General features: G+C 70.4%; 351 protein-coding genes, 27 pseudogenes and 1 riboswitch (2 of these 379 cut by a window edge). Of the genes and pseudogenes, 182 read left to right on the top strand and 196 right to left on the bottom strand.

What is annotated here, in order from left to right; all coding sequences use genetic code 11:
- A protein-coding gene (locus tag AAFF41_RS38080) for an ANTAR domain-containing response regulator (RefSeq protein WP_319749571.1) crosses the window boundary here: on the bottom strand, nt 1–325 show its start. The gene continues 455 nt to the left of window position 1, outside the view; the window shows 325 of its 780 coding nt (coding positions 1–325); its start codon is at nt 323–325; its stop codon lies beyond the left edge, outside the window.
- A gap of 111 nt (nt 326–436) precedes the next feature.
- On the opposite strand from AAFF41_RS38080, the gene AAFF41_RS38075 reads away from it, so the two are divergent.
- Complete coding sequence (locus AAFF41_RS38075) at nt 437–1564, top strand: PAS domain-containing protein (RefSeq protein ID WP_319749572.1); 1128 nt, start codon at nt 437–439, stop codon at nt 1562–1564.
- A gap of 2 nt (nt 1565–1566) precedes the next feature.
- Here AAFF41_RS38075 and AAFF41_RS38070 read toward each other — a convergent pair whose 3' ends face one another.
- Nucleotides 1567–2361 carry an RNA polymerase sigma factor SigF gene (locus AAFF41_RS38070; protein WP_319749573.1) on the bottom strand — a complete coding sequence of 265 codons (795 nt, stop codon included), beginning with the start codon at nt 2359–2361 and terminating at the stop codon, nt 1567–1569.
- 202 nt (nt 2362–2563) lie between these two features.
- Nucleotides 2564–4567 carry a hypothetical protein gene (locus AAFF41_RS38065; protein ID WP_343325383.1) on the bottom strand — a complete coding sequence of 668 codons (2004 nt, stop codon included), beginning with the start codon at nt 4565–4567 and terminating at the stop codon, nt 2564–2566.
- Between the two features lie 155 nt (nt 4568–4722).
- Between AAFF41_RS38065 and AAFF41_RS38060 the strand changes: the two genes are divergently transcribed.
- Both AAFF41_RS38060 and AAFF41_RS38055 read left to right on the top strand, forming a co-directional pair.
- Nucleotides 4723–5109 carry a DUF2795 domain-containing protein gene (locus tag AAFF41_RS38060; RefSeq protein WP_319749576.1) on the top strand — a complete coding sequence of 129 codons (387 nt, stop codon included), beginning with the start codon at nt 4723–4725 and terminating at the stop codon, nt 5107–5109.
- 59 nt (nt 5110–5168) lie between these two features.
- On the top strand, nt 5169–5711 hold the full coding sequence (locus AAFF41_RS38055; protein WP_319749577.1) for a type 1 glutamine amidotransferase domain-containing protein: 543 nt from the start codon (nt 5169–5171) through the stop codon (nt 5709–5711).
- A gap of 182 nt (nt 5712–5893) precedes the next feature.
- On the opposite strand, the gene AAFF41_RS38050 is transcribed toward AAFF41_RS38055, so the two are convergent.
- Both AAFF41_RS38050 and AAFF41_RS38045 read right to left on the bottom strand, forming a co-directional pair.
- On the bottom strand, nt 5894–6130 hold the full coding sequence (locus AAFF41_RS38050) for a DUF6158 family protein (RefSeq protein WP_319749578.1): 237 nt from the start codon (nt 6128–6130) through the stop codon (nt 5894–5896).
- A gap of 206 nt (nt 6131–6336) precedes the next feature.
- Nucleotides 6337–7956, bottom strand: a complete 1620-nt coding sequence (locus tag AAFF41_RS38045) for an ABC-F family ATP-binding cassette domain-containing protein (RefSeq protein WP_054236680.1) — start codon at nt 7954–7956, stop codon at nt 6337–6339.
- Nucleotides 7957–8372: 416 nt separating this feature from the next.
- Between AAFF41_RS38045 and AAFF41_RS38040 the strand changes: the two are divergent.
- Both AAFF41_RS38040 and AAFF41_RS38035 read left to right on the top strand, forming a co-directional pair.
- Nucleotides 8373–8945: pseudogene (locus AAFF41_RS38040) on the top strand (phosphatase PAP2 family protein); the annotation flags it as partial.
- 161 nt (nt 8946–9106) lie between these two features.
- Nucleotides 9107–9928 (top strand): class I SAM-dependent methyltransferase, encoded by an 822-nt coding sequence (locus AAFF41_RS38035; RefSeq protein WP_319749580.1) that lies wholly within the window; start codon nt 9107–9109, stop codon nt 9926–9928.
- A 43-nt stretch (nt 9929–9971) separates the two neighbouring features.
- Here AAFF41_RS38035 and AAFF41_RS38030 read toward each other — a convergent pair whose 3' ends face one another.
- Together AAFF41_RS38030 and AAFF41_RS51795 are read right to left on the bottom strand one after the other, a co-directional pair.
- Nucleotides 9972–11840: a transketolase gene (locus tag AAFF41_RS38030; protein WP_425526194.1), complete on the bottom strand. Its 1869-nt coding sequence runs from the start codon at nt 11838–11840 to the stop codon at nt 9972–9974.
- Nucleotides 11841–12115: 275 nt separating this feature from the next.
- Nucleotides 12116–12361, bottom strand: a pseudogene (locus AAFF41_RS51795) (hypothetical protein); the annotation flags it as partial.
- A gap of 179 nt (nt 12362–12540) precedes the next feature.
- On the opposite strand from AAFF41_RS51795, the gene AAFF41_RS38020 reads away from it, so the two are divergent.
- Entirely contained in the window at nt 12541–12897 is a 357-nt protein-coding gene (locus tag AAFF41_RS38020) for a VOC family protein (protein ID WP_319749583.1), read from the top strand.
- A 56-nt stretch (nt 12898–12953) separates the two neighbouring features.
- On the opposite strand, the gene AAFF41_RS38015 is transcribed toward AAFF41_RS38020, so the two are convergent.
- Complete coding sequence (locus AAFF41_RS38015) at nt 12954–14927, bottom strand: DUF5107 domain-containing protein (RefSeq protein ID WP_343325381.1); 1974 nt, start codon at nt 14925–14927, stop codon at nt 12954–12956.
- Between the two features lie 147 nt (nt 14928–15074).
- A complete protein-coding gene (locus AAFF41_RS38010; RefSeq protein ID WP_319749585.1) occupies nt 15075–15671 on the bottom strand; it encodes a TetR/AcrR family transcriptional regulator in 597 nt (198 codons plus the stop codon).
- A 123-nt stretch (nt 15672–15794) separates the two neighbouring features.
- On the opposite strand from AAFF41_RS38010, the gene AAFF41_RS38005 reads away from it, so the two are divergent.
- A complete protein-coding gene (locus tag AAFF41_RS38005) occupies nt 15795–16133 on the top strand; it encodes a hypothetical protein (protein ID WP_343325380.1) in 339 nt (112 codons plus the stop codon).
- A gap of 135 nt (nt 16134–16268) precedes the next feature.
- A complete protein-coding gene (locus AAFF41_RS38000) occupies nt 16269–17171 on the top strand; it encodes an NmrA family NAD(P)-binding protein (protein WP_319749587.1) in 903 nt (300 codons plus the stop codon).
- A 204-nt stretch (nt 17172–17375) separates the two neighbouring features.
- On the opposite strand, the gene AAFF41_RS37995 is transcribed toward AAFF41_RS38000, so the two are convergent.
- From AAFF41_RS37995 to AAFF41_RS37960, 8 genes and pseudogenes are all read right to left on the bottom strand, one after another.
- Nucleotides 17376–17927 carry a GNAT family N-acetyltransferase gene (locus tag AAFF41_RS37995; RefSeq protein WP_054230518.1) on the bottom strand — a complete coding sequence of 184 codons (552 nt, stop codon included), beginning with the start codon at nt 17925–17927 and terminating at the stop codon, nt 17376–17378.
- 38 nt (nt 17928–17965) lie between these two features.
- Entirely contained in the window at nt 17966–18895 is a 930-nt protein-coding gene (locus AAFF41_RS37990; RefSeq protein WP_319749589.1) for a S66 peptidase family protein, read from the bottom strand.
- Nucleotides 18892–20928, bottom strand: coding sequence for a prolyl oligopeptidase family serine peptidase (locus AAFF41_RS37985; protein ID WP_319749590.1), 2037 nt, complete (start codon nt 20926–20928; stop codon nt 18892–18894). Before AAFF41_RS37985 ends, AAFF41_RS37990 begins: the two co-directional genes overlap by 4 nt.
- A gap of 10 nt (nt 20929–20938) precedes the next feature.
- Nucleotides 20939–22333 carry a M20/M25/M40 family metallo-hydrolase gene (locus tag AAFF41_RS37980; RefSeq protein WP_319749591.1) on the bottom strand — a complete coding sequence of 465 codons (1395 nt, stop codon included), beginning with the start codon at nt 22331–22333 and terminating at the stop codon, nt 20939–20941.
- Nucleotides 22326–23159, bottom strand: coding sequence for a M55 family metallopeptidase (locus AAFF41_RS37975; protein ID WP_319749592.1), 834 nt, complete (start codon nt 23157–23159; stop codon nt 22326–22328). The genes AAFF41_RS37980 and AAFF41_RS37975 overlap by 8 nt, the downstream gene beginning before the upstream one ends.
- Nucleotides 23160–23349: 190 nt before the next feature.
- Nucleotides 23350–23535 (bottom strand): annotated as a pseudogene (locus tag AAFF41_RS37970) (SAM-dependent methyltransferase); the annotation flags it as partial.
- A gap of 93 nt (nt 23536–23628) precedes the next feature.
- Entirely contained in the window at nt 23629–23880 is a 252-nt protein-coding gene (locus tag AAFF41_RS37965) for a hypothetical protein (RefSeq protein ID WP_225900559.1), read from the bottom strand.
- A 512-nt stretch (nt 23881–24392) separates the two neighbouring features.
- Nucleotides 24393–24788, bottom strand: a complete 396-nt coding sequence (locus AAFF41_RS37960) for a helix-turn-helix domain-containing protein (RefSeq protein ID WP_319749593.1) — start codon at nt 24786–24788, stop codon at nt 24393–24395.
- A 229-nt stretch (nt 24789–25017) separates the two neighbouring features.
- Here AAFF41_RS37960 and AAFF41_RS37955 point away from each other — a divergent pair, with 229 nt between their 5' ends.
- The 4 genes from AAFF41_RS37955 to AAFF41_RS37940 all read left to right on the top strand — a co-directional run bounded on the left by AAFF41_RS37955 (nt 25018) and on the right by AAFF41_RS37940 (nt 28318).
- The gene (locus tag AAFF41_RS37955) at nt 25018–25233 is read left to right on the top strand and encodes a hypothetical protein (protein ID WP_388410650.1); all 216 of its coding nucleotides are present in this window, start codon (nt 25018–25020) and stop codon (nt 25231–25233) included.
- A 108-nt stretch (nt 25234–25341) separates the two neighbouring features.
- Nucleotides 25342–25560, top strand: a complete 219-nt coding sequence (locus tag AAFF41_RS37950; protein ID WP_054230284.1) for a hypothetical protein — start codon at nt 25342–25344, stop codon at nt 25558–25560.
- Nucleotides 25561–25640: 80 nt separating this feature from the next.
- Nucleotides 25641–27554 carry a zinc metalloprotease gene (locus tag AAFF41_RS37945; RefSeq protein ID WP_319749594.1) on the top strand — a complete coding sequence of 638 codons (1914 nt, stop codon included), beginning with the start codon at nt 25641–25643 and terminating at the stop codon, nt 27552–27554.
- A gap of 65 nt (nt 27555–27619) precedes the next feature.
- The gene (locus AAFF41_RS37940) at nt 27620–28318 is read left to right on the top strand and encodes a hypothetical protein (RefSeq protein ID WP_319749595.1); all 699 of its coding nucleotides are present in this window, start codon (nt 27620–27622) and stop codon (nt 28316–28318) included.
- 68 nt (nt 28319–28386) lie between these two features.
- Here AAFF41_RS37940 and AAFF41_RS37935 read toward each other — a convergent pair whose 3' ends face one another.
- From AAFF41_RS37935 to AAFF41_RS37920, 4 genes are all read right to left on the bottom strand, one after another.
- Nucleotides 28387–29115 (bottom strand): class I SAM-dependent methyltransferase, encoded by a 729-nt coding sequence (locus tag AAFF41_RS37935; RefSeq protein ID WP_343325379.1) that lies wholly within the window; start codon nt 29113–29115, stop codon nt 28387–28389.
- Between the two features lie 155 nt (nt 29116–29270).
- Nucleotides 29271–31763 (bottom strand): ATP-binding SpoIIE family protein phosphatase, encoded by a 2493-nt coding sequence (locus tag AAFF41_RS37930; RefSeq protein WP_319749597.1) that lies wholly within the window; start codon nt 31761–31763, stop codon nt 29271–29273.
- 159 nt (nt 31764–31922) lie between these two features.
- Nucleotides 31923–34307, bottom strand: a complete 2385-nt coding sequence (locus tag AAFF41_RS37925; protein ID WP_343325378.1) for an MFS transporter — start codon at nt 34305–34307, stop codon at nt 31923–31925.
- Nucleotides 34308–34490: 183 nt separating this feature from the next.
- Nucleotides 34491–34934, bottom strand: a complete 444-nt coding sequence (locus AAFF41_RS37920) for an SRPBCC family protein (protein WP_054230290.1) — start codon at nt 34932–34934, stop codon at nt 34491–34493.
- Between the two features lie 149 nt (nt 34935–35083).
- Here AAFF41_RS37920 and AAFF41_RS37915 point away from each other — a divergent pair, with 149 nt between their 5' ends.
- The 4 genes from AAFF41_RS37915 (at nt 35084) to AAFF41_RS37900 (ending at nt 38929) form a co-directional block, all read left to right on the top strand.
- A complete protein-coding gene (locus AAFF41_RS37915) occupies nt 35084–36136 on the top strand; it encodes an Rv2578c family radical SAM protein (RefSeq protein WP_097286871.1) in 1053 nt (350 codons plus the stop codon).
- A 170-nt stretch (nt 36137–36306) separates the two neighbouring features.
- The gene (locus AAFF41_RS37910) at nt 36307–37911 is read left to right on the top strand and encodes an alpha/beta hydrolase (protein ID WP_343325377.1); all 1605 of its coding nucleotides are present in this window, start codon (nt 36307–36309) and stop codon (nt 37909–37911) included.
- 56 nt (nt 37912–37967) lie between these two features.
- A complete protein-coding gene (locus AAFF41_RS37905; RefSeq protein ID WP_319749601.1) occupies nt 37968–38366 on the top strand; it encodes a RidA family protein in 399 nt (132 codons plus the stop codon).
- A 26-nt stretch (nt 38367–38392) separates the two neighbouring features.
- Complete coding sequence (locus AAFF41_RS37900) at nt 38393–38929, top strand: GNAT family N-acetyltransferase (protein ID WP_343326415.1); 537 nt, start codon at nt 38393–38395, stop codon at nt 38927–38929.
- Nucleotides 38930–39071: 142 nt separating this feature from the next.
- Here the strand turns inward: AAFF41_RS37900 and AAFF41_RS37895 are convergent, their stop codons facing one another.
- Nucleotides 39072–39641, bottom strand: coding sequence for an adenylosuccinate lyase (locus AAFF41_RS37895; protein WP_319749602.1), 570 nt, complete (start codon nt 39639–39641; stop codon nt 39072–39074).
- A gap of 375 nt (nt 39642–40016) precedes the next feature.
- Between AAFF41_RS37895 and AAFF41_RS37890 the strand changes: the two genes are divergently transcribed.
- Entirely contained in the window at nt 40017–41822 is a 1806-nt protein-coding gene (locus AAFF41_RS37890) for a 3-hydroxyacyl-CoA dehydrogenase family protein (RefSeq protein ID WP_319749603.1), read from the top strand.
- Between the two features lie 118 nt (nt 41823–41940).
- Nucleotides 41941–42770, top strand: a pseudogene (locus AAFF41_RS37885) (TetR family transcriptional regulator).
- On the opposite strand, the gene AAFF41_RS51790 reads toward AAFF41_RS37885, so the two are convergent.
- Nucleotides 42730–43038 carry an FAD-dependent oxidoreductase gene (locus AAFF41_RS51790; RefSeq protein WP_425526193.1) on the bottom strand — a complete coding sequence of 103 codons (309 nt, stop codon included), beginning with the start codon at nt 43036–43038 and terminating at the stop codon, nt 42730–42732. The pseudogene AAFF41_RS37885 and the gene AAFF41_RS51790 overlap by 41 nt on opposite strands.
- A gap of 787 nt (nt 43039–43825) precedes the next feature.
- Between AAFF41_RS51790 and ccrA the strand changes: the two genes are divergently transcribed.
- From ccrA to pssA, 7 genes are all read left to right on the top strand, one after another.
- Nucleotides 43826–45163, top strand: a complete 1338-nt coding sequence (ccrA, locus tag AAFF41_RS37880) for a crotonyl-CoA carboxylase/reductase (RefSeq protein ID WP_343326414.1) — start codon at nt 43826–43828, stop codon at nt 45161–45163.
- Nucleotides 45164–45172: 9 nt separating this feature from the next.
- Nucleotides 45173–47221: a protein meaA gene (locus AAFF41_RS37875; protein WP_097286868.1), complete on the top strand. Its 2049-nt coding sequence runs from the start codon at nt 45173–45175 to the stop codon at nt 47219–47221.
- Nucleotides 47218–48183, top strand: coding sequence for an HpcH/HpaI aldolase/citrate lyase family protein (locus tag AAFF41_RS37870; protein WP_075029694.1), 966 nt, complete (start codon nt 47218–47220; stop codon nt 48181–48183). Before AAFF41_RS37875 ends, AAFF41_RS37870 begins: the two co-directional genes overlap by 4 nt.
- A 5-nt stretch (nt 48184–48188) precedes the next feature.
- Nucleotides 48189–48701, top strand: a complete 513-nt coding sequence (locus tag AAFF41_RS37865; protein ID WP_054230298.1) for a MaoC family dehydratase — start codon at nt 48189–48191, stop codon at nt 48699–48701.
- Nucleotides 48702–48703: 2 nt separating this feature from the next.
- Nucleotides 48704–49909 carry an acyl-CoA dehydrogenase family protein gene (locus AAFF41_RS37860; protein ID WP_343325376.1) on the top strand — a complete coding sequence of 402 codons (1206 nt, stop codon included), beginning with the start codon at nt 48704–48706 and terminating at the stop codon, nt 49907–49909.
- Between the two features lie 180 nt (nt 49910–50089).
- Nucleotides 50090–50737 carry a phosphatidylserine decarboxylase gene (locus AAFF41_RS37855; RefSeq protein WP_054230300.1) on the top strand — a complete coding sequence of 216 codons (648 nt, stop codon included), beginning with the start codon at nt 50090–50092 and terminating at the stop codon, nt 50735–50737.
- A 22-nt stretch (nt 50738–50759) separates the two neighbouring features.
- Nucleotides 50760–51578 carry a CDP-diacylglycerol--serine O-phosphatidyltransferase gene (gene pssA / locus AAFF41_RS37850; protein WP_319749697.1) on the top strand — a complete coding sequence of 273 codons (819 nt, stop codon included), beginning with the start codon at nt 50760–50762 and terminating at the stop codon, nt 51576–51578.
- Nucleotides 51579–51679: 101 nt separating this feature from the next.
- Here pssA and AAFF41_RS37845 read toward each other — a convergent pair whose 3' ends face one another.
- Nucleotides 51680–52798 carry a glycerate kinase gene (locus AAFF41_RS37845; RefSeq protein ID WP_319749698.1) on the bottom strand — a complete coding sequence of 373 codons (1119 nt, stop codon included), beginning with the start codon at nt 52796–52798 and terminating at the stop codon, nt 51680–51682.
- A 199-nt stretch (nt 52799–52997) separates the two neighbouring features.
- On the opposite strand from AAFF41_RS37845, the gene AAFF41_RS37840 reads away from it, so the two are divergent.
- From AAFF41_RS37840 to AAFF41_RS37815, 6 genes are all read left to right on the top strand, one after another.
- The gene (locus AAFF41_RS37840) at nt 52998–54137 is read left to right on the top strand and encodes an ADP-ribosylglycohydrolase family protein (protein ID WP_319749605.1); all 1140 of its coding nucleotides are present in this window, start codon (nt 52998–53000) and stop codon (nt 54135–54137) included.
- A gap of 165 nt (nt 54138–54302) precedes the next feature.
- Nucleotides 54303–54794 carry an NUDIX hydrolase gene (locus AAFF41_RS37835; RefSeq protein ID WP_319749606.1) on the top strand — a complete coding sequence of 164 codons (492 nt, stop codon included), beginning with the start codon at nt 54303–54305 and terminating at the stop codon, nt 54792–54794.
- Nucleotides 54795–54864: 70 nt separating this feature from the next.
- A complete protein-coding gene (locus tag AAFF41_RS37830) occupies nt 54865–55251 on the top strand; it encodes a CU044_2847 family protein (protein ID WP_060901035.1) in 387 nt (128 codons plus the stop codon).
- Nucleotides 55248–57467: a VMAP-C domain-containing protein gene (locus AAFF41_RS37825; RefSeq protein ID WP_319749607.1), complete on the top strand. Its 2220-nt coding sequence runs from the start codon at nt 55248–55250 to the stop codon at nt 57465–57467. Before AAFF41_RS37830 ends, AAFF41_RS37825 begins: the two co-directional genes overlap by 4 nt.
- Nucleotides 57464–58420, top strand: a complete 957-nt coding sequence (locus AAFF41_RS37820) for an AAA family ATPase (protein ID WP_319749608.1) — start codon at nt 57464–57466, stop codon at nt 58418–58420. The genes AAFF41_RS37825 and AAFF41_RS37820 overlap by 4 nt, the downstream gene beginning before the upstream one ends.
- A 100-nt stretch (nt 58421–58520) precedes the next feature.
- The gene (locus AAFF41_RS37815) at nt 58521–61892 is read left to right on the top strand and encodes an SAV_2336 N-terminal domain-related protein (RefSeq protein ID WP_319749609.1); all 3372 of its coding nucleotides are present in this window, start codon (nt 58521–58523) and stop codon (nt 61890–61892) included.
- Here the strand turns inward: AAFF41_RS37815 and AAFF41_RS37810 are convergent.
- Entirely contained in the window at nt 61832–62029 is a 198-nt protein-coding gene (locus AAFF41_RS37810; protein WP_343326413.1) for a hypothetical protein, read from the bottom strand. The two genes, AAFF41_RS37815 and AAFF41_RS37810, sit on opposite strands and share 61 nt — an antisense overlap.
- A gap of 373 nt (nt 62030–62402) precedes the next feature.
- Between AAFF41_RS37810 and AAFF41_RS37805 the strand changes: the two genes are divergently transcribed.
- The 5 genes and pseudogenes from AAFF41_RS37805 to AAFF41_RS37785 all read left to right on the top strand — a co-directional run.
- Nucleotides 62403–63713, top strand: coding sequence for a vanadium-dependent haloperoxidase (locus AAFF41_RS37805; RefSeq protein WP_343325375.1), 1311 nt, complete (start codon nt 62403–62405; stop codon nt 63711–63713).
- Nucleotides 63714–63995: 282 nt separating this feature from the next.
- Nucleotides 63996–64733 (top strand): SIR2 family NAD-dependent protein deacylase, encoded by a 738-nt coding sequence (locus AAFF41_RS37800; protein ID WP_319749612.1) that lies wholly within the window; start codon nt 63996–63998, stop codon nt 64731–64733.
- A 145-nt stretch (nt 64734–64878) separates the two neighbouring features.
- On the top strand, nt 64879–65505 hold the full coding sequence (locus AAFF41_RS37795) for a hypothetical protein (RefSeq protein WP_343325374.1): 627 nt from the start codon (nt 64879–64881) through the stop codon (nt 65503–65505).
- Nucleotides 65505–65816, top strand: coding sequence for a hypothetical protein (locus AAFF41_RS37790; protein ID WP_319749614.1), 312 nt, complete (start codon nt 65505–65507; stop codon nt 65814–65816). Before AAFF41_RS37795 ends, AAFF41_RS37790 begins: the two co-directional genes overlap by 1 nt.
- A gap of 40 nt (nt 65817–65856) precedes the next feature.
- Nucleotides 65857–66176, top strand: a pseudogene (locus AAFF41_RS37785) (SIR2 family NAD-dependent protein deacylase); the annotation flags it as partial.
- 57 nt (nt 66177–66233) lie between these two features.
- Here AAFF41_RS37785 and AAFF41_RS37780 read toward each other — a convergent pair.
- The 5 genes and pseudogenes from AAFF41_RS37780 to AAFF41_RS37760 form a co-directional block, all read right to left on the bottom strand.
- The gene (locus tag AAFF41_RS37780; protein ID WP_319749615.1) at nt 66234–66716 is read right to left on the bottom strand and encodes a methylated-DNA--[protein]-cysteine S-methyltransferase; all 483 of its coding nucleotides are present in this window, start codon (nt 66714–66716) and stop codon (nt 66234–66236) included.
- A 50-nt stretch (nt 66717–66766) separates the two neighbouring features.
- Nucleotides 66767–68248, bottom strand: a complete 1482-nt coding sequence (locus AAFF41_RS37775) for an AlkA N-terminal domain-containing protein (RefSeq protein ID WP_343325373.1) — start codon at nt 68246–68248, stop codon at nt 66767–66769.
- 55 nt (nt 68249–68303) lie between these two features.
- A pseudogene (locus tag AAFF41_RS37770) lies at nt 68304–68507 on the bottom strand (hypothetical protein); the annotation flags it as partial.
- 91 nt (nt 68508–68598) lie between these two features.
- Complete coding sequence (locus AAFF41_RS37765) at nt 68599–69540, bottom strand: M48 family metalloprotease (RefSeq protein WP_054230318.1); 942 nt, start codon at nt 69538–69540, stop codon at nt 68599–68601.
- Complete coding sequence (locus tag AAFF41_RS37760; protein ID WP_319749618.1) at nt 69540–69926, bottom strand: BlaI/MecI/CopY family transcriptional regulator; 387 nt, start codon at nt 69924–69926, stop codon at nt 69540–69542. Before AAFF41_RS37760 ends, AAFF41_RS37765 begins: the two co-directional genes overlap by 1 nt.
- Before the next feature lie 116 nt (nt 69927–70042).
- Here AAFF41_RS37760 and AAFF41_RS37755 point away from each other — a divergent pair, with 116 nt between their 5' ends.
- From AAFF41_RS37755 to AAFF41_RS37740, 4 genes are all read left to right on the top strand, one after another.
- Nucleotides 70043–70744, top strand: coding sequence for a DedA family protein (locus tag AAFF41_RS37755; RefSeq protein ID WP_343325372.1), 702 nt, complete (start codon nt 70043–70045; stop codon nt 70742–70744).
- Nucleotides 70741–71349, top strand: coding sequence for a phosphatase PAP2 family protein (locus tag AAFF41_RS37750; protein ID WP_319749620.1), 609 nt, complete (start codon nt 70741–70743; stop codon nt 71347–71349). The genes AAFF41_RS37755 and AAFF41_RS37750 overlap by 4 nt, the downstream gene beginning before the upstream one ends.
- A gap of 91 nt (nt 71350–71440) precedes the next feature.
- Nucleotides 71441–72103 carry a response regulator transcription factor gene (locus AAFF41_RS37745; protein ID WP_319749621.1) on the top strand — a complete coding sequence of 221 codons (663 nt, stop codon included), beginning with the start codon at nt 71441–71443 and terminating at the stop codon, nt 72101–72103.
- The gene (locus tag AAFF41_RS37740; protein WP_343325371.1) at nt 72100–73464 is read left to right on the top strand and encodes a sensor histidine kinase; all 1365 of its coding nucleotides are present in this window, start codon (nt 72100–72102) and stop codon (nt 73462–73464) included. Before AAFF41_RS37745 ends, AAFF41_RS37740 begins: the two co-directional genes overlap by 4 nt.
- 421 nt (nt 73465–73885) lie before the next feature.
- Here AAFF41_RS37740 and AAFF41_RS37735 read toward each other — a convergent pair whose 3' ends face one another.
- Together AAFF41_RS37735 and AAFF41_RS37730 are read right to left on the bottom strand one after the other, a co-directional pair.
- Nucleotides 73886–74833 (bottom strand): lysylphosphatidylglycerol synthase transmembrane domain-containing protein, encoded by a 948-nt coding sequence (locus tag AAFF41_RS37735; RefSeq protein WP_319749623.1) that lies wholly within the window; start codon nt 74831–74833, stop codon nt 73886–73888.
- The gene (locus AAFF41_RS37730; protein WP_343326412.1) at nt 74830–76335 is read right to left on the bottom strand and encodes a hypothetical protein; all 1506 of its coding nucleotides are present in this window, start codon (nt 76333–76335) and stop codon (nt 74830–74832) included. The genes AAFF41_RS37735 and AAFF41_RS37730 overlap by 4 nt, the downstream gene beginning before the upstream one ends.
- Before the next feature lie 199 nt (nt 76336–76534).
- Here AAFF41_RS37730 and AAFF41_RS37725 point away from each other — a divergent pair, with 199 nt between their 5' ends.
- Entirely contained in the window at nt 76535–76918 is a 384-nt protein-coding gene (locus tag AAFF41_RS37725) for a BlaI/MecI/CopY family transcriptional regulator (protein WP_054230328.1), read from the top strand.
- Nucleotides 76915–77811, top strand: coding sequence for a M56 family metallopeptidase (locus AAFF41_RS37720; protein ID WP_343325370.1), 897 nt, complete (start codon nt 76915–76917; stop codon nt 77809–77811). Before AAFF41_RS37725 ends, AAFF41_RS37720 begins: the two co-directional genes overlap by 4 nt.
- A gap of 45 nt (nt 77812–77856) precedes the next feature.
- Here AAFF41_RS37720 and AAFF41_RS37715 read toward each other — a convergent pair whose 3' ends face one another.
- The 4 genes from AAFF41_RS37715 to AAFF41_RS37700 all read right to left on the bottom strand — a co-directional run bounded on the left by AAFF41_RS37715 (nt 77857) and on the right by AAFF41_RS37700 (nt 80037).
- Nucleotides 77857–78708, bottom strand: coding sequence for a COG4705 family protein (locus AAFF41_RS37715; protein WP_343325369.1), 852 nt, complete (start codon nt 78706–78708; stop codon nt 77857–77859).
- Between the two features lie 211 nt (nt 78709–78919).
- A complete protein-coding gene (locus tag AAFF41_RS37710) occupies nt 78920–79174 on the bottom strand; it encodes a hypothetical protein (protein WP_319749627.1) in 255 nt (84 codons plus the stop codon).
- On the bottom strand, nt 79168–79641 hold the full coding sequence (locus AAFF41_RS37705; protein WP_319749628.1) for a polyprenyl synthetase family protein: 474 nt from the start codon (nt 79639–79641) through the stop codon (nt 79168–79170). The genes AAFF41_RS37710 and AAFF41_RS37705 overlap by 7 nt, the downstream gene beginning before the upstream one ends.
- A gap of 24 nt (nt 79642–79665) precedes the next feature.
- Entirely contained in the window at nt 79666–80037 is a 372-nt protein-coding gene (locus AAFF41_RS37700) for a hypothetical protein (RefSeq protein WP_319749630.1), read from the bottom strand.
- A gap of 209 nt (nt 80038–80246) precedes the next feature.
- Here AAFF41_RS37700 and AAFF41_RS37695 point away from each other — a divergent pair, with 209 nt between their 5' ends.
- Nucleotides 80247–80867, top strand: a complete 621-nt coding sequence (locus AAFF41_RS37695) for a TetR/AcrR family transcriptional regulator (protein ID WP_343325368.1) — start codon at nt 80247–80249, stop codon at nt 80865–80867.
- 48 nt (nt 80868–80915) lie between these two features.
- Here AAFF41_RS37695 and AAFF41_RS37690 read toward each other — a convergent pair whose 3' ends face one another.
- From AAFF41_RS37690 to AAFF41_RS37675, 4 genes are all read right to left on the bottom strand, one after another.
- Complete coding sequence (locus tag AAFF41_RS37690) at nt 80916–82046, bottom strand: alpha/beta fold hydrolase (RefSeq protein ID WP_343325367.1); 1131 nt, start codon at nt 82044–82046, stop codon at nt 80916–80918.
- A 4-nt stretch (nt 82047–82050) separates the two neighbouring features.
- On the bottom strand, nt 82051–82665 hold the full coding sequence (locus tag AAFF41_RS37685) for a GOLPH3/VPS74 family protein (RefSeq protein WP_054230334.1): 615 nt from the start codon (nt 82663–82665) through the stop codon (nt 82051–82053).
- Between the two features lie 19 nt (nt 82666–82684).
- Nucleotides 82685–83896 (bottom strand): YbfB/YjiJ family MFS transporter, encoded by a 1212-nt coding sequence (locus AAFF41_RS37680; protein WP_319749700.1) that lies wholly within the window; start codon nt 83894–83896, stop codon nt 82685–82687.
- Nucleotides 83897–84029: 133 nt separating this feature from the next.
- Nucleotides 84030–84332: a muconolactone Delta-isomerase family protein gene (locus AAFF41_RS37675; protein ID WP_054230335.1), complete on the bottom strand. Its 303-nt coding sequence runs from the start codon at nt 84330–84332 to the stop codon at nt 84030–84032.
- Nucleotides 84333–84548: 216 nt separating this feature from the next.
- On the opposite strand from AAFF41_RS37675, the gene AAFF41_RS37670 reads away from it, so the two are divergent.
- From AAFF41_RS37670 to AAFF41_RS37660, 3 genes are all read left to right on the top strand, one after another.
- Nucleotides 84549–85469, top strand: coding sequence for a LysR family transcriptional regulator (locus AAFF41_RS37670; protein ID WP_319749634.1), 921 nt, complete (start codon nt 84549–84551; stop codon nt 85467–85469).
- A 209-nt stretch (nt 85470–85678) separates the two neighbouring features.
- Nucleotides 85679–86392 carry an SDR family NAD(P)-dependent oxidoreductase gene (locus AAFF41_RS37665; RefSeq protein ID WP_319749635.1) on the top strand — a complete coding sequence of 238 codons (714 nt, stop codon included), beginning with the start codon at nt 85679–85681 and terminating at the stop codon, nt 86390–86392.
- Between the two features lie 26 nt (nt 86393–86418).
- A complete protein-coding gene (locus AAFF41_RS37660) occupies nt 86419–86796 on the top strand; it encodes a nuclear transport factor 2 family protein (protein WP_343325366.1) in 378 nt (125 codons plus the stop codon).
- Between the two features lie 25 nt (nt 86797–86821).
- Here AAFF41_RS37660 and AAFF41_RS37655 read toward each other — a convergent pair whose 3' ends face one another.
- From AAFF41_RS37655 to AAFF41_RS37640, 4 genes and pseudogenes are all read right to left on the bottom strand, one after another.
- Nucleotides 86822–87340, bottom strand: a complete 519-nt coding sequence (locus AAFF41_RS37655) for a P-loop NTPase family protein (RefSeq protein WP_319749637.1) — start codon at nt 87338–87340, stop codon at nt 86822–86824.
- Between the two features lie 45 nt (nt 87341–87385).
- Nucleotides 87386–87610: pseudogene (locus AAFF41_RS37650) on the bottom strand (macro domain-containing protein); the annotation flags it as partial.
- A gap of 12 nt (nt 87611–87622) precedes the next feature.
- Nucleotides 87623–87795 (bottom strand): annotated as a pseudogene (locus AAFF41_RS37645) (IS5/IS1182 family transposase); the annotation flags it as partial.
- A gap of 337 nt (nt 87796–88132) precedes the next feature.
- Complete coding sequence (locus tag AAFF41_RS37640) at nt 88133–88360, bottom strand: hypothetical protein (protein WP_319749638.1); 228 nt, start codon at nt 88358–88360, stop codon at nt 88133–88135.
- 541 nt (nt 88361–88901) lie between these two features.
- Here AAFF41_RS37640 and AAFF41_RS37635 point away from each other — a divergent pair.
- From AAFF41_RS37635 to AAFF41_RS37535, 21 genes and pseudogenes are all read left to right on the top strand, one after another.
- A complete protein-coding gene (locus AAFF41_RS37635) occupies nt 88902–90380 on the top strand; it encodes a sugar transferase (RefSeq protein WP_388410686.1) in 1479 nt (492 codons plus the stop codon).
- 82 nt (nt 90381–90462) lie between these two features.
- On the top strand, nt 90463–91782 hold the full coding sequence (locus AAFF41_RS37630; RefSeq protein ID WP_319749640.1) for a nucleotide sugar dehydrogenase: 1320 nt from the start codon (nt 90463–90465) through the stop codon (nt 91780–91782).
- A pseudogene (locus tag AAFF41_RS37625) lies at nt 91733–93039 on the top strand (glycosyltransferase family 4 protein). Before AAFF41_RS37630 ends, AAFF41_RS37625 begins: the two are co-directional and overlap by 50 nt.
- A complete protein-coding gene (locus tag AAFF41_RS37620) occupies nt 93036–94403 on the top strand; it encodes a Wzz/FepE/Etk N-terminal domain-containing protein (RefSeq protein ID WP_319749642.1) in 1368 nt (455 codons plus the stop codon). The pseudogene AAFF41_RS37625 and the gene AAFF41_RS37620 overlap by 4 nt, the downstream one beginning before the upstream one ends.
- Entirely contained in the window at nt 94400–95920 is a 1521-nt protein-coding gene (locus AAFF41_RS37615) for a Wzz/FepE/Etk N-terminal domain-containing protein (RefSeq protein WP_319749643.1), read from the top strand. The genes AAFF41_RS37620 and AAFF41_RS37615 overlap by 4 nt, the downstream gene beginning before the upstream one ends.
- A 2-nt stretch (nt 95921–95922) precedes the next feature.
- A complete protein-coding gene (gene asnB, locus AAFF41_RS37610; protein WP_319749644.1) occupies nt 95923–97851 on the top strand; it encodes an asparagine synthase (glutamine-hydrolyzing) in 1929 nt (642 codons plus the stop codon).
- 25 nt (nt 97852–97876) lie between these two features.
- Complete coding sequence (locus tag AAFF41_RS37605; protein WP_343325364.1) at nt 97877–100084, top strand: bi-domain-containing oxidoreductase; 2208 nt, start codon at nt 97877–97879, stop codon at nt 100082–100084.
- The gene (locus tag AAFF41_RS37600; protein ID WP_319749646.1) at nt 100081–102039 is read left to right on the top strand and encodes a heparinase II/III family protein; all 1959 of its coding nucleotides are present in this window, start codon (nt 100081–100083) and stop codon (nt 102037–102039) included. The genes AAFF41_RS37605 and AAFF41_RS37600 overlap by 4 nt, the downstream gene beginning before the upstream one ends.
- An 8-nt stretch (nt 102040–102047) precedes the next feature.
- Nucleotides 102048–103568, top strand: a complete 1521-nt coding sequence (locus AAFF41_RS37595; RefSeq protein ID WP_343325363.1) for a right-handed parallel beta-helix repeat-containing protein — start codon at nt 102048–102050, stop codon at nt 103566–103568.
- Nucleotide 103569: 1 nt separating this feature from the next.
- Nucleotides 103570–104802 carry an O-antigen ligase domain-containing protein gene (locus AAFF41_RS37590; protein ID WP_343325362.1) on the top strand — a complete coding sequence of 411 codons (1233 nt, stop codon included), beginning with the start codon at nt 103570–103572 and terminating at the stop codon, nt 104800–104802.
- Nucleotides 104803–104804: 2 nt separating this feature from the next.
- Nucleotides 104805–106079, top strand: a complete 1275-nt coding sequence (locus AAFF41_RS37585; RefSeq protein WP_319749649.1) for a glycosyltransferase — start codon at nt 104805–104807, stop codon at nt 106077–106079.
- On the top strand, nt 106076–107311 hold the full coding sequence (locus tag AAFF41_RS37580; RefSeq protein ID WP_319749651.1) for a class I SAM-dependent methyltransferase: 1236 nt from the start codon (nt 106076–106078) through the stop codon (nt 107309–107311). The genes AAFF41_RS37585 and AAFF41_RS37580 overlap by 4 nt, the downstream gene beginning before the upstream one ends.
- A pseudogene (locus tag AAFF41_RS37575) lies at nt 107308–108090 on the top strand (glycosyltransferase family protein); the annotation flags it as partial. The gene AAFF41_RS37580 and the pseudogene AAFF41_RS37575, both read left to right, overlap by 4 nt.
- Before the next feature lie 43 nt (nt 108091–108133).
- Complete coding sequence (locus AAFF41_RS37570; RefSeq protein WP_319749654.1) at nt 108134–108781, top strand: PIG-L deacetylase family protein; 648 nt, start codon at nt 108134–108136, stop codon at nt 108779–108781.
- Nucleotides 108782–108784: 3 nt separating this feature from the next.
- Nucleotides 108785–109810, top strand: a complete 1026-nt coding sequence (locus tag AAFF41_RS37565) for an NAD-dependent epimerase/dehydratase family protein (protein ID WP_319749655.1) — start codon at nt 108785–108787, stop codon at nt 109808–109810.
- Nucleotides 109807–111081, top strand: a complete 1275-nt coding sequence (locus AAFF41_RS37560; protein ID WP_425526192.1) for a DUF4910 domain-containing protein — start codon at nt 109807–109809, stop codon at nt 111079–111081. The genes AAFF41_RS37565 and AAFF41_RS37560 overlap by 4 nt, the downstream gene beginning before the upstream one ends.
- 5 nt (nt 111082–111086) lie before the next feature.
- Nucleotides 111087–112397, top strand: a complete 1311-nt coding sequence (locus AAFF41_RS37555; RefSeq protein WP_319749702.1) for an MATE family efflux transporter — start codon at nt 111087–111089, stop codon at nt 112395–112397.
- Nucleotides 112394–113341, top strand: coding sequence for a glycosyltransferase family 2 protein (locus AAFF41_RS37550; RefSeq protein ID WP_054230354.1), 948 nt, complete (start codon nt 112394–112396; stop codon nt 113339–113341). The genes AAFF41_RS37555 and AAFF41_RS37550 overlap by 4 nt, the downstream gene beginning before the upstream one ends.
- Nucleotides 113338–114585 carry a polysaccharide pyruvyl transferase family protein gene (locus tag AAFF41_RS37545; RefSeq protein WP_343325360.1) on the top strand — a complete coding sequence of 416 codons (1248 nt, stop codon included), beginning with the start codon at nt 113338–113340 and terminating at the stop codon, nt 114583–114585. The genes AAFF41_RS37550 and AAFF41_RS37545 overlap by 4 nt, the downstream gene beginning before the upstream one ends.
- Nucleotides 114582–115133, top strand: coding sequence for a dTDP-4-dehydrorhamnose 3,5-epimerase (gene rfbC, locus AAFF41_RS37540; protein WP_343325359.1), 552 nt, complete (start codon nt 114582–114584; stop codon nt 115131–115133). Before AAFF41_RS37545 ends, rfbC begins: the two co-directional genes overlap by 4 nt.
- A 7-nt stretch (nt 115134–115140) precedes the next feature.
- Entirely contained in the window at nt 115141–116475 is a 1335-nt protein-coding gene (locus AAFF41_RS37535; RefSeq protein ID WP_319749660.1) for a glutamate-1-semialdehyde 2,1-aminomutase, read from the top strand.
- A 12-nt stretch (nt 116476–116487) separates the two neighbouring features.
- On the opposite strand, the gene AAFF41_RS37530 is transcribed toward AAFF41_RS37535, so the two are convergent.
- The 4 genes from AAFF41_RS37530 to AAFF41_RS37515 form a co-directional block, all read right to left on the bottom strand.
- The gene (locus AAFF41_RS37530) at nt 116488–117168 is read right to left on the bottom strand and encodes a phosphatase PAP2 family protein (protein ID WP_319749661.1); all 681 of its coding nucleotides are present in this window, start codon (nt 117166–117168) and stop codon (nt 116488–116490) included.
- 663 nt (nt 117169–117831) lie between these two features.
- Nucleotides 117832–118341 (bottom strand): O-acetyl-ADP-ribose deacetylase, encoded by a 510-nt coding sequence (locus AAFF41_RS37525; RefSeq protein WP_319749662.1) that lies wholly within the window; start codon nt 118339–118341, stop codon nt 117832–117834.
- A 76-nt stretch (nt 118342–118417) separates the two neighbouring features.
- A complete protein-coding gene (locus AAFF41_RS37520) occupies nt 118418–119890 on the bottom strand; it encodes a glycoside hydrolase (protein WP_319749663.1) in 1473 nt (490 codons plus the stop codon).
- Between the two features lie 180 nt (nt 119891–120070).
- A complete protein-coding gene (locus AAFF41_RS37515) occupies nt 120071–121480 on the bottom strand; it encodes a phytoene desaturase family protein (RefSeq protein WP_319749664.1) in 1410 nt (469 codons plus the stop codon).
- Nucleotides 121481–121568: 88 nt separating this feature from the next.
- Here AAFF41_RS37515 and AAFF41_RS37510 point away from each other — a divergent pair, with 88 nt between their 5' ends.
- Nucleotides 121569–121769: a hypothetical protein gene (locus AAFF41_RS37510; RefSeq protein WP_319749665.1), complete on the top strand. Its 201-nt coding sequence runs from the start codon at nt 121569–121571 to the stop codon at nt 121767–121769.
- 202 nt (nt 121770–121971) lie between these two features.
- Here AAFF41_RS37510 and AAFF41_RS37505 read toward each other — a convergent pair whose 3' ends face one another.
- The 6 genes from AAFF41_RS37505 to AAFF41_RS37480 form a co-directional block, all read right to left on the bottom strand.
- On the bottom strand, nt 121972–122817 hold the full coding sequence (locus AAFF41_RS37505; RefSeq protein ID WP_319749667.1) for an inositol monophosphatase family protein: 846 nt from the start codon (nt 122815–122817) through the stop codon (nt 121972–121974).
- Between the two features lie 86 nt (nt 122818–122903).
- A complete protein-coding gene (locus AAFF41_RS37500; protein WP_319749669.1) occupies nt 122904–124727 on the bottom strand; it encodes a gamma-glutamyltransferase family protein in 1824 nt (607 codons plus the stop codon).
- 303 nt (nt 124728–125030) lie between these two features.
- Nucleotides 125031–125444, bottom strand: coding sequence for a hypothetical protein (locus AAFF41_RS37495; protein ID WP_319749670.1), 414 nt, complete (start codon nt 125442–125444; stop codon nt 125031–125033).
- A 125-nt stretch (nt 125445–125569) separates the two neighbouring features.
- Nucleotides 125570–125725 carry a hypothetical protein gene (locus AAFF41_RS37490; protein WP_343325358.1) on the bottom strand — a complete coding sequence of 52 codons (156 nt, stop codon included), beginning with the start codon at nt 125723–125725 and terminating at the stop codon, nt 125570–125572.
- Between the two features lie 40 nt (nt 125726–125765).
- On the bottom strand, nt 125766–126434 hold the full coding sequence (locus tag AAFF41_RS37485) for a response regulator (RefSeq protein ID WP_067362402.1): 669 nt from the start codon (nt 126432–126434) through the stop codon (nt 125766–125768).
- Nucleotides 126431–127543: a sensor histidine kinase gene (locus AAFF41_RS37480; RefSeq protein ID WP_319749672.1), complete on the bottom strand. Its 1113-nt coding sequence runs from the start codon at nt 127541–127543 to the stop codon at nt 126431–126433. The genes AAFF41_RS37485 and AAFF41_RS37480 overlap by 4 nt, the downstream gene beginning before the upstream one ends.
- Nucleotides 127544–127760: 217 nt before the next feature.
- On the opposite strand from AAFF41_RS37480, the gene AAFF41_RS37475 reads away from it, so the two are divergent.
- The 3 genes from AAFF41_RS37475 to AAFF41_RS37465 all read left to right on the top strand — a co-directional run bounded on the left by AAFF41_RS37475 (nt 127761) and on the right by AAFF41_RS37465 (nt 130380).
- The gene (locus AAFF41_RS37475) at nt 127761–128762 is read left to right on the top strand and encodes a carboxymuconolactone decarboxylase family protein (protein WP_319749673.1); all 1002 of its coding nucleotides are present in this window, start codon (nt 127761–127763) and stop codon (nt 128760–128762) included.
- Complete coding sequence (locus tag AAFF41_RS37470) at nt 128759–129592, top strand: class I SAM-dependent methyltransferase (protein WP_343325357.1); 834 nt, start codon at nt 128759–128761, stop codon at nt 129590–129592. Before AAFF41_RS37475 ends, AAFF41_RS37470 begins: the two co-directional genes overlap by 4 nt.
- Before the next feature lie 122 nt (nt 129593–129714).
- The gene (locus tag AAFF41_RS37465; protein WP_319749675.1) at nt 129715–130380 is read left to right on the top strand and encodes a hypothetical protein; all 666 of its coding nucleotides are present in this window, start codon (nt 129715–129717) and stop codon (nt 130378–130380) included.
- 76 nt (nt 130381–130456) lie between these two features.
- Here the strand turns inward: AAFF41_RS37465 and AAFF41_RS37460 are convergent, their stop codons facing one another.
- From AAFF41_RS37460 to AAFF41_RS37420, 10 genes are all read right to left on the bottom strand, one after another.
- On the bottom strand, nt 130457–131983 hold the full coding sequence (locus AAFF41_RS37460; protein ID WP_343325356.1) for an NCS1 family nucleobase:cation symporter-1: 1527 nt from the start codon (nt 131981–131983) through the stop codon (nt 130457–130459).
- 196 nt (nt 131984–132179) lie between these two features.
- The gene (locus AAFF41_RS37455; protein ID WP_054230369.1) at nt 132180–133199 is read right to left on the bottom strand and encodes a TIGR03842 family LLM class F420-dependent oxidoreductase; all 1020 of its coding nucleotides are present in this window, start codon (nt 133197–133199) and stop codon (nt 132180–132182) included.
- Between the two features lie 18 nt (nt 133200–133217).
- Nucleotides 133218–134621 carry a dihydropyrimidinase gene (gene hydA / locus AAFF41_RS37450; protein ID WP_319749677.1) on the bottom strand — a complete coding sequence of 468 codons (1404 nt, stop codon included), beginning with the start codon at nt 134619–134621 and terminating at the stop codon, nt 133218–133220.
- A gap of 154 nt (nt 134622–134775) precedes the next feature.
- Complete coding sequence (locus AAFF41_RS37445; RefSeq protein ID WP_054230371.1) at nt 134776–135618, bottom strand: nitrilase-related carbon-nitrogen hydrolase; 843 nt, start codon at nt 135616–135618, stop codon at nt 134776–134778.
- 145 nt (nt 135619–135763) lie between these two features.
- Entirely contained in the window at nt 135764–137326 is a 1563-nt protein-coding gene (locus AAFF41_RS37440; protein WP_319749678.1) for a PucR family transcriptional regulator, read from the bottom strand.
- A gap of 25 nt (nt 137327–137351) precedes the next feature.
- Entirely contained in the window at nt 137352–138635 is a 1284-nt protein-coding gene (locus tag AAFF41_RS37435) for an aspartate aminotransferase family protein (protein ID WP_060895148.1), read from the bottom strand.
- The gene (locus AAFF41_RS37430) at nt 138632–139474 is read right to left on the bottom strand and encodes a nitrilase-related carbon-nitrogen hydrolase (RefSeq protein ID WP_319749679.1); all 843 of its coding nucleotides are present in this window, start codon (nt 139472–139474) and stop codon (nt 138632–138634) included. Before AAFF41_RS37430 ends, AAFF41_RS37435 begins: the two co-directional genes overlap by 4 nt.
- Nucleotides 139475–139688: 214 nt before the next feature.
- Complete coding sequence (locus AAFF41_RS51785) at nt 139689–140630, bottom strand: hypothetical protein (protein ID WP_425526191.1); 942 nt, start codon at nt 140628–140630, stop codon at nt 139689–139691.
- Nucleotides 140515–141369, bottom strand: a complete 855-nt coding sequence (locus AAFF41_RS51780) for a hypothetical protein (protein ID WP_425526190.1) — start codon at nt 141367–141369, stop codon at nt 140515–140517. Before AAFF41_RS51780 ends, AAFF41_RS51785 begins: the two co-directional genes overlap by 116 nt.
- Before the next feature lie 56 nt (nt 141370–141425).
- Complete coding sequence (locus tag AAFF41_RS37420) at nt 141426–141698, bottom strand: helix-turn-helix domain-containing protein (protein ID WP_319749681.1); 273 nt, start codon at nt 141696–141698, stop codon at nt 141426–141428.
- A 32-nt stretch (nt 141699–141730) separates the two neighbouring features.
- Between AAFF41_RS37420 and map the strand changes: the two genes are divergently transcribed.
- The gene (map, locus tag AAFF41_RS37415) at nt 141731–142498 is read left to right on the top strand and encodes a type I methionyl aminopeptidase (RefSeq protein ID WP_343325355.1); all 768 of its coding nucleotides are present in this window, start codon (nt 141731–141733) and stop codon (nt 142496–142498) included.
- A gap of 45 nt (nt 142499–142543) precedes the next feature.
- Here map and ggt read toward each other — a convergent pair whose 3' ends face one another.
- Nucleotides 142544–144355, bottom strand: a complete 1812-nt coding sequence (ggt, locus tag AAFF41_RS37410) for a gamma-glutamyltransferase (RefSeq protein ID WP_319749683.1) — start codon at nt 144353–144355, stop codon at nt 142544–142546.
- Between the two features lie 104 nt (nt 144356–144459).
- Here ggt and AAFF41_RS37405 point away from each other — a divergent pair, with 104 nt between their 5' ends.
- Both AAFF41_RS37405 and AAFF41_RS37400 read left to right on the top strand, forming a co-directional pair.
- Nucleotides 144460–145218, top strand: coding sequence for a hypothetical protein (locus AAFF41_RS37405; protein WP_319749684.1), 759 nt, complete (start codon nt 144460–144462; stop codon nt 145216–145218).
- 135 nt (nt 145219–145353) lie between these two features.
- Nucleotides 145354–146922, top strand: a complete 1569-nt coding sequence (locus AAFF41_RS37400; protein WP_319749685.1) for a CocE/NonD family hydrolase — start codon at nt 145354–145356, stop codon at nt 146920–146922.
- Between the two features lie 51 nt (nt 146923–146973).
- Here the strand turns inward: AAFF41_RS37400 and AAFF41_RS37395 are convergent, their stop codons facing one another.
- The 9 genes from AAFF41_RS37395 to AAFF41_RS37355 all read right to left on the bottom strand — a co-directional run bounded on the left by AAFF41_RS37395 (nt 146974) and on the right by AAFF41_RS37355 (nt 155355).
- A complete protein-coding gene (locus AAFF41_RS37395) occupies nt 146974–147864 on the bottom strand; it encodes an amino acid ABC transporter permease (protein WP_099919874.1) in 891 nt (296 codons plus the stop codon).
- On the bottom strand, nt 147861–148505 hold the full coding sequence (locus tag AAFF41_RS37390; protein WP_054230381.1) for an amino acid ABC transporter permease: 645 nt from the start codon (nt 148503–148505) through the stop codon (nt 147861–147863). The genes AAFF41_RS37395 and AAFF41_RS37390 overlap by 4 nt, the downstream gene beginning before the upstream one ends.
- Nucleotides 148506–148516: 11 nt before the next feature.
- Nucleotides 148517–149434, bottom strand: a complete 918-nt coding sequence (locus tag AAFF41_RS37385; protein ID WP_319749686.1) for a glutamate ABC transporter substrate-binding protein — start codon at nt 149432–149434, stop codon at nt 148517–148519.
- A 16-nt stretch (nt 149435–149450) separates the two neighbouring features.
- Nucleotides 149451–150194: an amino acid ABC transporter ATP-binding protein gene (locus AAFF41_RS37380; protein ID WP_054230383.1), complete on the bottom strand. Its 744-nt coding sequence runs from the start codon at nt 150192–150194 to the stop codon at nt 149451–149453.
- A gap of 140 nt (nt 150195–150334) precedes the next feature.
- The gene (locus tag AAFF41_RS37375) at nt 150335–150775 is read right to left on the bottom strand and encodes a DUF6278 family protein (RefSeq protein ID WP_319749687.1); all 441 of its coding nucleotides are present in this window, start codon (nt 150773–150775) and stop codon (nt 150335–150337) included.
- 56 nt (nt 150776–150831) lie between these two features.
- Nucleotides 150832–151611 (bottom strand): exodeoxyribonuclease III, encoded by a 780-nt coding sequence (locus AAFF41_RS37370; RefSeq protein WP_054230385.1) that lies wholly within the window; start codon nt 151609–151611, stop codon nt 150832–150834.
- Between the two features lie 70 nt (nt 151612–151681).
- Nucleotides 151682–152317, bottom strand: a complete 636-nt coding sequence (locus AAFF41_RS37365; protein WP_067362462.1) for an MBL fold metallo-hydrolase — start codon at nt 152315–152317, stop codon at nt 151682–151684.
- A 70-nt stretch (nt 152318–152387) separates the two neighbouring features.
- A complete protein-coding gene (gene pcaDC / locus AAFF41_RS37360; protein WP_343325354.1) occupies nt 152388–153683 on the bottom strand; it encodes a bifunctional 3-oxoadipate enol-lactonase/4-carboxymuconolactone decarboxylase PcaDC in 1296 nt (431 codons plus the stop codon).
- 466 nt (nt 153684–154149) lie between these two features.
- Nucleotides 154150–155355: a tyrosine-type recombinase/integrase gene (locus tag AAFF41_RS37355; RefSeq protein WP_343325353.1), complete on the bottom strand. Its 1206-nt coding sequence runs from the start codon at nt 155353–155355 to the stop codon at nt 154150–154152.
- 928 nt (nt 155356–156283) lie between these two features.
- Here AAFF41_RS37355 and AAFF41_RS37350 point away from each other — a divergent pair.
- From AAFF41_RS37350 to AAFF41_RS37340, 3 genes and pseudogenes are all read left to right on the top strand, one after another.
- Nucleotides 156284–156574: pseudogene (locus AAFF41_RS37350) on the top strand (HD domain-containing protein); the annotation flags it as partial.
- A 767-nt stretch (nt 156575–157341) separates the two neighbouring features.
- A complete protein-coding gene (locus tag AAFF41_RS37345; protein WP_343325352.1) occupies nt 157342–163455 on the top strand; it encodes a DNRLRE domain-containing protein in 6114 nt (2037 codons plus the stop codon).
- A 935-nt stretch (nt 163456–164390) separates the two neighbouring features.
- A complete protein-coding gene (locus AAFF41_RS37340; RefSeq protein WP_343325351.1) occupies nt 164391–164714 on the top strand; it encodes a hypothetical protein in 324 nt (107 codons plus the stop codon).
- Between the two features lie 559 nt (nt 164715–165273).
- Here the strand turns inward: AAFF41_RS37340 and AAFF41_RS37335 are convergent.
- The 3 genes from AAFF41_RS37335 to AAFF41_RS37325 are packed head-to-tail and all read right to left on the bottom strand — an operon-like array spanning nt 165274 to nt 169408.
- Nucleotides 165274–165792, bottom strand: a complete 519-nt coding sequence (locus AAFF41_RS37335; protein WP_343325350.1) for a DUF6262 family protein — start codon at nt 165790–165792, stop codon at nt 165274–165276.
- Entirely contained in the window at nt 165789–168269 is a 2481-nt protein-coding gene (locus AAFF41_RS37330; protein WP_343325349.1) for a tyrosine-type recombinase/integrase, read from the bottom strand. Before AAFF41_RS37330 ends, AAFF41_RS37335 begins: the two co-directional genes overlap by 4 nt.
- Nucleotides 168266–169408, bottom strand: a complete 1143-nt coding sequence (locus AAFF41_RS37325; protein WP_343325348.1) for a tyrosine-type recombinase/integrase — start codon at nt 169406–169408, stop codon at nt 168266–168268. Before AAFF41_RS37325 ends, AAFF41_RS37330 begins: the two co-directional genes overlap by 4 nt.
- Before the next feature lie 110 nt (nt 169409–169518).
- Between AAFF41_RS37325 and AAFF41_RS37320 the strand changes: the two genes are divergently transcribed.
- The 7 genes from AAFF41_RS37320 to AAFF41_RS37290 all read left to right on the top strand — a co-directional run bounded on the left by AAFF41_RS37320 (nt 169519) and on the right by AAFF41_RS37290 (nt 178065).
- A complete protein-coding gene (locus AAFF41_RS37320) occupies nt 169519–169686 on the top strand; it encodes a hypothetical protein (RefSeq protein ID WP_343326501.1) in 168 nt (55 codons plus the stop codon).
- Nucleotides 169687–169765: 79 nt separating this feature from the next.
- Nucleotides 169766–170680 carry an NUDIX hydrolase gene (locus AAFF41_RS37315; RefSeq protein WP_343325347.1) on the top strand — a complete coding sequence of 305 codons (915 nt, stop codon included), beginning with the start codon at nt 169766–169768 and terminating at the stop codon, nt 170678–170680.
- Nucleotides 170681–170722: 42 nt separating this feature from the next.
- Complete coding sequence (locus tag AAFF41_RS37310; protein ID WP_343325346.1) at nt 170723–171976, top strand: protein-L-isoaspartate O-methyltransferase family protein; 1254 nt, start codon at nt 170723–170725, stop codon at nt 171974–171976.
- 95 nt (nt 171977–172071) lie between these two features.
- Nucleotides 172072–172833: a class I SAM-dependent methyltransferase gene (locus AAFF41_RS37305; protein ID WP_343325345.1), complete on the top strand. Its 762-nt coding sequence runs from the start codon at nt 172072–172074 to the stop codon at nt 172831–172833.
- Complete coding sequence (locus AAFF41_RS37300) at nt 172830–174230, top strand: phosphotransferase (protein ID WP_343325344.1); 1401 nt, start codon at nt 172830–172832, stop codon at nt 174228–174230. Before AAFF41_RS37305 ends, AAFF41_RS37300 begins: the two co-directional genes overlap by 4 nt.
- Before the next feature lie 37 nt (nt 174231–174267).
- Nucleotides 174268–176559 (top strand): methyltransferase, FxLD system, encoded by a 2292-nt coding sequence (fxlM, locus tag AAFF41_RS37295; RefSeq protein ID WP_343325343.1) that lies wholly within the window; start codon nt 174268–174270, stop codon nt 176557–176559.
- Nucleotides 176560–177405: 846 nt separating this feature from the next.
- Nucleotides 177406–178065 carry a M15 family metallopeptidase gene (locus tag AAFF41_RS37290; RefSeq protein WP_343325342.1) on the top strand — a complete coding sequence of 220 codons (660 nt, stop codon included), beginning with the start codon at nt 177406–177408 and terminating at the stop codon, nt 178063–178065.
- Here the strand turns inward: AAFF41_RS37290 and AAFF41_RS37285 are convergent.
- Entirely contained in the window at nt 178028–178699 is a 672-nt protein-coding gene (locus AAFF41_RS37285; RefSeq protein WP_343325341.1) for a hypothetical protein, read from the bottom strand. The two genes, AAFF41_RS37290 and AAFF41_RS37285, sit on opposite strands and share 38 nt — an antisense overlap.
- A gap of 114 nt (nt 178700–178813) precedes the next feature.
- Nucleotides 178814–179137, bottom strand: a complete 324-nt coding sequence (locus AAFF41_RS37280; RefSeq protein WP_343325340.1) for a hypothetical protein — start codon at nt 179135–179137, stop codon at nt 178814–178816.
- Nucleotides 179138–179178: 41 nt separating this feature from the next.
- Between AAFF41_RS37280 and AAFF41_RS37275 the strand changes: the two genes are divergently transcribed.
- The 4 genes from AAFF41_RS37275 to AAFF41_RS37260 all read left to right on the top strand — a co-directional run bounded on the left by AAFF41_RS37275 (nt 179179) and on the right by AAFF41_RS37260 (nt 188103).
- The gene (locus AAFF41_RS37275) at nt 179179–180444 is read left to right on the top strand and encodes a helix-turn-helix transcriptional regulator (RefSeq protein ID WP_343325339.1); all 1266 of its coding nucleotides are present in this window, start codon (nt 179179–179181) and stop codon (nt 180442–180444) included.
- A 65-nt stretch (nt 180445–180509) separates the two neighbouring features.
- Entirely contained in the window at nt 180510–181781 is a 1272-nt protein-coding gene (locus tag AAFF41_RS37270) for a restriction endonuclease-related protein (RefSeq protein WP_343325338.1), read from the top strand.
- Entirely contained in the window at nt 181778–185101 is a 3324-nt protein-coding gene (locus AAFF41_RS37265; RefSeq protein ID WP_343325337.1) for an ATP-dependent DNA helicase, read from the top strand. The genes AAFF41_RS37270 and AAFF41_RS37265 overlap by 4 nt, the downstream gene beginning before the upstream one ends.
- A 32-nt stretch (nt 185102–185133) precedes the next feature.
- Nucleotides 185134–188103, top strand: coding sequence for an RNaseH domain-containing protein (locus AAFF41_RS37260; RefSeq protein WP_343325336.1), 2970 nt, complete (start codon nt 185134–185136; stop codon nt 188101–188103).
- 353 nt (nt 188104–188456) lie between these two features.
- Here AAFF41_RS37260 and AAFF41_RS37255 read toward each other — a convergent pair whose 3' ends face one another.
- The 11 genes and pseudogenes from AAFF41_RS37255 to AAFF41_RS37205 form a co-directional block, all read right to left on the bottom strand.
- Entirely contained in the window at nt 188457–189350 is an 894-nt protein-coding gene (locus tag AAFF41_RS37255) for a DUF5655 domain-containing protein (protein ID WP_343325335.1), read from the bottom strand.
- Nucleotides 189351–190605: 1255 nt separating this feature from the next.
- Nucleotides 190606–191586, bottom strand: a pseudogene (locus tag AAFF41_RS37250) (IS110 family RNA-guided transposase); the annotation flags it as partial.
- Nucleotides 191587–191787: 201 nt separating this feature from the next.
- Complete coding sequence (locus AAFF41_RS37245; RefSeq protein ID WP_343326410.1) at nt 191788–192258, bottom strand: transposase; 471 nt, start codon at nt 192256–192258, stop codon at nt 191788–191790.
- Nucleotides 192238–192543 (bottom strand): annotated as a pseudogene (locus tag AAFF41_RS37240) (transposase); the annotation flags it as partial. The pseudogene AAFF41_RS37240 and the gene AAFF41_RS37245, both read right to left, overlap by 21 nt.
- Nucleotides 192544–192576: 33 nt before the next feature.
- Complete coding sequence (locus tag AAFF41_RS37235) at nt 192577–193347, bottom strand: thioesterase II family protein (protein WP_343325334.1); 771 nt, start codon at nt 193345–193347, stop codon at nt 192577–192579.
- A gap of 171 nt (nt 193348–193518) precedes the next feature.
- Entirely contained in the window at nt 193519–194781 is a 1263-nt protein-coding gene (locus tag AAFF41_RS37230) for an MFS transporter (protein WP_343325333.1), read from the bottom strand.
- 59 nt (nt 194782–194840) lie between these two features.
- Nucleotides 194841–195641, bottom strand: a complete 801-nt coding sequence (locus tag AAFF41_RS37225) for an AfsR/SARP family transcriptional regulator (protein WP_343325332.1) — start codon at nt 195639–195641, stop codon at nt 194841–194843.
- A 139-nt stretch (nt 195642–195780) separates the two neighbouring features.
- Nucleotides 195781–209193 carry a non-ribosomal peptide synthetase gene (locus tag AAFF41_RS37220; protein ID WP_343325331.1) on the bottom strand — a complete coding sequence of 4471 codons (13413 nt, stop codon included), beginning with the start codon at nt 209191–209193 and terminating at the stop codon, nt 195781–195783.
- Entirely contained in the window at nt 209190–228221 is a 19032-nt protein-coding gene (locus tag AAFF41_RS37215; RefSeq protein WP_343325330.1) for a non-ribosomal peptide synthetase, read from the bottom strand. Before AAFF41_RS37215 ends, AAFF41_RS37220 begins: the two co-directional genes overlap by 4 nt.
- Nucleotides 228218–232870 carry an amino acid adenylation domain-containing protein gene (locus AAFF41_RS37210; RefSeq protein WP_343325329.1) on the bottom strand — a complete coding sequence of 1551 codons (4653 nt, stop codon included), beginning with the start codon at nt 232868–232870 and terminating at the stop codon, nt 228218–228220. Before AAFF41_RS37210 ends, AAFF41_RS37215 begins: the two co-directional genes overlap by 4 nt.
- A gap of 451 nt (nt 232871–233321) precedes the next feature.
- On the bottom strand, nt 233322–233519 hold the full coding sequence (locus AAFF41_RS37205) for an MbtH family protein (RefSeq protein WP_232651374.1): 198 nt from the start codon (nt 233517–233519) through the stop codon (nt 233322–233324).
- Nucleotides 233520–234393: 874 nt separating this feature from the next.
- Between AAFF41_RS37205 and AAFF41_RS37200 the strand changes: the two genes are divergently transcribed.
- Entirely contained in the window at nt 234394–236154 is a 1761-nt protein-coding gene (locus AAFF41_RS37200; RefSeq protein ID WP_343325328.1) for a fatty acyl-AMP ligase, read from the top strand.
- A 46-nt stretch (nt 236155–236200) separates the two neighbouring features.
- Nucleotides 236201–236509: an acyl carrier protein gene (locus AAFF41_RS37195; protein WP_343325327.1), complete on the top strand. Its 309-nt coding sequence runs from the start codon at nt 236201–236203 to the stop codon at nt 236507–236509.
- A gap of 35 nt (nt 236510–236544) precedes the next feature.
- Here the strand turns inward: AAFF41_RS37195 and AAFF41_RS37190 are convergent, their stop codons facing one another.
- The 7 genes from AAFF41_RS37190 to AAFF41_RS37160 form a co-directional block, all read right to left on the bottom strand.
- A complete protein-coding gene (locus AAFF41_RS37190) occupies nt 236545–237522 on the bottom strand; it encodes a hypothetical protein (protein ID WP_343325326.1) in 978 nt (325 codons plus the stop codon).
- Between the two features lie 318 nt (nt 237523–237840).
- Complete coding sequence (locus tag AAFF41_RS37185) at nt 237841–238260, bottom strand: hypothetical protein (RefSeq protein WP_343325325.1); 420 nt, start codon at nt 238258–238260, stop codon at nt 237841–237843.
- Nucleotides 238261–238367: 107 nt separating this feature from the next.
- Nucleotides 238368–238808, bottom strand: a complete 441-nt coding sequence (locus AAFF41_RS37180; RefSeq protein ID WP_343325324.1) for a lasso peptide biosynthesis B2 protein — start codon at nt 238806–238808, stop codon at nt 238368–238370.
- A complete protein-coding gene (locus tag AAFF41_RS37175; RefSeq protein ID WP_343325323.1) occupies nt 238805–239074 on the bottom strand; it encodes a lasso peptide biosynthesis PqqD family chaperone in 270 nt (89 codons plus the stop codon). Before AAFF41_RS37175 ends, AAFF41_RS37180 begins: the two co-directional genes overlap by 4 nt.
- Nucleotides 239071–240885, bottom strand: a complete 1815-nt coding sequence (locus tag AAFF41_RS37170) for an asparagine synthase-related protein (RefSeq protein ID WP_343325322.1) — start codon at nt 240883–240885, stop codon at nt 239071–239073. The genes AAFF41_RS37175 and AAFF41_RS37170 overlap by 4 nt, the downstream gene beginning before the upstream one ends.
- A 27-nt stretch (nt 240886–240912) precedes the next feature.
- Entirely contained in the window at nt 240913–241056 is a 144-nt protein-coding gene (locus tag AAFF41_RS37165) for a lasso RiPP family leader peptide-containing protein (protein WP_343325321.1), read from the bottom strand.
- 1658 nt (nt 241057–242714) lie between these two features.
- Complete coding sequence (locus AAFF41_RS37160; RefSeq protein ID WP_319749689.1) at nt 242715–243575, bottom strand: site-specific integrase; 861 nt, start codon at nt 243573–243575, stop codon at nt 242715–242717.
- A gap of 438 nt (nt 243576–244013) precedes the next feature.
- Between AAFF41_RS37160 and AAFF41_RS37155 the strand changes: the two are divergent.
- Nucleotides 244014–244968: pseudogene (locus tag AAFF41_RS37155) on the top strand (PP2C family protein-serine/threonine phosphatase); the annotation flags it as partial.
- A 76-nt stretch (nt 244969–245044) separates the two neighbouring features.
- Here AAFF41_RS37155 and AAFF41_RS37150 read toward each other — a convergent pair.
- The 4 genes from AAFF41_RS37150 to AAFF41_RS37135 form a co-directional block, all read right to left on the bottom strand.
- On the bottom strand, nt 245045–245212 hold the full coding sequence (locus AAFF41_RS37150) for a hypothetical protein (RefSeq protein ID WP_319753914.1): 168 nt from the start codon (nt 245210–245212) through the stop codon (nt 245045–245047).
- Nucleotides 245213–245249: 37 nt separating this feature from the next.
- Nucleotides 245250–245606, bottom strand: a complete 357-nt coding sequence (locus tag AAFF41_RS37145; protein WP_099938908.1) for a PRC-barrel domain-containing protein — start codon at nt 245604–245606, stop codon at nt 245250–245252.
- Between the two features lie 229 nt (nt 245607–245835).
- A complete protein-coding gene (locus AAFF41_RS37140) occupies nt 245836–246057 on the bottom strand; it encodes a hypothetical protein (RefSeq protein WP_319753913.1) in 222 nt (73 codons plus the stop codon).
- A gap of 279 nt (nt 246058–246336) precedes the next feature.
- Nucleotides 246337–246675: a MerR family transcriptional regulator gene (locus tag AAFF41_RS37135; protein ID WP_319753912.1), complete on the bottom strand. Its 339-nt coding sequence runs from the start codon at nt 246673–246675 to the stop codon at nt 246337–246339.
- Nucleotides 246676–247590: 915 nt separating this feature from the next.
- Here AAFF41_RS37135 and AAFF41_RS37130 point away from each other — a divergent pair.
- Complete coding sequence (locus AAFF41_RS37130; protein WP_343325320.1) at nt 247591–248763, top strand: roadblock/LC7 domain-containing protein; 1173 nt, start codon at nt 247591–247593, stop codon at nt 248761–248763.
- Nucleotides 248764–248858: 95 nt separating this feature from the next.
- Here the strand turns inward: AAFF41_RS37130 and AAFF41_RS37125 are convergent, their stop codons facing one another.
- From AAFF41_RS37125 to AAFF41_RS37085, 9 genes are all read right to left on the bottom strand, one after another.
- A complete protein-coding gene (locus AAFF41_RS37125; protein WP_343325319.1) occupies nt 248859–249494 on the bottom strand; it encodes a CoA transferase subunit B in 636 nt (211 codons plus the stop codon).
- Nucleotides 249494–250249, bottom strand: a complete 756-nt coding sequence (locus tag AAFF41_RS37120) for a CoA transferase subunit A (RefSeq protein WP_319753909.1) — start codon at nt 250247–250249, stop codon at nt 249494–249496. The genes AAFF41_RS37125 and AAFF41_RS37120 overlap by 1 nt, the downstream gene beginning before the upstream one ends.
- Nucleotides 250250–250270: 21 nt before the next feature.
- Nucleotides 250271–251014, bottom strand: a complete 744-nt coding sequence (locus AAFF41_RS37115; RefSeq protein WP_319753908.1) for an SDR family NAD(P)-dependent oxidoreductase — start codon at nt 251012–251014, stop codon at nt 250271–250273.
- A complete protein-coding gene (locus AAFF41_RS37110; protein ID WP_319753907.1) occupies nt 251011–251982 on the bottom strand; it encodes a fumarylacetoacetate hydrolase family protein in 972 nt (323 codons plus the stop codon). The genes AAFF41_RS37115 and AAFF41_RS37110 overlap by 4 nt, the downstream gene beginning before the upstream one ends.
- Nucleotides 251983–252096: 114 nt before the next feature.
- On the bottom strand, nt 252097–253035 hold the full coding sequence (locus AAFF41_RS37105) for a VOC family protein (protein ID WP_343325318.1): 939 nt from the start codon (nt 253033–253035) through the stop codon (nt 252097–252099).
- Nucleotides 253036–253047: 12 nt separating this feature from the next.
- On the bottom strand, nt 253048–254058 hold the full coding sequence (locus AAFF41_RS37100) for an amidohydrolase family protein (RefSeq protein WP_343325317.1): 1011 nt from the start codon (nt 254056–254058) through the stop codon (nt 253048–253050).
- Complete coding sequence (locus AAFF41_RS37095) at nt 254055–255218, bottom strand: FAD-dependent oxidoreductase (protein WP_319753904.1); 1164 nt, start codon at nt 255216–255218, stop codon at nt 254055–254057. The genes AAFF41_RS37100 and AAFF41_RS37095 overlap by 4 nt, the downstream gene beginning before the upstream one ends.
- A gap of 152 nt (nt 255219–255370) precedes the next feature.
- On the bottom strand, nt 255371–256333 hold the full coding sequence (locus tag AAFF41_RS37090; RefSeq protein ID WP_319753903.1) for a cyclase family protein: 963 nt from the start codon (nt 256331–256333) through the stop codon (nt 255371–255373).
- The gene (locus AAFF41_RS37085) at nt 256330–257313 is read right to left on the bottom strand and encodes a fumarylacetoacetate hydrolase family protein (RefSeq protein ID WP_319753902.1); all 984 of its coding nucleotides are present in this window, start codon (nt 257311–257313) and stop codon (nt 256330–256332) included. Before AAFF41_RS37085 ends, AAFF41_RS37090 begins: the two co-directional genes overlap by 4 nt.
- 121 nt (nt 257314–257434) lie before the next feature.
- Here AAFF41_RS37085 and AAFF41_RS37080 point away from each other — a divergent pair, with 121 nt between their 5' ends.
- A complete protein-coding gene (locus AAFF41_RS37080) occupies nt 257435–258418 on the top strand; it encodes a LysR family transcriptional regulator (protein ID WP_319753901.1) in 984 nt (327 codons plus the stop codon).
- Nucleotides 258419–258474: 56 nt separating this feature from the next.
- Here the strand turns inward: AAFF41_RS37080 and AAFF41_RS37075 are convergent, their stop codons facing one another.
- The gene (locus tag AAFF41_RS37075; RefSeq protein WP_343325316.1) at nt 258475–259743 is read right to left on the bottom strand and encodes an MFS transporter; all 1269 of its coding nucleotides are present in this window, start codon (nt 259741–259743) and stop codon (nt 258475–258477) included.
- A gap of 270 nt (nt 259744–260013) precedes the next feature.
- Between AAFF41_RS37075 and AAFF41_RS37070 the strand changes: the two genes are divergently transcribed.
- The 4 genes from AAFF41_RS37070 to AAFF41_RS37055 all read left to right on the top strand — a co-directional run bounded on the left by AAFF41_RS37070 (nt 260014) and on the right by AAFF41_RS37055 (nt 264573).
- Nucleotides 260014–260517 (top strand): MarR family winged helix-turn-helix transcriptional regulator, encoded by a 504-nt coding sequence (locus tag AAFF41_RS37070; RefSeq protein ID WP_343325315.1) that lies wholly within the window; start codon nt 260014–260016, stop codon nt 260515–260517.
- Between the two features lie 213 nt (nt 260518–260730).
- Nucleotides 260731–261897, top strand: coding sequence for a site-specific integrase (locus AAFF41_RS37065; RefSeq protein ID WP_425526189.1), 1167 nt, complete (start codon nt 260731–260733; stop codon nt 261895–261897).
- A 22-nt stretch (nt 261898–261919) separates the two neighbouring features.
- The gene (locus AAFF41_RS37060; protein WP_425526188.1) at nt 261920–262258 is read left to right on the top strand and encodes a helix-turn-helix domain-containing protein; all 339 of its coding nucleotides are present in this window, start codon (nt 261920–261922) and stop codon (nt 262256–262258) included.
- Complete coding sequence (locus tag AAFF41_RS37055) at nt 262252–264573, top strand: hypothetical protein (RefSeq protein ID WP_343325313.1); 2322 nt, start codon at nt 262252–262254, stop codon at nt 264571–264573. Before AAFF41_RS37060 ends, AAFF41_RS37055 begins: the two co-directional genes overlap by 7 nt.
- Before the next feature lie 290 nt (nt 264574–264863).
- Here the strand turns inward: AAFF41_RS37055 and AAFF41_RS37050 are convergent, their stop codons facing one another.
- The 3 genes from AAFF41_RS37050 to AAFF41_RS37040 all read right to left on the bottom strand — a co-directional run bounded on the left by AAFF41_RS37050 (nt 264864) and on the right by AAFF41_RS37040 (nt 267255).
- Nucleotides 264864–266069: an alpha/beta hydrolase family protein gene (locus tag AAFF41_RS37050; protein ID WP_343325312.1), complete on the bottom strand. Its 1206-nt coding sequence runs from the start codon at nt 266067–266069 to the stop codon at nt 264864–264866.
- A 104-nt stretch (nt 266070–266173) separates the two neighbouring features.
- The gene (locus tag AAFF41_RS37045; protein WP_319753895.1) at nt 266174–266512 is read right to left on the bottom strand and encodes a winged helix-turn-helix domain-containing protein; all 339 of its coding nucleotides are present in this window, start codon (nt 266510–266512) and stop codon (nt 266174–266176) included.
- Complete coding sequence (locus tag AAFF41_RS37040; RefSeq protein WP_319753894.1) at nt 266509–267255, bottom strand: hypothetical protein; 747 nt, start codon at nt 267253–267255, stop codon at nt 266509–266511. Before AAFF41_RS37040 ends, AAFF41_RS37045 begins: the two co-directional genes overlap by 4 nt.
- Nucleotides 267256–267711: 456 nt before the next feature.
- Between AAFF41_RS37040 and AAFF41_RS37030 the strand changes: the two genes are divergently transcribed.
- The 3 genes and pseudogenes from AAFF41_RS37030 to AAFF41_RS37020 all read left to right on the top strand — a co-directional run.
- Nucleotides 267712–268044, top strand: a complete 333-nt coding sequence (locus AAFF41_RS37030; protein WP_343326409.1) for a DUF4982 domain-containing protein — start codon at nt 267712–267714, stop codon at nt 268042–268044.
- Between the two features lie 376 nt (nt 268045–268420).
- Nucleotides 268421–269641 (top strand): metallophosphoesterase, encoded by a 1221-nt coding sequence (locus AAFF41_RS37025; protein WP_319753893.1) that lies wholly within the window; start codon nt 268421–268423, stop codon nt 269639–269641.
- 235 nt (nt 269642–269876) lie between these two features.
- Nucleotides 269877–270169 (top strand): annotated as a pseudogene (locus AAFF41_RS37020) (DUF2267 domain-containing protein); the annotation flags it as partial.
- A gap of 156 nt (nt 270170–270325) precedes the next feature.
- Here the strand turns inward: AAFF41_RS37020 and AAFF41_RS37015 are convergent.
- The 3 genes from AAFF41_RS37015 to AAFF41_RS37005 form a co-directional block, all read right to left on the bottom strand.
- The gene (locus AAFF41_RS37015; protein ID WP_067385931.1) at nt 270326–270661 is read right to left on the bottom strand and encodes a MerR family transcriptional regulator; all 336 of its coding nucleotides are present in this window, start codon (nt 270659–270661) and stop codon (nt 270326–270328) included.
- 1540 nt (nt 270662–272201) lie between these two features.
- Complete coding sequence (locus AAFF41_RS37010; protein WP_319753892.1) at nt 272202–272549, bottom strand: STAS domain-containing protein; 348 nt, start codon at nt 272547–272549, stop codon at nt 272202–272204.
- 5 nt (nt 272550–272554) lie between these two features.
- Nucleotides 272555–272677 (bottom strand): hypothetical protein, encoded by a 123-nt coding sequence (locus tag AAFF41_RS37005; protein ID WP_319753891.1) that lies wholly within the window; start codon nt 272675–272677, stop codon nt 272555–272557.
- Nucleotides 272678–272947: 270 nt separating this feature from the next.
- On the opposite strand from AAFF41_RS37005, the gene AAFF41_RS37000 reads away from it, so the two are divergent.
- The 3 genes from AAFF41_RS37000 (at nt 272948) to AAFF41_RS36990 (ending at nt 274569) form a co-directional block, all read left to right on the top strand.
- Nucleotides 272948–273319: a helix-turn-helix transcriptional regulator gene (locus tag AAFF41_RS37000; protein WP_319753890.1), complete on the top strand. Its 372-nt coding sequence runs from the start codon at nt 272948–272950 to the stop codon at nt 273317–273319.
- Between the two features lie 136 nt (nt 273320–273455).
- Nucleotides 273456–273797: an ANTAR domain-containing protein gene (locus AAFF41_RS36995; protein ID WP_415926050.1), complete on the top strand. Its 342-nt coding sequence runs from the start codon at nt 273456–273458 to the stop codon at nt 273795–273797.
- Nucleotides 273798–274017: 220 nt separating this feature from the next.
- A complete protein-coding gene (locus AAFF41_RS36990; protein ID WP_343325311.1) occupies nt 274018–274569 on the top strand; it encodes an FAD-dependent oxidoreductase in 552 nt (183 codons plus the stop codon).
- An 84-nt stretch (nt 274570–274653) separates the two neighbouring features.
- On the opposite strand, the gene phoU is transcribed toward AAFF41_RS36990, so the two are convergent.
- Nucleotides 274654–275316 carry a phosphate signaling complex protein PhoU gene (gene phoU / locus AAFF41_RS36985; protein ID WP_343325310.1) on the bottom strand — a complete coding sequence of 221 codons (663 nt, stop codon included), beginning with the start codon at nt 275314–275316 and terminating at the stop codon, nt 274654–274656.
- A gap of 364 nt (nt 275317–275680) precedes the next feature.
- Between phoU and AAFF41_RS36980 the strand changes: the two genes are divergently transcribed.
- Nucleotides 275681–277741: a SpoIIE family protein phosphatase gene (locus AAFF41_RS36980; RefSeq protein WP_343325309.1), complete on the top strand. Its 2061-nt coding sequence runs from the start codon at nt 275681–275683 to the stop codon at nt 277739–277741.
- Nucleotides 277742–277995: 254 nt separating this feature from the next.
- On the opposite strand, the pseudogene AAFF41_RS36975 reads toward AAFF41_RS36980, so the two are convergent.
- Nucleotides 277996–278166: pseudogene (locus tag AAFF41_RS36975) on the bottom strand (Hsp70 family protein); the annotation flags it as partial.
- 411 nt (nt 278167–278577) lie between these two features.
- Here AAFF41_RS36975 and AAFF41_RS36970 point away from each other — a divergent pair.
- Nucleotides 278578–278784, top strand: a complete 207-nt coding sequence (locus tag AAFF41_RS36970) for a hypothetical protein (RefSeq protein WP_319754096.1) — start codon at nt 278578–278580, stop codon at nt 278782–278784.
- On the opposite strand, the pseudogene AAFF41_RS36965 reads toward AAFF41_RS36970, so the two are convergent.
- The 3 genes and pseudogenes from AAFF41_RS36965 to AAFF41_RS36955 form a co-directional block, all read right to left on the bottom strand.
- Nucleotides 278758–280934 (bottom strand): annotated as a pseudogene (locus AAFF41_RS36965) (FUSC family protein). The gene AAFF41_RS36970 and the pseudogene AAFF41_RS36965 sit on opposite strands and share 27 nt — an antisense overlap.
- 316 nt (nt 280935–281250) lie before the next feature.
- Nucleotides 281251–282426, bottom strand: coding sequence for a glutathione-independent formaldehyde dehydrogenase (locus AAFF41_RS36960; protein WP_319754094.1), 1176 nt, complete (start codon nt 282424–282426; stop codon nt 281251–281253).
- A 309-nt stretch (nt 282427–282735) separates the two neighbouring features.
- Nucleotides 282736–283857, bottom strand: a complete 1122-nt coding sequence (locus AAFF41_RS36955) for a hypothetical protein (protein ID WP_343325307.1) — start codon at nt 283855–283857, stop codon at nt 282736–282738.
- A gap of 550 nt (nt 283858–284407) precedes the next feature.
- Here AAFF41_RS36955 and uvrA point away from each other — a divergent pair.
- The gene (uvrA, locus tag AAFF41_RS36950; protein WP_343325306.1) at nt 284408–286876 is read left to right on the top strand and encodes an excinuclease ABC subunit UvrA; all 2469 of its coding nucleotides are present in this window, start codon (nt 284408–284410) and stop codon (nt 286874–286876) included.
- A gap of 127 nt (nt 286877–287003) precedes the next feature.
- On the opposite strand, the pseudogene AAFF41_RS36945 reads toward uvrA, so the two are convergent.
- The 4 genes and pseudogenes from AAFF41_RS36945 to AAFF41_RS36930 form a co-directional block, all read right to left on the bottom strand.
- Nucleotides 287004–287318 (bottom strand): annotated as a pseudogene (locus AAFF41_RS36945) (DJ-1/PfpI family protein); the annotation flags it as partial.
- Between the two features lie 60 nt (nt 287319–287378).
- On the bottom strand, nt 287379–287828 hold the full coding sequence (locus AAFF41_RS36940; RefSeq protein WP_319754091.1) for a DUF1931 family protein: 450 nt from the start codon (nt 287826–287828) through the stop codon (nt 287379–287381).
- 382 nt (nt 287829–288210) lie between these two features.
- Nucleotides 288211–289056, bottom strand: a complete 846-nt coding sequence (locus AAFF41_RS36935; protein WP_319754090.1) for an aldo/keto reductase — start codon at nt 289054–289056, stop codon at nt 288211–288213.
- Between the two features lie 102 nt (nt 289057–289158).
- Nucleotides 289159–290346, bottom strand: coding sequence for an MFS transporter (locus AAFF41_RS36930; protein WP_319754089.1), 1188 nt, complete (start codon nt 290344–290346; stop codon nt 289159–289161).
- A 266-nt stretch (nt 290347–290612) separates the two neighbouring features.
- On the opposite strand from AAFF41_RS36930, the gene AAFF41_RS36925 reads away from it, so the two are divergent.
- The gene (locus tag AAFF41_RS36925; RefSeq protein WP_319754088.1) at nt 290613–291503 is read left to right on the top strand and encodes a LysR family transcriptional regulator; all 891 of its coding nucleotides are present in this window, start codon (nt 290613–290615) and stop codon (nt 291501–291503) included.
- A gap of 196 nt (nt 291504–291699) precedes the next feature.
- On the opposite strand, the pseudogene AAFF41_RS36920 reads toward AAFF41_RS36925, so the two are convergent.
- Nucleotides 291700–292173, bottom strand: a pseudogene (locus tag AAFF41_RS36920) (PucR family transcriptional regulator); the annotation flags it as partial.
- Nucleotides 292174–292401: 228 nt separating this feature from the next.
- Between AAFF41_RS36920 and dnaK the strand changes: the two are divergent.
- From dnaK to AAFF41_RS36880, 8 genes are read left to right on the top strand one after another with little or no spacing between them, the layout of a single operon-like run.
- Entirely contained in the window at nt 292402–294300 is a 1899-nt protein-coding gene (gene dnaK / locus AAFF41_RS36915; protein ID WP_319754087.1) for a molecular chaperone DnaK, read from the top strand.
- An 8-nt stretch (nt 294301–294308) separates the two neighbouring features.
- Complete coding sequence (locus tag AAFF41_RS36910; protein WP_343325305.1) at nt 294309–294920, top strand: nucleotide exchange factor GrpE; 612 nt, start codon at nt 294309–294311, stop codon at nt 294918–294920.
- A 6-nt stretch (nt 294921–294926) separates the two neighbouring features.
- Nucleotides 294927–295880, top strand: coding sequence for a J domain-containing protein (locus AAFF41_RS36905; protein WP_319754085.1), 954 nt, complete (start codon nt 294927–294929; stop codon nt 295878–295880).
- On the top strand, nt 295877–296284 hold the full coding sequence (locus tag AAFF41_RS36900; RefSeq protein ID WP_319754084.1) for a chaperone modulator CbpM: 408 nt from the start codon (nt 295877–295879) through the stop codon (nt 296282–296284). The genes AAFF41_RS36905 and AAFF41_RS36900 overlap by 4 nt, the downstream gene beginning before the upstream one ends.
- Nucleotides 296275–298914, top strand: a complete 2640-nt coding sequence (gene clpB / locus AAFF41_RS36895; protein WP_319754083.1) for an ATP-dependent chaperone ClpB — start codon at nt 296275–296277, stop codon at nt 298912–298914. Before AAFF41_RS36900 ends, clpB begins: the two co-directional genes overlap by 10 nt.
- Nucleotides 298911–299357: a thioredoxin gene (gene trxA, locus AAFF41_RS36890; RefSeq protein ID WP_343325304.1), complete on the top strand. Its 447-nt coding sequence runs from the start codon at nt 298911–298913 to the stop codon at nt 299355–299357. Before clpB ends, trxA begins: the two co-directional genes overlap by 4 nt.
- 5 nt (nt 299358–299362) lie before the next feature.
- Nucleotides 299363–299626, top strand: coding sequence for a UBP-type zinc finger domain-containing protein (locus tag AAFF41_RS36885; RefSeq protein WP_168499985.1), 264 nt, complete (start codon nt 299363–299365; stop codon nt 299624–299626).
- Nucleotides 299626–301413: an FAD-dependent oxidoreductase gene (locus tag AAFF41_RS36880; protein WP_319754081.1), complete on the top strand. Its 1788-nt coding sequence runs from the start codon at nt 299626–299628 to the stop codon at nt 301411–301413. The genes AAFF41_RS36885 and AAFF41_RS36880 overlap by 1 nt, the downstream gene beginning before the upstream one ends.
- Before the next feature lie 138 nt (nt 301414–301551).
- On the opposite strand, the gene AAFF41_RS36875 is transcribed toward AAFF41_RS36880, so the two are convergent.
- From AAFF41_RS36875 to AAFF41_RS36835, 9 genes are all read right to left on the bottom strand, one after another.
- The gene (locus AAFF41_RS36875; RefSeq protein WP_343326408.1) at nt 301552–303669 is read right to left on the bottom strand and encodes an SWIM zinc finger family protein; all 2118 of its coding nucleotides are present in this window, start codon (nt 303667–303669) and stop codon (nt 301552–301554) included.
- Nucleotides 303670–303695: 26 nt separating this feature from the next.
- Nucleotides 303696–306554 (bottom strand): DEAD/DEAH box helicase, encoded by a 2859-nt coding sequence (locus tag AAFF41_RS36870; RefSeq protein ID WP_343326407.1) that lies wholly within the window; start codon nt 306552–306554, stop codon nt 303696–303698.
- Between the two features lie 106 nt (nt 306555–306660).
- Complete coding sequence (locus tag AAFF41_RS36865) at nt 306661–307242, bottom strand: sugar kinase (protein WP_319752398.1); 582 nt, start codon at nt 307240–307242, stop codon at nt 306661–306663.
- A complete protein-coding gene (locus AAFF41_RS36860) occupies nt 307239–308384 on the bottom strand; it encodes an ROK family glucokinase (protein WP_319752397.1) in 1146 nt (381 codons plus the stop codon). Before AAFF41_RS36860 ends, AAFF41_RS36865 begins: the two co-directional genes overlap by 4 nt.
- A 149-nt stretch (nt 308385–308533) precedes the next feature.
- Nucleotides 308534–309358, bottom strand: coding sequence for an ATP-binding cassette domain-containing protein (locus AAFF41_RS36855; RefSeq protein WP_319752402.1), 825 nt, complete (start codon nt 309356–309358; stop codon nt 308534–308536).
- Between the two features lie 17 nt (nt 309359–309375).
- Nucleotides 309376–310437, bottom strand: coding sequence for an ABC transporter permease (locus AAFF41_RS36850; RefSeq protein ID WP_319752396.1), 1062 nt, complete (start codon nt 310435–310437; stop codon nt 309376–309378).
- Nucleotides 310434–311438: a sugar ABC transporter substrate-binding protein gene (locus tag AAFF41_RS36845; protein ID WP_319752395.1), complete on the bottom strand. Its 1005-nt coding sequence runs from the start codon at nt 311436–311438 to the stop codon at nt 310434–310436. The genes AAFF41_RS36850 and AAFF41_RS36845 overlap by 4 nt, the downstream gene beginning before the upstream one ends.
- A 140-nt stretch (nt 311439–311578) precedes the next feature.
- Nucleotides 311579–312571: a sugar ABC transporter substrate-binding protein gene (locus AAFF41_RS36840; RefSeq protein WP_343325303.1), complete on the bottom strand. Its 993-nt coding sequence runs from the start codon at nt 312569–312571 to the stop codon at nt 311579–311581.
- Nucleotides 312572–312720: 149 nt separating this feature from the next.
- Nucleotides 312721–313458: a GntR family transcriptional regulator gene (locus AAFF41_RS36835; protein ID WP_060898451.1), complete on the bottom strand. Its 738-nt coding sequence runs from the start codon at nt 313456–313458 to the stop codon at nt 312721–312723.
- A gap of 128 nt (nt 313459–313586) precedes the next feature.
- Between AAFF41_RS36835 and AAFF41_RS36830 the strand changes: the two genes are divergently transcribed.
- The gene (locus AAFF41_RS36830) at nt 313587–314597 is read left to right on the top strand and encodes a Gfo/Idh/MocA family protein (protein ID WP_343325302.1); all 1011 of its coding nucleotides are present in this window, start codon (nt 313587–313589) and stop codon (nt 314595–314597) included.
- Between the two features lie 78 nt (nt 314598–314675).
- On the opposite strand, the gene AAFF41_RS36825 is transcribed toward AAFF41_RS36830, so the two are convergent.
- Nucleotides 314676–315848 carry a cytochrome P450 family protein gene (locus AAFF41_RS36825; RefSeq protein WP_343325301.1) on the bottom strand — a complete coding sequence of 391 codons (1173 nt, stop codon included), beginning with the start codon at nt 315846–315848 and terminating at the stop codon, nt 314676–314678.
- 41 nt (nt 315849–315889) lie between these two features.
- Complete coding sequence (locus AAFF41_RS36820; protein ID WP_319752392.1) at nt 315890–316564, bottom strand: response regulator transcription factor; 675 nt, start codon at nt 316562–316564, stop codon at nt 315890–315892.
- Nucleotides 316565–316678: 114 nt separating this feature from the next.
- On the opposite strand from AAFF41_RS36820, the gene AAFF41_RS36815 reads away from it, so the two are divergent.
- Nucleotides 316679–317707 (top strand): aldo/keto reductase, encoded by a 1029-nt coding sequence (locus tag AAFF41_RS36815; protein WP_319752391.1) that lies wholly within the window; start codon nt 316679–316681, stop codon nt 317705–317707.
- Nucleotides 317708–317808: 101 nt separating this feature from the next.
- On the opposite strand, the gene AAFF41_RS36810 is transcribed toward AAFF41_RS36815, so the two are convergent.
- Nucleotides 317809–319071: a sensor histidine kinase gene (locus AAFF41_RS36810; protein ID WP_319752390.1), complete on the bottom strand. Its 1263-nt coding sequence runs from the start codon at nt 319069–319071 to the stop codon at nt 317809–317811.
- 176 nt (nt 319072–319247) lie between these two features.
- Entirely contained in the window at nt 319248–319634 is a 387-nt protein-coding gene (locus tag AAFF41_RS36805) for a guanyl-specific ribonuclease (protein WP_343326406.1), read from the bottom strand.
- Between the two features lie 203 nt (nt 319635–319837).
- On the opposite strand from AAFF41_RS36805, the gene AAFF41_RS36800 reads away from it, so the two are divergent.
- A complete protein-coding gene (locus AAFF41_RS36800; protein ID WP_319752388.1) occupies nt 319838–320845 on the top strand; it encodes a magnesium transporter CorA family protein in 1008 nt (335 codons plus the stop codon).
- Nucleotides 320846–320881: 36 nt separating this feature from the next.
- On the opposite strand, the gene alc is transcribed toward AAFF41_RS36800, so the two are convergent.
- Both alc and allB read right to left on the bottom strand, forming a co-directional pair.
- Entirely contained in the window at nt 320882–321997 is a 1116-nt protein-coding gene (alc, locus tag AAFF41_RS36795) for an allantoicase (protein WP_343325300.1), read from the bottom strand.
- A 56-nt stretch (nt 321998–322053) separates the two neighbouring features.
- The gene (allB, locus tag AAFF41_RS36790; protein WP_319752401.1) at nt 322054–323376 is read right to left on the bottom strand and encodes an allantoinase AllB; all 1323 of its coding nucleotides are present in this window, start codon (nt 323374–323376) and stop codon (nt 322054–322056) included.
- A gap of 299 nt (nt 323377–323675) precedes the next feature.
- Between allB and AAFF41_RS36785 the strand changes: the two genes are divergently transcribed.
- Entirely contained in the window at nt 323676–324479 is an 804-nt protein-coding gene (locus AAFF41_RS36785; protein WP_319752386.1) for an IclR family transcriptional regulator, read from the top strand.
- Between the two features lie 15 nt (nt 324480–324494).
- On the opposite strand, the gene AAFF41_RS36780 is transcribed toward AAFF41_RS36785, so the two are convergent.
- Both AAFF41_RS36780 and AAFF41_RS36775 read right to left on the bottom strand, forming a co-directional pair.
- Nucleotides 324495–325016, bottom strand: coding sequence for a universal stress protein (locus AAFF41_RS36780; RefSeq protein ID WP_319752385.1), 522 nt, complete (start codon nt 325014–325016; stop codon nt 324495–324497).
- Between the two features lie 6 nt (nt 325017–325022).
- Nucleotides 325023–325241, bottom strand: coding sequence for a hypothetical protein (locus AAFF41_RS36775; RefSeq protein WP_343325299.1), 219 nt, complete (start codon nt 325239–325241; stop codon nt 325023–325025).
- Between the two features lie 106 nt (nt 325242–325347).
- On the opposite strand from AAFF41_RS36775, the gene yczR reads away from it, so the two are divergent.
- Complete coding sequence (yczR, locus tag AAFF41_RS36770) at nt 325348–326823, top strand: MocR-like transcription factor YczR (RefSeq protein ID WP_319752384.1); 1476 nt, start codon at nt 325348–325350, stop codon at nt 326821–326823.
- A gap of 41 nt (nt 326824–326864) precedes the next feature.
- Here the strand turns inward: yczR and AAFF41_RS36765 are convergent, their stop codons facing one another.
- On the bottom strand, nt 326865–327182 hold the full coding sequence (locus AAFF41_RS36765; protein ID WP_319752383.1) for a DUF5955 family protein: 318 nt from the start codon (nt 327180–327182) through the stop codon (nt 326865–326867).
- A gap of 208 nt (nt 327183–327390) precedes the next feature.
- Between AAFF41_RS36765 and AAFF41_RS36760 the strand changes: the two genes are divergently transcribed.
- Nucleotides 327391–327990, top strand: coding sequence for a nucleotidyltransferase family protein (locus tag AAFF41_RS36760; protein WP_143603360.1), 600 nt, complete (start codon nt 327391–327393; stop codon nt 327988–327990).
- Nucleotides 327991–328177: 187 nt separating this feature from the next.
- Nucleotides 328178–329812: a malate synthase A gene (gene aceB / locus AAFF41_RS36755; RefSeq protein WP_343325298.1), complete on the top strand. Its 1635-nt coding sequence runs from the start codon at nt 328178–328180 to the stop codon at nt 329810–329812.
- A 13-nt stretch (nt 329813–329825) separates the two neighbouring features.
- Here the strand turns inward: aceB and AAFF41_RS36750 are convergent, their stop codons facing one another.
- From AAFF41_RS36750 to AAFF41_RS36730, 5 genes are all read right to left on the bottom strand, one after another.
- Nucleotides 329826–330101: an Rdx family protein gene (locus AAFF41_RS36750; RefSeq protein ID WP_054237070.1), complete on the bottom strand. Its 276-nt coding sequence runs from the start codon at nt 330099–330101 to the stop codon at nt 329826–329828.
- Complete coding sequence (locus AAFF41_RS36745; RefSeq protein ID WP_343325297.1) at nt 330098–331012, bottom strand: HipA family kinase; 915 nt, start codon at nt 331010–331012, stop codon at nt 330098–330100. Before AAFF41_RS36745 ends, AAFF41_RS36750 begins: the two co-directional genes overlap by 4 nt.
- 192 nt (nt 331013–331204) lie before the next feature.
- A complete protein-coding gene (locus tag AAFF41_RS36740; protein WP_343325296.1) occupies nt 331205–333145 on the bottom strand; it encodes an FHA domain-containing protein in 1941 nt (646 codons plus the stop codon).
- 333 nt (nt 333146–333478) lie between these two features.
- Nucleotides 333479–335335: a serine/threonine-protein kinase gene (locus tag AAFF41_RS36735; protein ID WP_343325295.1), complete on the bottom strand. Its 1857-nt coding sequence runs from the start codon at nt 335333–335335 to the stop codon at nt 333479–333481.
- Nucleotides 335336–335698: 363 nt separating this feature from the next.
- Nucleotides 335699–337243 (bottom strand): IucA/IucC family protein, encoded by a 1545-nt coding sequence (locus AAFF41_RS36730; protein ID WP_415925985.1) that lies wholly within the window; start codon nt 337241–337243, stop codon nt 335699–335701.
- 86 nt (nt 337244–337329) lie between these two features.
- Here AAFF41_RS36730 and AAFF41_RS36725 point away from each other — a divergent pair, with 86 nt between their 5' ends.
- Genes AAFF41_RS36725 through AAFF41_RS36715 form a run of 3 tightly spaced genes read left to right on the top strand, consistent with a single transcriptional unit; the run spans nt 337330 to nt 340956 of the window.
- A complete protein-coding gene (locus AAFF41_RS36725) occupies nt 337330–338826 on the top strand; it encodes an IucA/IucC family protein (protein ID WP_425526261.1) in 1497 nt (498 codons plus the stop codon).
- A 49-nt stretch (nt 338827–338875) separates the two neighbouring features.
- Nucleotides 338876–340141, top strand: coding sequence for a VWA domain-containing protein (locus AAFF41_RS36720; protein ID WP_319752377.1), 1266 nt, complete (start codon nt 338876–338878; stop codon nt 340139–340141).
- A complete protein-coding gene (locus AAFF41_RS36715; RefSeq protein WP_319752376.1) occupies nt 340141–340956 on the top strand; it encodes a hypothetical protein in 816 nt (271 codons plus the stop codon). Before AAFF41_RS36720 ends, AAFF41_RS36715 begins: the two co-directional genes overlap by 1 nt.
- 129 nt (nt 340957–341085) lie before the next feature.
- On the opposite strand, the gene AAFF41_RS36710 is transcribed toward AAFF41_RS36715, so the two are convergent.
- Together AAFF41_RS36710 and AAFF41_RS36705 are read right to left on the bottom strand one after the other, a co-directional pair.
- Entirely contained in the window at nt 341086–341472 is a 387-nt protein-coding gene (locus AAFF41_RS36710; RefSeq protein ID WP_319752375.1) for a hypothetical protein, read from the bottom strand.
- A 104-nt stretch (nt 341473–341576) separates the two neighbouring features.
- Nucleotides 341577–342212, bottom strand: a complete 636-nt coding sequence (locus tag AAFF41_RS36705; RefSeq protein ID WP_343325294.1) for a winged helix-turn-helix transcriptional regulator — start codon at nt 342210–342212, stop codon at nt 341577–341579.
- An 85-nt stretch (nt 342213–342297) separates the two neighbouring features.
- Between AAFF41_RS36705 and AAFF41_RS36700 the strand changes: the two genes are divergently transcribed.
- The 4 genes from AAFF41_RS36700 to AAFF41_RS36685 all read left to right on the top strand — a co-directional run bounded on the left by AAFF41_RS36700 (nt 342298) and on the right by AAFF41_RS36685 (nt 345480).
- Complete coding sequence (locus AAFF41_RS36700) at nt 342298–343506, top strand: pyridoxal phosphate-dependent aminotransferase (RefSeq protein ID WP_319752373.1); 1209 nt, start codon at nt 342298–342300, stop codon at nt 343504–343506.
- Nucleotides 343507–343596: 90 nt separating this feature from the next.
- Entirely contained in the window at nt 343597–344196 is a 600-nt protein-coding gene (locus tag AAFF41_RS36695) for a histidine phosphatase family protein (protein ID WP_319752372.1), read from the top strand.
- 151 nt (nt 344197–344347) lie between these two features.
- Nucleotides 344348–344977 carry a hypothetical protein gene (locus AAFF41_RS36690; protein WP_319752371.1) on the top strand — a complete coding sequence of 210 codons (630 nt, stop codon included), beginning with the start codon at nt 344348–344350 and terminating at the stop codon, nt 344975–344977.
- 80 nt (nt 344978–345057) lie between these two features.
- Nucleotides 345058–345480, top strand: a complete 423-nt coding sequence (locus AAFF41_RS36685; protein WP_319752370.1) for an acyl-CoA thioesterase — start codon at nt 345058–345060, stop codon at nt 345478–345480.
- Nucleotides 345481–345501: 21 nt separating this feature from the next.
- Here the strand turns inward: AAFF41_RS36685 and AAFF41_RS36680 are convergent, their stop codons facing one another.
- Complete coding sequence (locus AAFF41_RS36680; RefSeq protein WP_319752369.1) at nt 345502–345903, bottom strand: winged helix-turn-helix transcriptional regulator; 402 nt, start codon at nt 345901–345903, stop codon at nt 345502–345504.
- 112 nt (nt 345904–346015) lie between these two features.
- On the opposite strand from AAFF41_RS36680, the gene AAFF41_RS36675 reads away from it, so the two are divergent.
- Both AAFF41_RS36675 and AAFF41_RS36670 read left to right on the top strand, forming a co-directional pair.
- Entirely contained in the window at nt 346016–347515 is a 1500-nt protein-coding gene (locus tag AAFF41_RS36675) for an MFS transporter (protein WP_319752368.1), read from the top strand.
- Between the two features lie 158 nt (nt 347516–347673).
- On the top strand, nt 347674–348501 hold the full coding sequence (locus tag AAFF41_RS36670) for a chitosanase (RefSeq protein ID WP_343325293.1): 828 nt from the start codon (nt 347674–347676) through the stop codon (nt 348499–348501).
- 65 nt (nt 348502–348566) lie between these two features.
- On the opposite strand, the gene AAFF41_RS36665 is transcribed toward AAFF41_RS36670, so the two are convergent.
- From AAFF41_RS36665 to AAFF41_RS36635, 7 genes are all read right to left on the bottom strand, one after another.
- Complete coding sequence (locus AAFF41_RS36665) at nt 348567–349964, bottom strand: nucleobase:cation symporter-2 family protein (RefSeq protein ID WP_319752366.1); 1398 nt, start codon at nt 349962–349964, stop codon at nt 348567–348569.
- 267 nt (nt 349965–350231) lie between these two features.
- Complete coding sequence (locus AAFF41_RS36660) at nt 350232–351620, bottom strand: 8-oxoguanine deaminase (RefSeq protein WP_319752365.1); 1389 nt, start codon at nt 351618–351620, stop codon at nt 350232–350234.
- Between the two features lie 119 nt (nt 351621–351739).
- The gene (gene pucL / locus AAFF41_RS36655) at nt 351740–352687 is read right to left on the bottom strand and encodes a factor-independent urate hydroxylase (protein WP_319752364.1); all 948 of its coding nucleotides are present in this window, start codon (nt 352685–352687) and stop codon (nt 351740–351742) included.
- 5 nt (nt 352688–352692) lie between these two features.
- Nucleotides 352693–353091, bottom strand: coding sequence for a hydroxyisourate hydrolase (gene uraH, locus AAFF41_RS36650; protein ID WP_319752363.1), 399 nt, complete (start codon nt 353089–353091; stop codon nt 352693–352695).
- Nucleotides 353088–353603, bottom strand: coding sequence for a 2-oxo-4-hydroxy-4-carboxy-5-ureidoimidazoline decarboxylase (gene uraD / locus AAFF41_RS36645; RefSeq protein WP_343325292.1), 516 nt, complete (start codon nt 353601–353603; stop codon nt 353088–353090). The genes uraH and uraD overlap by 4 nt, the downstream gene beginning before the upstream one ends.
- Nucleotides 353604–353736: 133 nt before the next feature.
- Nucleotides 353737–354105, bottom strand: coding sequence for a helix-turn-helix domain-containing protein (locus tag AAFF41_RS36640; RefSeq protein WP_054237052.1), 369 nt, complete (start codon nt 354103–354105; stop codon nt 353737–353739).
- Nucleotides 354102–354353, bottom strand: coding sequence for a YkoF family thiamine-binding protein (locus tag AAFF41_RS36635; RefSeq protein ID WP_054237051.1), 252 nt, complete (start codon nt 354351–354353; stop codon nt 354102–354104). The genes AAFF41_RS36640 and AAFF41_RS36635 overlap by 4 nt, the downstream gene beginning before the upstream one ends.
- Nucleotides 354354–354540: 187 nt before the next feature.
- Here AAFF41_RS36635 and AAFF41_RS36630 point away from each other — a divergent pair, with 187 nt between their 5' ends.
- From AAFF41_RS36630 to AAFF41_RS36615, 4 genes are all read left to right on the top strand, one after another.
- Entirely contained in the window at nt 354541–355398 is an 858-nt protein-coding gene (locus AAFF41_RS36630; RefSeq protein WP_217570930.1) for a TIM barrel protein, read from the top strand.
- 44 nt (nt 355399–355442) lie between these two features.
- Nucleotides 355443–356369: a 2-hydroxy-3-oxopropionate reductase gene (locus AAFF41_RS36625; RefSeq protein WP_319752361.1), complete on the top strand. Its 927-nt coding sequence runs from the start codon at nt 355443–355445 to the stop codon at nt 356367–356369.
- A gap of 553 nt (nt 356370–356922) precedes the next feature.
- Nucleotides 356923–358380, top strand: coding sequence for a catalase (locus AAFF41_RS36620; RefSeq protein ID WP_343325291.1), 1458 nt, complete (start codon nt 356923–356925; stop codon nt 358378–358380).
- A 358-nt stretch (nt 358381–358738) separates the two neighbouring features.
- Entirely contained in the window at nt 358739–358975 is a 237-nt protein-coding gene (locus tag AAFF41_RS36615; RefSeq protein WP_060894364.1) for a hypothetical protein, read from the top strand.
- 258 nt (nt 358976–359233) lie between these two features.
- On the opposite strand, the gene gcl is transcribed toward AAFF41_RS36615, so the two are convergent.
- Complete coding sequence (gcl, locus tag AAFF41_RS36610; RefSeq protein WP_343325290.1) at nt 359234–361018, bottom strand: glyoxylate carboligase; 1785 nt, start codon at nt 361016–361018, stop codon at nt 359234–359236.
- A gap of 241 nt (nt 361019–361259) precedes the next feature.
- Here gcl and AAFF41_RS36605 point away from each other — a divergent pair, with 241 nt between their 5' ends.
- On the top strand, nt 361260–362117 hold the full coding sequence (locus AAFF41_RS36605) for a hypothetical protein (protein ID WP_425526187.1): 858 nt from the start codon (nt 361260–361262) through the stop codon (nt 362115–362117).
- A 21-nt stretch (nt 362118–362138) separates the two neighbouring features.
- Here the strand turns inward: AAFF41_RS36605 and AAFF41_RS36600 are convergent, their stop codons facing one another.
- Together AAFF41_RS36600 and AAFF41_RS36595 are read right to left on the bottom strand one after the other, a co-directional pair.
- On the bottom strand, nt 362139–363746 hold the full coding sequence (locus AAFF41_RS36600) for an AMP-binding protein (RefSeq protein WP_343325289.1): 1608 nt from the start codon (nt 363744–363746) through the stop codon (nt 362139–362141).
- Complete coding sequence (locus tag AAFF41_RS36595) at nt 363743–365422, bottom strand: AMP-binding protein (protein WP_319752357.1); 1680 nt, start codon at nt 365420–365422, stop codon at nt 363743–363745. The genes AAFF41_RS36600 and AAFF41_RS36595 overlap by 4 nt, the downstream gene beginning before the upstream one ends.
- Nucleotides 365423–365537: 115 nt before the next feature.
- On the opposite strand from AAFF41_RS36595, the gene AAFF41_RS36590 reads away from it, so the two are divergent.
- The 3 genes from AAFF41_RS36590 to AAFF41_RS36580 all read left to right on the top strand — a co-directional run bounded on the left by AAFF41_RS36590 (nt 365538) and on the right by AAFF41_RS36580 (nt 370550).
- A complete protein-coding gene (locus AAFF41_RS36590; RefSeq protein WP_319752356.1) occupies nt 365538–366377 on the top strand; it encodes a response regulator transcription factor in 840 nt (279 codons plus the stop codon).
- A gap of 286 nt (nt 366378–366663) precedes the next feature.
- Nucleotides 366664–369486 (top strand): AAA family ATPase, encoded by a 2823-nt coding sequence (locus AAFF41_RS36585; protein ID WP_319752355.1) that lies wholly within the window; start codon nt 366664–366666, stop codon nt 369484–369486.
- A gap of 272 nt (nt 369487–369758) precedes the next feature.
- A complete protein-coding gene (locus tag AAFF41_RS36580) occupies nt 369759–370550 on the top strand; it encodes a S1 family peptidase (protein WP_319752354.1) in 792 nt (263 codons plus the stop codon).
- Nucleotides 370551–370726: 176 nt separating this feature from the next.
- Here AAFF41_RS36580 and dmpI read toward each other — a convergent pair whose 3' ends face one another.
- Together dmpI and AAFF41_RS36570 are read right to left on the bottom strand one after the other, a co-directional pair.
- A complete protein-coding gene (dmpI, locus tag AAFF41_RS36575) occupies nt 370727–370909 on the bottom strand; it encodes a 4-oxalocrotonate tautomerase DmpI (protein WP_054237041.1) in 183 nt (60 codons plus the stop codon).
- A gap of 104 nt (nt 370910–371013) precedes the next feature.
- Nucleotides 371014–371880 carry a LysR family transcriptional regulator gene (locus AAFF41_RS36570; RefSeq protein WP_319752353.1) on the bottom strand — a complete coding sequence of 289 codons (867 nt, stop codon included), beginning with the start codon at nt 371878–371880 and terminating at the stop codon, nt 371014–371016.
- A 52-nt stretch (nt 371881–371932) separates the two neighbouring features.
- On the opposite strand from AAFF41_RS36570, the gene AAFF41_RS36565 reads away from it, so the two are divergent.
- On the top strand, nt 371933–372580 hold the full coding sequence (locus AAFF41_RS36565) for a LysE family translocator (RefSeq protein ID WP_343325288.1): 648 nt from the start codon (nt 371933–371935) through the stop codon (nt 372578–372580).
- A gap of 176 nt (nt 372581–372756) precedes the next feature.
- On the opposite strand, the gene AAFF41_RS36560 is transcribed toward AAFF41_RS36565, so the two are convergent.
- On the bottom strand, nt 372757–373941 hold the full coding sequence (locus AAFF41_RS36560) for a winged helix DNA-binding domain-containing protein (RefSeq protein WP_319752351.1): 1185 nt from the start codon (nt 373939–373941) through the stop codon (nt 372757–372759).
- A gap of 167 nt (nt 373942–374108) precedes the next feature.
- On the opposite strand from AAFF41_RS36560, the gene AAFF41_RS36555 reads away from it, so the two are divergent.
- A complete protein-coding gene (locus tag AAFF41_RS36555) occupies nt 374109–375266 on the top strand; it encodes a magnesium and cobalt transport protein CorA (RefSeq protein WP_319752350.1) in 1158 nt (385 codons plus the stop codon).
- Nucleotides 375267–375543: 277 nt separating this feature from the next.
- Here the strand turns inward: AAFF41_RS36555 and AAFF41_RS36550 are convergent, their stop codons facing one another.
- Nucleotides 375544–376263, bottom strand: coding sequence for a hypothetical protein (locus AAFF41_RS36550; protein WP_343325287.1), 720 nt, complete (start codon nt 376261–376263; stop codon nt 375544–375546).
- Nucleotides 376264–376560: 297 nt separating this feature from the next.
- Between AAFF41_RS36550 and AAFF41_RS36545 the strand changes: the two genes are divergently transcribed.
- Complete coding sequence (locus AAFF41_RS36545) at nt 376561–376977, top strand: ribosomal maturation YjgA family protein (RefSeq protein WP_319752348.1); 417 nt, start codon at nt 376561–376563, stop codon at nt 376975–376977.
- 297 nt (nt 376978–377274) lie between these two features.
- Here AAFF41_RS36545 and AAFF41_RS36540 read toward each other — a convergent pair whose 3' ends face one another.
- Nucleotides 377275–377673, bottom strand: coding sequence for a hypothetical protein (locus AAFF41_RS36540; protein ID WP_319752347.1), 399 nt, complete (start codon nt 377671–377673; stop codon nt 377275–377277).
- A 58-nt stretch (nt 377674–377731) separates the two neighbouring features.
- Entirely contained in the window at nt 377732–378367 is a 636-nt protein-coding gene (locus AAFF41_RS36535; RefSeq protein WP_343325286.1) for a phosphotransferase, read from the bottom strand.
- 350 nt (nt 378368–378717) lie between these two features.
- Between AAFF41_RS36535 and AAFF41_RS36530 the strand changes: the two genes are divergently transcribed.
- From AAFF41_RS36530 to AAFF41_RS36500, 6 genes and pseudogenes are all read left to right on the top strand, one after another.
- Nucleotides 378718–378885 carry a hypothetical protein gene (locus AAFF41_RS36530; protein WP_319752345.1) on the top strand — a complete coding sequence of 56 codons (168 nt, stop codon included), beginning with the start codon at nt 378718–378720 and terminating at the stop codon, nt 378883–378885.
- Between the two features lie 297 nt (nt 378886–379182).
- Complete coding sequence (locus AAFF41_RS36525; protein WP_343325285.1) at nt 379183–380010, top strand: ZIP family metal transporter; 828 nt, start codon at nt 379183–379185, stop codon at nt 380008–380010.
- 728 nt (nt 380011–380738) lie between these two features.
- Nucleotides 380739–380916: riboswitch (M-box (ykoK) riboswitch) on the top strand.
- A gap of 313 nt (nt 380917–381229) precedes the next feature.
- On the top strand, nt 381230–382597 hold the full coding sequence (locus AAFF41_RS36520) for a magnesium transporter MgtE N-terminal domain-containing protein (protein ID WP_343325284.1): 1368 nt from the start codon (nt 381230–381232) through the stop codon (nt 382595–382597).
- The gene (locus AAFF41_RS36515) at nt 382594–383883 is read left to right on the top strand and encodes an NRAMP family divalent metal transporter (RefSeq protein WP_343325283.1); all 1290 of its coding nucleotides are present in this window, start codon (nt 382594–382596) and stop codon (nt 383881–383883) included. The genes AAFF41_RS36520 and AAFF41_RS36515 overlap by 4 nt, the downstream gene beginning before the upstream one ends.
- 339 nt (nt 383884–384222) lie before the next feature.
- Nucleotides 384223–384405: pseudogene (locus AAFF41_RS36505) on the top strand (IS5/IS1182 family transposase); the annotation flags it as partial.
- 91 nt (nt 384406–384496) lie between these two features.
- The gene (locus tag AAFF41_RS36500; protein WP_343325282.1) at nt 384497–385285 is read left to right on the top strand and encodes a hypothetical protein; all 789 of its coding nucleotides are present in this window, start codon (nt 384497–384499) and stop codon (nt 385283–385285) included.
- An 87-nt stretch (nt 385286–385372) separates the two neighbouring features.
- On the opposite strand, the gene AAFF41_RS51775 is transcribed toward AAFF41_RS36500, so the two are convergent.
- The gene (locus tag AAFF41_RS51775) at nt 385373–385552 is read right to left on the bottom strand and encodes a hypothetical protein (protein WP_388417055.1); all 180 of its coding nucleotides are present in this window, start codon (nt 385550–385552) and stop codon (nt 385373–385375) included.
- A gap of 74 nt (nt 385553–385626) precedes the next feature.
- On the opposite strand from AAFF41_RS51775, the gene AAFF41_RS36490 reads away from it, so the two are divergent.
- Both AAFF41_RS36490 and AAFF41_RS36485 read left to right on the top strand, forming a co-directional pair.
- Complete coding sequence (locus AAFF41_RS36490) at nt 385627–385869, top strand: hypothetical protein (RefSeq protein ID WP_343325281.1); 243 nt, start codon at nt 385627–385629, stop codon at nt 385867–385869.
- 175 nt (nt 385870–386044) lie between these two features.
- Nucleotides 386045–387016 carry an aldo/keto reductase family protein gene (locus AAFF41_RS36485; protein ID WP_319752339.1) on the top strand — a complete coding sequence of 324 codons (972 nt, stop codon included), beginning with the start codon at nt 386045–386047 and terminating at the stop codon, nt 387014–387016.
- A 92-nt stretch (nt 387017–387108) separates the two neighbouring features.
- Here AAFF41_RS36485 and AAFF41_RS36480 read toward each other — a convergent pair whose 3' ends face one another.
- The 3 genes from AAFF41_RS36480 to AAFF41_RS36470 form a co-directional block, all read right to left on the bottom strand.
- Nucleotides 387109–387303, bottom strand: a complete 195-nt coding sequence (locus AAFF41_RS36480) for a Gfo/Idh/MocA family oxidoreductase (protein ID WP_319752338.1) — start codon at nt 387301–387303, stop codon at nt 387109–387111.
- A 322-nt stretch (nt 387304–387625) separates the two neighbouring features.
- Nucleotides 387626–388048 (bottom strand): hypothetical protein, encoded by a 423-nt coding sequence (locus AAFF41_RS36475; protein ID WP_343326403.1) that lies wholly within the window; start codon nt 388046–388048, stop codon nt 387626–387628.
- A gap of 368 nt (nt 388049–388416) precedes the next feature.
- Entirely contained in the window at nt 388417–389580 is a 1164-nt protein-coding gene (locus AAFF41_RS36470) for an NAD-dependent formate dehydrogenase (protein ID WP_319752336.1), read from the bottom strand.
- 841 nt (nt 389581–390421) lie between these two features.
- On the opposite strand from AAFF41_RS36470, the gene AAFF41_RS51770 reads away from it, so the two are divergent.
- The 5 genes and pseudogenes from AAFF41_RS51770 (at nt 390422) to AAFF41_RS36450 (ending at nt 393572) form a co-directional block, all read left to right on the top strand.
- Entirely contained in the window at nt 390422–390700 is a 279-nt protein-coding gene (locus AAFF41_RS51770; protein WP_351518398.1) for an FmdB family zinc ribbon protein, read from the top strand.
- 100 nt (nt 390701–390800) lie between these two features.
- Nucleotides 390801–390956, top strand: a pseudogene (locus AAFF41_RS51765) (AmiS/UreI family transporter); the annotation flags it as partial.
- Between the two features lie 123 nt (nt 390957–391079).
- A pseudogene (locus AAFF41_RS36460) lies at nt 391080–391385 on the top strand (acetamidase/formamidase family protein); the annotation flags it as partial.
- Between the two features lie 782 nt (nt 391386–392167).
- Nucleotides 392168–393058: pseudogene (locus AAFF41_RS36455) on the top strand (HAD-IC family P-type ATPase); the annotation flags it as partial.
- A gap of 94 nt (nt 393059–393152) precedes the next feature.
- Nucleotides 393153–393572: a GNAT family N-acetyltransferase gene (locus AAFF41_RS36450; RefSeq protein WP_319752335.1), complete on the top strand. Its 420-nt coding sequence runs from the start codon at nt 393153–393155 to the stop codon at nt 393570–393572.
- 52 nt (nt 393573–393624) lie between these two features.
- Here the strand turns inward: AAFF41_RS36450 and AAFF41_RS36445 are convergent, their stop codons facing one another.
- The 4 genes from AAFF41_RS36445 to AAFF41_RS36430 form a co-directional block, all read right to left on the bottom strand.
- Nucleotides 393625–394824 (bottom strand): cytochrome P450, encoded by a 1200-nt coding sequence (locus tag AAFF41_RS36445; protein ID WP_319752334.1) that lies wholly within the window; start codon nt 394822–394824, stop codon nt 393625–393627.
- 31 nt (nt 394825–394855) lie between these two features.
- Complete coding sequence (locus tag AAFF41_RS36440; RefSeq protein WP_343325280.1) at nt 394856–396229, bottom strand: NAD(P)/FAD-dependent oxidoreductase; 1374 nt, start codon at nt 396227–396229, stop codon at nt 394856–394858.
- Nucleotides 396219–396428, bottom strand: a complete 210-nt coding sequence (locus AAFF41_RS36435; protein WP_060896502.1) for a ferredoxin — start codon at nt 396426–396428, stop codon at nt 396219–396221. The genes AAFF41_RS36440 and AAFF41_RS36435 overlap by 11 nt, the downstream gene beginning before the upstream one ends.
- Before the next feature lie 107 nt (nt 396429–396535).
- Nucleotides 396536–397567 carry a saccharopine dehydrogenase family protein gene (locus AAFF41_RS36430; protein ID WP_319752332.1) on the bottom strand — a complete coding sequence of 344 codons (1032 nt, stop codon included), beginning with the start codon at nt 397565–397567 and terminating at the stop codon, nt 396536–396538.
- A 101-nt stretch (nt 397568–397668) separates the two neighbouring features.
- Between AAFF41_RS36430 and AAFF41_RS36425 the strand changes: the two genes are divergently transcribed.
- The gene (locus AAFF41_RS36425) at nt 397669–398640 is read left to right on the top strand and encodes a helix-turn-helix domain-containing protein (protein ID WP_319752331.1); all 972 of its coding nucleotides are present in this window, start codon (nt 397669–397671) and stop codon (nt 398638–398640) included.
- 102 nt (nt 398641–398742) lie between these two features.
- Here AAFF41_RS36425 and AAFF41_RS36420 read toward each other — a convergent pair whose 3' ends face one another.
- A complete protein-coding gene (locus AAFF41_RS36420) occupies nt 398743–399183 on the bottom strand; it encodes a hypothetical protein (RefSeq protein ID WP_319752330.1) in 441 nt (146 codons plus the stop codon).
- 284 nt (nt 399184–399467) lie between these two features.
- Here AAFF41_RS36420 and AAFF41_RS36415 point away from each other — a divergent pair, with 284 nt between their 5' ends.
- The 6 genes from AAFF41_RS36415 (at nt 399468) to AAFF41_RS36390 (ending at nt 408103) form a co-directional block, all read left to right on the top strand.
- On the top strand, nt 399468–402362 hold the full coding sequence (locus AAFF41_RS36415) for an AfsR/SARP family transcriptional regulator (RefSeq protein WP_343325279.1): 2895 nt from the start codon (nt 399468–399470) through the stop codon (nt 402360–402362).
- Nucleotides 402363–402493: 131 nt separating this feature from the next.
- Complete coding sequence (locus tag AAFF41_RS36410) at nt 402494–403291, top strand: helix-turn-helix domain-containing protein (protein WP_319752328.1); 798 nt, start codon at nt 402494–402496, stop codon at nt 403289–403291.
- Nucleotides 403270–405168 carry an AfsR/SARP family transcriptional regulator gene (locus AAFF41_RS36405; RefSeq protein WP_343325278.1) on the top strand — a complete coding sequence of 633 codons (1899 nt, stop codon included), beginning with the start codon at nt 403270–403272 and terminating at the stop codon, nt 405166–405168. The genes AAFF41_RS36410 and AAFF41_RS36405 overlap by 22 nt, the downstream gene beginning before the upstream one ends.
- Nucleotides 405169–405265: 97 nt before the next feature.
- Nucleotides 405266–406237 (top strand): helix-turn-helix domain-containing protein, encoded by a 972-nt coding sequence (locus AAFF41_RS36400; protein WP_319752326.1) that lies wholly within the window; start codon nt 405266–405268, stop codon nt 406235–406237.
- 138 nt (nt 406238–406375) lie between these two features.
- The gene (locus AAFF41_RS36395) at nt 406376–407347 is read left to right on the top strand and encodes an alpha/beta hydrolase (RefSeq protein ID WP_343325277.1); all 972 of its coding nucleotides are present in this window, start codon (nt 406376–406378) and stop codon (nt 407345–407347) included.
- A 33-nt stretch (nt 407348–407380) separates the two neighbouring features.
- Nucleotides 407381–408103, top strand: a complete 723-nt coding sequence (locus tag AAFF41_RS36390; protein ID WP_054236990.1) for an alpha/beta fold hydrolase — start codon at nt 407381–407383, stop codon at nt 408101–408103.
- Between the two features lie 51 nt (nt 408104–408154).
- Here the strand turns inward: AAFF41_RS36390 and AAFF41_RS36385 are convergent.
- A pseudogene (locus AAFF41_RS36385) lies at nt 408155–409135 on the bottom strand (sensor histidine kinase); the annotation flags it as partial.
- Between the two features lie 11 nt (nt 409136–409146).
- Between AAFF41_RS36385 and AAFF41_RS36380 the strand changes: the two are divergent.
- The 8 genes and pseudogenes from AAFF41_RS36380 to AAFF41_RS36345 form a co-directional block, all read left to right on the top strand.
- Nucleotides 409147–409236: pseudogene (locus tag AAFF41_RS36380) on the top strand (FAD:protein FMN transferase); the annotation flags it as partial.
- The gene (locus AAFF41_RS36375) at nt 409223–409621 is read left to right on the top strand and encodes an AbfB domain-containing protein (protein ID WP_343326402.1); all 399 of its coding nucleotides are present in this window, start codon (nt 409223–409225) and stop codon (nt 409619–409621) included. The pseudogene AAFF41_RS36380 and the gene AAFF41_RS36375, both read left to right, overlap by 14 nt.
- Before the next feature lie 547 nt (nt 409622–410168).
- Nucleotides 410169–417305 (top strand): SDR family NAD(P)-dependent oxidoreductase, encoded by a 7137-nt coding sequence (locus AAFF41_RS36370; RefSeq protein ID WP_343325276.1) that lies wholly within the window; start codon nt 410169–410171, stop codon nt 417303–417305.
- Nucleotides 417302–421732, top strand: coding sequence for a beta-ketoacyl synthase N-terminal-like domain-containing protein (locus AAFF41_RS36365; RefSeq protein ID WP_343325275.1), 4431 nt, complete (start codon nt 417302–417304; stop codon nt 421730–421732). Before AAFF41_RS36370 ends, AAFF41_RS36365 begins: the two co-directional genes overlap by 4 nt.
- Nucleotides 421663–421869 (top strand): annotated as a pseudogene (locus AAFF41_RS36360) (hypothetical protein); the annotation flags it as partial. The gene AAFF41_RS36365 and the pseudogene AAFF41_RS36360, both read left to right, overlap by 70 nt.
- Nucleotides 421859–422206, top strand: coding sequence for an acyl carrier protein (locus AAFF41_RS36355; protein ID WP_319750916.1), 348 nt, complete (start codon nt 421859–421861; stop codon nt 422204–422206). The pseudogene AAFF41_RS36360 and the gene AAFF41_RS36355, both read left to right, overlap by 11 nt.
- A gap of 1 nt (nt 422207) precedes the next feature.
- Complete coding sequence (locus tag AAFF41_RS36350; protein ID WP_319750917.1) at nt 422208–423014, top strand: alpha/beta fold hydrolase; 807 nt, start codon at nt 422208–422210, stop codon at nt 423012–423014.
- Nucleotides 423015–424211, top strand: coding sequence for a glycosyltransferase (locus AAFF41_RS36345; protein WP_319750918.1), 1197 nt, complete (start codon nt 423015–423017; stop codon nt 424209–424211). It abuts the gene before it with no gap.
- A gap of 49 nt (nt 424212–424260) precedes the next feature.
- Here the strand turns inward: AAFF41_RS36345 and AAFF41_RS36340 are convergent.
- From AAFF41_RS36340 to AAFF41_RS36315, 6 genes and pseudogenes are all read right to left on the bottom strand, one after another.
- Nucleotides 424261–424839 (bottom strand): annotated as a pseudogene (locus AAFF41_RS36340) (MFS transporter); the annotation flags it as partial.
- 42 nt (nt 424840–424881) lie between these two features.
- Nucleotides 424882–426645: an MDR/zinc-dependent alcohol dehydrogenase-like family protein gene (locus tag AAFF41_RS36335; protein ID WP_319750919.1), complete on the bottom strand. Its 1764-nt coding sequence runs from the start codon at nt 426643–426645 to the stop codon at nt 424882–424884.
- A complete protein-coding gene (locus AAFF41_RS36330; RefSeq protein WP_319750920.1) occupies nt 426642–427331 on the bottom strand; it encodes a hypothetical protein in 690 nt (229 codons plus the stop codon). Before AAFF41_RS36330 ends, AAFF41_RS36335 begins: the two co-directional genes overlap by 4 nt.
- Complete coding sequence (locus tag AAFF41_RS36325) at nt 427328–428227, bottom strand: carbohydrate ABC transporter permease (RefSeq protein WP_343325274.1); 900 nt, start codon at nt 428225–428227, stop codon at nt 427328–427330. Before AAFF41_RS36325 ends, AAFF41_RS36330 begins: the two co-directional genes overlap by 4 nt.
- Nucleotides 428224–429159, bottom strand: coding sequence for a carbohydrate ABC transporter permease (locus AAFF41_RS36320; protein ID WP_343325273.1), 936 nt, complete (start codon nt 429157–429159; stop codon nt 428224–428226). The genes AAFF41_RS36325 and AAFF41_RS36320 overlap by 4 nt, the downstream gene beginning before the upstream one ends.
- Nucleotides 429156–430442: an ABC transporter substrate-binding protein gene (locus AAFF41_RS36315; RefSeq protein WP_343325272.1), complete on the bottom strand. Its 1287-nt coding sequence runs from the start codon at nt 430440–430442 to the stop codon at nt 429156–429158. Before AAFF41_RS36315 ends, AAFF41_RS36320 begins: the two co-directional genes overlap by 4 nt.
- Before the next feature lie 125 nt (nt 430443–430567).
- Here AAFF41_RS36315 and AAFF41_RS36310 point away from each other — a divergent pair, with 125 nt between their 5' ends.
- Nucleotides 430568–431905 carry a Gfo/Idh/MocA family protein gene (locus AAFF41_RS36310; RefSeq protein WP_319750924.1) on the top strand — a complete coding sequence of 446 codons (1338 nt, stop codon included), beginning with the start codon at nt 430568–430570 and terminating at the stop codon, nt 431903–431905.
- 96 nt (nt 431906–432001) lie between these two features.
- Entirely contained in the window at nt 432002–432769 is a 768-nt protein-coding gene (locus AAFF41_RS36305) for a polysaccharide deacetylase family protein (protein WP_319751039.1), read from the top strand.
- 10 nt (nt 432770–432779) lie between these two features.
- Here the strand turns inward: AAFF41_RS36305 and AAFF41_RS36300 are convergent, their stop codons facing one another.
- Entirely contained in the window at nt 432780–433994 is a 1215-nt protein-coding gene (locus AAFF41_RS36300) for a cytochrome P450 family protein (RefSeq protein WP_343325271.1), read from the bottom strand.
- A 230-nt stretch (nt 433995–434224) separates the two neighbouring features.
- On the opposite strand from AAFF41_RS36300, the gene AAFF41_RS36295 reads away from it, so the two are divergent.
- The 3 genes from AAFF41_RS36295 (at nt 434225) to AAFF41_RS36285 (ending at nt 438999) form a co-directional block, all read left to right on the top strand.
- Nucleotides 434225–435460, top strand: a complete 1236-nt coding sequence (locus tag AAFF41_RS36295; RefSeq protein WP_319750926.1) for a HEAT repeat domain-containing protein — start codon at nt 434225–434227, stop codon at nt 435458–435460.
- A 73-nt stretch (nt 435461–435533) separates the two neighbouring features.
- A complete protein-coding gene (locus AAFF41_RS36290; RefSeq protein ID WP_319750927.1) occupies nt 435534–435977 on the top strand; it encodes an SRPBCC family protein in 444 nt (147 codons plus the stop codon).
- Between the two features lie 64 nt (nt 435978–436041).
- Nucleotides 436042–438999, top strand: a complete 2958-nt coding sequence (locus AAFF41_RS36285) for a SpoIIE family protein phosphatase (protein WP_343325270.1) — start codon at nt 436042–436044, stop codon at nt 438997–438999.
- Between the two features lie 48 nt (nt 439000–439047).
- Here AAFF41_RS36285 and AAFF41_RS36280 read toward each other — a convergent pair whose 3' ends face one another.
- The 5 genes from AAFF41_RS36280 to AAFF41_RS36260 form a co-directional block, all read right to left on the bottom strand.
- On the bottom strand, nt 439048–440199 hold the full coding sequence (locus tag AAFF41_RS36280) for an XdhC family protein (RefSeq protein ID WP_319750929.1): 1152 nt from the start codon (nt 440197–440199) through the stop codon (nt 439048–439050).
- Between the two features lie 55 nt (nt 440200–440254).
- Nucleotides 440255–441712 carry an NCS2 family permease gene (locus tag AAFF41_RS36275; protein ID WP_319750930.1) on the bottom strand — a complete coding sequence of 486 codons (1458 nt, stop codon included), beginning with the start codon at nt 441710–441712 and terminating at the stop codon, nt 440255–440257.
- Between the two features lie 108 nt (nt 441713–441820).
- Nucleotides 441821–444205: a xanthine dehydrogenase family protein molybdopterin-binding subunit gene (locus tag AAFF41_RS36270; RefSeq protein WP_319750931.1), complete on the bottom strand. Its 2385-nt coding sequence runs from the start codon at nt 444203–444205 to the stop codon at nt 441821–441823.
- A gap of 2 nt (nt 444206–444207) precedes the next feature.
- Nucleotides 444208–444792, bottom strand: coding sequence for a (2Fe-2S)-binding protein (locus tag AAFF41_RS36265; protein ID WP_060901054.1), 585 nt, complete (start codon nt 444790–444792; stop codon nt 444208–444210).
- Nucleotides 444792–445682 carry an FAD binding domain-containing protein gene (locus AAFF41_RS36260; protein ID WP_319750932.1) on the bottom strand — a complete coding sequence of 297 codons (891 nt, stop codon included), beginning with the start codon at nt 445680–445682 and terminating at the stop codon, nt 444792–444794. The genes AAFF41_RS36265 and AAFF41_RS36260 overlap by 1 nt, the downstream gene beginning before the upstream one ends.
- A gap of 342 nt (nt 445683–446024) precedes the next feature.
- Here AAFF41_RS36260 and AAFF41_RS36255 point away from each other — a divergent pair, with 342 nt between their 5' ends.
- Together AAFF41_RS36255 and AAFF41_RS36250 are read left to right on the top strand one after the other, a co-directional pair.
- Nucleotides 446025–447704 (top strand): PucR family transcriptional regulator, encoded by a 1680-nt coding sequence (locus tag AAFF41_RS36255; protein ID WP_319750933.1) that lies wholly within the window; start codon nt 446025–446027, stop codon nt 447702–447704.
- 149 nt (nt 447705–447853) lie between these two features.
- Nucleotides 447854–448627 carry a hypothetical protein gene (locus tag AAFF41_RS36250; protein WP_054237104.1) on the top strand — a complete coding sequence of 258 codons (774 nt, stop codon included), beginning with the start codon at nt 447854–447856 and terminating at the stop codon, nt 448625–448627.
- Nucleotides 448628–448750: 123 nt separating this feature from the next.
- Here the strand turns inward: AAFF41_RS36250 and AAFF41_RS36245 are convergent, their stop codons facing one another.
- On the bottom strand, nt 448751–449050 hold the full coding sequence (locus tag AAFF41_RS36245) for a hypothetical protein (RefSeq protein ID WP_319750934.1): 300 nt from the start codon (nt 449048–449050) through the stop codon (nt 448751–448753).
- Nucleotides 449051–449182: 132 nt separating this feature from the next.
- Nucleotides 449183–450079: a GntR family transcriptional regulator gene (locus AAFF41_RS36240; protein WP_388409176.1), complete on the bottom strand. Its 897-nt coding sequence runs from the start codon at nt 450077–450079 to the stop codon at nt 449183–449185.
- 156 nt (nt 450080–450235) lie between these two features.
- Here AAFF41_RS36240 and AAFF41_RS36235 point away from each other — a divergent pair, with 156 nt between their 5' ends.
- On the top strand, nt 450236–451114 hold the full coding sequence (locus AAFF41_RS36235) for a (2Fe-2S)-binding protein (RefSeq protein ID WP_319750935.1): 879 nt from the start codon (nt 450236–450238) through the stop codon (nt 451112–451114).
- Between the two features lie 317 nt (nt 451115–451431).
- Complete coding sequence (locus AAFF41_RS36230) at nt 451432–452478, top strand: DUF2637 domain-containing protein (RefSeq protein WP_319750936.1); 1047 nt, start codon at nt 451432–451434, stop codon at nt 452476–452478.
- A 64-nt stretch (nt 452479–452542) separates the two neighbouring features.
- Here the strand turns inward: AAFF41_RS36230 and AAFF41_RS36225 are convergent, their stop codons facing one another.
- The 3 genes from AAFF41_RS36225 to AAFF41_RS36215 all read right to left on the bottom strand — a co-directional run bounded on the left by AAFF41_RS36225 (nt 452543) and on the right by AAFF41_RS36215 (nt 457228).
- Nucleotides 452543–453025, bottom strand: coding sequence for an ATP-binding protein (locus AAFF41_RS36225; RefSeq protein ID WP_343325269.1), 483 nt, complete (start codon nt 453023–453025; stop codon nt 452543–452545).
- Nucleotides 453026–453505: 480 nt separating this feature from the next.
- Nucleotides 453506–455248 (bottom strand): pyruvate dehydrogenase, encoded by a 1743-nt coding sequence (locus AAFF41_RS36220; protein WP_319750938.1) that lies wholly within the window; start codon nt 455246–455248, stop codon nt 453506–453508.
- Between the two features lie 81 nt (nt 455249–455329).
- Nucleotides 455330–457228 (bottom strand): PP2C family serine/threonine-protein phosphatase, encoded by a 1899-nt coding sequence (locus AAFF41_RS36215; RefSeq protein ID WP_343325268.1) that lies wholly within the window; start codon nt 457226–457228, stop codon nt 455330–455332.
- Nucleotides 457229–457704: 476 nt separating this feature from the next.
- On the opposite strand from AAFF41_RS36215, the gene AAFF41_RS36210 reads away from it, so the two are divergent.
- From AAFF41_RS36210 to AAFF41_RS36200, 3 genes are all read left to right on the top strand, one after another.
- The gene (locus AAFF41_RS36210) at nt 457705–458685 is read left to right on the top strand and encodes a helix-turn-helix domain-containing protein (RefSeq protein ID WP_319750940.1); all 981 of its coding nucleotides are present in this window, start codon (nt 457705–457707) and stop codon (nt 458683–458685) included.
- A 36-nt stretch (nt 458686–458721) separates the two neighbouring features.
- Entirely contained in the window at nt 458722–459204 is a 483-nt protein-coding gene (locus AAFF41_RS36205) for a DUF456 domain-containing protein (protein ID WP_319750941.1), read from the top strand.
- 150 nt (nt 459205–459354) lie between these two features.
- Nucleotides 459355–461373, top strand: the 5' portion of a protein-coding gene (locus AAFF41_RS36200) for a glycosyl hydrolase family 95 catalytic domain-containing protein (RefSeq protein WP_343325267.1). It continues 294 nt past the right edge of the window; the window shows 2019 of its 2313 coding nt (coding positions 1–2019); its start codon is at nt 459355–459357; the stop codon falls past the right edge of the window.

The raw sequence follows: 461373 nt of genomic DNA, 5'->3' as shown, positions 1-461373 counted from the left end.
AGTCGACGGGCTCACCGCGTTCCAGCGCGGCGGGGATCGGACCGTCTCCGGAGCGGAGTTGGACCGAGACAAGTGCGGCGAGGTCGGGGTGGGTGACCGCGGCGGGGCGTTCCGGGCCGCCCTCGGAGACCATGCAGCTGGCGCCGCAGCAGTCGGTGGTGCAGCGGGCGGCCTGCTCGGCGAGCTCCGACAGCCGCCTCCCTGGAAGCGTGGGTTCCGGCGAGCGCGCTCCCAGGTCGCCGAGTTGACCGCCTCGACCGCCTTCACCGCGTTGACCGCGCCGATCGTTTTGACCGCGTTGCTCAAGTCGCCCCGCATCCAGCATGGTTCACCCCCTCCTCCCTCCGCGCCTTCCCACTCACCTGCGCGGAAAACAGGCCGGGCGGTTTACACCCCCGCCACACCCGGAACCAATCCTTCGGGTTACGTTCATCGGATGGCGCAGACGGACGAATTCGGTGAAGAACTCGCGGATTTCGTGCGCCGCGTGGCGGAGCTCAAGGCGGCTCGATCGGTACCGGTCGACGACCTGCCGACGGTGCTCGACGCGGCGATCTTCGAACTCGACCACGTGGCGGGCCAGTTGTGGCCCCGGTACGAGAGTCTGTCCTCGACGGGCCCGTCCGGCGTCGCCTCGGTCGACCGCCAGGAGCAACAGCTCCTCAAGGCGCTCTTCCAGCGGGTGCCGGTGCCTGTCGCGCTGGTGGACCGCGAGACGGTGGTGCGCAGGCTGAACTTCGCGGCATCCTCGTTCACCGGCGTACGGGCCGGCTACGCCACGGGCCGGCCGCTCACCGGTTTCCTCGCGCACGCCGACCGTGCCGCGTTCCGCTCGCAGGCGGCGGCGGTGGCACGCGGCGAGGGCGACCGCAGTCTCACCGTGCACCTCCAGCAGCAGCCCGCGGTGCCGGTACGGGCGACACTCACCGCGCTGCGGCCCAGCGGCGAACCCCGCACCGCCGTCCTCGTCGTCCTGCAGCCCGCGGACAGCCGGCTGCCGTCCCCCGAGAGCGTGCCGGGCCCGGTACCGACCCTGACCGAGACGACCCGGCACGCGGCGCTGATGGACCTGGTGGACGCCGTGACCACGGCGCTGCTCAGCGGTCCGGTCGGCGATCCGGCCGGGGTACTGGAGCGGGCGGCCGGGGTGCTGCACGGGCGGTTCGCCGACTGGGTGGTGGCCGACGTGGCGGGAGCGGCGCGGCTGTCCCGTACGACGGTGCTGGCTCCCTCCGACAGCGTGGCGGGGGCCCGGGGCGTGGCCGCACAGGATCCCGTCGCGTGTCCGCTCGTCGTCGAGGCGGCCCGTGACGGATCCACGGCGCTGCCGGTGCGCCCCGAGGATCCGGACGCCTTCGGCCGTGACGCCTCGGGCGCCCCGATCCTCGTACGCGCGAACGTGACGTCGCTGCTGTGCGTGCCCCTGACCACCGCACCCGGCCCCGTACGAGGCGTGCTGACCCTGTTCCGCTGCGGCGCCCGCCGGGCGTTCTCGATGGCGGAGGCCCAGGCGATGGACATGATGTCCCGCCACCTGGCCCTGGCGATGGGCGCGCCCCGGTAGGGCTACGCCGCGTCGCGCATCACCTGGTCGCGCAGCCGGTGGCAGCACCGGCTGATCAGCCGCGACACGTGCATCTGCGAGATCCCGAGTTCGTCGGCGATCCGGCTCTGCGTCATGTCGCCGAAGAACCGCATGTAGAGGATGGTGCGTTCACGCTCGGGCAGGGCCTGCAACCGGGGCTTGACGGCCTCGCGGTCGATGACGATGTCGAGCGCGGGGTCGGCCGAGCCGAGGGCGTCGCTGAGCGAGTAGCCGTCGTCGCTGCCGGAGACCTGGGCGTCCAGGGAGAGCGCGGTGAAGCTCTCCAGGGCCTCCAGGCCGGCCCGGACGTCCTCCTCGCTCATCCCGGCGTGCTCGGCGATCTCGGAGACGGTGGGCCTGCGGCCCGAGATGGTCCCCGAGAGTTCCTGGACGGCGAACCGCACACGGTTGCGCAGGTCCTGGACGCGGCGCGGCACGTGCAGGGTCCACATGTGGTCGCGGAAGTGCCGCTTGATCTCGCCGGTGACGGTCGGCACGGCGTAGCTCTCGAAGGCGTTGCCGAGCTCGGGGTCGTACCGGTCGACGGCCTTGACCAGGCCGAGCGCCGCGACCTGGCGCAGGTCCTCCAGGCTCTCACCGCGGTTGCGGAACCGGCCCGCGAGCCGGTTGGCCATCGGCAGCCAGGCCTCGACGATCTGCTCGCGGAGCGTGTCGTGCTGCCGGCCCGGAGGGAGCGAGGCGAGCCTGCGGAATGCCTCCGTGGTGTCGGGGGCGTCGTCGTGCGGATGGCGTTTCGCGCTCACTTGGTTTCGCATGGTGCGTCGCAACTCCCTTACAGGTGCCTTGGGTTGGACGGTCACCGTGGGAGCGCACGGGTGCGTCGAACGGCACACCCGTGGCGAGGACTTCCCCGCTCCCACGGACGTGCCTCCTGTCCGAAGCACTTGAATTCCGCCTGCCCCGGCCTGTGCGAGACAAACACCGAGGCAAACACCGGCGCCGGTCGGCGCCTTGGGCTCAGGGAAGGGCGAGCAGGTAGTCGATCGCGGCGCGCAGTTCCTCGTCCTGGAGGAAGGCCTCGTAGTTCCGTGCCTGTGCCAGACGGCCGTCGAAGCCCCGTACCGTCCGCAGTGCGGCGCGCGTCGCGGGGGTGAGGGTGCCGATCCGGGCCAGGGCTCGCAGCGCCTCTCCGAAGAGCCCATAGTCTTCGCCGCCGTCGGCGATCGGCAGGACGAACCCCGCCAGGACGGAGATGCTCGGCTCGGGCTCGCCCGTGCCCGACCAGAGGGCGAGCGCGGCCTCGATCCGGCGAAAGCCGTCGGTGTTCTCCATGATGTGCCGCACCCGGTCGGCGTACGGCGCGGCCGCGGGACCGAACTCGGCCAGCAGGTGGACGGGCCCGTAGGAGGGACCCTCCTCGGTCAGCACCGCGTCGCCGATGAGGCGCAGCGCCGCCCTACGGTCTCCGCCCATCTGTGAGACGGCCCACGCCGCGTTCCAGTGGTACCCCGGCCAGTTGAGCGGCTTGCAGGCGCGCAGGGCGGCCTCTGCGGACGCGGCGCCCGGCCCCATCGCCGCCAGCGCCTCGACGATCGAGAGCGAGCCCGTGGCGTCGTCCAGAAGCGCCACGACCTCCGGCAGCGCGGGCAGTGCGTCCGGCCCCCACGCCTTGAGGACCTTCAGGAAGGCGCCGGTCAGCGGGCCGTGGCCACCGTTGTGCGTCGCGTGGTGCCGCATCACCTCCCGCAGGTCGGGCAGCAGGACGTCGGCATGCGCCCGCAGCGGGACCAGCACGGCGTCGACGTCCGGAAGTCGTGGGTCACTGACGCAGTAGCCACGTCCGTAGTGCTCCCGATAGGGCTCGTAGAGCCGCTCGACGAGCCCCGGCAGCGCGCGCGGGTCGCCGATCCGGGTGAGCGCCCAGCGCGCGTAGTCACCGACGGTCCCCTCCAGACAGGGGTCCTTCCCCGGGTCGTCGAGCAGCGTGGCGAGCCGGTCGGCGTACCGGGCCGACTGCCGGCCGAGCACCGCCAGCAGGTGTGCCGCCCGCAGGCGCACGGGGTCGGCCCGGTCGTCCAGCAGTCGGCCCGCCACCGGCAGCAGCGCGGGCGCCGCGGACGGTCTGAGCACCAGCAGCCGCCATGCCTCGTCCAGCACCGCCCCGGACAGTTCGGTGTCCCCGGTGCGGGCCGCCGCGTCGGCCAGCCGGACCACGAAGGAGGCGGCCGTCCGGGCGTCGTGGTCGAACAGCTCGGCGGCCCAGGTGACGACCGCTTCACGGCTCCAGGGTTCCTCGACGCCCACCACGTACCAGATCTCCTCGAACCTGGGCCGTACGGCGAGGTCGGAGAGTGTCTCCACCAGCAGGTCGATCCACCGGACCGGCTCCCGCGGGTCGAGCCGTTCCCAGGCGATCACGGCCGCGACCTTCATGACGGGCTCGCCGTCACGCAGGACGCCGTCGAGGACCGCCCGCACCTCCTCGACCGACCGGGCATCCGCTTGTGCCGCCTCGGCGGCCGCCCAGCCCAGCCGCAGCAGCACCGGCAGACGCACCGCCGGGTCCGTCTCGGCCCGCCACCGCTCCAGGAGCGGTACGACACCGTCCGCGAGGGGAATGGCCTCCCGCCGCACATCGGGGTCCGGGTCCGCGAGCAGTGCCAGGACCGCGCCCCGGTGGCGTCTCCACGCCGCGGTCCACCCCGCGTCCACCAGGTCCGGCCGGGCCGTCCTGGTCGCGTGCGCGAAAGCCTCCAGCAGTCCTACGAGGTCGACTCGCGCGCCTGCCTCCGGGTCGGCGGCGAGCGCCACCACGAAGGGCAGGGCCGCGGTCGCCGCGGAGGGCACCCGACCGTTGCCCGCGATCAGGCAGGAGTACAGCGGGTAGCAGTACTCCTCCGTCGCGGCCCCGCCCGCGAGCGCCAGCCGCCGCAGCGCGCGAGGCACCTCCTCGACCGGGTGCCGGGACAGCGCCGACTCGAGCCGGTCCCACGGCACCGCGTCCAGCGCCTCGAGCGACATCCCCGTCACATCCACCCCCATGACCTCGGAGAACCGATTCCCCGGCCGTCATCATGCCGCCCTGCGGTGGAGCTCGTCGTGCCGTTTTCCCACGGACGTGTCGACCCCGGGTCCATGGGTACGCGATCACCGTCCCCGATCCCCTGGAGGGAGTCATGCAGCGAGGCAGCGACCGGTTGAGCGTCCACCGGGACGACGAGATGAAACACGAACTGCAGGGCCTGCTCAGGTCGGGTCACCCCACCCGGACCGAGGAGTGGCACGACCCGGAGCCGACTGCCGACGACGACCCGGAGATCGCGCGCGGCCCCGTGGCACCGAACCGCGCGCCCGAGTCCATCGAGACGGTGCGCCTGGAACTGGCCCGGTTCCTGAGCCGTACCGCCTTCCCCGCGGGCCCCCGCGACCTGGCCGACACCCTGCGCGACAAACACGCGCCCGACCCCCTGATCGAGGCCGTGGAGCGGCGCCCCCGCAAGGCGCGCTACGCCACGGTGCACGAGCTGGCCGAATCGGTCGTAGGCGCCCGGCGCACGCGGTGAACAGCGCCCCGGCGCTGTTCACCACCGCTCGGGGGCCGGGACAAGGAAACGGAGGAATCATGCGTATCGCGTTCCTGATGGCGCCCGAGGGCGTCGAGCAGGTCGAGCTGACCGATCCCTGGCAGGCGGTACTGGACGCGGGTGGCGAGCCGGTCCTCGTGTCCACGAAGCCCGGCCGGATCCAGGCCTTCCATCACCTCGACAAGGCGGACACCTTCCCTGTCGACGAGGTGGTCGCCGACGTGTCGGCCGAGTCCTTCGACGGGCTCGTGCTGCCGGGCGGCGTGGCCAACCCGGACGCGCTGCGCCTCGACGAACGGGCCGTGGCGGTCATCCGCGCGTTCTTCGAGCGCGGCCTTCCGGTCGCCGCGATCTGTCACGCCCCCTGGACGCTCGTCGAGGCGGACGTGGTCTCGGGCCGGGTCCTCACGTCCTGGCCGAGTCTGCGCACCGACATCCGCAACGCGGGCGGCACCTGGGTCGACCGGCAGGTACAGGTGTGCGAGCAGGGGCCCAACACTCTGATCACCAGCCGCAAGCCGGGTGACCTCAAGGCGTTCGACGAGGCGTTCCTGGCAGCGTTCGCGCGGCAGGCCGCCTGACGGAGTGTCCGCCCCTGCGGAATCCGGCACCATCCGGCGCGCCTCGGTTCACCGGCGACAGCGGGGACCGAGGGCGACGGGTGCGGGTGGCAACGGGTGTGCGGGCCGGGCGAGTTCGACCCGACGTCGTCACTCGTGCCCTCCGTGACGCCCCGACCCGTCATGTCGCCCCGACCCGTCGTTCAGCACTCCGCCGTGAGGCCCCGCTCCCGGGCCCCCTCGCGCGTACGGCCCGCGGCGACGGGCCGGCGCGGATGGCGGCGCAGGTACTCGCCCTCCAGCTGCGCCATGCGCATGTTGTGGGTCCGCAGGGCGTCGTTCGAACCGTGCAGCAGTGTGTCGTGGCGGGTGCGGTGGATCGTCTCCAGCTCTTTCATCAGCTGCTGGTCGTCCAGCCGTTCCGGGTCGACTCCGGTCATGGTGGTACCCCGCTCGTCGTGTCCTGCGGCGCGGTCCGGGCAGGCGCTGCCGTGCGCGGCGCCCGAGCGGCGTCCGGGAGGGAGCCGTGGATCTAGCCGTACTCCCTCCACTCTACGAACTTCCGGGCCCCCGGTCCTCCGGGAAGCACCGGACGACCGGGACCGTGACCGGGTCCTGGCGGCCCGAGTCGTACCGGCCCCGAGTCCTACCGGGCCCGCTCGACGCGCCGCTCGTCCCACACCGGCTCCGCCGTCTCCCGGATCCTGCCGTCCGAGCCGAAGACCAGATAGCGGTCGAAGGAGCGGGCGAACCAGCGGTCGTGGGTGACCGCGAGCACCGTCCCCTCGTATGCCTCCAGGCCCTCCTGGAGTGCCTCGGCCGACTCCAGGTCGAGGTTGTCGGTGGGCTCGTCCAGCAGCAGGGCCGTGGAACCCTCCAGCTCCAGCAGCAGGATCTGGAAGCGTGCCTGCTGGCCGCCGGAGAGCCTCTCGAAGCGCTGCTCGGCCTGGGCGGTCAGCTCGTAGCGGCGCAGCCGGGACATGGCGGCGCCCCGGTCCTGGGAGTGCTCGCTCCACAGGATGTCGAGAAGGGTGCGGCCCTGGAGCTCCGGGTGGGCGTGCGTCTGGGCGAAGTGTCCGGGCACGACGCGCGCGCCGAGCTTCCACTCACCCGTGTGCGCGACGGTGTCACCGGCGAGCAGGCGCAGGAAGTGCGACTTGCCGGAGCCGTTGGAGCCGAGCACGGCGACCCGCTCGCCGTAGAAGACCTCCAGGTCGAACGGGTGCATCAGCCCGGTGAGCTCAAGTCCCTTGCAGGTGATGGCCCGTACGCCGGTACGCCCGCCGTGCAGACGCATCTTGATGTCCTGCTCGCGCGGCGGCTCCGGCGGCGGGCCGGCCTCCTCGAACTTCCGTAGCCGGGTCTGCGCCGCCGCGTACCGGGACGCCAACTCATGGCTGATGGAGGCCGCCTGCCGCAGATTCAGCACGAGCTTCTTCAGCTGGGCGTGCTTCTCGTCCCAGCGCCTGCGCAGCTCCTCGAAGCGGGCGAACCGCTCCTGTCGCGCCTCGTGGTACGTCGCGAAGCCACCGCCGTGCACCCATGCGTCGGCGCCGGTGGGGCTCGGCTCGACGCTGACGATCTTCTCGGCGGCGCGGGACAGCAGCTCCCGGTCGTGGGAGACGAAGAGAACGGTCTTGCGGGTCTCCTTGAGCCGCTCCTCCAGCCAGCGCTTGCCCGGGACGTCGAGGTAGTTGTCCGGCTCGTCGAGGAGCAGTACCTCGTCGGTGCCGCGCAGCAGGGCCTCCAGCACCAGCCGCTTCTGCTCTCCTCCGGAGAGGGTGCGCACCAGGCGCCACTGCGCCTTCTCGTACGGGACGCCGAGCGCGGCCATCGTGCACATGTCCCAGAGCGTCTCGGACTCGTAGCCTCGTACCTCGGCCCAGTCGGAGAGTGCCTGCGCGTAGCGGAGCTGGGCGGCCTCGTCGTCCACGGTCATCATGGCGTGCTCGGCCGCGTCGACGGCCCTGGCGGCCTCCTGTATGCGGGGCGACGCCACGGAGACGAGCAGCTCCCGAACGGTCGTCTCGTCTCTCACGGACCCCACGAACTGACGCATCACACCCAGGCCGCCGGTCACGGTGACGGTGCCCCCGTGCGGCTTCAGCTCCCCGGAGATCAGCCGCAGCAGCGTGGTCTTGCCGGCTCCGTTGGGGCCCACCAGTGCGACGACGGCCCCTTCGCCCACCCGAAACGACACATCGCCGAGCAGCGCCCTCCCGTCGGGAAGGTAGTACTCAAGATGTGCGGCTTCGAGATGTCCCATGGGGAGGCATTCTCCGGCCCCCCGGCCCACGGAGCAAACGCATAACCCCACCGAGCCCCCACACCCCGGCTCCCCCGCCCCCGCCGCCCCTACCCGTCCCATCCCCAGGGGCTCCGCCCCTTCGACCCCACCAAGGGGCTGCACCCCCTGGCCCCCCATCGGCCTGAACGGCCTCGTCCTCAGTCGCCGGACAGGCTGAAGATGCGCGCCGCGCCCCTTCAGGGGCGATCGGGTGGGCGGGGGAATGCGGGGCGAAGTCCCCGCCTCAGGGGCGCGGGGAACTGCGCGACCGGCCCCCCACCCATCCGCGGCCGACGAACCCGCCGGGGGGCTGGGGGCGGAGCCCCCGGGTTCGGGATGGGACGGGCGGGGGCGGCGGGGGCGAGGAAGGGCGGTTCGGCGGGTACGGGGAGTTCATGACCGTCACCCCGGACATCGACCTCACCACCGGCCCCCCGAACCACCGCGCCCTCCGCAACCACTTCCTCGCGGCCGACTCCCGCCTCTTCGAAGCCATCGCATCCCGCCACTGGCCGGGCTGCGACCCCCTCCTGCCCAAACTGAGCCGCAGCGCGAACCACGGCCTGCTGTGGTTCGCCACAGCGGCGGCACTCACAGCGACCCGCTCCCCCCACGCCCGCCGAGCCGCCGCGACCGGTCTCGCCTCCCTCACCCTCGCCTCCGCCACGATCAACACCGTGGGCAAGCGCTCGGTACGCCGCCCCCGTCCTCCCCTCGCCCCGGTCCCCCTGGCCCGCCGGCTGAAGCGACAGCCGATCACCACCTCGTTCCCCTCGGGCCACTCCGCGTCGGCCGCCGCCTTCGCCACGGGAGTGGCACTGGAGTCGCACGGCTGGGGCGCCGCGGTGGTACCGCTCGCCACTGCCGTGGCCCTGTCCCGCGTCTACACCGGCGCCCACTTCCCGAGCGACGTCCTCGCGGGCGCGGCGCTGGGCACGACGGTGGCGTACGCCGTACGAAGCCTTCTCGCACGCCACCACCGACCGTGACCCGTCCGGACACCTCTCCCCGGTCAACACCCGAGCCTCACCACGCGACTCGTCCATATAGCAAGACGGTGGTCTCACCATGCGACATGCGGGCGTACGGTGATGCGCAACCGACGAGACGACGCGAAGGGGAAACGGTCATGTCGAAGTCGCAGGAGACCGCCGTCTACACACACGGCCACCACGAGTCCGTACTGCGTTCGCACACCTGGCGCACGGCCGCCAACTCGGCCGCCTACCTGCTCGACTCGCTGAAGCCCCACATGAAGATCCTGGACATCGGCTGCGGTCCGGGCACCATCACCGCCGACCTGGCGGAACTGGTCCCCGAAGGCCACGTCACCGCTGTCGACCACGCCCCGGGAATCCTGGACCGGGCCCGCGCCGTGGCCGCCGAACGCGGCCTGGACAACGTCGATTTCGGGGTCGCGGACGTGCACGCCCTGGACTTCCCCGACGACACCTTCTGCGTGGTCCACGCCCATCAGGTGCTCCAGCACGTGGGTGACCCGGTGCAGGCGCTGCGCGAGATGTACCGGGTCACCAAGCCGGGCGGTTTCATCGCCGCCCGCGACGCGGACTACTCGGCGATGGCCTGGTACCCCGAAGTGCCGGGCCTGACCGACTGGCAGGACCTGTACCTGCGCGTGGCCCGAGCCAACGGCGGCGAACCGGCGGCCGGCCGCCGTCTCAAGTCGTGGGCACTGACGGCCGGCATCAAGGACATCACGGCGACGTCGGACACCTGGACCTTCGCCACCGAGGACGAGCGGGAGTGGTGGGGCGGACTGTGGGCCGATCGCACCCAGGCCTCGGCGTACGCGGAGCGCGCCACGGAGGGCGGACACGCGACCACCGCGCAGCTCCGGGCCGTTTCCGAGGCGTGGCGGGAGTGGGCGCGGCAGGAGGACGGCTGGTTCTCCGTCCTGCACGGAGAGATCCTCTGCCGTAAGGAAGCGTGATCCGCCCGCGGTTGTCTTCGGCGCCGGATCCAGCGGGTGCGGCTCAGCGCACGATCGCCGTCTCCACCAGCAGCCGCGCCGCCGCCGCGATCGACTCCGCGTCGATGCCCGCGGCGTGCAGTTGCTCGGCGGGGGTCGCCGAACCCGGCATCGTACGGACGGCGAGGCGGACCAGGCGCGGCACCGGACGGCCGTCGAGGAAGGCGTCGAGGACCGCGTCGCCGATGCCGCCCTCCGCGCGGTGGTCCTCGACGGTGACGAGGCAGCCGGTCTGTTCGGCGGCCTCGCGCAGGGTGTCGCGGTCGACGGGCTTGACCGAGTAGAGGTCGATGACCCTGACCTGGATGCCCTCGCGGTCGAGCGACTCGGCGGCGGCCAACGCCTCGTGCACGGTGACGCCCGCGGCGACGAGCGTCAGCCGGTCCTCGTCACTGGCGCGCAGTACCTTGCTGCCGCCGACGGGGAACTCCTCGGTGGGGCTGTAGATCACCGGGGTCTCCCCGCGTGAGGTGCGCAGATAGCGGATGCCCTCGAGGTCCGCCGTCGTGGCGACGAGCTTGGCCGTCTGGTTGGCGTCGCACGGGTAGAGGACGGTCGTGCCGTACAACGCCCGGAACATCGCCAGATCCTCCAGGGCCATCTGCGAGGGGCCGTCCTGGCCGATCGCGACGCCCGCGTGCGAGCCGACGAGGTTGATGCCGGAGCCGCTGATCGCCGCCATCCGGATGAAGTCGTGGGCCCGGGTGAGGAACGCCGCGAACGTGGTGGCGTACGGCACCCAGTCGCGCGCGGCCATACCGACGGCGGCGGCGACGAGTTGTTGCTCGGCGATGTAGCACTCGAAGAAGCGGTCGGGGTGCTCCTTGGCGAAGAGCTCGGTGCGGGTGGAGTCGCTCACCTCGCCGTCCAGGGCGACGACGTCACCACGGGCGGTGCCGAGCGCGGCGAGCGCCTGTCCGTAGGCGTCGCGGGTGGCGGCCTTGTCCCCGGTGTCGTAGCGGGGCAGTTCGAAATGACCGGAGCGGACGGCGTGCAACACCCTTGCCGGGGGCGGCTGTTGGACCTCCACGTGCAGGTTGCGCACTCCGCCGAGTTCGGCGATCGCCTCCTCGGCGTCCGGCAGCGGTTTGCCGTGCAGGCCCTCACGGTCCTGGACGGACTCGACGCCCTTGCCCTTGAGCGTGCGGGCGATGATCACGGTGGGCTGTCCCGCGGTGGACTCGGCCTCGGCGTACGCGCGGTCGATGGCGTCGACGTCGTGTCCGTCGATCTCCACGGTGTGCCAGCCGAAGGCCTGGAACCGGCGCGCGTACGCGTCGAGGTCGTGGCCGTGCCGGGTCGGGCCGCGCTGGCCCAGCCGGTTGACGTCGATGATCGCGACGAGGTTGTCGAGGTGCTCGTATCCGGCGTGCTCGGCGCCCTCCCAGACGGATCCCTCGGCGAGTTCGCTGTCGCCGCACAGCACCCACACCCGGTAGCCGGTGCGGTCGAGCCGTTTGCCGGCCAGTGCGACGCCGACCCCCACGGGCAGCCCCTGGCCGAGCGAGCCGGTGGCGGTCTCGACCCACGGAAGCCGCCGGGGTGTCGGATGCCCTTCGAGGCGGCTGCCGAGCCTGCGGAAGGTGAGCAGTTCGGCCTCGCTGATGGCCCCGGCCGCCCTGTACGCGGCGTACAGGAGCGGTGAGGCATGCCCCTTGGAGAGGATGAAACGGTCATTGCCGTGGTGCTGGGGGCGCTCGAAGTCGTAGCGCAGGTGCTTGGCCAGCAGGACCGCCATCAGGTCGGCCGCCGACATCGAGGACGTGGGGTGCCCGGATCCCGCGGCGGCGGCAGCGCGCACGCTGTCGACACGCAACTGCTGTGCGAGTTCCTTGAGTTGACGGATGTCCATGGCGTTCACGGTGGTGTTCATGAGTCTCCTTCCGGACGGCTCGCGAAGTCGCGGGGGGAACCGGCCGCCCGTGCCGGTTCCGGCGAGGCGGTGTCCAGCGCCGCGGGTGACGGCCTCGGCGAGGGGCCGGACAGCGGGACACCCAGGGGGTCGGCGGCGGCCTGCGCGCGCCCGAGGCCGATGGTGAAGCCCAGGTCGCGGTGGCGGTGGGCACGTCGGCGCCCGATGCCGAGCGGGGCGGCGGCGCCGCCGCACGCATACGCTTCAGGACGGCCCGGCACCCGCACATACGGGTCGGGCACGGGCAGCAGCTTGTTCACGCCGCCGACGGCCGGCACGAGACGATCGTACGTCAGCGCGGTGACACGGAGTGGCTCCAGGATTCCGGCGGCGGCCTGGGGAAGCAGGGGCAGATACAGAAAGTAGTCGGTCGGGTGGAGCGGGGTGATGTCGGCCTCGTGCCGGGTCGGCCGCTCCGACGTGCGGGCGGTTCGGTACCCGGCGACGCCGGCACCGGCGATCACGCTGCGGGGTCGACTCACGGTTTCGCCTCCGGCGGTGTCGCTCGTGCCTCGTACGGGGCTTTCCGCGTCCCCGTGGTCCGGGCGCCCAAACCCGGCGGCTCCGGTGTTTCCTCCCCACCCCCCGGGGTCACTCCGCCCTCGGCAGGAGACGTCCGAATCGATCTCGCCCTCCGGCGTGCCCAACTAAGCTCGTCCGCATGGAGATTCTGGGAGCCACGTTGCGGATCTGCGTCGACGACCTGGAGGCTTCGGTCCCCTTCTACGAAAGACTTGCGGGTGGGCGGGCCCTGCGGTTCGAGCGCGGCGGCGTGTCGGTGGCGGCGGTGGGCTGTTTCCTGCTCATGAGTGGACCCGAGGCCGATCTGGAGGTCCTGCGGAAGGTCTCCGCGACCATCGCGGTCAAGGACGTCGAGGACGCGCATCGGGTGCTCGGTGAGCTGGGCGCGCGGATTCTGGCGGGCCCGGTGGGGACGCCGGCCGGGCGCAACCTGATCGCCATGCATCCGGACGGTGCGGTGTACGAGTACGTGGACCGCGGGTCCCCGACGCCCTGACCTCCTCGGGGCTTCGCCCCGGACCCCGGTGTGTTCCTCGACTGCGGGTGCGTGGGCTAGTCGGAGGGGGGGCGCATGCGGAAGTCGTAGTGGGGTGGGAGTGGCTCGTCCGTCAGACGGGTCCACAGGGCGGTGATGGTCTCCGCCCCCTCCCGCAGGTCGGCGACCTCGAACGCCTCTTCGAAGACGGCTCGCGCCCCGTCCCGGTCCCCCTCCGCGAGGAGCAGCTCCACCTCGAGCAGACGGAACCGGCCGCGCGCCCGCGTGGCGGGCCGCAATCGGTCCCAGACCCGCCGCGCCTCCCCGGTACGCCGCACAGCGAGCAGCGCCCCCACCGCCTCCCGCCCGAGCGCGGCCGTGGCCGCGGTCCAGGCCGGACCGTCGTCACGCCGCTCCTGGCACAGGTCGTCGAAGGCCTCGGCGTACCGGTCGGCGGCCCGTTCCCGGTTGCCGGACTCCTGGTCGGCGACGGCCAGACACCGCAGCAACGGCCAGAGCGACGGGGCGAGTTCGAGCGCCCGCTCCCAGCTGCGCACGGCCTGCGCCAGGTCCCCGGCATGCCACTGCGCGACGCCGAGGTGATACTCGGTGAGCGGTTTGGCGGGCGCGGTCTCCAGCATGTCCCGCCAGTGCGGAGCGACCAGGCTCTCACCGGGTGGCCCGACCCGCCGCGGCTCCGGGAAGGCGCCGGTCCGCAGGAGTTCCACCCAGGGTGCCTGCGGCTCCCGCAGCGTGGACTCCTCGAACGGCGTCCCGGGCAGCTTGTGGGAGGCGCGCAGCACTTCGAGCGCACCCCAGCCGGACCCGACGGCCAGCACCTCACCTGGCTCGGTGTCGGCGTACGGCAGCCACGCCTCGTACGCCGCGTCGACGTCCCCGCGGGGCAGGACCTCCGACAGCCGGCGTTCCGTCTCCGCGCGCGCGAGCACCCAGTCCGCCCCGTGCGCCGCTCCCGCGTCCGTCGCGAGCGGCCCGTACGCCTCCAGCCAGGACACCTCGCTCTCCGCCTCCAGCCGGACATGCTCCAGCTGGGTACGGGCGAGTCCGGCCTGGATCTCGCAGTAGCCGCCGGTGCCGGGTTCGGTGAGCCATTCCTGCCAGCGCCGCCCGCCCGGACCGGCCCCCCAGACGAACAGCTTGCGCCCGCGCAGCACGTCGGTGGAGGTCTGCACGAGCCCGTCGCCCTTGTCGTCGAGCGCGGCGATCCAGCGGCGCTGCCCGTCGGGCACCTCGTAGAAGTAGTCGGCGGGGAAGACGCTGCGCGGCGGATACGTGCGGTCCACCCCCTCGTACTCCGGTACCGGCACCCTGCGCAGCCGCCGCTCGTACCCGAAGTGCCAGGCCTCGTCCGCGGGGGCCAGCACCCGGCGCTCCTCGGGGACGGCGATGTTGGACCACCAGTACAGGGGCGCGGGCCTCTGGTGCGGATTGCGGACGCGGACGCCGACATGGAGGAAGTCGGAACCGTCCGGGAGCCACAGGTCGACCTGGAAGGGCACATCGCGCAGCCGCTCCCACTCCCACAGGCGGAGCATCTCGCCACCGTCGGGGGCGGGGACCCGGGCGGCGTGCACGGGGGCACAGGACAGGGTGGTGTGGCCGGTCGCGCCGATGTTCCACTCGATGCCGCCGGAGAACCAGGCCCCGTTGAGGGCGAAGCAGGCGGGCTGCACCACCGGGTTGCGGTAGAGGAGTTCGCGCTGCGAGGGCTTGTGGAACAGCGAGACCACCCGGCCGCCGTATCCCGGCAGCACCACCGCCCGCAGCCGGTCGTTCTCGATCACGATCGTGTCGATCCCGCGCGGCTCGCGCCGTCTGTCGTATCCGTCCCGGATGCGCTCGGGCAGGACGCTCCGCAACGGCTCGTAGCGGATCTGCCGGACCATGTCGCGCGGCAGGTCGGCGCCCTCGCGGTCGTCGATGCGGTGTGTCTCGTCGAGCGGCCGCAGGGGTGGCAGCGGGTTGTCCGGGCCCAACTCCGCGACCGGCAGGGTCAGTACGTCACGTCGGATCGTCGTCACGATGACCATGGAACAGCGACATCGACCACCTGACCAGGGTGTCCGCTCGTCAGGATTCCGCAAAGGCGACGACGACCACACCGGTGGACAGCGCGCCCGCCGTGCCGGCAGCAGGGAACAAGTGACGAGTCGGTCACTTCGTCGGCCGCCCCCCGGTCAGGCCGTGCGCTGCTGCGGTTCGGACGGCCCGGTGCCGCTCTCGGTGAGAGCCGTGCGCGCGGCCTGCAGCAGCTCTTCGGAGATCGGGTCGCCCCGGGTGGCGCGGGCGAGGACGAGGGCACCGACCATGGTGCAGAACTGGGCCATGCCGTCGTCGTCGCCGGTGGCCAGCCGGGCGGCGCGGTTGCGCACCCCGTTGATGTAGACGTCGTGGGCGCGGGCGGCCTGGCCGGGCTCGCGTCCCAGGTCGGCGGCGAATCCGGAGACGGGGCAGCCCTCCCCGGGGTGATCGCGGTGCCAGACCGAGAGGTAGTCCTCGATCAGCGTCCGGCGGGCGGCCTCGCGCTCCCCGGCGGGCTCCTCGATCGCCACCGCCGAGTGTGCCGCCTGCTCGTCGAAGGCGTGCGCGATGGCCTCGTCGACCAGGTCCTCCTTGGAGCCGAACTGCTTGTAGAAACCGCCGTGGGTGAGCCCGGCGGCCTTCATCAGGTCGGCGACGCTGACCGCGGTGCCCTTCTCGCGGAACATCCGGGAGGCGGTGGCCACGACGCGCTGCCGGTTCTCCTGTGCTTGTGCCTGGGACACGCGGCCCACGGAATCACTCTCCTCAAATGGATGCCACTTGCCATCTATCCTAGCCCTTGTTTAGATTGCTAGCGACATCTATTCATGTCCCTCCACCCCGCACCCGCGGAACCGACAGCACTGGAGACCCCTGTGGCATCGCCACCCGCCCCCACCGAGTCCTCGACGCCCGCGGCGTCCACGCTGCTCGGTACCTGGCTGGGCCCGCTCGGCGCCCCGGTGGCCACCCTGCTGCTCCTCACCGTCGGCAACTCGACCAGCGGCGCCACCATCGGCGTCGTCCTGCTGCCCCGTCTTGCCCGCATCGTCTCGGGTCTGCTCCCGCCCGGTGCCGCCATACGGGCCGTCGCCGACCTCAGCTACTTCAGGGGTGCCCACGTCTCCGGCCCGCTGATCACCCTCGCGCTGTGGGCCGTGATCGGGGCGCTGCTGGTGGGCCTGCGGTCCCGGCGCCTCGCCGCCCGGGGCTGAACGGCGCTCCGCGAGCCCGGAGCGGACCAGCGGTGAGATCGCGCGGCCAACGCCTCGCCGACAGCTCCGCTGACGCTCTGAACACCTCAACACACCCCAACTCAGATGTTCCCTTACTCCGAAGGAGATCGACTGATGGTCACGAGCAACCTTGTTCTCATCGCCGGCGCCGGTGGCGTGGGCCGCACGGTCCTCGGGCAACTGCGCGCACAGGGCGTGCCGGTGCGCGCAATGGTCCGCCGCGACGACGACCGTGCTGCCGCGCTGCGCGCGCTCGGCGCGGAGGTCGTCGTCGGCGATCTGACCCGGCCCGAGACCGTCGCCGCCGCGCTGGAGGGTGTCGGGCGGATGTACTTCGCGATGCCCGTGTCGCCGGACCACCTGCTGGCGGCGACCGTGGTGGCCTCCGTCGCCAGGGAGTACGGGAAGCTGGACGGCCTGGTCGGGCTGTCCCAGATGACGGTGTCGCAGATGACCGCCACCAGCACCGAGGAGTCGCACCAGCAGCGGCTGCACTGGCTGGCGGAGCAGGTACTGAACTGGTCCGGCCTGCCCGTGGTGCACATGCGGCCGACGGCGTTCCTGGACACTCCGCTGTTCACCTCGCTGGCGGCGCGGTCGATCCGGGAGAACGGCACGCTCGCGCTGCCGTTCGGCACCGGGCGCACGTCGCCGGTCGCCGTGGACGACATCGCCCGGGTGGTCGCCACCGTGCTCCGGGACCCGGCTCCGCACGTCGGGCAGGTCTACGAGCTGACCGGGCCCCGCTCGGTCGACATGAAGGAGCTGGCCGAGGAGTTCTCGCGGGCGCTGGAACGACCGGTGACCTACGTGGACGTGCCCCCGGAGAGGTGGGAGGCCGAGCTCCCGAAGCTGGGGATGCCGCCGCACCTCGAACAGCACGTCGCCGTCATGGGCCGACTCCACCGTGAGAACCGCTACGACCGCACCGCCGACGGCGTCGAACGGGTCACGGGCGTACCCGCCCAGACGATCGAGGCGTTCGTGGCCGCCCGCAGGGACTTCTACCTGGGCTGAGCCGCCTCCCGGCCAAGGCCGGCCCCGGGGCGACCGCGGTCGCGCGGCCGCCCGGGCCCTCTCGACCGTGTCCACCCGCCGAGAACACTGCGCACCTCGTTCAGCTGTCGACCTCGGGCAAGAGCTTCCTGCGGCTCGTCCTCACCGCCGGGCAGCCGCCCGCAAGAGGCCCTCGTCGAAGGGAGGTTCCGGTCGACGAGAGATTCAGCTCGACGGGAGCATCTCCGAGGTGATCGCCCATCGCTCGTGGTCTCGCCACGCCCCGTCGATGTAGATGAAGTCCGGCGAGAACCCCTCGAGCCTGAAGCCGCAGCGCCGGGCGAGGGCGATCGAGGCCGCGTTCCGGGGCTGGACATTGATCTCCAGCCGATGCAGCCCCATCGCCCCGAAGGCGTACCTGACCACGAGCCCGAGTCCCTCGGCCATCAGCCCGCGCCCCGTGGCGTGTGCGAAGGCGCCGTAGCCCAGCGCCCCGCACAGGAAGCCGCCCTCGACGATGTTGTTGATGTTGATGAAACCGGCGATGGCCCCGTTGTCCCGTTCGCAGACCAGGAACCCGGCCTTCGTACGGTCCTCGATGAGCCGCCCCGCGTAGGCGGCGTAGGCGTCGACGCTGCGGGGCGGGAAGAGCCAGGGCTGGTGCAGCGCCTTGCTCTCCCGGGCCCGTGCGGTGAACTCGGCACCGTCCTCGTAGGTGAAGTGCCGGATGCCCACGCGGGGGCCCTCGGCAAGATAGGCGGAGGCGTTCTCAGGCATCCCGACACAGTACGCGACGGCGGCCTGCACGCCAGGTCCTAGCTGAGTGCCGGCTCCTCCAGCCTCAGGGTCCCCGCGTCCGCGTCGAGTTCGGCCCGTACCCCGAAGGGAATCGTCAACGCGCCCTCGCCGTGCCCGAATCCGAACTCCTCGACGACCGGCACCCCGAGGCCGCCGAGCCGGTCGGTGAGCAGCGTCCGCACGTGCTCGTACGGCGAGCAGCGCACCCAGGAGCCGAGCAGGATCCCGGTGACCCCGTCCAGCCAGCCGGCCCGCAGGAGTTGGGTGAGCACCCGGTCGAGGCGGTACGTCTCCTCACCCACGTCCTCCAGGCAGAGCAGGCCGCCGCGCGCGGAGGTCCGGGCGTGCGGGGTGCCCAGGTCGGCGGCGAGCATGCTCAGGCATCCGCCGAGCAGGACACCCGAGGCGAGGCCGGGCACGAGCGGTGCCGCGTCCCCGCCGGACCCGATCACCCGTACCGTCTCCGGTTCGAAGAGCGTCGCCCGCAGATGTTCCTGTGCCCGCGCGTTCTTGATGAAGTCGACGGCCGCGACCATCGGCCCGTGCAGCGTCGCCAGCCCTGCGCGGTTCGCGAACGCCTCGTGCAGTGCCGTGATGTCACTGAAGCCGAGGAGCACCTTGGGCCCGGCGGCCCGTATCGCGTCCCAGTCGAGGAGGTCGACCATGCGCTGGACGCCGTAGCCGCCGCGGGCGCAGAGCACCGCGGCCACGTCCGGGTCGCACCAGGCGGCCTGGAAGTCGGCGGCCCGGTCGGCGTCGGTGCCCGCGAGGTAGGTGAACTCGGGGTGCCGGTCCAGGACATGTGGTGCCACGACGGGGTCGAGGTCCCAGCCGCGCAGGATGTCGAGGCCCGCGGCCAGCCGCTCCTCGACCACGGGCCCGCTGGGAGCGACGACGGCGACGCGGGCCCCCGGGACGAGACGGGCGGGACGGGTCAGGGCTTTCACTGGGTGGACTCCACGATCGGTGGGACGGATCCCGTCGGCGCCGCGACGGGCTCTTCCTGGGCGGTGAGGTGCAGGGTGGGGATGCCGGGCGGACGCAGGCCGAAGACCTGGGCGTACAGGGACAGCTCGGCCTCCAGGGCCCGCACCATGGTGTCGGCCCGCCGGAACCCGTGCCCCTCTCCCTCGAAGGTGAGGTAGGCGTGCGGTACGCGTCGCCCGGTCGACCGGGCCAGTCTGTCCAGGAACCGTTCGCACTGCGCGGGCGGACAGATGACGTCGTCCAGGCCCTGGAGGAGGAGGAAGGGCGCGGCGATGCGGTCGGCGCGCTCGGTGGGCGAGCGTTCCACGTAGCGGCCCGGCACCTCGGCGATCGGCCCGATCAGCGTCTCCAGGTACTGCGACTCGAAGTCGTGGGTCTCCCCCGAGCCCCATTCGCCGAGGTCGAGGACCGGATACAGGATCGTGCCACAGGCGTAGACGTCGGTGCTGGTCAGGGAGGCGGCGGCGGTCCAGCCGCCCGCGCTGCCGCCGCGGATGGCGAGCCGGTGCCGGTCGGCGGTGCCCTCCTCGGCGAGGGCGAGCGCGACAGCCGCGCAGTCCTCGACGTCGACGACGCCCCACTGCTCGCGCAGCCGGTTGCGGTACTCCCGCCCGTGTCCCGCCGATCCCCCGTAGTTGACCTCGGCGACGCCGATGCCGCGCGAGGTGAAGTAGGCGATCTCCAGGTCGAGGACGAGGGGCGCGCGGCCGGTGGGTCCGCCGTGCGCCCACACGACGTAGGGCGGCAGTTCGTCGCCGGGTGCCACGTGGTCGGGGTGGTGCGGCGGGTAGATGTGGGCGTGGACCTCGCGTCCGGCGGGGCCGGTGAAGGTGCGGATCTGCGGCTCCGGGTAGTGCGCGGGGTCCACCGGGTCGGCGTGGCCGGCGCCGATCACCCGGGCTCGGCCGGTGCGGGCGTCCAGTTCGACGACCTCGTACGCGCTGCGGGGGCTGGCGGCGACGCCCACGATCCGGCTGCCGTGAACCGCGAGTGTCGGGGTGAACTCGGTCCAGGGACCGGCCGCGTCGACGACCTCGCCGGTCTCCGGGTCCAGTATCCCGAGCGCGGTGGCGCCCCGGCCGTGCACGACGGCGACGAGCCCGCTCTCCAGCGGTGCGAACCAGCGGTACCCGATCTTCCACAGCGGCCCGCCGAACTCCTCCTCCCGGGGGCAGACCGGTGTGTCCTCCCCGAGCCGGTAGAGGTTCCACCAGCCGGTGCGGTCACTGGTGTACAGGAGGGTGCCGTCGGGGGTCCAGTCCGCCTGGGCGATCGACTCCTCCGGTCCGCCCGCGACGGGCCGCGCGCCGCGCAGGGTGCCGTGCTCGGTGACGTCGGCGAGGATCAGTTCGGTGCCGTCCCAGGGCATGCGCGGGTGGTCCCAGGCGAGCCAGGCCGCCTGCGCGCCGTCGGGCGAGAGGCGGGGTCCGGTGACGAACCGGTGGCTGCCGTCGGTGAGTTCGCGCACCGCGTCGCGGTCCTGCACCGCCGACCCGTCGAGCGGCACCGCGGCCACGACCCGTCGTACGTCGGTGGGTCCGTCCCCGGTGAACTCCTCCAGCACGCACCACACTTCGCCCAGCTCGGGACGCAACCGCGGGTCCACCCAGCGCAGTCCGCCGCCCACCGGGGACACGGGGGTCAACGGGCGGGGCCGCGCGTCCGGGGCGTCGGGCTCGTAGGCGTAGAGCCGCTGGTCGGCGAAGTTCACGAACACCACGAACGGCCCCTCGGGACGCATCTCGCCGGCCCAGGGCTGTCCGCCGTACTCGATGACCCGGCTGCGCACGTTCCAGGGTTCCGGCAGTACCGGCTCCTGCGTGCCGTCGGCCCGTCGGCGTACGAGCGTGCGCCGCCCGCCCTCCGTGGGCCGGGGCTCGGTCCACCACACCTCGTCGCCGACGAAGCCGACGAACTCGGGATGCCCGTCGTGCGCGGCGGCGAGCGCCGCGTCGATGGGCGAGGGCCACGATCCGTACGCCAGGTTCTGCATCCTGTCCTCTCTAGGCCGTGCGCAGGAAGCGGTCGAGGACGCGGACGCCGAAGTGCAGCGCCTCGACGGGAACGCGTTCGTCGACTCCGTGGAAGAGGGCCTGGTAGTCGAAGCCCTCGGGGAGCTTGAGCGGGGCGAAGCCGTAGCCGGTGATGCCGAGGCGCGAGAACTGCTTGGCGTCCGTACCGCCCGACATGCAGTACGGCACCACGTGCCCCTCCGGCGCGAACTCCTCGACGGCGGCACGCATCTTGGCGTACGTCGGCGAGTCCACCGGCGACTGGAGGGCCACCTCGCGGTGATGGAACTCCCACTCCACGTCCGGTCCGGTGAGCCGGTCGAGCGTCGTGCGGAACTCCTCCTCGCCGCCCGGCAGATAGCGGCCGTCCACGTGGGCGACGGCCTCCCCCGGAATCACGTTGATCTTGTAACCGGCGCTGAGCATGGTCGGGTTGGCGCTGTTGCGGACGGTCGCCTCGACGAGCGCGGCGGCGGGCCCGAGCTTGTCGAGGAGCCCGTCGACGTCGTCCAGGTCCGCGTCGACTCCGTACAGCGTGGCGAGTTCGGTGAGGGCGGCGCGGACGGTCGGGGTGAGCCTGAGGGGCCACTCGTACGCGCCGATCCGGGCGATCGCCTCGGCCAGCCGGGTCACCGCGTTCGCCCGGTTCACCTTGGAGCCGTGGCCCGCCCGCCCGCGCGCGGTGAGCTTGAGCCAGCCGGTGCCCCGCTCCCCCGCCGCGATCGGGTACAGCTCCCGGCCCGCGCCGTCGTGGAAGGTGAACGCCCCGGACTCACTGACGCCCTCGGTACAGCCCTCGAACAGTTCCGGATGCCGGTCGGCGAGGAACCCGGAGCCGTCCTGCGCGCTCGCCTCCTCGTCGGCCGTGAACGCGATCACCAGATCGCGCCGGGGCCTGACGCCGAGGCGCGCCCACAGGCGTACGACCGCAAGGATCATCGCGTCCATGTTCTTCATGTCTACCGCGCCGCGACCCCACACAACCCCGTCGCGGATCTCCCCGGAGAACGGGTGCACGCTCCAGTCGTCGGCCTGCGCGGGCACCACGTCGAGGTGACCGTGGACGAGCAACGCGTCGGCGGACGGGTCGGTGCCTTCGAGACGGGCGACGACGTTCGTACGGCCCTCGGTGCGCTCCAGCAGTGTGGGTTCGAGGCCCGCTTCGGCGAGGCGCTCGGCGGCGTACTCGGCGGCGGGGCGCTCCTGGCAGTCGCCGCCGCCCCGGTTGGTGGTGTCGAAGCGGATGAGATCGGAGGTGAACCGTACGACCTCGTCCAACGCCCGCTCGTCCACCGCCCGTTCGCCCGTGACCCGTTCGCCCGTGACCCGTGCGTCCACGGCCCGTGCGTCCACGGCCCACTCGTTCATGGCTCTCTGCTCAGCCATACTGCTCCTCCACCGCGGCCGAGACGATCGTGGTGACCGCCTTGAAGGTGCGAATCCCCTCGTACATGGTGTCGCTGGTGTACACCACCTTGCGCTCCCCGACGCGCCGCACGCCCGGCACGACGGTCGCCGCCATCGACAGGTGCTCGGCGTCGAATTCGAGCACCACCGTGAACGGGCCACCCACCAGCGGTTCCTGACGCACCGCCAGGGCTGCCGCCGCCTTGGCCGCGGCCCGGATGTCGGCGGCGGTCCTGGCCGGTGTGCGGCAGACCGCCGTGTACCGCGACACATGGTCCTTGACGGCGACCTTGAGTGCCTCCGGCGCGTAGCCGAGCGCGTCCTCGCAGGTCAGGTCGTCTCCGGTGACGAGCACGACGGGCACCCCGTACTCGGCGACGACGTGGGAGTTGAGCAGTCCCTCGCTGGCCCGTACGTCGTTCACCCACACGCCGGTGATCGAGTTGGGGAGGTAGGTGTGGGCGAGGACGCCCTCCGTGCCGGCGCCGGTGTGGTAGCCGACGAACGCGATCCCGTCGACGTCTCCGTGCTGCACGCCCTCCACCATGGACAGCGCCTTGTGACGTCCGGTGATCATCTCGGCCCGGTCGTCGAGCTGCTCCAGCAACAGATTGCGCATGGACCAGTGGGCCTCGTTGATCAGTACCTCGTCGGCGCCGCCGTCGAAGAAGCCGAGGACGGCGGCGTTGACGTCCGAGGTGAACATCGGCCGGCAGCGCTCCCACTGCGGGGTCCCCGGCAACACGTCGGCGGGCCAGGTCACCCCGGTGGCGCCCTCCATGTCGGCGCTGATGAGGATCTTCACGACACACCCTTCCGGCACAGGTCAGCGGCTGTCTCCATGTCGTGTCACGTTACGTGGCGCCGCACGGCCGGGCCAGGAGGCCCTCCACGGACGTCACCAGGCCGACCGGACCCGACCGCCCCGACCGGTCCCCTCAGGGTTTCACGGCGACGGCGACCGCGCCGGGCCGGGCCGGGCACTGGGCGCGGGAGACGTCGCCCTCGCCTCCGAGGTCGGCGTCAGTGGTGGGGTGGGTCAGGGCGAGACAGCTGCCGGAGGGGAGCGCGGCCATGATCCGGCGCACGATGTCATGTGCGCCGTCGGTGTCCAGGACGAAGTCGAGGATGCCCAGCATCATGACGGCGACGGGCCGTCCCAGGTCGAGGGTTCCCGCGGCACTGTGCGGCTCTCCCGACGGGTCTCCGCTCTCCCCCGCGGCTCCCCCTCCCGGCACTCCGGCAACGGCTCAGAGGGCTGGGGCCTGCCCGGATCAGTCCTCGTAAACGGTCAGTACGACGCCGTCGAGTTCGATGCGGCGCGGGGTGCCGCCCTCGCCCCGGACGAGGGCGTCCAGGCAGCGCCGGAAGAGTTTCAGCTCCTCCTCGTCGAGGACGGCCGCGGCGAGGTCGAGGAGTTCGGTGAGTGCGCCCTCGGTCAGTATGTCGGGCAGCTCACCGGAGAGGAGGACGACGGACTCTCCCGTACTGCCCCGCACCACTGCTGTGGTGGGTCCTCCGTGCACGAACAGCACATGTCCCCCTGGGTGACACAGGGGTCGTGCGGCTCACGTGCCCCGAGCAGAATGAGAGACTAGCTGCGGATCTTGGGGGTTTCGGCCGTTCTGGATTCTTTTACCGGGAACCCCGGGAAGCGGAACCGGAGCACTCGGACGGGCGTCTTCGCCGTACGGCCCTTGACCGGGCCAAAGCCTCCAGGGCGCCTCCGACGGAGCAACCGTACGGACCGAACCGAGGTCAACGCCCTCTTGACGCGGGGCTCCGACATCCGACGCAGACCCCCGCAGCACCACCGCCCCCCAGGTCTACCCGCCCCTACGACGCCGCTCCGCCCCCCCATCACCCGAATGCGAGCCACCCTCGTGGACGCGGACGCACACCCCTCCGGAGACGACTGCCACCCGGGCAGGGCCGGCCACTGTCCGCCGACCGGGCAGCCCTCCGGCACCGAGGGCCCTCGTGGCCGCGGACGCCTGCCAACGCACCACCCGCCCCGCGCGGCGCGCCCCGGCAAGGGCTAGCCGCGTCGTGCGTCGCGGCCCAGCAAGGACTCGACCAGGGCGGCGACATGGCGGCGGTCGTCGGCCGAGAGTTGCTGGACGCTGGCGATGAGCAGGTCGACCTCGGGGTCGGCCGGCGTGCCGGGCGCGCCTTCGGCGGGCGGGGCGTCGGCAGCGTAGACATGAATGCCGCACGCCTCCGCGGCGGCCCGCCGCACGGTGTCCAACGACAGTCCAAGCCCCTTGGACAGCCCTTCCAGCGTGCTGGGCTGGGGCATACGCACCACCCGCTCGGCCGTGGCCAAGTGATGGACGGTGGAGCGCGGAATGCCGCCCCGACGTGCCACCTCGCCATAGGACCAGCCCTCGCGGTCGAGGCGATCTCTGATGATCTGCTGCAGTGCGTTGGCCACCGATGGTCACTTCCTGCTCGCCGCCGGGCGGAACTCTTCCAAGCGGGATCGATTCTACGGGGGGCTTCGCTCCGGCCCAGAAGTCTTTTTCCGAACCGCTTGCGCGGCGAGCTCCGGGGCTACTACTGTCCAATCTCGTTGGACAGCACGTCCGACCAGATTGGACAGAGTTTGGGGGGAACCAGCCTCTGTCCGATCGGAAATGCCCATCCCTGAGGGGGAATTGATCATGATGGACAACCGTGAACTCGACACCGAGACCGCTGAGCTGCTGCCGGGTCGCGAGGCCCTCGGTCGACTGAAGTTCAGCTTCGGCAAGACCGTCAACGTGACCAAGCACGTCGCCACCATCGACGCCTCCAACCAGTCGGCCGCCCTGAACGACCACTCCAGCTGGTCGGACGCGTCCTCGGGCGCCTCGCAGGCCATCAACGTCCACCAGTAATCGGCATCGGAGGCTCGCCCGCCTCCACATCACCGGATGCTCGCCCGCATCCGCCTCTGTGCCATCACCACACCCGCATCAACGAACCACGTCCCGAAAGGACATCCCATGAGCATGGACATGAACGAGCTGCAGTCCGAGTCCGCCGAGCTGCTCCCCGGCCGCGAGGCCCTGGGCCGCCTGAAGTTCAGCTTCGGCCGCACCACCAACGTGACCAAGCACGTCGCCAACATCAGCGCCCACAACGAGTCGGCCGCCCTGAACGACCACTCCAGCTGGTCGGTGGCGGAGTCCAGCGCCAACCAGGCGATCAACGTCACGCAGTAACACCCGCCACGCACCACGGCTGTTCGGCGGACCGCGCCCGGGGGCGGGCGCGGTCCGCCCTTGGGGGGGAAGGACCAGAAATGACGGCACTGGGGGACGGGCCCGCGTTGCTGTACGACACCGGGTCGCCGGTGCCGGGGCCGGGGGGAATCCCGGTCACCTACGAGCAGTTCGCCACGGGAAGCCTGCCGGTTGTCGGCGCCGGCATCGAGGCGCTGCCGGTGCCTCGACTGAGCTCCGGGCTCAAACTGCACGGGGAGTACCAGGGTTCGGGCTTCACCGAGCCGAAGTACATCGCGCGCCGCGGAGACGGCCAGGTCGTGCAGCTGTCACGGCTGCTGTACCTGGTCGCCTCCGCGATCGACGGCGTGAACGACATCGAGACCATCTCGCACCGGGTCAGCGCCCGCTACGGCCGCGAGCTCAGCGCCGACAACGTGCGTTTCCTGGTCGAGGAGAAACTCGACCCGCTCGGCGTCACCGTGCCGGAGGGCAAGGAGGAGGACGAGGTCTCGGCGCCGCGCTCCGACCTGCTCCTCGCCCTCAAGGGGCACCGGATCATCTTCAACGAGCGCAGGTCGGGCCGGATCGCCCGCTCGCTGGCCTGGCTGCACCGCCCCACGGTGGTCGTGCTGATGCTGGCGGCGGCCGTGGCCATGGACGTGTGGCTGTTCGGCTTCTTCGGCGCGGTGGAACCCGTGCTCCAGGTCCTCGACCAGCCGGTCCTGATGCTCGTCGTGTTCGCGCTCACCGTGGCCTCGCTGGTCTTCCACGAGTTCGGCCACGCCTCGGCGTGCAGATACGGGGGCGCACGGCCGGGCTGCATCGGCTGCGGGCTCTTCCTCATCTGGCCGTCCATGTACACCGACGTGACGGACATCTACCGGATCGGCCGGGCCGGACGGCTCCGTACCGACCTGGGCGGGGTGTACTTCAACGTCGTCTTCATGCTCGGGATGGCGGGCGCGTACTTCGCCACCGGCCAACAGTTCTTCCTGGCCACGGTCTATCTCGGGCACTTCGAGATCCTGGAGCAGCTGATGCCGGCCGTCCGGCTGGACGGCTACTACATCCTGGGCGACCTCGCCGGCGTCCCGGACCTCTACGGCAAGATCAAACCGATTCTGCTCAGCACGGTCCCGGGCCGACGCGGCAAGGCGGCGCGCGCCGAGGTCGTCGGGCTCAAGAAGTCGTCCCGGACCATCATCACCACCTGGGTCCTCACCATGGTGCCGCTGCTGATCGGCGAGCTCGGGTACGCGCTGTGGAACCTGCCGCGGATCGTCGCGACGATGGTCCGCTCGCTCACCGACCAGGTCGTGGGTACCGGGGACGCCTTCGCGGACGGTCGGATCGCCGCGGCGCTGATGGGCGTGATCGGCTGTTTCATGCTGCTGTGCCCGATGGCCGGCGTGGTCTATCTGTCGCTCAAGATGGGCGGCCGGGTCTTCCGGGCCGCGAAGCGGTCGACGGCGGACAAGCCCCGGCTGCGGGTGGCACTGTGCGCGCTGGCACTGCTGGGCCTCGGCTCGCTGAGCTACGCATGGGTGTCCGGTGTGACACCCGAGCCGCTGCCGAAGCGTCCGCCGATCGCACCGATCCTCCAGCCCGGCGTGTCCACGGCCGAGCCGCCCGCCTGGCCCGCCACCGCGCCCCGGCCGCACACGTCACCGTCCGACACCTCGACGGCCCTGCCGTCCGGCGCCGCGTCCTCCGGCTCCACGGCCGCCACCGCGCCGAGCGCGTCGGCCTCGCCCAGCGCGGACGCCTCCGCCTCCACGTCACCCGGCGCCTCCCCGTCCACGAAACCGACCACACCGGCCGGCGGTCCGGGCGCGACGGGTTCCGTCTCGGCCGGTCCGCCCGCTGGTCCGTCCGAGCCGCCCGGCCCGTCGCCGTCCGTCTCGTCGTCCGCACCGGCGCCCTCGACGGATCCGCCGACGCCGACCGAATCCGTCAGCGCGACCGGCGCACCGAGCCCGGCCACCCCGTGACCGCCCTCGGCGATCACCAGCCCGGTGGCCGTCGTCCCGCCGAACCACGACCGCAGGAGACCCATGTGAGTACCCATCCCAACACGCACCGCAAGCCTCGCCCAGCCGGCCGGGGTCTCTCCCAACGAGCCATGCGCATAGGCCTGTTCGCGGCCGGCGCGGCCGGTATCGCCGCCGCGGTCCCGGCCCAGGCCGCCACCGCGGCGGCGGGCTCGGTCGCCCGCCACGCCGTCGCGGAGGACCACACCTTCAGTCACGCCGACCGGGCACACCCGACCCAGGTCAAGGACTCCTTCACCGTGCGGCAGCTCGGCACGACGAAGGCGGTGGGTGTACGCAACCAGGCAGGCGCGATCTCCGTCGGCTGCTCGGTCGACGCGCACTGCCGGTCGGTCGCGCTGTCCTTCCAGATCGTCACGCTGGCGGGCCAGAACACCCACCTGAACGCGGTGAACCTCAGCGACGCGACCAACGAGCACTGCGACGGCTGCCAAACCCTCGCCGGCGCCTACCAGTTCGTGGTGTCCACCGCCCGTCCGTTCACCCTGGACGCCACCGCGCAGCGCAAGCTCGCCGACATCCATCGCAGGCTGGACGACCTGACCCGGTCCAAGATCCCGGCGGCCGACCTCAAGACACAGGCCGACTCGCTGGCCGCGGAGGTCACCGACGTCCTGCACGACGCGGTGGCAGGCGCGCCGAAGGCCCCGGACGCGCCCGCCGTCGCGGTCCACCGTCACCTGGACGGCTGGCCCGGCCACTGACCCAACAGCCACCGTGAAGGGGGACGGCGTCACCGACCGGCAGGTGACGCCGTCCCCGTGCGTGCGGCTCAGCCGGCCGTGCGCCCTGCCACCAGCCACTTCGACGGCAACTCGATCCGCGCACCCTCGGGCGTGAACCCTGCGGTCACAAGGGGGAGTTCACCGCTCGCGAGGACGGTGAGGCCCGCCGCGCGAAGGTGGTCGGGGACCGCGTCGTCGGACACCTCGCCGGGCGCGATGCCGTGCCGGAAGATGGGGGCCAGCTTGGGCGGCGGCCCGTCGGAGCTCCGGGCCAGGCCCATCAGGATCGGCCGGGCGGCTTCGGAGAGTTCGACGAGAAAGACCCGGCCGCGCTCCCCGACCAGGGTGGCGAGGGCGTCCACCAGCGGCTGGCGGTCGTCCGGCTCGCACTGGTGGAGCACGCCCCGCATATAGACGTTGGCGTCGCCCAGCTCCGCGTGCAGGGTCTGTGCCTCGGTCTTCTCGGCCGCGTCGAGCAGCCGGTACGTCGCCTGGCCCGCCGGATCGGCGAGCCGGGCGTGCTCGAGAGCGGCGGCCGAGAGGTCGGCGCCGACCACATGCCGGAAGCGGTCGGCCAGGAAGCGGGTCTGGGTGCCGTTGCCGCAGCCCACGTCCACGACCGGCAGATCGTGGGCCGACAGGTACGGCTCGAAGAGGGCGAGATGGACGCCCGCGGTCAGTGCGGGGTCCGCGTCCCAGAAGACGGCTCCCTGCTCGTCGGGGGCCTCGCCCCAGAAACCCTCCCAGGCCTCCCTGTACCGATGTGTCACGCTCATGCCCGCTCCCCAGGTCGCCACCGCGGCCCGCCGTGAATGGCGGGCGGGATCGGTCTATCGCGCCGGGCGCGCGTCGACAAGCGTACGGCGCATTCCTGCACGGTTCGTTTCGATCCGCGTACGCCGGTACGCGCCCCCCGGGTCAGCGCCCCGGGTCAGCGCCTCGGCAGGGTCAGTTCGAACCACACGGTCTTGCCGGAGCTGGTGCGGCTCGTGCCCCACTCACGGGCCAGCGTGCTGACGATACGCAGACCGCGGCCGAACTCGTCGCCGGGGCTCGCGCTGAGCAGCGTCGGCAGGGTGGGGTCGTCGTCGGCCACCTCGCACAGCAGGGTGTCGCCGCGCACGAGCCGCAGGTCGATCCGGCGGCTGTGCGCGTGCCGTACGGCGTTGGTCACCAGTTCGCTGACCATCGACTCGGCCGGGTCGGCCAGCCGGGCCAGGCCCCAGTCGTGGAGCTGTTCGCGGACCACGGTGCGGGCCCGGCCGGCCTCGACCGGGTCGAGCGAGAGCCGCCACTCGGCGACGTCCTCGGGTTCGATGCCGTTGAGCCGGGCCATCAGCAGCGCCACGTCGTCCTTGCGTCCGCCACGGGTGTTGAGGGCGCGGATGATCATGTCGCAGGCGTCGTCCATGGACGCGGCCGGGTGGGCGGCGGACTCACAGAGCGTGGCGAGGCCGACGCCGATGTCCTCGCCGCGCACCTCGACCAGGCCGTCGGTGCACATCACGAGCCGGTCGCCGGGCGCCACCGGCACACGTACCGCCTCGAAGGGCACACCGCCGACCCCGATGGGCGCGCCGGTCGGCAGGTCGAGCAGTTCGCTGCGGCCGTCCTCGGCACGGACCAGGACCGGCGGGATGTGGCCCGCGTTGGCGATCTGCAGCTCGCCGGCGATGGGGTCGTAGACCGCGTACAGGCAGGTCGCGAGGTAGTGCTCGCCGAGCCGCTGGGCCAGATCGTCGAGGTTGCGCAGGAGTTGGGCGGGCGGCAGGTCGAGCGCCGCCATGGTCTGCACCGCCGTACGCAACTGGCCCATCATCGCGGCCGAGTTGAGGCCGTGGCCCATCACGTCGCCGACGACGAGGGCGGTGCGGGAGCCGGGCAGTTTCACCGAGTCGAACCAGTCGCCCCCGACCCGTCCCAACAGGGTGCCGGGCAGATAGCGGGTGGCGATGTCGCAGCCGGCCATGCGGGGCGCGATGTGCGGCAGCATGCTGTCCTGGAGGGTCTCGGCGACGCTCTCCTGGTAGGTGTACATGCGCGCGTTGTCGAGGACGAGGCCCGCGCGGGCCGCGAGTTCGGCGCCGGTGACCCGGTCCATGTCGTTGAACTCGACGCGCTCCGGGTGGCGCAGCAGGATCATGAACCCGAGGACCACGTTACGGGCCTTCAGGGGCACGACCAGCATGGAGCGGTTGGTGATCAGCGGCCTGATGTCGCGCTTCTCGAACTGCGCGGCGATCATGTGCCCCATCTGCTCGCTGATGCGCGGCACGAGGACGGGTTCACCGGTGGTCATGCACTGGAAGAACGGTGTGTGCGCGGGGAACGGCATGGCCTCGCCGACCGGCACGACGTCGTCCCAGCGGCCCGGCTCGTCGGTGTGTTCGACGGCGACGCGGTGCCACATGGTGGTCGTGTCGGGCACACCGTCGGGGAAGCCCTCACCGGCGACGACCTGTTCGCGCAGATAGGTGCCCGCCACGTCCGTGAAGCGCGGCACCACGGCCCGGCTGACCTCGAGGATCGTCTGCGCGAGGTCGAGCGAGGTACCTATGCGCCCGCTGACCTCGTTGAGGAACTCCAGGCGTTCGCGGACGGCGACGTACTCGAGGTCCTCGCCCTCCTCGTCCTGGAGCTCCTGCGGCAGAAGCTCGCCGGTGGCGACCGCGCGGGCCGCCCACTCACGGCGCGCCTTGCGTTCGGCGCGCCGGGGCACACCCCAGTCGGGAGTCACCGGCACCCGGTCGTTCTGACTGAACTCCAGGACGGGGTAGCCCAGTTCGAGGACCTGGGCGACGATGCGGGCGCCCTCGCCCACGCTCATGCTGGGCAGGATCTCGGGCAGTCTGCGGGCCAGTTCCTCGGCGCCGGGGAAGTCGGTGTGCAGCGCGAAGCCGGGCGCGATGCGCTCGATGGCCACCTCTTCGTCCTCGTGGCGCAGCGCGTCCGCGTCGGCGGCGAGCACGAGCAGCCGCTCCGGCCCGGGGCCGACCAGCGGGTACGCCCACCACAGGACGTCCACGCGGTCCCGCTCGGGCACGGTGAGCCGGGCGCGTCCGGCGGCCGGGTAGGAGAACCGTCCGCCGAGGGAGGACTCCAGGCCGGGGCCGAGTCCGTCGTACGCCGCGTACGCCCCGTAGGGCGCGATCTCGTCCTCTTCGGGGAGCGCGCCGGAGACGGGGAGCAGGTCGACGGCGGGGCGACCCACCGCGTCCTCCTTGGGCACGCCGAACTGGCGGCGGGCGCCGGTGCTCCAGTGCGACACCAGTCCGTCACGGTCGACGACCACCACGGCCAGCGGGATGCGGCCGGCCTCGGTGTGCTCCACCGTGCCGTCCCCAGCTCCGCGGCTGTGAGGTGCGCCCGCTTCGGTGCCACTCGCGGTGCCACTTTCCGTGCCACTTGCTGTGCCGCTGTCCATGGCCGAGGCCCTTCCTCCCCACGGCTCCGCAAGATCTGTGCCGCCTTCACTACCGTACGGCTGCGGCCCGTCGCGATGTGCGGCAATAAGGGAATTGACCTTTCCAGGGGGCGGCTCCGGCGCACCGGCCGCCTCCGCGAAGGGGCCCGCGGAGGCCGTTCAGTCCTCGTGGCCGAGCTGCAGATCCCGCTCCGTGCGCCCCCCACCGGCCACGTGCAGCACGGTGGCCACCGGCGGGTAGCCCGCCGCGATGACGGTGTACTCGCCGGAGGACAGGTCGACGAACCGGAACGCCCCGTCCGCACCGGTGGTGAGCGTGTCCACCACGTTCCCCGCGGCGTCCAGGAGCGTCACCCGCGCGTCCTCGACGGGCCGGCCGCCGCCCGCCCGCACGGTGCCGCGCAGCACGGCGCCGCCCGCGAGTTCTACGTCCTGGCGGGTCTCGCGCGAGGCCTGCACGCTGACGGGGAGGGCGGCCGGGCGGAACGCGGGCGCGCTGGCGGCGAGGGTGTACTCGCCCGCCACCAGCTCCGTGATGACATAGCCGCCCTCGCGTCCGCTGCGGGTGGTGGCCACGACCTCCCCGTGGACGTTGGTGAGCGTGACGGTGGCGTCGCGTACGGGACTGCCGTCCGCGGTCAGCACGCTCCCGGCGAGGCGTCCCGCGCCGCCGAGGACGACGTCCAGTTCCACGGGGCGCTCGCCGATGGTCACCGAGACGGCCTGCGGCTGATGGCCGCCGGCCGCGGCGATCAGGATGTACGACCCCGATCCGGGCGTGGACAGCGCGTACCGGCCGTCCTCGCCGCTGGCGCCCCGCCCGATCTGCTGTCCGGCGATGTCGATGAGAGTGAGCGCGGCGCGCGGCACGACTGTCCCGTCGGGGTGCTGCACGGTGCCGCAGACGGGGATCCCGGCGGCGTAGGACGAACGGGCCTGCGGGATCGGGGCGTTCACCCGTGCGGCGTCCGGGTCGGCGATGGGGGCGTTGTGGGACACCAGCGGTTTCTCCTTGAGGAAGCAGGCGATGAGCAGGCCCAGGACGAGCACCGGGACGAGATAGAGGAAGATCCGGGGCATGGCGTTCGCGTATGCGCGGACGTAGTCGTCGCGCAGGGCCCGGGGCAGGGAGTGGACGAGCTGCGGGGTGATGGACTGGGGGTCGGGCAGGCCGGTGCGCGGGGGCAGGCGGTCGGCGAGCGCGTCCGAGAGCCGATGGGCGAACAGCGTGCCGAAGATGGCGGCGCCGACGCTGCCGCCGATCTGCCGGAAGTAGTTGTTGGCGCTGGTCGCGGTGCCGAGGTCGGCGGGGCGCACGGAGTTCTGCACGGCGAGGACGAGGACCGGCATCACCATGCCGATGCCGGCGCCGAGGACGGCCATCCAGACGCTGTACTGCAGTCGGGGCGTGTCGACTTCGAGGCGGGACAGCAGCCACATGCCGAGGACCGACAGGGCGCTGCCGAGGACCGGATAGATCTTGTAGCGGCCGGTGCGGCTGATGAGCTGTCCGCAGACGACGGAGGCGCCGACGATGCCACCCATCATGGGGAGCATCAGGAGTCCGGACTCGGTGGCGCTGGCCCCGTCGACCATCTGCAGGAAGGTCGGCAGATAGCTGGCCGCTCCGAAGAGGGCGACCCCGACGACGAGCCCCACCAGGGCGGTGATGTTGAAGACGCCGTCCTTGAACAGCCTCGGCGGGATGAGGGGTTCGGTGGCGAAACGCTCGGCGACGAGGAAGAGGACGGTCGCGACGAGCGCGCCCGCGCCGAGCCCCATGATGACCCGTGAGCCCCAGGCGTACTCGGTTCCGCCCCAGCTGGTCAGCAGGACCAGGCAGGTCGACGCGGCGGCCAGCAGCAGCACACCGAGGACGTCGACGCGTCCGCGCGCGGGGGGCCTGGGCAGCTTCAGCACGACGGTGACGACGGCCAGGGTGAGCAGGCCGAAGGGCACGTTGATGTAGAAGCACCAGCGCCAGGAGAGGTGGTCGGTGAAATAGCCGCCCAGGAGGGGTCCGGCGACCGAGGCGAGGCCGAAGGCGGCGCCGATCAGGCCCATGAAGCGGCCGCGCTCGCGAGGCGGCACGATGTCCGCGATGATCGCCTGCACACCGATCATGAGGCCGCCCGCGCCGACGCCCTGGATCGCGCGGAAGGCGATCAGCTGGTCCATGCTCTGGGCGCGTCCCGAGCACGCCGAACCGGCCACGAAGACGACGATCGCGAACTGGAAGACGCCCTTGCGGCCGAAGAGGTCGCCGAGCTTGCCGTAGACGGGGAGTCCGACGGTGGAGGTCAGCAGGTAGGCGGTGATCGCCCAGGACATCCGGTCCAGGCCGTGCAGCTCACCGACGATCTTCGGGAGCGCGGTGGCCACGATCATCTGGTCGAGGGCGGCGAGCAGCAGCGCGAGCATGAGCCCGAAGAAGACCAGCCGCACCTGGTGCGGGCTCAGGCGGGCGGTCCCGGGGACCGGTGGAGGGGAGTGCCGCGGAGGCGCGGCAGCCGGTTCGTCCTTCACCAGAGTGATCCCGCCCACGTACCGCTCCCCTCGTCGCGCCCACCGCACAATTCCCGCTTATCGCGACAACTGTGAGCAAGCGCGACGAGTTACGGCGTACTGCCGCGTCGCGAGGCGATCCACTCGAACCGGTGAGGGTGCAACGCGCCCCGGAGAGTTGCCTCTTGAGCCGCGCGGCCGTCAAAGAGGCGCAGGTGCCGACTACTTCTGCGTCTCGGTGGCGAGCTTGTCGAGCACCAGGTCGTAGATCCTGCCGAGGCCCTTGGGCGCGAAGGTCTTCTCGAAGAAGCCGCCGATGCCGCCCGCGCCGTCCCAGACGGTGGTGACGACGACACGGGACTTGCCCTCGCCGGCCGGGGTGACCCGCCAGGTGGTGACCATGGAGGAGTTGCGGTCCTTCTCGACGAGCTCACCGTCGGTGGGCTCGGTGACCTCGAGCAGGCAGTCGCGCACCCGCTTGCTGGTGGCCTGGAGCTTCCAGTGGACGAGGGTGCCCTCGCCGTCGCCGCCCTCGCGCACCTCGTACTCGCTGAAGTGCTCGGGCAGCAGCTTCGCGCGCGTGCCGCTGTAGTCGGCCAGGGCGTCGAACACCGCCTCCGCGTCCGCCGCGATGACCCGCTCCGTCGTGGCCTCGACCTGCGCCATTGCACTTCCTCCAGCACTTGGTGACTCGGGGTGTGCGGCAAGCCAACCACCCGGCGGCCCGACCCCCCAAATCGGGGCCCCGAAATTGCGGTCGCACGATCAAGGGAACATGTGTTCTATTCTGTGGCCAGTGCTATCGAGGAGGCGTCATGCGCTGGGACAACCTCACAGCGGACCCCGCCGGGGACCGTGCCCGGAACGCCGCGCTGTTCGGCGCGGACGCGGTGACCACCCGTACGTTCGACACCCCGGAGTTCCGTGGCGTCACCTTCCACGAGATCCGGGCCCGCTCGATCGTGAACCGGGTACCGGGGGCCTCACGCATGCCCTTCGAATGGACGGTCAACCCCTATCGGGGCTGCACACACGCGTGTGTGTACTGCTTCGCGCGCAAGACCCACAGCTATCTGGACCTCGACACGGGACTCGACTTCGACTCCCAGATCGTGGTGAAGGTCAACGCGCCGGAACTGCTGCGCCGCCAGCTCGGCTCGCGCCGCTGGCAGGGCGAGCACATCGCGATGGGCACGAACGTCGACTGCTACCAACGGGCCGAGGGCCGCTACCGGCTGATGCCCGGCATCATCGCGGCCCTGCGCGACCACGCGAACCCCTTCTCGATCCTGACGAAGGGCACGCTGATCCTGCGCGACCTCGACCTGCTGAAGCAGGCCTCCGAGGTCACCGACGTCGGGATCTCGGTCTCCGTGGGATTCACCGACTCCCAGCTGTGGCGCACCGTCGAGCCGGGCACCCCGGCCCCGGAACGCCGCCTGGACGTCGTGCGCACCCTCACGGACCACGGCATCGGCTGCGGGGTCCTGATGGCCCCCGTGATCCCCTTCCTGGGCGACAGCCCGGCCCAACTGCGGGCCACCGTGCGGGCGATAGCCGCCTCCGGGGCCACCTCGGTGACCCCGCTCGTACTGCATCTGCGGCCCGGCGCCCGGGAGTGGTTCATGGCCTGGCTGGAGCACTACCACCCGTATCTCGTACGGCGTTACGAGCGGCTGTACGCGGAGGGCGCGTACGCCCCGAAGTGGTACCAGCGCCGGATCACCCGTCAGGTCCACGAGCTGGCCCAGGAGTACGGCATCGGTCCCACGCGCGCGGGGATGCCCCGCAGGATCGCCGCGCCCGCGGAGCCCGCCGAGCCCGTGGCGCCCGCCACGCCGGAGCCGACCCAGCTCACCCTGCTCTGACCACGGCGAACGGCCGTTGCCCGGACCGTCCCTGACGGCATCCGAGCGGATCACACGGCTCAATTGGGTCAAGACTTTCCAGAACGAGTTCTTCCGGGGTCCCATTCCGGGACGATGCGGCGAAGGCCGTGGCGTGCACGGCTCAAAATCCTCCGTCCTTGGGAGGCTCTGTGAAGAAACGCGCAGCTGCTCTGTGCGGGGCGGCGGCCGTGCTGGCCGGGATGATCACGTCGATCCCCGCCGACGCGAGCGCCGGTTCCGCGACCGCACCGCGCACCACCCTCACCACCGCGAGACCCACCTGGAAGAAGTGCGGGACCAGCAGATATCCGACGCTCCAATGCGCGTCCCTGAAGGTGCCGCTGGACCACGCCAAGCCCCACGGCCGGCAGATCACCCTCGCCCTCTCACGCGTCCCGCACACCGCGAAGACGTACCAGGGGCCGCTGCTGGTGAACCCGGGCGGTCCCGGCGGCAGCGGGCTCTCGCTGGCCGGATTCGTCGCCTCCTCGCTGCCGAAGGCAGTGGCGGCGCAGTACGACGTCATCGGCTTCGACCCGCGCGGCGTCGGCGCCGGCAAGCCCGCCCTGGACTGCAGGCCCGGGTCGTTCAACCCGGTGCGCCCCGACTCCGTGCCCAGTACCGCCGCGATCGAGAAGGCCAACCTCGACCGTGCCAAGGCCTTCGCCAGGGCGTGCGGCAAGAAGTACGCCGACCTGCTGCCGTACATCGACACGGTGAGCGCGGTCCGGGACATGGACTCGATCCGCGCCGCGCTCGGCGCCAGGAAGATCAACTACTTCGGTTACTCGTACGGCACCTACCTCGGTGCCGTGTACGCGAAGCTCTACCCGCAGCGCGTACGCCGTCTGGTGCTCGACTCCATCGTCGACCCCAGCGGTGTCTGGTACGAGGACAACATCGGCCAGGACTACGCCTTCAACGACCGCCACCAGGCGTTCATGGCCTGGGTCGCCAAGCACGACGCGACCTACAAGCTCGGCACGGACCCGGCCGGGGTCGAGGCCAAGTGGTACGCCATGCGGGGGGCACTCGCCAAGAACCCCGCGGGCAAGAAGGTGGGCGCCTCCGAACTGGAGGACACCTTCATCCCGGGCGGCTACTACAACGGCTACTGGCCCTCCCTCGCCAAGGCGTTCGCGGCCTACGTGAACGACAAGAACACGGCCCCGCTCGTCGCGGCCTACGCGAACCTCGGCGCCGTCAACGCCTCCGGCGACAACGGCTACAGCATCTACACCGCGGTGCAGTGCCGTGACGCCTCCTGGCCGCGCGACTGGAACCAGTGGCGCAAGGACAACTGGGCGGTGTACGGCAAGGCGCCGTTCATGGCCTGGAACAACGCCTGGTACAACGCGCCGTGCGCGTTCTGGCCGACGAAGACGCTGCGGCCGGTGAACATCGCCAACAAGGCGCTGCCGCCGACGCTGCTCTTCCAGGCCACGAACGACGCGGCCACCCCCTACCAGGGCGGCGTGACGGTCCACCACGCACTGCGCGGCTCCAGCCTGGTGGTCGAACAGGGGGGCGGGAACCACGGCATCACGCTGAGCGGGAACGCCTGCCTGGACAAGTACCTGGCGACGTACCTCACCAACGGCAAGGTGCCGCACGGCAGCGGTGTGGCCGACGCCGTGTGCAAGAAGCTGCCGGATCCGGAACCCCAGAGCACGAAGGCGGCGCTGTCCACCGCCTCGGACGGTGCGTCCTCGGCAGGCGCGACCCTGCACGGACTGCTCGGCCACCGCGGCTGAGGCCGCCCTGACGGCCCGTCGGGGGCGTTGTCGGACCCATGGTCCACCATGGACGCATGAGTGAGCTGACCCGCATTCCCGCCCCCGACGGGGTCGCCCCCGCCGCCGCGTACTCGCATGTCGTCCTCGGTAGGGGCCGCTTCGTCGCGGTCTCGGGGCAGCTCGCCCTGGACGAGGACGGCAAACTCGTCGGCGCGGGCGACGCGGCGGCGCAGGCCCGCCAGGTGTTCGAGAACCTGCGCCGCTGCCTGGCCGCCGCCGGGGCGACCTTCGACGACGTCGTCAAACTCACCTTCTTCGTCACGGACATGGCCCACATGCCGGCCGTCCGCGCGGCCCGCGACGCCCACATACCCGCGGACCGCCTCCCGGCCGCGTCGGCGGTCCAGGTCGCCGCGCTGGTCCGCCCCGAGTTCCTGATGGAGATCGAGGCGTACGCGGTGGTGGGCGAGTGAGCGCATTCCCGGTCCGGATCCGGGAGATGGTCCTCTCGGACTGCGAGCGGGTGGCCGAGATCCGCATCCGCGGATGGCAGACCGCGTACCGGGGGCTGATGCCCGAGGCGTACCTCGAGGCGCTCAGCGTGGCCGAGGACGCGGCCCGGCGGCGCGAGCGTTTCGGGCGGGGCGGCGGCGCGATCGTGAACCTGGTCGCCGAGCGGAACGGCGAGGTGGTCGGCTGGGCCTGCCACGGCCCGTACCGGGACGACGAAGCCCGCGCCGACGGCGTCGGGGCGGCCGAGCTGTACGCGATCTACGTCGATCCCGAGCGGGTCGGGACCGGGGTGGGCCGCGCGCTTCTCAGGGAATCGATCGCCCGCTGCACCGCCGCGGGGCACGAGCGCATGCTGCTGTGGGTGCTCGAGGGAAACACCAGGGCCCGTCGGTTCTACGCACAGGCCGGGTTCGGTCCCGACGGTAGGGAGGAACCCTTCGACGTGGACGGCGTCGCGGTACCCGAGGTCCGGTACGCCCGCACCCTCACGCGCCCGGACGCCGGCACCGGGCCGCGCCCGTAGCGCGGGAACATCTTTGCGGTTACGACCCGTTCCCGTGCGGACGTCACGGACTACGCTCGAAGGGCCGGGTCCGGGGCGCGACGACACGGTGAGCACGGTCGACGAGGCGCTGCGGGAGGCGGCCCGTCGGCCGCCCGCCGTGTCACCCGGGCAGTCGGGCCAGCGCGTGCACCGCCGCCTCGGCGAGTGCCGGATGGGCGAGTGCCTCGTTCAGGACGGGTCGCGCGCGTACGTCCCCCAGCGCCCCGAGCCCCTCCACACAGGCCAGGGCGACCCCGCGGTAGGGGTCGTGGGGGCGCAGCCTGCGCCCCAGAGTGCTGATCAGCGCCGGCACGGCCTCGGGGGCGCGCAGCTCGACCAGGAGCCGTACGGGATGCAGCGCGTAGGCGACGCGCAGTTCGTTGGTGGCGAGCGCGGCCGCCGCGCGGGCCGTGCGCGGATCGCCGAGGCGGGCGAGCGCGTGCGCCGCGGACGCGCAGCGCTGTGGGTCGCGGTGGTTCAGCAGCAGGACGAGCGCCTCGAAGGCCCGCCGGTCCCCGGCGAGTCCGAGCCGGAAGGCGACCAACTCCCGGGCCCACAAAGGCTGTCCGGGCGCGGTCAGCGCCTCGGCCAGCACATTCGGATCCTCGGTCGCCACGAGTTGCTCGTACGCCGGCGAAGCCCCCGCCTCGTTTCGTAGACGCTCCGTGAGTGATCGCAACTCTTCGTCCATGAAGCCGAGCCTAGGCGCCGCCCCCGTCGTTCCGGGACCTACATCACAAACTCGGGGGCTGGCGCGCTCGTTACCGGCGGGTTAAGCTCAGACGAGCGAGTTACCCACTCGTGTCTTGCTTGCGGTGGCCTGGTGACGCAGCCACCGTGAGAGCAGTCGGTTCGGTACCTCAGGTACCTCAGTACGACATGGCTCCGGGACAGGGCCGGTCGGCTTCACCGTTCCCTGGGTGCGCCCTCGCGGGCACCTCATCCGGACGGCACCGGGCGTGTGCGCTCGTCAGCCCGGCAACACCCGCACTCTCCGCACTCCGTGCGCCTCCTGGGCGTACCTGCGTGCGCTCCTCAGTCGTCACCCTCTTCCTGGAGTCCCGCGATGGCAACTCCCCTGTCCGACACCCCTCTGTCCCCCATCAAGACCGTTGCCGTCGTCGGCCTCGGCACGATGGGCACCGGCATCGCCGAGGTCCTCGTCCGGGCCGGCCGCGACGTCATCGGCATCGACATCAGCGAGGCCGCGGCCGCCCAGGCCGTCGCCGCCCTCGAAGCCTCCACCGCCCGCGCCGTGCGACGCGAGCGTCTCAGCGAGCAGGAGCGCGCCGACGCCCTGCCCCGCTTCCGCACCTTCACCGATCTCGCGGCCGCCGCCGACGCCGATCTGGTCATCGAGGTGACCCCGGAGTCGTACGACATCAAGCAGCAGGTCTTCCGGGCGCTGGACGGCATCGTGCGTCCGGACACCATCCTGGCCACCGGCACCAACGCCCTCTCGGTGACCCGCCTGGCCGCCGACTCGGCCCGCCCCGAGCGCGTCCTCGGCCTGCACTTCTTCAACCCGGCCCCCGCGATGAAGCTGGTCGAGGTCGTCTCCTCGGTGCTCACCGCGCCCACGGCCGTCTCCGCGGTCACCAACCTCGCGCTCGACCTCGGCAAGGAGCCCGTCGCGGTCGGCGACCGCCCCGGTTTCGTGGCCGACGGGCTGCTGTTCGGCTACCTCAACCAGGCCGCCGCGATGTACGAGGCCAAATACGCCTCCCGCGAGGACATCGACGCCGCGATGAAGCTCGGCTGCGGGCTGCCCATGGGCCCGCTCGCGCTGCTCGACCTGATCGGCGTCGACACCGCGCGGACGGTCCTGGAGGCCATGTACGCCGAGTCCCGCGACCGGCTGCACGCCCCCGCGCCCATCCTCAAGCAGCTCAGCGAGGCGGGCCTGACCGGCCGCAAGTCGGGGCGCGGCTTCTACTCCTACGAGGCGCCCGGCAGCGCGACGGTCGTGCGGGACGCGCTGACCCCCCTCTCCGGCGGCCCCGAGGTCCCCGGCCGCACGGTCCGCTCGGTCGGCGTCGCGGGCTCGGGGACCATGGCCTCCGGCATCGCCGAGGTCTTCGCGAAGGCCGGGTACGAGGTCGTCCTCGCGGCCCGCACCGAGGAGAAGGCACAGGCCGCGAAGGCCCGCATCGGCAAGTCCCTGGCCCGCTCGGTCGACAAGGGCCGGATGACCGCCGAGGCCGCCGCGAGCACCCTGGACCTGATCGTCCCGGCGGGCTCGTACGACGCCTTCGCCGACGTCGATCTGGCCCTGGAGGCGGTGGCCGAGGACCTGGAGGTCAAGCAGCAGCTGTTCGGGGTGTTCGACAAGGTCTGCAAGCCCGGCGCGATCCTCGCCACGACCACGTCCTCGCTGCCCGTCGTCGCCTGCGCCCGTGCCACCTCACGTCCCCAGGACGTGATCGGGATGCACTTCTTCAACCCGGCGCCGGCGATGAAGCTGGTCGAGGTGGTCCGGACCGTCCTGACCGCGGACGACGTGCACGCCACGGTCCGCGAGCTGTGCGGGAAGATCCGCAAGCACCCGGTGGACTGCGGGGACCGGGCCGGTTTCATCGTGAACGCGCTGCTCTTCCCGTACCTGAACAACGCGATCAAGATGGTCCAGGAGCACTACGCCACCCTCGACGACATCGACGCCGCGATGAAGCTGGGCGGCGGCTACCCGATGGGGCCGTTCGAACTCCTCGACGTCGTCGGTCTGGACGTCTCGCTCGCCATCGAGAAGGTGCTGCACCGCGAGTTCCGCGACCCGGGTCTCGCCCCCGCGCCGCTCCTGGAGCACCTGGTGGCCGCGGGCTGCCTCGGCCGCAAGACGGGCCGCGGCTTCCGCGAATATGCCCGCCGCTGAGCGTCCCGGCGACCGGCGGCCCGACACCGCCCACTGGGGCGGACTGCTCGGCCCGGCCGGCAGCCCCCCGCCCGTCGAGGGCGGGGGGTTCCCCGGACATGCGCGTTCCCCTGCGCACATGCAGTACGTTCGGGTCATGTCCCAGCCCGCCAAGTCCTCACGTACACCAGCCACGCCCGACGCTCCGGAGAGCGCCGCGGGTAGTCGCGCCGCCGCCCAACGGCTCAAGATGCGCCGAGAACTGGCGGCCGCGGCCATGGAGCTGTTCGCGACCAAGGGGTACGAGGCGACCACCGTCGACGAGATCGCGGCCCGGGCCGGGGTGGCCCGCCGCACGTTCTTCCGCCACTTCCGCTCCAAGGAAGAGGCGATCTTCCCCGATCACGACGACACCCTGATCCGCGCGGAGGCGGTCCTCAACGCGGCTCCGGCGCACGAGCACCCGCTCGACACGGTGTGCCGCGGCATCAAGGAAGTCATGACGATGTACGCGGCCCAGCCCGAGATCTCCGTCTCGCGCTACAAGCTGACCCGCGAGGTACCCACGCTCCGGGAGGCCGAGATCGCCTCCGTGGCCCGCTACGAGCGGCTCTTCACCCGCTATCTCCTGGGCCACTTCGACGAGCACGCGCACGACGACGACGCCAACGACGATCCGCTGCTCGCGGAGGTCGCCGCGTCCGCCGTGGTCACGGCCCACAACCATGTTCTGCGGCGCTGGCTGCGGGCGGGGGACAAGGAGACGTCGAGGCGCAGCTGGACCACGCCTTCTCCATCGTCCGCAAGACCTTCGGGACGGGGATCGGCGCCGGGCGGGAGACCACGCCCCGTACGGCGCCGGCGTCCGCCTTCACCGAGGGTGACGTCCTGGTGACCGTGGCCCGGGTCGACGCGCCGTTGGACCAGGTCATGCGGACCATCGAGCAGGCGCTGCGGGAGCGGTCGTAGAACGCGGGGCGCAGGCGCCTGCCGGCGCCGGGGCGCGGTCCCGCCCGGACTCACACGCGTCCGGCAGAGGGGCCGAGCCCCCTCCTGACGGCTCGGCCGGGGCGAATCTGGGGATCGGGGAGTCGTCCGGCTTTCCCGTCAGGAGTCCCGTCACCAGGCGTCCCGTCGCCGGGGCGAGCATCAGCCCGAGCATGTTGTGGCCGGTCACCAGGACCACCCCCGGGTGCCCGGGGAGCGGGCCGATCAGGCGGAGGCCGTCCGTGGTCATGGGGCGCGACATCGGGCGGATCACCGGGTTCAACGTGGACGCGGCCCGCATCGCCGGCATCCCCGGGGCCCCGGCGCCGTAGCGTCGCCGCCGGGGGCCGGGGCAAGCGGTCCGGAGTCGGCGCCGATGGGCGGACGGGCGCCGCGAGTCTTGGGCCGAGAAGTGCTGCCTCCAGGCAGGTACGCCCCCTGGTCCCGTCGCCCGCATCCCCGGCTCCGCCGCCGAGCGCCCCCGTCATCGACCGCCCGGTGCTCCCGACGCCCGGCGCTCCCCGGGACGCCTCGCCGGCCCTCCGTAACACCGCCTCACCCCGCACGCACCCCCACACCGGAACCCTCACGCCGTGCCACCGACACCAGGTGTTCTCCGAAGCGGCCCGCCGACCCGCCCCTACGGCCCGTGCACCGGCCCCTCCGCACCGCCCCTGACCAGGCTGTTTTGATCGATCATCGGTCGATCTGATCGATCATCGCTCACGTGTTACGTAAAGATTTCACCTGAGCGAAACTCATGGCACTCCGTGCCTTGCACGGTGACACGGCGTGCCATACGTTGTTGTTGTCCGGGCGGCCGGCGTGCAGAGACCTTTCGTACGCCGGCTGTCCCCGCAAGCCAATGGCGAGCGCGCCCGGACGCCTGCGTCACAGGCAACCTTGTGCGCCAACCCGGCGCTGCCACCGCACCACCCCCTCCGCCGAACCGACGGCACACCCCTCACTCCCAGCAGCAGCACCGACGTAACCCTCAAGTGTCTTCCCTCAAGACGCTCATCGCCGGAGGCAACACCGTGAAGGAAATCCTGGACGCGATTCAGTCGCAGACGGCCACGTCCGCCGACTTCGCCGCTCTTCCGCTCCCCGACTCGTACCGCGCGATCACCGTGCACAAGGACGAGACGGAGATGTTCGCGGGGCTCACCACCCGCGACAAGGACCCCCGCAAGTCGATCCACCTGGACGACGTGCCGCTGCCGGAGCTCGGCCCGGGCGAAGCTCTGGTGGCCGTGATGGCCTCCTCGGTCAACTACAACTCCGTGTGGACCTCGATCTTCGAGCCGGTGTCGACGTTCTCCTTCCTGGAGCGCTACGGCAGGCTCAGCGAGCTCACCAAGCGCCACGACCTGCCGTACCACATCATCGGTTCCGACCTCGCGGGCGTCGTCCTGCGCACCGGCCCCGGCGTCAACGCCTGGAAGCCCGGTGACGAGGTCGTCGCGCACTGTCTGTCCGTCGAGCTGGAGTCCAGCGACGGGCACAACGACACGATGCTCGACCCCGAGCAGCGCATCTGGGGCTTCGAGACCAACTTCGGCGGCCTCGCCGAGATAGCCCTCGTCAAGTCCAACCAGCTGATGCCCAAGCCCGACCACCTGTCGTGGGAGGAGGCCGCTGCTCCCGGGCTCGTGAACTCCACCGCGTACCGGCAGCTCGTGTCGAGGAACGGCGCCGGCATGAAGCAGGGCGACAACGTCCTCATCTGGGGCGCGAGCGGCGGCCTCGGCTCGTACGCCACACAGTTCGCGCTCGCCGGTGGCGCCAACCCCATCTGCGTCGTCAGCAGCGACCAGAAGGCGGACATCTGCCGGGCGATGGGCGCCGAGGCGATCATCGACCGCAACGCCGAGGGCTTCAAGTTCTGGAAGGACGAGCACAACCAGGACCCGAAGGAGTGGAAGCGGTTCGGGAAGCGCATCCGTGAGCTGACGGGCGGCGAGGACGTCGACATCGTCTTCGAGCACCCGGGCCGCGAGACCTTCGGCGCCTCCGTCTACGTCACCCGCAAGGGCGGCACCATCGTCACCTGCGCCTCGACCTCGGGCTACAACCACGAGTACGACAACCGCTACCTGTGGATGTCCCTGAAGCGCATCATCGGCTCGCACTTCGCCAACTACCGCGAGGCCTGGGAGGCCAACCGGCTGGTCGCCAAGGGCAAGATCCACCCGACGCTCTCCAAGGTGTACTCCCTGGAGGAGACCGGGCAGGCCGCGTACGACGTCCACCGCAACCTCCACCAGGGCAAGGTCGGCGTGCTCGCGCTGGCGCCCCGCGAGGGCCTGGGCGTGCGCGACGAGGAGAAGCGCGCCCAGCACATCGACGCCATCAACCGCTTCCGGAACGTCTGAGGTCCACAGATGACTGAGCGTCAGAACGCCGCTGGACGGCGGGAGAAGGACCGGCCGTGGCTCATGCGGACCTACGCCGGTCACTCCACCGCCGAGGCGTCCAACGAGTTGTACCGGCGCAACCTCGCCAAGGGGCAGACGGGTCTCTCCGTGGCCTTCGACCTGCCCACGCAGACCGGGTACGACCCCGACCACATCCTCGCCCGCGGCGAGGTCGGCCGGGTCGGGGTGCCGGTCTCGCACCTCGGTGACATGCGCCGGCTGTTCCAGGACATCCCCCTGGAGCAGATGAACACCTCGATGACCATCAACGCCACCGCCATGTGGCTGCTGGCGCTCTACCAGGTCGTCGCCGAGGAGCAGGGCGCCGACATCACCAAGCTGCAGGGGACGACGCAGAACGACATCGTCAAGGAGTACCTGTCGCGGGGTACGCATGTCTTTCCGCCGGTGCCCTCACTCCGGCTGACGACGGACATGATCGCGTACACGGTCTCCCACATGCCCAAGTGGAACCCGATCAACATCTGCTCGTACCACCTCCAGGAGGCGGGCGCGACCCCCGTCCAGGAGATCGCGTACGCGATGTCGACGGCCATCGCCGTGCTGGACGCCGTCCGCGACTCGGGGCAGGTGCCCGCCGAGAAGTTCGGCGACGTCGTCGCCCGCATCTCCTTCTTCGTGAACGCGGGTGTCCGGTTCATCGAGGAGATGTGCAAGATGCGGGCGTTCGGGCGGATCTGGGACCAGGTCACGCGCGAGCGGTACGGCATCCAGGACGCCAAACAGCGGCGTTTCCGCTACGGCGTCCAGGTCAACTCGCTCGGTCTGACCGAGGCGCAGCCGGAGAACAACGTCCAGCGGATCGTCCTCGAGATGCTGGCCGTGACGCTCTCGAAGGACGCACGCGCGCGCGCCGTGCAGCTGCCCGCCTGGAACGAGGCGCTGGGGCTGCCCCGGCCCTGGGACCAGCAGTGGTCGCTGCGCATCCAGCAGGTGCTGGCGCACGAGAGCGACCTGCTGGAGTACGAGGACATCTTCGAGGGCTCGCACGTCATCGAGGCGAAGGTCGCGGCCCTCGTCGAGGAGTCACTCGCCGAGATGGACCGGATCGACGAGATGGGCGGGGCGATGGCCGCCGTCGAGTCGGGCTATCTGAAGTCCCAGCTCGTCTCCTCGCACGCCGAGCGCCGGGCCCGGATCGAGGGCGGCACCGAGAAGATCGTCGGCGTCAACATCTACGAGTCGACCGAGCCGAACCCGCTCACCGCCGACCTGGACGCGGCGATCCAGACCGTCGACCCGGCCGTCGAGGCCCGCGTGGTCGCCGCGCTGCAGAACTGGCGCGACACGCGCTACCAGCCGCCGTTCAACCACCCGCGCCCCTGCAAGGCGCTGGAGCGGCTGAAGGAAGCGGCCAAGGGCACCGACAACCTCATGGAGGCCACCCTCGAGTGCGCCCGCGCCGGGGTCACGACCGGCGAGTGGTCCGAGGCCCTGCGCGAGGTGTTCGGCGAGTTCCGCGCCCCCACCGGCGTCTCGTCCGCGCCCGTCGCGGTCACCGCCGAAGAGGGCACCGCGCTGGCGCTGGTGCGCCGCAAGGTCGAGGAGACCGCCCGCGAACTCGGCGTCGGCAAGCTCCGCTTCCTGGTGGGCAAGCCGGGCCTGGACGGGCACTCCAACGGCGCCGAGCAGATCGCCGTGCGCGCCCGCGACGCCGGGTTCGAGGTGGTCTACCAGGGCATCCGGCTCACGCCCGAACAGATCGTGGACGCGGCCGTCGCCGAGGACGTGCACGGCGTCGGTCTGTCCATCCTGTCCGGCTCGCACGCCCAGTTGGTGCCCGACGTGCTGGAGCGACTGCGCGAGGCCGGCGCGGCCGACATCCCGGTGATCGCCGGCGGGATCATCCCGAACGCCGACGCCGAACTGCTGCGCGCCGCGGGAGTCGCCGCGGTTTTCACACCGAAGGACTTCGACATCACCGGAATCATCGGCCGTATCGTCGACGAGATCCGGAAAGCGAACAAGCTCGACCCCCTGGAGGTCCCCGCATGACCACGCCCGTCAACCGCCTTCGCCCGCGGCGTTCCTGCCTGGCCGTGCCCGGCTCGAACCCCCGCTTCCTGGAGAAGGCCCAGGGCCTCCCCGCGGACCAGGTCTTCCTGGACCTGGAGGACGCCTGCGCCCCGCTCGCCAAGCCCGAGGCGCGGCACACCATCGTGAAGTTCCTGAACGAGGGCGACTGGACCGGCAAGACGCGGGTCGTACGGGTGAACGACTGGACGACGCACTGGACGTACCGCGATGTCGTCACGGTCGTCGAGGGCGCGGGCCAGAACCTCGACTGCATCATGCTGCCGAAGGTCCAGGACGCCCAGCAGGTCGTCGCGCTCGACCTGCTGCTCACGCAGATCGAGAAGACGATGGGCTTCGAGGTCGGCAAGATCGGCATCGAGGCCCAGATCGAGAACGCGAAGGGGCTCGTCAACGTCGACGAGATCGCGGCCGCCTCACCGCGTGTAGAGACCATCATCTTCGGCCCTGCCGACTTCATGGCCTCCATCAACATGAAGTCGCTGGTCGTGGGCGAGCAGCCGCCGGGCTACCCGGCGGACGCGTACCACTACATCCTGATGCGCATCCTGATGGCCGCCCGTACGCACGACCTCCAGGCGATCGACGGCCCCTACCTCCAGATCCGCAACCAGGAGGGGTACCGCGAGGTCGCCCGGCGCGCCGCCGCCCTGGGCTTCGACGGCAAGTGGGTGCTGCACCCGGACCAGGTCGCCGCGGCCAACGAGATCTTCTCGCCCTCCCAGGAGGACTTCGACCACGCCGAGCTCATCCTCGACGCGTACGAGTACTACACGTCCGAGGCGGGCGGCAAGAAGGGCTCCGCGATGCTCGGCGACGAGATGATCGACGAGGCCAGCCGCAAGATGGCCCTGGTCATCTCGGGCAAGGGCCGGGCGGCCGGCATGCAGCGCACGTCCAAGTTCGAAGCCCCGGAGGCCTGAGCACCATGCAGTTCGGACGCACGTACGAGGAGTTCGAGGTCGGCGCGGTCTACAAGCACTGGCCCGGGAAAACGGTCACGGAGTACGACGACCACCTCTTCTGTCTCCTGACCATGAACCACCACCCCCTCCACATGGACACGAACTATGCGGAGCGGACGACGGACTTCGGCAGGAACGTCGTCGTGGGCAACTACATCTACTCGCTGCTGCTCGGCATGTCCGTGCCGGACGTCTCCGGGAAGGCGATCGCCAACCTGGAGATCGAGTCGCTGAAGCACGTGGCGCCGACCTTCCACGGCGACACGATCTACGGCGAGACCACGGTCCTCGACAAGACGCCCTCGAAGTCGAAGAGCGACCGCGGGATCGTCCACGTCGAGACCAAGGGCTACAAGCAGGACGGCACGCTGGTGTGCGTGTTCCGCCGCAAGGTCATGGTGCCGACCGAGACGTACATCAAGGAGCGCGGGGGCGAGCAGCCCGGCCGTCCGGAACTCAAGCAGCAGGAGAAGTAGCCATGGCGCGACTCGCCCAGACCGCCGGTCTCACCGACGTCCAGCAGGAGATCCTCTCCACCGTCCGCGACTTCGTGGACAAGGAGATCATCCCGGTCGCGACCGAGCTGGAGCACCGCGACGAGTACCCCCAGCAGATCGTCGACGGCCTCAAGGAATTGGGCCTGTTCGGTCTGATGATCCCCGAGGAGTACGGGGGCCTGGGCGAGTCCCTCCTCACCTACGCGCTCTGCGTCGAGGAGATCGCCCGCGGCTGGATGTCGGTCTCCGGCATCATCAACACGCACTTCATCGTGGCGTACATGCTCAAGCAGCACGGCACGCAGGAGCAGAAGGACCACTTCCTGCCCCGGATGGCCCTGGGCGAGGTGCGCGGCGCGTTCTCGATGTCGGAGCCGGCTCTCGGCTCGGACGTCTCCGCGATCACCTCGAAGGCGGTCAGGGACGGCGACGAGTACGTCCTGAACGGTCAGAAGATGTGGCTGACGAACGGCGGCTCGTCGAACCTGGTGGCCGTGCTCGTACGAAGTGACGAAGGGCTCCCGGAGGGCACCGCGCCCCACAAGTCGATGACGACCTTCCTGGTCGAGAAGGAGCCCGGCTTCGGAGAGGTCCGTCCCGGCCTCACCATTCCCGGGAAGATCGACAAGATGGGCTACAAGGGCGTCGACACGACCGAGCTCATCATGGACGGACTGCGCGTTCCGGCCAATCGGGTACTCGGCGGCACCACTGGCCGAGGGTTTTACCAAATGATGGACGGAGTCGAGGTCGGCCGCGTCAACGTGGCGGCACGTGGTTGCGGTGTCGCACAGCGTGCGTTCGAGCTGGGTGTCTCCTATGCCCAGCAGCGTCACACTTTCGGCAAGCCGATCGCGCAGCACCAGGCCATCCAGTTCAAACTGGCCGAGATGGCCACCAAGGTCGAAGCGGCCCATGCAATGATGGTGAACGCGGCCCGCAAAAAGGACTCCGGGGAACGAAACGACCTCGAGGCAGGGATGGCGAAGTACCTCGCCTCCGAATACTGCAAGGAAGTGGTCGAGGACGCCTTCCGGATCCACGGCGGCTACGGTTTCTCCAAGGAGTACGAGATCGAGCGTCTCTACCGCGAGGCGCCGATGCTGCTGATCGGCGAAGGTACCGCCGAAATCCAGAAAATGATCATTGGGCGCCGACTGCTCGAAGAGTATCGACTCCAGGGTTAAGCAGGGTTGGATGTCCCGGTTCGGGGTGTTTTCTTCGAGAAGAAGATCACACCCCGTCAATACTCTTCGGCCGCCGACTCGGCTTCCTGGCTTGCCCAGTTGCGCCCCGCTCCCGGTACGATCCCGGGAAAGCCGCCGTCCCCCGTTCCAGCGCGGCATCATCCGCTACGAAGGTCATCCATGCCCCACAGCCAAACCTCTGCACCTCGCGGCCGGGTCCGCCTCGCGCGCGGAGCATCGCCGTGGCTTCTCCCGACCGTTGCCACCGCAGTACTCAGTCTGGCCAAGGCACGCCGCTCCGGCGCCGCCAAGGCCGTGGCCGTACCCGCCACCGCGCTCGCGGCGGGCATGCTGTGGTTCTTCCGCGACCCCGAGCGCGAGATCGCCCCGGGTCGGGTCATCTCGCCCGCCGACGGTGTGGTGCAGAGCATCATGCCGTGGAAGGACGGACGCACCCGCGTCGCGATCTTCATGAGCCCTCTGAACGTCCATGTCAACCGCGCGCCGCTCTCCGGCACGGTGACCTCGGTCGAGCACATCCCCGGTGGGTTCGTTCCGGCGTTCAACAAGGAGAGCGAGAACAACGAACGCGTCGTCTGGCATTTCGACACCGAACTCGGTGACATCGAGATGATCCAGATCGCCGGCGCGGTCGCCCGCCGTATCGTTCCTTATATCCCGCAGGGTACGAAGGTCGAGCAGGGCGACCGGATCGGTCTCATCCGCTTCGGCTCGCGCGTCGACATCTACCTCCCCGAGGGTGTCGAGGTCGATGTGGAAGTCGGTCAGAAGACCGTGGCTGGGGTGACTCGAATTGACCGTGATTGATCCTGAGACTCAGGCCGGCTGGGTGCCGGAGGCCGACGAGGTGGACGACGAGGAGGAAATGCCCCTCTCTCTCCGCCTCTCAATAGCGGACACCCTCACGCTCGGCAACGCCACGTGCGGCTTCATGGCGGTGTACTTCACCACCACGGGCATTCTGATCCCGCACCTCACCGGCAGCCAGGAGTCGGGCATGGCGCGCCACAGCGCCGCCACGGCCGTCATCCTGATGCTCTGCGCCGCGGTCTTCGACCTCTTCGACGGCCTCGTCGCCCGCAAGCTGCGCTCCTCCCCCATGGGCGCGGAACTGGACAACCTGTCGGACCTGATCAGCTTCGGTCTGGCGCCCGCGTACTTCGTCCTCGTCTACGGCATGGTCGCGGACGACGCGCATCAGAGAGTGGCGGCGCTCGGCGCGATCGTGGTGTTGCTCGCGGTCGTCCTCCGCCTCGCCCGCTTCTCCTGCGTCACGGTGAAGGACGGCACGTTCCAGGGCATGCCGTCGCCGTTCGGAGCACTGACGGTGGTCTCGATCGTGCTCCTGGAGCTGCCCTTCGCGGCGACGCTGATGGCGATCCTCGGCACGGCGTGGCTGATGGTGAGCCGGGTGGAGTACCCGAAGCCGCGGGGCCGCCTCGCGGTGGCGATGCTCGCCTGGATCGTCCTGTCCATGGGTCTGCTGGCGGCGTGGGCCTTCGACGCACCCAGCGGTCAGCTCCTGCTCCAGACCGGCTGTGCGCTGCAGCTCGTCATGGGCGCGGTGATTCCGCTGTTCGCGACGGCTCGGCGGGTGAACAACTTCCGCGACAACCGGCGTGAGGCACGGGCGGCGCAGCTGCCGTAGCTTTTCCTCGTACACGACGAAGGGGCCCGAACCGGACAACCGGTTCGGGCCCCTTCGTCGTACCTCTTCGTACCTCGTACCTCGTCGTCCCCCGGGACGGGTCAGGTCAGGAAGTCGCGGGCGATGTGCTGCGCCACCGTCTCCAGGATCGGCCCCGCGTCGGAGATGCATCGCGCGATGTCGGGCTCGACCTCCGTGAGGGGGTACGCGCGCCGGAAGCCGGCCCTGCCGAGCGCCTCCGGGCGCAGTGCCAGGCGCCCGCACACCGCGACGACCTCCTTGCCCGCGGCACGGGCGGCCGCGGCCACCCCCGCCGGAGCCTTGCCGTGGAGGGTCTGTTCGTCGAGGGACCCCTCACCGGTGATCACCAGGGTGGCCCTCTCCAGCGCGGGCGCGAAGCCGAGGACATCGAGCATCACCTCGATACCGGGACGGAACCGGGCGCCCAGGACCAGCGCACCGTAGCCGATGCCACCCGCGGCTCCCGCCCCCGGCGCCGCGGCGTACTCCGTGGCCCTGGACCCGATCGACTTCTCCAGAACCGCGGCGAAGTGTCCGAGGGCCGCGTCCAGGATCTCCACGTCGTCGGGGCTCGCCCCCTTCTGGGGGCCGTACACGGCGGGCGCGCCCTTCGGCCCGGTGAGCGGGTTGTCCACGTCGCTGGCGAGGACGAAGTCCACGGAGGACAGGCGGGGGTCCAGGCCGGAGAGGTCCGCGGTCGCCACGTCACTGAGCGCCGCACCGCCGGGAGCCACCGGCTCCCCCTCCGCGTCCACGAACCGCGCCCCGAGCGCGGACAGCATCCCCGCCCCGCCGTCCGTCGTCGCGCTCCCGCCCACGCCGAACACGATCGTGCGGGCCCCTGCGTCCAGCGCGGCCCGCAGCAGCTCCCCGGACCCGTACGTGGACGACGTCAGCGGCGCGAACACCCCGGCGGGCAGCCGCTGCAATCCGCTCGCCTCCGCCATCTCCACCACCGCGGTGTCGTCGCGCAGCGCGAAGGCGGCGGTGAGCTCGTCGCCCAGCGGGCCGGCGACCCGCACCTCCCGCCGCTCGAACCCGGCCGCGACCGCCGCGTCCACGGTCCCGTCGCCGCCGTCGGCCACGGGCAGCGCCTCGACCTCGACACCCGGCACGACGCGGCGCAGCCCGGCCATGACGCGCTCCGCGACCTGCACGGCGGTCAGCGACCCCTTGAACTTGTCCGCGGCGATCAGCACCCGCGGAACACGCCCGGTGCCCGCACGTGTCGTCTTCACAGCAGAGTCCGCCACCTTGCATTCCCCTTGCTTTCCGGCCTCGCACACGTCAAGGCAGTCGCGCCGCTGCGACCTTAACCGGAGGACGCCCCCGCCGTCATGCCCCGACCGGCCCGTGGAACACCGCACGCTCATGCCCGGAATTGGGTAAACCGGAGCTATGACCCCTGTGGGCACCGAACTCGCGGACCGCGTTCTCGGGGGCTGGCTGGGCCGGATCGCGGGCAACATGCTCGGCAAGCCGGTCGAGCAGGGCGACCACTGGACGCGGGACCGTATCGACCGCTATCTGCGACAGGCCGCCGCCCTGCCGCTCACCGACTATCTTCCCGAGCCCGCCACCGACGGTGACGCCGGCGAGTTCGAGCTGCGGCCCGAGTGGCGGCAATGCGTGCGCGGCCGTATCCACGGCAGCTGCCGTGACGACGACGTCGACTACGCGATCCTGGGCCTGCACCTGCTGGAGACACACGGTTTCGGTTTCAGCACCGAACAGGTCGGCGACCTGTGGCTGCTGCGGCTGCCGTATCTGCAGACGTTCACGGCGGAGCGGGCCGCGTACCGCAACCTCGCCAACGGCATCAAACCGCCGCTGACGGCGACGTACGACAACCCCTACCAGGAGTGGATCGGCGCCCTGATCCGCGCCGATGTCCACGGCTGGACCAACCCGGGTGCGCCGCGCCGGGCGGCCTCCCTCGCGCGTCGGGACGCCGTGCTGTCCCACACCGGCAACGGCGTGTACGGGGCGATGTGGGCGGCGGCGCTCGTCTCGGCCGCGTTCACCGCGCCCACGGTCCGCCACGCACTGGACACGGCGCTGACCGTCATCCCCGCGAGCAGCCGCCTCGCCCGCACCGTACGCCGGGTGCTCACGCTTCACGAGACCCGGATGACCTGGGAGGACACGCTCACCACGGTGTCCGAGGAGACCGCCGGGCTCGGCTGGATCCACACGATCCCGAACGCCGCCGTCCTCACGGCCGGGCTGCTCTACGGCGACGGCGACTTCACCCGGACCATCACGCTGACCGTCCGCGGCGGCCTGGACACCGACTCGAACGGCGCGACGGCGGGCTCGGTGGCCGGGGTCCTGTGCGGGGCCGAGGCCATTCCCGCGCAGTGGAAGGACCCGCTGGAGGACACCGTACGCAGCGCGGTGTTCGGCTTCGACGGCGTACGGATCAGTGAGCTGGCCGCGCGGACGCTCGCGCTGATGGTGACGGACGCGGAGACGGAGGCCGAAGCCGAGGCCGAGGGGCCGTCCGGTGCCGGGACCGACGTCCAGGGCCTGTCCTAGCCGACGAATGTCGGGGCCGTCTCGAACACGTGCGTCGTGATCCCCGTCGTCGGCAGGACCAGCCTCGCGCCGCCGCGGCGACGGCCTCCCAGGGGGCGCGCAGTGCTTCGCCGAGGCGGACAGCACGTCCGAGGAGGGGCCGCGCAGGCTCGTTACGCTTCGGGGATGACCTCTCCAGACTTCGCCACGTACATCGCGGGCCTCCCCCGTGTCCTCGCCGGTGCGGCCGCGCTCTTCCGCGACGGTGACGGCCGGGTGCTGCTCGTCGAGCCGAACTACCGTGAGGGCTGGGCCCTTCCGGGTGGCACCGTCGAGTCGGACGACGGGGAGACTCCGCGCCAGGGCGCGCGCCGCGAGACAGCCGAGGAGATCGGGCTCGACCTCGAACTCGGTCCGCTGCTCGCGGTCGACTGGGTGCACGGGACGGCGCGACCCCCGCTGGTCGCCTACCTGTACGACGGCGGAGTCCTCGGCGAGCGGGAGCTCAAGACGATCCGGCTGCAGGAGGAGGAGCTGCTGTCGTGGCGGCTGGTGCCGCGGGGGGAGCTGGCCGAGTACCTGCCGGGCGCACTCGGCCGCCGGGTCCTCGCCGCGCTGGACGTGCTGACGGAGGGCGGCGGAACCGCGGAGCTGGAGAACGGCCACCGGGTGGGCTAGTCGCGCATTGGCTACGGCGGATTCCTCAACTTCACTACCTTCACGGGGCATTGATCGGCACAATGCCCGTGTGCCGCACTACGACTACATGGAGTTCGCCCTCGACGACGGGGCCCACGTCCGGCTCGAACTCGCGGCCGCGGGGGAGGCGTCGGCGGCCCCGGCCGTCGACGCCGATCTGCCGGGCGGCATTTCCGGGGTGGTCCCGGTCGGGCGTGGCGCGCGGGTCGCGTCGCTGGCGACGGACGGTCTGCGCAGTGTGCTGAGCCCGCTGGGGCCTGTACTGCAGCAGGTGCACGACGCGATCCGCGGGATACCCGACCCACCGCACGAGATCTCCGTCGACTTCGGCATCCAGATCGGACAGGACCTGAAGATCGGCATCGTCGGGGCCAACGGCCAGGCCAGCATGACCATTTCGGCGACCTGGCAGCTGCCCCGCCGGACGGAGCCGTGACCTGGTTCGGATCGCCGGACGACCCGTCGTCCGGCGACGCCCGCGGCGCGCTGGTGCGCGTCCTGTCCAGCGATCGCGGCCGGACCGCCGGGGCGGGTGTCTACCTCTCCGGCCGCAGGCTGCTGACCTGCGCACATGTCATCAACCTGGCGCTCGGGCTGCGCAGCCTCAGCCCGCACAACCCGGGGGAGGTCACCCTCGACGTGTCCTTCCCGGTGCTGTCCGCCGCGGATCTGCACCAGGCCCGGCTGGTCGCCTGGATACCGCCGCGGTCCCCGCAGTACGGCCCGGTCGCCGACGGCTCCCTGGAGTGGGACGGCGATCTGGCCGTCCTCGAACTCGACGAGGCGCCTCCCCCGCCCGTGAGCCCGCTGCGCTGGCTGGAGATGGAGCGCGGCCAGCAGGTACGGGCCTGGTACGGCGGCGGGCAGCCGTTCTCGTACGCCGACGCGCGGGTGGGGGCGTACGACGGCCGGATCTGCTATCTCGACGGACAGTTGTCCGGCGCGGCGGTCGACGAGGGCTACAGCGGCGGGCCCCTCTGGTCGGTGACCGACCGGGCGGCCGTCGGCCTGGTCGTGGGACGGATCACCGCGCCCGACGGGGCGTTCTCGGCCCAGCACACGCTGCGGCGCAGCTGGGGGCTCGGCTGGCAGTCGGTCCTGCGGGAGCTGGCCCGGGTCGGGGCGGCACCCGAGCATGTGAACGGCGGCCGGGAGCGGTCGGCCGCGACCCTCGCCGAGGCCGAGTCGGTGCGCGACATGATGGTCGGCCCGCTGCACAGCCTACTGGGCGACCCGCGGGCGCGCGCCGACCACGCCACCGTGCTCGCCGCCCAGCTCACGCTGCGGGCCCCGGGCGACGGGAGCGCGCCGACCGTGGAGGAGCTCGCCCATCTGCTCAGCGGCACGGAGCGGGCGCTGCCCACGCTCGCCGAGTCGCTCGCGCCCAAGGTGGCGGACGATCCGCGCGGACGTGCCGAGCTCGACCGGCTGCTCGCGCTGGGCCGGCTGACGGAGGCCGCGCGGCTGCTGTCGGTGGCCGAACACCGGGCGCTGGTGGTCAAGCTGGAGCATCTCACCGAGCACGATCCGGGCCTGCTGCCGCGGGCCGCGACCGCCGCGCTGCCCTACGTGGACCTGCCGCGCTCGCTGCAGGCGGCCCGCCTGGCACCGTCGGCCGTGCCCGCGGTCGTCCACGAACTGGAGGGCTGGTACGGGGACGGGTCGCCCGTGCCCGACGAGTCGCCCCGGCTGCCCGCGCTGCTGCGGGTCGTCGAGTACGTGGCGGCGGAGACGTCCGGCGATCTGGCCCGGCAGGCGCTGCGGGAGTGGAGCGCCCGGGTCGCCGCCCGCCTGGGCATTCACCCCTCGGCGCTGCAGGAGCGGCGCGGTGACGCGGACCGCTGGTCCCGGCGGTCCGCGCCGGCCGGTGTACGGGTCCTGGTGGAACTGGACCGGTACACCAAGGACCCGGCGGACCACTACCGCTGCTCGGTGTGGCGGCTGCGCCCCGACGGCACCCCGGCGCGTGCCGCCTCGGAGTCCGACCGGCCGCGCACCGGACGGGAGATCGCCCGGCTGATCCGGGAGGTGGCCTGGGGCGCGGAGGGCGCCGGGGACGGGGTCGCGCTGGTCGCCGTGTCGGTGCCGCCGGACGCGCTGGAGCTCGCGCTCGACGAGTGGGACGGGGCGGGCGCCGAGGAGTACATCTCCGCGCGACTCGGTGAGGACTTCCACCTCGTGCTGCGCTGCCCGAAGATCCGGCGGCGCTCGCGCACCGGACCCGCCGATCTCAAGCGACGCTGGAACTCCCGTCACCAGAGCGACATCCTCCTCGCGGACCACAGGATCGGCGGCAGGGCGGGACTCATCGGGCTGCTGAAGACAACCCATCGGGACACCGCGCGCGTCCTTGTGCACGGAAGCACCGAGCACCGCGGCGAGTTGCTGCCCGTGTGCCTGGTGATGGGGGTGCCGGTCGTGCTCTGGGACCGGGCAGCTCCCGGTCCGGACGACTGCGCCCCGCTCGACGCCCTGGCACCGCACGGTCCCGTGGACGGACTCCCGGAGCGCGTACGGCACTTCAGGGTCCGCGCCTACGCGGACCGGGTGGTGCCCGCGCGTCCCGCCCTGGTGTGGGAGGACATCGAGCTGCCGCTGCCCGACGAACTCCAGCTCGCCGACCCCTCGGAAGGAACGGAGCGGACAGGATGACCCAGCAGACACCGGACGGGTGGCGACTGTTCCGCGGTGACCGCGTGGCCCGTGAGGTGGAGTTCCCCGAGGCGCCGCCCTGGCGGCAGTTCGGCGACGGGCCGGGCGGCCGCCCGCGGCACCGTCCGTATCTGATCGGGCGCACGGAGGCGGACGTGGTCAGCGCCGCCCTCCATCTGCGTCGCCCGCTGCTCGTCACCGGGCACCCCGGCACCGGCAAGTCCTCGCTGGCGCACGCCGTCGCGCACGAGCTGTCCCTCGGACCGGTGCTCCAGTGGCCCGTCAACAGCCGCTCGGTCCTCAAGGACGCCCTGTACGGCTACGACGCGATCGGCAGGCTGCGTGAGACGCATCTGCGCCAGGAGCGCGGGGACCCCGAGCCCGACATCGGCACCTATGTGCGGCTCGGACCGCTCGGTACCGCCCTGGTGCCGCGCGACCGGCCGCGGCTGCTGCTCGTGGACGAGCTCGACAAGGGTGACGTCGACCTCCCGAACGATCTGCTGACCGTGTTCGAGGAGGGCGAGTTCGAGATACCCGAGCTGTCCCGGCTGCCGGAGACCCAGTCCGAGGTGCCGGTGCTGACCCATGGCTCGGGCGGCGAGCGGGTCACCGTGACGCGCGGGGTGGTGCGCTGCCGGGAGTTCCCGGTCGTGGTGATCACCAGCAACGGCGAACGGGACTTCCCGCCCGCCTTCATGCGCCGCTGCGTACGGCTCGATCTGCCGGACCCGGACGAGGCCCGGCTGCGGGACATCGTCGCCGCGCATCTCGGTGAGGACGCGCTGTCCGACGTGGACGACCTGCTGCACGCCTTCCTCAACCGCCGGGCACCGGGCGAACTCGCCACCGACCAGCTGCTCAACGCCGTGTTCCTGCGCAAGGGCGGAGTCGATCTGGACGCCGAAGGGCTGCTGGACGCCGTACTCCACCGCCTGGGCGGGATGGTCTAGCGTGCGCGGGGGCGACGGGGGCGACGGGAGGAACCCGCGTGACGCCGGTGGCGAATCCGGCGGCTCGCACGTCACGGGTGCCCCGCCGATCCTGCCCCCGTTGAGCAAACTCGGCCGGCTGGCCGGTCACGAGCTGTCGATCCATGAACTGCTCGACACCCTGTGGCTGGCGACGCGGCTTCCCCCGGGAGCCACGGCGCCGCTCGCGAGCGCGCTGACCGCGGACGCCGTGCCGCCACCGGGCGCCGGCGCGGGAGACGCCGAGCGCTCCACGGCCGGCCCCGCCCCGGCCGAGCTCGACTCCCCCGCGCCCGCCACGCCGACCCAGCCGCCGCCTCCCGCCCAGCTGCTGGGCGCGCTGCACGCGGCGGCGGCGGCGCGCAGCGCACCCGAGTTCGCGGACCTCGCCGCGCCGGGGCTGCGTGGCGCGCCCGGCGAGGGCGCGCTGCCCGTACGGGTCCCCGAGGAGAAGGCGCTCGGGTCGGACGAACTGCGCCTCAGCCGTGCGCTCCGGCTGCTGAAACAGCCCCAGCCGGGGCCGTTGAAGCGGGAGTTCGACGAGGAGGCGACGGCGGCGGCCATGGCCGAGACGGGACTGCCCGATGTGGTGACCCGCCCCGCCCGGCAGCGCTGGCTCGACCTCACCCTGCTCATCGACGACGGCATCTCGATGCTGCTGTGGCGGCGGCTGGCGATGGAACTGCGCGCCCTGCTGGAACGCCTCGGCGCCTTCCGCGACATCCGTGTGCACGGCCTGGACACCCGGTCGGCGGGGGCACCGCTGCTGCGCTCCCGCCCCTTCGACCCACACGCGCCGCTGCTCTCCCCCGCGTCGGTCGCCGACCCCTCGGGCGGCACGCTGGTGCTGGTGATCAGCGACGGCGTCGGCGCCTGCTGGCGGGACGGGCGACTGCACGCGGCGCTGGAACGCTGGGCGCACCAGGGGCCGACGGCGATCATGCACGCGCTGCCCTCCCACATGTGGGACGGGTCGGGCATCCGCTCGGAGCCGTGGCTGGTGACGACCCGGCGGCGCGGCGCGGCGAACGACACCTGGGAGGTCGCCGACCCGTTGCTGCCGCCGGGGCTCGGTGACGAGTTCCCCGGGGTCCCCGTCCCCGTACTGGAGCCGTATCCCCCGGCGGTCGCCGCGTGGGCGCGGCTGGTGGCCTCGCCGGGCGGCAGCGCGGAGCTGCCCCTGCTGGCGCCGCTGCAGGCAAAGGCGCCACGGGCCGGGGCCGACACCCGGGGCGGTGGCGCGGCGGACGCCGTGCTCAGGTTCCGGGACGCCGCGTCCCCGGGGGCCTACCGGCTGGCCGCTCATCTCGCGGCGGTGTCCCCGCTCACGGTGCCCGTGATGCGGCTGGTGCAGGCGGCCGTGCCGTGGCGGGCCGACACCGCGCATCTGGCCGAGGTGTTCCTGGGCGGTCTGATGCGTCAGGTGGAGCCGGTCGACGAGCGGCTGCCGCCCCAGCACCGCCGGTTCGGTTTCGCCGGGGAGGCCCAGGAGATCCTGCTCGACACCGCGTCCCCGATCGATCTGCTGCGCACCACCCGGGCGGTCACCGCGCGGCTGCGCACCCTGGTGGGCCGCTCCCCCGACTTCCCCGCCTGGCTCGCCCATCCCGCCGGGACGGGTGAACTCCTGCCCGGGACCCGGCCGTTCGCCTGGCTGGAGGACCGTCTCCTCACCCACCTGGGTGCCAAACCGATGGCGCCGACGCCGCCGCGCACCACCGAGTACGAGGAGGTGCGGCTGCCGTCGGGCCTGGAGGCGGCCCCGTCGTGGCTGCCGCTGCGGCTGCAGGACCTGCACACCCTGGGCCCGTACTCGCTGCTGCAACGCGACGGCACGGGCGGCAAGCCCACCGCGTACATCGGGGAGGACGAGGACGGGCAGCGGGTGCTGCTACGGGTGTCGCACTCCTTCGACTCTCCCGTGGCGCGGGAGTTGCTCGACGTGGAACGCCGGGCGCTGCGCCGAATGGACGGGATGTACGCGCCCGCCGTGGTGCGCAGCGACCTGGAGGGCCCCACGCCGTGGCTGGCGCTGCGTCTGGACACGCTGAGCGGTGGTCCGCCCGCGCCCACCCTGCGTGCCGTGCTCGACGCGGCCGGGGCGCTGCCCGGGACCCCGCTGTTCACCTGGCTGGGCTGGAACCTGGCGCGGGCGCTGACCCGCTGCCACCACAAGGGCATCGTGCACGGCGCGCTGACCCCGGGCACCGTGCTGGTCACCGAGTCGACGCTGCACCTCATCGGCTGGACGTCGGCGCGCATCGACGGCGCGTGGAGCGCGTCGACGCCGTCCACGCCGGCCAACTCCCCCTACCGGGCGCCCGAGGTGACGTACTGGGGCGAGTCCCGGATCACGGCGGGCGACGTGTACGCCCTCGGTTCCATCCTGTTGCAGGCCGCGACCGGCCGGGCGTGGCGCTGGTACGAGAACGACACGCTGCGCAGAAGTCCACAGCTCGCGCAACTCGACGAAACCATCGCGGAGTTGCTGCTGCGCTGTGTCGAGCCCGAACCCGCGGGGCGGCCGACCGCCCGCGAGGTGGCGGACGCCTTCGGGGCGCTGCTGCCGGGCGGGGTGGAGTGGGAGGACGTGGAGGGCGGCACGGGCGGGGACGACGACGGCCCCGTCGCCGAGCCGGAGACGTCGAGCGACGAGGAGGACGACCACGAGCAGTGGATGCGCACCATCCGCACCCCCTTGCCCGAGCCCCTGCGGATCGCGCTCGTGGGCGTCAAGGACGGGGTCGGCTGCACCACGACCACGATGGTGCTGGGGGCCGTACTGGCCGACCAGCGGCAGGAGCGGGTGCTCGCCATCGACGCCGACCGGCACACGGGCAGCCAGGTCCGGATCGGCGGGCGGGTCTTCCGCAACACCCTGGCCAGCCTGTCGGACCTGGCCGAGTCGCTGCACGAGGTGCGGCACTTCGAGGATCTCCAGCTGTTTCTGTCGCCGCACCGCTCGGGGCTCCAGGTTCTCGCCAACGACTCCGTCTCGCGCATCGCGTCGGTCGGCCAGTTCACGGACTACGACTTCCACCGGGTGACCCGCACCACCCGGGACTACTTCGACCTCACCCTGGTCGACTCGGACAAGTTCATGCCCACGGTGCTCAGGGCGGCCGACCGCGTGGTCATCGTCTCGCGGGCCGACCCCGCCGGTCTGACCCAGGCGCAGCAGGCCATGGACCGGCTTGTCACCCTCGACCTGCCGGACCTGGTCCGCGAGGCCGTCGTCGTCCTCAACCACAGCCGCCCCGCGGCCGGCTGGACGCTCGACGCCGCCAGTATCCGCGGCCTGAGCTCCCGCTGCCGCGGCGTCGTGATGGTCCCCCGCGACGGCCACCTCACCATGGGCAGCACGGTCGAACTCTCCTGGCTGACCCCCGAGGCCTACAAGGCGTATCTGCGCCTCGCCGCCCTCCTGTTGGGCCCCCGCCCGATCTTCCCCTGACCCGGTCGGCCCCCACGCGCATGCTGATCGGTGGACTGGCCGCGCGGGGCGACCACTTCGCCGATGGCATCGCCGTGCATCACCTCGCCGACCTCATGGCGGGGCATCGGCAGACCGGACTCGCCCGCGATAGGCATGAGCATGCCTGGATCAAGCGACAGGAACAGGTTGCGGACCAGCACCTGCCCCGATCGGGATCGGGAACAGCGACCTCGGTGATCATGCGTCAAGGTCAAGCCGTCCGACCGGTGGCGGCCTCGAGACGTACCTGAAGGCCGAGCGGGGTGTTGGCCGATCACGCTCGGATCCCACCGGACACGGGCCGGTGCGCGCGAGGGCGCCCCGGGCCTGTCCGGTTCGCGGCGAGTTGTCTTGCTCGCGCAGTGGGCCGTTGCTAAGCCTTGGGCACTCAACTCTCTGGAGGACGCTGTGCAACAAGAGCCCCCTCTTCCCGTTCCTCCGCGTTCACGTGTCCGGGGATTCATCTGCGCCGTCGCGGCCATCGCCCTCGTGACGCTCACCGCCGCGACAAGTCCCCCCGACGCGGACACCCGGACCGCGGCGGACCCGGCAGCCGTGGTCCGCGAGTGGAACGCCATCGCCACCGACACGATCAAGACCAGCCTTGGCCCACGTCCCTCCGGGCAGGCGGTGATCTGGGAGGGGTTCGTCTCCGTCGCCGTGTACAACGCCGTGGTGGGGATCGAAGGCCGCTACGCCCTGTACAAATGGCGCGAGCGCGGTCCGGCCAAGGCATCCTCCGCGGCGGCCGCCGCCACTGCGGCCCACGACGTGCTGCTCACCTACTTCCCCGCCTTCAAGGTGCGGCTCGACACCGCCTACGCGGACTCGCTCGCCGCTCTTCAGGCCGGTCAGGCCAGAGACCGGGGCGTCGACTACGGAAAGCGCGCCGCCGCTCGCATCATCGAACTCCGTGAAGGGGACGGAAGGTTCGCGGACGTTCCTTTCACCGCTTCCCCGGCACCGGGGGTCTGGCGGCCCACCCCGCCCGCGTTCCAGCCCTTCATCGACACCTGGCTCGCCAGGCTCCGCCCCCTCCTGCTCGCCTCCCCGCAGCAGTTCCGCCCCGAGGGACCACCCGCCCTCTCCTCGGCCCGCTACGCCGAGGATGTCCAGGAGGTGAAGACCATGGGCGCGAAGACCGGCTCGGGCAGGAGCGCGCAGCAGACCGAGACCGCCCTCTTCTTCAGCGGCAACCTGGTCGAACAGGTCCAGACAGCCGTACGAGACCACGCCGCCCGGCACCGGCTCGGCATCGCCGAGACGGCCCGGCTGTTCGCCGCGGTGAACGCGTCGGCGACCGATGCCGTCGTCACGGCATGGGACGCCAAGCTCCACTACGGCACCTGGCGGCCGATCACCGCCATCCGCCTCGCGGACACCGACGGCAACCCCGCGACGACGGCTGACCCGGCCTGGGAGCCGCTGCTCCCCACCCCACCGCACCCGGACTACGTCGCCGGCCATACGACCGTCGCCGCTGCCGTGGCACGCGCCTTGACCGGCGTCCTCGGCACCTCCCACATCGACCTCTACGTCCCCTCCGAGGTCACCGGCACCACGCGGTTCTACGGGTCCGCCGACGTCCTCAACCGGGACGTCGCCGACGCCCGTGTGTGGGGCGGCGTCCACTCCCGCACCGCGGACGTAGCCGGCTGTCGGGCCGGCACCCATGTGGCCGCCTGGGCGCTGGACCACTACTTCCAGCCGGTCGCCGAGGACGGCACCCAGCCGTCCCTGCCGACACGAACGGCTGAGCAGGACAGGCGCGCCGAGCCCAGGTGCGACGACAGCGACTGAACCACAGAGCCGAAGAGGGCCCGGCATCGCGCCGGGCCTCCGATCCTGCCTCGAACACTGGAGCAGCGCCCCTGCGGCTCAGCGGGGGCCACTCCAGGGAAAAGGCTGTGAAGGCGGCTTGGTGATCCCCGTCATTCGGTCCCGCGTCCCCGCGGTAGGGAACGCCTCCTCCGGGTGGCAGGCAAGCCGATGGGGATGTCGGCCAACCAACACAACGGGTCGGCGAGGACCACGCCCCGATATCCGCTCGCTCCGAGCAGGCAAGCGTCCTACTCTCGGCCCATGAACAGGCCACTCGTCGCCATCCTCAGTGGGGCAGGGATCTCGACCGATTCAGGAATCCCTGATTATCGCGGTCCGAACGGGCTGTGGCGGCGGGATCCCGAGGCCGAGAAGCTCGTGACGTACGAGTACTACATGGGCGATCCCGAGATCAGACGCCGGGCGTGGCAGATGCGGCGGAAGAACCGGACACTCCAGGCCGAGCCCAACGCCGCACACCTGGCCGTGGCCGAGCTCGAGAAGTCCGGAGTGCCCGTGCGCGTGATCACCCAAAACGTCGACGGCCTGCACCAGCTCGCCGGAATGCCCGCCCGCAAGGTCCTCGAAGTCCACGGCACCGCGCGGACCGTCGTGTGCACCGCATGCCACGACAAGACACCCATGCGGGACGCCCTCGCCCGCGTCGAAGCCGGCGAGGAGGACCCGCCGTGCCTGAAGTGCGGCGGCATCCTGAAATCGGCGACCGTGCTCTTCGGTGAACGCCTCGACCCCGTCGTCCTCGGCGAGGCCGCCGCCATCGCCAAGGCCTCCCAGGTCTTCATCGCCGTCGGCAGCAGCCTTCAGGTCCAGCCCGCCGCCGGCCTCGCAGGCGTCGCCGCCGACCACGGAGCCCGGCTCGTCATCGTCAACGCCGAACCGACCCCGTACGACGAGATCGCCGACGAGGTCATCCGCGAACCGATCGGCACCGCCCTGCCCGGGCTCTTGCACAAGCTTCGAACCGAAGACACCCACTAGGCTAGGAAATAGAGTGGGAAGCCCAGCCAGGGCACCGGTCCCAAGGTATCGACGCGAGGGGCACAGTTCGGCCGCAGGCAGGCGGCAGGTGGGGAAGTCAGTCCAAACCGACCACCGGACCCAGCCGCACCGCTTGCTCGGCCGGGTGCTTCGGCGTAGGGGCGGCGGACCCCGGCGCTCAAGAATCCGCTCCGGCAACCGCGCCGCCAACGCCCAGGAGCGCGCCGACTGGATCGCGGCGAACAAGGACATCATCAAGGCGGCGGCACAGAACTCGGGGCTCCCGCCGGACATGGTCGCCGGTATCGCCTGGCAGGAGATCGGCGGACAGCCAGGCATCCTGGACGACATCACCGACACCCTCCGCGAACAGGCCGACTCCCCACTCAGTCCGATCGCCCCCGAGAGCCTCCCCTGGCGTCTCGGCGGCGATCCCGACAACACGTCCATGGGGCCCATTGCCATCCAGGTGCGACGCGGCGCCGAGGTCCTCGGCTACGACCCCGACCACCTCACCGACCAGCAGCGCAGCATGGTGGAGGATTCTCTCCAGGACCCTGCGCAGAACATCTTCATCGCCTCGGAGTACCTGGCCCAACTCAAGGCGGAGAGCGAGTTCGCCACCGTGCCTGCGGAGGAGATGACGCCGGCCCAGTATCAGGAGCTCGCCGCGCGTTACAACGGTGGCCCGTACTGGCAGACCGACGACGCCCAGGCCTACGGGCGTGGCTTTACGAACCATCTGGACGAGGCAAGGAACGCACTGCGCTGATGACCAGCCCTTCCCCCGTGGACGACGACCGCGGCTGCCTGCGCCTGGTCCTCGGCGTTCCACTGATCCTGCTCACCCTTGTCGCCGCGTACTTCTGCTGGACGGCACTGACCGTCCGTCCGTCCGGGCCCTGGGACGACGACGCGTATGCCGGCATCGTTCTCTCGTGCGTCCTCACCATCGGGGCTGCCGGTGCGGCGGCAGTGCTGTGGCTGCTGCCGTCGGTACGACGGATCATGGGCTGGTGGTGGGTGGGCCCCGCCGTGCTGTTGGGTGTGATCGCAGCGATCCGATGGGTGACGGGCGGTTAGGCCATCTGGCGCCATCGCTGCGTCCACCTCCCCATATGGCGGCGAGGACGATCCGCTGTGCCTGGAGTGCGGTGGCATCCTCAAGCCGGCGACCGTGATGTTCGGCGAGCGGCTCGACCCTGTGGTCCTCAGCGAGGCGGTCGCCATCACCAAGCGTGCCAGGTGTTCATCGCCGTCGGGAGCAGTCTGCAGGTGCAGCCCGCCGCCGGGCTCGCCGGTGTCGCCGCCGATCGCGGAGCCCGGCTGATCATCGACAACGCCGAGCCGACGCCGTACGACGACCGGGCCGACGAGGTCGTACGGGAGCCGATCGGGATCGCCCTGCCGAAGCTGCTGCACGCCCTGGGCGAAGAGAGTTAGAGGCGCAGAGAGCTGGAGGCACAGAGAGCCAGCGGCGAACAGAGCTGGAGAAGTGGGCTAGAAGAGTGCCGTGCCGCTCTCGAAGTCGAGCAGGCGCTGCTTGCGGTCCAGGCCGCCGCCGTATCCGGTGAGGCTTCCGTTCGCGCCGACCACGCGGTGGCAGGGCACGATGATGCCGATGGGGTTCTTGCCGTTGGCGAGGCCGACCGCGCGGGAGGCGCCCGCGTTGCCCAGGGCTTCGGCCAGTTCGCCGTACGAGCGGGTCTCGCCGTAGGGGATCCGGCGCAGCTGATCCCAGACGCTGCGCTGGAAGAGGGTGCCGGACATCCGCAGTTCGAGGGTGAACTCCTTCAACTCGCCCTCGAAATACGCCTTCAGCTGGTCGGTGACTTCGCCGAAGGGCGTGTCGTCGCGTTCGCCGAAGGTCTCCTCCGGCGGGCGGTGGCGTTGGCCGACCATGTAGAGGCCGCACAGGACACCGTCGTCGGCGACGAGGGTGAGGGGGCCGTACGGGCTGTCGATGACCGTGTGCTGTTTCACAGTTCGTACCTTCGAGTCGTTTGAAGCCATCTGCATGTGCCTGAAGTCGCTTATACGGGGAGGAAGTTGATCGGGTGGCTGTCCGTCGCCCACAGGTACTGGACCGCGTACGCCCGCCACGGGCGCCACGCCGCCGCGCGCGCCGTCAGGGCGGCGGGGGTCGACGGCAGGCCCAGCTCCTGGGCCGCGCGCCGGATTCCGAGGTCGGTGGGGAGGAAGGCATCCGGGTCGCCGAGGGCGCGCATGCCGATGACGTCGACCGTCCAGGGGCCGAAGCCGGGGAGGGCGAGGAGGCGGGCGCGGGCCTCGACCCAGTCGCTCTCCACTCCCAAGTGGAGGGAGCCGTCGGCGAGTTGGCGTACGAGCGTGGTGAACGTGGTGCGGCGGGTGCTCGGCATCGCGAGCGACGACGGGTCCAGGGCCGCGAGCGCCTGAGGCGAGGGGAAGAGGTGGGTGAGGCCGCCCTCGGGGTCCTCGACGGGTTCGCCGTGCGCGGTGACCAGGCGGGCCGCGTGGGTACGGGCGGCGGCGGTGGAGACCTGCTGGCCCAGGACGGCCCGTACGGCGAACTCGGCCTCGTCGACCGTGCGCGGCACCCGGCGGCCGGGAGCCTTCGCCACCAGGGGCGCCAGCACCGGATCCGTCCGCAGTTGGTCGTCGACGGCGACCGGGTCGGCGTCCAGGTCGAGCATGCGGCGGCAGCGGCTGATCGCGACGGGCAGGTCGCGCAGGTCGCTGAGGGTGAGGCGGCAGGCGATGTGGTCGACGTGCGGGGTGAGCCCGACGATCCCGTGGCCGTAGGGCAGGCGCAGGGTGCGCCGGTAGGCGCCGTCGCGCCACTCCTCGACACCGGGTACGGCGGTCGCCGCGAGGTGGCCGAAGAGGTTGTCGGGGTTGAGCGGGGCGCGGAAGGGGAGCCGCAGGCTCAGGACGCCCGGTGTCGCAGGGGCGCGCTTCTTCGGCACCCGGTCGCGCAGCTCGCTCGGGGCGAGGGCGAAGACCTCGCGCACGGTGTCGTTGAAGGTGCGGATGGAGGAGAAGCCGGCCGCGAAGGCGATCTCCGCCATCGGGAGCGTGGTGGTCTCGATGAGCAGCCGGGCGGTCTGGGCACGCTGCGCCCGGGCGAGCGCGAGCGGTCCCGCGCCCAGCTCGGCCAGCAGCTGCCGCTCGACCTGGCGGATGCTGTAGCCGAGCCGGCCGGCCAGACCCGGAACGCCCTCGCGGTCCACGACCCCGTCGCCGATCAGCCGCATCGCGCGGGCGACGAGGTCGGCTCGCAGGTTCCACTCGGGCGAGCCGGGACTGGTGTCCGGACGGCAGCGCTTGCAGGCCCGGAACCCGGCCTGCTGGCAGGCCGCCGCGCTCGGGTAGAACGTCATGTTCTCGGGTTTCGGCGGAACCACGGGGCAGCTCGGCCGGCAGTAGATTCGCGTGGTCAGGACCGCTGTGAAGAACCATCCGTCGAAGCGCGCGTCCTTCGACTGGACGGCGCGCACACAGCGCTCCATGTCGGTGTGCATCCCATTGCGCATGCCTCAAGCATCGGGCACCGGCGAGGCCGGGGCTGGCGAGAATCCGACATCAACCTCACAGCGCCCGAGGTCGGCCTCCGTCCGGCCGACGCCATGCGGACTCCCGCAGCAGCCGCAGCCCGTTCAGCCCGACCAGCACCGTGGAGCCCTCGTGGCCCGCGACGCCGAGCGGCAGCGGGAGGTGTCCAAGCAGGTCCCACAGGACGAGGACCGTGATGAACGTACCCGCGACAAGGAGGTTCTGGACCACCAGGGCCCCTCTCGCTGAGCGTAAATGAAGATTCCAACAGAGGGGCGTCGGGGAAACAGGGGACGTCACGGCCCCGCCCGGGCGACCCGACCCGGAAGGGTCAGTGGGTCTCCTCACCCTGGGCGATCTCCACCTCGTGGTGGAAGGTGAGGACGCCGGTCGCCGCCGCGGAGGCCGAGACGGTCGCGCAGGCGACGAGGAGGAGGGCGATCCAGGAGGCGGCGCGGGGGCGGCGCCCGGGAGCCGCGAGAAGGGCCGCGACCCGCTGGGGTACGGGTCCGGTGGTCGCGGCGGCGGCGAAGTCGGGGCGGGTGGAGCGGGCGGCCGTGGTGGCGAGGGCGGCGCGGGCGATGGCGCGCGCGGTCAGGCGCCGGTCCCCCACCGCCGTGGCGGCGGCCTCGTCCGCGGCGCGCTCGGCGGCGAGCGCGATGCTGTCGCGGACCGCGCGCAGCCCGGGATGGCAGTGCGCGGCGAACTCGGCCGCGACGAGGAAGCGGTGGTGGTTGCCCGCGTTGTGGGCCCGCTCGTGGGCGAAGAGAACTTCGCGCTCTTCGGGACAGAGGCTGCGGAGCATCCCGGTGGTCACGACGATGCGGTGCGGACGGCCCGGCAGCGCGTACGCGTCCGGGTGGGGTGATTCGATCACGCACAGGTCGCCCGCGGCGGGTCGGCGGTCCGCCTGGCTGCGGGCGGTGCGGAAGGCGCGCAACTGGCGCAGGGCGGAGCGTACGAGGGTCGCGGCGCCGACGGTCAGGAGGCCGGTGGCCGCCGCGGCCAGCGGCAGGACGATCAGGTTCGACGGGGTGCGCAGGGGGTGGACGAGGTCACCCAGGCCCGCCAGGACCGGCAGCTTGAGCAGGCCGGTGAGGAGCAGCGCGCCGAGCGCGGCCACGGAGGCGCCGGCCAGCACGAGGACCGTGAGGGTCAGTGCCCACAGGGCGGCGACCGGCGCGAGGCGGTCGAGACAGCGGCGGGCCAGCCTCGGCAGCGCGAAAGGCAGCAGAAGCGGGACGAGCAGCGGAATGATCAGCAGAGTGGTCATTACTCACCCGATTCTAGCTGCTCACCCGATTCCAGAAGATCACGCAGGAGGCGCTCGTCGTCGGGGCTGAGCTGGGCGACGAACCGGGCCAGCGCCGTCTCCCGGTCCTCGTCCCGGTCCAGCTCGGTGTGCATGCGGCGGGCGGTGAGGCCGTGCGGGTCCTGGACGGGGAAGTAGGCGAAGCCGCGCCCCTGCCGCTCCCGGCCGACGAACCCCTTCTCGTGCAGCCTCGACAGGATCGTCGTGACCGTCGTACGGGCCAGCCCCGAGCCGAGCTCCGTCTGGACGCGGCCCGGAGTCAGCGGGGCGCCGGCGGCCCAGAGGGCGGCCATGACAGAGGCCTCGAGCTCACCCGCCGGTCGGCGTTCGTCCTTCGCGCTGGCCATGGGAACGATCCTCACCCCGGTATCGTCTACAGTTCAGTAGACCGTCTACAGCATTGTAGTCACTCGGGTGCCGTCACGACTGCGCCCGCCCGTCCAGTATGAGAGGGCTCCCGGCGATGGCCGCACCTTTGTTCGCAGCGTCACAGCTCGGATCACAGCTCGGGTCGGAGCTGGCGGTGAACATCCTCAGTGCCCAGTCCCTGCTCGCCGCCTTCGGTGTGCTGGGTGTCGGCGTGGTGATGTTCGCGGAGACAGGGCTGCTGATCGGCTTCTTCCTGCCCGGTGACTCGCTGCTGTTCACGGCGGGCCTGCTGTGCACGGGGTCGGGTCACAGCGGGCTGAAGCTCTCCCTGGGGCCGCTCCTGGTCTGCGCCGCCGTGGGCGCGCTGGCCGGCTCCCAGTGCGGCTATCTCATCGGACGCAAGGCGGGCGGCGCGCTGCTCGCCCGCAGCGGCTCGCCCCGGCTGCACGAGGGGGCCAAGCGCGCCGAGGAGCTGCTGGAGCGGTACGGCCACGCGAAGGCGATCGTGCTGGCCCGCTTCGTCCCGGTCGTGCGCACGGTGCTGAATCCGATGGCGGGCGCCCTCCAGGTCCCCGCCCGCACGTTCACCGTGTGGCAGGTCGTCGGCGGTCTCGTCTGGAGCATCGGCCTCACCCTCGCGGGCTACGCACTGGGCTCGTCGATTCCGAACGTCGACCGCTATCTGCTCCCGATCATCGCCGTGATCGTCATCGTGTCGCTGATCCCGCTGGCCGCCGAGTTCCGCCGCTCCCGCAAGGCCGCGGCCACGACAGCGCAGAAGGGTGCCGAGGGATGATCCTCGCGTTCAACGGGTCGTCGATCGACGGCTCCACCTACACCTACGTGGTGAATCTCGCCCATGACTCCCCGTCCTGGCTGGACAGCCTGGTGTCCGCCTGGTCGACGTACGGGCTGGCGCTGTTCGCCGTTCTCATGCTCGTGGGCTGGTGGCAGGCCCGTCGCAGCAGCGCCCAGGCGGCGATGGTCGCGCTTGCGGTGCCGGTGATCGTCGTCGTGGCGTTCGGGGTGAACTCCCTGCTCAAGATGGTCGTCCGCGAGGACCGCCCCTGTCAGAGCCTGCATGTGAAGACGCTGGAGGCGTGTCCCGCGCCGGGCGACTGGTCCTTCCCCAGCAATCACACGGTCATCGCCGCCGCGGCCGCCGTGGCCCTGCTCTACGTCTCCCGCCGGCTCGGCACCATCGCCCTGCTGGGCGCCTGTCTGATGGCCGTCTCCCGGGTCTGGGTCGGCGCGCACTACCCGCACGACGTGATCGCGGGTGTCCTGGTCGGCACGCTGATCGCGATGCTGCTGACGACCCTCCTGCGCAGACTCTCCGACTCTCTCGCGGGCCGGCTGACGGACTCGCGGCTGCTCCGGCCGTTGCTGGTCGCGGCGTAAGCCCACGGCCACGGCTACGGCCACAGCCACAGCCACAGCCACAGCCACAGGGAACAGGCAAGCGCGCTTCCGGAGCGGCTGAAGGAGGACCATGCGGCACACGATCCTGGTCGTCGAGGACGATCACGCCCTGCGTGACGTCCTGCTGCGCGGGCTGCGCGACGAGGGCTTCGACACCGTGCCCGCCCCGGACGGGGCGACCGCGCTGCGGCTGGCCGGGGACGACGTCGACGCTGCCGTGCTGGACGTCGGGCTGCCCGACGCGGACGGGCGGGACGTGTGCCAGGCGATCAGAGCCAATGGCTTCCTCTCGCCCGTCATCTTCCTGACCGCCCATCACCACCTCACGGACCGGCTGGCGGGCTTCTCGGCCGGCGGCGACGACTATCTGCCCAAGCCGTTCCACCTGACGGAGCTGGCCGCCCGGCTGCGGGCGGCGCTCAAGCGCAGCGGACCGCTCCCGGCCACCACGGCCGGGGACCTGGTCCTGGACCCGGTCGGGCACAGCCTCAGCGTCGACGGCACCCGGGTCGACCTCACCCCGACGGAGTTCCGGCTGCTGGCGGCGCTGATTTCCGGGTCCGGGGACATCGTCCGCAGGCGGGAGCTGATCAGGGCCGGCTGGCCGGAAGGCGCCCAGGTGAGCGACAACACGCTGGACCAGTATCTGACCCGGCTGCGCCGCAAGCTCCGGGACGGCGGCAGCGCGCTGACCATCACCACGGCGCGCGGCATCGGCCACCGGCTGTCATGAGGGCGTTCGCCTCCCGCTGGTGGCCGCGCACGCTGCGAGGCCGGCTCTCCCTTGTCGCGCTCACCACGGCGACGATCCTGATGGTGATCCTCACGGTCGCGTTCAACACGGTCGTGCGCCGCCACCTTCAGCACCAGGCGGACGACGAGCTGCGCACCCGGGCCGCCGCCGTCGCCGCGACCGTCGTCACCGACGGCTCCCGGGTGCGGGTCCTGGAGACCCCGGGCGAGGAGCTCCTCGACACGAACGTGTGGATCTACTCGGGCGGCCGGCTGCTCGAGAAGCCCTCGTCCGCCACCGCCACCAGCCCGCTGACCCGCGCCGCCGGCCGACTCGTGGCGCGCGGCGCCCGGACGTGCGTCACCGTGCACAGTCACGACGAGGTACGGCTGTGCTCGCGCCCGGTGCCCGGTGGCAAGGGCGCCGCCGCCGTCGTCACCGCACTGGATCTCTCCCCGTACCGCGGCTCGGCCGACACGATGCTCTTCGCGTCCCTCGCCCTCGACGCCGCGATGCTCGCCTGCACCTACGCGCTGACGCGACTGGCGGTGGGCCGTGCCCTGCGTCCCGTGCGTTCGATGACCGAGCACGCCACCCAGTGGAGCGCGATAGCCTCCCAGGAGCGCTTCGGCGCCGTGACCCGTCCCACCGAACTCGCCCAGCTGGGCGGTTCGCTGGACGCTCTCCTCGACCGTATCCGCGCGCTGCTGCGGCACGAGCAGCAGCTCACCCGGGAGCTGTCGCACGAGCTGCGCAACCCGCTCGCCCGGATCATCGCCGAGCTCGACTGGTGGGGAGCCCGCCCCCGCTCCGACGCGGACACCAAGGCCACCCACGCGGCGATCGCCGACGCGGCCCAGTCCATGCGCACGATCTGCGACACCCTGCTCGACGAGGCCCGCGACAGCGCCGCCACCGCGCCCGGTACGGCCGACGTGCTGCCGGTGCTGCACCGCCTGGTGGACCGCCTCGGCCCCACGGAGGTGGGCGTGGAGGTCGTCGTCACCGCATGCGACGCACGGTTGTCGGCCGGGGTGCCGGACGCCCTTCTGGAGCGCATCGTCAGCCCGCTGCTCGACAACGCCCTACGGCACGCGCGCACCCGGGTCGAGATCCAGGCCCGCGCCCGGCCCGGCAGCGTACGTGTCGAGGTCGGGGACGACGGTCCCGGCGTACCGGCGTCGTTCGCGGCGCAGCTCTTCCAGCCCGGCCGGCGCGCCGACCCCGAGGACGGGCACGGCGGAGCGGGCCTCGGGCTGCCACTGGCGCGGCGCCTGGCGCGCTCCGCCGGCGGGGAGGTGGACCACGACGGGCGGCACACCCGCGGCGCGACGTTCGTGGTCACGCTTCCCGCGGGTTGAGCGCGTCGTCCCGTGTGGATGGACAGCGTCCCCTGGCGGCGGTACCAGACGACGAAGACGACGGCGAGGGCGACGGCAACGGCGAACACGGTGGTGCAGGTCGTCAGCGACAGACCCAGGTGGTCGGTGAGGTGGTCGCCGCCCCGCTGCGGACACAAGCCCCGGGCGTCTCAGAAGTCTCAGCCATGAGGCCCGACCGTGCCAGCGGGGCCCTGAACACGTCCTGACTACCGAGTGGCGGGGGCGGCCAGGGGCTACGGGGACGAGCGCTGACGGACACGCCGTCCCGTCCGTCCCGGACACCGCGCAGCACGACCCTGCGGGGGCACGGTTACCGGCTTGAACCGCCCTGAGGTGCCACGGCGTTCGGCGGGCGCCGACAGCGGGACGGCACCGAAGGGCCGGAGGGACCGCGGCGGGCTCAGAGGACCTTGCGGCGGGCCAGTACGGCCAGTGCCAGCAGCCCGGGGATCAGGGGCAGCCACACCGTCAGCAGCCGGTAGCCGAGGACCACCGACGCCGCCGCGCTGCCCGGGACTCCGGCCAGCGTGAGGGCCACGGCGAGCGCCGCGTCCAGGGAACCGATCCCACCGGGGGTCGGCAGGAGTACGGCGGCGCTGCTCGCGGCGAGGTAGGCCAGCGCCACCTGGGCCGGGGGCAGCGGCAGTTCGAGGGCCTGGGCCACGGCGACGACCACGGTGGCGTGCAGCGCGGCGAAGGCCAGCGAGCCGCCCCACAGCGCGGCCGCGCGCGCCGGGACCTCGTGCACGGCACGGACGTCGGCCAGCACGGCCCGCAGCGCGCGCCGCAACGGCCCGCGCAGCAGGAGGACGGCGGTGACCACCACGGCGAGCGCGATCGCGACCGCCGTCGCCGAGATGTGCGGCAGACGGAGCAGACCGGGGCAGGTCAGCGCGAGCACGGCGATCAGGAAGCCGCGCGAGACGGCCCCGGCGGTGGCCTTCACACCGAGCGCGGTCGCCGACCGGACGACCGGCAGACCGCACCGGGTCAGGAAGCGGAGGTTGACCGCGCCCGCGCCGAGGCCCGCGGGCAGCACATGGTTGGCGGCGGAGGCAGCGAACTGGACGGCCACCAGCTGCCCGGCGGGCAACGGCCGGGTCACCGCCCCTTGTTGGGCGAGCGCCGAGCACACCCAGGTCGCCACGGTGGCGACGGCCGCCACGAGCAGCCAGCCGCGGTCGGCGACGGCCAGCCGACCGGCGCCGGTCGCGATCACCGGCCAGTGACGCCGGCCCAGACAGACCGCGCCCACCACCACGGCGAGGGTCACCGCGGCATGCAGGGAGACCCGCCTCCTCACGGCTGTCACGGCTGTCGTCGAGGTGCCGGGCGGAAGGAGGGTCATGTGGCCCCGCCTCTCTGGACGGCGGGGGCGACGTACACCATCAGATGACCGACGCGGTGCGTTTCCCACGTGCGGGCGTACGCGGGTGGCTTCTCGCCCGGTGCGGTGAGCACGCCGACCGGGATCCGCTGTCCGGCCCGCACTATGGCGCCGGCGGTGGTGTTGGCGTTGTGGCCGCCGGTGTCGACGGAGGAGCAGCCGGCGTAGAAGGCGATCGGGACGCCGTCGTAGCCGGTCAGCATGCAGGGCGGTTTCACCCCCAGCCGGTGCAGCTCCGTCGCGGTGTCGGCCCAGTCCTGGTGGGAGACCGTGTTGCCGTGCACGGTGCGCTCCAGCACCACGAACTGCACCGCGAGATGCCCGGCCAGGCCGAGCGTCACCAGGGTGACGGCCACCGGTCGCCAGGCGCCGCGGGGCACGGTCACCAGGTGGATCAGGCCGTCGGCGACCGGGATGGCCAACAGGATGTACACGGGCAGCAGGAAGCGCGGTGCCGCGTATCCGATCATGAAGAGGTACGGGAAGGCCGCCGTCGCGGCGCAGGCCAGGAGCAGCAGGCTGTTCACCCCGCGCCGGGCCTTGACGGCGATCACCGCTCCGAGAACGGCCACGACGGGCAGCGCGAACCACCACAGCATCACCGGCGGGGCGGGCATGGCCCCGGTACAGGGGCGGCACAGGACGCGCCCGCCGAGGCTGCGCATCTGGTCGCCGACGGCGATGTTCCAGCCCAGGCCGCCCTGGATCTTGGAACCGTCGGAGAGCCGCTGGGCGAGACCGCCGTAACTGACGTACGCCTCGACGACCCACTCGCCGGCACCGGCGACCAGGCCCGCGACGAGCGCCACCAGCAGCCTCGGGCGCCTCCAGCGGCGTACGCACACGACAAGGAAGAGCAGCGGCAGGGTCACGTAGACCGCGTCGGTGGGCCGCATCCACGCCATCAGCGCGGCGCTCAGGCCCACGCCCCACAGCGCCGCCCGGTCGAAGCGGTCGGCCTGGGCGCGCAGGAAGCATCCGGCGCAGGCCAGGGCGCCGATCGCGACCCAGTAGTTGGGCATGGCCTGCGGGCCGTAGAAGAGGGTCACCCAGAGCGTGGCGAACAGGGCGCCCGCCACCGCCAGTACCCGCATGGGGAACAGTCCGCGCCAGACGCGCAGCGCCACGAACAGGCCGAGTCCGGAGAGCACCGCGAGATAGACGCGCAGCAGGGCGGTGGACGAGGACCAGGACGCGATCGGTGCCACCAGCAGGGACACTCCGCGGGCGCGCGGGGCGCTGAAGAAGGCGGCGGGGGCGTGTGAGCCGACCTGGCTGACGTAGACGGTCTCGTCCCAGCCGAGCCCCATGCCGGGCCGTACGAGGAGCAGTTGGGCCAGGGTGAAGGCGCCGGCGACCAGGGCCAGCCACTGCTGACCGTGCCGACGTCTGGAGATGCGCCCCGTCGAGGGCGGGTTGTGGCGATCGGCGCCGACGGACGGAAGGTTCACAGTCTTGGCCATCATCCACCCTTCGCCCTACATTCTGTAGGGTCCTTCACCCTACAAGACGTAGGGTGAAGGAGGAAGTTGCGCAAAACACGGCCAAATTACCGTGGATCGAGCGGGGACGCAGTCCGGGCGCGCATTCTCGGACCGCCCCTGGGCGCAGTCGTACGCCCTCACCACCCCCCGCACCCCTACACGCTGTAAGGTGACGGACATGGCTCGCACAGGCCCCCATGGCAGAGCGGAACGACGCAGCGCCGGTGAGCTGGAGAGCGAGGTCCTCGCCACCCTCTGGGCCACCGACGAGGCCCTCACCCCCGCCGACATCCAGGGCGAGATCGGCGGCAACCTCGCCTACAACACCGTTCACACCATCCTCAAACGCCTGTACGACAAGGGTCTGGTCCTGCGTGACGTCGACGGCCGGCGCGGCGCGTACCGGCCCGCGAAGAACGCCGCCGAACTGACCGCCGAGGCCATGCACGAGGCGCTCGACCGGGGACCCGACCCGATCGCGGCCCTCCAGCAGTTCGTCACCGGCCTGAGCCCCCAGGAGGAAGAGGCCCTGCGGGTTCTCCTCGGGGGGAGCGGGATGTGAGGATCGACGTCTACATCCCCCTTGTCCTGCCACTGCTGCTGACGGCAGTCGCCCCGCACGTGGGCCTCAGGGTCTCCCCCGCGCTGGCCGCCCGGGTCCTCACCATCGCCGCCGTACTGGCCGCCACCGCCTCCACCTGGGCGCTGCTCCTGCTCGCCGCCACCCTGGTCAACGAGGCGCCGCACGTGGTCACGGAGGCCGGCGATGACGGGCGGCGGCTGCCCGAACCGGTCCCGGTGGCGATCGCCGTCGTCGCGATCATGCTCCTGTGGCTGATCGGCTTCCGGCTCGTTCGCGCCCTGCGCGCCCACTACGCGACCCGCCGCGTCCTCGAGCGGCTGTGCGAGGGACATCCTCCCGACAGTGAACTCATCGTCGCCGCCTCCTCGACGCCCCGGGCCTTCGCGATCCCCGGCTCGCCGGGCCGGATCCTGGTCACGGCCGCCATGCTGGCCGCGCTGGAACCGGCGGAGCGGCGCGTACTGCTGGCCCATGAGCGCGCCCATCTCACCCACCGCCACTCGGTGCTGTCGACCGCGGTGACCCTGGCCGCCGCCGCCAACCCGGTGCTCGCACCCGTGCGTACCACCGTCGCCTTCCTGGTGGAGCGCTGGGCCGACGAGGAGGCCGCGCGACGCGTCGGGGACCGCCGTACCACCGCCCGCGCCCTCGCCCGGGCCGCCCTTGTGGCCCAACGCGCCCGGCCGGGCTGCGCCCTGAGCTTCTCCGAACACGCGGTCACCCGCCGGATCGCCGCCCTGCAGACGGCCCCGCCGCCGAACCTGTGGTCCATCGGCGTGGCCGTCCTCGCCCTCGGCGCCCTGCCCGCTTTCGGCGCGCTGGACGCCACCGGCGATCTGCTGCGCCTGCTCGGCGAGAGCCTGCCGGGGTAGGGGCTGTCGGGGCCTGCTTTTCGGATCGGGCCCGGCTCGCCGGTCTCAGGTGGCGAGTGTCCTGCGCTCCCGCAGGTGGGCATAGCCCATGAGTCCGAGGAGCACCGCGAACAGCACGGCCGACGAACCCGCCGTACCGAGGTCGAGCCCGCCCTTGGCGGTCGGCTTGGTGAGGAAGTCGCCCGCGGTCGCGCCGAGCGGACGGGTGAGGACGAAGGCGATCCAGAACAGCACCACGTTCGGCACCGCGGGGACGCGCATCAGCGCGACGAGGACCGCGAGCAGCCCGGTGACGAGCAGCGCGCCGCCCGCGTAACCGAGCCCGGAGCTGTCCGACAGGAAGTCGCCCATCGAGGTGCCGAGGGTGTTCGACACGAGGATCGCCGACCAGAAGAGGACCTCGGCCCGGAAGGTCACGATGTCGCGGATGACGAACGTCATCCCGGTGAACTTCCAGACGGTGAAGATCACGACCAGCAGCGAGATCAGGATCGCGGCGCCCGCGGGGTACCCGAGTCCCAGGCCCTGCGGACCCCAACCCAGCGAGGTGGCCCCGTCGGAGAGGTACTTGGAGCTGGCGTCACGGTTCATGAAGTCGGACATCGTGGTGCCCGCCATGCTGGTGGAAAGGATCACCGTCCAGTAGAAGAAGGGGTTGTACCGGCGCGACCTGAGCTGCACGACCAGCGTGACCACGAAGATCAGGAACAGCAGGATCGTGGTGAGGAAGTAGCCCAGTTTGAGGGTCTGCGCGAAGAGGTCGCCCGCGGTCTCGCCGAGGGTCGTCGCGGCGATCTTCATGATCCAGAAGGCCAGGGTCACCTCTGGCAGCTTCTTCATCCCGGAGGCGCCGGGGTCGGCGACTCGGTGGTCGGCGGCGAGTTCCGTCTTGTCCAACGTTCACTCCTGGGGGGTGCATCGACGTCCCCCCAGGGCCACGGGCCGAAGGAGGGCGCGTGTCCATTGGCTCAGTGTTGCGCATGCCTGCGAGCCAGGCCGATCAGCGTGGCGGGTCACAGCCTGAACGCATCCTGAACGCGCGCTCATGCTTGCGGGAGGTCGTCCCGCACAGGCACCCTTCTCAGGCTCCTGGGTGATCCGTTACGGCTCAGTGCGCCGGCCGGGTGAGGCGCGCCAGGGCGCGGACGTGGGCGACCTGGGCGGTGGCGGGCAGACGGGTGAGGAGTGCGCGGGCCCTGCGGGCGTACCCGTCGGCCATCGCGTGCGCGGTGTCCAGGGCTCCGGTCCGCTCCAGCACGGCGCGGATCCGGCACAGGGCGAGGTCCGGTTCGGTCTCGTCCAGCAGGGCATGGCGCAGCGCCGCGCGGCTCTTGGGGCCCGCACGACGGTGGGCGATCAGCACGGGCAGGGTGGGGCGGCGGTTGCGACGTCGCTGTCGGAGGGCTTGCCCATGGTGCGTGCGGCGATCGGGCCGTACGGCAGCACGTCGTCGCGGATCTGGAAGCAGATGCCGAGGTGGTCGCCGAAGTCGCCGAGCAGTTCCGTCGCCGGGGCGTCACCACCGCCGAGAACGGCGCCCACGCGGCAGGCGGCCGCCAGCAGCACGGCGGTCTTCGCCCGGGCCATCGCCACGTACGCGCCCACACCCAGTTCCTGGTCGCCGCGCGTCGCGAGTTCGTCGAAGGCGCCCCGGCAGATCGCCACCCCGGCCTCGGCCTGCACGGCCATGGCGCGTTCGACACGGTCGGCGGGCACCCCCAGGCGACGGTACTCGGAGAGCGCCGCGAACCAGGAGAAGAACAGGGCGTTGCCCGCGACGACGGCCTGGGCGGGTCCGAACTCCGTGTGGACGGCCGCGCGTCCGTCCACTGGGTGTCGCGGTCGATGATGTCGTCATGCAGGAGGCTGCCGATGTGCGCCCCTCTCGACACCGACGGCGGCGGGCAGTACCGCGCCCGGTTCCCCACCCACCGCGAGCGCCGCGTGCAGCACCAGCGAGGGCCGCAGGAGCTTGCCCGGCGGAATCATCGCGTACCGGTGCACGGCATCCAGCCCCACCGAACGCCCCGGCCACCGCCGAACAAACTCCGCCTCCACAAGCTCCGCGAACTCGACGCGGGGCGAGGGGGGATCGGGTGGGGATCCGAAGGGTTGAGGCTTGGCATGACGCTGGGGTCCGCGCCGGGTATGGGGCCGGCCCTCGGGACGCGTCTCGGGCCGGGGTCCGGCGGCGGGTGAGGTGTCCTCGTTGGGCTGTTCGGTCATGGAGGCTCCCCCGTCACCCGCTTGCGTAGCGTGGCGATGCACCCACCCCAACAGGCCCGCCACCCCACCGGAACGGCTCGCGCGCGCCCCGTGGTGGCACGCCCTCGCCCCGCTGCCGGAGCTCGTGCTCCCACACCGCCCGACCAGACGGTTTCACCGCACGGACGCGACCACAGTCAGAGATAGTCGACCGGTCGTACAATTGCGTCATGGGACGAACCAGCGACGCCAGGGAAAAGATCCTCAGCACCGCGCAGTCGCTCATCGAGCTGCGCGGTTACTCGGCGCTGGGGGTGGCCGAGATCTGCAAGGCGGCCGGCGTGCCCAAGGGCAGCTTCTACTACTTCTTCGAGTCCAAGGAAGCCCTCGCCCTGGCGGTGCTCGACGAACAGTGGGACGCCCAGAAGAGCGCCTGGGCACGCGTCCTGAACAGCGACGAGGAACCCCTGCGGCGGCTGCACCGGCTGTTCGAGGAGACGGAGGCCGGCCAGCGCGCCGGCCAGCAGAGCTGCGGCACCGTGTCCGGCTGCCTGTTCGGGAACCTCAGTCTGGAGATGAGCAACCACACCGAGCCCGTCCGCACCCGTCTGCAGGAGATCTTCGACGCGCAGGTCGAGATGGTCGAGTCGGTCATCACCGAGGCTCGTGAGCGCGAGGAGGTCACCACCCCCGACACCCGGGAAGCGGCACGGGCGGTGGTCGCTCAGCTGGAGGGCCAGGTGCTGTTCGCCAAGCTCTACAACAACACCCGTCGGCTCAGCCCCCTGTGGGCGAACTGCCTGGCCCTGCTCGGTGCCCGCGCCCCGCAGGAGGCCGTGGTGGGCGCCTGAACGCCCACCGCGACATCGTTCAGAGGGCTCAGAGGGTTTCAGAGGGTTTCAGAGGGCGTTGACGTCGACGACCGCCGCAGCGAATGCCTCGGGTGCTTCCTGCGGCACGTTGTGACCGATGCCCTTCAGCGTCCGGTGGTCGTACGCGCCCGTGAAATGACTGCGATAGGAGGCGCCCTTCCCCGGCGGCGTGAAGGGATCCAGTTCGCCGTCAAGGGTGATCGTGGGCTGCGAGATGGCGGGACTCTGGGCAAGTCGCTTTTCCAGGCGATCGAATCGCGGGTCGCCCTTGGCCAGACTCAGTCGCCACCGGTAGTTGTGGATCACGATGGGAACCCAGTCCGGATTGTCGAAGGCGGTCGCGGTCCGGTCGAATGTGGCGTCATTGAAGTGCCATGTCGGGGAGACGTTCTTCCAGATGAGTTTCGCGAAATCGTGCTTGTACTGTGCGAGGCCGAGTCGCCCCCTTTCGGTGGCGAAATAGTATTGGTACCACCACGCCCATTCGGCCTTTGGCGGCAGCGGCGCCTTTTGGCTTTCACGGTTGGTGATGAGATAACCGCTCACGGAGACCAGGGCCTTGCAGCGCTCCGGCCAGAGCACCGCGATGATGTCGGCCGTCCGCGCTCCCCAGTCGAAGCCGGCGAGGATCGCCCTCTCGATCTTCAGGGCGTCCATGAGCGCGATGATGTCGAGCGCGATCACCGACTGCTGGGCGTTGCGGAACGTCTTGTCCGACCGGAACCGTGTGGTGCCGTGACCGCGCAGGTACGGCACGATCACCCGGTAGCCCGCCGCGGCGAGCCTGGGAGCCACGTCGACATAGCTGTGAATGTCGTAGGGCCAGCCGTGCAGCAGGACGACCGCGGGGCCGTGCGCTGGGCCGGCCTCCGCGTATCCCATGTTCAGCTCGCCGGCACGGATCTGCTTCAGCGGGCCGAAAGAGGTGTGCGTTCCGGGCCCGGACGCGCCGGGCGACGGAGAAGCCGAGGCGGAGGCCGATATCGTCGGGAGCGTCGGCAGCGAGACTCCGGCTGTTCCGATGCCGAGAATCCGGGAAAACGTGCGCCTGTCTATGACATTCACCTTCCTTGACCGGTGCGTGGAGAGTGGGGGAATCGACGAGGCCGACACGTCATGGATGACTTCGTGAATCAAGTCATGAATGACGTGATGCATGACGTCAGGTGCCGTCGCCGCCTCGCCAGATGTTGTCGAAGGCCGCGTCTTCGATGCTTCGCCGTTGCCGTACCGCCTCCAGTTCCGTCACCGCGCCGTTGACGGCGGCCAGTACGGCCAGGACCGAGTCGTCGACGAGACCCGCGGCCTCCTCCGTCGGCTCGTCGTGGATGCCCACGGCGGCCGCGAGGACGGTGAGGATGGGCTCGCCCGAGGTCCAGCGTTCGTCCGCGTGGCTGCGGTCCGGCGAGTCGGCCGCTTCCGTACGGCCGCCACCGAAGGGAATCCAGCGATGGCGTGGCCGGGCGAGCCGTCCCTCCGCCTCCAGGTCCGCGCGATAGGCCGCGGACAGCCCACGGCCGCGGCGCCACAGCCAGTCGTCCACGGACTCGTACGGTCTCTGCCGGACCAGCGACGCCACGGCCCCGTCCAACAGACGGTCGCCCATGGTCCACTGCGCGCCGGGCACGATGCGGTCGTCCTCCAGCGTGATGGCCTGGGCCTCGATGAGGTCGACCAGTTCGGCTCCCGCGAGGGCCAGCGACAGGTCGCCCTGCTCGACGGGCCGGCTGGACGGGACGTCCATGGCGATCATCAACAGGTCCCGCGGTGTGGTCATGACGGACTCCACGTCTGAGTCATCGGTGGCTGCCCGCGTCCGCGGCGGATTCCGTCGGTGCGGGCTGTCCTACCGGGGCGGTGGCTCGCACTACCACCATGTGGTGCGGGAAGCCGATGCGCAGCACGGCGGCGGCCACGGCCGCCACGAGAACCACGGAGGCGGCCAGGACCAGGGCCCGCTGATAGCCGTGGTGAAGCAGGGGCGCGACCACCAGCGGACCGAGGATCTGGCCGACGGAGTATCCGGCGGTCAGGAGCGCGACGGAGCGGGGGAACTCCAGGTGGGCCCCGGTGGCGAGGGCGAGGGTGCTGACCCCGATGAACGTCGCGCCGAACAGCACCGCGGAGACCAGGGCGGCCGGTGCTCCGCCGATCAGCGCGGGCAGGGCGATACCCACCGCCTGGACGACGAGCGCGGCGAGCAGCAGGTCGGGGCGGGACCAACGGCGCCCGAGCCGGGCCCACAGCGCGGAGGAGGGCACGGCGGCCAGACCGACCAGCACCCAGGCGCCGCCGCCGAGCGGTCCCGGGGAGCTCTGCTCGATCGCGGCGACCAGGAACGTGCCCGCGATGATGTAGCCGACGCCTTCCAGCGTGTAGGAAGCGAACAGGGCGGTGAACCAGCGGTGCGTGCGCGGCGCGCGGCTGGAGTCCGCGGCGGCATTGACCGTGGTGGCCTCATTGGCCTGGATCGCCTGGATGGCCTGCGTGGCCTGCGTTGTCGTGGGACGCGCTTCGGGGCGGAGGTTCCACGAGGCGACGGCGAGGACCGCGGCGAGTGCGGCCGAGGACCACCAGGCGGCCCGCCAGTCGGCGACGGGGCGCAGTACCAGGACGAGCAGACCCGAGAGGGCGATGCCGGCGCCGACCCCGCCGAACGCCCATCCGGGCAGATGAGCCGGGTACTCCCGAAGGTGGCTGAGGAGCGAGCTGACCGCGATGACGAAGATCAGGGCGCTGGCAACCCCGGCCAGCAGCCGCAGCGCGAACCAGACGGCGGTGTCGTGGGTGGCGGGCATCGCGGCCAGGGTGCCGGTCAGCACGACGAGGGAGATGCGCAGCAGGGCCCGCGAGCGGACCAGCGCGGGGGCCAGAATGCCGACGAGCGCCCCGAGGAGATAGCCGATGTAGTTGGCGGTGGCCAGGTTCGCGCCGGCACCCGCGGACAGCCCCGCCCCGGTGTGCATCAGCGGGAGGATCGGGGTGTAGACGAACCGGCCGACCCCCATGCCCGCGGCGAGTGCCGCGGCGGCCTGGGCCACGTGGCGCCAGGGCGAGGGCGGCACGCCGGCACTTCCGGCCGGGGAGGCGTGCAGGGGTCGTACGCTCATGACGAAGTCCATGGCGCACCGGTCCCCGCCGTCACCGCGCGGCGTCGGTCCGGCCCGGGTCGTTGGGATGGGACTCGAGCGCGGTGACGGTGAGGCTCATCCACGGGCGCAGCGGCAGCGTGCCGAGCACCTTCTCGTGGAGTTCGTCCTCGTCACCGGCACACCAGATGCCGATGCTGCGCAGCTCGCCGACCGGGCGCCACAGCCGTGCCAGGTTGCCGGTGGCGGCCAGTTCCCGGGCACGGACGGCCTCGGCGGCGCGCCGTCGGTCGACCTCGTCCTGAGTGGTGCCCTCGGGGATCGTGGTGGTGATCTCGACCAGGAACTCTCGCATGGTCCTGCTCCGCTCGATGGGACGTCCGGCAGGCGCCGGAACGCCGCGTGGGGTGATGGTGGCCGCCCGGAGGACCGCTGAGCTCGTCCGCCGTCAGGTGTCCCGCCGGGCCGCCCTCGGTCGGGCTTCCCTGGGCTCCATCGTCCGCCCGCCACCGGGGCGATGCCACGACAGGCTTCCTCCCTGCTGAGAGGCACGGCCTCGCACCGACGTAGCATGACCAGCGTGGAGTTGCGCCAACTGCGGTATTTCGTCGCTGTCGCCGAGGAGCTGAACTTCGGCCGGGCCGCCGAGCGCCTGCTGATCGCGGGCCCCTCTCTGTCGCAGCAGATCAAGGCGCTCGAACGCGACCTGGGCGTGCGCTTGTTCGATCGCGATCGTCGCTCGGTGTCCCTCACCGCGGCCGGTTCGGCCCTGCTCCCCCACACCCGCGCCCTGCTCGAGCGGGCCGACGACCTCCAGCGGCGGGCCGGTCGGCTGTCCGGATCGGAACCGGTACGACTCGGCTACGTCAACTGGCTCCCGTCGGACCTCACCGCCCGCACCGCCACTGTGGCCCAACTCCACCTCGACGCATGGGTCGCGCCCTCGCACACCCAGGCCGCCCGGGTCGCCGCGGGCGGTCTGGACCTCGCGGTGTGCTGGGTGCGGACCGAGGACCTGGAAGAACGCGGTCTGCGCGCCCGACTCATCGGCGCCGACCGGCTCTACGCCGTCGCCGGCGGTGACGACACGAGCGACGTGGCCGCCCGGGACACCGCCGTCCTCCTCGACGACGACACCACCTCCTGGTCGTCCTGGAACGTCTACGCCGAAGAGCTGGCCGAGGACACCGGTGCCCGCGCGGTACGCATCTCCAACGGCGGCATCACCGGACCGGCGTTCTTCGATCACGTCCGTCGCTGCAGTCGCCCGGTGGTCAACTCCCCCAAGGGTCAGACCACCCCGCTGCCGCCCGATCTGGTCCAGCGCCCGGTCACCGCACCGGAGATCTACTGGACCTGGTCGCTGGTCTGGCGCGAGAACGAGGACCGCCCGGCCGTCCTCGCCGTCGTCGACGCCCTCTGCGACGGGGTGGGCGACCTCGGCATCCGCGCCCCGGGCGCCTGGCTGCCGGACGGGGATCCGTACCGGTAGGGGAACCGGCCCACTGACCTGGACTGGGAGGCTGTGCCTACCAGCAGGGAGGAATTCGGTCCTGGCCAGGACCCTGTCGACCTTTGACTTCTGCACACCACTCCGCCTAGCTTCCCAATAGTCGACCGGTCGGCTAGTGCAGCGAGATCGGCGACCAGTCAAGAAGCCCCCGCTTCATCGCGGAATCACGGAACCCGGAGAAGATCAGCATGAGCTCTCAGAACCAGAAGGTCGCCGTCGTCACCGGAGCCTCGCAGGGCCTCGGCGCGGGCATTGCCGAGGCCTACCGCAAGCTCGGGTACGCCGTCGTCGCCACCTCGCGCACGATCGCCCCCGCCGACGACGCGGGCGTCGTGACCGTCCAGGGTGACATCGCCGACCCCGCCACCGCCGAACGCGTCATCGCCGCCGCGGTCGAGCGGTTCGGCCGTGTCGACACCCTGGTCAACAACGCGGGCATCTTCCTCGCCAAGCCCTTCCACGAGTACACCCAGGACGACTACGCCGCGGCGACCGGTGTGAACCTCACCGGCTTCTTCCGCATCACTCAACTGGCCGTGGAGCACATGCTCGCCCAGGGCGGCGGCCACATCGTCAACATCACCACCAGCCTGGTCGACAACGCCGACTCCAACGTGCCCTCCGTACTCGCCTCGTTGACCAAGGGCGGCCTCCAGTCCGCCACCAAGTCCCTCGCCATCGAGTACGCCACGCGCGGCATCCGCGCCAACGCCGTTTCGCCGGGCACCATAAAGACCCCGATGCACGCCGAGGAGACCCACGAGATCCTCGCCGGCCTGCACCCGGTCGGCCGGATGGGCGAGACGAGCGACATCGTCGACGCCGTGATCTACCTGGAGAACGCCCCGTTCGTCACCGGCGAGATCCTCCACGTCGACGGCGGCATGAGCGCCGGTCACTGACGGAACACGACAAGGGGAGAATCCTGATGAACAGCACGACGGCCGACGACACGGAAGCGATCCTGCGCGGCGTCCTCGACCAGTGGAAGGCCGCCGTCGACGGGCACGAGCCGGAGCAGGTCGCCGCCCGGTTCACCGAGGACGCGATCTTCCAGGGGCTGCACCCCTACAGCGTCGGAAGGCCGGGCGTCGCGGCCTACTACGCCTCCCAGCCCGTCGGCATGGCCGCCGCGTACCGGATTCTCGAGACCAGACGCCTCACCGACGACCTCGTACTCGGTTATCTGAGCGTCGACTTCTCCTTCGTCGACCGCCCCACGCTCAACGTCAAACTCGGCGTACTGGTGCGACGCGTGGGGGAGGCCTGGTTCATCAGCCACTACCAGGTGTCACGGCTCGAGTAGTCCGGCCCCCTTACCGGGACTTCGCCTACAGGGACTTCACCCAGGCCGCGGTGTCGCCGGGGCGGCCGAAGCGAAGGGTGTCGAGGTGCGCGAAGCGCGGGTCGCCGGTGCGGCGGGTGATCTCGCGGCGCCGGTCCGCGTGCTGGGACCAGGCCCACCAGAGGGGGTGCTCCCGGCTCAGCCAGCCGGTCCAGGTCTCCCTGTTGCCGCCGAACAGCGGCTCGCGTGTGACGGTGCGGCGGACGGAACGGCGCAGGACGCGGGGCAGGACGACCCGTTTGGGATAGTCCAGCCATATCACCGTGTCGGCCCGGTCCCACATCAGGTCACGGACCTCGGGGTAGCCGAGGGAGTCGATGACCCAGCGGGGTTCGGCGGTGATCCGCAGTACGTCCTCGCGCAGCTTCTCGTTCACGGCCCACCCGGCGCCGGTGAAGTACAGCGCGTCCATCTCGTGGTACGGCAGGCCGAGGCGACCGCCCAGGCCCCGGGCGAGCGTGGACTTGCCCGCACCGGTACTGCCCACCACCAAGATCCGCCGCATCCCCGCACCCTAACCGAGCCGGACCCGCCCACGAGAAAGGGGGATTCAGCGGACCTGCGCGGCGAACGCCTCGTACGCCGGCCCGTCGAAGAGGACGAACGTGACCTCCTCGACGGCCGTCGGCGTGGCCCGTACCGTCTCCACCGCGATCCGGGCGGCGTCGTCCATCGGCCATCCGTAGACACCGGCGGAGACGGCCGGGAAGGCGACCGTGCGGGCGCCGAGTTCGTCGGCCACCTTCACCGACCTCCGGCAGCAGGAGGCGAGGAGTTCGACCGGACGGCGGCGGTCGACGGGGAGGTGGATTTTCGATGCGCTCTTGCCGCGATCGGCCGGATTCGGTCCGGTCAGTAGCCCCCTTTGACCGCCCGGACGCTGACCGCCCGGACGCTGACGGAGTCGATGGCGCACCGTGACCAGTCCGGCTCGCCGCGACTGCCGAGTTCATCGAGGACCCCAGAGTCGCCGAGGCCGACGAGCTGGGCCGGGAAGTCGGTCAGGGGCTCGTTCTCGGCCCGGGGTGGTCCCACCACGCGCTCCGCCGGTTCTCCCCCTGCCTCGTGCTGCTGGTGGACGACGCGGCGGTGCCGGTCGGGCCCGAGCCGGGCGCGGGAGTGGACCGGGCCTGCCGGGACATCCTCGTGATGCGCAACCGCCTGATGCGCCTCGGGGTGATGCCCGGACGACCAAGCGAGTCCAAGAGTTCCGCCGGCAGATCGGCGCCACATACGACCGCAGGACCGGCCCTCGATCTGGCACCGCGGTGATCGAGAAGGGGTGCTGCCGGCCCGCTCAGACCCGGATGGGCAGTCCCCTTCCCGCGCCTGACAACCAATCAGAACGCGCGTCGAGCAACGAGGCGCACGACTTGATCGTGTCGGTGTTCGGCGGCATGTCCAAGTCCGGGTCGATCGCCCCACCCCCCTCGGGCGCCCACAGCGGCACGCCGCAGTGCACGAGCGGCGGGAAGCCGTTGCCGAACCGGGCGCCGTAGAAGGCCCGCCGCAGCTCGCCGATCACTACCGCGCAGGAGCCGCGCCCGGGGGCCGGGCGAGCTGCTGGAGCGCGCGGTGACCTCAAGGCACCCGTAGCACCCGTAGGCGGTCATCCATCGGTGAATCCGTCCTCACAGCTCGAGCACAAATTACATACATCCCTCTCTTCATACTGGCCTCGATGGTCTAGATTGACCATGCTTCAGCTGTTCGGACACGAGGCGACCAATAATGATCTATAGGTCCGGCGCTACGGAAGGACGGCAGTCTCGTCCCCGGCGCCAGACGTGGGGGTGATCAATTCTTGGAGCCCGACCGGGACCTTGGGTGCGGGGAGCACCAGAGGTTTCGACGGGTCCCACGCCTCGAGAGGCCGGCAGGACATACAAGTCCGCTGTCGGCAGGGTGGGTTGTTCACGTAGCTCCCGAATAACCGGGATGTCATGCTCAGGGCAAGACTTCCCGTGCGGAGGAACGGTGCGTCGCGGTGCAGGGGGCGGGGGCCTCCTGCGGGGAGCAACAGTGCTAGGCGAACACGTCGAACCACTGGGAACCTGGGGGGTTCTGTGCGGCAAGGGGGACTAGTCGGCCTGTTTCCGTCGGCGCGCGAGCGTCTGGCGAACGACGCAATCAGACAGCCCACGATCGAATGGGAGCAGCGGTACCGCCGTGCCGTGATCACCAGCGATACCGTGGCGACCGCCTTCGTGGTGGCGGCGATCGGCAACTTCTTCGGGGCCCGGGACGCGGCCAACTGGCACGAGAAGTGGGGGATTCTCGCATTCGGCACCGAGCTGCTGGTGCTGGGGACGCTTGCGCTGAGCCGGTCGTGGGCTCCGGCCGTGCTCGGCCAGGGCGCGGAGGAATTCCGCCGGCTCGGACGCTCACTGTTCACGGCGACCGTCGTACTGGCGCTCGGCGGGATCGCCCTCACCTCGCGCAACATCAAGCTCTGGATCTTCGTCGCGATCCCCGCGATCGCGCTCGTCACCATGCCCGCGCGGTATCTGCTGCGCCTCTGGCTGCACAAACAGCGGAAGGAAGGGCGCTGCCTGAGACCGGTGCTCGCTGCCGGAAGTCCGGCCACCGTGCGCGACCTGATCACCCGAACCCGCAAGTTCCCGCACATCGGCTGGCGAGTGGAGGCGGTGTGCACGACGGACGGCCGCGGGCTCGACGGTGACGAACTGGACGGAGTGCCCGTCGTCGGCCGACTGGCGGACGTCGCCAAGCACGTCCGCCACGACGGCTACCGTGTCGTCGCGGTCACACCGGACCCGCACTGGTCACCGGACCGGCTCCAGCGGCTGGCCTGGAACCTCGAAGGCAGCGACGCCGAGATGGTCGTGGCCCCCGTGCTGATGGAGGTGGCCGGCCCGCGGCTGCACATCGACGCGGTGCTCGGGATCCCGCTGCTGCGGGTCAGCATGCCTACCTTCACCGGGGGCCGCCGGGCGATCAAAGGGGTCGTCGACCGGATGGGCGCGGCGCTCCTGCTGATGCTGTTCGCGCCGCTGATGGTGTTCGTCGGGCTGCTCGTGCTGGTGGACAGTCGGGGTGGGGCGTTCTACCGCCAGCGCAGGGTCGGCAAGGACGGCCGCGAGTTCACCATTCTCAAGTTCCGCACCATGGTCGCCGGGGCTGAAGGGGCACGTGCCGAGCTGGCCGACCGCAACGAGGGCGCCGGCCTGCTGTTCAAGCTCCGCCGGGATCCGCGGGTGACCCGGGTGGGAGCGGTGCTGCGCCGGTACTCGATCGACGAGCTCCCGCAGCTCTTCAACGTGCTCACCGGATCGATGTCGCTCGTCGGTCCGCGGCCTCCGTTGCCGGAGGAGTCCGCTGCGTACGACCCGGACATCCGGCGGCGACTGCTGGTCAAACCCGGACTCACCGGCCTGTGGCAGATCAGCGGACGCAGTGACCTGTCGTGGGAGGAGGCGGTTCGGCTGGACCTGCGGTACGTGGAGGACTGGTCGCTCGCCCTGGACACAGTGATCTTGTGGAAGACGCTGCGTGCGGTGCTCTATGGGCAGGGGGCCTACTGATGCGCGGGGGGCTGCGGCTCAACGGTCCCGCCGGCGCTCGGACCGCAGGCCGGGAAGGCCTGCCTGGGGGGAGGAACGGGTCATGAGAGTCAGCGTTTTCGGGCTCGGGTACGTGGGCTGCGTGTCGGCCGCGTGCCTGGCCAGCATGGGTCACGAGGTCATCGGGGTGGACGTGAACCAGGTGAAGGTCGACCTGGTCAACGAGGGCAAGGCCCCGGTGGTGGAGGAACGTATCGGCGAGCTCATCGCCGAGGTCGTGCGGACCGGATCGTTGCGCGCCACCGGCGACGTCCGCGAGGCGATCATGGACAGCGAGGTGTCGCTGGTCTGCGTGGGCACGCCGTCGGAGCCCAACGGCAGCCTGTGCACCACGTACTTGGAGCGGGTCACCGAGCAGATCGGCGCCGCGCTGGCCGAGCGGGGTGGGCGGCACACCGTCGTGTTCCGCAGCACCATGCTCCCGGGCACCTGTCTGAACCTGCTGGTACCGATCCTGGAGAAGTACGTCGGCGGCACGGCCGGGGTGGACATCGGGGTCGCGGTCAACCCGGAGTTCCTGCGCGAGGGCACGAGCGTGCGGGACTTCTTCGACCCGCCCAAGACCGTCATCGGCGAGCTCGACCCGGCAAGCGGCGACGCGGTGACGGCGCTGTACGACGGCTTGCCCGGCGAGGTGTTCCGGGTGCCGATCCCGACGGCCGAGGCGATCAAATACGCGGACAACGCGTTCCACGGCCTCAAGATCGGCTTCGCGAACGAGCTGGGCGCGGTGTGCCAGGCGCTCGGGGTGGACTCGCACCAGGTGATGGACGTGTTCCTGGCCGACCGCAAGCTGAACATCAGCCCCGCCTACCTGCGGCCCGGCTTCGCCTTCGGCGGCTCCTGCCTGCCCAAGGACCTGCGCAGCCTGGTCCACGCGGCACAGCGGGCCGACGTCTCGGTGCCCATCCTCGCCCATGTGCTGCCCTCCAACTCCGATCATCTGCAGCGCGCGGTGGAGCTGGTCGAGCGCACCGGCAAGCGCCGGGTGGGCCTGTTCGGGCTGTCCTTCAAACCCGGCACCGACGACCTCCGCGAGAGCCCGCTCGTCGAGCTGGCGGAGAGGCTCTTCGGCAAGGGTTACGACCTGCGGATCTACGACGCCAACGTGAGCCTCTCCCGGCTGCTCGGCGCGAACCGCGAGTACATCGAGACCCGGCTGCCGCACCTCGCGCAACTGCTCGCGGATTCCGTCGACGAGGTGCTCGGGCACGCCGAGGTGCTCCTGGTCGGGACCAGGGATCCGGCCGTGCTGTCGTCGCTGCCCCAAGGCGGCGACGGCCCGGTGATTGTCGACCTCATCCACCTTCCCGATGCCGAAGCGCGCCGGGCCGAACCGGGGTACGTGGGCCTTGCTTGGTGATTCGACCAGTGGCGACCGGCCGGACCGGCGCGCGCTGATCCTGGTGGAGAACCTGTCGGTGCCGTTCGACCGGCGGGTGTGGCAGGAGTGCACGACACTGCGCGACGCGGGCTGGGAAGTGCACGTCATCTGTCCGCAGGGGAGCAAGCGGGACACGGAGCCGGAGGCGGAGATCGACGGGGTGCGGATCCACCGCTACCCGTTGCGCGCGGCCACCGGAGGACCGGCCGGCTACCTGCGGGAGTACGGATCGGCGTTGTGGCATACGATCCGGCTGGCCCGGAGGGTCGGCCCGGTCGACGTGGTCCACGCCTGCAACCCGCCCGACCTGCTGTTCCTGCCGGCACGATGGATGAAGCGGCGCGGAGCGCGGTTCGTCTTCGACCAGCACGACCTGGTACCCGAGCTGTACCTCTCCCGGTTCGACCGCGGCGAGGATCTGCTCTACCGCGCCGTGTGCGCGCTGGAACGGCTGACCTACCGGGCCGCGGACGTCGTGCTCGCCACGAACGAGAGCTACCGGGACGTCGCGGTGCGCCGTGGCGGCCGGCGGCCGGAGGACGTCTTCGTGGTACGCAGCGCGCCCGACATCGACCGGTTCCACCCCGTACCGCCCGAGCCGGAGCTCAAGCGCGGCAAGCCTCATCTGCTCTGCTACCTCGGCGTCATGGGCCCGCAGGACGGCGTCGACTACGCCTTGCGGGCCCTCGCGAAGCTGCGCGACGAACTCGGGCGCACCGACTGGCACGCGGTGTTCGTCGGCGCCGGCGACACCTTCGACGCGATGGTGGAGCTGTCCCGGCAGCTCGGGCTCTCGGAGCAGGTGCAGTTCACCGGGCGCATTCCGGACGAGGACCTGGTGCGCTACCTGTCCACCGCGGACGTGTGCCTCTCCCCCGACCCGCACAACCCGCTCAACGACGTGTCGACCATGAACAAGGTCCTGGAGTACATGGTGATGGGCCGGCCGATCGTCTCGTTCGACCTCCGGGAGGCGCGAGTCTCCGCCGGCGACGCCGCCGTCTACGCGCCCGCCAACGACGAGGCCCAGTTCGCCAAGCTCATCGCACTGTTGCTGGACGATCCGGAGAAGCGGGCCCGGATGGGCGAGATCGGCCAGGAGCGGATCAGCGGGTCGCTCTCCTGGCGGAACTCCCAGCGATCGCTGCTCGCCGCCTACGCCGCCGCCTGCCGCGACCACACTCCGGCGTCGGCAGGCGACCCGGACCGTGCACAGGGCGGAGGCCGCACCGTTGAACGATGACACGATACGCCTGGTCACGATCGGGCGGATCATCCGTCGGCGCTGGCGGCTTCTCACCATCCTCGCCGTGGTGGGTGCGCTCGTCGGCTACGGCACCTCTTTGCTGTTCCCGCCGCGCTACACGACGTCGGCATCGGTGCTGCTGCCGGGGGCGTGGGAGGAGCGCGAGCTGCTGACTCAGCAGGAAGTCGCGACCAGTTCGGTGGTGGTCGACCGCGCGGCCGCCACGCTCAACTGGCCCGGGGTCAGCGGCAACGAGCTGCGGGATCAGGTGAGCGCCACGGCCGCCAACGGGAACATCATCAAGATCTCGGGCACGGCCGACACCCCGAAACGCGCACAGCAACTCTCCGACCAGGTGGCCCAGCAGTTCGTCACCTTCGCCGCGCGGGTCGTGGACGACAACACCGACCCCGAAGCGACGGCGCAGCTCGAGGCACTGCGGCAGATGGTGGTGCAGACCAACCGCCGCATCACCGACCTGGCCGACGCGGCCGATCCGGGGCGGACCGTGGAGAGCGTGCAGTCCCGCACCGAGCTCGAGAAGCTGCGCACCACGCTGCAGGAGGCCATCAACAAGCTGGACCAGGCCGACCCGGCCGCCAAAAAGGCCAACATGGTCGTCATGGGGCCGGCGGCCCGGCCGGTCGGCGAGACACCGCCGACGAGGATGCAACTCATCGTCGCCGGAGCACTGCTGTTCTTCCTGCTCGCGGTCATCGGCCATCTCACCGCCGCACGGATGAGCCGCCGACTGCGCACCCAACCGGAGATCATCGCGGCGCTGGGCTCGACGCTGCTGGGCACCGTCGACGTACCTGGTCAACGGTCCACGCACCGGCCGGAAGGCCGTGGCCCGCGGGCCCGGATCCGCCGGCTGCTGGGCGTCGACATCCGGTGGGACCTGCCCACCCCGCAGACGTCGGGCGACGAGGCCGGCAGACAGATCCGCTTCCGGCGGGTGTGCGCCCGCCTCCGGGACCAACTGCCGGCCCCCCGGCGGCTGCTGGTCGTCGTCCCGGACGGCGACGAGATCGCCCGCCGGGCCGCCGGGCAGCTCGTCGCCGAGGCCGAGAGCGATCCGCTGCTACGGGTGGTGGGGGTCTCGGTGTCCCAGCCACTGGTGCCGGACCGGGACAACGAGTCCGGTGCCCTGGTCGTGCTCAGCGCGGGCGTCTGGACCGCAGTTGAGCTCGCCGGCATCGCCGAGGCGTGTGCGGACGCCAAGCACGAGGTCGTCGGCATCGTCCTCGCCGGCACGGTCCGGGTCCGTTCGACGCGGTCCGCCGGCCGTGCTCGGGATGCCGTCACGCCGGTGCTCGCGGTGGGCGACAACGCGAAGGGAAGTTCAGGGTGACGACGAGTACGACTTCGGAGTCGCCGGCCGCCGCTCCGCTGCTGGACCTGCAGGCGCTGGTGGTGGCGGTGCGGAGGCGGCGCCGCCTCTGGTGCTCCATGGCGCTGCTGGGGCTGCTCGTCGGCGCGGCGGTGTCGGTCCTGATGCCACCGCCGCCGACCGCGGTGACCAAGGTGCTGGTCGCCCATCAGGAGGACCAGCCGAACGACCCCGGAACGCTGATCCGCACCGACGTCGGACTGCTGCAGACCACGCGGATCGCCGGCAAAGCCCTGCAGTCCCTCGGGTCCTCGGAGAAACCGGAGGACTTCATGAAGAACTACGGGGCTGTCGGCCTGACCAACAACCTGCTGCAGATCACTGTGACGGCTGACAGCGACGCGGAGGCGGTGGCCCGCGCCAAGGCGCTGGCCGACGCGTTCGTCGCGGACCATGTGCGGCGGATCAAGGACGCCGCCGACTCCGAGGCCAAGGCCCTCCTCGACCAGCGTGACCGGATGCAGGGCGAACTCGCCCAGGTCAACAAGGCGATCGGAGACGGATCGTCGCAGGGCGGGCCGAAGGCTTCGGCGAACCTGGAGTCGCTCTTCGCCAGCCGGGCCGAACTCACCTCGCGGATCACCGATTTCAGTCAGCGCGCGGCGGAGGCGCGCATCGGCACGCCCAAGCTCATCGCCGGCACGCAGGTCGTGGACGCCCCGCGCGCGGTGCGGCACTCCCTGCCCAGGGCCGCTGCCACCAACGCCGCGATAGGACTCGTCCTCGGGCTCGTCCTCGGGCTCGCGGTGGCCGCGGTCGGCACGGTGGTGGCGGACCGCCCCGTGCTGCGCCGGGACATCGCGGCGAACCTCGGCGCCTCGGTCATCACGGAGCTGCCCCGCCGGTCGGCCAGGCTGTGGCGGCGCCGACGGGTCCGGGCGGCACGCGAACGGCTCACCACGTCACTGGCCCGCACCGTGCGCGGCTCCGCGGACCCGGTCTCGCTGCTGGAACTGGGCTGTGCGCGCAGCGCGAGCCTGATCGCCCTGGACGTGGCCAGGGCACTGGCGGCGGACGGGCCGGTGGTCGTCATCGACGCTCTGCCCGGCCCGCAGCTCGCCAAGTACCGCCCGAAACCGGGAGACCCGACCGTGGTCAGCGGCGAGCGTGCCGCGGACGTGTCACCTCAGGAGCGCCGGCTCGGCGTCGGCTCGGTGGCGCCCGGCACGGCGTGGACCGACCTCCAGTACCTCGGCACACAGACCGTGCTCGTCGTGCGGGCCGGGCACGGCAGCGCCGCATGGCTGCACACCGTGGCGCGGCAGCTCGCGGACCAGCGCATTCCGGTGATCGGTGTGGTGCTGATCGACCCCGATCCGCGTGACCGGACCGACGGCACGCTGTGGGACGGGCTGCACACCGCGCTGCGCGGCCAGAGCGAACGGCTGGCCCGACAGAACGGGACGGGCCGGCGGCGGGCCGAGCGGCTGCCGATGTGGGCGGGACGGGTCCCGGACAGCGACCAGGAGGCGCAGTAGACATGTGTGGCGTCGCAGGCACTTACCGATGGCCGGACGGGAAGGTCGTGGCCGACCGGCTCACCGATGTCCTCGCCCACCGCGGTCCGGACGGGGCGGGCCGTTACAGCCACCCCGTCGGTGACGGCGAAGTGCACCTCGGACACCGCCGACTGGCCATCATCGACCTGTCCGAGACCGGCGCCCAGCCGATGGTCTCGGGCGGCCTCGCCCTGACGTACAACGGCGAGCTGTACAACGCGCCCGAGCTGCGTGCCGAACTGGCGGCCACCGGGGTGCGCTTCCGCGGTACCTCCGACACCGAGGTGCTGCTGGAAGCCTGGCGGCGCTGGGGTACGGACTGCCTGCCCCGGCTGCGCGGCATGTTCGCGTTCGGGATCTTCGACGAGCGAACCGGTGAACTGGTGCTCGCCCGCGACCAGCTCGGCATCAAGCCGCTGTTCCTGCTCCGGCGCGGCGAGGGTCTGGTGTTCGCCTCCGAGCTCAAGGCGCTCGCCGCCGTGACCGGTGGGTCGCTGCAGGTGGACCACGCGGCGCTGGTGGCCTCACTGCTGTACTACTGGGTGCCGGACTCGCGGTGCGCGTTCCGCGAGGCGGAGAAGCTGCCGCCGGGGAGCTGGCTCCGGTGCCGGCCCGACGGCCGGGTGGAACGCGGCCGGTACTGGAACCTGAGGGACGTCGCCGCCGAGGGCCGGGAGCGGGCCCGGGACGGCGAGCAGCCGGACATCGCCGCCGTCGTCGAGGAGTCGACCCGGCGCCACCTGCTCTCCGACGTACCCGTGGCGACCTTCCTCTCCGGCGGGCTGGACTCCAGCTACCTGACCGCGCTGGCGGCCCGCGACCGACCCGGGATCTCCGCCTACACGATCGGGTTCCGGGCCGAGGACGCCCGGTTCGAGGCGATGCCGGACGACCTGCGCTACGCCCGGCAGGTGGCCGAGCAGTTCGGCGTCGACCTGCACGAGATCGAGATCGCTCCGAACGTGCTCGACCTGCTGCCGCAGATGACGTACGCCCTGGACGAGCCGATCGGCGACCCGGCCGCGATCAACACGTTCCTGATCTGCTCGGCCGCCCGGGAGGCCGGGGTCAAGGTGATGCTCTCGGGGATGGGTGCCGACGAGCTGTTCGCCGGTTACCGCAAGCACCTGGCCAACCTGATCGCGCTGCGCTACCAGCGCATCCCGCGGCCTCTGCGGCGCGGCCTGTCCAGCGCCGTGGACCGGCTGCCGGTCGCCACGGCCCGCCGGGGGTACCGGTCGGTGCGGTTCGCGAAGCGGTTCCTCTCCTTCGCCGATCTGCCGGAGGAGACCGCGTTCCGGCGCAGCTACACCATGTACGACCAGGACGAGCTGCTCGCCCTGGTCGATCCGGACCTGGCCGGGACGGTCGAGGACGTGCTGACCGAGCATGCGGACATCTACGAGGACAACGACCTCGACGACTTCGTCAACCGCATGTGCCTGGGCGACGCCCGGATGTTCCTGCCTGGCCTGAACCTCGCCTACACGGACCGGTCGAGCATGGCCGCCTCGACCGAGGTGCGGGTGCCGTACGTGGACGTCGAGGTGGTCAAGGCGGCGTTCGCCGTGCCCGGCGATCGCAAGATCGTCGGACGACAGGGCAAGGCCGTTCTCAAGGAAGCGGCCACCTCGGTCCTGCCCCGGGAGATCGTGTACCGGCCGAAGGGCCTGTTCAGCGCCCCGCTGCGCGCCTGGATGAGCCGGGATCTGGCACCGCTGGTGCGCGAGGTGGTCAACGACGGCGTGCTCGTCAGTTCAGGGCTCCTGCGCCGCGACGCCCTGGCGCGCATGGTCGCCGAGGACGCCGCCGGGCAGCGGGACTTCTCCAAGCATCTGTGGCATGTGCTGACCCTCGAGTACTGGTATCGCGGCGCGACCTCTGGCTCCGGCCAGAGCCAAGCGGCTTGACGGCGTTGAAACATGAGGAGCTCGGGTGAAACAGGTTGTTCAGAACTACAAGAGCGGCGAGCTGGCGGTGCTCGACGTGCCGGTGCCGGGGTGCAAGGCGGGCGGTGTGCTGGTCCGCAGCGCCTACTCGCTGATATCCACCGGAACCGAGCTCATGAAGGTGTCCGAGGCCGGCATGTCGATGCTGGGCAAGGCCCGCTCCCGGCCGGACCAGGTGGCCAAGGTCATGCAGAGCGTGGCCACCAACGGGGTGCCCGCCACCTACCGCAAGGTGATGGGCAAGCTGGACTCCTACACGCCGCTGGGCTACTCACTGTGCGGGGTGGTCGAGCAGGTCGGCACCGGGATCGACGACGTGAAGGTCGGCGACCTCGTGGCCTGCGCCGGCAATGAGCACGCGCTGCACGCCGAGCTGAACTGGGTGCCGAAGAACCTCTACACCCCGGTGCCGGACGGCCTCGCGCCGCGCCACGCGGCCTTCGGTACCGTCGGGTCGATCGCGATGCAGGGCGTCCGCCAGGGCGAGCCGCAGCTCGGCGAGGTGGCGCTGGTCATCGGCCTCGGGCTGATCGGGCAGCTGGTGGTACAGCTGCTCGCCGCCGCGGGAGTCCGCGTGGTCGGAGCAGACCCCGACCCGGTGCGCTGCGAGCTCGCCGAGCGCCTGGGCGCCGCGGCCTGCGGCGATCCGGCGTCCGCGGCCGTGGAAGCCGCCGTCGCCGAACTCACCGACGGTCACGGCGTGGACCAGGTGTACCTGGCCGCCGGCGGCGGCAGCAACCAGCCCGTCGAGCTCGCCGCCCGGCTCTGCCGGGACCGCGGCCGGGTCGTCGACATCGGCAAGTGCCGCCTGGACCTGCCGTGGAACGCGTACTACGAGAAGGAGCTCGACGTCCGCTTCTCGCGCTCGTACGGCCCCGGGCGCTACGACCCGGAGTACGAGCTCGAGGGGCGGGACTACCCGATCGGTTACGTGCGCTGGACCGAGCGCCGCAACCTGGCGTGCTTCCTCGACCTCGTGGCCCGCGGCAGCGTCGACGTGGAGCCCCTGGTCTCCCACATCGCCGACTTCGATGACGCCGTCGAGACGTACCAGCGCCTGAAGGACGGCGAGCTCAAGGCCGTGGCCGTGCTGTTCCGGTACCCCGAGCAGAAAGAGGAAGCGGGGGAAGCGCAGGCCCCGGCCGTTGCCGTGCCCGCGGTGAAGCGACCCACCGGCGGAGCGCCCACCCCGGCCCGGTCCGCCAAGGGGCCGGTGCGCCTCGCGTTCCTCGGCGCGGGAAACTACGCGACGTCGATGCTGCTGCCGCACCTGGCACAGCGCGACGGCGTCGAGTTGTCCACGGTCGTCACCACGACGGCGCTGTCCGCGGCCAACGCGCAGCGCAAGTTCGGCTTCGCCGAGGCGACCACCGATCTCGACGCCGTGCTCGGCGACAAGTCCATCGACGCGGTGTTCGTCGTCACCCGGCACAGCTCGCACGCCGAACTGACCCGGAAGGCGCTGCTGGCCGGCAAGACGGTGTTCGTGGAGAAGCCGTTGGCGCTCACCGAGGACGAGCTGGCCGGCGTGCTCGCGGCGGTGGAGGAGTCCGGCAACGACCGGCTGCAGGTGGGCTTCAACCGCCGGTTCGCGCCACTGCTGCGGGAGGCCAGGAAGCGGTTCGGCGCCCGGACCGGTCCGGCGAGCCTCCGCTACCTGGTCAACGCGGGCCGGCTTGGACACGGCAGCTGGTACCTCCAACAGGGCACCGAGGGCTCGCGGTTCGCCGGCGAGGGCGGACACTTCATCGACACGGCGAGCTGGCTGCTCGAGGCCGACCCGGTCTCGGTGTACGCGGTCGCCACGTCCGGCAACGAGGACCTTCAGGTCGTGCTGCGCTACCCGGACGGGTCCACCGCCACCATCAGCTACGTCACCACCGGTGCGGCCGCCTTCCCCAAGGAGACGCTGGACCTCATCGCGGACGGCAAGGTGCTGCGGCTCGACGACTTCGTCCGTGCCTCGGTGTTTGTGGACGGAGGGGTCGGCCGTAAGCGGTGGGCCAGTTCGCGGCTGCCCAAGGCCCGGGACAAGGGCCAGTCCGCCGAGCTGGCCGCGTTCGTCAAGGCCGTGCGGACCGGTGGGCCGATGCCGGTGCCGCTGGAGTCGCTGGTCGCCACCACGTCGGCCACCCTCGCCGTGCAGGCCGGCCTGGTCGGCGGCGCGCCGGTGACGCTGGCGAGGGCGCGATGACCATGAGCGCGGGCTGGTACCTGCGGCGGCTGTCCCGGATGGGACCGCGGGAGGTCGGCGGCCGGGCGGGCGACGCGGTGCGCAGGCGACGGTGGCGGTCGGCGCGGCCCGACTGCCCGAGCGTGACCGGCGCCCGCTTCACCGCGGTGCTGCCCGCCGGGACGATCGCCGCCATACCTCCGGACGCCGCGAAACGTCTCATCGCCGAGGCGGACCGGCTGATGTACGGGCACGTCGAGTATTTCGGGGTGGTCCGCGACGACCTGACCGACCCGGACTGGTGGTACGACCCGAAGACCGGACGCCGGGCTCCCTGGGGCTACGCCTTCGACGTGCCGTACCGGAACGAGGACGCGGTCGGGGACATCAAGCAGATCTGGGAGCTGTCCCGGCATCAGTACCTCACCGTGCTCGCCGCCGCCTACGCGATCACCGGGAACGAGCGGTACGCCGAGCGAGTGGCCGAGCACCTGCGGTCGTGGTGGGCGGCCAACCCACCGCTGCGCGGCGTGCACTGGATCAGCGGCATCGAGCTGGGCATCCGGCTGCTGTCCTGGGTGTGGATCCGCAGGCTGCTCGACGGCTGGCCGGGCGCGGCCGAGCTGTTCGAGGGCAACCCGGTGGCGCTGAACCAGATCTGGCACCACCAGCGCTGGCTGGCCGCCTTCCCCAGCCGGGGGTCCTCGGCGAACAACCACGTCATCGCCGAGGCCGCCGGGCAGTTCGCCGCAGCCTGCGCGTTCGGATGGTTCCCCTCCTCGGAGCGTTGGCGAGCCGACGCGCTGAGGTCGCTGGAGCGGCAGCTGCACGGCAACACCTTCGACTCCGGCCTCAACCGCGAGCTGGCCACCGAGTATCACGGACTCGTGCTGGAGCTCGGCCTGGCCGCGGTGGCCGAGGCGGATGCCGCGGGCAGGCCGGTCCCCGCGTCGATCCGGCTGGTGCTGCTGCGGATGACCGACGCGCTCGCGGCCATCGTGGACGGCCGGCTGCGGCCGCCGCGCCAGGGGGACGCGGACGACGGGCACGGTCTGATCGTGGACGGCGCGGGCAGCGACCGCTGGGCCTCGCTGCTGGCCACCGGGGACGCCGTGTTCGGCCGGCTCGCCTGGTGGCCGCCGGTGACCGGCACCGATGTGCGCACCCCGCTGCTGGCCGCGCTCATCCGGCCGTACGCGAAGAACGGAACGGCGCCGGCCGTGACCCGCCCGGCAAGCCGGCCGGCCCATTTCGCCGACGCGGGCATGACCATCCTGCGCGGTCCGGCGGAGGTCTGGTGCCGCTGCGACGGTGGTCCGCACGGGTTCCTGTCCATCGCCGCGCATGCCCACGCGGACGCGCTGTCCGTGGAGGTCCGGCACGACGGGGTCGACGTGCTCGCCGACCCGGGGACGTTCTGCTACCACGGCCAGCCCGAGTGGCGGCAGTACTTCCGGTCGACCCTCGGCCACAACACCCTGCAACTGGACGGCGGTGACCAGTCCGTCTCCGGCGGCCCGTTCCTGTGGACCCGGCATGCCCGCACCCGCGTCCTGGCCGCGGACACAGCCGGCGAGGGCGTGGCTCGCTGGTGTGCCGAGCACGACGGGTACCAGGGCTCCGTGCACCGCCGTCGGGTGGAGCTGACGGCCGCGAGCCAGGAGCTGAGAGTGGTCGACGAGGTGCGCGGCCCGCGCCGGACCGTGCAGCTGGCGTTCCACCTCGGCCCGGCGATCGCCGCGGACCTGGCGGGCAACCGGGCCGTACTCACCTGGACCCGGGACGGCGAGGACCGCTCCGCGGTGCTCGACCTGCCCGGGCAGCTGAGCTGGCGGGCGCATCGCGGCGAGAGCGACCCGCCGCTGGGCTGGTACTCCGCCGGCTTCGGGCGCAAGGAACCCACCACAACCCTGGTCGGCACCGGCTTCGCCGACGGCGCGGAGGGCTTCACCACCGTACTCAGGTTCCGCGGCTAGGGGGGCGCGTGGGGATCAAGAGGCGGCACTGGGCGTTGGCGGCGGCACCGCTGGCGCTGGCCCTGCTGGCGACGACCGGCTGTGAGAGCACGCCGCACGCCCGGGCAAAGCCGGCCGCTGCGCCATCCACGCCCGTGGCCGGGGTGTGCGCCAAGCCCGCGGCCGGGCCGGCGAAGGCGCCGGCGGGCGCGGTGAGCGTCGACCCCGCGGTGGTCGGTGATCTGGCGGCGAAGACCAAGAACAGCCCCCCGAACACCACGTTCTGGCTTCGGCCGGGCAAGCACAGGCTCGATCCGGACCGCTACGCCCAGGTCATCCCCAAGAAGGGGGACAGCTACCTCGGTGCGCCGGGCGCGGTGCTCGACGGCCGGAAGAAGAACCAGTACGCGTTCGGCGGCACCGCCAGCGACGTCACCATCCGTTACCTGACCGTGCAGGGTTTCGTCGCGCCACGCGACGAGGGCGTGGTCAACCATGACTCGGCCGACGGGTGGGTGATCGAGCACGCGACGATCCAGAACAACTCCGGCGCCGGGCTGATGGCCGGTGCCCGCCAGCGGGTCCGCGCCAGTTGCCTGCGCGACAACGGCCAGTACGGCATGAACGCGTACAAGGCCACCGGCCGTATCAGCGGCCTGGTGGTCGAGGGCAACGAGATCGTGGGCAACAACACCGACGACTGGGAACGACGGCAAGAGGGCTGCGGCTGCACCGGAGGCATCAAGTTCTGGGCCGTCAACGGCGCCGACGTACGCGGCAACTGGGTGCACGACAACCGCGGAGCCGGGTTGTGGGCGGACACCAACAACAACGACTTCCGCATCGAGGACAACGTGCTCGAGGCCAACGACGGTGCCGCGCTGATCTACGAGACCAGCTACAACGCGGTCATCCGGGGGAACACGATCCGGCGGAACAACTGGGTCGAGGGCCGCAGGTACGCCGACCGCGGCGACACCTTCCCGTTCGCGACCATCTACCTGTCCGAGTCCGGCGGCGAACCACGGATCCGAGCCCGCACGGACAAGATCGAGATCTATCGGAACATGCTGGAGAACAACTGGTCCGGGATCACCCTGTGGGAAAACGCCGACCGGTTCTGCAACAGCCCGGCCAACACCTCGTCCGGTGACTGCACGTTGCTGGTGAAGAACACCCACCGCTGCGCACAGCCGGCGATCGCCACCGCGCCGCTCTACGCCGACTGCCGATGGAAGACCCAACGGGTGGACATCCACGGCAACCGCTTCGTGCTGGACAAGTCCGTCGTCGACTGCACGGTGAAGTGCGACCGCATGGCGGTGCTCGCCAACTACGGCACCTATCCGGACTGGTCGCCGTACCAGGGCGAGCGGGTGGCCGAGGCCATCACCGGCAAGCAGCACAACCGCTGGCACGACAACGTCTACGTCGGACCATGGAAATTCGTCGCCCACGACCCGAGCCGAATCCTCGACTTCGGGCAGTGGCAAAGCACGCCGTACCAGCAGGACGCGGGCAGCACCTTCCGCGCACAGGACGGTGGTTGAGATGAGCGCGGACCACACGCCGAAGATCGTCGGGACAGTCTGGGGGCTGCTGGTCCTCAACACGCTCGGTTCCGCCGGGGCGAAGACCATCATCCCGCTGCCCCGCTCCCTCATCCAGATGGTCACCATGGGCGCGCTGGTCGCCGCGTTCGCGCTGGCGCTCACGGTCAATCTCCGGCTGCGCATCCGAGCCGGCGCCTTCGTGTTCCTGCTCACCCTGCTGCTGGTGGAGAGCGTGATCTCCAGCGCGAACCTGGAGTCCGGGTTCGGCGCGCTGTTCCGCTGCTTCCGGCTGGCTCTCTTCGTCGGCACGCTGTGGCTGCTCAGCCGCTGGTGGAACGGCGGCCTGACGTTCGTCCGGTACCACATCCGGATGTACTTCGCGGTGCTCGGATCGGTGGCCACCGGCCTGGTCGTCTCACCGGGCGCGGCCCTGCCCGACCTCTACGGCGGACGCCTCGTCGGCGCGTTGTGGCCGCTCACCCCGCCGCAGATCGGGCAGTACGCAGCGGTGATCATCGGGCTCACCGTGCTGCTCGTCCTGGGCCGCCGGACCGACAGGGCCAGCGCCGTGGTGGTCATCGTGCCGTCCTTCGTGCTGCTCGCGCTGACCCATACGCGGACGGCCACGCTCGGCCTGTTCATCGGGCTGGCGTTGGCGATCGGCTCGCTCATCCTGACCAGCGCCGCAGCCCGCCGGTTCTTCACCTGGGCGGTGCTGTGCGCCGTGGTGGCCGCGGTGGGGTTCGCCTCCGCGCTGCAGGCGTGGTTCCTGCGCGGACAGAGCAAGGAGAACTTCTCCAACCTCACCGGTCGGGCCAAGGTCTGGGACGCCCTGCTGGCTGCGCCCCGGTCGACCTCGGAGAAGTTGTTCGGCGTGGGCCTGGGCGACAAGTCGTTCGGCGGGCTGCCGATCGACAACAGCTGGCTGGCCGTCTACAACGAGCAGGGTCTGATCGGCGTCACCCTCGTCGCGGCGGTCATCATCGTGTTGGGCGGCGTCGCGTTGCTGCGGCCACCGTCGCTGCAGAGGGCCTGCGCGATCTTCCTGATCAGCTACTGCGCGATCGCGTCGTACACCGAGGCCGGTCTTGGCGACGCCTCGCCGTATCTGCTGCATCTGGCCCTGGCCGCCTCGCTGTTGGCGGCACGCGCCCAGGCCGCTCCCCTCTCGACGCCCGAAGTCCCTCGGCGACACATCCCGCGCTGGGCCCAGAGATCGGAGGTGACCTGAGCATGCACGTCCTCGTGGTGCACAACCGCTACGCCTCGGCGCAGCCGAGCGGGGAGAACAAGGTCGTCGACCAGGAGGTGGAGCTGCTGCGGGCGGCCGGCCACCGGGTCGAGGTGTTCGAGCGGCGCAGCGACGACATCGCCGCCCGCTCCCTCCTGGGCAAGGCCGCGGTGCCGCTCCTTGTGCCGTGGAACCCGGCGGTGCGCGCGGAGCTCGCCGCCCGGCTGCGCACCGAGCGGCCGGACGTGGTGCACGTCCACAACGTCTTCCCGCTCCTGTCGCCGGCGGTGCTGGCCGCCTGCGCCGACGCCGGCGTGCCCGCCGTCGCCACGTTGCACAACTACACGCAGATCTGCCCGCCCGGCACGCTGCAGCGGGACGGTCGGCCGTGCACCGAGTGCGTCGGGTCCGCGCCGCTGCCCGCCGTCCGGCACGGCTGCTACCGCAGCTCCCGCCTTGCGACGGTGCCGCTCGCGGTCAGCATGTCGGCCAACCGACGGCGGTGGTGGTCCGGCGTGGAGCGGTTCTTCTGCATCTCCGCGGCGCAGCGCGACGTGCTGGTGCGGGCCGGCATGCCGGCCGAGCGACTGGCGGTGAAGCACAACTTCGTGCCCGAACCGGGCGCTCACCGAGCGGGCGCCGGCGAGCATCTGCTCTATCTCGGCCGGCTCGCGGAGGCCAAGGGCGTGCGGCTTCTCATGGCCGCGTGGGACGAGATCGCCGCCGGCGGCGGTGTGGGCGTCCCGCTCGTGATCGCCGGTACGGGGCCGCTGGAACCGGAGGTGACCGCCTGGGCGGCGGGCCGGGACGACGTCCGGTACGTCGGCCTCTATGACACGGCGGAGTGCCGGCAGGCCATCGCGCGGTCGGTCGCCGTGGTGGCTCCCTCGACGTGGCTGGAGGCGTTCGGCCTGGTGGTCGTGGAGGCGATGGCGGCGGGGGTCCCGGTCGTCGCCGCCGGTCACGGCGCCTTCGTCGAACTCGTCGAGGACGGGGTGACCGGGCTGCTGCACCGACCGGGCGAGTCCGCGTCGCTCGCGTCCCGTATACGCCGGATCGCGTCCGAACAGGACCGGAACCGGGAGATGGGCCAGGCGGCCCGACGCCGTTACGAGCAGGGGTTCAGCCCGGCCGTCGGCCTTGAGCGCCTGGTGGAGGGGTACCGCACCGCGATCGCGGGTCGGTCCGGCGGCGGGGACAGCCCGTCGCCGATGGGGAACGGAAACGCTGGCTCGCGGTGGGGGACCCGCGCGAGCAGGGATGGGGGCAGTAGATGACACGATGCCGACTCTGCGGCTCGGCGACGCTCACGAGCGTCGTCGATCTGGGGGCGACCCCGCCGTGCGAGAGCTTTCTCGCCGCGGACCGACTGGACCAGCCGGAGCCGACGTACCCACTGCACCTGCGAGTCTGCACCGACTGCTGGCTCGCGCAGATCCCTCCGCTGATCACGCCGGAGGAGACGTTCAGCGAGTACGCGTACTTCTCCTCCTTCTCGACCTCCTGGGTGGAGCACGCCCGCACGTTCGTCGCCGACGCCGTACAGCGGGTGGGGCTCCGCCCCGACGCCTTCGTGGTCGAGGTCGCGAGCAACGACGGGTACCTGCTGAGGCACGTGGTGGACCGCGGGATCCGCTGCCTCGGCATCGAGCCCTCCGTGAACGTCGGCGCCGCCGCACGGGACGCGGGGGTGCCCACGCTCACGGAGTTCCTGTCCCCGGACACCGGCTCGGCCGTCCGCGCCGAGCACGGCCCGGCGGACCTGGTCGTGGCCAACAACGTGTACGCGCACATCCCCGACGTGGTCGGGTTCACCCGAGGGCTGCGCGCCCTGGTCGCCGACGACGGCTGGGTCTCCATCGAGGTACAGCACCTGCTGACCCTGATCGAGGAGAACCAGTACGACACGATCTACCACGAGCACTTCCAGTACTACACGGTCGCGTCCGCGACCCGAGCGCTGGCGAGCGGCGGACTCGCGCTCGTGGACGTCGAGCTGCTGCCCACGCACGGCGGCTCCATCCGGCTGTGGGCCCGGCCGGCCGAGGTGGCCGGCGAGCCGACCCGGCAGGTGGCCGACGTGCTGGACCGGGAGAAGGCCGCCGGACTGCAGGAGCTCTCCGGGTACACCGAGTTCTCCGCCCGGGTGGCCAAGGTGCGCCGGGACCTGCTGCGGTTCCTCATCGAGGCGGCCGAACGCGGCGAGACGGTCGTCGGCTACGGCGCCCCGGGCAAGGGCAACACCCTGCTCAACCACTGCGGCATCCGGCCCGACCTGCTCCCCTACACGGTCGACCGCAACCCCTACAAGCACGGCAGGTTCACCCCGGGCACCCGCATCCCGATCCTGCCGCCCGAGCAGATAGCCGCCGACAGACCGGACTACGTCCTCGTCCTGCCGTGGAACCTGCGGGCCGAGCTGGTCGAGCAGCTGTCCTTCGTCCACGACTGGGGCGGCCGACTGGTCTTTCCCATCCCGGAACTGAGCATTGTCGAGGTCAAGCCGTGAAGGTCGTACTGTTCTGCGGCGGTTATGGGCTGCGTATGCGCAGCGGAGCTTCCGACGACGTGCCCAAGCCGATGGCCATGGTCGGCCCGCGCCCGCTGATCTGGCACGTCATGCGCTACTACGCGCACTTCGGGCACACCGAGTTCATCCTGTGCCTCGGGTACGGGGCCCACCACATCAAGGACTTCTTCCTCAACTACGAGGAGACGACGTCCAACGACTTCGTGCTGCGGGGCGGACAGACCGAGCTGCTGTCCACCGACATCGCCAACTGGACGATCACGTTCGCGCAGACCGGCATCGAGTCACCGATCGGGGAGCGGCTGCGCCGGGTGCGCCACCACCTGGACGGCGACGAGATGTTCCTCGCCAACTACGCCGACGTGCTCACCGACGCCCCGCTGCCCGAGATGATCGACCGGTTCGCCCGGCGCGACGCCGGAGCGTCGATGATGGTGGTGCCGCCGCAGTCCTCGTTCCACTGCGTGGAACTGGGCGAGGACGGCCTGGTGGGAGGCATCACCGCGGTGAGTGACATGCCGCTGTGGGAGAACGGCGGCTACTTCGTGCTCCGCCAGGAGGTCTTCGACCACATCCCGGAGAACGGGGACCTGGTCGCCGACGGCTGCGCCCAACTGGCCAAGCGCGGCCGGCTGGTGGCGCACCAGCACCGTGGCTTCTGGAAGCCGACCGACACCGTGAAGGAGCGGGCCGCGCTCGACGACGCCTACGCCCGGGGCGACCGTCCGTGGGCCGTGTGGGATCACGACGGTGCGGGGCGGGCGCGACCGGAAGCCGGGCCGGCGCCGCGGCGAGGACCTCGTGATCCGGCTCGGAGCCGGGCGGCTGGACCGGATCGTCGCGGTGGGCGCGCACTGCGACGACATCGCCATCGGCGCCGGCGGCACGCTGCTGACGCTGTGCCACGCACGGCCGGGTGTCCGCATCGACGTGCTGGTGCTCTCCGGCGGTGGCAGCGAGCGGGAGGAGGAGGAGCAGGCCGCGCTCACCGCCTTCTGCCCGGGCGCCGACCTGCGGCTGACCGTGCACAAGCTGCCGGACGGCCGGCTGCCCGCGCACTGGGACGAGGCCAAGGCCGCCGTCGAGGAGCTGCGCGCGGGGACGGAGCCGGATCTCGTCCTTGCCCCGCGCACCGATGACGCGCACCAGGATCACCGCGGTCTGGCGAAGCTGATGACAACCGCGTTCCGCGACCACCTGGTGCTCGGCTACGAGATCGTCAAGTGGGACGGCGATCTCGGCCGTCCGGCGGCGTACCAGCCGCTGTCGCCGGAGATCGCCGAACAAAAGGTGCGGCTGCTGCAGGAGCACTACCCCTCGCAGCGGCACCGGCCCTGGTACGACCGGGAGGCCTTCCTCGGGCTGGCCCGGATCCGCGGTATCGAAAGCCACGCGCGCTACGCCGAGGCGTTCGCCGTCACCAAACTCACTCTCGACCTGGGGGAATGAACCTTGCGCGTACTGTTGACCGGGCACCAGGGCTATCTGGGCACCGTCATGGCCCCGGTTCTCACGGCCGCCGGGCACGAGGTCGTCGGTCTTGACGCCGGCCTGTTCGCCGACTGCGTCCTTGGCCCGACGCCCGCGGACCCGCCAGGGGTGCGAGTGGACCTGCGCGACGTCACGGCCGAGCACGTGGCCGGGGTGGACGCCGTGATCCACCTGGCCGCGCTGTCCAACGACCCGCTGGGATCGCTGGCGCCGGAACTCACCTACGACATCAACCACCACGCGTCCGTACGGCTGGCCCGGCTGGCCCGCGACGCCGGGGTGCGGCGCTTCCTGTACGCGTCGACGTGTTCGGTCTACGGCGCCGCCGGCGGGGACGAGCTGGTGGCCGAGGACGCCCCGTTGCGGCCGGTGACGCCCTACGCGGAGTCCAAGGTGCGGGTGGAGGACGACCTGCACGCGCTGGCCGACGACGACTTCAGCCCGGTGTTCATGCGCAACGCCACCGCCTTCGGCTTCTCGCCCCGGCTGCGCGCCGACATCGTGCTGAACAACCTGGTGGGGCACGCCCTGTTGTCCGGTGAAGTCCTTGTGCTCTCCGACGGCACCCCCTGGCGGCCGCTGGTGCACGCCGCCGACATCGCTCGGGCCTTCACGGCCGCGCTGGTGGCGCCGCGGGAGTCGGTGCACGACCTGGCCTTCAACATCGGCAGCGAGATCAACAACGTCACGGTCGCCGAGATCGCCGAGCAGGTCGCCGAGGCGGTGTCCGGCGCGAAGGTGGTGATCACCGGGGAGAACGGCGCCGATCCGCGGTCGTACCGGGTGGACTTCTCCCGGTTCCGCGCCGCGATACCCGGCTTCGACTGCGAGTGGACGGTGAAGCAGGGCGCGCTCGAACTCGCCGACGCCTACCGCGAACACGGGCTGACCCGGGAGGACTTCGAGCGGCGCTTCACCCGCCTTGCCGTGCTGCGCGCGGCGACCGACGCCGGCGCCGTCGACGACACCCTGCGGTGGCGCCGATGACCACGGCCGGCGAGGAGATGCACGCGCTGGTGGAGCGGTTGTACCCGCTGTGCCGGAGCATCACCGGCGACGGGGTGCGCGCCACCCTGGAGATCGTCGGCGCGTACCTCCCGCTGCAGGTGCACGAGGTGCCGACCGGGACTCAGGTCCTCGACTGGACGGTGCCGCAGGAGTGGAACATCCGGGACGCGTACGTAGCCGATCCCGCCGGCAACCGGGTCGTCGACTTCGCCGCGTCCAGCCTGCACGTGCTCGGCTACAGCGTGCCGGTGTCGGCGACCATGCCACTGGCCGAGCTGCGCGGACACCTGCACACCCTGCCGGACCACCCGTCCTGGGTGCCGTACCGCACCAGCTACTACCGGCCGGAATGGGGGTTCTGCCTGGCCCAGGAGACCTTGGACGCGCTGCCGGACGGCGAGTACGAGGTGCGCATCGACTCCACACTCGCCGATGGCCACCTCACCTACGCCGAGCACGTGGTCCCCGGGCAGGTCGCCGACGAGGTGATCGTCTCCTGCCACGTCTGCCACCCGTCGCTGGCCAACGACAACCTGGCCGGCATCGCGGTGGCCACCTTCCTGGCCCGAGCGCTGGCGGAGCAGAAGCCGTACTACACCTACCGGTTCCTGTTCGCCCCCGGCACCATCGGGGCGATCACCTGGCTGGCCCGCAACGCGGAGCGGATCGAACGGGTCAAGCACGGGCTGGTGCTGGCCTGCGCCGGCGACTCGGGCCGGCTGACGTACAAACAGAGCAGACGCGGTGACGCGGAGATCGACCGGGTGATGCGTCATGTGCTGTCCGCCTCCGAACGCCCGCACCACGTCGCCGAGTTCACTCCGTACGGCTACGACGAGCGGCAGTTCTGCTCGCCCGGGTTCGATCTCGGCGTGGGCTCGCTCAGCCGGACCCCGTACGCCGGCTACCCCGAGTACCACACCTCGGCGGACAACCTGGACTTCGTCTCCCCGGAGGCGATGGCGGACACTCTCGCCGTCTGCCGCGAGGCGTTCGCCGTCCTCGACCGCAACCGGCGGTACGTCAACCTCAGCCCCTACGGCGAACCACAGCTGGGCCGGCGTGGGTTGTACGACTCGCTCGGCGGCCGCAGCGACACGAAGCAGGCCCAGATGGCCATGCTCTGGGTGCTCAGCCTCTCCGACGGCGAGCACAGTCTGCTGGACGTCGCCGAGCGGTCCGGGCTGCCGTTCGACACCGTCGTCGCCGCGGCCGACGCCCTGTGCGGCGCCGAACTGATCAAGGCATGACGCCGATGACCACCGAGGGGGAGAAGACGACGGCGCCGGCGGCACCGGCCGGACCCGCCCGGCAAACCGCCAAGCGGGCCATGGTCGGCCGACTGTCCTGGGGACTGGCCGACCAGGCGGCCTCCAGCGTGAGCAACTTCGTGGTGGGCATCTACGTGGCCCGCTCGCTGGGGGTGACCGCGTTCGGTGTGTTCAGCCTCGCCTGGGTGACGTACGGCGTGGTGCTCAACGTCTCCCGCGGGCTGGCCACCGATCCGCTCGTGGTGCGCTTCAGCGGCGTGCCGGGCGCCTCCTGGCGCGGGGCGGTGAGCCGGTCGACGGGTACCGCACTCGTTGTCGGTGCCGCCCTCGGCGCGGTGTGTCTGATGGCCGGGCTCGGCCTAGGCGGCCGCGTGGGGCCCGCGTTCGCCGCCCTTGGTGTCATGATGCCGGGGCTGCTGCTCCAGGACGCCTGGCGGTTCTCGTTCTTCGCCGCCGGCGCAGGGCGGAAGGCGTTCGTCAACGACGTCGTGTGGGGTGTCGCACTCGTCCCGGCCATGGTGGTGGCGGCCCGTGCGGGCAGCGTGGCCGCCTTCGTGCTCGCCTGGGGCGCGTCCGCCACGGTGGCGGCGGGGTACGGCTACCTCCAGTCCGGCATCCGGCCCCGGACGACGGAGGCACGCGGGTGGCTTCGCGAGCAGCGCGATCTCGGCTACCGGTACCTGGTCGAGAACGTCAGCCTCAGTGGCGCGAGCCAGCTGCGGGCGTACGGGCTCGGCGCGATCGTCGGGGTCGGCGCGGTGGGTGCGGTGCGGGGCGCCGAGCTCCTGCTCGGCCCGTTCCTGGCGGTGCTCATGGGGCTTTCGCTGGTCACCGTCCCGGAGGCGGCACGGGTGCTGCGGCAGGCCCCGCATCAACTGGGCAGGTTCTGCCTCCTCCTTGGCGGGGGGCAGGCCGTCGGCGCGCTGCTCTGGGGCGCGGCGCTGCTGCTGATGCCCGGCCGGTTCGGCGAGCTGGTGCTCGGCGGCGTCTGGCACTCCGCCTCGGAGCTCATCGTGCCGATCACCCTCGGCGTCGCGGGCGCGGGCCTCGGCACCGGCGCGGCGGCCGGGCTGCGCGCGCTCGGCGCGGCCCGGCGCAGCCTGCGCTGCCAGCTGTTCGCCTCCGCCTGCTACGTCAGCGGCGGGCTCGGCGGGGCGGCCGCGGCCGGCACGGTCGGCTCGGCCTGGGGCGTCGCCGCCGCGACCATCAGCGGCTCGGCCGTGTGGTGGCTGCACCTGCGGTCCGCCCTGCACGAGCGCCACCGCGATCCCCTCCCCGAAGTGAGGACCTCATGACCGACCGACCCAGGCTGAGCATCGGCCTGCCCGTGTACAACGGCGAGGAGTACCTGGCCGAGTCGCTCGACGCCCTGCTCGGTCAGACCTACGAGGACTTCGAGCTGGTCATCTCCGACAACGCCTCGACCGACGGGACCCAGGAGATCTGCCGCAAGTACGCCGCGCGGGACTCGCGCATCCGGTATCTCCGGCTGCCCCGGAACATCGGCGCCACTCCGAACCACAACCATGTGTTCACCGAGTCCCGCGGCGAACTGTTCAAGTGGGCCTCGCACGACGACCTGTACGGCCGGGACCTGCTGCGGCGCTGCGTTCAGGCGCTGGACGAGCGGCCTGACATGATCCTCGCGCACACCGGCCAGGCGGTCATCGACGGCGACGGCCAGGTGAAGGTCCCCTACGAGTACACGCTCGCCACCGACTCCCCGCACGCGCCGGAGCGCTTCCGCAGTCTGTTGTTCGAGCCGGGTGGCGACGACTTCTACGGGGTGATGCGGGCCGACATGCTGCGCCGGGTGAAGCCGCTCGACAGCTACCACCACGCGGACCGCACGTTCGTCGCCGAGATCACCCTGCACGGGCCCTTCCACCAGGTGCCGGAGCTGCTGTACTTCCGCCGCGACCACCCCACGCGCGCCGAGCGGGCGAACCCTTCCAAGCGCTCCCGGTGCGTCAACCTGGACCCGCGCCGGGCGGGCCCGCTGCACCCGACGCCCCGGCTGCTCGCCGAGTACATGTGGGGCTTCGTCGCGGCGATCCGGCGGGCGCCGTTGTCCCCGGCCGACCGGCGCGCGTGCTATCGCCACCTGGTCGCGTGGATGACCAGCCGGGTCCGGCCGGGCGCCGGTGAGCGGGTCGAGGACCGCGCCCCGGTCGACCCGGCCCTGCTCACCGTCTCCGTCGACGCCCTTGTCGCCGGCCGCGAGGGGAGGCAGGCATGACGCCCGCGAACCGGACTCCGGTGCGCGTCGGGGTGTTCGGCCTGCTCGGCTCCGGCAACCTCGGCAACGACGGGTCGCTCGAGGCCGTGCTCGGGTACCTCCGCGCCGAACACCCGGAGGCGGTCGTGGACGCGCTGTGCGGCGGACCCGAGGCCGTGACGACCCGGTTCGGGATCCCCGCGACGCGGCTGCACTGGTACCGCGGGGAGTACCGGACCGCGTCGCGTGCGGGCGCGATCGCGGCGAAGGGGCTGGGCAAACTCGTCGACGTCTTCCGCACGGCTGCCTGGGTGCGCCGGCACGACGTGGTGATCGTGCCGGGCATGGGCGTCCTGGAGGCCACGCTGCCGCTGCGGCCGTGGGGCTTCCCGTACTCGCTGTTCCTGCTCTGCGCGAGTGGCCGGCTGCTGCGCACCCGGGTGGCGCTGGTCGGCGTCGGCGCCGCGACGATCGGCAACCGGCCGACCCGGGCCCTGGTGCGCTGGTCGGGGCGGCTGGCCGCGTACCGGTCGTACCGGGACGCGCAGTCCCGTGACGCCATGCGGGCGATGGGCGTGGACACCGCGCGCGACGAGGTCTACCCGGACCTCGCGTTCGCCCTGCCGACGCCGCGGGCGAGCGCGCCCTCGGACCCGTCGGCTCCGCCGGGCCCGGTCTGCGTCGGCGTCATGGACTTCCACGGCGGCAACGACGATCGCGCCCGGGCCGAGGAGATATACCGGCGCTACCTCGACGGGACGATCGGGTTCGTCCGCGCGCTGGTCGAGGAGGGCAGGGCTGTCCGGCTGCTCACCGGTGACGAGTGCGACGCGTCGGTGGTCGCCGCGATCCTCGACGCGGTGGACTCGCCGCTGGTCACCGCTGCCGAACCGTCCTCGCTGGCCGACCTGATGAACGAGATGGCGGCTGCCGACACCGTGGTGGCGATCCGGTACCACAACCTGATCTGCGCGCTGAAGACCGGTACACCGGTGCTCGCTCTCTGCTATGCGGCGAAGAGCGACTCGCTCATGGCGGAGATGGGCCTCGGCGCGTACTGCCACCCGGCGCGCGAGGTCGACGCCGACCGCCTGCTCGAGCAGTTCCGTGCGCTGGAGAAGCGTTCGGCCGAGCTGCGACAGACCCTCACCGAGCGGAACCTGGCCGCGGCCCGGCGACTGGAGGACCAGTTCACCTCCTTGACCGCGGCCGTGTTCCCCGCGACCGACCACACCCACGCTCACGCTCGGCAGGAGTCTCCATGAAAGCGACCGAAGTCCCGGAGATCACCGGCGCGTACCTCTTCGAGCCGACGCCGTACGCCGACGAACGCGGCTTCTTCTGCCGCACCTTCGACGCCGACGTGGTCCACTCGGTGGGCCTCGACCCAAACGCCTTCGTCCAGGACAGCCTGTCCCGCTCGGTCCGGGGCGTGCTGCGCGGCCTGCACCTGCGCTCCGGCGCAGGCGAGGCCAAGCTGGTGCGGTGCTCGTACGGGATGATCTTCGACGTCGTCGTGGACCTGCGGCCGGACTCGCCGACGTACCGGAACAGGGCCTTCTTCGAGCTGTCCGGCGAGACACAGGTGACCTTGTACATCCCGGCGGGGTGCGCGCACGGCTTCCAGGCGCTGACCGAGACCGCCGACACCTCGTACCGGATCGACCGCCCGCACGATCCGGCCGAGGACGTGACGATCGCCTTCGACGACCCCGAGCTCGCCATCCCCTGGCCGCTGCCGGTCGCATCGATGTCCCAGCGGGACCGGGAGGCGCCGAGCCTCGCCGAGGTCCTCAAGCGCCAAGAAGGTTGAGGTCGGCGTGCACACCGAAGACACCGAAGAGTTCCTCCTGCCCCGCTCGCGGCTGGCCAACGAGCGACTGCACGCCCTGATCCCCGGGGGCGCGCACACCTACGCCAAGGGCGACGACCAGTACCCCGAGGACCTGGCCCCGGTCATCAGCCACGGCCGCGGTGCCCACGTGTGGGACATCGACGGCAACCGCTACATCGAGTACGGCTCCGGCCTGCGGTCGGTCAGCCTCGGCCACGCCCACCCACGCGTGATCGAGGCGGTGCGGCGGGAACTCGACCGCGGCAGCAACTTCGTCCGGCCGTCCATCCTGGAGGTCGAAGCCGCGGAACGCTTCCTGGCCACGGTGCCGACCGCCGAGATGGTGAAGTTCGCGAAGAACGGCTCCGACGCCACCACCGCCGCGGTGCGCCTCGCCCGCGCCGCCACCGGGCGCCCGCGGGTGGCCCTCTGCGCCGACCATCCGTTCTTCTCCGTCGACGACTGGTTCATCGGCACCACGCCGATGTCCGCCGGCATTCCGGCGGCGACCAACGAGCTCACCGTGGCGTTCCCCTACGGGGACCTGGCCGCCACGGAGGAGCTGCTCACCCGGTACCAGGACGAGGTCGCCTGCCTGATCCTGGAACCCGCCACCCACACCGAGCCGCCGCCCGGGTACCTCGCCGGGCTGCGTGAGCTGGCCGACCGGCACGGCTGCGTACTGATCTTCGACGAGATGATCACCGGCTTCCGCTGGTCCGAGGCGGGCGCCCAGGGCCTGTACGGCGTCGTCCCCGACCTCTCCACGTTCGGCAAGGCGCTGGGCAACGGATTCGCCGTCTCCGCGCTGGCGGGGCGCCGCGATCTGATGGAGCGGGGCGGGCTGCGTCACTCCGGCGACCGGGTGTTCCTGCTGTCCACCACGCACGGTGCGGAAACACACTCCCTGGCAGCCGCGATGGCCGTGCAGACCACCTACGTCGAAGAGGGCGTCACCGCAAGGCTGCACACCCTCGGCGAGCGGTTGGCCGCCGGTGTGCGCGAGGCCGCGGCCGGCATGGGCGTCGGCGACCACGTCGTCGTCCGGGGCCGGGCCAGCAACCTGGTCTTCGCCACCCTCGACGAGAACCTGCAGCCGTCGCAGGAGTACCGCACCCTGTTCCTGCGTCGGCTCCTCGCGGGCGGGGTGCTGGCCCCGTCGTTCGTGGTGAGCAGCGCGCTCGACGACGCCGACGTCGATCACACCGTCGACGTGGTGGCCCAGGCATGTGCGGTGTACCGGAAGGCACTGGACGCCGGGGACCCCACCCCCTGGCTGGCCGGACGACCCGTGAAGCCCGTATTCCGCCGCTTGGCGTGAGGTGACGTGACGTCAGCGACGCTCCCGCTGACCGGCGTCGGCCACCCGGTCGACCGGCCGGTCAGCCATCCGGTCGACCAGCCACGCGGTCGCCGGTATCACCGCCAGCGCGGTGCACCAGCCGCCGAGGACGTCGGTCGGGTAGTGCGCGCCCAGGGCGACCTGCGCCCAGCCCATGGCGGCGCCGGCGACCAGCGCCGCGGCGAGCACCAGTAGCGTGCCGGCCGGCCTGCCGAGGCCGAGCCGGCCGGTCGCCGGCAGCGCCACCACGAGAGCGAGCGCCGTGAGGAAGGCGGTGTGCCCGCTCGGGTAGGACAGGTTCCCGTCGTGGATGGTGCGCCCCACCAGGGACTTGAGCAGCGTCGCCGTCCCCACGGTCATGCCGACGCCGGCAACGAGGAGTACCGCCGCGCGAGGACACCGCAGCAGCAGGCAGCCCGTCACGATGACGACGACCAGCGTCGCCGCTCCCACGGGCTCCCCCAAGAAGTCCAGGGCCAGAGCGATGTGCCGCCATGGCGGCCCCACACCGTCCACCGCCGCCGAGATCCGCGCGTCCACCATGCCGGGCTTGCTGTCGTCGGCATACAGGACCCCGAGCACGACGACCACCAGCGCGGCGAGGGCCGCAATCGGCCCGAGCCACCCGCGCAGCGACGGGGGCAGCACCGCGGGCGCCGACCGGCCGGTCACACGCCCACCGCGTCCGGTCGACCTGCGGTGCTCCGCCGTGATCGGTGGTTGGTGTTGCGGACCCCGGTGACCGTAGGTCCGGGCACGCCACGGCCCGTGCGTCCCGTCGGTACCTCGGCTCCCGCGGGCCGGCTCCTGACCTGCCCCAAGGGCCCGCCGACGCGGCGCTTCGCACCACGGGTCACCTGTCCGCCCACCTGGTGGTCCGGACCCGCGCCGCGACCTCCTGCTTGGTGGCGGTCGAGCCGAACACCCCGCTCATGACCGAGACGGGGAAAAGCCCGCACACCGTCGCAGACCAACCGGCAGATGCGATGCACCTCCCCCTCCCGTCGGGGCCGACGCCATGTCACCCGCCGCTACCGCGATGCCGCGCCCCCGAGAACTGCCCGCTGCCACCCGCCGACATGGCCGGGATCGTCACATGTACGGGCTGCCACTGGTGCCACTCCCCACCAACGAGCCCCCCGTCGTCCACTCGCCACCCTAACCAACGATGGGGTCGCGGCAGGCCGCTGTCGGAAAGTCCGTGTGTCAGCACTCCGCGAATTTTGCTCCTGGATCGCCTTTCCTCGGCCCAGTGGCGCCGGCACGCGGACCGCCACCGGACCACCGGAATCCACGGGGCCTCAAGCAAGTCGGGTAGACGGGCCACGACCGCCGTCAGCGGACCTGCGCGGCGAACGCCTCGTACGCCGGCTCGTCGAAGAGGACGAACGTGACCTCCTCGACGGCCGTCGGCGTGGCCCGTACCGTCTCCACCGCGATCCGGGCGGCGTCGTCCATCGGCCATCCGTAGACACCGGCGGAGACGGCCGGGAAGGCGACCGTGCGGGCGCCGAGTTCGTCGGCCACCTTCAGCGACTCCCGGTAGCAGGAGGCGAGGAGTCCCGAGCGATCCTCCTCACGGCTGAAGACCGGGCCGACCGTGTGGATCACCCACCGCGCGTCCAGCTCGCCCGCGGTGGTGGCGACCGCCCGGCCCGTGGGCAGGCCCTTGCCGTAGTGCGAGGCGCGGAGCCTGCGGCAGTCGGCGAGGATGGCGGGGCCGCCACGTCGGTGGATGGCCCCGTCCACGCCTCCCCCGCCGAGCAGCGACGAGTTCGCCGCGTTGACGACCGCGTCGGCGCTCTGACGGGTGATGTCTCCCTGGACCAGGGTGATGGCGGTCATGACGGCCTCGGCCTCCTCGTCTGCGGACTTCGATCCTCGCCGCATTGCGCTCAGGCCGCCACGCGATAACCGGCTGTCAGACGACCACTCCGTCGATCTCGAAGGTCTGCACGGACGCGGCGGAGAAGGCCGCCGTCAGCGTCTTGCCGCTCAGATAGGTGTCCGAGTGGGCGGTGTAGAGGTCGCCGCTGCCGGAGGTGACGGTGTTCCAGCGTCGTACGAGTCCGCCACTGCCCCCGGTGACCTGGCTGAACTTGGACAGGTCGAAGGTGAGGTTCTGCGCGGCGCCGGAGTTGACGGCCACGATGACCAGGCGCTTCGCGCTCGCGTCGTACGCCGCTGCCGCGTATCCGACACCGGTGTCGATGATGGTCATGCCCGGGCGGATGTGCCGGCTGAACTGGGCCATCACGTAGTACTTGGTCTGGACGGTCGTCGGCTGGAGGGTGCTCTGGTCGTAGGCGATCATCGCCCAGCCGGTGCTGGGGTCCATCACCTGCCAGTACACCCACGCGGTCGGGTGCAGCCAGCGGAAGTCCAGGCAGAGGTTGCTCGCCAGGGTGAGGCCGGTGGCGTCGGAGTCGCCGGTCTCGGAGTTCCACAGCCGCTTGCCCGCCGTGGTGACGACGTCGGTGTAGAGGAGGTCACGGCGACCGCCGGAGCCCTGGTACCCGTGCACGTTGACCCGGTTGACCTGGGCTTTCGTGGTCGAGCTGAAGGAGTTCCAGGTCGTGCGGGCCAGGTCGTAGTTCGTCTCGTCGGACGCGGAGACCAGGGTGCCGGTCAGACCGCGCTTGTCGAGTTCGCTGCGCAGATACGGGAGGACGGCCGCCTGGACGGTGGCGTCCATGTGGCAGCCTTCCTGGGTGCCCGTCGCCGTCCACCAGTTGGAGGAGGGCTCGTTGAACGCGTCGACGGAGCTGAAGTTCACACCCCAGTTGTTCTTCGCGTAGAGCGCCACCGCGGCCAGATGGGAGGCGTGCTGACGGTAGTTCCAGGACTGGAGGTTGTTACCGCCGTCGGACGCGCCGGACGGGTTGTGGTTGAGGCACATCCACCACATCGGCGAGTTGGCGAACAGCTCGCTGACGGCGCCGCGTTGGGTCGCCTTGACCAGGGCCGCCCGCTGGTTGGCGTCGGCCGTCCAGTCCCAGGCGGAGGAGGTGGGATCCTCGTTGTTCCAGTCCTGCCAGTACCCCTCGATCTGCTTGAACGCGGGGATGTTGGCGGAGGCGACCATGCTCGCGCCGCTCACGGTGTTCCCACTGCACGCGCCCAGGTTGTAGCGGGCGATGTTGAGGCCGAGGCCCGGCAGCGTCTTGCCGCCGTACGCCACGGACTTGGTGGTGAAGAAGATGTCGGCGAAGTCGTCCCGGGCGCCGAACACATTGGCCCACCAGGCGAGGGAGGTGCCCCAGCCCTCCCAACTGCCGTACTTCGTACCCGGGTTGACCCCGATGGTCGCGTCGGCCCGAGCGGTGCCCGTGGCCAGCGCACTGCCGAGCAGCGCACCACCCGCCGCGGCCAGCACCGATCTGCGCTTGATCATGTGGAAGTCTCCTGTCACGGTCATGCCACGGCCCCATCGCATGATCGGGCCGGGGCGGGACGTTGTCGAGACGCGTGACAGCGCTTTCTTCCTGTGAAACGAGGCACGGATGTGACGGCTTGCGCCGCCTCTGGTCAGGACTGGTGGTCGCCCCTGGTCAGGACCGGCGGCATCCTCCGGTCAGGACTGACGCAGGCGCCGCCACACGGCCTTCGCCGCGTTGTGTCCCGACATGCCGTGCACACCGGGGCCCGGCGGGGTGGCCGAGGAACAGATGAAGACGGCCGGGTGCGGTGTGCTGTACGGGAACGGGGAGAGCTTGGGACGCAGCAGGAGCTGGAGTCCGTCGGCGGCGCCGCAGCCGATGTCGCCGCCCACGTAGTTGGCGTTGCGCGCGGCGAGTTCGGGCGGGCCTGCGGTGGCGCGGGCCAGTACACGGTCGCGGAAGCCGGGTGCGAACCGCTCCAACTGCCGCTCGATCGCGTCCGTGAGGTCACCCGTCCAGCCGTTCGGAACGTGTCCGTACGCCCAGAAGACCTGCTTGCCCTCCGGGGCCCGGGAGGGATCGACGACGCTGGGCTGCACCGTGATCAGGAAGGGGGCGTCCGGCGCCCGGCCCTCGCGCGAGGCGGCGCGCAGGGCGGTGGCGATCTCGGCGCGGCTCGCGCCCACCTGCACCGTCCCGGCGGTGCGTGCCTCCTCGGCCGTCCAGGGGACGGGGCCGTCCAGGGCGTAGTCGATCTTGAAGACGGAGGCCCCGTAGCGATAGTCCTCGTAGTACCGCCCGAAGCCCGCGATGCGGGACAGCGCGGCGGGCGAGGTGTCGAAGACGTAGGCGCGGGCGGGCGGCAGGTCGTCGAGACGCTTGACCTCGTAGTCGGTGTGGACGGTGCCGCCGAGGTCCTTGAGGTACGCGGTGAGCGCGTCGGAGATGGACTGGGAGCCGCCGCGCGCGACGGGCCAGCCGCGGGCGTGCGCGGCCAGCGCGAAGACCAGGCCGACGGCGCCGGTGGCGATGCCGTCGAGCGGGGCCATGACGTGTGCGACGAGACCGGCGAACAGGGCCTGGGCCCGCTCGTCACGGAAGCGCCGCATGAGCCAGGTCGAGGGCGGCAGCCCGGCCAGGCCGAAACGGGCGAGCGTCACCGGGTCGCGGGGCAGGGCGGTCAGTGGCAGGGACATGAAGTCGCGGGCCAACGTGTCCCACGTGGGGAGGAAGGGGGCGACCAGTCTGCGGTACGCACCGGCGTCGCGCGGGCCGAACGAGGCCGCCGTCTCGGCCACGGAGCGGGCGAGCACCGCCGCGGTGCCGTCGGGGAACGGGTGCGCCATCGGGAGCTTCGCGTGCAGCCACTCCAGGCCGTACCGCTCCAGGGGCATCGCTCGGAAGGCGGGTGAGTTGATACCGAGGGGGTGGGCCGCGGAACAGGGGTCGTGCCGGAAGCCGGGGAGTGTCAGCTCTTCGGTGCGGGCGCCGCCGCCCACGGTGTCCCGTGCCTCGAACACGGCCACGGAGAAGCCGCGGCGGGCCAGCTCCACGGCAGCCGTCAGTCCGTTCGGCCCCGCACCCACCACGACGGCATCGAGCATCGATGGCACCTTCGGACTCCTTTGTCAGCCGACGGCCACTGGACATCAGGATATGCCGGGGGACTGACAGCCTTGATGGCGCGGGGGGGTGGGAGACGGGGGAGTCGTCCGGCAGACGGGGGTCTGGGGCCGCCTGGATCGAGGGCCCGCCGGACCTCGGGTCGCCGGGCTCCACGACCCGCCGGGGGGGCGAAAAGCCATCCGCAAGATCTACGACATCGCCGACGGCCCGCACCGCGTCATCGGCCTGATCGACGCCCACGGTGTCAACCTGGCCGGCGAGTCGTAAGGACCGGAAACGCAGATCAAGGACACGGCCGCGATCGTCACCGCAGGCGCCTCGGGCGTCGGAGCCGCTCCCGGTCGCCGTCCGGGACGCGTGTGCGGTGCCGGACCGGCGCAGCGCAACCCCTCGGCCTTCGCCACCGCTCTCAGCCCCAGGGGCCGCGGCCGGCTGTCGACGCCGCCATGCCCTCGGCGCGTCGGTGGGGTCAGAGGCCGGCGGTCAGCAAGCCCCGTACCCGACGGGCCGTGGTCTCGTCGCGGGCCGCCGTGAAGGGGAGGGTGTTGCCTCCCGTGATGCGGAAGGGTTCGCCCGTGAGGGTCAGGTGGACGCCGCCCGCCTCCTCGACGAGGAGCAGGCCCGCCGCGTGGTCCCAGGCCGCCTCCCAGGAGAAGGCCGTCGCGTCCAGCTCACCGCGGGCGACGGCCAGATACTCCAGCCCCGCCGAACCGCAGGGACGCGGCCGCACGCCCTCGGTGCGCAGGCCGAGGAGAGCGCGCTTCTGCGCGTCGGTGGTGTAGTCGGGGTGGGAGGTGGCTATCTCGAGGTCTCGGCCGGGCGTGGGCGCACCCGGGCGCAGCAGCTCGCCGTCGAGGCGGGCACCCCGGCCGCGCACGGCGACGGCGAGCTGGTCGCGGGCCGGGGCATAGGTCCAGGACGCCTGGACGGCCCCGCCCACGGCGAGCGCGACGAGCGTGCAGAAACCGGTGTCGCCGTGGACGAACTGGCGAGTGCCGTCGACCGGGTCGACGATCCAGACCGGGGCCTGCCCCTGGATCGCCTGGTACGTCGCCGGATTGGCGTGGACCGCCTCCTCGCCGACCACGACCGAGCCGGGCAGCAGCTTGGCGAGCGCCTCGGTGAGGCACTCCTCGGCCTTGCGGTCGGCGTCCGTGACGAGGTCGTGCGGGCCGCTCTTCTCGTCGATCTCGTCCGCGGTCAGCTGCCTGAAGCGCGGCATGATCTCGTCGGCAGCCGCCTGCCGGATCGCTTCTTCGACGTCGGACGTGCGGTGCGCGAGAAACTCGTCGATGGTTTCGATGTCTTCGATCATGGCTCCATGACAACACGCGCCACTGACAATCCCCACCCCTCCGGTGCACTCCGGGTGGAATCGCCGTGAATTCCCGGAGTTGCTGATCAGCGGCCCACCGCGTACCCCTGCATCCCCCGCGGGTTCGCCGCCGCCGACAGCACACCCGTCTCCGGATCCCGGGCCACCGCGCACAGCCGGCCCTCGGACCAGGCCTCCGCGACCTGGACGTCATGGCCGCGACGGCGCAGCTCCTCGACGACCGCCCCGTCCGTGCGGGACTCGACGGTGAGGCTGCCGGGGCGCATGCCGCGCGGGTAGAACGAGCTCGGGAAACTGTCGTTGTGCCAGTTCGGGGCGTCGATCGCGCCCTGGAGGTCGAGTCCGCCGCGCACCTCGGCGCGCAGCGCCACGGCCAGGAAGAAGTGGGTCTGCCACTGGTCCTGCTGGTCGCCGCCCGGGGTTCCGAACGCCATGACCGGGACTCCGTCGCGCAGCGCCAGCGAGGGTGTCAGCGTCGTACGGGGGCGGCGGCCGGGCGTGAGGGAGTTGGGCAGCCCCTCGTCCAGCCAGGCCATCTGGAGCCGGGTGCCGAGCGGGAAGCCCAGCTCGGGGACGACCGGGTTGGACTGAAGCCAGCCGCCGCTGGGGGTGGCGGCGACCATGTTGCCCCAGCGGTCGACGACGTCGAGGTGGCAGGTGTCGCCCCGGGTGCCGCCGTCCTGGGCCACCTCGGGTTCCCCCGCGGCCCTGGCCACGGTGGGTTCACCCGCGCCCGGTACCGCCAGCGCGTCGAAGCCCGGCTCCCCGGCGGCGACCTCGCGCGCGTGACCACTGATCATCGGGGTGCGCGCGCCGGGACTGCCGGGGCGCAGCTCGCCGGAGGCCTTGTGGCCGATGAGGGCACGCCGCTCGGCGTTGTACTCCGGCGACAACAGCTCGTCGAGGGGCACCTCGGCCGCGTCCCCGTACCAGGCCTCCCGGTCGGCCATGGCGAGCTTGCAGCCCTCGACGAGCAGGTGGACGTACTCCGCGGAGCCGTACCGCGGCAGCTGGGGCGGGAGCAGGGCGAGCTGCTGCAGGAGGACCGGGCCCTGGCTCCAGGGGCCCGCCTTGCACAGGGTCCAGCCGCGCCAGTCGTACGTCGCGGGCGCCTCGTAGCTCGCGGACCAGGAGGCGAGGTCGGTGGCTGTCAGGGTGCCGGTGTGGCGGTTTCCGCTGGTGTCCATGGTGGGCCGCCGGGCCTGCCGTACCAGGGCCTCGGCGATGAAGCCCGAGCGCCAGACGCGGCGCGCGGCCTCGATCTGCGCCGCGCGGCCGGTCTCCCCTGAGACCTCGGCGAGCAGTCGGCGCCAGGTCGCGGCGAGGGCGGGATTGCGGAACAGTTCGCCGGGACGCGGCGCCTTCCCGCCGGGCAGGTAGACCTCTGCCGACGAGGTCCACTCCGTCTCGAAGAGTGCGCGCACCGACTCCACGGTCTCGCCGACCCGCTCCACGGGCGGGTGCCCGTCCTCCGCGTATCCGATGGCGTACTTCATGACGTCGGCGAGGGACCTCGTGCCGTGGTCGCGCAGGAGCAGCATCCACGCGTCGAAGGCGCCGGGCACGGCGGCCGCGAGCGGCCCGGTGCCGGGTACGAGATCCAAACCGAGTCCCCTGTAGTGGGCGATCGTCGCCCCGGCGGGCGCGACGCCCTGTCCGCACAGCACACGCACCTCGCCGCCCGCCGGGGCGAGGATGATCGGGACCTCGCCGGCGGGTCCGTTGAGGTGCGGCTCGACCACGTGCAGCACGAAGCCCGCGGCGACGGCGGCGTCGTACGCGTTGCCGCCGTCCTCCAGGACGGCCATCGCCGACTGCGAGGCGAGCCAGTGCGTGGAGGACACCATGCCGAAGGTTCCCTGAAGCGTGGGTCGAGTAGTGAAGGACATCTCTCACCTCGGTGTCTGCGCGCGTCGGCCGGTACCGATCAGTCCTCCGGACGCGCTGGGGGAGGAATCCGGGGAGTTCCGGCTCGGCTCCGGTCGCCCTGATCAGGGAGCAGACTACCGATCGGGCGCGCTCTCACTTCGGCGCCCATCGGCCGGCGACCGTCGTCCACCGGTGTGGCGGCGAAACAGCTGGGAGCCGCTGGAGGCTTCGATGTGGCTCTCACGCCCTGACACCCGTCCGCGCGTCGAGGTGCCGTCCGGGACGGCACCTCGACGCGGTTCTCACCGGGCGGAGACTCTCGGTCAGACGACCGGCAGCTTGCCCTTGTCGGTCATCACCGTGCCGAGGTAGGTCGCCGTCCTGCCCTTGACCCAGTACACCTTGACGCGGACCTTGTGGCCCTTGGCGATCCGGGGCGAGATCTCGCAGTCCTTGACGGAACTGGTCTCGCAGGTGTTCCGCCGCTTGCCCGTGGTCGCGTCATAGGTGACCGCTCGGATCGAGTGCCCGTCCTTGGCCGAGTCGATCACGTCGGTGAACTGAGGTCCCCCGGAGGAGTTCCGCGGCTCGAACACCACGGTCGCGACGGACCTGCCGTTCTTCTTGAACGAGCCGACGTAGTTGCCGCCGGCGAAGGAGGTTCCCGCGCCCAGTGCCAGTGCCAGCCCGGTGGCGGTGACGGCTGTGCCGACGCGGGCCATGATGTGCCGATTCATTACTCTCCCGTTGACGTGCTGTGCCGCTGAGTACGCGGCTCGCGGACTGTAGCTCATACCTCTTGGTGAGTCAGAAGTTCAACTTGAGCCACGTCGGGCCGACGGCGGTACCAGGAGACGGACCGTCAGACGTCGCCGGGGGCGGGGACGAGGACGAGCAACCGGGGATCGATGGCGATGGCGATTTCCGTGTCGTCCGCGGGACTGTTCATGTGCCGCCTGATCTCTGACCCCTTGCGGCACTGCCCGATGGTGCGCCGCGGGACCGTGGTGTCCGGCAAGATGAGGCGATGCCCCGCTCGGGGAGCCCCCACGCACCCCTCAGTTCGCACTCCCCCGCGCCGTCACCAAGCCCGACTCGTAGGCGAACACCACCAGTTGGGCCCGGTCGCGGGCGCCCAGCTTCGTCATCGCCCGGCTGATGTGGGTCTTGGCGGTGAACGGGCTGATGACCATGTGCGCGGCGATCTCCTCGTTGGTCAGACCGCGCGCGGCCAGTGCCGTGACCTCGCGTTCGCGGCGGGTGAGGCACTCCAGGCCGGGCGCGGTGGCCCGGTCCGGGGGCCGGGCGACGAACTCGCCGATCAGGGTGCGGGTCACGGACGGGGACAGCAGTGCCTCCCCCCGCGCGACGACCTCGATGGCCTGGAGCAGGTCGGCGGGCTCGGTGTCCTTGAGCAGGAAGCCGCTGGCCCCGGCCCGCAACGCCTCGAAGACGTACTCGTCCAGGCCGTAGTTGGTGAGCATGACGACGCGCACAGCGGACAGCTCCGGGTCGGCGGCGATACGGCGGGTGGCCTCGATGCCCGACATCACCGGCATCTGCACGTCGACGAGGGCGATGTCCGGCAGGGAAGCGCGCACCAGCGCGAGGCCCTGTTTGCCATCGGCGGCCTCGCCCACGACCTCGATGCCGTCCTCGGCGTCGAGCAGGGCGCGGAAGCCGGCGCGCATCAGCGCCTGGTCGTCGACGAGCGCGACCCTGATCACGGCACCTCCTCCGGTAGCCCCAGCGGCAGTTCGGCGCGCACCGAGAAGCCGCCCTCCGTGCGCGGTGCGGCGTGCAGGGTGCCGCCGAGGGCCGTGACGCGTTCGCGCATGCCGGTGAGGCCGATGCCGGGGGTGGGCGGACGGGACGGGTCGGCGCCGCCGTCGTCGACGACGGATATCGTCAGGTCGTCGGTGCTGTAGTCGAGTTGGACGGCCACCTTCGCGGGGCCCGCGTGGCGCGCGGCGTTCGTCAGGGCCTCCTGGACGATGCGGTAGGCGGCACGGTCGACCGTCGCCGTGAGCGGACGCTCCTCGCCGCACACCGTCAGCTCCACGGCGAGACCGGCCGCGCGGGCCCGCTCCACGAGCAGCGCGGGGGTGCCGGTCGGCTCGTCGGTGCGCAACACCTCCAGCGTGGCCCGTAGTTCGCGCATCGCCTCGCCGCCCGCCTCCTGGATGGCGAGCAGCGCGGGCGGGACCTCCTCACCGCGTTTGCGGGCGAGGTGGACGGCGACGCCCGCCTGGAGCTTGACGATCGAGATGCTGTGTGTGAGCGAGTCGTGCAACTCGCGGGCGATCCGCAGCCGTTCCTCGCCCGCCCGGCGCAGGGCCGCCTCCTCACGGGTGCGTTCGGCTTCCATCGCGCGCTGTTCCGTCTGGCGCAGATACGCCTGCCAGTTGCGGTCGGCGAGGCCTGTCACCAGGGCGCACAGGAACCAGCCGGCGAGCAGGAGAGAGCGCTCGGCGCCTGCGCGTGCCGTGAGGTCCGTGGTCACGAATGCCGCCAGGAACAGGGCACTCGCGAGCGCCGCCACTCCTCGGTGCCCCGCTCGGGCCGCCGTGTGGACGGCGCCCAGTACCGGGAGGGCGGCGAGGGTGCCGGGGTGGGCGTGCAGGACGTACGCCGTCGTGGTGACCGTACTGACCGCGAGTACCCGGCGCGGGGCGCGGCGGTAGGCCGCGAGGGCGAGGGAGCCCACGGTGATCAGCGCGTAGTCGGCGGGGGTCGCGCCGTCGTCGGCCGCGGCCGCGGCCATGACGAGGGCACCGACCACGACCGCGAGGGCCGCGTCGGACAGGTGCCTGCGCGTGCCCTGGTCCAACGCCATGTTCCGCACGATAGACGGCCGTTCGCACAGTGGCGTCAGACCTGTGGAGGGGGCCTGGCGTACTCCGGCTGGAGTAGATCACGGCGCGTGCTGGGCGGGTGGAGGTGGCTCGGGATGCCTTCGGGTGGACGACGACCGGGGACGGCTCCCTGGAGGAGGGTGGCGACGGCGAGCGCATCCACCGGCCCCGCGCTCATTCCCTACCAGGAGGCGTCCCATGTCCAGTCCCTTCCGTTACACCACCCCGTCTCCGCCCAAGTCCGCCACCGGCCGTGTCGCGGGCGTCTACGCCCAGCTCGCCGACGACTTCGGCATCGAGCGCGCGGTGACCTTCGTCGTGCTCTCGCCCGCTCCCGGTCTCATGGCCTCCGCCTGGGCGTTGATGCGCGAGTCGCTGATCGCGGGCGAGGGCAGCCGGACGGGGAAGGAACTCGCGGCGCTCGGGGTGTCCGTCGCCAACCGGTGCCCGTTCTGCGTGGACGCGCACACGATGTTGCTGCACGCGACCGGGGACCATCGGCTCGCGGAGGCGGTGGCGCGCGGGGACACCCCCGCCGACGAGGAGCACGCGCGTGTGCTGGCATGGGGCGGGGCGACCCGGACCCCGGGGGCGCCCGAGTTGGCGCCGTACCCCTTCCCCGTCGCGCATGCCCCCGCCTACATCGGCACCGCCTTGTCCTTCCACTTCATCAACCGCGTGGTGTCGGCGCTGCTCACCGAGAGTCTGCTGCCGGGCAACGCGCAACGGTTCCGGGCGGTGCGGAGTCTGGCCGGGCGGTCCGTCGCCCGGACGGTGCGCCGGCGAGCCGTGCCGGGTGCGGGCCTGGAACTCCTCGACGACTCCGGGCCCGGTCCGGACTGGGCGCGCGGGACCACCGTCGGCCCGGCCTACGCCGCACTGCGGGCCGCCGCCACCGAGGGGGAGGGTCTTCTCGACGAGGCCGACCGGATCCTCGTACAGGAGACGCTCCGGGACTGGGACGGCTCGCACCCGCCGCTCGCGTGGGACGCGCTGCCCGACCGTTCACGGCCCGGGGCGCGGCTCGCGCTGCTGGCCGCGCTGGCCCCGTACCGGATCACGGACGAGGACGTGACGGCCTGGCGTAAACCCATCCATACCGACCACTGTCTGGTCCATCTGGTGGCGTACGGCGCGTTCGCCGCCGTCGACCGGATCGAGAGCGCGCTTCCCGTCCGCACGGCCGAGGAGACCTCATGACACGGATCGCCAACTCCGCTCAGGCGCGGGTCTGGAACGGCAGCCTCGGCCATCACTGGGCGAGCCACCACGAGCGCTATGACACGCTCGTGTCGGGCCTGAACACCGCGCTCTTCGACGCGGCGGCGATCGCTTCGGGCGACCGCGTCCTCGACGTCGGGTGCGGGGCCGGTGCGACGACCCGGATCGCGGGCCGGCTGGCGGCGCACGGGCACGCCGTCGGGGTGGACATCTCGGCACCCCTGCTCGACCGGGCCCGGGCGGCGACCGCCGCGGAGGGGGTCACCAACGTCGCGTACGAGCTCGCCGACGCCCAGATCCATCCCTTCCCGCCCGCCGGATACGACGTCTTGATCAGCCGGGGCGGGGTGATGTTCTTCGCGGACCACGCGGCGGCGTTCCGGAACCTGGCGCGCTCGCTGCGGCCGGGCGGGCGGCTCGCGTTCGTCTGTCCGCGGCCCGCCGGTCCCGAGGTGGAGGAGTCACGCGCCCTGAGCCTTTTCGGAGAACTCCTGGACGAACCGGACGCCGCGACGGTCGCCGTCCAGGCCGCCATGGCCTCCCTGTCCGACCCGGCGCACATCCGCGAGGTCCTTCGCGGGTGGGACGACGTGACGGTGACTCCGGTCGTGACGGAGACGACCTGGGGGCGCGACGCCGCGGACGCGGTCGGCTTCATCCTCTCCCGCACGCCCGGCCGGGCGGTCGACGCCGACACGCGCGAGGCCCTGCGGGACACCTTGCGCCCTTATGAGACGGATCGCGGTGTTCGACTCCGGGCGGCGGTGTGGCTGGTGACGGCGAAGTGGCGGACGGACGATTCCCAGTGAGTCACTGTCACCGCACAGGCACGGAGTGAGTTGGCACTTCCGCCCCACAGGGAGTCATGTGACACTGGCGTTCCGTCCGCAGTGTGGACCCCCTCCGCACCGTCCCCCACGAGAAGTGCGCCGTGCATTCTCTTCCTCTGCCACTCGCCCTCACCGCGCGCCTGCTGCCGGTCGCGGTCCTCGCCTGCACGGGCTGGGTCATGTCGTCCGGCACGTCGACGACGACTCCGGCCGCCACCGACCACAAGTCGCCCCAGACGACGCAGTCCCCCTCGGGCCCCGCGGCGACGGCGGTCGCGAAGACGTACACCGCGGCCCCCGCGCCCTGCACCGGCGTGACGGAGAAGACGATCAAGGCGCTTGTCCCGGGCGCCAAGACGGCCGGCCAGGAGATTCCGTCGACCGACAAGTCGGTGCGTCGCACCTGTTCCTGGAACGCGCTCAAGGGCTTCGACTACCACTGGCTGGACGTCTCGTACGAGATCAAGGATTCGGCCGAGGCGGCGCAGAAGTCCTATACGGGGCGCGTATCGGACAAGAGCGGCGGCGGGGCGGTTCCCGGCCTCGGCGACTCGGCCTACTCGGTCGTGAACCTCACCACCACGGACAAGCAGCAGACCCGTGAGGGAGTGGTGATCGCCCGCGCGTCCAACGCGCTGGTGGTCGTCACGTACAACGGCAGCAACTTCGAGACGAAGAAGGCGCCCAGCACGGACGAGATCAACAAGGGGGCCATCAAGGCCGCCAAGGACGTGGTGGCGACGCTGGAGAACGGCCAGAAGGGCTGACCGTTCTCCCACCGCCGCGCTGATCCGACAGCTGTTGTCCCTCAGCCGTTCTCCGAGGGCTGTTCTCCCTCACGCGTCAGACAGCGGTCTTCTCCTTGCCCCGCAGCAGCATCAGCGCCAGGTACAGCACCATCGACGTACCGAGTCCGACCGCCCAGCCGTAGTCGGCCAGGGACTTCAGCGCCGGGATGGGCCGTCCGTCGATGAGCGGATGGAAGTCGGCGCCGCCGACGGCCAGGACGCCTCCGGTGAGGAAGGCGACGACGGCCCGCCAGTTCCAGCCGCCGTCGTACCAGTACCGGCCGCCCGTGCGGTACAGGTCGGCGAGGTCGAGCTTGGTGCGGCGCAGGATCCAGTAGTCGGCGATGAGGATGCCGGCGACGGTGCCGAGCAGACCGCCGACGAGGCCGAGCCAGGTGAAGATGTAGCCCTGCGGGTCGGAGTACAGCTTCCAGGGGAAGATCAGCACGCCGAGGACACAGGTGGCGAGTGCGCCGGTACGGAAGTTGATCTTCCGCGGGGCGAGGTTGGAGAAGTCGAAGGCCGGCGAGACCAGGTTGGCCGCGATGTTCACGGACAGGGTCGCGACCAGCACGGTGACCAGCGCGTAGAGGAGGCCGAAGACGTTGTCCGTCTTGGCGGCCAGCTGGACCGGGTCCCAGATGGCCTCGCCGTACACGGCCTGCGAGCCCGAGGTGACCATGACGGACAGGAAGGCGAAGAGCGTCATCGTGGTCGGCAGACCGAGCGCCTGACCCCAGGTCTGCGCCTTCTGGCTCTTGCCGTACCGGGTGAAGTCGGGAATGTTCAGCGACAGCGTGGACCAGAAGCCGATCATGCCCATGAGCGAGGGCCAGAAGAGCTTCCAGAAGTCGCCGCCCCATCCGAGCTTGGAGGGCTGGTCGAGCAGCGGGCCGAAGCCGCCGGCCTTGCTGCTCATCCACCACAGCATCACACCGGCGCCCAGGAGCACGAAGGGCGCCGCCCAGTTCTCGAAGCGACGGATCGTCTCCATGCCCCGGTAGATGATCGCGACCTGCAGCACCCAGAAGATCGCGAACGACAACCACATGGTCCAGGCGTGGCCGCCGACCTTCGAGGCGTTGGCCCAGCTGTCGCCGAAGAGCTTCCCGGCGAGGAAGTAGATCGCCTCGCCGCCGATCCAGGTCTGGATGCCGAACCAGCCGCAGGCCACCAACGCCCTCACGACAGCGGGCAGGTTGGCGCCGCGGACACCGAAGGAGGCGCGCGCGAAGACGGGGAAGGGTATGCCGTACTTGGGTCCTGCGTGCCCGGTGAGCAGCATCGGGACCAGCACGATCAGGTTGGCCAGCGCGATGGTGAACACGGCCTGCTTCCAGTCCATGCCGACGGCTATCAGGCCGGAAGCAAGGGTCCAGGAAGCGGTGTTGTGGGCCATGCCGACCCACAGCGCCGAGAAGTTGTACGTGGTCCAGGTGCGCTTCTCGACCGGGACGGGCAGCAGGTCCTCGTTGGCGTAGGGGCCGCTGGGCGCGGGCGTGTCGGGCGCGATCTCCACCCGGCCGTCGGGGAGCGTGACTTGAGCGACGGGCGGGCCCTCGCTGGGGACGGTCTCGGTCATGGGCAGGCCAATCAAGTGAGGAGTGACGGGAGAGGCCGTGCGGGTGACGCCGTGGGGGGTTGTGCGGATGCGGTGGTGCGGTGATCCCCTTCCCGGACGGAGGGAAGGAGACGTATGGGGAGGAGGAGCGGTGACCGGAGTACCGCCGGCGGTGGTGCGGTGGGCGGCCGGAGGCCGGCCGCCCGGAGCGGAGTTGTCAGCCGTTGACGGCCGGGATGACCTTCGACCCGTACGCGTCGATCACGGCCTCCTGCGCGTCGTGCATGTCGTACACCGCGAACTGGTCCACGCCCAGCGCGCGCAGCGCCTTCAGTTTCTCGATGTGCTGCTCGGCCGTGCCGATCAGGCAGAACCGGTCGACGATCTCGTCCGGCACGAACTTGGTGTCGGGGTTGTCGCTGCGCCCGTGGTGGGAGTAGTCGTAGCCCTCGCGGGCCTTGATGTAGTCGGTGAGTTCCTCGGGTACGGCGGCGGAGTGCTCGCCGTACTTGGAGACCAGGTCGGCCACGTGGTTGCCGACCATGCCACCGAACCAGCGGCACTGCTCACGCGCGTGGGCGAGGGCCTCCGGCGAGTCGTCCTCGGTGATGTACGCGGGCGCGGCCACGCAGATCTTCACCTCGGAGGGGTCACGCCCGGCCTCGACGGCAGCGTCCTTCACGGCCTTGACCATGTACTCGGTGAGATAGAGGTCGGCGAGCTGGAGGATGAACCCGTCGGCCTCCTCGCCGGTCATCTTCAGGGCCTTGGGACCGTACGCGGCCATCCAGACCGGGAGTTCGGCACCCGGCTTGACCCAGGGGAACTTGACGACGGTGCCGCCGAGGTCGGCCTCCTCGCCGCGGCCGAGGGCACGGATGACCTTCATCGCGCCGCTGATGCGGGCGAGCGTGTTGGGCTTGCGTCCGGCGACGCGCATCGCCGAGTCGCCGCGCCCGATGCCGCACACCGTGCGGTTGCCGTACATGTCGTTGAGCGTCGCGAAGGTGGAGGCGGTGACCTCCCAGGTGCGGGTGCCCGGGTTGGTGACCATCGGGCCGACCGTCAACTTCTCGGTGTTCGCGAGGATCTGACTGTAGATCACGAAGGGTTCCTGCCACAGCACGGCCGAGTCGAAGGTCCAGCCGTACGTGAAGCCGTTGCCCTCGGCGCGCTTCATCAGGTCGATGACGCGGGAGGCCGGGGGGTCGGTCTGCAGGACGAGTCCGAAGTCCATGGCGCCACTCCTAGTCGCTCAGAGAAGGTACTGACAGGTGGAGCGGGGGGTGTAGACGCCGTGACCCGCGCGTCCGGTGAACTCCCGCTCGGTGATGACCGGTTCGCCGCGCGAGAGCACGGTCTCGACCTGCCCGGTGACGCGCTTGCCCTCGTACGCCGAGTAGTCGACGTTCATGTGGTGGGTCTCGACCGACATGACCTGCTCGGCGTGCGGGTCGTAGATGACGATGTCGGCGTCGGCGCCCGGCGCGATGGTGCCCTTCTTCGGGTACAGGCCGAACATCCGGGCCGGCGTGGCGCAGGCGATCTCGATCCAGCGGCGGCGCGAGATGTGCCCGTCGACCACGGCCTGGTGGAGCAGGTCCATGCGGTTCTCGACGCCCGGGAGGCCGTTGGGGATCTTCGAGAAGTCGCCCCGGCCCAGCTCCTTCTGGCCCACGAAGCAGAAGGGGCAGTGGTCGGTCGACACGACCTGGAGGTCGTTGGTGCGCAGACCCCGCCACAGGGCGGCCTGGTGCTCCTTGGGCCGAAGGGGCGTGCTGCACACGTACTTCGAGCCCTCGAAGTCCGGTTCCGCGAGGTTGTCGGTCGACAGGAACAGGTACTGCGGGCAGGTCTCGCCGAAGACGTTCAGTCCCTCGTCGCGCGCCCGCGCGATCTCGGCGACCGCCTCCTGCGCCGAGACGTGCACGACGTACAGCGGAGCGCCCGCGACCTGGGCGAGCTTGATGGCCCGGTGAGTGGCCTCGGCCTCCAGGAGCGCCTTGCGCACCTCGCCGTGGAAGCGCGGGTCGGTCTCGCCGCGCGCCAGCGCCTGTTCCACGAGGACGTCGATCGCGATGCCGTTCTCCGCGTGCATCATGATCAGGCCGCCGTTCTCGGCGGAGCGCTGCATGGCGCGCAGGATCTGACCGTCGTCGCTGTAGAAGACGCCGGGGTAGGCCATGAACTGCTTGAAGGAGGTGACGCCCTCCTGGACCAGCAGGTCCATCTCCTTGAGCGTCTCCTGGTTGACGTCGGAGACGATCATGTGGAAGGCGTAGTCGATGGCGCAGTTGCCGTCGGCCTTGGCGTTCCAGGCGTCGAGGCCCTCACGCAGTGAGCGGCCGACGCTCTGCACCGCGAAGTCGACGATGGTGGTGGTGCCGCCCCAGGCCGCGGCCCGGGTGCCCGTCTCGAAGGTGTCCGAGGCGAAGGTGCCGCCGAAGGGCAGCTCCATGTGGGTGTGGGCGTCGACGCCGCCCGGGATGACGTACTTGCCGGTGGCGTCGATGGTCCTCTCGGCCGTCCACGACTCGGCCGCCGGGGTGCCGCTCGCGGCGAGGGCGACGACCCGGCCGTCCTCGATCAGGACGTCGGCGTGGATCTCGTCGGACGCGGTGATGACGAGGCCATTACGGATGACGGTACGGCTGCTCATGCTCCCTCTCTCCTGCCGTGCGCTGAATGCGGTGCGCTGAAAACTGCGGGTCACTCGCGGCTGGTCGCGCCCACGCGGCTGAGCCGCGCCATGCCACAGCCCCGCGCCCCGTCGGGGGCGCGGGAAGCCCGGCGGACTCCAGGGCCCCGCCGGACTACGGCGCGGTCAGCGGCTCGTACGCGTCGGGGCGGCGGTCCCGGTAGAACTGCCAGCGGTCGCGCACCTCGCGCAGCTTGGCCATGTCGAGGTCGCGGACGACGAGTTCGGTCTCCTTGTCGCTGGCCACCTCCCCGACGAACTGGGCCTCCGGGTCGACGAAGTACGACGTTCCGTAGAAGTCGTTGTCGCCCAACTCCTCCACGCCCACGCGGTTGATGGCGCCCACGAAGTACTCGTTGGCGACGGCCGCCGCCGGCTGCTCCAGCTGCCAGATGTAGGAGGACAGTCCGCGCGAGGTGGCCGACGGGTTGAACACGATCTCGGCGCCCGCGAGGCCCAGCGCACGCCAGCCCTCCGGGAAGTGCCGGTCGTAGCAGATGTAGACGCCGATCCTGCCCACCGCGGTGTCGAAGACCGGCCAGCCGGCGTTGCCGGGACGGAAGTAGAACTTCTCCCAGAAGCCCTCGACCTGCGGGATGTGGTGCTTGCGGTACTTGCCGAGGTACGAGCCGTCCGCGTCGATCACGGCGGCCGTGTTGTACAGGACGCCGGGCTGCTCCTCCTCGTACATCGGCAGCACGAGCACGATGCCCAGTTCCTTGGCCAGCGCCTGGAAGCGCCGGACGATCGGGCCTTCGGGGATCTGCTCGGCGTACTCGTAGAACGCCTTGTCCTGGACCTGGCAGAAGTAGGGCCCGTAGAAGAGCTCCTGGAAGCACAGCACCTGTGCGCCCTGTGCGGCGGCGTCGCGGGCCGCCTGCTCGTGGACCTGGATCATCGACTCCTTGTCGCCGGTCCAGGCAGTCTGGAAGACGGCGGCGCGGATCACTCTGCTCATCGGGACCTCCGGTCGCTCGGTGTGCGAGGAGCCTAGGAAGCCGTGAGGGATGGTTTGAGTTGCACCGTGTCACGTCTGAGGCGCTGTGCCGTTCCACGGTGTCACCCCCGCGTTGTCCCATGTTTCACCTGAGCCGTCCGGTGTTTCACCGTTGTTGCGCGTCGTGTGCGAGCAGTGCGATGTGTACGGAGGCGGCCTGCTCGAAGTCGTCGAGGTCGACGCCGAGCCGGGCCTCGATGGCCTCCAGCCGGCGGTAGAGCGCGGGCCTGCTGACGTGGTGGAGCTGCGCGGTCCGGGACTTGTTGCGGCCGGTCGCGAGGTAGGTCCGCAGCACGGGCAGCAGCTCCGACTCGGCATCGGCTCCGCACAGCAGCCCGTCCAACTCCCGTTCGGCGAAGGACTGGACGTTCGGATCGTCGCGCAACAGCCGTATCAGCCCCCGCAGATGGACGTCACGCAGCCGGACGAGCACCGGCTGGTCCTGGTCGGCGGGTGCGTCGGCGGCGGCCTCGGCGACGTGCAGGGCCTCGCGCAGGCCGCCGGGGACGTCGTCCCAGGCGGTACGGGGCGAGGCCGCCGCCACGGTCGTACGGGCGCCGGTCTCATGGCGCAGCCGCAGCGCGAAGTGGGCGGCCAGCGCCTCCGCGTCCTGGTCGCGGGCGAGGCTGAGCAGCACGGCGGTGGCCCCGTCGGCGAGCTCGGCGACCAGTCCGGGGAGCCCCAGCAGACGCAGCACCCGGTCGATCTGGCCCGGGTCGCCGTCCCGTACCACCAGCGGCACGAAGGCCCGGCGGTTGACGGGCAGCCCGGCCGCCCTGGCCCGCGGGAGCAGCTGCCGCGCCGGTACGACCCCGCTCACCAGGTCGGTCAGCAGGCTCTGCGCGGACTCCTCCTCCCAGGTGTGCACGGAGCCACCCAGCATCCGGTGCAGGACCAGGGCCTCGGCGGCACGGTCGGCGAGCAGCCGCCCGGTGGCGGCGTCGCCCCGGTAGCCGCACAGCACGATGCGGCCCCATCTCTCGCCGCGCCCGCCCAGCTCGGCGCGGATCCAGCCGTCGCCCTCGCTGCCGCCCGCCTGCCGGGCGATGCGCTCCCAGTCGCGCAGCACGTCGTCCACCGCGGACCGCTCCCCCGCCGTGGCGAGGACGCGGTGGGCGAGGTTGGTGACGACGACCGGGCACGCGGCGTGCACGGCGATCTCGTCGAGCATCCGTTGCAGGGGCGCGCCCGTGGTGATGAGCCCGGTGAGCGCGGTCCGTACGGCCTCCGAGAGGCTCACCGCCGCGAACTTGCTGCGCACGAGCCGGGACTGGACCTCCTCCGTCAGCTCGGCGAACGGGAAGGGCCGGTGGAGGACCACCATGGGCAGCCCGCAGCGCTCGGCGGCCCGGCGCATCACGTCCGGCGGGGTCGGGAAGGCCCGGCCGAGCCCGAGGACCACGGCCGCGGCCTCCGCACGGTGCAGCGAACGGATGTACTCGGCCTGCGCGTCCGGGTCGCCGGCGAGCAGGACCCCGGTGGTGAGCACCATTTCCCCGCCGCTGAGCATCACACCCACGTCGGCGGCCTCGGCGACGTGCACCCAGCGCACGGACCGGTCGAGGTGGCCCGCGCCGGCCACCACCTCGGGCTCTCCGGCGAGCACCCGGTCCAGGGCGAGGACCTGGCGTACCGACAGGGCGGGTTCCAAGGCGGTGGCGGTGGTCATGGCACGTTCCCTTGCTCAGAACTTCTTACTGGATACACCTCAGCGCGTGCTCGAGAATCGCCGCGCCCTCCTCCGCCTCCGCGACGGTGAGGGAGAGCGGCGGTGCGATGCGCAGCACGCTGGTGTTGTGACCGCCGCCCTTGCCGATCAACAGGCCGTCCTGGCGGGCCGCTTCGAGCACGGCCGCGGCACCTTCGGGGTACGCCTCGTCGGTGCCGGGCTTGACCAGCTCGACGCCGATCATCAACCCGCGCCCGCGCACTTCCCGTACGTAGTCGAGCGGCACGGAGATCGCCCGCAGCCGCTCGCCGAGGAGACCGCCGACGCGCCGGGCGTTGCCCTGGAGGTCGTGTTCGAGAAGGTACGTGAGGTTCGCCAGGCCCGCCGCCATCGTGATCGGCGAGCCGCCGAAGGTCGAGATGGAGTTGGAGTCGAGGCAGTTCATGATCTCGGCGCGCGCGACGACGCCGCCGATGGACATGCCGTTGCCGATGCCCTTGGCGAAGGTGAGCATGTCCGGCGGGCCTGCGGCGGCGTGCGCCTGCCAGCCCCAGAAGTGCTCGCCGGTGCGGCCCCAGCCGGTCTGTACCTCGTCGGCGATCCAGAGGATGCCGTGCTGGTCCAGGACCTCGCGGAAGGCCGCGTACAGGCCGTCGGGCGGCGCGGTGAAGCCGCCGACGCCCTGGATGGGCTCGGCGATGAGGGCGGCGGGCGGGCGGACGTGACCGAGCAGGTCCTTCAGGTCGTCGACGCAGGCCGCGATGAACTCCGCGTCGCCGAGATCGGCGTACGGGCCGCGGGTGCGGACGCCGCCGTGGACGTACAGCGTCTGGAGGGGCGAGAGGGAGGTCGGTGACCAGCCCTTGTTGCCGGTGATGCCGACCGCGCTGAAGGAGCGGCCGTGGTAGCTGTTGCGCATCGCCAGGATCTGGTTGCTCTGCCGGTGGGCGGTGGCGAGCAGCAGGGCCGTGTCGTTGGCCTCGGTGCCGGACGTGGTGAAGAAGACGCGGGCGTCGGGGATGCCGGACAGCTGGGCGATCCGCTCGGCGAGGTCGACCATCGGCCGGTTGAGGTAGAGCGTGGAGGTGTGGATGATCCGTCCGGCCTGCTCGCTGACGGCCTTCGTCACCTCGGGCAGGGCGTGCGCGGTCATCGTCGTCAGGATGCCGCCGAAGAAGTCGAGGTACTTGTTGCCCTGGGCGTCCCAGACGTGGCGGCCCTCGCCGTGGGTGATCTCGATCGGGTCCTCGTAGTAGAGGGCCAGCCAGTCGGGCAGGACGGCCTTGTGGCGCGCGTACAGGTCGCTCACGGCTTCACCAGCCCCTCGTAGGCGTCGGGCCGCCGGTCGCGGTAGAACGCCCACTGCTGCCGGACCTCCTCGATCAGGTCGAAGTCGAGGTCGCGGACGATCAGCTCCTCGGTCTTGTCACTGGCCGTCTCCCCCACGAACTGTCCGCGCGGGTCGACGAAGTACGAGGTCCCGTAGAAGTCGTTGTCGCCGTACTCCTCCTGCCCGACCCGGTTGATCGCGGCGATGAAGTACTCGTTGGCGACGGCCGCGGCGGGCTGCTCCAGCTGCCAGAGGTAGGCGGAGAGGCCGCGGGAGGTGGCGGAGGGGTTGTAGACGAGCTGGGCGCCGTTCAGGCCGAGCTGCCGCCAGCCCTCGGGGAAGTGCCGGTCGTAGCAGATGTAGACGCCGATCCTGCCCACCGCGGTGTCGAAGACCGGCCAGCCCAGGTTGCCCGGTTTGAAGTAGTACTTCTCCCAGAAGCCCTTCACCTGCGGGATGTGGTGCTTGCGGTACTTGCCGAGGTAGGTGCCGTCGGCGTCGATCACCGCCGCGGTGTTGAAGTAGAAGCCGGACTGCTCGACCTCGAACACGGGCACGACGATGACCATGCCGGTCTCGCGCGCGAGTTCCCGCATACGAGTGACGGTGGGCCCGTCGGGCACCGGCTCCGCCCAGCCGTAGTGCTCGGGCTCCTGGACCTGGCAGAAGTAGGGGGCGTTGAAAACTTCCTGGAATCCGATCACCTTCGCGCCCTGCCGGGCCGCCTCGCGGGCGTGCTCCTCGTGCTTGGCGACCATGGATGCGGTGTCGCCGGTCCAGGTGGCCTGGACCAGAGCGGCGCGTACGACGTTGGCCATGAGCTGCTCCTTCGACGAGACGTCAGAGAGCCTCTACGCCCGTAGACAAAGGCGGTGGAGGCTCGAAAGTAAGCCCAGCGGACAGCCTTGCCAAGACCATCGCCGTTAACCCGCTGAGTCGATCACGTTTCGCACCCCTGTGGGTGAGCGGTCGATCCGGTGGGCGACGGCCCGACGGACCCTCGTCGGGCTCAGGCATGCCTTCCCTGATGGCTCAGGCGGTGAAACCGGCCACCCTCAGCGCGTGCACCAGGTCCCAGTGGCGCTCCTCCGAGACACCCTTGGCGGCCGCCAGCAGCAGCGGCACGAGGCGCCCCGGGTCCGTCTCCGCGCTGCGGGCCGCCTCCTCCGGGGTGCGGACGCGCACGTACGCGTCGAGCAGCGCCCGGATCTCGCGCTGCCGCCCCTCGTCGGCCAGGCTCAGCACGGCGGTCCCGATCTCGGGAGCGGGGCGGGCGACGCCCTGGCGGAGCATCTGCCGGCCGTCGGCGCTGCGGCCCGCCGCGACGAGCGCGTCCGCGGCGCCGACCAGCCGGTCCGCGGGAAGCGAGGCGGCCTCCCACAGCAGGGTGGCCCAGTCCGCGTCGAGGCCCGCCCGGTGCAGTTCGGCCGCGAGCAGCGGGAAGCGGGCGGCGGGCCAGTAGGCGGCCTCCACGAGCACGGCGTGCGCCTCGCCGCTGCGGCCCTCGCGGCGCAGCCGGGTCAGGGTCTGGACGGTCTCGGCGGTGGCCCGCCCCGCGTCCTCGTCCAACGCCTCGGCGCGCGGCTGCGCGGGCTCCTCGGCGGCACCCGCGAAACGGGCTCCACGGGGGCTACGGCCGCTCGGCGCGGCCGGGTCGGACCCGGGCGGCGTCGCCGTCTCCGGGACGACCACAGGGGCCGCCTCGGCCTCCATCATCCCGGCGAAGCGGGCGCTGCCGCGGGGGCGCCGCTTGGAGCGCTGCTTGGGGACGGGGGCGGGGCCCGGGCTGGGGGTGATGTCCGGGCTGGGGGTGATGCCGGCACTGGCACTGGCACCAGGAGCACCGGTACCGGTGCTCCTACCGACCTGGTCGTACGGGCCGATACGGGCGGCCGCCGAGTCGCTTCGGGCGGAACGGGCGGCCGCCGGGTCGTACGGCTCGGAACCGGGGGTCGCCGAGTCGCTCGGCGCCATGGGAGCGGGGGCGGGGAGGGGGCCGGGTCCGGAGTGGTCGGTCGCCGCCGGGTCCGCGAAGCGCGGGCGCGGGCCGGACCGCTCCGGGATCGTCGAGCGGTGCGGGGCCGCCGTCCCCGGCGCGCCGGGCCGGGTCTCGAGCGCGCGCCGGTCGTCCGGCTCGGCGACCCGGACGACGCCCCCGCCCGCGTCCCCCGAAGTCGAACCCGCCCGATACGTGGGTACGCAGGGCGCGGCGGTCCAGGTTCTCCATCCGGTGGCGGAGTTCGACACATCGGGCGCTGGCCCGTTCGTGGTCGTCGTGGGCCCAGGCGAGGTCGAGCCGGACGGTGTCGGCCTCCTCCCGGGTGGTGGCCGCGTGCAGCTGCCGGCTCAGCTCGGTCTGGCGCTCCGCGGCGTAGCGCTGTTCGCGGAGCATGACGTCGAGACGGTCGCCGAGGGCGTCCCGGCCGCCGGGCCGGCCGTCGTAGGCGGTGAGTGAGGCGCTGTGCAGGGCACGGGCACGCTGGGCCTCCTGGGCCGCGGTCTGGGGGCCCTGCTCCGCGGCGAGGTCCTGGAGGAGCGCCTCCACGACGTCCCACGGGGGCACTTCCCAGCCGTCCAGGCAGGCCCGCATGCCGTCGGGGTCGCGCTGCCAGAACACCGCGCACCAGCCGCCGTCCTGATCGAGCCGTTTCATCAGCCCGCTCAGGTAACTCGCGAACTCCCGTACTTGCCCCGGGAGTTGTTCCACAGCCATCACACAACTCCCCGCCCGACTGGAGTACTCCGGTCCGGTAGAAAACACCCTTCGTGTTACGGAACGGCTACAGGGAGTTTTCGGACTGGACGCAGAGTCCTGTGATCAATGTCGTCCATGGACAGTCCGAGCGCCCGCGCCAGCGCCGCCACGGTGAAGAAGGCGGGGGTGGGGACCCGTCCCGTCTCGATCTTGCGCAGGGTCTCGGCCGAGATCCCGGCGGTCGCAGCGACCTCCGCCATGCTGCGGCCACCGCGGGCCTCGCGCAGCAACCGCCCGAGACGCTCACCGCGTTCGCGCTCCTCGGGGGTCAGAGGGGTACGCACCATGACCCCATTCTAATACCGGTATAGTAATTGGCATGGTGGAACTCAAGACGGACACGTCGATCGACGAGATGTACGAAGCGGGGCAGGTCGTGGGCCGGGCGCTCACGGCGGTGCGCAAGGTGGCGGACGTGGGCGTCTCGTTGCTGGAGCTGGACGAGGTCGCCCACCAGGTGCTGCGCGACGCGGGAGCCGGCTCCCCCTTCCTCGGCTACCGTCCCTCGTTCGCGCCCACCCCCTTCCCCGCGGTCATCTGCGCCTCGGTGAACGACGCGATCGTGCACGGCATCCCGACCGGTTACCGGTTGCGGGACGGCGATCTGGTCTCCTTAGACTTCGGGGCCGAACTGGGCGGCTGGGTCGGCGACTCGGCGATCAGCTTCATCGTGGGCGAGCCGCGCGTGGCCGACGTACGGCTCGTGGAGACCGCCGAGCGGGCCCTCGCGGCGGGCATCGAGGCGGCAGTCGTCGGCAATCGGATCGGGGACATCGCGCACGCCGTGGGCGCGGTGTGCCGCGCGGCGGGGTACGGCATCCCGGACGGCTTCGGAGGTCACGGCGTGGGCCGCCGCATGCACGAGGACCCGTCCGTCCCGAACGAGGGCCGCCCGGGCCGCGGCCTCCCCCTCCGCCACGGCATGGTGCTCGCGATCGAGCCCATGCTCATCGGCGGCGGCACCGACGGCTTCCACGCGGCGCCCGACGGCTGGACGCTGCGCACCGACGACGGCTCCCGCGCGGCCCACACGGAACACACGGTGGCCATCACCCGGACGGGCCCACGCATCCTCACGGCACGCTGATCGCCACAGGCGCACCGACGTCGACGAGCGCGAGGGCGCCGCTCGCTACGACGCCGGTCGCACCACCATCGCCGAGCCGCCACCGCGCCGTACCTTCTCGGCGGCCGCCAGCCACCGGCCGTCGGGGAGGCGTTGGACGCCCGTCGCGGCGCCGATCTCGGGGTTGAGCTTGAAGGAGTGGCCGAGGGCTTCGAGCCTGGTCCGCAGGGCGCTGTCGTACAGGCCGGGTTCGAGTTCGGTCTGGGCCGCGTTGCGCTGGCTGGCGCGCGGGGCTGCGATGGCGTCCACCAGCGGCAGCCCCCGGTCCAGGAACTCCGTCAGGGTCTGCAGGACGGTGGTGATGATGGTCGCCCCGCCGGGCGAACCGAGCGCCACCACGGGCTGGTTGTGCCGGTCCAGGACGATCGTCGGGGAGATCGACGAGCGCGGGCGCTTACCGGGGCCGGGCAGGTTCGGGTCGTGGACGGCCGGGTTGGCCGGGGTGAAGGAGAAGTCCGTCAGCTCGTTGTTGAGGAGGAATCCGCGCCCCGGGACCGTGATCCCGCTGCCGCCGGTCTGCTCGATGGTGAGGGTGTAGGAGACGACGTTGCCCCACTTGTCGGCCACCGTGAGGTGGGTGGTGTTCTCGCCCTCGTACGTCGTCGGGGCGGCCGTGCCGCCGGTGGAGCAGGCCGCCGGACGGCGCGGGTCGCCCGGTGCGAGCGGGCTCGTCAGGACCGCGTCGTCCTTGATCAGGCAGGCGCGCGAGTCGGCGTACTTCTGCGAGAGGAGTTCCTTCGTGGGGACGTCCTCGAAGGCGGGGTCGCCCACCCAGCGCCCCCGGTCCGCGAACGCGATCCGGCTGGCCTCGATGTAGTGGTGCAGGTACTGGACGTCGCTCGCCTTCGAAAGGTCCGTCTTCTCAAGGATGTTGAGGGCCTCGCCGACCGTGGTGCCGCCGGAGGAGGACGGGGCGATCGAGTAGACCTTCCGGCCACGGTACGACGTCTCCGTCGGCGCCTGTCGCTTCGCCCGATAGGCCGCCAGGTCCTTCGACGACAGCTTGCCCGGGCGGGCGTTGTAGCCCGAAGCCGGGTCCACCGGGGGCTTGTTCACGGTGGCGACGATGTCCTCGCCGAGGTCGCCGTGGTAGATCGCGCCGACGCCCTTCTTGCCCAACTCCTCATACGTCTTGGCGAGATCGGGGTTGGTGAAGATCGATCCGACCACGGGGAGCGAGCCGCCGGGCAGGAACAGCTTCGCGGTGTCGGGGAAGTTCTTGAAGCGCGCCTGGTTGGACTCGGTCTGCGAGCGGAAGGTCGCGTCCACCGTGAACCCGTCGCGCGCGATCCGCTCCGCGGGCTTCAGCACGCTCCCGAGCCGCTTGCTGCCCCAGCTGTCCAACGCCGTCTGCCAGGTGGCCGGCGTGCCCGGCGTGCCCACGCTCAGCCCGCTGGTGACGGCGTCCGCGAAGGCGAGCGGCCGGCCGTTCTCCAGGAAGAGCCCCGAGTCGGCGGTCAGCGGCGCGGTCTCACGGCCGTCGATCGTATGCACCGTACGGGACTTGGCGTCGTAGTAGACGAAGTAGCCGCCCCCGCCGACGCCGGAGGAGTACGGCTCGGTGACGCCCAGGGCCGCCGCGGTGGCGACCGCCGCGTCCACCGCGTTGCCGCCCTTCTTCAGGACCTCGATCCCGGCGGCGGAGGCGTCGGCGTCGACGCTGGCCACGGCACCGCCGTAGCCGACGGCGACCGGCACCTTCGCCGGGGTGGCACGGGAGGAAGCCGTCCCGGCGCTGGGTGGCGCCGCCGCGCCGACCGACACCACCGCGGCCGAAACCGCCAAGACCGCCAGATTCCGCGCAACAGGGCGACGCATCCGTACCTCCAGTCAACAGCCGTCCGCGCAGCGTAACTTCAGCGCACCCCTCCCGTCAGGACCCCCTCGAACACCGGTCCGCACTCCCGATACCATGCGCGCCCATGAATGACGACGTGCGCAACATCGTTCTCGGCGTGGTCGCCGCCGCCATCAGCGCCGCGCTCGGCTGGCTCGCCCGCACCTACCTCTGGAAGCGCAGACTCCGGCGCAAGCAGGCGTTCTTCGGGCTGCCCGACAACTCCGAGTCGCTCCTGGTGGTGAACCGCGAGGCGGGCGGCCCGGAGCTCACCGTGATGCGCTTCGACGTGTTCGCGCTGCTCGAACTCGCCGCGTTGATCAAGGACTGCGGCGCGCACGCCCAGGTCGTCGCGCACGACGCCGCGCAGCAGGGGTTCGGTGAGCGGACCGAGTTCTGCGTGGGCGGCCCGTCGTCCAACCGGCGGATGGCCGCGCACCTGCACTCCCTGCTGCCGGGCATCGAGGTGAACACCGACGCCGAACCGGGCCCGGACCGCGGCGCCTTCCAGATCGGCAGCGAGCGCTACCGCCTGGAGCCGGGGAAGGGCGAGTACGTGATCCTCGCCCGGCTGATCGCCGGACAGGAGCGCGGGACGCGGCCCGTCTTCCTCTTCTGCGGGCAGCGCGCGATCACCAACCAGGCGGCGACGCGCTATCTCGCCCGCAACCACGAACGGCTGGCACGCAAACACGGCGGCAACTCCTTCGTGCTGCTGCTGAAGGTGGTGAACTCGCACGCGTACGGGCCCGATGTCGTCGAGCTCGTCGCGGATGTGACCCGGGCCGCCCAGACCCCGCTGCCCACGCCTGCGCCGGCTCGCAACTCCCACCGCGCCTCGTAGATTTCACCTCGCCTCATAGATTTCACGGCCCTCGAACAATCTTTACCCGTGCGTAACTTACCGACGGGTTACTTCCGGTAAGACAGCGAGGTTACCGTCGGGTCACATTCTACTGACACGAGTGAGGAGTGGCCCGTGGGACACCATCGTCATGCCCTGCGCACGTCCGCCGTCGGTGCCGTATCCGCAGCCCTGATCGCCGGTACCGCCCTCGGGCTCGCCCCCACCGCCCAGGCGGCCTCAGCCGCCGTCCGCTTCGTCGACATCGCCGGAGACGGCGGCACGGTCCTCAAGGCCAATGTCGTCACCCCCGCGGGCGCCGACGGCAGCCGCAGGTACCCGCTCCTCGTCATGCCGACGAGCTGGGGCCTGCCGCAGGTCGAGTACCTCGCACAGGCCCAGAAGCTCGCCGACTCCGGCTATGTGGTGCTCACGTACAACGTGCGCGGCTTCTGGCAGTCCGGCGGCGAGATAGAAGTGGCGGGACCGCCCGACGTGGCCGACGCCTCCAAGGTGATCGACTGGGCGCTGGCGAACACCCCCGCCGACGCCCAGAAGGTCGGCATGGCGGGCGTCTCCTACGGCGCCGGGATCAGCCTGCTCGCCGCCGCGCACGACAAGAGGATCAAGGCGGTCTCCGCCATGAGCGGCTGGGCCGACCTCATCGACTCGATCTACTCGGGCCGCACCCAGCACTCGCAGGCCACCGCCCTGCTCGGCGTCGCGGGGACCATCACCGGGCGCCCGAGCGCCGAACTCCAGCAGACGCTCAAGGACTTCTTCGCCTCGAACCTTTCGAAGGAGCAGGAGATGATCGCCTGGGGGAAGAAACGTTCCCCCGAGACCTACGTCGACCAGCTCAACAAGAACGGCGCGGCCGTCTTCATGGCCAACGGCTGGGGCGACACGATCTTCCCGCCCAACCAGTACGCCAGGTTCTACGAGGAGTTGACCGGCCCCAAGCGCCTGGAGTTCCGCCCCGGCGACCACGCCACCGCCGAGGCGACCGGTCTGTTCGGGCTCCCCAACGACGTGTGGACGGACACCGGCCGCTGGTTCGACCACTACCTCAGGGGCGTCGACAACGGCATCGACCGGGAGCAGCCCGTCCAGCTCAAGCCTCGCACCACCGGCGCCTACGAGGGCTACCCGGACTGGAAGTCGGTCGGCGCGACCAGCGAGAAGATCGCCCTCGCGGGCACCACCACGATCCACACCAACGTCGACTCGGGCGCGGACGGCGGGATCATCTTCCTCTCCAGCATCCTCGACCAGATCGCCCAGGTCCCCCCGATGGCGTCGATCCCGCTGCTGCCGCGCCGCTGGGCGGCCGTCTGGCAGTCGGAGCGGTACGCGAGCGTCCAGCGAGTGCGCGGGACCACCACGCTGCACACCACGCTCACTCCGACCGAGGAGAGCGGCACCCTCGTCGCCTATCTCTACGACGTGGGCCCGCTCGGCCTCGGCAAGCTGGTCAGCAACGCGCCGTACACCTTCCACGGGCGGACGCCCGGAAAGCCGTTCGGCGTCGACCTGGAGCTGTACTCCACGGCCTACGACGTGCCGGCAGGACATCGGCTCGCCCTGGTCGTCGACACGGTCGACCCGCTCTACATCGAGCACAACCCGTCCGGCGCGCAGCTGACCTTCTCCTCACCGGCGAACGACCCGTCCTACGTGTCCGTTCCCCTGCGCGAGCAGTGATCTCCGGCTGCTGGCGCCGGCCGGGTCTGGCCCTGTGAGCTGCTGCTCCCCCTACAGTCGCGGGGCTGTGGGGGGACCCCCACCGGGCAGCAGCGTCCCTGGTTCGGCCGGTGCCACGTGCACGGCCTCGGTCTTGGGACTGCGCTGCTCCCGCCGGGACACCCACTGGGCGAACCAGGAGAGCAGCATGCACATCCCGATGTAGATCGGCGAGATCACCATCACCACGGGGATGAACGGCAAATCGTAGTCGAGGTTCGAGGCGATCAGTTTCCCGGCGTGGAGAAACTCCTCGTAGGTGATGAGATAGCCGAGCGAGGTGTCCTTCAGGGCCACCACGAGTTGGCTGATGATGGCGGGCAGCATGGCCCGCACGGCCTGCGGGACGAGGACGTACGTCATGACCTGGGTCTTGCGCATGCCGAGCGCGAACGCGGCCTCCCGCTGGCCGCGTTCGACGGAGTTGACGCCGGAGCGGAAGACCTCGGCGAGCACCGAGCCGTTGTAGAGGGTGAGCCCCGCGACCAGCGCGGGCAGCGGCTGCACCTTCAGTGCCACGAAGATGAAGAAGATCATCACCAGTACGGGCATGGCGCGGAAGAACTCGACGACCAGCGCGGAGACCCAGCGCACCGGACGGTGGTCGGACAGGCGCCCCGTCGCGAGCACGGTGCCCAGCGCCAGCGAGAGCACCGCGGCCATCGCGAAGGCCTTCAGCGTGTTGCCCAGTCCCCGCAGCAGCAGTTCCTGGATGCCCTTGTACTCGAACGGCATCCACTTCGTGTACGTGAACTGGTCGGTGTCGAAGAGGAGATAGAGGATCCAGCCGACCAGGGCGAGGATCAGGGCGGTGGAGACGGCCGCGTAGAGCCGATGTCGTTGACGGGTCCTGGGTCCGGGAACGTCGTACAGGGCGGTGGATTCGGGGGCGGTAGCGGTCATCGGGCGACTCCCCAGCGCTGTTCGAGGTAGTTGAAGATCGCGCTGATGGTGAGGGTGATGATCAGATAGCCGACGGCGATCCAGACGAAGGTCCAGACGATGTTGTAGCCGAGTTCGCTCAGCGTCTTGTAGGTCCCGAGCAGTTCGTTGACGCTGAACGCCCCGGCGATCGCCGAGTTCTTGGCGAGGGCGATGAGCGTGGAGCCGATGGGCGGGATCACGGACCGGAACGCCTGCGGCAGGACGACCACGGACAGCGTCTGACTGAAGGTCATGCCGAGGCTGCGGGCCGCCTCGCCCTGTCCCTTGGGCACGGTGTTGATGCCCGAGCGCAGCGCCTCGCAGATGAACGCGGAGGTGTAACAGCCGAGCGCCAGAACCGCGAACACCTTGAAGGGCAGCACGAGTCCGAACCGGGGCAGCCCGAGCAGCACGGCGAAGAACAGCAGGGTGAGCGGGGTGTTGCGCAGCACGGTCACCCACACCGTGCCGAAGGCCCGCAGGGAGCCGACCGGCGCGACCCGGAACGACGCCATCAGGAAGCCGAGCACGAGGGCCAGCACACTCGCGTAGACGGTGAGTTCGACCGTGCCGAGGAATCCCTGGGCGAAGGTGTGGAAGTTGTCGATCAGTACGTTCACATCGGCCTCGCTCAGCTCGCCGGGTAGCGGTCGATGGCGGGCGGGGTGGGCGCCGGCACTCCGGAGAGCCCGAGCGTCGCCTCGTACGCCCTCTTCCAGTCGCCGTTCTTCTCACGAGCCTCCAAAGCGTCGTCGAGCGCGAACCGCAGCGCGTTGTCGTCGCGCGGCACGCCGATGCCGTACGGCTCCTTCGAGAACGGCTTGCCGACGACCTTGAGTTCGTCGGGCACCTTCGCCGCGTAGCCGATCAGGATCGCGTCGTCGGTGGTGACGGCGTCGACCTGGTAGGTGAGCAGATTGTCGACGCAGACCGAGTAGGTGTCGTAGGCGACGAGCGTCGCCCTCGGATAGTCGGTCTGGATGCGCTGGTACGGCGTCGAACCGGCCGCCGAGCAGACGCGTTTGCCGGCGAGGTCCTGGGGACCGTGGATGTCGTTCTCGTTCTTGCGTACGAGCAGCGACTGTCCGGCCATGTAGTAGGGGCCCGCGAAGCCGACGAGTTTCTTGCGGTTGTCGTTGATGGTGTAGGTGCCGACGTAGAAGTCGATCTGACCGTTCTGCAGGGCGGTTTCGCGGTTGGCCGAGGCGATCGTCTTGAAGCGGATGGTGCTCGGGTCGAAGCCGAGCGAGGCCGACATCATCCTGGCGATCTCGATGTCGAAGCCGGAGTAGGTGCCGCTCGCCGGGTCCTTCTCGCCCAGGTACGGCTGGTCCTCCTTGACGCCGATGTTGAGGTAGCCGCGCTTTCTGGCCCTCTCCCAGGTGGGCGAGGAAGGGAGCTCGAAACCCTCCGCCACCTGGTAGTGGGGCAGTTTGCCGGCGGCCGGTCCCTTGGTGGGCGGACTGCCCTCCTTGCCGCAGGCGGCGGTCAGCAGCGCGATGCACACGAGGGCGGCCACGGCGAGGCGCGTACGTGTCGTACGGATCATGGTCGTACTCCCCCGCCTAGTGCTTGAGGATCTTGGAGAGGAAGTCCTTGGCGCGGTCGCTGCGCGGGTTGGTGAAGAACTCCTCGGGGGTGCGGTCCTCGACGACGCGGCCGTCGGCCATGAACACGACGCGGTTGGCGGCGGAGCGCGCGAAGCCCATCTCGTGGGTGACGACGACCATGGTCATGCCGTCGCGCGCGAGCTGCCGCATGACTTCGAGGACCTCGTTGATCATCTCGGGGTCGAGTGCCGAGGTCGGCTCGTCGAACAGCAGGGCCTTGGGGTCCATGGCGAGGGCGCGGGCGATGGCCACGCGCTGCTGCTGGCCGCCGGAGAGCTGCGCCGGGTACTTCGGGGCCTGGGAGGCGAGGCCCACGCGGTCCAGGAGCTCGAGGGAGCGCCGGTCGGCCTCCTCCTTCTTGCGGCCACGGACCTTGATCTGGGCCAGTGAGACGTTCTGCAGGATCGTCTTGTGGGCGAAGAGGTTGAAGGACTGGAAGACCATCCCGACCTCGGCGCGGAGCCTGGCGAGCGCCTTGCCCTCGTCCGGCAGCGGCCGGCCTTCGAGCCTGATGGCGCCGGACTCGATGGTCTCCAGCCGGTTGATCGCCCTGCACAGGGTTGACTTGCCCGACCCCGAGGGGCCGATGACCACGACCACCTCCCCCTTGCCGACGGTGAGGTTGATGTCCTGGAGGACATGCAACTCGCCGAAGTGTTTGTTCACGCCCTGCAGTTCGATCAGAGGATCGACAGCCATGCCCGGCCCTACCCACTCTCAGCTGTGTCGCAGAAGCCGCAAACTATCCGGGCAGGGTGACCCCTCATACGCGACACGCACTTTTCGGGCATTAGCCGTATTTATGAAGTTTCTGGTTTACGCGGTCCCGGCGGGACGGGCTACCCCTCCGCCACCTCGGCGTACAGCTGGGAGAGTTCGGGGGCGCCGCTGGACGCCCAGGTGTGGCCGGAGGCGACGACATCGATCTCCCGGCCGGAGGCCAGCCGCACCGCCGGGTGGCCGTTGGGCCACACCTCCCAGCGGGCGCCGGGCACCGTGCGCACGATGACCGAGCCGAGATAGAGCCCCGCGTCGTTGCCGAGCCATGGCAGGCTCTCCTCGTCGTCGCGCCAGCGCGGCAGCAGCTGGTCCAGCGCTTCCAACGAGGCGACGGAGTCGTCGAGTTCGACGCCCGCCTGATGGGCCTGCGAGCGCAGCAGTTCGCACTCGGAGAGGAGTTCGGCGACGCCCTCGGAGTCGTCATCACCGTCGGAGAACACCGCGACGCCGAAGGCGGGACCGTGCTTCTTGCGCCAGGTGCGCAGGAAAGGGATGTTCATACGCCCAGCGTGACATTCGCACTCCGGGTCGCACCACAGGCGCGCCCCGGGGGCACTCACACGTCGAGGTCCACCACGACCGGCGCGTGGTCCGACGCGCCCTTGCCCTTGCGCTCCTCGCGGTCCACATAGGAGTCGGTGACCGCTTTGGCGAACGGCTCGTTGCCGTAGACCAGGTCGATGCGCATGCCGCGGTTCTTGGGGAAGCCGAGCTGACGGTAGTCCCAGTACGTGAACGGGTGGTCGTACTTCAGGGGCCGCGGGACCACGTCCGACAGACCCGACTCGCGCAGCGCGGCGAGGGCGGCCCGCTCGGCCGGGGTGACGTGGGTGGCCCCCTCGAAGAGGGAGATGTCCCAGACGTCGTCGTCCGTCGGCGCCACGTTGTAGTCGCCCAGCACGGCGAAGGGTCGGCTGCCCGCCGCATCGCCCGCGACCGCGGCCTTGAGAGCCTCGAACCACTGGATCTTGTAGGCGTAGTGGGGGTGGTCCACCTCGCGTCCGTTCGGCACGTACACCGACCAGACGCGGACCGGGCCGCAGGTCGCGGAGACGGCCCGGGGCTCCTCCACGCCCTCGTAACCGGGGTCGCCGGGCAGCCCCTTGACCACGTCCTCCAGGCCGACGCGGGAGAGCACCGCCACGCCGTTCCACCGCCCGGTCGCATGAACCGCCGCCTCGTATCCCAGCTCGCGCAGCTCGTCGACGGGGAACTGCTCGGCGGCGACCTTGGCCTCCTGGAGGCACAGCACGTCCGTACCACTGCTCTCCAGCCAGGCCAGCAGCCTCGGGAGGCGAGCGGTGATCGAGTTCACGTTCCAGGTCGCGATGCGCATGCCTCACAACCTACCGGGCGGGTACGACAACGAGTCGCCGTGCCCGCCCGACGCCCCCGCCCTCGGGGGCTCAGACGTCCGCCGACGCCCCCGGCGCGAGCCGCAGGTGCTCGGAGCCGCCCAGGGAGCCGATCTGGTGGTCGTAGATCGGGCGCGCGAGGTCCGTCAGGAGCGCGTCGTGGATGTCGTACGCGCGCTGCGGCTTCACCTCGCGGACGTAGTCGATGACCTCGGCGATCTTGTTCCAGGGAGCCATGACCGGGAGCATCAGCGTCTCGACCGGCTGCTCGGGCACGGTGAGGGCGTCGCCCGGGTGGAAGACGCGACCACCGTCGATGAGATAGCCGACGTTCGTGATGCGCGGGATGTCCGGGTGGATCACGGCGTGCAGTTCACCGTGCACCTGGACGTCGAAGCCCGCGGCGGTGAACGTGTCGCCGTGACCGACGGTGTGCACACGGCCCGGGAAGGCCGCGGAGATCTTCTCCGCGACCGACTTCAGCGTCCAGATCTCGGCCGCCGGGTTGGACTCCAGACCGGCCCGCAGCCGGTCCTCGTTGAAGTGGTCGAGGTGCTCGTGCGTGACCAGGATCGCTTCCGCGCCGACGGCCGCATCCTCCTCGGTGAAGGTTCCCGGGTCGATGACGAGCACACGCCCGTCCTTCTCGAGACGGATGCAGGCATGCGACTTCTTCGTGAGCTTCATGGGTCCATCCTCCCCCTCCCGGTGCCGCGGAGGGCTGCCGAGACAGGTGCTCCCACTACCAGGCTCAAGATCACTCCTGGGGGGTGGTCTCCTCCCGGATGACCTGCTGCGCCACCTTGAAGGCGCTGTTGGCGGCCGGGACACCGCAGTAGACGGCCGCCTGGAGCAGCACCTCCTTGATCTCGTCCGGGGTGAGGCCGTTGCGGAGGGCGGCGCGGGTGTGGAAGGCCAGCTCGTCGAGGTGACCGCCCGCGACCAGCGCGGTGAGCGTCACGCAGCTGCGCGAACGCCGGTCGAGGCCCGGGCGGTCCCAGATCTCGCCCCACGCGTAGCGCGTGATGAACTCCTGGAAGTCCCCGGAGAACTCGTCCGCCGAGGCCAGCGCCCGGTCCACATGCGCGTCGCCCAGCACCTCGCGGCGCACCTTGATCCCGGCGTCGTAGGGGTCCGGCCTGCCCAGAACCGCGGGCTGGACGACGGGTGGGGCGATCTCGGCGACGGGGCCGACCGGCGGGGGTGCCGCGAGCACCGGCTTGACCGGGGCCGCCGGGATGGCCATCTGGCCCGTGGCCGAGTCGTAGGCGGGCTGCCAGGCGGTGGAGAAGTGCCGTACCAGCAGGTCGGTGACCGCTGCCGGCTGCTCCACGGGGACCAGGTGCGAGGCGCCGGGTACGACGGCGAGGCGGGCGTCCGGTATCCCGGCGACCAGCGTGCGGGCCTCGGCGGGTCCGGTGACCTGGTCGTCGGAGCCGACGAGAACGAGGGTGGGGACGCCGATGCGGCCCAGTTCGACGCGTACGTCGAACGCGGCGAGCGCCTCGCAGGCCGCGATGTAGCAGCCGGGGTCGGTGGTGCGCACCATCTGCACGGCCCACTCGGTGATCGCGGGCTGCGCGGCGGCGAAGCCGCTCGTGAACCAGCGCTCGGGCGAGGATCGCGCGATCGGGTCAAGACCGTTGCTGCGCACGATCACCCCGCGCTGCCGGAACTCGTCGGCCGATCCGAAGCGGGGTGAGGCGGCGATCACGGCGAGCGAGGCGATCCGCTCCGGGTGACGCAGGGCCAGCTCGATACCGATGGCTCCGCCGAAGGCGCAGCCCGCGTATCCGAAGCGCTGCACACCGAGCCCGTCGAGGGTGGCGAGCAGCCGCCCCGCGAGTTCGGTGACGGAACCCGCCGGGTAGGCGGGGGCGCCGCCGTGGCCCGGGAGGTCGAACCGGAAGATCCGCCAGTTCTTGGACAGCTCCGGTATCTGCCGGTCCCACATGTGCCATGTGGTACCCAGTGAGGGACCGAGGATCAGGACCGGGGCGTCTTCTGGCCCGTCAAAGCGGTATTGCAGGGTGTTCATCGGTGTCTCACTCACCCGCCTGACCCTCTCATCTGTCACGAGATGTCACATCGCCGGGGTGGACCTAGCGGGCCTTGCCCCGCTCCGGCACTGCCGGACCTGCCGACGAGAACCCAGGTATACGTTCTCCGGGACGTACTCGTGGCCGTGTCGGCAGTGGGCCCTCCGGGCGCCTGCCCTCCTTCAGTCGCTACGAGCAACGCTTTCCTCTTTGATCACGGCCTCCAGGCGGTTCGGGTTACAGCATCGAGTGTGATGGCACGGACGAGGCACAGCGTGACTCACCTGGAAACCTTCCGGAATCCCGCCCAACAGCAGCTTGAACACCACACGGTGAACGCTTGGTAGAAGGCTTGGCCGTAGCCGGATGCTCTCAGTTACAGCCACCGGTCCAAAACCAGCAAGCGGACTCCGAATCCACCTCGCCCCAATCCTGCAGGCCATACGGCTCGCAAGTCGCTCGGCTAATAGTCCGCGTGGCTCACTCTTGCCCCTCCGCCGCACCCCCGTGCAGGCCATCCCAAGTGGTGGCGGCTCCGCGAAGATCTTCTACATCCGGCTTGACGTACCACCGCTTGGTCGTCTTGACGTTCGTATGTCCGGCCCATCGCGCGAGGATGTGGTCCGGGACGCCGTTGTTGGCCAGGAAGGTGAAGCACGACGAGCGTGCGTCGTAGAGCCTGACGCGACGGAGCCCGAGAAGCTCCATAAGCCGGTACGCGCGTCGGCGAAGTTGCTTGATCGTGAAGGCGCCGCCCCCTTCGTGCGCCAGCACGTAGCCCGACACCGTGTACGCCTCCCCCAGAGCGAGCCTCTCCTCGGATTGGAGAGCCCGGAATGCCTTGAGGGCTCCCAGCACCAGCGCCGGCAGCGGCAGATCCCGCTCACCCGCAAGAGACTTGGTGTCCTTCTCTACCACGTACCGGTTGCCCATCATCGTGCGCGTGTTGGCAATGACGATCGTGGCGTTCTCCAAGTCAACGTCTTCCCACCGGAGGCCGCAGACTTCAGCTGGACGAAGCCCCATCAGCGAAAGAAGAAGCGCAGCATAGAGACGCTCACCCCTAATTCCATGTATGAATTTCTGAACCTCCTGGACGTTCCAGGGCGGCACCTCCTCTTTAGTCTTCCGCTCTTCCTTGCGCGCTCTCCGGGGAATGGTCACGTGCGCAGCGACATTGACGTACACCAACCGCCGGGTAACAGCTCTCCCCAGCGCTTCCTTCAGCCGAGCGAGGCTCATATCCACACTCGTGACACTGAGTGGCGTCCCGACCCTTTTACCACGCACGCGGCCATGCGCCAGCGCCCAGTCCCTCCAATCTTCCACGTGCTCTTCAGTAAGGTCCTGGAGACGGATATTGCCGAGCCTCCCCCGAACCCGGTCCAGGGTAATCCCGTAGTTGTAGATGGTGGTTTCTTCGAGGTCCTCCGCTTTCATGGCCAGCCATCGGTCGAGCCACTCATTCACGGTGATCTTGTTGGGCGGTACAAGCGACCCATCATGCCGCCGATTAGTTATGTTCGCGTACTCAGCCCTAGCTTCCTTCAACGAGTCGAAGGTGCGCCTCAACTGCTTACGCTTCCCAGTTTCGTGGTCGACTCCTGCGTCGACAACAAACCGGTATCGAACCTTCCCCTTCGAGTTCGGCGGAAGTTTCTTGATGGGATCGGACAGAATACTCACTCTCCTCGAACAGGCGGACATAACTTCACAACGCCGCGTCTACCGATCGGGGTAGGCAAACTTGCGGCATTATTCGCTACGGCTCCACCGCCAAGCACAGCCGGGCGCGAACACCATTAATGCTCCGCACGATCCCCGGTTTCGGTAACCGGGGATCGTGGCCTATATTGCGCGCACCCAGGGGTTAGGAGGCCAGCCGATAGGACTTGAAGGCGGGTGTCGCACCATCCGTGACCAGTGTCAGGAGGCCGTCGCCGGTGAGCCGGCTAAGGCTGCGGGCCGCTACGGGCACGGGTGCGCTGACCGCTTTGGGAACGCTGCGAGTCGCGGCGCCAGGGTGAACGGCAACGTACGCAAGAACTACGCGGTCACGACGGTAGCCGCTTTGGAGAAAGTCCTCGCCAAGCAGGCCGGCAGCGCAGACGCAGAGGCACAGGGCCGTAGACAGGGAGTCGTAATCGCCGGTCTCCTGCGCGGTCCAGGCGCTAATGGCGCCGAGCGCGAGGAGGAGGATCGGGGCAGTGACGCGTATGGATCGAAGTGCGGGCCTCGTCCAGGGTGAGCCTCCTTGGTGGGGGGATGGGTGACCGGGACAAAGGTGGCCGAGAAAGTGGGTTCCGGAACGGCCGGAGATCCAGTCGCCCCGAACGCGCGTTGCCTCTCTGACCTGGTGCTTTCGGGGACGTTGTACGTTGACATGGACCTGAGGGAGGGTTCCAGTCCTTTGGGGCTCTTTCTCGTCTGCCGTGAGCTGAAGGCTCCGGCTGGCCCTCGCTCAGCGCTCAGCGCTGCCCGCTGCTCTGGTGGAAGGGATCGGAGCCAGGCACTCATAGGGCAGGAGGTCCCTGCCGGGGACAGATACGAAGACGTCCTGGGACGTCCAGCCGACACCAGCCGCCCACCGGGAGTTCCGGCCTAGTCTTCCAGCATGGATCTCACTGTCTGGGCCCACGACCTGGCCAAGTCCCTCCTCGCGGAACCCCTGCCGCGCCGCTGGTCTCACTCCCAGGGCGTCGCCGCGAAGGCGGGGGTTCTAGCAGAGATCCTGTGCGCCGATGCAGAACTGCTTTGGTCCGCGGCGATGTTGCACGACATCGGCTACGCGCCGGCACTGGCCGTGACAGGGTTCCATCCGCTCGACGGGGCTCGCTACCTGCGGGACCAAACAGCTGCGGACGAGAGGCTGGTGCGGTTGGTGGCCAACCATTCGTGTGCTGTGACTTCTCCGGGGGGCCAGGCTGCGGCGATGGCAGGATGTTCAGGCTTGATGCAGCTCAGCGTCGGTGTACTTGAGCTTATGCATCGCAACAGGTGTGGTGCTATCGCTGGATCGGATGACGTCACGACGGGCGGCTCCTACCGGTTCCTGTCTTGCCCCTCGGGGAAGGTGACCGGTCGGCGACGAAGTCGGTGGCGAAGTCCTCGCGGCGACTCCGGTCTTTTCGCTACGCCGCCACGAAGTGCCTGACTCGTCGGGATCGGGCGCGATGGTCAAGACGCTGCCGGATCAACTGGCGTGGCGATTGGCGGGCGCCGTGGCAGGCAAGACCAGCGCGATCATGTGAGAGTGGCGCCAAATCAGCCTCGGTGGCTGAAATGCGACCTGCACACTTGACCAAGATCGACAAAAATCTTACCCAAGGCGTAAGAGTTTAATTGAGGACTATTTCATCGAGTATGCGCTTGCCCTGTTGCCGGACGGCAGTAAAGCGCATATGGCGCTAATTTGTAAATAAAGGACATATGGACATATCAAGAAGGCGTCGTTATTCAAGTGCTGGCCATAGATGGGGTCATGACAGGTTGTGAGTTGCGTGTGAAGATCACCGACTGGTGCAGAGAGTCAACTGCGCCGGATAAGGACTTCACATGCCATCTCTGTTTCACAGACCCACGCGGCACAGAGCCGCAGGGTCTGAGCAGCCCTATCTGCCACTATCCCCCCTGCGTCGTCTACGCCCGGTCGCTGCGGCGCTGACGTTGCTGATGGCCGTCGAGGCTGCCGTGGTCATCGAGTCGACGGGCCAAGCCGTCGCCCTGCCACGGGAAGTGCCCGCCAAGAGCGCGACGGCCTCCGGTAAGAATCCCAAGAAGCTCGGCCCCGCCACTGCGGCCTCTGTTGCCGCTGCGCGGTTGAAGGCCAAGATCCAGAACCGCCGCATCGAGGCTACCGACGCTCGCACGGGGACCTCGACCACTTACGTCAACCCGGACGGGACGGTCACGGAGAAGGCGTATGCCGGACCGATTCGCTTCAAGGACGACGACGGCTCCTGGCACAGCGTCGACCCGTCGCTGGAACAGGCCAGTGACGGTTCGATCAGGGCGAAGGGGCATCCCCACGGGCTGACCCTCGCCGGCAAGCATGCCGCGCCGAAGGGGCTGAAGGCTGCAGGCGAGAAGAGTGCAGCGGCGCCGGTGCCGCTGGTCACGGTGGAGGATCGTACGGGTCGGCAACTTCAGCTCGGCTGGTATGGCGCGCTGCCGGAGCCCACGATCGAGGGGGCCGATGACACAGTCGCCCGGTACAAGGACGCGCTGCCGGCCACCGACCTGCTGATCGAGTCCACGCGCACGGGCTATGAGCAGTTCCTGGAGCTGAAGAACCGTTCCGCCGTCGACGCCACCGGCCAGGTCGCCTACAACCTGAAGGCCAAGGGGCTGACCGCGAAGGCCCACGACGACGGGTCGGTCACCTTCACCGACGCCAAGGGCAAGACTGCGGGGGTTTTGCCGTCGCCGGTGATGTGGGACGCCCAAACGGACAAGAACTCCGGGGAGCACACCCATCAGGCGAAGGTGGGGGTGAAGGTCGCACAGGACGGCGACACCATCACCATCACGCTGACTCCGGACGCCGAATTCCTTGCTGATGAGAAGACGCAGTTCCCGGTTACCATCGACCCGTCCATCAACGTCGGCAGCAGCTTCGACACCTTCGTCGAGCAGGGCTACACCACCGACGAGTCGGCCGCGACCGAGCTGAAGATCGGCAACAACGGATCCAGCCAGGTGGCCCGTTCGTTCCTGTCGTTCCCGATGAAGAACATCACCGGGAAGCAGATCACCGCGGCGAAGCTGAACCTGTATGAGTTCCACTCCTGGTCGTGCACGGCCAAGGGTTGGGACGTGTACAGCACGGGCGCGGCCAGCACCAGCACGCGTTGGACGAGCCAGCCGAGTTGGGGCACGAAGTACGCCACCAGCACGCTGACCAAGGGTTTCTCCAGCTCCTGCAACGACGGCTGGGTCAACGCGGACGTCACCTCGCTGGCCAAGGCGTGGGCCGCCAACGGCAACGGCTCCAACCACCTGGGGCTGCAAGCCTCGGACGAGACCGATCCGTATGGCTGGAAGCGGTTCAACTCGGGCAACGCCGCCTCCAACACGCCGTATCTGTCGGTGAGCTACAACTCCATCCCGGACGTTCCGACGCTGATATCTCCGGCTGATAAGGGCGCCACCAACGACACCACGCCGACCCTGTCGGCGAAGGCCCTGGACGGCGACGGCTCGCAGGTCACGCTGGACTACGAGGTCTGGGCCTCCAACGGCACCTCCGCGCTGCAGTCCGGCTCCAGCAGCAGCGTCGCCTCCGGCGCGACGGCCACCTGGACGCCGACGGCGCTGGCACAGGGCACCTACAAGTGGCGGACGCGGTCCGGGGACGGCTCGGCGAACAGCGCCTGGTCGGCCTTCCGCACCCTCACGGTCGACACCACGGCCCCGGCGACGACAACGGCCTCCTCCACCGACTTCCCATCCGGGCAGTGGTCGGGCACGCCGGACGCCAACGGCGACTTCACCGGCTCATTCACCTTCACCCCGCCGACCAGCGACGTGAAGGAAGTCCAGTGGAACCTGGACAGCGGCACCTGGCAGTCGGTGGCCACCACCGGCAGCGCAGTCACCGCCAAGCCGGTCTTCCGCGCGGGCAAGCACACCGTGACCGCGCGCACCAAGGACGCGGCGGGCAACGTCTCCGCCTCCACGAGCTACACCTTCTACGCCGGTTCCGGCGCCGCCCTGCTCACCCCCGGCGACGGGGACCGTCCCGCCCGGCGTGCGGAGCTGACGGGCCAGGGCAAGACGAGTGACACCGGAGTGCGCTACCAGTACCGGCGCGGCGAGACCGACACCTGGCAGGACATCCCCGCAAAGGACGTCCGCCGCAAGGCCGACGGATCGACCCTCACAGCCTGGCCGGCGACCGTCACCAGCGGCAACGCCGAGGCACTGACCTGGAATGTCACCGACACCCTCAGCGAAGACGGCCCGGTGGACGTCCGTGCGGTGTTCACCGACGGCACGACCACCGACGCCTCCCCGGCCACCCGGATCACGGTGGACCGCAACGCCGGCCAGGCGCCCAGCGAGAAGGTCGGTCCGGGCAGTGTGAACACGCTGACCGGTGACTACGGTCTGTCGGCCACGGACACCTCGGTCTTCGACATGAGCGTCTCGCGGACGTTCTCCTCCCGGCGCCCGTCCAACGGCGCCCAGCAGGAGGGGCAGGCGGCGATCTTCGGGCCGCAGTGGACTGCCGGCACGACCGCGGAGATCTCCGACAGCGACTGGGCATACGTGCGCAAGACGTCGGCCACTTCCGTGGCGGTCGTGGACGTGGACGGCGACGAGACCGGCTTCACCGCGGCCAGCAGTGGCGGCTGGAAGCCGGAGACAGGGGCGGAGGACCTGACGCTGACCGGCTCGCTGACGGGCTCCTTCACGCTGAAGGACACCGAAGGCACCACCACCACGTTCGCGAAGGTGGACTCGGCGGCCACGACCTGGCAGGTGTCCAGTACCTATCTGCCGACCGACAACTCCAAGACGAAGGTCGTCTCGGAGAAGGTCACCTCCGGCAGCAACACCCTGGCCCGACCGAAGTACGTGATCGCCCCCGCCTCGGCGGTCACCGCCGACCAGTGCCAGACCGCGATCGACACCGCAACGGCCGCGGGCAACGACTCATTCACCAACACCAGCACCACCACCGGCTGCCGGGTCCTGCAGTTCGTCTACGCCACGTCGACCACGGCCACCAGCTCGGCGTTCGGTAACTACACCGGACAGGTCAAGCAGATCAAGCTGTGGGCCATCACACCTGGTGACAGCACCACCACGGCCACCGCGATCGCCCAGTACGCCTACGACACCCAGGGCCTCCTGCGTGAGCAGTGGGACCCGCGCATCTCCCCGGCACTGAAGACGGCCTACGGCTACGACTCCGCCGGGCGGGTCACGACGCTGACCCCGCCGGGTGAACTGCCGTGGACGTTCGAGTACGGCAAGGCGGGCAGCAGTTCGGTGGCCGGCGACGGCATGCTGCTGTCGGCTTCCCGCCCGACCCTGACGGCGGGCACGAAGGACACGCAGGACGGCGCCAAGGCCACCACCTCCGTCGTCTACGACGTGCCGCTGTCCGGCGACAAGGCCCCCAACCAGGTCGCGCCCGCCGACACCGCGACGTGGGGCCAGACGGACGCTCCCACGGACGCCGCCGCCATCTTCCCCGCCGACCAGGTTCCCCTCTCCCACACCGGAAGCGATCTGGGCGCAGCCGACTACGACAAGGCGACCGTCACCTACACCGACGCCTCCGGACGCACGGTCAACACCGGCCTGCCCGGCCGCCACCTGACCACCAAGCAGTACGACCGGTTCGGCAACACCGTCTTCGAGCTGACCGCAACCAACCGCGAACTGGCGCTGGGCAACGCGGACTACCAGGTCAACACCCAGAGCCAGCTCGACATCCTCTCCGACTCCCCGGCCGAACGGGCCCGACAGCTCGGCACCGTCTCGGTGTACTCGGACGACGGCAAGCGGGAGCTGGAGGAATCCGGGCCGCTGCACCTGGTCACCCTCACCCACGCCCTCGCGGGTGACTCGGACAGCCCCGACCTACCGGCCGGTATCCAGGTCGCCGCGCGTCAGCACACCGTCAACAGCTACGACGAAGGCCGCCCCACCGACGGCACCGCCACGGTGGCCGACCAGGTGACCACCACCAAGGTGGGCGCCACGATCGACGGTTATCCGACGGACGGTGACGTGCGGACCACGGCCACCGCTTACGACTGGGGCAAGGGCTTGCCCACCAGCGTGACGACCGACCCGAACGGGCTGAAGCTGACCAAGGGCACCGGCTACGACGCCCAGGGCCGAGTCATCAAGACCACGCTGCCCAAGTCCACCGGAACCGACGCCGAGGCCACGGTGACCAGCTACTGGTCAGCCACCGGAACCGGCACGTGTAATGGACGTCCGGAATGGGCTGACCTCGTGTGCTCCACGGGTCCGGCCGGTGCGATCACCGGGGGCGGTTCCAACCCGACCGAGCTGCCGGTCAAGACCACGGAGTACGACCGCTGGGGCAACCCCGCCAAGGTCTCCGAGACGGCCAACAGCGTCACCCGCACCACGACCAACACCTACGATGCCGCAGGCCGCTTGAAGCAGACTCAGGTCACGGGCGGTGTCGGTACGGCAGTTCCGGCCCAGACCACCACCTATGACTCGGCAAGCGGCGACGTGGCGACCGTCTCCAACGGCACCGCCACCATCACCCACACGACCGACGTGCTCGGCCGGGAGATCGCCTACGACGATGGCGCGGGCAACGTCACGCGCACCGAGTACGACAACCGCGACCGCAAGATCCGGGTCACCGACTCGGCTCCGTCGACGGTCACCTACGACTACGACAACCCGGCCGGCCTGCCCAGCCGGATCCACGACTCGGTGATGGGCACCATCGGTGACGTCACCGGTTCCTACGACTCCGACGGCCGCCTGTACAAGGAGGTGCTGCCGTGGAACATGAACGTCGAGTTCGACCTCGACCCCACCGGCAATGAGACCTCCCGCTACTGGCACTGGGAATCCGGCTGGACCGTCCAGGGCGAGTCCACCAGTCAGAACATTCACGACCAGGTCGTCAGCCGTACCGTCTACACCGGCGGCGGTGCCTATCAGGACTACAGCTACGACGCGGCGGGTCGTCTGACCAAGGTCGACGACTCCGAAGCCGGCGTCACCACCCATCGCGCCTACGCGTTCGACGACAACACCAATCGCAACTCCCTGACCACGACGGTCGACGACGTCGACGGCGGCACCCCAACCACCAACACCGTCAACTACAACTACGACAGCGCCGACCGGCTGATCGCCTCCGGCACCGTCTACGACGCCTTCGGCCGCACCACCGCGCAGGCCAGCGGCGCCCAGAACGCCTACTACGCCAACGACCTCGTCCGCCAGATCACCGCGAGCGACAAGCGCACGACCTGGAACCTGGACGCGTCCGGACGACTCGCCTCCTGGACCACCGAGAAGCAGGCCGAGGACGGTACCTGGAGCACGGACACCACCCAGACCAGTCACTTCGGCGGCGACGGCGACAGCGCGGGCTGGACGGACGAGGGCAACGGCGCCATCAGCCGAAGCCTGGAGGACCTGACCGGCAGCCTGATCGCCACCACCAGCGCGACCGGTGACGTCGTCCTGCAACTCGCCAACCTCCACGGCGACATCACCACCCAGATCCCACTCGTGGACAACACCACCCCGGTGGTCAACACCTACGACGAATACGGCAACCTGCTACCCGGCACCGACCCCACCCGCTACGGCTGGCTCGGCGGCAAACAACGCTCCACCGAAACCCCCGACAACGTGACCGTCATGGGCGTCCGCCTCTACGACCCGACCACCGGACGCTTCCTGTCCGTCGACCCCGTCCTCGGCGGCAGCGCCAACGCCTACGACTACTGCAACGGCGACCCCATCAACCACTACGACCTCGACGGACGCTGGTGGTGGGGGCACCATTATTGGCGGCATGTGAGACAACATCTCAGAAACTGGGGGAGACGCCACCGCTTTGTGCGGCACACCTATTACGCTTTGCGGCACTGGGGCGGCCGCGTGTCGCGCAATCACTACGTCAGACAGTGCGGGTGGTGGGGCGGAGCCGCAGCTGGGCCGGTCATCACGTATGGCTGGTGGGGTGGGCCAGTCGACTGGGGCATGGCCGGGCTCGCCGGCGGCTTCGGCTGTGTAGGCGGAATGGGCAGTTACCGATGGGGCTGAAAAAAGTGACACAAATGCGCTCACCAGATCGTAAACCCGACCGTATCGGGTCCGTCATCGCTGCCATCGCCAGCGTGAGCAGCATCTATCTGGCTCACCTCGTGATGCCAAAATTGTCGCTCGGAATCCTGGTCATCCCTGGAATTATCGTCGGGGCAGCTATCGCGATCGCGATACGCAAACCGCGGAGAACGAGATAGCGGAGTGACCGGGTAAGACCTTAGAAACCGCCTGATAGCCATGTAGCAGAATATTGCGCACGGCAACGGGCGCCTCCCGGAGAAACCTCCTTTGACACTGTTGGTCAATTCGGAGGCAGGCTCTTCTCGGCCCCGCCGAGCTTCGGCTCGGCGGGGCCGATTACTGCGAGCAGATAATCCCGGTATCCGACAGCTCGCTGTCCCTTGGAAGAAGCGCAGCACGCCACCGCGTGGGTATCGTGTCGGTCAGTGCGGGCGTGGCATACGGCATCTAGTCGGCGAGTCACACAGACGGGCCTGCACCGGTATTACTGATGGTAAAGATAGGGCATGCTGAAGCAAAGCGTGACTGATTGGGTCGACAAGGAAAGGGCTTTCGCTATACTTCAGATATCGGCCAGTAGCCCGAGGTGTATCGGAATGTGGACTCGAAGTTGTTGGCCGAGTTTTTCGCGGGTCTCCGATGCCTTTCAGGGGTGGCCCCAAGGTGACCCACGACTACTGGGGCGCAGCCTCATCCCGTCAACTGTCCTGTGACAAACCGGGAATACCAGCGGGGATTCGGAGCCCCGCCGCAGGCCCTTCCGGGAGTACCTTTTGATACGCCGCCGTCATCGTGATGAACCTCAACCGCCTTCGAATTCTTCGGCGGCCTCGGATGCTATCCAGATTACCGTTCGGGAGCTAATTGCCCTTGTGGGAGTTCTTGAGCATGCCTATAATAGAATCGCCGAGTTGAGCGATGTCGACGACGAGACTATCGCCCGCGCCAGCGGAACCTCACTCATCCCATCACTGTATGCGCGAGCTGGATTGATCTTGACGAAAGGCGGTGCCAATATCCCCCTGCTTGTCAGCGAGGTTGGCCTACTTGAAGCCGCAGTGATTAACCTGGAGTCGTACGAGGGGAACGAGGTAGTACTGGTCGCCGGTTACGAACTTCTGGATGTTTTTGCGAATCGCGAGGCGAATGCCCACCCCCTGTGCCGCATACACGGAATCTTGACCTTTGATGGCGAGGCGGGGAATCGACCAGCGGATCGGCCACTCCTTCCGTGAAATGACGGCGAAGAGCGAAGCCTGAGCTTCGATCCACCTCGTAATGGCCGGGCTGCGAGTGGGGGAATGAGAAGATGTGTCTGCTTACCTGTAATGGTGGGAGTTCTCACGCTTTCATCAGGGCCAGCAAAGCGCCTCGTAAGTGAAATATTCCCACAACCCGGTGCGGGGTTCGCCGCGTTCGACGCCCCGAATCTGATCGCGCATGCCGGGCTTGCCCCGGCTGCCAGGGCGGTGTGACTGCCTCAACTGGTCACCGATAAGATGAAGGTGACACTCGCATGTTGGTGGCCATTTTCACTACATCCGGGCCATCCCGGTCTCCTACACGCGCCAGCTCCTTGCACTGCTACGCCACATGCCAGGACAGCGAACTGCGCCGCTGCATCGGGCACATCGGCACGTCAGCCACCAGTGTCTCTCTTCCCACCCTGCAATCTCTCTTCGTCCTGAGGACCGTAGCCGCCGACGACATGGGTGATGCGTGTTTCCGGAAAGCGAACCCCTGTGACCAACCCATCTCGACGCCGTGACCCGCAATTTCAAGATGAAACGCGGCTCAGTGAGGCTGGTTCAAGGCACGGGTGAGCTCCCTGTTGGCGGCCCGAGATGCTTCGAGTTCTTCCGTCCTTTCCTCAAGCTCACCGCGTGTCTCGGCGATTTCCTGTTCCAACATGGTGATGCGTCGCTGGAATTGGTCGATGTCCGGTGGGGTCCCGAGTCCGGATTCGTTCCATGCCTGCTGGCCAAGCTGCCCGGAGAGCCTCTTTTCCAGCTGGCGTACTCGTGTGGCGAGGCGGGTGTTGCGCTGCAGCGCGTTGGCCAGGTCGGTCTGCAGGGAGGCTCGGCTGACTGCGGCCAGCTGGCCATCCTCGACTGGCGTGTTGGCAGCTACGTGAACGCGTTCGAGCAGGTCACGGTGACGGTAGAGGAAGCTGCGGTCGACTCGGGCGGCCCGGGCCAGGGCTGACACGGTGATGTCGCCTCCGGTGCGCAGAGCCGCATCCAGGGCCTTGATCACACGCTGTCGGCGCCGTGCGGAGTCGGCTCGCTTGCCGTCGATCATGCTGGAAGTCATGCGGTCCTCCCGGGGCGCAGGTCGGGCCGGGGCTGCCGCACCGTCGGCATGCCGAGCGAGACGGCGCCCGCCCGCGTCCCGCGGACGACGGTGACGGCCTGCTGGATCTGGGCCCGGTCCTCGTCGGTGAGGTCACCGAGTTCCTCGCGGACGCGTTTGACCAGGCGGCGCACTCGGCTGATCTCGTCGTCCGAGGGCATCGCCTCTCCCTTGGCCCAGTCGTCGGCGTCGGTGAACGCGGCCAGGCGCTCGCGGTTGCGCAGGAGATCGGCCAGATAGGCTTCCAGATCGGGCAGATAGGACACGTCGGTGCGGAAGTGACTGCAGCCGACGCAGCGGAACCGGACCGGGCAGTCCTGACCGCCGGCGGCGACGTTCGACGGTTCGGTGCAGTTACCGTAGGGAACCTGGGTCTCGCCGACCGCCCGGCGGGCGTGCTCGGCGTCGAGGACAGCCTTGGCCTGCCGCCAGACACGGTTACCGCGCCGGTCGAACTGCATCGCAGTAACACGATCGACTGCTTCGCGTTGGCGTTTCTCGCTGACCCGGTAGTAACGCTGTGTAGTGTCGAGCTGGCGATGATCCATCAAAATCCGGAGGGCGTCAACGGGGACACCGGCGTCGGCGTGACGCTGCGCATAAGTGTGGCGGTAGGCGTAGGGGAAGATCTTCGCCTTGTCGAAGGGCAGCATCTTCGTGACGCGTGCACCGGCAACCTCGACGACGGTGGGGACGAGGAAGTCCGGCAGGGAATCAACCCAACCTCGATGGCGGTCCCCGAGCCAGCTGGCGGTCAGCGACTTCGTGCCGTGCGGGTTCGCCACCGGTGACGGCATGAGGACGAGGTCCTTGGCCGGGGCCTTCGGGAATCGGTCCCGGACGTACTGCTGCTGTTCGACGATGAGGGCCGCGGTGGCCTTGGCGATCGGCAGCCGCCTGCCGTTCCTGAACGCCTTGTGGTTGTCGTAGACCAGGACGGGCTCGCCGTCGCCGTCCCGTTCGAGGCAGTCGAAGGGCAGCTTGCAGATCTCGTCCGGGCGGCGGCCGGTGTCCATCAGCAGCTCGACCGCGGTGCGGGACTGCGGGTCACCAGCTCCCAACGTGTCCAGGTGGTCGCAGAGTTGCCGCATCACCTCCAGCGGGAGGTCGCGGCTGGCGTCGGTGTCCTCCGGGTCATCCGGGATGTCCTCGGGCCGGAGCGTGAACTGTTCGGACAGGCCGTGCAGGGGCTGTCCGGGCTGCGTCAACCCGAGACTTCTCATGCGGCTGAGCATGCGCCGCAGGTGCCGGACATCGACGACGTGGCGTGCGGCGGCGACCTCTCCCCGCTGCACCAGGTAGCGCATCCGGTTGAGAAAGGCCACGATGTCGTCGCGGCCGAGCCGCCGCGGGTCCGTGCCCTGGTCCGGCCGGTTCAGCCGGAGGCTGTCGGAGAGCCTGACGATGCAGTTGATCTGCGTCTGCATTGCTCCACGGGGGTTGGTGCCCCGGCGGCGGGGAGCATCGTCGACCGCCCAGTCCTGGGCGGCTCTGCGCAGCCATGGCTGGCTGATCTTCTCGAAGTGGAGGTAGCCGGTCATGCCGAAGGCGGCACCGTCCCAGGTGTCCTTGTGCCGCTCGGTCTCCGGCGACATGCCCCAACGCATGACGTGCTTGAGGAACCCCTTCGCCAGCGCGGCGTTCATCCTGCCCAGGCCGGAGAGGTCGAGTTCGGCCAGCGAGCCGACCTGCCGGGTGCGGAAGAGATCGCAGAACGGGCGGATGTGGTGGTCCTTGTGCCGGATGCCGGCGGCGACGCGTTCCTGCAGCCCGTAGAGGATCTCGGCCACGACCCGGTCGGGCAGGCCGAGCAGGCTCACCCTCCCGGCCTGGGCCATGGCCGGGGTGGTCAGCCGCCAGGTCTCCTCATCGAGGGTGCTGCCCTTGCTGATCTCCAGCAGTCGGCGCTGGTAGTGGGCCATGCAGTACCGTCGGCTGTGCCCGTCACGGGACCGGGGGCACGAAGCGACCTCACAGGGGCCGAAGCCGGGCAGCGCCTTGACGGACGGATGCCAGATGAACTCCTCCACCGGCAGGCCCAAGCACTTCCTCTGGCCCAGGTGGGCGCTGCACAACCCGACACGTGACGTCTTTGACGGGCGCCCGCACTCCGGAACGCGGCAGTCAGCGACGCCGATCGAGCGCCAGTGCCGTTTGACGGTGGACACGAACTCCTCGAAGCTCTGCCCGCTGGCCTTCAGTCGCTTCGCGCAGCCCGCGCACAGCCCATGGTCCTTGGTATGGAAGACGACCTTGTCGCAGCCCATCACCAGGCACTCCGGGCCACCGAGCAGAGGATGGTCACGGGGGAAGACCAGCTGGCGGTCCTCGCCATCCCAGCTCATGAACTGCTGGAATTCCACTGTCACCGCCCTCATGAGAGCGTCGGTGACGTCGTCCTGCGCTGCTGGCAGATTCTCGACAGGGGCGAGCGTCATCGATCGCCCTCCTTGGCGTTCACACGCGGAAGAGGCACCCGCTCAACCGCCTCGCGAAGCCGCGAGGGCTTGGGGTGCAGATAGGGGCGCGGCGATTCCGCGCTCTTCTGGCCCAACAGGGCCTGGATCTCGTCCAGTTTGCCGCCGGCATCGGCGACGTTGCTGGCCATCGCATGCCGGCACATCCGCGGGCCGACCTTCCGGCCCAGCCCGGCCCGCCGGGACAGCGACTCACACAGTTCGCCGATCGCATCCGTCGTCATCGGCGCCCCGTAGGGCGGCCGGAACAGGTTGACCAGCAGGAAATCGCTGCCGCCGGCTCCCAGGCGCTCGTGGCGCTCCAGCGCGTAGTGGTCGAAAGCCTGCACCACGAGGAAGTCGACGGGCATGGCCCAGGACTTCTTCGACTTCGACCAGGCACGGTTCTCGTTCTCACGCCGGACGACGTGCACGTGGGCGCCCTCGGCGTCGCAGCCCAGCGAGCGGGAGTCCATCAGCAGGTGCGGATCGCAGCGGCGCAGGCCCGCAGCCTGCCCCGGGCGCAGTCCGACCCGCGACAGCAGCAGGAGAATGAGCCGGTCGCGGGCGGAGCGGCACTGCAGGAACATGGCGACGATCTCCTCGTCGCTCGCCCGCTCGATGGCAGTCTCGGGCTCCTGAAGCCGGTGACGGGCCCGCATCCGGTATCGCATGGCACCGCTGTCGCCGCGAGCCTCCTGAGGCAGGTCGCGATCGTCGCCGAGCTCATAAATCTGCTCCAACACCCAGGCTGGCGCGGCCTTGTTCACCACGGCGTGCACCAGGAACATCCGCACTGCCGTCAGCACCTTGTTGATCCGGCTCTCGCCCCGGACCGGCCTCGCGCCCGGTCCGGGCACCACGACGCGCAGTCGGCCGTCGCTCCGCGGGGTCCACTTCAGCCAGAGCATGAACAGGCCCATGTCCCGGGCGGCGGTCCGCCACTCCCGCCCGGTGCTCACGCACCACACCAGGAACAGCACCACGGCCTCGGCGTACGCCTTCGTCGTCGTCTCCGCCTGCCCCCGGGCCAACCTCAACTCCCGCAGGAAGCGGTCGACTTCCTCCACCACCCCCAACTCGTCGTCCACCACGGTCCAGTACCGGGTGCCCGACGGCATCTGTACAGGGAATGCACGCACTTGGTACCCCTACTCCACGAGTCGATCGCAACGATCCACCGCAGAGCCACACCCCCTGAGAACCGTCACCATCTCCCCAACGAGAGGGCTTGGTAAGACGTCACACCACAGTCGGGGAACCCCCAGAGAACACGAAGATCGCCGACCGGATCATCGTGATGGAACACGGCCGGATCGCCGAACACGGTACGTACGACGAACTCTCCCACGGTGGCGGTCTGTTCGCCGAACTCCTCGCCCTGTCCACCGACCGCTGACCCAATCACCCCGTTGCCGCGGCCCGGCCCCGGGGCGCGGCGGCCACGCCCTTCGCCCGCCGTACAGATGGAGGATTCCGTGACCGCACCAGCTGTAGCCACGACCACAGCGGCGCTGCTCGTCAGCCAGGACGGCCGCTACCTGCTGCACCTGCGGGACGCCAACAAGAACATCTGCAGCGCCGGGCAGTGGTCCCTGCCCGGCGGCCATCCTGAACCCGGCGAGAGTCTCGACGACACGATCGCCCGCGAACTGCTGGAAGAGGCCGGGCTGCACATCCCCGGCCTCGTCCCGCTCGCCATCATCGAGAACACCGACGCCGACGCCCGGCCCACCAGCCGGATCCAGGTGTACGCCGGGACGTGGAACGGCGACCCCGCGCTGCTGCCCCTCACCGAGGGCATCATGCTGCGCTGGACCGATCCCGAGCAGATCCCGTATCTGACCATGGATCCCAAGACCACGGCCGTCATCCGCCACCACCAGGACGGCACGCGCACAGGCGACGGTGCCGCCGGGCAGTTGCCCGTGCTCCGCATGCGCAACACCGGCACGAAGACGGTCCCGAACGTCATCGGCGTCCACCTGTATCTGGAACGGGACGGAGAGATCCTGCTCGGGCTGCGGCATGCCGACTCCGCCTACGCGCCCCTGGAGCATCACTTCCTGGCCGGTCACTGCGAGAGAGAGTCCGCCGTCGCCTGCCTGATCCGGGAGGCGATGGAGGAGGCCGGGCTGGTGATCAAGGCTGAGGATGTCGACCTCGTGCACACCGTCCACGTCCTGGATGCTCCCGGCACCCAGCCCCGACTGCAGCTGGTCTTCCGGGCTCACCGATGGCAGGGCGAACCGCAGGTCCGGGAACGGGACGAGTGCGTGAGCTGGGGCTGGTGGCCCGCCAACGCCCTGCCGGAGCCAACCGTCGCCTACACCCGGGCCGCCATCGACGGCATCCGGCGCGGACGCCTCTACACCGAACTCGGCTGGACCTGACCATTATCCCTTCCCTCTCGCCTTCTCAGGGAGATCACCACCGTGCCCGAACCCGCCCTACCCGCATCCCTGGCCGCCGCAGCCGCGGACTACACCGACGCGGCGACAGGCCGGGCGGCCATGATCGCCCGCCTTCACGAGGCCGGGGACCTGTCCCCCGGCCCGGTGTCCGAGGCACTTCTGGCGCTGCCCCGGCAGACGCTGATGCCGCAGGCGTACGTACGGCGCAGCGTCCCGGATGAAACCCCGCCGCGCTGGGAGCTGCTGGACTGGTCGGTGCCCGAGGACCGGGAAGAACTGCTGCGGGTGCTCCACAGCGGGGACAGCGTCGCCGTCCAGCATGACGGTGAACCCCTCCTGGGCCGGGCGCGCGGCACGCGTTCGGGCGGGGCGATGACGTCCATGTCGAGCGTGATGGGGATGACCGCCGGGCTCCTGCAGGAGCTGGATCTGGAGCCTGGGCAGCGGGTGCTGGATGTCGGCACGGGCGCCGCCGTGACCGCTGCGGTGGCCTGCTTCGTCAGCGGCGACGCCGGGGTCGTCACTATCGATCTCGACGAACACGTCACCGCGGCCGCCGCCGCCCGCCTCGCCGACCTGGGCTACCGGCCCACTGTGGTCGCGGGGGATGGCGAAGCGGGCCGGCCCGACCGGGCGCCGTACGACCGGATGTTCGTCTCCTTCGCCGTGCCCCGTTTGCCTCCGGCGCTGGTGGAACAGCTCGCGCCGCAGGGGTTGTTGCTGGCTACCGTCGGCACCAGCTCGCCGTCCTGGCCGGGACTGGCTGTGACCACCAAAACAGCACAGGGACGCGTCGAGGGAGAGCTGCGGGCGGTCGAGTTCGGGCACCGCGCTGGGTGGGGCTGGGACCGTCTCTTCCTGTCCGCCGCGTTCCGCGAGGAGATGGCCACTGCCGAAGGTGTGACCGTACGCGGGTATCGCCCACCACCGCCCGAGGAGGCGCGGGGATTCTGGCTGGCGCTCGATCACCTTCGGCCCGGACTGGTACGCACCTTCGGCGCCGGGCACCTTCAGATCGGCGCTCCCGAGTGCGGCTCCTGGGTGCGCGTGAGCCCGGATGGTGACGGCACGTGCTCGGTCACGGGATTCGGGCGGCGCGCCATCTGGCACGAGATCGAACAGATCGCGGCCCTGTGGCGGGCGGCCGGCGAACCCGACGCGTACCGGATCGAGTTCTCTGCGGACGGAAAGCAGTGGGCCATCGCCGGATCCGGCCGTAACGAGCTGCGTTGGACGCTCCGCGACGAGCGCCCGGTGAAAGGGGACCGGCGTTGAACCCTCCAGCTGATCACCCCTCCACGCCAAGCCCTGGTGAAGGGGACCTGCTGTTCGGCGCGGCGGCCGACGAGTACGCCCGCTTCCGGCCGGGCGTGCCCGGGCAGGTCGCGTGGCTACTGGCCGACGCCTTGAAGGGCGTGCCCGACGTGACGCTGCTCGACCTCGGAGCGGGCACCGGGCAAGTTGCCGCGGCTCTCGTCCCAGCGCTTCCCCGTATCACTCACGTGGATCTGGTCGACCCGAGCCGGGCCATGCTCCGTGAAGCCGTCGTCATCCTGCACCCTCTGATGGGGAACCGCACCCTGTCCTGCCACGAAGTCCCGGCCGACCGCTTCGACACTCAACGGCCTAACTACCGCGCCGACTTGATTACCTGTTGCCGGGCCTTCCATTGGATGAACCGTCCCGCCGTCCTGGCGATGGCCGACCGGGTCGCAGCCCCGCGCGCGACACTCGCGCTCTTGGGCGACGGCAGCCTGTGGACCCACGAAGCCGACTGGACAGGCGCGTTGAAGGGCTTGATCCAGTCCTATCTCGGGCCTGGCCGCCGTGCCGGCAGCCGCGGCACCTACCCCGAGCCGAGCCGCCGTTACGAGGACGACCTCGCCGCCTCCCCCTTCAGCGACGTCAGCCAGCACCTCTTCACCTTCCCCCGGGCCTGGACGCCGCAGCAGGTGATCGGCTATCTGCGCACCACCTCGTTCGCCCGCCCCGACCTGTTCGCCGAGCGGCACGCCGAGTTCGAAACGGAGGCACTGAACCTGCTCGAAGGACTAGCCGATGACAGCGGACAGTTGACCGAGCAGGTCGACTTCACGGTGCTGCTGGCACGCCGCCCAGGAGGAACAGCTTGAGCGGGCAGGCCGCAGGAGGGCGGTACACGACCCCGGTCGACGTGCACCTGATCCTGCTGCGCGACAGCCCCAAGGGCCAGCAGGTGCTGCTGACCCGGCGGGCCGGGCCCGTGTATGCGGCCGGGATGTGGCATCTGCCGTCGGGGCATCTGGACGGACCGCACGAGGACGTCGTCGACGGCGGACTGAGGGAACTACGGGAGGAGACCGGTGTCGTGGCCGGCCGGGCGGATGTCCGTGCGGCGCTCACCGTCCATCACCGCGCCCCGGCAGGCGGCGCCCGCACCGGGGTGTTCCTGATCGTCCTGGACTGGCAGGGCGAGCCGGAGATCACCGAGCCGCACCGGTGCGACGCGCTGGACTGGTTCGGGTGGGAGTCGCTGCCGGAGTCGATGGTGGCCTACTGCCGGGCCGGCCTCGACGCCTACCGCGCCGGCGCGCACCTGGCCATGCACTTCCAGCAGCCTGGCGATCCGATCGCTTACGATCCGGCCGTCGACCGGCTGCACATCGTCACCGACGCGCCCCTTCCCAACCACGCGCAGGCGCCGCAGGAGGCGGTGCGCGACTTCGCCGAGCAGGCGGTGGGGCGGATCGCCGACTGGGCGGATGCGTCGTGGGCCCGCGAGAACAGCCGCGTGTGGCGGGCCAGCGGCCGATCTGGGGGAATCTGGTATGTGAAGATCCACCAGAGCGACCGCTTCCACGGACGGGAGGTGAACGCCTACCGCTCGTGGACGCACGCATTGGGTGCGCACGCGCCGCGACTGGTGGCCGGCGAGGCGTCGCTGCGGGTGATCGTGGTGACCGCGTTGCCGGGCCGCAGCCTGCATGGCGCCGTCCTGGACCGCGCGAGGGAGGTGCGCGTGCACCGCGGGCTCGGCGAGCTGGCCGCCGCGTTCCACCACAGCGCCCCGCCCCGCACGCCCCCCACCGACCGGCCCTCACCCGCCAGGAAGTTGGAACGACACCTGGCCGTCGCACGTCCGCACCTGAACGACGGGGACGAGGAACTGCTGCGCGCGCTCGCAGCCCGGCACCCGGCGCTCGCTCCCATCGTCGAGGTCCCGACCCTCGGTGATCTGCAGCCGCGGAACGTGCTGCTCGCCGACGACGACGCGCTCGGACTGTTCGACTTCGAACGCACCGAGTACGCGCCCGCGGTGCGGGACCTGGTCCGCCTCAGTGACCAGTGGCACGGCCGCCCCGACCTGCAGGCCGCCTTCCTGAACGGCTACGGCCGCGCCCTCACCGCGGACGAGGAGGAGCTGTGGGCCTGCGAAGCCGGCCTCGATGCGCTCTCCGGCATCCAGTTCGGCATGACCCACCACGACCCCGAACTCGTCGAGCGCGGACACCGCACCCTGGCCCGCCTCCATCAGCTCGCCCGTTCCTGACCCCTCCCGCCACCTACCCACATGAAGGAGACACCCGTTGGCCTACACAGAGCACAAGGAATGGGACGAGCACTACGCCGGAGGGCAGGGCTTCCAGCAGCTCGGGGAGACCGAGCAGACGCTGCTGGCCGAGCACGTGCCCGCCCCCGCCGAGGACGGCCACGCCCTGGACATCGGCTGCGGGCTGGGGGAGCTGGCCGTGCACCTCGCGTCGATGGGCTACACGGTCGACGCAGTGGACTGGTCGGAGAGCGCCCTCGCTCGCGCCCGCAGCGACCACGAGTCCGGGGTGCGGTGGCTGCGCCTGGACATCGAACAAGGCGACCTTCAGCCGCTGTACGAGGACGGCTACGACCTGATCACGCTCCGGCTGATGTACGCGTTCCTCGGCGACCGCACCCGCGTCCTTGAGGACCTCGGCCGCCGGCTGCGCGAGGGCGGCGCGATCGTCGTGATCACCCCGCTCGCCGCGAACACCCCCGCGGAGAAGCGGGACATCGCCCTGGACGAGGACGAGATCAGCCTTCTGACCGCCGGGTGGGAACAGATTCAGCGGTTCGATGTGGACGGGCTGGCCGTGGTGATCCTGCGCGGCCCGCGTCAGGACCACGCCGAAGTGGCGGAGAAGGAACGGCCCACCGCTCATGCGGTGACCGGCGCCTGCGCGGTGGTCACCGACGGCAGCGGCCGGGTCCTGCTGGGCCGTTCCAGCAGCAACATGTGGGAGCTGCCCGGCGGACAGACCGAGTCCTCGGAACCATTCGAACAGACAGCGGTGCGTGAACTGGCTGAGGAGACCGGCCTGATCGCCGACCCGGCCGACGCACACGTGCTGACGATGCTCTGGGACGACAACCACGGCGTCCCCCGCCTGACCGCCGTGGTCCGCCTCACCGCCTTCTCTGGCACCCCGACATGCCGCGAGCCCGCCAAGTTCTCGCGGTGGGAGTGGCACTCCCTGCACACCCTGGCCCATCTCGACCGGATCTTCGCCCCGTCCGCGCAGGCACTAGATGCGGTCTGGCCCGGCATCATCCCTGGCCTGCAAGCCGCGCGCGCCTACCCGCACGCGATCGACCACCCGAGCGTGGACGGGGAACCGGCCGAGGCGGTGCGGCTGCGGCAGGAGATGACGAAAGCGGTCATCGGCGGAGGCTGGGCCCCCTCGACACCCGTCCAGGAGGCCCTTGGGACGGTGCCGCGGCACCGCTTCACTCCCGAAAGTCCCCTGGCCGCGGCCTACGACGACAACCTCGCCGTCATCACGCGCCGCGACCAGGACGGGCAAGCCACCAGTTCGGTGTCCGCCGCCTGGCTCCAGGCCGACATGATCGAAAGCCTCCGTCTGGAGCCCGGCATGACGGTGTGCGAGGTGGGTTCCGGCGGCTACAACGCCGAACTGCTCGCCCACGTCGTCGGACCGGCCGGCCGGGTGGTGAGCGTCGACATCGATCCGCACGTCGTGAAGCGCACCCGACGGTTCACCGCGGAAGCCGGCAGCGGCCGGGTCACCGCCCTCCTCGGCGACGGCGGACTTGGCACGCCCGGCCACGTGCCCGACGGCGGCTTCGACGGCTGCATCATCACCCACAACTGCTGGGACATTGCCCCCGCCTGGCGGGAGCAGCTCACCGAGGGCCGGTATCTGGTGTTGCCACTAGAGATCCACGGCTACACCCGCGCCATCACCTTCCAGAAGCACGGCAACCTGCTGCACGCCCGCAACTTCACGTTCTGCGGGTTTGTACGCGATCTCGGCACGGGCTTCCGCACCACCCCGGTCGCCGATCTCCGCGGCGGGGAGCTGCAACTGCGGTTCGAGGACGGGGAACCCGCCGACGTGTCCGGGATCGAGGACGCGCTGCGCGGGACCCGGCACGAACTGCCCACAGGGGTGACCGTCGCGGGCAACGAGTCGTTCGAGACCCTGCAGCTCTACCTCGCCACCACCCTGCCCGGCTTCTGCCGCCTCGCTCTCGACCGCAACGAGGACACCGGAGTCGCCGCCGTGCCCCGCGGCGCGCACGCGGCCACCGTGCTCGGCGACGGCTCCCTGGCCTACCTCACCCACGTCCTCGTCAACGACGCGGACACCGCCGAGGAGCGACGGACCGAGTTCATCATCCACGCCTACGGCCCGGACGCCACCCCCCTCGCCGAGCAGCTCGCCGCCGCCGTCCGCTCCTGGGACCTGCGCGTACGCGGCCACGGCTACCCGCAGCTGGCCGTGCACCCCGCCGGCACCGACATCCGGGAGTTGTCCGAGGGCCTCGTCCTGGACAAGCGCCACAGCCGACTCGTCTTCGACTGGGACGCCGAGAAGCTCTGACCCAGATCCGGTGCGGGCCCTCACGCCCGCACCACCCGCCCACCCCAGTGACCTGTTCACCGGACCGCAGGCGAGCAACCCGCCCGGCCCCGCACGATGGAAGAACGGACGGCATCCGCACCCCACGACTCCCCCGACTCGGCCAGCACCGCGATGACCGCCGCCGCCTACGGCGCCTCCCAAGCCACGCTGTGGACCGGTGTATCCGCCCTGATCACGGAGACCGACGGCCGGATCCTCGTGCAGCGCGCGACTACCGCAACGTGCGCCTCCTGCCCGGCGGCGCGGTTGACGCGCACGAAGCCCCCTCCGGGCCACCTCCCGGGAACTGCGTGAACAACTCAGCGTCCAGCCCAGCTGTCCCGCGGTCTGATGGTCGACTGGGTGCCCTCCACCGCGCCCGGCTTCGATCCCGCCATGCGCTTCCCCGGCGAGATCATCTACGTGTACGACGGCGGCACGTGGAGCGCCGAGCAGGCCGCCGCGGTCTGCCTGCCCGACGACGTCCTGGAGATCGACTTCGTCGAGCCTGCCGACCTGACCGCGCTCATGGAACCGGGAGATGGCCGCCGCGCCCGCGCCGCTGGACCGGCTTCAGGTACTGCGAACCCCGCGTATGCCGCAACGGTGGCCCCGGCACACGGGTTCCGTGCCCGCCAGAGTGCCTGTTCTGCAGAGCTGGGGATGACTGTTCACGCCCGACGGACGCATCCTCGTCCTGATCGGCACCAACACCGGATCCGCCTGCCTGCCCGGAGGCAAACTCGAGCCCGGAGACCGCGGCGATCCAGCAGCCGCTAGTGCTGGGAAGGTTTGCCGGGTTGAGCTCTGCGAGAGGATCGCATCATGGGTGAGATCGTCTTGATGTCGGATCCAAGCGTCACCGCCATCCCTGTTGCGGAAAACGGTGAACGTCTCGTCGACGTCCGCCGCGGAGGCTCGTTACTCGTCGATACACGCAAGCAGGATTTGACAGACGCCTTCGCATACTTGCGGGAAGGCGTGCTGGAGCGACTACTCAAGGCCCAAACGATGCTTCCGCAGGGCTTGCGATTGCTGTTCGTCGAGGGATACCGGCCGCCCTCACTGCAGCGGGAGTACTTCGATGAGTACGCCGACCAGCTGCGAGCCATCCACACCGAATGGTCGCAGGAGCAGATCCACTCTGCGGCGAGCCGATACGTGTCACCCCCCGAGATCGCTCCACACAGCGCCGGCGCAGCCGTCGACCTCACCCTGGCCGACGCTAGTGGACGCGAGCTGGACCTGGGCACTCGGATGAACGCGGACCCGGAGGAGAGCGAGGGCGCCTGCTACACCCACGCCCTCAACATCAACGAGGAGGCTCATGCCAACCGAAAGCTGCTGGGGTCAGTGCTCACCACTGCGGGGTTGGTGAACTACCCCACCGAGTGGTGGCACTGGTCCTTCGTTTGGAGTGATCAGGCCGCGGCGGTGCCGAGGCCGGCTACGGCCCATGCCTGTTGGACGGCGCGGATTTCCTGATCGGTGGGCCGGCCTGAGCGGGTGGGCAGAAATCGGGCGGCGATGATGACCCGGCGGAGCTTGGCGACCATGTCCGAGACGGACGGGTCGGTTTTGGTGGTGTACCAGGGGGGCGCTCGCGGCGGTCGGCGGCATCGTTCGGCTGGTGGCCGTGCAGCGCGTACCAAACGACGGTGATCGTGTAGCAGTACAGGCCGAACGGGACGGTGCGCTCGACCGCTCGGCGGGTCCGGCTGTGGGCCTGGCCGGCCCCGAGCAGGTCGCGGGCCTCGGCGAAGGTGACCTCGGTGGACCAGCGCCACGCGTACCGGGTGATCAGCGCCGGGGCCGGGGTGGTCAGGTCGGTGGTGACCAGCGCGAGGTCGTAGCCGCTGTCGGTGGCCTCGTCGCGCAGGAGGATCACGCGGACGGCGCGGGTATGGAAGGAGCCACACCACAGGCAGGTGAGCTCGGCCAGGCGCACGGTCTCGGTGCGCTGGTAGCGGTGGACCTCGAAGGATGTGAAGGCGAGGGCAGCGGCCAGTTCCTTCGCGGTGCCCAGGCGGGCGCCCTTGAGCGCGGGGCGGCCGCGCTTGCCGGTGCGTGGCGGGGCGAGGTCGTAGAGCACCGCGGACGCGGGCAGGCGGGTGAGCATTGATGATCTCCAGAACCATCGGCCCCAGCTCGCCCAGCCGTTCCTTCCTCGCCTCGTCGGAGGACTTCTTGAACAGGGTCGTGTACACCGACCCGAACAGCCCAAGCCATCCCGCTACTTGGCGACTCGCTTGTCGGTGTTAATGAGCGGGCACAGGCGGGCCAGGAGCCGGTAGTCCTTGGCGAACACCTCGGCGGCGCCGGGGGCGGCCTCCAGGAAGATGTTGATGGCTCGCACTGACTCGTATCCGTGGAGCGTGAGATCCACGCCGTCCACATCCGCGAGAAGGTCTTCGATGCGGGCGAACGCGGTGCGGAATTCGGCGACGAGCTCCGACACGTCAGTTACAAACCCGCCGCCCTTGCCAGCCCCCTCAGGGGCGGGGTCGACGACGGCGCGTTGGACCTCTTCGGCCAAGCCGATGTAGTCCACGACCACGCCAGAGGTCTTCAGGGGCGCCCGGCGCGGAGATAGTTGCCATGAAGTCTTCACTGGGGTTCCCTACGGGTATGCCGAGGCGTCTGTTGGCCGTTGAGCACACCAAGATCCGGGCGCTGCGCGAGCAGGCTGGGCTCACTCCACAGGAGCTTGCCGATCGCGTGGGGGTCACGTACCGCGTCGTCGTGTACTGGGAGGAGGGCAGGTGTGTGCCTGAAGCCAGGAACGTGCGGCGGCTCGCCGATGCTCTGGGCTGCGCCACCGCCGACCTCACGGGTACGCCCAGCGGGTCGGAGACACTGGTTGACCTCCGGTATGCCGCTGGTCTCACCGCGGAGGAGGTCGCCACCCGCCTTCGCGCTACTGCCGTCGGCCGTGATCTGTTCGTGGACCCTCACAAAGTCCGCAGCCTGGAGCGGGGCCGTCAGGTGTCCGGCTGGAACTGGAGGAAGCCGGGGCACATGGGCCGACTCGTGCAGCAGCTGGCCGCCGTGTACGAGGTACCGGTCCGGATTGTGATGGATGCCTGGATGCGTACTCGGCCGGCAGATGAACCCCCGCTGCTGCCCGAGCGGGAGCCGCAGGGTCCGCCAGCGTCAGCGGTCGAGGGTTGGGAGGGGCTGAATGATCGGCAGCGGGTCTATCTGGGTGAAATCCTGCGCGATGACCAGATGACCGAAACTGAGATGTGGATGCGCCGGCAGAACCAGGTCAGTGTTCCGCCGGCCAAGCAGTGGCGGAAGTTGCCGTTTGCTCTCGACGCACCCGCAGAAGTGGTCGGCCGCACGCGCCTTCAGCAGCGCCTGCGGAGCGCTGGTGTCCACGATCAAGGGGCCGGGGCCACGCTCCACTCCCTGGAGCGGCTGGGACTGATCAAAGTGACCAAGGACCGCGTGGAGGTTCCGGGGGTCGGCGAGGTAGACCGGACTCTCGTGGAGATCACGCGCCGCGGCCGCGCCTGCGCCCGCGCTGGGCTGGGAGTGCCCGTGGAGTCGGCGCCTCCCGCGCATCTGCTGTCCGAATGGCTGTGGGGCGTTCTACTCCGTGTTGCCGCGGCCGGCCCGGAAGGTCTCCACGAGAGCGAGCTGACGGGTAAGTCCCTGTTCTACTTGGCTGTCGGCTACCGGCCGAAGCGCCAATCGCATCCCAGCAGAGGATTCATAGAACTACGTCCCCGGATGGCACCGGGCGATACGCATGTCCTCGAATACCGGTGGCACGCCACCGCCTTGGGGCAGCAGCACATTGCCTCCTACCTGCACGTCTACACGAAGATGTACCCGGCCGCGACGTCTCCGCCGCAATGATCGTTTGAGGCGGTCCAAGGCCGTTCCGGGGGCATTGTCAGACCCGTGCTCTACGGTCGTCTCCCGTGACGACCCATGTCGATGATGACGGACTGACGTTCTCGCATTTCGAGGCGTTCCGCCTGATCAACTTCACCTTCATCAAAGCCTGTCAGACGATCACCGCCCCGGATCTGAGCCCGAGGCACCGGGCCGAGAAACTGATGCAGTACCACGGGGACTTGCTCGCCGCGTACGGCCCCGGAGTGCCGCTGTCGTTCGGCGAGTTCCGCCGAAGGCTGCGCGGCCCCATCGACGGCCTGCTCCCGCCGTGGCTGGACCGGTCCGGCTTCGGCGATCTCGACTTTCCCGTCGTGGACGCCGAGGGCTGCGTCACCGGAAACGCCTTCGATCTGCAGTGGGAGACCTCCCAGCTGCACCGGATTTTGAAGCGGCTTCGGCGGATCGGCCGGATGCGGTTCACCGAGGAGCAGCTTCAGGACGAGATCGACCAGGATCAGATGTACGAGATCCTCAAGGGCCGCGGAGACGCCCAGTACGTCAAGGACCGCACCACGCTGGTGGAATGCCCGGCCGGCACGGCCGCGGAGCTGAACAAGCGCGGCCTGCCCCTCAACGCGATCGGCTTCTACGAGCCGATCCCCTATCACGCTCGCTACCGCACCTGGTGGTTTCCCTGCACGGTGTGCAAGTGGCCCATGAAGATCAGCAAGCGGATGAGTGCGGGCCGCGAGTACTACCGCGTCGCCTGCCTATACGGCCGTCACGCCGATACCGGCGCCAGCTTCATGTTCCGGCCCACGTCCGGAGACGCGCCGCAGCTGCATCCGGACAGCCCCGACACCCCGGCTCCGCACGAGGCAGCGCTCGCGCTAGGCACCACCGGTGCCGTGCCGGAGGCGAAGCCGGTTGAGGGGCATCTGGCCCTCAGGCGCGGTGTGTGGCGCTACACCTGTGTGCCTGGCCTGCACGAGCTGCGTCTGCACACCGTTCTGCGGGAGCGGCTGGCCGCCGCACTGGCCGATGTGGACGAGGCCGTCAGGCTCTGGCCGATGAGTGATGCCTATGACCATCGCATCGAGGTCAAGGGCCCTGACGGGAGCACGCACGTCTTCACCGTGGATGTGAAGGACTACACCCACGGCCGTGTCCTGGCCGAGAGCCTGCACCGCAACGAGGGCGACAAGGGCGGCGCCGAATGGCTCGTCGTGCCCGACCACCGGGCCGACCAGATCCCCCTGCTGACCGTGACCTGCCACAAGTACGGAATGAAGGCCGCGACCATGACCGACTTCGCCAAGATGGTCTGCCAAAGCGCCGGGGTGGTGTGGGCATGAGCCAGATGACTGTCAGGGACGCCTTTGTCCGCGCCGCGCTGGCCCTGGCCGCCCACTACTTCCCGCAGCAGGATGACGACGGCAAGCCGCTGGCCTCTTTCCGCCACGCGGCGTTCTTCGCCAGCTGCAAACCGCAGGCGTGGGAGAGATGGACTGGGTTGGGAGGTGAGGAACGCCTGCTCGTCGCTGAGGTGATGAAGCTCAGCAACCCCGACCTCGCCGACGAGAAGCGGTTTGCCTCTGCCGCGCGGATCCTCCTGGGCGCCATGAACAGCGCCGACGAGGAGGACGAGGAGACTACCCTCCAGTTGTTCACCCTGGCCGGTGATCCTCTCACCGCCACTGCGGCCTACCCCCGGTTGGGAGGGGACTACCTCGGCTACGCCAAGAGCCTTCTCGCGCCCTACCGGCGGCCGAGCAGCCGGCGCAAGCCCCACGAGTTCGCAGCGCCGGGCCAGACGTACGAGACGAGTGAACGCACCGACGGCAACGAGATCGTCCACGGGCGCGTGACCATCCCCCGCTTTCCCGCTTTCACCCAGCCTCTCGGCCACGACACGCTTCCCGCCCTCACCACCCGGCCCAACGTCGGCACGGTCCCGGTCTACGTCCAAGATCTCAAGGACATCGCACAGCTCCTGGACACCCAGTACGAGGACACAGAGGCGGGCCCCTGGCTGTACAAGGTGCTGACGGGCCTGCTCGACCGGGTGAAGGCCCGCGACACCGACACCGTCGACGTACTGGATCTCCTGGCCGGCCGGACCCAGATTTTCCACGCGCCGACCGGAACCGGTAAGTCCGTGCTGGTTCGGCTCCTGGGCTCGTGGGCCGCGCTCAACGACTACCGCGTCACCCTCCTCGTCCCCGACGTCAAGGCCACACTCGCCTCCGTCTGGGACATCAGCCATGACCTCGAGATCCTGCACGAGGCGGGCAAGACCGAGCACCTGGCGACGTGTGCTCCGCTGATGTCGCCGTCTTCGCGGCACGAGCGCGCCCTCAAGCACGCGGCCCTCGTCAAGGAGGATCCCGACGCCCCCGGGGAATGGGGCAAGCGAGGCCGCCGTGACGTCGACCACCTCGCCTACGGGTGCGCACAGCAGCACTGGCTCGACTCCGCCGGCATCTACCGCCCCGGCAAGGAGAACTGCCTGAGCCTGCGCGGCGGCGGAGAGATGCTGGCCTGCCCCTGGATCCCGACCTGCGGCAAATTCGCCCCCGCCTACCAGGCCGCTGACGCCACGGTGATCGTCACCAACCACCACAACTTCATCCAGGGCACCATGCGGGTGGGCATCCAGATCGACGGCCGCCCGGTCCGGTCCGTCACCGTCCGCGAGTTCGTGCTCCGCGCCAGCGATTTCGTCATCATCGACGAGATCGACGCCTTCCAGGCCGTCGCCGTCGACCGCTGCGCCACCACGGTCGACCTGCACTCCCGGCGCCCGTGGACCGCAGAACCGCAGGTCCTGGACACCGCGGCCAAGCACCTTCCTCTGCGCTTCGAGGACCAGCTCATCGAGCCGGTCAGCCACGTCCGGCTCATGGCCGAGTCCTTGCTGACCGGCCTGTGCACCAAGGCATTCCGTCTCAACCACCACGACGACGCCCGAGTGCCGAGGCTGAGGCACGAATATGACTACGAGGGGTGGCGCCTGCCCCGCTCCAAGGACCGCGAGCTCATCAGCCTCCTGTTCCCCGAATACCTGGTCAGCGACGGACAGCCGCTTCCCGCCGAGGCCATCGGCCGGCTCAACGCCCTGGTACCGGCACCCGACCTCGGCGAAGAAGACGAGACGGCTCCTGCACCCATGCTCTTGGACCCCGAGTGGGAACGGGTCAGCAGCGTCCTCGGGGCCGTCGTGTCGCCGCGCGGCATCAACCAGCGTGACGCGCTCAAACTCAGGCTCCACGAGGCCCTCGCCCCGATGCTCAGCGACGGCCGCGCACGCAACCGGGCCATCGACCACCTCCTCATCCGCACGCTGATGAGCGAACTGGACGTGTCGCTCGCCGTTCTGCGCGACACCGCCCAGTCCCTGCGTCACTCCGGGCTGCTCAGCGCCAACCGCATCATCGACTCGATGCGCTCCGGCGGCATCGCCGACGTACTTCCGCACGGAACAATCGGCAGGTCGATCAACGGCTACCGGGTCACTGGCATGAAGAATCCGGAGAAGGACGCCAAGCTCTCCACGCAGCAGATGGCCGGCGACCCGCACACCTACGTGTCGGAACTCGGCGGACTCGTCTCACTGATCACCGCCGGCGTGGAGCGTCCCATCTTCGGGCTCTCCGCCACGGCCTACTTCCCCCAGGCGGTCAAGGAACACGTCCACGCGCCCGTGATGTGGTGGATGACCGACGCCCAGGAACAATCCATCCTGGTCGAGTCCTCAGCCGTCACCTACGGCAACGGCCACCGAAAGGCCGGAGAACGCATCCCGATCGCTGGCCAGTTCCCCTCCGACAAACCCGAAGCCCTGCGCGAAATCGGTGAACGCCTGTACGAGACAAAGCTGTCGAGGAAACTCACGCGCCTGGCCAAATCGGAATCGACCCGCACCCGCGCCCGCGTGATCCTCACCGCCAACAGCTACGAACAGTGCGGCCACATCGCCACCGGCATCGCCAAAGCGAAAGGGCTCTCCCACCGCGTGTGCGTCCTCGTCCGGGAAGAAGACCGCCTCAGCAACGTCCGCCACCTCCCCGACCCATCACTGGTCCGCCGCATCACCGTCGAAGAGGTCGAGGAATTCCCCCAATTCGGCGACATTCTGATCGCCCCCCTGGCTAACATCGCCAGAGGACTCAATATCGTCGTCAATCTCCGCTCAGCCATCCACTCCATCTACCTGTGCGTGAGGCCCCCGCTGATCATCGACGATCCCACCTGGATGTACGGCAGTGTCAACGCCGCAGGCATCAACTCGTTGCCCGCATCCGGTGCGTCGGATCCCGTCCAGGCTCTGCAGACGGCTCGCACCGCAGCACAAGACCACCTGGGCACCATTCTGCGCTCCTCCCCGCAGCTGTCGACCATGGACCTCGTCCTCCAGGAACAAATGGTCGCCGGAATGCTGGTGTCCCTCATCCAGCTCGCCGGCCGAGCGCGACGCGGCGGTACCAACATGGAACTGCACTTCGTGGACTACGCCTTCCACGACGAGACATGGAGCTCCGACCTGGCCAGCATCATCGAACGCATGGCCTCCCGGTGGCTGCCGGAAGAACGCCGGCAGATGGCCGAACTGTACGGCGAAGCGGTCAACGCCTTCCTGACCTACGCGGGCGTCGACCTCGCCCTCTCCGCATAGCCCAGCGCTTCTTCCCGAAAGAGATCACAGCATTGAGCGACACCACCGCGACTCTCCCGAGCACCCTCACCCTGCGCTGCACCCCCGAACTCGTCCAGGGCCAGAAGGTGTACGTACGGATCTTCCCGCGCAACGTGCGGGATGAATGGGAGAAGCTGAAAGGCGACGGAGACGACGAGCAGAAAAGCCAGCAGCATCCGGACGAGAAGAAGAACCTGCCGTACTCAACCGCCCTGACCTACCTGAAGTTCAAGACCGGCGGATACGTCCACCTCGACCGGTACCTCAACTTCCTGGTCTCACTGGAGAAGATTGACGACGAGACCCTGCGCCACGTCTTCCGGTGCGTCGTCGGCTACAGCAAGGGGCTGAACACCGACCAGGCCGTCCTCCTCGACGTACCGCCGGTGGCCGAAGCCATCGCGAAGACGCCCGAGCAGGAATTCGACATGGCACGGCTCCTTAAGCCGGTGCCGGGCAGGCAGCCGAAGTGTCCCGACTGGATGTACGTGGCCGTGCCCTGGGTGATCTCCAAGAAACTCGCCCAAGAGAAGTTCACCATCTACGACCTCGTCCCGATCACCAAGAAGGTCGCCGACAAAGAGAAGGACGGCTCCCCCAAGCTCGACGCCAACGGCGAACAGGTCTACAAGAACCGCACGATCGGCTGGAAGGCCAACCCGAACAAAAGGGAAGTCACCTACCTCCCCGACAGCAGGGGCGGCCTCATCGCCTGGGATCACCCCTTCGGACGCAAGTACAACCTCCGTGACGACGCAACCGAGGTCAACGAGGCCACCAAGGCCCAGTACGCGATGTCCCGGCTCTCGGTGGTCATGAAGACCGAGCCCAACGTCGTCCACCCCGTCATCTTCCTGGACGCCCATGTCACCCGCGTCCACAGCAACATGGTCTACGCCAAGTCCACGCACATCTACCAGGGCAGCGACGGCCTTCCCATCCTGCACACCGAACTGGTACGCAACGGCAGCGTCCGAGCAGTCAACCAGCGCGCCCTGGAACTGCTCGCACGCGACGAAATGGACATCAGCGTCCTGCAAGCGCTGCAGACGCGCGTCACCGAAGAGCGGGCCCTGCTGGAGAAGGCCGCCGAGGAGGGGGAATTCCCCTCGTTCATTACCCCTGACGCCGGCGTCATCCGCCCGCTCATGCCGAGGAACGACAACTTCGCTGTCGGCACGGGACCTGGCACCCTTCACCTGCGGCTCCTGGCCGAGCACGTCTCCAAGGTGCTGGGCGTGAAGGCCACCTGGGTGGACTTCACGGTGGAACCGATGACCTTCGAGCCGCGCCCCACGGACAAACAGAAGATGGCCCCGCAGGAACGTGCAAGCCGTATCGAGGCCGGCGAGCTCCTCCACAGCATCGGCTTTCCCCCGCCCGAAGAGATCACCGCTTCCGTGAAGGCCCAGGGCTTCGAGTACCTGCAGATCGTATGCCTGTGGTACCGCTGGAACACCCGCCTGCGAATGATCAACGCGCTGTCCCTGGCCTTCCCGGACGGCACGCCCATCGGCGATCCCTCGCCGGGCGAGGAGGTCTTCCTCGCTCCCGGCATCAGCGTGGTGTTCCGTCAGGCTGAGCGCTTCCTGTCACACGGCGACGACATCAACCGGACTGTGGAGTTCAAAGCCCTCGAAGAGGACTTCGCCGGCAGCGAGTCGCAAGTGATGGTTGGCGTCTGGTGCGAGACCGAGATCCCGGCCCTGAAGAAGAAGGACGGAGAGAAGCGAAACGCCTTCCTTCTCCGCAAGGAGCGCTATGACGGAAAGTTCCAAGTCCGCCGCTTCCTGGCAAAGAAGGACTTCGTCTGCCAGTTCACGAAGGGGATGAAGCCGGGGTCGTTTGGAAACCCCGCAACAGAAATCAGTCCTCCGAAGCCGGGGAAAGATCACGCCGCCTACATGGCGCTTCTCGACCTGCACCGCTCGCTCGGCATTATCGACCAGCGCCTCGCCCGGGCCATCGCGAAGGACAAGCAGGGGGACGAGGCGGGGAATCTCGTCTACTGCGGTATCCACGCCCGCCGGCAGGCCAAGACCGCCGACGGCAAGCACACCAAGCGCATCATCGTTGCCACCGCCCTGTTCCCGCCGGAGGAGGAGGGCAGCGCCTGGACGATGCGAGCGTGGACACCCCTCGTCGGGGGCTGGGTGCCCTACCGGCAGGCGATCGCTGCCTTCCACGCCAGTGACTACGCACTCCATGTCGACGGCAGGGGCGGGACGGACAAGGAACGCTGGGCGGAGGCCGCATCCCACGTCGAAGACGCACTCGCCAGCCTCGTCAGCGACGAGCTGGAACCCGGCATGGGCTATGTCGTCATGGTCGACGGGCACGCCTGCCGTCGGATGTGGACGGGCCTACACAACGAGAACCAGAGCTACCAGGAAGAAGACATCACCGATCCGCGCACCTGGCTGCCCGGATACGGCAAAGGCAAGAACGCACCGCGCAAGAAGCCGAGCGCCATCATTCGGATGAACGTCGCCCCGGACGAGGTGCCCCAGTACGTTCCCGTCCCTCGCGAGAGCGATCCGGACACCGAGAAGGAGTCCATCCTGTTCGCCTCGGCCAAACTGCACCGCGCCCAGGTGGATTTCGGAAACCCCTTCTGGGTCCTCTTCAACATCCCGCGCAACTACCAGGCCAAGGGCGGAGACCTGGGCAAGACCATCACCCGCTGGGACGCCGATCCGGGCAAGGGCGGCGAGGAGGGGGAACGGGAGACGAACGAGCTCAAGTCCCCGTGGTGGGCCGTCACGGCGACCGAGATCTACCCAGTCGGCATCGCCAACGGAGTCGACCGGACGATGCTCGCACGGGCAACCGCACGCTTGTGTCACCAGACCATCGCCTGGTCCGACCGCTCCCGCTACCCCGTACCGCTCCATGCGGCGAAGCAGTTGGACCTCGACCACCCCCAATACCGGCGATCGGCGCCGCTCGAGGAACAGGCAGACGAAGCCGACGACGAGTAGCCGCAAGACGCGCCGGCAGTGATGCCGGGAGGAGCTAACACAGTGCTTGGACGCGCGGGTAGGGGACGACGCAACGGGCCAGCTTGCAGAGGGCCCCGAACCCGGATATCGCGACGACCACGACGGGGTGGGTGAGATGCTCCGTGCCCTCGCTGCATCTGCTCCCGACGCGCATCGGCTGAGCACCGAGCGCAGCGTGGCGTAGCACGGGATCCCCGGTTTGCAAAACCGGGGATCCACCGCACCCTTAAGTAATCCACCGCCACCCCCTAACCACCACGTCGAAAGGCAGCGCCACGACGAAGCCCCACAACCACATAGCTCGCCCGGCCGGCCGCCAGGACGAGAACCCGCTACGCCGCGGCGTAACTGAGGCGGAACAGGTCCTGGGCGCGCTCCAGGTCCCGGTCCGTGCGCAGCTGCACCTCCAGGTCACCGGTTCCGTGGTGGCCGAGCCCCGTCACGTCCCGCGTGAACCCGGGGACGAGGTCGACCTCCTTGGGGTCGGCCTTGAGGTAGACGAGCAGCTTGGTCTTCTGCGGCGGGCAGACGCAGGCGAAGTTCCGCAGCCGCTGGTACGCCCGGTAGGTCGTGTTCTCGACCTTGGTGATGTCGTCACCGAGTCCGAGCAGTACCTCGTCAACCGCCGCAGCCATCTCCACCATCGCCCCGTCCGCCCGACGGTTGCGCGGCACCGCCGCCCTGCGGCCACGGCGAGCTGCCTTGGAGGTCAGGGTCTGACCGGTGACGGAGGCAACCGTCTCAAGGCCGATGTGCTCGTTGCCGAAGAACCGGTAACGGACCAGGTCGATCGAGCGGCGGTGCTCGCGCACGGCATGAACGTCATAGCGAGTGAAGTCGCCGGCCACGCAGATTAGCCTCGGTGCGCTCCACAGCACCTGGGCCGCGACCGCAGCCCCGAGCCGGTCGCGGACCAGGTGCCGGAACGCGTCCTTGTGGTCCATCAGCCACGCCATATAGAAGAGGCCCTGATGGATCACGCCTACGTCGGTACCGCGCTTGTATTCCACGATCGCGGGCGCGTTGTTCTCGTCAATGCCCAGCGAATCGATGCGCCCGCCGTGGACGGGGCCGGTGCTGTACTCGCTCGCCAGGAACCGCACCCCGAGCATGGTCTCCATGTGCGCCTCAATGAGGTCCTGCACATCCGCCTCGACCTCAGCAAGACGCGGCGCGACCTCGGTCACGCCGCTGTTTGTCGTGTGGAACAGCTTCAGGCCCGACACCTTCCCCTCCTCGGCTCGGAGATCACCAACGCCGGGCGGGGCTGGATTGTTTCCACGAGGGGCTTCGGTCCTGTGGAGATGGCCTGAGAAGCTACGTACGGCCTATCCGGGCGCTTGTGTCCCCCGGTCACCAGGGATCTACGGTTCCCCCATGTGTCCCCCGCGTTGCGGGGGATGGCGCTAGAAGACCGGGTTTACGCAGGTCAGGGCCCATGGCCGGGTGGATACAGCAGGCGCCTTCTAAGCGCCTGACCTGTCGTATCCCGCGCACAGGACCAGGTCACACATGGGCTGCGACGGATGATCTACCGCTCGGCATCCAAATTCAAGTAAGGAACACCGGGCAAGAGACGGTCACTTACCCCGCGGGTAGTTCTCCAGATTTTCGGGGCGATATTTGTCTCCCGCAAAGGGGGGACGAAGAAACTCGGTGTCGCGTCGAAAAGCGCCTACATCCAGGCTTCCGAACCCTGCCGGGACAATGGCTTTCACAACCGGATATCCGGAGCACAGAAGACCCTGGTCGGCATTGCGCGACGTGGTCTCGATACGGATACGCCGCGTAGCCTGGCGGAGGGCTCCCCGGTCACCGCGCTTCTCCACGTCACGGTCGTCGCCGACCTTCACTCCGCGACCGGCCCCACCGCGCCGGACCACGAGTGGCACAGCATCCCAGCCGCCGTCACGCGTTTTGGCGCCGATTGGGCCCTATGCGACTCACCTCCTGAGCGGAGCAGGGTATCCGTCAATGGCCGGTTACCGAAACCGGTGATTCCGCGGACCATTGGCAGTCCACCGCGTCTCCCCGCTTCCCCACTGCCGCGGAAGCAACTAACCCGAAAGGCACTGTTGACAGGAATGCCCAGTCAGAGCGGCGAAACGCCTCACGGCCAGTTCAGCCCCGAGCACATCCGCGCCACCTGGAGTGGGACGGCGAGCGTCGAGGACGCCGCCCAGGCGTTCGGCTTGTCGAGATCGCAGAGCTACGACCTCGTTCGCCGCGGAGAATTCCCATGCCGCGTGCTACCAATAGGCCGCACCGCCCGCGTCGTCACCGCCTCGCTCCTCCGCGTACTCGAGAGCGGCGAGCCGGAGTACAACGGACCCTCCGGTGCAAGCCCCAATCCGTCGTGACCAACTGCACTACGACGCCCCGCCGCAGCAAGCCGACGGGGCGTCGTCGTATCAGGTCCCCGTCTACGCAGGACCCCCGCCGGAGCAAGCCGACGGGGGTCCTCACGTGTCACGGACGCCCCTATAACGGGGGGTCGGTAGACACCGTCCTGACCAGGTTGAAGACCTCGCGGGCGGCATATCGCTTGAGGCATCGGATGATCTCACGCCGAGTCTTGCCCTCCTGGGTGCGGCGTTCGTAGTACGCCTGGGTGCGCGGGTCGTGGCGCAGCCGGGTGAACACGATGCGGTGCAGAGCGGCATTCGCCTGGCGGTCGCCACCATGGTTGAGCCGACGCGAGGTCCGGCCGCCCGAGGAGTACTCGATGGGGCTGACTCCGCACAGAGCGGCGAAAGACGCCTCGCTGCCCAGCCGCTCGGGATTGTCGCCCATGGTGATCAGGAGCGTGACAGCGGAGTCCGGGCCGATACCCACCGGCGCGAGCAGCTGCGGGGCATGGCGTTCAACGAGCCCGGTCAGTCGCTGATTCAGCTCATCGATCTGCCCGGTGAGCTGCTCGATGCGCTGAGCCAGCATGCTCAGCGTCATGAGAGTGGCCTCAACTACGGTGTCCTCGTCGCCCCCGCCCGCTCCGCCCTCGCGCGGGCTGAGGCGTGCGCAGGTGCGGAACAGTTCGCGGTTGCCCAGGCCAGACAGCCGTTCCCGCAGGGCCGGGTCGGCTACGACCAGGACGGCCTTGAGCTGGTTGATCGCCTGGGTGCGTGCCTTGACCGCGGAATCCTTGGCGAGCTTGAACATCCGAGCACTCTGCACCGGACCGTCGCCAGTTTTCGCCCGCGCCTGGGCGCGACCACTGAGCACGGCCCGCGCAGCAGCCTGTGCATCAAGCGGGTCAGACTTCCCGAGCAGACGGCGGGCCGAGCGGTCGGGCCGGTTCACCTCGAACACCACGACATGCTGCGCCAGCAGGTAGCGCGACAGACCCGCGCCGAAGGTACCGGTCCCCTCCACTCCGGCCCGCCGCACCATGCCTAACTTGCGGGCCCAGGCGAGCAGCCGACGGTAGCCGACCGCCGTGGCCGGAAAGGACTTGGTGCCCAGGGCTCTTCACCAGGTGTGATGCTGAGTGGCAACGCTCCGGTCGCCGGTCATCCCTCCGCCGCGCCCGGGGCGTGCGAATTCCGGTGCGGCATGGTGTGGTTCGGCACACGGCCGACGGGATCAATCATGAATCCGGCCGCGCCGCGGTGCGGGGGCCATACACTCCGCCGATCTCGCGTCGGTCGTGGACCCGGATGCTGCTCACACCGGGTCCTGGCGGGCCAGGCAGCGGACTTCGCCGTCGCGCAGCCCGTAGTAGACCAGGGTGAGCAGCTTGCGGGCCGCGGCGGCCTTGGCGATGCTGCGCGCCTCAGCACCGCGGCGGGCCTCGATGCGGTCGCGGTGGACACGCATCGGGGTGCCTTCGGGAGCGCGTTGGACGGCCTCGACGGCTGCCCAGCGCACCAGCTTGGAGCCCTGCTTGGTCAGATGTCTTCGGACCACCTTCACGTCCGACTCGCGGTGCCGGGGCGTGAGTCCGACCCACGAACTGAGCTGCTTCGGGGTGGGGAACCGAGTGACGTCGCCGATCTCGGCGACGAACACCGCGGCCAGCACCGGGCCGATGCCGCCGATCTTCTGGATCGCGCGGTAGCCGGGGTCGTCGGTGAGACGGCCGGCGATCTCCTTGTCGAGCCGGGCCAGTTCGGTCCGCAGCTTCTTCAACAGCACCAGGTGCAGTTGGTCCCACACCCCGGCCTCGTTCCGCGCGGCCAGGCGCCGCCAGCAGGTCATGCCCTAGCCGAAACCCAGCTCCTGGGGCAGGTACTCCCACTGGATGCCGGTATGCAGCACGAACAGGATCCCGCACAACGCCTGCCGGTCCGGCACCCGAGGCTGGCCCTCCACCAGCTTCGGCCCCGGCTCGGGCAGCAACGGCTCGATCAGCGACCACAGTTCATCCGACACGACCCACGGCCGCGACTGACGTGTTCCCAAGACCAGACCAACGACCATCCGCACCGAAAGTCACATGATCAACAGCTTCTGTTAGGAACTCTTGGTGAGTCTTGCGCTGCGCAGCCGCGCGGACAAGTCGTCCAGTACCTCTGCTTCGGAGTCGACCAAGTAGAAGTGCCCCCCGGGAAACACCTTGATGCTTGATTCACCGATCGACGCGTCCGACCACGCATACGCCTCGGAGACAGTAACGTCCGGGTCGCTGTCTCCCACATAGATCGAGAGCGGGCTCTTGATGGTCCGGCCGGGCCGAGGAGAGTGGTTCTTGATCATGCGCAGGTCCGCGCGGAGCGCCGGAAGCAGCAGCGGGCGAAGGTCCTCGTCGTCGTACGCCGCCGAGTTGACGCTTCCCAAAGACTTGGCAAAGTCGATGACCGATTCGTCGTTGTCATCAGGCAGGTCGCGCCCCCCAGTGCCGGGGCCACTACGGCCGGAAACAACGACCATGGATGGGCCCCGGCCATGGTTCTCCTCCAGCAGCAAAGCAACTTCGAAGGCAAGGGCTGCACCCATGCTGTGCCCGAACAACACCAAGCCGCTGTCGAGCAACGGGGCCAGCTCCGCGGCGATTTCGTCGGCCATCTCGTCCATGTCCTCGACGAACGGTTCCGTGATCCGGTCCTCCCTGCCCGGATAGCGGATCGTCAGCAGTTCGACATCGACAGGCAACCGACGGCGCCAGCTGCTGAAGGCGCTGGCGGAACCTCCGGCGTGGGGGAAACAGACCAGACGCTGCTTGGGCCCGGCGACCGTGCCGAACCGCCGCAGCCATATCGCGGTGTCAGACGCATTCACAGACATTCAGGTGTGCTCCAGCAATGAGTTGCGGGGTGAGATCACGATCACGTCACATTGATCGTGGCGTCGGGGAAGGCGGCGCAGATCACCGCAGAAATATGAGCTGTTTCATCCATCGATATCCACCCACAAAAAGCGACCGTTCGGGGCGTGCTTGATATGAGCTTGATGCACTCATCGTTTCGCAGTTCCGGTCGGCTCCTTACTTTTCGGCTCGTCGCCTTCCAGCACACCTGCCTGGTTCGGGAGTACACGCCGACGCTGCTCGGGTCGGGTTGCCAGGTACAACGAGCCGACGATGAGAATGCCGACGCTCAGATAAACCAGATCTCGGTAGGGCAGCACGTCAATCAGCATGACGCCGACGAAGATGCCGACGCCTTGCATCCCGGTCATGATGAAGCTCGCTGCTCCGGTCACCCGGCCCAGCAGCTCATTCGGGGTGTACAGCTGAAACGCCGTCATCGAACTGACCACGACCGGTGCCAGGCACAGCCCGACGGTCGCAGCAGCGGCGATCACCACCGCACTGTTCGGGACTGCGACGAAGCCGGCGGCGACCGCGCACAATCCCAAGCCGACCGCCGCCGTCCGCCCAGGTCCGGCACGTTTGATGAGCGCCGGCGCGAGCAAGCCTCCGATCAGCCCGGTCAGGCTCATGACGGTGACCAAAGTGCCTACCCAGGTCGCGGGACGCCCCAGCCCGACGGTCACCACAGCGATGCCGAGCGTCTCGTAGAAGCCCATCGCGAAGAAGGCGAGTGCCAAGGCGAGGGACAGGTGACGCAGCAGCGGCGTGGTCAGCAAGTATCGGAATCCGACCACGACCTGCTGGCTCCAGCTCTCCCGGTCCGCCCCCCGGACCGGCTTCGGGTCGTCAATCCGCACCAGCGACCAGCACAGCACCGACACACCGAAGGTGGCCGCGTCGACAACGGCCAGGGTGTGCCCGCCCCAGGCCGCCAGGACACCCAGCCCGATCCCGGGGGTGATCAGCCGAGCGGCCTGATTCAGCGCCTGGCTGAGCCCGATGGCCGTACTCACGAGTTCCGCGGGCATGAGCTGCTCTCGCAAGGCGACGAAGGCACCGGAAGTGAGCGCAGAGCTGATCCCGTAGAGGAACATCATCAGGTAGATCAGCCAGACCTGGCCCGGGCCGTCCACGGTGACGAGCGGCAAGATCAACAGTGCGGTGGCCACCTCGGTGAACATCAGCAGCCGTCTGCGTCGGAACCGGTCGACCAGTACTCCGGTGACGGGTGAGAGCATGGTCCCCAGAGTCAGGCAGAGGATGACGACGCCGGCCTGCGCAGTCGACCCGGTCAGTTCCTTGACCCAGATGGAAGCGGCGAGCCAGAAGGCATTGTCGCCGATCATGGTCACCGTATTGCCCAGGATGCAGATACGCAGGTTACGGATGCGGAACAGTTCGCGCATGAAGTTTCAGTCCTTTGGGCGGGCCGGCTCCGGCCCTTCTGGGGTTCCGGTGCGCTGGATCACGCGATCGACCGCATCGGGGTCTGCGGCCTGATCGACAGGACGTCGAAACTCCGCGACAGGATCGCCTGCTGAAGACTGCGCAGACGGTGGCTCGGGGCGAGCCCTGACTGCTCGCTCAGCGAGTTGCGAATCGACGAGTAAACCCGCAACGCCTCGCTGGGGCGTCCAGCGTTGTAGAGGGCGACCATCAAATATTCGTGGACTCGTTCGCGGGAGGGGTACTCCCCCGCCAACGCGTAGAGTCCTCCCACCAGTTCGGCATGCCGACCGAGGTTCAGGTCGAGTTCTGTCGACTTCTCGTAGGAGGTTATGTACAGCTCGTCAAGGCGCCGCGCCTCCGCCATCAATCGCGGCGTGCAACGGACGTCAGCGAGGGCCCTCCCGCGCCACAGTTTCAACGCCTGACGCAGCAGTGCCGAGGCGCCTTCCATATCCCCCTGGGCCTCAAGTCGGCCAGCCTCGTCCCGCTCTTGCTCGAACTGTTGCAGATCGCTGTCGTGGCCGGCCAGGCTGAAAACATATCCCGGGGGGCGGGTGAGAATGGAGGACTGCTCGGAGCGTGAACCACCCTCGCCCAGGATCTTACGGAGATTGGAGATATAAACCTGAAGTGCCGTTGTCGCGGTCCGGGGCGGGAACCCGTCCCAGAGTTCCTCGATCAATTGATGGGTGGACATCATGCGGTTGGGCCGCGCCAGGAAATTCGCCAGCAAGATCTTCAACTTCAGGGCGCCAGGTGCGCATGACCGACCATCACTGTCGACCAGCGACAACTGCCCCAGGATTCCGAACTTCATACTTCTGCTCCCCGTGTGGATAGTGCATGTGTACTTGGACGTGCCGGCTATTCGGCCTTGGCGGGGCTGAACCCATCGCCAAGGCCGGGCATGTGGAATCCCAGGAAGGGAAGCCTGCCTAACCGCTGTCTCCGCGCCGTCAGGCTCCCCTCAGCGAAGCCGCGATGATGGGCACGATGTGCGAGAGCGAGTCCGGGCTCATCATCGCTTCGTGCTCGTATGGCACGGAATGCTGCACGATGCCGCCGTCGGTGTACGGGAGCCACTTGTCCGCCGCCGTGCGATCACCGGTCCTGGCCGGGTCCGCAGCGATGTACAACACCCGGGAGGAGAGACGGCGGGGCCTGAAGTCACCCAGGATCCGTTCGTTGTTCTCTGCGGTGTCGACCAGCGCGTTGATCCGTGCTTCGTCTCGGTCTCGCCAGTCAGGCTGGGTGCGGCGCAGGAAGTCGATCACCTCCGCCCGAGTGAGCTGACTGGCGGTGGCATCCCTGCCGGTCTCAGCGCCAACCACGTCCCCGGGCTTGTGCCCGAGCACCTGCAACAGCATCTCGAGCGTCTCGTGTTCCACGATCGACTCATTGGCTGCGACTGTGTATTCAGCGCCCGCGTCGAGCAACGCAAGCAGCGACACCTGCTCGCCCTGCTCCTCGAGCTGCACCGCCATCTCGTGCGCGACGTTCCCTCCGAACGACCACCCGAGCAGGTGGTAAGGCCCGGACGGCTGCACCGTGCGCAGCCGCGCCACGTAATCGGCGGCCATCTCCGTCACGCTCCCGGGCTGCCGCTCCGGCTGCAGCAAGCCCCGGCCCTGGAGACCGTAGACCGGAAAGTCCGGCCCAAGCCGGTCCGCCAAGCCCATGTAGGGCCAGGCGAGGGAGCCCAACGGGTGCACGCAGAAGAGCGGTGCCGAGCTGCCAGTGGTCCTCAGCGGCAGCAGCACCCCGTAGGAGTCCTCGGGATTGTCCACGTCGAGCCGCTCTACCAGTCCGGCCACTGTCGGAGCATCGAGCAGAGCACGGATCCCCAACTCGACACCCATGACCGTTCGGATCCGGCTGATGAGACGGGTGGCCAGCAGGGAGTGGCCACCCAGTTCGAAGAAGTTGTCGTCGATGGTGACCCGGTCGACGCCAAGTGTTTCTGCGAACAGCTCACACATTTGCCTTTCCTGCGGGGTGCGCGTGGCGCGGCCGGTCGTGCTGCTGGTGAACTCGGGAGCGGGCAGGGCCCGCCGGTTCAGCTTCCCGTTCGGCGTCAACGGCAGCACATCCAGCACCATGACCGCGGAAGGCACCATGTAGTCCGGCACCATCTTCGCCGCATGCGCCCGCAGGGCTTGCGGGTCGGGTACCGCGTCGGCGGTGGGGACGGCGTAGCCGACGAGCCGCTTGTCGCCGGGCCGGTCCTCCCGGACGACCACCGCGGCCTGGGCAACGTCGGGGTGGGCGGCAAGGACGGACTCGATCTCGCCCAGCTCGATGCGGAAGCCCCGCACCTTGACCTGGTCGTCGATGCGGCCGAGGTACTCGATGGCCCCGCTCGCATTCCACCGCACCAGGTCCCCCGTGCGGTACATGCGCGAGCCGGGCACACCGAACGGGTCGGCGACGAACCGTTCCGCCGTCAGACCCGGACGGTTCACATACCCGCGGGCCAGACCGTCACCGGCGATGTACAACTCGCCCGCGACACCCACCGGTACCGGGCACAGGCCCGCATCCAGGACGTACACCTGCGTGTTGGCGATCGGAGCGCCGATCGAGGACACCCCGTCGGCATCCCCACGGACCTCGTCGGCCGTGGACCAGATCGTCGTCTCGGTCGGCCCGTACAGATTCGTCACCGACGCCGTCCGCGCCACCAGCGTGCGCGCCAGCTCACCCGGCAGCGCCTCACCACCCACCAGCGCCCGCACCCCGGCCAGCTCATCCGCGGCATCGACCACCACCGCATGCCACAGACTCGGCGTCGCCTGCGCCACACTCACCCCAGCCGAGGAAACCAGCGATCGCAGCGCCAGCGGATCACGCACCTGCTCCGACGCCGCCAGCACCACAGCAGCACCGTTCAGCAACGGCAGATACAACTCCAAACCCGCGATGTCGAAGGCAATCGTCGTCACCGCCAGCAACCGGTCACCCACACCCAGACCGAACCGCTCCTGCATCGACCACAGGAAGTTCACCAACGCCCGATGCTCGACCACCACGCCCTTTGGCCGACCCGTGGAACCCGACGTGAAAATCGCATACGCTGGCACGCGCGCACCCAACGGGGCAACCCGCTCGGCATCGGACAGGTCGCCGGCCGCCCGCGCATCGAGAGCCTGCTGCACCGCCGGATCATCCAGCAGGATCCGGGTGGTGCCGGCCGGTAGTTCGACCCCGCTGTCCCCGACCGTGATCACGCACATCGGATCAGCGTCGTCGAGGATGCAGGCGATGCGGTCGGCGGGGTAGTCCGGGTCGACGGGCACATACGCCGCACCGGTCTTCAGCACCGCCAGCAGCGCGATCACCAGGTCTGTCGACCGGGGCAAGGCGACCGCGACGAACCGCTCCGGGCCCGCACCCTGTTCGATCAGCAGCCGGGCCAGCCGGTTCACCCGCTCGTTCAGCTCGCGATACGTCAGTTCCGTGCCGTCGCAGATGAGTGCCGTGGCGTCCGGTGTCCGCACGACCTGCTGCTCGAACAGCTTGGGCAGAGCTGCGGCGGGGATGTCACGGCTGGTGTCGTTCCACTGCTTGAGCACAAGGTTCTGCTCGGTGTCGTCGAGGACGGGCAGGGTGTGTACGGGAGTGTCGTCCAAGGCGTGGACCAAGTGGCTGGTGGTCGTGTCCAACAGGGACAGCACCAGGTCCGGGTCGATCGGGTCCACGCACTGGACGGTGTACACGAAGCCGTCGCCGGTGTCGTCCACCGTGACCGTCAGCGGGTAGTTGGTGCGCTCCTGAGCAAAGAGGATCTCGATGCCCTCGACGTCGGCACCGGTGCCCGCGGCGCTGTGACGGTAGTTGAACAGGGCGGTGAACAGCGGGGCTTCCGTCGGCACCGCGCTCATGCGCTGGGCCGAGGCAAGCGGGGCGTGCTCGTGGACCAGCAGTTCCGCGAGATCGGCTTGGGTGCGCCTGATGGCGTCGACCAGGTTGTTGCTGGTGTCGAGACGTACCGGCAGCGTGTTGATGAACAGACCCGGGATCCGGTCCGCGCCAGCACCAGCCTGCATACGGCCGAACAGCACCGTACCGAAGACGACGTCCTCACGACCCGCCGCCGAGGCGACCACCCGCGCGAACATCACATGCAACACCGTCGCCGCGCTCACACCCAAGCGCCGCGCCATCTCGCGTACGGCTCTGGCAGTAGCCGCGTCGAGGGGTTTACGGGCCTCGGTGATCTCCGTGCCGTCGCCACGGACGTCCATGACGCCGAAGGCCGCGGTGGGTTCGGTGACGTCGCCGAGCTGACCGGCGAAGAACGCCTCGTGCTCGGACGCCGGGATGCCCAACCTCGCCTGGGCGACGAAGTTCCGGAACGGCAGCGGCGGCGGCAGTTCCTTCTCCCTGCCTTCGAGGAATGCCTGGACCTCCGTGAACAGGACGTCCACCGCCGTGTGGTCCTGGACCAAGTGGTGCACCTGGATCAATGCCATCGAACCCGTCGTGGTGACTCGCACCAGCGGTGCCGCGGTGATGTCCATGGCCGAGCCGGACGCCGCCAGCAGACCCTGCACATCGGTGACTTGCGGCAGTTCGTGGACCGGGATCTCCACGTGCTTGTGGACCACCTGGACCGGCTCGCGCAACCCGTCCCACAGCACGGCCGTACGGAGGATGTCGTGCCGGTCCACCACTCTCCGGAGCACGGCGACGAACGCGTCCAGCCGGGCACGGGAATCGAACCCGAGCACCATCGGCAGGACATACGCGTCCTCACCCGACGAGGCACCCATCAGGTGATGGAAGAGAATGCCCTCCTGCAGCGGGGCCAGCGGATAGATGTCCGCCACATTGGCCACGCCGCCCGGAACCTGGGCCACGACCCGGTCGATCTCCTCCTGCGACAGCCCCGCCAACGGCACCATCTCCGGCGTGATCACCTCAACACCCTCAACGATCCCGTTCGGCGGAACCACCACGGACGCACCGTTGTCCGCGGCGCCCAGACCGGACGCGAGCCCCGCCACCGTCGGCGTCACGAACAACGACCGCACCGGCACCGCAAGCCCACGCTCACGAAGCCGCTCCACCAACGACACCGCCAGCAGCGAATGCCCACCCAGCTCGAAGAAGTTGTCGTCAACGGACACCCGCTCAATGCCGAGCACCTCCGCGAACACCTCACACAGGATCTCCTCCTGCGAGGTGCGCGGCGCACGTCCCTCCGTGCTCGCCTTGAACTCGGGCGCGGGAAGCACCCGTCGGTCCAGCTTTCCGTTCGGCGTCAGAGGCAGCACGTCCAGTAGCACGATCGCCGACGGGACCATGTACTCCGGCACCGCCTTCGCCACGTGGGCCCGCAGGACTTGCGGGTCGGCGGTGGAGACGACGTACCCGACCAACCGCTTGTCGCCAGGGCGATCCTCACGCACGATCACCGTGGCCTGGGTGACGTCGGGGTGGGCGGCCAGGACGGACTCGATCTCACCCAGCTCAATACGGAAACCTCGCACCTTGACCTGGTCGTCGATGCGGCCGAGGTACTCGATCTCGCCGTTGGTGTTCCATCGGACGAGGTCTCCGGTGCGGTACATCCGTGAACCGGGATCGCCGTACGGATCGGCGACGAAGCGTTCCGCTGTCAGGTCGGGGCGGTTGAGGTACCCGCGCGCCAGACCGGCGCCCGCGATGTACAACTCCCCTGCTACGCCCACCGGTACGGGGCTCAAGCCGTCGTCGAGGACGTAGGTGGACACATTGTCGATCGGGCGGCCGATCGGCGGGGTGGTCGCGGTGTCGGTGTCGGTGTGCCAATAGGTGGTGTAGACGGTCGCTTCGGTCGGGCCGTAGATGTTCGCGACCCGGGCCCCGGGCATCGCCGCACGGATGTCACGGACCGTGCGCGCGGCCAGCGCCTCACCGGCCAGTGCCACCGCACGCGGACGGGCACCGCTCAACCTGCCGGCCAGCAGATGGGAGAAGGCCGAGGGCACGCCGCTGGCCAGACTCCCGGACAGTGTGTCGGGGTCGAGGTCGGGCAGGGACAGCAGGTCCCGTACGACCTCGATGCTGCCGCCGGACACCAGCGGGGCGAAGATCTCGAAGACGGAGACGTCGAAGTTGAGGGATGTGGAGGCCACGACCCGGGACAGCTCCGCGAAGCGGAACCTGCGATCGGCCCAGGCCAACAGGTTGGCCACCGACCGGTGTTCGACGACGACGCCCTTCGGGCGGCCCGTCGAACCCGAGGTATAGATCACGTACGCCGGTGTGCGCGGATCCAACGACACCGGCAGATCCGCTTCGGAGTCGCTGTCGAGGGCATCGAGGAAGACCCGGGCGATGCCGTCCGGCACCTCAACTCCGCTGCCCTCGGTCGTGATCGCACACATCGGCGCGGCGTCCTGAAGGATGTAGGCGATCCGATCCGCCGGGTAGCCGAGGTCAATGGGTACATACGCCGCACCCGTCTTGAGCACCGCGAGCAGCGCGATGATCAGGTCCGACGAGCGGGGCAGGGCGACGGCGACGAACCGTTCCGGCCCCGCGCCTCGCGCGGCCAGGAGACAGGCCAGGCGGTTCGCCTGCTCGTTCACCTGGCGGTACGACAGTTCGGTGCCGTCGAAGACCAGCGCCGTGGCGTCCGGCGTCCGCGCTACCTGCTGCTCGAACAGCTCGGGCAGGACTGCACCCGGGATGTCATGGCCGGTGTCGTTCCATTCCTGGAGTACCAGGCTCAGTTCGGCGTCGTCGAGGATGCGCGCCCGGCTGACCGGCTGCTCGGGAGCTGCGAGGACCTCCTCCAGGAACCGCGCCAGCCAGCCAGCCATCCGCTCAACCGTCGACCGGTCGAACAGATCCGTCGCGAACTCGATGCCGCCCCGGATACCCGCCGGCTCGCCCTCCTCGGTGAACACCTCGGCGAGATTGAAGGAGAGGTCGAACTTCGCCACCTGCGTCCCGACCGGCGCGACTTCTACGTCCAGGCCCGGCATCACCAGATCCGACACCGGCGCGTTCTGGAACGCCAACGCCACCTGGAACAGCGGATGACGGCCCATCGAGCGAACCGGATTCAACACCTCCACCAGACGCTCGAACGGCACATCCTGCGCACCGAACGCCTTCAGGTCGGTCTCCCGGATCCGCGCGACCAGGTCCGCGAACGACGGATCACCGGATACGTCCGCCCGAAGGACCAACGTGTTCACGAAGAACCCGACCAGGTCATCCAGCGCCTCGTCCAGACGACCCGCCACCGGAGAGCCGATCGGAATGTCCGTACCCGCCCCCAGCCGGGACAGCAGACCCGACACCGCCGCCTGCACCACCATGAACACACTCGCCCCACGCTCACGCGCAAGACCCACCACGCTGCGATGCAGCTCCGCCTCAAGCGCCACCTCGACAACATCACCCTGGTGCGAGGCCACCAACGGACGCGACCGGTCGTACGGCAGCGCCAACTCCTCTGGGGCCCCGGCGAGTTCGCCCCGCCAGAACTCCGTCTGGCCTTCATCACCCTCATCGCCCAACAGTTCGCGCTGCCACAAGGTGTAGTCCGCGTACTGCATCGGCAACGGCTCCCACTGCGGAACCACACCCGCACACCGCGCCCCGTACGCCATCGCAAGATCCCGCGCCAACGGCCCCAACGACCAACCGTCACCCGCGATGTGGTGCATGACCGCGGCCAACACCCACTCGTCCACGGCTACTCGGAAAGCCCACACCCGCACCGGAATCTCAGAGCTCAGGTCGAACGCGTACGCCGAGACGTCCGCGATGTCAGCCGAGATCCGCTCACGGTCGCTCTCCCGCACCACCAGCGCCGGCGCGGCCTCCTCCAGCGACAGGATCCGCTGATACGGCTGACCGTCCACCTCCGCGAACACCGTCCGCAGACTCTCGTGCCGGCCCACTACATCGGTGAACGCCGCGTTCAACGCGACAACATCCAGCTCACCCCGCAGCCGCACGACCAACGGGATGTTGTAGGTCGCGTTCGGCCCCTCCAACCGGTTCAGGAACCACAGCCGCCGCTGGGCGAACGACACCGGCACCCGCTCCGGACGCTCCACCGCCCGCAACACCGCACGCCGCACACCAGCACCCTCAAGCCGCTCCACCAACCCCGCCACCGACGGAGCCTCGAACAACACACGTATGCCCAGCTCCACACCCAGCACCGACCGGACACGGCTGACCAGACGCGTCGCCAGCAGCGAATGCCCACCCAACTCAAAGAAGTTGTCATCGATGCTGACCTCGTCGACACCGAGCACTTCCGCAAACAGCTCACACAGCTGCTTCTCCTGTGGGGTGCGTGGGGCACGGCCTTCCGTGTGCGCGGTGAACTCCGGAGCCGGCAACGCCCCGCGGTCCAGCTTCCCGTTCGGGGTCAGCGGCATCGCGTCCAACGGCACGATCACCGACGGGACCATGTACTCGGGGAGCACCTTCGCCACGTGCGTTCGCAGTGTGAGCGGATCAGCAGGGGAAACGGCGTAGCCGACGAGCCGCTTGTCGCCAGGCCGGTCCTCGCGCACGATCACCGTGGCCTGGGCGACGTCCGGATGGCCGGCCAGAACGGACTCGATCTCGCCCAGCTCGATCCGGAAACCCCGCACCTTGACCTGGTCGTCGACGCGGCCCAGGTACTCCAACTCGCCGTCACTGTTCCGCCGTACGAGGTCTCCGGTGCGGTACATCCGCGAGCCGGGAGAGCCGTACGGGTCGGCGACGAAGCGTTCCGCCGTCAGACCCGGACGGTTCAGGTAACCGCGCGCCACACCTTCGCCCGCGACATACAAGTCCCCGGCCACACCCACCGGAACCGGCAACAGACCGCTGTCGAGGACATACACCCGGGTGTTCCACGAAGGCCGACCGATCGGCACCGGACCCGCCAGGGCCGGCTGACCGGGCACGAGCTGGTAGGCGACGCATCCCACCGTCGCCTCGGTCGGGCCGTACTCATTGACCACGGTGGCCGTCGGATGGGCGCGCCGCCACTGCTCCAACTGCTCACCCGTCAACTGCTCGCCGCCCACCACCAGATGACCCGACGGCGAGAACACACCCGGCAACGCGTCCAGCAACGCGATATGGCTCGGCGTGACCTTCGCGAAGCTCAACGGCACAGCTGCCAACGCCTCTTCGACCGCCGGATCCTCCTCCTCCAGGTCGGCCACCACCACGCAGCCGCCGCTGACCAGCGGCGCGAACAACACCGTCACCGTCAGATCGAACGACACCGGCGAATGCAGCAGCGCGTTCCCACGCACCCCGGGATACATCTCCACCGCCCAGGACACGTAGTCGACCACCGACCGATGCTCAACCACCACACCCTTCGGCCGACCCGTCGAACCCGACGTATAGATCACATACGCCGGCGTGCCCGGGTCCAGGGACACCGGCAGCTCCGCCTCGGAGTATTCGTCGAGGAGAACTCGGGTGATGCCGTCCGGGACCTCGACTCCGCCGCCTTCGGCGGTGACCACGCACATGGGGGCGGCGTCATCGAGGATGTAGGCGATGCGGTCGGCCGGATAGTCCGGGTCGACAGGCACGTAGGCCGCGCCCGTCTTCAGGACTGCCAACAGTGCGATGACCAGATCTGCCGACCGGGGGAGGGCCACGGCGACGAACCGCTCGGGACCCGCACCCCGCTCGACCAACACACGCGCCAAACGGTTCGCCCGCTCGTTCACCTCGCGGTACGACAGCTCGGTGCCGTCGAAGACCAGCGCCGTAGCGTCCGGCGTCCGCGCCACCTGCTGCTCGAACAGCTCGGGCAGCGTGCCAGCGGGCACCTCCCGGCCGGTGTCGTTGCAGAGGAGTTGGTCAAGGTGAGCGTCGTCGAGGACGGGCAGGGTGTGTACGGGAGTGTCGTCCAGGGCCTGGATCAGGTGGCCGGTGGTCGTGTCCAACAGGGACAGCACCAGGTCCGGGTCGATCGGGTTCACACACTGGACCGTGAAGACGAACCCGTCACCGGTGTCGTCCACCGACACCGTCAGCGGATAGTTGGTGCGCTCCTGAGCGAAGAGAACCTTGATCCCCTCGACGTCGACATCGGTGTCCGCCGCACTGTGACGGTAGTTGAACAGCGCCGTGAACAGCGGGGCCTCGGCCGGCACCGCGCTCATGCGCTGGGCCAGGGCAAGCGGGGCGTGCTCGTGGACCAGCAGTTCCGCCAGGCCGGTCTGCATGTGCTTGATGGCGTCGCCCAGGTTCTTGCTGGTGTCCAGGCGGACCGGAAGGGTGTTGATGAACAAGCCCGGGATCCGGTCCGCGCCGGCACCAGCCTGCATACGGCCGAACAACACCGTACCGAAGACGACATCCTCACGACCCGCCGCCGAGGCGACCACCCGCGCGAACATCACATGCAACACCGTCGCCGCGCTCACACCCAAGCGCCGCGCCATCTCGCGTACGGCCGTGGCGGTGGGCCCATCAAGCCTCGCAACGGACTCGGCCACCCCGGTGCCGTCGCCACGGACGTCCATGACGCCGAAGGGCGCGGTGGGTTCGGTGACGTCTCCGAGCTGACCGGCGAAGAACGCCTCGTGCTCGGACGCCGGGATGCCCAACCTCGCCTGGGCGACGAACTCCCGGAACGGCAGCGGCGGCGGCAGCTCCGCCTCACGGCCCTGCAGGAACGCCTGGACTTCGGCGAAGAGGACGTCCACCGCCGTGTGGTCCTGGATCAGGTGATGCACCTGGACCAGTGCCACCGGCCGCTGCGAACCCGCCGTGGTGACCCGGACCAGCGGCGCTGCCGTGATGTCCATGACCGAGTCGGCCAGCGCCATCAAGCCCTGCACGTCACCGTCGTACACGACCTCGTGGACCGGGATCTCCACGTGCTTGTGGACCACCTGGACCGGCTCGCGCAACCCGTCCCACAGCACGGCCGTACGGAGGATGTCGTGCCGGTCCACCACTCTCTGGAGCACGGCGACGAACGCGTCCAGCCGGGCACGGGAATCGAACCCGAGCACCATCGGCAGGACATACGCGTCCTCACCCGACGAGGCACCCATCAGGTGATGGAAGAGAATGCCCTCCTGCAACGGGGCCAGCGGATAGATGTCCGCCACATTGGCCACGCCGCCCGGAACCTGGGCCACGACCCGGTCGATCTCCTCCTGCGACAGCCCCGCCAACGGCACCATCTCCGGCGTGATGACTTCGACGCCGTCGACGATCCCGTTCGGCGGGATCAACAGGCCCTTGTCCGTGGTCCCCAGACCGGACGCGAGCCCCGCCACCGTCGGCGTCACGAACAACGACCGCACCGGCACCGCAAGCCCACGCTCACGAAGCCGCTCCACCAACGACACCGCCAGCAGCGAATGCCCACCCAGCTCGAAGAAGTTGTCGTCAACGGACACCCGGTCGATGCCGAGGACCTCCGCGAACACCTCACACAGGATGTTCTCCTGCGCGTTACGGGGTGCGCGGCCTTCCGTGTTCGCGGTGAACTCCGGAGCGGGCAAGGCCCGTCGGTCCAACTTCCCGTTCGGCGTCAACGGCAAGGCATCGATGGCGACGATTGCCGACGGGACCATGTAGTCCGGCACCGATTCGGACACGTACGCCCGCAGGGCTTGCGGGTCGGCGGTGGAGACGACGTACCCGACCAACCGCTTGTCGCCAGGGCGATCCTCACGCACGATCACCGTGGCCTGGGTGACGTCGGGGTGCGAGGCGAGGACCGACTCGACCTCGCCCAACTCGATGCGGAAGCCTCTGATCTTGACCTGGTCGTCGATACGGCCCAGATACTCCAGCTCACCGAGCGCACTCCACCGGACCAGGTCTCCCGTCCGATACATGCGTGAGCCGGCAGCGCCGAAGGGGTCGGCGACGAAGCGTTGCGCCGTCAGACCCGGGCGGTTGAGGTAGCCGCGTGCCAGACCGGCGCCCGCCACATACAACTCGCCTGCCACACCCATCGGGACCGGGCACAACCCCGCATCCAGGACATACATCCGCAGGTCGGGGATGCCTTCACCGATCCTGCTCCCACCACCGGCCACGCACATCTCCTGGTCCAGGGGCATGTAGGTGACGTGCACCGTCGTCTCGGTGATCCCGTACATGTTCACCAACGTCGGACCACCCGAGCCACGCCGCTCATACCACGACGCCAGCCGGCCCAGATCCAACGCCTCACCGCCGAACACCACATACCGCAGAGCAAGCCGATCACCCGTCGCCGGATCATCCCGGTCCGCCTGCATCAGCTGATAGAACGCCGACGGCGTCTGATTCAGCACCGTCACGCCCTCACGCGCCAGCAGCGCCAGGAACTCCCCCGCCGAGCGGCTCACCTCGAACGGCACCACCACCAGACGACCGCCGTACAACAGCGGCCCCCACAACTCCCACACCGAGAAGTCGAACGCATACGAGTGGAACAGCGTCCACACGTCGTCCGATCCGAACCCGAACCACTCATCGGTCGCGGAGAACAACCGCACCACATTCGCGTGCGGAACCACCACACCCTTCGGCCGACCCGTCGAACCCGACGTATAAATCACGTACGCAGGCGCATCCGAGGTCAGAGGCAGCGACCGCTCCGCATCGCAGAGGTCGGCTGCGGAGTGCTCAGCGAGGGCCGGTGTGTTCACCAAGATCTGGGGAATGTCGTTGCTGTCTTCCTCGCCGGTGATCACACACATCGGGGCGGCATCTTCGAGGATGTAGGCGATCCGGTCCGCCGGGTAGTCAGGGTCGATCGGCACATACGCCGCACCCGACTTCACCACCGCCAACAACGCGACCACCAGATCGGCAGAACGAGGCAGAGCGACGGCGACAAACCGCTCCGGACCCGCACCCCGCTCAACCAACACACGCGCCAAACGGTTCGCCCGCTCGTTCACCTCGCGATACGACAGCTCGGTGCCGTCGAAGACCAGCGCCGTAGCGTCCGGCGTCCGCGCCACCTGCTCCTCGAACAGCTCGGGCAGCGTGCCAGCGGGCACCTCCCGGCCCATGTCATCCCAGCCTTGGAGCACCTGCCCCATTTCGGCGTCGTCGAGGATGCGCGCCCGGCTGACCGGCTGCTCGGGAGCTGCGAGGACCTCCTCCAGGAACCGCGCCAGCCAGCCAGCCATCCGCTCAACCGTCGACCGGTCGAACAGATCCGTCGCGAACTCGATGCCGCCCCGGATACCCGCCGGCTCGCCCTCCTCGGTGAACACCTCGGCGAGATTGAAGGAGAGGTCGAACTTCGCCACCTGCGTCCCGACCGGCGCGACTTCTACGTCCAGGCCCGGCATCACCAGATCCGACACCGGCGCGTTCTGGAACGCCAACGCCACCTGGAACAGCGGATGACGGCCCATCGAGCGAACCGGATTCAACACCTCCACCAGACGCTCGAACGGCACATCCTGCGCACCGAACGCCTTCAGGTCGGTCTCCCGGATCCGCGCGACCAGGTCCGCGAACGACGGATCACCGGATACGTCCGCCCGAAGGACCAACGTGTTCACGAAGAACCCGACCAGGTCATCCAGCGCCTCGTCCAGACGACCCGCCACCGGAGAGCCGATCGGAATGTCCGTACCCGCCCCCAGCCGGGACAGCAGACCCGACACCGCCGCCTGCACCACCATGAACACACTCGCCCCACGCTCACGGGCGAGACGCATCACGTTCCGGTGCACCCCAGCATCGAGCTCAAACTCGACGACATCACCCTGGTGCGAGGCCACCAACGGACGCGACCGGTCGTACGGCAGCGCCAACTCCTCTGGGGCCCCGGCGAGTTCACCCCGCCAGAACTCCACCTGCGCCGCGCCCGTACTCTCCGGGTCGTCCTCGTCACCCAGCAACTCCCGCTGCCACAGGGTGTAGTCCGCGTACTGCACCGGCAACGGCTCCCACTCCGGAACCGCACCCGCACACCGCGCCCCGTATGCCGCCGCAAGGTCTCGCGCCAACGGCCCCAACGACCAGGCATCACCCGCGATGTGGTGCACCACCGCGACCAACACCCACTCGTCCACGGCCGCTCGGACAACCGTAGCCCGCACCGGAATCTCGGTCTCGAGGTCGAACGCGTACGCCGCGGCATCCGTGACATCGGCGGTCAGGCGCTCCCGAGAACTCTCCCGCACCACCAGCGCCGGGGCGACCTCCTCCACCGGCAGGATCCGCTGGTAGGGCTGCCCGTCCACCTCGACGAACACCGTCCGCAGGCTCTCGTGCCGGTCCACCACATCCGTCAACGCCAGTTCCAGCGCCTTCAGATCCAGCTCACCGCGCAGCCGTACCACCAGCGGAATGTTGTACGTCGCGCTCGGCCCGTCCAGGCGGTTCAGGAACCACAACCGCCGCTGGGCGAACGACACCGGAATCATGAGCGCTCCTCGTACTTCGACCTGTCCATGCGGCGTAGTGCCGGTCGTGCTTTCTTCACGCTGCCGAGCTGATCGACAACTCCGGCGACCGTGGGGTTCTCGAATAGGGGTTTGATATCGAGTTCCAGCCCCATGGCCGTTCGGATGCGGCTGATGAGGCGGGTGGCGAGCAGGGAGTGGCCGCCGAGTTCGAAGAAGTTGTCGTCGATGGTGACCTGCTCGACGCCGAGCGCTTCTGCGAACAGCTCACACAGCTGCTTTTCCTGCGGGGTGCGCGGGGCACGGCCGGTCGTGCTGCTGGTGAACTCGGGAGCGGGCAGGGCCCGGCGGTTGAGTTTCCCGTTCGGTGTCAGTGGCAGCACGTCCAGGACCATGACCGCGGAGGGGACCATGTAGCCCGGCACCATTTTCGCCGTATGCGCCCGCAGGGCTTGCGGGTCGAGTATCGCCTCGGCGCTGGGAACGGCGTATCCGACGAGCCGTTTGTCGCCGGGGTGGTCCTCGCGTACGACCACTGCGGCCTGGGCGACGTCGGGGTGTGCGGCGAGGACGGATTCGATCTCGCCCAGCTCGATCCGGAAACCGCGCACCTTGACCTGGTCGTCGACACGGCCCAGGTACTCGATCTTCCCGTTGGTGTTCCATCGCACGAGGTCTCCCGTGCGGTACATGCGTGAGCCGGGGGTGCTGAAGGGGTCGGCCACGAAGCGCTCCGCCGTCAGACCCGGACGGTTCAAATACCCCCGAGCCAGACCCGCACCGGCGATGTACAGCTCACCTGCCACGCCCACCGGTGCCGGGCTCAGGCCCGCGTCCAGGACATACACCTGGGTGTTGGCGATCGGGCGGCCGATCGAGGACACCCCGCCGGCATGCCCGCGGACTTCGTCGGCCGTGGACCAGATCGTGGTCTCGGTCGGACCGTAGAGGTTCGTCACCGATGCCGTTCTGGCCACCAAGGTGCGAGCCAGCTCGCCCGGCAATGCCTCGCCGCCGACCAGCACCCGCACGCCGGCCAACTCCTCGCCGGCATCGGCCACCACCGCGTGCCACAGGCTCGGCGTCGCCTGCATCACGCTCACCTCCGCCGAGGAGATCAAAGAGCGCAGGGCAAGGGGATCGCGTACGTCCTGCGGAGAAGCCAGCACCACGGCAGCGCCGTTCAGCAGCGGGACGTACAACTCCAGACCCGTGATGTCGAACGCGACCGTGGTCACCGCCAGCAGCCGGTCACCCACGCCCAGGCCGAAGCGCTCCTGCATCGAAGACAGGAAGTTCACCAGCGCCCTGTGTTCGATGACCACACCCTTCGGCCGGCCCGTCGAACCCGACGTGAAGATCGCGTACGCCGGTGTGCCCGGGTCCACCACCTTGGAGAGGTCGGTCCCGGAGTACTCAGCGAGGGCCGGGGCATCCACCAGGATCCGGGGAGTGTCCTCGGGCAGAACACCTTCCGCCCCGAGACCGGTGATCACACACATCGGGTCGGCATCTTCGAGGATGCAGGCGATCCGGTCCGCCGGGTAGTCAGGGTCGATCGGCACATACGCCGCACCCGACTTCACCACCGCCAGCAGCGCCACCACCAACTCCAGGGAACGCGGCAGAACAACCGCGACGAACCGCTCCGGACCCGCGCCCCGCTCGACCAGCAGCCGCGCTAGACGATTCGCCCGCTCGTTCACCTCCCGGTACGACAGCTCGGTGCCGTCGAAGACCAGCGCCGTGGCATCCGGTGTCCGCGCCACCTGCTCCTCGAACAACACCGGCAACGTGCGATCCGTCACCTCAGCGGCGGTGTCGTTCCACTGACTGAGCACGAGGTTCTGCTCGGTGTCGTTGAGGACAGGCAGGGTGTGTACGGGGGTGTCGGGGGCCTGGTCCAGGGCTTGGACCAGGCGGCTGGTGGCGGTGTCCATCAGGGCCAGGACCAGGTCGGGATCGATCGGGTCGACGCACTGGACGGTGAAGACGAACCCGTCACCGGTGTCGTCCACCGACACCGTCAGCGGATAGTTCGTGCGCTCCTGAGCGAAGAGGACTTCGATCCCCTCCACTTCCATATCGGCGTCCGCCGCACCCGCGCTGTGCCGGTAGTTGAACAGGGCGGTGAAGAGCGGGGCTTCGGCAGCTACGCCGCTCATCCGCTGTGCCAACGCCAGCGGGGCATGCTCGTGCACCAGCAACTCGGCCAGATCGGCCTGCATGGACCGGACTGCGTCCAGTACGCCGCTGCGGCTGGTGTCGAGGCGCACGGGCAGGGTGTTGATGAACAACCCGGGAACCCGGTCCGCGCCGGCACCGGCCTGCATCCGCCCGAACAACACGGTGCCGAAGACGACGTCCTCGCGGCCCGAGGCCGAGGCGACCACCCGCGCGAACATCACATGCAGCACGGTCGCCGCGCTCACACCCAGGCGCCGCGCCATATCGCGTACGGCTGCGGCGGTGGCTCCGTCGAGGGATGTGTGGGCCTCGGTGACCTCGGTGCCGTCGCCGCGTACGTCGGTCATGTCGAATGGTGCGGTGGGCTCACTCACATCACCCAGCAGACGCCCGAAGAACGCCTCGTGTTCGGCGACCGGCATGCCCAACCTGGCCTGTGCGACGAAGTTCCGGAACGGCAGCGGCACCGGCAGCTCCGCCTCCCGGCCCTCCAAGAACGCCTGGACCTCCGCGAACAGCACATCCACCGCTGTGTGGTCCTGGACCAGGTGATGCACCTGGAGCAACGCCACCCACCGCTGCGAGCCGGGGATCCCGGCCGTTGTCACCTGCACCAAGGGTGCCGCGGTGATATCCATCACCGACCCGCATGCCGCCAACAGACCGTCCACCACGTCACCGTCATGCTCCAACGTGACCTCGCGGACCGGGATCTGCGCATGCCGGGCCACCACCTGCACAGGCTCACGCAACCCCTCCCACAGCACGGCCGTACGGAGGATGTCGTGCCGGTCCACCACTCTCTGGAGCACGGCGACGAACGCGTCCAGCCGGGCACGGGAATCGAACCCGAGCACCATCGGCAGGACATACGCGTCCTCACCCGACGAGGCACCCATCAGGTGATGGAAGAGAATGCCCTCCTGCAACGGGGCCAGCGGATAGATGTCCGCCACATTGGCCACGCCGCCCGGAACCTGGGCCACGACCCGGTCGATCTCCTCCTGCGACAGCCCCGCCAACGGCACCATCTCCGGCGTGATCACCTCAACACCCTCAACGATCCCGTTCGGCGGAACCACCACGGACGCACCGTTGTCCGCGGCGCCCAGACTGGACGCGAGCCCCGCCACCGTCGGCGTCACGAACAACGACCGCACCGGCACCGCAAGCCCACGCTCACGCAACCGCTCCACCAACGACACCGCCAGCAGCGAATGCCCACCCAACTCGAAGAAGTTGTCATCAATGGACACGCGCTCAGCCCCGAGCACCTCCGCGAACACCTCACACAGGACCTCCTCCTGCGAGGTCCGCGGAGCACGGCCTTCCGTGCTCGCGGTGAACTCCGGAGCCGGCAACGCCCGCCGGTCCAGCTTCCCGTTCGGCGTCAAGGGCAGTGCGTCCAGGATCATCACGGCCGAGGGGACCATGTACTCCGGCACCGTTGCGGACACATGCGCACGCAGGGCTTGGGGGTCGAGCTCCACGTCGGCGGCAGGAACGGCGTAACCGACCAGTCGCTTGTCGCCGGGCCGGTCCTCGCGCACGACCACCGCCGCCTGGGCGACTTCCGGATGGCCGGCCAGGACCGACTCGATCTCGCCGAGTTCGATACGGAAGCCCCGCACCTTGACCTGGTCGTCGATGCGCCCCAGATACTCCAGCTCACCGAGCGCACTCCACCGCACCAAGTCCCCGGTCCGGTACATACGTGAACCAGGGGCCCCGAACGGGTCGGCGACAAACCGCTCCGCCGTCAGACCCGGGCGGTTCAGATACCCGCGCGCCAGACCGGCACCCGCGACATACAACTCACCCGCGACGCCCACCGGAACCGGGCACAACCCCGCGTCCAACACATACAACCGCAGATCCGGGATCCCCTCACCGATCCTGCTCCCACCACCGGCCACGCACATCTCCTGGTCCAGGGGCATGTAGGTGACGTGCACCGTCGTCTCGGTGATCCCGTACATGTTCACCAACGTCGGACCACCCGAGCCACGCCGCTCATACCACGACGCCAGCCGGCCCAGATCCAACGCCTCACCGCCGAACACCACATACCGCAGAGCAAGCCGATCACCCGTCGCCGGATCATCCCGGTCCGCCTGCATCAGCTGATAGAACGCCGACGGCGTCTGATTCAGCACCGTCACGCCCTCACGCGCCAGCAGCGCCAGGAACTCCCCCGCCGAGCGGCTCACCTCGAACGGCACCACCACCAGACGACCGCCGTACAACAGCGGCCCCCACAACTCCCACACCGAGAAGTCGAACGCATACGAGTGGAACAGCGTCCACACGTCGTCCGATCCGAACCCGAACCACTCATCGGTCGCGGAGAACAACCGCACCACATTCGCGTGCGGAACCACCACACCCTTCGGCCGACCCGTCGAACCCGACGTATAAATCACGTACGCAGGCGCATCCGAGGTCAGAGGCAGCGACCGCTCCGCATCGCAGAGGTCGGCTGCGGAGTGCTCAGCGAGGGCCGGTGTGTTCACCAAGATCCGGGGAGTGTCCTCGGGCAGAACACCTTCCGCCCCGAGACCGGTGATCACACACATCGGGTCGGCATCTTCGACGATGTAGGCGATGCGGTCGGCCGGATAGTCCGGGTCGATCGGCACATACGCCGCACCCGACTTCACCACCGCCAACAACGCGACCACCAGATCGGCAGAACGAGGCAGAGCGACGGCGACAAACCGCTCCGGACCCGCACCCCGCTCAACCAACACACGCGCCAAACGGTTCGCCCGCTCGTTCACCTCGCGATACGACAGCTCGGTGCCGTCGAAGACCAGCGCCGTAGCGTCCGGCGTCCGCGCCACCTGCTGCTCGAACAGCTCGGGCAGCGTGCCAGCGGGCACCTCCCGGCCGGTGTCGTTGCAGAGGAGTTGGTCAAGGTGAGCGTCGTCGAGGACGGGCAGGGTGTGTACGGGAGTGTCGTCCAGGGCCTGGATCAGGTGGCCGGTGGTCGTGTCCAACAGGGACAGCACCAGGTCCGGGTCGATCGGGTCCACACACTGGACCGTGAAGACGAACCCGTCACCGGTGTCGTCCACCGACACCGTCAGCGGATAGTTGGTGCGCTCCTGAGCGAAGAGAACCTTGATCCCCTCGACGTCGACATCGGTGTCCGCCGCACTGTGACGGTAGTTGAACAGCGCCGTGAACAGCGGGGCCTCGGCCGGCACCGCGCTCATGCGCTGGGCCAGGGCAAGCGGGGCGTGCTCGTGGACCAGCAGTTCCGCCAGGCCGGTCTGCATGTGCTTGATGGCGTCGCCCAGGTTCTTGCTGGTGTCCAGGCGGACCGGAAGGGTGTTGATGAACAAGCCCGGGATCCGGTCCGCGCCGGCACCAGCCTGCATACGGCCGAACAACACCGTACCGAAGACGACATCCTCACGACCCGCCGCCGAGGCGACCACCCGCGCGAACATCACATGCAACACCGTCGCCGCGCTCACACCCAAGCGCCGCGCCATCTCGCGTACGGCTCTGGCAGTAGCCGCGTCGAGGGGTCTACGGGCCTCGGTGATCTCCGTGCCGTCGCCACGGACGTCCATGACGCCGAAGGGCGCGGTGGGTTCGGTGACGTCGCCGAGCTGACCGGCGAAGAACGCCTCGTACTCAGTCCTCGGGATGCCCAACCTCGCCTGCCCGACGAACTCCCGGAACGGCAGCGGCGGCGGCAGCTCCGCCTCACGGCCCTCCAGGAAAGCCTGGACCTCGGCGAAGAGGACGTCCACCGCCGTGTGGTCCTGGATCAGGTGATGCACCTGGACCAGTGCCATCGACCGCTGCGAACCCGCCGTGGTGACCCGGACCAGCGGCGCTGCGGTGATGTCCATGACCGAGGCGGACGCCAACAGGCCCTCCACATCGGTGTCATACGTCAGATCGTGGACCGGGATCTCGACGTGCTTGTGGACCACCTGGACCGGCTCGCGCAGTCCCTCCCACAGCACAGCCGTACGAAGGATGTCGTGCCGGTCCACCACCTTCTGGAGCACGGCGACGAACGCGTCCAGCCGAGCCCGGGAGTCGAACTCGAGGACCATGGGCAGGACGTACGCGTCCTCACCCGACGAGGCACCCATCAGGTGATGGAAGAGAATGCCCTCCTGCAGCGGGGCCAGCGGATAGATGTCGGCCACGTTGGCCACGCCGCCCGGAACCTGGGCCACGATCCGGTCGATCTCCTCCTGCGACAGCCCCGCCAACGGCACCATCTCCGACGTGATCACCTCAACACCCTCGACAATCCGGTTCGCCGGGACCACCACGCCGTTGCCCGTAGTCCCGAGACCGGCCGCGAGCCCCGCCACCGTCGGCGTCACGAACAACGACCGCACCGGCACCGACAGCCCACGCTCACGAAGCCGCTCCACCAAAGACACCGCCAGCAGCGAGTGCCCGCCCAGCTCGAAGAAGTTGTCGTCGATGCTGACCTGCTCGACGCCGAGCACTTCCGCGAATACCTGGCACAGGACCTTCTCCTGCGGGGTACGCGGAGCACTGCCCTCCCCGGCAGCGGTGAACTCCGGTGCCGGCAGGGCCCGTCGGTCCAGCTTCCCGTTCGGCGTCAACGGAAGGGCATCCAACGGCACGATCACCGACGGAACCATGTACTCGGGCAGCACCTTCGCGACATGCGCCCGCAATGTCAGCGGGTCGGTGGTGGAGACGACGTACCCGACCAACCGCTTGTCGCCAGGGCGATCCTCACGCACGATCACCGTGGCCTGGGTGACGTCGGGGTGTGCGGCGAGGACCGACTCGACCTCACCCAGCTCGATCCGGAAACCACGCACCTTCACCTGGTCATCCACACGACCCACGTACTCCAGCAACCCGCCCGCCGTACGACGCGCCACGTCACCGGTCCGGTACAGCCGCCCACCGACCGGCCCAAAGGGGTCAGCGACAAAACGCTCAGCCGTCAGGGCAGGACGGTTGAGATAACCACGGGCGAGCTGGTCGCCCGCGATGTAAACCTCACCAGCAACGCCATCTGGCACCGGACGAAGCAACCCGTCCAGAACATAGACCCGGGAATTCCACACCGGACGACCGATCGGCACACTCGCGGCCCCGTCACCAAGACCCTCCAGCCGACCAGCCATCGTCTGGATCGTGGCCTCCGTCGGACCATACACATTGATCACACTCGCGTCCCAGGCCGCAGCCACCTCCCTGGCCAGCGCCCCCGGAAGTGCCTCACCACCCGACAGGAGCACCCGGATACCCCGCCCCCGCCCGTCCAACGGCATCGCAGCCAGCAGCGACGGCACGAACTGAGCCACCGTCACGCCCTGCCGCCCGATGAACGCGAGCAGCCGCTCGGGGTCGCGCGTCACCTCCGCCGACGCCATCGCCACAGCCGCCCCGCAGACCAACGGCGCCCACAACTCACCACCGGCCGCGTCAAAACTGACCGAGGTACGGGCGAGCACCACGTCCCGCGACACCAGCCCGGCCTCCGCGGCCAGCCAGCACAACTGGTTGACGAGCCCGGCGTGGGTGACAACAACACCCTTGGGGACACCGGTGGAACCCGAGGTATAGATGACATACACCGGATGCCGCGAAGTGAGCACCGCGATCCGGTCCGCGTCCGTCACATCGGTATCCGAACGAACCGCCAGCGCCGCAGCAGTCCCCGGCTCATCGAGCAACAGGACCGGCGCCGCCGACTCGATCCCGCTCCCACTGGTAGTCAGCACCACAATGGGAGCGGCGTCCTCCAGCATGAACGCGACCCGATCCGCGGGATACTCCGGATCGACCGGCACATACGCGGCCCCCGACTTGAGCACCGCCAGCAACGCCACGACCAGATCCAGCGACCGTGGCAGCGCGACCGCCACGAATCGCTCCGGCCCCGCACCCCGCTCAACCAACAACCGGGCCAAACGATTTGCCCGCGCGTTCAACGAGCGGTACGACAACTCGACGCCTTCGAAGACCACTGCGATGGCATCCGGAGTACGTGCGACCTGCTCCTCGAACAACGCCGGCAACGTACGGTCAGGCACCACGGCAGCGGTGTCGTTCCAGTCCATCAGGACCCGACCCAGTTCGGCGTCGTCGAGGATGCGCGCCCGGCTGACCGGCTGCTCGGGAGCTGCGAGGACCTCCTCCAGGAACCGCGCCAGCCAGCCAGCCATCCGCTCAACCGTCGACCGGTCGAACAGATCCGTCGCGAACTCGATGCCGCCCCGGATACCCGCCGGCTCGCCCTCCTCGGTGAACACCTCGGCGAGATTGAAGGAGAGGTCGAACTTCGCCACCTGCGTCCCGACCGGCGCGACTTCTACGTCCAGGCCCGGCATCACCAGATCCGACACCGGCGCGTTCTGGAACGCCAACGCCACCTGGAACAGCGGATGACGGCCCATCGAGCGAACCGGATTCAACACCTCCACCAGACGCTCGAACGGCACATCCTGCGCACCGAACGCCTTCAGGTCGGTCTCCCGGATCCGCGCGACCAGGTCCGCGAACGACGGATCACCGGATACGTCCGCCCGAAGGACCAACGTGTTCACGAAGAACCCGACCAGGTCATCCAGCGCCTCGTCCAGACGACCCGCCACCGGAGAGCCGATCGGAATGTCCGTACCCGCCCCCAGCCGGGACAGCAGACCCGACACCGCCGCCTGCACCACCATGAACACACTCGCCCCACGCTCACGCGCAAGACCCACCACGCTGCGATGCAGCTCCGCCTCAAGCGCCACCTCGACAACATCACCTTGGTGGGAGGTCACGAGTGGACGCGGGCGATCGAACGGGAGCTCCAACTCCTCAGGAACACCGGCCAGTTCACCTCGCCAGAACTCGACCTGCCCCGCGTCACCCTCGTCGCCCAACAGTTCGCGCTGCCACAAGGTGTAGTCCGCGTACTGCACCGGCAACGGCTCCCACTGCGGAACCGCACCCGCGCACCGCGCCCCGTATGCCATCGCAAGATCCCGCGCCAACGGCCCCAACGACCAACCGTCACCCGCGATGTGATGCACCACCGCGACAAACACCCACTCGTCCAGGGCCACTTGGAAGACCCACGCGCGCACCGGAATCTCAGAGCTCAGGTCGAACGCGTACGCCGAGACGTCCGCGATGTCAGCCGAGATCCGCTCACGGTCGCTCTCCCGCACCACCAGCGCCGGCGCGGCCTCCTCCAGCGACAGGATCCGCTGATACGGCTGACCGTCCACCTCCGCGAACACCGTCCGCAGACTCTCGTGCCGGCCCACTACATCGGTGAACGCCGCGTTCAACGCGACAACATCCAGCTCACCCCGCAGCCGTACCACCAGCGGAATGTTGTAGGTCGCGTTCGGCCCCTCCAACCGGTTCAGGAACCACAGCCGCCGCTGGGCGAACGACACCGGCATCCGCTCGGGACGCTCCGCAGCTCGCAACACCGCACGCCCCGCATCAGCGCCCGGGAGTCGCTCCACCAACCCCGCGACCGTCGGCGCCTCGAACAACACACGTATGCCCAGCTCCACACCCAGCGCCGACCGGATGCGGCTGACCAGACGCGTCGCCAGCAGCGAATGCCCACCCAACTCAAAGAAGTTGTCATCGATGGACACCCGCTCAACGCCCAGGACCTCCGCGAACACAGCGCACAGGACCTCCTCCTGCGGCGTACGCGGACCACGACCCGCGCCATCAGCGGCGAACTCGACTGCGGGCAGGGCCCGTCGGTCCAGCTTTCCGTTCGGCGTCAGCGGCAGCGCGTCGAGGATGAGGATGGCTGACGGAACCATGTACTCCGGGACCGCAGCGGCCACATGGGCACGCAGAACCTGCGGGTCGAGCATCACGCCGTCGGCAAGAACGACGTATCCCACGAGGCGCTCGTCGCGGACGATGACGGTGGCCTGGGTGACGTCAGGGTGTGTGGAGAGGACGGTTTCGATCTCGCCGAGTTCGATGCGGAAGCCTCGGATCTTGACCTGGTCGTCGGTACGGCCGAGGTATTCGATCTCACCGTCGGTGTTCCAGCGGACGAGGTCCCCGGTCCGGTACATGCGTGTGCCGGGTGCCCCGTAGGGGTCGGCGACAAACCGTTCCGCCGTCAAACCGGGCCGCTGGTGGTAGCCCCGGGCCAGCTGAACACCGGCGATGTACAACTCACCGGCCACACCGACCGGCACCGGGCACAGGCCGGCGTCCAGGACGTACAGCTGCGTGTTCCACACCGGCCGCCCGATCGGCACGGTCGTATCCGCCGGCGCCGAGCAATTCCACCATGACACGTCGACCGACGCCTCGGTCGGCCCGTAGAGATTGAACAACGGGACATCCAGCACCTGCCGGAACCGGTCGACCGCCTCCGGCGGCAGTGCCTCACCGCTGCACACCACCCGTCGAAGCACACCGCCGCACCGCGCCGCAGCAGGCTCCTGGAGGAAGACCTGGAGCATGGACGGCACGAAGTGCACCGTCGTCACCCGCTCCTGGGCGATCAGCGACGCCAGATATTCCGGATCCCGATGCCCACCGGGCCGGGCCACGACCAACGCCGCGCCGGTCAGCAGCGGCCAGAAAAACTCCCACACCGACACGTCGAATCCCGACGGCGTCTTCTGCAACACCCGGTCGTCCCCGGCCAGCTCGAACCGGTCCTGCATCCACAACAACCGGTTCACGATGCCTCGATGCTCGACCACCACACCCTTCGGCCGGCCCGTCGAACCCGACGTGTAAATCACATACGCAGGCGAACCCGGATCCACGACAACCGGCAGATCGTGTTCATCGACGACGGCCTGTGCGCTCTCGGCCAGTATCTCCTTCGTGACCACACACATCGGGGCAGCGTCATCGAGGATGTAGGCGATGCGGTCGGCCGGATAGTCGGGGTCGACAGGCACGTACGCCGCACCCGTCTTCAGCACCGCGAGCAATGCCACCACGAGTTCCGCCGACCGTGGCAGCGCGACCGCCACGAATCGCTCCGGCCCCGCACCCCGCTCAACCAACAACCGGGCCAAACGATTTGCCCGCGCGTTCAACGAGCGGTACGACAACTCGACGCCTTCGAAGACCACTGCGATGGCATCCGGAGTACGTGCGACCTGCTCCTCGAACAACGCCGGCAACGTACGGTCAGGCACCACGGCAGCGGTGTCGTTCCAGTCCATCAGGACCCGACCCAGTTCGGCGTCGTCGAGGATGCGCGCCCGGCTGACCGGCTGCTCGGGAGCTGCGAGGACCTCCTCCAGGAACCGCGCCAGCCAGCCAGCCATCCGCTCAACCGTCGACCGGTCGAACAGATCCGTCGCGAACTCGATGCCGCCCCGGATACCCGCCGGCTCGCCCTCCTCGGTGAACACCTCGGCGAGATTGAAGGAGAGGTCGAACTTCGCCACCTGCGTCCCGACCGGCGCGACTTCTACGTCCAGGCCCGGCATCACCAGATCCGACACCGGCGCGTTCTGGAACGCCAACGCCACCTGGAACAGCGGATGACGGCCCATCGAGCGAACCGGATTCAACACCTCCACCAGACGCTCGAACGGCACATCCTGCGCACCGAACGCCTTCAGGTCGGTCTCCCGGATCCGCGCGACCAGGTCCGCGAACGACGGATCACCGGATACGTCCGCCCGAAGGACCAACGTGTTCACGAAGAACCCGACCAGGTCATCCAGCGCCTCGTCCAGACGACCCGCCACCGGAGAGCCGATCGGAATGTCCGTACCCGCCCCCAGCCGGGACAGCAGACCCGACACCGCCGCCTGCACCACCATGAACACACTCGCCCCACGCTCACGCGCAAGACCCACCACGCTGCGATGCAGCTCCGCCTCAAGCGCCACCTCGACAACATCACCTTGGTGGGAGGTCACGAGTGGACGCGGGCGATCGAACGGGAGCTCCAACTCCTCAGGAACACCGGCCAGTTCACCTCGCCAGAACTCGACCTGCCCCGCGTCACCCTCGTCGCCCAACAGTTCGCGCTGCCACAAGGTGTAGTCCGCGTACTGCACCGGCAACGGCTCCCACTGCGGAACCGCACCCGCGCACCGCGCCCCGTATGCCATCGCAAGATCCCGCGCCAACGGCCCCAACGACCAACCGTCACCCGCGATGTGATGCACCACCGCGACAAACACCCACTCGTCCAGGGCCACTTGGAAGACCCACGCGCGCACCGGAATCTCAGAGCTCAGGTCGAACGCGTACGCCGAGACGTCCGCGATGTCAGCCGAGATCCGCTCACGGTCGCTCTCCCGCACCACCAGCGCCGGCGCGGCCTCCTCCAGCGACAGGATCCGCTGATACGGCTGACCGTCCACCTCCGCGAACACCGTCCGCAGACTCTCGTGCCGGCCCACTACATCGGTGAACGCCGCGTTCAACGCGACAACATCCAGCTCACCCCGCAGCCGTACCACCAGCGGAATGTTGTAGGTCGCGTTCGGCCCCTCCAACCGGTTCAGGAACCACAGCCGCCGCTGGGCGAACGACACCGGCATCCGCTCGGGACGCTCCGCAGCTCGCAACACCGCACGCCCCGCATCAGCGCCCGGGAGTCGCTCCACCAACCCCGCGACCGTCGGCGCCTCGAACAACACACGTATGCCCAGCTCCACACCCAGCGCCGACCGGATGCGGCTGACCAGACGCGTCGCCAGCAGCGAATGCCCACCCAACTCAAAGAAGTTGTCATCGATGGACACCCGCTCAACGCCCAGAATCTCCGCGAACACAGCGCACAGGACCTCCTCCTGTTGCGTGCGCGGAGCACGGCCCATGCCGTCGGCGGCGAACTCGGGCGCGGGCAGGGCCCGTCGGTCCAGCTTCCCGTTCGGCGTCAACGGCAACGCATCCAGCACCATCACGGCCGAGGGCACCATGTACTCCGGCACCGCCTTCGCCACATGCCCACGCAACGCCTGCGGTTCAACCACCGCACCGGCCGCGAGGACCACGTAGCCGACCAGCCGCTTGTCACCGGGCCGGTCCTCGCGCACGACCACCGCAATCTGCGCGACGTCGGGGTGGGCGGCCAGGACGGACTCGATCTCGCCCAGCTCGATCCGGAAACCGCGCACCTTGACCTGGTCGTCGATGCGACCGAGGTACTCGATCTCCCCGCTCGCGTTCCACCGCACCAGGTCCCCGGTGCGGTACATGCGCGAGCCGGGCGCCCCGAAGGGGTCGGCGACGAAGCGCTCCGCTGTCAGACCCGGACGGTTGAGGTAACCCCGTGCCAGACCTTCACCGGCGATGTACAGCTCACCGGCCACGCCCACCGGCACCGGGCACAGGCCGGCGTCGAGGACGTAGGTGGAGACGTTGTCGATCGGACGGCCGATCGGCGGGGTGGTGTCGATGCCGGTGTCGGCATCGGAGTGCCAGTACGTGGTGTAGACGGTCGCTTCGGTCGGGCCGTAGATGTTCGCCACCCGGGCCCCGGGCATCGCCGCCTGGATGTCACGGACCGTGTGCGCGGCCAGGGCCTCACCGGCCAGGGCCACCGCCCGCGGACGGGCATCGCCCAGGGTGCCGGCCAGCAGATGGGAGAAGGCCGAGGGCACACCGCTGACCAGGCTCCCGGCAAGCGCACCTGGCTCGAGATCGGCCAGGGACAGCAGGTCCCGTACGACCTCGATGCTGCCGCCGGCCACCAGCGGGCCGAAGATCTCGAACACGGAAACGTCGAAGTTCAGCGACGTGGAGGCCAGCACCCGGGACAACTGCCCAAAGTCGAACCTGCGATCCGCCCACGCCAGCAGATTCACCACCGACCGGTGCTCGACCACCACGCCCTTCGGCCGCCCCGTCGAACCCGACGTGAAGATCACATACGCCGGGCACGCCGCACCCAACGAACTAAGGCGCTCCCCGTCGGTCAGGTTCTCCTGGCTCAGGACGGCCAGCCGAGCCACCGTCTCGGAATCATTCAGCAGGATCCGGGTGGTGCCGGCCGGCAGCTCGACCCCGCTGTCCCCGACCGTGATCACACACATGGGGTGGGCGTCGTCGAGGATGCGGGCGATCCGGTCGGCCGGGTAGTCCGGGTCGATGGGCACATACGCCGCGCCTGTCTTCAGCACTGCCAGCAGCGCGATGACCAGGTCGTGGGAACGAGGCAGAGCGACCGCGACGAACCGCTCCGGGCCCGCGCCCTGTTCGACCAACAGCCGGGCCAACCGGTTCGCCCGCTCATTCAACCCGCGATACGACAGCGACACACCCTCGAAGACCAGCGCCGTGGCATCCGGCGTCCGGGCGACCTGCCCCTCGAACAGCACCGGCAGCACTCCGCCGGGGATCTCCCGGGCCGTGTTGTTCCACTCCTGGAGCACCTGCCTCAGTTCGGTGTCGTCGAGGATGTGTGCTCGGCTGACCGGCCGCTCCGGGGCCGCCAGCACCTGCTCCAGGAACCGGGTCAGCCAGCCGGCCATCCGCTCGATCGTTGACCGGTCGAACAGGTCCGTCGCGAACTCGATTCCGCCCGTAATCCCGGCCGGTTCACCTTCGCCGGTGAACGTCTCGGCGAGGTTGAAGGACAGGTCGAACTTCGCCGCCTGCGTCCCGCCGGGTTCGACCGTGACGTCGAGGCCCGGCATCACCAGGTCCGACACCGGTGCGTTCTGGAACGCCAACGCCACCTGGAACAACGGATGACGGCCCATCGAGCGAACCGGGTTCAGCACCTCCACCAGACGCTCAAAGGGCACATCCTGCGCCCCGAACGCCCTGAGATCGGTTTCCCGAACCCGCTCCACCAGCTCTGTGAACGAGGGATCGCCTGACACATCCGCCCGCAACACCAGCGTGTTCACAAAGAACCCGACCAGGTCATCCAGCGCTTCATCCAGACGACCCGCCACCGGAGAGCCGATCGGAATGTCCGCACCCGCCCCCAGCCGGGACAACAGACCCGCCACCGCGGCCTGCACCACCATGAACACACTTGCCCCACGCTCACGGGCAAGACCCACCACGTTCCGGTGCACCGCGGCATCGAGGGCAAGCTCGACCACGCCACCCGTATGAGAGGCCACCGCTGGACGCGGGCGGTCGAACGGCAGCGCCAACTCTTCCAAGGCATCGGCGAGTTCGCCCCGCCAGAACTCCACCTGTCCCGCGTCGCCCTCGTCATCCAGCAACCCACGCTGCCACAAGGTGTAGTCCGCGTACTGCACCGGCAACGGCTCCCACTGCGGAACCACACCCGCACACCGCGCCCCGTACGCCGACGCCAGATCCCGCGCCAACGGGCCCAACGACCAACCGTCACCCGCGATGTGGTGCATGACCGCGGCCAACACCCACTCGTCCACGGCTACTCGGAAAGCCCACACCCGCACCGGAATCTCGGACTCCAGGTCGAACGCGTACGCCGAGACGTCCGCGATGTCAGCCGAGATCCGCTCACGGTCGCTCTCCCGCACCACCAGCGCCGGCGCGGCCTCCTCAACGCTCAGCACCCGCTGGTACGGCTGACCGTCCACCTCCGCGAACACCGTCCGCAGACTCTCGTGCCGGCCCACTACATCGGTGAACGCCGCGTTCAACGCGACAACATCCAGCTCACCCCGCAGCCGCACGACCAACGGGATGTTGTAGGTCGCGTTCGGCCCCTCCAACCGGTTCAGGAACCACAGCCGCCGCTGGGCGAACGACACCGGCACCCGCTCCGGACGCTCCACCGCCCGCAACACCGCACGCCGCACACCAGCACCCTCAAGCCGCTCCACCAACCCCGCCACCGACGGAGCCTCGAACAACACACGTATGCCCAGCTCCACACCCAGCACCGACCGGACACGGCTGACCAGACGCGTCGCCAGCAGCGAATGCCCACCCAACTCAAAGAAGTTGTCATCGATGCTGACCTCGTCGACACCGAGCACTTCCGCAAACAGCTCACACAGCTGCTTCTCCTGTGGGGTGCGTGGTGCACGGCCGGTGCTGTCAGCGGTGAATTCGGGCGCGGGCAGAGCCCGCCGGTCCAGCTTTCCGTTCGGCGTCAACGGCAGCGCGTCAAGAACGAGAACTGCGGAGGGGACCATATAGTCCGGTACCGCCTTCGCCGCATGGGCGCGCAGGGCCTGCGGGTCGAGTGCTGCACCGGCGGTGGGGACGGCGTATCCGACGAGGCGCTTGTCGCCGGGGCGGTCCTCGCGGACGACCACCGCGGCCTGGGCGACGTCCGGGTACCCAGCGAGGACGGATTCGATCTCGCCGAGCTCGATGCGGAAGCCTCGCACCTTGACCTGGTCGTCGATGCGGCCGAGGTATTCGATCTCCCCGGCCGCGTTCCACCGGACCAGGTCTCCGGTGCGGTACATGCGCGAGCCCGGCGTCCCGAAGGGGTCGGCGACGAAGCGCTCGGCAGTCAGGCCAGCCCGGTGGTGGTAGCCGCGGGCCAGCTGCACACCGGCGATGTACAACTCACCGGCCACACCGACCGGTACCGGGGACAGGCCAGCGTCCAGGACGTACAGCTGCGTGTTCCACACCGGCCGCCCGATCGGCACGCTCGTGCCGGCCGGGGTCTGGCACTGCCACCAGGAGACGTCCACCGACGCTTCCGTCGGCCCGTACAGGTTGAACAGCGTCACATCCAGCACCTGGTGGAAGCGATCGACCACCTCCGGCGGCAGCGCCTCACCACTGCACACCACCCGCCGCAGCCCACCGCACTGCCCGGCCGCGGACTCCTGCAGGAACACCTGCAGCATCGACGGCACGAAATGCACCGTCGTGACCCGCTCCTCAACGATCAGCCGGGCCAGATACGCCGGATCCCGGTGACCACCGGGCCGCGCCACCACCAGCCCCGCACCCGCGACCAACGGCCAGAAGAACTCCCACACCGACACATCGAAGCCCGACGGGGTCTTTTGCAGCACCCGGTCATCAGCCGCCAGGGCGAACCGGTCCTGCATCCACAACAACCGGTTCACAATTCCGCGGTGTTCGACCACCACGCCCTTCGGCCGGCCCGTCGAACCCGACGTGAAAATCACATACGCCGGAGCCGACGCATCCAGGCGCGTGAGCCGCTCCGCATCGGAAAGGTTCTCGGGGCTGAGATCAGCCTGCCGGTCCACTACCCCCGGAGCGTCGAGGACGAACGGGACGGTGCCGACCGGCAGCGCGACCCCGCTGTCCTCTGCGGTGATCACGCACATCGGGGCGGTGTCCTGCAGTATGAACGCGATCCGGTCCGCGGGATAGTCCGGGTCGACCGGCACATACGCGGCCCCCGACTTGAGCACCGCCAGCAGCGCGACGACCAGGTCCAGCGATCGCGGCAGCGCCACCGCCACAAACCGCTCCGGACCCGCGCCCTGTTCCACCAGCAGCCGCGCGAGCCGGTTCACCCGCGTGTTCAGCTCGCCATACGACAGCTCCACACCCTCGAACACCACCGCAGTCGCCTCCGGCGACCGCTCCACCTGCTCCTCGAACAACGCGGGCAACGTGCGGTCAGGAACCACGGCAGCGGTGTCGTTCCACTGCTCGAGCACCAGATGCCGCTCGGCCTCGTCCAAGGTCTCCACCCGGCCCACCGGCCGGTCCGGATCCACCCGCACCGCCTCGAGCAGACGCAGCAGCCGGCGCATGATCCGTTCGACGCTCGCCTGGTCGAACAGATCAGGGCGGTAGTCCAGCCACAGCCGGAGACGTTCTCCGGGAGCTACGACCAGCCGAAGCGGATAGTGTGCGGCATCCTTGACCTCGACAGACACCACCTGCAGCCCGACGCTCGTCAAGTCGAGGGATTGCGGGTCCACAGGATAGTTTTCGAAGACGACACACGTGTCGAACAGCTCGTTCGTCCCGGCCATGCGGTGCAGTTCCGACAGGCCGAGGTGGTGGTGCTGGATCAGCTGCGCCTGGCTGTCCTGCAGGTGCTGCAGCCCGGCCAGGAGTGACTCGGAGGGCACGACCCGCATGCGTACCGGGACCGTGTTGATCAGCATGCCGATCATCGAGGCGGAGCCGGTCAGTTCCGGGGAACGGCCGGAGACCGTAGCGCCGAAGGTGACGTCGTCGCGTCCGGTGAGCTGGCTGAGGATGATCCCCCAGGCCCCTTGGATCGCGGTATTCAAGGTCAGGCCGCGGGTGCGTACCTGCTGGGTCAAGGCAGCAGTCTCCTCAGCCGACAATTCGACCGGGACTCGCTCAGGCACCACTGAGGCCTGGTGGGTCTCACCCTGGGCCACCAGGGTCGCCCCATCCAAGTCGGCGAGCTCCGCGCTCCACGCCTTGCGCCCGGCCTCGTCATCCTGATGCGCGAGGTAGGACAGAAAGTCGCGATACGGCGTCACGTGCGGAAGAACCGATTCGTCGCACCGGTTCATGTACAGAGTGAAGAACTCCCGCATGAACAGCGGCATTGACCATCCGTCGAGGATGAGGTGATGGTTGCTCAAGACCAAGCGGTGCAGGTCCGGTGCGATCCGGATCAGGGTGAACCGAAGCAAGGGCGGCCGGGCCAGGTCGAAGCGGCTCACCCGGTCCTCGATCAGCAGCCGGGCCGCTTCACGTTCCGCCTGTGCCCGGTCCTGTGCGCTGAGGTCGATCTCCCGCCATGGGAGCGGCACCTCGGTCGGGATCACCTGGACGGGTTCGCCGGTCTTCCTCTGTCGGAACGAGGCACGCAGGTTGGGGTGCCGCCGGAGCACCGTCTCTGCCGCAGCCCGCAGGGTAGCGGTGTCCAGCGCGCCCTTTAGATCGAACGCCCACTGGGCCGTGTACACGTCCGTCTCGGTGAGGTCGAAAAGAGAGTGGAAGAGCAGGCCCTCCTGGAACGGCGTCAGAGGCAGAATGTCTTGGATACGCGGCCGGCCAGTCACCAGGTCCCCCACTCAGAGTCAAGTTCACTTTCAAAAGCGTCGATTTCGCTCTGGCTCAGATCCACCAGGGTAAGGTCGGACGGCGTGTGGCCGCCCGCGTCGGGGCGATGCCCGTGCGCGGCAAGCGCGTCGAGCACTCGGAACCAGGTTTCGGCCAAGTCGCGCACGGTCGCGTCTGAGAACAGGGCCTGCGGCCAGGTCCAGCGGACCGTGAGGCGTGCGCCGTCGGCATGATTCTCTGTGACGGCATTGATCTCGATCGCGTGGGCCACAGCCATCGAGGCATTACCGCCGCCAACAAGTCCGAACTCCGGTACTGCCCCCCAGTCACCGCCGTCTGGGGCTGAGGAGACGTCGAACCGGCCCAGGTAGTTGAAGCCGATCTGGGGCGTCGGCAGGGCAGCCAGCTTGGCTCCGGTTTCTGTGTTGAGATATCGCAGTAGGCCGAATTCTGTGCCGTTCGCGGAGAATTCGCGTACCTGTTCTTTGACGCACTTGAAGGCGCGGCCCAGATCCTCCCCGCTGGCCCAGATGTCTGGCCAGTCGACCTCGCCGGGGTCCAACAGCATCGGATAGAGGCTGGTGAACCACCCCACGGTTCCGGACAAGTCGACCGGCTCGGCCAGGCTCTCGCGGCCGTGTCCTTCCACATTCAGCAGCACAGCCGTGCTCTGGCCGAAATTGCGGCGCCGACGCCAGTCCGCCACCGCGAGGGCCAGTCCGGCCAGGAGCGCATCCTGAACGGTGGCGTGGAAGGCCGACGGCACTGTCGTCAAGAGAGCAGCAGTCTGCGCCTCCGGCAGAGAAAGCGTGATGCTCCGAAGCGTCGACTCGGTGTCCCGAGCGGGGTCGAGCGCAACCGGCCCCAGACTCTGGTCATCGGCCTCGAGGGCCGCGGTCCAGGTGGGAAGATTGGCCACGCACTTCGGGTCCATGGCAAGCTGCTGCAACTGCGCCGCCCAGGTACGGAAGGACGTACCCGTTACGCTCAGCGAGGGCGTCACACCAGTTGCGGCTGCGGCACACGCGGCCGCCAGGTCTGATACCAGGATCCGCCAGGAAACCCCGTCAACGGCCAGGTGGTGAATGACCCACAGAAGTCGGCCATGCTCAGTTGGTCCGGCATCGAACCAGGTGACCGTGAATGCGACGCCGGCGTCGGGCGCCAACCGCTCTGCAGCGGCGGCGAGTTCGGTACGGGTCAGCTCGTGTACTTCTTCTTCTGACAGCCCGCAAACATCGATCCGAGAAACCCGGGCACCGGAATCGACCGCGTCGCGCTGCTGCACCTCGAGCGTCGGCGTTGCATCGGCCGCTCCGTATACGGTACGCAGCCGCAGCATGTCATGGCGCTCCACGACGGCACCCAACCCGGCTCGGACATCATCAACCGTGAGACCTGCCGGGGTCCGGACCACCATCGCCTGGTGGAAGTGGTCGATCGGTCCGTTCTTGTCGAACAGCCAACGCATCATCGGAGTGGGCGGCAGCTCGCCGATCCCTGCGTCCGGGTCTTCCGAGACCTCATCGGTGAGGACGGTCACTACAGACGCCAGACCATGAACACTTCTCAGCTGGAACACATCTTTTGGCGTAATGCCCAGACCGGCCTGCTGCGCTCGGCCCACCACCTGGAGCGCCAGAATGCTGTCGCCGCCCAGCTCGAAGAAGTTGTCGTCGATGCTGACCTGCTCGACGCCGAGCACTTCCGCGAATATCTGGCAGAGGACCTCTTCCTGCAGGGTGCGCGGTGCGCGGCCTTCCGTGTTCGCCGTGAACTCCGGTGCTGGCAGGGCCCGTCGGTCCAGCTTCCCGTTCGGCGTCAGGGGCAGGGCATCCAGCGGCACGATCACCGACGGGACCATGTACTCGGGGAGCACCTTCGCCACCTGCGTTCGCAGTGTCAGCGGGTCGGCGGTAGAGACGACGTATCCGACCAGGCGCTTGTCACCCGGCCGGTCCTCACGCACCACGACCGCGGCCTGGCCCACCCGCGGATGACCCGTCAGAACCGACTCGATCTCACCCAGCTCGATCCGGAAACCACGCACCTTCACCTGGTCATCCACACGACCGACGTACTCCAGCTGCCCGGCCACCGTACGGCGCGCCACGTCGCCGGTCCGGTAGAGCCGGCCGCCGACCGGTCCAAAGGGGTCGGCGACAAAGCGCTCGGCGGTCAGGGCGGGGCGGTTGAGGTAACCGCGGGCGAGCTGGTCGCCCGCGATGTAGACCTCACCGGCAACGCCATCCGGCACCGGACGGAGCAATCCGTCCAGGACATAGACCCGGGTGTTCCACACCGGCCGGCCGATCGGGACGGTCGCGGCGTCGCCGCCAAGGCCGTCCAGCCGTCCAGCCGTCGCCTGGATGGTGGCCTCGGTCGGACCATACAGATTGATCACGCTTGCGTCCCAGGCCGCGGCGGCTTCCCTGGCCAGCGCCGCCGGGAGTGCCTCACCGCCCGAGAGGAGCGCCCGGATGCCCCGGCCGCGTTCGTCCAGCGGCATCGCGGCCAGCAGGGACGGCACGAACTGAGCCACCGTGACGCCCCGGTGCCCGATGAACGCGAGGAGCTGCTCGGGGTCGCGGGTCGCCTCGGCCGACGCCATGGCCACGGCCGCCCCGGAGACCAACGGCGCCCACAGCTCACCGCCAGCCGCGTCGAAGCTGACCGGGGTGCGGGCGAGCACCACGTCCTGCGAGGTCAGCTCGGTCTCCGCGGCGAGCCAGCAGAGCTGATTGGTGAGGCCGGCGTGGGTGACGACGACGCCCTTGGGGGCGCCGGTGGAACCCGAGGTGTAGATCACGTACACCGGGTGCCGGGCGGTGAGCACGGCGATCCGGTCCGCGTCTGTCACATCGGTGTCCGAGTGGACCGCCAGGGCCGCGGCGGTCCCCGGCTCGTCGAGCAGCAGGACCGGTGCCGCTGTCTCGATCCTGGTCCCACAGGTGCTCAGCACCAGAATGGGGGCGGCGTCCTTCAGTATGAACGCGATCCGGTCCGCGGGATAGTCCGGGTCGACCGGCACATACGCGGCCCCCGACTTGAGCACCGCCAGCAGCGCGACGACCAGGTCCAGCGACCGCGGCAACGCCACCGCCACAAACCGCTCCGGACCCGCACCCTGTTCCACCAGCAGCCGCGCGAGCCGGTTCGCCCGCGCGTTCAGCTCGCCATACGACAGCTCCACACCCTCGAACACCACCGCAGCCGCCTCCGGCGACCGCTCCACCTGCTCCTCAAACAGAACCGGCAGCACACCATCAGGAACCTCACGGCCCGTGTCATTCCACTGCTCGAGCACCAGCCGCCGCTCGGCCTCGTCCAGGACCTCCACCCGGCCCACCGGCCGGTCCGGATCCACCCGCACCGCCTCGACAAACCGCTGGAACCGGGCCAAGTGTGCAGAGAGTTCTTCGCGCGTATACAAAGCAGGGTTGGCGTCGAAATCGACGCGCAACATGTGTGGATCGGCGTCCTGAGTGACCGTGATCGCCAGGTCCCCGACCGGGCCGTTGGTCAGGGGGTGCGCAACCGCGCGTTGTCCGGCAAAGTCAAGTTCATAGTTGAATGACATGATGTTGATCGTCGGACCGAACGTGCGCTGCCCGCCTGCACGACCAAGGTCACTGTGCAGATCCTCCTGCCGGTAGCGCTGCCGCTGCAGCAGGCCGCGAACTGAGCTGGAGACATCGGCCAATACCTCGGCGATGCCGACTCCAGGGCGCACCCGAACGGTCAAGGGCAAAATGTTGGACAGCATACTCGGGGTGTATCGCTGGACCGCAGTCGCCCGGGAAGTCACCGGCAACTCCAGCGTGATGGCATCTTGGCCTGTGAGTTTGGCGAAGTAGGCACCGCTGAGGGCCAGCACAGCACCGGGCCAAGCCGATTGGCCAAGTCCAGCGGCGGTGCAGATGTCGGTGACGGTCTCCTTGGCCAAGCACGCCGTTTCCCGGAGGGGAACGTCAGCGGGCGCTGCGGAGCGGCCAGCGAGCAGGAGCGGCGCAGCGTCGGCAGCGGGCTGGCGGGACCAGAAAGCACGATCGTGCTCAAGTTGCGGCGAACTGCGATACTCGCGCTCCTCGTCCAGCAACCGGGTGATCGACTTGAACCTGGTCTCCCGGCAGGGTTCGGAGCGGATCAGCGCGGTGTAGACCTCAGCTACCCGCTGGGCCACCAGTCCACAGCTGTAGCCGTCCATCACAATGTGGTGGCAGCGCTGGTACCAGAAGTACCGACGGTCTGAGATCTTGAGCAAGGCCCATTTGAACAGCGGTCCAGTGGTCAGCTCGAAGGAACGCGTCATTTCGGCGCGCATCCACTGCTGCGCCTTCCCGACAGGATCCGCTTCGCTGGCGAGGTCGAGGTAAGTCAGGGTCCAGTCGGAATCCGAGGTCAGTTCCTGCCCAACCTCGCCCTTCTGCTCCACGATCTTGATCCGCAGCGCCTCAGTCTCGGCCAGTACCTGGCGAAGCGCAGATCCGAAAACGTCCACGTCCATGGAGCCATCAATGTCAGCGTATTGATTGACATTGAACATGAGGCTTGCCGGTTCCAGCTTCTGAGCCACCCACACCCCCATCTGCGCAGCAAGCAGTGGCAGGGCAGTCCTCGAGGCTTCGGTCACTTCGGTTCCCATCATGTGCTTCGTCTCACTAGCAGACCGTCAGATACTGATGGGCCTCTTTCAAGCCCACCCAGCGCTGGCACCTGCAGAAAAACCCTTGCTTGACTCGCCTCGTTGACGTGGCGGGTCATACCTACCGCGCGCCCTGCGCCATTACATTGCCGCCCTGCGGTCACTAAAGCATCAGACGGCGAGACTCCCAGGACTCAATCGCCCTGCGCCAGAACGCACCAAAGACCTTGACAGAGGTAAGGCTGACCCAGAGACCAACTTCGCAGAAAGCCTCACTTGCTGGGCGAGACGATGCATCGTCCGAGTCACCGTCTACCGCAGGGCGGCACATGCCGGGCCAGGCCCCTACCCGAGGCGGTCAGAGTTGGATGCCAGAAAGAAGCGTGCTGAGTGACCGCTGATGGGACGACTACCGAAACTCATTCGACATGAGGAACGGCTACAGGGGAAGGGCTCACTCAGCAGGAGTGAGAGGCTTCATCTCAGTCCAGTTGCGCTCGACATAATCGAGGCAGCTCTGTCGAGAGTTCTCACCGTGGGCGACCACCCAGCCAGCCGGCACCTCGGCAAAGCTAGGCCACAGCGAGTGCTGTCCAGCCTGGTTGCTCAGCACGACATACTTTCCGTCTTCCTGCTCAAAGGGGTTCGACATCGGGGATACCTCACAGTCATAACGCGGCTATTGGATGGAGAGAGCGCTAACGAGCCAACCTGGACCATGACTTGAAGGCATGGTTCGACACCCGTATCAGGAAGATGCACAACGCAGCATCACGCATCCCTCAGAACCTGCCCTGTCGATCCAGCATTTTCGAGCGGGCAGAGAGCGGGTATGAGTTCACGCACCTGTGCGAGGGCTCGTACAGGAAGGGGCCCTTCGCCATGAAGGCGCGAGTGAAGTCAGAGAGAATCCGACATACAAAGACACAGCAAATACACATCCCCCGTGCAGTTCGTCATGTCCGCTGGCATTCGGTCGGTCGCAGCGATCACTTGACGCGTGCCATCCAAACACTTGCATTGCACCCCCGTCAACCGCATTCTCGATACAAATGTCCCATTTCGCCCTTGCAAAAAGCCCGCAAAACTTCTCCAGTGTGCCCGGATTTGCCAGCATTGCGGACCTGAATGACCTACCTGCCGACCCCATTGACGTACCGTCACGGAGCGTGGTGCGACCAAGTGTGGTTGGGGATGCACGTGACCCCGGCAGCAGCGAAGACCTCACCGTCGGATACGCTCCCCTTAGGTACTACCCACCATCAATTCGCTGGCCTGGTGCGGTTTCTAACGGAGGATCGGTCATCTCGGTCGCCGAGTGAGGGCGCGGGGCTGAGGTAGCAGACCGCCCCACTGGCTGGGGGAACGCCGGAGTGCGCACCTCAGCCTGCTACCCACAGTTAACCCCCGGGTCACTGGATCGACAGACAGATGCTGCGAATACTCCGTCTCGCTTAAGTGCCGCTTAAGTACGGCCAATTACTCTCGATCATCCGTTAGCACGCCACTCAGCACCGAAGGAAGGCTTGGAGGCAACGTTGGAAGCGCGGTTTGCCAGCACATTCGTGGACGTCGTACAGCAACAGGCCGACGCCCACGGCGATCGGGAGGCTTTCGCCTACATCCGGGACATGAGTGACGGCCAGATCAACGACGCACTCTCGTTCCGCGAACTGGACACGCAGGCGCGCATCGTGGCCGGCTGGCTCACCAAGCAAGGGGGCGCATCAGGCGACCGGGTACTGCTGTGCTTCCCGCCGGGCCTGGACTTCATCGTCGGCTTCCTTGGCTGCCTCTATGCGGGCATGGTCGCCGTGCCAGCGCCCATGCCCGAAGGCTTCAGCTCGTCGGAGGATCGAGTAAGCAAGATCGTCCGAGACGCCCAGACTGCCATCGCTCTCTCCGATGCGAGCGGCGCTGAGAAGCTTGAGCGATGGCTTGCCGACCAGCTCGGGACTGCGCTGCCCTGTGGTGCGGTCCGCACCATGGATTCCGCCCTCGCTGCAAGCCTGACTATGCCCGATCTGACGCCGGACACGCTGGCGTTGCTGCAGTACACCTCCGGCTCGACCAGCGACCCCAAGGGGGTCATGATCACGCACCGGAACCTGCTGAGCAACATGAAGCTGATCAGCGAGTGCGCAGATGGCGGACCGCACAGTCGCTCCTTCGGCTGGCTGCCGGTCATCCACGACATGGGGCTGATCGGGCAGGTGCTGTGGATGATCTACCTCGGCGGTTGTACCGTGCTCGCCTCGCCGACCGAGTTTCTCCGGCGCCCCTATCGCTGGCTTGAGCTCCTCAACGAGCTGAACATCGACTTCACCGTGGCACCGAATTTTGCCTACGACCTGTGCGTGCGAACCGTCTCGGAGGAGAAGGTGCGCGGACTGGACCTGTCAGGCTGGCGGGTGACCTTCAACGGGGCCGAACCGGTACAAGCCCAGTCCCTGGCCAAGTTCGAAGAGAAATTCGGGCCGGTCGGCTTCAAGCCCGAGACGTTCCTGCCGTGCTACGGCCTGGCCGAGGCGACCCTGCTGGTCACTGGGACACGTGCCGACAGCAGACCGGTGATCACAACGGTCGACGCCGAGCTGCTGGCCCAAGGAGAGTTCGTTCCTGCGAACTCCGGGGCAGGACGGCGCGAGCTCGTCGGCAGTGGAACGGTGGATCGGTCACGGGTGCGGATCGTGGACACCGAGACACGTGCGGCGCTACCGGACGGGAAAGTCGGTGAGGTCTGGGTGCGAGGTGAGAGCGTGGCCCAGGGGTACTGGGGCCAGGCCGACTTGAACGCCGAGGTGTTCAACCAGAGCGTCGGTGGCGAGGCAGGCTTTTTCCGCACCGGGGATCTCGGCGTGATCTACGAGGGCGAGCTTTATGTCACCGGTCGCCTCAAGGAAGTGCTGATCATCCGTGGACGCAACCTCTATCCGCACGACCTCGAGCGGGCTGTCCGCGCGGTCGATCCACGGCTGGCCACCGGAGCCGGCGCGGTCCTCACGCTGGACGCGCCCGAGGGCTCGGTCGTGGTGGTCCAGGAGATCAAACCACGCGGCCTGGTCGAAGACGACTACTGTGCATTGGCCAGGAACATCCAGCGGACCCTGGTGCGCGAGTTCAGCATCCCTCTGCCCAGCGTCGTGTTCGTCGGACCGGGCCGCGTTCGCAAGACCACCAGCGGCAAGATCCAACGCTCGTTGATGAAGCAGCTCTTCGTAGCTTCCACGTTGAAGCCCCTGCACGAGGAGCTGACCGACGCTCTCGCCCATCTGAAGAACGACTGACCGAGGAAAACCGGTCAGCCGCACTTCCTGCACTCTTCCGTCCGTCATGTCAGCCAAGAGAATGGATTACGTTGTGACAACGGTGCACCGCGATAGCTCGCCTGAAGAGATCCGAGCGTGGCTTATCGAGCGGGTGGCATACTACCTTGAACTGCCGACGGAGAAAATTGACCCAGAACTCGAGCTCGCGGAATACGGGATGGACTCGGTGTACACCATGAGCATCATCGCCGAAATCGAGGACCACCTCGGTGTAAAGATCGACGAGATGGCCGCTTGGAAGTACTCCACGATCAATGCCTTGGTCAAGTACGCCGAGAATCTGATCAGCGATCCAGTGCACTCCGCGCGATAACGACGGTTCGTGCATGCGAGCGGGCACGGTTCCCATCAGCATCTATCGATCCGAAACGATAGGTGTTCTGGGTCGTTGATCTGTGTGTGAGTGAACTGGTGAAGGACGCACGGTAGTTGTCGCCGTCGGCGCAGGAGGCACTTCGACTTCGGGCGGTGGCCGCCTTGGTGGCTGGTCGGACTCGCGAGGATGTGGCGAAGTGGCTGGGCGGCGGGCGCGCGGCACTGGTGGCCCGGCCGCGCGGGCGGCGGGGCGGCGGCGGGCGAGGACGTCGAGTAGGTGCCGTACCAGCCCGCGCTGACCTGGCCCTGGGGACAGATCACCTGCCGGCGGTCGAAATCGATGTGGAAGTCGTCCCGGTCGAAGCCTTCATTCTTGCGGTGCTGGCGGGTGGGATTGCCCGGCAACCGCCCGCTGACGGTGATCTGGTGTTCGCGCTCGGCTCGTTCCAGGTGGACCAGAGATGTGTAGCCGCCATCAACCATGTGCTCGGCAGGCAGCAGCTCGCGACGCGCCAGGCGGGTGTGGATACCGGGCAGAGCCTGCCCGTCGTTCGTGGCGGCCGACGTGGTGGCCACGTCCGTGATCACGTTGGCGCTGTCGGAGGCACACGTCTCGGTGACATGCGCGGCGAACCCCTTCCAGCTGATGATGTGCCCGTGACGGACGTAACGCGCCGTGGTGTCGTAAGGGAAGACGATCGCCGAGGAGGAGGGCGGCAGGCCGCCGTCGTCGGCGGTGCGCCACCGTAGACGGCCTGCCGCGTCGCGGTGGTAGTTCTGCACGACGATCTGCCGCAACGCCTCGGCCTGCGGGCCGAGCCGGTAGCTCGGTCCGTGCCGGCGAAGACGTTCCAGCAGCCGGCAGGCGTCGTCGCCGGCGGCGAGGATCCTGGTCTTGGGCCGGGTGGGGTTCCTGCCCAGACGGACCGGACGGCCGTAGCGGCGACCCCAGTCCTCATCAACCAGGCCGGCCAGCAGATGCGAAGCGGTGCGGGCCACTTCCTCCAGCACGGCGCGGACAGCCTTGGTGACCAGTTCCAGCCGCGTCAGGTCAACGGGTCAGGCTGGAGCGCCGCCAGTGCGCGTCCCTGGTGATCCGGGCGCTGGCCGCGCCACGGCCACCATCAGCCGTGTGTCCGCGTCAACGATATCCGGCCTGTTCACCGAGAAACCACCCAGGTCCGCTCAGCCCTCAACACCCCTGCCACAGCAGGAAATTGGCCTGCCCACGGCGTTCTGCAACAGGCTCTGGTTGGACGAATGGGTCGCCCGAGATATGCGAAATGAAGACGCTTGCCTGATGGACGTCCGTTATCGACGCGAATCAGGTTATTCGACTCTCGTTGCGTCGAGCCTGCTCCTCGGATCCTCCATGTGAGACGCCGACTCGACTGCATTCTTCATTGCGCACAGCAAAGGCAAACATGACACCAGTACAAACAGGCCGAACAGGGTGATAGCTGTCAGCCCCACCGGTTGCAGCAGCTGCGTCGGGTCCGCCTTCACAGACGGCCAGTTGCTGATCCAGTTCGCGGCGACGTCCAGTGTCATCACACCGCTCCCCCACCAGATACCACTCCGCCTCACGAGGCCCACCAGCACCACGACCAGCGGATCGAGGAAGACAAGGCTTACGAAAAACACCCGCATGAACGCGTGTGGAAACGCTGCATAAGCATGGATTCCACCACGTACCAAATCGCTGATGTGAGCACACGTACCTTCAGCGAAACCGATCAGGTACACCACAAGTACCCATCGTGCCCACCGTGGCAGGCTCCCCCATTTGCCCCGCAACCGCTCCTTCATGCAACAAGCCTATCCGCAGTCGATCACACCACCGAATGCTCCCGACCTTATTGCGACCGCTTCGGAGGCGAGCCTTCGGCAGGCCCGACCGTCAGGAGGGTCCGGAAGTGGCCGGCTGGATACGGTTCTCCGACAGGGACTCCCTCGACTTCGACCCAAGCATGGGCCGAGAAAGGATTCGTACGGACGCCCGTACACCACGTGGGCCAGGTACCGCGCGCCCGACACAGGAGGGCGGTTGCCACCGAGCGCTGCAGGCATGCCTGTCCTGCGCATCGCAGGCTGACCGCGACCACGGCTGTGCGTGCCGCCGCAGCCTGGTCCGCGGTGGCCGGGGCGGCACGGCGGCGGGCGAACTCCAGTACCGCGCGCAGCTTGGATGGAGAGAGCCTGCTGAGGATCCCGGCGACGGACACAGCCAAGAGAGGAACCACTCGGCGGTGCGGCGGCAGCCGATCACTGCGGGACAGCGCCACTGGGATGCTCATCGGCTCTCCCGTAGCAGGTCCGCCGAGCGCAGGGACGCCAGGAGAGCCGCAATGTCGTTGCGAGCGTGCATCGCGGAAATAGCATGCTGGGAGGCGAGGGTCTGAGCCGCTTGCTCGCAGGTCTGACCACTGGTCAGGCTGCGGAGGACAGATATCCCGGTGGTGTTCAACTGCCAGTAGCGACCGGTGCGTTCATGGAGAAGTACAGCTCCGTCGTCCGTCTCAGCGAGGGATACCTGCGGATTAAGGGAAAAAGTGACGCTCACGTTCGTTTGTGCCGCCTTTCGTTTCGTGCGAGGTGGCGTGCGGCGCGGAACCAGGTTTCGCAGCCAAGGAGCTGCTCGATGGCGAAGTTCCTGCTCAGGTTGCCCTGGGGGGTGAGCAGCTGGGTGCGGACCGCGTCTGCCGAGATCAGGCCGGCCTTGGCGAGTTCCGAGTCCGCGAAGAGTTCCAGGAGTTCGTCAAGGCTGCGGCTGAGCCCGACACGAAGATCCTCGTCGAAGGAGCCCTTGGTGGTTCGGGCGCGGACGCGTTCGGGCAGGACATCTCGCATGGCCGCGGCCAGCAGGGGCTTGTACTCCCATGGGGTGCAACGCTCGTGCACGCGTACGGCCAGAGCGGCCTCCACGACTCGGTCGTCCAGGTAGGGCTGGTGAAGCCGGATTCCCGCCTGGCCGAAGAGTCCGGCGAACTGCCGGTACGCCGGCGCCGTCGCCCGCAGGGCCACCAGGAACTGATGCTGGCCGCGATCAGCAGCGAAGGGGCGGGCGATGTCGGCCGTCTTCCGCAGCTCCGACCTGGCGGCGTCGACCGCTGCGTCCGTCACCCAGACCGGAGCACGCAGCGGCATCAGGCCCCAGCCCAGTGGCGGGTGCCGGGGCGCCGGAGCCGGGTCGGTGAGAGACTCGGCCTGGTCGCACCACCAGTCGCCTACGGAATTCGCGCGGCCGAGCTCGGCAAGCGTCCCGCGCAAGGGCCAGCGATTGAGGGCCTGGTAGCCGCGCAGGTGGCGCACCGCGAGCCGGGGGCGCCGGCGCAGCAGCCGGTGCAGATATCCGGGGAGTCTGCCAAACAGTTCGTCCGCGCCGTGCCCGGCCAGGTGCGCCCGCGAGCCCCGTTCGGAGAGAAGACCAGCCGTGTGTTTCATACGCGCCAAGGTCCGCGTGAATAGGTACGGCTGTTCGGTGTCCGCCAGGGCAGCGGGGTGCGCGAACAGGGCGGGCAGTTCGTGCTGTGCCACGACCATGTGGGAGGCGTGTTCCAGCAAGGCCGCCGAATGCGCCGCGAAGGCCGCGTCGTCGTTTCCCGAGTCCGACTCGGCCCATCGGAAGGTGAGCAGGTCGGGGGTCCTCCGGGCGCCGAGGAAGCATAGGGCGGTGGAATCCATGCCGCCGGACAGGTCGGCGCTCAGCAGCCCGTGGCCGACGGTGCGGCCGCTTACGGCTTCCTCGAGTGCGGCGTAGACCGCCGACGCGCCCTGTTCCAGCGGGACTTCGGGCTCCGGCGGCCGCCACCAGGGGATTTCCTGCGCGCGGCCGCCCGTGATGAGCAGGCAGTGATCGTCCGAGACGGTGCGGATCCCGGACCAGACGCTGGCAGTACCGAGTGGAGCAGGGAGGAGGCCGCCGGTCGCCAGCCGTGCCGCTAGTACGCCTTCGTCCACGCCTGCGCCGGTCAGCAGCGCCAAGGTGTCGGGGCGGTCCGACGCGACGGGATGTCCGTTCACCCGGGTGTGGAAGATCTGGCGCAGGCCGGTGATGGTGCCCCGGACAGTCGTCCCCTCGGGAGAGGCGACGATCAGGTGGTAGCTGCCGGGCAGTTCCCGGGCCAGCGCACTGGCATCGGACGGCGACTGCACACGTTCGACAAGCCGGATGAGCCGTGCGGTGGTGACCGGACAGTGTCCGATCACCACCGCACATACCGAGCCCGCCTGGACCCGAACTATTTCGTCCGCATCCCACCGGCCGACCAGCCAGGGCTTGCCCGAGGGGTGGGTCATGACCTGTGGCGACTCGAAGAGCCACGTGGGGTCGGTGGGACAACCGTCGGGCAGGACGACGAACCCGGTGTTCATGTCACTCCGTCAGCGTCGGTCGGCCTCTTACCAGCCTTGCTTGCCGAGGAAGTCGGAGTGGTCGCTGCCGAAGCCGAGCGTGTCCTCCGAAAACTCCCCGACTGCCGTCAGCGCGGGCGGCTCGTAGCCCCGCTGAACCGACGGCTCCTCGCGCTGCTGCTGGTTCTCCACTGCGCTCTCCTTCCATACGGGCCCCATGTGAGGCCACCGGGCGTGGACCGCCCGGAATCCAAGGTTGTTTCCACGACGCGTGTGCTGGGCGTCCTGGCAGATCCGCAGTCCACGCACTGTCGCCACACGTTTAGGAGACCCCGCTATGTAGCGCCGGGAATCGATCTCGAGATGACACCGAAATCTGCCGAGAGATCTCCGATTCAGCCACGCCCGCATGTCTCCGTCTCTATCGCGCTGAATCCACCGGCGCTACTGGAGTCTTGGTCTCGGACGCGCCATCCGGATCGCTGCGATGACGAATGACTAACGCAGCCACCGGGCAGGCAACGGGAATAGTGCTTTGAGGACACCTTCCTGAAGCCTAATATCAGGCGGTCTCAGGTGCGATATCCCCGTGGCGCTTCGCAAGCCTCGGGTCGGTGTCGCACTCGTCGGCAAACAACGCGACCTCTTCGATCCATCGGGTGATAGAGCGTGCGATCGAAGCGGAATTCATCGATGCTCTGCGGCCGACCCGCCGATGCGCATCAACGGCGGACTGCACATCCGGCCGAGCTCAAATTTGATTCGAGCACCACCGGGCAAGCAAGGACGCGTTGACTGCATTGAATGTCGACTACTACACCGTTCAACAGTATCACGTATGGCACGACACCCAACAAGCTCTACCCCCGTCCCCCGCGGGAAAGCGCGGCATCGAAATTTGTCGCGCCTCACCCGTTTTTCTTTCGATCAAGAGAGTCGCATCTCCGAAGATCCTCGCACAACCATGCGAGCCTCGGATGGCCGAATACATCCCTCAAGGTTTCTTAATTGCCTCTACCCAAAAGAAGCCGGGAGACGCAGAAATCAGCTACTCAAAGTAGTGTCACCTGAGTAACACTCCTCAGATTGATCACCTAACGTAGCCTCACCGGCGTCACCGGGGCCCACCACGGCAGCCAGCGCTGGAGAGCGGTAGGCGAAAAATGATCGCTCACCCGCGCCGGACGCTGCACCAACTGCGCGCAGGACGTGGTGCCGGCGCGGGTGGAGGCGCTGCGGTCGAAGGCGATACGCCTGGTCACGCGTGGCGCAGTTCAGCGGCGGCGTGAGCGTTCCGTAGGGCATCCGCCAGCACTGCACCAGGACGAAACGGGGGTGGGCTGAGGCCCTCGTCGACCTTGGAACCGTGGCAGAATCCGAGCTGCTAAGACGTGGCGGCCCGGGGCATATCGCTCCGGAGGTCACACCCCACCCCTTCGCCTCTCCCGGTCCCTCAGCCGTATTCCGCAACCGCACCTCACAGGAAACGCGCGCAGACGTTACCCGGGAGGCGGGTGTTGCTGGACTCCCAGACCTCGCGCCTCCCCCTGCCTTCGCACCGCGACGAGCACGGGCCGACCCGATGCAGCACAACGCAGAACCCCCGGTCGGGTCGAGCCAGCGGGGTTCTGTAGCGCGATTCCTGTCACGTCCCGATCACGAACCTCACGGACGCCCTCACATCACAGCACTCTGACCTGGACTTACGCGCCCGTCCTGGACCAACTGGACGCCCCAGGACGGGTTCTACGACATGTGCCAGGTGGTGCCCAGTGAGGGACCGAGGATCAGGACCGGGGCGTCTTCTGGCCCGTCAAAGCGGTATTGGAGGGTTTCGACGTTCTTCTCACTCACTCCCTCACGCTCCCACATCTCACATTCTCTGCGGGATCGGGGTCGGGGACGCACGCCAGACCTCCCCATGCATCCGCCGCCGGACGAAGATCCTCCACATCCGGCTTCACATACCAGCGCTTCGTGGTCCTGACGCCGGTGTGCCCGGCCCATCGGGCAAGGAGGTGGTCCGGCACCCCGTTGTTCGCCAGGTACGTGAAGCAACTCGCGCGAGCGCCGTACAAGCGCGCCCTCCGCAGCCCGTGCTCGTCCATGACCCTGTACGCCCGCTCACGCAGCTGCCGCCCGTTGAGCGCTCTGCCGAGCTCGTCCACGACCGCGTACCCGCTGTCGTCATACCTTTCCCTCGCCACCAGCTTCTCGGCCAGCTGATTGTTTTCGAAGCACTTCAGGGCCTCCCTGACCAGATCGGGCAGAGGAAGCTGCCGCTCACCGGCGAGAGACTTCGTGCCCTTCTCCACCACGGTCTTGTTCCCCATGAGCGTTCGGGTGTTGGCAACGGTCAGAGCGGCCTTGCCCAGGTCGACATCGGCCCAGCGCATACCGCAGATCTCCGCCGGCCGCAGGCCCATGAGGGACAGAAGGAGAGCCGCGTACAGGCGGTCGTCCTTCACCGCGCGCACGAAGGCATGAACCTCTTCGACGTTCCAGGGCCGCACCACCGCCTTGGCCCTGCGTTCCGCCTTGCGTACCTTCCGAGGGATCGTGACCTCCTGGGCAACGTTCGCGGCGACCAGGCGCCGGGCCACCGCCCGGTTCAGCGCCTCCTTCAACCGCGCCAGGGACATCTCCACCGAGGTCACCCCGAAGCCCGCGCCCGCCTTGCCACCACGACGCGTCCCTCCCGAAGCCCCCACCCCTCATCCACGCCTCGACGTGGTCCTCGGTCAGTTCCTGAAGCCGGATGTGCCCGAGCTTCCCCCGGACACGCCCCAGGGTCATCGTGTAGACGGTGCTCTCTTCCAGGTCCTCCGCCTTCCTGTCGAGCCACTGGTCGAGCCATTCGTTCACCGTGATCTTGTCGGGCTCGACGAACGTCCCCTCGTAGCGACGGTTCGTGATGCGGGCGTACTCGACCTTCGCTCCTCTCAGCGTGCCGAAGGTACGGGTCAACTGCTTACACTTCCCGGTCGCGGGATCGGCCCCTACATCGACCACAACCGATAGCGGACCTGCCCCTTCGTATTCGGGAGGAGTTTCTTGATCGGATCGGACAGGACTACTGCGCTTGAGCAGCTCGACCTTGAACCGGTTGTGCTGGAGGGGACGGGCGCCGTCCGCCGCCGTGCAGAGCGGCCCCGGTGACCAACCGCGGGGACGCCATCGGGCTTTTCGAACTTTTCCTGCCCGCGGCGCCGGACGCGGAGGTGATGCGGGAGATCGGCGAGACCGCGTACGCCCTGGCGTACATCGTCATCGCGAACCGGTCCTTCACCGACGTGTACCAATGGGGACGGCGCACCATCCCGCTGAGCCTGGCCGCGGAGATCCAGCACCGGCTGCTTCCGGCGTCGCTGGCGTGCGAGGCCGCCCAGCTCGCGGTCGCCGGCGCGCTGGAGCCGGCCGACCACGTCGGGGGTGGCACCTTCGACTACGTGATCGACCGGGACACCGTCCAGCTCTCCGTCACCGATGCCATGGGGCACGATGTCGACGCCGCGCTGCTGGCCACCCTCGCGGTGGGCGCCCTGCGCCGGGCACGGCGGGCCGACGCCGATCTCGCCGAACAGGCCCCGCCAGGCCGACCAGGCCATGCGCGAACACGGTCACAAGGGCTACGTCACCGGCCGGCTCCTGCGCATCAGCCTGATCGACGGCACGACCGAGTTCATCAACGCCGGGCACCCCTGGCCGCTGCGGATGCGGAACGGACAGGTGCGGGAGATCACCCCGAAGATCGATACGCCGTTCGGCTTCGCTGCCCCTCACACCTACTGGGTCCAGTCGTTGGACCTGCGGCCGGGCGACCGGCTGGTGATGCTGACCGACGGCATGCTGGAGCGCAACGCCAACAGCGTCGATCTGTCGGACCTGATCGTGCGCGCCCGCGCGCTGCATCCCCGCGAGGCCGCCCGCACGCTTATCGCGGCGATCGTCGACGCCAACGACGGCCACCTGCAGGACGACGCGACCGTCATGTGCCTGGACTGGCACGGCACCAACCACTCTCAGCGGGTCGACGCCACCGGCACCGACCTCACCGACGCCTCACGACCGTCCAGGGCGGGACGGACCACTCCCGGGCACTGACTCGACGACTGCTCCGACACCGCGCTACGTCCGGTCCCCGGGCCGGCGGCCCGGGGCGCTTGACCGGCCGACCGCGTCACCGGGGAAGATGCCTGCGGCGGCGGCCCAGGCGCAGGCCGATGAGGACGAGGTCGGCGACCAGAACCAACACGCCGATGACCAACAGATAGAACAGGCCCTTCGCCACCACACCGATGATGCCGAGCACGATGGCCACAATAACCAGCAGGAGGAAGAGAGCCATTGGTGTCACCTCATGGTGGGAGACGTTGTTGGGGGCATCAGCGGCGGGCGAGGCGACGTTCGCCACCCTCACCCATGCGGTAGGCGAGCTCGTAGTGCGCGAAGACCGACTTCTCGTCCTCCGCGAGCAGTTCGCCGTCCGTGCCGATCGAGGGCGCTTCCTTTACCTGCTTCTTGTCGTAGGCGACCTTCAGATAACCGGGACCGACCGTCGCGTCGCCCAGGGGGACGAACACCAGCCGGTGCCGGGTCGGCAGGCCGACCGTGACCGTTGCGAACACGGGCTGGTCCGTGGCCGTGTCGACGTAGACCGCCTCCAGGACGCCAATCTTGTGCCGCTCGTGGTCGACCACGTCGTGGCCTCGCCATTCCCTGATGTCTTGCGCCTCGAACACGAGGCCCCCTCCGTCGCAGGTCAGCTGAAGACCGCTGTCGTCACTCTCTCGCTCCTCCCTCCTTACCTGCCTACGGCGCGTCACACCCTGGAGAGCAGCCAACTTGCAGGCCGGACGACGGACGACCTGCACGCGCGGCGCGATGCCTCGGAGACCGCCCAGTCCGTCGCGGTCCGGCGCGCGGGAGCGTGGGCGATGAGCGGCGCGGGCCGCAACACGTGTCGCGGGGTCAGTACGGCTTGATCGGTTCGGCCAGGTCGGCCGCCCGCTCCACCAGAGCGGCAACCGGGTGAGCGTTCTCGCCTGCCTCGTCACCTTGTGATCCGACGAGCAGCCCGTCTTCACGACCCTCTCCACGCCCCGAGGCGGCGTGAAAGTATTCGGCTTCAGCGGCGTCGCGGGACACAGCTTCTTGTCCTCCCTCGGACTCCTGAACGTCACCGGTGATCACGGGGTCATGCTAGAAGACGACACCCCGACGGCATTCTAGGAGTCCGGTCGCGAACACCACGCCCCCGTCGCCGGCGTGTGTTCCGCAACCGTTTGAACTCCGACCTCGTTGATCCTGGCGCCAATTGGGCCCGCCGAAGCCGAGTAGATCGGCTGGTCATGGGAACGATCAGGACTTCCGAACGGGCATTGGGCCCGCCTACGCGCAAGGATCGCCGGCCTGCCGTCGAGGCCGAGCTGAGTACCGGACCGGAAGACGGAGTTGCTGGTCCAAAGCGCGTCAGGCTGCGGCCGTCGGGTTTGCTGATTCAGCGGCGCGGCGGTGTGCGGCGTTGATGCGCTGGGCTTCTTCGAGCTGGTCTTCGAGGATGACGATGCGGCAGGCGGCCTCAATCGGAGTGCCCTGGTCGACGAGTTCCCGGGCGCGGGCGGCGATGCGCAGCTGGTAGCGGGAGTAGCGGCGGTGGCCGCCCGCGGAACGCAGCGGGGTGATGAGGCGGGCTTCGCCGAGGGCGCGGAGGAAGCCCTGGGTGGTGCCGAGCAACTCGGCGGCCCGGCCCATCGTGTAGGCGGGGTAATCGTCGTCATCGAGACGGCCGAACGAGTCGTCTGCTGTCATTGCACCTCTCTGTGGAACGCGTGGAGGGGCCCTGGTGCCGTACTGGCACCAGGGCCCCGAAGGAACTTCTACACCATCTGCCGACCCTGGTACTGCGCCGGCCTTCTTTGTCCGCACGCCCGCCCGGGAGAGGACGGGGAATGCGGGGATCGCGGTTGCTCGACCGGAGACCACCTCACTATCGATGTCCTGCGGTACCCGGGCTCAGCAATTCCGCCCGGGCGATCCTGATGGCGCTCGGCTCCTCCGTTCTTTCCCTCTGGGATCTATCACTTACCAAACGGGAATTGCGTACTGCTGGTGATGCGAACCGCGCAGTGGCCTGTCACAGCGCCACTCTTCGGCAGCCAGCCCCGTCACCCGTCCTGCGACTGCTCTGGCTTAGAACCCCACTGCCGAACCTCCCGATGCGCGCGCCCGCAGCCGACGCCTTCACCGAGGTACTGCTTACTGACTTCACTGCTGGGTACACGAACTGCACTTACGGGTGGTGCCACTGCGGTCCTGCTCACGGCGGCCCCTGATCACCGCGGGCCACCCGGTCCGGTCGTCAGTCCCGTCGCCGTCCTGCAACAACCCTGGCTTCGGAACTCCACCACCGCACCGTCCTGCGCACTGCAACTACATACCGCTACCTGGCAGTTCGTGTCTGCCGGGTCCTGCTGTCTCCCTGGCTACGAGAGAAACCATAACCAGGCCACCACCCAATGTCTACTCTGGCCAACATAGATTTCCGCATGGCCCGTGAGAAGGTAGTCGAGCTCGAACGACACGGCCGCTCCCCCGCCGCCGCCGAGGCGCAGCCCAGGGAGCAGTGCGAGCCGCGCCGAGTTCAGGTCGGTACCCTCACCGGTCGTCGTACCCCGCGGACGCGAGGCGGGACGCACCGCCGTCGACCGGGCCGCCGAGCAGGCCGTGCTGCGCCGCAACACCGCCGAGTCACTGGCCAGCCTCGGCCGCCGCAGCCAGGGACTCGTGCGCCCTCAACTGGCCCTCATCACCGCCCTCGAACAGCAGGAGCTCGACCCCGAGGCGCTGGCCGAGCTCTTCGAACTCGACCACCCCGCGACCCGTATGCGCCGCAACGCCGAGAGCCTGCTCGTCCTCGTCGACGAACGCAGCCCCCAGATCAGCGGCGTGACCGCCAGCAGCCTCGAACTCGTGCAGTCCGCCATGGGCGAGGTCGAGCAGTCCCGACGGGTCGCCCTGGCCGAGATCGAGCCCCGGCGGATCAGCGGCCGCGCCGTGGCCGAGCTGTCTCACCTGCTGGCCGAGCTCGTCGAGAACGCCCTCTCCTTCTCCCCGCCCGATCAGCCCGTGGACGTCCACGGCTGGGGGGATGGCGACGACTACGGCGTCGCCGCCGTCGACCACGGCGTGGGCATGTCCCCCGAGGGCCTGGCCCGCGCCAACGCCCGCATCTCCGGGGAGGAAGCCTTCCTCGTCGCTCCCACCCGCTACCTCGGCCATTACGTCGTCGGCCGCCTCGCCCGCCGCCTCGGCGTCGAGGTCCTGCTCTCCGGACACCCCCGGCGGGGGCGTATCCGCTCTCGTCACCCTCCCCGCTCGGATCCTCGCCCCCGACGAGGCCCCGCCGCCGGCCCGGCGGACGCACGTCTCCTCCATGCTCAACGGCTTCCGGGCGGGCGTCGCGCGCGCCGAAGCCAGGCAGGAACAGCCCGTGACCTCCGCGCACCAGAACCTGGCCTGGCTCATCTCCGACTTCGCCCGCACCGCCGACGGCGTCACCCACGCGGTCGCCGTCTCCTCCGACGGCCTCCTCATCGCGGCCTCAGCCGCGATCTCGCCGACCATCTGTCCGCCCTGGTGTCCGGCATCGTGTCCCTCACCCAGAACGCCGCCGACACCTACGGATTCCGCGGGATGAAGCTCGTCGTGATCGAAATGCTCGACGGGTTCATGATGGTCAACCACATGCGAGACGGCTCCTGCCTCGGCGTCCTCGCCGGGGAGGGCTGCGACATCGGTCTCGTCGGCTACGAGATGGCCGTCCTCGCCGACCGCGCCGGCGCGCTCCTCACGCCGCAACTCATCGGTCAACCCCATCCGTCTCCGTTCGTGCGCTGACGTGAGTCGCCACTGCTGTCCGGACGGTGAGAACAGGACGCAGAACGTCGGGCGGGCAGGGACCGTGGTCCCTGCCCGCCCGACGCCTCCTCGGTTCATGGCTTCCGGACCAGAGGTGCTTCGGTGCGGGCGGCGATGTCCTCGGCGGTGACCCCGGGTGCGGTCTCGACGAGTGCGAGGCCGGCCGGTGTGACGTCGAGGACGCCGAGGTCGGTGATGATCCGCTGGACGCACCGTTCGCCGGTCAGCGGCAGGGTGCACTCCTCGACGATCTTGGGGCTGCCGTCCTTGGCGGTGTGTTCCATCAGGACGATGACGCGCCGGGCGCCGTGGACGAGGTCCATGGCGCCGCCCATGCCCTTGACCATCTTGCCGGGGATCATCCAGTTGGCCAGGTCGCCGGCGGCGGAGACCTGCATGGCTCCGAGTACGGCGGTGTCGATGTGGCCGCCGCGGATCATGCCGAAGGACAGGGCCGAGTCGAAGAAGGAGGCCCCGGGCAGGACGGTGACGGTCTCTTTGCCGGCGTTGATCAGGTCCGCGTCGACCTCGTCCTCGGTCGGGTAGGGGCCGGTGCCCAGGATGCCGTTCTCGGAGTGCAGGACCACGTGGATGTCGGGGGGAAGGTGGCCGGGGATGAGGGTGGGCAGACCGATGCCGAGGTTGATGTAGGAGCCGTCGGTGAGTTCGGCGGCTGCGCGGGCGGCCATCTGGTCGCGGGTCCAGGCCATCAGGGTCGTACCGTCCTCTTCTCGATCTGCTTGTCGGCCGCCTGTTCAGGAGTGAGGGCCACGATCCGCTGGACGAAGACGCCCGGCAGGTGGACCTCGTCGGGGCTCAACTCACCGGGCTCGACCAGCTCTTCGACCTCGGCGACGGTGGTCCGTCCGGCCATCGCGGCGAGGGGGTTGAAGTTGGCGGCGGCGCGGCGGAAGACCAGGTTGCCGTGGCGGTCGCCGCGCCAGGCCCGTACGAGGGCGAAGTCGGTGGTGATGCCGTGCTCCAGGACGTGCGGGCGGCCGTGGAAGTCGCGGATCTCCTTGGGCGGGGAGGCGACGGCGACCGAGCCGTCGGGGGCGTACCGCCAGGGCAGACCGCCCCGCGCCACCTGCGTTCCCACGCCCGCCGGGGTGTAGAAGGCGGGGATGCCCGCGCCGCCCGCGCGCAGCCGTTCGGCGAGGGTGCCCTGCGGCACCAGCTCCACCTCCAGCTCGCCGGACAGGTACTGGCGGGCGAACTCCTTGTTCTCACCGACGTAGGACCCGGTCACCCGGGCGATGCGTCCGACGGCCAGCAGCACGCCCAGCCCGCGCCCGTCGACGCCGCAGTTGTTCGACACGACTTCGAGGCCGGTCGCGCCCTGCTCGTGCAGGGCGCGGATCACGGCCTCGGGTACACCGCTGAGTCCGAAGCCGCCGACGGCCAGTGACGCACCGTCGGGGATGTCGGCGACCGCCTCGGCCGCGCTCGCGCGGACCTTGTCCATGGGGGGAGGGCCTTTCTGCTGCTACTGGTGAAGGGCGTCGGAGATCGACTTGACGCCGCCGTGCGCCGTGAGGCCGCCGTCGACCGGGATCTCGGCGCCGGTGATGAAGGACGACTCGTCGGACAGGAGGAAGACCACGAGCGGGGCGACCTCCTCGACCGTGCCGGTGCGGCCGAGTGGCGTCTCCCGGATGTTCGCGTCGCGGAACGCGGGCGCCGCGGAGGCGGTCATGTCCGTCTCGATGAAGCCGGGATGGATCGTGTTCAGGCGGATGCCGCGGGGTCCCAGCTCCATGGCGGCGGTCTTCGACAGACCGCGCAGCGCCCACTTACTGGCCGTGTAGGCGACCGGGTAGTGGCCGGTGAGCGCGGCGGACGAGCCGACGTTCACGATCGAGGAGCCAGGCGGCATCAGCGGGGCCAGGTGCTGGATGCCCAGCAGCGGGCCGGTGACGTTGACCGCGTGGACCCGGGCCATGTCCTCAGGGCGTACGTCGTCGATCCGGGCCCGCCAGGTGATGCCCGCGTTGTTGACCAGGCCGTGCACCTGCCCGTACGCCTCACGCAGGTCGGCGGCGAGTTCCGCCCAGTCCTTCTCGCTCGTGACGTCGAGACGGCGGCAGCCGGGTGACTCCGTGACGTCGGTGGCGATCACCCGGGCGCCCTCGCGGGTCAGCGCCTCGGTCTCCGCGGCGCCCTGGCCCCCGGCCGCGCCCGTGACCACGACGACCCTGCCGAGGAGCCGTTCGGGATGGAGATCGGTCACGGCCGCTCCCTCGTGCGGCGTCGGGCGACGGGAACGGTCATGGGGTCCGGGCCGGCCACCACGGTGTTGGAGACGGAGCCGATGCCCTCGACGGTGAGGGTGACCGTGTCGCCGGGCTTCAGGGGAGGCGGGGACTGCTCACCCCGTACGCCCCACAGTTCGGCGAGGCAGCCGCCGTTGCCGCAGGTTCCGGAACCGAGGACGTCGCCGGGGCGGACGACGGTGCCGCGTGAGGCGTAGGCGACCATCTCCTCGAAGGTCCAGCTCATGTTGGACAGCAGATCCTTGCCCACGACCTCGCCGTTGATCTCGGCGGTGAGCGCCAGACGCAGGAAGCCGTCCGCGTCGCGGTACTTCCCCAGCTCGTCGGCGGTGACGAGGTACGGGCCGAGCGTAGTGGCGGTGTCCTTGCCCTTGCAGGGGCCGAGGCCGACCTTCATCTCGGCGGACTGCAGGTCCCGGGCCGACCAGTCGTTGAAGACGGTGTAGCCGACGATGTGGTCGCGGGCCTGCTCGGGGGTGAGGTCGCGGCCCTCCTTTCCGATCACGGCGGCGACCTCCAGCTCGAAGTCGAGCACGCTCGACCCCGGCGGCATGGGGATGTCGTCGTGCGGCCCGTACATCGCGTAGGGGTTGCCGAAGTAGAACGTCGGGGCCGCGTACCACCGCTCCGGTACCCCGGCGGCCCCGTCCAGGGACCGCCGTACGCCCTCGACGTGTTCCTCGAAGGTGACGAAGTCACGCACGGTGGGCGGCTGGAGCGGCGCCAGCAGGCGTACGTCGCAGACGTGGGGGCCGGCCGGGACGTCGAGGGTCGCGGAGCCCGCGTCGAGCAGTTCGGGCAGACCGCCGCCCTCGACGAGCAGGCCGGTCAGTGAGCTGACGCCGGGCAGGGGGTGGAGCGTGCCGTCCTCTGCGACGACGGCCACCTGGCGTCGGTTGCGGTACTCGTACGTGGCGAAACGCATGGCGGTTTCCTGTCGGCTGTCGGCATGAGGGGTGGGCACGAAGGCCGGGGCGCGGCAGGGGAGTCAGGGCAGTGACAGGGTCACCGCGCCCCGGGGAACTCAGGGCTTCGCCGATCAGACCGGCGGGGCGACGAAGACGCCGCGGTCGACGTCGTTGAAGGACTCCTTGGTGACCAGTTCGTTCATGGGGTTGGCGGTGCCCCACTGGTCGGTGACCTCGGGGTTCGAGAAGTCGTAGACGTGCGGGTGCCAGGTGTCCTCGTCCAGCAGCTCCAACTCCGTCGTGTACTCGACGGTGTTGCCGTGCGGGTCGAGGAAGTAGGTGAAGGTGTTGTCGCCCGCCATGTGCCGGCCCGGCCCCCAGATCTTGCGGGCGCCGGAGCGGATGACACGGCCGGAGCCGCGCATGTACTCGTCGATCCCGCGCATCTCGAAGGAGATGTGGTGCAGCGAGGTGTGCGGGCCCTTGGCGATGGCCATGGAGTGGTGCTGGTTGCTGATCCGCATGAAGTGCATGACGTCGCCGATGTACGGATGACCGAGCGTGTCGGACAGCCGGAAGCCGAGGTGCTCCTCGTACCACGCCTTGGTGTTGTCCAGATCCGGAGAGTTGAGGACGACGTGCGACAGCTTGACCGGGATCGACTCCTTCTCCTCGATCCTGCGGTGCTGCCGTACCTCGACGTCGGCGGAGACCTCGATGGTGCGGCCGTCGACGTCGAAGAAGCGGAAGCCGTAACCGCCGCCGGGGGTGTCCACCTTGCCCGGCTGGGTGACCAGCTCAACACCCCCGGCGAGGAGTTGCTCGGCGAGCGTGTCCACCTCGGCCGGGCTCGCGGCGCCGTAGGAGACGAGGTCGAGGCGCTTCTCGTCGGCCTTGCGCAGCCGGACGACGTACTGCTCGGGGGAGCCTTCGGCGGCGAGGAAGGAGATGCCGGAGTCCTCGGCGACCTTGGTCAGGCCCCAGACGCCGGCGTAGAAGTCGAGTTGCTTGTCGTAGTCCGGCACGGCGAGGTCGACGTGGCGGAGGTGGGTGAGCAGGCGGTTACTCATGGGGGGTCCTCCTCAGACGAGGTTGAGCAGAGCGGCGGCGTTTCCGCCGCGGACGGAATGGAAGTCGGTGTCGGGCAGGTCCGCGGCGCGCAGCGCGCCGATCGGGTCGTCGGTGCCCATGTCGAAGGGGAAGTCGGAGCCGAGCAGGACCCGTTCCTGGCCGACCGCTCGCAGCAGCTCCCGCAGCACCTGAGGGTCGTGGACGAGGGAGTCGAAGTACAGCTGCTTCAGATAGCTGCTCGGTTCCCGCTCACAGCCCCGGGCGTCGGGACGGGCCCGCCAGGCGTGGTCGGAGCGGCCGACGTGGGTGGGCAGGTAGCCGCCGCCGTGCGCCGCGATCAGCTTCAGACCCGGGTGGCGGTCCAGGACGCCGGAGAAGATCAGGTGGGAGAGGGCGACCGCGTTCTCGGTGGGCTGGCCGACGGTGTTGGACAGGTACCACTGGCCCAGGCGCTCGTCGAGGGTGCAGCCGAACGGGTGCAGGAAGAGGAAGGCGCCCGTCTCCTCCACCCGAGACCAGAGGGCTTCGTACGCCGGGTCCGACAGCTCGTGGCCGGGCGCGTGCGAGGAGATCTCCACACCCCTCAGCCCCTGGTCCAGGGCGTGGTCGAGCAGGCCGACCACGAGGTCGGGATGCTGGAGCGGGACCAGGCCCAGGCCGTGCAGGCGGTCGGGAGCCTTCGCACAGTGTGCGGCGGTGCCCTCGTTGGCCAGCTGGCAGACCTTCTCGGCCAGTTGGGGCTCGGCCCAGTAGTGGTAGTGGGACGGCGAGGGGCTGACCAGCTGGATGTCCACGCCCTGCGCGTCCATGGCCGCCAGGCGCACCGCGGCGTCCGTCAGCTTCGGCACGCGCGCGCCGACCATCGGACCGTTCACTGCCAGGGCCGCCGGGCCGTTGCGGCGCGCGTCGAGGGCACGGGCCTCGGCGAGACCGGGATGACCGGCGACGGCCTCCTCGACCTCCGGGAGCAGGAGGTGGGCGTGGACGTCGATGGTCGGCGCGGAGGATGCGATGGTGGTCACGGGCGCTCCTTGAGGAGGTTCATGGTGCGGCCGACCAGCCCGGCCATGTCGGCGTCGCGCACACCGTCCAGCTGCCACTGGCCGATCTGCATGGACGCCGCGACGACGGTGCGCACCCGGGGAATGCGGCGGTCGTGGTAGGCCTGGAGCAGCTCGTCGTCCCAGTCCCGTCCGCTGGTGAGCAGCTCGGCGAGGACGAGGGCGTCCTCCAGCGACATCGCCGCGCCCTGGGCCATGGTGGGCGGGCAGCAGTGGGTGGCGTCGCCGATCAGCACGACCCGGCCCCGGTGCCAGGAGTCCTCGACCAGCAGGCGGTCGAACCAGGTGTAGTTGACCTTCTTCGGGTCGGTGATGTGCTCGGTGATCTCCGGCCAGACCCCGCCGTAGCTCTGCGCCAGGCGGCGCATCTCGTCGGCGTAGGTGGCCGGGTCGATGGAGGCGCGGTCGCGGCACCCTTCGACGACGTACGCGTAGATGGTGTTCTCGCTGGTGGGGCAGTAGCCGGCGATGTAGGCGGGGCCGCCGTAGGCGAGGTCGGTGCGCGTCACGCTCTCGGGCCGCGGGGCGGCGATGCGCCAGATGGCCATGCCGGTCGGCTCGGGTTTGTCCGTGATGCCGATCGCGGCGCGGGTGGCGGAGTTGAGTCCGTCGGCGCCGATCACCAGGTCGTAGCGGCCCTCGCTGCCGTCGCTGAAGCGCACCGACACGCCGTCGGCGTCCTGCTCCAGCGCTTCGGCGGTGGTACCGAGGCGGACGTCGGCGCCGGAGGCGCGGACCGCGTCGATGAGGATCTGCTGCAGCTGGGGGCGCTGCATGCCGAGGGTGGCGGGCAGGTCCTTTCCGCCGGTCTGGATGTCCTCGGCGACGAACAGGACGGAGCCGTCGGGGGCGGTCACGCCCAGCGAGCCGAAGGCGTATCCGGAGGCTTCCACCTGTTCCCACACGCCCAGTTCGCGCAGGACCCGCAGGGCGTTGCCCTGGAGGGTGATGCCGGAGCCGGTGGTGGCGTTCCAGTCCGGCTTGGCCTCGATCAGGTCGACGGCGATGCCGGCGCGGCGCAGCAGGATGGTCACGGCGTTGCCTGAGGCGCCCCCGCCGATGACCAGGACGGTGGGTGTGCCCCCGGCTGGAGGCTGGGGAAGAGTGCGGCTGTCAGCCATGTCGGGGATTCCTCCCGGGGTTGGGCCGCGCGACTTCGGGCGGCGGGGGCTGCGGCTCGCCCGCTGGGAATGCGGGCCAGAGGTGGGGACGGGGGTGCGGGCGGGATGCGCCTCTGCTGTCCGGGGAACGGCGCATCCGGCAGTTGTGCGGGTTACTTGACGGCGATCGGGTTGACCGGGGATCCGACGGCTCCGGTGATGGGGAGGGGAGCGGCGGTGAGCCAGAACTCGTACACGCCGTCGTCGGCGCAGTCGGCGGCGAGTGCGTCGAGGTCCCACATCTCGCCGATCAGCAGGCCCATGTTGGGGATGACGACCTGGTGCAGCGGCTGGAAGGCGTTGTCGAACTCATTGGGCCGTACCTCGAAGCCCCAGGTGTCGGTGGCAATCGCGGCGATCTCGCTGCCGTGCAGCCAGCCGGCGGTGGTGAACGACAGGCCGGGCGCGGGGCCGCCCGCGAAGTCGCCCCAGCCGGCCCGCCGGGCGCGGGCGAGATGTCCGGTGCGGACGAGCACGATGTCGCCGCGGCCGACGGTCACCCCGTGGGCCTCGGCGGCCCGGGTGAGGTGCTCCTCGGTGATGGCGAACCCGTCGGGCAGCTCGCCGTCCGTGCCGACGACCAGGCCCACGTCGAGCAGCACGCCACGGCCGGCGACGTACGGTGCCATGTGCTCGATGCCGGTGACGAGGTCTCCGTCGGAGGTGACCACCTTCTCGGCGGCCCGTCCGTTCCACGCCTTGCCGTGGTCGAAGATGTGCCCGAGGCCGTCCCACTGGGTGGAGCACTGCAGCGGCATCGCGATCACGTCGTCCGCGCCGCCGATGCCGTGCGGGAAGCCCTGGTTGCCCAGCGCCGCGTCGGTGCCCGTGTCGAGCATGGTGTGCACCGGGTTGGTCCGCCGGCGCCAGCCCTTCTGCGGGCCGTTCATGTCGAACCGCTGCGCCAGCGAGAAGCTCACGCCGCGGCGCACGAGCGACGCGCCCTCGCGCCGCTTGCCCTCGTCGAGGAAGTTCAACGTGCCGAGCACGTCGTCCTCACCCCAACGCCCCCAGTTGGAGTACGCCTTGGCGGCCTCGGCTATCGCGCCCTCCGGGTCGCGGCGGTCCAGGCTCATGCCGTTCCCTCCGCGACACAGCGGGTGCGCTGCACGCCCAGACCGGTGATGGAACCCTCCATGACGTCGCCGTCGCGCAGCAGCCGTCCCCAGTGGATGCCGTTGCCGGCCGGGCTGCCGGTCAACACCAGGTCACCGGACAGGAGTTGAGCCGTCTGCGAGGCGTACGACACCAACCGGGCGACTCCGAAGAGCATGTCCTTGGTGGACTCGTCCTGCATGGTCTCGCCGTTCAGCTTGAGCGTGACCCGCAGGTCACCGGTGTCCGCGATCGACTCGGCAGGTACGAGCCACGGGCCGAGCGGCGTGAAACCGGGAGCGTTCTTGCAGCGCAGCCAGTCGGTGCCGATGGCCTTCATGTCCCGGCGGAACACGGTGGCCCGGTCGGTGAGATCGTTGGCGATGGTGTACCCGGCGACGTACTCCAGGGCCTCCTCAACCGTCACCCGGTAGGCGGGCTTGGCGATGACGGCCGCCAACTCCAGCTCCCAGTCAGGCTTTTCGGCCCACGAGGGCAGGACCACGTCGTCGTACGGGCCCGTGATCGCGCTCGGCAGACCGATGAACACGTACGGCAGGTCCTCAGCGGCCCGGCGGTCCATGACCGCGGCGATCTCCGCTCGCGCCTCCTCGACCGTACGCGGGTCGTCGGGAGAGCGGTGGGCGACCTCCAGGTCGATCACGTGCTGCCGGTAGTTGGCACCGGACTGGAAGATCTGCCGCGGCTCGATGGGGGCGTGCACCCGCAGACCCTCCAGCGGACGCCAGCCGAGGGCATCGTCGTCCGCCAGGGCGTGCAGGAGGGGGAGGGTCTCCTCCCACCGCTCCACCACGGCGCGCACGCTGGACGGTGCCCAGGCCAAGACACTGCTCAAGTCGAGCACCCGGCCCTTGGCCAGGAGGCCGGGAAACGGCTCCCCGTCCTGAGTGGAGAACGTGCCGAGCGCAAACGGGTCGGCAGGTTGCGCGAGCATTGCCATCTGATTTCCTCCTGCTGGGTTGCGGTCTACTCTGGCCCCGATCGGTTAATCACGGAAATCAATCCTGTGGATGTGCCGAATCCATGACATGGATGACTCTCGCTTGCTAGGTGGTTGCCCGGTGAACCTGTCCCGACTCGACCTCAATCTGGTCCTCGCCCTGCGCGCGCTGCTGGAAGAGCGCAATGTCACCCGGGCCGGCGAGCGCATCGGGCTGAGCCAGCCCGCCATGAGCGCGGCGTTGTCCCGGCTGCGCCGCCATTTCGACGACGAATTGCTCGCCCGGACCGGTAACTCCTACGAGCTGACCCCGCTCGGCACCGCCCTGCGGGACCGCAGCGCCACCGCGTGCGACCTGCTGGAGCGGGTCTTCTCCAGCCAGGCCGACTTCGACGCGGCCGCCGAGACCCGCGAGTTCACCCTGCTCGCCTCCGACTACGGAGCGGCCGTCTTCGGCGCCGCACTCGCCCGCGCCCTGCACCAGGAGGCGCCCGGCATCCGGCTCACCTTCCAGCACCCGGCACCGTCCGTCGTGGAGAACACCGCCACCGTGCTGAGCACCGTCGACGGACTGCTGATGCCGCACGGCGTGATCGACGGCTTCCCCGCCGTCGAACTCCACCAGGACCGCTGGCTGTGCATGGTCGCCGATGATCACCCCGAGATCGGTGACGAACTCACCCTGGACCAGCTGGGGCGTCTGCCCTGGGCCGTCTACCAGCGTCCCTACGACGCCCCGGCCGCCCGCCAGCTCAGCATGATAGGGATCAGTCCCCAGGTGGAGGTGTCCGTGCAGACCTTCCAGCTGCTGCCGCCCATGGTCGAGGGCACCCGTCGGGTCGCGATGATCCAGGAGCGCCTGGCGCGCAAGGCGGTCCGATCCGCGGCGGTGCGCGTCCTGCCCTGCCCGTTCGAGGCGGTACCGGTGCGGGAGGCGATGTGGTGGCACCCGGTGCACGCGCAGGACGCGGGCCACATCTGGCTGCGACAGAAGGCCGCGGAGGTGGGCGCGACGCTGGCGGGCAACGGCTACAGCAACGGCAAGGGCCCCGGGAAGGCTGTGCCCGTCGACCGGAGCGCGGGGCTGCCGCCGGGCCGGCTCTGACCGGGCCCGGCGGCAGCCCGTGATCGACGCGCTCTCGGCGGTCGTCCTGCGCGCCCTCAGGCCAACTGCTCCGGCAACGGCCGGGGATCGACGGCGCCCACCCGGCGGCGGGCCGCCCACAGCCCCGCCGCGACGAGGGCGGCGGCCAGCCCCAGCACGCCCACCGCACCGGCGAGACTGCCGACGGCAGACTCCCCGGCGAGCAGCACCAGCGGGCAGACGAACTCACCGCCGAAGAAGGCCGCCGTCCACAGCCCCGTGCCGCGGCCCCGGTCCTCGAACGCCAGGCGGGACATGGCACTGGTGAGAAGGGCGGGCAGCAGCATGCCGGTGCCCACACAGTTGACGACCGCCCCGATGACCAGCAGCGGGGCGTTGCCCGCGAGGAACATCACCCCGAAGCCGACCGCGCAGACCGCGAGAACGACGGGCAGCATCGGGTCGGGAGAACGCTTCAGCCGGGCGAAGGTGACCGCTCCGCCCACGGTGGCGGCACTGGCGATCGCGGTGGCCAGTCCGATCACGCCGGGGTTCTCCACCCCGAGGTCGTCGAGCAGGTACGACATCTCCACCGGGACGGTGTAGAAGACCATCGCCCCGAAGAAGGTAAGGGCACAGATGCCGCCCAACTGCCGCCAGGGGAACGAGCGGCGGGCCTCCGTCTCGGCCGGAGTCTCGTCGCCGTCCGCACGGGCCGCCGGGTTGGGCAGGGCGATTGCCATCAGCGGGGCCAGCACCAGGCTCACGGCGTAGACCCAGAACGGCACCCGCCAGCCCGCCGACCCGGCGGCGCCGCCCAGCACGAAGAAGACCGTGGCCGACGCCGAGGCGCACATGGTCTGCAGGGCGAGATACTTCACCCGCTGCCGACCGCTGTAGTAGTCGCCGATCAGGGTCGTGCAGCAGGTCATGATCGCGGCCTCGGCGACGCCGACCAGGGCGCGGCTGGCGATGATTCCACCCAGCGAGTCCAGCCAGAGCGGGGCCGTGCCGAACGCGGCGTACAGCAGGGTCGCCACGATCAGCAGGCGCTTGCGGCCCAGCCGGTCCACGGTCACGCCGGCGAACGGTGCCAGCAGCGCCAGCGCCAGCGCCGGAACGGTCAGCGCGAGGGGAACCAGCGCCTTGGCCCCCGGGACCGACGCGAAATGGTCCTGCATCTTCGGCAGCACCGGGGCGATCAGCACCGCCCCCAGGATCGGCAGACAGCTGCCCGCCATCAGAAGGGTCACCCGCAGCAGATGGGCCGGGTCCGACACGGCGACGGCTGACGGAGCGGTGGCATCGATCGCAGCGGGAGGCGGCGGGGACACGGAACCGGGCATGGCGACTCCAGGGGACGGCGTAAGGGGAGCGGGCATGCCTCACGGGCACCGAAGGCGCACGGCATGCTGGCGGAACTCGCACGTCGGCATCCGGACAGCGGCGTGCGGTAGCGACGACTATGGGGGCGCCAAGGCGCCGGTGCCATCCCCGGCGCAATCCGAATCCCGTATCCGGGTTATCCACGCGATGGATGGGATGGGCAACCGTCACGCAGACGGAAGACGTGCACGGCCGTTCCCGCGCGCGAACGGCGGTTTTAAGTGGTCGCCATGACGTCCCCCCGGTGGCTCACTCCCGAGGAGCTGCGAGCCTGGATCAACTTCCTCGACTGCTCGACGCTGCTGAGCGACTACCTCGATCAGCAGTTGCGGCGCGACGCGGCCATGACGCACGCGGACTACAGCCTCCTGGCCCGCCTGTCCGTGGCACCCGACCGCGCTCTGGGGATGTCCTTGCTCGCCGAGCAGTTGAAGTTCACCCGTAGCCGCCTCACGCGCGCGGTGATCCGCCTGGAGGAGTCGGGCTACGTGCGGCGCCGGGAGGATCCGGCCGACGGACGCGGACAGCTGGCCGAACTCACCGAGGCCGGCATGGAGTTGATGGCCAAGGCCGCCCCCGGCCTTGTGACTGCCGTCCGCCGCGTGGTGTTCGACGCCCTCAGCCTCGAACAGGTGGAGCAGCTCGCCACCATCACCGCCACCGTGCTCGCCTCCCTCAAGCAGGCCGGCGAGGAGGACGCCTACCCGGCGGCCCTGCCGTGGCATCGCCGCTGACTCCGAGAACCTCGAAGTCCGACAACCATCCCAAGTGGCCCCAAGGCCACCCGACCAACCCAAGTGGAGTTCCGGCGGGTTCCCCGAGCGGTCCTTGGCTGATGCTGTTGCATCTCAGCAGCTAGATGGCACCTTCTGGCCTCTCACTCGTTCGTGGGGGATTTCTGCTGTAACTGGCAGATTCTGCGAGTGATCCGCGTAATTTGCCGGTCCATGGCGGATTCAGGAAGTCGTCGGCTGTCGCTGGTACCACCACCTGCGGCCCCGGCGCCGCAACAGCCTCGGGCAGAAGAGGGCCTGGCGGATGTGCTGACGCTGCAGGAGCGAGCATCAGCGATCTCTAGCGAGGCGGACGAGGTGGCGTTCTTCCACGATACCGTGGCCGAGTACACGTGGGCGCGGGACGTGGCTGGGCTTGCGGCGACCACGTTGCGGCAGGTGGTGCAGCCGATCATCGAGGTCTGCGATTTCTACGACACCGTGCCGTGGCATCTCACCTCGCGGCAGGTCGACTGCTACTTCGCCGGCCCCGGCAAGCGGGCGCACAGGACCATCCGGCAGAAGATGGTCCGGATCGACGGCTTCTTCGCCTTCCTGGAGCAGCGGTACGCGGGCGAGATCCTGCGGCGTTTCGGAGCGGCCGTCGAGTCGCCCATCGACCCGTTCAACCAGCCCCGGCACCGTGGGGAGTTCGGCCTGCGGATCCCGCCGTCGAAGCGGGCGACGACGGAGTTCTTCGCCTCCTGGCGCAAGGGTCTGCCGCAAGCTCGTAAGTACCCGGTGGCCGCACGCGACTACGGTATGGCGAAGATCGCGTACATCTCGGGCGTCCGGGCGACCGAGCTGTGCTCGGTGCGAATCGGTGACGTCCACTGGGAACTCGGCCAGTGGGGTCGCTTCGTCGTTCAGGGCAAAGGTGCCCGGGGCTCCGGCCCGCGCGAGCGGGAGGCGTATCTGTTCGCCGAGGGCCGCGAACTGCTGTGGTGGTACATCGAGGAGATCCGCGGAGAGTTCGCTGACGATCCCTGCGACCCGTGTGCGCCGCTGTGGCCCTCGGAACGGCTTCCGACGGCGGTCGCCTCACTGAACGTCCCCATCGCCCCGCCGGTCGGCTCGGATGTGTTCCGGCGGGCATTGAAGGCCGCCTCGAAGCGGCATCTGACCGGGCCGGTCACCATGCTTCACCCGCATCTTCTACGACACGCGTGCGCGACCCACAACTACGAGTCGGGCATGCCGTTGTGGGACGTGCAGAAGATCCTCGGCCACGAATGGCCGACCACCACGGTCGGCTACCTGGGATCGGTCAAGGCCGACCCGGAGAAGGCGAGCCTGGCAGCGTCACACCGAGCGGTGCGACGCCTGAGCGGAGAGGCGTGAGACGGTGAAGTGGAACCTGCGCATGGTAGCGGCCCAGCGGGACATCTGGCGGCCAACGCAGCTGCTGGTGGCCTTCAAGGAAGTCGGGTTCACCCCCTCCCTGAGCAAGGTCGCGGCCCTGTGGTCAGGCAAGCCGGTCACGGTCCGGCTGGAGGACCTGGACAAGATCTGCGCGGCCCTGGACTGCACGGTCGCCGACTTGATGGTGGCCGAGCCCCAGCAGCACCTGGCCCAGCGCGAGCAGCCGCAGCAGCGGGCCGTCGGCGAACAGCGGGGGGCGGAGCGGTACGGCCGGTTCCGCGTCGCGGCGGCGGCCCCCGCCGCGGCCTGCCGCCCAACTGAGACGGCGAGACCATGGTGATCAGCGAATGCGTCCGCTGCCATGGCTGGGGGCCGGTCCGTCCGCTGGGCAGCTGCCAGACCTGCCTCAACTGGACGCCCCGCGGCGGCTACAAGGGCCTATGCCACCGGTGCCGGCACGAGGGCAAGGTCAACCGCGACGGGCTGTGCCGGCTCTGCATGCTGGAGATCCGCATGGTCCCCGATCATGAGTGGGCCGACGCGGCAGCCAGGCGGACGCTGGGGCCCGTCCGGGATCTGCAGCTGCCGCTGCTGCTGGAGGGTGTCCGGCTGCCCGTGGTCCTTGCGCGCCACCATGACCGGCCGCTGGTGCGCGAGCGGCTGCGGACGGGGCGCTCGGCAGGCCCATGGACCTGGGCCAAGAAGGGCGATGACCTGCAGGTCTGCACTCCGCAGGTTACCGGCCAGCTGCCGCTGCTGCCCCGCCTGCCCAGGACGTTCACCCGCCAGCACGGCTACCGGATCGCCGCCCGCGACTTCCCCGAGTGGGCGGACGTCCGCCAGGCCGTCGAGCGGGTCCGTGTCCGGCGCGATCTGTCCGCGGGGTGGAGCGAGAGCGTGGTGCAGATGATGCGGCTGGCGCTGGCCTCCCGGGAGGCCAGCGAGCAGATGGTCGACGAGTACGTCGTCGCCGAGCTGCCCAGGATGAGGCCTGCCGTCGCCGAGGTCCTGCGGGAGGCCGGGCTGCTGCGGCGTCGACTCGGCTCCGGACTCGCCCAGAACGGCTACCGGCGTGAACGCCGGCGCATGGTCTCCTGCGAGCACTGCCTGGCCTGGAGCGGGGATGCCAGGCCGCTGTGTGACTCGTGCCGGGAGTGGGCTCGTCAACCGGACCGGGAGAGTGGCCCTTGCCTGCGGTGCGGCCGCACCTGGCCCCTGAAGGACGGACAGTGCCGGTTCTGCCACCTGGTGCTGAACGAACACGTCGGAGACGGCCCGGCGGTCGAGCAACTCTGGTTCGGCGCCGGCCTGGGTCACGGCCTCTACACGAAGCAACCCGGCGACTACAGCCAGGGCAGCCGCAAGAGCCGCTGGCGGGAACTGGAGCGTCGGGAAAAGCAGACCCGGCAGGCCGACCGCCGGCTGTCCCCGCACTTGATCAACCCACACCAGCTGGAGCTGTTCCCGCCCCCGGCGCGTGTCTGGAAGCGAGCCCAGCACACCCAGCTGCCCACGATGACACCAGAGGCCGAGCAACTGGTCGCTGATTTCTGGCAGTTCACAGCAGACCAGCACTGGACCACCCCATCTCGGGACATCAATGCCAAAGTCTTGCGGCTTCTCGTCGCCTGGCTCGGTATCGACGCCCCCCTTCTCGAAGCCGACGTTCGTGCGGTCACCAGACTCGGCCCGAACTGGTCAGGACGTCGCGTCGCAGCCTTCCTCGACCAGCGCGGCCTGCTCGTTCCCCTGGAGCGGACCGATCCGGAGCAGGCCGCGCTCGAACGGCTCCTGCAGGGTGTCCCCGATCACCTGCGGGACGAGGCGGACGCCTGGGTCCGCGTGCTCCGCGGAGAAGGCCGCAAGCCCTCCCTCACGATGAACTGGGTCACCATCCGACGTTATGCGCACTTCAACGTCCCGGCCCTGCAGCAGTGGGGCCAGCGGGTCAGCAGTCTCCGTGAGATCACCCAGAAGGACATCGAGGACATACTCGGCAGCCGCATGGGAGAACAAGCCCGTTCCCTCCACGCTAGCCTGCGATCGCTCTTCCGCGCGTTAAAGCGCGAGCGCGTGATCTTCCGCGATCCAGCCCGCGGTGTCTCCGTGGCCTCCACCGTCAACGCACCCCGGCGCATCCCGTCAGACCGGCTCGTGGGTCTGCTGGACAAGGCACCGACCGCGATGGCGAAGGTCGCCGTTGCCTTGGTGGCCATCCACGCGCTGGGGCCCCAGGAGATCCGTCATCAGCTCCTGACCGGCCTCGACCGTCCGGCGGGACGCTTGGTCGTCCGCCGCCGCTTTGGTGATCACGTCGTCTATCTCGACGAACTGACCATGAAGTTTCTGAGCGACTGGCTTCGCGAACGGGCTGAGCGCTGGCCGCGCAGCACCAATCCGCACCTGATCGTCACGCAGGTCACCGCGGTCGACCCCAACGGCCCTCCGGTGTCCAAGGACGGGCTGCGGTTGATCTTCAGAAAGCTCGGTATCCAGCCCCGGACGCTCCGCATCGACCGGATGCTCGATGAGGCACACGAAACTGCCGACCCCGTGCACCTGATGCGCGTCTTCGGAATCTCCGACACGACCGCGCTGAAGTACGTCAGAGCAGCCCACCCACACCGCTTCGGGCCGGAGCCCACCCAAGCCTGATCGGCAGTCCCCGGCCCGACGACCTCCTTGCCCGCCTTTCACCACTCCGGTTCGACCACATCAACTTCCTCGGCCGCTACGCGTTCTTCCGCCCGCAGGAGGCCGGCCGCAGGCCGCTGCGCGAACCCTCGACCCGCGAGGAGGGCAACGGCAACGGCCGGCGGTAGAAGGGTCGATCACGCGAGGGAAGGGCTACGTGCGCGGGTGGCCGCTCTTGCGAAGGCCACGGCCGGACGGGGACGGCGTTTCCGGCGGCCCTGGTTGGACCGCGTACCGCGCGGTCCAACACTTCACCGGATGAACTTCACCTCTGGGAAGGCCGGGCTCGGGCCGTCGAGGAGGTGCCTTATGCGGTGTCGCAGGTGCTGGTCGAAGAAGGCGAGCGGGTAGGCCTGTTGGATCCGTACCGCCCGGGCCGGGTCGAGGGTGCCGATCCAGTCCTGGATCTGCTGGTCGGTCATGCCGAGGATCTTGCCCGCTTGCGGGATCAGCGTCGCGTCGTCGCCGTACGAGTTGTGGACGGCGCCGTCGGCCTGGATGTCGAGCCGCCAACCGCGAAGGTGCGTCCAGAACTCGGCGACGTCCGGCATGGCGGCCCGGGTGAACACCGCGGTCATCATCATGAACGGCCGGTCCAGATCGGCGGTGATGGTCGGCTGCATCGGGCCGTCGATGCTGAGCCCGGCGCGCACGCGCCGGTCGGCGAGCATGGTGAGCGCGGTGGCCGTACCGCCCTTCGACCAGCCGAACGCGCCGATGCGCTGCGGGTCGAGGGCGCCGAGCAGGCCCCGGGGCAGTGGTTTGCCGTCGACGTCGGGGTTGCGCCCGGCGGCGAGCTGCTCCACGCAGTCGAGCAGGAATCGGAGGTCCGCGGCGAAGTCCCTTGGGAACATCGGGGGGAAGTCGGCCGGGGTGAGCACCCGGCCGTCGGGAAACTCGGTGAACGTGTCGTAGGTGTGGTCGACGGTGACCACGGCGTAGCCGTGGCTGGCGAGTTCCTGGACCATGATGGTGTGGTCGCTGCGGTGGCTGCGCGCGCCATGTGAGTACACGATGACGGGCAGAGGGTGGCTCGTACGGTGCACGGGCGCGCCCATATGCCCGGCGGTGAGCGGGCCGAGGGCGGGGTCGAGGGGGAAGCCGACGTCCGTCAGGAGCGCCCGCAGCGCGCCGTCGGTCATCCAGGGAGAGCGCGGCAGGTTCTCCGTGTTGCACGCGGGGTACCAGACGCCGGCCATCAGCTCGCGGTGATGCCCGGGACCGGCCGCGGGGTCCGGGCGTGAGGTGTCGATGAGGTGGAGTGGCACTGTGCCCACCGGGTACGGTCCGGTGGGCGCAGGCAGGGTGAGTCGTGCCGGGCCGGAGGCGGTAGGAGCCGCCCACGCGCCGGATGCGGCGCCGAGCGGCACGGTAGCCCCGAGGCCGGTGATGAGCGTTGCCGCGAGTATGCGGCGGCGCGTCATGTCCGTTCGGGTGGTGACCGATGTCGTGGTCACAGGTCTTCCCCAGTCTTTTGGATGGTGTTGGGCATGCTGCACGCGTGCGCCGCGACCAGCGCGAGCCGGTAGCGGCGCACGGAGGAGTTCCCGGGCGATGCCGGCTAGGGCTGTGGGTCTGAGCTGCCCTGTTCGATCTGGTGGATGAGCCGCTTGAGTTGGCTGACTTCGTCCTGGAGGGCCTGGGCGCCGGCGGGGGTGAGGGAGAGCCAGGTGCGGGCGCGTTTGCCCTCGTAGCCCTTCTCGATGTCGATCAGTCCGGCCTTCTCCAGGGTGGCCAGGTGCTGGCTGAGGTTTCCGGCGGTGAGGCCGAGCGTTGTCCGCAGGAAGCCGAACTCGACACGGCGGGCTTGGTGGGCGACGGTGAGAATGCCGAGGCGGACGCGCTGGTGAACAACGTCGTCCAGGCCGTTGACGGGGTGCTGGTCGGTCTGCTCGCTCATGAGCGGGGGCGCTTAGCGGGCAGCTCGGCCAGGCCGAAGCCGAGGGCGCCGAGCAGGAGGAAAACGCCTTGGACGGCGTAGTGGGGCAGGGATGACCAGGGCGAGGTGTAGGGGATCCCGGCCCAGCCGTCGGTGAGCGGCACCAGATCGATGGCCAGGTACACGGCGGTGAGCAGCAGCAGGGCGCGGCTGCGTTCCACCCAGCACAGCACCAGCAGCGGCAGCCCGATGGTTGTGGCGTTCCCGATGAGGCGGTGGAGGAGCATTGCCGCCCTTGAGGCGGGGTCGAGGTGCAGGCCCCAGAGGTCGAGCGGCTGGCCGGGCTTCGGCATCCCGTGGCGGATGGCCCAGAGCGTGGTGGCGGTCACCAGGCCGCCGAGGACGATCCCGGTGAGGATGTACGGCCGGACCGGGGTGCCTACGCCGCGGTTGCGGGAGCGGCGAATGTAGAAGAACGCCGTCGCGGCGTACGCGAGGGCGAGCCCGACGGGCCAGTAGACCGGCGAGCCCTGTGTGACCGCAGTGCATCCGGTGCCTGTCGTGGGGTTGCTGGCAGGGCAGGGAACGGACTCGATCCTGAAAGTGAGACGACTCGCCACGATTGCGCCCAGCGTGAGCACACCGAACAGCAGGAGGGGGAACCAGGCGCCGCGCTGGGCGGCACGGACCCGCCGGGTCAGGTCACCGAGGCCGGCGAGGACTTCATGAGGCGTGCCTTGCGAGGGCACCGATGCGTCTGTCACGCAGTCAGCTTTGCATTACAAACTAGTTATTGCAAGAGACGTCCGTGCAGTCGCTTCGGCCCTTGTCTGCTGACTCTGGAGGTCAACGAGGGCGCCATGGAGGTGAGCGTGTGGGACAGCAGCACCACCCTGCCCGCGATCGTGGCGATGGATCCCGGCCGCGTCGGGCAGCACGGCTTGGAGATCGTCCTGGCGGTATGCCAGATCTTCTGTGTCCACCGCGAACCGGTGGGCAAGCGCATCACCGCGGCGATCGAGTTGGCCGACGACCCGGCCGGCAGCCCACCTGACCCACAGCCGACCGGACGAACGCTCTCCCAAGGTTGGTCCCGAACCCGTCGGTTGCTCCGCCAGCGCGCGCCAAGTCTCCCTCCGGTTCCCCGCGATTCCGCCTCGAGAATCCGCGAACCCGTCGGCTTGGCACAGCGTGGACGTCCTCCACGTCGCCGCCGCCCAGTGGAACCACCGTCCCGGCATCGGTCCCCGCGGCGCCCGCGGATACGAGCAGACGGTCACCGTGACTCCAACGCGGCCAGGGTCGAACTCTTCCACAAGGGCAGGTCGCTGGGCACCAAACCGACCGACACCATCGGCTACGTGGCGTGGACGGCGCCCTTCGTCGACGGTGACAACAAGCTCACCGCCCGAGCGATCACGCCGGCCGGCAAGCGGCTGACCGACCGGGCGACGGTCCGCTTCACCTACCACGCGCCTCAGCTCGCCGACCCGGAGGTGCCGTTCCGGCGGAGGGTCCGTGCCCTGCCTACTGGGCTCTTGCGTCCCCGCTGAACGTTGGCCCTGTGCCCTGTGCCCTGCTCCGCGCTGCGTCGGCGGGGTCCTGGCTGTAGCTGTGTGACCAGGTGGAAGACCTCGCGGGCCGCCCCACGGATTCCCCGTTCCCGGCCCGATTGCGTATCGCCCAGCACCACCTCCCCCGCAGGGCGACGACGACGGGTCCGCGGAGCAGGCGGGGTACTGGACAGGGTCGAACTGGACATGCCCGCGGGAATCGAAGCGCAGCCGGGTGAACACGATGCGGTGCGGGGCCGTGTTCGCCTGCCGGTCGCCGCCATGGTGAATGGGCATCAACGATCGGCAAGACGCCCCTTGGGACGACCGGATACAGTGCGCGCGTCGGCAGTCTGGCTACGTGAGGAGGGGAAGCGTGACCGCCACCAGCGAGGCCCGATCCGCGGACGGTGCAGCGCATGCGACCCGGCAGAGCCGACTGCACCGCCTGATGCGCTCCATCCCTTTGATCGCCCCCGTCCTGCTGTGGACCGTGCCCTGCTGGGTGCTGCTGCACGCCGGCCAGCACTGGCCGCTCCCCGTGGCGCTGGGCGGCACCGCCCTGTTCGTCCTCGGTCTGATCGCCATGCCGCTCGCGATGGGGCGCGGCCACGGCCGGCGGCAGCAGGATGGGGCGGCGATCGTCGGGGACACCCTCCTTGGAGCCAGCTGGGTACTGTTCACTTGGTCCGTTCTGCTCGGCGTCCTGCTGCGCCTCGCCCTGACCGTGGCCGGCGTGGGCGACGGTCAGAACCGGGCCCGGATCGTCACTTGGGCTGTCCTCGGCGTAGCCGCCGTGCTGCTCGCCTGGGGGTACGCCGAGGCCCGCCGGGTGCCACGGGTGCGCCAGCTCGACGTACAACTCCCGCGCCTGGGAGCCGGATTGGACGGCACCCGCGTCGTCCTCGTCACCGACACTCACTACGGCCCGCTCGACCGCGCCCGCTGGTCCGCGCGGGTCTGCGCGAAGGTCAACACCCTGGAGGCCGACCTGGTCTGCCACACCGGAGACATCGCGGACGGCACGGCCGAACGCCGGCGCGCCCAAGCCGCTCCGCTCGGCACCGTGCGAGCCACCCGGGCCCGGGTCTACGTCACCGGAAACCACGAGTACTACAGCGAGGCCCAGGGCTGGGTCGACCTCATGGACGAGCTGGGCTGGGAGCCGCTGCGCAACCGCCATCTGCTGCTCGAACGCGGCGGCGACACCCTCGTGGTCGCCGGCGTGGACGATGTCACCGCCGAATCCTCCGGCCTGGCCGGCCACCGCGCCCACCTCGCCGGAGCCCTGAACGGCGTCGACCCCGACCTGCCCGTCCTGCTCCTGGCCCACCAGCCCAAGTTCGTCGACCGGGCCGCAGCAGGCGGCGTCGACCTCCAACTCTCGGGCCACACCCACGGCGGCCAGATCTGGCCCTTCCACCACCTCGTCCGCATCGACCAGCCCGCCCTCGCCGGCCTCAGCCGCCACGGCACCCGCACCCTCCTCTACACCAGCCGCGGCACCGGCTTCTGGGGCCCGCCGTTCCGCGTCTTCGCCCCCAGCGAGATCACCCTGCTCATACTCCGCTCCCCGCAGCGGCCCCCCACGCGATAACACGGAGCGGGCCGACAACCGACGCGCACCGCCGTTGAAACCGCTGGACAACACATGCCGCGGCGAACCTTCCCGGCCAGAGCACACGTAGGACTCCGTTGGGTCGCTCTGGATCTTGGTGTCGTGTGTGTCCGGGAGCAAAGGGGCTGGTGGCAGGCGGTGCAGGTGCCGGTCCGGCGGTTCAGCGTGCCGGAACGCGGCGAGTACACCACACCCCAGGAAGCCGAGCGACCCACGTCAGCTCTCCGGCGACGAACGCGTCGACCTCGCCGCCCGCCTCCCCTCCGCGGCCGCCCCCGTCTTCACCAGCCACATCCCCGACCTTCAACCACTCACCGGCTGGGGCTTCGTCAAGGACCTGGCCACCCGCACGGGTACCACCCCCGCGGTCGCGCGCTGGGACACCGGCGCCGTCCTCGCCGTCCTCGGCCGCCTGGCCGGCCCCGGCCTCCTGGACCGCATCCTGACCCAGCTCCCCTCCGGATAGCACTCCTGTTCGGCCGCGCCGAACTCACCCAGGCCGCCTGACCGTTCATGGTGGGAACCGGCGGGACGGCAACCGTGGCTGAGGGCGTGGCTTACGGCGGAAGGGCTCCGGCGATGCCGCCGCCGGAGCCCTGTGCGGGCGTCAACAGCCGTGTGAAGTCATGGGGAAACCTGCCGCCAGCTGCCATGGCCTGCGGGTCAGGCATCGGCCGTGCGGCGCGGTTCGACACCGGCCCGGTGTTCCTCGTTGATGCGCCGGGCCTCTTCGAGCTGGTCTTCGAGGATGACAATGCGGCAGGCAGCCTCGACCGGCGTGCCCTGGTCGACGAGTTCGCGAGCGCGAGCGGCGATCTTCAACTGGTAGCGGGAGTAGCGGCGGTGGCCGCCCTCCGAGCGCAGAGGCGTGATCAGGCGGGCTTCACCGATCGCTCGCAGGAAGGCGGGTGTGGTGCCGAGCATTTCGGCGGCCCGTCCCATGGTGTAGGCGGGATAGTCGTCGTCATCGAGACGACTCAGAGAGTTCTCTGCGGTCATTCGCACCTCTGTCGTGGGAACGCATCGGGGGGCCCTGGCGCCGTACGGCACCAGGGCCCCGAGGGATTTGAACACCATCTGCCGGCCTACTGCGGTGCCGGCCTTCTGTTTCCGCCCGCTCTCCCGAGAGAGGGGGATGCGTGCGGGGATCGCGTATGCGTGACCGTGGGACCACCTTCCGTTCCGGGGCCTGCGGTACCCGGGCCGACTACGTCCTTGCCCGGGCGATCCTGATGGCGTCTGCCTCCTTCTCCTCTTCCGGATCCATCTCCTTGCACCTGCGTACCGCTGGCGGCCCCTGTGAGCCACCCAGCCCGGCAGTCAGCGAGAGGACCCCGAGATTCCGCCGGCCCCGCCGCTCTACTGCCGTGCCAATTCCTGCTGGTGCGCGGCAGTTTCGTGTCTGCCGCGCCGTCCTGACTTCCTGGCTACGGGCAAGACATTAACCCCCGTGATCCTGAATGTCTACTCCAGCCATGACAGATTTTCTGCATACCGCAATGATGGTCTTCTGCCGTCCAGGCATGCAAAAGGTGTACCGGGACGCATGGAAGCGGGGAGCAGGGTGCATACCGCCTGGCACTGCACAGCAGGACAACCGATACACCAGGACACGAGTGGCGGCCGTAGCTTGCTCCGGGGCCGCGTGAGACGGCGGGGCTTCCGCGTCTCTCACGGACGCCCCGATGATCGGGGGCCGGTCTCACGGAACACTGCCCTCGGCGCAAACTGGCGCTGGAGATTCAAGCGTGCCGTCACCACACCTCAGGGCCGCCGCCGCGCCACTCGATGATCGGTGAGTCCGCCACATCGATCTCATCCCTACCAGCCCAGCCAGCCCGCCGCATGATCTCGGCCCAGCCACTCAGACTGCAGGCCGCCCCCACGGGCTGCCCGTCCACGCGCACTTGGCGTCCCTCCCCCTTGGTGGGCGGGCAAACGATCACGGAACGTTCGGCCATTCGGCAAGCGTCGCCCGCAGTCACACCCCGCGCATCCGGACGTAGCCCGCGGTGCCTTACCGGACGCTGTGCTGTTCCAGGAGGCGTGCTGGTTCGTCTGAACGCGCGTACGAAGGTTGCGCTCGATACCTTCACCCAGGCGGCCGAGGGTCGGCGGGATCTCATCAACGCTGCCAGGGCGAGGGGCACGTCGGGCAAAGCCGGGCGTGCCCCTCCACGCCGACCGCCCGGTGAACGGCAGCGGCCGGCGGTACGCAGCCCTCGACGCCGATCACTCACGGCCCGCCAAACGGGAAGTCGGGCCGGCCACCGGGCGACCGTCGGGCGCGCGCCACCCACTCGAGACATTCCTCCACGGTGTGCAACAGAGAGCCGGAGCGAACACGGAGCCGCTCCAGAGGCACAAGGTGGGCCGACCACACCCTGGCCCAAGGGCGAACCTCGGCCAGCCCTGATCGTCGGCGGTGCTGCGGGCAGCCGCCCGGCCAGGGTGTCCGGGCGACCTCGACGGGGCCTCCAGATGTTGAGGGGAGCGACGGCCGCCGGTGGGTTCGGGCCGCCGGGACTGGAACGATGTTCTAGCCGCTCAGGGCCTGTTGGAGCGTGGGATAGCAGGGCATCACAGTGTCGAGGCCGACGAGCTGAAGGACGCGCAGGATGTAGGGGGTGGGGCCGGCCACGCGCACCCAGCCCTGGATGGCAGTGGCGGCCTGGTGAGCCCCGATCAGGGCATTGATGCCGGTGGAGTCCATGAAGGTCACCTGACTCAGGTCCATCACGGTGTGCCGGGTGGCTTCGCCGTCGGGACCCAGGAGCGCGCGCTGGATCTCCGCGCCGGTAGTGAGGTCGACTTCGCCACGCAAGGCCAGCACGGCGACGCCGTCGGCGGTGGTGAACCGGGTGACCGACAGCCTTGGAGGCTCCATCGTGGTCATCCCTTCACGCCACAGGGCTCGGCCAGCGGCGTGTCGAGGCCGACAGCGCCGGCGGTCAGTTGCTGCTGCACTGGCTCGGGCAGCGGATCTCCGTGGACCGTGTCCACCAGGTTGTCCATGCACGCGAGTTCAGTGCGCGCATCCTGCGTGGCCTCGCCGGCCGCAGTGCCCTCCCGCGGGGGGTAGTGGCCTGTGGCCCACGCGAGCGGTGACCTCTCACCGCTGCCGGGCTGCACAGAAGGCGCACGCTCTGACATGGCCGCCGCTCCCTAGGCATCCACCTGACTCTGACCCCGCAAGCGTCCACGCCCCACCGTTCACCCGTCAAGAGATACCGGAAAAGTTTTTCGCTCTTTCGTATACGTGAATACTGCGTCTATCCTGAGGTGATGCGTGGAGTACCCGAGTCACATACAGGCTGGACGTTCCTGACCAATCACGCCCGCGTGCTGGCCGCGATCGCCGAGGACCGCACCACCCGCATCCGCGACATCGCCGCGCGATGCCAGCTCACCGAGCGGGCCGTCCAGAAGATCATTTCGGATTTGGAGGAGGACGGGTATCTCACCCACACCCGCCAAGGACGCTCCAACGAGTACCGGATCGAAGAGGGGACCAACCTGCGGCACCCGGCAGACTCCGGGCCGACGGTGGCGGATCTCCTCGCCCTCCTTGCTCAGCACGACGCCGGACACGGCAGCCGGAACCAGCAGTTGCAGACGACACCCCCGCACGGACGAACAACGGAAGGTGACCGGTGACGACATCGGCACGACCCCCGGGTGACTGACACACCGCAGCGCCGGACCGGCTTGCGCAGCCGCCGTGACGGCGCCGCATTCCCGGGCATGAGATGAATCGAACTGACGCCGGACTCCCGATACCCCGGAGGCGACGTTGACGTCCGAAGCGGACACGACACAGCAACCCCCCCAGCTCCCCGCACTCCCTGAGACCTCCATGGACACGGTGCTGCGACTGGAGGACGAAAACCTCCAACTCAAAGAGGCAGTGCGCTCGCACGCCGTTGTCGATCAGGCCATCGGGGTCATCCTGGCAGTAGGACAGCTGACCCCCGACCAGGGCTGGGACGTGCTGCGGAGCACCTCCCAGAACACCAACATCAAGTTGCGGCACGTGGCCGAACTGATCGTCGACTGGGCGCGAACAGGCCGACTGCCCACCGAGATTCACAGCCAGCTGGAGCACCAGCTCGGCCTCGACAGACGCCGTGCGTGAACGCGAGTAGCTGCTCGTTTGCACCGTGCAGCGGTTCCGCTCGACTCACGCGGTCAGGAAAGGCGCCAAGCGGTGATCGTGACGGCAGGCGCTTCGGGCCATGGACCACACAAAGATGAGAGGAGGGCCGTATCCCCCCACTCTCACGCCGCCGTAACCATTGGGCACAGGGTCACCAGCCCCGGCGATCTCGGCGACCCAAAGGATCCAGGGAACGTCGATGTTCAGGCCGGCCGAAGCCGCACGTGACACGGGTCTGTCCGCCGAGTTCATGACCGAGACCGAGTTGCCCTTCGCCATCGCCGGCGCGGTTCGGATGAGCAGGCAGGCCCAGTTCCATTCCCGCAAGTACCTGCTGGCGCTCACCGCCGACCTGCGCCAACACGGCGGCACGCCGTACGAGGCAACGCGCGTGGATGAAGGCGGCCCGAGGCCATGGGAAGTCGCCGCGGTCACCTTCGCCAACGGCGCGACAACATCGGCGTGTACGTGCATGGCCCTGTCCACGAAGGAGATCCAGACGCTGGTCGGTGAGGTTCGCCGCGTCCTGCGTCCTGGCGGGACCTTCCTCTACACCGCCTGCCGCAACCGTGACACCTTCTACGACACCGGCGCCGCCCACGGAGACGGCATCATTGAGCACGGCGGCTTCGCGGTGCACTTCTTCCCCCGCGACCTGGTCAGCATGGACAGCTGGACACTCGACGAGGTCCACACCTTCGACGCAGAGGACGTACCCTGCCGCCTGTGGCGCTTCACCCAGCCCCTCTGACGGCCGGTGACCAGTCCATCGGCAGGATGCCCCAGGTCGCGCCGGCTCGCCGCGTGTAGGGGGCCGAGTCGTCGTAGGCCGGGTTCACGGGGTGATGGACGCGTCTGTGGTCAGCTCGCCGGTGACCAGGTAGACCACTCGACGGGCGACCGACACGGCATGGTCGGCGAACCGTTCGTAGTAGCGGCCGACCAGCGTGACGTCGACGGCCGTCTCGACGCCGTGCTTCCAGCGGTCGTCCATCAGATGCTGGAAAAGCGTGCGGTGCAGCTCGTCCATCCGGTCGTCGTCCTCCTCCAGCCGGAGGGCCGCATCGACGTCCTTGGTGGTGATCACTTCTGCGGCCTGCGCCATCAGGCGCTGCGCGAGCTGGCCCATCTCCAGGATCGTACGGTGCAGGTCGCCGGGTACCGCGAACTTGGGGAAGCGCAGCCGGGCCAGCTTGGCCACGTGCTCGGCCAGGTCGCCCGAACGCTCCAGGTCCGCGCTCATCCGCAGCGAGGTGACGACGACCCGCAGGTCCGTGGCGACCGGCTGCTGCCGCGCCAGGATCGCAATCGCCCGGTCTTCCAGGTCGCGCTGCAGGTCATCGACCCTCGAGTCGGCCGAGATGACGCTCTCGGCAAGCGAGAGGTCGGCATCGAGGAGGGCGGTCGTGGCCCGGCCGATCGCCGAGCCGACCAGCCTCGCCATCTCCACCAGACCGTCACTGATCGAGTCCAACTCCTCGTGATAAGCGTCCCGCATCACGTTCTCCCCGCTCCATCGGTTCTGTGCTCGCTTGTTCCCGCCGACTGCCAGCCTTCCACACCAGGGGTACGGCTCAACGACGTCGTTGACGCCTGAGTTCGACCGCGGCGCCCGGGGCACCCGCTCGATTCGTCCGGCCGCGCCTGGACGTCACCGTGGCCGATGTCGCGCTCTTCGGCGAAGGCACGGTGCCCGCTGCCGGGTGAGGCCGTCGTACTCGGTGCCTGGGGGTCCCGGACGACCGCGCGGCCGCCCAGATCCGGGGGACCATGGAAGCACTGCGAGGTGCAGGGGACACCGGCCACAGCGTGAAGCCGGCGCAGGGCGGCGTGTCGCGCTGGCAGGCGGAGGGAGTGCTTGGATGAGGACAGCCGATCCCTTCGGTGCCGAGGGTGACCAGCCGGGTTCCGGGCCGAGACAGCCGCGTGAGTTGCTGGATCTGCTCAGTGTCGCGGCTGTGCTGCTGGATGCCGAGGGACGGATCGTGCTGTGGAGCCCGCAGGCCGAGGAGCTGTTCGGCTACACCTCGCAGGAGGCGCTTGGCCAGTACGCGGCGCGGCTGCTGGTCCATGAGCAGCACGTGGAGCTGATGATCAGGCTGTTCAGCGAGGTCATGCGGACGGGACAGGGATGGGCCGGCGCCTTCCCTGTCCGGCACAAGGACGGCAGTACCCGGCTGGTGGAGTTCCGCAACATGCGGCTGCTGGACGACCGGGGTGACTTCTATGCCCTGGGCATCGCCACCGACGAGGCGGCCCTGCGCCAGGTGGAACGGGACGTGGCCCTGTCCACGCGGCTGGTCTCGCAGTCCCCGGTCGGGCTGGCCGTCTTGGACACCGACCTGCGGTACGTGGCCGTCAACCCGGCGCTGGCGCAGATCAACGGCGTCCCTGCCGCGGACCACCTCGGGCGGCCGGTCCGCGAGGCCCTGCCCTTCCTGGAGGTCGATGCGATCGAGGCCGCTCTGCGGCATGTCCTCACGTCCGGAGAGCCCCTGATCGACCAGCACAGTGTGGGGCGCACTCCCGCCGACCCCGACAACGATCACGCCTGGTCAGCCTCCTACTACCGGCTCGATGGTCCCGGCGGGCGGGTACTGGGGGTAGCCATCGTGTTGGTGGATGTCACCGATCGGCACCGCGCCCGGCAGCGCTTGGTCCTGATCGCCGACGGCTCCGCCCGTATCGGCACCACCTTGGACGTGGAACAGACCGCCCGCGAGCTGGCCGACGTCACCGTCCCCGAGCTCGCCGACGTGGCGGCGGTGGACATCCTGGATTCCATCCTGAACGACCGCCACCCGACGGCACCCGGCGCAGGCCGGGCACTCTTCCGCGCCCTCGCCGTGAAAGCCGCGTACCCCACCGAGGCCGTCCGCGCCGCCGACCCTGCCGGCCACCTCGCCAGCTACGGCGCGGAGCGCCTGGCCACTCAGTGCGTGCGGACCAGCCGCCCCATTCTGATACCCCACGTCGGGGAGCGGGACCTGGCCCGTATCGCCCGTGACGCCGAGGCCGCCGCCATCCTGGCCCGCGCCGACGTCCACAGCTATCTCTTGACGCCCCTGATCGCCCGTGGCGAGGTGCTCGGCACCCTGGGCCTCACCCGCGCCCGCAACCCGCTGCCTTTCGACAACGACGACCTCCTCCTGGCCGGTGAACTGGCCGACCGAGCCGCAGTCTGCATCGACAACGCCCGTCTGTACCAAGGCGCACGCAACACCGCGGTCACCCTCCAGCGCAGCCTGCTGCCGAACCTCCCACCGCAGCAGGCGGGCCTGGACATCGCCTCCCGATATCGGCCCGCCGGGACGACCATCGAAGTCGGTGGCGACTGGTTCGATGTCATCCCCCTCGCGGAAGACAAGACCGCGCTGGTCGTCGGCGATGTGATGGGCAGCGGCATCAGCGCCGCCACCACCATGGGACGCCTGCGCACCGCCACCTCCACCCTGGCCGACCTCAATCTCCCACCCACCGAGCTGCTGCACCACCTCGACAAGATCACCGCTGACCTGGAGCAGTACGCCACCTGCGCCTACGCCATCTACGACCCGCACCGCGCCCTGTGCCACATCGCTGTCGCCGGACACCTGCCCCCCGTGCTGATGCGCACAGGCGAGCCCCCCGAACTGCTCGAGCTGCCCACCGGCGCACCCCTCGGGGTCGGCGGTGTCGCCTTCGAAGTCACCACCATCGGCCTGGCCCCCGGCGACCAACTGGTCCTCTACACCGACGGCTTGGTCGAGACCCGCCACCACGCCATCGACGAGCGCCTGGACCTCCTCCTCCAACTGCTCCACAGACCCGACCGATCCTCGGAAGAAACCTGCGACCGGCTCCTGGACACACTGCGCGATCCGGACGACCACGACGACGTCGCCGTACTCATCGCCCGAGCCCGACACTGGCCCCGGCCCTAGTGCTGGGCTCCTAGCACGCGCCCACAGGAAAGCCGTATCTCAACCGATCATGGAACGTGCGGTTCCAACAGGTTCCCACCGAGGTGATCTTCCCGTTGTACGCGCATGGAGACAGGGCTTCTCGGTAGCTCGGGGAGGCGAATCCGACCGAGCAGTGCGGGGAGGCCCTGGTGTCCTTGTTGTACGTGTCCGAGCCGGTCCAGTTCAACTCGGCTGCTCCATCGGGTGATTGCCTCGCGCATGTCACCGCCTGCTCACGTCGAACGTGGCGCCGCCGAGGTCGAGGACGAGGACCGTCTCGTGGTGTAGCGGCGGCCGACGAATCGTTTCGCGGAGGTGATGGTGCCCTTGGGGTTGAGGATCGACTGGCGGCGGGCACGCCGGCCCACCAGCCGTTCGCCGGTGGCGGTGAAGGCCACTAGCGTCCGTCACCACCTCGTCCTGGCTCGGCATCACACTCCGCACCGAGGAGAAGTCGCGGTGCCCGTGCTGGGCAGCGCGCCCACGACGGCGCCGAAGTTCAGCCCCTACACACTGGGAGGGATCCGCCCGTCCACCCGTTCGGCAGCACGACGCGCCTGCGGACCGGGGCACCCCTGGCACGCTGACTGTGCGACCCATTCCCCCGAAGATCGAGGGCGGCCGGGTACAGGGCCTCCTGCAGCTCATCGAGGACGGCATCCACCTCGTCGTCGCGGCGCTCCTCGTACTGCTCGCGGGGCTCCTGACCTGGACAACGGCCTTGTGCTGTTCATCGTGGCCGAGCTGCTCCACACCGTCCGCCTCACCATCAGGAACCAGACCTCGTCGGGGTCGTTCACGACGTCATCAGGTCGGTGCAGGGTCCGTACCGCGAGGAGACGGTCTCTCTCCGGAACGTCGAGGGGATCGAACTGCTCATCCTGGCGGGGCTGATCCTCGTGATGGCGACAGCGGCGTACGTGTGGCGGCGCTCGACGCGGCCGGGAGACTACTTCCCGCTCCAGGAGGCGCGGCGCTCCCCGTCGCCGGAGCCGTCACCCACCCCGGTGCGCGGGTCCTGATCCGTCACCTTCCGCCTCCACGGCAGCCAGCACCCGCTGCTCCTCGCGAGCGGAGCCGACGTCCCGTTCCAGGGGTGTGCGGCTCACGGCCGTCGCGAGGTCCTCCAAGGCTTGCTTCTGCAGTTCCGCCCCGCGCCGCACCACCGGGCTCCGGTCCCCGGCGGCGGCGCCCTCCCACGCGTGGAGCGCCTCCTCCACGCGCCCCCAGTCCGGATCCCTGTGCTCGCGCACGTCGACTGCCGCCTGCGCGGTGTCCGCCTCCAGGGCCTCGGCGAACCGCTCCGCCTCGGGGGCGAAACGGCTGTCGGCCCGCGGGACGTGGCTCTCCATGAGCATCGCCGCCCGGCCGAACCCCTCGAGCGCCTCCTGCGCCTCCTGCGCCTCGCGCGACGTCAGACCCCTGGGGCGGACCGGTTCCTGCCTTGCCCGGTCGTATGCCTCCTGCCAGGCGGCACGTGCCTCCCTGCTCGCCAGCAGTGCCCTGCGCATGTCGGCGTGATGCTCCCGGGTCGGTTCGGCGTAGCTGCGGAGCACCGCGGCCGCGTAGCGGCCGGTGGCGGCGAGCCAGTCCGCAAGCCGGCCCGGCAGCCGGGGTGTCTCCCATGCGGGGAACACCACGTACGCCAGCATTGCCAAGGCCCCGCCCAGCAGGGTGAGCACCACCCGCTCCGGGACCGTCTGCTCCCATGCCTGGCCGCCCATGCCGAGCAGGAAGACGACGTACGCGGCAGTGAAGCACTGGGAGTAGGCGTAGCCGGTACGGTTCAGCGTGTACGACAGGCCCGCCGAGACCACCGCCAGCGCGCCGAACACATGGGCGTCCGGGCCCAGGGCCCGCACCATCCCGGTGGCGAGCGCGACCCCCGCCAGGGTCCCGGCGAGACGGGCCACCGCGCGCGCGTACGTCCGGTGGAAGTCCGGCCGCATCACCATCACCGAGGTGATGGGCGCCCAGTAGCCGTGGCCCAGGGGTAGCCGGGCGGCGATCAGGTAGCCGAGCGTGGCCACCGCCGCCAGCCGGACGGCGTGCCGGAACACGGGCGAGTCCCGGCGGAGCTCACGGCGGACCGCCCGGACGACGACCGGGACCAGCCGGAACATTGTCGGGCGCAGCAGGAACTGGGCACTCGTCGAGCCGGGCGGGGTGTGCGTCCTCCCGGAGACGCTGCCGCTCCCGGCGATCTCCAACGCCTCGCCGATCAGTTCCACGAGCCGCTCGGCGGCCTGCCGCGCGGGGCCCTCCAGCACCTCGTGCTCCTCGTCGACACGCAGGACGTCCGTGCTCCCGGGCCGCACCTCGGCGGGAGTGCCCCGGCGGATCGAACGAGCGGCCGCATCCAGGACGTCGGCGGCCGCGTCGAGCAACTCCCGCGCGCGGTCCCGCCCGGGTCCCTCCGCCGGGGCGCCGACGTCCGGGTCGGCGAGCGCGGCGACGACCGGCCGAATGCGCTCGGCGAGTCCTCGGGGGCCGTGCAGGACGGGGGACGGGTGCGGGCCTGTGACGGCGTCACGGCGGCCGCGTCCCGGGCCGTCATCAACGGCTCCGGGTCGAACGGGGCGGTCGGGTCGTGCCGCAACCGGCGGGCGTAGTCCGCCACGGCGGCCAGGGCGTCGGCGAGCGCGTCACGATGCGCTCCCCAACGCCGGATCGGGAACAGCAGGATCAGCACGGCTTGCACCACGCCCCCGAGCGCGATGACCCCGGCGTGCTCCAGGGCTCGCCCGACGCTCGTGGGCAAGGTGATGGTCACCAGCATGCTGCCGACCGTCGTCGCTGCGACGATCCCAGCGGTCGATCCGACGGCCCACGCCATCCCCGCGGCGAAGGCCCATACGGCCAGCAACGGGAGGAACGTCACGAGTCGCCCCGCGGCCAGGTAGCCCACGAAGGTGCTGAGCGCCAGACCCGCGCCCGCGCCGAGCGCGATCACCTTGCGTGGACGCCAGGTGCGTTGGAAGGTGGCCCCACCCGCGGAGTAGGCACCGAGGGCGGCGGACGCGGCATACGCAGGGGAGACGAGCCACAGCGCCGGCCCGACGACGATCGCCACCCCAGCGGCCGTGCGCAGCGCGAGCAGGGGCTCCAGCCGCGTCTCCTCGATCGTGAGCCCGGATCGCACGACCTCTCCGAAGGCCCGCAGCCACGTCACGGGTGTGAGCCTAGCCGGAACACCCTGCCCGGTCGCATCGGCCTGGTTGAGGTGCGGCGAACGTCGGGCAGGGAAGCCTCCCACACGCCCCGCGAACAGGCCGGCGGCCGCAGCCGCTGGACGGGGTGCAGCCACTGCGGACGCTGCTGAGGAGCGTCCGTCCGTCCTACCGGGCCGGAGTGCGGGCAATCGCCGTTGGTTCAGGTCCGACCGGAGCGCGGGCTACTGCCCCCAGCCCCGGCCGGGGGACGGGCAGACCGCCACCCGTCCCCGGACCGGTCCGGGGGAAACAGACGGGACGGCGGCCCCGGGTCGCCTACCGCTTGTGGCCGTTCCCGTGTCCGTTCGGATGCAGGACCACCTTGGTCCAGCCCTCGTCACGTGCGTCGAAGTGCTCGTAGGCGGTGGGGGCCTCGTCCAGGCTGAGTTCGTGGGAGACGACGAAGCTCGGCTTCGCCTTCCCGCCGGCGATCAGATCCCGCAGCGCCCGGTTGTACCTCTTCACGGGCGCCTGCCCGGTGCCCATGCGTTGGCCCTTGAACCACATCATGCCGAAGTCGATCGGGACCTTGCCTTGCGCCTCCAGTTCCCCCTGGGCCTCCGCGCCGCCGGGGTCCTGGGGCAGGAACACGCCCACCACACCGATGTCGCCCGTGAACCTGACCGAGTCGATCAGTCCGTTGAGCGTGAGGCTGGCGTCCTCATGTCCCTCGGGGTCGTGTGCCTGGTAGCCGACGCACTCACAGCCGTTGTCGGCGCCCAGACCGAGGGTGGCCTCCTTGACGACCTCCGACGGCTTCTGCTCAGCGGTGTTGATCGGGATGGCCCCGATCTCCTCCGCCTTGCGCAGCCGGTCGGGCTGGTGGTCGGCCACCCAGACGCGCCCGGCGCCCTTGAGGAGGGCGGAGTAGGCCGCCATCAGCCCGACGGGGCCGGCCCCGAAGACGATCGTCTGGTCGCCCGGTTTGACGTCGGCCATCTCGGTGGCGTGATAGCCGGTGGGGAAGATGTCGGCGAGCATCACGTAGTCGGTCTGCCGCTCGGCGGCGTCCTCACCCAGACGCAGCGCGTTGAAGTCGCCGTAGGGCACACGCAGCAGTTCTGCCTGGCCGCCCTGGTAGGGGCCCATGTCGGCGAACCCGTAGGCGGCTCCGGCGAGAGCCGGTTCCGGCTGCATGGTCAGGCAGTAGTTGGTCAGACCCCGCTCGCACTGCTTGCAGAACCCGCAGGCGATGTTGAAGGGCAGGACCACATACTCGCCGACCTGGACCTTGCGGACGGCCGAGCCGACCTCCACGACCTGGCCCATGTTCTCGTGTCCCAGGGTGCGGCCGGACTCGAACGAGGTGCGGCCCTCGTACATGTGCAGGTCCGAACCGCAGATGTTGGTAGCGGTGATCTTGACGATGATGTCGCAGGGGTGTTCGATCTTCGCGTCCGGTACGTCCTTCACCGTGACCGTTCGCGGTCCTTCATATACGGCTGCTTTCATGATCGCTTCCTTCGGTGCCGCGGCATGACCGCAGCACGGGTGCGATGGGGACGGCGTACCGACCTGACTCCCGGGAGTTGGTGCGACGGGGTCCATGGCTCCGGCATGCCTCTGTGGGCCGTTCACCCGGTTCAGGTGGAACGGCGGTGCCGCCGTGGGCCTGCCCGGCGGAGCTTCGACGCTCCGGCGGCGTGCCTTCCGAGTCCCCGTCGGCCCTTGACGCGAAACAACCACGCACCGATCGATCAGCGGAATCTTCGTACACGGACGACCACCGACCACCAACGAATCCCCGACTCGGGTCACCAGCTAGTCGCCGTCGTCGTCTTGGAGTATTCGGCGGCGCTCCTGTTCGCGCTTGGAGTAGGCGGCTGCCCGGATCGCCTCGTCGCTCTCCAAGCCTGATCCCAGCGCCCCGCCCACCGTGGCGACCGAAGCGACGAACCAGGACAACGTCCAGTATTCCGCGGCCCGAAGCGGGGTTCGTGTCGTGGAGGCGAACACTTGGTCGTTGAGGATGAACAGGGCCCACACCAAGTTGATGACGATCAAACCCACGTAGCAGACGAGCACCCCGATACCCACGGTCATGACCGTCGAGGCGTTGTAGAGCCTCGCCCTCTGCCTCGCCTCCCGCGAGACGTCTGCTGATCGATGCCACAGCTGCGCGTCCACGATCAGCCAGCCGATCATGAGCGCGATGGACCCGACCGTGGCGATCACGAGGCGTGGCACGCCCAGCGACTCGGCCAGGTTCCAGATGGTGGAGTTCACAGTGGCGACTGCTCCCGTGGCGAGTGCGGCCGCCAGGGCTTTCGACAAGCCCGGCACCAAGCGCCACGGCCGGTTGGCGCGGACCATACCGACGAGCACCCTCAGGTAACCGCGCGGTCCGCTGACGACGTACCGAAGATCAGCGGTCTCCTCCTCACCGACCTGGCCCGGGTGAATCGGCGCGAGGCGACTGACGAAGGGCCCCAGAAGCGGCTGACTCCGCGGAGGTCCCTCGGCCCCGGTGGCCCGCGGGCCCGCCAAGCTGAGCACGGCTTCTTCCACGGCCCGCCGGGCTCTCGTCTGCAGACGCAAGCCCCCCAGCGGAGGAAGAGACAGCAGGGCCAAGCCGTGTTCGTGACTCAGATCCACCACGAGCTTACGCCCGTGTGAGTGCAGCGGAAGGTCGGTGAGGGCCACGACGATGTCCCAACTCTCCGCTCTTCCACGGTCCATGATCCGGCGCATCAAGGTGGGCGGGTCCTCGGTCCTTGCGGTGAAGGGCTCACTCACCACCTCTACGTCGAACCGTCGTCCCTGGCCTGACTTGTCGGCGAGCCGAGCAGGAAGTACCCGGGCCATGCGCTGCGCGATCTCCGTGGGCGCGTCCGGATCCGCCAGGAGAGCCACGACCGTAACGCCCTGAGACGACACCCGCATGACTCCTTCTCGTCGGCTGCCCCCGCGATCGTCCGTGCCCACAGGATGCCCCCGAGGTATCGCCGACGCCGCGTGACACGCTGGCCCCTGCCAGCAGGTGCAGGCGGTACGGTCAGGTCGCCTCGCCCTCCCCGCACAGGGCCTGCTCCACCACCGGGCCACGGTTGCGTGCGCCACCGCGAACACCAGTTCCGCGCCACCCCGTGCACCACGACGAGATGGATCGGCAGCAGGCCCGCCTCGTGTTCAACCTCGTCACCGTGATCACCTTCATGGGCATCACTGCCTCTACGCCGCGCTGTTCCTGCTCGTCCGTGTCACTGCGGCGTTCCTGCTCCCACCGCAGTCGTTGCGTCCCCTCGTCCGACACCAGCACGATGCCGAGTGCCTCTCTACGGCCCGCCACCGGCCGGGGCCCTCGGGGCCCGCGGTGCGGACCAGGTTGCCCGGTATCGAAAATGGATCCGGGATACTCCGGACGCTCGTGTGAGCGGGGCCCGGTGACGGCGCCTGTCGCGCGGTTCCCGGTGCGATCAGGTAATCAGGAACGGTGAACAAGGACGCGACCGACCCCTTCGTACATGTCCGGGGCGCCAGTGAGAACAACCTGCGGAACATCGATGTCGACGTTCCGCGGGACGCGATGGTCGCCTTCACCGGCGTCTCCGGTTCGGGCAAGTCCTCGCTCGCGTTCGGCACGCTCTACGCGGAGGCCCAGCGGCGCTACTTCGAGTCCGTAGCACCGTACGCCCGAAGGCTGTTGCAACAGGTCGGCGCACCGCACGTGCAGGAAATCACCGGACTGCCACCCGCCGTGGCCCTGCAGCAGCGACGCGGGTCGCCCAGCTCGCGCTCGACGGTCGGCACCATCACCACGCTGTCCAATCTGCTGCGCATGCTGTACTCCCGCGCCGGCACCTATCCGCCCCGGGCCGCACGACTGGAGGCCGAGTCGTTCTCACCCAACACCGCGGCCGGGGCCTGCCCGGAGTGCCACGGACTGGGCGTCGTGCACGACGTCGCCGAGGACCTGCTCGTCCCGGACCCCTCGCTGAGCATCCGCGAGGGGGCGATCGCCGCCTGGCCGGGCGCCTGGCAGGGCGCCAACCTGCGCAGTGTCGTGAGCGGCCTGGGGATCGACATCGACCGACCGTGGCGCAGGCTCAGGAAGAAGGACCGGGACTGGCTGCTGTACACGGACGAACAGCCCTCCGTGTACATCGAGCCGGAGGAGGACCGCGTCGACTACGGCTACCAGGGCAAGTTCTGGAGCGCCCGCAAGCACGTCATGCACGTCCTCGCCGACTCCAAGAGCGAGAAGATGCGCGAACGGGCGCTCCGGTTCGTCAGGAGTGTGCCCTGCCCCGCGTGTCACGGCAGCGGACTGCGGCCCGAGGCGCTCGCCGTGACCTTCGCCGGACGTTCCATCGCCGAGATCAACGCGATGCCGCTCACCGAGGTCGTGGCGCTGCTGCGGCCCGTCGCGGGGCGGTCCGAGGCCGACGCCACCACGTCGACCGCCCGATCCGGGGAGACGACCGAGGTCGCGGTCCGGATCTGCGGCGATCTGGTCGCGCGGGTCGACGTACTGCTCGACCTGGGCCTCGGATATCTCAGCCTCGGGCGCCGCTCGACGACCCTGTCGCCCGGCGAGGCGCAGCGCCTGCGGATCGCCACCCAGCTGCGCTCGGGGCTGTTCGGCGTCGTCTACGTCCTCGACGAACCCTCCGCCGGCCTGCACCCGGCTGACGCGGAACCGCTGCTGGACGTGCTGGACCGCCTCAAGGCGGCGGGCAACTCGCTGTTCGTCGTGGAGCACGACATGGACGTCGTACGGCGGGCGGACTGGGTGGTGGACATCGGCCCCGGCGCGGGTGAGGGCGGCGGGCGCGTGCTGTACAGCGGCCCGGTCGCCGGTCTTGAGCGGGTCGGGGAGTCGGCCACGAGCGAGTACCTGTTCGGGCGCGCCCAGCCGCTCGATCACCGCCCGCGCACACCGCACGGCTGGCTGCACCTGAGCGGCGTCTCCCGCCACAATCTGCGCGACGTGTCCGTCGACGTACCGCTCTGCGTACTGACGGCGGTGACAGGCGTGTCCGGTTCCGGAAAGTCGACGCTGGTGACGCAAGTGCTCGCCGAGGTCGTCCGCGGCCACCTCGGACTCGTACCCGAGGAGCCCGACGAGGCGCAGTTGGAGGTCGACGTCCAGGACGCGTCGGGGGTCGAGTCGTTCGACCGGCTGGTCCGGGTCGACCAACGGCCCATCGGCCGAACTCCCCGGTCCAACCTTGCCACGTACACGGGGATGTTCGACGCGGTGCGCAAGCTGTACGCGGCGACGGACGAGGCCAAGGCGCGCGGCTACTCGGCCGGGCGGTTCTCCTTCAACGTGCCCGAAGGGCGGTGCGAGACCTGCCAGGGCGAAGGATTCGTCGCGGTCGAACTGCTGTTCCTTCCCGGCACCTACGCGCCGTGCCCGACCTGCCAGGGCGCCCGGTACAACGCCGAAACCCTGGAAGTCACCTACCGCGACAAGAACATCGCGGAAGTGCTGGAGCTGTCCGTCGACGCCGCCGCCACGTTCCTGTCCGCCGTCCCGGCCGCCTTCCGCAGTCTGGAGACGTTGCGCGAGGTGGGACTGGGGTACCTGCGGCTGGGGCAGCCCGCGACGGAACTCAGCGGTGGTGAGGCGCAACGCATCAAACTGGCCACCGAACTCCAGCGAGCCCGCCGCGGTCACGCGCTCTACCTGCTCGACGAGCCGACGGCGGGGCTGCACCCCTCGGACATCGCGCTGCTGCTGCGGCAGCTGCACCGGCTCGTCGACGCCGGCAACACGGTCGTCCTCGTCGAGCACGACCTGGACACGATCGCCACCGCCGACTGGGTCATCGACCTCGGGCCGGGCGGCGGCGACGCGGGCGGGCGGGTGGTCGCGGCGGGCCCGCCGGCCAAGGTGGCGAGGGCCCGCCCCAGCGCCACCGCGCCCTATCTCGCGGCCCGGCTCGCGCACTCATGACGACGGCGCGAGGGGCTGAGCACCGGTCAGCCGGGTTCGGGGCGCGGGGTCGCGCGCGTCGATGCCGCGTTCCAGCTTGTGCCGGATATCGCTCGCGAGGTGCCCCGTCCGGGCCCATTCCGCCGGGTCAGCTGGGCACGGGGTGGTGCGCCCGGGCGAACTGCTCCACGACGGCGGCGCAGAAGGCGGGCAGGTCGGCCGGGCTGCGGCTGGTGACCAGCTGCCCGTCGACGACCACCTCCTGATCGGGCGACGATCTCCGCGCCGGCGGTGCGCAGGTCGGTGCGGATGCCGGGCCAGGACGTCAGGCGACGGTCCCGCACGGCGTCGGCTTCCGCCAGGGTCCACGGGCCGTGGCAGATCGATGCGACCGGTTTCCCGCTGGCCATGAAGTCCTTGACGAACTGCACCGCGTCGCGGTCCAGCGCAGCTGGCCAGGGTTCGGGGACATTCTTCACGGGCATCTCAGTTCAGTCCGGCGCCATGCACCGGGGCGCGACTGCTACAGCAGCCGGTCGAACACCGCGGTCACGCCCTCCCAGTGACTGGTCTGCGGGTTCTTCACATCCGGATACATGATTTTGAACGTCTCGGCGAGGGCGACGCTGAGACCGCCGATGATCTCGGGGTAGCGCTCTTCGGCCCCCTGGGTAGGTGTCCTGTCGAGCGGAGGATGCGTGGCGAGCTGTTCCAGGATCGGCTTCAGCTCGACCTCCTCGTCGAGCCGCCGGAACCGGTGGATGCACTCCTGGAGGCCCTTGGTGATCGGCAGGTCCCACGGTTCGACGGTATCCCTGTCGTTGGCCTTGGCCGACGCCTGGCCGACGACCAGGAGGTCGTAGAGCTTGGCGTCGACGAAGTCGCCGTACCGCTTCAGGTCGTTCCTGTCCACGTCGAGGCTTGCGGCGGCGCGGAAGAACCTCTCGAACTTCGACACACCCATCACGGTCATGCCTCTCGCCTCCTCACCGGGAACGGACGACGTCGTTCGCTCCCGCCCGCGCCGCCATCGGCTGTTACCCGGTCGAGATTCGCACAGCCCCCTGCTGAGCGCCTCCGCACCCCAGGCCGAAAAAGGGCACCCCCTCTTCCCCTGGCAGAGCAGCATGAAGTGCCCAGGCCTCCTGCGGACGGCCGTACGGCCGTCCGCAGGAGGCCGCACGGCCGGGCAACGCCTCGAACGAGAATTGCTGACCGGACGACACGACCATCTCGGGGAAGCGGGAGTGTATGGGGGCACCCCGCCGAGATTGGACGGTGAGGCTGGTCGACGGGGTGCGCAGCGAACCCCCATTCCGACGACGTGCGGGGGGCTCGCCATCCTGTCAACTCCTTCAGAGCATCTCCAGGGGCGTGGGCCCGCTGGGTGGCGGGAACGCCTCGTCGAGGGCGTCGAGAGCCTCGGTGGGAAGGTGAAGGTCCGCTGCGCCGCGGTTCTCCCGAACATGGTCGGGTGATCCGGAACGCGGGACAGCGGCCACCCCTTGTTCCAGCACCCAGGCGAGTGCCACCTGGGCCGGCGTGGCTCCGAGGGCCCGGGCCACGGCACCCAGTGCCTCGACCTTCAGGAGTCGCCCCTGCTCGATCGGGGAGTAGGCCATGACCGTCACCCCGGCCTCGCGGCACCAGGGGAGCAGATCCCACTCGATGCCGCGCCGGGAGAGGTTGTACAGCACCTGGTCGACGGCCACGGCGTCGCCACCGGAGAGGGTGGTCAGCTCGACCATGTCGGCGACGTCCAGATTGCTCACGCCCCAGTAACGGATCTTCTCCGCCTCCATCAGGTCGGTGAATCCCGCAAGGGTCTCCTCAAGTGGCCACCGTCCCCGCCAGTGCAGCAGGTAGAGGTCCAGCCGTTCCGCACGGAGCCGCCGCAGGCTGCCCTCGCAGGCGGCGACGGTGCCCTTCCGGTCGGCGTGGCCGGGCAGCACCTTGCTGACGAGGAAGACCTCCTCCCGGCGTCCCCGGAGGGCCTCCCCGACGAGCTCCTCAGCTGCGCCGTCGCCGTACATCTCCGCCGTGTCGACGACGGTCATGCCCAGGTCCACGCCCAGCCGCAGCGCGGCGATCTCCTGTTCACGCCGGGCCGGTTCCTCGCCCAGGTACCAGGTGCCCTGCCCGAGCGCCGCGATCTCCTCACCGGAGGGGAGCGCGATCGTTCTGGCCGATTCCGCAGACATCTCGTGCCTCCCGTCTGCCGCGGATCCGTGTCACGCGTACCCGCACCGAGTGCCCAGGTCCGCGCCTCCCACGCAACCGGTGTCGCATGCGCCGCAGGGCGGTCAGGAGGGGCGAGCGGACCCCGCCGAGAGCGCGCCGGGACCGGGTGGGCGGCCGCGCAACGCGACGGCGACCGACACAACGGCGCCGCAGGAGAGGACCGCCGCGAAGCCGATCATCGCGGTCTGCACGGCGAAGTGCCGCAGGGCGATGCTGAACAGGACGGAGGGCAGGCCCATTCCCAGGTACGCGACGACGAAGAACACGGCGAGGACCCCCGCGCGTGAGGCGGGCTCGGCCACTGAAACGGCACGTTCGACGCCTCCCTTGAACAGCAGCCCGGAGCCGGCTCCCGACAGGGACACGGCGACCAGGTAGAGCCAGAGCGCCGGGTGGTAGAGGGCGACGGCGCACAGGACCAGACCGACCGGGAAGACCACTGCCCCCACGGTCAGGACCCTGGGCAGTGGGAGGCGGCCCAGCACCAGCTGGGCGGCCGCCGCGGAACCGAACATGAGGAAGGCAGCCAGGCCGACCACGAGGTGCGAGTCGGTGTGCAGGGTGCCGTGGAGCACGCTCGCCCCGAGGGAGGAGATCAGGCCGAGGATCGCGAAGGCGAAGGCGCCCAGCGCGCCGGCCGCGCCGAACGTCCGCCGGCCGCCGGGGCGCAGGACGAACCTGCTGGGCGGTTCGGCCGCGGGCAGCTCCAGGTCCACGGTCTCCGGGGTGGACAACACCAGCGCCAGGCACACTGCCATGGCGAGCGTGAAGATCGCCTGGGTGGTGATCAGGGGCGCGGGAAGCCACTCGGCGGCGGCTCCGGCGACCAGGGGGCCTGAGGCCAGGCCGCCGAGGTTGGCGGCGGTGGCCACGATGCCGGGCAGCACCGAACCCGTCCGTTCCGGACGGGCCTCGTGGTGGAGGTCGTGCAGGTACGTCGTCGCGGTCGAGGCCATCAGCCCCAGTCCGACGCCGTTCAGGATCCTGCCCGCGATCAGCCCCGGCAGGTCCCGCCACGCGATCAGTACGACCGAGGCGACGATGCCGACCAGCAGCGCCGGGACGATGATGCGCCGCCGGCCGAGCCGGTCCGACAGGTGTCCCAGTCCGAGGAAGGCGGCCGCTGCGCCCACGACCATCGAGGCGTACGCCACCGTGACCGTGGTCGCGCCGAAGTGGTCCCGGGCCTCGTACAGCGGCCACAGTGGGGTCGGCGCGGTGCCGAAGGCCATCAGCACGGTGAAGGCCACCGCCACGAACCAAAAGCCGGTCGTGTGCGAGGCACGGCGCCGGGCGGGGGCGCGGGGCGGCAGGTCGGCGGGAGCGGGTGCTGGGATCCGGTGGGTCGGGTCGTCGGGAGCGTCGGTTGTGGAACGGCTCAGCGGCGTCGGAACGGCAGGCAGGGGTACCCCTCCTCGGGCGGAAGTGGATGGCGCTTTCCATCCTCCTCACCAGCCGGGATCAATGCCAACGAATGTTTTTGCTGGGCTCGAGCAATGCGAGTGATACTTCTCGTGTGGAGCTACGTCAGCTGGAGCACTTCATCGCGGTCGCCGAGGAGCTGAGTTTCACGCGTGCCGCCCGTCGGCTGCATGTGGTGCAGTCCGGGGTGTCCGCCGCGATCCGCTCCCTGGAGCGCGAGCTCGGCTGCGCGCTGTTCGAGCGCACGTCGCAGCAGGTCCGGCTCACCGGGGCGGGCGCGGCGCTGCTGCCGGAGGCTCGGGCCACCCTGCACGCCGCCCAGGCGGCCCAGGACGCCGTGCGCGCCGCACAGGACACGCTGCGCGGCACCGTGAACGTGGGCGCCATGGCCTCGGTCGAGGTGGTGGACCTGCCTGCGCTCCTCGGGCAGCTGCACGCGCGGCATCCGGCGATCGACGTCCGGCTACGGCTGGCGACGACCGGGTCGGCGGGACTGGCGCACGCACTGCTCAGCGGGGACCTGGACGTGGCCTTCCTGTCGCTGCCCGAGCACAAACCCGCCGGGATCGACGCACGGGAGCTGGCCACCGTGCCGCTCGTCCTGGTGGTGAGCGCCGCCCATCCGCTCGCGCAGCGGGGAAAGGTGGCACTTGCGGACCTCGCGGGGGAGCCCTTCGTGGACTTCCCGCCGGGCTACGGCAACCGCGAGGTGGTCGACCGGGCGTTCGCGGTGGCGGGCGTCGTACGCCGGGTGGCACTGGAAGTGCCCGACATCGACATGGGGGCGGCACTGGTCCGGCACGGTCTGGGCATCGCCTTCCTGCCCGCCTTCGCCGTCGCCCGCACCCCCGGCCTGCACGTCCTGGACGTCCACGGCACCGTGCTCCGCTGGAGCATGCATCTCGGCACGTCGTCGACCCGGCGGCCCAGCTCGGCCCTGCGGGCGCTGCTCGACCTGGTCGACCTCCACGTCATCGCCCTGTGACGCCCGGGCCGCGGCCCGGGCGTCACCCGTCGGTGGTGTCCGGCCCCCTGCGTTCGCCTCGCTCCGGCCGCGACATCTGCCGCAGCATCCGCTGACGCTCAGGCTGCCGCCGTCCACAGGCGGCGTCGGACACCTTCCCGGCCCCTTCGAGGCTGACTGCCGCCGGCACCGCTCACACAACAGTTCTAGCGGGGCATCAGCCGGGGCCGCCCAGCACGATCTTCCCCACTCGGGTCGCCACCTGGAGGTTGAGCCGGTCCTCGACGTTCGCGAGGTCGTTGCCGCTGATGTCGCGGATGCGCTGGAGCCGATAGCGCAGCGTGCTGCGGTGGATCGCGAGGGATTCGGCGGTCTCGTCGTAGTTGCCGCCGCAGTCGAAGTACCGGGACAGGGTCTCCACCATGGCCGTGTGGTGCTGGGAGTCGTAGTCGATGAGCTGCCCGAGCCACTCGTGGACGAACGTCTCCAGTTCCCGGTAATCGTTGCCGGGTCCCAGGATGCGGTACAGGCCGAGCTCGTCGAAGAACGTCGTGCCGTAGTGCTCGCGGGAGTGGCGGCGTACTTCCAGGGCGCGCTGCGCCTGCTGGTAGTGGTGGGGGATGTCGTCCAGGGAGTCGCAAGGGGCGCTCACCCCGATCGTCCCGGACCGTGTCCCGGTACCCGCTCCCAGGCCGGCTCATCCGAGATGTCCGGATTCTTGCTCTCGTACTCGTGGGGCGACCGGACCCGTGCATTCCTGACTCGCCAGGCGCAGGCGTGGAGGCACCCGGTTCGTCACCCTGGGGAGTGCTCGAGACCTTCCGTGCGCACGGGTGGGAAACCGGCGGAGGTCCCACCCCTACCTGAACGAATGTGATCCGGAGAGTCGACGCGGGCGCCGTACCGGGAGGAGCTCCTCATGGCCAAGGCAGTGGGCATCGACCTGGGCACCACCAACTCGGTGATCGCCGTGTGGGAGGGCGGCGAGCCGTCCGTCGTGCCCAACAGCGAGGGCAACCGCACGACACCGTCCGTGGTGGCCTTCACCGACACCGGGGAACGCCTGGTGGGCCAGCTGGCCCGGCGCCAGGCGATCCTCAACCCCAAGGGCACCATCTACTCGGCCAAGCGGTTCATCGGCCGACACTTCGACGAGATCTCCGACGAGGCCAGGGCGGTGGCGTACGACGTCGTCGAGGGCGACGGCGGGGCGGCCCGCTTCAAGGTGCGCGACAAGCTCTATGCGCCTGAGGAGATCAGCGCACAGGTGCTGCGCAAACTCGCCGACGACGCCTCCAAGCAACTCGGGGAGCGGGTCACGGAGGCGGTCATCACGGTGCCCGCCTACTTCAACGACGCTCAGCGCACCGCCACCAAGGACGCCGGACGGATCGCGGGACTGGAGGTGCTGCGGATCATCAACGAGCCGACGGCGGCCGCCCTCGCGTACGGCATGGACAAGAAGCAGCACGAGACCGTCCTCGTCTTCGACCTGGGCGGTGGCACCTTCGACGTGAGCATCCTCGACGTCGGCGACGGCGTGGTGGAGGTGCGCTCCACCGCCGGCGACAGTCATCTGGGCGGCGACGACTTCGACCGGCGTCTGGTGGATTACCTCGCGGACGACTTCCAGAAAGCGAACGGCATCGACCTGCGGAAGGACCCGCAGGCGCTGCAACGACTGTTCGAGGCGGCGGAGAAGGCCAAGACCGAGCTGAGTTCGGTGACGCAGACGCAGGTCAGCCTGCCGTTCATCACCGCCGATGCCTCGGGCCCCAAGCACCTCACCGACTCGATCATGCGGTCCACGTTCGAGCAGATCACCAGCGACCTGGTGGAGCGCTGCCTGGGACCGGTCCAGCAGGCCATGGCCGACGCCAAGGTCGGCGAGAGCGACATCGACGAGGTCATCCTCGTAGGCGGATCCACCCGCATCCCCGCCGTCCAGGCGCTGGTGCGACGGCTGACCGGCGGCAAGGACCCCAACATGAGCGTCAACCCCGACGAGGTCGTGGCGCTGGGCGCCGCGATCCAGGCCGGGGTCCTCAAGGGCGAGGTCAAGGACGTCCTGCTGCTCGACGTCACGCCCTTGTCGCTGGGCGTGGAGACGCGCGGCGGAGTGATGACGAAGATCGTCGAGCGGAACACCACCATCCCCGTGCGCCGCAGCGAGACCTTCTCCACCGCCGAGGACAACCAGCCCGCCGTCGACATCGTCGTCCTCCAGGGCGAGCGCGAGCGGGCCGCCGACAACCGGGTGCTGGGCCGGTTCCAGCTCACCGACATCCGCCCGGCGCCGCGGGGCGAACCACAGGTCGAGGTCACCTTCGACATCGACGCCAACGGCATCCTCAACGTCAGCGCGCGCGACAAGGACACCGGCAAGGAACAGGGCATCACCATCAGCGAGAGCTCCAACCTGGACCGCAGTGAGGTCGAGCGCATGGTCGAGGAGGCCGAGCACAACCGGGGCCAGGACCAGGCACTCCGCGAGGCCGTCGACGCCCGCAACGAACTCGACGCGATCGCCTACCAGGTCGAGAAGCGCCTCGCCGAACTGGGCGACGCAGCGCCCGCGCACGAAAAGGCACGCGCCGAGATGCTCGTGTCCGACGCCCGGGCGGCGGTCAAGGACGAGGCAGGCGTGGAGCGCGTGCGGCCCCTGACCTCCGAACTCCAGCAGGTGCTCGCCGGGCTGGCGGCCCATCAGGGCGCCGCTGCCACGGGCGGTCCCGGCCAGAGCGCCGCCACCGGCGGTCCCACGAGTGGCGGTGCCGGTAGCGATGATGTCATCGACGCCGAGTTCGACAAGGGCTGAGGCGCGCCATGCCCACCCACCCCCAGGAAACCGACCGGACCGGGTCGGATCCGGTCGAACCGGTCCCGGAGGGCGCCGTACGCCCTCCTCGCGGGGATTTGCCGCAACCGGGCCCGCCGACCCGGCCGGAAGCGGCGAACGGCGAACCGGGACCCGATGCCGCCGGCCCCGCGCCTGCCGAGGACGAGTACACGACCGCGATCCAGGAACTGGAGGACCGCTGGCGGCGCGCACTCGCCGACCTCGACAACCTTCGCAAGCGTCACGCCAGGGAACTGGAGCGCGAACGGGTGGTCGAGCGGTCCCGCACGGCGGCCGCCTTCCTGCCCGTCCTCGACAACCTCGAACTCGCCCTGACCCATGCCGACGCCGATCCGGGCGCGATCGTGGAGGGCATCCGGGCGGTCCGCGACCAGGCGGTGAACGTCCTCGAACTGCTCGGCTACCCACGGCACGCGGAGACCGGCGTCGCCTTCGACCCGGCCCGGCACGAGGTGGTCGGCGTCGTCCAGGCCCCCGACGCCCCACCGGGCACGGTCGTCGAGGTGCTGCGCCCCGGCTACGGGGACGGCGAGCGGCAGCTCAGGCCGGCCGCGGTGACCGTCGCGAAGCGGGAGTGACCGGTCATGGCGCGGGACTTCTACGAGGTGCTGGGCGTGTCGCGGAGCGCGAGCCAGGACGAGATCCAGCAGGCGTATCGCAAACTCGCCCGCAGGTACCACCCCGACGTCAACAAGGACCCCGGGGCGGAGGAGCGTTTCAAGGACCTCAACGAGGCATACAGCGTCCTGTCCGATCCCAAGACCCGGGCCCGCTACGACCGCTTCGGCGAGGACTTCCGCAAGATCCCCGAGGACTTCGACGAACGGGTCGCGGCCGGAGCGGGCGGCGGCTTCCGCGGTCGGAGGACCGCAGGCGGTGGCGGTCCTCGCGTCCGGTACACCACCGGCTTCGGCGACGACTTCGGCGCGGAGGGCGTTGACATCGAGGACCTGCTCGGCTCCATGTTCGGAGTCGGCACCGCCCGAGGCGGCGTCCCCGGAGCGGACCAGGAGGCCGAGCTGCCGCTCACCGTCGAGGAGGCGTACCGAGGCGGCCGTCGCACCGTCACGCTCGCCGGTCCCACCGGGCAGCCGCGGCGGTACGAGGTCGACGTGCCGCCGGGCGTCACCGACGGGCAGCGCATCCGGCTGGCGGGCGAGGGCGGCCGGGGCAGTGGTGACGCCGCCGCGGGCGACCTGTACCTGCGGGTGCGTATCCAGCCCCACTCCCGGTTCCGGCTGCACGGCCGCGACGTACACGTCCAGGTCCCGGTCGCCCCCTGGGAGGCGGCCCTGGGTGCGACCGTGCCGGTGCCCACCCCCGGCGGCGGCACGGCCAAGGTCACGGTGCCCGCGGGCTCGTCCAGCGGCCGGCGGCTGCGGCTGCGCGGCGAGGGCATGCCGAACCCGCGCGGCGCGAACGGCGACCTGTACGCCGAGCTCCGGATCATGGTGCCGCCCAAGCTCAGCGACCGGGAGCGCGAACTGTTCGAGGAGCTCGCCGCCACTTCCTCGTTCGACCCCAGGAGGACGCGATGAACGACCGACCCGCGGGAGCGGCAGGCATCGGCTGGGCCGGCGGGGGCGCCCGTCCGGTGCGAACGGGCGCCGACCTCACCGCCTCGACGGCTGTCCGGTACGCGCTCGTGGCCGCCCCCAGGCTCTCCCTCGACGCCGTGGCCCGTCGCTCGGGCCTCCACCCCGATCTGATCCGCCGGTTCGTCGCCCTCGGCCTTGTCGACGCCGAACGCGACGCCGCGGGGCGCCTGGTGTTCGACCCCGCGGCCCCGGCGGTCCTGGCCCGCGTCCAGCGGCTGCGCACCGGACTCTGCCTCAACTACGCATCCATCGGCCTGGTGGTCGACCTGCTCGACCGCATCAGCCTGCTCGAAGCCGCCCTGCGCGGCCGCGGCATGAGGAGTGAAACACCCCCATGGACATGAACCGTCTCACCCAGAAGTCCCAGGAAGCCCTCGAGGAGGCCCAGACCGCGGCCGGCCGCATGGGGCACACCGAGGTCGACGGGGAACACCTGCTGCTCGCACTTCTCGATCAGGAGGACGGTCTGATCCCGCGGTTGCTGCAACAGGCCGGCACCGAACCGAAGGAACTGCGCGCGGCCGTGCGCGAGGAACTCTCCCGCCGCCCGAAGGTCACCGGGCCCGGCGCGGCACCCGGCCAGGTCTTCGTCACCCAGCGCCTCGCCCACCTGCTCGACGCCGCCGATCGGGAGGCCAAACGTCTCAAGGACGAGTACGTGTCCGTGGAACACCTCCTGCTCGCCCTGGCTGAGGAGAGCTCTTCAACCGCCGCCGGGCGACTGCTCAAACAGGCCGGCATCACCAGGGACTCGTTCCTGAGCGCGCTCACCCAGGTCCGCGGCAACCAGCGCGTCACCTCCGCCAACCCCGAAGTGGCCTACGAGGCTCTGGAGAAGTACGGCCGCGACCTGGTCCTCGAGGCTCGGTCCGGGCGTCTGGACCCGGTCATCGGCCGTGACGCGGAGATCCGCCGCGTCACCCAGATCCTCAGCCGCAAGACCAAGAACAACCCCGTCCTCATCGGCGACCCCGGCGTCGGCAAGACCGCCATCGTCGAGGGCCTCGCCCAGCGCATCGTCCGCGGCGATGTCCCCGAGGGCCTGCGCGACAAGACGGTGTTCGCCCTCGACATGGGTTCCCTGGTCGCCGGCGCCAAGTACCGCGGCGAGTTCGAGGAACGCCTCAAGGCCGTGCTGTCCGAGGTGAAGGCCGCCCAAGGGCGCATCCTGCTCTTCGTCGACGAACTCCACACGGTCGTCGGCGCAGGCGCCGCCGAAGGAGCCATGGACGCGGGCAACATGCTCAAGCCGATGCTCGCCCGCGGCGAACTCCACATGATCGGCGCCACCACCCTCGACGAGTACCGCAAGCACATCGAGAAGGACGCCGCCCTCGAACGCCGCTTCCAACAGGTCCTGGTCGACGAGCCGAGCGTGGAGGACGCCATCTCCATCCTGCGCGGACTGCGCGAACGCCTCGAGGTCTTCCACGGCGTGAAGATCCAGGACACCGCGCTGGTCTCCGCGGCCACCCTCAGTCACCGCTACATCACCGACCGATTCCTGCCCGACAAGGCCATCGACCTCGTCGACGAGGCGTGCGCCCGGCTGCGTACCGAGATCGACTCGATGCCCGCCGAACTCGACGAGATCACACGCCGCGTCACCCGCCTGGAGATCGAGGAGGCGGCCCTGTCCAAGGAGAGCGACCCCGCCAGCAGAACCCGCCTGGAGGAGCTGCGCAGGGAACTGGCCGACCTGCGCGGCGAGGCCGACGCCAAACACGCCCAGTGGGAGGCCGAACGGCAGGCGATCCGCCGCGTGCAGGAACTGCGCCAGGAACTGGAGCAGGTCCGCCACGAGGCGGAGGAGGCCGAACGCGCCTACGACCTCAACCGCGCCGCCGAACTCCGCTACGGCCGACTCCGGGACCTGGAGCGCCGACTCGCCGCAGAAGAGGAGCAACTGGCCGCCAAACAAGGGCAGAACCGGCTGCTGCGCGAGGTCGTCACCGAGGAGGAGATCGCCGAGATCGTCGCCGCCTGGACCGGCATCCCCGTCGCCCGCCTCCAGGAGGGCGAACGCGAGAAACTGCTGCGCCTCGACGAGATCCTGCGCGAGCGCGTCATCGGCCAGGACGAAGCCGTCAAACTCGTCACCGACGCCATCATCCGCGCCCGCTCCGGCATCCGCGACCCTCGCCGCCCCATCGGCTCGTTCATCTTCCTCGGCCCCACCGGCGTCGGGAAGACCGAGCTGGCCAAGACCCTCGCCCGGACTCTGTTCGACTCCGAGGAGAACATGGTCCGCCTCGACATGAGCGAGTACCAGGAGCGGCACACCGTCAGCCGGCTCATGGGCGCACCGCCCGGATACGTCGGCTACGAGGAGGGCGGCCAGCTCACCGAGGCCGTACGCCGCAAGCCGTACTCGGTCGTGCTGTTCGACGAGATCGAGAAGGCGCACACCGATGTCTTCAACACCCTGCTGCAGATCCTCGACGACGGCCGCATCACCGACGCCCAGGGCCGCACCGTCGACTTCCGCAACACCGTGATCATCATGACGTCCAACATCGGCTCCGAGCACCTCCTCGACGGCGCCACCGCCGAAGGTGAGATCAAGCCCGACGCCCGTGCCCTGGTGATGGGCGAACTGCGCGGGCACTTCCGCCCGGAGTTCCTCAACCGCGTCGACGACATCGTGCTGTTCAAACCGCTCGGCGAGCGGCAGATCGAGCGGATCGTGGAGCTGCAGTTCGACGAGCTGCGGCAGCGGCTCGCCGAACGCCGCATCACCGTCGAACTCACCGCCGCTGCCCGGGAAGTGATCGCCCACCAAGGCTACGACCCGGTGTACGGGGCCCGGCCGCTGCGGCGTTACATCTCCCACGAGGTCGAGACACTGGTCGGGCGCGCCCTGCTGCGCGGCGACGTCCAGGACGGCGCGACGGTGCGCGTCGACGCCGAGCACGCAGAGCTGGTGGTCACCTACGACCAGCCCGAGGACGTGAAGGGAGCGCGGGCGGCATGAGCACGATGCAGGCGACAACCGTCAGTTGTCCGAACTGCGGGCGCACCAACCGGGTACCCGTGGCCGCCGAGGGCCGCCCCAAGTGCGGCCACTGCAAGCAGCCCCTACCGTGGATGGTGGACGCGGGCGACGACGACTTCACCGAGGTCGTCGAACAGGCCACCGTGCCCGTCGTCGTCGACCTGTGGGCCACCTGGTGCGGCCCCTGCCGCATGGTCAGCCCCGCCCTCGAACAGGTCGCCCAGGACCTCGCCGGCCGCATCAAACTCGTCAAGGTCGACATCGACAAGAACCCGAGGCTGTCGCAGCGGTTCGAGGTCCAGGCGGTACCGACACTGCTCGTCCTCGACAAAGGACAGACCATCGCCCGGCAGGCGGGGGCCGCACCTGCCCCTGCCCTGCGCCAGTGGGTGGAGAACTCGATCATGGCCCGGGAAGGGTGATCCGGATGACCCTGCACGCAGACCCTCACCTCGCGCTCGTCCGGCCGGTCCGGCCACTGACCCCCGAAGGGTGTCAGGAGTGTCTGCTGCTCGGCTCCCCGTGGGTCCACCTGAGGCTCTGCCTGACCTGCGGGCACGTCGGCTGCTGTGACTCCTCGCCGAACAAGCACGCGCGCAGGCACGCCGCTGCCGACGCCCATCCGATCGTGCAGTCGTTCCAACCCGGCGAGGATTGGCGCTGGTGCTACGTCCACGAGGCGTTCGTCTGATGTCCGGCGACCAGCCGCTGCCGGGCGGAGAACCGGTGCCGGAGGAAGCGGACGAGGCCGCCTTCTGGGAGACCCCGGACATCTACGGCGCGTATCCGCGCCTTACGGAGGACCAGATAGCACGTCTGGCGGAGCACGGGCAACGCCGGAGCATGGCTCCGAACGACGTGCTGATCCGGGAGGGGGAGCGCTGCGAGACGTTCTTCGTCGTCCTCAGCGGTACGGTCGCCGTCGTCGAGGGCTACGGCACTCCCGAGGAACACGTGCTGCGCGTGCACGGCCCCGGTCGCTTCATCGGCGAACTCGGGCTGCTGCACGGACAGGTGGCCTTCTACACCGCTGTCGCCAGGGACCCGGGCGAGGTCCTCGTCGTCTCCTTGGCCCCATTGCGCCACCTGGTGTCCCAGGACTCCACCATCGGGGACCTCGTGCTGCGCGCCTGTCTGGGCCGTCGCGCGCTGCTCGTCGGACAGGGCGCCGGCTTCCGCATCATCGGCTCGCGCTACTCGCCCGACACCCGGCGGCTGCGCGAGTTCGCCATCCGCAACCGGCTGCCGCACCGCTGGATCGACCTGGAGACCGACGAGGAGGCCGAGGACCTGCTGCGCCGCTTCGGCGTCGGCCCGGAGGAGACACCGCTCGTCATCTGGCGGGACACCACCCTGTTGCGCAACCCCAGCAACGCGGAACTGGCCCGGCTCATCGGCCTGCCGTCACTGCCCGCCGGAAACCGTCACGGCGACGTCCTCATCGTCGGCTCCGGACCCGCCGGCCTCGCTGCCGCGGTGTACGCCGCCTCCGAGGGCCTGAGCACCACCGTGGTGGAGGCGATGGCCACCGGCGGCCAGGCCGCCACGTCGTCCCGCATCGAGAATCTGCTCGGCTTCCCCGCCGGCATCTCAGGCGCCGAACTCACCGAACGCGCCGTGCTCCAAGCCGACAAGTTCGGCGCCAGGATCAGCATTCCGCTGGAGGCGACCGGTCTCCATCCCAAGGACGAGGACCACTACGTGGTGGCGTTCGCCGACGGCAGCGAGATCGCCGCCCGCGCCGTCGTCCTGGCCACGGGCGCCCGCTACCGCCGGCTCCAGGTGCCCGGCATCGAACGCCTGGAGGGAACGAGCGTCCACTACTCGGCGACCGTCTACGAGGCCCAGCAGTGCCGCACCGACCCGGTGGCCGTCGTCGGCGGAGGCAACTCGGCGGGCCAGGCGGTGCTGTTCCTCGCCGGGTACGCGCCGAAGGTGCACCTGCTGGTCCGAGGACCCAGCCTTGAGGCCAACATGTCCCGCTACCTGGTCGACCAGGTCGAACGCCATCCGCGGGTGGAGGTCATGCTGCACACCGAAGTCACCGAGGTCATCGGCCAGGAGGTGCTGGAGGAACTCGACGTGGTCGACAACCGCACGGGCGGGCACCGCCGACTCGCGGTACGGGGCCTGTTCGTCTTCACCGGCGCCGACCCCCACACCGAGTGGCTCGCCGGCATCATCGCCCTCGACTCCCGCGGCTTCGTCCTCACCGGCCCGGAGGCCCAGGAAGCCTGCGCCTACCCCGAGGTGTGGCACGGCCGCGGGCGCTCGTGCATGACCCTGGAGACCAGCCTGCCCGGGGTCTTCGCGGTAGGGGACGTCCGTAGCGGCTCGGTGAAACGGGTGGCCTCCGCGGTCGGCGAAGGCGCGATGAGCATCCACTTCGTGCACCGCCACCTGGGCCGCACGGCCGCGCACGGCAGCACCGACAGCTCACCGCACACCCGTCCGAAGGAGTCCGCTTGGCTCGCATGACGCCCAGGAGATGCGGGATCTGAGGGATCTGACGCGGTCACGGACAGCGATGACGCTGGAACGGGCTCGGATGATGGTCAGCCTGCCTGTGGTGCCTGCCCGGGATGCCGCGTGACTCGCTCGGCGCGGGCCGGCGGATCAGAGCTCGCCGGGGGCGCCGAGGCCGGTCAGGGCGCCGACCGGGTCGAGGTCGGGGGTGCCCCGGGGCCACCAGTCCTCGTGGCCCGGTTCCGATTCGTAGGCGTACCAGAGGCCGTCGTGGCCCAGGCGGAGCTGGGCGTGGCCGCGGGGGTGGGTGAGGTGGTTGCGCCAGGGGCGGAAGGCGGGGAGGTCGGCGGCGAGCAGGAGGGGGCGGGCGCGGTCGAAACGGCCCGCGGGCGGGTCCCAGGGCTCTTCCAGGACCGTGAGTCCTTCGAGGCCGCCCTGCCGCCAGGCGGCGACCGCGCGCGCCAGGTCGGCGGGGGTACGGCCGGCGGCGGAGGCCAGCGAGGCGTACAGGGCGCGGGTCCCGGCGGTGAGGCCGGAACCGGGGCGGGCGGCGGCGAGCCGTACCGCGTCCTGCCACAGCGTCAGCTCCGCGACCGGGTCGCGGCCCGTGGTGAGCAGCGCGTGCGCGCGGGCGGCCGCGTCCGTGGCGAGCTGGTCCAGCGCGAACGGGTCGGGGCCGCCCGGCGCGCCCGGGTAGATCGGCGGCTGCTCGGGGTGCGCGGGGGCGGGCAGCGGCGCCGGGAGAGGCGGCAGCGCCCGACGCGCGAGGGCGTCACGGGCCCGTACGCCGGGCAGTGGCGCCGACTGCTGTTCCTGGGCGGCGCGGGCCGCGCGGGTGGCGTTGCGGCGGGACAGCGCGTCCAGCAGCTCGCGCTCGCCCCTGCCGCGCAGCAGAAGCAGCACGAAGGGGTCCTCGTCGAGCAGACGTGCCGTCTGGTAGCAGAGGGCGGCGGCGTGTTTACAGGGGTGGCCGTGGTCGGGGCAGCTGCACTGGGGTGCCAGGTCGCCGGGGCCGGGGAGCAGGTCGGCTCCGCAGTCCGCGAGCGACTTGGGCATCTCCTTGTCGAGGAGGGCCGCGATGTGCCCGGGGCGCTCGGCCGCCGCGTCGAGGAAACGGTCCCAGTCGCCGTCGTCCAGCGTCCGCAGTCGGACCTGGACGCGGTACGGCCGCGGGCGGCTCCCGTGGACATAGGCCAGCACGAGTCCCGGTGTGACGGTGATGGCGTCGACGTGCCCCCGGTCGGCGTACGCCCCTCCGCGCGCCAGCCGCGCCGCGTCCAGGGCTCCCTCTTCGAGAGCGCGTACCCAGGCGTTGCCCCACCACGTCTCCGCAAAGGTGTCCGCGTGCGAGGTGCGGGCGGGGAGCGCTTCGAACGTGCGGCGCAGCTCGCCGTCGCGGCGCGGGGATGCCATGGAGCGCGGCACGGCGACGGCCGACGGGATCGTGCTCGCCTCGCTGAGCCGGGGCTGCGTCGGGAGCGCCGGGTGCGCTGGGTGCGCCGAGTTGCGGCGCCCCCTCTCGGCGTCGGCTTCGGCGTCGGTCTTGGTGTCGCTGTTGGCGTCGAGGGCGGTCTCGGTGTCGATGTCGCTGTCGGTCTCGGTCTCGACGTCGGTCTTGGTGTCCGTGTCGGGGTGCGCCGGACGTCCGGTGTCGGTTGTCTCGCGGGGCGCTTCGGCGCCGGGCAGCTCGAAGGCCTCCGCGAGCACCTCTCGTACGTCCCGGACCCGGGCTCCCCGGTCCTGGTCCCGTCGGTCGCGCCGGGCCCGCGCACCGGCCGCCGCACGCTCTGCCGACCGGTGCGCGCTTCCGGCTCCCTTGGTCTCCGCCGCCGTCCGCGCCTGCCGGGCCTCCGTGCGCGCCGCGCGCAGTGCCTCGCGGGCGATGTCACCAGGACGCGTGCCGGCTGGGGGCACGTCGGCGGACGGAGCGTCCGCCGTCTCCGCGCGGGCCGAAGGCCGTACCGGACCGGGTTGGGCGCCTGAGGCGGTCTCCGGATCCGGGACGGGGTCGGCACCCGAACTCGGGTCCGGATGCGGACCGCTCCCCCTCGTGGCGGCCCGGCGCAGGGCCTCCCTGGCCGCGTCGCCCGGTCGGGCCGCCGGGGAGGTCACCCCGTCCGACCGCGAAGCCGGCTCGTCCCCCGCCGCCGCGCCCAGGGTGTCGCGCTCCCGCGCGGCCCGCAGCGCGCGACGCGCCACGTCGGCGGGGCGCGGCCCGGCTGCCGGGCGTGATGGTTCGGAGGCCGGCGCGTCCGCGTCCCCGTTCACCGGCCGCGTCTCTTCCTGCGGACCGTTCACGACGACCTCCGCAGTGACACCAGGTCCGACAGCTCGCGGTCGGTCAGTTCGGTCAGGGGGGCCTCGCCGGAGCCCAGGATGGCGTCGGCGAGCGCCCGCTTGGCTTCGAGCATCTCGGCGATGCGGTCCTCGACCGTGCCCTCGGTGATGAGGCGGTGCACCTGGACGGGCTGGGTCTGACCGATGCGGTAGGCGCGGTCGGTGGCCTGTTCCTCGACGGCCGGGTTCCACCAGCGGTCGAAGTGGACGACGTGGCCCGCCCGGGTGAGGTTCAGGCCGGTGCCCGCGGCCTTGAGGGACAGCACCAGGATCGGGGTGGCCCCGCTCTGGAAGCGGTCCACCATGTGTTCGCGTTCGGCGACCGGCGTGCCGCCGTGCAGGAGCTCCACCGGGACGGCGCGCGCGGCCAGGTGGGCGGTGATCAGTCGGGCCATCCCCACGTACTGGGTGAAGACCAGCGCCGAGCCGTCCTCGGCGAGCAGTGTGTCCAGCAGTTCGTCGAGCAGGGCGAGCTTGCCGGAGCGGGCGGAGGGTCCGAGCGCGGCGGCCCGGGCGTCCTCCTTCAGGAACAGCGCCGGGTGGTTGCAGATCTGCTTGAGGGAGGTGAGGAGCTTCAGGACCAGGCCGCGGCGGGCGATGCCCTCGGTCGTCTCGATGGCGAGCATCGACTCGCGGACCACGGCCTCGTAGAGGGACGCCTGCTCACGGGTCAGGGGGACCGGGTGGTCCGTCTCCGTCTTGGGCGGGAGCTCGGGGACGATCCCGGGGTCGGACTTCTTGCGACGGAGCAGGAAGGGGCGGATCAGCCGGGCCAGGCGGGCGATCGCCTCCTCGTCCTCGCCGTTCTCCACGGCGCGCGCGTGTCGGGCGCGGAAGGACTTGAGAGGTCCGAGCAGGCCGGGCGTCGTCCAGTCCAGCAGGGCCCACAGCTCGGAGAGGTTGTTCTCCACGGGCGTGCCGGTGAGAGCCACGCGCGCGGGGGACGGGATGGTCCGCAGGGCCTTCGCCGTCGCCGAGTAGGGGTTCTTGACGTGCTGGGCCTCGTCGGCGACGACCATGCCCCACGTCTGCTGGGCGAGCCGGGGCGCGGCCGAGCGCATCGTGCCGTAGGTGGTCAAGACGAAACCGCCGTCGAGGTCCTCCAGGGTGCGGTCGGGGCCGTGGAAGCGGCGGACCGGGACGCCGGGCGCGAAACGGTTGATCTCCCGCTGCCAGTTGCCCATCAGCGATGCCGGGCAGACGACCAGGGTGGGTTCGCCGCGGTCCCGGCGCAGGTGCAGGGCGATGACGGTGATGGTCTTGCCGAGGCCCATGTCGTCGGCGAGGCAGCCGCCGAGGCCGAGGGAGGTCATGAGGTCGAGCCAGGCGAGGCCCCGCAGCTGGTAGTCCCGCAGCCGGGCCTGGAGGCCCGGGGGCGGCTCCACGGGGGTGATGCCGGCCGTCAGACGGTCGCGCAGCGTGGCGAGGGCGCCGACCGGCACCGCCTCGACCGTCTCGCCGTCGACCTCCGCGGTGCCGGTGAGCGCCACGGACAGGGCGTCGACCGGGTCGAGCAGGCCCAGCTCCCGCTTGCGGGCCTTGCGGACGAGGGCGGGGTCGACGAGGACCCACTGGTCGCGCAGCCGGACGACGGGGCGGTGGGCCTCGGCGAGGGCGTCCATCTCGGCCTCGGTGAGCGGGTCGCCGCCGAGGGCCAGCTGCCAGCGGAACTGGAGCAGTTCCTCGCTCTCGAAGAATCCGGTGCCGTCCGTGGCCGAGCCGGGCGCGGGGCGCACCACCGCGGCGGCACTGAGGTCGTGGGCGAGGTCGCGGGGCCAGTGGACGGCGACGCCGGCCGCGCCGAGGCGGGTCGCGGCGATGCCGAGCAGGTCGGAGAGCTCCTCTTCGGAGAGTGCGAGGACGTCGGGCACGTCCTGTTCGGACAGGCGGTCCAGGGGCGGCCAGACGCGGGCGGCGCGGCGCACGGCCAGCGCCGCGTCCACGCGCGCGCGGGGGCCGAAGGCCGTGTCGGCGTCGTCCTCCCACAGGGCCGCGGCGTCGACGACGAGGGTGGGGTCGGCGAGGCTGTGCACCTGGACGACGGCGGCGCCCGCGCGGTGCGCGCCCTCGCCGTCCTCGAAGAGCTGGTACGCCGACAGGTCCAGGCGGAGCGAGATCCGTACGCCCGCGTCCATGCCCGCGGCGACCTCGGCGGCCCAGTCGTGGGCTCCGGGCAGCCGCTGCGGCTCTCCGGCCGCGAAGGGTTTCCCTGAGGTGTGGGGAGCGGCGGGGGTACGCGGCAGGGTGTCGGCGACCGCGTCCAGGAAGGAGCGCATCAGCGCTTCCGGGTCGGGCAGCCGGAGGGGGCCCTTGCCGGGGAGCGGGACGGCATGCCCTTCGTACGGAAGAGCGGCGGCCACGGCGCGCAGGTGGGCGATGTCGTCCGGGTCCAGTGGGCCCGCGCGCCAGGCGTCGTGGCCCTCGGAGGTGAGTCCGGGCAGCATCCGGCCCCGCGCGACGAGCCGCAGTGCGTGCAGCGCGGCAGCGCCCCAGCAGGTCGTGGCCGGATGCGCGGCGCGGTCGTGGCGGGCCCCGGCGAGCAGCGGGAGGGCCTCGGCGATCGGCAGGGTCAGGGCGGGGACGGTGCCGCGGCGGACTCCCGAGCCGTGCGGTCGTACCACCGTCAGCTCGGTCGGCTCGGCGGACGACGTGTTCTCGGCGGGCGACCCGCTCCCGGCGCGGTCGTCGGAGGGCAGCGGCCCGCCGTCCGGGTCCCAGAAGGCGACGCGTCCCTGGCGGGGCACGGGTGCGGGCAGGAAGACGGCGGCAAGCCGCACCGGCACAGCCGTATCGGTCTTCACGGCCTCGTCGCCCATACGTCCGGTCACCTCCCGCCCCTCGGTCGAATCAGTTGTCTTCGACTCTACGGGCGGGCTCTGACAACCGGTCCCGACGGTGGCCCCGGCGCGGGGCCGGGGCGGCTCAGGGGATCGTGCGGGAGACGACGTAGACCACGGCGCGCCCGGGCTGGGGCCAGTTCACGACGATGTCCTGGGTGGGCGCCGGGTCCTTCTGTTCGTGCGTGAGGCCCCACCACGAGCCGGGGCCCGTGAACTTCCAGCCGACGACCTTCTGGTCGCGGGTGCCGATGGCGATGTTGTTCTTGCGCAGTGTGTCCCGGCTGGTGCCGACCTCCGTGAGGAACTGCTCCAGCCCCGCGCCATTGGTGGCGAACTGCACGTAGAGACGGCTGGTCTTCCAGTTGTTCGTCTCGTAGTAGGCGACGGAGACGCCGTTCAACGGGATGGGCACCTGGTAGAGGCGGCGCTGGACGCGCGAGGGCCAGCCCACGGTGAGGCCGGTCGCCGAGTAGTTCTCCTCCTTCTGCTTGCCGCTGTCGCGGCTCTGGTTGGCGGAGATCACCAGGTAGCCGGCCGGGACGCCGATGAGCAGCACGATGATCAGCAGCGTCAGGGCACGGCGGCGGAACTTGTGGCGCGGGTCCTCCGGCGGGCGCCGGGGCTCGTCCGGAGGCGAGGCCTGGCGCGGCAGCGAGGCCGTCACAGCATCCCCTGGGTCGTGCGGCGGGACTCGGAGTAGCGCTCGTACCGCTCGTAGCGCTCCACACGGCGGCGCTTGGCGCGGCGGAAGCGGCGGGCGACGAGGCGCGCGAGGTCGGCGGCGCCGACCATGCCGGCCTCGGGGCCGAGCTGGGCGCGGGCGATACGGGCCTCGGGACGGTAGCCGCGACCGGTCAGGTGGCGGCGGAAGGCGTCGCGCGCGGGGCCGATGAGGAGGTCGTCGGCCGCGCTGACGCCGCCGCCGATGACGAAGCAGGAGGGGTCCAGAGCCGCCGCCAGGTTGGCGATGCCGACGCCGAGCCACTGACCGATGTCCTGGAGCAGCTCGATGCACATGGCGTCGCCCTCGCGGGCGAGCTCGGTGATCATCGGGCCGGTGATGTCGCCGATGTTGCCCTTGACGTGCTCGATGATCCCGTACGCGACCGGGGAGTCCGCGGCGGCGAGTTCGCGGGCCTCACGGACCAGCGCGTTGCCCGAGCTGTACTGCTCCCAGCAGCCGCGGTTGCCGCACGGGCAGCGGTGGCCGCCCGGGACCACCTGCATGTGGCCGAACTCGCCCGCGACGCCGAACTTGCCGCGCTTGACCTGGCCGTCCTCCAGCAGCGCACCGCCGATGCCGGTGCCGAGCGTGATCATGACGAGGTTGTCCTCGCCACGCCCCGCGCCGAACCGCCACTCCGCCCAGGCGGCGGCGTTGGCGTCGTTGTCGACCAGGACCGGGACGGCGAGCCGCCCGGCGAGGCGGTCGCGCAGCGGCTCGTTGCGCCAGGACAGGTGGGGGGCGAAGAGGACGCGGTTGCGCTCGGCGTCGACCCAGCCGGCCGCACCGATGCCCACGGCGTGCACGTCGTGCCGGTCCGAGAGGTCCAGGACCAGCTCCACGATGGTGTCCTCGACGACCTTGGGGCTCTTGGACTTGTCCGGCGTCTCGGCGCGGAGCTTCTCCAGGATGTTGCCGTCGGCGTCGACGACGCCCGCCATCACCTTCGTGCCGCCGATGTCGATACCGACGGTGGGGACGCGGGGAGCCGTCAGATGGGAACGGCGTTCACGCGTCCCTACGGTCCGCAGGACGGTGGCCCGCGCGGAGCCGCGGTGTGCGAGGTCGCGGTAGGTGCTCATCGGGCCGATTCTGCCTCACCGCGCCGGGGGGGCGCATGGCGGAGTCCCCCTGAGCTCTCCGGGGCGCTCCGCCGGAGCGCCCTGGAGAGCCTTGGGCCGTATGTGAGCGGAGAGCCGTATGTGACTGGACGCACAGCTCCCCGCGCCCCTCAGGACGCGCTTCGCTCCAGCTCGTGTCGGAGGTCGTCCAGCTCGCTGCCGCCCGCCATCTGGCGGGTCAGCTCGTCGAGGCTGATCTCGTCGCGGGTGTGGCTGCCGAACATGGCGCCGCGCTTCAGGAGGACGAAACGGTCGCCCACCAGGTACGCGTGGTGCGGGTTGTGAGTGATGAGGACCACGCCGAGGCCGGCGTCCCGCGCGGCGGCCACGTACTTGAGGACCACGCCGGACTGCTTCACACCGAGCGCGGCGGTGGGCTCGTCGAGGACGAGGACCTTGGCACCGAAGTGGACGGCGCGGGCGATCGCCACGCACTGACGCTCACCGCCGGAGAGGGTGCCGATGGGCTGGTCGACGTCACGCAGGTCGATGCCCATGCGCAGCAGCTCCGCGTGGGTGGTCCTGCGCATGCGGTCGACGTCCATGCGCCTGAAGGGGCCCGTGCCCCTCGACAGCTCGGAACCGAGGAAGAAGTTCCGCCACACCGGCATCAGCGGGACCACGGCGAGGTCCTGGTAGACGGTGGCGATGCCCCGGTCCAGGGCCTCGCGCGGGGAGGTGAGGCGGGTCTCCTCGCCCTCGATGCTCAGGGTGCCCGCGTCGTGCTGGTGCAGGCCCGCGATGATCTTGATCAGCGTGGACTTGCCCGCGCCGTTGTCGCCGAGCACGCAGGAGATCTCCCCCGCGTGCACCTCCAGCGAGACGCCTTCGAGCGCGCGGATGTTGCCGTAGTACTTGCTGACGTCGTCGAGTTCGACGAGCGCCGTGCGTTCCGAGGCCGCCGCGCCGGTCGTCTTTCCCGCGTCCGTCGTCATGCCGTCGCCGTCCGTCGTCATGCCGTCGCCTCCGCGCGCTTGCGGACCCAGTGGTTGAGCAGGGTCGCCAGGAGCAGCATCACTCCCAGGAAGAACTTGAACCAGTCCGGGTTCCACTCGGCGAACACGATGCCCTTGCTCACCATGCCGAAGATCAGCGCGCCGACCGCCGCGCCGACCGCGGAGCCGTAGCCGCCGGTGATCAGACAGCCGCCGATGACGGCCGCGATGATGTAGATCAGCTCGTTGCCGACGCCCTCGCCGGACTGCACGACGTCGAACGAGAACAGCAGGTGCTGCCCGGAGATCCAGGCGCCGAAGGCGACACCCATGTAGAGGCCGATCTTCGTCTTGTTGACCGGGACGCCGACCGCGCGGGCCGCGTCCTCGCCACCGCCGACGGCGTAGATCCAGTTGCCGAAGCGGGTGCGCAGCAGGATCCAGGTGGCGACGACGACCAGGGCCAGCCACCACAGGATGGTGATCTTGAAGTCGACGCCGCCGATGGTGAACGTCGAGGCGAAGACGTCCCTGGCCGAGGAGAAGCCCTGCATGTCGGAGATCGACTTCGTGGACACCGTGCCACTGATCAGCTTGGTGAAGCCGAGGTTCATGCCGGTCAGCATCAGGAAGGTGCCGAGCGTGATGATGAAGCTCGGCGGGTCCGTGCGGGTCAGCATGACGCCGTTGAAGACGCCGATCGCCAGCGTGACGACCAGCGAGACGAGGACGCCGACCCAGACGTTCGCGGTCATCTGGTAGCTGAACATCGAGGAGATCAGCGCGGAGCTGGTCACCATGACGCCCGCGGAGAGGTCGAACTCGCCGCCGATCATCAGCAGCGCGACCGGTACGGCCATGATGCCGATCGTCGAGGAGGCGTACAGCACCGTGCTGAGGCTCGCGGCCCGTACGAAGCTGTCGGCGAAGATCGCGAAGAAGAGGAAGACCGCGATCGCGCCGACCACGGAGCCGAGCTCGGGCCGTCCCATGAGTCCGCGCAGGGGCGAGGTCTTCAGGAGGCGCTCGTCGACCTTGGTGTCGGGCGACGGCGCGGGTGCAGGCGCAGTGGCGCTCATCGGGTCCCCCGCTTGGTGTACTCCTCGAGCGCGGCGGCCTGATCCTTGGTGATGATCTGCGGACCGGTGAGGACCGGCTTGCCGCCGCCGAGGACATCGGCGTTGTACTTGTAGAGCCACAGCAGGTCCACGGCCTCGTACCCCTGGAGGTAGGGCTGCTGGTCGACCGCGAAGCCGAGTGTGCCGTCCTTGAGCTCCGAGGCCACCTTCGCGTTCAGGTCGAAGGTGTCGATCTCGGCCTTGCTGCCCGCGTCGGCCTTCGCCTTCACCGCGGTGTCCGCGTACGGGGCGCCGAGCGTGACGACCGTGTCGATGGACCTGTCGGCCTGCAGCTTGGCGCCGATGGAGGACTGCACGTCGGGCATGCTGGTGCCCTGGACGTAGAGATTCTGCACGGTGCCGTGGAAGGTGCTCTTCACACCCGCACAGCGCTGCTCGTGGCCGACGTTGCCCTGCTCGTGCAGGATGCACAGGGCCTTCTTGCGGCCCCGCTTGTTCAGCTCCTCGCCGACCGCCTCACCGGCGATCGTCTCGTCCTGCCCGATGTGGGCGAGCGCGCCGAACGCCTTGGACTGCTCGGAGCCGGAGTTCACCGTGATCACGGGGATGCCGGCCTTCTCGGCGCGCGCCACGGCGGCCTTCATCGCGTCCGGCTTGGCCAGCGTGACGATGATGCCGTCGACCCGCTTGTCCACGGCGGCGTCGACGAGCTGCGCCTGCTGCTGCGCCTCGGCGTTGTGCGAGTACAGGAAGTCGATGTTGTCCTTGACCGCGGCCTGCTTGGCGCCGTTCTGCACGATGTCCCAGAACGTGTCGCCATCGCCCGAATGGGTGATCATCGCGAAGGTCCACTTGGGCGTGTTCACCGCGGCCCTGCCCTGGGCCGACGCCGCCTTACGGGCATCCTCGGCCCGCTTCCCGCCGGTGCTGCTGCATCCCGCGAGGGACACCCCCAGCGCCCCTGCGAGCGCGATGCTTACCCAGGTCCGAGTCCGTGCCACGAGGCCGTGCCCTTCTTGCTGTGTTCTTTGGTGCGCCGGGGCCCGCGAAGCGGCCCGGCGGGCCATTCCGCAGGCCCCGGGGGCCGACATCTCGCCGGCCCCAAACGCCCAAGTATCGAACACTGGGATCGTGCACCCCATCAGCGGGTCCCGCGCGCGGTGTACTTCTCGAGGGTCGAGGCGTCCTTCTCGGTGATGATGGCCGGGCCGGTCAGGACCGTCTTGCCGCCGCCGAGGATGTCGCCGTTGGTCTTGTAGAGCCACAGCATGTCGATGGCCTCGTACCCCTGGAGGTAGGGCTGCTGGTCGACCGCGAAGCCGACCTCCTTGGCCTGGAGGCGCTTGACCACCTCCGCGTTCAGGTCGAAGGTGTCTATCTCCGCCTTGCTGCCCGCGTCGGCCTTGGCCTTCACCGCGACGGCGGCGATCGGGGCGCCCAGGGTGACGACGGCGTCGATACCCTTCGTGGCCTGGAGCTTCGCCTCGACGGAGGACTGGGTGGCGGGGGCGTTGGTGCCGTCGACGTTGAGGTTCTCGAGCGTGCCCTTGAAGGTCTTCTTCACGCCCGCGCAGCGCTGCTCCAGCGAGACGTTGCCCTGCTCGTGGATGACGCAGACGGCCTTCTTCAGGCCCCGGTTGTTCAGCTCCTCGCCGACGGCCTCACCGGCGACCGACTCGTCCTGGCCGAAGTGCGCGAGCGCCCCGAACCGCTTGGAGAACTCGGCACCGGAGTTGATCGTGACGACCGGGATACCCGCCTGTTCGGCCTTGGCGAGGACGTCCTTCATGGCATCGGGCTTGGCCAGGGTGACGACGATCCCGTCGACCTTCTTGTCGATGGCGGCCTGAACGAGCTGGGCCTGCCCGCCCGCTTCCTTGTCGTTCGAGTACAGGAAGTCGACGTTGTCCTTGCTCGCCGCCTGCTTGGCGCCGCTCTGCACGATGTCCCAGAAGGTGTCACCCTCGCCGGAGTGCGTCACCATCGCGATCTTCAGACGGGGCGTACCCGCGGCCTTGCCGCCGCTCCCGCCGGCGCTCGCCCTGTTCTCGGAGTCCTTGCCACCGGAGTTGCTGCAGCCGGCCGCGAGCGCGATCACGGCGATCACCGCCGCTGCCGTTCGGGCTGTACGCATGGTCGGAACACCCTCTTTTCCGCCGCACCTTTGCGGCTGAGGGGAGTTCTAGCTTTGCGCCCGCACACCAGTCAATGGACTTTTTAGAACATTCTTACGATTCAAATTCAGCCTCGCCGAAGCCGGTTCACCACCCCTTCACGACCGCTTCACGGCCGTACGAGGAGCTGGAATTCGAAGGAGTAGCGCGAGGCGCGGTACATGTGACTGCCGAACTCGACCGCGCGCCCGGTGTCGTCGAAGGTGGTGCGCTGCATGGTGAGCAGCGGTGCCCCCTCGGGCTCACCGAGCCGCTCCCCCTCCTCCGCGGTGGCCGCGCGGGCGCCGACGGACTGGCGGGCGCTGTGCAGCGTGATGCCCGCGGCCCGCATCAGCCGGTACAGCCCGGTGGCCTCCATCTGCTCGCTGTCCAGCTCCAGCAGCTCCGGGGGCAGATAGTTGCAGAGGTACGCCATCGGCTCCCCGTGGGCGAGCCGCAGCCGCTCCACCCGGTGCACGTCACTGCCCTCGGCCACGCCCAGAGCGGCCGCGACCTCGGCGGACGCCGGTACGACGGTGTTGACGAGCACCCGGGTCGCGGGACGCTGCCCGGCCGCCTCCAGGTCGTCGTACAGACTGCTGAGCTCCAGGGGCCGCTTGACCTGGCTGTGCACGACCTGGGTGCCGACACCACGGCGGCGCACCAGCAGACCCTTGTCGACGAGGGACTGGATGGCCTGACGGACCGTGGGTCGGGACAGCCCGAGACGCCCCGCGAGCTCGATCTCGTTGCCGAGAAGGCTGCCCGGGGTCAGGGTCCCGTGCTCGATCGCCGCCTCCAGCTGTTGGGAGAGCTGGAAGTACAGCGGGACCGGACTGCTGCGGTCGACGCTGAGCTGGAGCGACACGGTCGGATCCTCTTCTGGTTTCGGCACGGGCCGAGCGTAGCTCCGGGAGATGTTGACGGGAAGTTGTGTAGTTCGATTGTCCGGACAAAGCATTGACAGCGTGCCTGGTGGGCCCGCACTTTGTTCCCATGCGCATCGGACTTATCGGAACGGGTCGAATCGGTACATTTAACGCGACCGTTCTCAACCGCCACCGCGAGGTCGGCTCCCTCATCGTCACGGACGCGGACTCGGTGAGGGCACATGCGGTCGCGGACCGGTTGGGCGCCACGGCGGCACCCAGCGTGGACGAGATCTTCACCTGGGGCGTGGACGCCGTGGTGATCACGGCGGCCACCTCGGCGCACGGCGAACTGATCGGTAGGGCAGCGCGCATGGGGCTCCCGGTGTTCTGCGAGAAGCCCATCGCCGTCGATCTGCCGGGCACGCTGTCCGCGCTCGCCGAGGTCGACGCGGCCGGCACGGTCCTGCAGCTGGGCTTCCAGCGCCGCTTCGACACGGGCTACGCGACCGCGCGGGAGGCGGTGCGCTCGGGGCGGCTCGGACGGCTGCACACCATCCGCGCGATGACCTCCGACCAGTCGCCGCCCCCGGCCGCGTACCTCCCGATCTCCGGCGGCATGTACCGCGACTGCCTCGTCCACGACTTCGACATGCTGCGCTGGATCACCGGCCGCGAGGTCGTCGAGGTGTACGCCATGGGCTCCGACGCCGGGCCCTCGATGTTCCGTGAGGCGCACGACATCGACACGGCCGCCGCCGTCCTCACCCTGGACGACGGCACGCTCGCCACGGCGACCGCGACCCGGCTGAACGGCGCGGGCTACGACGTACGCATGGAGCTGGCCGGCGAGCTGGACCAGATCGGCGTCGGCCTGGACGACCGTACGCCCATCGCCTCCACCGAACCGGCCGGACCGCCGGCCGCCGACAAGCCGTGGACCGGTTTCCTGGAGCGCTTCGGCCCTGCCTACGAGGCCGAGCTCGCCGCCTTCGTCGACGTCGTGCGCGGCGAACGCGCCAACCCCTGCGACGGGCAGGAGGCCCTGCACGCCCTGCGCATCGCCGAGGCCTGCGAGCTGTCGCGGCTGGAGAGACGCCCGGTGTATCTGGCGGAGATCCCCGGCAGACGGGACTGAGCGAACGCATCGGTGCCGCTCCCCGCCCGAAACCGCACCACCGTCACCCCTCCACTCACTCCCCCCACGCACCACCACTCACCAGCGCACCGGCAGGCTGCGCAGACCGCGCATCAGCATGCCCGAGAGCCAGTCACCAGGGGGCCCGTCCAGCGCGAGATCCGGGCATCTCTCCAGCAGGGAGCACAGCGCGACCCGGGCTTCGAGACGGGCCAGCGGCGCACCCAGGCAGTAGTGGATGCCGTGCCCGAAGGAGAGATGGCCCTGCGGGGCGCGGTGGATGTCGAAGCGGTCCGGATCCGGGCAGCGCGCAGCGTCACGGTTCGCGGCGTCGAGCCCGATCATCACCGGGTCACCCGCCGCGATGGCCCTGCCACCGATCTCCAACGGCTCCGCCGCATAGCGGTACGTCGCGGTCTCCACCGGTCCCTCGAAGCGCAGCACCTCCTCCACCGCGCCGTCGAGGAGCGTCATGTCGGCCCGCAGCGCGGCGAGCTGGTCGGGGTGGGTGAGCAGGGCGTGCACACCGTTCGTGATCAAGTTGACCGTGGTCTCGTGGCCCGCGACCAGCAGGATGAACGCCATCCCGCGCAACTCGGCACGGGAGAGCCGGTCGCCGTCCTCGGCCCGGGTGCGGATGAGGTCGCTGAGCAGGTCGTCGCCGGGTGCCGTGCACCGCTTGTCCTCGATCAGCTCATCGAGATAGGCGGCCAGCTGCCGGACGGCGGCCAGCTCGGAGTCTCCATCGGTCGGCGTCACGATCTCGTTCGACATCGCGCGGAACGCCACCCGGTCGATGTCCGGGACGCCGAGCAGCTCGCAGATGACGGTGATCGGCAGCGGATAGGCGAACGAGTCGACGAGGTCGGCTCTCCCCTTCGGCAGCATCTCGTCCAGCAGTTCGTCGGTGATCTGCTGGACGCGCGGGCGCAGCGCCTCCACCCGCCGCATGGTGAACGCGCCCGTGACGAGGGAGCGCAGCCGGGTGTGCTCCGGCGGGTCGGCGATCAGCACATACCGGCCCATCAGCTCTTCTTCGAGCGAACTCCACCCCCCTCTCCTCGTGTCCTTGGAGAGCCTCGGGTCGGCTAGAGCGGCCCGCGCCTCCTCGTAGCCGACGACGAGCCAGCCCTCGTACGCGCCCGGCTGCGGTGTCCGCACCCAGTGGACGGGGCCGCGCTCGCGCAGCGCCGCGTACACCGGATACGGGTCCCGCGTGAACCCCGCGCCGTACTCGCCCAGATCGATCATGGTCCCCCTCCCGTTGTCCTTCCAACGCGCGGGCGCCACGCTCAGTGCCCGTCGTCTCCCTCCAGGAGTCCCGCGTCGTACGTCAACAGTGCGATCTGCACACGGTTGTTGAGGCCGAGCTTGGCGAGGATCCGTGAGACATGGGTCTTGACGGTGGCGACGCTCATGTACAGCTCGGCGGCGATCTCGGCGTTGGAGGAGCCCTGGCCGACGGCCACGGCGACCTCGCGTTCACGGTCGTTGAGCGCGCCGATCCGGTCCCGAGCGCCGGTGCGCCGCCCGCCCGGCGCCCCACCGGCCGCGTGCTCCATCAACTGGCGGGTGACGGCGGGCGAGAGCACGGGGTCACCGGCCGCGACCCGGCGTACCGCGTCGAGGATCTGCACAGGCGGCGTGTCCTTGAGGACGAACCCGGCGGCACCCGCGCGCAGCGCCCGCAGCACCTGGTCGTCGGCGTGAAACGTGGTGAGGACCACGACCTGCGGCGCGTTCTCGCGCCCTCGCAGCCGTTCGGTGGCCGTGAGTCCGTCGATCACCGGCATCCGGATGTCCATCAGGACGACGTCCGGGCGGGTGCGGTCGACGAGCGCCTCGACCTCGCCGCCGTCCGCGGCCTCGCCGACGATCTCGATGTCGTCGGCGCCGCCCATCATGAAGGACAGGCCGGCCCTGACCAGCGGATCGTCGTCGACGAGAAGCAGCCGGATCGCATTCATGGTGCCTACCGTAGGTGCCCGCCGGGGCATTACCCACGCCTCGACCGCGACGAACGACTACCGTCGGCCGCCAGGACAGTCTCGACGGGGTCTCTCCCGGGAGTGAGGAGTTCAGTGCGCTATCGGCTCTTGGGCAGGACCGGCCTGCGCGTCTCGGAGCTGTTCCTCGGTGCCATGACGTTCGGGGAGCAGGGCGGGGTGGGGGCGCCGAAGGAGGAGTGCGCGCGGATCCTCGACGCGTACGCGGAGGCGGGCGGCAACGTGGTGGACACGGCCGTCAACTACCGCGGCGGCGCCAGCGAGGAGATCGTGGGGGAGTTACTCAGAGGCCGACGCGACCGTTTCGTCCTCTCCACCAAGTACACCGTCTCCCGTGACGGCACCGACCCGAACGCCGCCGGGAACCACCGCAAGAACCTCGCCCTCTCCCTGGAGACGAGCCTGCGGCGCCTCGACACGGACTACATCGACGTCTACTGGGTGCACATCTGGGACCGGAACACGCCGGTCGAGGAGACCATGCGCGCCCTGGACGACGCCGTACGGTCCGGCAAGGTCCTGTACGTGGGCATCTCGGACGCGCCCGCCTGGGTGGTCTCGCGGGCCAACACCCTTGCCGAGTGGCGGGGTTGGTCCCCCTTCGCCGCGCTCCAGGTGCCCTACAGCCTGCTCAGCCGCGACGCGGAGCGCGAGCTCCTCCCCATGGCGGAGACCCTCGGCATGTCGGTGGCCGCGTGGAGTCCGCTGCACAACGGCGTCCTGTCGGGCAAGTACACACGTCCGGGCGGTGTGGCCCCCGGCACGGCGACCCGCCTCTCCCCCGAGGCGATCGGGGAACTCGAACGGACGGTGGCCGAAGCGGTCCGGTCGGCGGCCGACGAACTCGGCGCCTCCCCGGCCCAGGTGGCCATCGCCTGGACCATGGCCCACTCCCCCACCGTCCACCCCATCATCGGCGCCCGCCATGTCACCCAGCTCACCGACAACCTGGGCGCGAGCGAACTCACCCTCCCCGACCACGTACTGACCGGCCTGGAGGAGGCCACGGCCTTCCGCACAGGCTTCCCGACAGACTTCATCAACGAGACATCGAGCTGGGTCTACGGCACCGCGGGCCACCGAGTGATCCCCCGCACCCCCTGACACACCGGCAGCCACGGCCCCGCCCCGCAACCACGGGCGGACATCACGCACCGCGGGCGCACCTCACGCTCCCCCACGCAACCGCGGGCACACGCCCACGCTCACCCACCCCACGGCAGCCACGCCCGCACCAAGAAGCCCCCACCCCCGTCGGACCCGTGCTCCAGACGCCCCCCGGCCAGAGTGGCCCGCTCGGTCAGTCCGATCAGCCCCTGCCCGGAACCCGGCACATGCGGTACCTCTCCCGGAGGAGCGGGGTTGCGCACGGACACACTCACACCGTCACCCGGGGCCCCCGAGACACCCACCGTGACCTCGGCCCCCGGAGCATGCTTACGGGCGTTCGTCAGCCCTTCCTGGGCGATGCGATACACGGTCCGCCCGACGGACGCGGGCACAGTCGCGGCATCGGCGACCCGCAGATCGAGGGCCACCTTCATCCCCGCCTCACGCGACTCGGAGACCAGCGCGTCCAACGCGCCGAGCGTCGGCTGCGGCCGCCCCGCGTCGTCGGAGTCACCCGCCCGCAGCACCCCGATGATCTCCCGCAGATCCTGCAGGGCCTCGTGCGCGCTCTCCCGGATCACCCCGGCGGCCCGCGCGACCTCCTCGCGAGGCGCGTCCGGCCGGAACTCCAACGCCCCCGCGTGCACGCTCAACAACGTCAGGCGGTGCGCGAGCACATCGTGCATCTCGCGCGCGATCGCCTCGCGCGCCAGCCGCTGCGCCTGCTCGGCCCGCAGCGCGGCCTCCGTCTCGGCCCGCCGTGCCCGGTCCCGCAGACTCAGCATGAGCTGCCGCTTGGACCGTACGAACATGCCCCAGCCGACGACCGCCAGGGTCAGCAGCGTGGTGACGGCGATGGCGGCGGCGTAGGACAGATCGGGATCGGGCCGCAGCCAGAAGTAGACCGGAAGCAGGGCGAGCTGGAGACCGGCGACCCAGCCCACGTACTTGAGTGGCCGGTGCACGGCGAGCGTGAAGAGGGCGACCAGTCCTGCGCCGCCCGCGGTGTTCGAGAGCAGTCCGACGGGGATCATCGCCACGGCCAGCCCCAGCGGCCACCGGCGGCGCGACCACACGGCGAAGCAGGCGAGGCCGCCGATCCACTGGTCGACGACGGCGAGGGCGTGCGGGGTGTCCGGGTCGCGGGTCAGCGTGTGCGCGGCCATCGCCCCGATGACGACGGCCAGCACGAAGCAGCCGAAGTCGACCATCCAGTCACGCGCGGTACGCCGGGGGCGCCCGCCCCGACCCGTCCGCTCGGGGTCGAGCTCCGCGACCACGGCCGACGGCAGCAGCCAGCGCCGCCCGGGCAGAACGGGTGCCGCCGGCACCGGATCGTCACCACTCACGGTCGACAAACTACGGGCCCGCCCCGCGGGCGCCTCCCCCGCGGCGGCGATCGTCGACCAAAGTAGCGGCGCCGCATACTTTCGTCCGGACGTACCTCGCCCCGCGGCCCATGAACGTGGGGGGAACCGCGGGGCGAGGATCTTCCACAGAGCGGGTCAAACCAGCACTACGCGCAGCCCTCGGCTCAGCAGCCGAAGTTGATCAGCTTGAAGGTGACGTAGTGGTCCGCGGTGTAGTAGTCCTCCTGCGTCTTCTTGCCGGTCACGATGCGCTTGGCGCCACGCGTCGAGGAGCCCGGCGTGATGACGGTGTACTCGTGGTAGTACCCGGTGGACTGGGAGGGCAGGACACCCTCCCGGTTCTGGAAGACGGCCCCGTCCTGCGAGTACGGGAAGGGACCGCCGGACGCGATCAGGTCCAGCGTGTCGTACGCCTGCGACGGCAGCTTGCTGTAGCAGATGCTGCCCACGGCGGTGGCCGCCGCGTTGGCGGGGACCACGGCGGTGCCGCCGATGAGCAGCGCGGACGTGAAGGCGACCAGGGCGCCGATACGAGTGATTCGTGGGGGAATCTCATGACTCTAGGATGACGCGCGTAGACCATGGCATGTCAATGTCAAGGCAGAGGATTTCTCCCGCCAAGTCCGATGAGTTTTCCGGGAGTTAACGAAGCCCGACACGACGCCCTGCGCGGTCAGCTGCTCGCGGGGCCTTCGGCGGTAGTGTGCCGAGGGACGGTGCGGTGTGCGCACGACGCCATCCACGGTGAGGGGCGATGATCGTTTCGGTGGTGTCGATGCCGGAGGGCGTCGTCGCTCGCACCGGTCTGGCACAGGCCCGGGAGCGCCTCGCGGCGACCTCCGGCTTCGTGATCGTGGACATCGACCTGGGAGACGAACCCCCGCCCGACGAGGAGCCGCTCTCCCGTCGGCTCGGACTGGACGACGCGGCCGGCGAGTGGCTCGGCAGAGCGGACGAGCACGTCCGGGCCGAGTATCACGACGGGACTGCCATCGGCGTCGTTCCGGTGGTCGGCGGAAACGAGGTCACCCATATCCATGTCCTCGCCGACCAGCGCCGCTTCATCACGGTGCACCACGGGCCCGTCGAACTGATCGAGGCCTTCCTCGACCAACTGCCGCAGGACCTGCCTCCCGACACGGTGACAGCGCTGTTCCTGTTTCTCCAGGGGGTCCTGGAGACCTTCCGCCGGGCCGTCACGCAGGCCCATCTGGAGGTCGAGGACCTGGAGGAGGCGATGTTCGAGCGGCGGCAGCCGGGACACGTCCAACAGCTGGCCCAGCTGCGACGGCGCGCGGCCCATCTGCATCGCGCGTTCCTGCCGTACGCCGCGGTCGCCCAGGAGATCCTGGTGCGCCGCAGGATGACGGATCACCACCTCTCGCAGGAGCGGCAGGCGATGAACCGGCTGCACGAGCACACCGTGCAGCTGGTCCTCGTGGAGATCGAGACGCTGCGGGACGCGGCCCGGCGGGCCGCGACCAGCTACGCGTCACTCGTCGCCGATCAGCAGAACGTCGTGATCAACAGACTGACGATCGTCTCGATGATCTTCTTGCCGCTGTCGTTCCTGACCGGTTTCTTCGGCATGAACTTCGCCTACCTCACCAACCGGCTGATGAGCGAGGACTCCTTCCTGGAGTTCGGCGTGGGTCTGCAGGTGGGTGCCGTGGTCGTCGCCCTCTACTACGTGCTGTACCGCACGCACTGGCGCCAGCTGCGCGACAGCCGTACCCGCGACGCCGCCGACGACCAGTCCTGATCGCGGTCCGCCGAAGCCCAGCGCGGCGGCGCGGCCTCAGCCGCCGAGTTCCTGGTACCTGGCCGTCAGGGCCGTGGCGCCCTCCTCCGTGAGGGAGCCGAACAGACGCAGGCGGGAGATGCCGCCGTCGGGGAAGATGTCCACGCGCGCGTGGGTCCCGATCACGGGCGCGGCGAGGACGAAGCGGTGGTTGGTGTCGGGCTGGAGGCGGGTACGGGGGAGGACCTCCGCCCAGTCGCCGTCGTCGCCGTCCTTCACCGACACCGACGCCCAGCCGGCACTGTTGCCCTTCAAGTACGCCGTGTCGATCTCCAGGGCGCGGATCTCGGACTGGGCGACCAACTGGTAGCGGATCCAGTCGTTGCCCTGGTCGCGGCGGCGGCGGGTCTCCCAGCCGTCGTCCATCTTGCGGGAGCGTCCCGGCTGGATGGTGTTGGTGGCGGGCGAGTAGAAGAGGTTGGAGGCGTCCTCGACCCGGCCGCCGTTCTCCAGGGCGAGAACGTCGAAGGTGCCGAGCGCGGAGAGCCACTGCGGGTCGGCCACGACCTCGCCGTGGACGCGCAGTCGGGCGATGCCGCCGTCGGGATGCTGGTTGACGCGGAGGTGCGTGAAGCGCTGCTCGACGGAGACGGCGAAGCCGTTGGCGGCGTGGCCGCCGACCGCCGTGCGCGGTACCAGCGTCGTCCACTTCACGTCGTCCCCGAGGAGTTCCTCCGGTGCCGGGGAGCCGGGCACCGAGGCGCCCTCGACCGACACCGCCTGGGGGTAGTTGCCGCGGAAGTGGGCCGTGTCGACCACCACCCCGCGCACGACACCGGGTGCGCCGAGCCTGACGAGCGCCCAGTCGTGGTCCTCGGCCGTCGGCCACGGGTGCTCGGCCGAGGCGCCGCGGCGCCGCCGCGTCTCCCAGCCGTCCATGATCTTGCCCTTGTGCCCGAAGTTCTCGGGGTCGAACTCGGCCCGCCCGGGCAGCAGGAGGTTCTCGCGCTGGGCGAAGAACTCGTCGTTGGCGGCGATGACCCCGGCGCCGAGCTGCCGGTCGGCGAGGTTGGCGTACTGGGTGAAGGGGAAGTCGGCGGTGCGGTGGTCCGCGTACGGGTCGCCGCCTCCGTAGGGGTTCGCGTCGCCGGTGAAGTGAGGAATCGCCGTCACGTTGATCAGGTCTGCCTTTCGAGGTCGGCCGCTACGGGTGCGGGTGCGTTCGAGGACTACGGGGTGCGCGTCAGGAGTTCGCCGCCGGGGGCGCCGAACTCGCCGTCGGACACGATGCGCTCGCCTCGCAGCCAGGTGGACTTCACGACCCCGCTGAGCGTTCGGCCGGCGTAGGCCGTGACCCGGTTGCGGTGCTGCAGCGCGGCGGGATCCACGGTGAAGGTCTCGTCGGGGGCGAGGACGGCGAAGTCGGCGTCCCGGCCCACCGCGATGGCTCCCTTGCGGGAGTCCAGGCCGACCAGCCGGGCGGTGCGCGTGGACATCCAGCGGACCACGTCCTCCAGGCTGTGACCGCGCCTGCGGGCCTCCGTCCAGACCGCCGACAGGCTCAGCTGGAGCCCGGAGATACCGCCCCAGGCGGTCGCGAAGTCGTCCGTCTTCAGGTCGGCCGTGGACGGCGAGTGGTCGGTGACGACGCAGTCGATCGTGCCGTCGGCCAGCGCCTGCCACAGCAGGTCCTGGTTGGCGGCCTCGCGGATGGGCGGGCAGCACTTGAACTCGCTCGCCCCGTCCGGGACTTCCTCCGCCGTCAGGGTCAGGTAGTGGGGGCAGGTCTCCACCGTGATCCGCACGCCCGCACGCTTGGCGTCGGCGATCAGGGGCAGCGCGTCGGAGGACGACAGGTGCAGCACGTGCACACGCGCGTGGAGGCGTTCGGCCTGCGCAATGAGGTTGCCGATGGCGGTGTCCTCGGCGTCGCGCGGGCGCGAGGCCAGGAAGTCGGCGTATTTCCGGCCGCCCTTCTGAGGGGCGGCGGCGAGGTGGTGCGGGTCCTCGGCATGCACGATGAGCAGGCCGTCGAACGCGGCGATCTCGGCCAGGGACCGGGCCAGTTGTTCCTGGTCCAGCTCGGGGAACTCGTCCACGCCGGACGGCGACAGGAAGGCCTTGAAGCCGAAGACTCCCGCGTCGTGCAGCGGGCGCAGGTGCTTGACGTTGTCGGGGAGGGCACCGCCCCAGAAGCCGACGTCGATGTGCGCCTTGGAGCGGGCGACGTCCTGCTTGGTGCGGAGGTGCTCGACCGTGGTCGTCGGCGGGAGGGAGTTGAGCGGCATGTCGACCAGCGTGGTGATGCCGCCGGCCGCGGCGGCGCGCGTCGCGGTCCAGAAGCCCTCCCACTCCGTGCGGCCGGGGTCGTTGACGTGCACGTGGGTGTCGACCAGGCCCGGCAGGAGGACGTCGTCGCCGAAGTCCTCCAGGCGGGCGCCGGGCGGCACCTCGGCGTCGTACGCGAGCACGGCCGTGATCCTGCCCGCGGCGACCGCGACCGTGGCGGCGCGCGTCCCTTCGGGAGTGATGACGCGCGTCGAGCGCAGCATCAGTTCGACCCATCCGACGTCGGACACCCGGACCCCTCTCTCTGCCGCTGTCGACTCCCGCTGCCGCAGTTAACTTCCACGTAACGGAATTCAACGTTCTGTTGAAGGAGTCTTCACTCAAGCCCTCGCGCCGTCAAGGGCTCACCCCTCCACCCTGCCCCCCGAACCCACCCCTCTGGATATTTCCACAGAATGGAATTAGAATTCCACAAAGCAGAACGTAGCTACGCACCACCAAGGAGTCAACCCAGTCCCGGGTAGGCTGCATCACTGCCTGTCAGCCTTGAAAGGACCGCGCCGTGCCTGCGTCCAGCGCCAGCACCACCGACGACGCCAAGTCATCCGCCCCGAGCGGTGGTGTCCAGTCCCTCGAGCGCGCCTTCGACCTGCTCGAGCGCATGGCCGACGCCGGCGGGGAGGTCGGCCTGAGCGAGCTCTCCGTGAGCAGCGGGCTGCCGCTGCCCACCATCCACCGCCTCATGCGCACGCTCGTGGCCTGCGGTTACGTACGCCAGCAGGCGAACCGCCGCTACGCGCTCGGCCCCCGCCTGATCCGCCTGGGCGAGTCCGCCTCCCGGCTGCTCGGCACCTGGGCGCGCCCCTATCTCGCCCGTCTGGTCGAGGAGACCGGCGAGACCGCGAACATGGCACTGCTCGACGGGGACGAGATCGTGTACGTGGCCCAGGTGCCCTCCAAGCACTCGATGCGCATGTTCACCGAGGTGGGGCGCCGGGTGCTGCCGCACTCCACGGGCGTGGGCAAGGCCCTGCTCGCGAACACCCCGGCGGACGAGGTGCGCGCGCTGCTCGCCCGTACCGGCATGCCCGCCGCGACGGAGAAGACGATCACCACCCCGGACGGCTTCCTCACCGCGCTGGAGGAGGTGCGCCGGCTCGGTTACGCGGTGGACGACAACGAGCAGGAGATCGGCGTGCGCTGCCTCGCCGTCTCGGTCCCCGACTCCCCCACGGCCGCCGCCATCTCGATCTCCGGTCCCGCGGGCCGGGTCACGGACGTGGCCACGGAGAAGATCGTGCCCATGCTCCAGCAGGTCGCGGCGGAGCTGTCGGAGGCGCTGGCCAGCTCGGGCCCGGGGGCCTGACCGAGCACCCGGGGGTCACCCGGGGGCGAAGTCGGCGAAGTCCCGCGCCGTGGCCCGGCGCAGGGCCCGGCGTTCGCGGCGTGCGAAGGCCGGGGCGGGCACCGTCAGGACCGGGCAGCGGGCGCGCGCCGACACCTGGCGGCGGACCGCGGCCCTACGAGCCCTCGCGCGGGCGCCGATGACCAGGAGGTCGTCCGGGCGCGCGGCCAGTCGGCACAGGGCCCGGTCGGGACGGGCACGGACCACCCTGCGGACGACGGTGACCTCGGACGGCGTACCGCCGAAGGCCTCCTCGAAGGCCCGGTCGAGCCGGGCGGCGGCCTCGCGGGCGCAGCGGGCGGCCCAGGCGCTGTCGGGGTTGCGGGCGTGGAGGGCCTCACCCTCGGGCGGTTCCCACGCGAGTACGGCCACGAGCACGCGGCCGCTGGAGCGGGCGGCGCGGGCGCTGGAGCGGGCGGCGCGGGCGGCCGTCCGCAGCGCGGCGAGGCTGGCGAGCGAGCCGCTGACGCCGACGACGACCTGTCCGGCGGCGGCCATCAGGACTCACCCCGGCGTGGCCTCGGCAGCCCGAGCCCCCCTACCGGCACGGGCGGGGAAGCGCCCCGCGGCCAGCCTGCGCACCCACTCCCGCACCGGCACCCCCGGCATCCGCGCCTCCTGGCGCCGCTGCATCTCCCGCTCCCCACGATCGCTGAGGCAGTGGTCGCCTCCGTTGCCGCACGTACTCCCCTTCTCGCGGACGTTTCCGGCGTCGATCGACATCGCTCCGCTCCCCTTCCCAGGCCAATGCGGTGGGACGATTTCCCCTGGTCCCCGAAGTCTGTAGGCTGATTGGCCTGCCCCACAGGGCCAATACAAGGGAGTTGGCATGGTGAACGGACCGGTGGTCCATGGAATGGACAGGACGCTGGGAAGCCGGCAGCTCGCCGCTCTGCTGTCCGCCGTGCCCCACGCCGACGGCCGCCCCGGATATCGGGCGCTGGCCGACGGCGTGCGCAGGTTGCTCCTCGACGGCCGGATCGCGCTGCACGTCCGGCTGCCCGCCGAGCGCGAGCTGGCCTCCGCGCTCACGGTCAGCCGGGCCACGGTGACGGCGGCGTACGACCTGCTGCGCGAGGACGGGTTCGCGCGGAGCCGACGGGGCGCGGGGACCTGGACAGAGCTGCCCGCCGGCCACCGCCCGGCCAATGTGGCCTCCTTCCCGGCCGACGACGGGGTGATCGACCTGGCCATCGCGGCGCCCGGCGCGCCCGAGGCGGAGCTCGCCGCGGCCTTCGCTGAGGCGGGCGTCCTGCTGGCCCGGCGGGCCTCGACACCCGGCTATCACCCCTACGGAATCCCGGAGTTGAGGGCCGCCGTCGCCGAGCGGTTCACCCGGCGCGGGCTGCCGACACTGCCGGACCAGATCCTCATCACGAACGGCGCGCAGCAGGCCCTCTCGCTGACGCTCGGGCTGCTCGGGCGGCCCGGTGACCGGATCCTGGTCGAGAACCCCTCGTATCCGAACGCGCTCGACGCGATGCGCCGCGTGGGACTGCGCACCACTCCCGTGCCCGTCACGGCGGAGGGCTGGGACCCGGGGCTGATCGACTGCGCGCTACGCCAGGCGGCGCCCCGGCTCGCGTATCTGATCCCCGACTTCCACAATCCGACGGGTCATCTGATGCCGCTCGAACAGCGCCTGGCGGTACTGGAGTCGGCGCGCACGACCGGCACCTGGCTGGTGATCGACGAGACGATGACGGACATCGCGCTGGATGTGCCCGGGGCCGCGCCGTTCGCCTCGCTCGCACCCCGCGGAATGAGCGAACAGGTCGTGACGGTGGGGTCGTTGAGCAAGACGCACTGGGGCGGGCTGCGCCTCGGTTGGGTGCGGGCGGGATCCCGGCTGATCACGGAGCTGGCGACCGCGCGGGTGCCCACGGACATGGGCGGCTCGGTCCTGGACCAGCTGGTCGCGCTCGGACTGCTGGCCCGCACGGACGAGGTGCTGCGCGAGCGGCTGCCGCGGCTGCGTGCCCAGCGTGACGCGCTCGCCGACTCGCTGGCCCGTCATCTCCCCGACTGGCGCTGGCAGTTGCCGCCCGGCGGACTGACGCTGTGGATCGACCTGGGTCGCCCGATCGCCTCGCCGCTGGCCCGCGCGGCCCTGGCCCAGGGGCTGCGCATCGAGGGCGGTTCCCGCTTCGGCGCCGACCCGGGCACCCATGAGCACCGGCTGCGTTTCCCCTACACCCTGCCGTCCGACGTGCTCGACGAGGCGGTACGCCGGCTCACGACCGCCCTGGACAGCGGGCTCACCGCGGCCGGAGCGGAGGCGGGCCGCCCGCACTGGGTGGCGTGAGAGGTCCTCCGGGAACGCACCCGGAGAAGGACCCCGCCCCCTCAAGGGCGCCGGGGCGGTTCCCGGAACAGCTCCACCGCGCTGCGTACGCCCGCGAGGCCGGTCGACAGCGCGCTGACCGAGCCGATCGCGCCCGCGATCAGCAGCAGGGAGCGACGCAGCCGGGGTATCTCGGGCATGCCGCTGAGGGCCATCGCCGCGAGCGCGGCGAGCTCGTCCTCGGCGATGCCCCGGTCGGGGAACTCGGCCGGATGTGTGGCGAGTTCACGGCGCAGCCGGGAGACGGCGGTCCGCAGTTCCGCCACCCTCGGATCCTCGTCGCTGCCGGTCACTGGCCTCTGTCCCAAGCTCCGCAACACAGCTCGCCCCCTCGCACGTCCTTGTGCGCACGCCCTCGCCGGTCTCTCCCGCACCCCGTGGCGATGGTCGGGCGCCGGGGGACGCGGGCCAGTAAACGCCACCCGATGCGGTGGCGCCACCGCGCGGACCGAAATTCAGCCCCGCGAGACCATGCCCTCGGCGCCGGGTCAGGTATGCAGGAGGTATGACGCACAGGGAAGACGGCGTATGACGCACGAAGAAGACCAGGTGGCCGGGCTGCTCCTCGCGGCGGGCGGGGGACGACGGCTCGGCGGGCGGCCCAAGGCGCTGCTCGAACATCGGGGGCGCCCCCTCGTGGAATACGCGGTGGGGGTGCTGCGCGCGGCCGGCTGCACGCGCGTCCACGTGGTGCTGGGGGCGCGTGCCGACGCCGTACGGGAGCGGGCGCGGCTCGACGGGTGTGTGCTCGTGGACAACCCGGAGTGGGAGAACGGCATGGGTTCGTCACTACGCGCCGGGCTCGGCTCGCTCGCCGGCACGGGCGCGCGGGCGGCACTGGTCTCGCTGGTCGACCAGCCCGGCATCGGGCCGCGAGCGGTCGCCCGGGTGCTCGCCGCCCACCAGGACGACACCTCGCTGGTTTCCGCGACGTACGACGGTGTGCGCGGCCATCCCGTCCTCTTCGGCGCCGCCCACTGGGCCGGTGTCGCGGCGAGTGCCACCGGTGACCGAGGGGCACGCGCCTATCTGAAGGAGCACGAGGCCGCGATCACGCTCGTCGAGTGCGGTGACGTGGCGGAGCCGTACGACATCGACACGGAGGACGATCTGGGACACCTTGAGTGAACGGCGTGGCACTGAGCGCCACGGTGCCTCGACCTGGAGAATCTCGACATCAACAAACCATTGAACTTCCACCATGAGGAAACTACTATCCACTGTTCAGAAGCGCCGGGCTGCTCTCCCGGCGCCGATCGCCGTACCCGGGTCGCCAGGCACCCGGTGCCACGCTCGCTGAAGGAAGTGACAGCTCATGTCCGCACCAGCGCCGTCCTCGCTGGCCATCGTCGACGCCGAGCCCCTGCCCCGGCAGGAAGAGGTCCTCACCGACGCGGCCCTCGCCTTCGTGGCCGAGCTGCACCGGTTGTTCACGCCCCGGCGTGAGGAGCTCCTCGCCCGCCGCGCGGAGCGCCGCGCCGAGATCGCCCGCACCTCCACGCTCGACTTCCTCCCCCAGACCGCCGCCATCCGCGCGGACGACTCCTGGAAGGTGGCTCCCGCTCCGGCCGCCCTGAACGACCGCCGTGTCGAGATCACCGGCCCCACCGACCGCAAGATGACCATCAACGCCCTCAACTCGGGCGCGAAGGTCTGGCTCGCGGACTTCGAGGACGCCTCGGCGCCCACCTGGGAGAACGTGGTCACCGGTCAGCTCAACCTGATCGACGCGTACACCCGCAGCATCGACTTCACGGACCCGAAGTCCGGCAAGACGTACGCCCTGAAGGCGAACGACGAGCTCGCGACGGTCGTCATGCGGCCACGTGGCTGGCACCTGAACGAGCGTCACCTCGTCGACGCGGACGGCACCCCCGTCCCCGGCGCGCTCGTCGACTTCGGCCTGTACTTCTTCCACAACGCGCAGCGGCTGCTCGACCTCGGCAAGGGCCCGTACTTCTACCTCCCGAAGACCGAGTCGCACCTGGAGGCCCGCCTCTGGAACGACGTCTTCGTCTTCGCGCAGGACTACGTCGGCATCCCGCAGGGCACCGTCCGCGCGACCGTCCTGATCGAGACGATCACGGCGGCGTACGAGATGGAGGAGATCCTCTACGAACTCCGCGAACACGCCTCCGGGTTGAACGCGGGTCGCTGGGACTACCTCTTCTCCATCGTCAAGAACTTCCGTGACGGCGGCCAGAAGTTCGTGCTGCCGGACCGCAACGCGGTGACGATGACGGCCCCGTTCATGCGTGCCTACACCGAACTCCTCGTCCGCACCTGCCACAAGCGCGGCGCGCACGCGATCGGCGGCATGGCGGCGTTCATCCCCTCCCGGCGCGACGAAGAGGTCAACAAGGTCGCCTTCGAGAAGGTCAAGGCCGACAAGGACCGCGAGGCGGGCGACGGCTTCGACGGCTCGTGGGTGGCCCACCCGGACCTGGTCCCGATCGCGATGGCCTCCTTCGACGCCGTCCTCGGCGAGAAGCCGAACCAGAAGGACCGGTTGCGCGAGGACGTGTCGGTCGCCGCCGGAGACCTGATCGCCGTCGACTCCCTCGACGCCAGGCCGACGTACGACGGTCTGGTCAACGCCGTCCAGGTCGGCATCCGTTACATCGAGGCCTGGCTGCGCGGGCTCGGCGCGGTCGCCATCTTCAACCTCATGGAGGACGCGGCCACCGCCGAGATCTCCCGCTCGCAGATCTGGCAGTGGATCAACGCGGGCGTCGAGTTCGAGCACGCGGGGCACACCGTGAAGGCCACCCCGGAGCTGGCCCGCGAGGTCGCCGCCGAGGAACTGGCGAACATCCGCGCCGAGGTCGGCGAGGAGGCCTTCGCGGCCGGCCACTGGCAGCAGGCTCACGACCTGCTCCTGGAGGTCGCGCTGGACGAGAACTACGCCGACTTCCTGACGCTGCCGGCGTACGAGCAGCTCAAGGGCTGACCTCCGAGGCGGCTCACTTGTCCGAGTGGCCCAGGGACCTTCCCGGGGCCACTCGGTCGCGTACGAGCTTCTTGACGGCCGTCGGTTCCGGGAAACCCTGCTCGCGCCGGTCCCAGACCACCTCGTCGTTCACGCGGACGACGAACACGCCGCCGGTGCCGGGCTTCAGGGACAGCTCGGTGAGTTCCGTCTCGAAGGTGGTGAGCAGTTCCTGGGCCAGCCAGGCCGCGCGGGGCAGCCAGCGGCACTGGGTGCAGTATTCGATCTGGACGCGCTGGACGTCTGTCATCCGAGGTGCACCGACCAATCCTGTTCCGCCGCCGGTTTGCCGTGCAGGTCGGGGACCCGCTTGAGCCAGTTCGGGCGGCCCTGCTGGGTCTTCGTCGCGCGGTCCGCGTCCTCGGCGGCGAGCTGTTCACGGCTCGGGAAGTCCGTGGGGAGCCAGTCCGCCGAGGCCTTCACGCGGGCGAGGAGATAGCGGACGTAGGCCTCCCGCGCCTCGTCCGGGGCCGCGAAACCGGGTTCTTCCGCGAGCCAGGCGTCCGGCACCGCGGCGGTGACCTCGCGCAGCAGCTCCTCCGTCACCCTGGGCGCGAGCTCGGCGTCGGCGGCACGGGTGTCCGGGGCGTAGCCGCCGAGGGCGTGGCGGCGGAAGTCGTACGCCCTCTCCGGGGCCGAGGCGTCCCAGCGGTGGTGGAAGACGAGGGCGGCGCCGTGGTCGATCAGCCACAGCCGCGGGGGCGCGATGCCGAACGTCGGCCAGACCATCAGGTTCGAGCTGTGCACCGTGCGGTCCACGTTGACCGTGAGGGCGTCCAGCCAGATCACCCTGCCCGCCTCCAGCGGGTCGACGGGGAACGTCCTGGCCGTCTCCGGGGTGAAGTCCTTCGCACCCGGCAGATAGTCCATGCCGAGGTTGAGCCCCGCGCTGACGCGCAGCAGGTCCTGGACCTCCTGGTGCGGTTCGTGCTCGGCGACGGCCGGATCGAAGTGGACGAGGACCAGCTCGGGGAAGCGCAGCCCGAGGGCGCGCGCCAGCTCACCGACGATCACCTCGGCGACCAGCGCCTTGCGTCCCTGCGCGGAGCCCGTGAACTTCACGACGTACGTCCCCAGGTCGTCGGCCTCGACGACGCCGGGTACGGAGCCACCGGACCGCAGGGGTGCGATATAGCGGGTCGCAGTGACTTCGTTCAGCATTTTCTCAGGCCATACATTTTCTCGACCTTACAATCCATGACCAACCCCAGACATATGCAACCAACGTAATCGACGTGCGCCCCTTGCCTCCATCATGATCATGCCCTGTACGACTTCGAAGAACACGGCTCCTCTTCTCCAGGAAAGAGGGAGGAGCCGTGTTCTCCTCGCCGCGGAATGTCCTGTCCGGCCTCAGAGCGGGTTGGAGGGCACGGAATCCTGCGGCGTGCGGGCCGGCGGCCCGATTCGCGGGTCGGTGGGGCGAGGGACGTAGACGGGGGAGTCCGACTGGTAGAAGAGATCGATGTCGGCTTCCTCGCCGCCGACGATCAGCGTGTCCCACGCACCGCTTTCCTGGAGCGTGCGGAGCGTGGCCGGGTCCAGCGTCGAGAGGTGGTTGCGCAGTTCCTCGTCGGTGGGCATACCGGGGAGACGGGTTGCGAGGCGCTCGCGTATCGCGGTCATGCGCTCCAGCAGAGCGTCGAGGGACGCGTGCCCGGGTTCGGAGCCGTCGCCGGGTTCCGGTTCCATGCTGCGGGCGATGATGTCCTTGATGGCCCGGGTGACGCCCTGTTCGTCGGTGGTGACCATGGCGTTCCAGGCCCGGCTCTTGTGCCGGTACTGCAGCATGGACATGGCCGCCTCGTGCCGGATGAAGTCGGCGTCGCGCAGCGGCTTTCCCCGCCATGTGCGGCTGAGGGAGCGAGCGAGCGAAGTGGCGGAGGCGAGACCGCTGTTGAGGCCGCGACCCGGCCAGAAGTGGATGGCGTTGGCCGCGTCGCCCAGCAGGAGGCCGTACGTGCCGGGGCCCGTCGCGGTCGGGCGGCTCAGCTGCGCCGTGAACCGCGGGCGCTGCACCATGTCCAGGCGGAACGACGTGATCGCGGTGAGGTCGTTCTCCGGCACGCCGAACAGCTTCAGTCCCTCCCGGATCCGCTTCCACAAGGGCGAACTGCGCAGCAGGGCGGGCAGGAAGAGGGTCCCGTGCGTGGGACAGCGGAACTCGTGGTCCTCCTCGCGGCTCATGACGCAGGGGCGAGCGGCGATGCACTCCTCGAAGACCTGACGGACCGGGTCGATGCCGATCACGTTTCGGGCCTCCTCGCGGGTGAGCCGCATGTTCAAGAAGCCCTCGCCGCGCAGCGAGTTGAGAAGAAACCTGTTCTGCGACACGGTCAGCAGGACGCTCATCTGGTCCGAGAGCGGGGACTTCACCCGAAGCCCCAGCACCACGTCCTGCAGATGGTCGCCGTCGAGGGAGTAGATCGAGGCGTCGGCCGCGCCGAAGCGGTCGGCGTAGTGCTCCCGCGTGCGGGATCGTCCGCCCTCGCAGATCGCCAGGACGTGTTCCTGCGCGAGTCGACCCTGATGCTCCGAAGGGTCGAACCGCTCCGGCACCAGCCGGATCGCGGCGTTCTTGTTCGCCAACTCCAGCAGGCGGTCCTCGATGTAGGCGATCCGGATGTTGCGGGGAGGCAGGCCGTCCACGGAGTCCGGTCCGACGGGCCACATTTCCGAATAGTCGCCCACGTCGCCGAACAGCGCCGACTGGATGTCCTCAGGCAGCGCGAGGTACTGCCGGCTCTGGACGGTCACGACCTGTTGGCGACGGACGTTTCCCTGGGTCTCGTCCTTCCAGTCGACGGTGGAGCCGTTCTTGGTCCACCGCCCTTCGTAGACCGTGATCGAGACCCGCCCGCGCAGCATGTTCTCCAGCGTCAGCGCGAAGGCGAGGCCCACCGGGCCTCCGCCGGTGACGGTGACCCTGAGCACGCCAGGGTCCACGGAGGCGCTCACCCGGGGTGCGTCGAGGTGGGAGAGATCCATCATCGTCTCGATGGCGTCCTCCGACTCGAAGAGGAAGGTCTCCTCACCTATTCGGATGCGGTCGCCGGAGCGCAGTACATGCCGGGTGATGCGCTGGTCGTTGACGAAGGTGCCGTTCCGGCTGTTGCGGTCGTAGAGCACGAAGCCGGCATCCTCCTCGAGGATTTCGGCGTGCAGACGGGAGGCGTTGGCGCTGACGATCACGACGTCGTTGTCGCTCTTGCGACCGAACGTCAGTGGAGCAGCGCTCAGGACCACGCTTTGACCAGTGAAGGGGCCCGTTTGCCCCAGGATGACCGATGGCACTCATACTCCTTATGAACGACATCCAACTGCGGAAGAGAGGCCGCGCGACGCGGCTGACCCGACACGAGACCGGAGCCTTCACTCAAACGTGAACGTGACCTGGTTTAGTTCGATTCTTGCGACACGTTCGTTCCGCGCCGCGTCGCGGGGCCGCGATCCGGACACCTCGCCGCGCCGCGGAAGAACTCCGGGCACGGGAAGGCCGGGACCGATGCCAGCCCCGATCCGCGCACTCGACGTGCGGTGAAGAGTGCTGGAAACCCTTCCGCGGCGGCCTGTTGCGGCCCTCGGCAACGCGGTCCGAGCCGTCGGTCGATGCCCGGAGGACCTGTCTCAGCCCGTTCCGGCCTCGCAAGTGAGCGACAGAGGCACCGTGTTGGACTTGCCCTGCAAGGGTGCCTTGAGCTCCACGCCGATTTCGCTCTCGAGCTTCCCGGCTTCCGCCCACGTGCTCAGGCTCACCGTGTCCTGCTTGCTGAGCCCTCCGTCGTCCGAGAACACCAGCGTCCTCCAGTGCGGATCGGTCACCGAGCCGTCCTTGGACACCCACCGGTAGGAGAATTGGGCCGGGAGCCGGTCCACCGAGAACGTCGCCGTAAAGGTGGGCGCCTGCTCGCTCGGCGGCGGGCACGGTCCCGAGTACGTCGTGTGCGAACCCGTCACCGTCACCCGCACCCCCAGGGTGGCGGAGGCGCCTTGGCCGTCGCCCTGTGTGCCGGCGGCGGTGGCGTTCTCGGCGTTTTTCGAGGCCGAGCCCGCCCCTGCGGTGGTGTTGCCGGCGCTCTGCCGATCCCCGCTTCCGTTTCCGTCGTTCATGAGCGCATAGCCCACCCCGGCCAGCGCCAGCACGCACAGGGACACGCCCGCGGCGACGAGCGCGATGCTGCGCCGGCTGCGCCGCGCGTCAACCGGGGGGACGGAGGAGGCGGGTGTGCCGGCGGCGCGCGGACCCAGCCCTGCGGGATCCGCGACCGCGGGCTGTGCCCCAGGATCCGCGTCCGCCGAACGCGCCGGGGAACGCGTGATCGTGGGCTGCGCCGAAGGATCCGCGACCGCAGCCTGCGCCAGGGGCTCGGCGACCGTGGGCTGCGTCACGGGATCCGCGTCCGCCGCCTGCACCGAAGGTTCCGCGACCGTCGCCTGCACCGAAGGTTCCGCGACCGTCGCCTGCACCGAAGGTTCCGCGACCGTCGCCTGCGCCGAGGGATCATCGATCGTGGGCGCTTCCAAGGAATGCGTGACCGTGGGCTGTTCCCCAGGATCCGCGGGAGACGTTCGTGTCGTGGGCTGTGTCGAAACGGTCGGGGAGTCGGAGGACGGCCGCACGATTCCCGGGTCGGGGATGCCGCCCTGGCCGATGAGCCGCAGGTCCGCTGCCGCCTGCCCGGCGGTGAGACGTTCGCCCGGATCCTTGCGCAGCAGTCCCTCGATGACCGGAGTGAGGGCGCCGGCCCGGCGGACTTGCGGCAACTCCGCGTCCACGATGGCCCGCAGAGTGCTCAGCGGGGTGTTCTGACGGAAGGGGGAGCGCGCCTCGACGGCCGCGTACAGCAGCACGCCGAGCGACCACAGGTCCGACGCGGGCCCGGACCGCTGGCCCAACGCCCGCTCCGGAGACAGGAACTCGGGCGATCCGACGACTTCACCGGTCATGGTGAGCGCGGAGTCGCCCTCGATCATGGCGATGCCGAAATCGGTGAGCACCACCCGGCCGTCCCTGGCTATCAGCACGTTGGCCGGTTTCACGTCTCGGTGCAGCACGCCGGTCTCGTGGGCGGCGTGGAGCGCGGCGAGCACCTCGAGGCCGATGGACGCGGCACGTTGCGGGGAGAGTCGGCCCTCGGTCTTGAGCAGGTCGGCCAGCGACTGACCGCGGACCAACTCCATGACGATCCACGGGCGGCCCTCTTCCATGGCCACGTCGTAGACGGTCACCACGTTCGGATGCGCCACCCGGGCCGCGGCCCACGCCTCACGCTCCAGCCGCGTGTACATCCGCTCGATGTCGGGCGCCGCCAGTCCGGCGGGCGCCCGAACCTCCTTGATGGCAACCTCGCGGTGCAGCACCTTGTCGTAGGCGCGCCACACGGTGCCCATGCCGCCCGCGCCGAGGGGTGACAGCAGACTGTAGCGGCCGGCGACCACACGCTCGCTGCCCGACTCTTGGGACACGGCGTCCTCCTTGGCCATCGGAGCGATTCTCCCTTTCCCTACCCGAGCCGCTCGTCAGAGCGCGGACATCGCACGTGGACCATGCACCTGGCCTGTCCGGAAAGCAGGGCACGGACGGAGTGACCCCACAGCGGAGGAACCCGTGACAACCCAACGGACCAATCCGACGGTGATCGTACCGTCGTTCACCGGACGCGGGCGCCGACGTGTGCGCGGCACCGCCCGGGTCGAATCGCTCCATCATCACGTTCACCTGGCGTCACCCGTTGTGCACCTCGCCAGGTCGGCGGGTCGGTGGTGGAGGTCCGCCCGGATCCAGGGGCCGGCACGGGAGTTGAGCTGGTCGGCCGCCAGGGAGGGAGCGTGAAGAGGAACCCGGTACTAGGCGCGGACCAGCGGGTTCGGCAGCGGGAGGTAACGGGCGTCCGCGCCGTCCGCGCCCGTCCAGCGAAGCAGCAGGTTCGTCTTGCCGGGAAGCGTGGGGGCGGCGAGCAACTCCGCGATCTCGTACGCGATCCCGGGCAGGCCGTGGTGGGCCAGCTCGGCCCGTACGGCGGCCCACGGGTCCCAGCCCGGGTGGCCCTCCGCGAGCAGGGCGGCGAATTCTGACACGTTGTTGACGATCAGACAGTAGACGAGCCGCTCCCATCCGGCGGCCCGGTCCACGTCCGTGAGCAGCTTCACGCCCTCCGCGTCGCGGAACAGCGCCTGCACGGGGGTGCCGTCGGCGTCCACGGCCACCACCGTGTTCTGCAGATGCGCCTCCAGGACGACTCCGTGCCGCGCGAACGCATCCAGGGCCGGGGGGACGACCTGGCGCAGATACGCCGTCCACCAGGCGGACGGGTCGGCGAGACCGTCGAGGGGGCTGCCCTCGAAGCCCTCGACAAGGGCGGCGGCGAGGAGCGGGGTCGCGCCGGGGACGACGTGCTCGCGCAGCCCGTCGCGGACGAGGACCGCGAGTTCTTCGAAGGCGAAGTCGGCGGTGCGGTAGCCGCGGTCGCTCAGCCAGGCGGCGCCGGTCCTCGTGCCCGTGCTTGTCCCCATGGTCGTGGTCGCGAACGCGGCGGCTGTCGCCTCGTCCGTACGGCGCAGTTTCAGCAGGTCGTGGCGCCACAGCCGACGGATGTCGTTGGTGATGCGCACGTCGAGGCTGAACTTGACGAAGACGTCGTCCTCGGGGACGTAGAGCGTGCGGATCGCGGCCGTCGGCCACAGCGGGCGCGCGGTGCGGCCCAGGCGGATCAGCCGACCGTCCGCGAAGGCGGCCCGGATCTCCGGGCGGGCGCCGACCAGGTCGAGCTGCCAGGGATGGGCCGGAAGCAGCCGGTAGCCATCCGGGGACGGCCCGAAGTCGTCCAGCGCCGAGGTGTCGCCCTCCTCGACGACCGCGTCCTCCCGCACGCCGAGCAGCTCCAGCGGGAAGCGGGCGTACGCCTCGGGCGCGTACGGCAGCCAGTCGGCGACGGGGCCGCCGCCCCGGGCCTTGGGCGCCGGGTGGTACGGGTGCCCGGTGATCAGGGACTGCTCGGAGCGGATGTACGGGTCCGCGGGCGGCGTCGCGTCCAGGCGGGCGGCGAGCAGCGCGGCCACCGCGTCCCGGCTGTCGATCATCTCGGCGGGCAGCTCGGGGTTGGACAGACCGGTGAATCCGCGCAGTTCCTCGGCGGTGAGTTTGACCAGTTCGGCGTGGGTGAGCCGGTGCCAGGCCCCGTCGGCGTACACCTCGGGCGCCACGGGCCTGCGCGTCCCCCGCACCCGCAGCAGCCGCCCACTGGAGCGCAGCCGGAACACACCGGAGCCCTCGGCGGGCTCTCCCACCTCCCGCAGCAGACAATTGAGCAGCGGAGCGGCGGCGTACTCGTCGGCGGCCTCTTCTATGTCGTCCCTGAGGTACCTGGGGGGCATGGAGTCCACGCGATCCATTCATTCCATACGGTGCACTGGTGATCAGTATGTCTGTCGGCGCGGGCGACCGCGACGCGCAGTCCCCGTACGCAAGGAGCCCGACCGTGCACCGTCCCCCCACGCCCGACGCCGAGGCGGCGCTCGCCGACGAGCTGAGCGCCGTACGCCCCGCCCTCGTGGCGTCGTACGCGGCCGGGCTCCCCGGTGCCCGGGCGGCCGTGCTGAGCCGTCTGTGGCGTGCGCTGGCGTATGAGCCGATGCCGTGGATCGCGCGCCGCGAACCGGGGGCCGACGGGCTCACGCTCCACCTCACCGACGGACGCCGGCTGCACGGCCCGCGCCCGGATCCGTACGCGACCACCTCGTACGTCACCGAGGTCCGGCTGGACAACACGGTGTACGAGCGTCCGGCGCGGCTCATGACGGCCCTCGGCGTACCGCACGCGACCGCCTTCGCCGTCGAGCTCGACGACAGTGTCGCCTCGTTGGCGCTGTCGCGCGCGAACCAGCCCGCTGTCGACCATGAGCCCCTCGCCGGCTGGGAGTGGGAGCAGCGAGTGGTCGACGGGCATCCGTACCACCCCAACTGCCGTTCCCGGCCCGGGTTCTCGGTGTCCGAGCAGCTCGCCTACGGGCCGGAGCACCGGCCGGTCGTGGAACTCGGCCTGGTGGGCGCGGACGACTGTCTGGTCCGGGGTGAGTGGCCCAAGTGGCTGCGGGACGAGGACCGTTTCCTGATCCCCGTCCACCCCTGGCAGCTGGCGCACGTACTGCGCACCACGCCCCAGGAGGCAGTCCCCGCACACCCGTTGATGTCGCTGCGCACCCTCGCCCTGCCCGACGGACCGCACGTCAAGACCGCGCTGAGCGCCCGGCTGACCTCCTCTCTGCGGGACATCTCGGTCTACTCGATCGAGACGTCGGCGACGGTGTCGGCGTTCGCGGAGGGCATGGCGGCCCGTACGGACGGCCTGCTGCACGTCACCCGCACCCTGGGCGCCGTCACGGCCCACTCCCCCGCCCTGGCGGCGGTGCTGCGCGAGTCCCCGGACGTGTACGCGCACCCGGGCGAGCGCGTTCTGCCCGTGGCCGCCCTCGCCACCACCGAGCTGCCCCGATCGGCCGCCTGGCTGGCCGACTTCACCCGCCTCGCGCTCACCGTCTGTATGCGGCTGCTCGACCTGGGGGTGGCCCTGGAGGCGCACGGGCAGAACCTCCTGGTCGTACTGGACGCCACCGGCGCCCCGGTCCGGCTCGTCTACCGCGATCTGGCCGACATCCGCGTGAGCCCGGCCCGGCTGGCCCGGCACGGCATCCCGGCCCCGGCGCTCTCCGGACGGATCGTCACGGACGACGTGACCACCCTGCGCCGCAAGATGTTCGGCTCGCTGATCGGCGGCACGCTGGGGGCGACGGCCTGTTCGTCGGCCGTACTGCGGGAGGTCCTGGAGACCGTCGTACGGGATCTGCCGCGCACCCCGGACCTGGCGGTCCTGCTCGACGAGCCGCTGCCGACCAAGGCGTTGAGCCTGATGCGGCTGTCTCCCGAGACTCCGGGGGACATCTGGGCGCAGCTTCCCAACCCGTTCGCCACCCAATAGTTCGTAGATCGTTTTGAAGCCCGGCACCTTTGCTCCATAGGATCCTGCGATGATCACAAGACAACGGCTGGCGGCAGGAGTCTGCGCCCTGCTCGCCGCCCTGACGGCCGGGATCGCCTTCCCGACCGGAGCGGTCGCCGACGAAACGGCGGAGCAGGCCGCTCCCAAGGTCGAACTCGTGCTGGACGTCAGCGGTTCGATGCGGGCGCGCGACATAGACGGCGGGTCGCGCATGTCCGCGGCGAAGCAGGCGTTCAACGAGGTGCTCGACGCGACACCCGAGGAGGTCCAGCTCGGCATACGGACCCTCGGCGCCAACTACCGCGGCAACGACCGCAAAACGGGCTGCAAGGACACCGCCCAGCTGTACCCGGTGGGCACGCTGAACCGAACGGAGGCGAAGACCGCCGTCGCGACGCTCACGCCCACCGGCTGGACGCCGATCGGTCCCGCGCTGCTCAAGGCGGCCGGCGACCTCGACGGCGGCAACGGCACCCGGCGGATCGTGCTCATCAGTGACGGCGAGGACACCTGCCAGCCCCTCGACCCGTGCGAGGTGGCTCGCGAGATCGCCGCCAAGGGCATCGGGCTCACCATCGACACCCTCGGGCTCGTGCCCGACGCCAAGACCCGCGACCAGCTCAGCTGCATCGCGGACGCGACGGGGGGCACGTACACCTCGGTCCAGCACAAGGAAGAACTCACCGACCGTGTCGGTCAGTTGGTAAAGCGCGCAGCCGACCCGGTGGTGACGCCGGTCGCCGTGGAGGGCGCCACCGCCTGCACGACTGCCCCGACGCTGAAGTCCGGGCTGTACACGGACCGCGAGGAGTTCGGGCAGCACCGCTACTACCGCGTGGACGTCAAGCCGGGCCAGGAGCTCCGCGCCTCGGTGAGCGTCGCGGCCGACCGCGAGGTCAACCCGGACTACGGGGTGTTGCTGCGCGCCGTCACCGTGCACGGACGTGAGATCGTGCGGGGCGAGGCGGCGGGCAACGGCCGTACCGACGTCATCTCGACCGGTCTGCGCTATCCCAAGGCCAAGAGCGACGACGAGAACGCCCCCGCCGAGACCGTGTGTCTTCAGGTGTCCAACTCCTTCTCGGCGGCGAGCGGCGTGAAGACCACGCCGGGCATGCCGGTGGAACTGACGGTCGACGTCGTGGACGGGCCGGACCAGGCAAGCGACGTGGCCTCCTTCGGCCTCGGCCGCGGCTGGTGGCTGCTCGGCGCCCTCGTGCTCACCGGCTTCCTTGCGGGTGTGCTGTGGGGCTGGGTCTCGCGCCTGCGGATCGCGGTCTGGAGGACCAACTGATGCGTGTCAGAAGAGTGTTGAGCACCGCCCTGCTGCTGCTCGGGATCGCCGCGGCGCCCGCCGCGGCCGACTCCTCGCCCTCCGCGAGCCCCTCGGGCGACAGCGCCGCGCCGACCCAGGCCGGCACGTCGTTCCGTACGGCAACCGAGATCAAGCAGGGCCGGCAGGCCACCGCCAGCGGGTCCACGGGCGACTATCTGTACTGGTCGTTCCCCGCGGACTCCGGGCAGCGGCCCACCGTGAAGGCGACGGTGAAGCTCCCGGAGGCCTCCACGCGGCACGCCGGCCAGACCTGGCAGCTCGACGTCTACGACGGGCTGCGACGCCGTCAGGCCTGCCAGTACGGGGCACAGACACGGACGGCGGCACAGGACGCGGCCTCCGTGGAACTGGCCTGCACCCTGCGCACGGTCCGATCCTGGTCGGAGACCTGGGCCAACGACCCGCTGCCGGGCACCTACTACGTCCGGCTGACCGTCACCGGGCTGCAGGCCTCCGACCTGGGTCTGCCGGTCGCGGCCGAGGTCAAGGTCGACTCCAAGGACGTCGGCGGGTCGGCGGCGGTGGACGGTTCGCTGGCGAAGCCGCTGGTGCCGGGCATCGCGACGAGCGCCGGGAAGTCCGACTCCGGCTCCGGTTCGTCGACGGCCGCGCTGTCGTCCATCGAGCCCGACGACGGCTGGGCCTCCGGCTGGTGGTCCGACCGCTGGGTGTGGACCGCGATCGGCGGCATCCTCGCGGCGCTCGCGGGGATCGGCGGGTACGCGTTGACCCGGGGGTCGGGACGGCCTTCCCGGGTGCCGCCGGGTGCGTAGGCACACGTAGGCGCCCATGACGGCTGCGTGACGGCGAAGGCCCGCCGTGCCCCCTCGGCACGGCGGGCCTCGTCCCCCGCCCGGGTTCCGGTCCGGTGCGGTGCTGGGTGGCGCGTTGCGAGTGGTGCGCTACCAGCAGGCCGGGAGCGTGTTGGTCTCGCTGCCGATGGCGGTGTCCTTCATCCAGCCGTACTCCCCGTTGTCGGCCTCGGTCCACTCCCAGCGGTAGGGATGCGGGCCGCCCACGTACTCGTCCTGGTTGCCGCCGTCGTAACGGCACTGGAACCAGCTCGGGTTGGAGTACATGTAGCCGACGATGCGGCTGGAGTCCGGGTAGAACCGGGCCAGGTCCTTGGAGCCGTAGACCGGGGCGCCGGAGCGGTTGTTGCACCACCAGTGGCTCCCGCCGTACCAACAGCCGCTCGCGGCGGACGCGGAAGGTGCGGCGGCGGTCCCGAGACCGACGGCGAGCGCCGCGGCACTGAACAGCACCGCCAGAGGCTTCTTGATACGCATGCGAGTCACCCTGTGGCGGCCGCCCCGCCGCCCGCAATGTTTTCGAGCGCGCTGGAAGTGTCTGGCGCGAGCGGCACACGACGGCTACGGGAACCGTACCGGTGTCACTCCCCGCGCAGCACCTTGGCCAGAGTGCCCTCCCCCGTGACCTCGATCCGTCCCGCGCGCACCGCGTCCAGCACGGTCGAGGTCCCGCGGCTCACATCGGTGCAGGTTCCGGTGTCCAGGCTCAGCCGGACGTCCGGCTCCTCAGGTGCGGGCCCGTCGCCGTACACGGGCCCCTCCTCGGCGCCCAGCCACACATGGAACTCCCCCTCCTCCAGACAAACTTCGACCAGCCCTTCACCGCCCTCCCCCGCCAGGCCCCGCAGCAGCGGCAGCGCGAACCAGTGCACCCGTACGGCGTCCGTGGCCCCGCGCTCGCCCAGCGAGGGCGCGCCCCACTCGCCGAGCGCCTGCAGCACGGGCAGCAACTCGCGCCCCCGGCCGGTGAGTTCGTAGACGTACGCGGCGCCCGGCGGCGGCAGTCGGCGCCGGGTCGTCAGTCCGTCGCGCTCCATGTCCTTGAGGCGGGAGGCGAGAACGTCCGTGCTCACGCCCGGCAGATCCGCGTGCAGATCGGTGTAGCGGCGCGGGCCGCCGAGCAGCTCGCGGACGATCAGGAGGGTCCAGCGGTCACCGACGGCGTCGAGCGCGCGGGCCGCGGAACAGTACTGGTCGTAGCTTCGGCGAGGTGACATGCGACGCAGTCTAGACATGTTGTTGGACTTTCCAAGCACTCACTTGGTAAAACCAAGCAACACCACGAACCGGAGGACACAGCGCATGGAGTTCCGGCAGTCGAGCAAGCTCAGCGAGGTCTGTTACGAGATCCGCGGCCCGGTGATCGAGCAGGCCGACGCACTGGAGGCGGCAGGCCACAGCGTGCTGCGCCTCAACACCGGCAACCCCGCGCTCTTCGGTTTCGAGGCGCCGGAGGAGATCCTCCAGGACATGATCCGGATGCTGCCGCAGGCGCACGGCTACACCGACTCGCGCGGCATCCTCTCCGCCCGCCGCGCGGTCGCCCAGCGCTACCAGGAACGGGGCCTCGATGTCGGCGTGGACGACGTCTTCCTCGGCAACGGCGTCTCCGAACTGGTCTCCATGGCGGTCCAGGCGCTGGTGGAGGACGGCGACGAAGTCCTCATCCCCGCCCCGGACTTCCCACTCTGGACGGCCGTCACGACCCTCGCGGGCGGCAAGGCCGTCCACTACCTCTGCGACGAACAGTCGGACTGGTACCCGGACCTGGCCGACATGGAGTCGAAGATCACCGACCGCACCCGCGCGGTCGTCATCATCAACCCCAACAACCCGACCGGCGCGGTCTACCCCCAGGAGATCATCGAGGGCATCCTCGACCTCGCCCGCCGGCACGGCCTGATGGTCTTCGCGGACGAGATCTACGACCAGATCCTGTACGACGACGCGGTCCACCACTCGGCCGCGGCGCTCGCTCCCGACCTGGTGGTCCTCACCTTCTGCGGCCTGTCCAAGACGTACCGGGTGGCGGGCTTCCGCTCGGGCTGGCTGGTGGTGACGGGCCCCAAGCAGCACGCCCGCAACTACCTGGAGGGCCTGACCATGCTGGCCTCCATGCGGCTGTGCCCCAACGCGCCCGCCCAGTACGCCATCCAGGCCGCGCTCGGCGGCCGCCAGTCCATCCACGAACTGACCGCGCCCGGCGGTCGCCTCCACGAACAGCGCAACCGCGTCTGGGAGAAGCTCAACGAGATCCCGGGCGTCTCCTGCGTCAAGCCCAAGGGCGCCCTGTACGCCTTCCCCCGCATCGACCCCGAGGTCCACGAGATCCACGACGACGAGAAGTTCGTCCTGGACCTCCTCCTCCGCGAGAAGATCCAGGTCGTCCAGGGCACCGGCTTCAACTGGCCCCGCCCCGACCACTTCCGCATCCTCACCCTCCCGCACGCCGACGACCTGGACGCGGCGATCAGCCGGATCGGACGGTTCCTGGGCGGGTATCGACAGTAGGGCCGCCGTATGGCGCACTCCGGCCTGCGGACCCCCGGGGGCGATGACACCGTACGGAAGGAGTGACAGGACCGGAGAAGGGTGTCGGGCATGGGTGACCTGATCCTCGTGCGGCACGGCGAGACCGAGTGGTCCCTGTCCGGGCGGCACACCGGATCGACCGACATCCCGCTGACGGAGAACGGTCGCGAGCAGGCCAAGCGGCTGGCCCCGCTGGTCGCCTCGCACCACATCGCGGCGGCCTTCGTGAGCCCGATGCAACGGGCGCGGGAGACGGCGCGGCTGGCCGGGGTCGAGGGGGCACGGGTGGACGCGGACCTGTGCGAGTGGGACTACGGCGGGTACGAAGGGGTCACGACCGTGGAGATCCACCGGACCCGGCCCGACTGGTTCCTGTTCGACGACGGGGTCGCGCCCGGGCCGCCGGAGCATCCCGGGGAAAGCCCGGAGCAGGTCGGGGCGCGGGCGGAGCGGGTGCTCGCCAAGGTCGACGCGGCGCTCGCCGAGGCGGAGGGCAGCGTCGTCCTCATCTCCCACGGGCACTTTCTGCGGGTGCTGACCGCGCGGCGGCTGGGGCTGCGGGCTTCGGACGGCGCGTTGTTCCAGCTCGCCACCGGGACGGTGAGCCGGCTGAGCACCGAGCATCGGCGGCATGTCGTGGCCAGCTGGAATGTCAGACCCCCGTCGTAGTCTTCGAGTGTCTTCGAGTGGGTTCCAGCGGGCCGGGGACGGGGTCGGCCCAGGGGACGTCGTGCTTCGGCTGCGGGCCGGTGGGGGCCGTTCGCGCGGTTCCCCGCGCCCTGACGGGGCGCTGCGGCGATGCAGGGAAAGGGGTGCCGTCATGACACGACCGCCGACCGTCGCGCAGCGGCGTGTCATCGATGCGGCGGACCCGGTGACCGGGCGGCTGAAGGGGACGGACGCGCAGCTCGCCGCGCTGGTGAAGCGGGGGCTCGCCTTCCGGCACCCGCGTCCGCCGCACGACCATTTCCTGACGCCCGCCGGGCACCGGATACGGGAGGCGCCGGAGCCGACGGCGGCCCCTGAGCCTCCCGCCGCCCCCGCCGACTCGGGCGTGTTCACGGCACGGATCGGCGGCGAGGAGAACGCCGTTGGCGGCCCCTCCCGCACACGCGAGGTGCACAGTGCCTGGCAGGGGCTGCTGGAGCTGCGGCGGATGACCCATCCGGACGGGGCGGTGGACCGCCCGTGCGGATGGGAACGTACGCATCTGGTGCAGGCCGCCGCGCTCGCTCTGGAGGCCGCCGGGCACCGCCCCGCGGCAGGGGAAGGCCCCGGCTATCGGGTGCGGGCGACTCCGCAGCCGGAGGCCGTCGCCGTGCGCGAGCCGGACGCCGAGGCGCTGCGGGCCTGCGCGGCCACGCTGGAGAAGGCGGGCTGGCAGGTCGGCGAGTACACGGAGCCGCGTACGGGGGCGCGGTATGTGCTGGCCTCACCCCGGCGGGCGTGAGGTCCCTCGGCCCCCTGCCACCCCTCAGTAGAGTGGCGCCCGTTCCAGCCGTCGTACACACGATCGAAGAAGGGAATGTCGTGGCTGAGCCGTTTTCCGTGCCCGTGACCGTCCGCGGGTACGAGACCGACATCCAGGGTCATCTGAACCAGAGCGTGTATCTGCAGTACGCCGAACACGCCCGCTGGTGCTTACTCGACGCGGCCGGGATAGGCCAGACCGATCTGATGTCCAAGGGTGTGGGACCGGTGACCCTGGAGACGACGATCCGCTATCTGCGGGAGTTGCGTGCGGGGGACCGGACCGAGGTGACCTGCGCGTTCACCTGGGGTGAGGGCAAGACCTACCGGATCGGGCAGACGATACGGAAGGCGGACGGCACGGTGGCCGCCGAGTTCACCGCGGTGGGTGGGCTGCTGGACCTCAAGGAGCGCAAGTTGGTCGCGGACCCCCGCGTGTACTTCCGCGCGCTGGCCGCGGATCCGGGCGTCTTCGGCCTCTGAGCCCACCCCGCGTGGCGTGGTCTACGCGTCCAGCAACTCCGGGCTGTGCTGGGCGTCGTAAGCCGCGCGCGACTCGGCGATCGTGACGCGGTGCCGCTCCGCCCAGTCCGTGAGAGACAGCAGGGTGGCGTGCAACTCCTCGGCCACCGGAGTGAGTTCGTACTCGACCTTGGGCGGGACCATCGGGTGGACGGTACGGGTGAGGAGTCCGTCGCGCTCCAGATTGCGCAGCGTCAGGGTGAGCATGCGGCGGCTGATGCCCTCGATGCTGCGCTCCAGTTCGGTGAAGCGGATCGGGCCGTGTGCGGCGGCCACGATGATCTGCACGCTCCATTTCCCGGCGACCCTGTCAAGAACCTCGCGGACCGGGCACGCCTGCGTGTGCACGACCTGCGGGGTAACACCGGTGTTCCCTTGGGACATTGAGGTGCCTCCTTATGCCGATCTCCATGGTCACTCACGATGAACCCCGTTACAAGTCGTGCACCTATGGAAGCGCGGCGCACACGTGGTCGCACACATGGAGGTCGTCGTCATGCCGTTCCGGACCGAGTCACCGTCCGAACCGCCGGTCCCCCGACCGTACTCCCGCTGGGCCTCGCTCGCCGTTCTGTGCGCGGGCACCCTGATGACGATCCTGGACGGGAACATCGTCACGGTCGCGATGCCCGCGATCCAGAGTGATCTGGGGTTCTCGGGGCCGGGGCTCGCCTGGGTGGTGAACGCGTATCTGATCCCGTTCGGGGGGCTGTTGCTGCTCGTGGGCCGGCTCGGGGACCTCGTGGGGCGCAGGCGGATGTTCGCCGCCGGGCTCACGGTGTTCACGGCGGCGTCCGTGCTGTGCGGGGTCGCCACCGGCCGGGGCCTGCTGGTCGCGGCCCGCGCCCTGCAGGGTGTCGGCGGGGCGATGACCTCGGCCGTCGTCCTCGGCATGCTGATCGCACTCTTCCCCGAACCGCGTGAACAGGCCCGCGCCATCGCGGTGTTCAGCGCGGTCGGCGCGGCGGGCGGGGCGCTCGGCACCTTCCTCGGCGGGGCGCTGACCCAGACGGTCGGCTGGCACTGGATCTTTCTGATCAACCTGCCGATCGGAGTGGTCGCGTGGCTCGCCGCGATCCGGATCCTCGCCCCGGACCGGGGAGTCGGGCTCGGCAAGGGCGCAGACTATCCGGGAGCGACGCTGGTCACGGGCGCGCTGATGCTGACGGTGTACACGATCGTCGGCGCCGGCGACCGGAATCCGGGGACCACGCTCGCACTGGCCGTGCTCTCACTCGGCCTCTACGTCGGCTTCTTCCTGCGTCAGGCGCGGGCCGCCCGTCCGCTGCTGCGGCTGCGGCTCTTCCACTCCCGCGCCCTGAGCGGCGCCAACGGGGTGCAGATCCTGATGGTCGCGGGGATGTTCGGCTTTCAGTACATCGGTGCGCTCTACCTCCAACGCGTGCTCGGGTGCAGCGAGTTGGCCACCGGCACCGCCTTCCTCCCCGCGCCGATCGCGATCGGGGTGCTGATGCTGACCCTGTCCGCGCGGACGATCGCCCGGTTCGGTCCGTACCGGGTGCTGCTCGCCGGGCTCGTCCTGATCACCGGAGGCATGGCCCTGCTGAGCCGGGCCCCGGCCGACGGCTCGTACGTCGCCGACGTACTGCCGGCGATGCTGCTGCTCGCCGCCGGTTTCGCGGCCGCGATGCCCGCGGTGACGGGGCTCGCCATGACGGGCGCCCGGGAGGAGGACGCGGGACTGGCCTCCGGGCTCTTCAACACCACGCAGGTGGTGGGCGGTTCGCTGGGCCTGGCCGTGCTGACGACGCTGGCGGCGAGTCGTACGGAGCGGCTGGCCGGTGGGGGCGCGGGGGCCGTGGCGGCCCTGGCGGACGGTTACCGGCTGGCGTTCACGGTGGCCACGGGGATCGCGCTGGCGGCCCTGGTCCTGGCGGCGGCGATCCTGCGGCCGGGGCGGGCACACGCCCCGCATGTCTCCCCCGCCCGGTCCGAGCGATGGACGACGCGCCTTTCCCCTCGCGACCGGTCCTGACCAGGACTGCACGCTCAGCTCCTGCCCCAGGGGCACCCGGCAGCCATGTCAGGAGTGCCAACTCGGCCTCGCCAGGCGGGTGTACGCCGTCCGGAATCTCTGGTAGGAAACTTTCCTAACAGTACGTGGACGCAACACTCCCCTCAATCGGAGGTACCGTGCACACCCCCCACGCAGGTCCCCAGCTCCACACCTCACGGCGCACACTGCTCACGCTGATCGGAGCCTCGCTGGTGGCAGGCCCCCTCCTCGCGACCCAGTCCCAGGCCGCCGCCTCCGGCGGCCTGGACGACCCGGCGAAGAAGGAGATCGCCATGAAGCTGGTCTCCAGCGCGGAGAACTCCTCGCTGGACTGGAAGGCGCAGTACAAGTACATCGAGGACATCGGTGACGGGCGCGGCTACACGGCCGGCATCATCGGCTTCTGTTCGGGCACCGGCGACATGCTGGACCTGGTCGAGCTGTACACCCAGCGCAAGCCCGGCAACGTCCTCGCCAAGTACCTGCCCGCCCTGCGCAAGGTGAACGGCAGCGACTCCCACCAGGGCCTGGACCCCGGCTTCCCCGCCGACTGGCGCAAGGCCGCCCAGGACACCGCGTTCCAGCAGGCCCAGAACGACGAGCGGGACCGGGTCTACTTCAACCCCGCCGTCGCCCAGGGCAAGACCGACGGCATCGGCGTCCTCGGCCAGTTCACGTACTACGACGCCATCGTGATGCACGGCGACGGCGGCGACAGCACCAGCTTCAGCAACATCCGCAGGCGTGCCCTGGCCAAGGCCAAGCCGCCGGCCCAGGGCGGCGACGAGGTGACGTATCTGAACGCCTTCCTCGACGCGCGCGTCTGGGCGATGAAGCAGGAGGAGGCCCACTCCGACACCACCCGCGTCGACACCGAACAGCGGGTGTTCCTGCAGAAGCGGAACCTGAACCTCGACCCGCCACTGAACTGGAAGGTGTACGGGGACAGCTACCACATCGGCTGAGACCGAGACCCGGCCCCCGGGGCGCGGATCACCCGGCCCCGGGGCGTGGATCCTGACCCGGACCGCTACGCGCCCACCACCGCGGGGCCGGGACCGGTGCGCCGGTCCACGATCTCCTCGCCCGGCTCCATCGGGGCCGTGACCTCGTCGTCGTCCCGGTGTCGGCCCAGGTGGTTGAAGACGAGGTTGAGCAGGACGGCCGCCAAGCACCCCGTGGAGATCCCCGAGTCCAGGACGATCCGCGCGGTCTGGGGGAACGCGTGATAGAAGTGCGGCGCGGTGATCGGGATGATCCCGACGGCCAGCGACACGGCGACGATCAGGACGTTGTTGTCCTTCTCCAGGCCGGCCCTGACCAGGGTCTGGATGCCGCTGGCCGCGACCGAGCCGAACAGGACGACGCCCGCCCCGCCGAGGACCGGGCGCGGTACGACGGCGATCAGCGACGCGGCCATCGGGCACAGGCCCATCAGCACCAGGAATCCACCGCCGGTGGCGACGACGTACCGGCTGCGGATCCGTGTCATCGCGACCAGCCCGATGTTCTGCGCGAAGGCACTGCACATGAAGCCGTTGAAGAGCGGGCTGAGGGCCGAGCCGAGAGTGTCCGCGCGCAGGCCCGCCGCGATGGTCCGCTCGTCGGCCGGACGCTCGACGATCTCCCCCAACGCCAGCATGTCCGCGGTCGATTCGGTCATCGAGACCACCATGACCACGCACAGCGAGAGGATCGCGGCGAGCTGGAACTGCGGGGCGCCGAAGTGGAACGGGGTCGGGAAGCCGACCACGTCCGCGTCGGTCACCGGACCGAAGTCCGTGACGCCGAACGGGATCGCCACCAGCGTGCCGATGACCAGGCCGAGCAGCACGGCGATCTGCTTGACGAAACCGCGGGTGAAGCGGCGCAGCAGCAGCACGAGCACGAGCGTGGCCGCCGCGAGGCCCAGGTAGGTCGGCGAACCGTAGTCGTGCGCCGCGGGATCGGGTCCCTGCGCCCAGCCGAAGGCGACCGGCAGCAGCGAGACACCTATGAGGGTGATGACGGTGCCGGTGACGACGGGCGGGAAGAAGCGGACGGCCTTGCTGAAGAAGGGGGCCGCCACGAAGCCCAGGACGCCCGCGACCATCACCGCGCCGAAGATGATCGGCAGGGCGTCGGACCTGTCCTTGGTGGAGGCGACGACGGCGGTCATGGGGGCGACGCCCGCGAAGGTGACGCCGTTGACGAACGGCAGCCTCGCTCCGATCTTCCAGAAGCCGAGGGTCTGGAGAAAGGTGGCGAGGCCCGCGGTGAACAGGCAGGCGCCGGTGAGGAAGGTCAGCTCGGTGGGGGACAGACCGACGGCGGCGCCGACGATCAGGGGTGGGGCGACGACTCCCGCGTACATGGCGGCCACGTGTTGCAGACCCGTGGTGGCCATCTTGAGTGCGGGCAGTTTCTCGTCGACGGGGTGGGCGGTCACGGCGGCTCCTCCGGGCGGGTAACACGTCGGCTCTGACGTGGGTTTCAGGAGGTGGTGCGCGGTCGTGCGGGACCGGGGGACGGAAGGCCCCAAAAGGGGCGAGGGTGACCGTTCCGGGGCGCGCACGTCCATGCACGCCCCGGAGACGGCCGCCATGGACCCCGCTCGGGTCCACGGCTACCGGCCGAGGGCCGTCCCCCTCAGCCGGAGATCAAGTGCCGGACGGGTCCAAGTGCCCTTACGGCCCAAGGAGATTGCGTACGGCGATCAGGCCTGCGCGGCGATCCGCGCGAGGCGCTGCGCCTCCTCCCGCGTGGCGCGGGCGATGGCGTCCTCGTCGACGTGCAGGAGCCGGCCGTTCTCCACCACCGGCTCGCCGCCCACGAGCGAGAGCGTGACCGGGGCCGCCGCGCCGAAGACCAGCGCGGTCACCGGGTCGGCGATCGATGCGTGCGCGAGGGTGTCCAGCTTCCACAGCACGAGGTCGGCGAGCTTGCCCGGCTCCAGGGAACCGATCTCCGCCGCCCTGCCCAGGACCTGGGCGCCGCCGTAGGTGCCAAGGCGCAGCGCCTGACGGGCGTTCAGGGCGGCTTCCCGGTGGGCGCCGAGGCGGTTGATGAGGAGGGCGTTGCGCAGTTCGGTGTGGAGTTCGCCGGACTCGTTCGAGGCGGTGCCGTCGACGCCGAGGCCGACCGGGACGCCGGCCGCGAGCATGTCCGGGACGCGGGCGATGCCGGCCGCGAGACGGGCGTTGGACGAGGGACAGTGGGCGACACCGGTCTTCGTACGGGCGAAGGCGGCGATGTCGGAGTCGTTCATGTGGACGCAGTGCGCCATCCACACGTCCTCGCCGAGCCAGCCGGTGGACTCGAAGTACTCGGTCGGGCCCATGCCGAACAGTTCCTTGCAGAACTGCTCCTCCTCCACGGTCTCCGAGCCGTGCGTGTGCAGTCGTACGCCCTTGCGGCGGGCCAACTCGGCGCCCTGACGCATGAGTTCGGTGGAGACGGAGAAGGGCGAGCAGGGCGCGACGGCCACCTGGGTCATGGCGCCGAAGGAGGGGTCGTGGTGCTCGTCGACGGTCGCCTCGGTGGCGGCGAGGGCACCTTCGAGGGTCTCGACGGCGAAGTCCGGCGGCAGACCGCCGTCCTTCTCGCTGCGGTCCATGGAGCCGCGGGCGAGGGTGAAGCGGACGCCCATCCCGCGGGCGGCCCGGATGATGGCGCCGGACAGGTCGCCGGAGCCCTGCGGGAAGACGTAGTGGTGGTCCATGGCGGTGGTGACGCCGCCGCGGGCCATCATGGCGAGGGAGCCCTGCGCGGCGGCGGACACCATCCGCTCGTCGATGCGCGCCCAGGTCGGGTAGAGCGCGACGAGCCAGTTGAACAGGTTGTGGTCGGTGGCCAGGCCGCGGGTGATCCACTGGTAGAAGTGGTGATGGGTGTTGACCAGGCCGGGGGTCACGAGGTGGCCCGTGGCGTCGATACGGCGTACGACGTTCTCCAGGCTCTCCGGGGCCCCGCCCGCGCCGAGCGACTCGATGCGGTTGTCCGCGACGACGACATGGCCCGAGGCGTACTCGGTGTCGCCCGCGTCCACCGTCGCGATCGCACAGTTCTCGATGACGATACGCCGGACTTCTGCCGATGCTGCCATGGTGCGTCCTTCTTCGTTTCGAGGGGTGGGCACGGCAGGACCCTAGGAGGTTTGAGTGCCGCGGCTGTCGACGCCACGGGTGCCGAAGGAGGGGCCTTCGCCAGGCCTCGGAGGTTGACTCAGAGGTTGGTGAGGTCCACCGGGATGTGCGGCTCGCAGCCCTCGCGCAGGATGGTGGCCTCGATCAGTCCGTAAGGCCGGTCGGCCGCGAAGTACACCTCGTTGTCGTTCTCGAGCCCGAACGGCTTGAGGTCAACGAGGAAATGGTGCTTGTTGGGAAGGGAGAAGCGGACCTCGTCGATCTCGCTGCGGTTCTCGATGATCCGCGAGCCCATCTGATAGAGGGTCTGCTGCAGCGACAGGGAGTAGGTCTCCGCGAAGGCCTGGAGCATGTGCTTCCTGACCTGGTCGTAGGACTTCTCCCAGTTGGGCATCTTCTGCTCGTCGCCGGTCCAGTTGAAGCGCCAGCGGCCGGAGACCTGGGTGGCCAGGATGCGGTCGTACGCCTCGGGGAGCGTCGTGTACTTGTCCTTGACGTAGCCCCAGAACTCGGAGTTCGTCGAGTTCATCACGACGAGGTCCTTCAGCCCCGAGATGACCTCCCACGACGAGCCGTCATAGGTGATCTGGGTGACCCGGGTCTCCTGGCCCTTGCGCACGAAGGAGTGCTTGACGTCGTCGGCGCCGATGAACCTGGAGTTGGCGTCGGAGGTCTCGATGCGCTCCCAGGCGTACTCCTCGATGCGGATGCGCGCCGTCTTGATCGGCTCCTGCGAGGTCACGAAGTGCCGGGCGAGGTGGATGCCGAACTGTTCGGCGGACTCGATGCCGTGCTCCTTGGCGAAGGCGTACACCGTGTTCTTGGTGGTGTCCGTCGGCAGGACGTTCGCGTTGGAGCCCGAGTAGTGGACCTCTTCCATGTCGCCGCTCAGCGCCACGGACACGTTCAGGTCCTTGATGTGGTGCGTCGCCCCGTCGCGGGTGATCTTCACGACGCGGTTCTCGGCCTTGCCGTACTGGTTCTGCCCCAGCATCACAGGGCGACCGCGGTGGGAATGGTCGGTCATGTCTGCTAGCTCCCTCGGTAAACGGAGTAGCCGAACGGGTTGAGCAGCAGCGGTACGTGGTAGTGCTCGCCCGGCCTGACGGCGAAGGTGATGGTCACCTCGGGGAAGAACACTCCGCTCGCACCGCTGTCCCGATTCGCGGGGGCGTCCTGCTGCGCATCGGCTTGCTTCTTCTCGAAGTACGCCTCGACCTCGAAGTCGAGCCGTACGTGGGTCGTCCCCTCCGGCAGCGCCGGGAGGTCCTTGCACCGCCCGTCCGCGTCGGTCGCGGAGCCGCCGAGCTCCCGCCAGTCCGCCGTGCGGCCGCAACGGGCCGCGAGCCGGACGGCGACGCCCTCGGCGGGGCGTCCGACGCTGGTGTCCAGGATGTGCGTGGACACGGATGCGGTGGTGTCGGTGCTCATACGTTCTCCTCCTCCACGAGACGGGCCAGCCGGATGCGGTTGATCTTGCCCAGTTCGGAGCGGACGATCTCGCGCTCCTGCTCGGGCGAGTTGCCGATCCGTTCCTTGACCGCGTCGCGCATCTGCTCGCCGGTCCGGCCGGTGGCGCAGATCAGGAAGACATGGCCGAACCTCTCCTGGTACGCCAGGTTCAATTCGAGCATCTCCTCCTTGAGCTCCGCGGAGGCACCGGTCATGCCGCGCTGCTCCCGGGAGGAGGTGGGGTCCCCGGGCCTCGGCCGCCCGATCGGCGGGTGCCCCGCCATCGCCTCCGCCAGGTCCTCGGCGGTCAGCTCGGCCATGGCGGCGTCGCTCGCGGCGAAGAGGTCGTCGGGGGTGGTGTACGGGCGGTGGGCGAGCAGGGTGCGCACCCAGGCCGTCGACGCGCACGCCTCGCGGAGGGCGGCGTGGGCCGCGTGCTCCTCCAGGGCGTTGAACCGGGCGAGGCCGCCGGGTGTCGTACTCGAAGTCACGGGAAGCCTCCGTGGCCTTGTGCTGGACGGGCTGCGGCTAGCTAACGCCCTCGGAAACACCACGTCAACACTTTGTTGAAAAATCGAGGTAACAACCGACGCCCCGCGCGAGGCGACAACCGCCGCCCGGCGCTCAGGCCTCCTTCTCGCGGTTCAGGTAGTTGTAGACGGTGAAGCGGCTGACGCCCAGCGCGCTCGCCACCGTCTCCACGCCGTGCCGCACCGAGAAGGCTCCGCGGGCCTCGAGCACCCGAACGACCTCCTGCTTGGACTTGCGGTCGAGGTCGGCCAGCGGCTTGCCCTGCTTGCGCTCCAGGGCGACCAGGATGTGATCGAGCGAGTCGGCCAGCTGCGGCAGCCGTACGGCGACCACGTCCACACCCTCCCAGGAGAGCACGACGTCATCGGGGCCGGCCCGGTCGGGCGCCACCATCTCGCCCCCCATGGCGTCGACCAGCGGCTTGACCGCCGCGACGAAGGGGTCGTCTCCGATACCGGTCACTTATCGCCCTCCCCGACCGCGTTCACCTGCAGCGAGACCCTGGTGGCGCCGGCCGCCAGAGCCCGGCGCAGCAGCGCGTCGACCGCGGTGAGCACCGCGTCCGCGTCCCCCTCGGCGGTGTTGCCGAACGGGCCGACGTCCACGGCGTCCAGTTCGGCCGCCTCGATGACCTCGCGGGCGACCAGCGCGTGCGGGGGCGCCTCGTCGAGGTCGAAGGGCTCGGTCGTGAACTCCACTCTCAATCGCACGCGCTCAACCTACTGCGCGGTGCCGATTTTCCGGCAGCCCCCCTCTTGACAAGCCTCGACACCCGGCGGCAGTCTTCCATTAAGCAGAAACGAAATTCCGCAATACGGAATTCACGTCTCGACTCTCGCCGGCGACCGTCTCGACACGGAGGCGAACGTCTCGACACGGAAGGGAGCGCCGAGCCACATGCCGGGTTCCGAATGGGGCACAGCCACCGAGCAACGCTTCAACGTCAACCTGTCGATCCTCTTCACCGAACTCCCGCTCCTGGAGCGCCCCGCGGCCGCCGCCGCGGCGGGCTTCACCGCGGTCGAGCTGTGGTGGCCCTGGGTCGACTCCCCCACCCCGGAGCGGTCCGAACTCGACGCCTTGAAGAAGGCGATCGAGGACGCGGGCGTCCAGCTGACGGGGCTGAACTTCTACGCCGGACAGCTGCCCGGCCCCGACCGGGGCGCGCTGTCGATCCCCGGCGCCGAGTCGGAGAGGTTCCGCGCCAACATCGACGTGGCGGCCGACTTCGCGCGGTCGCTGGGCTGCAAGGCCCTCAACGCGCTGTACGGCAACCGTGTCGAGGGCGTGGAGGCGGCCGAGCAGGACGCGCTCGCGCTGGAGAACCTGGTCCTCGCGGCGCGGGCCGCCGACCGGATCGGCGCGATCCTCCTGATCGAGACCCTCAACCAGCCCGAGTCGCCGCTCTATCCCCTGGTGAGCGCCCCGGCGGGAGTCGCCGTCGTCGACAGGGTCAACGAGGCGACCGGCCTCGGCAACGCCAGGTTCCTCATGGACCTGTACCACCTGTCCATGAACGGCGAGGACCTGCCGTCGGTGATCGAGCGGTACGCCGCGAAGACCGGCCACGTGCAGATCGCCGACAATCCCGGGCGCGGCGCCCCGGGCACCGGGACCCTGCCCCTGGAGGACCTGCTCGGCCGGCTGAGGAAGGCCGGCTACGAGGGCTGGGTCGGCCTGGAGTACAAGCCGGGCGACCGTCCGAGCGCGGCGGCCTTCGACTGGCTGCCGGCCGAGGCCCGAGCCGCCCGCTGAGCGGCAACTCATCGACGTATCACAGCAGTCAGAGAGGCACCCTCATGAGCAGCACTCTTGCAGATTCTTCCCACCCGAACCGCCCGGCCCGTCCGGCGGTCGCCTGGATCGGTCTCGGCATCATGGGCTCCCCCATGTCGGAGAACCTGGTCAAGGCCGGGTACGACGTCACCGGGTTCACGTTGGAGCAGGACAAGCTGGAGCGCCTCGCCGCCGCGGGCGGTACGGCCGCCGGCTCGATCGCCGAGGCCGTGCGGGACGCCGACGTGGTGATCACGATGGTGCCCGCCTCCCCGCAGGTCGAGGCCATCGCGTACGGCCCCGACGGCATCCTGGAGAACGCGAGGTCCGGCGCGCTGCTGATCGACATGTCGTCGATCACCCCGCAGACCTCCATCGACCTCGCGAAGGCGGCCGCCGCGAAGGGGATCCGGGTTCTGGACGCTCCCGTGTCCGGCGGCGAGGCCGGGGCGATCGAGGCCGTGCTGTCGATCATGGTCGGCGGCGAGCAGGCCGACTTCGACGAGGCCGAGCCGCTCTTCGAGGCGCTCGGCAAGACCATCGTGCTCTGCGGTCCGCACGGCTCCGGCCAGACCGTGAAGGCCGCGAACCAGCTGATCGTCGCCGTGAACATCCAGGCGTGCGCCGAGGCCGTGGTCTTCCTGGAGAAGTCCGGCGTGGACCTGAAGGCCGCGCTCGACGTCCTGGGCGGCGGGCTCGCCGGCTCCACCGTACTGACGCGGAAGAAGGACAACTTCCTGAACCGCGACTTCAAGCCGGGCTTCCGCATCGACCTGCACCACAAGGACCTGGGCATCGTCACGGACGCCGCCCGCACGGTCGGCGCCGCGCTGCCGGTGGGCGCCGTGGTCGCCCAGCTCGTCGCCTCCCTGCGCGCCCAGGGCGACGGCGGCCTCGACCACTCGGCCCTCCTCCGCTCCGTGGAACGCCTCTCGGGCGCACAACTCTGACGAGCCCGCCCCGGCACGAGGGGCACGGCCCCGACACGGCGGTCAAGGCCCGTACGTCGGGCGCGACCGGTGCATCGGGCGCAGCCCGACACGACAGGCGCAGCCCCGGCACACCGGGCGCGGCCCCGATGTCCCGGGCACAGCCCGACACGACGGGCACAGCCCCGGCACACCGGACGCGGCCCGACGGCCTCGGATGCAGCCCCGGTGCATGGACCGGGCGCGGCCCCGGCACCTCGGGCACAGCCCCGCACGATGGGCACGGCCCGGTCGCAGCGGGCGCGGTCCTTACGTCGGGCGCGGCCCGAGGCCTCGGCGCGGCCCGCCGCGTCGACCGCAGCCCACGATGTGTCCGGCGCAGCCCCGACGGCCTCGGGGTGGTTCTGAGACTTCCGGGTGGTGTCGTCGCTGACACCTGTCCTGTCGCGCCCAAGCGGTGGCGCCACCCGGAACCCGACCCACTTCAACAACCTGTTGACGTTCGGAACGCCCCAAACCTAGGCTCCACAAAGCGGAAGTCGGTTTCCGCTGCCCCTCGCATGGAAGGTCCACGATGTCGAAGCGTGTGCTTACGACCGAGTCCGGTGCTCCGGTCGCCGACAACCAGAACTCAGCCACCGCCGGCGCAGGCGGCCCGCTCCTCCTCCAGGACCAGCACCTCCTGGAGAAGCTCGCCCGGTTCAACCGCGAGCGCATCCCGGAGCGCGTGGTGCACGCCCGCGGCTCCGGCGCGTACGGCCACTTCGAGGTCACGGACGACGTCACCGGCTTCACCCACGCCGACTTCCTGAACACGGTCGGCAAGCGCACCGAGGTTTTCCTCCGCTTCTCCACCGTGGCCGACAACCTGGGCGGCGCGGACGCGGTCCGCGACCCGCGCGGCTTCGCGGTCAAGTTCTACACGGAGGAGGGGAATTACGACCTCGTCGGGAACAACACCCCGGTCTTCTTCATCAAGGACCCGCTCAAGTTCCCCGACTTCATCCACTCCCAGAAGCGCGACCCGTTCACGGGCAAGCAGGAGCCGGACAACGTCTGGGACTTCTGGGCGCACGCCCCCGAGGCCACGCACCAGGTGACCTGGCTGATGGGCGACCGCGGCATCCCCGCCTCGTACCGGCACATGAACGGCTACGGCTCGCACACCTACCAGTGGACGAACGCCGAGGGTGAGGCCTTCTTCGTCAAGTACCACTTCAAGACGAACCAGGGCGTCCGAAGCCTCTCCACCGAGCAGGCGCAGGAGATCGCGGGCAAGGACCCGAACTCCCACCAGACGGACCTCCTGCAGGCCATCGAGCGGGGCGTACGCCCGTCCTGGACCCTCTACGTCCAGATCATGCCCGCGGCCGAGGCGGCGGACTACCGCTTCAACCCCTTCGACCTCACCAAGGTGTGGCCGCACCGGGACTTCCCGCTCCAGCGCGTGGGCCGACTGGTCCTGGACCGCAACCCCGACAACGTCTTCGCCGAGGTCGAGCAGGCCGCGTTCTCCCCGAACAACTTCGTTCCGGGCATCGGCCCCTCCCCCGACAAGATGCTCCAGGGCCGGCTGTTCGCCTACGCGGACGCCCACCGCTACCGCCTCGGCGTCAACCACACCCAACTCGCCGTGAACGCTCCGAAGGCCACGACCGCGGACAACTACGGCCGCGACGGCTTCATGGCATCCAACGCGCAGGGCCGCGCCGCCAAGAACTACGAGCCGAACTCCTACGGCGGCCCGGCCGAGACCGGCCGCCCGCTGTCGGCCCCGCTGGCCGTCGCCGGCTGGACCGGCGCCCACGAGGCTCCCCTGCACACCAAGGACGACGACTTCTTCCAGGCCGGCGAGCTCTACCGCCTGATGTCGGCCGACGAGCGGTCCCGGCTGATCGCCAACATCGCCGGTGGCCTCGCGCAGGTCTCCCGCGACGACGTCGTCGAGAAGAACCTCGCCCACTTCCACGCCGCCGACCCGGAGTACGGCCGGCGCGTGGCGGAAGCGGTCCACGCCCTGCGCGAGGACTGACCCCTGACCGCGTCACCGGGCCAGACGGGAGGTCGGCCCGGTGACGCGCGGCCCGCGAGGACCTGAGCGACCCGGATGAGGGGTGGTCGCCGGTGGCACGCGGGCACGACGAGGACCGCGGCGGATGTGAGCCAGTGCGGTGGTGAAGGTCCCGGGACCCCCTTCTCGACCTGAGGGAAGGGCGGCCCCGGTTCCGTCGCGGCCGCCGCGGTCCCCGTCACACACCGAGCGAGGCGCCGGGTACGGACTCCGTACCCGGCGCCTCGGCGCGCTTCCCGGCGTGCTCCCGGGGTGCTCGGGGGTACTCCCGGCGCGCTCCCGGGGTGCGGAGTCGGCCGGAGCGCAGCAGCCTGAAAGCATGGACTATCCCAGCATCGTCGTGCACGCCCCGGCACTGGACGGCTCGCGACGGGTCACCACGGGGGACGAGACGCTCGGTGTCGCCTACCACCTCGACGACGTCATCGAGATCCTGCGACGGGCCGAGGTCGACCTGGACGAGATCGAGGTCGACAAGAGCGACATCATCGACTGGCAGGGCGGCGGCCCCGACCACTGGCCGGGATTCGAGGAGCTCGAGCTCCCGGAGGACTGACACCATGCCCCGGACACGTACTCCAGTGGACGTACGCCGACTACGCAACCCTCAAATCAAGCTCTGAACACGACTCCAGGGGCTTCAACTCACCCCCGTGATGGGCACATTCTCGGCACACGAGGCCCGCCGGCACGGGGGCGGCGGGCCTCGCGACGGGGGTACGGGGGAACACGGGGGAACAACACGAGGGGCGGCTCACCCACACGGTGAACCGCCCCTGGTACGTGCGCGACCGGTACGCGAGGAACGCGTACGTCAGACCTTCAGCGTCCTGATGGACGTGGGCGCGTGGCCCGGCTCGGTCGCGATCTCCTCGAACTCCACGACGTTTCCGATGTCGTTCGTCGTGGACATCGAGATGTTGGTGACGCGCTCCAGGATCGCCTCGACGACGACCGGCACCCGGTACTCGGCGGCGAGCTTCTTGGCCTGCTCGAAGGCCGCGCCCAGCTCGGCCGGGTCGGTGACGCGGATCGCCTTGCACCCGAGGCCCTCGACGACCTTGACGTGGTCGACGCCGTAGACGCCGAGCTCGGGCGAGTTGATGTTCTCGAACTCCAGCTTGACCTGGAAGTCGATGTCGAAGGCCCGCTGCGCCTGGCGGATCAGGCCCAGGTAGGCGTTGTTGACCAGGACGTGGACGTACGGGATCCGGTGCTGGGCGCCGACGGCCAGTTCCTCGATCATGAACTGGAAGTCGTAGTCGCCGGAGAGGGCGACGACGGAGGCCTCGGGATCGGCCTTGGCGACGCCCAGCGCGGCCGGGACCGTCCAGCCGAGCGGTCCCGCCTGGCCGCAGTTGATCCAGTGCCGGGGCCGGTAGACGTGCAGCATCTGGGCGCCGGCGATCTGCGAGAGGCCGATGGTGGAGACGTACCGGGTCTCCGGGCCGAAGGCCTTGTTCATCTCCTCGTAGACGCGCTGCGGCTTGATCGGGATGTCGTCGAAGTGCGTACGGCGCTGGAGAGTCGCCCTGCGCTCCTGGGCGGCGGCGGCCCACGCGGAGCGGTCCGGCAGCCGGCCCTCGGCCCTGAGTTCCCGCGCCACCTGGACGAACAGTTCGAGCGCGGCCCTCGCGTCGGAGGCGATGCCGTAGTCCGGGGCGAAGATCTTGCCGATCTGGGTGGGCTCGATGTCGACGTGGACGAAGGTGCGGCCCGCGGTGTAGACGTCCAGCTTGCCGGTGTGGCGGTTGGCCCAGCGGTTGCCGATACCCAGGACGAAGTCGGACTCCAGGAAGGTCGCGTTGCCGTAGCGGTGCGAGGTCTGCAGGCCCACCATGCCGGCGTTCAGCTCGTGGTCGTCGGGCAGGACGCCCCAGCCCATCAGGGTGGGGACGACCGGGATGCCCGTCAACTCGGCGAATTCCACGAGGAGTTCGCAAGCGTCGGCGTTGATGACACCGCCGCCGGCGACGATCAGGGGCCGTTCGGACTCGTTCAGCAGCCCGATCGCCTTCTCGATCTGGGCGCGGGTGGCGGCGGGCTTGTACGCCTGGAGCGGCTCGTACGTCTCCGGGTCGAACTCGATCTCGGTGAGCTGGACGTCGATGGGCAGGTCGATGAGGACCGGGCCCGGACGGCCGGAGCGCATGAGGTGGAAGGCCTGCTGGAAGACGCCGGGAACCTGGGCCGCCTCCAGCACGGTGACCGCCATCTTGGTCACCGGCTTCGCGATCGAGGCGATGTCGACGGCCTGGAAGTCCTCTTTGTGGATCACGGCGGTCGGCGCCTGGCCCGTGATGCACAGGATCGGGATCGAGTCACCGAGGGCGGAGTAGAGGCCGGTGATCATGTCGGTGCCCGCGGGTCCCGACGTGCCGATGCAGACGCCGATGTTGCCCGGGCGGGTGCGGGTGTAGCCCTCCGCCATGTGCGAGGCGCCCTCGACATGGCGGGCGAGGGTGTGGCCGATCCCCCCGGCGGCCTTGAGGGCCGCGTAGAAGGGGTTGATCGCCGCGCCCGGGACGCCGAACGCGTCGCTGACGCCCTCACGCTTGAGGATCTCGACTGCCGCACGGGCAGCGGTCATACGAGCCATGGAGTACTCCTGCTTCGGCTGTCGGATTCGCGCTCCCGTCGCGCCCCTCGGAGAGCTGGTGATTCCTGGTGATTCCGCATGCGGTGATTCCACATTGCGGAAGTTAACTTCTACTATCTGGAAACAATGTAGGTGGCGTGCCGAAGAGCGTCAAGGGTGCGCACCCCCGGCTGGATCCGCGGGAGGGACGGGCGGGGGCTGTCGGAGCGTTTCGCTGCCGCGGGCCCCCGCTTGGAGGACGATGGACACGCTGTCCCGACGTGACGTCCTGGAGTGGGCCATGGCCGAGAGCGTGCCGGTGCGGTGTCCGGCCTGCCGTCGCGAGCATCTCTTTGCCGCGCCGTCGTACCCGTGCGTGTGCGGCGCCCCCGTCACGCCTCCGCTCGACCGCCTCGCCGATCCCGCGCCGGTCACCCACCGCACCTGGGACGAGGACTGGGTCACGGTCCCCTGCGACACCTGCGGGCGCGCGGACCAGTGGCCCCATCCGGAACTGGGCTGCCCCTGCGGGGTCATGCTGCGGATTCCGGTACGAGGGGTACGGCGCCCCCTGCGCGCGGAGGTCGTGCCGGGCACCGGTGCCCCCGCGGACCTGGAGACGGAACCGGAGGCGGCACCGCACACCCCCGAGCCACCGCCCCCCGGTACGGCAGCCACCACGCCGGGAAGCCCCCTCATCCCCGACCACCTGCCACTGCCCCGCACCACTCCGACACCTCGCCCGGTGTTCCAGCCGGTGACCATCCGCACCGCCCGGGACGCCGTCACGGCGGCCGCGCTGTATCTGCGGTGGCTCGGCTACCGCGACATCCGCAGGGCGGACCAGCGCCCGCCCTCGGGCATCGGACTCGCCGCCCGCGGCATGCTGGCACAGGTGGACCCCACCGTCCGTCCGGCCACACTGCGCGACGTGGAGTGCCTGTGGCTGACGGCCATGTCGGAGTCCACGGGATGCGTCTACTTCTCCCTGGCCGGGTACGCGGACGACGCCCGCGGCCGCGCCGACGCCCTCGGGATCCCCCTCTTCGCGCTCGACCTCACGGGCACCCCCCAGCCGGTGAACACCCACGCCGACGAACTCCTCGCCACCGGGGCCTGAACCCCGGCAGCGGGGAGCGCTCTATTCGGCGTAGGTCTGCCGCAGTTCGATCTTGCGGACCTTCCCCGACACCGTCATCGGGAAGGACTCCAGGACCTGCAGGCGGCTGGGGATCTTGTAGTGGGCCAACCGGCCCTCGCAGAAGGCGCGCAGTTCCTCCAGCGTCAGGGGGTCGGCCGGGTCCAGCGGGATGACGCAGGCGAGCACCTCCTCGCCGTAGCGCTCGTGGGGCACCCCGACCACCTGGACGTCGGCGATCTTCGGATGGGCGTAGAGGAACTCCTCGATCTCGCGCGGGTAGATGTTCTCGCCGCCGCGGATGATCATGTCCTTGATGCGGCCGACGATCTCGACGTACCCGTCCTCACGCATCACGGCGAGGTCGCCCGTGTGCATCCAGCGCCCCGCGTCGACGGCCTCGGCGGTCTTCTCGGGCTCGTTCCAGTAGCCGAGCATCACGCTGTAGCCGCGGGTGCACAGCTCTCCGGCGGTGCCGCGGGGCTGCGTCACCCCGTCCGCCGGGTCGACGACCTTCACCTCCAGGTGCGGGAGCACCCGGCCGACGGTGCCGGTGCGGTGCTCCAGATCGTCGTCCCTGCGGGTCTGCAGGGACACGGGCGAGGTCTCGGTCATGCCGTAGCAGATGGAGACCTCCGCCATGTGCATCTCGGCGACCACGCGCTTCATCACCTCGACCGGGCACGGCGAGCCCGCCATGATGCCGGTGCGCAGCGAGGACAGGTCGTACGTCGCGAAGCCGGGGAGGTTCAACTCCGCGATGAACATGGTCGGTACGCCGTACAGCGAGGTGCAGCGCTCCTCCTGGACCGCGCAGAGCGTCGCCGCCGGATCGAAGGAGGGCGCGGGGATGACCATGCAGGCGCCGTGCGAGGTCGCGGCGAGGTTGCCCATCACCATGCCGAAGCAGTGGTAGAAGGGCACGGGGATGCAGATCCGGTCCTGCTCGCTGTAGGCGATCGACTCGCCCACGAAATAGCCGTTGTTGAGGATGTTGTGGTGGGAGAGGGTCGCCCCCTTGGGAAAGCCCGTCGTGCCCGAGGTGTACTGGATGTTGATGGGGTCGTCGCAGGACAGCTCGCTCCCACGGACCCGGAAGTCCTCGTACAGATCGGGGGTCCCACGCCCGATCAGGGCGTCCCAGCTCGGGTCGCCGATGTAGACGGTCTCCCGCAACTGCGGGCATCTGCCGCGCACTTGCTCGACCATCGCCCGGTAGTCGCTGGTCTTGTGGCTGAGGGAGGCGAAGAGCAGCGAGATGCCGGCCTGCTGGAGGACGTACTCGACCTCGTGGGTACGGTAGGCCGGGTTGATGTTCACCATGATCGCGCCGACGCGGGCGGTGGCGTACTGGACGAGCACCCACTCCGGGCAGTTGACCGCCCAGATGCCCACCCGGTCGCCCCTGGCGATGCCGGTGGCCAGCAGCGCGTACGCCAACTCGTCGACGCCCGCGGAGAACTGGGCGTACGTCCAGCGCCGCCCGGACGGCACGTCGACGAGCGCCTCCCGGTCCGGCCAGGCCGCGACCGCCCGGTCCAGGTTGGCCCCGATGGTGTCGCCGAGCAGGGCCGTCGCGCTGGTCCCGTGCGCGTAGGAGAGTGTGCTCACCGGAAGTCCTCCTCGCGGTACTCGGCGTCCGAGCCGGCGGCCGTGGCCTCGCGCAGCTCGATCCGGCGGATCTTGCCGGAGATGGTCTTGGGAAGTGTGCCGAACTCCAGACGGCGGATGCGCTTGTACGGCGCGAGGACCGTCCGCGAGTGTTCGAAGAGCACCTTCGCCAGGTCGGGGCCCGGTGCGTGGCCGGTGGCGAGGACGATGTACGCCTTCGGGACGGCGAGCCGCAGTTCGTCGGGGGCCGGGACGACGGCCGCCTCCGCCACCGCCTCGTGCTCCAGGAGGGCGCTCTCCAGCTCGAAGGGCGAGATCTTGTAGTCGGAGGCCTTGAACACGTCGTCGGCGCGGCCGACGTAGGTGATGTATCCGTCCTCGTCCCGGGCGCCGATGTCACCGGTGCGGTAGTAGCCTCCCGCCATCGCCTCCGCCGTGCGGTCGGCGTCGCCGTGGTAGCCGGTCATCACGCCCACCGGTCGCGCCGACAGATCGAGCGCGATCTCCCCCTCCACCGCCCCGGGCGCACCCGTGACCGGGTCGAGGAGTTCGACACGGAAGCCGGGACTCGGCCGTCCCATGGAGCCCGTCTTGAGCTGCTGCCCGGGGCTGTTGGAGACCTGGACGGCCGTCTCGGTCTGCCCGAAGCCGTCCCGGATGGTGACGCCCCAGGCGCGCCGCACCTGCTCGATGACCTCCGGGTTCAGCGGCTCACCGGCGGCGACGGCCTCGCGTGGCGGGGTGCGCAGCTGCGTCAGGTCGGCCTGGATGAGCATCCGCCAGACCGTGGGCGGGGCGCAGAAGGTGGTGACGCCCGCCCGGTCCATCTCCGCCATCAGCCGGCCCGGGTCGAAGCGCGTGTAGTTGTGGATGAAGACGGTCGCCTCCGCGTTCCAGGGCGCGAAGAGGTTGGACCAGGCGTGCTTGGCCCAGCCGGGCGAGGAGATGTTCAGATGCACGTCGCCGGGCTTGAGCCCGATCCAGTACATCGTCGACAGATGACCGATCGGGTAGGAGGCGTGGGTGTGTTCGACGAGCTTGGGGCGGGCGGTGGTGCCGGAGGTGAAGTAGAGCATCAGGGGGTCGTCCGAGTGGGTGACGCCCTCGGGCTCGAAGCTCGCGTCGGCGGCGTACGCCTCCTCGTACGACTGCCAGCCGGGCCGCGCTCCCCCCACCGTGATCCGGGTGTGGCGACCGGGCACCTCGTCGAACTTCTCGGCGTCCTCGGCGCGCACGATCACATGCCGGACGCGGCCGCGCTCGACCCGGTCGCGCAGGTCGGCGGGGCCGAGCAGGGTGGTCGCGGGGATGACGACGGCGCGCAGTTTCATCGCGGCGAGGGCCGTCTCCCACAGTTCGACCTGGTTGCCGAGCATGACCAGCACGCGGTCCTCGGCGCGTACGCCCCGCGCGCGCAGCCAGTTGGCCACCCGGTTCGAACGCTCGGAGAGGGCGGCGAAGGAGAACTCGGCGCGCTCGCCGTCCTCCTCGACGATGTGCAGGGCGGTGCGGTCGTTGCCCCGTGCGATGACGTCGAACCAGTCGAGCGCCCAGTTGAAGGCGTCCGGGCGGGGCCAGTCGAAGCCCTCGTACGCCGTGGTGTAGTCCGCACGGTGCTCCAGCAGGAAGTCCCGCGCGGCGCGGAACTCGTCCGTCGCACCGTTCGTCACCGTCATGTGTCCTCCTCGTTGCCGCACAGCCGCCTTCGACAAAGGCCCTAGCATCGTGTATTCCGTGATGGACGTCTCACCACCCCCGAACGGGGGTACGCCGCGACGAAGGGGCGAACACGTGGCAGCAGACACGGCCGAGGCGGTGGAGATGCGTGGTGCGCTGGTACGACTGCGGCGCGCCACGGGGCTGCCGGTCGCCTTCGGCGGCCTCGTCGAACCCGGTCGCGCCCAGGTACGTATCAGCGAACTCAGCGGTACGGCGACGCCCGCGCTCAGCGCCCTCGCCGTGTCCTCGGGCAACGGCCTGGGCGGCAAGGCGGTCGCGTTGGCCCGGCCCTGCGCGGTGACGGACTACTCCGCCTCCCGGCAGATCAGCCACGAGTACGACGTGGCGGTCGCCACGGAGGGCCTGTGCTCCGTGATCGCCGTACCCGTCGTCGTACGCCGCCGGGTGCGCGGGGTGTTGTACGGCGCCCTGCGCACGGCCCAGCCCCTGGGTGACCGCACGCTCGGCGCGGCGGTGGCGGCGGCCCGGGACGTGGAGCAGGCGCTGGTCGTACGGGACGAGGCGCAGGGGCTGCTGACCGTCGCCCGGGAGCCCGAACCGGCGGTCGGGAGCCCCGCGTGGGAAGAGGTCCGCGAGGCGCACGGGGCGCTGCGGGCACTGGCGCCGCGCATCGTCGACCCGGCGCTGCGGGCCGAACTGCTGGAGGCGTGCGGGCGGCTGGCGGGTGCGGCGGTGTCCGACGCCCGGACGCCCCGCGTCGACCTCGCCCCGCGCGAGGTGGACGTTCTCGCCTGCGTCGCGGCGGGAGCCACCAACGGGGTTGCCGCCGAGCGGTTGGGGCTGCGGCCCGAGACGGTCAAGGGGTATCTGCGCTCGGCCATGCGCAAGCTCGGCGCGCGCACCCGGTGGGAGGCCGTGGTCGCCGCGCGCCGAGCCGGTTTGCTCCCGTAGCTTTCCGGCTCCCCCGGCTTTGGCCGCTCCGCGGCCTCTTCCCCGTCGCTCCGCGGCCTCTTCCCCGTCGCTCCGCGGCGGTTTCCGACCCATCCGCCCCCTATGCCCGCTCCGCGACCCCCGTCACCAGCCGCTCCGCGGCCTCCTCCTGGCGTTCTCCATTCAGACGGCGACGCACTGAAATACGTTATGCCAACACTCTTGTTATTTCCCTCACCACCCCGAGACTCCGAAATTCAAAGAGTCGTTGCCTAATATTGGCTCGGACACGACAGCGAGGGGAGCGGTGACCGTGCGAGGGGACTTCAAGGAGCCTGCGAGACCCCGCCCCGACCTGGTCATCGGACGGGAGGAGCTCTTCGCGAGCGCGCGCGAGCAGCTCTCCGACGGAGGCAGCGTGCTGGTGCACGGCCCCGCCGGAATAGGAAAGTCCACCGTTCTGCGTGCGCTGGCCGCGGAATGCGCCGAATCGGCACGCACCGTCTTGCGCTGCTCGGCGACCGAGTCCGAATCCCATCTGCCCTTCCTCGCCCTGGCCGACCTCCTCGGCCTGGTGGTGGACCAGGTCTCCGACCGGCTGCCCGCCCCGCAGCGCACCGCCCTCGAATCGGCCCTCACCGGCCGCGGAGAATCGACCCTGCAACGCGACGGCCTCGCCCTGCGCCTCGCGGTCCTCTCCGTGCTGCGCGCGCTGGCCGCCCAGGGCCCGGTCCTGATCGTCGCCGACGACCTCCAGTGGCTGGATCCGGCCAGCGCAGAACTGCTCGGCTTCGCCGCCCGCAGGCTCGGCGAGATGCCCGTACGGATGCTGTCCGCGGTGCGCACCGACACCGAGCCACGGGACCAACAGCACGACCGCCATCTACGCGCGTCCCCGCCGGACACCCTGGCCGTGCGGCTCAACCCGCTCTCCCGCGCGCAGGTCGCCGAACTCCTCGGCCACCGCGGCTACACCGGGCTGCCCCGCACGACCGTCCGCGACATCCACCGCACCAGCGGCGGCAACCCGCTCTTCGCGCTGGAACTCGGCCGCGCGCTCGCCGAGAATCCCGCCCGGCCGAGCCCCGGCGAACCCCTGCCCGTGCCGACCTCGTTGCGCGCGCTCGTCCTCAGTCGTCTGGAGATGCTCTCGGCCGAAGCCCGTCGCACCCTGCTCGTCGCGAGCGCGGGCGCCCGCCCCACGCTGACGCTGCTGCACGCGGCCGGGCGCGACAACGCCGAGGCCGAGACCGCGCACGCCGCCTCCCTCGGACTGCTGGCTACCGAGCGCGAGACACCGGGCATCCGGTTCGCGCACCCGATGATCTCGGCCGCCCTGTACGCGGAGGCGAGCGCCCAGGAACGCCGCGCCGCCCATGCCGCGCTCTCCACGGCCGCCTCCGACCCCATCGAACGGGCCCGGCACCTCGCCCTGGCCAGCACCGGTACCGATCCGCAGGTCGCCGCCCGGCTCGGGGAGGCGGCGGCCGCGGCCAGGGACCGGGGCGCGCCCTCGGTCGCGGCCGGGCTCGGGCTGCTCGCGGCCCGGCACACTCCACCGGAGACCGTTCCCGGCCCGGACGAGCGGCGGTTGCAGGCCGCCGAGGACGCGCTGACCGCCGGGGAGTCGGACCTCGCACGGGACATCGCCCGCGACGCGCTCCGCCGGGTCACGGCGCCGGCGGACCGCGTCCGCGCCTGGATGGTCGTCATCGACGCGGCGGGGCAGGCCATGGCCGAGGTCGACGCGGTCTTCCCGCAGGCCCTCGCCGACGCCGGGGAGGATCCCCGGCTGCTCGCGCTCGTGCGCTACCAACTCGCCTGGCGGGCCCTGCTGGTGGAGGGCGAGATGGCCAAGGGCCGCGAGGAGGCCGCGATCGCCGCCCAGCTCGCCGCCCGCGCCGGGGACCGGCCCACCGAACTCCTCGCGCTCGGCTTCCAGGCCCAGATGGAGACCCTGATGGGCCACCCGGGCGCACCCGCCACCATCCAGCGGGCGATGCGCGAGCCGCAGGACCCCCGGGTGGCGTGCGACCACAACGGCGCCGGCGCCGCCCGCTTCCGCTGGCTGATCATGGGCGACCAGCTCGCCGAGGCCCGCACCACGATCACCGCCCTGCTGCGCGAGGTGCGGCGGCGCGGGATGGTCGAGAGCGAGGTGCACTTCCTGCGCGGGCTCGCCGAGACCGAGCTGCGCTCCGGGCACTGCGGGCGGGCGCTCGACCTGGCCCGGGAGAGCCTGCGGCTGGCCCGCGACACGGGAATCGGCGAGGCGGCCACCGCCATGTTCACCTCGCTCGCCGAGGCCGCGGGCGGCGACGTCGACCGGGCGCTGGCGCTGGCCCGGGAGGCCGTGGACCGCGCCGAGGAGGACGGCGACCTGGTCTACCTCTCGCGAGCCCTGGGCGCCCTCGGGCACGCCCAGCTGGTGGCCGGGGACTCGCTCGCGGTCGTGCAGTCCCTGCGGCGCGTACGGGAGCTGGAGGAACGGCTCGGGGTCACGGACCCGGCCCGGGGACGCTGGCACGGCGACCTCGCCGAGGCGCTGGTGCGGATCGGTGAGCCGGTCGAGGCGCAGGACGTCATCGACGCCACGCGGGCGCAGGCGCTGCGGCTCGGGCGGGAGAGCGTGCTCGCCGTGCTCGACCGGGCGGAGGCGCTGGTGCGGGCCGCGCGCGGTGAACAGGGGCCCGCGGTACGTCAGCTGACGGCCGCTCAGGACCGGCTGGGCAAGCTGGGCTACGGCCTGGAGGAGGCCCGGGCGGCGTACGCCCTCGCCGGACTGCGCACCCACCGGCCGGGGCCGACCTCCTACGACGAGGCGACGCGGCTGTTCCGCCGCTGCCGGGCGCTGCCGTGGCTGCGGCAGGTGGAGTCCGCGAGTGCGGCCGGGCCGACGGCGGCCTCGGCCACGACACCGCTCGCTCCCGCCGCGCTCGACAGCCTCGCCGCGACGGAGCGTCAGGTCGCGGCGCTGGTCATGGAGGGCGCCACCAACCGGGAGATAGCCGCGCGGCTGTTCATCAGCGTGAAGACCGTCGAGGCGACGCTGACGCGGGTGTACCGGAAGCTGGGGATACGGTCGCGGGTGGACATCGTTCGGCTGGCTGCGGGGCGCCGGAGCGGGTGAATTTCCCCGCGCCCCTTCACGGGCGCGGGGACCTGGGCGAGCAACCCCCAACAGCCCACGGCCGAACGACCGGTGACTAAACGCCGTGCCTCTCGAGCAAGGGTTTTCCCTCCCGCAACTCGCCTAGGGGGTTCCCCTCTTGGATGCGGCACCTTCCGCCTTCTAGCGTGAGCGTCGTGCCGCTCGCTCGGGCACACGGCGTCAGCCCACGGACGCCGTGCCTCACCCCCCACACCCGCGCGTCCCCCCACCGGCAACTTCTGAGGAGATCCATGTTCGGGCTCAACTGTGCCAAGAGGACCGCCGCTCTCTGCGTGGCCACCGCTGCCGCCGCCGCGACCGCTCTCCTCGGCGCGCCCGGCGCCGTCGCCGCCCCCCAGCCGATCGTCGGCGGCACGACGACGACCACCACCGCGTACCCGTTCATGATGCAGATCACGGACGCCTCGCAGAACCAGTTCTGCGGTGGCACCCTGGTCGCGGCGAACAAGGTGGTCACCGCCGCCCACTGCGTGGTCGGCGAGACCACGAGCAGCGTCCGCGTCGTCGGCGGCAGAACGTACCTCAACGGCACCAACGGCACCGTCAGCAAGGTCAGCAAGATCTGGATCAACCCCGACTACACCGACGCCACCAACGGCGACGACGTGGCCGTACTGACCCTGTCGACGTCGATGTCGTACACCCCGGCGTCGTACGTCGCCTCCACGGACACCGGCGTGTACGCCACCGGCGCCACCGCCCGCATCATCGGCTGGGGCACCACCTCGGAGAGCGGCAGCTCCTCCAACCAACTGCGCACCGCGACCGTCCCGATCGTGTCCAACTCCAGCTGCGCCGGCTCCTACGGCTCCGAATTCGTGGCCAGCGACATGGTCTGCGCCGGTTACACCAACGGCGGTACCGACACCTGCCAGGGCGACAGCGGCGGTCCGCTGCTCATCGGCGGCGTCCTCGCGGGCATCACCTCCTGGGGCAACGGCTGCGCCGAGGCCGGCTACCCGGGCGTCTACACCCGTCTGACGACCTTCTCGAGCCTGGTGAAGACGCAGATCAACTCGTAGCCACCAGTCGCCGGTGACGGTTCGTCCGTCACCGGCGGCCGACGGACCCCCAGACTCCTGAGCACCCCTCAGGTGAAAGCCAGGGGGCGTTGCGGGCCTCCACGAGCGGCCCGCAACGCCCCCTATCCATTTCCCCCCTTCCCCCGTTTCCCCCTCCTTTTGTCGGCTCTCCCCCTCTACTTGTCGGCGGTCAGCTTCCCCGCACTGCCCCAGCTGTCCGCCGGCACCTCGTGGATCCAGACGTGCACGCTCTCGGCGGGGATCCTGTACGCGTCGACGAAGGCGTCGGTCACGCGTTTGACGAGGTCCCGCTTGAGCTCGACGTCGCGCGGACCCTGCTGGATGGTGACGATGGGCATGGCTGAACTCCCTCTCCTGGGGCGGCTCCGGCCGCTTTCCGGGTACGGGTCCAGTTCATCGCGCGGGGGCTCGTCGACCAAGAAGCGGACCGCGACCGCAGCGATCAGTTCTCGTGATCGCCGCAGGCCGCGAGCAGGGCGTCCAGGTGAGGCGTCGGCGTCGCGCCGTGCACGGCGAGTCCCGTGGTGAGCGCGAGTCCCGGTGCCCGGAAGGGGACGAAGGCGACCCGGGGGCTGTGCAGGACGCGGGCGTGCGAGGCGTAGACGACCGTCCACAGCGGCCGGGTCCCGATGCTGGCGAGGGTGTCCTGCAGGGAGCCGCTCACCGGTCCGGGCAGTGGTTCGAAGCCGGCGTCGTGACAGGCCCCGACGACCAGGTCGACCAGGTCGGGGTTGGTCCGGCGCGCGGTGATGCTCAGCGGGAGTGGGGCCAGTTCGGCGAGGTCGATCCCGTCGCGGGCGGCCAGGGGGTGCCCGGCGGGCAGCGCGACCACCAGCGGATCGGGCCACAACGGCAGCACACGTACGCCCGCCAGGGGCTCCGCTCCCCGTACGAACGCGGCGTCGAGGCGACCGTCCACGACCCGCGCGAGCCGCTCCTGCGCGGGAAGCGAGACCAGCTCGACCTGGACCGCGGGCTTCCGCTCGGCGAAGCCCGCGAGCACCCGGTCCAGGTGAGCGCCGAGTCCGGTACTGGTGCCCAGACGCAGCACCTCGGCCGGGGCGACCGCAGCGCGGGCCCGGTCCACGGCGGCGAGCACCGTCCGCGCCTCGGGCAGCAGCCGCTCCCCCGCCCCCGTCAGCCGTACGTGCCGCGGTGAACGGTCGAACAGTTCGGCGCCCAGCTCCCGCTCCAGCCGCCGTATCTGCTGGCTGACGGCCGACTGCACGATGTGCAGACGCTCCGCCGCCCGCCCGAAGTGCAACTCCTCGGCGACCGTGACGAAGTAGACGAGTTGCCGCAGTTCCATGTCCGGGACTGTAGGGCCCCTGTTTGAATGGCGGCCGTTGGGGGTGATGGACATGGTGTCCACGGACCGGTTCCTGGCGTTCGCGGCGATGTCGCTGCTGGTGATCGTGATTCCCGGGCCGAGTGTGCTGTTCGTGATCGGTCGGGCGCTCGCGCACGGCCGGCGCACGGCGGTGATGACCGCGCTGGGCAATGTCGTCGGCTCGTATCTGCTGGTGGCCGCGGTCGCCTTCGGGATCGGCTCGCTGGTGGAGCGCTCGCTGACCGTCTTCCTGGTGGTGAAGCTGGCGGGTGCCGCGTATCTGGTCCTGCTGGGGGTGCGGGCGTTCCGGCACCGCAAGGAGATGAAGGCCTCGGCGTTGCGACAGGAGCCCGCGGGCGCGGCGCGCGGCGATCTGCGGACCGTCCTGGACGGCGGCCTCGTCGGCCTCACCAACCCCAAGGGGCTGGTCTTCTTCGCGGCGGTGCTGCCGCAGTTCGTGGACCACTCGGCGGGGCGGGTGCCCGTGCAGATGCTGGTGCTCGGTCTGATCCCGATCTCCATCGGGCTGGTCACCGACACCCTGTGGGGGCTGACGGCGTCGGCGGCCCGCTCCTGGTTCGCGGGCTCGGACCGTCGGCTGTCGCTGATCGGGGGCGCGGGCGGCTGCACCCTGATCGGGCTCGGGGTGACGGTGGCGGTGACGGGTCGCGCGGAGTGAGTCCCCGGACGGTCGTACGGGCGCTACGCGACTTCAGTGACGTGCGTGGCTCGGGTGATGTATGTGGTTCGGGTGACGTACGTGCATCGGGCTACGTACGTGGCTCGGATGATGTACGCGACTTAAGTGACGTACATGGCTGGGGAGACGTACATGGCTCGGGAGACGTACGTGGCTTACGCGGCCACGGTCCCGAAGCGGATGTCGTACGACGCCGACGCGCCGGCCAGTGTCCGGAGCAGCCCCTCGGCCTCCGCCACCACCTCCTCCCGCTGGACCTTCGTGAGCCGGACGAACGGTTCGATGGTGAGCACGTCCCCCTCCTGTCGCCACAAGCCCGCCAGGAAGCCGTCGACGAGCAGCGTGCAGTACGCCTGGTTGCCCGCCCAGGTACGCCCTTTGAGACCGGCGGGCACCACCCGGGAGCGGTCGGCGTGCGAGAGGAGCAGGTTGTCGAACTCGGGCAGGAAACGGGGCGGGGCCGGGGTGTCGGCATCGGGGCGGGGCGCGTCCGGGAGGTCGAAGAGTTCGACGCCGTTCTCGTCACGGAAGGTGAGCAGTCGCGGGCGGAGGCGTTCGAAGGCCTCGCGCAGCCGGGTCAGTCCCGCCCAGGTCTGCATGTCCTTCACGGAGGCGGGCCCGAACGCGGCGAGGTAGCGCAGGACGGCCGCGTCGGGGCCCGGGGAGGGCTCGGTGGGACGGCCCAGCCAGTGTTCGGCGGTGGTCAGCGCGACCTGGCCGCTGCGGCCCCACAGCCCGCGCGGGGTGACCTGGACGAGCGGCAGTCGGCAGCGGGCGGCGACCGAGAGCGCGAAGGGGTCGGCGTCCGGCCAGTGGACGAGCAGTTCCTCACGCAGCTGTTTCATCGTGTGCGGCTCGGCTTCCACCAGCTCCCGAGCGATCACGGCGAGCCGGTCCAGGTCGACACCCGCGAGCCCCCTGCGGAAGTTGTTCAGCTCCCGGTCGCGGGCGCCCTGCACGAGAGGTCGCAGGGTGAGGGCGTCGTCGGCGGTGTGGCTGTGGATGGTGGAGCGCAGGGTCACGATGCGGACGACGGCACGGTCCTCCATGGCCGTCGACAACTCCTCGGGCCGGAACCCTTCGAGTCGGGCGGCGAGGGCGTAGTACGGCGGCTTCACGTTCTGCGCCTGAAGACCCACGAGGTGCCGGACGGCGTCCGTGACGCCACGACCGGCGGAGCGGCGCAGGAGGAGCTGGCGGGCGAGGGTCGCGCGGTTGAGGGCGCGGGGTTCGAGTAGGGGTGCGGAGTGGGCGCCGACGCCGCGCCCCCTGTTCCCACCCCCGCCCCCCTTCCTGCTCCCGTCCACGCCGCTCGTCGTCGTCTTCGGCTTCGTCGTCATGGTGTGCACGCTAACGGGGCTTGCGGACACCTTCTGTCCGCAAGCCGTGAGTCCCTTCACGGGCACGCCCGCCCGGACGGTACGCCCACTGCCCGCCCGTGACATTTGACCCGTATATCCTTCTCCGTGATCACAGCGATGTACCAGCGACTTGGGAGGCAGCCGCAATGTCCGAGCGACGCCCCCGTCCGACCGCCAAGAACGGCAGAAAGCCCGTCTGGCGACGCGCCCTGAACCCGCCGGCCGCGACCGGCGTGACGCCCCCGGCGCCGCGCGCCGACCCTCCGGAGCCGGAACCCGCCGCTGACAGCGTCGTACAGGCGGCCCTGTACCGCGACGGCGTACGGGTCTCGACCCCCGCCTCCCTCGCCGACACCTTCCGAGAGCTGCGCGACCAGCCCTCCGGCATGGCATGGATCGGCCTCGCCCGCCCCACGGAGGCCGAACTCCTCTCCCTGGCGGCCGAGTTCGACCTGCATCCGCTCGCCGTCGAGGACGCGATGGAGGCACACCAGCGTCCGAAGCTGGAGCGCTACGGCGACACACTCTTCGTCGTCCTGAGCGCGGCCCGCTATCTGGACGCGGCCGAGGAGGTCTATTTCGGCGAACTGCACGTCTTCGTGGGCCCCGACTTCGTGATCACCGTCCGGCACGGCGCGGCGCCGGACCTCTCGGCGGTGCGCCGACGCATGGAGGACACCCCGGAGCTGCTGAAACTCGGTCCCGAGGCCGTCCTCTACGCGATTCTCGACTCCGTGGTCGACGGCTACGTCCCCGTCGTCGCCGGCGTCCAGAACGACATCGACGAGATCGAGACCGAGGTCTTCCGTGGCGACCCCGAGGTGTCCCGCCGCATCTACGAACTCTCCCGCGAAATGGTCGAGTTCCAGCGCGCCACCCGCCCGCTGGTCGGCATGCTGCACGGCCTGATGGCGGGTTTCGCCAAGTACGGCACCGAGGAGGAACTCCAGCGCTACCTCCGCGACGTCGCCGACCACGTCACCCACACCAGCGAACGCGTCGACGGCTTCCGCCAGGCCCTCACCGACATCCTCACCGTCAACGCCACCCTCGTCACCCAACAACAGAACGCCGAGATGCGCGCACTGGCGGAGGCGGGCTTCGAACAGAACGAGGAGATCAAGAAGATCTCGTCCTGGGCGGCCATCCTGTTCGCCCCGACCCTGGTCGGCACGATCTACGGCATGAACTTCGACAGCATGCCGGAGTTGCACTGGGCGCTCGGATACCCCTTCGCGATCGTCCTGATGGCGGTCGTATGCACCAGTCTGTACGTCATCTTCAAGCGGAAGGACTGGCTCTGAGCAATCGCCGCGAGTGGCGCCGCCGTGAGGAGGTGCGGCCTCGATCGCAGGTGCCGACGGGGCTGAGGCCGCTGGGGAGAATCCGGGGAGAATCAGCAGCGCACCGACCTCGCGGACTCTTGCGATCGCGGGCGTTGACCTGCGAGAGCCACGCCGCTGTGGCGCAATCTGGGAGCGCAGGCCAGCACGGAGAGTAGCGGGCTTGCACAGTGAAGCACCGAAACGCCGACTGGGGCACCTGTCTCAACTCGTGGGCAACCGTAGACCTTCGCGCCGACTACCCGTGGTACAGGACGCGGACGACGATCGCGTCGGCCGGCAGCTCATCGAGGTAGGCGTTGACATAGCGGCGCAGCTCCAGGCCCGCGATGCCGCGCCATTGGCCGTCCAGGGTGAGCAGGGCGTTGGTGGGCAGGACCGCCACGGCCCGCTCCTCCACGTAGGCGGCGAGGTCGTCGCCGAAGCCTCCCACCGGGTAGCTTCCGATCCGATCACGCAGATCGGGCCGTTCGTCATGGAGAGCCTTGAGGACGGCCTGGCCGAGATACTCCTCGTGAACGCGGCGGGGCGGCCAGGCGGGGTCTCCCTGGTGCTTCTCCCAGAAGAATTCCAGCGGGTGGGCGGCTGGGTGGCGGGCTGCGAAGTCGTGCCAGTCGTGGAACCGGGCGGCCTCGGCGGCCACGGGCCGACGGGCGGCGTCGAAGTCCAGGAGCCCTCGCGGGCCGCCGTCGCAGGTGCCGGGCGGGAAGACACGGGGTACGCCTCGTAGGTCCAGCTCGCCCCTGATGAGGCGCGGGTCGTCCTCGGATCTGGGGAGCACGGGGAACTCACATCCACGGCCGTCGATCTGCCAGTGGTCCCACTCACCCATCCACTCAGGGTCATCGGGTACGTCCTCGCGGTTGTAGTCGTAGGGGGCCAGGGCCGCGCCGATGGCCTCGTGGACCTCCCCTCTGTCGCAGGCGGGAAGGCACACCGTCACTCGTTCTTTCGCCATGGGCGCTCCGACTGCTTCTCTCTCGTATTTCTAGGACTCGTGCTGGGGAAGCGGATGCGCCGATGGGCCGACAGACTCGGCAATGGGCTGCTGTGGTGCCATGCCGGGGCGTCATTCACCGAACACGCCGCCACCCCCGGGATGGTAGGGCCGCGTCGGCCCTCGTGCCCGGGCTGATGGTGGCCACGTCCTGCCCGGCTCTCTACCACCGATCCATCCCCGGCCCCAGCGCCGGCGCTCGCCCGAGCACGACTAGAGCGGCTGAGCCCCGACGCAGCCGGATGAGAAAGTGTCCGCATGACAGATCCACCGGTGACCGGCGGCGGCCCGGTGCGCACCCGCCTCATGGCGGCCGGGGCGGCCGTGCTGACGGTTGTCGTGGGGCTTGGGGCCAGGGCCGGGATGGAAGGAGACATCGCCAAGTACGCCGGGGACGCGCTCTACGCCACCCTCGTCTACGCCCTTGTTGTCCTGGCCGCGCCCCGGGCGAAGCCCCTGACGGCTGCCGGGGTCGCCCTGGGGATCAGCTGGGCGGTCGAGTTCCTCCAGCTCAGCGGGGTGCCCGCGGAGCTGTCCGGGCGGAGCGTCGTCGCCCGCCTCGTTCTGGGCTCCACTTTCCATACGCCCGACCTGTTCTGGTACGCCGTCGGAGCCGCACTTGGCTGGTTCCTCCACGCCGCAGGCCGAGGTCAACCAGCGAAACGGCGCACATAGCGCCCCTGCCAGGGGTCGCGGACCAGTGCTTGCGGTTCTTGGCGTCGTCGGCCTCGCACACCCGGGGGTAGCTCCACCATCGAGGATCGAGCGCAGGAAGGTGACAGTCCCTCCACAGCACAGGCAGCAATCGACGTCGTCCTACCCCGGTCTGCGCACCAGACGTGCCGGCATCTGCACCACCTCCACTGTCAACCCGGTACGCGACCGGCCACGCTGCGGATGGCAGCCAACGCCGTGCGCCCGGAGCAGCCCACGCCGTGGCAGCCAACTCCGTGAACGTTCGTGGTCACGACCCTAGCGGACGACCTGGACCGTCACTGGCGTGGAGATGCGGTCCGTCTTCGCGTGCTGGTGGTGTTCGTCGGTCGAGTACAGCACTGAACGGAACTGCAGCTCGCCCGTGTGCGTGGCCTTGACGTTGGCGCGCGCATCGCCGTTGAAGCTCCGCGTGACGGCGTGCCAGTGGCCCCAGTGGCCGGGTTTGCCGGACCGCTCCTGTATGACGAGCACGGTGTATCGCTCGGCGTCGTCGTCACCCTGGCCGTGCACCTTCACCACGTGGCCAACATGCGCGGTGTGGGGGGTGGCCTGAATCGAGATGTCGCTCTTCGCGAACGCCGGGGATACCGCCAGTGCCGCTGAGGTCACACCCAGCGCGCCGACTACCGCGAGCCGCTTCATACCGAGCCTCATGCTCAGGTCTCCTTGGATTTCTTCGTTCCCTTGGCACCAACTAAGGTTCGTAGCTGCCTCATTGGCGCGGTTTCACCGAAGAAGAGCAGTCCGCGCGCCAAGAAGTTGGCCTCCGGTTGTCACTACCTCGTAACCGGTGGCGGGTGGGCCCGACGAGCACCCGGGCAGCGGCGAGATCGACCGCCGGATCACCGGCGCACATGTCACCGAAGTCGATCACGCCCGCGAGTGCGCCATCCGAGACGACGACATGCGCCGGATGAAGGTCGCCGTGCAGCCACACCGGCGGGTCCTCCCCATCGGGAGCCGCAACGGCCTCGTCCGCCAAAGTGTCGGCCGCGCTGTCGTTGCTGATTGGAGCGCGGTCGGCCGGTTCGCCGGGAACCCATGTCGCGATGGTCCATGGCCGCGGGAAGCGTGCGGACGGTTCACCGATCCGCAGGGGGGTCGGGACCGGAAGTGGTAGACGCGGGGTCAGGGCGGGCAGCCACTGGTGCTCTTTGCGCAGGAGGGACGGCGCACGCTCCGTGCGAGGCATGCGCACGGCCAACTCGTCCGCGAGAGGCCACAGTTGGTTGTCCCAACCGTCGGCCACCACACACAGGTCCAGTCCTGCAAAGTCCGGATGCTGCTCATGCACCAGAGAGCGCACCAAGTTCTCATTGATCTCGAAACTGCCCACGATCTCACTCAACCATCGATGGCACGGGGCCGGCTTGCGATGACACGGGAACGGGCCGGTGTCCGGATGGTGGGTGGGGTTGTGGTCCGAGGGCCCGATGCATTGCAACGGGCCGGCGGCGATGGCCAAGCCGCCCTTCGTCGGCTCCAGCGTAGGCATGAGTGGTCCGCGAACAGGCAGACCTTCGGCAGCATGGGCGGAGTTCAGGGTGACTCCAGCTGTTCATGTATGGATGGGCCGGCACCGGGGAGTCGCCGACGCCTGCGAGGCGCAGCAGGATGTGACTCACCGCCCGCGGGTGGCTCCTGCCTCCGAGGTGCTTCAGACGGTGTCCTTCCAGACACCCGGCCAGGAAAGCCTGGTTGACGCTGCAGACCAGTTCCGGAGTCTTGGCCGTCATGGGGTGGAAGGGACAGTTGCGCATCCGCACCAAGCCGGGCGCGGCGTGCTCCGACTCGAAACCGAAGTCCTCGAACGTACGGCGGCGCAAGGCGTCGCCGAGGGCGGCCGCGGTGGTCAGTGAGCTGTGATCCAGGACCAGTGGGTCAGTACATCGACCATTTTCGGCTGAAATTCCTCATTCACTCCGGTTTCATGTGAGTTGCATCCTCTCCATCCATACGAGTAACGACGCTCGACGGATTGATTGGTGCGGCGTTCACCCACCCCGAGATGACTGCCCGGCCCAGGAGCGGCCGTCGGGGCTGGCTTCGCCCTCGCGTAATGACTTCACCAAGCTTGCGCGAAATGGCACTTCAGGGGTTGTTAGGCAAGCCTTGTCTAACCTTTACTCACTCCGCGTCCCCGCATGTCAGACCGGAGTCCCCATGTCCAGCGCGAACATCACCCTGCTCGGCGCCATCGCCGGCTTCACCATCTACCTCGGCCTCCCGATCGGCCGACTTCGCTCACCCACCCCCCGCCTCAAGGCGGGCCTGAACGCCGTGGCCATCGGCATCCTCGTCTTTCTCGTGTGGGACGTGCTGACCCACGCGTGGGAGCCGGTCGACGCGGCGCTCAGCAAGCACGAGTGGGGAACGGTCGCTTCCGGGGGCGGCACCCTGGCCGTGGGCCTGACGATCGGTCTGGCCGGTCTTGTGCATTACGACAGCTGGATCAGCCGCCGCCGGGCGTCCGCCGACCGCCCGTCGGGCCCCGGCGCCGCCGCCACCGCCGAGCTGACCCCGAAGGTCCGCAGCCAGGCAGGGTCCCTGGCGCTGATGATCGCCACCGGTATCGGCCTGCACAACTTCGCCGAGGGCCTGGCCATCGGAAACTCCGCCGCTCAGGGCGAACTCTCCCTCGCCGTCCTGCTCATCATCGGTTTCGGCCTGCACAACGCCACCGAGGGCTTCGGCATCGTCGCCCCACTGGCGGCGGAAGGCGAACGCCCGTCCTGGCTCACCCTCCTGCGGCTCGGCCTGATCGGCGGCGGCCCCACCTTCCTGGGCACGCTCGTCGGCCAGCACCTGGTCAACGACACCCTGTCGATCGCTTTCCTGGGTCTCGCCGCCGGTTCGATCCTCTACGTGGTCATCGAACTGCTGGCCGTCGCCCGCCGGACCGGGCTGAAGACACTCACCACCTGGTGCATCCTGCTCGGCCTCCTCCTCGGCTTCGCCACGGACGCCGTCGTCACGGCGGCCGGAGCCTGACCGGTCCGGCAACGCGAGCCGATAGATGGCCTTGCCGCACTCGGGCAGCGGATGTACGACAACTTCGCCGAGGCCTTCGACGGCGTCACCGTCTGTGTCATGAGCCGCGCCGATGTCCGCCGCTTCCCGGGGCCGACTCGCTTGTTGGAGGCCACTGGGTCAGCGCGGCTTTCGGTGCAGCGGTGCACGGGGGGCCGTGGCCCGGCGTCGCTGCTGTGACTGTCTTCCGGCGCGGTGCCCGCGTCGGCGGCCGGGGAGGTGTGGGTGCGCTGTCTGCGCCGGAGCGGGATCGAGTGTGTGGGCGCGCGGCACGTATCGCGGCGCGTGCGGTGGCGTACGACGGCGGTGATGGCGGCGCACGCACGGAGAATGGGGACCGAGCCAGGTGCGCCGCTCCTGATCCTGGTAGGAGCGTGGTGTGAGTCCGGTATGACGACGGCACCGGTGCGGTAGGCACGACCGGCCCAAGGAGCAGGCGGCGCAGGCCGCCTCGACGGGCCGGTGTCCGGTTGCCGTGAGAAAAGGGAGCGACGGGCAGTCTGCCGGAGCTCGCCATGAGAGGGCTGTCCTCCTCGTGGCAGCGGGACGTGCCCGCACTGTGGTGGTCGTTCTGTTGGGCTCCTTCTACAGGTCTCGCGCTCTTCCTCGTTGTGTGGCCGCTCTTACCGATGGTGACCGGCGCGTTGGTCACGGTGACCGCGGCGGGCGTATGCTGTGCGCGGTTTGAACAGGCACCTCGTTCGGTGAGGCGTCTTCACGGACACAGGCCACTGACCCGACGACGTCGAGAGACGCCCAGGTTCAGGACACCTCTCCCCGGCCTAAGGGGTGAGGCCAAGTGGCTTCCCGCCCGGAGGGCGGGATTACGCCGTGGAGTGCCAAAGCTCTGACGAGTTGGGGTGTACCAGGAGCATCGCGTCCTGGTCGCTCCTCGCCGAGTCGATGTGACGCCTTGGGTGTCCCGGCCGGAGGGAGGCGAGTGATGGACAGTAGTCCCGGCCATAGTCGGCCCTCTTCCGCGTTGTCCTCGTCCTTGCCGTCCTGCCGCGGCACGAGGCAGCCGATCGCTCCCTGACCGCCGTCCGGCACCGCCGTCGGCCGCCCGCTCACGCCTGCCCGCTCCCGAGCACGCTCGCGTGATTTCCCTGGCCAGGGGCGCCTGCGCTGTCTGGTGCCGCCCGGCGCCCCGCCGTCTCGTCGGGGCAAGGAGGTGTTCACCTTGGCCACCAACACTCTGCTCATGTCCACCAGCGCCCGCCTGCGCGGCCGCCGCGTCCAGCTGGAACGCCGCGCCACCGCTTCCAAGTCGGTGCGCGCGTCCCTGGTCTCGCTGGCCGGACTGATCGGTGGACCGGTCACCAACCAGGCCGGCGAGGAGGTCGGCCGGGTCGTCGATGTCGTCGCCCGGCTCTACGGCACCGAGCCCTACCCGCCGGTGACCGGCCTGGTCGTACGGGTCGGCCGCCGTCACGCCTTCCTGCCCGCCGACACCGTCGAGAAGGTGCACTCCGGGCGGGTCGCGCTGCGCACCGCGCGCCTGGACCTGCGCGAGTACGAGCGCCGCCCCGGCGAGGTGCTGCTCGCCCGCGACGTACTCGACCACCAACTCGTCGACGTCGATGGAGTGCAGGTCACCCGCGCCGCCGACCTCTATCTGGCCCCGCTCGCCGACCGCGTGGTGCTGGTCGGGGTGGACGTGTCGCTGCCGACCCTGCTGCGTCGGCTCGGTCCGCGCCGCTGGCAGTCCCGGCCGACCCCGGAGCGGGTGCTGGACTGGCAGGCCATGGCGCCGTTCGCCGAGCACGCCACCGACGGACCCGCCCAGGTCCAACTGCGCGCCTCCCGGGGCGCGTTGCACCGGCTGCGCCCCGCGGACCTGGCCGACCTGCTTGAAGACCTGGGCCGGGCCGAGCGGCAGCAGTTGCTCCACATGCTGGAACCCGCCGCCGCGGCGGACGCGCTGGAGGAGATGGAACCGGCCGAGCTGGAGAACCTGCTGCGCGAGGCCGAACCGGAGCATGCCGCCCGGCTGGTGGAGGAGATGGAGCCGGACGAGGCCGTGGACGCGCTGCGCGACCTGCACGAGGACGAGCGGGAGCGCCTGCTGGAGCGTATGCCCGCCGCTGGGGCCGGGCACCTGCGCCGCCTGCTGGCCTACCCCGAGGACACGGCCGGCGGTGCGATGACCACGCTGCTGGTCACCGCCCGTCGCAAGCAGAGCGTCGCCGAGGTGCGCGCGGTACTGGCCGCGCAGGCCGAGCACCGCACGGAGATCGATGCGATCGCCGTGCTGGACGACGACGGCCGCCTGGTCGCCGACGTCGCCCTGTTCGATCTGGCGGTGGCCGAGGACGCCACCAAGGTGGCCGATCTGACCGGCTGGCTGGCCCAGTTCGGGCCGCCGGCGACCGTCCACCCGGACACCCGCCTGACGGAGGCGGCCGAGCAGTTGGTCGCCGCCCGCGTCTCCTCCCTCCTCGTCGTCGACGACGAGGACCGCCCATTGGGCCGCATCCTCGCCGACGACGTCCTGGACACGCTGCTGCCCGAGAGCGGGCGCCTGCACTTTCGGAGGTTCCTGCAGTGACCCCCGAGCTGGACACCACTCCGGCCCAGTCCGCCGTCCCCCTCACGCGGCGACGCGGCCTGGGGCGCCTCGCGGTGATCGCCGCGGTCGCCGGGCCCGGCCTGGTCGCCGCGAACGCGGGCAACGACGCCGCCGGCATCGCCACCTACGCCTCCGCCGGATCCCAATTCACCTACGGCACGCTGTTCTTCATGGTGCTGGTCACCATCGCCCTGGTCATGGTTCAGGAGATGGCCGTACGCCTCGGCGCACACACCGGAAAAGGACTCGGCGCCCTGATCCGCGAGCAGTTCAGCCTGCGGCTGACCGCGCTCGCCGTGTTCTGCCTGTTGCTGGCCAACACCGGTCTGGTGGTCTCGGAGTTCGCGGGCATCGGCGCCGCCTTCGAGCTGCTCGGCGTGCCGAAGTGGGCGGTTGTCCCGCCGGCCGCGATCCTGCTGTGGTCTCTCGTCCTGTTCGGCTCCTACCGGTGGGCCGAACGCATCTTCCTGCTCATGTCGCTGGCGTTCTTCGCCTACCCCGTCGCGATGATCCTCGGCCACCCGCACTGGGGCGAGGTCGGCAAGCACCTGATCGTTCCGCACATGGAGCCCAGCAAGGACTTCATCCTGCTCGCGGTCGCCCTGATCGGCACCACGGTCAGCCCGTACATGCAGTTCTACGCCGCTGCAGGCGTCGTCGACCGCGGCGCCAAGCCTGAGGACTACCGGCTGATCAAACTGGACGCGGTGCTGGGCGCGGTGTTCGCCTGCATCATCAGCCTGACCATCATCATCGCCACCGCCGCAGTCATCGGCGGCACCGGCCCGCTCAACTCCGCCGCCCAAGCCGCCGAAGCCCTCAGACCGGTCGCCGGACAGAACGCCGAACTCCTCTTCGCCCTCGGCCTGATCGGCGCGTCCGCCCTCGCGGGCGCGGTCGTCCCGCTGTCCGCCAGCTACGCCATCGGCGAGGCCGCCGGCGTGGAACGCTCCGTCTCCCGCAGCTTCCGCGACGCGCCCCTGTTCCTGGGCCTGTTCACCGCCCAGATCGTGCTCGGCGCGGTCGTCGCGATGACCCCGGTCGACGTCATCCAGCTGCTCATCGGCACGCAGGTCCTGCAGGGCCTGATCAGCCCCATCGTCCTGGTCTACCTGCTGGTCCTCACCAACCGCCGCTCCCTGCTCGGCGGTGCGGCCAACAGCCCGCGCCACCGCGTCGCCGCGGCCACCGTCGTCGTCGGTGTCGCGGGCATGTCCACCATCCTGCTCGTGCAAACCGTCCTGGGCTGGTTCGGCCTCGGCTGACCCCAACCCAGAGGAAGGCCCCGCAAAGTAACGCAGCGTCGTGGCCCACGCCGCAACCCTCGGCCAACTGCGAGATGCGACAGGTCTTCACGCCGGCGACGGTGAACCTTCCACCCGACTCGAAGGTCAAGCGTTGAGCTCGGCGGTTGGCCTGCTGGGTCCTCGGTTCGGGAATGGTGTGCTTGATCTGGTACTTGTGCAGGTAACGGCGGTTCCTGCGGGATGAGTACGCCCTGTCCCCGCCAAGACGGTCGACGTGGGTGGCCGCCGCTGCATCGAGGGGACGCGCATACGGTCCAGGGCCGGGATCATCTGGGCTGATCGCACCGGGCCAGTGCGGCGACGTACTCACGTCGCGGAAGTGCCGACGGCCGACCTTCCCGCTTCGACCGCGGACGAGATGTTCATCGAAATGAAGTGGAGCGGACCATCCTGGCGGTCGAGGGCTTCCGGGCCGTGTCGACCAGGTACGGAAAGCGGGCGTACGTCTTTCACGGCACGGTCACCGCTGCCGCGATCCGGCGGTGCCTCCTCATGATCCGCGAGCGGGAACCGCTGTCACAGCCGCCCTATACGCTGCGAGCGCTCTACGACCAGCGGACCGGAAGGCACGATGACGCGCACCTCCAGACCACCAACCGAAGCGATACTCGCCGTGCTTCCGGAACTCGCTCCCCACGCGCGCGACGCGGTCGTACTCCATCCCGAGCGGGCGGAGCCGGACTGCCGGGACAGTTCGATCGGCGGACCACTGCTGTGGCCGAGTGACGAACCGTGGCCCGAGTGCTCCTTGCCCGACGAGAACAGCCCTGTCGGCGTACCCGCCACGGCCATGGTGCCGGTCGCACAGATCTTCCGGCGTGACGCGCCGGGACCCTGGTGGCCCGCCGGCATCGACCTCTTGCAGATCCTTTGGTGCCCCAACGAACACTGGGATCCTCCGGCCCAGCAGGCCGACATCAGCCCTGTGCTCGAGGTGCGATGGCGTCGGGCCGCTGACGTGATCAGCCCATCGACGACCCCGCCGTCACCCTCGCGGTATGACGAGGACGGCTACCTGCCCCAGGCGTGCGCCATCACCGCTGAGCACGTGACCGATTTCCCCTTCCGTGAGGAGCTGCCTGCGGAACTCCGTCCGCGGCTGGAGCAACTGGTCCGCGAGACCTGCGACGGCGGTGACGTCATCACCCGCCTCGCCGGCTGGAAACTCGGCGGCTGGCCAACCTGGCACCTCACGCACCCCGCGGTCTTTCCCTGCGATGCCTGTGGCACCGCCATGACACTCCTGTTCACCGTGGCCAGCGACGACGAGACAGGGGTTGTCGTCGGCCGGTGGGGAGACCTGCGCATCTTCTCCTGCCCCGCAGACCACCGTCACGCCTTCCAGGTGGACCTGCACTGACCTGGGACTCATCGACCGCACCACGACCCATAGGACGGGCTCCAGGCCGACCTCCCGGTCGCGCGCGGCCTTGTGGACCAGATCCAGCTAGAAGTCCGGGTCGCCCGTGTCCAGGTCGGCCGTCGGCGGGACCAGTCGGTGCTGGAGCGTCAGCACGGTGAGGGCCGCCTCCACGGCGCCGCCCGCGCCGAGGAAGTGGCCCGTCCTGTCGTCCTGGTCCTGACTGCGGCGGTCTTCTCCCGCCGCTGGACCGCGCGGCTCAGCCATAGGCCGCAGCAGGCGGAAGCCACCGTGGCCGCACCTCAGCGCGTACCGGTGGCGCGGCGCGTCGGTGCCAGGGCGTGATGTACGGGCCCGACGCGGGCATCCCCACCGTCCCGGAACTCCGGCTCACCCTCACTCATCGCGCCCCGAAGATCGGCCCGCTCGATGCCGAACTCGCCGACCGGAAGGGCTACTGGGCCGCCGATCGCCTACGGATTCCGTTGCCTGGCACCTGGACGGTGAACGTCACGGTGCGCGTGACCGGGATCGACCAGGTCACCGTCTCCAAGACCATGACCATCCAGCCGCCGCCGAACTGACCCGTTACGGGAGGCGAAAGCTGCGCAAAGCTCCCTGGTCCGCGTCGAACGCGGCGGCGTCCGCGCGATCGCGGCCTCCAAGGGCGGCACCCCGCAGCGTCCCCCGTGACATCGCCACCTGTTCCCCGTGATCCCGCTGAAGCCCGCCCGCCCGGACCGAAAGTAAGGTCGCACCATGGAATTCCGCAAGCTCGGCCGCAGCGGTCTGACGATCAGTGAGATCGCGTACGGCAACTGGCTCACCCACGGTTCCCAGGTCGAGGAGGACGCGGCGCTCGCCTGTGTGCGCGCCGCTCTCGACGCGGGGATCACCACCTTCGACACCGCCGACGTCTATGCGCAGACCCGGGCCGAGTCCGTTCTCGGCCGGGCGCTGAAGGACGAGCGACGGGAGGGCCTGGAGATCTTCACCAAGGTCTTCTTCCCGACGGGCCCGGGCCCCAACGACCGGGGCCTGGGCCGCAAGCACATCATGGAGTCCATCGACAACTCGTTGCGGCGGCTGCAGACCGACTACGTCGACCTGTACCAGGCGCACCGCTACGACCCCTCGGTGCCGCTGGAGGAAACCATGGAGGCGTTCGCCGACGTGGTCCACTCCGGCAAGGCCCACTACATCGGCGTGTCCGAGTGGACCGCCGACCAGATCCGCAGCGCCCACGCGCTCGCCCGGGAGCTGCGCATCCCGCTGGTCTCCAGCCAGCCGCAGTATTCGATGCTGTGGCGGGTGATCGAGGACGAGATCGTGCCGACCTGCGAGGAACTCGGCCTCGGGCAGATCGTCTGGTCCCCCATCGCCCAGGGTGTCCTCACCGGCAAGTACGCGCCGGGCGCCCCGCTGCCGGCCGGCAGCCGCGCCACCGACGAGAAGGGCGGCGCGACCTTCGTCGGCCGCTTCCTGCGGGACGACGTTCTGGAACGGGTCCAGCAGCTGAAGCCGCTCGCCGAGCAGGCCGGGCTGTCCCTGGCCCAGCTGGCCGTGGCCTGGGTTCTGCAGAACTCCAACGTCTCCGCCGCCATCATCGGCGCCTCCCGGCCCGAACAGGTCACCGAGAACGTCAAGGCGGCGGGGGTCAAGCTGGAGGCCGACCTCATGCAGGCCATCGACACGGTCCTCGACCCGGTGGTGGTGCGCGACGCCGCCTAGGCGGGCCGCGTCTGACGCACTTCGGACCCTGTCCCGCGAAGGGGGCCGCTCCAGTTGGAGCGGCCCCCTTCGCATTCTGCGGTCAGGCACGGTCAAGGCAGTCGGACCACCTGGCCATCGCGGGCGCTGGACCGCGCGGCGTCCAGGACGGTGGCGGTGGACACCGCGTCCCAGGGGTCGACGGGAACGGGCCCCTTGCCGCGGACCGCGGCGGCGAAGGCGGTGTGGAACAGGTCCCACCCGCCGCGAGCCGAGGCGACGGGCTCGACGGTGTCTCCGCGCCGCACCCGGCCCCAGAGGTGTTCGGGCTCGTACCCCAGCTGTCGCCCTCGGATCGCGGGGTCGCACCGCGCATCAGCGCGCGGTCCTGACCGTCCCGGTGGTCGACGACGAAGGTGCCCGTGGTCCCGGTGACGCGCAGACCGGGTCCCGGGGCACCCGCCGTCACACGTCACACGTCACACGTCAGGATGATGAGTGCGCGAGTCCGTCCGAGGGCCGCCCGGTACTGCTGCCACGCGGTTTCCCCCGGACGAGGTCGGCGTGGCGCCGGTAGATCTCAGCGTGGGCCGCGCACGGCTACCGCGTGGTGGCACCCGACCAGCGTTCTCAGAGCTTCCCGCCGATCTCGCATGCCCGGCACGGCGGCCGGCCACAGGTGCACTGCGTGACGGCGTCGAGGACGTCACGATCGTGGTAGAGGCACTCGTCCTTGCAGGTGTGGCGCGGGATGAATCCCGCCGGCATCCCACCAGGCCAGGGCTCGTGACCGTCCCGGCAGCGGGCGAACCGCTCGGGGTCGGTGGAGTGCAGGTCGTGCATGCTCGACCGCGCCTCGTCCTCCAGTTCTCGCACTCGCCGCACCAGGCTCTTCAGCTCGGCGGCGATGCTGGAGTACCGGTCGGCGCCGGTCCTTACGTGGGCGGCCCGCAATGCCATCGCCGCGTTGCCCAAAAACGGGCCGGCATCCTGAAGGTCGGTCACGTGATGCAACTGGATGCCGTTCACGCCCCGGACCCACACGGCGTCCATGCTGCTCACTGATCCACCTTCCCGACGTTCGTCTTGGCTATCTTGCGAAACAGTATGCGCGGCGCTCGCGCCTACGCAGAGAAAAAGTCTGCCTATTCAGCAAACTAAGGGTAGCGACCGCACCCCGCCAACAGATTCGGGGTGAATCGGATCACGGGGGTATGGGCTCACCACAGGCGCGACATAGCCGAAGGTCCATTGTCCACTCATGTGGTGGATCTTCGGCTGCATCGTCCAATTGATCTTCTGCTGATTTCTTGCCCGCCGTCTGTTAATGAGCGGGAATTATCAGGTTGCCTGCCGGTAAGGCGCCGTCCAGAGGTGTCGCCTCACTCGGCGGCAACCGTGCCGTTCCGGCTCAATACGCGTTATCCGGCGACCGTGTAGGAGCGCGCTCCCGTCCCGGCGAGCCCACCGCCGTCGACGATCAGGTACTCCGGGCGGATGGGGCGCCCGTCGAACCAGCATTCCAGGATCTCCCGGGTACCGGCGGCGTAGCGGGCCTGCGCCGAGAGGGTCGAGCCGGACACGTGCGGCGTCATCGCCTCGTACGGCATGGTGCGCCAGGGGTGGTCGGGCGGTGGTGGCTGCGGATACCAGACGTCACCGGCGTAACCGGCCAGTTGGCCACTGTTGAGGGCCCGCACCACGGCATCCCGGTTGACGATGAGCGCACGTGCGGTGTTGACGATGTACGAACCGCGCTTCATGGCCCCGATCAGGTCGTCGTCGAAGAGGTTCTGTGTCTGCGGATGCAGCGGGGTGTGGATCGACAGCACGTCGACCGAGGAGACCAGCGAACGAGCGTCGGGATGCCAGGTCAGCCCCAGTTCCCCCTCGACCTCCTTGGGCAGCCGGTGCGCGTCGCAGTAGTGCAGTGTGACGTCGAACGGCTTGAGGCGGCGCAGTACCGCCTGGCCGATGCGGCCGGAGCCGAGGACGCCGACATCCATGCCTTCGAGGTCGTAGGCGCGCGAGACGCTGTCGGCGATGTTCCAGCCCTTCTTGGCGGTCACCCAGTCGTGGGCCGGCATGTAGTTGTGCACCAGAGTGAGGATCTGCATGACGGCGTGCTCGGACACGCTGATGCTGTTGCTGTAGGTCACCTCCGCCACCGTCATGCCGTGGGTGATGGCGCTCGGCAGGTCGACGTGGTCCGACCCGATCCCGGCTGTGATCGCGAGTTTGAGCCGGGGAGCGGAGGCGATCCGCTCGGGGGTGAGATAGGCGGGCCAGAAGGGCTGCGAGATCACCACGTCCGCGTCGGGCAGCTCGCGGTCCAGGGTGGAGTCCGGCGCTTCCTTGTCGCTGGTGACGACATAGGTGTTGCCCCGCTCCTCCAGGAACCGGCGTAGTCCGAGCTCTCCCGAGACGCAGCCGAGGAGCTGCCCCGGGGTGAAATCTATGGTTTGTGGGGTCGGCGTGGTCTGACCGCCCGGATATCCGGTGATGGCCGGAATCTCGTCGCGGGCGTAGTCGGGAGGATAACCGCCCACGGGGTCGGGATAGAGCACCGCAAGGATCTTTGCCATGGCCGTCCTCCATCGGTGGGCCCGCCGCTCCGGCGAACCGGTCGGATACCGATGATCTTGAATCTTAGTTGAGCGCGCGTCGACGCTGCAATCCCCACGGATATCATCGCGGTGGGCCAGTGGATAACGATGCGGATATTCGGTGAGGTCCGCGGCGGGAGTTCGGGCGGCAGTGCGCACCGATCCGTGTTCTGTACGGGGACCGATCCGTGTTCCGTACGGAGACTTCTGATGCGGGCGAACGAATCCGGGCCCGAGAGGAAATCCGAGACCCTCGCGGCGGTCGCGCTCGACGGCGTTCTGGGCGGGTCGGCCCGTTACGTACTGGGACTGACGTTTCCCACACCCCGGGGGACGTTTTGGTTGACGCGTTCAACGTCTTCGGCAGCCTGTTCGCCGGCCTGGCCGCCCTCGGTCTGGGCCTGGCGATCGGCAGATGGCCCTGGCCCGGCGGGTGCGGCTCACCGCGCGGCACGGCCGCACCTAGCGGTACGGCCGGTGGGTCCGGTGATCATCACGCGTGCGGGGCGTTGTGCTGGGCCCCGGCGCACGGCTGCTCGGGCTGCCGGAGCAGCCCGCACCCATGGCCGGCGTCGGATTCCGAGACGCCTATAACAACGTTCTCCACACCAACGTTCTCCACATTCAGTTACGAGTTGGTCCATGTGCGCGCGAAGTGACAGGTCAGAAAAGTCCCTGATGTACGGCGCTTCGAGCCCTCGCGGTGGGTCTGTCACGAGACGTCTCTTTGAAGGTAGGAAAAGCGCTGTGGCGTAGGCCCATTTGGGCACGCCGTACACGATCAGGTTGGCCAGCGTCCACCGACATCCGGAGGCTGCTGATGGCAACCTATGAATATCTATGCAGCCGCTGTGGGCCCTTCGATGTGAAGTTGGAAATCGGGACGGCGCCCAAGGCTTATGGCTGCCCTGTTTGCGCAGGCGCTGCGAGACGTGTGTATTCCTCGCCCGGTCTCTCGCTGACCCCGAACACGGTCGCCGCCCTCCATGTCCGGGAGGAGCAGGCGCGTGAGGCCCCGGCAGTAGTCTCCCAAGTGCCGCCACGCAGAAGGGTGCCACGGCACCCGCACCCCGCACTCCCGCGGCTGCCGCGTCCCTGAGGACGGTGGTCGACAAGGCAGAAATTCTGGCGGCATCCGGAATCTATCTGTCCTGCTCGCCGGAATCGACAAAATCTGTGTCGGCTATTACTCCCTCTTCGTGGCGATCGTGGCCCATGGGTATTCGTTCGCCAATTTCCACCTCTTCAAGGATTACCCGTTCGGAGCCATCTGGTTCTACTGGGCCTTCCTGTGGTTCCTGTTCTTCCTGCTGCGCGGTCTCAAGAAGACGGGGTTGTCCGACTACGTGGGCCGGGTGACGGCGATCGAGGGCTGGGTCACGGGCGTCATTCCCGCGGCGCTGCTGCTTTCCGGTTACTCAAAGCACACTGCGGAGATCGCCCTCGCCCTCGGAGCCTTCGGCGTCGTCGTGTGCGCGGCGCTGTTCGGGATCTCGGTCGACCACGACACGGACACGAACTACTACCCGGACGCGACGCTGGCCTACCGCCGGGCCTGCCTCAACGCCGTCGAGTACTTCAAGAGGTTCGGCTACAGCGGAGAGCAGGCCTACCTGCTGCTCGGCTCCTCTCCGATAGAGGGACGCATCAGCGGCATCGTCGACATCCCCAACGCCTGCTGCTCGCTGTACGTACCCACCGCCATGTTCGACTTCGACGTCCGGCCGACCGCCGCCGGCCCGATGAAGGCCGACCGCGGTCAGTGCGCGTTGGCCACGGCCTGAACCGGACAACGAGGGGCGGCACTCGGGCGCTCTCCGACCACGTCGTCGGCCCTCCGCCGAGGGGGAGTTCGACGGAGGTCTCGGGGCGGGCGGAGTGGGGCCAGACGGACAGGGCCCTCCGACGTCACGCCGCGGACGGTCGTCGTGCCCCCGTGTCGGTCAGTCTGGAACCGGTTTCGGTCGCCGACGTCGTCCGTTGATGGTCTCCTGACGCTTTCTCGGGTGACCTTGGCGGGGCCTTGATGTCGCCCTTTGACCGGGCGTAAGAGAGGCGCGGATTCCCTGCTCGGCCGTGCGGTTCGAAGGGGTGGCCGGGCTGGATTTCCCCTCGGCCGCCGGAGAGGCCTCGGACGTCGGTGACTGACGGTTTCACCCCGGAAGCACCCTCGGCCGCCTTCCTCACCCGAAGGCATCCGCATGGCCTCCCGGCGGCCGAGCACGCGGCGGCGTTCTCGTCGTCATCGCGCCACCGACGCCCGTGCGCAGCTCCGCGGTGCCGTGACCCCGGCACCGCGGAGCCCGGCGGCCACCACACGCTCTGTCAGCCCGACCGGTCGCCGACGTGCCTCCGTGCGCGTGGGTCCGGCTCCCCACCGAGGCACGAAGGTCTCCCTGTTCTCCGCCGCTCCTCAGCAAGCCCCGCCGTCCCGCCCTCGGCGCACCGCCCGGCCCGGACCGGACGGAGGGGCGAAACGCCGGGCACCGAGCGGGCTGTTCTTCGCCAACCTCGCGGAGGCCGTCACCGAGGGCCGCGGCACAGCACAGGCCGAGTCGCTGCGCAGAGCCTCGGCAACCGCGAGACCGCCGCGTTCGTGCCGCTGCCCGGCGTCACGGAAGGCCAACTCTCCGACGCCGCCCAGCTGTCGTCCCTGGCCGGCGAGACACCGGAGGGCCGCTCCGTCGTCGTACTGGCGAAGGAACGGTACGGACTACGGGCGCCCGCCGAGGGCGACCTGAGCCATGCCCGGTGGGTGAGGTTCACTGCCCGGACGCGGATGAGCGGCGTCGATCTGCGCTGGGGCAACGGTGCGGTGTGCGCGATCCGCAAGGGGGCCGCCCAGGAGGTCATCGAGTGGGTTCGGACGTACGGCGGCCACGTCCCGCCCGAGGCACGGTCGTCGGCGGTCTCCGTGGCCGGATCGGGCGGCACTCCGCTCCTGGTGGCCGTGCACGACCGGGACGGGCCGCGGGTACTGGGCCTGATCCATGTGAACGACGTCGTCAAGGACGGCATCCGCGCGCGCTTCGCCGAGCTGCGCCGCATGGGCATCCGCACGGTGATGATCACCGGCGACCACCCTCTCACCGCCCGCGCCATCGCCGAAGAGGCGGGTGTGGACGACTACTTGGCCGAGGCGAGCCCCGAGGACAAGCTCGCGCTGATCAAACGGGAGCAGGGAGGCGGCAAGCTCGTCGCCATGACCGGGGACGGCACGAACGACGCGCCGGCGCTGGCACGGGCCGACGTCGGCGTGGCCATGAACACCGGCACCGCGGCCGCCGAGGAGGCCGGGAACATGGTCGACCTGGACTCCGAGCCGACGAAGATCGTCGAGATCGGGAAACAACTGCTGATCACGCGGGGCGCGCTGACGACGTTCTCCCTCACGAACGACGTGGCGAAGTACTTCGCGATCATCCCGGCGATGTTCGCGGGCGCCCACCCGGGCCTGACGTCGCAGCCCGGCTCTGCGACCCGGCCGTCGAACACCGGGGTCGCCCCGAATCCGCATGCCGCCCTCCTCGAGACCCCGTCTCCCGTGGGGCGTGACGGTGCGGCGGCTGACACCCGGGCACGCCCCGGCCCTCGCCGGACTCGGCACCGACGCGGCCTGGAGCCACGGCACATGGGGGCGGACGACCGCGCTCGCGGCCTCCGGTCTCGGCTGGGCCGCCCTCCACAAGGACCGCATCCTCGCCGTCGCCTGTGCCCACCTCCTGAGCAGCACACACGAGGACATCGCCTGCCTCACGGTCCCCGAGCACCGACGCGAGCACCTCGCCCTCGCCTGCGTCACCGCCCCGTGCACGGACATCGCGGCCCGCGGCCACACCGCGAGCTGGTCCTGCTCCCGCGACAACCGCCCCGGCCGCCTGCTCGCCTGGACCGCCGGTTTCCGACTGGAGCGCGAGTACGTGCACTACGTGACCGGAAGTCCCGCGCGGCACGACCACCTCACCGCATAGGCGGTACGTCAGGAGCACGCCGGGCGGGCGGCGTCGACCGCCGGCGGGGGGCTCACAGGTGGATGGGCAGGTGGCGGGGTCCGCGGAGCATGGCGTTCTGCCGGTAGGGGGGCGGATCCTGGACCAGGCGGGCCGTGCCGAGGCGGGGAAGCAGCGCGCCGAGCGCGGTCTCGGCTTCGATGCGGGCGAGTGGTGCGCCGTAGCAGAGATGGATCCCGCTGCCGAAGCCGAAGTGTTCGTTGTCCGGCCGGGTGGGGTCGAACCGGTCGGGCTCGTGGAACCGCTTGGGGTCGCGGCTGCCCGAGGCCAGCGCCAGGATGACGGACGTGCCCTCGGGGATCGTGGTGCCGGCGACGTCGATGTCGGCGAGTGGGATCCTCTCGCGCATGTGGACCGGGGGTTCGTAGCGCAGCAGCTCCTCCACCGCGCGCGGCAGCAGGCCGGGTTCGCGGCGCAGCCGGTCCAGCTCCTCGGGCCGGCGCAGCAGGGTGAGGACGCCGTTGGTGATCAGGTTGACCGTGGTCTCGTGTCCGGCGATGAACAACAGGATGGTGGTTTCCGCCAGTTCCTCGACGGTGAGCCGCAGGGCGGGGTCCGGTTCGTTGATGAAGTCGGAGAGCATGTCGCCGGTGGGACGGCCGCGGCGCTGTTCGGCGAGGTCGACCAGGTACCGGCCCATCTCCTGCCGGGCCTGCAGGCCCGCCTTGTCCCGTTCGGTGGTGTCCTCTTCGGGCCCGATGTCGGCGGACGCGACGATCACGTCGGTCCATCCCTGGAACAGTGTCTCGTCCTCGCGCGGGACGCCCATCAGCCGGCAGATGACGGTGATGGGCAGGGGGTAGGCGAAGTCGTCGACGACGTCGATCTGCTCGCGGTCCCGGAGCGCCTCGATCAGTTCGCCGGTGATGTGGGCGATCTCGCCGCGCATGGCATCGACCCGGCGAGGGCTGTGCGGCGGCCCGAACGGCCGCATGGCCAGGGTGCGCAGTCTGTGGTGCTCGGGGTCGTCGAGCCGCAGGAACGGCGGCCGTCTCGTCTCCTCGGACGACGACGAGTCGGTGCGGCTGCGCGGTTCGGCACTCATCCGCGGGTCGTGGAGCAGAGCGGCGATTTCGTGGTAGGTGCCGACCAGACAGCTGCCGTCGGCCTGCCGCACCACGGGACCGGCCTCGCGGAGTTCCGCGTACAGCGGGTAGGGGTCGGGGCGGTTCGCGTAGTCGGAGATCCGTGCCAGCAAGGTCTCGGAGGCCATGGTGGCTCCTCGTCGTCGGGCGGGACGTGGGTCAGCGCGTGGGCTGCACCACGGTCAGTCGTCGATCGGGCAGGTGACCGGTGAGCGCCACGGTGGGACCGTGCGACAGCCCGCTCGGGTCGGGCACGTCGGACGGAATCGTGACGTCGGCCGCGATCGCGCGGTCCGCCGCGCCGGGCGGGGGCGGGAACGGAGCTGCCGTCTCGATCAGGTGCTTGTAGTAGTCGAGCGACTTGGCCATGTCGACGGTGACCGCGGCGGTGATCCGTCCCTGGTAGCCGTAGACCACCGCCAGACGGCGCGCCTCCAGAGAGCCCTGGGCGATGACGACGTGGTCGGAGTAGGTGGGCACGCCGACCGACTTGATGTTGAGCCCGAACTGGGTCGACCAGAACGTCGGGACGGCGAGGTGCGGGCGCCGCAGGGGACCGGGGCTGACCATGTTGTGGGCCGCCACCTCGGCCTGTTCGACCGCGTTGCCCCAGTGCTCCAGGGAGAGCATCTGGTACCCGAACAGCGGGTGCGGGAACCGGGAGACGTCACCGGCGACGAAGACGTCGTCGGTCACTATCCCGTACATGTTGAAGGCCCGGCACCCGGCGTCGCAGGCGATCCCGCGCGGACCCGCCGCCAGCCCGGACTCCGCCAGCCACTCGACGTTGCGGACCGCCCCCAACGCCACCACGCACACATCCGCCTCGACACGGCTGCCGTCGGACAGGTCCGCGCCGGTGAACCGGCCGTTCCCGTCCCCGCGCAGAGCGGTGACCGTCACTCCGGTGCGCAGGTCCACGCCGTGGTTGCGGTGCATGGCCGCCGCGAGTTTCGCCAGGGTGCCGCCGAGCGCGCCCACCAGGGGTGCGGGGCCGCGTTCTGCGACCGTGACCTCGATACCCCGCTCCCGGCAGGCAGAGGCGATCTCCGAACCGGTGAAACCGGCACCGATCACCAGCACCCGCTCCGGCCCGGCGGCCAGCCGCTCGGCCAGCTTCCCGGCCTCGTCACTGGTGCGCAGGGTGAACACGCCGTCCAGGGAGGCCTCGTCCGGGTTCGGCCAGGGGCGCGACCGGGTCCCGGTGGCGATCAGCAGCCGGTCGTACGGCAGCGACTCGCCGTCGGCCAGCATCACCCGTTTCTCCAAGGGGTCCATGCCGGTGGCGGCCACTCCCAGTCGCCAGTCGGCCTCCGGGTCCCGGCGCATCGGCAACGCCGTGGTGTCCGCAGGCGTCTTGCCGAGCAGCACCTGCTTGGACAGCGGTGGCCGGTCGTAAGGCGCACGGGGCTCGTCCCCCACCACGGTCAGTGAGCCGGTGAAACCCTCCTCGCGCAGTGTCTCCGCGGCCCTGAGCCCGGCCAGCGACGCGCCGACGATCACGATGCGGCCGTCGGTCAGATCACCGGGCACCGGCGCTCACCCCTTCACCGAGGATGATGGCCTGGACCGGGCACGCCGCCGCGGCCTGGCGCACGTGCTCGACCTGGTCGTCCGGGACGGCCGTGGCGTACAGCAACCCTTCCTCGCCGTGCAGCTCGAACACCTCCGGTGCGAGGAACACGCACTGCGCATAGCCCTGGCAGCGCGTGAGATCCACAACGGTCTGCATCCTCACCACCTCCTCCGTGGCCTCACCCCGTCATGTCCAGCATGGGGGGAGATCCGGAGGCCCGCACGGCCACCGCTCGCCGCCGTCGCGCCGCTGCGGCTTCCGCCCTACCCGGGCAGTTCGAGCGAGATGTGCGGGGACAGGGCGCGCAGGAAGTCGGACGCGTCGAAGAGCTCACCGGCGGAGGCGACACCGACCGTACGGGTCCGGCCGGTGAGGATGCGGTGGACCGCCTCCACCGCGAGCGGCGCGCTGACGGCGTAGATGTCCCGGCCGCGTGCCACGGCGCGCCGTTCGGTGCCACCGGAGCGTACGACGACGTCGACGACGAAGGTCTGGTCGGACCGCCCGTCCTCGTCGGCCGCGGTCGGCGCCGGTGTGTCCGCGGCAAAGAGGTCCCTGGCCGCTTCGGTCGTCATGTGGGTGCGCACCTCGGGGATGGAGAGGTGGCTGGGGATGGTGACCACGTCGGCCATCGTGAACTCCGCGACGACCTCCCTGGTGCCCATGGGGTCGGGGAAGGGCCACTTCAGGAGCGTCGGCTTGTCGTCGTGGTACTCCAACCGTCCGTCCGTGTGGCGGACGCGCCGGCCGCCTCGCCGCTCCTGGGAGACCGTGCCCGCGGTGCGTGTCCCGGAGGTGGGGTGCCAACTGCTCAGTCCGTACGCGATGTTCGCTTCGTCGGCCACCGTCCAGTCCCCCATCGCGGCGGTGGCCAGCAGGTCGCCGAGGCCGCCGTAGAAGGCCATCGCGGGGACGATCACCGCTCCCGCCGCGCGGGCGCGGTCCGCGAAGTCCGTGAACGTGTCGAGGTTGGCCTCGATCTCGGCCGCCACATCGACGTACGGGATCCCGGCGCGCAGTGCCGCCTCGATCACGGAAGCAGCGGTCACGGCGAAGGGCCCGGCGCAGTTGATCACGGCGTCCGCACCGTCCAGGGCACGGTCGAGCGAGGCAGGGTCGTCGACGGACGCCGGCCGGACCTCGAGTCCGGGGACGGATGCCGCCAGCGCCCGCAGCTTGCCGGCGTCGCGGCCGGAGAGCACCGGCACGAACCCGCGCTCCCGCAGATGTGCCACCACAAAGCGTCCGGTGTGTCCGTACGCGCCGAACACCGTCACCGTCTGTCCCGATCCCATGGGTTCTCCCCCGTGCTCGAATGATCCGCTGAGAACATCCTGGCGGGGGCGGGCACCACGTCGTGAGTGTCCGGAACGACGTCCCCCATACAATTCCGGACATGGTTACCGTCGCGCTGGCCGTCACCCAGGGGATGCTGCAGTTCGAACTGTCCATGGCGTACGAGGTGTTCGGCGCCGCTCCGGTCGACGTGGCCGTCCCCTGGTACGACGTCGAGGTCTGCGGGTCGGACGCCGTACGGCTCGGCCGGTTCCGGCTGGAGCCCGACCAGGGGCTCGACCGGCTCCGGCATGCCGACACCGTGATCGTTCCCGGCTGGGCGGACGCCGACGAGGACCCGCCCGCCGATCTCGTCGGCGCGGTGCGTGCGGCCCACGAGGCGGGGGCGCGCGTGGCCTCCCTGTGCACGGGCGCGTTCGTGCTGGCCGCCGCCGGACTGCTGGACGGAAGGCGCGCGACCACCCATTGGGCGCACACCGGGGCCCTGGCCGCCCGCTACCCGCGGGTGGAGGTCGATCCGGACGTGCTCTACGTGGACAACGGCAGCGTGCTCACCTCCGCCGGCAAGGCCGCCGCGATGGACCTGTGCCTGCACCTCGTCCGTCTCGACCACGGCTCGTCCGTCGCCAACGCCGTCGCCCGCCGCCTGGTCGTGCCGCCGCACCGAGCCGGCGGCCAGGCCCAGTTCGTCGCCGCCCCGGTGCCCACCCGGGACGACCACCCGCTCGCCGCGCTGCTCCCCTGGGTGATCGAACGCCTCGACCGGCCGCTCACCGTGGAGGACCTGGCGCGCCAGGCCCGGATGAGTTCGCGCCATCTGGGCCGCCACTTCAGGGCGGTGACCGGCACCACTCCGCTGCAATGGCTGCTGACACAACGGATCCGCCGCGCACAGGAGTTGCTGGAGACCACCGACGACGTCGTCGACGCCATCGCGACAGCCACCGGCATGGGAACCGCCACAACGCTGCGGCGCCACTTCAACCGGACGGTCGGCGTGCCTCCGGACACCTACCGCCGCACTTTCCGCTCACGGCCCCGCACCGACCCGAACGACGACCGGCAACGCTGACGCGGACGGTGTCCCGGCCGGCCTACTCGGCCCGGGATCCCGCGGAGCGGCTGCGCGGGACCGCGAACACCGCCGCGGCCAGCGTCCGCAGGGTCTTGAAGGTCAACTGGTCGGTGTCGTCGGGCAGCCGGCCGCCCGCAGCAGCGACCACAGCGCGGCCTCGCCGCGCCGCAGCCACCAGGCCAGCACCAGGGCCGCCACGCCATGGACGGCGGTGGCGTGCGGTGTCAGCGCAGGGGAGTGGGGGTGCGTATGGGACATGCGCAGCCCGTGCAGGGCCATCACGGCGTGCGGCTGACCGGCGTCGAGCGCCAGGTGCAGCCCTCCCTGGGCCGCGAGCGTCCCAGCGCCGATACCGACCAGCGAACGCTCCCGCCCGCCCAGCAGACAGCCGACCACGAAGACCGGCAGAGCGCCGACGACCTGCACCCGCACGGGGGGCGCCGCGCCCATGGCCGGCACATGTCCCCCGGCGGCGAGCAGCACACACAGCACGGCGAACACGGCCGCGCGCGGACTCCGTACCGTCAGGGACACGTTCACGTCACCCGATGCCGCCAGGCAGCCGGAGAATCTCTTCCCTTCACCGCGCATCCGCACCACCGCCACGTCCTACCTGGTCAGACCTGCTCCCCTTCACGAGTCGGACGCTGACCCCGTTCAGTTCCCGGGCGGTCAGAACGCGGCCTGGAGCCGTCCGTGAGGTCCGGGCGGGCTGTGACGCGCGGTAACACACTCTGTGACGTAGGGTCAATCCCTGGGGTGGAATTCCTGGGGTGGAATCCCTGGGGGATTCTTCGAGGAGGGGGCGAATTGGGCCGGAGCCGGTGCGGTTCTCGGTTCTGGGGCCGGTCCGTGCCTGGCGGGCGGGAACCGAACTGGACCTGGGGCGTCCTCAGGAGAGGGCACTGCTGGCGCTGCTGCTGGTGCGGGCCGACCAACCGGTCGGCATGGACGAGATCGTGAGCGCGCTGTGGGGGCACCGCCCGCCGCACAGCGCCGTCAACGTGGTGCACCGTCTCGTCGGTGCGCTGCGCCGGCTGCTGGAGCCCGGACTGCCCGCACGGGCGACGGGCCGCTGGCTGGTACGGGACGCGGGCGGCTACCGGCTGCTCACCGACAGCGGCTCCCTGGACCTCCTGCGCTTCCGTGAACTGCGGGACCAGGCCCGGCGGGCCGCCGCGGAGGGGGCGCCCGCACGCAGCGTGAAGCTTTTCGCCGAGGCGCTGTCCCTGTGGCAGGGGCCGGTCGCCACCGGGATCGGCGCGGAGGTACGGGCGCACGCGGCGTTCGGCCTGCTCAGCCGCGAGTACGTCACCGCCGTACGGGAGGCGGCCGACGCGGCGCTGCTCGCCGGTCTCCCGGGCACGGTCCTGCCCGCATTGCGGAGGGCCGCCGCCGAGCATCCCTTGGACGAACCCCTGCTGTCACGGCTGATTCTCACGCTGGCGGCCGACACTCGTCGTGCCGAGGCGCTGAGCACCTACCGGGAGGCCTGTGCCCGGCTCGCCGGTGAGCTGGGCATCGACGCGGGCCCTCAGCTGCGCGAAGCCCACCGGACGGTGCTGCTGAACGACCCCGGCACGGCGGCGACGGACGTGTCCCGGACGGACCTGGCCGAGACGGGCGCGGTCACCTCCGAGGCCGATGAAACGGGCCCGGGTACCGCCGATCCACGGACGCCCCCGATGCCGGCCCCCGCCCAACTTCCCCACGACCTCCCGACGTTCACCGGTCGGGGACCCGAACTGGACGAGGTGCTGGGGCCGCTCACCGGTGAGCGGGCGCCCGCGGAGACGGTGGTGATCAGCGCCATCGGCGGCATGGCCGGAATCGGGAAGACCACGCTGGCCGTGCACTGGGCCCATCAGGTCGCCGACCAGTTCCCCGACGGGCAGCTCTACGTCAATCTGCGGGGGTTCGACCCGTCGGGCGCCGTCATGAATCCGGCCGAGGCCGTGCGCGGGTTCCTGGACACGCTGGGCGTGCCGCCCGAGCGCGTCCCGCACGGCGTGGACGCCCAGGCAGCGCTCTACCGAAGCCTGTTGGCCGGGCGCCGCTTCCTCGTCCTGCTGGACAACGCCCGCGACACCGACCAGGTGAAACCGCTGCTGCCCGGCACCCCCGGGTGTCTCACCATCGTCACCAGCCGCAACCAGCTGTCCGGGCTGGTGGCCGCGCACGGAGCCCGCTCACTGACCCTGCGTCCCTTCGACGCCGACCAGGCCCGCGCCTTCCTCGCCCGGCGGCTGGGCGTCGCGCGCATCGACGCCGAGCCCTGGGCCGTGGCCGAGATCACCACTCTGTGCGCCGGACTGCCGCTCGCCCTGGCCTGCGTCTCCGCCCGCGCGGCCACCCACCCCGACTTCACGCTGTCGGCGATCGCCGCCGAACTGCACGCGGCGCACGGCAGTCTGGAGGCCTTCGCCCGCCCCGACACCTCGGCGGACGTCGCCGCGGTCTTCTCCTGGTCCCTGGCCGCCGTCTCTGCCCCGGCCGCCCGGCTCTTCCGGCTGCTCGCCCTGCATCCCGGCCCCGACCTCTCCGTACCGGCCGCGGCCGCCCTCGCCGGACGTCCGGTGCGCGAAACCCGGCGGCTGTTGAGCGAACTGACCGGCGTCCACCTCCTCGACGAACACGCTCCCGGCCGGTACGCCTTCCACGACCTGCTGCGTGCCCACGCCACCGAACTCGTCCACACCCAGGACTCCGAGGAGGACCGCGGCGCGGCCGTGCGGCGGCTGTTCGAGCACTGTCTGCACACCGCCCGCGCGGCCGGTCTGCTGCTCGCCCCGCACGACGACCCGATGCCGCTGGAGCCGCCCGCTCCCGAGAGCGTCCCCGAGCCGCTCGCCGACGACACCGCCGCGCTGGCCTGGCTCACGGCCGAACACGCGGGGCTGCTCGCCGTCGTCGACGCGGCCGCGGGCTCCGGTCACGACCGGCTCGCCTGTCTGCTCGCCTGGTCCCTCGAGCCCTTCTTCGACCGGCGCGGAGCCTGGCACGACTGGGCGGTCGTCGAGCAGACCGCGCTCGATGCCGCCCAGCGGCTCGGGGACCCGGCGATGAAGGCCCGCGGCCTGCGGGCACTGGCCCGCGCGGAGGGCAGGCTGGGCCTGCACGACCGCTCGCGCCCGCGTCTCGAACGCGCTCTGGAGCTCTTCACCGGACTGGGAGACGCGGTCGGACGGGCCGACACCCACCGGAGTCTGGGCTGGGAGAGCGAGCAGCTGGGCGACCTGCCCGGTGCCCTGCGCCACAACCAGCTGGCCCTGGAGCTGTTCCGGAGCGCCGGCCTGCGAGCCGCACAGGCCAGCGTCCTCAACTCCGTGGGCTGGTACCACGCCCTGCTCGGCGAGCACCGGCAGGCGCTGAGCCACTGTTTCGAGGCCCTGACCATGCTTCAGGACCTGGGGGACCGCTACGGCCAGGCGGGCACCTGGGACAGCATCGCCTACGCCTACCAGCACCTGGGCCGCCATCCGCACGCCCTGCTCGGCTACCGCAACGCGCTCTCCCTCTACCGGGAGCTCGGGGTGCCGTATCCGGAGGCCGAGACCCTCACCCGCCTCGGCGACACCCATCTCGCGATGGGCAACCACGCGAGCGCCCGCGACTCCTGGCGAGCGGCCCTCGTCCTGTTCACCGCACTCGGCCACCCCGACGCCGAACAGGTCCGCGCCCGACTGCGTGAACGCGCCGAGCGACTCGGCTCCGCATGAACGCGCGCGAACGCCCGGACCGCGCGGACACCCGGACCGCGCGGACACCGGCGATCCACAAGGGCGAGCATGGACGTCGAGAATTTCCTCAGTCAGGGCCCTGGGCCCGACATCTCACCTCGGGAGTCCTCATGATCGACTCGGTGACGTCACGCGACACCGCACCGGTCCGTCGTCTCTTCCGGCTGCCGGACACGACCGACGACGCGTTCCTGCACCTGGGACTGCACGTCCAGGGCTCGGTCTCGGTGACACGGGGCGGCACCCAGGTGTTCCTGGCCCCCGGCGACCTGGTGTTCCACGATCCGGCCCGGCGTGACCACCTGCGTTTCAGCGGCCCTTGCCGGCTGACGGTCTTCCGGGTGCCCCGCGGTCACCTGGGGGTGTCGTCCTCGGACCTGCACCGGGTCATGGGCCTGCGCGTGCGGGGCGACGAGGGTGTCGGCGCGCTGGTGTCCCACTTCCTCTCGGCGCTCGCCGCCGAGACGGACTTCCGCAGGTCGAGGACGGGCCACCGGCTCGCCCGCTCCGCCGTCGACCTCGTCGCCGTGCTCGTCATGCAACTCCTCGGGGAGGAAACCCCCGACGCGTCGGACGTCGGTACCGAGACGGTGTCGCGGATCCAGGCCTTCATCGAAGAGCATCTGACCGATCCGGATCTGTCACCGGAGTCGATCGCGCTCGCCCACCACATCTCCGTCCGCTACCTGCACAAACTCTTCCAGCAGGAGGGCACCACGGTGGGCCAGTGGATACGGCGGCGCAGGCTGGACGCGTGCCGGCGCGAGCTGGGCCGGGGCGCGAACCGCAGGCCGAGCGTGGCCGCCGTGGCGCAGCGCTGGGGGTTCAGCAGCCCGTCGCACTTCAGCCGCGCCTTCCGGGACGCCTACGGCATGTCCCCCAGCGAATGGCAGAGTTCGACGAGGTGATGCGGTTCGAGGTGCTGGGTCCGTTGCGGGTCCGGCGGGCCGAGCGGGAACTCGATCTGGGGTTCCCGCAGCAACGCGCCCTCCTGGGGCTGCTCATGGTGCGGGCGGGGCGGCCGGTGCAGGTGAGCGAGATCGTGGATGTGCTGTGGGCGAGCCGTCCGCCGGCCAGCGCCCCGAACGTGGTGCGCCGGTACGTCGGTGCGCTGCGGCGGCTGCTCGAACCGGGGCTGCCGCCCCGGGCGCCCGGCCGTCGTCTGCCGCGCCGCACCGGTGCCTACCTCCTGGACGCGGAGCCGGACGAGATCGATCTGCTGCGGTTCCGCGAGCTCACCCTGCGGGGCAAGCGGGCGGTCGCCACCGGTCGGCCCGAGGTGGCGGTACGGCAGTTCGTCGGGGCCCTCGGCGAGTGGCGCGGGCCGGTGGCGATGGGGCTCCCCGCGTCGGCTCGCGAGCACGCCCTGTTCCGCGCCGTGGAGCACGAACTCGTGCTCACCACCCGGATGGCGGCCGACGCGGCCCTGCTGTGCGGCACGGCGGGCCTCGTGCTGCCGAGCCTGCGCCGGGCCATCGACCTCGAACCCCTGGACGAGTCGCTGCACGCCCGGCTCGTGATGGTGCTGGCGTCCTGCGGACTGCAGGCCGAGGCCCTGACGGCGTACGAGGAGGTACGGCGCCGGCTGGCAGCGGAGTTGCGGGTCGCCCCGGGCGCCGAGCTGAGCCAGGCCCACACCCGGGTCCTCCGTCAGGAGGTGCGCGCGTCCGCGCCCCCGGTGCACCGACCGGTCGGGACGGCGCTGTCCGAACCGGTGAAACTCCTCGCCAGACCCGCCCAGTTGCCGCCCGGCCTCACGGCCTTCGCCGGTCGGAGCGAGGAACTCGCGGAGCTGACCGCCCTCGCCGGGGCGGCGGCGTCCTCCGGGGCGCCCGGGACGATCCTGGTCAGCGGAATGGCGGGCGTCGGGAAGACCGCGTCGGTCGTGCACTGGGCCCATGAGGTCGCGCATCGGTTCCCGGACGGTCAGCTCTACGTGGAGCTGCGCGGCCACGATGCGGCCGCCGGGCCCGCGCCGGAACCCGTGGAGGCGCTGCGCGGGTTGGTGGTGGCACTCGGAGCGCCGCCCCGGCACCTCCCGGACGACCTGGCCGCGCTCAGGTACCTCTACCGCGAGCTGCTGGCGGACCGCCGGGTCCTCGTCGTGCTCGACGACGCTGCCCGCACCGAGCACGTACGTCCGCTGCTGCCCACCGCCCCGGGCTGTCTGGCCGTGGTCACCAGCCGTGACCGGCTGCCCGGTCTGATCGCCTCCGGGGCCCGGCCGCTGCCTCTGGAACTGCCGTCCGCCGCCGACGCCCGCGCCGCACTGGCGCTGCGCGTCGGCCGACGGCGGTCGGCCGCCGAGCCCGGGGCGACCGAGGAGATCGTCGACCGCTGCGGCCGGCTGCCGCTGGCCCTGGCCATCGTGGCCGCGCGCGCCATCAGCCGCCCCGACTTCCCGCTGGCCGCCCTCGCCGCCGAACTCCGCGCCGCGCACGGGAGCCTCGACGCCTTCGCGGGCGTCGACGGGACGGCCGACGCCCGCGCCGCGTTCGCCGCGTCCCACCGGTCGCTGCCGCCCGCCGACGCCCGGCTCTTCCGCCTCGTGGCGCTGCACCCCGGCCCCGGCATCGCGGCGGACACCGCCGCCCGCCTCGCCGGTCTGACGCCCGGCGAGGCCCGGCCGATCCTCGGCCGTCTCGCCGACGCCCATCTCGTGCGCGAGGACGCACCGGGCCACTACACCGCACACCTTCTGCTGCGCGCGTTCGCCGCCGAGCTGGCGCAGGCCGCCGAGGCCGCCGCGACGGAGTCCCTGTCACTCCCGCGTCACTCTTTTTGAACTCGCCCCGACCTACGCTCCGAGCGGAGTGGACGACCGTCCCACGAGGCGTCGTCGCTCCTCTCGACAGTTCGGCAGGACTCGGAGGCAACGGCGGATGACGTCCAGTTTCAGCACCATTCGGACCGACCTCGGTGAGACGGACGAGACGGGTGAGACCGGTAGGTGCCGCATGCCCATGGGCCTCGACATCGTCGTCTCGGGCACGGCGCCCGCGGAGCTGCCCGGGGCGGGCCGGCCCTACCCGACCCGGCGGGCACACCGGTTGGTCGCCCGGGACAGCGGCGAGTACCTCTTCGTAGGCATAAGGGGCGCGGCGGGCGTACGAGGTGCGGCAGGCGTACGAGGCGGGAGCGGCGCGCACGCTCCGCGGCAGCCCGAGGACGTCTTCCTCGGGCCGGGCGACATCTGCTTCTACGACGCCAACGGTCCGGCGACGCTCGACTTCCCCGAGCGTTTCCGCATGAAGGTGTTCCTCGTGCCGTACGAGTCGCTCGGGCTCGACGCGGCCGATGTGGCCCGGCTCGCGGGGACACCGGTACCCCGTGTGTCCCGGCTGGGCAGCCTGCTGTCGCCGTTCCTGTCGGAACTCGCCGACACGGCCTCCTCGTCCCGGCCGCCGGTCGGCGAGCTGCTCGCCTGGAACGCCGTGAACGTGCTGGCCACCCTCGCCACCGAGCGGCTGGGCCGGGGCGCCACCGCGGCGCCCGACGCCCGGACACCGCTGAGGGCCCGGATCCTGGAGTTCATCGACCTGCATCTGACCGACGAGGACCTGTCCCCCGAGACGATCGCCGAGGCCCATCACATCTCGGCGCGCTATCTGCACCGGCTCTTCCAGGACGAGGGCACCTCGGTCGGCCGGTGGATCCAGCGGCGCCGGCTCGAGGAGTGCCGCCGGGACCTGATGATCCGGGCCAGGGGCGGTAGGACCATCGCGGCGGTGGCCAACCGCTGGGGGTTCATGAGCGCCACCCACTTCAGCCGGGTCTTCCGGGCCGCGTACGGCATGTCGCCCAGCGAATGGCGGGACACCGTCGGCCGCGGCGCGCCCGCCGGCCGCCGCTGAGGTGGTCGACGCGTTGGGCGCTGTGAGTTCAACGCCGGTGCGCTGACGGACCATTCACGCCCGCACCGCGCCTCTAGCGTGGCTGCGAGGCCGGAGCACTGCCCGGCGTACCCAGGAACAACGCTTCAGGAGATCCCCATGTCCGACGCCATAGAGCCGGTCAAGCCCGTACTGGAACCGGCGGCCGCCGCTTTCGCGGAGGCCACCGCCAATCCGCCGTACCTGTTCGACCTCGCCCCGGCGGAGGGTCGCAAGGCCGTCGACGAGGTGCAGTCCGGCGAGATCGAGATGCCGGACATCGACGAGGAGTGGGTCACCGTCCCGGGCGGTCCGACGGGCAGCGTCCGGGCCCGGATCGTCAAGCCCGCCGGCGTCACCGGCACCCTCCCGGTGATCCTCTACATCCACGGTGCGGGCTGGGTGTTCGGCAACGCCCACACCCACGACCGCCTGGTCCGCGAACTGGCCGTGGGCGCCGAGGCCGCGGTGGTCTTCCCCGAGTACGACCTCTCGCCCGAGGCCCGCTACCCGGTCGCCATCGAGCAGAACTACACGGTCGCCCAGTGGGTCGTGCAGCAGGGCGCGTCCAAGGGCCTCGACGGCAGCCGCCTCGCGGTGGCCGGCGACTCCGTCGGCGGCAACATGACCGCCGCGCTGACCCTGATGGCCAAGGAGCGCGGCGATGTCCCGCTGCTCCAGCAGGTCCTGTTCTACCCGGTCACCGACGCGAACTTCGACACCGGCTCCTACCACCAGTTCGCGGAGGGCTACTTCCTGCGCCGCGACGGCATGCAGTGGTTCTGGGACCAGTACACGACCGACGAGGCCGACCGCGCCCAGATCACCGCCTCCCCGCTGCGCGCCACCACCGAGCAGCTCACCGGCCTGCCCCCGGCCCTGGTCATCACCGGCGAGGCCGACGTCCTGCGCGACGAGGGCGAGGCCTACGCGGGCAAGCTGCGTACGGCCGGAGTGCCCGTCACCGCCGTGCGCTTCCAGGGCATCATCCACGACTTCGTGATGCTCAACGCCCTGCGCGGCACCCACGCCGCCGAGGCCGCGCTGACGATGGCCACCCGCACGCTGCACACCGCGCTGCACGCGGGCTGACCGGGTCCACCACACCGACAAGGAGAAACAGTCATGTCCGGGAACACCACCCCCACCGCCCTGCTCGTGCACGGTGCCTTCGCCGACGCCGCCAGCTGGTCCGGCGTCATCGCGGAACTGCAGAACCACGGCATTCCCGTCGTCGCGCCGCCGAACCCGCTGCGCTCTCTCGCCTCCGACGCCGCGTACATCGCCTCGGTGGCCGCGCAGATCGACGGCCCCGTCGTGCTGGTCGGCCACTCCTACGGCGGCGCGGTCATCACCGTCGCGGGCACCGCGGAGAACGTGGTCGGCCTGGTCTTCGTCGCGGCGTACGTCCTCGAGGAGGGCGAGAGCCTGGGCGAGTTGCAGGGGCGCTTCCCCGACTCGCCGCTGGGCAGCAGCCTGAAGCAGGCCACGTATCCGGTCGAGGGCGGTGACCCGGCCGTCGAGGTCACCATCGTCCCCGAGGCGTTCCCGGCCGTCTTCGCCGCGGACGTCCCCGCCGACGTCACCAAGGTGCTGGCGGTCGCCCAGCGTCCGCTCGCCGCCGGGGCGTTCACGGAGACGGCCACCGCCGCCGCGTGGAAGACCAGGCCGTCCTGGGCCCTGGTCGCCGCCGCGGACCAGGCGATCAACCCCGAGGTCGAGCGCTTCGGCGCGAAGCGTGCGGGAGCGACGATCCTGGAGGTCGAGGGCGCCTCGCACGCCGTCGCGGTGTCCCGGCCGAAGGTGGTCGCCGAGCTGATCCGCGACGCGGTCCGCGCGACCGGCTGAACGACCGGCCGAGCGAGCCGACGGCGGCCGTGTGGACGTACTCCCCCGTGGTCACGGGAGCGCGGGCGGGAGGGGGAGCCGGATCGTGAACGTCGTCGAACCGGGGCGGCTGGTCACCTCGATGGTGCCGCCGTGTGCCCGGACCAGTGAGCGGGCGACCGCGAGGCCCAGCCCGCTGCCGCCGCGGTCGCGGCTGCGGGCCTTGTCGACGCGGTAGAACCGGTCGAAGACCCGTTCCTGGTCGGCGGCAGGGATCCCGGGCCCGGAGTCGCAGACCCGCACGACCGCCGTGCCGGACGAGCCGACGCCCACCGCCTGCCCCGACCCCGTGGCCGACACCTCCAGGCGCACCTTCGTCCCCGCCGGGGTGTGCATGGCGGCGTTGGTGAGCAGGTTGTCGAGGACCTGCCGGATCCGCAGGGGGTCCAGGCGCAGGCGCACCGGGTCCGGACCGGCCGTCACGGACAGCACGTGCTCCCCTCGCCCGGCGCGCAAGGCGTCCGCGGCCTCCCGCGCCAGCTCCGTCAGGTCCGCGTCCTCCAGCCGCAGCGGTGTCTCCACCTCGGCGGCGTCCAGGCGGGCGAGGAGGAGCAGGTCGTCGAGGAGTACGCCCATCCTGGCGGCCTCGGCGCGCAGCCGGGCCAGGTGCTTCTCGCGTTCCCCGGGCTCGTTGGCGGCGGCGTACTGGAAGAGGTCCGCGTAGCCGCGTACCGACATCAGGGGCGTACGCAGCTCGTGCGAGGCGTCCGCGACGAACCGGCGCAGTCGCTGCTCGGCCTCGGTGCGGACGGCGAGCGCGTCGTCGATGTGCTCCAGCATGGTGTTGAACGCGGTGCGCAGTTCCTCGACCTCGGGTCCACCACGCCCGCCCCCGGCCCGCGCCTCCAGCCCCGCCGAGCCGGTGAGGTTGTGCGAGGTGATGCCGCGGGCGGTGTGGGCCATGTCGCTGAAGGGCTTCAGCCCGCGCCGCAGTACCGTCCGGCCGATCACGACGAGCCCGAGCAGGGCGAGCGCGAAGGTGACGACCTGGACTCAGCGGTGGGGGGACTTCGCGGTTCTGCCTGAACGCCGGTGGTGACGTGGTGGCCGCGGGCGGTCCCTGGCGGGTGGGCGTACGCCATCCCGAGCGGGCCGGTACGGCGGGGCTTCCTGTGGTCGGATGACCATCCCCGGGACTTCCGCGCCAAGATCGAGCCGAACGTCACCAACCTGGCCGCCTCGCAGTCCAGGGTGGTGAGCGGGCTCGCCGGGACCGGGTCCGTCTCCCTCGAATCGGCCAACCACCCCGGCTTCTACCTCCACCAGAAGAACAACGAGGTCTGGATGGAGAGGGGCGACGGCACCGCCGCCTTCGGGAACGACGCCGGCTTCTACCGGCGAGCCGGCCTCGCCGACACGGACTCCGGTGTCTCGTTCGAGTCGTACAGCGGCGCCGGCCGCTACCTCCGGCACTTCGACCACCCGCTCTACACCCAGCCCGCCGACACGGCGCCCGCCAGGGAGGACGCGACGTTCTAGCCGGGTGACCCACCCAGGCACCTGTGGATCCAGCCACGGCCCGGCCGCTCCCGCGGCCGGGCCGTGCTGTTGAAATGAGCCAACTTACCGACGAGTACGAATCGTGGCCATTCACCCTCAAGTGCCGAAATCCCACCCTTCCACCCACCGTGAATTTTGATTATGAAGAGGGGAACTAATGAAAGTTTCAATTTACAGCGGGGGAAACAGTTCGTTTCCGCAAGATCGAAGTGGACCCCCTGTTCGACACTGCGTCAGCAGGCATTGCCGCAGGCTGAATCGGGGGCGCGGAGCCGACCGACCAGCAGTCACCGACCCCCTCAACTCCCCGGAACGAGGCCTCTGTTGCGAGCTCGCATCTGGCTCGGCGGCGGCTGTGTCGACCGTGTTACGTCCGGTAATGGCAGCCTCCTTGAGAGTTTGACTTTCACGGGGATGCGCAATAAGCATGAGCGTGCTTCACATCAGCTGTCGGCTTGTTGTGAAGCGCAAGCGCTCTCCGCTCTCCCCCGCCAATCCTCACCCTCGTGCGATTTGGAGCGTTCGCGTGCCTGTGTCGAAGTTCGATACTTCCGGCCTGTTTGCCGTAGAGGACATCGTCATCGCCCTGAACCCGTTCGCCGTCCCCTCGGCTCGGGTCACGGCGGCCGCCGTACGGGCGGGCGGCCTCGGGGTGCTCGACCTCACCGCGGGTGGGCGCCGGGCGGCGGCGGAACTCGCGCCGGCCGAGGAATGGTCGGCCGCCGGTTTCGGCGTACGGCTCCGCGACAACGATGCCTTTCCCGCGCGGGACCTCCCCGCCTGTGTCCACACCGTGCTGCTGACCGCCGACGCCTCCTGCACGCCCGCGGACTTCCCCAGCCATCGCGTACTCGTCGAGGTGACCGGCCGCGCCCAGGCGTTACGGGCCGCCGCGGCCGGGGCACACGGGCTGATCGCCCGGGGTCACGAGGCGGGCGGTCCCGTGGGTGAGCTGAGCACCTTCGTACTGCTCCAACAGCTCCTCGACGACGGCGAGTGGGACCTTCCGGTCTGGGCCTGCGGCGGCGCGGGCCCGCACACCGCGGCGGCCGTCGTCGCGGGCGGTGGCGCCGGTGTCGTCCTGGACACCCAGCTCGCCCTGCTCGCCGAGGCCGAGGCCGACCTGCCCGCCGGGACCTCCGCGCTGCTCGCCGGTCTCGACGGCTCCGAGACGACCGTGCAGGACGGCCGCCGAGTCGTACGGCGCCGGGGTGCCCAGGCGGGCACGCCCGCCCCCGAGGTCGGTCAGGACGGCTTCCTCGCCGCCCGTTTCCAGGAGCGCTGGGGCACTGTCCACGCGGCGGTGCGGGGCGTACGGGACGCCGTCCTCGACGCGTTGAAGAGCGCGGGTCCCGGTCTCGACCCGGCGAAGAACGCGGGTGCCTCGCTCGGCCCCGACGCCTCGGGCGGGCGCCCCTTCGGGAGCGAACTGCCCGTCGCCCAGGGACCGATGACCCGGGTGAGCGACCAGGCCGCGTTCGCCGCCGAGGTGAGCGGCCACGGCGGGCTGCCCTTCATCGCGCTCGCGCTGTCCGGCGCCGACCAGACCCGTGCCGTACTGGAACAGACCAGGGAGGCGCTCGGCGACGCGCCCTGGGGCGTCGGCGTCCTCGGCTTCGCCGCCGAGGAGATCAAAGCCGCCCAGCTGGAGGTCGTACGGGAGATCCGCCCGTCCCACGCGATCATCGCGGGCGGGCGTCCCGCGCAGGCCGCCGCGCTGGAGGAGGTGGGCATCTCCACCTTCCTGCACGTGCCGTCGCCGGGGCTGCTGAAGCAGTTCCTGGAAGCGGGCGCGCGCAAGTTCGTCTTCGAGGGCGCCGAGTGCGGCGGCCATGTCGGGCCGCGCAACAGCTTCCCGCTGTGGGAGGCGCAGCTCGGCGTGCTCGACGACTTCCTGGCGGGCGCGAAGAACGGCACCGCCACCGAACTTCAGCTGTTCTTCGCGGGCGGGGTGCACGACGAGCGCTCCGCCGCCATGGTCACCGCGCTCGCCGCGCCGCTGAGCGCGCGGGGTGCCGCCGTGGGCGTGCTGATGGGCACGGCGTACCTGTTCACCGAGGAGGCCGTGAGCGCGGGCGCGGTGCTGCCCCTGTTCCAGCGGCAGGTGATCGACGCCGAGCGCACCGACCTCCTGGAGACCGCTCCCGGACACGCCACCCGCTGCGTCCACAGCGCGTTCACCGACGAGTTCGCCGCCGTCAAGGAGGACCTGGCCGCCCGCGGGACACTCGGCCGCGAGGCCTGGGAGCAGTTGGAGCGGCTCAACGTGGGGCGGCTGCGGCTGGCCAGCAAGGGCATCGAGCGGGTCGACGGCGGGCTGAGCGCGGTCGGCGAGGACAGACAGCTCGCGGAGGGCATGTTCATGGCCGGCGAGGTCGCCGTGCTGCGCTCCGCCGTCACCACCGTCGCCGAGCTGCACGCCTCCGTCACCAGCGGCGCGGCCGACTTCCTCGCGGCGCGGCGGGAGGCCCTCGGCATCGGGGAACCCGCCGCCGAACCCTCCCCCGAACCGCTGGACATCGCGATCATCGGCATGGCCTGCATGTTCCCCGGCGCCCCCGACCTCGCCACCTTCTGGGCGAACGTGCTGGCGGGCGAGGACGCCGTCACCGAGGTGCCCGCGACCCGCTGGGACGCCGGGCTGTACCACGATCCGCGGGGCGCCGGGGAGAAGACCCCCTCCCGCTGGGGCGGCTTCCTACCCGAGATCCCCTTCGAGCCGCTGCGGTACGGCATCCCGCCCGCCTCGCTGCCCGCCATCGAGCCGGTGCAGCTGCTCGCCCTGGAGGCGGCGCGCCGCGCCCTGGAGGACTCCGGCTACGACAGCCGGTCCTTCGACCGGACCCGCGCGTCGGTCGTGTTCGGCGCGGAGGCGGGCAGCGACCTGTCCAACGCGATGACCCTGCGCTCCGTCCTGCCCGCCTACCTGGGCAGCCTGCCGCCCGCGCTGGACGAACAGCTGCCCAAGCTCACCGAGGACTCCTTCCCCGGCATCCTCGCCAACGTCATCGCGGGCCGGATCGCCAACCGCCTCGACCTCGGCGGCGCCAACTACACCGTGGACGCCGCCTGCGCCTCCTCCCTCACCGCCGTCGACGTGGCGTGCAAGGAGCTGGCGAGCGGGACGAGCGACCTGGTGCTGTGCGGCGGCGCCGACCTGCACAACGGCATCAACGACTACCTGCTCTTCGCCTCCGCCCACGCCCTCTCGCCCTCCGGCCGCTCCGCGCCCTTCGACAGCGCGGCCGACGGCATCGCGCTCGGCGAGGGCGTCGGTTGTGTCGTCCTCAAGCGGCTCGCCGACGCCGAGCGGGACGGCGACCGGGTGTACGCGGTGATCAAGGGCGTCGGCAGCGCCAGTGACGGCCGGGCGCTCGGGCTGACCGCGCCCCGGCCCGAGGGCCAGTACAACGCGCTGACCCGGGCCTACCGCAACGCCGGCATCTCGCCCGCCGAGGTCGGGCTCGTCGAGGCGCACGGCACCGGCACCGTGGTCGGTGACCGCACCGAACTCGGCTCTCTCACCCGGGTGTTCGAGGAGGCCGGGGCTCCACCCGGCGCGTGCGCGCTCGGCTCGGTCAAGTCGCAGATCGGGCACACCAAGTGCGCGGCCGGACTCGCCGGACTGATCAAGACCTCGCTCGCCCTGCACACCGGTGTGAAGCCGCCGACCCTGCACCTCACCGAGCCGAACCCGGCCTGGGACGCGCAGAGCAGCCCGTTCGCCTTCCACACCGAGGCCCGCCCCTGGTCCGCCGCCCCGGCCGAACGGGTGGCCGGCGTCAGCGCCTTCGGCTTCGGCGGCACCAACTTCCACGTCGTCCTGCGGGCCCACGGGGATGGGCCGCCGCCGGCCACCTCGGCCCAGCACTGGCCCGCCGAGCTCTTCACGTTCCGGGGCGCGGACCGGGCGGCGGCGGTACGGGCCGCCTGCGAACTGCTCGCCCTCGTGGAGGCGGATCCCGGTCCGTACGAGCCGTGGCGGCTGCGGGACTTCGCGCTCGCCGCGTCCCGGCGCGCGGAGGCCGCCACCACCCAGAGCACGGCGAGCACGGCGAGCACCGCGGGCACCCGTGGCGCCCGGACCTGGATCGCCTTCGTCGCCGGGTCCACCGAGGAGCTGACGACGCTGCTGCGTCGCGCGATCACCGGTGCACACGCCCCGAAGGAAGGCCTGTTCGCTGCCGACGAGGACGAGACGGGTGACGTGGCACTGCTCTTTCCCGGGCAGGGCAGCCAGCGCCCCGGGATGTTCGCCGAACTCTTCGTCGCCTTCCCCGAACTCCAGCGCCACCTGCGGCTCGACGAGACGACGGCCCGAGTTCTCTTCCCGCCGGCCGCCTTCGACGAGACGGGCCGCAAGGAGCAGCAGGAGCGCATCACCGACACCACCGTCGCGCAGCCCGCGCTCGGTCTGACCGGGCTCGCCGCGTTCCAGCTCCTGACCAGGGCAGGCGTGCGCCCGGCGATGGCCGCGGGCCACAGCTACGGAGAACTGGCCGCGCTGGCCGCGGCGGGCGCCCTCACCCCCGACGCGCTTCTGCGCATCAGCCGCGAACGCGCCGCCGCCATCCTGCGCGCCGCCGGCGAGGGCGACCCCGGCACCATGGCCGCCGTCGCCGCGGGAGAACCGGAGGTCGCGGCGGCCCTCACCGCCGCCGGCCTGGCCGACTCGGTGGTGACGGCCAACCACAACTCGCCCCGTCAGACGGTCATTTCGGGTCCCACCGAGGACGTCCTCACCGCCGTCGAGCGACTGCGCGCCCAGGGGCTCGGCGCCAAGCGCATCCCGGTCGCCTGCGCGTTCCACAGCCCGCTGATCGCGGCGGCCGGCGAGACCTTCGCCGAGGTGCTCGCCGAAGTCCCCCTCGCCCCCGCCGACTTCCCGGTCTGGTCGAACCGTACGGCCACCCGCTACCCGCGGCTCCCCGAGGAGATCCGGGCCGAACTCGCCGCGCAGATCGGCTCCCCGGTCCGGTTCGCCGACCAGATCGAGGCGATGTACGAGGCCGGGGCCCGCGTCTTCGTCGAGGCCGGACCCGGCTCGGTGCTGACCCGGCTGGTGGGTGCGGTCCTCGGCGACCGGCCGCACCGCACGGTCGCCCTGGAGGAGGGCCGACGTGCCGGTCTCGCCGGGTTCCTCGCCGCGCTCGCCCAACTTGCCGTCGCCGGTGCGGACATCAGGACCGCGTGGCTCTTCCAGGGCCGGGACGCGGTCCCCGCCGACGCCCGCGCCCCGCGTCCCAGGCGCGCCGCGTGGACGGTCGACGGCCATCTGATCCGTACAGCGGACGGCGTGATCCCCGCCGCCGCACTCCACCCCGCCGAGCGTGTCCCGGAGGCCCTCGTGACCCACAGCGGCCCGGTCGGACCGGTGGCGGCGGCCACCGGGTCCGAGGCCCTGATCAGCGAGTTCCTGCGCACGAGCCGGGAGATGATCGCGGCGCAGCGGGATGTGATGCTGGGGTACCTGGGAGGGGATCCGGGGATACGTCCCGCGGTCGCCGCCCCGATCACGTACACCGACGCTCCGGTCACGGTGACCGCGCTGCCCGCCGACACCTCGGTGACGGTGACCGCACTGCCCCCCGCCGCGCCGGTTGCGGTGGCCGTACCGGCCGGCGGCTCGGTGCTGTCGGTCGTGCTCGAGGTGATCGGCGAGCGCACCGGCTACCCGGTCGACATGATCGAACCGGACCTCGACCTCGAAGCCGACCTCAGCGTCGACTCCATCAAGAGAGCCGAGATAGCCGGCGAACTCGCCACCCGCCTCGGCCTCACCACGACCGGCGACACCGACGTCGAAGAACTGACCAAGGCCCGTACCGCCGCCGCGATCACGGCGCTGATCGAGCGCGTGACCGGCTCGAAAGCCACCCCGGCGCCCGTTTCCGCCCCCGCCGCAGGGTCCGCCCCGACCGCCGAATCCGTCCTCGCCGTCGTCCTCGACGTGATCGGCGAACGTACCGGCTATCCCGTCGACATGATCGAACCCGACCTCGACCTCGAAGCCGACCTCAGCGTCGACTCCATCAAGAGAGCCGAGATAGCCGGCCAACTCGCCACCCGCCTCGGCCTCACCACGACCGGCGACACCGACGTCGAAGAACTGACCAAGGCCCGTACCGCCGCGAACATCGCCGCCCTGGTGGCGGGCGCCCGGGGTGAGGCGGCCGAACCCGCGGGCCCGGAAGCCGGGCCGGCCGCCCCCGAACCCGTCGTCGTGGCGCCCAAGCGTCTCGTGATGCGGGAGTTCGACCTCGCCCCCGCCGATCCGGCGCCCTCCAGTGACCTGCTGATCGGTCGCAGTTTCCTGCTGCTCGGTTCCGGACCGGTCGCCGCGGCGCTGACGGCCCGCCTGACCGTGTACGGCGCCCATGCGGTGACCGCCGAAGAACCCCCGGCCGAGGGAGAGTTCGACGGGATCGTGCACCTCGTCGCGCCGGACGCCCCGCCCGTCCTGCCGGACGTCTTCCCCGCCTACCAGCGGGTGCTGGCGGGCAACCCGCGCTGGGTGCTGGCCGCGGGCGCCTCCGCCGGGCTGCGCGGCTTCTTCCGGTCCCTCGCGCGGGAGTACCCCGACACGGTCGCCCGGGTCGTCGAGCACGCGCCGGGCACCGCGCCCGAGGACATCGCCGCGGAGCTGGTCGCCGAACTCACCGCGCCCGACCACGAGCCGGTCGTCCTGCGCTCCCCCGGCACACGGCGTGGACTGCGCATGGCCGAGGAGAGGCTCGGTCTGCTCGGCAGCACGGGCGCGGGGCCGGCCGGGGACGGTGCCGCCGAGGCCGCCGCGCTCGGCCTGGACGCCGACTCGGTCGTCCTGCTGGTGGGCGGCGCCCGGGGGATCACCGCCCGGTTCGCCGCGACGCTGGCCGCCGCGAGCCGCTGCCGGATCGAACTGTTCGGCCGCACCGCCCTGCCCGAGGGCGCGGAGGACCCCGCGCTCGCCGCCGCGGGCACCGCCGGTGAGTTGCGGAGCGCGCTCATCGCGGGCGGGCTGCGCGTCCCCGCCGAGATCGAGCGGGCGGTCGGCCGGATCCAGGCCGAACGCGAGGTGCGCGCCACCCTGCGCACACTCGCCGCGCTCGGCTCCGAGGTCCGCTACCGCACCGTGGACGCGCTGGACGGCGACGCCGTGCGCCGGGCGGTGAAGGAGATCCACGCCGAGCACGGGGGGATCGACGGCGTCGTGTACGCGGCGGGTGTGATCGAGGACAAGCTGATCGCCGAGAAGAGACCGCGGTCCTACGACCGGGTGTTCCGTACGAAGGTCGACGGGGCGCGCGAACTACTGTCCGCGCTGGGCGAGTTGCCGGACGCGGAAGGCCCCCGGTTCGCCGTGCTGTTCGGCAGCATCGCCGCGGCCCTCGGCAACCGCGGACAGTCCGACTACGCCGCCGCCAACGACGCCCTGGAGACCCTCGGCGCCCGCTGGGCGGGCTCCGGTACCGGCCGCCGCGGACTGACCGTCCACTGGGGTCCATGGGCGCCGACCGGCGACGGCAACCACGGCATGGTCACCCCCGAGCTGATGCGGCACTACGCGGGCCGCGGTATCCAGCTCATCGACCCCGACGAGGGCACCATGAGCCTGCTGCGCGAGCTGGCCTGGGGACCCGAGGGCGACACCGCCGTCGTCTACACCGCGTCGGGCTGGTGACCGAGGTGACCGGCCCCCGCGCCGAACCCATCGCCATCGTCGGCATGTCGGTGCTCTTCCCGGGCGCCCCCGACCTCGCCACGTACTGGCACAACCTGGTCTCCGGTGTCGACGCCATCACCGAGGTGCCGCCAGGCCGCTGGGACGCCGAGGAGTACTACGCGCCCGGCGCCGAGGCCCGCGCCGACCGGGTCTACTGCCGGCGCGGCGGTTTCGTGGACGAGCTGGCCGAGGTGGACGTCACCGAGTTCGGGATCATGCCGGCCGCGGTCCCGGCCACCGAGCCCGACCAGCTGATCGCGCTGCGGGTGGCCGCGGCGGCCCTCGCCGACGCGGGCGGCCAGGGCCGGCTGCCCGCCGACCGGCACCGGGTCGGTGTGGTACTCGGCCGGGGCGGCTACCTCACCCCCGGCCTGGTCCGGCTCGACCAGCGGGTGCGGACCGCGAGCCAGCTCGTGCGCACCCTGGGCGAGCTGCTGCCGGACCTCGGCGCCGACCGACTGGAGGCGGTGCGGCAGGCGTTCACCGACCGGCTCGGACCGGAGGCACCTGAGTCCTCGATCGGTCTCGTGCCCAACCTCGCCGCGTCCCGGCTGGCGGGCCGGCTCGACCTGCGCGGGCCCGCCTACACCGTGGACGCCGCCTGCGCCTCCTCGCTCATCGCCGTCGACCACGCCGTGCGCGAACTCGGCAGCGGACGCTGTGACGTGATGCTGGCGGGCGGGGTGCACCACTGCCACGACATCACCTTCTGGAGCGTGTTCAGCCAACTCGGCGCGCTCTCGCCGAGCGAGCGCATCCGGCCGTTCGACCGGGGCGCGGACGGCGTACTGATCGGTGAGGGCACCGGCGTCGTCGTCCTCAAGCGGCTCGCCGACGCCGAGCGGGACGGCGACCGGATCTACGCCGCGATCACCGGCACCGGCGTCGCCTCCGACGGACGTACGACCAGTCTGATGGCGCCCGACTCCGGCGGCCAGGTCCGCGCGGTCCGCCAGGCCTGGGAGGCCGCCGGGCTCGACCCGTCCGCCCCCGGCTCGATCGGCCTCCTGGAGGCACACGGCACCGCCACCCCGGCGGGCGACGGCACCGAACTCACGACGCTCGCCGAAGTGTTCGGCCCACCATCGGCAGACGCCTCCGGCGACGCGCCGGACGCCGTCATCGGCTCGGTGAAGTCGATGATCGGCCACACCATGCCCGCGGCGGGCGTCGCCGGGCTGATCAAGGCCGCACTCGCCGTCCACCACCAGGTGCTCCCGCCGACCCTGCACTGCGACGACCCGCATCCGGCGCTCGCCCGCACCCGGTTCACCCCCATCGGCGCCGCCCTGCCCTGGCGGACCGACGACCGGCAGCCGGTGCGCCGGGCCGCCGTCAACGCCTTCGGGTTCGGCGGCATCAACGCGCACGTCGTGCTCGAAGAGGTCGCGGTCGCGCGGCGGCCGGCCGAGGTGTACGAGCCGGAGCCGGTGCTGCGGCTGACCGCGCCGACGCCCGAGGCGATGGCCGCGCTCCTCGACCGCTCCGACTCCGCGATCATCAGCGCCGGTCTCGACGAACGCGCCCCCGCCACCGATCCGGTGCGGATCGCCGTCGTCGGGCCGACGGCCAAGCGCCTTGCGCTGGCCCGCAAGGCGGTCGCCAAGGGGAAGGGGTGGCGCGGTCGGGGCGACGTGTGGTTCGTGCCGCGCCCCCTGCTGGGCCCCGGCGGCGGCAGGCTCGCGTTCGTCTTCCCCGGCCTCGAGGCCGAGTTCGCGCCCAACTCCGAGGACGTCGCCCGGCACTTCGGGCTGCCCTGGTCGCGCGCCGTCACCGACGCCACCGTGGGTGACGTGGGCCGGCAGGGTACCGGCGTCTTCGAGCTCGGCCGGCTCCTCGACGCCGCGCTGCGCCGCCTGGGCGTCGTCCCGGACGCGCTCGCCGGGCACAGCCTCGGCGAGTGGACCGCGATGGCCGCCGCCGGAATCCACCCTCCGGAGGAGGTCGACGCCTTCCTCGCCGACTTCGACCCCGACGCGCTGAGCGTCCCCGGGCTGGCCTTCGCCGCGATCGGCGCCCCCTCCGAGGTGGTGCTGAGCGAGCTGGACGGCCGCGGTGACGTGCTCCTCTCCCACGACAACGCGCCCAACCAGTCGATGATCTGCGGCCCCGAGCCCGCCGTCGCCGCACTGGTCGAGGTGTTCAGGGCCCGGGCGGTGATCTCGCAGATCCTGCCGTTCCGCTCCGGCTTCCACACTCCGATGCTGGAGCCCTACCTCGACCCGATCAGGAAGGCCGCCGAGGCCTACACCCTGCACCCGGCCGCGCTGCCTCTGTGGTCCGCGACGACCGTCGCCCCCTACCCGGACGAACCGGCCGCGATCCGCGAGCTGTTCATCCGCCATCTGCTGGAGCCGGTCCGCTTCCGGCCCCTGGTGGAGACGATGTACGCGGCGGGCTTCCGGGCGTTCGTCCAGCTCGGCGCGGGACAGCTCGGCTCGCTCATCGACGACACCCTGCACGGCCGCGACCACCTCGTGGTCCCCGCGCACTCCCCGCACCGCCCGGGCCTGCCCCAACTCCACCGTGTGGCCGGCGCGTTGTGGGCGGACGGGGCCGCACCGGACCTCGTCCCGCTGCTGGGCGGCGCCTCGACCGTCACAGCGGCCCGTACGGTCCACCGTACGAGCCGTCCCGTGCGGCTGGACCTCGGCGGCGCGAACGTCTCCCTGGACGCGGAGACCCGCGAGCGGCTGAGCGCCGCGCTGGCCCGGCCGCGGCACACCGCGCCCCAGGAGGCCGACGACCTGGCGGCACAGGGCCCGCTGGGCGCGGAGTTGTCGGCACTGCTGCGGGACGCGACGGCGCTCGCCTCGGACGTGGTGACGGCGGGGCGACGCGGACGCGGGGCCCCGACCCTCCCCCGTACGGACGCCGGGCGCCCGCCCCACCCCCGTACGGGCGGCACGCCTGCGAAGAACGGCGCCGACCTTCGTACGGCCGAGCCGGCCACCCCCGAACCCCAGCCCCAGCCCCTCGAAGCAACCCTCCGCGTCTCCGTCGACACCATGCCGTACCTCCTGGACCACTGCTTCTTCCGGCAGCCCGCCCAGGCCGATCCCGCCGACCGCTGGCCCGTGGTCCCGGGCACGACCGTGATCGCCCATCTCATGGAGTTCGCCGAGCGGGCCGCGCCGGGCCGGCGCGCGGTGGCCGTCCACGACGTACGGCTGCACCAGTGGATCACCGCCACTCCGGCCGTCGACATCCCCGTACGGATCGTCCCCGAGGGCCCGGACAGAGTCACCGCCTCACTCGGCCCCTACGCCCGCGCCACGGTCGAACTCGCCCAGGATCGGCCCCGGTTCACACCTCCGGAGCCCTGGACCTTTCCCGCCGAGCGGGAGGAGAAGCCCGAGCTGACCGCGGCGGAGCTGTACTCGCGCCGCTGGATGTTCCACGGCCCGCGCTTCCAGGGCCTGGCCGAACTGACCGCGGTCGGCGACCGGCACGTACGCGGGGTGCTCGTCACCCCGCCCGCTCCGGGCGCCCTGCTGGACAACGTGGGGCAGCTCCTCGGCTACTGGATCATGGCCCGGCAGCCGGTGCGGACGACGGTGTTCCCGGTCGGCATGAAGGAGATCCGCTTCCACGGGCCGCACCCCGCTCCCGGCGAGCGCCTGGAGTGCCTGATCCGGATCACCTCCGTCACCGACGCCACCCTCGAGGCGGAGATGCAGCTGGTCCATCGGGGGCGGGTGTGGGCGGAGTTCAGCGGCTGGCAGGACCGCCGGTTCGACAGTAATCCACGCATCCGCAAGGTGGACCGGGAGCCCGAGCGGTACACGCTGTCCCGGATGCAGCCAGGCGGCTGGGCGCTGGTCCACGAGGAGTGGCCCGATCTGGCCACCCGCGAGCTGATCATGCGCAACATCCTGGCGGGCGAGGAACGCGAACGGTACGCGGCGCACGCCCCGCGCGGCCGGCGGCAGTGGCTGCTCGGCCGGATCGCCGCCAAGGACGCCGTACGGAACGTGATGTGGGACGCCGGGGCGGGCCCCGTCTACCCGGCCGAGGTCAGGGTCGGCAACGATCCGGCCGGCCGCCCCTTCGTGACCGGCGGCTACGGCAGGACCCTGCCCGAACTGCACGTCTCCATCGCCCACCGCGGCGAGACGGCCGTGGCGATGGCCAGGGTCGACGGACCCTGCGGCATCGACATCGAGGAAGTCACCGACCGCCCCGAGGGCACCCTCGCCGTGGCCCTCACCACCGCCGAACGCGAGCTGCTCACGTCGCTCGTCCACCGGCCGGGGGAGCCCCCGAACGGCTCTGGTTCACCCGCTTCTGGGCCGCCAAGGAGGCCGTCGCGAAGGCGCGCGGCACCGGACTGGGCGGCGAGCCGAAGCGGTTCGAGATCACCTCGGTCGACGGCGACCGGCTGACCGTCCGCACCGCGGGCGAGGAGTACCGCGTGCGGCACTGTGCGCTGACCACCCCCCGGCCGTCCGCGGGGCGCGACAAGGAGTACGTCGTGGCCTGGACGGCTGTCAACGATCAGGAGAACGAAGATGACCACTGAACTCGACCGTCCCGTGGGCCAGTCGGACAGGGGACAGGCGTCGGCGCCCGACGCGGCGACCGCGCTCGCCGACATCTCGGCCATCCTGCGCACCGTGCTGGAGGAGTACGGGCTCGACGACTCCGAGATCACCCTCGACACCTCCTTCCACGACGACCTGGAGCTGGAGAGCATCGATCTCGTCACCCTCTCCGCCCAACTGCGCGAGTTCTACGGCGAGCGGGTCAACTTCGCCGCGTTCATCGCCGACCGCGGGCTGGAGGAGATCATCGCGCTCACCGTCGGCGATCTCGTCGGCTATGTCGTGGACTCACCGGCCGTCGCGGAGGTGGGCTGACATGGCGACGATGCGGGTGAACGGCATCGACGTACACGTCCAGCGGCTGGGCCACGAGAGCGGCTCCCCGCGCCCCGTCGTGGTCCTCATCCACGGCCTGCTCATCGACAGCCTCGCCAGCTACTACTTCAGCCTCGCGCCGCGGCTCGCCGAGGAGGGCCTGGACGTCGTCATGTACGACCTGCGCGGGCACGGCAAGACCTCCCGGCCGCCGACCGGCTACCGGATGGAGGACTTCGTCGACGACCTCGACGGACTGCTGGACGCGCTGGTGATCGACCGCCCGGTGCACCTCGTCGGCAACTCCTTCGGCGGCGCCGTCGCGTACGCCATGGCCGCCACCCGCCCCGAGCGGGTCGCGAGCGTGATCGCCATCGAGGCGGAACCGCCGGCCCGGGCGTGGGCACGGAACATGTACGAAGGCCTGGTCGGCGAACAGGGCGGACTGGTGGTCCAGCAGGTCACCCAGTGGCTGCGGGAGAACCCGGGCGAGCGCAACGCCCGTCCGTTCCGGGCGGCGGGCCGGGTGCTCGACGACACCGCGCTCGCCCAGGAGATCCCGCTCAGCGCTCTCCTCGACGAGGACCTGTCCGCGATCCGCTGCCCGGTCTTCGCCATCTTCGGCGGCGCGTCCAAGCTGTCGGCGCAGACCGGGATGCTGGAGGCCGCGCTCCCCCACTGCCGTACGGTCGTTCTGCCGGACCTCGGCCACTCGGTTCTGGTGGAGGCCACCCAACAGACGTACGCCCTCGTACGCGACTGGCTGTTGCTCGGCCAGGAGGCGCACGCGCTGCGGGAGGCCCGCTAGATGGGCCGGTTCCTGTTCGTGGTGCCGCCGCTGGTCGGGCACGTCAACCCGGCCGTGGGCACCGCGGCGGCACTCGCGGGGCGCGGGCACGAGGTCGCGTGGGCGGGCCACCCGGAACTCGTCCGCGCTCTCGTCGGATCCGACGCCGTCGTCTTCCCCTGCGCCCTCCCCGAGGAGGGACTCTCCCGGCCCGCCGACCTGAAGGGACCGGCCGCGTTCCAGTTCCTCTGGGAGAGCTTCCTCGTCCCGCTGGCGGACGCGATGGCGCCCGGGGTGCGGGCGGCGATCGAGGCGTACGACCCCGATGTCGTCGTCTGCGACCAGCAGGCGGTGGCGGGTGCGCTGGTCGCCGAGCCCCTCGGGCGCGTCTGGGTGACCTCGGCCACCACCTCCGCCGAACTCGTCGACCCGCTGGCCGGTATGCCGAAGGTCGCGGCGTGGCTGGACGGGCTGCTGGCCCGGTTGCGGAACCGGATCTGCGACGGGGCAGGCTCGGCGGACCCCCGCTTCTCCCCGCACGGCGTCCTGGCGTACACCACCCGTGCGCTGCTCGGCCCGGTCGAACTGCCCGACCGGGTCTGGCTGGTGGGCCCGTCCGTCGCCGACCGCCCCGCGAGCGGCGACGACTTCCCCTGGGACTGGCTGGACGCGTCGCCGCTGCCCACCGTCCTGGTCAGTCTCGGCACGGCCAACAACGACGCCGGGGCCCGTTTCCTGAACGCGGCCACGCTGGCGCTCGGCGGACTGGCGGGCCGAGTGCGGGCGGTGCTCGTCGACCCCGGCGGCCTCGTCGAGGGCCCGGTTCCCGGCAACATCCTCCTGCGCCCCCACGTACCCCAACTCGCCCTCCTCCCCCGGCTCGGCGCGGTCGTCTGCCACGCCGGGCACAACACCGTGTGCGAGGCGCTGTGGCACGGTGTCCCGCTCGTCGTGGCGCCGATCCGCGACGACCAGCCGATCGTCGCCGGGCAGGTCGTGGACGCGGGCGCCGGTGTACGGCTGCGGTTCGGCCGCGCGGACGCGGCCAGGATCCGCGCGGCGGTCGAGACGGTCCTCGACCCGGCCGAGGGCCACCGGAAGGCGGCCGAGGCCGTCGGGGAGTCCTTCCGGGCCGCGGGCGGCAGCGCCTCCGCCGCCGCCCGCCTCGCGGCACTGCCGGCCGGGTCGGCCGTGACACGCGCACGAGGCGGCGCATGAACGACAACGGCACGACCGAGCACCGGCCGCCGGCCGACGGCCCCGTCGTCCCGGCCCGGCGGGTCGGCGGCCGTTTCTCTCCCGCGCCGGCGGGGACGAGGGCGACGATTCCGGCCAGCGCGAGCAGGCCGATTCCGGTGACCGCCCAGAAGGCCGCTCGCCAGCCCCAGCGCTCGCCGACCAGCGCACCGAACGGCACACCCAGCACGTTCGCGACCGTCAGCCCGGCGAACATGACCGCCACCGCGCGGGACTTCTTCTCCGGCGCGACCAGACTGCGGGCGACCAGGGAGCCGATGCCGAAGAACGAGCCGTGGCACAACGCCGCGACGATCCGCCCGAGCAGCATCACCGGATAGCTCGGCGCGAGAGCGGACAACAGGTTGCCGATGACGAACAACGCCACCAGGCCGACCAGGATCGCCTTGCGGGGCAGCCGCGCCGTCGCCGCGGTCAGCGCGATCGCGCCGATCGCGACACTCACGGCGTACCCGGAGATCAGCCGCCCCGCGGCCGCCTCGGACACCGCGAAACTCGACGCCACCTGCGGCAGCAGCCCGGCGATCAGGAACTCGGTCAGACCTGTGCCGAACCCGCCGAGTGCCAGCGCGATCAGTCCACTCGGCATTCCCTCGCTCCCCGATCGCGGGGCCAGGGTGCTTCCCGAGCGTCACCTCAGCGTCAACCGGTACGTCAGCGGTGAGCGCCCCGTGATCAGCACCCGTACCCCGTCCGGGGTCAGGGAGCCGTTCAGCCAGGCGTAGCGTTCGCCCGGGTCCACCACCGCGGGCCGGCGGCCGCCCTTGCCGTTGCCGGGGCCGAAGGTGATGTGGTCGGTGCCGACGGTGTAGGTGGCCTCGCCGGAGACGAGCTGGAAGGTGTCCGGGGAGCCGGGGACGGGTTCGAGGCCGTCCCCGGTCAGGGTGCCGCCGGGGCGGAAGCAGAGTTCGAGGGCGAGCGGGCTCGCGCAGCCCTCGCCCGAGAGGTCGAAGGAGATGTCCCAGCCTCCGCCGCCGACCTCACGGACCAGGACTTCGGTGCGGAGTGTGCGGTATTCCTTCGGGCGGTGCGGGAAGTCCATCGCGGACCAGAAGCGGCTGTCGTCGGTGAGGGGGTAGGCGCCGTCGGGGCGGCGGTGCTCGGGGGGCAGCGGGTGGTGGAAGGCGCCGCGGACCTCGGCGTGCAGCCGCCAGCCGTCGTCCGTGCGCTCCAGTCCCTCCGCCCGGAAGTGGCCGAGCGCGAAGAACCGCGGGGCCAGCCGGAGCGAGTCGAGGATCGCCGCGCCCTTGCGCATCTTGAAGAAGGTCGGGTTGGTGGACAGGCCGGACGAGATGGCGTGCAGTTCCGGGAAGTCGGTTCCGCCGAAGACGCTCGCCGTGTGCGTGCCGCGGCGGACCCGGACGAGGCGGCAGCTGTCGTCGTGGTGCTCGAAGTCGTCGGGCAGGGAGGTCACTTCGGGCAGCGGGGCGGCCAGCTCCGGCCGGTCCAGTACCTGGGCGAGGCGCTCGCCGATGGGGGTCTCGCCGAAGGTCTGGTCGGTGCCGCGCTCCTGGAGCAGCGCGGCCACCGCCGCGAAGCGTCCGTCTCCGTCGCGCAGCGCCATCTCCCGGTACTGGAGCCAGAACTCGGGCAGGTGGCGGACCCTCGTCTGGTCCTGGCGGCGCGAATGGACCGTCTCCACCTCGCCGTTGGGCTCGATGACGTACAGGTTGGCGGCCAGGTTGTCGCGTACGTTCGCGTAGAGGTCCCTACGTCCGTAGTGGCGGGCCAGTACGAGCAGCGCCGGATTGGTCACCGCGGCCGAGTAGTTGGGGCTGCGTTCGCTGTACTCGCCGCCGGGCAGCTGGTCGATGCCCTCGGCGAGCCAGGTCTCGATGCGCTCGGGGTAGGCGGGGTCGGGCCAGCGGGCGTGGATGCGGGCGAGGGCCGCGCAGACCAGCCAGCGGTGGTTGGCGGTGTGGACGCCACCGGTGGCGAGGGAGGGGCCCGCCAGGCGCAGGATCCGCTCGATCGTCGCCCGCAGTCCGGTGGTCGGCTCGTGGGCGTCCTCCTCCAGCAGGTGGTGGATCAGGCTGAGGTCGACGATCGAGAAGGCGGTGTCCGCCGGGTTGCCGTCCGCCCCGTGCTCCCACAGCCCGTTGTCGTACTGCTCCTCGGCGAGCGCGTCGGCGAGTTCGGCGGCGGGACCCAGGAGCGCGGCGGAGTGGTGGTACGCCGAGCCCTCGTGCACGTACACCGAGACGAGGGTGCGCAGCGAACGGGTGGCCGCGCGGGCCTCGCCGCCGTCACGGAGTTCGACGAGGTCGGCGCCGTACCCGTCGAGGACGGCCTTGGCGCTGGTCTCGGCGGTCGCGGTGAGCAACTCGACGAACGCGGTGTCGAGGGGGACACCGGTGTCGGCGAGCGCGGCGAGGAAGGTCTTGCGGGCTGTCACTGGGGCTCCTGAGAGGGGTCGCGCTGGTCTTCCACGTCGCTGTGGTCGAGGGTGGGGTCTTTCACTGAGGGGTCCTTCGCGGAGGGGACTCTTGCGTTCGCGTGGTCCCGTACGTCGATCGCGGTGAGCGCCATCGCCAGGGGGCCCGGCACCAGGAACGCCAGCGGTACCAGCATCCACGCGCACAGTACGGCCGCCACCAGGGCGAGCAGCGCCAGCGCGCTGCCGCCCGCGTCTCGGACCGAGTCGCCCGCCGCGCCCCGCACGGCGGCCCGCCAGTCGGTGCGGGACTCGGGGCGCGCGCAGGCCCGCAGGGCGACCACGGCGGCGTACGCGCCGATCGCGGCGGCGACGACCGCGAAGACCGGCGCGCCCGGCAGCCCCGCGCCCGCGAGCGCGAGGTCCGCCACGAGCAGCCCCGCGCCCGCGATCCAGACCAGCCCGGCCGCCAGGTCCGCCGCCCACGGCCGTTCGTGCAGCAGGGCCACGTACCGCCGTGCGGTGGCCGGTTCGCCCGCGCCGGTGGCGCGCAGCAGCGCGCATGAGGTCGACAGCGCGGCGGGGAGGGTCACCAGCGGCAGACAGGCGACCGCGGTGACCAGCCCCACCAGCAGTACGTCGGCGAACAGCGTCATGCGCGGGCCGAAGATCTCGCCCGGCTCCCGGGCCGCGCGGTCGGCGCTCATCCCTTGATCCCCGAGTTCGCCATGCCCTCGACCAGGAACCGCTGGAAGGCGAGGAAGAACAGCACGATCGGGAGCAGCGCGATGACGGACATCGCGAACATCGGGCCGAAGGCCGACTGGCTGGAGGCGTCGACGAACGACCTGAGGGCCAGCGTCAGCGTGAACTTCTCGGGCGAGAAGAGGTAGATGAGCTGGGTGAAGAAGTCGTTCCAGGTCCAGATGAAGGTGAAGATCGCAGTGGTGATCAGGGCGGGGCGGGTGAGCGGGAGGACGACCAGGAAGAAGCTCCGGAAGGGCCCGCAGCCGTCGATCCGCGCCGCCTCCTCCAGTTCACGCGGCAGCCCCCGCATGAACTGCACGATGAGGAAGACGAAGAACGCCTCGGTGGCGAGGAACTTCGGCAGGATCAGCGGCCAGTAGGTGTTCACCATGCCGAGCTTGTTGAAGATGATGTACTGCGGGATCAGCACGGCGTGGTGCGGCAGCATGATCGTGGCGATCATGAACGCGAACAGCGGGCCGCGGAAGCGGAACCGCAGCCGGGCGAAGGCGTAGGCGGCGAGCGAGCAGGACAGGACGTTGCCGAGGACCGCGCCGCCCGCGATGAGCAGGGAGTTGCCGAGCAGCCGCCACACGGAGACGTCGTTCACGCCGTCGAGGGCGGTGGTGTAGTTGGACCACTCCAGGTGGCTGGGCAGCAGGTTGAGGCTGGCGATGACCTCGTTCGCGGGCTTGAGCGAGGTCGCGAGCAGCCAGGCCAGCGGGTAGAGCATGACCAGCAGCGCGGCCAGGCAGCCGGCGTGCAGGGCGAAGCGCCGCCAGGCGATCGGCTCGCGGGCGCCGGCGGTCGACGTGCTCACCGGCGTACGCGTCGGTGTACGTGTCTGCGTGGTCATCGGTCCCCCTCGGACGCGTAGAAGACCCAGGAGCGCGAGGTGCGGAACAGGACGGCGGTGACGGCGCCGATGACCAGGAGCAGCACCCAGGCCATCGCGGAGGCGTAGCCCATGTGGGAGGCGACGAAGCCGCGGTCGTAGAGGTAGAGGGTGTAGAAGAGCGTCGAGTCGGCCGGGCCGCCCTTGCCCGCGCTGACGGCGAAGGCGGGGGTGAAGACCTGGAAGGCCTGGATGGTCTGGAGCACCAGGTTGAAGAAGATCACCGGGGAGAGCATCGGCACGGTGATGGAGAGGAACTGGCGCCATCGGGAGGCGCCGTCGACCTGGGCCGCCTCGTACAGCTCGCCCGGGATCTGCTGGAGTCCGGCCAGGAAGATCACCATCGGGGCGCCGAACTGCCACACGGTGAGCAGGGCGACGGCGAGCAGTGCCCAGCCGGGCCGGTTGACCCAGCCGCCGGTGCCGAGGAGGTGGTCGACCGTGCCGCCGTCGTTGAAGATCGCCCGCCACACCAGGGCCACGGACATGGAGGCGCCGAGCAGGGAGGGCGCGTAGAAGGCGGAGCGGTAGAAGCCCTTGCCGCGCTTCATGTTCTTCAGGGCGAGCGCGACGACGAGGGCGAGCCCCAGTTGCAGCGGTACCGCGATGACGACGTACGTGAGTGTCGTGCCGACCGAGCGCCAGTAGCGCGGGTCCTCGGTGAACATCTGGGTGTAGTTGCGCAGGCCCACCCAGTGCGGGGCGTTGAACAGGTCGTAGTCGGTGAAGGAGAGGTAGAGCGAGACCGCCATCGGGAGGAGCGTGAGGACGGCGGCGCCCAGGACCCAGGGTGAGAGGAACACCCAGGCGGCGCCCTCGCGTTGGCGCTTCGGCCGCTTGGAGCTGGCGGTCCGGGTGCGCGCCCGGCCGGCGGGGAGGTCGGTGGTGGTCATGACCGCAGCTCCGCCTTCGCCTCGGTGACGTAGTTCCTGGCCGCCTCGCGGGGCGACATCCGCTCGAAGGAGACCTGGTCGTAGTCGCGCTGGAAGGTGGTCTGGAGCGCGTTGTCGCCGGAGGGCGGGGCCTGTGGTGGGGCGTTGAGGCTGCCTTCCAGTGAGCTCTGGAAGTCCGCGACGGTCTTGTCGAAGTCCTTGAGGTCCGGGGTGAGGTCCTGGCGGATCGACTCGTTGACCGGGATGCCGCGGGTGGCGCCGAGGATGGCGGCGGCCTCCGGGTCGTTGAGCATGAAGTCGATGAGCTGGGCGGCCTGGTCGGGGTGCCCGGTGTCGGCGGCGGCGCCCATGAACATGGACGGCTTGAAGTACTGGCCCGGGGTGCCGTCCGCGCCCGAGGGCATGGGCGCGAGGGTCGGGCCGCCCGGGACGAGCGCGAGATAACCGCTGGAGGGGGCGTCCCAGTTGAAGTCGGAGACGGCCTTGCCGCGGCCGAGCGGGGTGTTCTCGACCGAGCCGTCGAGCTGGGTGGTCTGTTCGGCCGGCGAGACCGCTCCCGCGCGCCGCAGTCCGTCGGTGAAGGTCCACCAGCGGGCCAGGTCGTCGGCGGTGAAGCCGAGCCGCCGGTCCTTGGTGTAGAGGGCCTTGCCCCGGCCGCGCAGCCACACCTCGAAGGCGTCCTCGCTCTGCCCCGGGTCGGTGGCGCCGGGCTTGTGGGACTTCTTCGTGAGCGCGCGCATGGCGTCGGCCCACTCGTCCCAGGTCCAGCCCTGGGCGGGCGGAGCGACCCCGGCCGCCTTCCACTGCTTCGCGTCGTAGACCACGGTCTCGGTGCCGCGGCCCTGCGGGACGGCGTACTGCTTGCCGTCCACGACTCCGGTGGCCAGCAGCCCCGCGTCGATGTCGTCGGTGCGCAGCGCCGTCCGCTTACCGAGGTCGAGGAGCACACCGCCGGACGCGTACTGGTCGATCATCCGGTAGTCGAGCTGCATCACGTCGGGGGCGTCGCCGCCGGCCGCCTGGGTGGCGAGCTTCTGCTTGTAGGCGTCGTATCCCGCGAACGAGGTCTGGACCTGGATCCCCGGGTGCTTCTTCTCGAAGAGCGAGACGGCCTGTTCGGTTCTGGCCGCCCGGTCGGGGTTGCCCCACCAGGTGTAGCGGAGCACGACCTTCCCGCCCGTGCCGCTCGATCCTCCCGAGCCCGAGCAGCCCGCCGCCAGCGTCGCGCAGAACGCGAGAACGACAGCTGCGGTACGGGACTTCATTGTCCTGTCACCGGGCATGAGTGAGTCATCCCTCCCATTCAGAAAGCGCTTGCACCTGGAGCGACCCTAGGTAATGTGCGGATGTCACTACAAGACCCGTACACGGATCGGCAGCACGGATCCCCAGGACGGACGGAGACCGTATGACCCCCGCCTCCCCACGCCGCCGCGCCGCCGTGGTGGGCCTCGGCGCCCGCGCCCAGCTCTACACCGAGGCGCTGACCGGCCCGCACGCCGACCGTGTCGACCTCGTCGGCCTCTGCGACGTGAACGCCCACCGCATGGCGGTGCACCACGAGTGGATCGCGGCGGCCCACCCCGGCCGGGCGCCCGTACCGGCGTACGCGGCCGAGGACTTCGACCTGATGCTGCGCCGCGAGCGCGTGGACCTGGTCGTGGTGTGCACCGTGGACCGCACCCACGACGCGTACATCGTGCGCGCCCTGGAGGCGGGCTGCGACGTGGTGACCGAGAAGCCGATGACCACCGACGCCGACCGCGCCCACCGCATCCTGGACGCCCGGCGGCGCACCGGCCGCCAGGTCCGCGTCGCCTTCAACTACCGCTACAACCCGGTGCATGCGGCCGTACGGGAGATCCTCGCGTCCGGCGGGATCGGCGAGGTCGGCTCGGTGCACTTCGAGTGGCTGCTCGACCTGCGGCACGGCGCCGACTACTTCCGCCGCTGGCACCGCGAGAAGGCGAACTCCGGCGGCCTGCTGGTCCACAAGTCGACCCACCACTTCGACCTGGTCAACTGGTGGCTGGGCACCCGCCCCGAAACCGTCTACGCGCAGGGCGGCCTCTTCTTCTACGGCGACACGGCGGGCGGGCGCCGCGGACTCGCCCGCCCGTACACCCGGGCCCACGGTTCCCCGGCGGCGCGGGACGACCCCTTCGCCGTACATCTGGCGGACTCACCGGCACTGCGCGCGCTGTATCTCGACGCCGAGCACGAGGACGGCTATCACCGGGACCAGAACGTGTTCGGGCCCGGCGTGACCATCGAGGACGACATGGCGGTCCTGGTCCGGTACGCGTCCGGCGCCACCCTCACGTACCACCTGACCGCGTACGCGCCCTGGGAGGGCTACCGGGTGTGCTTCAACGGCAGCGAGGGGCGGCTCGAACTCCTCGTGGAGGAGTCCACGTGGTCGCGGCCCCCGGTGCGGACGCGGACCTCGGGCCCGGTGATGCACGGCGCGGCGGTCGGTGACGAGGCCGGGCGCACGGAGTTGCTGCTGCGCCGCTTCTGGGAGCCGCCGCAGGAGGTGAAGGTGCCGACGGGCGAGGGGGGCCACGGCGGCGGGGACGTCCGCATGCTGGCCGATCTGTTCGGGGAGCGGACGGACGGGGCCGATCCGGTCGGGCGGGCGGCGGACGCGGTGGACGGAGCGCGGTCGCTGGTGACGGGCCTGGCCGCGAACCGGTCGCTCGAGAGCGGGCTGCCGGTACGGGCACAGGCGCTTCTGGACGTCTGAGCAGGGGTTTCTCCGGAATGCGAACGTTTCGCGCCCCTATGCATGCGGTGTATACACCAGCTGTACAGTCTCCGCATGCCTTCGCTGACCATGAAGATGAAGAGACCGGGGACCTGGTTGCGTTCGACGGCCGCCTTTCTGGCGGCCGTTTCGCTTGCCCTGCCGCTGACGGGATGCACGACCGTCCACACCACCACGCCGGCCGCCGCCCGCACGCAGGCCGCCGCCGGCGCCCCGGCGACGTTCGGGACCGTCGACTGCCGCCAGGCCAAGTGCATCGCGCTCACCTTCGACGCCGGGCCGAGCGAGAACTCGGCCAAGCTTCTCGACATCCTCAAGGAGAAGCAGGTCCCGGCGACCTTCTTCCTGCTCGGCAAGCGGCACATCGAGAAGTACCCGGAACTCGTCAAGCGGATGGCCGCCGAGGGACACGAGGTCGCCAGTCACACCTGGGACCACAGGATCCTGACGGAGATCAAGCCCGCTGAAATCCGCGAGGAGCTGGAGAAGCCCGACGACGCGATAGAGAAGCTCACCGGGAAGCGGCCGACGCTCATGCGCCCGCCACAGGGGCGGACCAACGACACCGTGCACAAGATCAGCCGCGAGCTCGGCCTCTCGGAGGTCCTGTGGAGCGTGACCGCCAAGGACTACAAGACGTTCGACCCCAAGGTCATACAGCAGCGCGTCCTGAAGCAGGCGAGCCGGGACGGGATCATCCTGCTGCACGACCTCTACCCGGGCACCGTGCCCGCGGTGCCCGGGATCATCGACGCGCTCAAGGAGCGGGGGTACGTGTTCGTGACCGTGCCGCAGCTGCTGGCGCCGGGGAAGGCGAAGCCCGGTACCGTCTACCGCCCCTGACGGCCGCGCGTCAGCCCAGTTGCACCGGCAGTACCCGGTAGCCGTGGCCGATGAAGGACTCGGCGAGGCGGGCCGGGCCATGAGTGTCGTCGAGGCTCAGGTCGGGGAAGCGGGCGAAGAGCGCGGGGAGCGCGAGGGACGCCTCCAGGCGGGCCAGCGGGGCGCCGATGCAGTAGTGGACGCCGTGGCCGAAGGCGAGGTGCTCCTTGTCCGTGCGGCTGAGGTCGAAGCGGCCCGCGCTCTCGCCGTGCCGCAGGGGGTCGCGGCCGGCCGCCGCGTACGTCGCCAGGATCGCGTCGCCCCGCGCGATCAGTGTGCCGTCGGGCAGCTTGATGTCCTCGACGGCGTACCGCAGCGGGAGGTTGGCGATGGAGGGGGCCCAGCGCAGGGTCTCCTCGATCACCTCGCTCCAGGGGATCTCGCCGCTGCGCACCCGGAGCAGCTGCTCGGGGTGGGTCAGCAGGGCGTGGACCGCGTTGCCGATCAGGTTGACCGTGGTCTCGTGGCCCGCTCCGATGACGAGGAGGAGGGTGTCGATCAGTTCGCTCTCGGCGAGCTGCGAACCCTCCTCGTCCCGGGCCGTGATCAGGGCGGTCGTCAGGTCGTCGCCCGGCCGCTCACGCTTGGCGGCGACCAGTCCGGCGAGCAGTTCGTGGATCTCCCGGTAGGTGGCCATGGCCCGTTCGGGGGTGATGGTGGTGTCCATGTTGGCCTCGATGAGGCGCGCGGTGTCGGCGCGCCGGTCCTCGGGCAGGCCGAACAGCTCGCAGATCACCTGCATCGGGAGCGGGTGCGCGTAGGCGGACCGGAGGTCGACCCGCCCGTCGGGGGCCTCGGCCATCCGGTCGAGCAGGGTGGCGGCGAGTTCCTCGATGCGGGGCTTGAGCGCGTCCGTACGGCGTTTGGTGAACGCCGGCGAGACGAGCTTGCGCAGCCTGCGGTGGTCGGCGCCGTACGCGGTGAACATGTTGGTCACGCCGACCCAGAGGGTGATCCAGCTCTCGCGGTACTCGCCACTGATCCAGGCGGGCCAGTGCTGGTTGGGGTCCTTGGACACCCGGTCGTCGGCCAGCAGCCGCTTGAGGATCTCGTACTGGGTGGGCGCCCAGGCCCTTATCCCGCCCGGCAGTTCGATGAGGGCCGCGGCACCGCGTTCGCGCAGCAGATCCGCCTCGCCGTGGAGGTCGGCGCCGGCGGGGTCGATGACGTGGGGCTGGTCCGACACGTGGACTCCTGCTCTCTGGACCGGTCGATCACGGGGGTGGGGTACAAATGGGGAGCACTCCCCGGATAGCCTGGTACCTGACGGACGGTGTGTCAACAGCGCAGGAGTGAGCGGAAGTTGCCCGTGGCCGGGCCGAAATCGACGGGCGGATGGTCGGGCGGCGCGGTTGGCATCGCGTGCCGTCGGCCTCGTGCCGTCGGGCGGGGTTTCGGTGAGGGAAGCGGGGGCGTATGGGCGGGGAGTCGCTGACGGCGGCGGTGCGGAGTGGCGACGTGAAGGCGGTGACGGCGCTCCTGGACGCCGGCGGCGACCCCGACGCCGTCGACGACCGGGGCACGCCCGCGCTCTGCCTGGCGGTGGACGGCTTCGACCTGGCCACGGTCGAGGTCCTGATGCGCTCCGCCCGGCTGGACCGGGTCGTGGACGGCCAGACCCCGCTGCTGCGGGCGGTCGACCGCGGCGCCTCCGACATCGTGAACGCGCTCATCAACCATGGGGCGCAGCTGTGGCACAAGGACCATGAAGGGCGTGACGCCCTCGCGCTGGTCCGGTCCTGGCACGAGACGGGTGCCGTGGCCGAGCTGCGTCGCAGGAGCGGTTCGGCGGGAACGGTGCGGCGCGAGACGGTTCGTGACGAGCACGGGGTGAGCGTCGAGGAGCTGACGCTGGGGGGCCTGACGGTCCGTAACGGACACAGCGCGATCCTGACGGCGCTGGAGCCCCGGTACGGGATCAGGACCTCGTTCGCCGAGCTGCTGTCGAGGGCGCTGGCCGAACCGGACGTCGACCACGAGATCTGGTGGGTGACGACGGATGTCCTCCAGCAGCGCCGTGATCGCGCCACGTGGGACATGTCCGCCGCACTGCGGGACCGGCCGGACCCGCGGGAGCGGTACTTCGGCGCGGAAGTGCTCCGGCTGTTCAACCTCTTCGACTACAGCGACGAGGCACCGTTCGACGCCCCGCTGGTCGATCTCTTCCTGCCGTGGGCCGCGCGCGAACCGGATCCGCGCGTGCTGCGGCCCCTGACCGCGGGACTGTCCGGCGCCCTGGATCCCCGTGCCGAGCGCCCCCTGCACGACCTCGCCCGGCATGCCGACAGCGGGGTCCGGGGGTGGGCGGTCTTCGGTCTGCGGTACGGAGTCGACGCCGGGCGCCGGGACGCCCTGGCCACGGTCCTCGCGTGCACCCGGGACGAGGCGGCCGAGGTCCGCCGGGGGGCCTGCGCCGCGCTGGTCTCCGCGCCCGCGGATTCCGAGGTCTCGGACGCGCTCGCGGCGTGCCTCACCGACGAGACGGAGGACGTACGGGTGACCGCGGCCGTGCAGTTGGCCCTGCGGGACGATCCCCGCGGGGACGAGATCCTGGCCGCTCTCGACGCCACCGATGCGGAGGGGCCGTACTTCGGGCAGCTCTACGACGTGGAGCGGCACCGCCGGAAGACGGACGCGGCCGCGCCGCGCTGACCCGGGGGTCGTGGGTGGGTCGGAGCCGTGCCGGTCGTGGGGGGTGACCGTTCGCGCCGCCTACGATCGGGGCGTGGTCCTCTTCCAGCTGGAACGCGTGTCCCCTTCTCCCGTCGAAGAGAGTTGGCGTCGCCTCACCGACTGGCCCCGGCATGCCGCCGTCGTCCCGCTGACCCGGGTCACCGTGCGCACGCCGCCGCCGACCGGCGAGGGCACGGTGTTCGTCGCGCGGTCGGGGGTGGGCCCGTTGGTCTTCGACGACCCGATGGAGGTCGTCACCTGGCGGCCACCCCGGGACGGGGGCGCGGGAAGGTGCCGGCTGGTCAAGCGCGGCACGTTCGTCACCGGGTGGGCCGAGGTCGAGGTCCGTGCGGTGGCGGGCGGGGGGTCGCGGGTGCTCTGGCGGGAGGATCTGAACGTACGGTGGCTGCCGCGGTTCCTCGACCGGCCGCTGGGGTGGGCGGGGCGGTGGATGTTCGGGCGAGCGGTGGAAGGGCTGCTGCGGCCGGGATCGTGACGCTCCGTGCCCACGGCGGGTCGCGCACCTCTGCAGGAAACGGGAAAATTGTAGTCTTTACATCATGAATACACGGCTGGCTCTGCTCAGCGCGGTGGACCGAGGTGTCACGGAGAGTGAGATCTTCCGGCTGACGCTCCAGCACGCGATGGGGGAGCTGGGTGCCCTGGGAGGAATGATCCATCTGCGGGGCCCCATGTCCGCGCTGCGCCTGGTGTCGGCGGCCGGCCTGCCCGCGGTCCTCACCCGGCCCTGGGAGATCATCGACCAGGAAGGCCCGCTGGCCCCGGCCCGGGCCCTGCACCAGGGCCGAGGTGTGTGGATCGCGCCGGGCTCCGGCGAACAGCCCGGATCCGGTGCGGTCTCCTGGCCCGGGACCGGGCTGGCGGCCGTTCCGGTGTTCAGCGGCGACCGCGGCATCGGCGCGCTCACCGTGGCGATGGGCGCCCAGGGGAAGCCGACCGTCGAGCAGTGGGGTTTCCTGCAGGCCGTGATCGCCTGGACCGAGGAGCGCATGCAGCACGCACCGCCGCCCGCTCGGCCGCCCCGGGAGGATCTGAGCGGTGACCGGCTGCGGCAGGCTCTGGAGGAGGTCCGGGTCGGCTCGTGGGACTGGAACATCGAGACCGGCGAGCTGGTCTGGGACGAGGCCGCCCTTCAGCTCTACGGCACCAGGCCCTCCGAGTTCACCGGCCGGATCGAGAACTGGATGAGGATCGTCCACCCCGACGACCTGGCGCCGACCCTGGGGGCGGCGGAGAAGGCGCTCCGGGACCATACGGTGTTCGAGGCCGAGTACCGGGTGCGCCGCCTGGACGGCACCTACGGATGGACCCAGGCCCGCGCCCGGGCCACTTACAACGCTCAGGGCGAACCCGTACGGATGATCGGGGTGGGATGGGAGAGCAACGAGTCCCGCTCCGCACGCGACGCGCTCAGCCGGGCTCTGCGCCATATGAGTGACGGCTTCCTCGCCGTGGACGACCGCTGGCGGATCACCTTCCTGAACCTGGCGGCCGAACGCATGCTGGGCTCCTCCGAGGAGGAGCTGTCCGGCCGCGTCCTGTGGGAGCTTCCCTCCGTCCGGCAGGTCCCCGATCTGGAGAAGCGCTGCCGGGAGGCCGCCGCCGCGCAGCAGCCCGCCGGCTTCGACATGGACACTCCGGACACCGGGCGCCGCCTCCACCTGCGGCTGGTCCCGGGACCCGACGGCCTCACCCTCTACTTCACCGACGTGACCGAGATCCGGCGGCACGAGGACGAACGGTCCGCCGCCGAACAGGCCGCCGCCGAGCGCGCCGCCCGGATCGCCGAGCTGACCGCGTCCCTCGCCAAGGCGACGACCTCCCGGGACGTGGTGGCCGCCGTCGCACGGCGCGTACTGCCGCCGTTCGGCGCCACCGGCCTCGTGGTGCAGGCCATCGAGGACGACCGGGCGTACAACGTCGGGGCCGTCGGCTACCCGCCCGCCTTCCTCGACACGATCAACGGTCGTGCCCGGGCGGCCCGCGACCCGGTCTGGGACCCGATCCTGAGCGGCACGCCGCTGTTCCTCTCCACGCGCGCCGAGTACACGGCCCGCTACCCCGAACTCGCCGCCCGGCCGCCCAAGGCGGGCAAACAGGCCTGGGCGTTCATGCCGCTGACCGCGTCCGGGCACACGTTCGGGGTGTGCGTGGTCTCCTTCGACCGGCCCCGCCGTCTCAGCGACGAGGAGCGCACGCTGCTGACCACGATCAGCGCCCTCGTCGCACAGGCCCTGGAACGGGCCCGGCTCTACGACGCCGAGCACACCCGTTCCCAGGAACTCCAGCGCAGTCTGCTCCCCAGCGGCCTGCCCGAACTGCCCGCGTGCACCGCCGCCGCTCGCTATCTCCCCGCCGGCCAGGGCATGGACGTCGGCGGCGACTGGTACGACATCATCCCTCTCTCCGGCGGTCGGGTCGCCCTGGTCGTCGGTGACGTGATGGGCCACGGGCTGCCCGAGGCGGCCACCATGGGGCGGCTGCGCACAGCGGTGCACACCCTGGCCGACCTCGAACTTCCCCCCGACGAGATCATGAGCCACCTCAACGACATCGTCGGCGGCATGGCAGAGGAGTCCTACGCCACCTGCCTGTACGCGCTGTACGACTCCACCACCCAGATCTGCTCCGTCGCCCGTGCCGGACATCCCCCGCCCGCCGTGGTCCACCCCGACGGAAGTGTGTACTTCCCCGAGGTCGCCCCCGATCCGCCGCTCGGCGCGGCGGAGCCACCCTTCGAGACCTTCGAGATGATGGTGCCGGACGGGAGCCTGCTCGTCCTCTACACCGACGGCCTGGTCGAGTCGGCCACCCGCGAGATCGACGACGGCATGGCCGAACTCGCCCGGCTGCTGCGGGCCGCGCACGAGGGGCCCGGTGAGGTGGCCGCCGACCTGGAGCGCCTCTGCGACACCGTCACCGCAGGACTGCTCCCCGCCGAGCACTCCACCGCCGACGACGCGGCCCTCCTCATCGCCCGCCTCCACGCGCTGACCGACGACGACATGGCTTCCTGGCTGCTCCCCGAGGACCCGCGAGCGGCCGGGCAGGCCCGCTGCCACATCCGCGAGCAGCTTCACACCTGGGGCCTGGACGACCTGACGCCGACGACGGAACTCCTCGCCAGCGAGCTGGTCGGCAACGTCGTGCGCCACGCGAAGGGACCCGTGCGGCTACGCCTCCTGCACGGCCCCGAGCTGGTCTGCGAGGTCTTCGACGGGAGTCTGACCATGCCGCGCATCCGCCGGGCGTCGGAGACCGACGAAGGCGGACGCGGACTGCAACTCGTCACCGCGCTCTCCCGGCGCTGGGGCACCCGCTACACGGCGACCGGAAAGTGCATCTGGACCGAGCAGCCACTGCTCGGCCCGGAGAGCCCGACAGGCCTGCCCACCGACGTCCTGGACCTTCCGTTCCTGGACACCGAGGAGTTCGCCCGAGACCTCGACGAGCTCACCTCCGGGGACCAGGAACTGCCGGGCCCTGCCCCCCAGTAGCCGACCGGCGGCCGCATCACCCCCGCGCTCCCCCGGCACCGGCCCGGCTCAGGCCACCGACCCGATCCGCCGCGCCGGAACGGACGTCGCGTCGTGGTGGATCGGCGTGTGTGCCCCGGTGAGCGACACCCCGCTCCCCCCGCGCCGGTCGGCCACGATCTCCGAGGCGATGGACAGGGCCGTCTCCTCCGGGGTGCGGGCGCCCAGGTCGAGGCCGATGGGGGACCTGAGACGCGCCAACTCCAGCTCGGTGACGCCGACTTCGCGCAGCCGGTCGTTGCGGTCCAGGTGCGTGCGCCGGGAGCCCATCGCGCCGACGTACGCGACCGGAAGCCGCAGCGCGAGCCGCAGCAGCGGTACGTCGAACTTGGCGTCGTGGGTGAGGACGCACAGGACGGTCCGGGCGTCCACCTCCGTGCGCTCCAGGTACGTGTGGGGCCACTCGACGACGATCTCGTCGGCGTCGGGGAAGCGGGTGGCGGTCGCGAAGACCGGGCGGGCGTCGCACACCGTGACGCGGTATCCGAGGAACTTGCCCATGCGGACCAGTGCTGACGCGAAGTCGATCGCGCCGAACACGATCATGCGCGGGGGCGGCACGGACGACTCGACGAGAACCGTGAGCGGTGCTCCGCAACGAGAGCCCTGCTCTCCGATCTCCAGGGTGCCGGTGCGGCCCGCGTCCAGGAAGGCGCCCGCCTCGCCGGCCACCGTGCGGTCCAGCTCGGGATGGGCGCCGAAGCCGCCCTCGTACGAGCCGTCGGGGCGGACGAGCAGCGCCCGGCCCCGCAGTTCGGCGGGGCCGTCGACGATCCGCGCGACCGCCGCCGCCTCCCCCCTCGCGGCGGCGGCCAGCGCGGCGCCGAGCACCGGCCGGGCGGGGTCGGCCACCCGGACCGGCGTGACGAGAATGTCGATGATGCCGCCGCAGGTCAGACCGACGGCGAAGGCGTCCTCGTCGCTGTATCCGAAGCGCTCCAGGACACTCTCGCCGTCCTCGAGCGCCTGCCGGCACAGGTCGTAGACCGCGCCCTCCACGCACCCGCCGGAGACCGAGCCGATCGCCGTGCCGTCGGAGTCGACGGCGAGTGCCGCGCCGGGCCGGCGGGGCGCGCTGCCGCTGACGGCCACCACGGTGGCCACGGCGAAGTCGCGTCCCTGCTCGACCCACCGGTGCAGCTCTTCGGCGATGTCCAGCATGTCTCTGTCTCCTTAACAGGGGGTGCGTGGAGGGTCGTCGACCCGAAGGGGCGTGTCAGTGCACGCCCATCCAGCTCTCGATCGGATTCAGGGCGAAGAAGACGAGGAAGATCGCCGCCAGGCCCCACATGAACGCCCCGATCTCCCGGGCCTTGCCCTGGGCGATCTTGATCGCGACGTACGACAGCACTCCGGCCGCGACGCCCGCGGTGATGGAGTACGTGAACGGCATGACGACGACGGTCAGGAAGACCGGGATCGCGGTGGCGCGGTCGGCCCAGTCCACATGGCGGGCGTTCATCATCATCATGGCGCCGATGACGACCAGTGCCGCCGCCGCGACCTCGCCGGGGACGATCGCCGTCAGCGGGGTGAAGAAGAGACACGCCGCGAAGAACAGGCCGGTGACGACGGAGGAGAGGCCCGTACGGGCACCCTCGCCGACCCCGGTCGCCGATTCGACGAAGACCGTCTGGCCCGACGCTCCCGCGACCCCGCCGACCGCTCCGCCCGCGCCGTCGATGAACAGCGCCTTGGACAGGCCCGGCATCCGGCCCTGCGCGTCGGCGAGCCCCGCCTCCGTGCCGACGCCGATGATGGTGGCCATCGCGTCGAAGAACCCGGCGAGGACGAGCGTGAACACGATCATGCCGACCGTCATCACTCCGACGTCGCCCCAGCCGCCGAACTCGACCTTGCCGAAGAGTGAGAAGTCCGGCATCGAGACCGCGCTGCCGTGCAGTTCGGGGGCACCGCTCACCCACTGCTTGGGGGCGATGACCCCGAGGGCGTTGAGGACCACGGCGAGTACGGTGCCGCCGACGATGCCGATCAGGATCGCACCGGGGATGCCGCGTGCCTGGAGCATGAAGATGGCGAGCAGCGTGGCGGCGAAGAGCAGGACCGGCCAGCCGGCGAGTTCACCGGCCGGGCCGAGGGTGACCGGGGTGGACTTCCCCTGGTGCACGAAACCGGCCTTGTAGAAGCCGATCAGCGCGACGAACAGGCCGATGCCCATGGTGATGGCGTGCTTCAGCGCCAGCGGGATCGCGTTCATGATCATCTCGCGCAGGCCGGTGACGACCAGGAGCATGATGACCGCTCCGTACATCACACACATGCCCATGGCCTGCGGCCAGGTCATCTGCGGGGCGACCTGCGAGGAGAGCACTCCGGAGACGGAGAGTCCGGCGGCGAGGGCCAGGGGCACCTTGCCGAAGAAGCCCATCAGGAGCGTGCTGAAGGCCGCCGCGAACGCGGTCGCGGTGATCAGCGCGTTCTGGCCGAGCGTATGCCCCGCCGCGTCCTTGCCGGACAGGATCAGGGGGTTGAGCAGGAGGATGTACGCCATCGCCATGAAGGTGGTGACGCCGCCGCGCACCTCACGCGCGACCGTGGATCCCCGCTGGGATATGTGGAAGTAACGGTCGAGCCAGGACCGCCCGGCCGGGACGCGGGTACCCGCACCCGCGTCGTCGGCGACGGTCCTGGGCTCCACTGACTGCTGGGTCATGGTGCCATCTCCCAAGGTTCACAGGGGCACCCGCGCCGGCGACCACGGTGGTCGCTGCGGGATTTGGGATGTGCACGACCCGGGGGACGGCCCGAGACGAACAGAGGGTTACTTGCCGGTCAGGTGCTCGGGACGTACCGGCGTCCTGTTGAGCTCCAGACCCGTCGCGTTCCGGATCGCCGCGAGGACGGCCGGGGTGGACGACAGGGTCGGGGCCTCGCCGATGCCACGGAGCCCGTACGGGGCGTGGTCGTCGGCGAGTTCGAGCACGTCGACCGGGATGGTCGGCGTGTCGAGAATCGTGGGGATCAGATAGTCCGTGAAGGAGGGGTTGCGCACCTTCGCGGTCTTGGGGTCGACGATGATCTCCTCCATGACCGCGATGCCCAGGCCCTGGGTGGTGCCACCCTGGATCTGGCCGACGACGGACAGCGGGTTGAGCGCCTTGCCGACGTCCTGGGCGCAGGCCAGCTCGATGACCTTGACCAGCCCGAGTTCGGTGTCGACCTCGACCACCGCGCGGTGCGCGGCGAACGTGTACTGGACGTGGCCGAAGCCCTGTCCGGTACGGAGGTCGAAGGCCTCGGTCGGGCGGTGCCGCCACTCGGCCTCGATCTCGACGGACTCGTCGCCGAGCACGTCCACCAGGTCGGAGAGGACCTCGCCGCCGTCGGTGACGACCTTGCCGCCCTCCAGGAGCAGCTCCGCGGTCGCCCAAGCGGGGTGGTACGTACCGAACTTGCGGCGGCCCAGCTCCAGGACCTTCTCACGGACGAGCTCGCAGGAGTTCTTGACGGCGCCACCGGTGACGTACGTCTGCCGGGACGCGGACGTCGAACCGGCGCTGCCCACCTGGGTGTCGGCAGGCTGGATGGTCACCCGGGCGACGCCCAGCTCGGTGCGGGCGATCTGCGCGTGGACGGTGACACCGCCCTGGCCGACCTCGGCCATCGCGGTGTGCACGGTCGCGACCGGCTCGCCGCCGACGACCTCCATGCGGACCTTGGCCGTCGAGTAGTCGTCGAAGCCTTCGGAGAAGCCGACGTTCTTGATGCCGACCGCGTAGCCGACACCGCGTACGACGCCCTCGCCGTGCGTGGTGTTGGAGAGGCCGCCCGGCAGCTGCCGTACGTCGGCCGCCTCGCCGGCGGCGAGCCACTGCTGCTCCGGCGGCAGCGGCATCGCCTTGACCCGGCGCAGGAGTTCGGCGACCGGGGCCGGCGAGTCGACGACCTGCCCGGTCGGCATGACGGTCCCCTGCTCCATCGCGTTGAGCTGACGGAAGGCCACCCGGTCCATGCCCACCTTGTCGGCGAGCTTGTCCATCTGGGCCTCGTAGGCGAAGCAGGCCTGGACCGCGCCGAAGCCACGCATCGCGCCGCAGGGCGGGTTGTTGGTGTAGAGGGCGATGGCCTCGATGTCGACGTCGTCGACGACGTACGGGCCCGCGCCCAGCGAGGAGGCGTTGCCGACGACCGCGGGGGAGGCGGAGGCGTAGGCGCCGCCGTCCAGGACGATCCGGGCCTTCAGGTGGGTGAGCTTGCCGTCCTTGGTCGCCCCGTGCTCGTAGTAGAGCTTCGCGGGGTGGCGGTGGACGTGCCCGAAGAAGGACTCGAAACGGTTGTAGACGATCTTGACGGGCTTGCCGGTGCGCAGGGCGAGCAGACAGGCGTGGATCTGCATCGACAGGTCCTCGCGTCCGCCGAACGCGCCGCCGACGCCCGAGAGCGTCATCCGGACCTTGTCCTCGGGCAGGCCCAGGACGGGCGCGATCTGGCGCAGGTCGGAGTGCAGCCACTGGGTGGCGATGTAGAGGTCGACGCCACCGTCCTCGGCGGGCACGGCGAGACCGGACTCGGGGCCCAGGAACGCCTGGTCCTGCATGCCGAAGGTGTACTCGCCCTTGACGACGAAGTCGGCCTTCTTGGCGGCCTCTTCGACGTTGCCGCGGACGATCGGCTGGCGGTGCACGATGTTGGGGTGCGGGACGTGGCCGATGTGGTGGTCGTCGCGGTTCTCGTGGATGAGGATCGCGTCCGGCGCGGTCGCGGACGCCTCGTCCGTGATGACCGGCAGCTCGCGGTACTCCACCTTGATCTTGGCGGCGGCGCGGCGCGCGGTCTCCGGGTGGTCGGCGGCGACGATCGCGACCGGCTCACCGTGGTGGCGGACCTTGCCGTGCGCGAGGACCGGGGTGTCCTGGATCTCCAGGCCGTAGTTCTTCACCTCGGTCGGCAGGTCGTCGTACGTCATGACGGCGTGGACACCGGGCGTCGCGAGGGCCTCACCGGTGTCGATGGAGACGATCTCGGCGTGGGCGACCGTGGAGCGCAGGATCTGGCCCCAGAGCATGTCCTCGTGCCACATGTCGGACGAGTACGCGAACTCGCCGGTGACCTTGAGGATGCCGTCCGGGCGCAGTGTCGACTCGCCGATGCCGCCCCTGGTCCTGGAGCCCTGCGTGAGGTTGGTGGGTGTACCCGTGGTTCCCATGGTCAGACCGCCTCGGACTGCCGGGCGGCCGCGAGGCGGACCGCGTCCATGATCTTCTCGTAGCCGGTGCACCGGCACAGGTTGCCGGAGAGCGCCTCGCGGATGTCCGCGTCGGTCGGCGTGGGGTTGCGCTCCAGCATCTCGTCGGCGGCGACCAGCAGACCCGGGGTGCAGAAGCCGCACTGGACGGCGCCGGCGTCGATGAACGCCTGCTGGATCGGCGAGAGTTGTCCACCCTCGCCGGTGTGGGAGTCCTGGGGCTTCGACTCCCAGCGCCTGGCCTCGTCCAGCGAGGTGCCGCAGGAGCCGGTGGCGCAACCGCCGTGCTCCGCGCGCTGCTTGGCGAACTCCGCGAGGCCCTCGACAGTGACGACCTCGCGGCCCTCGACCTGGCCGGCCGCGACCAGACACGAGCACACCGGCACGCCGTCCAGACGGACCGTGCAGGAACCGCACTCGCCCTGCTCGCAGGCGTTCTTGGAGCCGGGCAGGCCCAGGCGCTCGCGCAACACGTACAGCAGGGACTCGCCCTCCCACACGTCGTCGGCTTCCTGGGGACGGCCGTTGACCGTGAAATTGACACGCATTACGCGACTCCCTCCGTGTGAGCGGCGGTGCCGCGGTACGACTCCCAGGTCCAGGTCAGGGTGCGGCGGGCCATGATGCCGACCGCGTGGCGGCGGTAGCTCGCGGTGCCCCGGACGTCGTCGATCGGGTTGCAGGCGGCGGAGCAGAGGTCCGCGAACTGCTTGGCGACCGACGGGGTGATGATCTTTCCGTTGTCCCAGAACCCGCCCTCGTCGAGCGCCGCGTTCAGGAACTCCTCGGCGGCCCTCGCCCGGACGGGGGTCGGCGCGGCGGAGCCGATGCCGGTGCGGACCGTACGCGTCTCGGGGTGCAGGGCCAGGCCGAAGGCGCAGACCGCGATCACCATGGCGTTGCGGGTGCCGACCTTGGAGTACTGCTGGGGGCCGTCGGCCTTCTTGATGTGGACGGCGCGGATCAGCTCGTCGGGCGCGAGCGCGTTGCGCTTCACGCCGGTGTAGAACGCGTCGATCGGGATCAGACGCGATCCCCGTACGGACTCGGCCTCGACCTCGGCGCCGGCCGCGAGCAGGGCGGGGTGGGCGTCGCCGGCCGGGGAGGCGGTGCCGAGGTTGCCGCCGACGCCGCCGCGGTTGCGGATCTGGGGAGAGGCCACGGTGTGGGAGGCCAGGGCCAGGCCGGGAAGCTCGCCGCGGAGGTTCTCCATGATCCGGGTGTACGGGACGGAGGCGCCCAGGCGCACGCTCTCGGCGCCGACCTCCCACTCGCTCAGCTCGCCGACGCGGTTCAGGTCGAGGAGGTACTCGGGCCGGCGGTGATCGAAGTTGATCTCGACCATCACATCGGTGCCACCCGCAATCGGCACAGCGGTGGGGTGCTCGGCCTTCGCGGCGAGCGCCTCCTCCCAGCTGGCGGGGCGAAGGAAGTCCATGAGTGGCTCTCTTCTTCGTATCGTGGGTCGTTCTGATCAAGCCAGATCGTGTGCGGCGGCCCGGGCTCGTTCATGAGTTGTTCACGTGGAGTGAGGTCAGTACACCGCGCTGTCCTCCACCGGGGTCAGTCACCGAAACCATGAAGGAGTTGGCTGGCCAGGGCGGTCATCTTGTAGATTCGTATGAACGGAGGTCATCAGTAACCTCCTCGTTTTCCTATGGAAACGACAGGAAACATCCAGCACACGCTGGGACCAGGGAGTACGGCTCGCGGACCCGCTCGCCCATTGCTCACCTTCAGATCCATCGTAGATTTCGAGACAAGAACGGCGGCGACGAGAATGCGGCTGCGCGCACTGCTGGACACCGACGCGCTGGGCCTGCGGCTGCTCGGCGGCGAGGACGAGCTGGACCGCACGGTACGCGGTGTGATGACCACGGACCTCAAGGACCCCAGCCGCTACCTCTCCGGCGGCGAGCTGGTCCTCACCGGGCTCGCCTGGCGGCACGGCGCCGCGGACTCCGAGCCCTTCGTACGGATCCTGGCGGCGGCCGGGGTCGCGGCCCTCGCCGCCGGTGAGGCGGAGCTCGGCGACGTCCCGGAGGACCTCGTCCTGGCCTGCGTCCGGCACCGGCTGCCGCTGTTCGCCGTGCACGAGTCGGTGGCGTTCGCGACGATCACCGAGCATGTCGTACGACAGGTCTCGGGCGAGCGCGCCGGGGACCTCGCGGCCGTGGTGGACCGGCACCGGCGGATGATGACGTCCGGCCCGGCGGGCGGCGGCCCCGACGTGGTCCTCGACCTGCTCGGCACCGACCTGGACCTGCGGGCCTGGGTGCTCTCCCCCACCGGACGCCCCATCGCCGGTTCGAAGCTCGCCGGGGCCGCGCTGCCCGCGGACGTGTCCGCGAAGCTGGCCGCGGAGCACCTCGCGGCGGCGCGCACCGGGCGGCGCGGACCGCACCGGGTGCTCGTGGGTACGACGACCTACTCCCTCTTCCCGATCCGCTCCTCCGGGCGCTCCGCGGCCGCCTCCCGCGATGTGCGCGAGACGGTGCTCTCCGACTGGCTGCTCGCGGTCGAGGCGGACGCCGGGGACTGGCCCGCGGAGCGGCTCGACCTGCTCCAGGGCGTCACCCAGCTGATCGCGGTCGAGCGGGACCGGCGGGACGCGGCGCGCACGGTACGGCGCCGACTCGCGCAGGAGGTCCTCGAACTGGTGCAGACGGGGGCGGCCCCCGCGGAGATCGCGGCCCGGCTGCGCGTCGCCGCGCCGGTGCTGCTGCCCGGGCTCGGCGCCGCACCGCACTGGCAGGTGGTGGTGGCCCGCGTCGAGTGGGACGAAGTGGGGGGCGGGATCGAGGGCGGGCCGGTCGCCCAGTCGCTCCTGGAGGAGATCCTCGTCGACCCGCTGACCAGCGGTCCCGAGCACTCCGACCGGATCGCCGTCGCCCATACGGGTGAGGAGGCGATCGCGCTCGTCCCTCTTCCGGCGGTCTCCGCGGAACACGACGGCTCCGAGGCGGGCATCCTCGCGGACGCCCTTCTGGAGGCCGTACGCGACCCGCTGTCGGCCGGCCTGAACGACGACGGGCGGCTCACGCTCGGCGTCAGCGCCGCCGTGCACTCGGCCGAGGGGCTGCGTGGCGCCCTGGAGGAGGCCCGGCACGCGCGCCGGGTCGCCGCCGCCCGCCCCGGCCGGGTCTGCGCGGCCGGGCACCAGGAGCTGGCCTCGCACGTCCTCCTGCTGCCCTTCGTGCCGGACGACGTACGCCGCGCCTTCACCGCGCGCCTGCTCGACCCGCTCCGGGACTACGACCGCCGCCACCGCGCCGAACTCATCCCCACCCTGGAGGCGTTCCTCGACTGCGACGGCTCCTGGACGCGCTGCGCCACGCGGCTCCACCTGCACGTCAACACACTGCGCTACCGGGTGGGCCGCATCGAACAGTTGACGGGCCGGGACCTCTCCCGCCTCGAGGACAAGCTCGACTTCTTCCTCGCGTTGCGCATGAGCTGAGGTCACGGGTCCGTGCGGCGCGTGTCAGCAAGTGCCGCACCAGTCCCACGACTTTGTGAAATCCTTCACCCACCCCCTTGGCCGGGTGCCGCGATCCGTGCTGAGATGCCACCACTCAACAGCTCAATGGCGTGCTCGGGGAGGGCAACGTGGCGCATACCGCCATGTCTGGTTCCGGAACGAACGCAGGGGACGATCCACTCCAGACCGCGGTATGGCGGCTGCGCTCGCGCGCCTGCTGGGTCGACGCGGCCGCACTGCTCCAGCCCGGGACGGCGGGTCCCGCACTGCAGAGAGCCTCGCTCCTCGTGGAGCGGTGCCTGTACACCGAGCAGGGCTGGGCCGAGGCGGAGGACGCGCTGCGAACGGCGGAGGCGGTGGCCCAGAGCGACGACGAGCGCGGGGCGGCGGCCTGTGAGCGCGGGCAGCTCGCGTACGCGGCCACGCTGCTCGGGGTGCGCGACCGGGCGGACGAGGCGCGGGCCGCGCTCGGGCGGGCCGCCGCGCTGATCGCCCCGGGGGCGCCGGGGCGGGCGCTGCTGGACTTCCGGCGCGGGCTGCTCGCCGAGAACCTCGCGCAGTCGCCGCAGGCCGCGCGGGCCGCGTACCGGCGTGCCCACGCGGGCGCTGTCGCCCAGGCCGACCCGCTCCTGCTCTCCTTCACCTGGCGGCACCTTGCCGGACTCGCCCTGCGGGACGGGGAGTTGGCCGAGGCGCGGCACGGGTTCGCCGAATCCCTGCGGATCCGGGAGGAGTTGGGGTACTTGGTGGGCACGGCTCCGGCACTGGCCTCGCTCGCGGATGCCGAGACCGAGCCGGAGGCGACTCGGTTGCGGGCGGAGGCGGGACGGTTGTTCCGGTTGCTCGGGGGTGTGCCGACGTGGCTGGCGCGGCAACTCACTCCGCCTGCCGCGACGGCTTGAGGTTGTGGTGTGGGGAGACTGCGGATTCGTCGTGGCTGGTCGCGCCCGTGCGGCGGAGCCGCAGGTGTCACGGCCCCGCGCCCCTGAAGGGGTGCCGCACTCCTCCGCGTTCACCGGACCGGGTCAGTTGCTCTGGACGTGTCCCAGGAGGTCGCGGGCGAAGTTCCCCACCGTGGTGCGCAGTTCGGGGTCGTGGGCGACGTAGACCACGACCCCGACGATGACGATCAGGACCAGGAGACCGCGCAGGCCGCCGCCTCGGGCGCCGGTGTGCGGCACGGGGCGGTGCGTGTGGGGCGCCCCGGTGTGACGGGCGTGGGCCCGGGCCATGTCGTGCGCCGCGCGGTGGTGGCGTACGTGGTTCTGGTGGATCCGCTGGGCCTGCTGCGCTTGCTGCATCGCCTGCCAGGACGGGTCGGGCATCGTCTTCTCCCCCGGTGTGCTGCTGGTACCGGGGGACACGCGTGCGGAGCCGTCCGGGTTCCCGGCGGCGCGTCCTGTTGCTCGGCGCGCACGGAGCCGTGACGTCCGCCGGGGGAAGGCGACGTACCGGACCTAGTGGTCGGCGAAGTGCTCTCGCACGAGGGACTGGACGGCCGGGAGGTCCTGGGCCGTCAGGGCGTCCAGGAGGGCGAGGTGCTCGGCGGCGTCGGCCATGAGGTCCGCGCGGCCACGCGGGACGGGGCCGCCGACGAGGGGCCACTGGGCGCGGCGGTGCAGGTCGTCGGCGATCTGCACGAGCTGGTCGTTGCCGGCGAGGGCGAGGATCGCGTGGTGGAAGGCGCGGTCGCACTCGGCGTAGGTGGCACGGCACCCCGTGGATGCGGCACGCGCCGCCGCCTCGGCGAGCGGGCGCAGTTCGGCCCAGCGCGCGGCGGGCACCGTGCGGGCGAGGCGCAGCACCACCGGCACTTCGAGGAGGGCGCGGATCTCGGCGAGTTCGGCCAGCTCGCGCGTCCCGCGCCGGACGACCCGGAAGCCCCGGTTCGGTACGACCTCGACGGCGCCTTCGAGGGCGAGCTGCTGCATCGCCTCGCGTACGGGTGTGGCGGACACCCCGAAGCGTTCGCCGAGCACGGGCGCCGAGTACACCTGACCGGGGGCGAGCTCGCCCGCGACGAGGGCGGTGCGCAGGGCGTCGAGGATCTGCCCGCGGACCGAGGCCCGCTGGACCACGGGGCGCGCGGTCTCCATGGGGCGCGCGGCCTCGACAGGGCGCGCGGCCTCGACAGGGCGCGCGCTCTCCACGCGGGGGTGCGGGATGGGCGGCTCGCTGTGGGTGTGCTCGCCACGGGCCCCGGAGGCGGACCGGGACTCGTCCGAGGCCACGCCCCGCTCCCGCTCGACGTCCGCCGCCCGCGCCTGTGCGGGCACCCGGACGGACGCCGTACGGATGTCCGGGGCCGCCGACCCGGTGGAACCGCGCGCGCTCAGCGAACCGGCCTGCTCCACGGGGTCCTCCTCCGGGCTTGGTGGTACTTGGGGGTCATTGCGGCGGTTGTTACCCGTCCGTCAAGCACCATAGGCGCACATGGCCCCAGTTCAAACATCCGACATTGAGAGTAAGGTAAGCCTAACCTTTTAACGATCGTGAAGCGGGGTACCCGTATGTCCGCTCCCGCCCTGGCCACCGGCACCCTGGGCCTCACCGGCGCCCACCCCGCCCGCTCGGCCGTCACGGACGCGTACATCCGGCTGGCCGAGGTCTTTCCGGGGCTGAGCGTGCGGGAACTGGGACGCGGGGAAGCGGCCCCGGAGGGCGACGGCTGGGTCGGCGCCGCCGGGCTCGCGGCGGGCGGGGCGGACCTCGACACCTTCCTCGCCCGGGACGAGGCGCAGGTCATCAGGGACTACGGACAGCGGGCACGCCCGGACGTGGTGGCGAGCCTCGGACTGCACCGGTACGCCTGGCCGGCCTGTCTGCTGATCACCGTGCCGTGGTTCCTGCTGCGCCGGGTGCCCCGCCTCCCTGTGGAGCGCGTCACATTCCAGCGCGCGCTCGGCCGGATGGCGGTCCGGGTCGAGGAGTTCGCCTGCCTGCCGGGCGACCCGGCGGCCCGGCTGCCCGGCGCCCGGGTCGTCCCGGACGAGGAGGCGCTGCGGGCCGAGGTGCGGGCGGCGGCGGCCGAACACCTGGAGCCGGTCCTCGGCGGCTTCGGCCCGCGCACGCGGCGCCGTGGCCGGGCTCTGTGGGGCATGGCGACCGACGAGGTCGTCGAGGGGCTCTGGTACGTCGCCGGACTGCTCGGCGAGGAACGGCGCGCGCGGCGCGAGCTGGAGCTGCTGCTGCCGGGGACCACCCTGCCGTACGTCGGTTCCGCCGCGTTCCGTGAGCTGAGCGGCCCGAACGGGGCATCCCTGCCCACCCGCGACCGGGTGAGCTGCTGCTTCTTCTACACCCTGCGTCCCGAGGAAACCTGCGTCAACTGCCCGCGCACCTGCGACACGGACCGCATCGCCAAGTTGTCGGCCACCGCGACGGATTGAGCCCCGCCCCGCCGTACGGACGGGCCTCCCGGGTGCTCTAAGATCAACTCCGATTGAGACTCCCGACGGGTGCCCGACAGATGACAGGCACTTCACAAATTCCTCACTTGTCGCAGGAACTTTCCGTAGAACCATCCGTACGGGTAATCTTATTCGCACTCAGCTCCCGTCCCTCGTGCGGCAGTTCGAGCAGAATGTCGCCCTGCGCATCCCCTTGCACTCTCTTGGCGGCCTCTTGCCCCGAAACCCCCTGAGGGTCGACGGGCGTGGGCCAATATGGCGGGCGTTACGCCCTATCCCAATGCAAGGGACCCCAGATGAGATTGACCGACATATCGCTGAACTGGCTGCTTCCGGGCGCCGTTTTGCTCCTGGGACTGCTGGCGGCGGTGGCGGTGCTCGCGCGCAGCAAGCGGTCCGGGGAGAACGCGAGCAGCAACAACGACGACTCGTGGGAGCGCAGCGAGGAGCGTCGCAGGCGCAAGGAAGCCGTCTACGGCACGGCCTCCTATGTGCTGCTCTTCTGCTGTGCCGCGGTCGCCGCGGCACTCTCCTTCCACGGCCTCGTCGGCTTCGGCCAGCAGAACCTCGGACTCACCGACGGGTGGGAGTACCTCGTCCCGTTCGGTCTGGACGGCGCGGCCATGTTCTGCTCCGTCCTCGCCGTGCGCGAGGCCAGCCACGGTGACGCGGCGCTCGGCTCCCGGATACTCGTGTGGACCTTCGCCGGTGCCGCCGCCTGGTTCAACTGGGTGCACGCTCCGCGGGGTGTGGATCACTCGGGCGCTCCCCAGTTCTTCGCGGGCATGTCCCTGTCGGCCGCCGTGCTGTTCGACCGGGCGCTGAAGCAGACCCGCCGTGCCGCGCTCCGTGAGCAGGGCCTGGTCCCGCGTCCGCTGCCGCAGATCCGTATCGTCCGCTGGCTGCGCGCGCCCCGTGAGACGTACAGCGCCTGGTCGCTGATGCTCCTGGAGAACGTCCGCACGCTGGACGAGGCGGTCGAGGAGGTCCGCGAGGACAAGCGCCAGAAGGAGCAGAACCGTCTGCGTCGGCGGAACGAGGAGCGGGTCGAGCGGGCGCACCTCAAGGCGCTCAGCCGCGGTCACCGGGGCCTGCCCGGCCGTGGTGGTGGCGGTGGCCGGCAGCAGCTGGAGACGACCGTGGAGCGTGCTCCCGCGCAGGCCACCGCGGAGCCTGCCATAGCGCCGGAGCTGCCCGTACGCTCACGGCCCTCCCTTCAGCCCGTCCGCAAGAGTGGTGACCCGATCACCGTCGATCTCACCGCGGAGGACGACACCATGGCCCTGCCGCGACTCGACTCCCTGGAGCGCAAGCTCAAGGACCTGGAGCAGCAGTTCGGCTGAGACACCGGGGCGGTCCGGCCGTTGAACGGCCGGACCCCGGACAGGAATTACGGCGGCGCGGTGACTACACCGCGCTGCCGTCCAGTTCGAACCAGACCGACTTGCCCACGCCGTGGGGGCGTACCCCCCAGGCGTCCGCGAGTGACTGGACCAGGACGAGGCCTCTGCCGTGCGTACCGTCGTCGGCGATCGGTACCCGCAGTCTGGGCCTGCGTCCCACGAAGTCCCTCACCTCCACGCGGAGTCCGCGGGGTCCGACGGTGGCCGTCAGGACCGCGTCATGGTCGGTGTGGATGAGGGCGTTGGTGACGAGTTCGCTGGTCAGCAACTCGGCTATCTCGGACTTCTCCGGCTTCCCCCAGTGCCGTAAGAGTTCCCTCAGCGCCCTGCGGGCCTCTGGCACCGCCCGTAGGTCGGCCCTGGCCAGCCGCCGCCTGAGCTGCGCGGCGGTCGGTTCCCTCGTACCGTCGGTCGCTTCTTCCTCCACTGCCTGTGCCGAGGAGGCCCCGATGGCCACGGGACCGCCTCCTCGTACCTGCCTCTTCATGACCCCCGCCTGCATGCCGATGTCGGGTTCCCCTCCTGATCGAACATGTTCACGGGAATCCATGCCCCATCGGGGACGCGGCAGTCATGCCGAATGGTCAACCACCAGCCAATCCCGAGCGGAAGCACGGCGTCGCGCCGCAACGGTGGCTCGTGGGGCGCCGCCGCCCCTACGTCAGGGCTCTCCGGGGCCGGGCCCGCGCGACGGCCATCCGCCCCGTGGAAAGCCCTGCTTGCCCTGCTCAACGCCTGTTGAGGCGCACGGTTCGGCCCCGGCGCACGGCGGCGGCACACCCGGCGGACCCGCACCACCCGGCGCCTCCCCCTCCCGGGCGACGTGTTGACCACGGGCGCTCGGCCCATCTACCGACTCTCGGCTGCGGGTATGGCCGTACTCGACGGAAAATCGGCGCGGCGGCCCGGGCTCGGTGGTGGTGTCGCCGCTCCGCTTACGGAGCTCGGTGGCGGGCCGAGGGAACGGTCAAGGACGCGGCACGTTGCGCAGGTTGGAGCGGGCCATCTGCACCATCCGACCGACGCCCCCGTCCAGGACCATCTTCGACGCCGACAGGGCGAACCCGGTCACCATCTCCGCGCTGATCTTCGGCGGGATGGACAGGGCGTTGGGGTCGGTGACGACGTCGACGAGGGCGGGGCCCTTGTGCTTGAAGGCGGCCTTCAAGGCGCCGGTGAGGTCCTTGGGCTTCTCGACGCGCACGCCGTACGCCCCGCACGCACGCGCGACGGCCCCGAAGTCGGGGTTCTTGTTCGTGGTCCCGTACGAGGGCAGCCCGGCGACCAGCATCTCCAACTCGACCATGCTCAGGGCGGAGTTGTTGAAGAGGACGACCTTCACCGGCAGGTCGTACTGGACGAGGGTGAGGAAGTCGCCCATCAGCATGGCGAACCCGCCGTCTCCGGACATCGAGACGACCTGTCGGCCCCGGTCGGTGAACTGGGCGCCGATCGCCATCGGCAGCGCGTTCGCCATCGAACCGTGCGAGAACGAACCGATGACCCGGCGGCGGCCGTTGGGCGAGATGTAGCGGGCCGCCCACACGTTGCACATCCCGGTGTCGACCGTGAACACCGCGTCCTCGTCGGCGAGTTCGTCGAGGACGGAGGCCACGTACTCCGGGTGGATCGGCACGTGCTTCTCGACCTTGCGCGTGTACGCCTTGACGACACCCTCGAGCGCGTCCGCGTGCTTCTTCAGCATCTTGTCGAGGAAACGACGGTTCCCCTTGGGCTTCACCCGGGGCGTCAGACAGCGCAGGGTCTCCTTCACATCGCCCCACACCGCGAGATCCAGCTTGGAGCGGCGGCCCAGGCGCTCGGGCCGGACGTCGACCTGGGCGATCTTGACGTCGTCCGGGAGGAAGGCGTTGTACGGAAAGTCGGTGCCGAGCAGGATCAGCAGGTCGCACTCGTGGGTGGCCTCGTAGGCGGCGCCGTAGCCGAGCAAGCCGCTCATACCGACGTCATACGGGTTGTCGTACTGGATCCACTCCTTGCCTCGCAGCGCGTGTCCGACCGGGGACTTGATCTTCTCCGCGAACTCCATGACCTCGGCGTGCGCGCCCGCCGTGCCGCTGCCGCAGAAGAGCGTGATTCTGTCGGCCTCGTCGATCATCGCGACGAGCTCGTCGATCTCGGTGTCGCCGGGACGGACCGTGGGCCGGGAGGTGACGAGGGCGGTCTGCAGGGCCTTGTCCGGGGCGGGCTCGGAGGCGATGTCGCCGGGGAGGGAGACGACGCTGACACCCGACTGGCCCACCGCGTGCTGGATGGCGGTCTGCAGGAGCCTCGGCATCTGCTTCGGGTTGGAGATCATCTCGTTGTAGTGACTGCACTCGCGGAAGACCTGGTCCGGGTGGGTCTCCTGGAAGTAGCCGAGGCCGATCTCGCTGGAGGGGATGTGCGAGGCGAGGGCGAGAACCGGGGCCATGGAGCGGTGGGCGTCGTACAGACCGTTGATGAGGTGGAGGTTGCCGGGGCCGCAGGAGCCGGCGCAGGCGGCGAGCTTGCCGGTGATCTGGGCCTCGGCCCCGGCGGCGAAGGCGGCTGTCTCCTCGTGCCGGACGTGGATCCAGTCGATCGCCGCGTTGCGCCGGATCGCGTCCACCACCGGGTTGAGGCTGTCGCCGACGACGCCGTACAGGCGCTTGACGCCCGCACGGACGAGGATGTCGACGAACTGCTCGGCGACGTTCTGCTTGGCCATGCTGCACGCACCTCTTTGTGGTCCATGGATCCCGCGGGTCCCTATTCGTCCGTCGGGTCCATGAATTCACACGGTGCGCCGTTACGCCTCCCAAACGGCCGCGACGGTCCGGTCGTCGGCGTATCCCTTGACCCGTACCTGGGTGTCGGCCAGGAACGCGGCGAGGCCGGGCGGCTCGGCCGCCGACCACCGTTCCGTCAGGTGCTCGCACAACTGTGGCTCCCCGCGCAGGGGCTCCGCGAGGCCGCCGGTGCACAGCAGCAGCGTGTCACCCGGTCGGGCGACGGAGGCGCGGAAACGGAAGGGTTCGCGGGGGGGTTCGGGGGCCGGTTCGTACGGACTCGGGGGCGTGGTGATGCCCAGGTCCATGGTGAGCCGGTCGCCCTCGGGGGTCTCGTGCGGCAGCGATCCGAAGCCGACCACGGCCTCACCGGTGGTCTCGGCGACCCGCGGCTCGATGTCCTGCCACTCGCCGTCCCGCAGCCGGAACAGGCCGCCGTCGCCGACCCCGAAGAAGACGCGTGTACGGCACTCGGGGTCCCCGGTGAGCAGCAGGCAGCGCAGCCCGGCGGTGTACTCCTCGGGTTCGACGCCCTGTTCGGCGGCGCTCGCGCGCAGCTTGCCGAGACTGCGGTCGGTGAGCCGGTGCAGGCCCGACTTCAGGTCGCCGCGACGGGCCGCCCTTATGTCCTCGGCCAGCCGCGCGTGGCTGCGGCCCACGGCGCGCCCGATCCACCGGCACGCCTCGGCCGCCGCCCGGTGCGCGCCGGGGGTCGCCCGGGCGCCGGTCGCCATCGCCACCAGTACCAGCGCGTGCTCGCCCGCTCCGAAGCGGGCGGTGAGCAGGGAGTCCCGGCGGGGCTCGCCCCTGAAGCGGGCGGAGTCGCCGCGCACGGAGGCCGCGCGCAGGGTGCTCGCCCCGTAGCGCGCCCCGTCCAGGACGGTGTCGGCGACCAGGTCGTCGAGGTCGTCCGGATCGGCGGGCGGGAGGGCGGTGGGCTCGGCGTCGTAGGTGGGCGGGCCCGAACCGACGTGGTCGACGGGGGGTGGCTGGTGGGGGGCGGTGAGAACCGGCTCGGGGAGGGCGTCCTCGGGGGCGGCCGCGCCGGGCGGGGCGGGATCCGGCGGCCCGGTGGGGCGCGGCGGCACCGCCGCGCCGGGCGACTCCTTGGACGTATTGGACGTACGGCCACGGAGCGACTCGGCGTGGAACCCGGGCGGCGTCGGTCCCGGCGGAAAGGTCGCGGGGGTCGGCGGGTCGGCGGGCGGGGGTCCCCAAGGAGGCAAGGGCTCTTCACCACCCCCCGAGGAGCGGGGATCCACACCCCCCCGTGAGAAACCGGTCGCCTCCCTGCTCCACCACGGGCCGGGCTCCGCATCGGCCGACGAGAGGCCGGGATCCTCCTCGCTCCCCGAGGGGCCCGGGTACCCGCTGCTCCACGAAAGGCCCGGGTCCCCGCCGCCCCGGGAGAAGCCGGATCCCTCCCCATCCCCCGGGAGGCCCAGGTCCCCGCCGCTCCGCGAGGAGCCGCGGCCTCCGCCGCTCCACAAGGGACCGGAATCCTCCGCGCTCCCCGGGCGACCGACACTCTCCCCGCTCCCCGAAGGGACGGCGCCCTCGATCTCCGAGGGGTCCGGAGCGGCATCGGCGCTCGTCGAGGGGGGCAGGTTCTCGGCGGGTCCTGTCGGGCCGAGGAAGGGGTCCGGTGGGTCGGACCGGGGCTCACGGTCCCAGCGGGCGGGGCGCCGGCCCAGTGCCTCGTCGCGCGGGGTGGCGCCGTCGCCCCGTTGCTCGGGGACGACGGGAGGCCCGTCCGGCTCGGGTGGCGCGGACCCCGATCCCACCGTCCCCGCGGCCGACGCGAAGCGGTCGTCGAGGGAATCGGCCGCGGGCGTGGGCCCCGTGTCCCCGGTGGCGTCGTACAGCTGCCCCCACCAGTCGTCCTCGTGACCGGTAGGCCTCTCCCCCTGCTGGCTCATGCCCCTAATTGTCCACCGCGAGAGCCGGATGAAAACGGGGCATCCGGAAAAACCGGCCACGGGACTGGTAGTCGAACGGCATATCGGGTGATGTGTCGAACGGCCATACGGGTGGAGAGGGTTGACGAAACGTCGGACGCCACGTCGACATGGACGCCGCGTCGAAGCCGCCGGACGATTCCACCCCCCACGGGAGAACCGCCCGGCGGCGCCCTGAGTGTGACCTGCTTCCCTGAGGTTCTCCCTGTGACGCGCGCTGCCGCGCTCCCCAAGGCGCCACTCCCAAGATCACGCCGCCCGGTCCGCGCAGGCCGGTCTGGCCCAAGCCGGTCATTAAGGGCGGCTGTTGCTGCCGCGGTGCCGTGAGCTTGGCAGAGTTACGGGTGCTGCGGCGATGATGTGCCGAGGCGGGTTTGCGCCGTGGCTGATTTCCGCCAGGTCACGGCCGGAACGGGATTTGGGGAGGGCATCGCCGCATGCTGGGAGCGATAGGTCTGGACGAGACGCACGAGTCGGCGTACCGCGCACTGGTGTCCGTGGGCGCCGCCGACGTGCCCGACCTCGCGCGGCGGCTCACACTCGGCGAGCACGACACCGAGCGCACCCTGCGCCGACTGGAGCGGCACGGTCTCGCGGCCCAGTCCTCGGGCCGCCCGGGACGTTGGGTCGCGGCGCCGCCCGGCGTCGCCCTCGGCGCACTGCTCACCCAGCAGCGGCACGAGCTGGAGAAGGCGGAACTGGCGGCCGCCCTGCTCGCCGAGGAGTACCGCGCCCAGGCCACCGAACCCGCCGTGCACGACCTGGTGGAGGTGGTGATCGGAGCGGCGGCGGTCACCCAGCGGTTCCTCCAGCTCCAGCTCGGCGCGGCCACGGAGGTGTGCGCGCTGGTCACCGGGAACCCGATGGTGGTCTCAGGGATGGACAACGACGCGGAGGAACAGGCCGCGGGACGGGGCGTCGGTTACCGCGTGGTGCTCGAACGCGCCGTACTCGACCAGCCCACCGGCCTCACCGAACTGTCCGCCGCGCTCAGCCGGGACGAGCAGGTACGGGTCGTGGACAAGGTGCCGACCAAGCTGGTGATCGCCGACCGGTCGCTCGCGATGGTGCCGCTCACCTCGCACACCGCGGAGCCCGCCGCCCTCGTCGTGCACGCCAGCGGGCTCCTGGAGCTGCTGTCGGGGCTGTTCGAGTCGGTGTGGCGGGACGCGCTGCCGCTGCGGCTCGGCAGCCGGGGTGTCAGTGAGCAGGAGCCGGACGGCCCCGACGTCACCGACCTGGAGATCCTCTCCCTGCTGCTGGCCGGGCTGACCGACGCGAGCGTCGCGAAACAGCTCGACCTGGGCCTCAGGACCGTACAGCGCCGGGTGAAGCGGCTGATGGAGCTGGCGGGCGTCACGACCCGGCTCCAGCTGGGCTGGCACGCCTACGAGAAGGGCTGGGTGGCCCGCGACTGACCTGCGCTTTCGCGCCCGCTCAGTCACCCTGGGCAGATGGGAGCGTGGGAACTCCTGCTGGTCGGCGTGGTGATCGTGCTCGGCCTGTGCGGAGTACTGGTGCCCGGTGTGCCGGGGTCGTGGCTCGTCTGGGCCGCGGTCCTGTGGTGGGCCCTCACCGACCCACGGGCCCTCACCTGGGGCGTACTGGTGGGCGCGACCGTGGTCCTGGTGCTGGCCCAGGCGATCCGCTGGGGGCTGCCGCCCCGACGGCTCCGGGAGGCCGGGGCCACTCCCCGCATGGGCGTGTACGCCGGGGTCGGGGCACTGCTCGGTTTCATTCTGCTGCCGGTGGTCGGCGCGGTCGCGGGCTTCCTCGGCGGGATCTATCTCTACGAGCGGCCACGGCTGGGCGGGCACGGCCGGGCGAAGGCGGCGGTGGGGACGGTCATGCGGTCGGGCGGCTGGAACGTCCTGACGGAGCTGATCGCCTGCCTGCTGGTCACGGCCGCCTGGCTGGCCACGGTGATCTGGGGCTGACCCACGCTCGTCAGCGCGGGCAACACATCGGATCTCTCACTTCATATTGACGGGCTGCAGCCACTTCTCTACGTTGCATCGCGGGATAGCTCCGATGAATCGATCGAATTGCCCGAAGTGCAGTCGCTAGAGCCGCCTGGAGGCACCCGCATGCCCAGCCCGTCCAGACGTACCGTCCTCGCCACCGGATCCGCCCTCGGCGGCACCCTGCTCGCCGGAGGCCTGCCCGCCCAGGCACGGGCGGCCGATCACGCGGACACCTCCGACCCCTGGCGTACCGTCCTCGACGACGCCGATCTGGTCTGGCAGCGGATGCCGAAGACCTGGTACGAGGGCCCCTACCTCGGCAACGGCTTCCTCGGCTCCGGGATCTACGCCGAACCGGGCACGGAGACCGGTTCCTTCTCGGCCGTACGCTTCAACGTCCAGCACTCCCAGGTGCAGGACCACCGCCCCGAGTTCGGCTCCCTCTTCGGCCTCGCCCGCCTGCCCATCGGCTGGTTCACGCTGGAGCCGGTCGGCGCGATCACGGGCCTGGACTGGCGGCTCGGCCTGCGCGACGCCGAACTGACCGGCACGCTCACCACGGACCAGGGCACGCTCACGCTCCGCGCCCTGGTGCACAGCTCCCGCTCGGTCCTCGCCGTCGAGGTGACCCCCAGCGAGGGCGAGCGCGACTTCCGCTGGGTCTTCCACCCGGCGGACGCGATCAGCCCGCGCGCCGACTTCAAGCCCCTCCCGGACGGCTACCAGGGCAACCCGCCCGCCGAGGTCGCCACGCACGACGGCGTCTCCGCCGCCGTACAGCCCCTGCTGTCGGGTGGACAGCATGTGACGGCGTGGCGGGAGCGGACGCGGGGCAGCACACGATCCCTGTACGTGCATGTCGCGCACTCGTATCCCAAGTCCACGGCGCTGGGCCGGGCGCTCGCCACCGTGCGCGGGGCGTCGGCGCTGCCGTACGACCTGCTGGCCGGAACCCACCGTGCCTGGTGGCACGCCTACTACCGCAAGAGCTTCCTCTCCCTCCCCGACGCGCGCATCCAGCGCTTCTACTGGATCCAGCTCTACAAGGCGGCGTCGGCGGCCCGGCGGGACGCGCCCGTGATGGCGACCAGCGGCCCCTGGCTGGAGTCCACGCCCTGGCCCAACACCTGGTGGAACCTCAACGTCCAGCTGGAGTACTGGCTGATCCACGGCTCGAACCATCTCGAACTCGACGCCGTGACCCGGGCGTTGAGCGAGTTCCGGGGCAATCTGTCGAAGGAGGTGTCGGACCGGTACCGCGCCGACTCGCTCGGCATCCCGCGCACCACGGACCCGCAGCTCGTCAACGGCGCGGCGGGCACCCTCACCGGCTACGGCGTCGGCATCCCCGGCCAGGACCCGCCCACTCCCGAGGTCGGCAACCTCACCTGGGCCCTGCACAACGTGTGGCTCAGCTACCGCCACACCATGGACGAGTCGATCCTGCGGGACGTCCTCTTCCCCCTGCTGCGCAAGGCGGTCAACTACTACCTGCACTTCCTGGAGCCGGGCACGGACGGGAAGTTGCACCTGCCCGCCACCTTCTCCCCCGAGTACGGCGGCAACTCGCGCGACTGCAACTACGACCTGATGCTGCTGACCTGGGGGTGCCGTACCCTGCTGGAGTCGGCCCAACGCCTCGGACTCGACGACGAGTTGGCACCACGCTGGCGCGAGGTGCTGGCCAAACGGGTGGCGTACCCGACCGACGCCAACGGCTTCATGATCGGCGCGGACATCCCCTTCGCGAAGTCGCACCGGCACTACTCGCATCTGCTCGCGGTGTACCCGCTGTACGAGCTGACCGGCCGCACCCCCGACGAACGGGCCCTGATCGAGAAGTCGTTGGCGCACTGGGTGGGCTTCGAGGGCGCCCTTCAGGGCTACACCTTCACGGGCGCCGCCTCGATGTCCGCGCTGCTCGGCAAGGGCGAGGACGCTCTCAAGTACCTCGGCCAGCTCATGACCCGCTTCATCCAGCCCAACACCATGTACAAGGAGTCGGGCCCGGTCATCGAGACCCCACTGTCGGCCGCCCAGTCCCTGCACGACATGGTCTGCCAGTCCTGGGGCGGCGTCGTCCGGGTCTTCCCGGCCCTGCCCGCCGAATGGGCGGACCTGACGGTCCACGACTTCCGCACC

This window comes from Streptomyces mirabilis (assembly GCF_039503195.1).
GTDB classification, from domain to species: domain Bacteria; phylum Actinomycetota; class Actinomycetes; order Streptomycetales; family Streptomycetaceae; genus Streptomyces; species Streptomyces mirabilis_D.
This window is presented reverse-complemented; position numbering and strand designations above follow the sequence as displayed.

What these genes read in the sequence shown, in the direction of transcription:
- AAFF41_RS38075 (WP_319749572.1), top strand. Translation starts at nt 437, where the DNA reads ATGGCGCAGACGGACGAATTCGGTGAAGAACTCGCGGATTTCGTGCGC.
- AAFF41_RS38070 (WP_319749573.1), bottom strand. Translation starts at nt 2,361, where the DNA reads ATGCGAAACCAAGTGAGCGCGAAACGCCATCCGCACGACGACGCCCCC.
- AAFF41_RS38065 (WP_343325383.1), bottom strand. Translation starts at nt 4,567, where the DNA reads ATGTCGCTCGAGGCGCTGGACGCGGTGCCGTGGGACCGGCTCGAGTCG.
- AAFF41_RS38060 (WP_319749576.1), top strand. Translation starts at nt 4,723, where the DNA reads ATGCAGCGAGGCAGCGACCGGTTGAGCGTCCACCGGGACGACGAGATG.
- AAFF41_RS38055 (WP_319749577.1), top strand. Translation starts at nt 5,169, where the DNA reads ATGCGTATCGCGTTCCTGATGGCGCCCGAGGGCGTCGAGCAGGTCGAG.
- AAFF41_RS38050 (WP_319749578.1), bottom strand. Translation starts at nt 6,130, where the DNA reads ATGACCGGAGTCGACCCGGAACGGCTGGACGACCAGCAGCTGATGAAA.
- AAFF41_RS38045 (WP_054236680.1), bottom strand. Translation starts at nt 7,956, where the DNA reads ATGGGACATCTCGAAGCCGCACATCTTGAGTACTACCTTCCCGACGGG.
- AAFF41_RS38035 (WP_319749580.1), top strand. Translation starts at nt 9,107, where the DNA reads ATGTCGAAGTCGCAGGAGACCGCCGTCTACACACACGGCCACCACGAG.
- AAFF41_RS38030 (WP_425526194.1), bottom strand. Translation starts at nt 11,840, where the DNA reads ATGAACACCACCGTGAACGCCATGGACATCCGTCAACTCAAGGAACTC.
- AAFF41_RS38020 (WP_319749583.1), top strand. Translation starts at nt 12,541, where the DNA reads ATGGAGATTCTGGGAGCCACGTTGCGGATCTGCGTCGACGACCTGGAG.
- AAFF41_RS38015 (WP_343325381.1), bottom strand. Translation starts at nt 14,927, where the DNA reads ATGGTCATCGTGACGACGATCCGACGTGACGTACTGACCCTGCCGGTC.
- AAFF41_RS38000 (WP_319749587.1), top strand. Translation starts at nt 16,269, where the DNA reads ATGGTCACGAGCAACCTTGTTCTCATCGCCGGCGCCGGTGGCGTGGGC.
- AAFF41_RS37995 (WP_054230518.1), bottom strand. Translation starts at nt 17,927, where the DNA reads ATGCCTGAGAACGCCTCCGCCTATCTTGCCGAGGGCCCCCGCGTGGGC.
- AAFF41_RS37985 (WP_319749590.1), bottom strand. Translation starts at nt 20,928, where the DNA reads ATGCAGAACCTGGCGTACGGATCGTGGCCCTCGCCCATCGACGCGGCG.
- AAFF41_RS37980 (WP_319749591.1), bottom strand. Translation starts at nt 22,333, where the DNA reads ATGGCTGAGCAGAGAGCCATGAACGAGTGGGCCGTGGACGCACGGGCC.
- AAFF41_RS37955 (WP_388410650.1), top strand. Translation starts at nt 25,018, where the DNA reads ATGATGGACAACCGTGAACTCGACACCGAGACCGCTGAGCTGCTGCCG.
- AAFF41_RS37950 (WP_054230284.1), top strand. Translation starts at nt 25,342, where the DNA reads ATGAGCATGGACATGAACGAGCTGCAGTCCGAGTCCGCCGAGCTGCTC.
- AAFF41_RS37945 (WP_319749594.1), top strand. Translation starts at nt 25,641, where the DNA reads ATGACGGCACTGGGGGACGGGCCCGCGTTGCTGTACGACACCGGGTCG.
- AAFF41_RS37935 (WP_343325379.1), bottom strand. Translation starts at nt 29,115, where the DNA reads ATGAGCGTGACACATCGGTACAGGGAGGCCTGGGAGGGTTTCTGGGGC.
- AAFF41_RS37930 (WP_319749597.1), bottom strand. Translation starts at nt 31,763, where the DNA reads ATGGACAGCGGCACAGCAAGTGGCACGGAAAGTGGCACCGCGAGTGGC.
- AAFF41_RS37920 (WP_054230290.1), bottom strand. Translation starts at nt 34,934, where the DNA reads ATGGCGCAGGTCGAGGCCACGACGGAGCGGGTCATCGCGGCGGACGCG.
- AAFF41_RS37915 (WP_097286871.1), top strand. Translation starts at nt 35,084, where the DNA reads ATGCGCTGGGACAACCTCACAGCGGACCCCGCCGGGGACCGTGCCCGG.
- AAFF41_RS37905 (WP_319749601.1), top strand. Translation starts at nt 37,968, where the DNA reads ATGAGTGAGCTGACCCGCATTCCCGCCCCCGACGGGGTCGCCCCCGCC.
- AAFF41_RS37900 (WP_343326415.1), top strand. Translation starts at nt 38,393, where the DNA reads ATGGTCCTCTCGGACTGCGAGCGGGTGGCCGAGATCCGCATCCGCGGA.
- AAFF41_RS37895 (WP_319749602.1), bottom strand. Translation starts at nt 39,641, where the DNA reads ATGGACGAAGAGTTGCGATCACTCACGGAGCGTCTACGAAACGAGGCG.
- AAFF41_RS37890 (WP_319749603.1), top strand. Translation starts at nt 40,017, where the DNA reads ATGGCAACTCCCCTGTCCGACACCCCTCTGTCCCCCATCAAGACCGTT.
- AAFF41_RS51790 (WP_425526193.1), bottom strand. Translation starts at nt 43,038, where the DNA reads ATGACCACGGACGGCCTCCGCCTGATCGGCCCGCTCCCCGGGCACCCG.
- AAFF41_RS37875 (WP_097286868.1), top strand. Translation starts at nt 45,173, where the DNA reads ATGACTGAGCGTCAGAACGCCGCTGGACGGCGGGAGAAGGACCGGCCG.
- AAFF41_RS37870 (WP_075029694.1), top strand. Translation starts at nt 47,218, where the DNA reads ATGACCACGCCCGTCAACCGCCTTCGCCCGCGGCGTTCCTGCCTGGCC.
- AAFF41_RS37865 (WP_054230298.1), top strand. Translation starts at nt 48,189, where the DNA reads ATGCAGTTCGGACGCACGTACGAGGAGTTCGAGGTCGGCGCGGTCTAC.
- AAFF41_RS37860 (WP_343325376.1), top strand. Translation starts at nt 48,704, where the DNA reads ATGGCGCGACTCGCCCAGACCGCCGGTCTCACCGACGTCCAGCAGGAG.
- AAFF41_RS37855 (WP_054230300.1), top strand. Translation starts at nt 50,090, where the DNA reads ATGCCCCACAGCCAAACCTCTGCACCTCGCGGCCGGGTCCGCCTCGCG.
- AAFF41_RS37840 (WP_319749605.1), top strand. Translation starts at nt 52,998, where the DNA reads ATGACCCCTGTGGGCACCGAACTCGCGGACCGCGTTCTCGGGGGCTGG.
- AAFF41_RS37835 (WP_319749606.1), top strand. Translation starts at nt 54,303, where the DNA reads ATGACCTCTCCAGACTTCGCCACGTACATCGCGGGCCTCCCCCGTGTC.
- AAFF41_RS37820 (WP_319749608.1), top strand. Translation starts at nt 57,464, where the DNA reads ATGACCCAGCAGACACCGGACGGGTGGCGACTGTTCCGCGGTGACCGC.
- AAFF41_RS37810 (WP_343326413.1), bottom strand. Translation starts at nt 62,029, where the DNA reads ATGCCTATCGCGGGCGAGTCCGGTCTGCCGATGCCCCGCCATGAGGTC.
- AAFF41_RS37800 (WP_319749612.1), top strand. Translation starts at nt 63,996, where the DNA reads ATGAACAGGCCACTCGTCGCCATCCTCAGTGGGGCAGGGATCTCGACC.
- AAFF41_RS37790 (WP_319749614.1), top strand. Translation starts at nt 65,505, where the DNA reads ATGACCAGCCCTTCCCCCGTGGACGACGACCGCGGCTGCCTGCGCCTG.
- AAFF41_RS37775 (WP_343325373.1), bottom strand. Translation starts at nt 68,248, where the DNA reads ATGCGCAATGGGATGCACACCGACATGGAGCGCTGTGTGCGCGCCGTC.
- AAFF41_RS37765 (WP_054230318.1), bottom strand. Translation starts at nt 69,540, where the DNA reads ATGACCACTCTGCTGATCATTCCGCTGCTCGTCCCGCTTCTGCTGCCT.
- AAFF41_RS37760 (WP_319749618.1), bottom strand. Translation starts at nt 69,926, where the DNA reads ATGGCCAGCGCGAAGGACGAACGCCGACCGGCGGGTGAGCTCGAGGCC.
- AAFF41_RS37755 (WP_343325372.1), top strand. Translation starts at nt 70,043, where the DNA reads ATGGCCGCACCTTTGTTCGCAGCGTCACAGCTCGGATCACAGCTCGGG.
- AAFF41_RS37750 (WP_319749620.1), top strand. Translation starts at nt 70,741, where the DNA reads ATGATCCTCGCGTTCAACGGGTCGTCGATCGACGGCTCCACCTACACC.
- AAFF41_RS37745 (WP_319749621.1), top strand. Translation starts at nt 71,441, where the DNA reads ATGCGGCACACGATCCTGGTCGTCGAGGACGATCACGCCCTGCGTGAC.
- AAFF41_RS37740 (WP_343325371.1), top strand. Translation starts at nt 72,100, where the DNA reads ATGAGGGCGTTCGCCTCCCGCTGGTGGCCGCGCACGCTGCGAGGCCGG.
- AAFF41_RS37735 (WP_319749623.1), bottom strand. Translation starts at nt 74,833, where the DNA reads ATGACCCTCCTTCCGCCCGGCACCTCGACGACAGCCGTGACAGCCGTG.
- AAFF41_RS37730 (WP_343326412.1), bottom strand. Translation starts at nt 76,335, where the DNA reads ATGGCCAAGACTGTGAACCTTCCGTCCGTCGGCGCCGATCGCCACAAC.
- AAFF41_RS37725 (WP_054230328.1), top strand. Translation starts at nt 76,535, where the DNA reads ATGGCTCGCACAGGCCCCCATGGCAGAGCGGAACGACGCAGCGCCGGT.
- AAFF41_RS37700 (WP_319749630.1), bottom strand. Translation starts at nt 80,037, where the DNA reads ATGACCGAACAGCCCAACGAGGACACCTCACCCGCCGCCGGACCCCGG.
- AAFF41_RS37695 (WP_343325368.1), top strand. Translation starts at nt 80,247, where the DNA reads ATGGGACGAACCAGCGACGCCAGGGAAAAGATCCTCAGCACCGCGCAG.
- AAFF41_RS37690 (WP_343325367.1), bottom strand. Translation starts at nt 82,046, where the DNA reads ATGCATCACGTCATTCATGACTTGATTCACGAAGTCATCCATGACGTG.
- AAFF41_RS37685 (WP_054230334.1), bottom strand. Translation starts at nt 82,665, where the DNA reads ATGACCACACCGCGGGACCTGTTGATGATCGCCATGGACGTCCCGTCC.
- AAFF41_RS37680 (WP_319749700.1), bottom strand. Translation starts at nt 83,896, where the DNA reads ATGGGGGTCGGCCGGTTCGTCTACACCCCGATCCTCCCGCTGATGCAC.
- AAFF41_RS37675 (WP_054230335.1), bottom strand. Translation starts at nt 84,332, where the DNA reads ATGCGAGAGTTCCTGGTCGAGATCACCACCACGATCCCCGAGGGCACC.
- AAFF41_RS37670 (WP_319749634.1), top strand. Translation starts at nt 84,549, where the DNA reads ATGACCAGCGTGGAGTTGCGCCAACTGCGGTATTTCGTCGCTGTCGCC.
- AAFF41_RS37665 (WP_319749635.1), top strand. Translation starts at nt 85,679, where the DNA reads ATGAGCTCTCAGAACCAGAAGGTCGCCGTCGTCACCGGAGCCTCGCAG.
- AAFF41_RS37660 (WP_343325366.1), top strand. Translation starts at nt 86,419, where the DNA reads ATGAACAGCACGACGGCCGACGACACGGAAGCGATCCTGCGCGGCGTC.
- AAFF41_RS37655 (WP_319749637.1), bottom strand. Translation starts at nt 87,340, where the DNA reads ATGCGGCGGATCTTGGTGGTGGGCAGTACCGGTGCGGGCAAGTCCACG.
- AAFF41_RS37630 (WP_319749640.1), top strand. Translation starts at nt 90,463, where the DNA reads ATGAGAGTCAGCGTTTTCGGGCTCGGGTACGTGGGCTGCGTGTCGGCC.
- asnB (WP_319749644.1), top strand. Translation starts at nt 95,923, where the DNA reads ATGTGTGGCGTCGCAGGCACTTACCGATGGCCGGACGGGAAGGTCGTG.
- AAFF41_RS37600 (WP_319749646.1), top strand. Translation starts at nt 100,081, where the DNA reads ATGACCATGAGCGCGGGCTGGTACCTGCGGCGGCTGTCCCGGATGGGA.
- AAFF41_RS37590 (WP_343325362.1), top strand. Translation starts at nt 103,570, where the DNA reads ATGAGCGCGGACCACACGCCGAAGATCGTCGGGACAGTCTGGGGGCTG.
- AAFF41_RS37585 (WP_319749649.1), top strand. Translation starts at nt 104,805, where the DNA reads ATGCACGTCCTCGTGGTGCACAACCGCTACGCCTCGGCGCAGCCGAGC.
- AAFF41_RS37580 (WP_319749651.1), top strand. Translation starts at nt 106,076, where the DNA reads ATGACACGATGCCGACTCTGCGGCTCGGCGACGCTCACGAGCGTCGTC.
- AAFF41_RS37560 (WP_425526192.1), top strand. Translation starts at nt 109,807, where the DNA reads ATGACCACGGCCGGCGAGGAGATGCACGCGCTGGTGGAGCGGTTGTAC.
- AAFF41_RS37555 (WP_319749702.1), top strand. Translation starts at nt 111,087, where the DNA reads ATGACCACCGAGGGGGAGAAGACGACGGCGCCGGCGGCACCGGCCGGA.
- AAFF41_RS37550 (WP_054230354.1), top strand. Translation starts at nt 112,394, where the DNA reads ATGACCGACCGACCCAGGCTGAGCATCGGCCTGCCCGTGTACAACGGC.
- AAFF41_RS37545 (WP_343325360.1), top strand. Translation starts at nt 113,338, where the DNA reads ATGACGCCCGCGAACCGGACTCCGGTGCGCGTCGGGGTGTTCGGCCTG.
- rfbC (WP_343325359.1), top strand. Translation starts at nt 114,582, where the DNA reads ATGAAAGCGACCGAAGTCCCGGAGATCACCGGCGCGTACCTCTTCGAG.
- AAFF41_RS37525 (WP_319749662.1), bottom strand. Translation starts at nt 118,341, where the DNA reads ATGACCGCCATCACCCTGGTCCAGGGAGACATCACCCGTCAGAGCGCC.
- AAFF41_RS37520 (WP_319749663.1), bottom strand. Translation starts at nt 119,890, where the DNA reads ATGATCAAGCGCAGATCGGTGCTGGCCGCGGCGGGTGGTGCGCTGCTC.
- AAFF41_RS37515 (WP_319749664.1), bottom strand. Translation starts at nt 121,480, where the DNA reads ATGCTCGATGCCGTCGTGGTGGGTGCGGGGCCGAACGGACTGACGGCT.
- AAFF41_RS37505 (WP_319749667.1), bottom strand. Translation starts at nt 122,817, where the DNA reads ATGATCGAAGACATCGAAACCATCGACGAGTTTCTCGCGCACCGCACG.
- AAFF41_RS37500 (WP_319749669.1), bottom strand. Translation starts at nt 124,727, where the DNA reads ATGTCCTTCACTACTCGACCCACGCTTCAGGGAACCTTCGGCATGGTG.
- AAFF41_RS37495 (WP_319749670.1), bottom strand. Translation starts at nt 125,444, where the DNA reads ATGAATCGGCACATCATGGCCCGCGTCGGCACAGCCGTCACCGCCACC.
- AAFF41_RS37480 (WP_319749672.1), bottom strand. Translation starts at nt 127,543, where the DNA reads ATGGCGTTGGACCAGGGCACGCGCAGGCACCTGTCCGACGCGGCCCTC.
- AAFF41_RS37475 (WP_319749673.1), top strand. Translation starts at nt 127,761, where the DNA reads ATGTCCAGTCCCTTCCGTTACACCACCCCGTCTCCGCCCAAGTCCGCC.
- AAFF41_RS37470 (WP_343325357.1), top strand. Translation starts at nt 128,759, where the DNA reads ATGACACGGATCGCCAACTCCGCTCAGGCGCGGGTCTGGAACGGCAGC.
- AAFF41_RS37460 (WP_343325356.1), bottom strand. Translation starts at nt 131,983, where the DNA reads ATGACCGAGACCGTCCCCAGCGAGGGCCCGCCCGTCGCTCAAGTCACG.
- AAFF41_RS37455 (WP_054230369.1), bottom strand. Translation starts at nt 133,199, where the DNA reads ATGGACTTCGGACTCGTCCTGCAGACCGACCCCCCGGCCTCCCGCGTC.
- hydA (WP_319749677.1), bottom strand. Translation starts at nt 134,621, where the DNA reads ATGAGCAGCCGTACCGTCATCCGTAATGGCCTCGTCATCACCGCGTCC.
- AAFF41_RS37445 (WP_054230371.1), bottom strand. Translation starts at nt 135,618, where the DNA reads ATGAGCAGAGTGATCCGCGCCGCCGTCTTCCAGACTGCCTGGACCGGC.
- AAFF41_RS37440 (WP_319749678.1), bottom strand. Translation starts at nt 137,326, where the DNA reads ATGACCACCGCCACCGCCTTGGAACCCGCCCTGTCGGTACGCCAGGTC.
- AAFF41_RS37430 (WP_319749679.1), bottom strand. Translation starts at nt 139,474, where the DNA reads ATGGCCAACGTCGTACGCGCCGCTCTGGTCCAGGCCACCTGGACCGGC.
- AAFF41_RS51785 (WP_425526191.1), bottom strand. Translation starts at nt 140,630, where the DNA reads ATGGCGCCGAGCGACTCGGCGACCCCCGGTTCCGAGCCGTACGACCCG.
- AAFF41_RS51780 (WP_425526190.1), bottom strand. Translation starts at nt 141,369, where the DNA reads ATGGCTGTGGAACAACTCCCGGGGCAAGTACGGGAGTTCGCGAGTTAC.
- AAFF41_RS37420 (WP_319749681.1), bottom strand. Translation starts at nt 141,698, where the DNA reads ATGGTGCGTACCCCTCTGACCCCCGAGGAGCGCGAACGCGGTGAGCGT.
- map (WP_343325355.1), top strand. Translation starts at nt 141,731, where the DNA reads ATGGTGGAACTCAAGACGGACACGTCGATCGACGAGATGTACGAAGCG.
- ggt (WP_319749683.1), bottom strand. Translation starts at nt 144,355, where the DNA reads ATGCGTCGCCCTGTTGCGCGGAATCTGGCGGTCTTGGCGGTTTCGGCC.
- AAFF41_RS37405 (WP_319749684.1), top strand. Translation starts at nt 144,460, where the DNA reads ATGAATGACGACGTGCGCAACATCGTTCTCGGCGTGGTCGCCGCCGCC.
- AAFF41_RS37395 (WP_099919874.1), bottom strand. Translation starts at nt 147,864, where the DNA reads ATGACCGCTACCGCCCCCGAATCCACCGCCCTGTACGACGTTCCCGGA.
- AAFF41_RS37385 (WP_319749686.1), bottom strand. Translation starts at nt 149,434, where the DNA reads ATGATCCGTACGACACGTACGCGCCTCGCCGTGGCCGCCCTCGTGTGC.
- AAFF41_RS37380 (WP_054230383.1), bottom strand. Translation starts at nt 150,194, where the DNA reads ATGGCTGTCGATCCTCTGATCGAACTGCAGGGCGTGAACAAACACTTC.
- AAFF41_RS37375 (WP_319749687.1), bottom strand. Translation starts at nt 150,775, where the DNA reads ATGAACATCCCTTTCCTGCGCACCTGGCGCAAGAAGCACGGTCCCGCC.
- AAFF41_RS37370 (WP_054230385.1), bottom strand. Translation starts at nt 151,611, where the DNA reads ATGCGCATCGCGACCTGGAACGTGAACTCGATCACCGCTCGCCTCCCG.
- AAFF41_RS37365 (WP_067362462.1), bottom strand. Translation starts at nt 152,317, where the DNA reads ATGAAGCTCACGAAGAAGTCGCATGCCTGCATCCGTCTCGAGAAGGAC.
- AAFF41_RS37345 (WP_343325352.1), top strand. Translation starts at nt 157,342, where the DNA reads ATGGCCGTCGAGGCTGCCGTGGTCATCGAGTCGACGGGCCAAGCCGTC.
- AAFF41_RS37335 (WP_343325350.1), bottom strand. Translation starts at nt 165,792, where the DNA reads ATGACTTCCAGCATGATCGACGGCAAGCGAGCCGACTCCGCACGGCGC.
- AAFF41_RS37330 (WP_343325349.1), bottom strand. Translation starts at nt 168,269, where the DNA reads ATGACGCTCGCCCCTGTCGAGAATCTGCCAGCAGCGCAGGACGACGTC.
- AAFF41_RS37325 (WP_343325348.1), bottom strand. Translation starts at nt 169,408, where the DNA reads ATGCCGTCGGGCACCCGGTACTGGACCGTGGTGGACGACGAGTTGGGG.
- AAFF41_RS37290 (WP_343325342.1), top strand. Translation starts at nt 177,406, where the DNA reads ATGGGTGAGATCGTCTTGATGTCGGATCCAAGCGTCACCGCCATCCCT.
- AAFF41_RS37285 (WP_343325341.1), bottom strand. Translation starts at nt 178,699, where the DNA reads ATGCTCACCCGCCTGCCCGCGTCCGCGGTGCTCTACGACCTCGCCCCG.
- AAFF41_RS37275 (WP_343325339.1), top strand. Translation starts at nt 179,179, where the DNA reads ATGAAGTCTTCACTGGGGTTCCCTACGGGTATGCCGAGGCGTCTGTTG.
- AAFF41_RS37265 (WP_343325337.1), top strand. Translation starts at nt 181,778, where the DNA reads ATGAGCCAGATGACTGTCAGGGACGCCTTTGTCCGCGCCGCGCTGGCC.
- AAFF41_RS37235 (WP_343325334.1), bottom strand. Translation starts at nt 193,347, where the DNA reads ATGTCTGTGAATGCGTCTGACACCGCGATATGGCTGCGGCGGTTCGGC.
- AAFF41_RS37230 (WP_343325333.1), bottom strand. Translation starts at nt 194,781, where the DNA reads ATGCGCGAACTGTTCCGCATCCGTAACCTGCGTATCTGCATCCTGGGC.
- AAFF41_RS37225 (WP_343325332.1), bottom strand. Translation starts at nt 195,641, where the DNA reads ATGAAGTTCGGAATCCTGGGGCAGTTGTCGCTGGTCGACAGTGATGGT.
- AAFF41_RS37220 (WP_343325331.1), bottom strand. Translation starts at nt 209,193, where the DNA reads ATGATTCCGGTGTCGTTCGCCCAGCGGCGGTTGTGGTTCCTGAACCGC.
- AAFF41_RS37210 (WP_343325329.1), bottom strand. Translation starts at nt 232,870, where the DNA reads ATGATGGGAACCGAAGTGACCGAAGCCTCGAGGACTGCCCTGCCACTG.
- AAFF41_RS37205 (WP_232651374.1), bottom strand. Translation starts at nt 233,519, where the DNA reads ATGTCGAACCCCTTTGAGCAGGAAGACGGAAAGTATGTCGTGCTGAGC.
- AAFF41_RS37195 (WP_343325327.1), top strand. Translation starts at nt 236,201, where the DNA reads ATGTCAGCCAAGAGAATGGATTACGTTGTGACAACGGTGCACCGCGAT.
- AAFF41_RS37180 (WP_343325324.1), bottom strand. Translation starts at nt 238,808, where the DNA reads ATGAGCATCCCAGTGGCGCTGTCCCGCAGTGATCGGCTGCCGCCGCAC.
- AAFF41_RS37170 (WP_343325322.1), bottom strand. Translation starts at nt 240,885, where the DNA reads ATGAACACCGGGTTCGTCGTCCTGCCCGACGGTTGTCCCACCGACCCC.
- AAFF41_RS37150 (WP_319753914.1), bottom strand. Translation starts at nt 245,212, where the DNA reads ATGGCTCTCTTCCTCCTGCTGGTTATTGTGGCCATCGTGCTCGGCATC.
- AAFF41_RS37135 (WP_319753912.1), bottom strand. Translation starts at nt 246,675, where the DNA reads ATGACAGCAGACGACTCGTTCGGCCGTCTCGATGACGACGATTACCCC.
- AAFF41_RS37125 (WP_343325319.1), bottom strand. Translation starts at nt 249,494, where the DNA reads ATGGCCTGGACCCGCGACCAGATGGCCGCCCGCGCAGCCGCCGAACTC.
- AAFF41_RS37120 (WP_319753909.1), bottom strand. Translation starts at nt 250,249, where the DNA reads ATGGACAAGGTCCGCGCGAGCGCGGCCGAGGCGGTCGCCGACATCCCC.
- AAFF41_RS37110 (WP_319753907.1), bottom strand. Translation starts at nt 251,982, where the DNA reads ATGCGTTTCGCCACGTACGAGTACCGCAACCGACGCCAGGTGGCCGTC.
- AAFF41_RS37105 (WP_343325318.1), bottom strand. Translation starts at nt 253,035, where the DNA reads ATGAGTAACCGCCTGCTCACCCACCTCCGCCACGTCGACCTCGCCGTG.
- AAFF41_RS37095 (WP_319753904.1), bottom strand. Translation starts at nt 255,218, where the DNA reads ATGGCTGACAGCCGCACTCTTCCCCAGCCTCCAGCCGGGGGCACACCC.
- AAFF41_RS37090 (WP_319753903.1), bottom strand. Translation starts at nt 256,333, where the DNA reads ATGAGCCTGGACCGCCGCGACCCGGAGGGCGCGATAGCCGAGGCCGCC.
- AAFF41_RS37085 (WP_319753902.1), bottom strand. Translation starts at nt 257,313, where the DNA reads ATGGCAATGCTCGCGCAACCTGCCGACCCGTTTGCGCTCGGCACGTTC.
- AAFF41_RS37075 (WP_343325316.1), bottom strand. Translation starts at nt 259,743, where the DNA reads ATGCCCGGTTCCGTGTCCCCGCCGCCTCCCGCTGCGATCGATGCCACC.
- AAFF41_RS37070 (WP_343325315.1), top strand. Translation starts at nt 260,014, where the DNA reads ATGACGTCCCCCCGGTGGCTCACTCCCGAGGAGCTGCGAGCCTGGATC.
- AAFF41_RS37065 (WP_425526189.1), top strand. Translation starts at nt 260,731, where the DNA reads ATGGCGGATTCAGGAAGTCGTCGGCTGTCGCTGGTACCACCACCTGCG.
- AAFF41_RS37060 (WP_425526188.1), top strand. Translation starts at nt 261,920, where the DNA reads ATGGTAGCGGCCCAGCGGGACATCTGGCGGCCAACGCAGCTGCTGGTG.
- AAFF41_RS37055 (WP_343325313.1), top strand. Translation starts at nt 262,252, where the DNA reads ATGGTGATCAGCGAATGCGTCCGCTGCCATGGCTGGGGGCCGGTCCGT.
- AAFF41_RS37045 (WP_319753895.1), bottom strand. Translation starts at nt 266,512, where the DNA reads ATGAGCGAGCAGACCGACCAGCACCCCGTCAACGGCCTGGACGACGTT.
- AAFF41_RS37015 (WP_067385931.1), bottom strand. Translation starts at nt 270,661, where the DNA reads ATGACCGCAGAGAACTCTCTGAGTCGTCTCGATGACGACGACTATCCC.
- AAFF41_RS37010 (WP_319753892.1), bottom strand. Translation starts at nt 272,549, where the DNA reads ATGGAGCCTCCAAGGCTGTCGGTCACCCGGTTCACCACCGCCGACGGC.
- AAFF41_RS37005 (WP_319753891.1), bottom strand. Translation starts at nt 272,677, where the DNA reads ATGGACAACCTGGTGGACACGGTCCACGGAGATCCGCTGCCCGAGCCA.
- AAFF41_RS37000 (WP_319753890.1), top strand. Translation starts at nt 272,948, where the DNA reads ATGCGTGGAGTACCCGAGTCACATACAGGCTGGACGTTCCTGACCAAT.
- AAFF41_RS36990 (WP_343325311.1), top strand. Translation starts at nt 274,018, where the DNA reads ATGTTCAGGCCGGCCGAAGCCGCACGTGACACGGGTCTGTCCGCCGAG.
- phoU (WP_343325310.1), bottom strand. Translation starts at nt 275,316, where the DNA reads ATGCGGGACGCTTATCACGAGGAGTTGGACTCGATCAGTGACGGTCTG.
- AAFF41_RS36980 (WP_343325309.1), top strand. Translation starts at nt 275,681, where the DNA reads ATGAGGACAGCCGATCCCTTCGGTGCCGAGGGTGACCAGCCGGGTTCC.
- AAFF41_RS36960 (WP_319754094.1), bottom strand. Translation starts at nt 282,426, where the DNA reads ATGAAAGCAGCCGTATATGAAGGACCGCGAACGGTCACGGTGAAGGAC.
- AAFF41_RS36955 (WP_343325307.1), bottom strand. Translation starts at nt 283,857, where the DNA reads ATGCGGGTGTCGTCTCAGGGCGTTACGGTCGTGGCTCTCCTGGCGGAT.
- AAFF41_RS36940 (WP_319754091.1), bottom strand. Translation starts at nt 287,828, where the DNA reads ATGACCGTGATGGGTGTGTCGAAGTTCGAGAGGTTCTTCCGCGCCGCC.
- AAFF41_RS36935 (WP_319754090.1), bottom strand. Translation starts at nt 289,056, where the DNA reads ATGTCTGCGGAATCGGCCAGAACGATCGCGCTCCCCTCCGGTGAGGAG.
- dnaK (WP_319754087.1), top strand. Translation starts at nt 292,402, where the DNA reads ATGGCCAAGGCAGTGGGCATCGACCTGGGCACCACCAACTCGGTGATC.
- AAFF41_RS36910 (WP_343325305.1), top strand. Translation starts at nt 294,309, where the DNA reads ATGCCCACCCACCCCCAGGAAACCGACCGGACCGGGTCGGATCCGGTC.
- AAFF41_RS36905 (WP_319754085.1), top strand. Translation starts at nt 294,927, where the DNA reads ATGGCGCGGGACTTCTACGAGGTGCTGGGCGTGTCGCGGAGCGCGAGC.
- AAFF41_RS36900 (WP_319754084.1), top strand. Translation starts at nt 295,877, where the DNA reads ATGAACGACCGACCCGCGGGAGCGGCAGGCATCGGCTGGGCCGGCGGG.
- clpB (WP_319754083.1), top strand. Translation starts at nt 296,275, where the DNA reads ATGGACATGAACCGTCTCACCCAGAAGTCCCAGGAAGCCCTCGAGGAG.
- trxA (WP_343325304.1), top strand. Translation starts at nt 298,911, where the DNA reads ATGAGCACGATGCAGGCGACAACCGTCAGTTGTCCGAACTGCGGGCGC.
- AAFF41_RS36885 (WP_168499985.1), top strand. Translation starts at nt 299,363, where the DNA reads ATGACCCTGCACGCAGACCCTCACCTCGCGCTCGTCCGGCCGGTCCGG.
- AAFF41_RS36880 (WP_319754081.1), top strand. Translation starts at nt 299,626, where the DNA reads ATGTCCGGCGACCAGCCGCTGCCGGGCGGAGAACCGGTGCCGGAGGAA.
- AAFF41_RS36870 (WP_343326407.1), bottom strand. Translation starts at nt 306,554, where the DNA reads ATGGGCGACGAGGCCGTGAAGACCGATACGGCTGTGCCGGTGCGGCTT.
- AAFF41_RS36860 (WP_319752397.1), bottom strand. Translation starts at nt 308,384, where the DNA reads ATGAGCACCTACCGCGACCTCGCACACCGCGGCTCCGCGCGGGCCACC.
- AAFF41_RS36855 (WP_319752402.1), bottom strand. Translation starts at nt 309,358, where the DNA reads ATGACGACGGACGCGGGAAAGACGACCGGCGCGGCGGCCTCGGAACGC.
- AAFF41_RS36850 (WP_319752396.1), bottom strand. Translation starts at nt 310,437, where the DNA reads ATGAGCGCCACTGCGCCTGCACCCGCGCCGTCGCCCGACACCAAGGTC.
- AAFF41_RS36840 (WP_343325303.1), bottom strand. Translation starts at nt 312,571, where the DNA reads ATGCGTACAGCCCGAACGGCAGCGGCGGTGATCGCCGTGATCGCGCTC.
- AAFF41_RS36830 (WP_343325302.1), top strand. Translation starts at nt 313,587, where the DNA reads ATGCGCATCGGACTTATCGGAACGGGTCGAATCGGTACATTTAACGCG.
- AAFF41_RS36825 (WP_343325301.1), bottom strand. Translation starts at nt 315,848, where the DNA reads ATGATCGATCTGGGCGAGTACGGCGCGGGGTTCACGCGGGACCCGTAT.
- AAFF41_RS36820 (WP_319752392.1), bottom strand. Translation starts at nt 316,564, where the DNA reads ATGAATGCGATCCGGCTGCTTCTCGTCGACGACGATCCGCTGGTCAGG.
- AAFF41_RS36800 (WP_319752388.1), top strand. Translation starts at nt 319,838, where the DNA reads ATGATCGTTTCGGTGGTGTCGATGCCGGAGGGCGTCGTCGCTCGCACC.
- allB (WP_319752401.1), bottom strand. Translation starts at nt 323,376, where the DNA reads ATGCTGCGCTCGACGCGCGTCATCACTCCCGAAGGGACGCGCGCCGCC.
- AAFF41_RS36780 (WP_319752385.1), bottom strand. Translation starts at nt 325,016, where the DNA reads ATGGCCGCCGCCGGACAGGTCGTCGTCGGCGTCAGCGGCTCGCTCGCC.
- AAFF41_RS36775 (WP_343325299.1), bottom strand. Translation starts at nt 325,241, where the DNA reads ATGTCGATCGACGCCGGAAACGTCCGCGAGAAGGGGAGTACGTGCGGC.
- yczR (WP_319752384.1), top strand. Translation starts at nt 325,348, where the DNA reads ATGGTGAACGGACCGGTGGTCCATGGAATGGACAGGACGCTGGGAAGC.
- AAFF41_RS36760 (WP_143603360.1), top strand. Translation starts at nt 327,391, where the DNA reads ATGACGCACGAAGAAGACCAGGTGGCCGGGCTGCTCCTCGCGGCGGGC.
- aceB (WP_343325298.1), top strand. Translation starts at nt 328,178, where the DNA reads ATGTCCGCACCAGCGCCGTCCTCGCTGGCCATCGTCGACGCCGAGCCC.
- AAFF41_RS36750 (WP_054237070.1), bottom strand. Translation starts at nt 330,101, where the DNA reads ATGACAGACGTCCAGCGCGTCCAGATCGAATACTGCACCCAGTGCCGC.
- AAFF41_RS36745 (WP_343325297.1), bottom strand. Translation starts at nt 331,012, where the DNA reads ATGCTGAACGAAGTCACTGCGACCCGCTATATCGCACCCCTGCGGTCC.
- AAFF41_RS36735 (WP_343325295.1), bottom strand. Translation starts at nt 335,335, where the DNA reads ATGGCCAAGGAGGACGCCGTGTCCCAAGAGTCGGGCAGCGAGCGTGTG.
- AAFF41_RS36730 (WP_415925985.1), bottom strand. Translation starts at nt 337,243, where the DNA reads ATGGATCGCGTGGACTCCATGCCCCCCAGGTACCTCAGGGACGACATA.
- AAFF41_RS36720 (WP_319752377.1), top strand. Translation starts at nt 338,876, where the DNA reads ATGATCACAAGACAACGGCTGGCGGCAGGAGTCTGCGCCCTGCTCGCC.
- AAFF41_RS36715 (WP_319752376.1), top strand. Translation starts at nt 340,141, where the DNA reads ATGCGTGTCAGAAGAGTGTTGAGCACCGCCCTGCTGCTGCTCGGGATC.
- AAFF41_RS36710 (WP_319752375.1), bottom strand. Translation starts at nt 341,472, where the DNA reads ATGCGTATCAAGAAGCCTCTGGCGGTGCTGTTCAGTGCCGCGGCGCTC.
- AAFF41_RS36705 (WP_343325294.1), bottom strand. Translation starts at nt 342,212, where the DNA reads ATGTCACCTCGCCGAAGCTACGACCAGTACTGTTCCGCGGCCCGCGCG.
- AAFF41_RS36700 (WP_319752373.1), top strand. Translation starts at nt 342,298, where the DNA reads ATGGAGTTCCGGCAGTCGAGCAAGCTCAGCGAGGTCTGTTACGAGATC.
- AAFF41_RS36695 (WP_319752372.1), top strand. Translation starts at nt 343,597, where the DNA reads ATGGGTGACCTGATCCTCGTGCGGCACGGCGAGACCGAGTGGTCCCTG.
- AAFF41_RS36690 (WP_319752371.1), top strand. Translation starts at nt 344,348, where the DNA reads ATGACACGACCGCCGACCGTCGCGCAGCGGCGTGTCATCGATGCGGCG.
- AAFF41_RS36680 (WP_319752369.1), bottom strand. Translation starts at nt 345,903, where the DNA reads ATGTCCCAAGGGAACACCGGTGTTACCCCGCAGGTCGTGCACACGCAG.
- AAFF41_RS36675 (WP_319752368.1), top strand. Translation starts at nt 346,016, where the DNA reads ATGCCGTTCCGGACCGAGTCACCGTCCGAACCGCCGGTCCCCCGACCG.
- AAFF41_RS36660 (WP_319752365.1), bottom strand. Translation starts at nt 351,620, where the DNA reads ATGGCAGCATCGGCAGAAGTCCGGCGTATCGTCATCGAGAACTGTGCG.
- pucL (WP_319752364.1), bottom strand. Translation starts at nt 352,687, where the DNA reads ATGACCGACCATTCCCACCGCGGTCGCCCTGTGATGCTGGGGCAGAAC.
- uraH (WP_319752363.1), bottom strand. Translation starts at nt 353,091, where the DNA reads ATGAGCACCGACACCACCGCATCCGTGTCCACGCACATCCTGGACACC.
- AAFF41_RS36630 (WP_217570930.1), top strand. Translation starts at nt 354,541, where the DNA reads ATGCCGGGTTCCGAATGGGGCACAGCCACCGAGCAACGCTTCAACGTC.
- AAFF41_RS36625 (WP_319752361.1), top strand. Translation starts at nt 355,443, where the DNA reads ATGAGCAGCACTCTTGCAGATTCTTCCCACCCGAACCGCCCGGCCCGT.
- AAFF41_RS36620 (WP_343325291.1), top strand. Translation starts at nt 356,923, where the DNA reads ATGTCGAAGCGTGTGCTTACGACCGAGTCCGGTGCTCCGGTCGCCGAC.
- AAFF41_RS36615 (WP_060894364.1), top strand. Translation starts at nt 358,739, where the DNA reads ATGGACTATCCCAGCATCGTCGTGCACGCCCCGGCACTGGACGGCTCG.
- gcl (WP_343325290.1), bottom strand. Translation starts at nt 361,018, where the DNA reads ATGGCTCGTATGACCGCTGCCCGTGCGGCAGTCGAGATCCTCAAGCGT.
- AAFF41_RS36605 (WP_425526187.1), top strand. Translation starts at nt 361,260, where the DNA reads ATGGACACGCTGTCCCGACGTGACGTCCTGGAGTGGGCCATGGCCGAG.
- AAFF41_RS36595 (WP_319752357.1), bottom strand. Translation starts at nt 365,422, where the DNA reads ATGACGGTGACGAACGGTGCGACGGACGAGTTCCGCGCCGCGCGGGAC.
- AAFF41_RS36580 (WP_319752354.1), top strand. Translation starts at nt 369,759, where the DNA reads ATGTTCGGGCTCAACTGTGCCAAGAGGACCGCCGCTCTCTGCGTGGCC.
- dmpI (WP_054237041.1), bottom strand. Translation starts at nt 370,909, where the DNA reads ATGCCCATCGTCACCATCCAGCAGGGTCCGCGCGACGTCGAGCTCAAG.
- AAFF41_RS36570 (WP_319752353.1), bottom strand. Translation starts at nt 371,880, where the DNA reads ATGGAACTGCGGCAACTCGTCTACTTCGTCACGGTCGCCGAGGAGTTG.
- AAFF41_RS36565 (WP_343325288.1), top strand. Translation starts at nt 371,933, where the DNA reads ATGGTGTCCACGGACCGGTTCCTGGCGTTCGCGGCGATGTCGCTGCTG.
- AAFF41_RS36560 (WP_319752351.1), bottom strand. Translation starts at nt 373,941, where the DNA reads ATGACGACGAAGCCGAAGACGACGACGAGCGGCGTGGACGGGAGCAGG.
- AAFF41_RS36555 (WP_319752350.1), top strand. Translation starts at nt 374,109, where the DNA reads ATGTCCGAGCGACGCCCCCGTCCGACCGCCAAGAACGGCAGAAAGCCC.
- AAFF41_RS36550 (WP_343325287.1), bottom strand. Translation starts at nt 376,263, where the DNA reads ATGGCGAAAGAACGAGTGACGGTGTGCCTTCCCGCCTGCGACAGAGGG.
- AAFF41_RS36545 (WP_319752348.1), top strand. Translation starts at nt 376,561, where the DNA reads ATGACAGATCCACCGGTGACCGGCGGCGGCCCGGTGCGCACCCGCCTC.
- AAFF41_RS36540 (WP_319752347.1), bottom strand. Translation starts at nt 377,673, where the DNA reads ATGAGGCTCGGTATGAAGCGGCTCGCGGTAGTCGGCGCGCTGGGTGTG.
- AAFF41_RS36525 (WP_343325285.1), top strand. Translation starts at nt 379,183, where the DNA reads ATGTCCAGCGCGAACATCACCCTGCTCGGCGCCATCGCCGGCTTCACC.
- AAFF41_RS36500 (WP_343325282.1), top strand. Translation starts at nt 384,497, where the DNA reads ATGACGCGCACCTCCAGACCACCAACCGAAGCGATACTCGCCGTGCTT.
- AAFF41_RS51775 (WP_388417055.1), bottom strand. Translation starts at nt 385,552, where the DNA reads ATGGCTGAGCCGCGCGGTCCAGCGGCGGGAGAAGACCGCCGCAGTCAG.
- AAFF41_RS36485 (WP_319752339.1), top strand. Translation starts at nt 386,045, where the DNA reads ATGGAATTCCGCAAGCTCGGCCGCAGCGGTCTGACGATCAGTGAGATC.
- AAFF41_RS36475 (WP_343326403.1), bottom strand. Translation starts at nt 388,048, where the DNA reads ATGGACGCCGTGTGGGTCCGGGGCGTGAACGGCATCCAGTTGCATCAC.
- AAFF41_RS36470 (WP_319752336.1), bottom strand. Translation starts at nt 389,580, where the DNA reads ATGGCAAAGATCCTTGCGGTGCTCTATCCCGACCCCGTGGGCGGTTAT.
- AAFF41_RS51770 (WP_351518398.1), top strand. Translation starts at nt 390,422, where the DNA reads ATGGCAACCTATGAATATCTATGCAGCCGCTGTGGGCCCTTCGATGTG.
- AAFF41_RS36445 (WP_319752334.1), bottom strand. Translation starts at nt 394,824, where the DNA reads ATGGCCTCCGAGACCTTGCTGGCACGGATCTCCGACTACGCGAACCGC.
- AAFF41_RS36435 (WP_060896502.1), bottom strand. Translation starts at nt 396,428, where the DNA reads ATGCAGACCGTTGTGGATCTCACGCGCTGCCAGGGCTATGCGCAGTGC.
- AAFF41_RS36430 (WP_319752332.1), bottom strand. Translation starts at nt 397,567, where the DNA reads ATGGGATCGGGACAGACGGTGACGGTGTTCGGCGCGTACGGACACACC.
- AAFF41_RS36425 (WP_319752331.1), top strand. Translation starts at nt 397,669, where the DNA reads ATGGTTACCGTCGCGCTGGCCGTCACCCAGGGGATGCTGCAGTTCGAA.
- AAFF41_RS36410 (WP_319752328.1), top strand. Translation starts at nt 402,494, where the DNA reads ATGATCGACTCGGTGACGTCACGCGACACCGCACCGGTCCGTCGTCTC.
- AAFF41_RS36405 (WP_343325278.1), top strand. Translation starts at nt 403,270, where the DNA reads ATGGCAGAGTTCGACGAGGTGATGCGGTTCGAGGTGCTGGGTCCGTTG.
- AAFF41_RS36400 (WP_319752326.1), top strand. Translation starts at nt 405,266, where the DNA reads ATGACGTCCAGTTTCAGCACCATTCGGACCGACCTCGGTGAGACGGAC.
- AAFF41_RS36395 (WP_343325277.1), top strand. Translation starts at nt 406,376, where the DNA reads ATGTCCGACGCCATAGAGCCGGTCAAGCCCGTACTGGAACCGGCGGCC.
- AAFF41_RS36390 (WP_054236990.1), top strand. Translation starts at nt 407,381, where the DNA reads ATGTCCGGGAACACCACCCCCACCGCCCTGCTCGTGCACGGTGCCTTC.
- AAFF41_RS36355 (WP_319750916.1), top strand. Translation starts at nt 421,859, where the DNA reads ATGACCACTGAACTCGACCGTCCCGTGGGCCAGTCGGACAGGGGACAG.
- AAFF41_RS36350 (WP_319750917.1), top strand. Translation starts at nt 422,208, where the DNA reads ATGGCGACGATGCGGGTGAACGGCATCGACGTACACGTCCAGCGGCTG.
- AAFF41_RS36345 (WP_319750918.1), top strand. Translation starts at nt 423,015, where the DNA reads ATGGGCCGGTTCCTGTTCGTGGTGCCGCCGCTGGTCGGGCACGTCAAC.
- AAFF41_RS36330 (WP_319750920.1), bottom strand. Translation starts at nt 427,331, where the DNA reads ATGAGCGCCGACCGCGCGGCCCGGGAGCCGGGCGAGATCTTCGGCCCG.
- AAFF41_RS36325 (WP_343325274.1), bottom strand. Translation starts at nt 428,227, where the DNA reads ATGACCACGCAGACACGTACACCGACGCGTACGCCGGTGAGCACGTCG.
- AAFF41_RS36320 (WP_343325273.1), bottom strand. Translation starts at nt 429,159, where the DNA reads ATGACCACCACCGACCTCCCCGCCGGCCGGGCGCGCACCCGGACCGCC.
- AAFF41_RS36315 (WP_343325272.1), bottom strand. Translation starts at nt 430,442, where the DNA reads ATGCCCGGTGACAGGACAATGAAGTCCCGTACCGCAGCTGTCGTTCTC.
- AAFF41_RS36310 (WP_319750924.1), top strand. Translation starts at nt 430,568, where the DNA reads ATGACCCCCGCCTCCCCACGCCGCCGCGCCGCCGTGGTGGGCCTCGGC.
- AAFF41_RS36305 (WP_319751039.1), top strand. Translation starts at nt 432,002, where the DNA reads ATGAAGAGACCGGGGACCTGGTTGCGTTCGACGGCCGCCTTTCTGGCG.
- AAFF41_RS36295 (WP_319750926.1), top strand. Translation starts at nt 434,225, where the DNA reads ATGGGCGGGGAGTCGCTGACGGCGGCGGTGCGGAGTGGCGACGTGAAG.
- AAFF41_RS36285 (WP_343325270.1), top strand. Translation starts at nt 436,042, where the DNA reads ATGAATACACGGCTGGCTCTGCTCAGCGCGGTGGACCGAGGTGTCACG.
- AAFF41_RS36280 (WP_319750929.1), bottom strand. Translation starts at nt 440,199, where the DNA reads ATGCTGGACATCGCCGAAGAGCTGCACCGGTGGGTCGAGCAGGGACGC.
- AAFF41_RS36275 (WP_319750930.1), bottom strand. Translation starts at nt 441,712, where the DNA reads ATGACCCAGCAGTCAGTGGAGCCCAGGACCGTCGCCGACGACGCGGGT.
- AAFF41_RS36270 (WP_319750931.1), bottom strand. Translation starts at nt 444,205, where the DNA reads ATGGGAACCACGGGTACACCCACCAACCTCACGCAGGGCTCCAGGACC.
- AAFF41_RS36265 (WP_060901054.1), bottom strand. Translation starts at nt 444,792, where the DNA reads ATGCGTGTCAATTTCACGGTCAACGGCCGTCCCCAGGAAGCCGACGAC.
- AAFF41_RS36260 (WP_319750932.1), bottom strand. Translation starts at nt 445,682, where the DNA reads ATGGACTTCCTTCGCCCCGCCAGCTGGGAGGAGGCGCTCGCCGCGAAG.
- AAFF41_RS36255 (WP_319750933.1), top strand. Translation starts at nt 446,025, where the DNA reads ATGCGGCTGCGCGCACTGCTGGACACCGACGCGCTGGGCCTGCGGCTG.
- AAFF41_RS36245 (WP_319750934.1), bottom strand. Translation starts at nt 449,050, where the DNA reads ATGCCCGACCCGTCCTGGCAGGCGATGCAGCAAGCGCAGCAGGCCCAG.
- AAFF41_RS36235 (WP_319750935.1), top strand. Translation starts at nt 450,236, where the DNA reads ATGTCCGCTCCCGCCCTGGCCACCGGCACCCTGGGCCTCACCGGCGCC.
- AAFF41_RS36230 (WP_319750936.1), top strand. Translation starts at nt 451,432, where the DNA reads ATGAGATTGACCGACATATCGCTGAACTGGCTGCTTCCGGGCGCCGTT.
- AAFF41_RS36225 (WP_343325269.1), bottom strand. Translation starts at nt 453,025, where the DNA reads ATGAAGAGGCAGGTACGAGGAGGCGGTCCCGTGGCCATCGGGGCCTCC.
- AAFF41_RS36220 (WP_319750938.1), bottom strand. Translation starts at nt 455,248, where the DNA reads ATGGCCAAGCAGAACGTCGCCGAGCAGTTCGTCGACATCCTCGTCCGT.
- AAFF41_RS36215 (WP_343325268.1), bottom strand. Translation starts at nt 457,228, where the DNA reads ATGAGCCAGCAGGGGGAGAGGCCTACCGGTCACGAGGACGACTGGTGG.
- AAFF41_RS36210 (WP_319750940.1), top strand. Translation starts at nt 457,705, where the DNA reads ATGCTGGGAGCGATAGGTCTGGACGAGACGCACGAGTCGGCGTACCGC.
- AAFF41_RS36205 (WP_319750941.1), top strand. Translation starts at nt 458,722, where the DNA reads ATGGGAGCGTGGGAACTCCTGCTGGTCGGCGTGGTGATCGTGCTCGGC.